408 protein-coding genes, 4 tRNA genes and 2 pseudogenes (2 of these 414 only partly in view) are annotated in these 461,373 nt (G+C 68.2%); 182 read left to right on the top strand and 232 right to left on the bottom strand.

What is annotated here, in order from left to right; all coding sequences use genetic code 11:
• The 3 genes in view from H6717_29190 to H6717_29180 are tightly spaced (at most 17 nt apart) and all read left to right on the top strand, a layout consistent with a single transcriptional unit that may run on beyond the window.
• Positions 1–661, top strand: the 3' portion of a protein-coding gene (locus H6717_29190) for an alpha/beta fold hydrolase (protein MCB9581139.1). Its footprint begins 119 nt before the window's first position; 661 of the gene's 780 nt are visible here — the last part of the coding sequence; the start codon falls outside the window, past its left edge; its stop codon occupies positions 659–661.
• Positions 662–678: 17 nt separating this feature from the next.
• Entirely contained in the window at positions 679–1,635 is a 957-nt protein-coding gene (locus H6717_29185) for a tetratricopeptide repeat protein (GenBank protein ID MCB9581138.1), read from the top strand.
• 1 nt (position 1,636) lies between these two features.
• Complete coding sequence (locus tag H6717_29180; protein MCB9581137.1) at positions 1,637–3,385, top strand: serine/threonine protein kinase; 1,749 nt, start codon at positions 1,637–1,639, stop codon at positions 3,383–3,385.
• A gap of 89 nt (positions 3,386–3,474) precedes the next feature.
• On the opposite strand, the gene H6717_29175 is transcribed toward H6717_29180, so the two are convergent.
• The 3 genes from H6717_29175 to H6717_29165 all read right to left on the bottom strand — a co-directional run bounded on the left by H6717_29175 (position 3,475) and on the right by H6717_29165 (position 7,819).
• Positions 3,475–4,737: a hypothetical protein gene (locus tag H6717_29175; GenBank protein ID MCB9581136.1), complete on the bottom strand. Its 1,263-nt coding sequence runs from the start codon at positions 4,735–4,737 to the stop codon at positions 3,475–3,477.
• 44 nt (positions 4,738–4,781) lie between these two features.
• Positions 4,782–7,238: a VCBS repeat-containing protein gene (locus tag H6717_29170; protein ID MCB9581135.1), complete on the bottom strand. Its 2,457-nt coding sequence runs from the start codon at positions 7,236–7,238 to the stop codon at positions 4,782–4,784.
• Between the two features lie 104 nt (positions 7,239–7,342).
• Positions 7,343–7,819, bottom strand: coding sequence for a hypothetical protein (locus H6717_29165; protein ID MCB9581134.1), 477 nt, complete (start codon positions 7,817–7,819; stop codon positions 7,343–7,345).
• 338 nt (positions 7,820–8,157) lie between these two features.
• Here H6717_29165 and H6717_29160 point away from each other — a divergent pair, with 338 nt between their 5' ends.
• Complete coding sequence (locus tag H6717_29160) at positions 8,158–9,015, top strand: hypothetical protein (GenBank protein MCB9581133.1); 858 nt, start codon at positions 8,158–8,160, stop codon at positions 9,013–9,015.
• A 3-nt stretch (positions 9,016–9,018) separates the two neighbouring features.
• Here the strand turns inward: H6717_29160 and H6717_29155 are convergent, their stop codons facing one another.
• From H6717_29155 to H6717_29115, 9 genes are read right to left on the bottom strand one after another with little or no spacing between them, the layout of a single operon-like run.
• Positions 9,019–10,695, bottom strand: a complete 1,677-nt coding sequence (locus H6717_29155) for a hypothetical protein (protein ID MCB9581132.1) — start codon at positions 10,693–10,695, stop codon at positions 9,019–9,021.
• Positions 10,692–11,984 (bottom strand): hypothetical protein, encoded by a 1,293-nt coding sequence (locus tag H6717_29150; protein MCB9581131.1) that lies wholly within the window; start codon positions 11,982–11,984, stop codon positions 10,692–10,694. Before H6717_29150 ends, H6717_29155 begins: the two co-directional genes overlap by 4 nt.
• 2 nt (positions 11,985–11,986) lie before the next feature.
• The gene (locus H6717_29145; GenBank protein ID MCB9581130.1) at positions 11,987–12,520 is read right to left on the bottom strand and encodes a Mov34/MPN/PAD-1 family protein; all 534 of its coding nucleotides are present in this window, start codon (positions 12,518–12,520) and stop codon (positions 11,987–11,989) included.
• On the bottom strand, positions 12,496–13,443 hold the full coding sequence (locus H6717_29140) for a pyridoxal-phosphate dependent enzyme (GenBank protein ID MCB9581129.1): 948 nt from the start codon (positions 13,441–13,443) through the stop codon (positions 12,496–12,498). The genes H6717_29145 and H6717_29140 overlap by 25 nt, the downstream gene beginning before the upstream one ends.
• Positions 13,443–13,721, bottom strand: coding sequence for a hypothetical protein (locus tag H6717_29135; GenBank protein MCB9581128.1), 279 nt, complete (start codon positions 13,719–13,721; stop codon positions 13,443–13,445). The genes H6717_29140 and H6717_29135 overlap by 1 nt, the downstream gene beginning before the upstream one ends.
• Entirely contained in the window at positions 13,721–13,993 is a 273-nt protein-coding gene (locus H6717_29130) for a MoaD/ThiS family protein (protein ID MCB9581127.1), read from the bottom strand. Before H6717_29130 ends, H6717_29135 begins: the two co-directional genes overlap by 1 nt.
• A gap of 10 nt (positions 13,994–14,003) precedes the next feature.
• Positions 14,004–14,753 carry a HesA/MoeB/ThiF family protein gene (locus tag H6717_29125; protein MCB9581126.1) on the bottom strand — a complete coding sequence of 250 codons (750 nt, stop codon included), beginning with the start codon at positions 14,751–14,753 and terminating at the stop codon, positions 14,004–14,006.
• Positions 14,734–15,693, bottom strand: a complete 960-nt coding sequence (gene cysK / locus H6717_29120) for a cysteine synthase A (protein ID MCB9581125.1) — start codon at positions 15,691–15,693, stop codon at positions 14,734–14,736. Before cysK ends, H6717_29125 begins: the two co-directional genes overlap by 20 nt.
• Positions 15,694–16,161 carry an Rrf2 family transcriptional regulator gene (locus H6717_29115; GenBank protein ID MCB9581124.1) on the bottom strand — a complete coding sequence of 156 codons (468 nt, stop codon included), beginning with the start codon at positions 16,159–16,161 and terminating at the stop codon, positions 15,694–15,696. It lies immediately after the preceding gene.
• A 50-nt stretch (positions 16,162–16,211) separates the two neighbouring features.
• Here H6717_29115 and H6717_29110 point away from each other — a divergent pair, with 50 nt between their 5' ends.
• The 4 genes from H6717_29110 to H6717_29095 all read left to right on the top strand — a co-directional run bounded on the left by H6717_29110 (position 16,212) and on the right by H6717_29095 (position 20,846).
• Positions 16,212–17,519, top strand: a complete 1,308-nt coding sequence (locus tag H6717_29110) for a C69 family dipeptidase (GenBank protein MCB9581123.1) — start codon at positions 16,212–16,214, stop codon at positions 17,517–17,519.
• A gap of 161 nt (positions 17,520–17,680) precedes the next feature.
• The gene (locus tag H6717_29105; protein MCB9581122.1) at positions 17,681–19,417 is read left to right on the top strand and encodes a hypothetical protein; all 1,737 of its coding nucleotides are present in this window, start codon (positions 17,681–17,683) and stop codon (positions 19,415–19,417) included.
• A gap of 185 nt (positions 19,418–19,602) precedes the next feature.
• Positions 19,603–20,337: a hypothetical protein gene (locus H6717_29100; GenBank protein MCB9581121.1), complete on the top strand. Its 735-nt coding sequence runs from the start codon at positions 19,603–19,605 to the stop codon at positions 20,335–20,337.
• A gap of 56 nt (positions 20,338–20,393) precedes the next feature.
• Positions 20,394–20,846, top strand: a complete 453-nt coding sequence (locus H6717_29095) for an EamA family transporter (protein ID MCB9581120.1) — start codon at positions 20,394–20,396, stop codon at positions 20,844–20,846.
• 23 nt (positions 20,847–20,869) lie between these two features.
• Here the strand turns inward: H6717_29095 and H6717_29090 are convergent, their stop codons facing one another.
• From H6717_29090 to H6717_29050, 9 genes are all read right to left on the bottom strand, one after another.
• Positions 20,870–21,391 (bottom strand): hypothetical protein, encoded by a 522-nt coding sequence (locus tag H6717_29090; GenBank protein MCB9581119.1) that lies wholly within the window; start codon positions 21,389–21,391, stop codon positions 20,870–20,872.
• A gap of 6 nt (positions 21,392–21,397) precedes the next feature.
• Positions 21,398–22,096 carry a hypothetical protein gene (locus tag H6717_29085; GenBank protein ID MCB9581118.1) on the bottom strand — a complete coding sequence of 233 codons (699 nt, stop codon included), beginning with the start codon at positions 22,094–22,096 and terminating at the stop codon, positions 21,398–21,400.
• 295 nt (positions 22,097–22,391) lie between these two features.
• Positions 22,392–22,805, bottom strand: coding sequence for a cupredoxin domain-containing protein (locus H6717_29080; protein MCB9581117.1), 414 nt, complete (start codon positions 22,803–22,805; stop codon positions 22,392–22,394).
• Between the two features lie 383 nt (positions 22,806–23,188).
• On the bottom strand, positions 23,189–25,396 hold the full coding sequence (locus H6717_29075) for a heavy metal translocating P-type ATPase (GenBank protein MCB9581116.1): 2,208 nt from the start codon (positions 25,394–25,396) through the stop codon (positions 23,189–23,191).
• 349 nt (positions 25,397–25,745) lie between these two features.
• Complete coding sequence (locus tag H6717_29070) at positions 25,746–26,285, bottom strand: Rieske (2Fe-2S) protein (GenBank protein MCB9581115.1); 540 nt, start codon at positions 26,283–26,285, stop codon at positions 25,746–25,748.
• A 193-nt stretch (positions 26,286–26,478) separates the two neighbouring features.
• Complete coding sequence (locus H6717_29065; protein MCB9581114.1) at positions 26,479–27,423, bottom strand: DUF882 domain-containing protein; 945 nt, start codon at positions 27,421–27,423, stop codon at positions 26,479–26,481.
• Positions 27,424–27,471: 48 nt separating this feature from the next.
• Positions 27,472–27,963 carry a hypothetical protein gene (locus H6717_29060; protein ID MCB9581113.1) on the bottom strand — a complete coding sequence of 164 codons (492 nt, stop codon included), beginning with the start codon at positions 27,961–27,963 and terminating at the stop codon, positions 27,472–27,474.
• Between the two features lie 296 nt (positions 27,964–28,259).
• Positions 28,260–28,574: a P-II family nitrogen regulator gene (locus H6717_29055; GenBank protein MCB9581112.1), complete on the bottom strand. Its 315-nt coding sequence runs from the start codon at positions 28,572–28,574 to the stop codon at positions 28,260–28,262.
• Positions 28,575–28,680: 106 nt separating this feature from the next.
• Positions 28,681–29,229 carry a hypothetical protein gene (locus tag H6717_29050; GenBank protein ID MCB9581111.1) on the bottom strand — a complete coding sequence of 183 codons (549 nt, stop codon included), beginning with the start codon at positions 29,227–29,229 and terminating at the stop codon, positions 28,681–28,683.
• Positions 29,230–29,731: 502 nt separating this feature from the next.
• On the opposite strand from H6717_29050, the gene H6717_29045 reads away from it, so the two are divergent.
• From H6717_29045 to H6717_29010, 8 genes and pseudogenes are all read left to right on the top strand, one after another.
• The gene (locus H6717_29045) at positions 29,732–31,021 is read left to right on the top strand and encodes a TolC family protein (GenBank protein ID MCB9581110.1); all 1,290 of its coding nucleotides are present in this window, start codon (positions 29,732–29,734) and stop codon (positions 31,019–31,021) included.
• 119 nt (positions 31,022–31,140) lie between these two features.
• A complete protein-coding gene (locus H6717_29040) occupies positions 31,141–33,048 on the top strand; it encodes an efflux RND transporter periplasmic adaptor subunit (GenBank protein MCB9581109.1) in 1,908 nt (635 codons plus the stop codon).
• Positions 33,045–33,491: pseudogene (locus tag H6717_29035) on the top strand (efflux RND transporter permease subunit). Before H6717_29040 ends, H6717_29035 begins: the two are co-directional and overlap by 4 nt.
• Positions 33,492–33,707: 216 nt before the next feature.
• On the top strand, positions 33,708–36,854 hold the full coding sequence (locus H6717_29030; GenBank protein MCB9581108.1) for an efflux RND transporter permease subunit: 3,147 nt from the start codon (positions 33,708–33,710) through the stop codon (positions 36,852–36,854).
• Between the two features lie 120 nt (positions 36,855–36,974).
• A complete protein-coding gene (locus H6717_29025) occupies positions 36,975–37,244 on the top strand; it encodes a hypothetical protein (GenBank protein ID MCB9581107.1) in 270 nt (89 codons plus the stop codon).
• Between the two features lie 5 nt (positions 37,245–37,249).
• A complete protein-coding gene (locus H6717_29020; GenBank protein MCB9581106.1) occupies positions 37,250–38,602 on the top strand; it encodes a sigma-54-dependent Fis family transcriptional regulator in 1,353 nt (450 codons plus the stop codon).
• Positions 38,583–39,686, top strand: coding sequence for a sensor histidine kinase (locus H6717_29015; GenBank protein ID MCB9581105.1), 1,104 nt, complete (start codon positions 38,583–38,585; stop codon positions 39,684–39,686). The genes H6717_29020 and H6717_29015 overlap by 20 nt, the downstream gene beginning before the upstream one ends.
• Positions 39,687–39,734: 48 nt before the next feature.
• The gene (locus tag H6717_29010) at positions 39,735–41,648 is read left to right on the top strand and encodes a PAS domain S-box protein (GenBank protein MCB9581104.1); all 1,914 of its coding nucleotides are present in this window, start codon (positions 39,735–39,737) and stop codon (positions 41,646–41,648) included.
• 11 nt (positions 41,649–41,659) lie between these two features.
• Here H6717_29010 and H6717_29005 read toward each other — a convergent pair whose 3' ends face one another.
• The 7 genes from H6717_29005 to H6717_28975 all read right to left on the bottom strand — a co-directional run bounded on the left by H6717_29005 (position 41,660) and on the right by H6717_28975 (position 48,595).
• Positions 41,660–42,295 carry a hypothetical protein gene (locus H6717_29005; GenBank protein ID MCB9581103.1) on the bottom strand — a complete coding sequence of 212 codons (636 nt, stop codon included), beginning with the start codon at positions 42,293–42,295 and terminating at the stop codon, positions 41,660–41,662.
• Complete coding sequence (locus H6717_29000) at positions 42,292–42,897, bottom strand: class I SAM-dependent methyltransferase (GenBank protein MCB9581102.1); 606 nt, start codon at positions 42,895–42,897, stop codon at positions 42,292–42,294. Before H6717_29000 ends, H6717_29005 begins: the two co-directional genes overlap by 4 nt.
• Positions 42,898–42,923: 26 nt before the next feature.
• A complete protein-coding gene (locus H6717_28995) occupies positions 42,924–43,694 on the bottom strand; it encodes a hypothetical protein (protein ID MCB9581101.1) in 771 nt (256 codons plus the stop codon).
• Positions 43,691–44,011: a hypothetical protein gene (locus H6717_28990; protein ID MCB9581100.1), complete on the bottom strand. Its 321-nt coding sequence runs from the start codon at positions 44,009–44,011 to the stop codon at positions 43,691–43,693. The genes H6717_28995 and H6717_28990 overlap by 4 nt, the downstream gene beginning before the upstream one ends.
• Before the next feature lie 87 nt (positions 44,012–44,098).
• Positions 44,099–45,484 carry an MATE family efflux transporter gene (locus tag H6717_28985; protein MCB9581099.1) on the bottom strand — a complete coding sequence of 462 codons (1,386 nt, stop codon included), beginning with the start codon at positions 45,482–45,484 and terminating at the stop codon, positions 44,099–44,101.
• A 350-nt stretch (positions 45,485–45,834) separates the two neighbouring features.
• Positions 45,835–47,598, bottom strand: coding sequence for a long-chain fatty acid--CoA ligase (locus H6717_28980; protein MCB9581098.1), 1,764 nt, complete (start codon positions 47,596–47,598; stop codon positions 45,835–45,837).
• A gap of 112 nt (positions 47,599–47,710) precedes the next feature.
• A complete protein-coding gene (locus tag H6717_28975) occupies positions 47,711–48,595 on the bottom strand; it encodes a hypothetical protein (protein MCB9581097.1) in 885 nt (294 codons plus the stop codon).
• A gap of 58 nt (positions 48,596–48,653) precedes the next feature.
• Between H6717_28975 and H6717_28970 the strand changes: the two genes are divergently transcribed.
• Positions 48,654–49,229: a hypothetical protein gene (locus tag H6717_28970; protein MCB9581096.1), complete on the top strand. Its 576-nt coding sequence runs from the start codon at positions 48,654–48,656 to the stop codon at positions 49,227–49,229.
• Positions 49,230–49,294: 65 nt separating this feature from the next.
• Positions 49,295–50,254: a hypothetical protein gene (locus tag H6717_28965; protein MCB9581095.1), complete on the top strand. Its 960-nt coding sequence runs from the start codon at positions 49,295–49,297 to the stop codon at positions 50,252–50,254.
• 49 nt (positions 50,255–50,303) lie between these two features.
• On the opposite strand, the gene H6717_28960 is transcribed toward H6717_28965, so the two are convergent.
• The 8 genes from H6717_28960 to H6717_28925 form a co-directional block, all read right to left on the bottom strand.
• Entirely contained in the window at positions 50,304–50,966 is a 663-nt protein-coding gene (locus tag H6717_28960; protein ID MCB9581094.1) for a hypothetical protein, read from the bottom strand.
• 49 nt (positions 50,967–51,015) lie between these two features.
• On the bottom strand, positions 51,016–52,110 hold the full coding sequence (locus tag H6717_28955; protein MCB9581093.1) for an exo-alpha-sialidase: 1,095 nt from the start codon (positions 52,108–52,110) through the stop codon (positions 51,016–51,018).
• On the bottom strand, positions 52,111–52,380 hold the full coding sequence (locus H6717_28950; GenBank protein MCB9581092.1) for a MoaD/ThiS family protein: 270 nt from the start codon (positions 52,378–52,380) through the stop codon (positions 52,111–52,113).
• Between the two features lie 102 nt (positions 52,381–52,482).
• Positions 52,483–53,328: a hypothetical protein gene (locus tag H6717_28945; protein ID MCB9581091.1), complete on the bottom strand. Its 846-nt coding sequence runs from the start codon at positions 53,326–53,328 to the stop codon at positions 52,483–52,485.
• A 10-nt stretch (positions 53,329–53,338) separates the two neighbouring features.
• Positions 53,339–54,733, bottom strand: coding sequence for a transposase (locus H6717_28940; protein ID MCB9581090.1), 1,395 nt, complete (start codon positions 54,731–54,733; stop codon positions 53,339–53,341).
• On the bottom strand, positions 54,730–55,086 hold the full coding sequence (locus H6717_28935) for a transposase (protein ID MCB9581089.1): 357 nt from the start codon (positions 55,084–55,086) through the stop codon (positions 54,730–54,732). Before H6717_28935 ends, H6717_28940 begins: the two co-directional genes overlap by 4 nt.
• The gene (locus H6717_28930; GenBank protein MCB9581088.1) at positions 55,047–55,451 is read right to left on the bottom strand and encodes a transposase; all 405 of its coding nucleotides are present in this window, start codon (positions 55,449–55,451) and stop codon (positions 55,047–55,049) included. Before H6717_28930 ends, H6717_28935 begins: the two co-directional genes overlap by 40 nt.
• Positions 55,452–55,587: 136 nt before the next feature.
• Positions 55,588–56,181 (bottom strand): hypothetical protein, encoded by a 594-nt coding sequence (locus H6717_28925; GenBank protein ID MCB9581087.1) that lies wholly within the window; start codon positions 56,179–56,181, stop codon positions 55,588–55,590.
• A 159-nt stretch (positions 56,182–56,340) separates the two neighbouring features.
• Between H6717_28925 and H6717_28920 the strand changes: the two genes are divergently transcribed.
• On the top strand, positions 56,341–57,243 hold the full coding sequence (locus H6717_28920; GenBank protein ID MCB9581086.1) for a hypothetical protein: 903 nt from the start codon (positions 56,341–56,343) through the stop codon (positions 57,241–57,243).
• 45 nt (positions 57,244–57,288) lie between these two features.
• Here the strand turns inward: H6717_28920 and H6717_28915 are convergent, their stop codons facing one another.
• From H6717_28915 to H6717_28890, 6 genes are all read right to left on the bottom strand, one after another.
• On the bottom strand, positions 57,289–57,873 hold the full coding sequence (locus H6717_28915; protein ID MCB9581085.1) for a hypothetical protein: 585 nt from the start codon (positions 57,871–57,873) through the stop codon (positions 57,289–57,291).
• Positions 57,874–58,003: 130 nt separating this feature from the next.
• Positions 58,004–59,503, bottom strand: a complete 1,500-nt coding sequence (locus H6717_28910) for an NADH-quinone oxidoreductase subunit N (GenBank protein ID MCB9581084.1) — start codon at positions 59,501–59,503, stop codon at positions 58,004–58,006.
• Positions 59,500–61,041: an NADH-quinone oxidoreductase subunit M gene (locus H6717_28905; protein MCB9581083.1), complete on the bottom strand. Its 1,542-nt coding sequence runs from the start codon at positions 61,039–61,041 to the stop codon at positions 59,500–59,502. Before H6717_28905 ends, H6717_28910 begins: the two co-directional genes overlap by 4 nt.
• On the bottom strand, positions 61,038–62,861 hold the full coding sequence (nuoL, locus tag H6717_28900) for an NADH-quinone oxidoreductase subunit L (protein MCB9581082.1): 1,824 nt from the start codon (positions 62,859–62,861) through the stop codon (positions 61,038–61,040). The genes H6717_28905 and nuoL overlap by 4 nt, the downstream gene beginning before the upstream one ends.
• A complete protein-coding gene (gene nuoK / locus H6717_28895; protein MCB9581081.1) occupies positions 62,861–63,160 on the bottom strand; it encodes an NADH-quinone oxidoreductase subunit NuoK in 300 nt (99 codons plus the stop codon). Before nuoK ends, nuoL begins: the two co-directional genes overlap by 1 nt.
• Complete coding sequence (locus H6717_28890; GenBank protein ID MCB9581080.1) at positions 63,160–63,690, bottom strand: NADH-quinone oxidoreductase subunit J; 531 nt, start codon at positions 63,688–63,690, stop codon at positions 63,160–63,162. Before H6717_28890 ends, nuoK begins: the two co-directional genes overlap by 1 nt.
• Positions 63,691–63,831: 141 nt before the next feature.
• On the opposite strand from H6717_28890, the gene H6717_28885 reads away from it, so the two are divergent.
• A complete protein-coding gene (locus tag H6717_28885; protein MCB9581079.1) occupies positions 63,832–64,347 on the top strand; it encodes a hypothetical protein in 516 nt (171 codons plus the stop codon).
• A gap of 1 nt (position 64,348) precedes the next feature.
• Here H6717_28885 and H6717_28880 read toward each other — a convergent pair whose 3' ends face one another.
• The gene (locus H6717_28880; protein ID MCB9581078.1) at positions 64,349–65,629 is read right to left on the bottom strand and encodes a hypothetical protein; all 1,281 of its coding nucleotides are present in this window, start codon (positions 65,627–65,629) and stop codon (positions 64,349–64,351) included.
• A gap of 76 nt (positions 65,630–65,705) precedes the next feature.
• On the bottom strand, positions 65,706–66,713 hold the full coding sequence (locus H6717_28875; GenBank protein ID MCB9581077.1) for an AraC family transcriptional regulator ligand-binding domain-containing protein: 1,008 nt from the start codon (positions 66,711–66,713) through the stop codon (positions 65,706–65,708).
• Between the two features lie 128 nt (positions 66,714–66,841).
• Between H6717_28875 and H6717_28870 the strand changes: the two genes are divergently transcribed.
• The 3 genes from H6717_28870 to H6717_28860 all read left to right on the top strand — a co-directional run bounded on the left by H6717_28870 (position 66,842) and on the right by H6717_28860 (position 69,642).
• A complete protein-coding gene (locus H6717_28870) occupies positions 66,842–68,353 on the top strand; it encodes a right-handed parallel beta-helix repeat-containing protein (GenBank protein MCB9581076.1) in 1,512 nt (503 codons plus the stop codon).
• Between the two features lie 29 nt (positions 68,354–68,382).
• A complete protein-coding gene (locus H6717_28865) occupies positions 68,383–68,886 on the top strand; it encodes a peptidyl-prolyl cis-trans isomerase (protein MCB9581075.1) in 504 nt (167 codons plus the stop codon).
• Positions 68,887–69,090: 204 nt separating this feature from the next.
• Positions 69,091–69,642: a Uma2 family endonuclease gene (locus H6717_28860; GenBank protein MCB9581074.1), complete on the top strand. Its 552-nt coding sequence runs from the start codon at positions 69,091–69,093 to the stop codon at positions 69,640–69,642.
• A 165-nt stretch (positions 69,643–69,807) separates the two neighbouring features.
• On the opposite strand, the gene H6717_28855 is transcribed toward H6717_28860, so the two are convergent.
• From H6717_28855 to H6717_28825, 7 genes are all read right to left on the bottom strand, one after another.
• Entirely contained in the window at positions 69,808–70,473 is a 666-nt protein-coding gene (locus H6717_28855) for an NADH-quinone oxidoreductase subunit I (GenBank protein ID MCB9581073.1), read from the bottom strand.
• Positions 70,473–71,528, bottom strand: a complete 1,056-nt coding sequence (gene nuoH / locus H6717_28850) for an NADH-quinone oxidoreductase subunit NuoH (protein ID MCB9581072.1) — start codon at positions 71,526–71,528, stop codon at positions 70,473–70,475. Before nuoH ends, H6717_28855 begins: the two co-directional genes overlap by 1 nt.
• Complete coding sequence (locus tag H6717_28845) at positions 71,525–72,736, bottom strand: NADH-quinone oxidoreductase subunit D (protein MCB9581071.1); 1,212 nt, start codon at positions 72,734–72,736, stop codon at positions 71,525–71,527. Before H6717_28845 ends, nuoH begins: the two co-directional genes overlap by 4 nt.
• Complete coding sequence (locus H6717_28840; GenBank protein MCB9581070.1) at positions 72,718–73,212, bottom strand: NADH-quinone oxidoreductase subunit C; 495 nt, start codon at positions 73,210–73,212, stop codon at positions 72,718–72,720. Before H6717_28840 ends, H6717_28845 begins: the two co-directional genes overlap by 19 nt.
• Positions 73,212–73,913: an NADH-quinone oxidoreductase subunit B gene (locus H6717_28835; GenBank protein MCB9581069.1), complete on the bottom strand. Its 702-nt coding sequence runs from the start codon at positions 73,911–73,913 to the stop codon at positions 73,212–73,214. Before H6717_28835 ends, H6717_28840 begins: the two co-directional genes overlap by 1 nt.
• Positions 73,914–73,954: 41 nt before the next feature.
• Positions 73,955–74,314 carry an NADH-quinone oxidoreductase subunit A gene (gene ndhC, locus H6717_28830; protein ID MCB9581068.1) on the bottom strand — a complete coding sequence of 120 codons (360 nt, stop codon included), beginning with the start codon at positions 74,312–74,314 and terminating at the stop codon, positions 73,955–73,957.
• A gap of 180 nt (positions 74,315–74,494) precedes the next feature.
• On the bottom strand, positions 74,495–74,983 hold the full coding sequence (locus tag H6717_28825; protein ID MCB9581067.1) for a cytidine deaminase: 489 nt from the start codon (positions 74,981–74,983) through the stop codon (positions 74,495–74,497).
• Positions 74,984–75,353: 370 nt separating this feature from the next.
• Between H6717_28825 and H6717_28820 the strand changes: the two genes are divergently transcribed.
• The 6 genes from H6717_28820 to H6717_28795 all read left to right on the top strand — a co-directional run bounded on the left by H6717_28820 (position 75,354) and on the right by H6717_28795 (position 81,858).
• Positions 75,354–75,827: a hypothetical protein gene (locus H6717_28820; protein ID MCB9581066.1), complete on the top strand. Its 474-nt coding sequence runs from the start codon at positions 75,354–75,356 to the stop codon at positions 75,825–75,827.
• Between the two features lie 6 nt (positions 75,828–75,833).
• A complete protein-coding gene (locus tag H6717_28815) occupies positions 75,834–76,244 on the top strand; it encodes a DUF393 domain-containing protein (protein MCB9581065.1) in 411 nt (136 codons plus the stop codon).
• Positions 76,241–76,909, top strand: a complete 669-nt coding sequence (locus H6717_28810) for a TetR/AcrR family transcriptional regulator (GenBank protein ID MCB9581064.1) — start codon at positions 76,241–76,243, stop codon at positions 76,907–76,909. The genes H6717_28815 and H6717_28810 overlap by 4 nt, the downstream gene beginning before the upstream one ends.
• 9 nt (positions 76,910–76,918) lie before the next feature.
• Positions 76,919–78,211 carry a sigma 54-interacting transcriptional regulator gene (locus H6717_28805; protein MCB9581063.1) on the top strand — a complete coding sequence of 431 codons (1,293 nt, stop codon included), beginning with the start codon at positions 76,919–76,921 and terminating at the stop codon, positions 78,209–78,211.
• Between the two features lie 14 nt (positions 78,212–78,225).
• Positions 78,226–79,827 carry a serine/threonine protein kinase gene (locus H6717_28800; GenBank protein MCB9581062.1) on the top strand — a complete coding sequence of 534 codons (1,602 nt, stop codon included), beginning with the start codon at positions 78,226–78,228 and terminating at the stop codon, positions 79,825–79,827.
• Positions 79,828–79,983: 156 nt separating this feature from the next.
• Complete coding sequence (locus H6717_28795; protein MCB9581061.1) at positions 79,984–81,858, top strand: N-acetylmuramoyl-L-alanine amidase; 1,875 nt, start codon at positions 79,984–79,986, stop codon at positions 81,856–81,858.
• 4 nt (positions 81,859–81,862) lie between these two features.
• Here the strand turns inward: H6717_28795 and H6717_28790 are convergent, their stop codons facing one another.
• Positions 81,863–82,537 carry an energy transducer TonB gene (locus H6717_28790; protein MCB9581060.1) on the bottom strand — a complete coding sequence of 225 codons (675 nt, stop codon included), beginning with the start codon at positions 82,535–82,537 and terminating at the stop codon, positions 81,863–81,865.
• 59 nt (positions 82,538–82,596) lie between these two features.
• On the opposite strand from H6717_28790, the gene miaB reads away from it, so the two are divergent.
• Both miaB and H6717_28780 read left to right on the top strand, forming a co-directional pair.
• Positions 82,597–84,045, top strand: a complete 1,449-nt coding sequence (gene miaB / locus H6717_28785) for a tRNA (N6-isopentenyl adenosine(37)-C2)-methylthiotransferase MiaB (GenBank protein ID MCB9581059.1) — start codon at positions 82,597–82,599, stop codon at positions 84,043–84,045.
• Between the two features lie 16 nt (positions 84,046–84,061).
• A complete protein-coding gene (locus H6717_28780; GenBank protein MCB9581058.1) occupies positions 84,062–84,580 on the top strand; it encodes a gamma carbonic anhydrase family protein in 519 nt (172 codons plus the stop codon).
• Between the two features lie 159 nt (positions 84,581–84,739).
• Here H6717_28780 and H6717_28775 read toward each other — a convergent pair whose 3' ends face one another.
• Both H6717_28775 and thiS read right to left on the bottom strand, forming a co-directional pair.
• The gene (locus H6717_28775) at positions 84,740–84,970 is read right to left on the bottom strand and encodes a hypothetical protein (protein MCB9581057.1); all 231 of its coding nucleotides are present in this window, start codon (positions 84,968–84,970) and stop codon (positions 84,740–84,742) included.
• A 108-nt stretch (positions 84,971–85,078) separates the two neighbouring features.
• Positions 85,079–85,279: a sulfur carrier protein ThiS gene (thiS, locus tag H6717_28770; protein MCB9581056.1), complete on the bottom strand. Its 201-nt coding sequence runs from the start codon at positions 85,277–85,279 to the stop codon at positions 85,079–85,081.
• A gap of 77 nt (positions 85,280–85,356) precedes the next feature.
• Here thiS and H6717_28765 point away from each other — a divergent pair, with 77 nt between their 5' ends.
• Entirely contained in the window at positions 85,357–85,878 is a 522-nt protein-coding gene (locus H6717_28765) for a hypothetical protein (protein ID MCB9581055.1), read from the top strand.
• Here the strand turns inward: H6717_28765 and H6717_28760 are convergent, their stop codons facing one another.
• The gene (locus tag H6717_28760) at positions 85,879–86,430 is read right to left on the bottom strand and encodes a response regulator (protein MCB9581054.1); all 552 of its coding nucleotides are present in this window, start codon (positions 86,428–86,430) and stop codon (positions 85,879–85,881) included.
• A gap of 84 nt (positions 86,431–86,514) precedes the next feature.
• On the opposite strand from H6717_28760, the gene H6717_28755 reads away from it, so the two are divergent.
• The 5 genes from H6717_28755 (at position 86,515) to H6717_28735 (ending at position 99,975) form a co-directional block, all read left to right on the top strand.
• Positions 86,515–87,798: a HAMP domain-containing histidine kinase gene (locus H6717_28755; GenBank protein ID MCB9581053.1), complete on the top strand. Its 1,284-nt coding sequence runs from the start codon at positions 86,515–86,517 to the stop codon at positions 87,796–87,798.
• A gap of 86 nt (positions 87,799–87,884) precedes the next feature.
• Complete coding sequence (locus tag H6717_28750) at positions 87,885–89,345, top strand: VanW family protein (GenBank protein MCB9581052.1); 1,461 nt, start codon at positions 87,885–87,887, stop codon at positions 89,343–89,345.
• 386 nt (positions 89,346–89,731) lie between these two features.
• Positions 89,732–91,219 (top strand): L,D-transpeptidase, encoded by a 1,488-nt coding sequence (locus H6717_28745; protein MCB9581051.1) that lies wholly within the window; start codon positions 89,732–89,734, stop codon positions 91,217–91,219.
• Between the two features lie 88 nt (positions 91,220–91,307).
• Entirely contained in the window at positions 91,308–95,996 is a 4,689-nt protein-coding gene (locus H6717_28740) for an AgmX/PglI C-terminal domain-containing protein (protein ID MCB9581050.1), read from the top strand.
• Positions 95,989–99,975: a VWA domain-containing protein gene (locus H6717_28735; protein MCB9581049.1), complete on the top strand. Its 3,987-nt coding sequence runs from the start codon at positions 95,989–95,991 to the stop codon at positions 99,973–99,975. Before H6717_28740 ends, H6717_28735 begins: the two co-directional genes overlap by 8 nt.
• 57 nt (positions 99,976–100,032) lie before the next feature.
• On the opposite strand, the gene H6717_28730 is transcribed toward H6717_28735, so the two are convergent.
• Positions 100,033–101,802 (bottom strand): glycoside hydrolase family 15 protein, encoded by a 1,770-nt coding sequence (locus tag H6717_28730; protein ID MCB9581048.1) that lies wholly within the window; start codon positions 101,800–101,802, stop codon positions 100,033–100,035.
• Positions 101,803–101,863: 61 nt separating this feature from the next.
• Between H6717_28730 and H6717_28725 the strand changes: the two genes are divergently transcribed.
• From H6717_28725 to H6717_28710, 4 genes are all read left to right on the top strand, one after another.
• Positions 101,864–104,080 carry a bifunctional alpha,alpha-trehalose-phosphate synthase (UDP-forming)/trehalose-phosphatase gene (locus H6717_28725; GenBank protein ID MCB9581047.1) on the top strand — a complete coding sequence of 739 codons (2,217 nt, stop codon included), beginning with the start codon at positions 101,864–101,866 and terminating at the stop codon, positions 104,078–104,080.
• Positions 104,081–104,096: 16 nt separating this feature from the next.
• Positions 104,097–105,407 carry a hypothetical protein gene (locus tag H6717_28720; protein ID MCB9581046.1) on the top strand — a complete coding sequence of 437 codons (1,311 nt, stop codon included), beginning with the start codon at positions 104,097–104,099 and terminating at the stop codon, positions 105,405–105,407.
• A 150-nt stretch (positions 105,408–105,557) separates the two neighbouring features.
• Positions 105,558–106,487 (top strand): SUMF1/EgtB/PvdO family nonheme iron enzyme, encoded by a 930-nt coding sequence (locus H6717_28715; GenBank protein MCB9581045.1) that lies wholly within the window; start codon positions 105,558–105,560, stop codon positions 106,485–106,487.
• A 232-nt stretch (positions 106,488–106,719) separates the two neighbouring features.
• Positions 106,720–107,559, top strand: a complete 840-nt coding sequence (locus H6717_28710) for an SUMF1/EgtB/PvdO family nonheme iron enzyme (protein ID MCB9581044.1) — start codon at positions 106,720–106,722, stop codon at positions 107,557–107,559.
• Here the strand turns inward: H6717_28710 and argB are convergent.
• Genes argB through H6717_28690 form a run of 4 tightly spaced genes read right to left on the bottom strand, consistent with a single transcriptional unit; the run spans position 107,556 to position 112,489 of the window.
• A complete protein-coding gene (gene argB / locus H6717_28705) occupies positions 107,556–108,380 on the bottom strand; it encodes an acetylglutamate kinase (GenBank protein ID MCB9581043.1) in 825 nt (274 codons plus the stop codon). The genes H6717_28710 and argB overlap by 4 nt on opposite strands.
• Positions 108,377–109,426 carry an N-acetyl-gamma-glutamyl-phosphate reductase gene (argC, locus tag H6717_28700; protein MCB9581042.1) on the bottom strand — a complete coding sequence of 350 codons (1,050 nt, stop codon included), beginning with the start codon at positions 109,424–109,426 and terminating at the stop codon, positions 108,377–108,379. The genes argB and argC overlap by 4 nt, the downstream gene beginning before the upstream one ends.
• A 49-nt stretch (positions 109,427–109,475) precedes the next feature.
• Positions 109,476–111,203, bottom strand: a complete 1,728-nt coding sequence (locus H6717_28695; protein ID MCB9581041.1) for a hypothetical protein — start codon at positions 111,201–111,203, stop codon at positions 109,476–109,478.
• Positions 111,200–112,489 carry a histidine--tRNA ligase gene (locus H6717_28690; GenBank protein ID MCB9581040.1) on the bottom strand — a complete coding sequence of 430 codons (1,290 nt, stop codon included), beginning with the start codon at positions 112,487–112,489 and terminating at the stop codon, positions 111,200–111,202. Before H6717_28690 ends, H6717_28695 begins: the two co-directional genes overlap by 4 nt.
• A gap of 157 nt (positions 112,490–112,646) precedes the next feature.
• On the opposite strand from H6717_28690, the gene ruvX reads away from it, so the two are divergent.
• From ruvX to H6717_28665, 5 genes are all read left to right on the top strand, one after another.
• Positions 112,647–113,069 carry a Holliday junction resolvase RuvX gene (ruvX, locus tag H6717_28685; GenBank protein MCB9581039.1) on the top strand — a complete coding sequence of 141 codons (423 nt, stop codon included), beginning with the start codon at positions 112,647–112,649 and terminating at the stop codon, positions 113,067–113,069.
• A gap of 110 nt (positions 113,070–113,179) precedes the next feature.
• Complete coding sequence (gene mltG / locus H6717_28680) at positions 113,180–114,190, top strand: endolytic transglycosylase MltG (GenBank protein ID MCB9581038.1); 1,011 nt, start codon at positions 113,180–113,182, stop codon at positions 114,188–114,190.
• 45 nt (positions 114,191–114,235) lie between these two features.
• Positions 114,236–116,206 (top strand): transketolase, encoded by a 1,971-nt coding sequence (tkt, locus tag H6717_28675; protein MCB9581037.1) that lies wholly within the window; start codon positions 114,236–114,238, stop codon positions 116,204–116,206.
• A gap of 61 nt (positions 116,207–116,267) precedes the next feature.
• The gene (locus H6717_28670; GenBank protein MCB9581036.1) at positions 116,268–116,651 is read left to right on the top strand and encodes a DUF433 domain-containing protein; all 384 of its coding nucleotides are present in this window, start codon (positions 116,268–116,270) and stop codon (positions 116,649–116,651) included.
• A 332-nt stretch (positions 116,652–116,983) separates the two neighbouring features.
• A complete protein-coding gene (locus tag H6717_28665) occupies positions 116,984–118,207 on the top strand; it encodes a hypothetical protein (protein ID MCB9581035.1) in 1,224 nt (407 codons plus the stop codon).
• A 1,167-nt stretch (positions 118,208–119,374) separates the two neighbouring features.
• Here the strand turns inward: H6717_28665 and nagZ are convergent.
• The 7 genes from nagZ to accD are packed head-to-tail and all read right to left on the bottom strand — an operon-like array spanning position 119,375 to position 126,663.
• Positions 119,375–120,463 carry a beta-N-acetylhexosaminidase gene (gene nagZ, locus H6717_28660; protein MCB9581034.1) on the bottom strand — a complete coding sequence of 363 codons (1,089 nt, stop codon included), beginning with the start codon at positions 120,461–120,463 and terminating at the stop codon, positions 119,375–119,377.
• 44 nt (positions 120,464–120,507) lie between these two features.
• Positions 120,508–121,890 (bottom strand): ABC transporter permease, encoded by a 1,383-nt coding sequence (locus tag H6717_28655; GenBank protein ID MCB9581033.1) that lies wholly within the window; start codon positions 121,888–121,890, stop codon positions 120,508–120,510.
• Positions 121,887–122,570 (bottom strand): ABC transporter ATP-binding protein, encoded by a 684-nt coding sequence (locus tag H6717_28650; GenBank protein ID MCB9581032.1) that lies wholly within the window; start codon positions 122,568–122,570, stop codon positions 121,887–121,889. The genes H6717_28655 and H6717_28650 overlap by 4 nt, the downstream gene beginning before the upstream one ends.
• On the bottom strand, positions 122,567–123,979 hold the full coding sequence (locus H6717_28645) for a phosphoglucosamine mutase (protein MCB9581031.1): 1,413 nt from the start codon (positions 123,977–123,979) through the stop codon (positions 122,567–122,569). The genes H6717_28650 and H6717_28645 overlap by 4 nt, the downstream gene beginning before the upstream one ends.
• Positions 123,936–124,424 carry a YajQ family cyclic di-GMP-binding protein gene (locus H6717_28640; GenBank protein ID MCB9581030.1) on the bottom strand — a complete coding sequence of 163 codons (489 nt, stop codon included), beginning with the start codon at positions 124,422–124,424 and terminating at the stop codon, positions 123,936–123,938. The genes H6717_28645 and H6717_28640 overlap by 44 nt, the downstream gene beginning before the upstream one ends.
• A gap of 8 nt (positions 124,425–124,432) precedes the next feature.
• Complete coding sequence (locus H6717_28635; GenBank protein MCB9581029.1) at positions 124,433–125,665, bottom strand: bifunctional folylpolyglutamate synthase/dihydrofolate synthase; 1,233 nt, start codon at positions 125,663–125,665, stop codon at positions 124,433–124,435.
• Positions 125,665–126,663, bottom strand: a complete 999-nt coding sequence (gene accD, locus H6717_28630; GenBank protein ID MCB9581028.1) for an acetyl-CoA carboxylase, carboxyltransferase subunit beta — start codon at positions 126,661–126,663, stop codon at positions 125,665–125,667. Before accD ends, H6717_28635 begins: the two co-directional genes overlap by 1 nt.
• On the opposite strand from accD, the gene H6717_28625 reads away from it, so the two are divergent.
• From H6717_28625 to dut, 3 genes are read left to right on the top strand one after another with little or no spacing between them, the layout of a single operon-like run.
• Positions 126,662–129,301 (top strand): tetratricopeptide repeat protein, encoded by a 2,640-nt coding sequence (locus tag H6717_28625; GenBank protein MCB9581027.1) that lies wholly within the window; start codon positions 126,662–126,664, stop codon positions 129,299–129,301. The two genes, accD and H6717_28625, sit on opposite strands and share 2 nt — an antisense overlap.
• A gap of 24 nt (positions 129,302–129,325) precedes the next feature.
• Positions 129,326–130,489, top strand: coding sequence for an AAA family ATPase (locus H6717_28620; protein ID MCB9581026.1), 1,164 nt, complete (start codon positions 129,326–129,328; stop codon positions 130,487–130,489).
• Positions 130,489–130,929 carry a dUTP diphosphatase gene (gene dut / locus H6717_28615; protein MCB9581025.1) on the top strand — a complete coding sequence of 147 codons (441 nt, stop codon included), beginning with the start codon at positions 130,489–130,491 and terminating at the stop codon, positions 130,927–130,929. The genes H6717_28620 and dut overlap by 1 nt, the downstream gene beginning before the upstream one ends.
• Positions 130,930–132,143: 1,214 nt before the next feature.
• On the opposite strand, the gene H6717_28610 is transcribed toward dut, so the two are convergent.
• The 3 genes from H6717_28610 to H6717_28600 form a co-directional block, all read right to left on the bottom strand.
• Positions 132,144–132,935 (bottom strand): alpha/beta fold hydrolase, encoded by a 792-nt coding sequence (locus tag H6717_28610; GenBank protein MCB9581024.1) that lies wholly within the window; start codon positions 132,933–132,935, stop codon positions 132,144–132,146.
• Entirely contained in the window at positions 132,925–134,295 is a 1,371-nt protein-coding gene (locus tag H6717_28605; GenBank protein MCB9581023.1) for a sigma-54-dependent Fis family transcriptional regulator, read from the bottom strand. The genes H6717_28610 and H6717_28605 overlap by 11 nt, the downstream gene beginning before the upstream one ends.
• Positions 134,296–134,392: 97 nt before the next feature.
• A complete protein-coding gene (locus tag H6717_28600; GenBank protein MCB9581022.1) occupies positions 134,393–135,253 on the bottom strand; it encodes a tetratricopeptide repeat protein in 861 nt (286 codons plus the stop codon).
• A gap of 141 nt (positions 135,254–135,394) precedes the next feature.
• On the opposite strand from H6717_28600, the gene H6717_28595 reads away from it, so the two are divergent.
• From H6717_28595 to H6717_28565, 7 genes are all read left to right on the top strand, one after another.
• The gene (locus tag H6717_28595) at positions 135,395–136,504 is read left to right on the top strand and encodes a serine/threonine protein kinase (protein MCB9581021.1); all 1,110 of its coding nucleotides are present in this window, start codon (positions 135,395–135,397) and stop codon (positions 136,502–136,504) included.
• Between the two features lie 53 nt (positions 136,505–136,557).
• Positions 136,558–137,031 (top strand): transcription elongation factor GreA, encoded by a 474-nt coding sequence (gene greA, locus H6717_28590; protein MCB9581020.1) that lies wholly within the window; start codon positions 136,558–136,560, stop codon positions 137,029–137,031.
• A gap of 41 nt (positions 137,032–137,072) precedes the next feature.
• Positions 137,073–139,136: a DEAD/DEAH box helicase gene (locus tag H6717_28585; protein MCB9581019.1), complete on the top strand. Its 2,064-nt coding sequence runs from the start codon at positions 137,073–137,075 to the stop codon at positions 139,134–139,136.
• The gene (locus tag H6717_28580) at positions 139,133–142,219 is read left to right on the top strand and encodes a sulfatase-like hydrolase/transferase (GenBank protein MCB9581018.1); all 3,087 of its coding nucleotides are present in this window, start codon (positions 139,133–139,135) and stop codon (positions 142,217–142,219) included. Before H6717_28585 ends, H6717_28580 begins: the two co-directional genes overlap by 4 nt.
• A gap of 76 nt (positions 142,220–142,295) precedes the next feature.
• Positions 142,296–143,666 (top strand): hypothetical protein, encoded by a 1,371-nt coding sequence (locus H6717_28575; protein ID MCB9581017.1) that lies wholly within the window; start codon positions 142,296–142,298, stop codon positions 143,664–143,666.
• Positions 143,667–143,692: 26 nt separating this feature from the next.
• Positions 143,693–144,907 carry a PQQ-binding-like beta-propeller repeat protein gene (locus H6717_28570; protein MCB9581016.1) on the top strand — a complete coding sequence of 405 codons (1,215 nt, stop codon included), beginning with the start codon at positions 143,693–143,695 and terminating at the stop codon, positions 144,905–144,907.
• A 181-nt stretch (positions 144,908–145,088) separates the two neighbouring features.
• On the top strand, positions 145,089–145,688 hold the full coding sequence (locus H6717_28565; protein ID MCB9581015.1) for a hypothetical protein: 600 nt from the start codon (positions 145,089–145,091) through the stop codon (positions 145,686–145,688).
• A gap of 1 nt (position 145,689) precedes the next feature.
• Here the strand turns inward: H6717_28565 and H6717_28560 are convergent, their stop codons facing one another.
• The gene (locus H6717_28560; GenBank protein ID MCB9581014.1) at positions 145,690–146,457 is read right to left on the bottom strand and encodes a 3',5'-cyclic-nucleotide phosphodiesterase; all 768 of its coding nucleotides are present in this window, start codon (positions 146,455–146,457) and stop codon (positions 145,690–145,692) included.
• A 155-nt stretch (positions 146,458–146,612) separates the two neighbouring features.
• Positions 146,613–148,289, bottom strand: coding sequence for a chaperonin GroEL (groL, locus tag H6717_28555; protein ID MCB9581013.1), 1,677 nt, complete (start codon positions 148,287–148,289; stop codon positions 146,613–146,615).
• A 228-nt stretch (positions 148,290–148,517) separates the two neighbouring features.
• Here groL and H6717_28550 point away from each other — a divergent pair.
• Positions 148,518–148,588 (top strand) — tRNA-Gln (locus tag H6717_28550).
• 31 nt (positions 148,589–148,619) lie between these two features.
• Positions 148,620–148,694: transfer RNA gene (locus H6717_28545), tRNA-Glu, on the top strand.
• 122 nt (positions 148,695–148,816) lie between these two features.
• Here H6717_28545 and H6717_28540 read toward each other — a convergent pair.
• The 10 genes and pseudogenes from H6717_28540 to H6717_28495 form a co-directional block, all read right to left on the bottom strand.
• Positions 148,817–150,058, bottom strand: a pseudogene (locus H6717_28540) (site-specific integrase).
• Positions 150,059–150,121: 63 nt separating this feature from the next.
• Positions 150,122–150,301 carry a hypothetical protein gene (locus tag H6717_28535; protein MCB9581012.1) on the bottom strand — a complete coding sequence of 60 codons (180 nt, stop codon included), beginning with the start codon at positions 150,299–150,301 and terminating at the stop codon, positions 150,122–150,124.
• Between the two features lie 65 nt (positions 150,302–150,366).
• Positions 150,367–150,585 carry a hypothetical protein gene (locus tag H6717_28530; GenBank protein ID MCB9581011.1) on the bottom strand — a complete coding sequence of 73 codons (219 nt, stop codon included), beginning with the start codon at positions 150,583–150,585 and terminating at the stop codon, positions 150,367–150,369.
• Entirely contained in the window at positions 150,578–150,805 is a 228-nt protein-coding gene (locus tag H6717_28525; GenBank protein MCB9581010.1) for a hypothetical protein, read from the bottom strand. The genes H6717_28530 and H6717_28525 overlap by 8 nt, the downstream gene beginning before the upstream one ends.
• A complete protein-coding gene (locus H6717_28520; protein ID MCB9581009.1) occupies positions 150,798–150,965 on the bottom strand; it encodes a hypothetical protein in 168 nt (55 codons plus the stop codon). The genes H6717_28525 and H6717_28520 overlap by 8 nt, the downstream gene beginning before the upstream one ends.
• Positions 150,958–151,143, bottom strand: a complete 186-nt coding sequence (locus H6717_28515; protein MCB9581008.1) for a hypothetical protein — start codon at positions 151,141–151,143, stop codon at positions 150,958–150,960. Before H6717_28515 ends, H6717_28520 begins: the two co-directional genes overlap by 8 nt.
• Complete coding sequence (locus H6717_28510) at positions 151,136–151,348, bottom strand: hypothetical protein (GenBank protein ID MCB9581007.1); 213 nt, start codon at positions 151,346–151,348, stop codon at positions 151,136–151,138. The genes H6717_28515 and H6717_28510 overlap by 8 nt, the downstream gene beginning before the upstream one ends.
• A complete protein-coding gene (locus H6717_28505) occupies positions 151,341–151,601 on the bottom strand; it encodes a hypothetical protein (protein ID MCB9581006.1) in 261 nt (86 codons plus the stop codon). Before H6717_28505 ends, H6717_28510 begins: the two co-directional genes overlap by 8 nt.
• A complete protein-coding gene (locus tag H6717_28500) occupies positions 151,598–152,230 on the bottom strand; it encodes a hypothetical protein (protein ID MCB9581005.1) in 633 nt (210 codons plus the stop codon). The genes H6717_28505 and H6717_28500 overlap by 4 nt, the downstream gene beginning before the upstream one ends.
• Before the next feature lie 67 nt (positions 152,231–152,297).
• Positions 152,298–152,513: a hypothetical protein gene (locus tag H6717_28495; protein ID MCB9581004.1), complete on the bottom strand. Its 216-nt coding sequence runs from the start codon at positions 152,511–152,513 to the stop codon at positions 152,298–152,300.
• A 468-nt stretch (positions 152,514–152,981) separates the two neighbouring features.
• Here H6717_28495 and H6717_28490 point away from each other — a divergent pair, with 468 nt between their 5' ends.
• Positions 152,982–153,248 (top strand): hypothetical protein, encoded by a 267-nt coding sequence (locus H6717_28490; protein MCB9581003.1) that lies wholly within the window; start codon positions 152,982–152,984, stop codon positions 153,246–153,248.
• Between the two features lie 33 nt (positions 153,249–153,281).
• Positions 153,282–153,776: a hypothetical protein gene (locus tag H6717_28485; GenBank protein MCB9581002.1), complete on the top strand. Its 495-nt coding sequence runs from the start codon at positions 153,282–153,284 to the stop codon at positions 153,774–153,776.
• A 230-nt stretch (positions 153,777–154,006) separates the two neighbouring features.
• On the opposite strand, the gene H6717_28480 is transcribed toward H6717_28485, so the two are convergent.
• The 28 genes from H6717_28480 to H6717_28345 form a co-directional block, all read right to left on the bottom strand.
• Positions 154,007–154,240: a hypothetical protein gene (locus H6717_28480; GenBank protein ID MCB9581001.1), complete on the bottom strand. Its 234-nt coding sequence runs from the start codon at positions 154,238–154,240 to the stop codon at positions 154,007–154,009.
• On the bottom strand, positions 154,237–154,659 hold the full coding sequence (locus tag H6717_28475) for a hypothetical protein (protein MCB9581000.1): 423 nt from the start codon (positions 154,657–154,659) through the stop codon (positions 154,237–154,239). The genes H6717_28480 and H6717_28475 overlap by 4 nt, the downstream gene beginning before the upstream one ends.
• 305 nt (positions 154,660–154,964) lie before the next feature.
• Positions 154,965–155,477, bottom strand: a complete 513-nt coding sequence (locus tag H6717_28470) for a hypothetical protein (protein MCB9580999.1) — start codon at positions 155,475–155,477, stop codon at positions 154,965–154,967.
• A gap of 2 nt (positions 155,478–155,479) precedes the next feature.
• Positions 155,480–155,869 carry a hypothetical protein gene (locus H6717_28465; GenBank protein ID MCB9580998.1) on the bottom strand — a complete coding sequence of 130 codons (390 nt, stop codon included), beginning with the start codon at positions 155,867–155,869 and terminating at the stop codon, positions 155,480–155,482.
• A gap of 27 nt (positions 155,870–155,896) precedes the next feature.
• The gene (locus tag H6717_28460; GenBank protein MCB9580997.1) at positions 155,897–156,568 is read right to left on the bottom strand and encodes a hypothetical protein; all 672 of its coding nucleotides are present in this window, start codon (positions 156,566–156,568) and stop codon (positions 155,897–155,899) included.
• 17 nt (positions 156,569–156,585) lie between these two features.
• Positions 156,586–158,163, bottom strand: coding sequence for a hypothetical protein (locus H6717_28455; GenBank protein ID MCB9580996.1), 1,578 nt, complete (start codon positions 158,161–158,163; stop codon positions 156,586–156,588).
• On the bottom strand, positions 158,160–158,867 hold the full coding sequence (locus H6717_28450; protein ID MCB9580995.1) for a hypothetical protein: 708 nt from the start codon (positions 158,865–158,867) through the stop codon (positions 158,160–158,162). Before H6717_28450 ends, H6717_28455 begins: the two co-directional genes overlap by 4 nt.
• Before the next feature lie 277 nt (positions 158,868–159,144).
• Complete coding sequence (locus tag H6717_28445) at positions 159,145–160,146, bottom strand: helix-turn-helix domain-containing protein (protein MCB9580994.1); 1,002 nt, start codon at positions 160,144–160,146, stop codon at positions 159,145–159,147.
• A complete protein-coding gene (locus tag H6717_28440) occupies positions 160,136–160,966 on the bottom strand; it encodes an ATP-binding protein (protein ID MCB9580993.1) in 831 nt (276 codons plus the stop codon). The genes H6717_28445 and H6717_28440 overlap by 11 nt, the downstream gene beginning before the upstream one ends.
• Positions 160,963–161,289, bottom strand: a complete 327-nt coding sequence (locus tag H6717_28435) for a hypothetical protein (GenBank protein ID MCB9580992.1) — start codon at positions 161,287–161,289, stop codon at positions 160,963–160,965. Before H6717_28435 ends, H6717_28440 begins: the two co-directional genes overlap by 4 nt.
• On the bottom strand, positions 161,286–161,546 hold the full coding sequence (locus H6717_28430; protein ID MCB9580991.1) for a helix-turn-helix domain-containing protein: 261 nt from the start codon (positions 161,544–161,546) through the stop codon (positions 161,286–161,288). The genes H6717_28435 and H6717_28430 overlap by 4 nt, the downstream gene beginning before the upstream one ends.
• Complete coding sequence (locus H6717_28425) at positions 161,546–161,746, bottom strand: hypothetical protein (GenBank protein ID MCB9580990.1); 201 nt, start codon at positions 161,744–161,746, stop codon at positions 161,546–161,548. Before H6717_28425 ends, H6717_28430 begins: the two co-directional genes overlap by 1 nt.
• Before the next feature lie 96 nt (positions 161,747–161,842).
• Positions 161,843–162,484: a hypothetical protein gene (locus H6717_28420; GenBank protein ID MCB9580989.1), complete on the bottom strand. Its 642-nt coding sequence runs from the start codon at positions 162,482–162,484 to the stop codon at positions 161,843–161,845.
• A gap of 63 nt (positions 162,485–162,547) precedes the next feature.
• Positions 162,548–163,612, bottom strand: coding sequence for a tyrosine-type recombinase/integrase (locus tag H6717_28415; protein ID MCB9580988.1), 1,065 nt, complete (start codon positions 163,610–163,612; stop codon positions 162,548–162,550).
• A complete protein-coding gene (locus tag H6717_28410; protein ID MCB9580987.1) occupies positions 163,591–164,172 on the bottom strand; it encodes a hypothetical protein in 582 nt (193 codons plus the stop codon). Before H6717_28410 ends, H6717_28415 begins: the two co-directional genes overlap by 22 nt.
• Entirely contained in the window at positions 164,169–164,672 is a 504-nt protein-coding gene (locus H6717_28405; GenBank protein ID MCB9580986.1) for a hypothetical protein, read from the bottom strand. The genes H6717_28410 and H6717_28405 overlap by 4 nt, the downstream gene beginning before the upstream one ends.
• A gap of 61 nt (positions 164,673–164,733) precedes the next feature.
• Positions 164,734–165,177, bottom strand: coding sequence for a hypothetical protein (locus tag H6717_28400; protein ID MCB9580985.1), 444 nt, complete (start codon positions 165,175–165,177; stop codon positions 164,734–164,736).
• Entirely contained in the window at positions 165,174–165,668 is a 495-nt protein-coding gene (locus H6717_28395; GenBank protein MCB9580984.1) for a hypothetical protein, read from the bottom strand. Before H6717_28395 ends, H6717_28400 begins: the two co-directional genes overlap by 4 nt.
• 141 nt (positions 165,669–165,809) lie before the next feature.
• A complete protein-coding gene (locus H6717_28390; protein ID MCB9580983.1) occupies positions 165,810–166,079 on the bottom strand; it encodes a hypothetical protein in 270 nt (89 codons plus the stop codon).
• 91 nt (positions 166,080–166,170) lie between these two features.
• Positions 166,171–166,689: a hypothetical protein gene (locus tag H6717_28385; GenBank protein ID MCB9580982.1), complete on the bottom strand. Its 519-nt coding sequence runs from the start codon at positions 166,687–166,689 to the stop codon at positions 166,171–166,173.
• A 95-nt stretch (positions 166,690–166,784) separates the two neighbouring features.
• The gene (locus H6717_28380; GenBank protein ID MCB9580981.1) at positions 166,785–167,501 is read right to left on the bottom strand and encodes a S49 family peptidase; all 717 of its coding nucleotides are present in this window, start codon (positions 167,499–167,501) and stop codon (positions 166,785–166,787) included.
• Between the two features lie 475 nt (positions 167,502–167,976).
• Positions 167,977–168,729: a hypothetical protein gene (locus H6717_28375; GenBank protein ID MCB9580980.1), complete on the bottom strand. Its 753-nt coding sequence runs from the start codon at positions 168,727–168,729 to the stop codon at positions 167,977–167,979.
• Positions 168,729–169,484, bottom strand: coding sequence for a hypothetical protein (locus H6717_28370; protein ID MCB9580979.1), 756 nt, complete (start codon positions 169,482–169,484; stop codon positions 168,729–168,731). Before H6717_28370 ends, H6717_28375 begins: the two co-directional genes overlap by 1 nt.
• A gap of 1,245 nt (positions 169,485–170,729) precedes the next feature.
• A complete protein-coding gene (locus H6717_28365; GenBank protein MCB9580978.1) occupies positions 170,730–171,341 on the bottom strand; it encodes an ATP-binding protein in 612 nt (203 codons plus the stop codon).
• A 618-nt stretch (positions 171,342–171,959) separates the two neighbouring features.
• Complete coding sequence (locus H6717_28360) at positions 171,960–172,454, bottom strand: hypothetical protein (protein MCB9580977.1); 495 nt, start codon at positions 172,452–172,454, stop codon at positions 171,960–171,962.
• A 458-nt stretch (positions 172,455–172,912) separates the two neighbouring features.
• Complete coding sequence (locus H6717_28355) at positions 172,913–174,349, bottom strand: tyrosine-type recombinase/integrase (GenBank protein ID MCB9580976.1); 1,437 nt, start codon at positions 174,347–174,349, stop codon at positions 172,913–172,915.
• 1 nt (position 174,350) lies between these two features.
• The gene (locus tag H6717_28350) at positions 174,351–174,527 is read right to left on the bottom strand and encodes a hypothetical protein (protein MCB9580975.1); all 177 of its coding nucleotides are present in this window, start codon (positions 174,525–174,527) and stop codon (positions 174,351–174,353) included.
• Positions 174,528–174,546: 19 nt separating this feature from the next.
• On the bottom strand, positions 174,547–175,347 hold the full coding sequence (locus H6717_28345; GenBank protein ID MCB9580974.1) for an SUMF1/EgtB/PvdO family nonheme iron enzyme: 801 nt from the start codon (positions 175,345–175,347) through the stop codon (positions 174,547–174,549).
• 614 nt (positions 175,348–175,961) lie between these two features.
• Between H6717_28345 and H6717_28340 the strand changes: the two genes are divergently transcribed.
• Positions 175,962–177,389 (top strand): IS66 family transposase, encoded by a 1,428-nt coding sequence (locus H6717_28340; GenBank protein ID MCB9580973.1) that lies wholly within the window; start codon positions 175,962–175,964, stop codon positions 177,387–177,389.
• Positions 177,390–177,398: 9 nt separating this feature from the next.
• Here H6717_28340 and H6717_28335 read toward each other — a convergent pair whose 3' ends face one another.
• The gene (locus H6717_28335; protein ID MCB9580972.1) at positions 177,399–177,794 is read right to left on the bottom strand and encodes a hypothetical protein; all 396 of its coding nucleotides are present in this window, start codon (positions 177,792–177,794) and stop codon (positions 177,399–177,401) included.
• An 84-nt stretch (positions 177,795–177,878) separates the two neighbouring features.
• Between H6717_28335 and H6717_28330 the strand changes: the two genes are divergently transcribed.
• Positions 177,879–178,421 (top strand): DUF2971 domain-containing protein, encoded by a 543-nt coding sequence (locus H6717_28330; GenBank protein ID MCB9580971.1) that lies wholly within the window; start codon positions 177,879–177,881, stop codon positions 178,419–178,421.
• 696 nt (positions 178,422–179,117) lie between these two features.
• Here H6717_28330 and H6717_28325 read toward each other — a convergent pair.
• The 7 genes from H6717_28325 to H6717_28295 all read right to left on the bottom strand — a co-directional run bounded on the left by H6717_28325 (position 179,118) and on the right by H6717_28295 (position 182,658).
• Positions 179,118–179,318: a hypothetical protein gene (locus tag H6717_28325; GenBank protein MCB9580970.1), complete on the bottom strand. Its 201-nt coding sequence runs from the start codon at positions 179,316–179,318 to the stop codon at positions 179,118–179,120.
• The gene (locus H6717_28320) at positions 179,315–179,605 is read right to left on the bottom strand and encodes a hypothetical protein (protein ID MCB9580969.1); all 291 of its coding nucleotides are present in this window, start codon (positions 179,603–179,605) and stop codon (positions 179,315–179,317) included. The genes H6717_28325 and H6717_28320 overlap by 4 nt, the downstream gene beginning before the upstream one ends.
• A 116-nt stretch (positions 179,606–179,721) precedes the next feature.
• Positions 179,722–180,312, bottom strand: a complete 591-nt coding sequence (locus H6717_28315; protein ID MCB9580968.1) for a hypothetical protein — start codon at positions 180,310–180,312, stop codon at positions 179,722–179,724.
• Positions 180,302–180,550, bottom strand: a complete 249-nt coding sequence (locus H6717_28310; GenBank protein MCB9580967.1) for a hypothetical protein — start codon at positions 180,548–180,550, stop codon at positions 180,302–180,304. The genes H6717_28315 and H6717_28310 overlap by 11 nt, the downstream gene beginning before the upstream one ends.
• A 114-nt stretch (positions 180,551–180,664) precedes the next feature.
• Positions 180,665–181,534 carry a hypothetical protein gene (locus H6717_28305; protein ID MCB9580966.1) on the bottom strand — a complete coding sequence of 290 codons (870 nt, stop codon included), beginning with the start codon at positions 181,532–181,534 and terminating at the stop codon, positions 180,665–180,667.
• Positions 181,531–182,007 (bottom strand): hypothetical protein, encoded by a 477-nt coding sequence (locus tag H6717_28300; protein ID MCB9580965.1) that lies wholly within the window; start codon positions 182,005–182,007, stop codon positions 181,531–181,533. Before H6717_28300 ends, H6717_28305 begins: the two co-directional genes overlap by 4 nt.
• Before the next feature lie 12 nt (positions 182,008–182,019).
• Entirely contained in the window at positions 182,020–182,658 is a 639-nt protein-coding gene (locus H6717_28295) for a hypothetical protein (protein ID MCB9580964.1), read from the bottom strand.
• Between the two features lie 377 nt (positions 182,659–183,035).
• Here H6717_28295 and H6717_28290 point away from each other — a divergent pair, with 377 nt between their 5' ends.
• The gene (locus H6717_28290; protein MCB9580963.1) at positions 183,036–184,394 is read left to right on the top strand and encodes an alkaline phosphatase family protein; all 1,359 of its coding nucleotides are present in this window, start codon (positions 183,036–183,038) and stop codon (positions 184,392–184,394) included.
• Positions 184,395–184,404: 10 nt separating this feature from the next.
• Here H6717_28290 and H6717_28285 read toward each other — a convergent pair whose 3' ends face one another.
• Both H6717_28285 and H6717_28280 read right to left on the bottom strand, forming a co-directional pair.
• Positions 184,405–185,118, bottom strand: coding sequence for a transporter (locus tag H6717_28285; GenBank protein ID MCB9580962.1), 714 nt, complete (start codon positions 185,116–185,118; stop codon positions 184,405–184,407).
• Positions 185,119–185,143: 25 nt separating this feature from the next.
• Positions 185,144–186,067, bottom strand: coding sequence for a hypothetical protein (locus H6717_28280; GenBank protein ID MCB9580961.1), 924 nt, complete (start codon positions 186,065–186,067; stop codon positions 185,144–185,146).
• Between the two features lie 82 nt (positions 186,068–186,149).
• Between H6717_28280 and H6717_28275 the strand changes: the two genes are divergently transcribed.
• From H6717_28275 to hypB, 4 genes are all read left to right on the top strand, one after another.
• Positions 186,150–186,743, top strand: a complete 594-nt coding sequence (locus H6717_28275) for a hypothetical protein (protein MCB9580960.1) — start codon at positions 186,150–186,152, stop codon at positions 186,741–186,743.
• 92 nt (positions 186,744–186,835) lie between these two features.
• Positions 186,836–187,942, top strand: a complete 1,107-nt coding sequence (locus tag H6717_28270) for a mechanosensitive ion channel family protein (protein MCB9580959.1) — start codon at positions 186,836–186,838, stop codon at positions 187,940–187,942.
• Positions 187,943–188,048: 106 nt separating this feature from the next.
• A complete protein-coding gene (locus H6717_28265; GenBank protein MCB9580958.1) occupies positions 188,049–188,360 on the top strand; it encodes a hydrogenase maturation nickel metallochaperone HypA in 312 nt (103 codons plus the stop codon).
• A complete protein-coding gene (gene hypB, locus H6717_28260; protein MCB9580957.1) occupies positions 188,360–189,046 on the top strand; it encodes a hydrogenase nickel incorporation protein HypB in 687 nt (228 codons plus the stop codon). The genes H6717_28265 and hypB overlap by 1 nt, the downstream gene beginning before the upstream one ends.
• Here hypB and H6717_28255 read toward each other — a convergent pair.
• Positions 188,980–189,744 (bottom strand): SGNH/GDSL hydrolase family protein, encoded by a 765-nt coding sequence (locus H6717_28255; GenBank protein ID MCB9580956.1) that lies wholly within the window; start codon positions 189,742–189,744, stop codon positions 188,980–188,982. The genes hypB and H6717_28255 overlap by 67 nt on opposite strands.
• Positions 189,720–190,757, bottom strand: a complete 1,038-nt coding sequence (locus H6717_28250; protein ID MCB9580955.1) for an SUMF1/EgtB/PvdO family nonheme iron enzyme — start codon at positions 190,755–190,757, stop codon at positions 189,720–189,722. The genes H6717_28255 and H6717_28250 overlap by 25 nt, the downstream gene beginning before the upstream one ends.
• Here H6717_28250 and H6717_28245 point away from each other — a divergent pair.
• The 8 genes from H6717_28245 (at position 190,756) to H6717_28210 (ending at position 199,522) form a co-directional block, all read left to right on the top strand.
• On the top strand, positions 190,756–190,944 hold the full coding sequence (locus H6717_28245; GenBank protein ID MCB9580954.1) for a hypothetical protein: 189 nt from the start codon (positions 190,756–190,758) through the stop codon (positions 190,942–190,944). The two genes, H6717_28250 and H6717_28245, sit on opposite strands and share 2 nt — an antisense overlap.
• 227 nt (positions 190,945–191,171) lie before the next feature.
• Entirely contained in the window at positions 191,172–191,693 is a 522-nt protein-coding gene (locus H6717_28240; protein ID MCB9580953.1) for an exonuclease, read from the top strand.
• Between the two features lie 106 nt (positions 191,694–191,799).
• Positions 191,800–193,908, top strand: coding sequence for a hypothetical protein (locus H6717_28235; GenBank protein ID MCB9580952.1), 2,109 nt, complete (start codon positions 191,800–191,802; stop codon positions 193,906–193,908).
• 68 nt (positions 193,909–193,976) lie between these two features.
• Positions 193,977–195,041, top strand: coding sequence for an RICIN domain-containing protein (locus H6717_28230; protein MCB9580951.1), 1,065 nt, complete (start codon positions 193,977–193,979; stop codon positions 195,039–195,041).
• A gap of 497 nt (positions 195,042–195,538) precedes the next feature.
• Positions 195,539–196,594 (top strand): ABC transporter ATP-binding protein, encoded by a 1,056-nt coding sequence (locus tag H6717_28225; protein ID MCB9580950.1) that lies wholly within the window; start codon positions 195,539–195,541, stop codon positions 196,592–196,594.
• Positions 196,561–197,823 (top strand): ABC transporter substrate-binding protein, encoded by a 1,263-nt coding sequence (locus H6717_28220; GenBank protein ID MCB9580949.1) that lies wholly within the window; start codon positions 196,561–196,563, stop codon positions 197,821–197,823. Before H6717_28225 ends, H6717_28220 begins: the two co-directional genes overlap by 34 nt.
• A complete protein-coding gene (locus H6717_28215; protein ID MCB9580948.1) occupies positions 197,823–198,689 on the top strand; it encodes a sugar ABC transporter permease in 867 nt (288 codons plus the stop codon). The genes H6717_28220 and H6717_28215 overlap by 1 nt, the downstream gene beginning before the upstream one ends.
• Positions 198,686–199,522, top strand: coding sequence for a carbohydrate ABC transporter permease (locus tag H6717_28210; protein MCB9580947.1), 837 nt, complete (start codon positions 198,686–198,688; stop codon positions 199,520–199,522). Before H6717_28215 ends, H6717_28210 begins: the two co-directional genes overlap by 4 nt.
• 73 nt (positions 199,523–199,595) lie before the next feature.
• Here the strand turns inward: H6717_28210 and H6717_28205 are convergent, their stop codons facing one another.
• On the bottom strand, positions 199,596–199,988 hold the full coding sequence (locus H6717_28205) for a hypothetical protein (GenBank protein ID MCB9580946.1): 393 nt from the start codon (positions 199,986–199,988) through the stop codon (positions 199,596–199,598).
• Positions 199,989–200,895: 907 nt separating this feature from the next.
• On the opposite strand from H6717_28205, the gene H6717_28200 reads away from it, so the two are divergent.
• Both H6717_28200 and H6717_28195 read left to right on the top strand, forming a co-directional pair.
• Positions 200,896–201,639 (top strand): hypothetical protein, encoded by a 744-nt coding sequence (locus H6717_28200; GenBank protein MCB9580945.1) that lies wholly within the window; start codon positions 200,896–200,898, stop codon positions 201,637–201,639.
• A 103-nt stretch (positions 201,640–201,742) separates the two neighbouring features.
• The gene (locus tag H6717_28195; protein ID MCB9580944.1) at positions 201,743–202,168 is read left to right on the top strand and encodes a hypothetical protein; all 426 of its coding nucleotides are present in this window, start codon (positions 201,743–201,745) and stop codon (positions 202,166–202,168) included.
• Between the two features lie 128 nt (positions 202,169–202,296).
• Here the strand turns inward: H6717_28195 and H6717_28190 are convergent, their stop codons facing one another.
• Positions 202,297–202,800, bottom strand: coding sequence for a hypothetical protein (locus H6717_28190; protein ID MCB9580943.1), 504 nt, complete (start codon positions 202,798–202,800; stop codon positions 202,297–202,299).
• Positions 202,801–202,888: 88 nt separating this feature from the next.
• Positions 202,889–207,271 carry a CoA activase gene (locus H6717_28185; GenBank protein MCB9580942.1) on the bottom strand — a complete coding sequence of 1,461 codons (4,383 nt, stop codon included), beginning with the start codon at positions 207,269–207,271 and terminating at the stop codon, positions 202,889–202,891.
• A gap of 266 nt (positions 207,272–207,537) precedes the next feature.
• Between H6717_28185 and H6717_28180 the strand changes: the two genes are divergently transcribed.
• Positions 207,538–209,091 (top strand): right-handed parallel beta-helix repeat-containing protein, encoded by a 1,554-nt coding sequence (locus H6717_28180; GenBank protein MCB9580941.1) that lies wholly within the window; start codon positions 207,538–207,540, stop codon positions 209,089–209,091.
• Positions 209,092–209,196: 105 nt separating this feature from the next.
• A complete protein-coding gene (locus H6717_28175) occupies positions 209,197–212,556 on the top strand; it encodes a protein kinase (GenBank protein ID MCB9580940.1) in 3,360 nt (1,119 codons plus the stop codon).
• A 58-nt stretch (positions 212,557–212,614) separates the two neighbouring features.
• Here H6717_28175 and H6717_28170 read toward each other — a convergent pair whose 3' ends face one another.
• From H6717_28170 to H6717_28160, 3 genes are all read right to left on the bottom strand, one after another.
• Positions 212,615–214,327, bottom strand: a complete 1,713-nt coding sequence (locus H6717_28170) for a hybrid sensor histidine kinase/response regulator (protein MCB9580939.1) — start codon at positions 214,325–214,327, stop codon at positions 212,615–212,617.
• Positions 214,328–214,330: 3 nt separating this feature from the next.
• Entirely contained in the window at positions 214,331–214,951 is a 621-nt protein-coding gene (locus H6717_28165) for a response regulator transcription factor (GenBank protein ID MCB9580938.1), read from the bottom strand.
• A 96-nt stretch (positions 214,952–215,047) separates the two neighbouring features.
• Positions 215,048–216,616, bottom strand: coding sequence for an aldehyde dehydrogenase family protein (locus H6717_28160; GenBank protein ID MCB9580937.1), 1,569 nt, complete (start codon positions 216,614–216,616; stop codon positions 215,048–215,050).
• Between the two features lie 196 nt (positions 216,617–216,812).
• Here H6717_28160 and H6717_28155 point away from each other — a divergent pair, with 196 nt between their 5' ends.
• From H6717_28155 to H6717_28145, 3 genes are read left to right on the top strand one after another with little or no spacing between them, the layout of a single operon-like run.
• Positions 216,813–218,015, top strand: a complete 1,203-nt coding sequence (locus H6717_28155; GenBank protein MCB9580936.1) for an efflux RND transporter periplasmic adaptor subunit — start codon at positions 216,813–216,815, stop codon at positions 218,013–218,015.
• A complete protein-coding gene (locus H6717_28150; protein MCB9580935.1) occupies positions 218,016–219,233 on the top strand; it encodes an ABC transporter permease in 1,218 nt (405 codons plus the stop codon).
• The gene (locus H6717_28145; GenBank protein ID MCB9580934.1) at positions 219,226–219,915 is read left to right on the top strand and encodes an ABC transporter ATP-binding protein; all 690 of its coding nucleotides are present in this window, start codon (positions 219,226–219,228) and stop codon (positions 219,913–219,915) included. Before H6717_28150 ends, H6717_28145 begins: the two co-directional genes overlap by 8 nt.
• Positions 219,916–219,917: 2 nt before the next feature.
• On the opposite strand, the gene H6717_28140 is transcribed toward H6717_28145, so the two are convergent.
• The 3 genes from H6717_28140 to lon are packed head-to-tail and all read right to left on the bottom strand — an operon-like array spanning position 219,918 to position 225,534.
• Complete coding sequence (locus H6717_28140; GenBank protein ID MCB9580933.1) at positions 219,918–220,808, bottom strand: hypothetical protein; 891 nt, start codon at positions 220,806–220,808, stop codon at positions 219,918–219,920.
• Positions 220,809–220,859: 51 nt separating this feature from the next.
• A complete protein-coding gene (locus H6717_28135; protein MCB9580932.1) occupies positions 220,860–223,121 on the bottom strand; it encodes a tetratricopeptide repeat protein in 2,262 nt (753 codons plus the stop codon).
• 4 nt (positions 223,122–223,125) lie between these two features.
• Positions 223,126–225,534: an endopeptidase La gene (gene lon / locus H6717_28130; GenBank protein MCB9580931.1), complete on the bottom strand. Its 2,409-nt coding sequence runs from the start codon at positions 225,532–225,534 to the stop codon at positions 223,126–223,128.
• A 147-nt stretch (positions 225,535–225,681) separates the two neighbouring features.
• On the opposite strand from lon, the gene hisB reads away from it, so the two are divergent.
• From hisB to pgsA, 5 genes are read left to right on the top strand one after another with little or no spacing between them, the layout of a single operon-like run.
• Positions 225,682–226,890, top strand: a complete 1,209-nt coding sequence (hisB, locus tag H6717_28125; GenBank protein ID MCB9580930.1) for an imidazoleglycerol-phosphate dehydratase HisB — start codon at positions 225,682–225,684, stop codon at positions 226,888–226,890.
• Between the two features lie 4 nt (positions 226,891–226,894).
• Positions 226,895–227,527, top strand: coding sequence for an imidazole glycerol phosphate synthase subunit HisH (gene hisH, locus H6717_28120; protein MCB9580929.1), 633 nt, complete (start codon positions 226,895–226,897; stop codon positions 227,525–227,527).
• Positions 227,527–228,249: a 1-(5-phosphoribosyl)-5-[(5-phosphoribosylamino)methylideneamino]imidazole-4-carboxamide isomerase gene (gene hisA / locus H6717_28115; protein MCB9580928.1), complete on the top strand. Its 723-nt coding sequence runs from the start codon at positions 227,527–227,529 to the stop codon at positions 228,247–228,249. The genes hisH and hisA overlap by 1 nt, the downstream gene beginning before the upstream one ends.
• 39 nt (positions 228,250–228,288) lie before the next feature.
• Positions 228,289–229,743, top strand: coding sequence for a tetratricopeptide repeat protein (locus tag H6717_28110; GenBank protein MCB9580927.1), 1,455 nt, complete (start codon positions 228,289–228,291; stop codon positions 229,741–229,743).
• A 21-nt stretch (positions 229,744–229,764) separates the two neighbouring features.
• Complete coding sequence (gene pgsA / locus H6717_28105) at positions 229,765–230,475, top strand: CDP-diacylglycerol--glycerol-3-phosphate 3-phosphatidyltransferase (protein ID MCB9580926.1); 711 nt, start codon at positions 229,765–229,767, stop codon at positions 230,473–230,475.
• Positions 230,476–230,529: 54 nt separating this feature from the next.
• Here the strand turns inward: pgsA and H6717_28100 are convergent, their stop codons facing one another.
• Positions 230,530–231,762 (bottom strand): hypothetical protein, encoded by a 1,233-nt coding sequence (locus H6717_28100; GenBank protein ID MCB9580925.1) that lies wholly within the window; start codon positions 231,760–231,762, stop codon positions 230,530–230,532.
• A gap of 105 nt (positions 231,763–231,867) precedes the next feature.
• Between H6717_28100 and H6717_28095 the strand changes: the two genes are divergently transcribed.
• The 4 genes from H6717_28095 (at position 231,868) to genX (ending at position 234,214) form a co-directional block, all read left to right on the top strand.
• On the top strand, positions 231,868–232,320 hold the full coding sequence (locus H6717_28095) for a hypothetical protein (protein ID MCB9580924.1): 453 nt from the start codon (positions 231,868–231,870) through the stop codon (positions 232,318–232,320).
• A gap of 8 nt (positions 232,321–232,328) precedes the next feature.
• The gene (locus H6717_28090) at positions 232,329–232,760 is read left to right on the top strand and encodes a hypothetical protein (protein ID MCB9580923.1); all 432 of its coding nucleotides are present in this window, start codon (positions 232,329–232,331) and stop codon (positions 232,758–232,760) included.
• Position 232,761: 1 nt separating this feature from the next.
• A complete protein-coding gene (sctS, locus tag H6717_28085) occupies positions 232,762–233,019 on the top strand; it encodes a type III secretion system export apparatus subunit SctS (GenBank protein ID MCB9580922.1) in 258 nt (85 codons plus the stop codon).
• A gap of 271 nt (positions 233,020–233,290) precedes the next feature.
• Positions 233,291–234,214: an EF-P lysine aminoacylase GenX gene (gene genX, locus H6717_28080; GenBank protein ID MCB9580921.1), complete on the top strand. Its 924-nt coding sequence runs from the start codon at positions 233,291–233,293 to the stop codon at positions 234,212–234,214.
• Positions 234,215–234,367: 153 nt separating this feature from the next.
• Here the strand turns inward: genX and H6717_28075 are convergent, their stop codons facing one another.
• The 4 genes from H6717_28075 to surE form a co-directional block, all read right to left on the bottom strand.
• Positions 234,368–234,778 (bottom strand): type II toxin-antitoxin system VapC family toxin, encoded by a 411-nt coding sequence (locus H6717_28075; protein ID MCB9580920.1) that lies wholly within the window; start codon positions 234,776–234,778, stop codon positions 234,368–234,370.
• A gap of 343 nt (positions 234,779–235,121) precedes the next feature.
• A complete protein-coding gene (locus H6717_28070; protein MCB9580919.1) occupies positions 235,122–237,602 on the bottom strand; it encodes a hypothetical protein in 2,481 nt (826 codons plus the stop codon).
• Between the two features lie 42 nt (positions 237,603–237,644).
• Positions 237,645–238,163 (bottom strand): adenine phosphoribosyltransferase, encoded by a 519-nt coding sequence (locus H6717_28065; protein ID MCB9580918.1) that lies wholly within the window; start codon positions 238,161–238,163, stop codon positions 237,645–237,647.
• A 187-nt stretch (positions 238,164–238,350) separates the two neighbouring features.
• Positions 238,351–239,103: a 5'/3'-nucleotidase SurE gene (surE, locus tag H6717_28060; GenBank protein ID MCB9580917.1), complete on the bottom strand. Its 753-nt coding sequence runs from the start codon at positions 239,101–239,103 to the stop codon at positions 238,351–238,353.
• A 55-nt stretch (positions 239,104–239,158) separates the two neighbouring features.
• On the opposite strand from surE, the gene H6717_28055 reads away from it, so the two are divergent.
• Complete coding sequence (locus H6717_28055; protein MCB9580916.1) at positions 239,159–240,391, top strand: hypothetical protein; 1,233 nt, start codon at positions 239,159–239,161, stop codon at positions 240,389–240,391.
• Position 240,392: 1 nt separating this feature from the next.
• Here H6717_28055 and grxD read toward each other — a convergent pair whose 3' ends face one another.
• The 5 genes from grxD to H6717_28030 all read right to left on the bottom strand — a co-directional run bounded on the left by grxD (position 240,393) and on the right by H6717_28030 (position 245,320).
• Positions 240,393–240,704, bottom strand: a complete 312-nt coding sequence (grxD, locus tag H6717_28050; GenBank protein MCB9580915.1) for a Grx4 family monothiol glutaredoxin — start codon at positions 240,702–240,704, stop codon at positions 240,393–240,395.
• Positions 240,704–240,961, bottom strand: coding sequence for a BolA family transcriptional regulator (locus H6717_28045; protein MCB9580914.1), 258 nt, complete (start codon positions 240,959–240,961; stop codon positions 240,704–240,706). Before H6717_28045 ends, grxD begins: the two co-directional genes overlap by 1 nt.
• A 138-nt stretch (positions 240,962–241,099) precedes the next feature.
• The gene (locus H6717_28040; GenBank protein MCB9580913.1) at positions 241,100–242,047 is read right to left on the bottom strand and encodes a glycosidase; all 948 of its coding nucleotides are present in this window, start codon (positions 242,045–242,047) and stop codon (positions 241,100–241,102) included.
• 434 nt (positions 242,048–242,481) lie between these two features.
• The gene (locus H6717_28035; GenBank protein MCB9580912.1) at positions 242,482–242,811 is read right to left on the bottom strand and encodes a four helix bundle protein; all 330 of its coding nucleotides are present in this window, start codon (positions 242,809–242,811) and stop codon (positions 242,482–242,484) included.
• Between the two features lie 496 nt (positions 242,812–243,307).
• Positions 243,308–245,320: a DUF4139 domain-containing protein gene (locus H6717_28030; GenBank protein MCB9580911.1), complete on the bottom strand. Its 2,013-nt coding sequence runs from the start codon at positions 245,318–245,320 to the stop codon at positions 243,308–243,310.
• Positions 245,321–245,475: 155 nt separating this feature from the next.
• On the opposite strand from H6717_28030, the gene H6717_28025 reads away from it, so the two are divergent.
• From H6717_28025 to H6717_28015, 3 genes are read left to right on the top strand one after another with little or no spacing between them, the layout of a single operon-like run.
• Positions 245,476–246,510 carry a hypothetical protein gene (locus H6717_28025; GenBank protein ID MCB9580910.1) on the top strand — a complete coding sequence of 345 codons (1,035 nt, stop codon included), beginning with the start codon at positions 245,476–245,478 and terminating at the stop codon, positions 246,508–246,510.
• Between the two features lie 4 nt (positions 246,511–246,514).
• On the top strand, positions 246,515–247,027 hold the full coding sequence (locus tag H6717_28020) for a nuclear transport factor 2 family protein (GenBank protein MCB9580909.1): 513 nt from the start codon (positions 246,515–246,517) through the stop codon (positions 247,025–247,027).
• Positions 247,028–247,067: 40 nt separating this feature from the next.
• Positions 247,068–247,718, top strand: coding sequence for a hypothetical protein (locus H6717_28015; protein MCB9580908.1), 651 nt, complete (start codon positions 247,068–247,070; stop codon positions 247,716–247,718).
• Between the two features lie 75 nt (positions 247,719–247,793).
• On the opposite strand, the gene H6717_28010 is transcribed toward H6717_28015, so the two are convergent.
• Together H6717_28010 and hemH are read right to left on the bottom strand one after the other, a co-directional pair.
• Positions 247,794–248,870 carry a hypothetical protein gene (locus H6717_28010; protein MCB9580907.1) on the bottom strand — a complete coding sequence of 359 codons (1,077 nt, stop codon included), beginning with the start codon at positions 248,868–248,870 and terminating at the stop codon, positions 247,794–247,796.
• 109 nt (positions 248,871–248,979) lie between these two features.
• Positions 248,980–249,861 carry a ferrochelatase gene (gene hemH, locus H6717_28005; protein MCB9580906.1) on the bottom strand — a complete coding sequence of 294 codons (882 nt, stop codon included), beginning with the start codon at positions 249,859–249,861 and terminating at the stop codon, positions 248,980–248,982.
• Positions 249,862–249,931: 70 nt separating this feature from the next.
• Between hemH and H6717_28000 the strand changes: the two genes are divergently transcribed.
• Positions 249,932–250,702, top strand: coding sequence for a glucose 1-dehydrogenase (locus tag H6717_28000; GenBank protein ID MCB9580905.1), 771 nt, complete (start codon positions 249,932–249,934; stop codon positions 250,700–250,702).
• 1 nt (position 250,703) lies between these two features.
• On the opposite strand, the gene H6717_27995 is transcribed toward H6717_28000, so the two are convergent.
• On the bottom strand, positions 250,704–251,573 hold the full coding sequence (locus H6717_27995) for a DUF1566 domain-containing protein (protein MCB9580904.1): 870 nt from the start codon (positions 251,571–251,573) through the stop codon (positions 250,704–250,706).
• 464 nt (positions 251,574–252,037) lie between these two features.
• A complete protein-coding gene (locus H6717_27990) occupies positions 252,038–253,153 on the bottom strand; it encodes a M23 family metallopeptidase (GenBank protein ID MCB9580903.1) in 1,116 nt (371 codons plus the stop codon).
• Between the two features lie 96 nt (positions 253,154–253,249).
• Between H6717_27990 and H6717_27985 the strand changes: the two genes are divergently transcribed.
• A complete protein-coding gene (locus H6717_27985) occupies positions 253,250–254,794 on the top strand; it encodes a hypothetical protein (protein ID MCB9580902.1) in 1,545 nt (514 codons plus the stop codon).
• A gap of 43 nt (positions 254,795–254,837) precedes the next feature.
• Here the strand turns inward: H6717_27985 and pruA are convergent, their stop codons facing one another.
• The 3 genes from pruA to H6717_27970 all read right to left on the bottom strand — a co-directional run bounded on the left by pruA (position 254,838) and on the right by H6717_27970 (position 258,770).
• The gene (gene pruA / locus H6717_27980) at positions 254,838–256,451 is read right to left on the bottom strand and encodes an L-glutamate gamma-semialdehyde dehydrogenase (GenBank protein ID MCB9580901.1); all 1,614 of its coding nucleotides are present in this window, start codon (positions 256,449–256,451) and stop codon (positions 254,838–254,840) included.
• A 39-nt stretch (positions 256,452–256,490) separates the two neighbouring features.
• Positions 256,491–257,672 carry a hypothetical protein gene (locus H6717_27975; GenBank protein ID MCB9580900.1) on the bottom strand — a complete coding sequence of 394 codons (1,182 nt, stop codon included), beginning with the start codon at positions 257,670–257,672 and terminating at the stop codon, positions 256,491–256,493.
• A 66-nt stretch (positions 257,673–257,738) separates the two neighbouring features.
• Positions 257,739–258,770: a hypothetical protein gene (locus H6717_27970; GenBank protein MCB9580899.1), complete on the bottom strand. Its 1,032-nt coding sequence runs from the start codon at positions 258,768–258,770 to the stop codon at positions 257,739–257,741.
• A gap of 180 nt (positions 258,771–258,950) precedes the next feature.
• Between H6717_27970 and H6717_27965 the strand changes: the two genes are divergently transcribed.
• The 6 genes from H6717_27965 (at position 258,951) to H6717_27940 (ending at position 267,797) form a co-directional block, all read left to right on the top strand.
• Positions 258,951–262,313 carry a protein kinase gene (locus H6717_27965; GenBank protein ID MCB9580898.1) on the top strand — a complete coding sequence of 1,121 codons (3,363 nt, stop codon included), beginning with the start codon at positions 258,951–258,953 and terminating at the stop codon, positions 262,311–262,313.
• Positions 262,314–262,338: 25 nt separating this feature from the next.
• Positions 262,339–262,863 carry a hypothetical protein gene (locus tag H6717_27960; GenBank protein MCB9580897.1) on the top strand — a complete coding sequence of 175 codons (525 nt, stop codon included), beginning with the start codon at positions 262,339–262,341 and terminating at the stop codon, positions 262,861–262,863.
• Positions 262,860–264,101 carry a hypothetical protein gene (locus H6717_27955; GenBank protein ID MCB9580896.1) on the top strand — a complete coding sequence of 414 codons (1,242 nt, stop codon included), beginning with the start codon at positions 262,860–262,862 and terminating at the stop codon, positions 264,099–264,101. The genes H6717_27960 and H6717_27955 overlap by 4 nt, the downstream gene beginning before the upstream one ends.
• 63 nt (positions 264,102–264,164) lie before the next feature.
• The gene (locus tag H6717_27950) at positions 264,165–266,141 is read left to right on the top strand and encodes a HAMP domain-containing protein (protein ID MCB9580895.1); all 1,977 of its coding nucleotides are present in this window, start codon (positions 264,165–264,167) and stop codon (positions 266,139–266,141) included.
• Positions 266,138–266,797, top strand: coding sequence for a hypothetical protein (locus tag H6717_27945; protein ID MCB9580894.1), 660 nt, complete (start codon positions 266,138–266,140; stop codon positions 266,795–266,797). Before H6717_27950 ends, H6717_27945 begins: the two co-directional genes overlap by 4 nt.
• On the top strand, positions 266,778–267,797 hold the full coding sequence (locus H6717_27940; GenBank protein ID MCB9580893.1) for a M20/M25/M40 family metallo-hydrolase: 1,020 nt from the start codon (positions 266,778–266,780) through the stop codon (positions 267,795–267,797). Before H6717_27945 ends, H6717_27940 begins: the two co-directional genes overlap by 20 nt.
• A 4-nt stretch (positions 267,798–267,801) precedes the next feature.
• On the opposite strand, the gene H6717_27935 is transcribed toward H6717_27940, so the two are convergent.
• Positions 267,802–269,481, bottom strand: a complete 1,680-nt coding sequence (locus H6717_27935) for a L,D-transpeptidase (protein ID MCB9580892.1) — start codon at positions 269,479–269,481, stop codon at positions 267,802–267,804.
• 276 nt (positions 269,482–269,757) lie between these two features.
• Between H6717_27935 and H6717_27930 the strand changes: the two genes are divergently transcribed.
• Complete coding sequence (locus H6717_27930; protein ID MCB9580891.1) at positions 269,758–270,771, top strand: hypothetical protein; 1,014 nt, start codon at positions 269,758–269,760, stop codon at positions 270,769–270,771.
• Here the strand turns inward: H6717_27930 and H6717_27925 are convergent.
• Entirely contained in the window at positions 270,726–271,154 is a 429-nt protein-coding gene (locus H6717_27925; protein MCB9580890.1) for a hypothetical protein, read from the bottom strand. The two genes, H6717_27930 and H6717_27925, sit on opposite strands and share 46 nt — an antisense overlap.
• Positions 271,151–272,653: a type II/IV secretion system protein gene (locus tag H6717_27920; GenBank protein MCB9580889.1), complete on the bottom strand. Its 1,503-nt coding sequence runs from the start codon at positions 272,651–272,653 to the stop codon at positions 271,151–271,153. The genes H6717_27925 and H6717_27920 overlap by 4 nt, the downstream gene beginning before the upstream one ends.
• A gap of 145 nt (positions 272,654–272,798) precedes the next feature.
• Between H6717_27920 and H6717_27915 the strand changes: the two genes are divergently transcribed.
• From H6717_27915 to H6717_27900, 4 genes are read left to right on the top strand one after another with little or no spacing between them, the layout of a single operon-like run.
• The gene (locus tag H6717_27915; GenBank protein ID MCB9580888.1) at positions 272,799–273,374 is read left to right on the top strand and encodes a hypothetical protein; all 576 of its coding nucleotides are present in this window, start codon (positions 272,799–272,801) and stop codon (positions 273,372–273,374) included.
• Entirely contained in the window at positions 273,371–273,631 is a 261-nt protein-coding gene (locus H6717_27910) for a hypothetical protein (protein ID MCB9580887.1), read from the top strand. The genes H6717_27915 and H6717_27910 overlap by 4 nt, the downstream gene beginning before the upstream one ends.
• Positions 273,632–273,674: 43 nt before the next feature.
• Positions 273,675–274,844: an efflux RND transporter periplasmic adaptor subunit gene (locus tag H6717_27905; GenBank protein ID MCB9580886.1), complete on the top strand. Its 1,170-nt coding sequence runs from the start codon at positions 273,675–273,677 to the stop codon at positions 274,842–274,844.
• Complete coding sequence (locus tag H6717_27900; GenBank protein ID MCB9580885.1) at positions 274,841–277,945, top strand: efflux RND transporter permease subunit; 3,105 nt, start codon at positions 274,841–274,843, stop codon at positions 277,943–277,945. Before H6717_27905 ends, H6717_27900 begins: the two co-directional genes overlap by 4 nt.
• Positions 277,946–278,050: 105 nt before the next feature.
• Here the strand turns inward: H6717_27900 and H6717_27895 are convergent, their stop codons facing one another.
• Positions 278,051–278,350, bottom strand: coding sequence for a hypothetical protein (locus H6717_27895; protein ID MCB9580884.1), 300 nt, complete (start codon positions 278,348–278,350; stop codon positions 278,051–278,053).
• Between the two features lie 299 nt (positions 278,351–278,649).
• Here H6717_27895 and H6717_27890 point away from each other — a divergent pair, with 299 nt between their 5' ends.
• From H6717_27890 to H6717_27875, 4 genes are read left to right on the top strand one after another with little or no spacing between them, the layout of a single operon-like run.
• A complete protein-coding gene (locus tag H6717_27890; GenBank protein MCB9580883.1) occupies positions 278,650–280,062 on the top strand; it encodes a sulfatase in 1,413 nt (470 codons plus the stop codon).
• Positions 280,059–281,420 carry a sulfatase gene (locus H6717_27885; GenBank protein MCB9580882.1) on the top strand — a complete coding sequence of 454 codons (1,362 nt, stop codon included), beginning with the start codon at positions 280,059–280,061 and terminating at the stop codon, positions 281,418–281,420. The genes H6717_27890 and H6717_27885 overlap by 4 nt, the downstream gene beginning before the upstream one ends.
• 12 nt (positions 281,421–281,432) lie before the next feature.
• Positions 281,433–281,894, top strand: a complete 462-nt coding sequence (locus H6717_27880) for a PaaI family thioesterase (protein ID MCB9580881.1) — start codon at positions 281,433–281,435, stop codon at positions 281,892–281,894.
• A gap of 52 nt (positions 281,895–281,946) precedes the next feature.
• A complete protein-coding gene (locus H6717_27875; protein ID MCB9580880.1) occupies positions 281,947–283,101 on the top strand; it encodes a hypothetical protein in 1,155 nt (384 codons plus the stop codon).
• A gap of 23 nt (positions 283,102–283,124) precedes the next feature.
• Here the strand turns inward: H6717_27875 and H6717_27870 are convergent, their stop codons facing one another.
• Genes H6717_27870 through H6717_27850 form a run of 5 tightly spaced genes read right to left on the bottom strand, consistent with a single transcriptional unit; the run spans position 283,125 to position 289,311 of the window.
• Complete coding sequence (locus H6717_27870; protein ID MCB9580879.1) at positions 283,125–284,414, bottom strand: diguanylate cyclase; 1,290 nt, start codon at positions 284,412–284,414, stop codon at positions 283,125–283,127.
• Positions 284,415–284,454: 40 nt separating this feature from the next.
• Entirely contained in the window at positions 284,455–285,504 is a 1,050-nt protein-coding gene (locus H6717_27865) for a DUF4340 domain-containing protein (protein ID MCB9580878.1), read from the bottom strand.
• Positions 285,501–287,579, bottom strand: coding sequence for a Gldg family protein (locus H6717_27860; protein ID MCB9580877.1), 2,079 nt, complete (start codon positions 287,577–287,579; stop codon positions 285,501–285,503). Before H6717_27860 ends, H6717_27865 begins: the two co-directional genes overlap by 4 nt.
• Positions 287,570–288,292, bottom strand: coding sequence for an ABC transporter permease subunit (locus H6717_27855; GenBank protein MCB9580876.1), 723 nt, complete (start codon positions 288,290–288,292; stop codon positions 287,570–287,572). Before H6717_27855 ends, H6717_27860 begins: the two co-directional genes overlap by 10 nt.
• Entirely contained in the window at positions 288,289–289,311 is a 1,023-nt protein-coding gene (locus H6717_27850; GenBank protein MCB9580875.1) for an ABC transporter ATP-binding protein, read from the bottom strand. The genes H6717_27855 and H6717_27850 overlap by 4 nt, the downstream gene beginning before the upstream one ends.
• Positions 289,312–289,432: 121 nt before the next feature.
• Here H6717_27850 and queG point away from each other — a divergent pair, with 121 nt between their 5' ends.
• The 4 genes from queG to H6717_27830 all read left to right on the top strand — a co-directional run bounded on the left by queG (position 289,433) and on the right by H6717_27830 (position 292,801).
• A complete protein-coding gene (gene queG / locus H6717_27845; GenBank protein ID MCB9580874.1) occupies positions 289,433–290,620 on the top strand; it encodes a tRNA epoxyqueuosine(34) reductase QueG in 1,188 nt (395 codons plus the stop codon).
• A 10-nt stretch (positions 290,621–290,630) separates the two neighbouring features.
• Positions 290,631–290,852, top strand: coding sequence for a hypothetical protein (locus H6717_27840; protein ID MCB9580873.1), 222 nt, complete (start codon positions 290,631–290,633; stop codon positions 290,850–290,852).
• Positions 290,853–291,584 (top strand): ferritin-like domain-containing protein, encoded by a 732-nt coding sequence (locus tag H6717_27835; protein ID MCB9580872.1) that lies wholly within the window; start codon positions 290,853–290,855, stop codon positions 291,582–291,584.
• Between the two features lie 104 nt (positions 291,585–291,688).
• Positions 291,689–292,801 carry a hypothetical protein gene (locus tag H6717_27830; protein MCB9580871.1) on the top strand — a complete coding sequence of 371 codons (1,113 nt, stop codon included), beginning with the start codon at positions 291,689–291,691 and terminating at the stop codon, positions 292,799–292,801.
• A gap of 68 nt (positions 292,802–292,869) precedes the next feature.
• On the opposite strand, the gene H6717_27825 is transcribed toward H6717_27830, so the two are convergent.
• From H6717_27825 to H6717_27815, 3 genes are all read right to left on the bottom strand, one after another.
• Complete coding sequence (locus H6717_27825) at positions 292,870–295,014, bottom strand: sulfatase-like hydrolase/transferase (GenBank protein ID MCB9580870.1); 2,145 nt, start codon at positions 295,012–295,014, stop codon at positions 292,870–292,872.
• A gap of 69 nt (positions 295,015–295,083) precedes the next feature.
• On the bottom strand, positions 295,084–297,072 hold the full coding sequence (locus H6717_27820; GenBank protein ID MCB9580869.1) for a hypothetical protein: 1,989 nt from the start codon (positions 297,070–297,072) through the stop codon (positions 295,084–295,086).
• Positions 297,063–299,162, bottom strand: coding sequence for a pre-peptidase C-terminal domain-containing protein (locus H6717_27815; GenBank protein ID MCB9580868.1), 2,100 nt, complete (start codon positions 299,160–299,162; stop codon positions 297,063–297,065). The genes H6717_27820 and H6717_27815 overlap by 10 nt, the downstream gene beginning before the upstream one ends.
• A 166-nt stretch (positions 299,163–299,328) precedes the next feature.
• Here H6717_27815 and H6717_27810 point away from each other — a divergent pair, with 166 nt between their 5' ends.
• Together H6717_27810 and H6717_27805 are read left to right on the top strand one after the other, a co-directional pair.
• Entirely contained in the window at positions 299,329–300,186 is an 858-nt protein-coding gene (locus H6717_27810) for an alpha/beta hydrolase (protein ID MCB9580867.1), read from the top strand.
• Positions 300,187–300,297: 111 nt separating this feature from the next.
• Complete coding sequence (locus tag H6717_27805; protein ID MCB9580866.1) at positions 300,298–300,825, top strand: heme-copper oxidase subunit III; 528 nt, start codon at positions 300,298–300,300, stop codon at positions 300,823–300,825.
• A 270-nt stretch (positions 300,826–301,095) separates the two neighbouring features.
• On the opposite strand, the gene H6717_27800 is transcribed toward H6717_27805, so the two are convergent.
• The gene (locus tag H6717_27800; protein ID MCB9580865.1) at positions 301,096–301,737 is read right to left on the bottom strand and encodes a DUF2914 domain-containing protein; all 642 of its coding nucleotides are present in this window, start codon (positions 301,735–301,737) and stop codon (positions 301,096–301,098) included.
• An 820-nt stretch (positions 301,738–302,557) separates the two neighbouring features.
• On the opposite strand from H6717_27800, the gene H6717_27795 reads away from it, so the two are divergent.
• The 3 genes from H6717_27795 to H6717_27785 all read left to right on the top strand — a co-directional run bounded on the left by H6717_27795 (position 302,558) and on the right by H6717_27785 (position 304,300).
• Positions 302,558–302,914: a hypothetical protein gene (locus H6717_27795; GenBank protein ID MCB9580864.1), complete on the top strand. Its 357-nt coding sequence runs from the start codon at positions 302,558–302,560 to the stop codon at positions 302,912–302,914.
• Between the two features lie 220 nt (positions 302,915–303,134).
• Positions 303,135–303,455: a hypothetical protein gene (locus tag H6717_27790; protein MCB9580863.1), complete on the top strand. Its 321-nt coding sequence runs from the start codon at positions 303,135–303,137 to the stop codon at positions 303,453–303,455.
• A gap of 95 nt (positions 303,456–303,550) precedes the next feature.
• Entirely contained in the window at positions 303,551–304,300 is a 750-nt protein-coding gene (locus H6717_27785) for a hypothetical protein (GenBank protein MCB9580862.1), read from the top strand.
• Here the strand turns inward: H6717_27785 and H6717_27780 are convergent.
• The 3 genes from H6717_27780 to H6717_27770 are packed head-to-tail and all read right to left on the bottom strand — an operon-like array spanning position 304,291 to position 306,501.
• Entirely contained in the window at positions 304,291–304,659 is a 369-nt protein-coding gene (locus H6717_27780) for a hypothetical protein (GenBank protein ID MCB9580861.1), read from the bottom strand. The genes H6717_27785 and H6717_27780 overlap by 10 nt on opposite strands.
• A complete protein-coding gene (locus H6717_27775) occupies positions 304,656–305,360 on the bottom strand; it encodes a hypothetical protein (protein MCB9580860.1) in 705 nt (234 codons plus the stop codon). The genes H6717_27780 and H6717_27775 overlap by 4 nt, the downstream gene beginning before the upstream one ends.
• A gap of 55 nt (positions 305,361–305,415) precedes the next feature.
• The gene (locus tag H6717_27770; protein ID MCB9580859.1) at positions 305,416–306,501 is read right to left on the bottom strand and encodes a hypothetical protein; all 1,086 of its coding nucleotides are present in this window, start codon (positions 306,499–306,501) and stop codon (positions 305,416–305,418) included.
• A gap of 165 nt (positions 306,502–306,666) precedes the next feature.
• On the opposite strand from H6717_27770, the gene H6717_27765 reads away from it, so the two are divergent.
• The 9 genes from H6717_27765 to H6717_27725 all read left to right on the top strand — a co-directional run bounded on the left by H6717_27765 (position 306,667) and on the right by H6717_27725 (position 317,242).
• Positions 306,667–307,104, top strand: coding sequence for a hypothetical protein (locus tag H6717_27765; GenBank protein MCB9580858.1), 438 nt, complete (start codon positions 306,667–306,669; stop codon positions 307,102–307,104).
• 116 nt (positions 307,105–307,220) lie between these two features.
• Positions 307,221–308,501 (top strand): zinc-regulated TonB-dependent outer membrane receptor, encoded by a 1,281-nt coding sequence (locus tag H6717_27760; GenBank protein MCB9580857.1) that lies wholly within the window; start codon positions 307,221–307,223, stop codon positions 308,499–308,501.
• Between the two features lie 10 nt (positions 308,502–308,511).
• Complete coding sequence (locus H6717_27755) at positions 308,512–309,423, top strand: zinc ABC transporter substrate-binding protein (protein ID MCB9580856.1); 912 nt, start codon at positions 308,512–308,514, stop codon at positions 309,421–309,423.
• Positions 309,420–310,160: a metal ABC transporter ATP-binding protein gene (locus tag H6717_27750; GenBank protein ID MCB9580855.1), complete on the top strand. Its 741-nt coding sequence runs from the start codon at positions 309,420–309,422 to the stop codon at positions 310,158–310,160. Before H6717_27755 ends, H6717_27750 begins: the two co-directional genes overlap by 4 nt.
• Positions 310,153–311,172, top strand: coding sequence for a metal ABC transporter permease (locus H6717_27745; protein MCB9580854.1), 1,020 nt, complete (start codon positions 310,153–310,155; stop codon positions 311,170–311,172). The genes H6717_27750 and H6717_27745 overlap by 8 nt, the downstream gene beginning before the upstream one ends.
• 45 nt (positions 311,173–311,217) lie before the next feature.
• The gene (locus tag H6717_27740; protein ID MCB9580853.1) at positions 311,218–311,910 is read left to right on the top strand and encodes a hypothetical protein; all 693 of its coding nucleotides are present in this window, start codon (positions 311,218–311,220) and stop codon (positions 311,908–311,910) included.
• Positions 311,911–311,946: 36 nt separating this feature from the next.
• Positions 311,947–314,142 carry an amino acid permease gene (locus H6717_27735; protein ID MCB9580852.1) on the top strand — a complete coding sequence of 732 codons (2,196 nt, stop codon included), beginning with the start codon at positions 311,947–311,949 and terminating at the stop codon, positions 314,140–314,142.
• Complete coding sequence (locus H6717_27730; protein MCB9580851.1) at positions 314,139–315,908, top strand: hypothetical protein; 1,770 nt, start codon at positions 314,139–314,141, stop codon at positions 315,906–315,908. Before H6717_27735 ends, H6717_27730 begins: the two co-directional genes overlap by 4 nt.
• Before the next feature lie 35 nt (positions 315,909–315,943).
• Entirely contained in the window at positions 315,944–317,242 is a 1,299-nt protein-coding gene (locus H6717_27725) for an MgtC/SapB family protein (protein MCB9580850.1), read from the top strand.
• 69 nt (positions 317,243–317,311) lie between these two features.
• Here H6717_27725 and H6717_27720 read toward each other — a convergent pair whose 3' ends face one another.
• The gene (locus H6717_27720) at positions 317,312–319,279 is read right to left on the bottom strand and encodes a serine/threonine protein kinase (GenBank protein MCB9580849.1); all 1,968 of its coding nucleotides are present in this window, start codon (positions 319,277–319,279) and stop codon (positions 317,312–317,314) included.
• Positions 319,280–319,288: 9 nt separating this feature from the next.
• On the bottom strand, positions 319,289–320,446 hold the full coding sequence (locus H6717_27715) for a hypothetical protein (protein ID MCB9580848.1): 1,158 nt from the start codon (positions 320,444–320,446) through the stop codon (positions 319,289–319,291).
• A gap of 141 nt (positions 320,447–320,587) precedes the next feature.
• Between H6717_27715 and H6717_27710 the strand changes: the two genes are divergently transcribed.
• On the top strand, positions 320,588–321,895 hold the full coding sequence (locus H6717_27710; protein MCB9580847.1) for a serine/threonine protein kinase: 1,308 nt from the start codon (positions 320,588–320,590) through the stop codon (positions 321,893–321,895).
• Here H6717_27710 and H6717_27705 read toward each other — a convergent pair.
• The 3 genes from H6717_27705 to H6717_27695 are packed head-to-tail and all read right to left on the bottom strand — an operon-like array spanning position 321,885 to position 324,158.
• Entirely contained in the window at positions 321,885–322,547 is a 663-nt protein-coding gene (locus tag H6717_27705; protein ID MCB9580846.1) for a glutathione S-transferase family protein, read from the bottom strand. The genes H6717_27710 and H6717_27705 overlap by 11 nt on opposite strands.
• A gap of 42 nt (positions 322,548–322,589) precedes the next feature.
• Positions 322,590–323,528 (bottom strand): PEGA domain-containing protein, encoded by a 939-nt coding sequence (locus H6717_27700; GenBank protein ID MCB9580845.1) that lies wholly within the window; start codon positions 323,526–323,528, stop codon positions 322,590–322,592.
• A gap of 12 nt (positions 323,529–323,540) precedes the next feature.
• Positions 323,541–324,158 (bottom strand): methyltransferase domain-containing protein, encoded by a 618-nt coding sequence (locus tag H6717_27695; protein ID MCB9580844.1) that lies wholly within the window; start codon positions 324,156–324,158, stop codon positions 323,541–323,543.
• Positions 324,159–324,215: 57 nt separating this feature from the next.
• On the opposite strand from H6717_27695, the gene H6717_27690 reads away from it, so the two are divergent.
• Positions 324,216–325,409 (top strand): penicillin-insensitive murein endopeptidase, encoded by a 1,194-nt coding sequence (locus tag H6717_27690; GenBank protein ID MCB9580843.1) that lies wholly within the window; start codon positions 324,216–324,218, stop codon positions 325,407–325,409.
• 61 nt (positions 325,410–325,470) lie between these two features.
• On the opposite strand, the gene H6717_27685 is transcribed toward H6717_27690, so the two are convergent.
• The gene (locus H6717_27685; protein MCB9580842.1) at positions 325,471–326,367 is read right to left on the bottom strand and encodes a LysR family transcriptional regulator; all 897 of its coding nucleotides are present in this window, start codon (positions 326,365–326,367) and stop codon (positions 325,471–325,473) included.
• Between the two features lie 89 nt (positions 326,368–326,456).
• On the opposite strand from H6717_27685, the gene H6717_27680 reads away from it, so the two are divergent.
• Positions 326,457–327,224 carry an NAD(P)H-binding protein gene (locus tag H6717_27680; GenBank protein MCB9580841.1) on the top strand — a complete coding sequence of 256 codons (768 nt, stop codon included), beginning with the start codon at positions 326,457–326,459 and terminating at the stop codon, positions 327,222–327,224.
• Here H6717_27680 and H6717_27675 read toward each other — a convergent pair.
• Positions 327,123–328,826: a hypothetical protein gene (locus tag H6717_27675; GenBank protein ID MCB9580840.1), complete on the bottom strand. Its 1,704-nt coding sequence runs from the start codon at positions 328,824–328,826 to the stop codon at positions 327,123–327,125. The genes H6717_27680 and H6717_27675 overlap by 102 nt on opposite strands.
• A gap of 144 nt (positions 328,827–328,970) precedes the next feature.
• Positions 328,971–329,855, bottom strand: a complete 885-nt coding sequence (locus H6717_27670) for a LysR family transcriptional regulator (GenBank protein MCB9580839.1) — start codon at positions 329,853–329,855, stop codon at positions 328,971–328,973.
• 66 nt (positions 329,856–329,921) lie between these two features.
• Here H6717_27670 and H6717_27665 point away from each other — a divergent pair, with 66 nt between their 5' ends.
• From H6717_27665 to H6717_27635, 7 genes are all read left to right on the top strand, one after another.
• Positions 329,922–330,782: an NAD(P)H-binding protein gene (locus H6717_27665; protein MCB9580838.1), complete on the top strand. Its 861-nt coding sequence runs from the start codon at positions 329,922–329,924 to the stop codon at positions 330,780–330,782.
• Positions 330,779–331,111, top strand: a complete 333-nt coding sequence (locus H6717_27660) for a hypothetical protein (GenBank protein MCB9580837.1) — start codon at positions 330,779–330,781, stop codon at positions 331,109–331,111. The genes H6717_27665 and H6717_27660 overlap by 4 nt, the downstream gene beginning before the upstream one ends.
• 12 nt (positions 331,112–331,123) lie before the next feature.
• Positions 331,124–331,978, top strand: coding sequence for a hypothetical protein (locus tag H6717_27655; GenBank protein MCB9580836.1), 855 nt, complete (start codon positions 331,124–331,126; stop codon positions 331,976–331,978).
• 63 nt (positions 331,979–332,041) lie between these two features.
• Positions 332,042–332,980 carry a hypothetical protein gene (locus H6717_27650; protein MCB9580835.1) on the top strand — a complete coding sequence of 313 codons (939 nt, stop codon included), beginning with the start codon at positions 332,042–332,044 and terminating at the stop codon, positions 332,978–332,980.
• Positions 332,981–333,006: 26 nt separating this feature from the next.
• A complete protein-coding gene (locus tag H6717_27645; GenBank protein ID MCB9580834.1) occupies positions 333,007–333,855 on the top strand; it encodes a helix-turn-helix transcriptional regulator in 849 nt (282 codons plus the stop codon).
• Positions 333,856–333,886: 31 nt separating this feature from the next.
• Complete coding sequence (locus tag H6717_27640) at positions 333,887–334,210, top strand: winged helix-turn-helix transcriptional regulator (GenBank protein MCB9580833.1); 324 nt, start codon at positions 333,887–333,889, stop codon at positions 334,208–334,210.
• 7 nt (positions 334,211–334,217) lie between these two features.
• Positions 334,218–334,676: an SRPBCC domain-containing protein gene (locus tag H6717_27635; GenBank protein MCB9580832.1), complete on the top strand. Its 459-nt coding sequence runs from the start codon at positions 334,218–334,220 to the stop codon at positions 334,674–334,676.
• A gap of 35 nt (positions 334,677–334,711) precedes the next feature.
• Here the strand turns inward: H6717_27635 and H6717_27630 are convergent, their stop codons facing one another.
• Both H6717_27630 and H6717_27625 read right to left on the bottom strand, forming a co-directional pair.
• Positions 334,712–334,966: a hypothetical protein gene (locus H6717_27630; protein MCB9580831.1), complete on the bottom strand. Its 255-nt coding sequence runs from the start codon at positions 334,964–334,966 to the stop codon at positions 334,712–334,714.
• A 25-nt stretch (positions 334,967–334,991) separates the two neighbouring features.
• Positions 334,992–335,693, bottom strand: coding sequence for an MBL fold metallo-hydrolase (locus tag H6717_27625; protein MCB9580830.1), 702 nt, complete (start codon positions 335,691–335,693; stop codon positions 334,992–334,994).
• Between the two features lie 162 nt (positions 335,694–335,855).
• On the opposite strand from H6717_27625, the gene modA reads away from it, so the two are divergent.
• The 5 genes from modA to H6717_27600 all read left to right on the top strand — a co-directional run bounded on the left by modA (position 335,856) and on the right by H6717_27600 (position 340,102).
• Positions 335,856–336,575 carry a molybdate ABC transporter substrate-binding protein gene (modA, locus tag H6717_27620; GenBank protein MCB9580829.1) on the top strand — a complete coding sequence of 240 codons (720 nt, stop codon included), beginning with the start codon at positions 335,856–335,858 and terminating at the stop codon, positions 336,573–336,575.
• A gap of 62 nt (positions 336,576–336,637) precedes the next feature.
• The gene (gene modB / locus H6717_27615) at positions 336,638–337,231 is read left to right on the top strand and encodes a molybdate ABC transporter permease subunit (protein MCB9580828.1); all 594 of its coding nucleotides are present in this window, start codon (positions 336,638–336,640) and stop codon (positions 337,229–337,231) included.
• Positions 337,228–338,322 (top strand): ATP-binding cassette domain-containing protein, encoded by a 1,095-nt coding sequence (locus tag H6717_27610; GenBank protein ID MCB9580827.1) that lies wholly within the window; start codon positions 337,228–337,230, stop codon positions 338,320–338,322. The genes modB and H6717_27610 overlap by 4 nt, the downstream gene beginning before the upstream one ends.
• A 95-nt stretch (positions 338,323–338,417) precedes the next feature.
• Positions 338,418–339,551 (top strand): hypothetical protein, encoded by a 1,134-nt coding sequence (locus H6717_27605; GenBank protein MCB9580826.1) that lies wholly within the window; start codon positions 338,418–338,420, stop codon positions 339,549–339,551.
• Complete coding sequence (locus H6717_27600; GenBank protein MCB9580825.1) at positions 339,548–340,102, top strand: hypothetical protein; 555 nt, start codon at positions 339,548–339,550, stop codon at positions 340,100–340,102. The genes H6717_27605 and H6717_27600 overlap by 4 nt, the downstream gene beginning before the upstream one ends.
• A gap of 106 nt (positions 340,103–340,208) precedes the next feature.
• Here H6717_27600 and H6717_27595 read toward each other — a convergent pair whose 3' ends face one another.
• Positions 340,209–341,285 carry a hypothetical protein gene (locus tag H6717_27595; GenBank protein ID MCB9580824.1) on the bottom strand — a complete coding sequence of 359 codons (1,077 nt, stop codon included), beginning with the start codon at positions 341,283–341,285 and terminating at the stop codon, positions 340,209–340,211.
• Positions 341,286–341,913: 628 nt separating this feature from the next.
• On the opposite strand from H6717_27595, the gene H6717_27590 reads away from it, so the two are divergent.
• The 3 genes from H6717_27590 (at position 341,914) to H6717_27580 (ending at position 347,556) form a co-directional block, all read left to right on the top strand.
• Complete coding sequence (locus tag H6717_27590; protein MCB9580823.1) at positions 341,914–346,221, top strand: zinc-dependent metalloprotease; 4,308 nt, start codon at positions 341,914–341,916, stop codon at positions 346,219–346,221.
• 91 nt (positions 346,222–346,312) lie between these two features.
• A complete protein-coding gene (locus H6717_27585; protein MCB9580822.1) occupies positions 346,313–346,951 on the top strand; it encodes a hypothetical protein in 639 nt (212 codons plus the stop codon).
• 44 nt (positions 346,952–346,995) lie between these two features.
• The gene (locus H6717_27580; protein ID MCB9580821.1) at positions 346,996–347,556 is read left to right on the top strand and encodes a Uma2 family endonuclease; all 561 of its coding nucleotides are present in this window, start codon (positions 346,996–346,998) and stop codon (positions 347,554–347,556) included.
• Between the two features lie 4 nt (positions 347,557–347,560).
• On the opposite strand, the gene H6717_27575 is transcribed toward H6717_27580, so the two are convergent.
• Together H6717_27575 and H6717_27570 are read right to left on the bottom strand one after the other, a co-directional pair.
• Entirely contained in the window at positions 347,561–349,894 is a 2,334-nt protein-coding gene (locus H6717_27575; GenBank protein ID MCB9580820.1) for a CocE/NonD family hydrolase, read from the bottom strand.
• Between the two features lie 75 nt (positions 349,895–349,969).
• The gene (locus H6717_27570; protein MCB9580819.1) at positions 349,970–351,352 is read right to left on the bottom strand and encodes a hypothetical protein; all 1,383 of its coding nucleotides are present in this window, start codon (positions 351,350–351,352) and stop codon (positions 349,970–349,972) included.
• Positions 351,353–351,386: 34 nt separating this feature from the next.
• Here H6717_27570 and H6717_27565 point away from each other — a divergent pair, with 34 nt between their 5' ends.
• Together H6717_27565 and H6717_27560 are read left to right on the top strand one after the other, a co-directional pair.
• Positions 351,387–352,553 carry a sensor domain-containing diguanylate cyclase gene (locus H6717_27565; GenBank protein MCB9580818.1) on the top strand — a complete coding sequence of 389 codons (1,167 nt, stop codon included), beginning with the start codon at positions 351,387–351,389 and terminating at the stop codon, positions 352,551–352,553.
• Positions 352,550–354,229 carry a phosphodiester glycosidase family protein gene (locus H6717_27560; GenBank protein MCB9580817.1) on the top strand — a complete coding sequence of 560 codons (1,680 nt, stop codon included), beginning with the start codon at positions 352,550–352,552 and terminating at the stop codon, positions 354,227–354,229. The genes H6717_27565 and H6717_27560 overlap by 4 nt, the downstream gene beginning before the upstream one ends.
• On the opposite strand, the gene H6717_27555 is transcribed toward H6717_27560, so the two are convergent.
• On the bottom strand, positions 354,219–357,392 hold the full coding sequence (locus tag H6717_27555) for a lamin tail domain-containing protein (protein ID MCB9580816.1): 3,174 nt from the start codon (positions 357,390–357,392) through the stop codon (positions 354,219–354,221). The two genes, H6717_27560 and H6717_27555, sit on opposite strands and share 11 nt — an antisense overlap.
• A 66-nt stretch (positions 357,393–357,458) precedes the next feature.
• Complete coding sequence (locus H6717_27550) at positions 357,459–358,547, bottom strand: 6-phosphofructokinase (GenBank protein ID MCB9580815.1); 1,089 nt, start codon at positions 358,545–358,547, stop codon at positions 357,459–357,461.
• A 123-nt stretch (positions 358,548–358,670) separates the two neighbouring features.
• On the opposite strand from H6717_27550, the gene H6717_27545 reads away from it, so the two are divergent.
• Both H6717_27545 and H6717_27540 read left to right on the top strand, forming a co-directional pair.
• Positions 358,671–360,095, top strand: a complete 1,425-nt coding sequence (locus tag H6717_27545) for a DUF4139 domain-containing protein (protein MCB9580814.1) — start codon at positions 358,671–358,673, stop codon at positions 360,093–360,095.
• Between the two features lie 130 nt (positions 360,096–360,225).
• Entirely contained in the window at positions 360,226–360,549 is a 324-nt protein-coding gene (locus H6717_27540; protein MCB9580813.1) for a hypothetical protein, read from the top strand.
• A gap of 516 nt (positions 360,550–361,065) precedes the next feature.
• Here the strand turns inward: H6717_27540 and H6717_27535 are convergent.
• Positions 361,066–362,031, bottom strand: a complete 966-nt coding sequence (locus H6717_27535) for a creatininase family protein (protein ID MCB9580812.1) — start codon at positions 362,029–362,031, stop codon at positions 361,066–361,068.
• Between the two features lie 2,555 nt (positions 362,032–364,586).
• On the opposite strand from H6717_27535, the gene H6717_27530 reads away from it, so the two are divergent.
• Positions 364,587–365,945, top strand: a complete 1,359-nt coding sequence (locus H6717_27530; GenBank protein ID MCB9580811.1) for an Ig-like domain-containing protein — start codon at positions 364,587–364,589, stop codon at positions 365,943–365,945.
• A complete protein-coding gene (locus H6717_27525; protein MCB9580810.1) occupies positions 365,945–366,937 on the top strand; it encodes a DUF695 domain-containing protein in 993 nt (330 codons plus the stop codon). The genes H6717_27530 and H6717_27525 overlap by 1 nt, the downstream gene beginning before the upstream one ends.
• Position 366,938: 1 nt before the next feature.
• Here H6717_27525 and H6717_27520 read toward each other — a convergent pair whose 3' ends face one another.
• Entirely contained in the window at positions 366,939–368,057 is a 1,119-nt protein-coding gene (locus H6717_27520) for an aldo/keto reductase (GenBank protein ID MCB9580809.1), read from the bottom strand.
• 102 nt (positions 368,058–368,159) lie between these two features.
• On the opposite strand from H6717_27520, the gene H6717_27515 reads away from it, so the two are divergent.
• A complete protein-coding gene (locus H6717_27515; GenBank protein ID MCB9580808.1) occupies positions 368,160–369,062 on the top strand; it encodes a LysR family transcriptional regulator in 903 nt (300 codons plus the stop codon).
• Positions 369,063–369,066: 4 nt separating this feature from the next.
• Here H6717_27515 and H6717_27510 read toward each other — a convergent pair whose 3' ends face one another.
• On the bottom strand, positions 369,067–370,347 hold the full coding sequence (locus H6717_27510; protein MCB9580807.1) for a hypothetical protein: 1,281 nt from the start codon (positions 370,345–370,347) through the stop codon (positions 369,067–369,069).
• A gap of 44 nt (positions 370,348–370,391) precedes the next feature.
• Between H6717_27510 and H6717_27505 the strand changes: the two genes are divergently transcribed.
• Positions 370,392–372,023, top strand: coding sequence for a hypothetical protein (locus H6717_27505; GenBank protein MCB9580806.1), 1,632 nt, complete (start codon positions 370,392–370,394; stop codon positions 372,021–372,023).
• Between the two features lie 312 nt (positions 372,024–372,335).
• Here the strand turns inward: H6717_27505 and H6717_27500 are convergent.
• A tRNA-Glu gene (locus H6717_27500) sits at positions 372,336–372,410 on the bottom strand.
• A 95-nt stretch (positions 372,411–372,505) separates the two neighbouring features.
• Entirely contained in the window at positions 372,506–373,570 is a 1,065-nt protein-coding gene (locus tag H6717_27495) for a hypothetical protein (GenBank protein MCB9580805.1), read from the bottom strand.
• Between the two features lie 181 nt (positions 373,571–373,751).
• Here H6717_27495 and H6717_27490 point away from each other — a divergent pair, with 181 nt between their 5' ends.
• The 3 genes from H6717_27490 to H6717_27480 are packed head-to-tail and all read left to right on the top strand — an operon-like array spanning position 373,752 to position 377,391.
• Positions 373,752–374,228, top strand: coding sequence for a hypothetical protein (locus H6717_27490; GenBank protein MCB9580804.1), 477 nt, complete (start codon positions 373,752–373,754; stop codon positions 374,226–374,228).
• Positions 374,229–374,272: 44 nt separating this feature from the next.
• A complete protein-coding gene (locus tag H6717_27485; GenBank protein ID MCB9580803.1) occupies positions 374,273–376,705 on the top strand; it encodes a fused MFS/spermidine synthase in 2,433 nt (810 codons plus the stop codon).
• A gap of 32 nt (positions 376,706–376,737) precedes the next feature.
• Positions 376,738–377,391, top strand: a complete 654-nt coding sequence (locus H6717_27480; protein MCB9580802.1) for a hypothetical protein — start codon at positions 376,738–376,740, stop codon at positions 377,389–377,391.
• On the opposite strand, the gene H6717_27475 is transcribed toward H6717_27480, so the two are convergent.
• Positions 377,392–378,387: a D-alanine--D-alanine ligase gene (locus H6717_27475; GenBank protein ID MCB9580801.1), complete on the bottom strand. Its 996-nt coding sequence runs from the start codon at positions 378,385–378,387 to the stop codon at positions 377,392–377,394.
• Positions 378,388–378,487: 100 nt separating this feature from the next.
• The gene (locus H6717_27470) at positions 378,488–379,237 is read right to left on the bottom strand and encodes a serine/threonine-protein phosphatase (protein MCB9580800.1); all 750 of its coding nucleotides are present in this window, start codon (positions 379,235–379,237) and stop codon (positions 378,488–378,490) included.
• Positions 379,238–379,351: 114 nt separating this feature from the next.
• On the opposite strand from H6717_27470, the gene H6717_27465 reads away from it, so the two are divergent.
• Complete coding sequence (locus H6717_27465) at positions 379,352–380,488, top strand: FIST C-terminal domain-containing protein (GenBank protein ID MCB9580799.1); 1,137 nt, start codon at positions 379,352–379,354, stop codon at positions 380,486–380,488.
• A gap of 3 nt (positions 380,489–380,491) precedes the next feature.
• Positions 380,492–382,450 carry an FHIPEP family type III secretion protein gene (locus H6717_27460; GenBank protein ID MCB9580798.1) on the top strand — a complete coding sequence of 653 codons (1,959 nt, stop codon included), beginning with the start codon at positions 380,492–380,494 and terminating at the stop codon, positions 382,448–382,450.
• Here the strand turns inward: H6717_27460 and H6717_27455 are convergent.
• Positions 382,447–383,406, bottom strand: a complete 960-nt coding sequence (locus H6717_27455) for a hypothetical protein (protein MCB9580797.1) — start codon at positions 383,404–383,406, stop codon at positions 382,447–382,449. The genes H6717_27460 and H6717_27455 overlap by 4 nt on opposite strands.
• A gap of 84 nt (positions 383,407–383,490) precedes the next feature.
• On the opposite strand from H6717_27455, the gene H6717_27450 reads away from it, so the two are divergent.
• Positions 383,491–383,925 carry a hypothetical protein gene (locus H6717_27450; protein MCB9580796.1) on the top strand — a complete coding sequence of 145 codons (435 nt, stop codon included), beginning with the start codon at positions 383,491–383,493 and terminating at the stop codon, positions 383,923–383,925.
• A 46-nt stretch (positions 383,926–383,971) separates the two neighbouring features.
• Here the strand turns inward: H6717_27450 and H6717_27445 are convergent, their stop codons facing one another.
• The 10 genes from H6717_27445 to H6717_27400 form a co-directional block, all read right to left on the bottom strand.
• On the bottom strand, positions 383,972–385,258 hold the full coding sequence (locus H6717_27445) for an AI-2E family transporter (GenBank protein MCB9580795.1): 1,287 nt from the start codon (positions 385,256–385,258) through the stop codon (positions 383,972–383,974).
• A 133-nt stretch (positions 385,259–385,391) separates the two neighbouring features.
• Positions 385,392–387,197, bottom strand: a complete 1,806-nt coding sequence (locus H6717_27440; protein MCB9580794.1) for a 30S ribosomal protein S1 — start codon at positions 387,195–387,197, stop codon at positions 385,392–385,394.
• Between the two features lie 146 nt (positions 387,198–387,343).
• Positions 387,344–388,306: a hypothetical protein gene (locus tag H6717_27435; GenBank protein ID MCB9580793.1), complete on the bottom strand. Its 963-nt coding sequence runs from the start codon at positions 388,304–388,306 to the stop codon at positions 387,344–387,346.
• Positions 388,303–389,238 carry a hypothetical protein gene (locus tag H6717_27430; protein MCB9580792.1) on the bottom strand — a complete coding sequence of 312 codons (936 nt, stop codon included), beginning with the start codon at positions 389,236–389,238 and terminating at the stop codon, positions 388,303–388,305. Before H6717_27430 ends, H6717_27435 begins: the two co-directional genes overlap by 4 nt.
• Positions 389,235–389,924, bottom strand: a complete 690-nt coding sequence (locus H6717_27425) for a (d)CMP kinase (GenBank protein ID MCB9580791.1) — start codon at positions 389,922–389,924, stop codon at positions 389,235–389,237. Before H6717_27425 ends, H6717_27430 begins: the two co-directional genes overlap by 4 nt.
• Positions 389,921–391,264 (bottom strand): 3-phosphoshikimate 1-carboxyvinyltransferase, encoded by a 1,344-nt coding sequence (aroA, locus tag H6717_27420; GenBank protein MCB9580790.1) that lies wholly within the window; start codon positions 391,262–391,264, stop codon positions 389,921–389,923. The genes H6717_27425 and aroA overlap by 4 nt, the downstream gene beginning before the upstream one ends.
• 4 nt (positions 391,265–391,268) lie before the next feature.
• Positions 391,269–392,303: a hypothetical protein gene (locus tag H6717_27415; GenBank protein ID MCB9580789.1), complete on the bottom strand. Its 1,035-nt coding sequence runs from the start codon at positions 392,301–392,303 to the stop codon at positions 391,269–391,271.
• Positions 392,300–393,379, bottom strand: a complete 1,080-nt coding sequence (locus H6717_27410; protein ID MCB9580788.1) for a histidinol-phosphate transaminase — start codon at positions 393,377–393,379, stop codon at positions 392,300–392,302. Before H6717_27410 ends, H6717_27415 begins: the two co-directional genes overlap by 4 nt.
• A gap of 39 nt (positions 393,380–393,418) precedes the next feature.
• Complete coding sequence (locus H6717_27405) at positions 393,419–394,498, bottom strand: ACT domain-containing protein (protein MCB9580787.1); 1,080 nt, start codon at positions 394,496–394,498, stop codon at positions 393,419–393,421.
• Between the two features lie 54 nt (positions 394,499–394,552).
• Positions 394,553–394,861 (bottom strand): zinc ribbon domain-containing protein, encoded by a 309-nt coding sequence (locus H6717_27400; protein ID MCB9580786.1) that lies wholly within the window; start codon positions 394,859–394,861, stop codon positions 394,553–394,555.
• 348 nt (positions 394,862–395,209) lie between these two features.
• Between H6717_27400 and smc the strand changes: the two genes are divergently transcribed.
• A complete protein-coding gene (smc, locus tag H6717_27395; protein MCB9580785.1) occupies positions 395,210–398,857 on the top strand; it encodes a chromosome segregation protein SMC in 3,648 nt (1,215 codons plus the stop codon).
• A gap of 418 nt (positions 398,858–399,275) precedes the next feature.
• The gene (locus H6717_27390; protein MCB9580784.1) at positions 399,276–399,611 is read left to right on the top strand and encodes a hypothetical protein; all 336 of its coding nucleotides are present in this window, start codon (positions 399,276–399,278) and stop codon (positions 399,609–399,611) included.
• 137 nt (positions 399,612–399,748) lie between these two features.
• Here the strand turns inward: H6717_27390 and H6717_27385 are convergent, their stop codons facing one another.
• From H6717_27385 to H6717_27375, 3 genes are all read right to left on the bottom strand, one after another.
• Entirely contained in the window at positions 399,749–401,263 is a 1,515-nt protein-coding gene (locus tag H6717_27385) for a lamin tail domain-containing protein (protein ID MCB9580783.1), read from the bottom strand.
• A gap of 116 nt (positions 401,264–401,379) precedes the next feature.
• A complete protein-coding gene (locus tag H6717_27380) occupies positions 401,380–404,640 on the bottom strand; it encodes an error-prone DNA polymerase (GenBank protein ID MCB9580782.1) in 3,261 nt (1,086 codons plus the stop codon).
• A gap of 60 nt (positions 404,641–404,700) precedes the next feature.
• On the bottom strand, positions 404,701–405,204 hold the full coding sequence (locus tag H6717_27375) for a hypothetical protein (GenBank protein MCB9580781.1): 504 nt from the start codon (positions 405,202–405,204) through the stop codon (positions 404,701–404,703).
• A gap of 62 nt (positions 405,205–405,266) precedes the next feature.
• Between H6717_27375 and H6717_27370 the strand changes: the two genes are divergently transcribed.
• Positions 405,267–406,844 carry a WD40 repeat domain-containing protein gene (locus tag H6717_27370; protein ID MCB9580780.1) on the top strand — a complete coding sequence of 526 codons (1,578 nt, stop codon included), beginning with the start codon at positions 405,267–405,269 and terminating at the stop codon, positions 406,842–406,844.
• Here the strand turns inward: H6717_27370 and H6717_27365 are convergent, their stop codons facing one another.
• A complete protein-coding gene (locus tag H6717_27365) occupies positions 406,845–407,939 on the bottom strand; it encodes a hypothetical protein (protein ID MCB9580779.1) in 1,095 nt (364 codons plus the stop codon). It abuts the gene before it with no gap.
• Between the two features lie 238 nt (positions 407,940–408,177).
• On the opposite strand from H6717_27365, the gene H6717_27360 reads away from it, so the two are divergent.
• A complete protein-coding gene (locus H6717_27360) occupies positions 408,178–408,543 on the top strand; it encodes a VOC family protein (protein ID MCB9580778.1) in 366 nt (121 codons plus the stop codon).
• Between the two features lie 8 nt (positions 408,544–408,551).
• Here the strand turns inward: H6717_27360 and H6717_27355 are convergent, their stop codons facing one another.
• The gene (locus H6717_27355; protein ID MCB9580777.1) at positions 408,552–409,652 is read right to left on the bottom strand and encodes a hypothetical protein; all 1,101 of its coding nucleotides are present in this window, start codon (positions 409,650–409,652) and stop codon (positions 408,552–408,554) included.
• A gap of 128 nt (positions 409,653–409,780) precedes the next feature.
• Here H6717_27355 and H6717_27350 point away from each other — a divergent pair, with 128 nt between their 5' ends.
• Positions 409,781–410,245: a hypothetical protein gene (locus H6717_27350; GenBank protein ID MCB9580776.1), complete on the top strand. Its 465-nt coding sequence runs from the start codon at positions 409,781–409,783 to the stop codon at positions 410,243–410,245.
• Between the two features lie 10 nt (positions 410,246–410,255).
• Here H6717_27350 and H6717_27345 read toward each other — a convergent pair whose 3' ends face one another.
• Positions 410,256–411,788, bottom strand: a complete 1,533-nt coding sequence (locus H6717_27345; protein MCB9580775.1) for a hypothetical protein — start codon at positions 411,786–411,788, stop codon at positions 410,256–410,258.
• 104 nt (positions 411,789–411,892) lie between these two features.
• On the opposite strand from H6717_27345, the gene H6717_27340 reads away from it, so the two are divergent.
• The gene (locus H6717_27340; protein ID MCB9580774.1) at positions 411,893–413,275 is read left to right on the top strand and encodes a sulfatase; all 1,383 of its coding nucleotides are present in this window, start codon (positions 411,893–411,895) and stop codon (positions 413,273–413,275) included.
• Between the two features lie 19 nt (positions 413,276–413,294).
• On the opposite strand, the gene H6717_27335 is transcribed toward H6717_27340, so the two are convergent.
• The 3 genes from H6717_27335 to H6717_27325 all read right to left on the bottom strand — a co-directional run bounded on the left by H6717_27335 (position 413,295) and on the right by H6717_27325 (position 416,948).
• Positions 413,295–414,932 carry a DNA polymerase Y family protein gene (locus tag H6717_27335; protein MCB9580773.1) on the bottom strand — a complete coding sequence of 546 codons (1,638 nt, stop codon included), beginning with the start codon at positions 414,930–414,932 and terminating at the stop codon, positions 413,295–413,297.
• A complete protein-coding gene (locus H6717_27330; protein ID MCB9580772.1) occupies positions 414,910–415,665 on the bottom strand; it encodes a recombinase A in 756 nt (251 codons plus the stop codon). The genes H6717_27335 and H6717_27330 overlap by 23 nt, the downstream gene beginning before the upstream one ends.
• 71 nt (positions 415,666–415,736) lie before the next feature.
• Entirely contained in the window at positions 415,737–416,948 is a 1,212-nt protein-coding gene (locus tag H6717_27325; GenBank protein MCB9580771.1) for a hypothetical protein, read from the bottom strand.
• 115 nt (positions 416,949–417,063) lie between these two features.
• Here H6717_27325 and H6717_27320 point away from each other — a divergent pair, with 115 nt between their 5' ends.
• On the top strand, positions 417,064–418,719 hold the full coding sequence (locus tag H6717_27320; protein ID MCB9580770.1) for a DUF4070 domain-containing protein: 1,656 nt from the start codon (positions 417,064–417,066) through the stop codon (positions 418,717–418,719).
• Here the strand turns inward: H6717_27320 and H6717_27315 are convergent, their stop codons facing one another.
• Together H6717_27315 and H6717_27310 are read right to left on the bottom strand one after the other, a co-directional pair.
• Positions 418,720–419,085, bottom strand: a complete 366-nt coding sequence (locus H6717_27315) for a hypothetical protein (protein MCB9580769.1) — start codon at positions 419,083–419,085, stop codon at positions 418,720–418,722.
• Between the two features lie 259 nt (positions 419,086–419,344).
• On the bottom strand, positions 419,345–420,535 hold the full coding sequence (locus H6717_27310; GenBank protein ID MCB9580768.1) for a cellulase family glycosylhydrolase: 1,191 nt from the start codon (positions 420,533–420,535) through the stop codon (positions 419,345–419,347).
• A gap of 129 nt (positions 420,536–420,664) precedes the next feature.
• Here H6717_27310 and H6717_27305 point away from each other — a divergent pair, with 129 nt between their 5' ends.
• The 3 genes from H6717_27305 (at position 420,665) to H6717_27295 (ending at position 423,096) form a co-directional block, all read left to right on the top strand.
• On the top strand, positions 420,665–421,228 hold the full coding sequence (locus H6717_27305) for a hypothetical protein (GenBank protein MCB9580767.1): 564 nt from the start codon (positions 420,665–420,667) through the stop codon (positions 421,226–421,228).
• Between the two features lie 58 nt (positions 421,229–421,286).
• Entirely contained in the window at positions 421,287–422,138 is an 852-nt protein-coding gene (larE, locus tag H6717_27300) for an ATP-dependent sacrificial sulfur transferase LarE (protein ID MCB9580766.1), read from the top strand.
• Positions 422,139–422,265: 127 nt separating this feature from the next.
• Entirely contained in the window at positions 422,266–423,096 is an 831-nt protein-coding gene (locus tag H6717_27295) for an SCO family protein (protein MCB9580765.1), read from the top strand.
• Between the two features lie 16 nt (positions 423,097–423,112).
• Here the strand turns inward: H6717_27295 and H6717_27290 are convergent, their stop codons facing one another.
• The 21 genes from H6717_27290 to H6717_27190 form a co-directional block, all read right to left on the bottom strand.
• Positions 423,113–424,795: a DUF4114 domain-containing protein gene (locus H6717_27290; GenBank protein MCB9580764.1), complete on the bottom strand. Its 1,683-nt coding sequence runs from the start codon at positions 424,793–424,795 to the stop codon at positions 423,113–423,115.
• Between the two features lie 98 nt (positions 424,796–424,893).
• On the bottom strand, positions 424,894–425,304 hold the full coding sequence (locus tag H6717_27285) for a hypothetical protein (protein ID MCB9580763.1): 411 nt from the start codon (positions 425,302–425,304) through the stop codon (positions 424,894–424,896).
• Positions 425,235–426,092 carry a serine/threonine protein kinase gene (locus tag H6717_27280; protein ID MCB9580762.1) on the bottom strand — a complete coding sequence of 286 codons (858 nt, stop codon included), beginning with the start codon at positions 426,090–426,092 and terminating at the stop codon, positions 425,235–425,237. Before H6717_27280 ends, H6717_27285 begins: the two co-directional genes overlap by 70 nt.
• A 10-nt stretch (positions 426,093–426,102) precedes the next feature.
• The gene (locus tag H6717_27275; protein ID MCB9580761.1) at positions 426,103–427,296 is read right to left on the bottom strand and encodes a hypothetical protein; all 1,194 of its coding nucleotides are present in this window, start codon (positions 427,294–427,296) and stop codon (positions 426,103–426,105) included.
• An 86-nt stretch (positions 427,297–427,382) separates the two neighbouring features.
• Positions 427,383–429,623 (bottom strand): polyribonucleotide nucleotidyltransferase, encoded by a 2,241-nt coding sequence (pnp, locus tag H6717_27270; protein MCB9580760.1) that lies wholly within the window; start codon positions 429,621–429,623, stop codon positions 427,383–427,385.
• 181 nt (positions 429,624–429,804) lie between these two features.
• Positions 429,805–430,074: a 30S ribosomal protein S15 gene (gene rpsO / locus H6717_27265; protein MCB9580759.1), complete on the bottom strand. Its 270-nt coding sequence runs from the start codon at positions 430,072–430,074 to the stop codon at positions 429,805–429,807.
• Positions 430,075–430,170: 96 nt separating this feature from the next.
• On the bottom strand, positions 430,171–430,965 hold the full coding sequence (locus tag H6717_27260) for a CBS domain-containing protein (GenBank protein MCB9580758.1): 795 nt from the start codon (positions 430,963–430,965) through the stop codon (positions 430,171–430,173).
• A 19-nt stretch (positions 430,966–430,984) separates the two neighbouring features.
• A complete protein-coding gene (locus tag H6717_27255; protein MCB9580757.1) occupies positions 430,985–432,820 on the bottom strand; it encodes a hypothetical protein in 1,836 nt (611 codons plus the stop codon).
• On the bottom strand, positions 432,795–434,297 hold the full coding sequence (locus H6717_27250) for a hypothetical protein (GenBank protein MCB9580756.1): 1,503 nt from the start codon (positions 434,295–434,297) through the stop codon (positions 432,795–432,797). Before H6717_27250 ends, H6717_27255 begins: the two co-directional genes overlap by 26 nt.
• Positions 434,294–436,534 (bottom strand): bifunctional metallophosphatase/5'-nucleotidase, encoded by a 2,241-nt coding sequence (locus H6717_27245; GenBank protein MCB9580755.1) that lies wholly within the window; start codon positions 436,532–436,534, stop codon positions 434,294–434,296. The genes H6717_27250 and H6717_27245 overlap by 4 nt, the downstream gene beginning before the upstream one ends.
• Positions 436,535–436,715: 181 nt before the next feature.
• On the bottom strand, positions 436,716–438,515 hold the full coding sequence (gene ptsP, locus H6717_27240) for a phosphoenolpyruvate--protein phosphotransferase (GenBank protein MCB9580754.1): 1,800 nt from the start codon (positions 438,513–438,515) through the stop codon (positions 436,716–436,718).
• Positions 438,515–438,790, bottom strand: a complete 276-nt coding sequence (locus H6717_27235; GenBank protein MCB9580753.1) for an HPr family phosphocarrier protein — start codon at positions 438,788–438,790, stop codon at positions 438,515–438,517. The genes ptsP and H6717_27235 overlap by 1 nt, the downstream gene beginning before the upstream one ends.
• Complete coding sequence (rapZ, locus tag H6717_27230) at positions 438,787–439,737, bottom strand: RNase adapter RapZ (GenBank protein MCB9580752.1); 951 nt, start codon at positions 439,735–439,737, stop codon at positions 438,787–438,789. The genes H6717_27235 and rapZ overlap by 4 nt, the downstream gene beginning before the upstream one ends.
• The gene (gene hprK / locus H6717_27225) at positions 439,722–440,819 is read right to left on the bottom strand and encodes an HPr(Ser) kinase/phosphatase (GenBank protein ID MCB9580751.1); all 1,098 of its coding nucleotides are present in this window, start codon (positions 440,817–440,819) and stop codon (positions 439,722–439,724) included. The genes rapZ and hprK overlap by 16 nt, the downstream gene beginning before the upstream one ends.
• 1 nt (position 440,820) lies before the next feature.
• Complete coding sequence (locus tag H6717_27220; protein MCB9580750.1) at positions 440,821–441,291, bottom strand: PTS sugar transporter subunit IIA; 471 nt, start codon at positions 441,289–441,291, stop codon at positions 440,821–440,823.
• 41 nt (positions 441,292–441,332) lie between these two features.
• Positions 441,333–441,776 carry a ribosome-associated translation inhibitor RaiA gene (raiA, locus tag H6717_27215; protein ID MCB9580749.1) on the bottom strand — a complete coding sequence of 148 codons (444 nt, stop codon included), beginning with the start codon at positions 441,774–441,776 and terminating at the stop codon, positions 441,333–441,335.
• A 91-nt stretch (positions 441,777–441,867) separates the two neighbouring features.
• Positions 441,868–443,346 carry an RNA polymerase factor sigma-54 gene (rpoN, locus tag H6717_27210; GenBank protein ID MCB9580748.1) on the bottom strand — a complete coding sequence of 493 codons (1,479 nt, stop codon included), beginning with the start codon at positions 443,344–443,346 and terminating at the stop codon, positions 441,868–441,870.
• A 150-nt stretch (positions 443,347–443,496) separates the two neighbouring features.
• Positions 443,497–444,192: an ATP-binding cassette domain-containing protein gene (locus H6717_27205; GenBank protein ID MCB9580747.1), complete on the bottom strand. Its 696-nt coding sequence runs from the start codon at positions 444,190–444,192 to the stop codon at positions 443,497–443,499.
• Positions 444,193–444,369: 177 nt separating this feature from the next.
• Positions 444,370–444,876 (bottom strand): hypothetical protein, encoded by a 507-nt coding sequence (locus H6717_27200; protein MCB9580746.1) that lies wholly within the window; start codon positions 444,874–444,876, stop codon positions 444,370–444,372.
• A gap of 3 nt (positions 444,877–444,879) precedes the next feature.
• Positions 444,880–447,405 (bottom strand): dynamin family protein, encoded by a 2,526-nt coding sequence (locus tag H6717_27195; GenBank protein ID MCB9580745.1) that lies wholly within the window; start codon positions 447,403–447,405, stop codon positions 444,880–444,882.
• Positions 447,406–447,424: 19 nt separating this feature from the next.
• A complete protein-coding gene (locus tag H6717_27190) occupies positions 447,425–448,849 on the bottom strand; it encodes a hypothetical protein (GenBank protein ID MCB9580744.1) in 1,425 nt (474 codons plus the stop codon).
• 104 nt (positions 448,850–448,953) lie between these two features.
• Between H6717_27190 and H6717_27185 the strand changes: the two genes are divergently transcribed.
• A complete protein-coding gene (locus H6717_27185) occupies positions 448,954–451,221 on the top strand; it encodes a PQQ-like beta-propeller repeat protein (GenBank protein MCB9580743.1) in 2,268 nt (755 codons plus the stop codon).
• On the opposite strand, the gene H6717_27180 is transcribed toward H6717_27185, so the two are convergent.
• Together H6717_27180 and H6717_27175 are read right to left on the bottom strand one after the other, a co-directional pair.
• Complete coding sequence (locus H6717_27180) at positions 451,218–452,030, bottom strand: SDR family oxidoreductase (GenBank protein MCB9580742.1); 813 nt, start codon at positions 452,028–452,030, stop codon at positions 451,218–451,220. The genes H6717_27185 and H6717_27180 overlap by 4 nt on opposite strands.
• Positions 452,031–452,047: 17 nt before the next feature.
• A complete protein-coding gene (locus H6717_27175; protein ID MCB9580741.1) occupies positions 452,048–452,551 on the bottom strand; it encodes a hypothetical protein in 504 nt (167 codons plus the stop codon).
• Positions 452,552–452,742: 191 nt separating this feature from the next.
• Here H6717_27175 and H6717_27170 point away from each other — a divergent pair, with 191 nt between their 5' ends.
• From H6717_27170 to H6717_27140, 7 genes are read left to right on the top strand one after another with little or no spacing between them, the layout of a single operon-like run.
• Positions 452,743–453,405 carry a sigma-70 family RNA polymerase sigma factor gene (locus H6717_27170; protein MCB9580740.1) on the top strand — a complete coding sequence of 221 codons (663 nt, stop codon included), beginning with the start codon at positions 452,743–452,745 and terminating at the stop codon, positions 453,403–453,405.
• A 60-nt stretch (positions 453,406–453,465) separates the two neighbouring features.
• The gene (locus tag H6717_27165) at positions 453,466–454,260 is read left to right on the top strand and encodes a hypothetical protein (GenBank protein ID MCB9580739.1); all 795 of its coding nucleotides are present in this window, start codon (positions 453,466–453,468) and stop codon (positions 454,258–454,260) included.
• A complete protein-coding gene (locus H6717_27160; GenBank protein MCB9580738.1) occupies positions 454,260–456,632 on the top strand; it encodes a hypothetical protein in 2,373 nt (790 codons plus the stop codon). The genes H6717_27165 and H6717_27160 overlap by 1 nt, the downstream gene beginning before the upstream one ends.
• Before the next feature lie 39 nt (positions 456,633–456,671).
• Positions 456,672–458,222, top strand: coding sequence for a glutamine-hydrolyzing GMP synthase (gene guaA / locus H6717_27155; protein ID MCB9580737.1), 1,551 nt, complete (start codon positions 456,672–456,674; stop codon positions 458,220–458,222).
• A complete protein-coding gene (locus H6717_27150; GenBank protein ID MCB9580736.1) occupies positions 458,213–458,530 on the top strand; it encodes a PEGA domain-containing protein in 318 nt (105 codons plus the stop codon). Before guaA ends, H6717_27150 begins: the two co-directional genes overlap by 10 nt.
• Positions 458,531–458,545: 15 nt before the next feature.
• Positions 458,546–459,793, top strand: a complete 1,248-nt coding sequence (locus H6717_27145; GenBank protein ID MCB9580735.1) for an amidohydrolase family protein — start codon at positions 458,546–458,548, stop codon at positions 459,791–459,793.
• Complete coding sequence (locus H6717_27140; GenBank protein MCB9580734.1) at positions 459,793–460,326, top strand: hypothetical protein; 534 nt, start codon at positions 459,793–459,795, stop codon at positions 460,324–460,326. The genes H6717_27145 and H6717_27140 overlap by 1 nt, the downstream gene beginning before the upstream one ends.
• On the opposite strand, the gene H6717_27135 is transcribed toward H6717_27140, so the two are convergent.
• Positions 460,314–460,712: a hypothetical protein gene (locus H6717_27135; protein ID MCB9580733.1), complete on the bottom strand. Its 399-nt coding sequence runs from the start codon at positions 460,710–460,712 to the stop codon at positions 460,314–460,316. The genes H6717_27140 and H6717_27135 overlap by 13 nt on opposite strands.
• A gap of 87 nt (positions 460,713–460,799) precedes the next feature.
• Between H6717_27135 and H6717_27130 the strand changes: the two genes are divergently transcribed.
• Both H6717_27130 and H6717_27125 read left to right on the top strand, forming a co-directional pair.
• Positions 460,800–460,873 (top strand) — tRNA-Pro (locus H6717_27130).
• A 162-nt stretch (positions 460,874–461,035) separates the two neighbouring features.
• On the top strand, positions 461,036–461,373 hold the beginning of the coding sequence (locus H6717_27125) for a helix-turn-helix domain-containing protein (protein MCB9580732.1). It continues 1,066 nt past the right edge of the window; only the first 338 of its 1,404 coding nucleotides appear in the window; it begins with the start codon at positions 461,036–461,038; the stop codon falls past the right edge of the window.

Raw genomic sequence — 461,373 nt, 5'->3', positions numbered from 1 at the left:
GGTGGTCGCCTTCGATGCGCGCGGTCATGCCCGGAGCGAAGCGCCCGTCGAGCCCGAGGCCTATGAGCTCGAGCGCTTCGTGGAGGACGTCGCCAGCGTCGTCGACGGCTGCTCCGATCCCGTCGTCCTCGGTGGGCTCAGCATGGGCTCCGCGGTGGCGCTCTCGTACGCGCTCTCGCATCCCGGACGCCTCGCCGGGCTGCTGCTGGCGGCGTGCCCCCGCTCCCATCGCGATCCCGTGCAGGTCGAGTGGGCCCTGGGTTTCGCCGAGACCATCGAGTCGGAAGGCCTCGAGGTCGCCGGGGATCGCTACGCCTGGGGGCAGGCGGCGCGCTTCAACCCGACGCAGGGGGCGCTCATTCGCCAGGGCTTCCTGGAGCACGCGCCCCACGCCCTGTCCGCGATCCTGCGGCGGGTCATCGCCAAGCTTCCGGCTCCCGAGGAGCTCGATCTCGGCTCCCTGGCGCTGCCCACGCGGGTGGTCGTGGGCGGGGCCGACAGCGCCTCTCTCGCGCCGTCCCGGGCGCTGGCCAGCCGCATTCCGGGGGCCCAGTTGACGGAAATCCAAGGCGGAGGCCACGTCGTGAACCTGACCCATCCGGCGGAATTCAACGCCGTGCTCCGGGAGCTCTTGGCGCATGTGGCTGCCTCGTCCCGCTAGCGGTACGATGGACGCGCATGATTCGGCGTTGGGTGCTGCTGGTGGCTGCGGTGGGAGTGTTCGGGCCCACCTGCGTGCCGACCGTTGCCCGGGCGGCGGACGCGGAGATCGACGCCGCCACCAAGAAGGCCGCGGCCAAGAAGTTCAAGGAAGGTGAGAAGGCCTTTCGCGCCCACGACTACGAGAAAGCGGCGCAAGCGTTCGAGGAAGCCAATTCCATCGCGCCGCATCCAGCACCCCTGTTCAACGCGGCCCAGGCTCACGAGAAGGCCGGCAATCTGGTGCGCGCCGCGAATCTGTGCGCGCGCTACCTGCGGGATGCTCCGGCCAAGGACAAGCGCCGCTCGAAGGCGAACGCGCTGCTCGCGGATCTCCGGCCCAAGCTCGGGCGCATCACCGTCGAGTCGGTGGATGGAGACCAGCTCGAGATCGACGGCAAGGCGGTGGAGCTCGACGAGACCTTCGTGAATCCCGGGGATCACGTGGTGACCGGGAATTTCGACGGCGAGACCGTGCGGCGCGAGATCAACGTGGTGGCGGGGAGCCTCGGCCGTGTGGTGCTCGAGAAGCCGAAGCCGAAGGCAGCAGAGCCCGCTGTCATCGAGGCCGAGCCCGCGACGGAAGATCCGGGCCGTGACACCGGTCCCAAGACCAAGGAAAAGCCGCTGCCGCCGGGTTGGTTCTACGCCGGGATCGCGACCACCGCGGTGCTCGGGGGCATCACCGTGTGGAGCGGTCTCGACACCAACAAGGCCCGCAGCGACTACGACGCAAACCCCACCCAGGCCGGCCTGGACGACGGCCGCGCCAAGCAGAGCCGCACCAACGTGCTGTTGGGCGCGACGGCCGTGGTGGGTGTGGCCACCGGGGCGGTGGGCGTGTTCTTCACCCGCTTCGGAGAGCACAAGAAGAAGGACACCGACCTCGCCGTGGGCGTGGGCCCGGGCTTTGCCACGCTGCAGGGGCGGTTCTGAGGTGACGCGGGACGATCGCTTCCTGGACGAGGTGAGCCTCTCGGACATCGAGCTCACCCGCGCGCAGGATCCGAGCTCGTCCCCCACGGCGGTGGAGTCGCCCTTCGCCCTGGGCGCGGTGGAAGAGCGACCGCCGCCGAGCGCCGAACAGATCGGCCGCTACGAGCTCCTGCTGGAGCTGGCCTCCGGCGGCATGGCCACGGTGTACATCGGTCGGCAGCGCGGCGCCGCGGGCTTTCAGCGCCTGGTGGCCATCAAGCGCATGCACCCCCACGTGGGCAAGGTGCCCGAGCTGGCGGCGTCCTTCATGGACGAGGCGCGCATCGCGTCGCTGATTCGCCACCCCAACGTCGTGAACGTGCACGACGTCCACGAGGCCGACGGCGAGCACCTGCTGGTGATGGATTACGTGGAGGGCGCGAGCCTGGCCGCAGTGATGCGCGGAGCGCGCAAGCGTCGCGAGCGCATCGGCCGACCCGCGGCGCTCCGCATCTTGGTGGACGCCTTGTCGGGCCTGCACGCCGCCCACGAGCAGACCAACCTCGACGGTCGGCCCCTCGGCGTCGTGCACCGCGACGCCACGCCGCACAACATCCTCTTGGGCGTGGATGGCTCCGTGCGCCTCACGGACTTCGGCATCGCCAAGGCCGCCGAACGCACGGTGAACACGGCCACGGGCCTCGCCAAAGGCAAGTTCCGTTACATGGCGCCGGAGCAGGCCCGCGGTGGAGCGTTGGATCGTCGCGTGGACGTGTTCGCCATGGGCATCGTGGCCTGGGAGATCTTGACCGGCGCCCGGCTGTTCGACGCGGACAGCGACGGTCAGGTGCTGCTCGCCATCACCGAAGGCAACTACCGAAAGCCCTCCAGCGAGGACCCCAGTATTCCGCCGGAGCTCGAGGCGATCGTGATGCGCGCCTTGGAAGTGAACCCCGATCGCCGCTGGCCCACGGCGCTGGCCTTCGCGGAGGCCATTCGCATGTGGGGGCAGGCCGCGGGGGAGATCGCGTCACCCACCGAGGTGAGCCGTCTGGTCCACGAGTTCTGCGGCCAAGAAGTGCAGGCGCGCCGCGGGGCGCTCTCGGAGGTGCTGTCCGGCGCACGCGCCGGGCCGGGTCTGGGCAAGGCCGCCGGGCGCCAGAGTCTCACGGGTACCGGCTCCACCGCCGGCACCAGCGCGCCGCTCACGCTGGACAGCGTGAAGGTAGTGCCCGCCCTCAGCGAGCAGGACATCCGCGCCTACCGCGCGCGCCGCCGCATGCTCATCGGCGTCGCTGCCGTGGGCGGCTTGGTGGTGGCCGGGCTCACCGTCGCCATCGCCGTCGTGCTCTCGACCGACAAGCCGAAGCCCATCGTCGCCGTGGAGACGCCGACGTCGAGCGCGCCCCGGGGCAGCGCGCCGGTGGCGCCCCCGGACAAGCCGAGCCGCGTGCGCGTGGAAGTGCGCTCGGATCGCGACATCGCCGAGATCCGCGGCCCCGGCGTCAGCGACATTCAGTTCTCCAAGGACGGCGTCACGCTGGAGCTGCCGCGCTCCGAGCAGAAGGTGAAGCTCGTCGTGAGCATGGCGGACGGCTCGGAGATCGAAGAAGAGGTCGTTCCCAAGGAGAACATGGCCATCTTCGTGCGCAGCGTTCAGGCCGCCGGCAAGAAGCCCGAGCCGAAGCCGACCGTGCCGCGGCCTGCCGTCACTGGAGCCGCCAAGCCGCCGCCGACCCCCGGCGGCCTCGAGTCGAACCCCTACGAGTAGCGCTGCGGGGCGCGACGGGTATCGCGCCGCCCCGACATGCTCTCGCAGCAGCTGGTTCGTCTTCCTTTTGTTGGTCCGCCGCGGAAACGTCACACCTTGGTGCACGTCGCGCGGTTGTTGCTACAGCACGTGCCGCAGCTCGAGCTGTAGCTGAAGCCCGTGGCGGTGTAGCCGCTGGGGCACGAGAGCCCACACTGCGTGAAGCTCGAGCCGGTGTTCTCGGCGCAGGTGGAGCGGTTGTCGTTGCAGCAGGTTCCGCAGCTCGAGCTGTAGCTGTAGCCCGTGGGGTGGTAGCCGCTGGGGCACGAGAGCCCGCAACTGGTGAAGCTCGATCCAGTGTTCTTGGCACAGGTGGAGCGGTTATCGTTGCAGCAGGTTCCGCAGCTCGAGCTGTAGCTGTAGCCCGTGGGGTGATAGCCGCCGGGGCAGGAGAGGCCACAGCTGGTGAAGCTCGCGCCGCAGTTGTAGGCGCAGGTGGCGTGGTTGTTGTTGCAGCAGGAGCCGCAGCTCGAGCTGTAGTTGTAGCCGGTGGGGTGGTAGCTGGCGGGACAGGACAATCCGCACTGGCTCACGTTGGGGACGGAGGTGTGCTTTACGCCGGTGGCCGGATCGCAGCTGTCCACCGTGCAGTCGTTGCCGTCGTCGGTGTTTACCGGCGTGTGGGTGATGGCGCCCGTGGCGGTGTTGCACGCGTCCGTGGTGCAGGCGTCGTTGTCGTTCACCGGCACGGCCACGTGCTTGACACCGGTAACGGGATCGCAGCTATCCACGGTGCACGCGTTGCCGTCGTTCACCTGTGGCGGCGTGCCGCTCTTGCAGTTGCCGTTGCCGTCACAGGTCTCCACGCCGTCGCACACGGTGTTGTTGCCGCAATCCGTGCCGTTGGGCTCGAAGGTGTTCTGGCACGAGCCGCTGGTGCACACGTTCTGGGTGCAGGGGTTGCCGTCGGCGCAGTCCGCGGGACCGTTGCACTCCGGGGGGACGCCGCCGGTGTTGCCGCTGCCGCCCGTGTTGCCGGCGTTACCGGTGCCGGCGGTGCCGCCGGTGTTGCCCGTGCCGCCGGTGTTGCCGCTGCCGCCCGCGTTGCCCGTGCCGGCGGTGCCGCCGGTGTTGCCGCTGCCGCCCGTGTTGCCGCTGCCAGCGGTGCCAGCGGTGCCGCTGGTGTTGCCCGTGCCTCCGCTCGGAAAGCCGGAGCCTCCGCTGATGCCGCCGTCACTCGCGGCGCTGCCCCCCGCTTCGATGCCGGCGTCGGACTTCGGCAGCAGGTCCTCCGCGTTGTCGAAGGCCGTGCACGCCGGCCACAGGACCAACGACGCGAGGCCGGAGGCGAGAAGGAAGCGGAGCCCGCGCATCTCGCCAACTATAGCGCGCCGAGCGGCGCGATTTCACCTTTGGCTCAAGCTGGCCCGCACTGGGCCACGACCTTCTTGCTCTCGTTGTTGTCGTCCCGGCACTCGTTGAAGGTCTTGTTGGCGGGATCGATGATCACGCGGGCGAAGTAGGGATCTGTAGGTGCGGCGCTTCCGGCCGGGACGGAGAACGAGAGCACCTCGGTCTGACCCGGGAGCAGCGCCTTGGTGGTGGCGACAATTCCGAGCTGCTGCTCCACCCCAGCGACCATGGCGAAGACGCCGACGTTCACGCCGGCGGGCAGCCCCGCCAAGCCGATGTTCCGTACCGACACTTGCACCTTCACCGGAGTGCTGCACTGGACCGCCACGCTCACGGTCACGTCGGGGGCGTCGAAGATGCCCTTGTCTTGCACGTTCTGGCGGAAGTTGTTCAGCCAGTTGAGCTTCCAGTTCTGCTTCATGCTCGCCGGGATGGAGCCGTACAGGTTGGGCGGGTCGCAGGCGCTGTCACGGGAGTCACACACGTTGGTCACGCTGTAGGCGTGTTGGTTCCAGATGGTGCGGGTGCCGACCCAGGAGTTTTGCTTGTCCCCGAACACGGTGATGCCGCGGTACGCGGGAGCGCCCGTCGGGGGAACCCAAGCCGGTCGATTGTTGGCGGCGTCCGGTTGATTCCAGGGGGCGACGTTGCAGCCCCAGCCGCTTCCGCTGGGATCGGCGCCATTGGAGACCATCACGATCTCCGAATGGCCGTCACCGTCGACATCCGCTACGAGCGACGCTTCGGTCGCCGTGAAGGACGTGGTCAGGAGTGCAAGGCGCACGGCGCCGGTTTGGCCGTCGTACACCCACAGGAAGCACTCGTCGTTGTAGACGACCTCGGCCTTACCATCGCCTTCGAAGTCGAACACGCTGGAGCCCGTGACGGACGACGAGAGATCGTGATTGGGCGCGGACCACACGACCTTCAAAGTGGAGCCGACATAGTCCGGCTTGAGCATCGAGTACTTCGACTGACCCGCGACGCCGATCTCGGGCTTTCCGTCGCCGTCGAAGTCGGCGACCGTGGGCGGGCCGCCGTTGCCGCCGCCGGGCAGCGCCACCGGGCCGAGCTCCACCGAGCCATCCGCACCCTTGAGGATCCAAACCTGAGCGTTGGCCACCAGCACCACGTCGGGCTTTCCGTCGCCGTCGAAGTCGGCAACGGCGTTGTAGCCCTGAGGCAGCCCCGTCTTGTTCCACAGCATCGAGCCGTCCATCTCGTACACGGTGCGTCCGGCCACGAGCTCGAGCTTGCCGTCGTCGTCCACGTCGGCGAAAAACGACAGCTCCCGGCCGCCGCCGCCGCCGTTGTCGCCGGCACCGACGAACAGCCGCGTGATGTTGCCGCCCTTGGTGGAAAATACGTTCCGACCGTAGGCGATCTCCGGTGAGCCGTCGCCGTCCATGTCGCCGAGGGCGATGCCGCCACCCCAACCAAAAGTTCCGGCGGTCACGGTGTCGATGGGCTGGTCGCTCACCCCGATGACCTTGCCATCGGCGTCGATGGCCGCGATGTAGCCGTCGCCCGTCGCGGCGACGATGTCCACGCGCTGGTCACCATCGATATCACCGAGCGCCACGGAGAGGCCGGCGAAGCCGAGGTTTCCGGTCTTTGCCGCAGCCAAGGACCAGAGCTCCTTGCCGCTCGCGCCGTCGAGCACCCGCAGCTTGCCCGTCTTGCACGTGGATGGGGTAAAACCCCCGCAGGAGCAGCACGTCTTCTTGGCGTCGCCGGAGACGAAGATGACGTTCGGGGGATCGCTCAGGTCGACCTTCCCGTCGCAGTTCGCATCGACCACCCGGCCCACCGTGGGGGTCGCCCACACGTCGGCGAAATCGGGGAAGTCCTTGGGCGGGTTTTCGAGTCCCCATTGCCACTTGGGCTTCGCTTCCAAGGTGCCGACGGGCGGATGGTACTCGCAGTTCTCGATGCAGCTGCCGCCGTCCGGGGCGCCGCCATCGGCGTCGCAGATCGGCGGCAGCGGAACGCAGCGACCGCCTGCGGGGATGGGCTGCGTACAGGTCTTGCCGCCGTCTTGTGCCCCGGCATCTGCGGTGCCGCCGTCCGGTGCGGGATCGCCCAGCGCCGTTTCGCAGTACTCGCCGTCGGCGCAGTCCGCCACGGTCTGACACTTCTTTCCGGGCGTGATGCACTGCTGGAACAGGCACACGTCCCCAGAGTTGCAGCATAGCGAGCCGCACGCGCGTTCCGCGGATTCGCAACACTTGCCGGCGACACACACGCCCGTCGCGCACGGCTTCTGATCGCTGCACTCGTCGGGTATGCCGGTGTCGATCACGCTGGAGTCGGCGGCGGCGCCACCGCCGCCCCCGGTGCCGGCGCTGGCCGCCGAGCCACCGTTGCCGGCAACGCCCCCGTCGTCGCCGCCGCATGCGGAGGCGCTCGCGGCGCCACCCAGGAGAACGAAGCCCAACACCACGAACCGACTGCCGCGCATGGGCCGTAGAGTAATCCAGCGCCCCACTGATCGCACGCGGTCACAAAAAGACGCGGGGCCCCCAGAGTGGGAGCCCCGCGTATCGTTCTTCGCGCCTTCGAGCGTCAGGACATCGCGCCGGCAGCGCCGAACACGAACATCATGAGCACGTAAGCGATGATCGCGAGCGTCGTCAGCACCACGCCGACGATGGTCAGGATCTTCGCCCACTTGAGCTTGCTCTCGGCATCCGCCGTGTTGCCCTGATCCACGGCCTGGCCCGCCATGTAAGCGAGGATCGCACCGATGATTCCGAAGCAGCCGTTGCCGCAAAGGAACCAGCTGACCAGCGCGATGATCATCCAGGTCTGGGTCTGCTTCTTCAGGTCCGGGTTGCCGCCACCGGGGGCGGGCATGCCACCAGGCGGGGCCATCGGAGCACCACCAGGGGGGCCCATCGGCGCGCCAGGAGGAGCGCCGGGCATCCCACCAGGGGGTGCACCATAGCCACCGGGCGGAGGTCCGCCAGGTGCGCCGTAACCGCCCGGGGGCGGTCCATAGCCTCCACCCTGTGCTCGAATGGTGGTGAGCTGTTCCATCATGCTAGTGCTCCTCTTCCGCAGTACTGCTAGTCGTCAATCGGAGAACGGGTTTTTCGCCTCGACATCGCGCAATTCGCGCATTTCGTCCCCGCAGGCGGACGGAGGGTAAACCGAAAGCCTGAAACTTTGCCACCCTGCAGTCATGTGACGCAGCGCGCGCCGACAAGTGATGGAAATTAATGGCATTTCTGGCGAGCTGTGACGCTTGCCGAGCTCGCCAGGGTGACAGGGTAGGTCGCACTTCTCGGGGTGAGATCGATGCGCAGCCCCCGGAATGGGGGTAGCGTTTCGGCCCTGCGCGACGCGCGCGCCCGCCGCGCCGCCACCAAGGAAGACCCGTGAACGTCGTTTCGAAGCGCGTCGTCGTGTTGAGCCTCGCGCTCTGGGGTCTCGTGGGATGTCGCTGCGAACACGAGCCTGCGCAAGACCCGGATGCGGGGCGAGGCATCTCGCGTGGGGATCATGTCGTGGTCGAGCAGACGGCGGCGGAGTTCTTCGAAGGACGAGTGCTCGAAGTCGAGCCGAACGGAATGCGCGTCGAAGCTCTCGATGGCGGTGCCACTCGGCAGGTGGCGAACGGAGATGCGTACCGTGTGACTCGGGCGGACAAGCCGTCGAAGGACGATCTGGCGATCTGCAGGCTCCAGCCGTCAGCGTGGGTCGGTTGTCGAATCGACGACGTCGCCGAGAAGCTGACGGTCAGCACGGCGCGGGGTGAGCGCTACGAGCTGGGACGAGAGGACGTGATCCATCCAACGCCGGTCACGGTTCTGAACATTCGGCGAGCGTTCGAGCGCTCCCGCGAGGAGCGCGAGTTCGCGGAGGCTGCGCGCGCCGCGGGAGTCCCGCGAGCGCCCGACGGCTGGCATGCCTCGCCCCGCGAACGGGTGGTCGCCAAGAGCGGCAAGGCCTGGTTTTCGGCGCGCGTGCGCGAGATCGAAGACGACGGGATCTACGTGGAGTGGAGAGCCGACGCGCGCGTGACGAAGGTGATTCTCGCCGAAGTCGTGCCCGACCCGCCCTCGAAGCCCGGGCCGAAGAAGGGGGGCTTTGCGCTGCTACGGCCGGAGGTGGTGTCGCGGCCGTGGGAACCGGTGAAGATCGTGGGCGAGAAGGACGATCGTTTCACGGTGGCGGACGCTGACGGCGAGGAACGCACAACGGAGAACCGAGATCTGTTGCCGCTCCGCCGCTGACGCTCAGGGGCGGGGGCTGAGCATACGGGTGGCGACGAGGGCGGTGGTGCTGCCGACTCCCACGGTGATTTCGACGCGCGCCTTCAGCGTGCGTCCGCTATCCAACGCGCAGATCCTGAGTGCGGCGCTCTCCGAGCCCGCGCTCAGTTCGAGCTCGTCGGCGCTCTCGGAGTCCACCGCGCGAAGCTCGACCCCCGTCGCGCCCGGGCCCAGAGCCGCGTCCACGTCCACGCAACGTCCGATGGGCACCAATACGTCGATACCCCGTCTGTGCGCGTCGTCTACCAACATCTCTTGCGGCGCGCCCGCCTGGTTGCCGCGTCGGAGCACGCCCCGCGCAGCCATGCGGTCCAGCAAACGGCTGGCCGCGAGCGGGTGCTTGACCAGCACCGGCGCGACGGCGCCTTCTGCGCGGAGCTGCGCAGCGTAGGGGCCGGGGCGGGTGAGGGGCTCGACGTCGAGGCGTCCGCTGCCACCACCACCACAGGCGAACAGCGTGACCTGGCGGTGGTCTTCCCCGCGGGCGAGGAGTGCGCCATCGGCTGCCCACAGCCAAGCCTTGAGGCCGATGAGGGGGCGCCCGCCGACCACGTCGATCCGATTGCACCCAGCGGGCAGCGTCACGCTGCTGCTGGTGCGCTGCCCCAGGGTCAACGAGCCGGAGGCCAACGTCTTGGCCTTGCCGTAGCCTCGATTCGCCAGCGTTTCTTCGAGCTGACTCGAGGTCGCCTTCAGATCTCCGAGGGGCGACAGCTCGAGCTGCATGGCATCGGGCGGCAGCTCGCCGAGGGTGGGCGTCTTGCTGCGGGCCATCACCACGGCCGCGATGCCGCGCCCGGCCTGAGGCCGGACCTCCAAGGTGATGTTCTCCTTCGTACGCGAGCACACCACGGCGAAGCGCTCCCGGCCGGACGCCACACCGCGACCCACGATGCGCCCACTCTCGTCGAGCACGGCGATGTCCAAGTGCGACACTTCGTCGGAAGGGAGCACCAGCAGATCCAGACAGCGCTCGGCGTCCACCACGGCAGAGACGCGTGAGGGGATGCGTGCGTCCACCGGCAACGCCGTGCGCCGCACCTCCTGCCAGGTTCCGCCCAGAGCGCGTCGATGATCGGCAATGCTCTCGTCCAGCCCCGGCCACCCGGCGACGCGACCCGCGGCCTCGCCGGGACGTCCACGCGCGTCGAGAGCCTTGCCCACGGCGGCGGCGTCGCGCCGAGCGACGCGCTGTGCGCCGACGGCGACCATGCCGTGCCCCGCAGCGATGCGAGCTACGGCGAACAGACGCTTGGGGTGCGGGGGGCAAACCAAGAGCGACGGCGTCTTGTTCGGCGCTTCGTCCGAGCCGAAGGCGGTGCCGTCGTCTCCGTACACGAACAGGTCGACGTCGTCGACGGTTTGGCTGGCGCGTGCGATGAGCAGCACGCAGTCGTTCTCGGGCACGTTGACGAGACCGGAGATGCGATCCCCCGGCGCGCCGGCGTCCACGGCGACGACCTCCGAGTCCGCGGCGCCCGCCTTCTTGGCCTTGTCGGCGTCCTCCCCCAAGAAGCGCCGGCCGTCCACGCCGCCCTCCGCCTTGCCGAAGCTGCCCGGCGCCGCGGGCGCGGCGCCACCCCCGGCGCCGCCGCAGCCCGCGAGCCACAGGGAGGCCACGACCGCCAGGGCATGCTTCATTCGGCGACCTCGCCCAAGGGCAGCCGCCCGGCGGGCCACGCGGACAAGAGCCACGCCACCCCGCTACCGCGTGCTTCCACCTCGAAGGTGATGCGCCGCTCGTTCCCTGCGCAAAAGGAGACACTGGTGTCGGACTGATCGGCCGTGGAGCGATTCTGCCCGCGGGTCGTGCCGCTGCCGAGGCCGACCGCGAGACCCGCAGTCGTGCCGCGCAGCGCCGCCAGCGCCGCGATGTAACAGCGCCCCGGCTCGACCTCCAAGGGCAGCAGCGTGACGCCGGTGACGCCGAGGGAGGAGTAGACGGGCGCGCTGGCGAGATTGCGAACGTGGTTGTCTCGCAGCGTTTCCGCCATGCGTGCGCGCACGGTGGGTCCCCAGTACTCCGGCAGCGCTGCTGGCAGCGGCCAGCGTGCCGCCAGCACCACTACGGGTGCTCCTGGTGGCGATCCGATGAAGCGCAAACGCGCGGGAGCCGCCTCGCCGTTGCACAAGGCGAGGGTCGCGTCGGCACTTTCGGTGCGGTCCCGCGCGCCGATCTCGCCATTGGCGAGCCACACCAGCTCGGCGTCCACGTCCACGCCGTGCGGCGCGTGGCTGGGAGTGGAGACGCCCAGTACGTCGAAGCGGTGGCACCCGGAAGGTAGCGTCAAGAGCACTTCGCCGGTGCCGTTGCGATCGGCTTGCAGCAGGCGGCGATCCACTGCGGCGGCGCCTTGGCGCTTTTCTCGGGCTTCCGTGGCGCGCGCCCGCTCTGCCAGCGGGGGCGCCGTGGGGCGCGGGCCGGACTGGCCGAAGGGCGCGCTCGGGCCGGGGGCGCGCCCGGCCAGGGTGCGGGTGAGGGCGGCGACGGGGTGCTTCGCGCGCACCACCAGTGTTTCGAGCACGCCCCGAGGTGAGCGCATCTCCAACACCAGGCGACCCAGCATCGACTTGCGGATCCCGCAGCGAACCAGCTGCGCCGCTCCGGCGACGCTCTGCTCGGGGTTCTCGCCGTCGGCGAACTCCGGGCCCCGAGCCGTGGGCGCGAAGCGGAGCACGAAGCTGGTAGTCGGGCTACCGAGCACCACCACCGTGGTGCACCCTTCGCTGGAAGGGTCCGTCTCTTCGCCGTCGAGCAACAACGGTCGCACGTCGCCGCGCTCGTAGAGTCGCGGCGTGAGGTGGCGCACGTTCTCCGCGGCGCCGTACGCGCGGGTGAGGGCGGCCAGGTCGTCGTTCAGGTCCGCACGTGCCGCACTTCCGACGAGGGAGCAGCCCAGCGCGACCGCGGCGGCAACGAGAGCTCTCACCTTCAGCCTTCGATCACCGAGAGCGGGGCCTCCACGAACTCCCGCTTCGCGTCGTCCCAAATGAAGAGCTTGTGGGCCGTGACCTCGCCGGCGTCCACCGCGGTGACGAGATAGCTGAGGGCGTAGCTCGGGCCGCCGGCGCCCCCCATGGTCATGCTGGCGGCGTCTTCGGCGCTGAAGTACGCGCCGCAGTCGAGGTGGGAGTGAAAGAACACCTTCACCGGACGGCCGCCCTCGGCGCCTTCGCGGATTGCTCGCTCGAAGACCAAGGAGTTGATCTTGAAGTACTCCCGGCCGGTGCGTGGATGGCCTTCGGGATCCACCCGGTGGTACTTGTTTGCCAAGTTCTCCAGCTCCACCGCCCGGTCCGCGAGCAGCGGGTCGGCGTCCGGTCCGACCAGGTAGCCACAGGCCTCTTCGTCCCGCTGGTACGCCGCGCGGCCGGCCCGCTCGATCTCGTCCAACACGGACCTGGGAATTCGGATGCCTCCGCGCACCCAAGCCGGCTCGCTCACCACCGGTACCTCCGTTCCCATTTCATGGGGGCGAAGTAGCGATCCCCACGGTCGCAGGCGATGGTCACCACGCAACCGCCGCCCTGCTCTCGATGCAGGCGCTCGGCGATCTTCACCGCGGCGAAGATATTCGCGCCGCTGGAATGCCCGACGTGCAGCCCCTCTTCCGCCGCCACCCGGTCGGCCATGTCCCAGCCGTCCTCCGTGTCCACGGTGATGCGCTCGTCCGGCACACCGGAGTCGTAGATGTTCGGCACGATGCTCGACTCCATGTGCTTCAGCCCCTCGAGTCCGTGCAGCGCTTCCGCGGGTTGCATCTCCACGCAGGTGATCTTGCGCGTGTGACGATGAAGCCGCCGGGTGGTACCCATCATGGTGCCGCTGGTGCCGAGCCCGGCAACGAAGTGCGTGATGCGATCTCCCAGGGCGTCCAAGATCTCTTCGCCGGTGGTCTTCTCGTGGGCGCCGGGGTTGGACGGGTTCGAGTACTGATCCGCGTAGAAGTAGCGCTCGGGGTCTTCTGCCACCATCTTCCGCACCAGGCGAATGGCGCCGTCGGAACCTTCCATCGGATCGCTGTACACGAGCTTCGCGCCGTAGGCCTGAGTGATGTCCTTGCGCGCCTTGGTGACGTTCTTGGGCATCACCAGCTCCACCTCGATGCCGAGGGCGGCGCCCACCATGGCGTAGGCCACTCCGGTGTTGCCGCTGGTCGCGTCGATCAGCACCCTGCCGCCGGCCAGGCGCCCATCCGCGATGGCGTCCTTCATGATGTTCAGCGCCGGGCGATCCTTCACGGAGCCGCCGGGGTTCGCGAACTCGAGCTTGACGTACACCTCCACGCTGGGTGCGCTCTGGGCGACCTTCTCCAAGCGCAAGAGCGGCGTGTTGCCCACGGCGTCGAGCACCGAGGCCAAGCGCCGGGAGCGAACGAGACGGTCCATCAGGGTACCCTCAGCGTCGCGCGCAGCTTGCCCAGCGCCAGGAATGCTCCCTCGGCGACGTCGCGGCAGGCGTCGAAGCGGAACGCGCTCGCATGGACGAACGCGTTGCGCTCCTCGCCGGACTCCACCTCCGCGCCGGCTCGACGCAAGTACTCCGCCGCCACCCAGCCGGCGCTTCCCGCCGGGACCGAGAAGCGTGCGGCGGAGATGCGGGCCTGACCCGCGTCTCCGACCTCCGCCAGTCGTCGCTGCCGCGTGGTGCGTTCGTCCATCGGCATCAGCCGCCGGCGATGGCAGGCACGATGCTGATCTCCGTGCCGTCTTCCATCTTGGTATCGAGGCCGTCGAGGAAGCGAATGTCCTCGTCACCGACGTAGATGTTCACGAAGCGCCGCACGCCCTTGTCGTCGAGCAGGCGCTCCCGCATCCCGGGGTGCTTCTTCTCCATGTCCTCGATGACGTCGCGGACCGTCGCACCGTCCACCGTCACGGCTTCTTCGCCGCCGGTGAGCGTACGCAGGGGAGTGGGAATGCGAACCGTGACTGCCATGATCGTCTCCTTATGCCGCACAGATGCCTTGGATGTAGCGGGACTCGATGATGTCGAAAATCTTGGGGCTGGACCCGCACAATGGGCAGTCCCCCCGCGCCGCGACAGCGACCGAGCGCAAGCGGTCGGTCTTGCCGTCGAAGGTGTGGATGGTTCCAAAGGGGGTTTCGCCCGCCAGCAGTCGAAGGGCGAGGTCCGCCATCAGGGCACCGCACACCCCCACCACGGGACCCATCACACCGGCCTCGGCGCAGTTGGGCACCGCGGCGCCGGTGGGAACGTCCTCGAACAGGCAGCGGTAGCAGGGGGCGCCCTCGGGGGCGACGCACCAGGCCGTCGCCGTCCAGCGCACCCCGGCGCCGTGGACCACGGGGCGTCGGGCCAGATGAGCGGCGTCTGCCGCCAGGAATTTGGTGGCGAAGTTGTCCGCGCCTTCCACGATCACGTCGGCGCGCTCCACGAACGACAGCGCGTTGTCCGGCAGTAGCCGCTCGCGGACGAGCTCGATCTGCGTGCGGCCATCGCCCAGCGCTTCCAGGCTCTCCCGCGCTGCGTCGAGCTTGTCGCGCCCGAGCTGCTCGTCCCGGAACAAGATCTGTCGATGCAGGTTGGAGAGCTCCACCTCGTCGTCGTCCGCGAGCAGCAGCCGGCCCAGACCGGAGCGCACCAGGGCCAGGGCTGCAGGGCACCCGAGGCCCCCGACGCCCACCACCAGCACGGACTTGCCGGCGAGCACGGAGTCAGTCTGCGAAGTACTCATCGAGGCTGAAATAGCGTTCGCCGGTGTCGCACAGGATGGTGACGACGTTCTTGCCGGGGCCGAGCTCGCGCGCCACGTCCAGCGCGACACCGACGTTCGCCCCCGCGCTGATGCCCACCAGCAAGCCCTCCTGCGTGGATAGCGCGCGCTTGACCTGCCAAGCGCGGTCGTCGGTCACGGTGCGCACCTCGTGAGGCGCCGTCGCGTCGAAGTTCTTGGGCACGAAGCCCGCCGCCAGCCCTTGGATCTTGGTGGGGCCGCGCTCGCCGCGGGTGATGGTGGCGCAGGCCTCGGGCTCCACGGCGATGATGCGGCAGCCCGGGGCGCGCTGCCGCAGCGCGCGCCCGACGCCGCTCACGGTGCCTCCGGTGCCCACCGCCGCCACGAACGCGTCCAGGCTCTCTCCGGCCATGGCGTGGAAGATCTCCTGCGCCGTCGTCCGCGTGTGGACCTCGGGGTTCTCGGGGTTGTCGAACTGTTGCGGCATGAACGCGCCGGCGGTGGCCGCGACGATCTCCCGCGCGCGCTGGATGGCGCCTTCCATCTGCCCCGATTCCGGCGTCAGCACGACCTCGGCGCCGAAGGAGCTGAGCAACTGCCGCCGCTCCAAGCTCATGCTCTCGGGCATGGTGAGGATGCAGCGATAGCCTCGGCGCGCGCACACCAGCGCCAGGCCGATGCCGGTGTTGCCGCTGGTGGGCTCCACCACGACGCCGCCGGGGCCGAGCTTGCCCTCGCGCTCGGCGCGCTCGATCATCGCGAGACAGATGCGATCCTTCACCGAGCCGCCGGGGTTCTGGGACTCCAGCTTGCCGAAGACGCGCCCCCGGGTGGGCTCCGGCTCCAGACGGCGGATCTCCACCAAGGGTGTGTCGGCGATCAGCTCCAGCACACTGCCGTAGACAGCGGGATGGTCGGGCAACGACGGGAGGGACGTCATCTAGATCACGTAGACGTAGCGCTGGGTCTTCGCGCGCCGCACGCCGAGCTCGTCCGCCCGAGCGCAGATGTCGGCGATCGTCACGGCATCGAAGCATGCTTCGATGCGGGCCGAAAGATCACGAAACACCGTCTCCGTCACCTTGCGTGCGTCGGCTCCGGCGCGCGCTTTCTTGGCGGAGGTGGTATCCGCCCGCTCGCCGAGGAGGATGGGACCTTCGAGCGCCCGCACCACGTCTCCCAGGCGAATCTCCGTAGCCCGCCGGGCCAGGCTGTAGCCGCCTTGGGGACCGCGCTTCGAGCCCACGATGCCGGCGCGCTTGAGATCCTGGAAGATCTGCTCCAGAAACCGCGGCGGGATGCCCTCCCGCTCGGCGATGTCCTTGACCTGGGTGGGTTTGCCGTCGTTGTAGAACGCGATATCGAACAGCGCCCGCACGGCATAGCGCCCCTTGTTCGAGAGCTTCACGCCTGGGGTTCTAATTCCTGCATCGGTTTTGTCAAGAACGGAGACGCGGCATGTGCGATACGCTGGTAGCCACCGGAGAGGTCACCGCCGATGGTCGCGTGCTGTTCGCGAAGAACAGCGATCGGGAAGCGAGTGAGGCACAGCTCTTGGAAGTGGTGCCACCGCGGGTGCCCCGAGGCTCGCTGACCGCCACGTACATCGAGGTGCCCGAGAGCGAGCCCCCGCGTCGGGTGCTGCTGTCGCGGCCGCACTGGATGTGGGGCGCAGAGATGGGCGCCAATGACGCCGGCGTGGTGATCGGCAACGAGGCGGTGTTCACCCGCGTGCGTCCGGAGCGCGTGGGCCTGCTGGGTATGGACCTCTTGCGCCTCACGCTGGAGCGGTCGGCGTCCGCTGAAGGCGCGGTCGGCGTGCTCACGGCGCTGCTCGAGGAGCACGGGCAGGGCGGCCCGGCGGGACATCGCGACAAGCGCTTTCGCTACGACAACAGCTTCTTGATCGCCGACCCCGACGACGCCTGGGTGCTGGAGACCGCGGGGCGCGCGTGGGTCGCCGCGCGCGTGCGCGGCGTGCGCGCGATCTCCAATGGCCTGACGATTCGCGACGAGTGGGATCGCGCCGCAGACGGCCTCGCGGCGCGGGCGCGGGATGCCGGTCTCGAGCCGGGGCGCGGCCGCGTGGACTTCGCGCGCACCTTCGCCGATCCGTGGATCACCCGCGCCGCGGCCGCCCGCGGCCGCCGGGGCTGCAGCGAGGCCTACCTGCGAGGACGGGCAGGGGAGATCACGCCGCAGACGATGATGGCGGCCCTGCGTCAGCACGGCAGCCCCGACGATCCACGGCGCGCGAGTCGCGGCGTCGCGGGTACGGTGTGTGCCCACGCGTCGTGGTTGCCGAACCGCCGCGCCGCGCAGACCACGGCGTCTCTGGTGAGCCATCTCGCCGAAGAGCGGAGCACGCACTTCGCGACGGGCACTGCAGCGCCGTGCACCAGCGTGTTCAAGCCGCTGTGGCTCGACGCCGCGCCGGACCTCGGCCCCGCGCCGGGGGACGACTACGACGCGGACTCCCTGTGGTGGCAGCACGAGCGCGTGCACCGCCGCGCGCTCAGCGACTTGCCGCGCTTCGTCGAGCTCATCGCCGGCGAGCGGGACGCGTTCGACGCTCGCGTCGTGGCCGCCGCCGCGGAGATGGAAGCCGCCCCGGTCGAAGAGCGGCGCGCGCTGTCCGAGCGCTTCTTCGCCGAGGCCCGCGCCCTCGACGCGCGCTGGCTCGACCGCGCCGTGGCGGGCCGCCGACCGGGCCTCGGCTACGCGGCGTACTGGGACGCGGAGGATCGACGCGCCGGCCTCGAGTGACGGGGCTCGCGCCGCCCCGACACCCCAATGAAAATCGGCTTGCAGGGGCATCGCAAAGTTCCAACTTCGAAGCGCCTTTTTTCGCGTGAGGGTGTACGAAAGGCTGACGGATCGCCGTCCGGGATCCAGAATGCACGACAGCTAGGCGGAGGCGATTTTCAATGCGGCGCTTGTTCTCACTGATCTTGGCGATCACGGCGGGGTGTGCACTCACGGTCGGGTGCAGCTCCAGCGGTACCAACGGCGGCAACGCGGGCTCGGGTGGAAACCTCAACACACCGGGATGCACCGCGGCACCGGACTGCCAAGCGTGCTCCGACTGCTACTCCAAGTGCGCCTGCTCCACCGGCGACTTGCAGCAGTGCTATCCCGCCTGCGGCCTGCCCATCCCCGGCACCGGCGGCAGCGGCAACACCGGCAACACCGGGGGCTTCGGCAACACCGGCAACACCGGCGGTACCGGTAACGTCGGCAACACCGGTGGCACCGGCAACACGGGCAACACCGGCGGTGGCACCAGCACCGGGGAGCTCGCCAAGGGCATGCGCATCACCGAGGTGAGCGTGTACCAGGGCGTGAAGATCCCGATCATGCAGAACGGCGGCGAGGTCGGGCAGAAGAACGCGCCGGTGGTCGCGGGTCGTCCGGCGTTGGTGCGCATCTTCGTGACACCGGACTCGGGTTGGGTCCCGCGGGACGTGGTGGCGCGCCTCGAGCTGGCGGGCGCCCCGGCCCAGGAGATCTCGAAGTTCGTGTCCGGCCCCAGCAGCGAGACGAACTGGCAGAGCGCCTTCAACTTCGACATACCGGCGGAGCAGATGACGCCGAATCAGGCGTACTCCGTGAGCATCTACGAAGCCGGCAATCCGGGCGTGGCGGCCACGGGCTCCACGGATGGCGCGCGCTTCCCTGCCTCCGGCACCAGCCTGTTCGGCGCGCAGAGCGCGGGCGGCGCGCTGGACGTCGTGCTGGTCCCGCTGGTGGTGAACGGCTACACGCCGGACACCAGCGCCGCGCGGGTCAACGCCTACAAGGATCGCATGTTCCGCCTGTACCCGGTCGACACGGTGAACATGACGGTGCGCTCGCCGGTCAGCTTCTCCGGCAGCGTGGCGCCCACCAGCACCTCCGGTTGGAACAACATCCTCGACAAGCTCCTGTCCGTGCGCCAGCAGGACAACCCGAAGAAGGACACCTACTACTACGGCGTGCTCACGCCCACGGCGACCTTCGCTCAGTTCTGCGGCGGCGCGTGCATCGCCGGCCTCAGCCCGCAGGCGAGCGCCAACGACGTGTTCTCCCGCGGCTCCGTGGGTCTCGGTTTCTTCCCCAGCGGCAACACCCCGGGCAGCCCCGACACCATGGCACACGAGGTGGGTCACGCTCATGGTTTGCCCCACGCTCCCTGCCAAACGGGAGACGCCGGCCCGTTCCCCTACAGCGGTGGCATCATCGGCAGCTACGGCTACGACATCGTCGCCAAAGGCTTGCTCGATCCCGTCAAGTACAAGGACATGATGGGCTACTGCGATCCGGTGTGGATCAGCGACTACAACTACAACAAGCTGTTTTCGCGCATCACCTACGTGAACTCCACGGCAGACTTCATCGCCCTCGATCCGGATCGCGCCCCCGGCAAGTTCCGCTCCGCCCTCATCGACGAGACCGGCGCCATCACCTGGGGCCACGAGTACGACATGGACACCTCGCCCTTCGGCGACAAGCGCACCATCAAGGTGCTCGACGATCAGGGCAAGACCATCAAGCAGATCACCGGCTTCTACTACCCGGTGGATCACCACTCCGGTGGCATCTTGCTGGTGCGCGAGAGCACCCTCATCGGCACGCCCGCCCAGAGCGGCCTGAACGTCGGCCAGACCGCCAAGCTCGCCTTCTGAGCTCGGCTGCTGATGTCGGGGCGGCGCGGAACCTCGCGCCGCCCGCCGCGGCGGGGTGAACGGCGGGTCACGCCGGCGTCCGGGCTCGGCTGTGCGCCCGGCGCACACTCCTGCGGAAAGCGCCGACAATGACGGCTTTTCTCCGGCTTCGTCCTCGGGCACGGCACTTGCGAAGGCGGGGGGCGATGTCTCGCACGTCCCTCCTCGCCGTCGCGCTCGTGACCTCCCTCGCGGGGCCCGCCTGGGCCGGATCGGTGGACAGCGCCGCGCCCGCCACGGGCAGCCGGGACGACGGCTACTACGTGGAGCCCGGCTCCAACGTCGACGTAGAGGCAGCGACCTCCGACGACGCCGAGCGCGAGGAAGACGCCGCCGAGCGGCGTCGCCGCCGAGGCACGTTCTTCATCGGTGAGCTGACCCTCGGCGCCACGCTCTCGGGCGCCGGCAGCTCCAGCGTCGGGGGGCTCTTGGGCGTGGGCGGGAAGATCCCCGGCGTCCCGCCGCGACTCTATCTGATCGGCTCCCTGCGCCACACGCAATCGACGCTGGCCGGCGGCGGCGTGACCACGGTGGCGTACGACAACACGCTGTCCACCACGGACCTGGGCGTCGGGCTTCGCCTGTACGTTCCCGTGGTGGGCCCCTTCCGGATCATGGCGGACGGCGTGATCGGCAGCACCATGCTCTCGGCTCGCGCCGAGTGGGCCGGCGGCGCCGAGAGCGAGAAGACGTCGCTGCCGTATGCGGAGTTCGGCATCGGGCCGCAGTTCCGCTTCTTGTACCACCTGTCCCTGGGCGTCCGCGCGTCCTGGACCTTCGTGGACACCACGCGTTTCGACGGCGTGGGCCCGCTGACGGAGTGGGAGAGCCACTTCGCGAAGCGCACCACGCTGCTGGGCACGGTCACGGCGCACTTCTGAGGCCGCGCTGGGCCGCGCCACGCGTCGGCGTGTTACCGGTCGCCGAAAAACGCTGTATGGTGCGCGCCCCCATGGCCAAGTACGGCATTGCACTCGCGATAGCGCTACTGCTGAACGCTGCGGCAAACCTCATGATCAAGTTCGGCATGCGCGGCGTGGAGCTCGAGCTGGCCGGCGCGGGAATCATGGACAACGGCTTCGTCGGGTTGCTCAAGCTCTTGCTCCGACATTGGGTCGTGCTCCTCGGCGTCGCGTGTTTCGCCGCGAACGTGGTGTTCTACGGTTTCGCGTTGCAGAAGCTGCCGATCAGCACGGCCTATCCGATCATGGTCACCGGCGGCTTCGCCATCATCGTGGTGGTCGCGGGATTGATGCTCGGCGAGCGGCTGTCGGCTCCGCAGTGGGCCGGCGTCGCGGCCATCCTGCTCGGTGTGTTCCTCGTGGCTCGAGACGCCGGGCGTCAGATGGGCGGATCGCCTCCCAAGGATGCCGCAACCGAGGCACGCTGAGAAACTCGTCCCGCTACTCCAAGCTACATGCAGCTCACCATCTCGTTGTCGTCCCGCGCAGAATCGCACAGGCCGAGCATGTCGTCGCGGTAGCGGGCGCACTCCTTCTGTGCGTCGGTCACGTCCGTTGCGTGGGATAGACGTGCCGCGTGGTCGTCCATCGTGGTCCGCATGTTGGCAAGCGTGCTCATCATGGAGTCCAGTTGATTTCCCGAGCAGTGCATGCCGTGCATCTCGCCCATCGCAGCGTCTGCGCGATCGAGGATCCCGTCCATCGCTTGCTCGTGGCGCTGAAGCTCATCCGTGACCCCGGGCAGAGTTGCCGTCCTAGCGCAAGCTTCGGCGTGTTGCGAGATCTCGCCCCCGGCGCTGACGAGCGCTCGGCGCATTTGTTCATTGCCGTCTTCCATGGGACTGGTCATGCAGGCGATCGCCAATAGCGCGACCAGGGCGAGCAGCACCGCTGCACCAAGCCGGGGCCACGGGGCGCGCGACGGAATGGCGGCAAGCTGCTCGGGTTTGGGGAGGCGAAGCTCCTTGGACACGTCGGATTACTCCCTGATTGCCGCGGGCCGGTCGTTCGAGCGCGGCGCGTCGGAGTGAGTGAGGGCCCCGGACGGCACGTGCGTGCGCGTGCGGATCTGTTGCACTGTCGCCGGATCGTCACTTGTGATCGTGACAAAGTGCCCGCCCTCACTGACGTCGATGTCGACGTCCTTCAGGTACAGGGGGCAACCGAGCATGCCTTCGAAGGCGTGCGCTCTCCCGAACGAGTGATGACAGCGCATGTGTGCGGCCAGCGCGCTGGCCGACATCTCCGGCGCGAGCATGAGCTTCGCGCCGCCGGGCACGTCCTGCTCCCGCACCACGCCGTGCATCAGCGGACAGCTTCTCCGGTCGTCGGCTGGTATCGGGCCGCATTGCCGATTCTCGGACTGCTCCAAGACGTGCGCCGCCGCTTCGTGTTTGCGAGCGATAGAACGTTCCTCCTTGGATTCGTCCAGGAACTTGCTGGTAGGGTTGTACCGCCGCCCGCTGTCGTCGAAATCCGTACTGTGGGATCCTGACACCTTCGTTCTCCAAGCTGAAGGATCGAAGCGAGCTTGGAGCTCCGCAGCCCGCTGGCGATGCATCGTTGCCGCGCGGTGGTGATCGAAGGCGCTCATGTCGTCGGGGCGAGTGCCCGGCGGCTGGCTGGCGCAGCCCGCGAGCGCAAGCGCCGCCACCAGGGGGTATTGGCTCAAGTGCATTTGATGGTCTCCTTTCCAGTTGGTGTGCGAATTCAGCTCCCGCAGCCTCCAGGCTGGTTGGCTGGGTTACCGCGGCAACCGCATCCGCCGGCAACCTGCTTGCAAGTCGCAGCGCCGCAGCAAGCTGCAGCGCCGGAGTCGCTCTGCAGTGCCGGCGCCGATGGCATGCGTGAATGGGGACGGAGCCTCAAAACCGTCGGTGCCGGCTCGATCGGCTCCGGGTCCGGTTCGGTCAGGCCGCTGCACGCCGTCGCGAGGAGCAGGATGGCGCCGAAGCGGAACAATGGCAAGCGTGTCATTGGACGACGACCGAGCTCTTGTACATCCCCATTCCACACTGGAACCCCAGCGTGCGGGCTGCTTCTGTCGGGATCGAAATCCGCACCGCGCGTCGGAGCGGAAGGGCCTCCGTGATCCCGAGATCGGGGAACGCAACCTTCTTGACGCAGGTCTCGTCGCTCTTGCGAACGAAGACGAGCGTCAGCTTCTCGCCCGTCTTCGCCGTTACTCGCGATGGGTGGAAGCCGTTGGCGTCCACGCTGACGGAAACGCTTCGGGAGGGGGGTGCGCCACTTGCGGAGGGCGCCAAGGATGCGGAAGTGAGGAGCGCCAGCAGGCCGAGGAGCTTGTTCATGCGAAGCAGCGCTGCAAGGACCACGCCACAGGACCTGGACGGCTTTCCCAGGAACATGCGCCAGCGATGCATCACGCGGCGCGCCGCGTTCGGAGAATTGTCCGACGTTCGTTCACAATATTGCGAACCGACGCGCGACTCAGCGCGCCGAGCCCAGCGTGGTCGCCTGCGAACACGGGTCGCTGTTCACGATGTCGGCATTCCGGCCTGGCGACGGCCTTCTTGCGAGCCGACTACCTTCGATTGATCCGCTCGGCGGGGACGCTCGACGGATCCTCAGAATGCGCCAGAGCGCACTGCCCGCCACCTTCCCGACACGATCGCAGGCCGCGAGCCTCGCACGACCCGTCACCACGGCAGGCCCGAGGGCGCTGCCCGCTCATCTGCTGAGCCGCTACCCACACGGCGCACGCAACGGCCAGCGCGAGTGCTGCAATGAGGTATTCCATCTTGCAGCCTCATACCTCGGTCGAGCGAAGTCGGAGCGCGTTGCTGATCACCGACACGGAGCTGAAGCTCATGGCGGCAGCGGCGATGACCGGGCTCAACAACACGCCAAAGAACGGATAGAGCACGCCGGCGGCGATGGGGATGCCGGCGGAGTTGTAGGCGAAGGCGAAGAACAGGTTCTGCTTGATGTTCGCCATGGTTTTGCGACTGAGGGTTCGGGCGCGGGCGATGCCATTGAGGTCGCCCTTGACCAGCGTGACCCCTGCGCTCTCCATCGCAACGTCGGTTCCGGTGCCCATGGCGATGCCGACTTGCGCCTGAGCGAGGGCCGGTGCGTCGTTCACGCCATCCCCGGCCATGGCCACGATGCGGCCTTCTCTCTGTAGGCGCTTGACCACGTCGGCTTTCTGGTCCGGCAGGACTCCGGCGATGATCTCGTCGATGCCGAGCTTGCCGCCGACCGCCTGCGCCGTGGTCTCGTTGTCACCGGTCAACATCACGAGCCGCACCCCGTCGCCGTGCAGGGCGCGGATCGCGTCGGGAGTGCTTTCCTTGATGGGATCAGCTACGCCGAGCAGCCCCGATGCCCGGCCATCGAGGGCCACGAACATCACCGTTTGGCCGTCGCCGCGCAGCTCCTCGGCGCGCTCGGCCAGCCCCGACGCATCGATACCCAAGCTGTCCATCAGCGCCTGATTGCCGAGGGCGACGTCGCGCTCGCTGACCCGACCCCGGACGCCCTGGCCGGTGATCGATTCGAAGTCCGAAGATGCGCCGAGCTGAACGCCGCGGGCCTCGGCGCCCTGCACGATAGCCGCGGCCAGCGGGTGCTCGCTGCCGCGCTCGAGACTTGCCGCCAGGCGGAGCAGCTCCGTTTCTTGGACGTTTTCCCCGGCGACCACGCTCACCAGCTTCGGCTTGCCTTCGGTCAGGGTGCCAGTCTTGTCGACCACGAGCGTGTCCACCTGGCGCATCACCTCGATGGCTTCGGCATTCTTGAACAAGACGCCGATCGACGCACCCTTGCCGGTGGCCACCATGATCGACATCGGCGTGGCCAGCCCCAATGCGCAAGGGCAGGCGATGATCAGCACGGCCACCGCGTTGATGATGGCGTGGGTCATGCGCGGATCGGGCCCGACGACCGCCCACACCACGAACGTGACGACGGCGATCAGCACCACCGCCGGCACGAAGTAGCCGGCCACGACGTCGGCGAGCTTCTGGATGGGGGCACGGCTGCGTTGCGCCTCGGCCACCATGGTCACGATGCGCGCCAGCAGCGTGTCGGCGCCGACCTTTTCGGCGCGCATTACCAGCGAACCGGTGCCGTTGACGGTCGAGCCCACCACGCGGTCCCCCTCGTTCTTCTCGGCGGGGATGGGCTCGCCGCTGACCATCGACTCGTCGACGGAGCTCTTGCCTTCGAGCACCACGCCGTCCACGGGGATCTTTTCCCCGGGGCGGACCCGCAGCCGGTCGCCGACCTGGACGGACTCCAGGGGCACGTCGTCCTCGCTTCCGTCGTCCCCGATGCGCCGAGCCGTCTTGGCTTGCATGCCGAGCAGCTTCTGGATGGCCTGGCTGGTCTGACTGCGCGCCTTGAGCTCGAGCACCTGTCCGATCAGGATCAGCGCCACGATGAACGCGGCCGCTTCGAAATAGACCCCCACCTGGCCGGATTCGTCGCGGAAGCTCGCCGGGAACAGGCCCGGGAACAGCGCGGCGATGAGCGAGTATACGTACGCCACGCTCACGCCGAGCCCGATCAGCGTGAACATGTTGAGGTTCATGGTGCGGAGCGAGCGAGCTGCCCGCACGAAGAAGGGCCAGCCACAATACAGGACCACCGGAGTCGCCAGGGCAAGCTCCGTCAGCACGCGCACCTGCTCCGACAGCAGCGCCGAGACGGGAGAGCCCGGCAGCATGTCTCCCATCGACACGACGACCAGCGGCACGGTCAGCGCTGCGGCGACCCAGAGCCGACGCTTCATGTCACGGAGCTCTTCGCTCTCGCCTTCTTCGACGGTCACCGTCCGCGGCTCCAGGGCCATGCCGCACTTGGGGCAGCTCCCCGGCTCGTCGCGCACGATTTCGGGATGCATCGGACACGTCCACTCGGTGCGCGACGCCGCGCGGGCTGGCTCGGAGCGCTCGAGGGCCATGCCGCACTCGGGGCAGCTCCCGGGCCCGGCCTCGTGCACCTCGGGGTGCATCGGGCAGGTGTAGTCGCCGCTTTGCGCTTGCGGGCTCACGCGCAGGTGAGGGTGATGATGGGCGTGGGTGTGGTCAGTCATGGCGTCATTTCTTCGAAGCGCGAGCGCCTGGGAATCAGCGCACGCCCACCGGCACGCAACAAGCGTGCCCGCGGAGCGAAGGGCACGCTTCGAGAGCGGGCAGCCAGTGTCCCGGAGCGCGGCTCGAGTCATTTGAGACAGGGGCGCAGACTATTGTCGAATCCGCGCCGCACCGGCCAACCGCGTGAGCCGTGTGGCCAATCGTAGAGGATTGTCACGCCGGCGCAGGGTGAGGAGGCTGTACGCTTCCGCGCCGTACCAACAAATCTCAGTACGCGAGTCGGACTTCTGGTCCGACGGTTACGTCGACGTCGACGTACAAGATTCCGTCACAACTCAGAGTCAGCGCCATTGGGCGCAGATCGCTACCCGCGGGTCCGCTGAGCACATGGCCGTACTGATCGAAGTTGCTGCCGTGACACGGGCAAACGACGCCTGGAGGGACGATCGCGTCCGGCACCGCCAGGTTGCATCCCATGTGCGTGCAGACGGCCGAACGAGCGTACCAGCCGTCAACATCCCGACCGATGAGGGCGGACTGAAACACGTCGTCGTGCGGAGCCGCTTGCAGGCGAAACCCCGAAAAATCGCAGGGGCGGCCCACCGCGCGCCCTGACGGTTGAGGTTCGCAGCCGGGCGGGTTCGGCGCAGGCTCGGCGCAGGGTTCCGGCGCGTCCTGCCCCGCCTCGGCCTCGGCTCCAGCTTCGCTCTCCGCGGCGCCGCCCGTCGAGCCATCGGCGGGGCTCGCGTCCGGCGCGCCGCCCTGACCGGACGGGCCGTGCCCGTCGGCGTCTTGCTGCGGGGACATGCACGCTGGCGGACCCATGAACGCGGCCGCAGCGCCGCTCAAGACGCGCAAGAATCTGCGGCGGTCGTGCTTGCTGGCAGGGAGTCGCGAGCTCATGGTCCGTATGAAGCGCGGGCGGCCGGGCGCACATCGTCGCGGAGGGACGGCGCAGTGTAGGTTGCAGCGCGCGCACCCGCAACCAGCGCGAGATGGACTACCGTCTGGTGGCTTCGAGGTCCGTTCGACGCGCAGCGGTCATTGGCGGGCGCCACGTCCACTGCCGGGAGCCCGGCGCGACCACGCCCGGCCAGCCGTCCACGTATTTGGCTTTCTCGCCCGGCCCGGACGCGTCCACCCACATCGCGTGGCCGGTTCCCGCCGGGCGAACATCGACGTGCACGAAAGTGCTGTTGGGATAGTAGCCACAACCGACGTCCGGCAGGGTCCTGCAGAAGCGGAACAGATCGACGTTGTCGACGCCCGATACCGTCAAGTCGAGAGCGCGACCCTTTCCGTGGGCGCCCTGGCCCGGTCGGTAGCCGCTGACAATCCTGAGCGCACGACCTGGAAATCGATCGGCGATGTGCTGCACGAGCCAGAAGACGCGCGGATGCAGCAGCCGGACTCCGGGGACCCATTCGCCGGCGCCAGCCGCCGGAGTCGGTGTCGAGGGCAGTGGGACCTCGGGGCGGGAGACCTTCCAGGGGCGCGCCAGAACACTCAGCCGATCGAGCGCACCGGGGGCGACGGATCCATCGCAATCGAGCACCCGGAAAGCGTCACTCTCATGGTGACCCCGGAAGGTGATCGCGTTTGGCGCTGGGCATTCGTCCCGCGACAGCATCAGCGGCACTTCCCCCCATCCCAGGCGTTCCGCAGCGAGGGTCGGCAAGCTCTGCCAAGGGTCGGGCGAGCTGCGCCCTAGCGCAGGGTGCCGATAAGCCCACAACCAATCGACGGGCGGAGCCGACGACCTGCCAAGGCGCGGAAGCGCGGCGGTGTTCGTCGGCCAGGCAGTGGGCGTGTTGACGGCAAACCCGGAGGCAACCACGGAATTCGAGGCACGGGCGAGCTGGGGCGTGGCGGCATGCCCCGCGCACGGCAGGAGGAGCGCGACGTTCACCGAGAAGAGCGCCGTAAGGAGTCGAATCGCGACCATGGCTCGGCTCTGTGCAAGGTTCGTGCGCAGCGCCCTTGCGCCGTGCAGTCACGAGCTCGGGCGGGTAGCCGACCAACACATGTCGCAAACGGAATCGCCACGAGACAGCGTATGGGGTCGGAGATAGTGCCCGTGCTCGCCGGCACGGCCGCCGGCCAGGATGTCCGCTGCAGGCCAGTCGTACAAGCACCAGGATTCGTAGAAGGCGTCGAGCTCACCCCGATCGCCGTGACGTGCGACGTATCGCCTCACGAAGCCCAGCGGGGCACAGTGGCTCCAGTGGGTGAGAAAGCGCCCACGCTCGGACCACGCGCTCACTTCGTAGCCAGGTGCGCCAGGCGCGCTGAAGGGAAAGCGCAACAGCGCCTCGAGGGCGAAGCTCATGCGGCGTTGAGGGTCGCGACCCCGCACCTTGCTGATGAAATACGGGAGCTTCAGCATGCGCTCGTAGACCTTCCAGCCGACGTCGGCGAACAACGCCATCGCGTGGCGTCGGTCGATCCCGCGGTCGATGAGCGCGTGGTACGCCGCAATCGTCACGGCGCAGAGAAAAACGTTGAGCTGGTTGCCGATATTCTGAATTCGCTCGAACTCCTCGTCCTCTCTCAGCAACTCGGGAACGCGCCGCCAGATATCATCCAGAATCGCATTCACGTCGGAGCGCAGAAACCGTCCGCGTTGTGCTGCGGAGGGGGCAGTGCGGCGCCCTTGGAGTGCTGCTCGCGCCGCACTCCGCACGACAGGACGCAACGCTCGAGTCGAAAGTGAAACGACCAGCCGAGAGCGAACAGGTCGCGGAACCGGAGCTGTATGGTCCATGATCACCTCCCGACGACCTAGCTCACTCGGGACTTGGTCCGGATTCGGATCAAGTCCTGGACCGGTTGTACCGCGATGATTCCGTCTCCGGCAGCACCGGTGCTGGCGGCACTTTCGATCGTGGTGACGATGTCGCCGGCGGCACGCTCGGGGATGAAGATCTCGATCTTGGCGTGAGAACACTGCCAATCGTGACGATACAGATTCGTGTACTCGCCAAAGCCAACGACGTGAGTCACCGAGATGCCCGGGACTCCGGCTTCCTGAAGGGCCGTTTCGACCTTGGCCAGCAGGTCCGAGCGAACGATGGCCGTCAGTTTGAGGAAATCCATGGGGCGCCCTCCTTGCAACGCGCAACGAGTCGAGCGATCGACTCGTCTGCTTGTGAAGCAATCCGCGTACCAACTCCGGCGTCTCGAGTCGGGGGTACGCAGTAGGTCACGGAACGACGTAGACCACTCCGCACATTCCCTCCGGAGAGGGTCCGTCATTCGCGTGATTGGGGCAGTAGTAGGGGAAGACTCCGGGCACCGGAAAGTCGATCTCGAGTGAAGTCTGGCTGACGTCGCTCACGTCGTGTATCGGGTTTTGAGCGACGTCGCCGGAGCAGGCGCTCGGCCATAGCGGATGCGCCAGAAAGTTTCCCTGCCACGTGATCGTCGTGCCGGCAGGCACGACCACGCAACGCGGCGTGTACTTGTAGGTGAACTCGATGACGAGGTTACCCGTGCTGGCGAGGTCTACTGCGTCCGGCAGCGTACAGTCGCAAATTGGTGTGTCCGAGGTCGCATCCGGTCCACCGGTGTCTCCACAGGGGTCGAAACCCGAATCCGGCGGGCCGCTCTCGGCAAAGCCGGCGTCGGAGGCGGGGGCGGCGTCGGTGGTACTTGCCACATCGGGCGGATCGGCGTCGGACCTACCATCTGGCTGGCTCGCTGCTTGGGTGCACGCCTGCAGCAGCAGGAAGAGGAACGGTGACCGACGCACGACGACCATTGTGGTACGAGGATGATTCCAGAAACACCCTCGGCCGCAGCAACTGGCGTACCAAACTCTTCGGGAGCCGGCCTTCCCGAGACTTCGACTGAACGCTTGTCAGGACCTCGAGCTCGGATTCGGCGCTTCGCCTGAGTCATTTCGTGAGTTCTTTGAGAATTGTCTAAAGGACCAGCAAATCCTCCGAGGCGTTGGCGCGACGCGGAAAGCGCCATCCGCGGCTGCTTCTTCCTTGGTGCACGGATGGTACGGAACCTGCATCGCGTGACGTCCGACATGAATCGACGCCAGCACGGGGGACCTTGGACAAAGTCTCCGCGCGCTCGGTACGCCGGCCGGAAGCGCCCAGCGCGGCGAAACCTTCATCCGCGGTGAGGCCGCGGCGCTCGAACCGCTCATCGGTGTAGTCTCCGCCCCAATTTCGGTCGCTGCGGCAGGCGGTGCCTTGCCCGCGGCGTCCCCAAACACGTTCCACCACGACCAGGAAGCACCCATGCAGACCCAGCTGACACTGACCAGGCACATCTGTGCGCTCGCCGTAGCCGCCGCTCTCTTGTCGATGTCGGCCCCGAGCAGCGCCCAGACCGCCGCCTACGGGCCGGACATTGCGGACGAGCTGGGCGACAAGGCCGTAAAGGCGAACAAGGGCATCGACGCCGTCGAGCAACGCGTGAGTGCGTTGAACGAGAGCGTAACGACGGCCGGTGCCTGGATGAACCCGGTGTTTTCCGCCGAGTACAGCAACGTGCCGGTCGACTCCTTCGCCTTGGGTGATCACCCCATGAGCGGAGTGCAGCTCAAGCTGAGCCAGACGTTCCTTTGGCCCGGCAAGCTCGATGCCCGCGAAGACGAAGCCCGGGCTCGGGTGCGGCAGGCACAGCTCAGCCTCGACGAAAAGAAGGTCCAGCTCAGAACCAGCGTCATGCGCGCCTACTACCGCCTGGCGCTGACTCGGCAGCTTCGCAGCGTCACCCGAGAGCACGTGAAGCTCGTGAAAGATTTTTTGGAGATCGTTCGCGTGAAGAACGAAGCGGGCCTCGTGGCTCAGCACGAGTTGCTCCGGCTCCATGTGCTCTCGGACGAGCTTCAAGACGATCTCAAGAACTTCGACCAAGACGAACGGTCCCTGACGGCAACCATCAACGCCGCGCTCCGCCGTCCTATCAAAACCGTGGTGCGAACGCCCAAGCAGACGAAGGTCCCGGACCCCGACGCCAGCGCGGCCGAGCTGATTCGGCGCGCACGCGAGAAGCGCCCGTTGCTCAAGCGCTACAGTGCGGAAGCCGAAACCTACCGGGCCGCGGCCCGGCGCGCGGCGCGCGATGGCTACCCCGACATTACCGTCTGGGCGGGCTATCGGTTTCGGGTACCTGCGGGCACGGACCCCGGGACCGACTTCGCATCCATCGGCTTGTCGCTGCCGCTGCCGCTCTTCTACAGTCAGCGATCGAGTAGCGAACGGCGCATGAACGAGAAGCTGGCGGCGGAAGCCATGGACAACCGTGCCGCGGCGCTGGATGACATTCGAGGTGACCTCGGCCGCGTGGTCGCAAACTGGAAACGATCCGCACAGAAAGCCCGGACCTATCGCAAAGACCTGACGCCGGCAGCACGCTTGACCCTCGACGCGACTTTCGCCTCCTATCAGGTCGATCGCGCCGATTTCGCGTCGCTATTCCAGGCCGAGGTGCAGTTACTCAACTTCGAGCGTGCCACTCGCATGGCGGAAGCAGCGGCCGCCGAGGCGCGCGTCGACGCTGAAGCGATCGTGGGAGCCAAATGACAACCGATCCCAAACAAGAAGCAGACCGAATCGAGCAACAGGCCGAGGAGTTCGCCGCTGGCGACCCCCCGCACGCGCCGGATTCGACCGACGCGAGCCCGGAGCCGGAGGCTCCGCCTATGTCCGAAGCACCCGCGCCGCCCGACGCGACCGAGCCACCCGAGGTGCCCGTGCCGCCTGAGGACGGGCCCGCATCGGCGCCCCCGATCCCGCGCTCGATCAGCACGAAACGGCTGCTCGTGATCCTCGCCGGTGCGCTGATGGTGATGTACGTGGGCGCGTTGATCGGGCCCACCCTCGGGAAGGATCTGCACGCGGCGTGGTCGAAGGTCACCGGTTCGAAGGAAGAGGCCGAAGGGCCGGGAGGCCAGCACTACTACACGTGCGGAATGCACCCCTGGGTCATCGTCCCCAAGCCTGGCGATTGCCCGATCTGCGGCATGAAGCTCGTTCCGCTGGATCCCGCGAAGTTCTCCGGTGAGGTCAGCATCGATCCGGTGGTCTCGCAGAACATTGGCGTGCGCGTCGAGAAGGTCTCCGAGGGCTCGGAGAGTGGATCCATTCGCACCGTCGGCACGGTCACCTACGACGAGAAGCTGCTGGGCGATGTCAACGTCAAGGTCGGCGGCTGGATCGAGAAGCTCTACGTGGACTACCAGGGCAAACCCGTGAAGCGCGGGCAAGCGCTGTTCTCGCTCTACTCGCCGGAGCTCTACGCTGCTCAAGGCGAGTACCTGCTCGCCTACAAGGCGACCAAGCGGCTTCCCAGCGGCGAGGACAGCAAGGTGGGGGGAGGGCTCGCCAGCCAGTTGCTCGGGCCCGCTCGCACGAAGCTGTCCCTCTTCGACATCGGCTCGGGTCAGATCAAGGCACTCGAGAAGCGCGGCAAGCCGTTTCGGACGATGACCATCACCAGCCCCCAAAGTGGTGTGGTCATCGAGAAACACGCCTTCGAGGGGATGAAAGTCACGCCGGGAATGACGGCGTATCGCATCGCCGACCTTTCGCGCGTGTGGGTGATGGCCACGGTCTACGAATACCAGAGCCGGCAGATCAAGGTCGGGCAGAAGGCGACCATGACGCTGACCTACCTTCCGGGCGAAACGCTCGAAGGCAAGGTCGTCTACATCTACCCGTACCTCGACGAACGCACGCGCCAGATCAACGTACGCCTCGAGTTCGATAATCCCGACCTCAAGCTCAAGCCGGGGATGTACTCCACGGTAGTGTTCCAAGGCACCGCGACAGACAAGCGCGTGCTGGTGTCTCGGTCCGCGGTGATCGACACCGGGGAGCGCCAGGTGGCCTTCGTGGCAAAGGGGGAGGGGCGCTTCGAGCCGCGCCAAGTCAAGATGGGCGCCGAGACGGCGGACGGGAAGGTCGAGATCTTGGAAGGTCTCAAGCCCGGCGAGCTGGTCGTCGTCAGCGGTCAGTTCTTGATCGACAGCGAGGCCAGAATGCGCGAGGCGCTGGCCAAGATGATGAAGGGCACGCCCGTCGCCGAGGCCACCGCTCCGAAGGCGCCAGAAGTAGAGACCTCGACGTTGGTTCTGCCCGACGCGGCGAACAAGGCCCTCGGCACTGCGCTCGATGGATATCTGGCCGTGGGTCACGCGCTGGCGGGAGACACGACCACCGACATCGGCGTTTCCGCGCGCAACCTCGCTGGCGCCATGGACGCGCTCATGGCGATGAAGATTCCGGACCACCCGCACTTCTGGCACGAGCATCCCGAGGCGGCCGACGTGAAGAAGCAGGCCGAGGAGCTCGCCAAGATCAAGAGCCTCGACGAAGCTCGCCGAAAGTTCGCGGTCCTCAGCAGCCAGCTCGCCAAGCTACTTCACGCCACTGGCGTTCCGAAGGCCTACGGCAAGAAGCTGGGAGAGGCCCACTGCCCGATGTACCCCGAGGGCGAGAAGGGCGGATCCGTCTGGATCCAGGCTGAAGGGACGGTCAAGAACCCGTTCTTCGGCAAGGCGATGCTGACCTGTGCGGATTGGCAGCGCCCGCTGAAGGTCGCGAAATGATCGCCCGCGTGATTCGCTGGTGCTCGTTCAACCGAGCGCTGGTCATCCTGCTGACGGCGTTTCTGACGTTTGGCGGCATCTGGGCCACCTATCACGCAACAGTAGATGCCATTCCGGATCTGTCCGACGTGCAGGTCGTCATTCGTACCGAGTACGCGGGGCAGGCACCGCAGATCGTCGAAGATCAGGTCACCTATCCGCTCACCACCGCCATGCTCGCCGTGCCCTACGCCAAGGTGGTGCGCGGCTACAGCATGTTCGGGACCAGCTTCGTCTACATCATCTTCGAGGATGGCACGGACCTCTATTGGGCGCGCAGCCGGGTGCTCGAACAGTTGAGCTCCGTCGTCAGCAAGCTGCCAAAAGGCGCCAATCCCGAGCTTGGCCCCGACGCCACGGGCGTCGGGTGGGTCTACGAGTACGCGCTGGTGACGGGAAAATACTGCGCATCACACCCAAACGGGGCGTGGCACGACCCCGACACGGACAAGTGGTACGAGTCGCGAGACCAGGCGCCAGAGAAGGCGCGCCCACGGCTGATCCACCATCGGATCTTCGAAGACGGGCGGGTGGTCTATTTCGACGAGCTGGAAAACAAGCGCTACGACACGCCCGACGACGCGCCGCCCGAAGTGCGTCCACGCCTCGAGCGCGTCCAGATGGGCAAGTCGTACGACAAGTGCCCGCTCGATGGCACGCCGCTGGTGCGAAGCAAACAGAACCTGGCGGACCTCAGAAGCCAGCAGGACTGGTATTTGCGATATGCGCTGACCGCGGTGGACGGCGTGAGCGAGGTCGCTCCGATTGGAGGCTTCGTCAAGCAGTACCAGGTGGTTGTGGATCCGGTGAAGCTCCTGGGTCTCAACATCCCGCTCAGTAAGGTGAAGTCCGCAATCCAGCGCTCGAACATCGACGTCGGTGGACGTCTGATGGAGATGAGCGAGATGGAGTACATGCTCCGCGGCGTGGGCTATCTGGGAAGCCTCACGGACCGCGAAATCGCGCAGGCTCGCGAGGCCGGCCAGAGCGTGGAGGAGCTCCGCAACGAGAAGGTGCTAGCCGGGCTCCGAACCGTTTCCCTCGGTGCGAACGAGGAGGGCAAGCCGATCTATCTCAAGGACGTTGCCGAAGTCCGCACCGGCCCGGACATCCGGAGAGGGGTGGCGGATTGGAACGGCGGCGGGGAGACGGTGGGCGGCGTCATCATCATGCGTTTCGGCGAAAACGCTCGCCAGACCATCGACAACGTGCGCGCCAAGCTCACTGATCTCGAGCGAGGCCTACCGCCCGGGGTCGCGATCCAGCCAGCCTACGATCGTTCCGACCTGATCGGGCGCGCCGTCAATACGCTGACGCACACGCTGATTGAAGAGATGGTCGTCGTTTCCTTGGTCATCTTGCTGTTCCTGCTGCACGCGCGCAGCGCGCTCGTGGCGGTCGTCGTGCTACCGATAGGCGTGCTCGGCAGCTTCATCGCCATGAAGCTCTTCGGCATCAACGCCAACATCATGAGCCTTGGCGGGATTGCGCTCGCGATCGGAGTGATGGTGGACAGCGCCATCATCATGGTGGAGAACGCGCACAAGCACCTGGATCACGAGGCGGAGCGCCTCAAACAGGGTGGGGTGCCCAGATCGCGCGTCGAGATCATCGCCGAAGCGGCGGCGGAGACGGGGCCAACGCTCTTCTTCAGCCTGCTGATCATCACGGTCTCTTTCCTGCCCATCTTCGTGCTGGGCGAGCAGTCGGGGCGTTTGTTCAAGCCGCTGGCGTTCACCAAGACGTTCGCCGTCGGGTTTGGCGCTCTCTTGGCGGTCACCATCATCCCCGTGTTGATGGTTTATCTCATCAACGAACGCACCATTCCGGAGCGCGTGTCCCCGAGGCGGCGCTTGATGATCACGCTCGGCGGGATCTTCGGCCCGGCCTTGCTCCTGGCGCTGATACCCCTGCCAGTGCTCTCCCACTATCGCTGGGTCATGGTCATCGGCTGGATCATTCTCGCCGCCATCGTCCTGCTTCCGCAGCGCATCCATTCGGAGGAGAAGCACCCGCTCAGCCGCTACCTCCAGCGCGCCTACAATCCGGCTTTCAAGTTCGCGATGGCCCACCCGTGGTTCGTCACCGGGAGCATGGTGGCCCTGCTCGTGTCGACGGCGTGGCCGCTCAGTCACTTGGGCAGCGAGTTCATGCCCCCGCTGGAGGAGGGTGACCTGCTGTACATGCCCACGACGGACCCGGGCATCAGTGTCGACAAGGTTCGGGAGCTGTTGCAGCAAACCGACGCGATCATCAAACAGTTCCCCGAGGTCGAGAGCGTGTTCGGGAAGGCGGGGCGCGCCCAAACGGCGACGGACCCTGCGCCGCCCAGCATGCTGGAGACGACGATCGTGCTCAAGCGTGACAAGAACCTCTGGCGTCAGATCCCCGTGGCGCGCTTCTACGACCCTCTCCCCGACTTCATGAAGAAGCCGTTTCGCTGGGCGTGGCCGGATCTGAGACCCATCACGGTGGACGAGCTCATCTATGGCTACAACCTTCCGGGAGGGCCGCACGTCAAGGGCTTGAATGAAGTAATGCAGATACCCGGTCTCACCAATGCGTGGACCATGCCGATCAAGACACGCATCGACATGCTGTCGACTGGGATCAAGACTCCCGTCGGGATCAAGGTGCTCGGTCCCGATCTCGCCACGCTGTCGGACATCTCGGCACGCATATCCCAAGTCGTGCGTACGGACGAGGGCACCGGACAGTACACGGTCAGCGCGTTCCCAGAGAAGACCGTCGGGGGCAACTACCTCGACGTGCGCATCAATCGCGAGGAGATTGCGCGCTACGGCCTCAACGTGGCGGACGTGCAGGACGTGATCATGAGTGCCACCGGGGGCATGACCATTGGTGAGACCGTCGAGGCATTGCAGCGGTACCCCATCAACGTGCGGTATCCTCATGAGCTTCGCGATAGCCTCGCCGCACTGCGCCAGACTCTGGTCCCGACTCCTTCCGGTGCCCATATCCCCCTCGCGCAGCTCGCAACGCTGTCGATTCACAAGGGGCCGCCGATGATCAAGAGCGAGAATGCGGTGTTGACCAGCTGGGTCTACGTGGACATCGCGGGGATCGACGTCGGCACCTACGTCAAGAATGCGCAGCGGGCAGTGCAATCACAAGTGAAGCTCCCGCCGGGCTACAGCATCGTGTGGTCCGGGCAGTACGAATACATGGAGGCGGCGAGAAAGCGGCTCCAAGTGGCGGTACCGTTGGCGGCCATCAGCATCATCCTGCTCTTGTATCTGGGTACCCGGAGCTGGCTGCGCGTCGGTATCGTCGTTCTGGCGATTCCCTTTAGCTTGATCGGCGCGTCGTGGCTCCTGTACCTGCTCGGCTACAATCTCTCCCTCGCGGTCTGGGTCGGCGTCATCGCGCTGGCTGGGCTCGACGCGGAAACCGGTCTGGTGATGCTCTTGTATCTGGATAGCAGTGTGGAACGCTTCCGGAACCTGGGGCGAATGAGAAACGACAGCGACCTGTGGCACGCCATCCACGACGGCGCCGTGCAGCGGATCCGGCCCAAGATGATGACGGTGATGGTCGTCTTCGTCGGCTTGGTGCCGCTGCTCTGGGGAACCGGCGCCGGCGCGGACACCATGCGGAGACTCGCAGCACCGATGATCGGCGGGCTGGCGAGCAGCTTCATCATGGAGCTGGTGGTCTACCCGGTGATCTTCTATCAGGCGAAACGCCTCGGCTTGCACCGCGAGCAGCGGCGGCGGGCGAGGGGGTCGGATTTGGCAACGGCTTGAGTGGTGTCGCATGGACAGACGATCTCGGTGCTGCGCTTGGAGTCCCTCCGTGCCACAATCGTGCGCGCGCCGCGCATCATGCGCGGCCTCGCTTGGGGATGGAAAGGCGCCGGAGGATTCATGAAGCGAGTAGCAGCGGTGGAGATTGCAGCAGTTCTCAGCGGGCTTTTGATCACGGCCTGCAACAAATCGACCGAGGAGCCGAAGCCGGAGCCGGCGACTGCCGAGACCAAGACCGAGCCGGTGGCGTCCGCCAACGACAAGAGCGGTGCGGCGGTGGAGGCGAAGGAGGTGGCTCCCGCGGCGAGCGCATCCACGGGTGACAAGGGGGCCAAGAGCAAGGAGAAGAAGTGTTCGCCGAGCGGTTGCGCACCCGGTAGCTGCGGCTGATCGAGATGCCCGAAGCTCGGATCCTGTTCGTCGAAGACGACGCCGCGGGGCGCGAGCTCGGCAGCTACAATCTCCGAAAGGCCGGCTACGACGTCGACGCCGTGGCGTCGGGAGAAGAGGCGCTCGCGCGGTTCTCCCCCGACGTTCACGCCCTCGTGATCACCGACGTGCGCATGCCCGGCATCAGCGGTCTGGACGTGCTGCGCTCCGTGAAGGTGAAGGCGCCGGACGTCCCAGTGCTGGTGATCACCGCCTATGGCAGCGTGGAGACTGCCGTAGAAGCGATGAAGCAGGGGGCCGCCGACTTCGTCGGCAAGCCCTTCAACCGGGATCACCTGCTGTTGTCGGTGGAACGCGCCCTCGAAGGGCGACAGCTTCGGGACGAGGTGCGCCGCCTCCGGCGGAACGCGGCAGGGGTGGAAAGACCGCTGGTCGCCGCTTCGGAGGCGATGCGCCGCGTGCTGGAGATCGCGGATCGTGTCGCCGCCTCCGACGCCACGGTGCTCATCACCGGCGAGACGGGCACGGGCAAGGAGCTGGTCGCGCGGCGGGTGCATGCCCACAGCGGCCGTGCGGACGGTCCCTTCGTCGCCATCAACTGTGCCGCGGTCCCGGGAGATTTGCTCGAGAGCGAGCTGTTCGGTCACGAGAAGGGCGCGTTCACCGGAGCGACCCGGGCACGCGAGGGGCGCTTTCGGCAGGCCGAAGGCGGCACGCTGTTCTTGGACGAGATCGGCGAGATGCCTCCCTCGCTGCAGGGGAAGCTGTTGCGCGTGCTGCAGGAGCGCGTTGTCGACGTGGTCGGTGGCGATCGACCCGTTGTCGTCGACGTGCGACTTCTGGCGGCCACCAACCGCGACCTGGCCCACATGGCCCGCGAGGGAAGCTTCCGCGAGGATCTCCTGTATCGCATCAACGTCCTCGAGGTGCGAGTGCCGCCGCTTCGAGAGCGACCGGAGGAAATCGCGCCGCTGGCGCGGCACTTCGTGGAGCGATTCGCGCGCGGCCGCGAGCTGTCCCTGCCGGAGGACGTCATCGCAGAGCTCCGGGCGCGCCCGTGGCCGGGCAACGTGCGTCAACTGGAGAACGCTTGCGAGCGCTTGGTGATCTTGTGTGACGGTGACACCCTCCAACTGGACGATCTCCCGCCGAGGGACGACCAGCCGGAGGCCGGCACCGCGATGGAGTGGCCGGACCTTCCCCCCGACGGCCTGGGGCTCGTAGACCTGGAGAAGCGCGTCATCGAGCGGGTGTTGGCGCTGAAGCACGGCAACGTCAGCCAGGCAGCCCAGTACTTGCGGGTGCCCCGCCACGTGCTGGCCTATCGAATGGTCAAGTATGGGATCAGCCGCGACTGAGCTCGCGCCTCTGCGCACGCGGCTGCTTTCGCGCCCCATGGTGCTGTTCGTGTGGCTGCCCATCGCTTGCATTGGGGCGCTTCACTACGCAACCAGCAGCGACTTGTACTGGGTGCACGACGTCCTGCGGCGGCTGTACTACTTGCCCATCATCGTCGCGGCGTTCTTGGTCGGAACTCGCGGCGGAATTTCGGCGGCCTTGGTGGTGAGCGCCACGTACTTGCCGCATGCATTCGTACACCTCGGCCACCTCGCGCACATGGACCCCGCCGACACGGTGCACAAGGCGCTCGAGGTCGTGCTCTACAACATCGTCGGAGGCGTCGCCGGCGTGCTGGCAGACCGAGAGCGCAAGCGCCGCGTCGAGCTTGCTCGGGCGCTCGACGAGCAGCGCCGATTGCAGGACCAGCTGGTGCGAGCGGGGCGCCTCAGCGCCTTGGGGGAGGTGGTCGCGGGCGTGGCTCACGAGATCAAGAACCCGCTCCATTCGCTCAAGGGCACCGCGGAGATCATCGACCCCGTGATTGCCGAGGGCAGCGACGAGCGCCGAATGTGGGAGCTGCACGTCGCGGAGCTGGATCGATTGCACCGCATCGCCGATCGCTTCGTCTCCTTCGCCAAGCCTCAACCTCCGGATCTCCAGGAGCTCGACCTCGGAGAGGTGGTCACGCAGCTCACCGAGCTGGTCGGCGTGGATGCGCGCAAGCGGGGCATTCAGCTGAGCGCCAGCGTTCCAGAGCGACCCACCCGCGTCCGCGGCGATCGCGACCAGTTGACGCAGGTCGCTTTGAACATCGTGCTCAACGCCTTGCGCGCCGTCCAAGACGGAGGCGCCATCGAGGTGCGGGTGGAGCCCGCCGGGGACTCGGGCGACCACCATGGACTGGTGGTGGAAAACGACGGTCCGCCGATTCCGAGCAATGAGGTCGACCATCTCTTCGATCCGTTCCATGCGGGCGCCGAGGGGGGCGCGGGTCTCGGTTTGAGCATCTCCGCGAGGATCGTCGAGCAGCACGGTGGTTTCATCGAGGCCGAGAACGCGGGTCTCGGCGTGCGGTTCTCGGTGTGGCTGCCCGCTATTTGACCGCCGCCTCTATGAAGAACGCGACAAAGCAAATACCCTGACGAGAAAATGTCCAGAGAGGAGGGAAGCGCCGGGGGTGTGGTGTCTTCGGACGCCGCGCTTTCTCCTTCCTTGCTGCGCGCGATGCTCGACCAGAGCGAGCATTTCATGGCGCTCTTGGATCTGGACGGCAACGTGGTGGACGTCAACCAGACCGCCCTCGCTCTGGCAGATCTGGAAGCTGACGCCGTGCGGGGAAGGCCGTTCTGGGAGACGCCCTGGTGGGCGCATTCTACGGAGCTCGCACTGCTCGTCAGGGCGGCCACTCGCCAGGCCCTCGCGGGGGACACGGTTCGATTCATCGCCAGTCACGTGACACGCAGCGGAGACACGCGCTTCGTCGACTTCTCCGTCAAGGCGCTCATGGGTCCCGACGGGCCGATGTACCTGATGCCCGAGGGGCGGGACATCACCGAGCTGCAGGATGCAAAGCTGCGCTTGGAGGAGAGCGAGCGACGCTATCGACAGATCTTCGACACGAACACGGCAGTGAAGATCGTGATCGATCCGACGACGGCGAGCATCGTGGACGCCAACGATGCCGCGGTCCGGTTTTACGGCTTCTCCAAGCCGGAGCTCCTGAGCAAGACGATTCTGGACATCAACGTCGCGCCGCACGAGCAAATCCTGGAAGAAATGGACCGGGCCCGCAGCGAGCGGCGCTTGTTCTTCAACTTCCAGCATCGGCTCGCGAGCGGCGAGGTGCGCGACGTCGAGGTGTACTCGGGGCCGATCACGGTGGGCGGAGACAGCCTCCTGCATTCGATCGTCATCGACGTCACCGAGCGGCGCCGTCTCGAGGAGCAGTTGCGTCGCGCCCAGAGAATGGAGGCCGTCGGCCAGCTCGCCGGTGGCATCGCGCACGACTTCAACAACCTGCTGACGGTGATTCTGGGATACGTGGAGCTCGGACGGCGATCCCTCTCCGGCGACCACCCGGCCCGTGGCAGCGTGGAGGAGATCGGCGACGCCGCGCAACGGGCGGCGGAGATCACCGGGCAGCTCCTGGCGCTTGCGCGCAAGCAGGTCGCCGAACCCGAGCTCGTGGATCTCAACGGGCTGGTTCTTCGTCTGGACCGCCTGTTGCGGCGCCTCATCGGTGAAGACGTGGAGCTCGTCACCCTCTTCGGCGAAGAGCTCCCGGCGGTGCTGGTCGACCCCGGTCGCTTCGAGCAGCTGTTGGTGAATCTCGCGGTGAACGCCCGCGATGCAATGCCGGCAGGCGGTCGGTTGACGATCGCGACGGACATCCAAGACGATGAAGAAGACTGCCGTTGGGTGGTGCTGCGCGTGACCGATACGGGGATCGGCATGTCGGCAGAGGTTCGCGCGCACATCTTCGAGCCGTTCTTCACGACCAAGCGGGACGGCGGCAGCGGTCTCGGCTTGGCCACGAGCTCGAGCATCGTGGAGCAAGCGGGCGGCCGCATTGCGGTGCACAGCGAAGTGTCCAAGGGCACGACCTTCGAAATCCTACTGCCGGCTGCAGAGGGCCCCGCAGTCGAGCCCGTTGCTCGAACCGTGTCCGAACCGCCGCGCGGGGAGGGGACGCTGTTGGTCGCGGAGGACGAGCCCGCGGTCCACCGTCTCATCGTGAGCACCCTTCGAAGAGCGGGGTACACGGTGCTGGAAGCTTTCAATGGTCACGAGGCGCTCGCCAGCCTGGAGCAGCACGAAGGCCCCTTGGACCTGGTCGTCACCGACGTGGTGATGCCGCTGATGGGAGGACAAGAGCTGGCGAAGCGCCTGTGGCGGGAGCGACCCCGGTTGCCGGTGCTGTTCATTTCCGGCTATCCGCGCGACCTCGACGAGCTGGTGCTGAGTGGCGACAACGTGGCGTTCCTGGCCAAGCCGTTCGCTCCAGATGCCCTGGCCGCCAGGGTCCACGGCCTGCTCGCGCGCCGTAGCGCCACGCCGAGTTGAGCCGGCGCGCGCTATCCCTCACGGCGAAGGAGCACGGCCGCACGACGGAAATGGTCGCGCGTCGCGGCGGGGACATCCGTCCTGCGGCTGGCGTCGTAATATGCGCGGGCAATGCGTTCCTCGAGGGCGCGTGTCTTGCTCGCGTTGGGCGAGAAACGCTGGGGGCCGTAGTCGTAGACCGTCACGCTGACGACGTAGTCGCTCAGGCTGCTCTCCGGGCGGAGCGGGATGGAGGTCGGCACGACCAGCTCGTCCACGCCGTCGCCGTCTACGTCTTGGACCCAACGGATGAGCGGCGCCAGGCGCAGCGCCAGTGGGCGGGTGCCACCCACGTGGCGCCAGCCCACCGTGGACGTCGACAAGCAGAAGCCCGAACGAGCCGGCAGCGCGACCTGCGCGGTCCAGTAGTGGCCGCTGCCGCTGGGGCCGGCCACGCTGACCGTGAAGCTCCCGTTCTTCGCCGCGAGCCGCTCCACGGGGCCTTCCGTCTCGCCGTCACCGCAAGGGAAACCCCGGTCGCCGGTCACCCATCGGGCAGGGCGCGCTACCTCGAGCGCTCCGGACTCGACGCTCGTGCTCCGTTCGGCCGGGGCGTGGGTCGAGCAGGCCAGCAGGAGAAGCGCCGTCGATGGCAGGAGCGGCTTCACGGGCGCTTCCCGCGTACCAAGCAGTCGATGGCAACGCGCGGCCCGTCGTCCGTTTCCACGGGCCGCTCCACGGGGCCGGCCTTTTCGATCTGCAGCCGCCCTCCGAGCGCCGCCACCACCTGATCCGCGGTGTACAGCACGCTTGGATGCTGCGGGCCGCCGTAGCCGTGCTCGAGATTCGCGGAATCGTGGCCCACCAAGAGGAACGTGCCGCCCGGAGCCACGGCGTCCGCACCGCGGGCGATGATGGGCGCGAGCTCGTGCTGGGGGATTTGAAGATACAGGATCACGACGAGATCGAACGCTCCCGCCTCGGGCTCGTAGTTGCGAAGGTCGGAGACCGTCCGCTGTACGCGCTCCGCTACGCCGCGTGCCTCCGCAAGCTGCTTGGCCTTGTCCAGGGCGACGTCGGAGAAGTCCACGGCGACGACGCGCCAGCCCTGCTCGGCGAGCCACACCGCGTTGCGCCCTTCGCCGGCGGCGAGATCCAACGCCTTGCCGGGGGTGAGCTGCTTCGCTTCGGCGACCAGGAACCGATTGGCGTCGGCGGTCCAGATCAGCTCTTTGGCGGCGTAACGCTGGTTCCAGTCTTCGCGGTCCATGCTCGCAGCATGGTACCGCATCTGCCTCAGCGGGAGTCTGGCCCCGCGTCCGACAAGGACATCATCGCCATTCGCTTGCGGTAGCCCTGGGGCGGGAAGAACGCCCACCACAGGGCGATGGCGGATACCGTTGCCAACACGGAAACCGTGGTGATCGCCCACAGGTGATCGCGCAGCCCCGTGTGATACACGAGCCGGTGCAGGACCGGGACCACGTAGGCCAGCGCCGAGGCCAGCATGGCCAAGCCCCACAGCCCGACGCGCTGCACCACCAAGGGCTCCGCCAAGCCGATGCGAGCGCGGCGCCGGAGCTGCCGGTGGAAACGGAAGCACTCGAAGGACAGCCAAGTGGGGGCCAGGCCTCGGACGACGAGGGCGAGGGGGATCCAGGGGCCGGAAGAGAGCTGTGTGTCCGAGTAGCGGAGGTATTCGCCCGTCGAAAGCTCCGCGGCGAACACCGACGCCGCGAGCACGAAGAAGAGCGTGACGGTGGCCTTGGCCCATGCCTTCTTCTGGTGAAACACGCGCCACGCGAACAGCGCCATCGCGCTGCAGCCGATGTACTCGAAGCAAAGCCCGAGGATGGTCAACGGCGTGCGCAGCTCGGGATGTCCGACTATCAACACCTTGCCGATCGTCCCGACGGCGAACGCCAAGAATCCGGCGCACAACAGCGCCAGGGCCATGAATAGCTCTGGCGCCTTGCGGGTGCGCTTGAACAGCCACAAGAGGCGGCTGCCCACCACTAGGGACACCAGCATGAAGAGCGCGACGCCGAACAAGATCGCGTACTTCATGACTTCGACCTTCCGCCATCCAAGCGTTCGAATACGTCGTAAGCGGTTTCGCCCTGGCGCTCCTGGCTGACTGCGCCCTTGAGCTCCGCAGCGAGAGCGCGGCACAGCGCGGCCGCGTCGGCCACCTTGCGCTTCTGCAGCGCGGAAGCCATCAGCCGCTCGAGCACCACCTGCATCTGGTACACGGCCACGCTGGTGGGGTCGAGGCCGGCGTTCTTCAACACCAGGCGCACCGTCCCCCGCGCCTCGAGGCGCGACAGGTGCGTGCGCTGTTCCAGCGCAGTGGCCACCCAGTCGAACGCCTCGGATTCCGCCATGATCTTCTCGCAGCGTAGCGCAGCTGGGTAGGCTGGCGAAAAAGACGTCCCCGCCGGGCCCTCGATGGCCGGCGGGGATGTCACCTGTCAGCTCGTGGCGGGCGCCGGAACGCGCGAGGTCGGTGCTCGATCGAGCTCCGCGCGGGAGCGTCCCGCCGCCGTCCGCCAACCGCCCCGTTCGAGGCGCCACCAGAGCGCCGCGGCTCCTGCAACGATCTCGATGCACAGCCCAATCCAACCACCCAGAGCGCCGAGCCCCAGGTGGATGCCGAGGAGCCAGGTGAGGGTCGGCGTGCACAGCCAGGCGATAGTGACCGAGATCACCGCCGAGTAGCGTACGTCTCCGGTTCCTCGAAGGACCGAGCGAGCCACGCCGTTGGCTCCGTCGAACACCTGGAACACCGCGGCGACGTACAGGAGCTGTACCGTGAGCGCGATGACCCGAGCGTCCGTCGTGAAGGCTCGTGCCAAGGGGCCCGCGAACAGCACGAAGCCGAGGGCACAGCTCCCGGTGTACGCGCTGGCGAGAGCGAAGGCGCGTCGTGCGACGGGGCGCACGAGATCGTCTTCGTTGGCGCCGACGGCTTGCCCGACGAGGACCGACGCGGCCTCGCCCAGCGCCATCGCGGGCAGGAACGAGAAGTGGCACAGCTGCAGCGCGATCTGGTGCGCCGCCACGTCCACTTCTCCGACCCGCGCCAGGAGCGCGACGAGAACCGTGAAGGAGCCGACCTCCAGCACGAACTGCAGTCCCATGGGTAATCCCAGGGAGAGCAGCCGCGACACCTCGCGCAGCCGAACGGGCGCGATGCCGTCCGTCGTCCGCAGCGTGATGAACAGCATCAAGCCCGCTTCCACCACGTAGCCGGCGACCGTGGCCCAGGCCGCGCCGCGCACGCCGAGGCCGAGGCCCCAGATGAACGCCGCATCCAGCGCCACGTTGGTGACGTTGGCGGCCAGCGTCGCCACCATGGGTGAGCGCGTGTCACCCAGACCGTAGCGACTCTCCTTGAGCGCAATGGAGACGAGAGCGACGGGCGCTCCCAGGTTCCGGACCCAGAGGTAATCGGCGGCCAGCGCGCCGGCGTGGCCCTGCTGGACCAGATCCGGCAGCACGCGAACCAAGAGCCGACCGCCGAGCACGGCGATGGCACCGAGCCCGAGCGCCAAGACGACCGCCGCGCTCACCACGGCGCGGACGTCGTCCCGGCGCCCGGCGCCCACGGCTTGGCTCACGACTACCTTGGCCGAGCGAAGTGCGCCGAACCCGAAGCAGATCAGAGTGAACGACGTCACGCCGCCGATGCCCACGGCAGCGAGCGCCGAAGCCCCGAGCCGGCCGACGAAGAGCGTGTCGACCAGCGTCATGATGCTGTACGAGAGCATCGAGACGGCGATCGGCCACGCCAGCCGCACCAACTCGGGGACGGGTTTGTATTTCCAGAGCAGACTTTGTCGAAAGGGGGGATTCATGACGTTCTCCGAAAGCAAAAAAAACCGCGGGGACCCGAAGGTGCCCGCGGCAGGAAAACCGGCTTTTTGTGCCTGATCAGCGCATGAGACGCCTCTCGTTCCCGGCCGCGAGCAGATGCCCATAGGCGAGCACGTCCACGAAGGACGGCGCCGGCATCGGCTTGTGAATGGTGCGCTGGGAATTCATGGAGGGTTCCTTGGCTCTCCCCGCAGAGATGTCACGCGCGGGGCGCGCCGTCAAGATGGACGCGTAGCGAGACGTTTCCGCGCCGGACCAACAAGACCTGTCTGATTCAGGATCAGGGGATTGTCGGTGCGGCGCGGTGCCGTCGCGAAGCTCGCGAAAGCGCTCAGTTATACAGGGCGTCGAGCTGGGCTTCGTACTTGGCCAGCACGTTGCGGCGCTTGAGCTTCAGGGTGGGCGTGAGGAGGCCGTTGTCGGTGGTGAAGTCCTCGGCCGTGATCATGAACTTCTTCGGACGCTCGAAGCCCTTGAAGTTCTGGCCGCGCTCTGCGAGCTCCTTCTCGAGGAGCTTTCGCACCTCGTCGCTCTTCTCCACGTTGCCCAAGTCGACGCCGTTTTCGGAGGCCCACTTCTTGAGGGCGTCCGGATCGGGCACCACCAGCGCCACGTTGTAGGGCTTGTTGGCGCCGTGGATCATCACGTTGGCGATGAAGGGCGAGAGCTTGAGCTCCTCTTCCAGCGGCGCCGGGACCACGTACTTGCCGTTCTCGAGCTTGTACTGCTCCTTGATGCGGCCCGTGATGTAGAGGTAGCCGTCCTCGTCCACGTAGCCCATGTCACCGCTACGGAAGGTGCGATCCGGGAGCAGGACCTTGTCGTTCTCTTCCGGACGGTTGTGATAGCCCTGCATGATGTTGGGGCCCTTGATCAGGATCTCCCCGTGCTTGGCGTCGCCGGTGACTTCCTTGTCGATGCTGATGGTGACGTGAGGGATGGCCTTGCCCACGCTGCCGATCTTGCGATTGCCGGGGAAGTTCGCGGTGGCGATGGGGCTGGTCTCCGTGAGGCCATAGCCCTCGTACACCTCGATGCCCAATGCATCGATGAACTCCGCCACCTCTTTGCTGAGGGCCGCGCTGCCGCTCACGGCGAAGCGCAGCCGTCCGCCGAAGCGCTCGCGGATCTTGGAGAAGATGATGCTGTCCGCCAAGGACAGGCCGATGCCGCCCATGAAGCCGATGCTCTCCCCTCGGCTCTTCTTGGTGGCGTTCTTGATGGCGGAATGGAACAGGTTCTGGATGAAGCCCGGCTTCTCCGTCATCTGCTTGTTCACGCCGTCATAGATGCGATTGAAGATGCGCGGGACGGCGAACAAGATCGTGGGCTTCACCTCGGCCAGGTTGGCCACCAGGTTCGGGATGTCGTCGTTGATGCCCATGGAGGCGCCCATCGACAAGAGCGCGTGAAGCTCGCAGGTTTGGCCGAAGGAGTGGGCCCAGGGCAAGAACGAGAGCGAGCGGTCGTCCGTGGCAAAGGGAAAGATGTCGTGGACGGCGTTGATGTTGCTGGTGATGTTGCCGTGGCTGAGGATCACGCCCTTGGGGTTGCCAGTGGTTCCGGAGGTGTAGATGAAGCCGGCCGTGTCCCCAGGCTCCGGATGCTCCGCGTCCACCGGGTTCTTCTCCCCGACAGTGAGCAGGTGCGCGTAGGAGTGGTCGTCCTTCTCGTCCGCCTCGAGACCGATGACATGCTCGAGGGCTTCCACCTGATCCCGAATGCCCTTGAGCTTGTCGTAGATCTCGTTGGTGGCGCCGATGGCGATCTTCGCCGAGCAGTCCTCGATGATGAACTTCCACTCGTCGGTCTTTTGCGCTTCGTACATGGGCACGAAGGCGGCCTTCAGTCCGTAGGTGGCGTAGGCGGCGACGGCCCATTCCACGCGGTTGTTGGCGATGATGGCGACCTTGTCCCCGGGCCCCACACCCAAGCTCTTGAGCCCGCCGCGGAACTGGTCGACGAGCTTCTTGAACTCGTCGTAGTGCATCCATTCCCAGCTGCTGCCGTTCTTGGTTCCGAACAGCTCTCGGCTCGCGTACTTCTCGCAGCTCTTTTCCCAGAGATCGACGAGGTTCTTGAACTTGTCCGCCATGACCTGACCCACTCCTCATTAGCGCGGAAGGGGAGCTCCCTCGCGGCCCGGAACCTTAGGTGCGAGCCGTCTCTTGGTCAATGACGAGCGCCGCATCCTGCAGGACGTCGGGTCAGCCCCGGCCGAAGCGGCATTCGTCCCGGACCTGGGAGCTGGTCCGTAGGTAGTCGTCGCTCTCGAACCAGCGTTTTGCCCGGGGCGTGATGGGACCCACCTGCAGCGCCGGCTCCCATCTCACCGGTCGGCCCCGAGGGTCCACGACCCGACCTTCCGCCAGCTCCCGGGTGGCCTCGGCCAGCGGTAGCTGAGCGAGATCGCGCTCCAGGGCCCGGAAGCGTCCTTCGATTTCCGGATCTGCGAACTTGGAGAACTTTCCGTACAGCACCGCGTTGTGGAAGTGCGACGGATGATTGAGCAGGCCGTCGGCGCGCACGCGGACGGCGATGAGCTTGAGCAGATAGCCAAAGTGGGGAAAGAGACCGAGCCCCGGATGCTCCTGCTCCGGTAGCGGCGGTCGATCCGGCAAGAACTCGCGCCGGGGGTCCTGCATCAGGAGCCAGCCGATGAACAGGAAGCTGCAGGCCTGTCCGTTCGGAAGCTCGGCTTCACGCACGCTGGCAGCGAGCTCGATGAGCAGGTGCTCGCGATTTCGGACGCCGTCGAAGATGCGAAGCTTGTGATCGTCGGGGTCCGACACGTCGAGGGAGAGCTTGGGGTCGAAGCCGCGCTCGCGCAGCAGATCGAAGAAGCCGTAGCGTTCGAAGGCGAGGCTGCCGCCCTTCTCGGAGTACGTTCCCAAGAAGTGGTGGTCGCGATGACGGCGGTCGAAGAGCTCGCTGGAGATCTCGGCGTCCAGGTCGGGAGCGTCTTCTTCGTAGAGCTCTTCGCGACTCAGCGACCGGAACACGCGTTCGTAGTCCTGGACGAAGGGCGGCTGGGACGCTCCCTTGCGGAAGCGAGCCAACGCGCGCTCGAGGAGCTTCCATACCTTCGCCACGAGCCCATCCTAAGCCGAGCCTCTTGGCAGGCGTAGCCGGGCTTGGTAGCCGACGATCATGGGCTTGTGGGATCGACTGCGGGGGCGGAGGGCGCAGGGTCCCGTCGAGTCGAGCCCGGTGCCGTGGCTCTCGGACCCGGTGTGGTCGGCTTGGCCCCACGAACCGGGGAAGAAATGGCGCTGCCCCGTGGATCGCCCCTGGGTGCTGGCCGTCTGGGATTCCGACCGCGAGCGTGCCCCGCGCTGGCCGGTGCCCGAGGGCGCCACCGTGCCGGAGCCCGGCTCCGTGGCGGACAACACGGCACTGCTCGCAACGACACCGGGCACGGGGCGCGGTACCCGCTCGCCCGTCTGGCCGGTGTGCTGCGAGCGGCTCTCGACGCTGATCTGGAACGAGGGGGTCGGGCCGAGCATCCCGGAGATCGAAGCGGCGGTAGGCCCCCTCGACCGCGCGTACCTCGAGCAGGAGGTGCTCACCGAGTGGGGGCCTCCAGAGCACGCCCCTGCGCTCCTCGAGCAAGGCTTCGGCCCGACGCTGGAGCGCATCCGTCGCGGCAAGCTCGACAAGAGCGGCGTGAACTTGTTTCAGTGTCGAAGCTGCGGGCGGCTGTATCTCGCGTCGTGCAAGCCCTGACTTGATCGCCATCACGGTCGCGTTTGTACGAACGCGTCACCGTAGTCAGGTCAGGAGGTGTGCAGATGTCGACTCTCGGCACGCGGATAGGGCTCATCGTGGTGTTTTGCACGAGTGCGGCGACGGCGCAGTCCATCAAGGCGGATCACACGACCCTCGACGTGGACGTCATCCCGAGCTCCGCCCTGGACGCGGCGCGAGCGCTGCACATGAGCCTCGATCACGCGTCCGTGGGGGGAAATATCTTGGACGGGATGAACGACCTCGCGAGCGCCGACGCGAGCCGCTATGCGTTTCCGAACTGGTACTGGCACGAGCGCGGCAATCCGGGCTGGCAGCCCAAGGTGGATCAGTTCACGGATTGGGTCACCGCGCACCAGAGCGAGTACGACGTGATGCAGATGAAGTTCTGTTTCATCGACGACGACGCCAACTTCACGTACTACCGTGACGCGATGCTGGCGCTGGAAACGGCGCACCCCACGAAGCAGTTCGTGTGGTGGACGATGCCGATCGAAACGAGCGGAAACCAAAACCGCGACGCCTTCAACAGCGCCGTGCGCAGCTACGCCCAGGCCAACGACAAGCCGCTGTACGACATTGCCGCCATCGAGAGCCACGATGCGTCCGGCGCGCCGAGGACCGAGGGCGGCTTCGAGGCGATGGTCGAGGCCTACTCCAGCGACGGCGGACACCTGAACGCGACCGGGCGGCTCCGCGCTGCCAAGGGCATGTGGTGGATGATGGCGCGCCTCGGCGGCTGGGATCCCGGCGGCGGCGGTACAGGCGGAACCGGGGGCTCGTCCAGTGGAGGCGGCAGCTCCCTGGGCGGAACGAGCTCGGGTGGCACCAGCGCGGGCGGCGCGTCGAGCGGCGGCACCAGCGCCGCGGGCAGCAGCGGCGGCCCGGCCTCGAGCTCCGGAGACGACTCCGGCTGCAACGTCGGCGGCCATGGCGCACCGAGCCCGTGGCTCGCCGCGCTGACGCTTCTCGGAGCCGCGGCGCTCGGGCGTCGCCGTAGCTGAGCGCGCGCGGGTCGCTCGCCCTCGGCGACGACGCTCCGGTCCCCGCTCTTCAGTACGGGTCTTCCGCTTTGCCCTGCTCGACGGCGTTCCACAGCTCGAGGAACTTCGCGCGCACCCAGGGGTGAAGAGCGTCGGAAGTCGAGACCGGGAGCTTGGCCGAGCGGATGAGCTCTTGCACGTCCGCAAGGTCCTTGAGGCGATGAGGCGCGACCATGCCGGAGGCGAGCTTGAGCTCGATCCATCGCTCCACCGGCAGAAGCGCAAACGGCGCACCGCGGATGGCAGTAGTCGCGGGATCCGGGAACGCGATGGGCTTGGGCTTGTCGTCACCCGGATACCTTCCCGTGCTCAACACGTCCACGTGGACCCCGAGCTCCGTATCGATCAGCTTGCCCGTGCCGGGTACCCGCTCCGCGTATCCGTGGCCCAACCACTTTCGCTTGAAGCGCTGAAGGTCCTCCTCTCTCATGACCAAGTCGACGTTTACGGTCACCCTGCGATGCCCGTACTGGTTCAAGGCCAGCGCGCCGATCATGGCGTAGGGGATCTCGTCCGCTTCGAGGATGGAAACGATCTTTTGCGCAGCCCGCTGAGCTTCCGATTCCCCCTCGAAAAACCTCCAACAGTAATCGACGTTCTCTGTCAGTCGGGCAGCTTCCTCGGGGGTGCGAAACCCGATCCCCCAATCTTGCTCTGGGCCTGACGACGACATGCTCGTTCGAGGCTATCTCAGGATTGCAGCTCGGGCCATGCGAAGGCCATCAGGCGTAGCGCACGGAGTAGATCGGTGGCAGGTGGCTCGCGACGGCGTGCCAGTGGTCGCCCTGGTCGGCGGTGGTCCACAGGTTTCCCGTGGTGCAGCCGAAGGCCAGCTGGTTGCCGTCGCCGGCGATGTCCAGCGCGTGGCGATACACGAGATCGTACGCGAAGCGTTGGGGTAGCCCTTCACGCAAGGTCTCGAAGCTCTTGCCGCCGTCGCGCGTGCGGGTGACCACCACCTCGCCTTCGATGGGCGCGCGCTTCTGGTCGGAGTGCGACGGAACGAACCAGGCGGTGAGCGGATCCTTCGGGTGCACGGCTACCGGGAAGCCAAAGCTCGACGGCTGGGCGTGGAGCTCGGTCCAGCTCTCGAGGTCGTTGTCCGAGCGCCAGATCCCCATGTGGTGCTGGCACCAGAACACCTCCGGAGCCGCCGGGCACTGAACCACGCAGTGCGGGTCTTGGTTCTCCGGCCAGTCCGCCTGCTCCGGCGGGACGTAGCCCGCGCGCATGCCTTTCGTGTGCGGCTCCCAGCTCTCGCCGGCGTCCTTGGTGCGCCACACGCCGCCGCTGGAGACGGCGACGACGACCATCTTCGGGTCTCGCGGGTCCACGCAAATGGAGTGGATGGCCGCGTGATCCGCGCCGCCGCCGTTCCACTTCACCCGCGTGGGGTGGTTCCACAGCGATTCGATCAGCTTCCAGCTCTCGCCGCGATCCTCCGAGCGGAACAGGCCGCCGGGCATCGTGCCGCACCACAGCGCGCCGTCCTTGTCCAGCGCTGGCGCCAGCGCCCAGATGTTCTTCGTCGCCCACTCGCGCTCGCGCCCCCACATGTCCTTGTCCTCGAAGCCCTCGGGCTTCGGCGGGTAGGCGGGCAGGGCGATCTCCTTCCAGGTCTCGCCGTGGTCCTCCGAGCGATGCAGCTTCACGCCAAAGTGCCCGTGATCCAAGACGGCGTACCAGCTGTCGTCGCGACGATCCACGAGGGTGAGGGGAACGTTGTCCCCGAGGAACATGGCGCGCGAGAGCTTCGCCTCGGCGCCTTGTCCTTCGACCACGAACAGACCCTTGCGGGTCGAAACCAAGAGCGTCATCTATCCTCCCGACAGGGCCTGCATCACGTACAGCTCGGAGCCGGCAGCGACCGGATCCGAGAGAGCCTCGCGGTCGCTCAGCTGGCGACCATCCACGAACACGACCATGTGCTTGCGCAGCACCCCGCGCTCGTCGAGGACGTAGCCCCTGAGGCGCGGATTGTTCTCGAACACGCGATCGAGCACCTCGCGCACCGTTGCGCCGGCGGCCTCCACGGTGGGGCACGCCACGTGCCGCCGGAGATTCTCGGTGAACGCCACGACCGCCACGCCGGGCAGGCTACCAGAGCATCGGATTCCAAGGAATCAGCGACGGTGCTTGCATCCGAGCACGTCCATTTTCATTGGATTGTCGCTGCGGCGCGAGCCCCGTCACGCTCGCTTTCGCCGTCCCAGGCTCAGCCCGGCCAGCAGTAGAAGCGCGGCCCACGCACTGCCGGTGCGTGCGTCGTGGTTCTCGAAGGAGCAGGAGCATCCGCCGCTGTCGGAGCTGCCGCCGCCGGGACCGGCCGGCAAGGTGCCGCCGTCGCCCGGGGGCGTGGTGCCGCCGTCGGGCGTTGGCGTGGTGCCGCCGTCTCCGCTGCTGGAGCCGCCGAGGGTCACCGTCACGCTTGCCGCGGGACCGAAGGCGAAGCCGTCGTGGGCGCGGAGTCGAAGCTCGATGCTTCCGGTGACGCCGGGCAGATCCTTGGCCGCGTCCCACGTCACGCTGCCCGGCGCGCCGGCAGGGGACGACGACAGCGACGGCCCCGCGTCTCCGCTGCCGCCTTGCAGCGTTACCGGCGTCGCGCTTCCGTTCTGCACCATCATCACTTCCAGCGTGCAGGGGTCCGAGTCGAGATCGAGGATCTTGAACGGAATGGCGATGGCGCCGGAGCCGCTGACGGCGCTCGCGTCCGGCTGCACCGTGGCAAGCGCCTCCGTGAGAACGGAGCCGACGTCGCCACCGACGCCGGCGAAGATTTGATGTGCGCCGCCGGGTCCGCCGGAGACGTCGGGCGTGAGACCGGGATCGCTGCCCCAGTACAGGATCTTCACCCACCCGCCGCCGCCACCACCGCCCGGGCTACAAGGCAGATTGAGAGGTGTGCAGGGCGCGTCACCGCCGGCGCCACCCTTGGCGGAGAGGGTGCCCGTCACGTTGAGCTGCCCGGCTATCAGCGCGATGCCACCGCCGGAGCCGCCGCCGCTGCCGCTCTTCGTGCCGCTGTAGGTCACGCTGCCGCCACTAAAGCGTGTTGACAGTTTTGGCCAACACCGCCCTTCTCGGGCGTTGGGCATAGGCCCTTCCTGCTTCGACGAGGGTAGTTTCACGGACCACCAAGAGCGGTGGTTCGCCAGAGCGTCCCTCTCCACAGGCGTTTTGCGTCTCCGCGTGCTTCGCGGCGACAGGAGGCGAGTCTCCTTGGCCGAGTACGCGAGGGTACTGAGCCAAGCACACGGCAGCGTTCTCGTCGCGGTCGGCCTCGTGACCACAACTGCTGCAGTGAAAGGTGCGCTCCCCGAGGTCGAGCCGCTCGCCGATGGCCCCGCACGCGCTGCAGCGGCGTGTGCTGGGGTAGAAGCGGTCGGCTATGGCGAGCGTTGCGCCGTACCACTTCGCTTTGTAGGCGAGCTGTGCTCCGAACAGCGCCCAGGCGCTGTCCGCGATGGCGCGGGCGAGTCGGGTTTTGATGAGCCCCGAGATACTCAGCTTCTCGATGACCAAGTGGCCGTGGGTCTGGGCCAGTCGGCTCGATTGGCGATGGGTGAAATCGTGTCGGATGTTGCGAATGCGTTGGTGCACGCGCGCGAGCGCCGCGCGCGCCTTGTACCGATTGCGCGAGCCCGGCTGCTTCCGGGACAGGCTGCGGCTCTTGCGCCGCAGCTTCGGTAGCGCGGCGCGGAGTGGACGTGGGCTTTCGATGTGCTCGACCTGCTCGCCGCTTTCGCTGGCAAGCACCGCGAAGGTCTTGAGCCCGCGGTCGATGCCGACCGGCGGAGCCTCCGCGCTGCTGTGGCGCCGCGCGGGATGCAGCTCGGCGGCCTCGACGTTCAAGGTCACGCGCCAGCGGCCGCCCTCGCGGGTGCTGACCGTGGCGAACAGCACCTTGGCGCGATCGCTCTTCAGCATGCGGCGCAGCCGGCGCGTGCATTCCCGCACGGCAATGCTGCCGAGCTTCGGCAGCCGCACGGAGCGCGGGTCGGCCTCGCCCACGCGGACGTCGTTCTTCTTGTTGCGGATGCGGAACGACTGCCGCGCTTCCGACCGCTTCTTGAACTGGGGAAAGCCTGGACGCTTGCCCGTGCGCTCTCCCTTGCGACCTGCCGAGAACGCTTGCAGCGCCCGCCCCAAGTCGACCGCCGCCTCTTCGAACACCTGCTGGACGACCTCGAAGCGCCAGGAGAGCCCCACGCGCCCGTCCTCGTCCACCCCGGCTCGCTCCGATCGCTTCCATTCATTGAAGTCGTTGATGAGATCGAAGCCCGACCATGGCGGCTTCTCCTCGGCCTCGAGGGCGTTGATGACGAAGCGCAGGCACTGATTGAAGCCGAAGCGCGCCGCTCCCACGTGCCGCCGGAGCAGCTCCTCCTGCTCGCGCGTTGGCTGGAGCGTAAAGCTGAAGGTGGTGTGCCGAGTCACCCGGGCCACCCCGTGAGAGCAACGCGAGCAGCCGCAAGAATCACGAATCCGGCGTAGCTCCGCGTGGTCTTCTCGTAGCGCGTGGCCACGCGGCGAAACGCCTTCACTCGCCCGAACCAGCGCTCCACCGTGTTGCGGAGCCGGTACTTGTCGCGGTCGAGCTCGCGCTGGACCTTGCGATTCCTGCGCGAGGGGATGACCGCCTCGAACCCTGACGCCTGGATATGCGCCAGTGCGGCATTGCTGTCGTAGGCCCGGTCAGCGATGACAGCCTGTCCCGCACCCCGCTCCACGACGAGTGCATTCACCTGCGTCACGTCAGCCGCCTCGCCTCCCGTGACGATGAAGCGCACCAGCGCGCCCTCGGCTGAAACGAGCGCATGAACCTTTGTGGAAAAGCCACCGCGAGAACGGCCGAGACCTTCTGATGATTGCCCGCCCCCTTTTTCAGCGCGCCCGCCGCATGTGGATGCGCTTTCACGATGGTGCTGTCCATCAACAGGTCATCGGAAGGCCGCACTTGCAGCACTTCGTGAAGCTGGTGCCAGCGACCCGCCAGCGCCCAGCGCCGAAAGCGCCGATACACACTGCCCCACTTCCCAAACACCTCCGGCAAGTCTCGCCAGGGTGCGCCCGTCCGTAGGATCCACAGCGTTGCTTCGATGAAGCGACGATTATCGTTGCCCTTTGGACCGCGTGACGTGAGAGCGGAAACCAACGGCGCAATGCGTGCCCACTCGGCGTCGGAAAGCGCGACTCGAACCCCCATTCGCGCAGCCTATCAATAACTGAACGCATGTCAAGCTCAATTCTCATCGAGGCAGGATTTCAGCACCAATCCCATCCAGAAACTGTCAACAGACTCTAGCACCGTCTGCGCTGACGCTGCCGCTGATGTCGATCTGATCAGCGCTCAAGGTGAGGGCACCGCCGCCCGCTCCGGAAGGCGGCCCGGGGGACTGCGCCGCGATGCCGCCGGCGGAGCCGCCGCTCGAGCCGAGCTCGAGCAGGCCGTCGAGAGCAGAGCCGTACGGTGTGCCGCCCGCCCCCGCGCACCCCGCGGCGTTACGACCGCAACCGCCTTTGCCGCCGTAGGCCGCACCGCCACCGCCGAACATGGTGGCGCCGCCCTTCTTGCCCGCACCCGGGCCGGAGCCATCTTTGCCCGTGTCGGACGCGCCGCTCACGGCGGCGTAGCCGGCGCCGTTCGCGTCGACGGCTCCCGCGATCATGATGTGCTGCGCAAAGATGGCCAGGGGCTGCCCGGCCGTGACCTTCAGCGTTGCGCCGGCGGAGACCGTCAGCGTCTTGATGTTGGTGTGGCTTCCGTCCCAGGTGGTGTCGGCGTCGATGGTGACGTCCTGGCCGGAGTGATCTTCGTCGGCCCAGGCCCGCGCGGAAAAGGCGACGGCCACGGTCAACGCGGAACAAAAGAGCGCACGGTTCATCCTCGACTCCCTTCGACGGAGCTCCCCAGCGCCCTGCAAGCAAGTGGCCAGAGCGTTGGCTCGGCCTCGTCTCGAGAGTGTACTCCTCGCGGCGCGGGGCTGCAGCAGCGCTCGCAATTGCTCGGGATCGCTCGGTTGAAGCAAGATGCGGGGCCAGCGATGACCTGGGAAGCGGTCGACGAACGGGATCCGGACACGACGCACGTGGTGGAAGTGCACCCCGATTGCGTACAGGTTCTGAGCCGCGGCGACGCGCGGACGTACGCCCTCGTCGCGGGGGAAATTGGCGTGGGCAAGTGGACGACGTCCCCCGCGGGGACGGTGCTCGTGCTGGGCACGAAGCAGCGCTTTCGTGTGGGCGCTCGGGACGCGCACTATCGCTACGAAACCCGCGCGCCCGAGGCCAGGGTCGAAGCGACGCTCGACGCCGACGCCTTCCACGACTTGATGCGCGCGTTGCAGGCCGCGTGGCGCGCGCGCCATACGCCCGGGGGCGGCTACCGAGGAGCGCCCGCACGCTCTTCCGTCACACGGCAATACTTCGCTCTGCATCGCGTGTCGCGCTGGGTGCCGGTGTGCACTGCGCTGGCGTTGCTCGCGATCGTGACGATTGCCCTTGGACCGCGTACGGCGGTCCAGCTGTTCGGTGCGGTCGTCATGGGCGTTTGGCTCTGCGTGCTCCTGGTGGCGCGCATCGCAGCGGAGATCGAGCTGCGCCGACCGAGCTGGTCGCTCGAGATCGAAGACGGACGCGTCCGCATTCGGCGCGGCAAGCGCACGCGACTCGACGTGCCCCTGGCCGAAGCGCGCTTCGACTTCGCCGCACAGCCGTACGAGGTCGGCTTGACGGTCCCGGGACGCCGCTACCGGCTCTTGTCCACGCGCTATCGGCACCTGCCGTTGGGCGTGTTTCAGCCGCTGAACGTGCTGTTCATCGATCCGGATGCGCTGCCGTTCCTGTGGAGCGTGGTCGCGCCGCAGCCGGAGCTCGCTTCCGCGCCGATACGCGGGTCGGTCCCGGTGGCGTCGGACACGGCCGCCATTCCGCGGCGCGACGGCTGAGACTTCCGTCCGGGACGGGCATCGCGCCGGACCAACACAATCGAGCTACCGCGGGTCGGGCTTGTCCAGCTCGGTTCGACGGAGCCAGAGCTGCCAGCCCATGTACGCCGTGAGCAGCGGGAACACGACGATCAAGATGTGGAGCGCGAGCTGATTGGACTCGTCCCAGGCGATGCGCTGTCGGAGCGAGTAGTACTCCCGAGAGCCCACGGAAACGGCGTCGATGAAGACCGTCGGCTTGGGATCGATGGCGGGCTTGTCCGGATGTTGGCGGGCGCCGCGCTCGACGTAGAACGACAGCTCCGCTCCAGGGGCTTGCGCTGCCCGGAGGAAGCCCGAGGTGTCCGACATGTCCTTGTAGACCTCGACGGGGATCCGATACCGGATCGGATCTTCCGGAAGTCGGATCTCGACGAAGGGCTGGCCCTTGTTGCTGCTTTTGAGCACCGTCACCGAGCTGGGCGTCCCTTTGAACTGCTCGAAGTCGCTCTCGTGCAGCGTGCGGTGCGTCACCAAGAAATAGAGCATGACGCAGGAAAAGACGACCCCGATGAGGAACGGCGCCAGCAGCTGTCGGGCGCTGGGCTCGGCCTTCTGCTTGCGCTTCTTGCGTCGGCGGCGTTTGGCCATCTCTCGCCTCACGAGGGTAGCGGACGGAAGTGGCAAACCCAATGCGCGCGGCGGCGGCGCGAGCACCATGCTCCGAAGCTGACGGATGTCCGCGAGATCGCAGCACAACGCGAGTCGCGGCGGGCGAGTCTCAGCGCTGGGCGACGGGCGCCGTCGGAGCCGGAGCGGCGGCGACGTTGTCGTGAGCGTAGAAGGCGCGGGCGGCCTTCCGCGCTTGCTCGAGCAACGGGGACGGCCAAGCGCCGAGGGCGACGACACCGGCGAGGCACACCGCGATGGAGAGGTTGAGCGCAGCCCGGGGCGCAGCCTTGGGTGCGGCTTCTTCGGGCGGCGGCATCATGTACATCGCTCGGGCGACCTGCAGGTAGTAGAACAGGCCCACCACGGTGAGCACGGCGCCGACGATCACCAACCAGTAGAGGCCGGCCTGCCACGCCGTCATGAACACGTTGAGCTTTGCCCAGAAGCCCACGACGAACGGAATGCCCGCCAGCGACAGCAAGAACAGGAGCATGGCGAAGGCCAGGGCGGGGGCGCGGCGCGCGAGGCCATTGAACGCCGTGAGGGAGGTGTCCCCCACTTGCTCTTCCACCAGCTCCACCACCTGGAACGCGCCCATGTTGGTGACGACGTAGGCGACGGCGTAGAACAGCAGCATCTGGGTGCCGTCCTGACCGGACGCGAAGGCCAGCAGCATGAAGCCAATGTGGCCGATGCCGGAGTAGGCCAAGAGGCGCTTCACGTTGGTCTGCACCAACGCGAGCAGGTTGCCGACCACGATGGACGTGGCGCACACGGCCAGCAGCACTGGCTCCCGGGAGTGCGCGGTGGAGGGCAACGCGCGGAGGAAGATCGCCGCCAAGGCGGTGAAGCCCGCCAGCTTGGGCGCCACTGAAAGGAACGCCACGAAAGGCGTGCCGGAGCCCTGGTAGGTGTCGGGCACCCACATGTGGAACGGCACGGCGCCGATCTTGAACGCCATGCCGGAAAGGACCATGAGCCCCGCCACCACCAACAAGGGGGACGGCGGCGTGGCGGCCAGCCGCTCGAGGGACGTGGAGCCCGAGAGCCCGTACAGGAGCGACAGTCCGAACATGGTGATCGCCGTGCTGGCCACGCCGACCAGGTAGAGCTTGAGGCCCGCCTCTGGCGCGAAGCGTTCGGTGCCGCTCTTGTCTTCCGTCTTGGCGAAGGCCGCGAGCACGAACAGCGGCAGGCCCATGAGCTCGAAGCAGACGATCAGCAGGATCAGATCCCGCACCCCCGGCAGCAGCGTCATGCCCAGCAAGCTGAACATGACCAAGAGGTAGTACTCGCCCTCGCGCCCCGGATGATGGCGGTCCACGTGGTCCAGGCTACCGAGCACCGCCAACAGCCCGCTGACCAGGAACACACGCTTGAGGAACAGCGCCCAGGCGTCCCCCACGTAGGCGCCGGAGAAGGCGACGCCGCTCGCGTCCACGCGGAAGGAGCCCACCAGCACGGAGGCGATGACCGCCGCGGCCAGGTAGCCGAGGCGCCGGCCGGAGCCTCCGACGCTGATCAGATCCGCCACGAACACCACCAAAATACCGGCCAACAGGGCCAGATCCAGCGTGAGGGGCAGTAGATCCTGTGCGCTCACGTTCACCGCGCACCTCCCACGGAGGTGAGGATCCCGAGATAGTCCGGCGTCGTCGTGTTGATGAAGTCGAGCACCAGCGAAGGCCAGCAGCCGAATACCAAGAGCGCCGCGCCGAGGATCCACAGGGCGCCCCATTCCGTGCGCCGCGCGTCACTCAGCTCGTGGAACTCCTCGCTGGGGCCGGGCCCCCAGAAGATCATGCGGACGGCGCGCAACACGTACACCGCGGTGATGAAAGCGCCGATCACGCCGGGGATGGCCCACCAGGAATGCATGCTCTGCCAGGCTCCGAGGAACACCAGCATCTCCGCCACGAAGCCGGCGGTGCCCGGTAGGCCCAGAGAAGAGAGCCCCGCGACGGTGAAGAAGACCGCGGCCCCCGGCATCACCCGCGCGAAGCCGCCCATCTTGGGGACCAACCGCGTGTGCGCGCGCTCGTACACCAGGCCCACCAGGGCGAAGAACAACCCCGTCATGATGCCGTGAGCGAACATCTGGTACACGGCGCCGTTCCAGCCATTGGCCGTCAGCGTGGCGGCCCCCAGCATCACGATGCCCATGTGGCTGACCGAGGAGTACGCGACGATGTACTTCAGGTCTTTTTGGCTCATCGCGGAAAGGGCGCCGTACGCCACGTTCACGACGGCGATGGCGCCGACCAAGGGCGCCCAGGCCACCGCGCCTTCCGGCAGCATGACCATGCCCACGCGCATGACGCCGAAGGCGCCGAGCTTCATCAGCACGCCGGCGTGGAGCATGCTCACGGCGGTGGGCGCCGAGGCATGGCCGTCGGGCGACCAGGTGTGGAACGGGAACACGCCGCCGAGGGAGCCGAAGCCCAGCCACAGCAGGGGAAACGCCCACAGCTGCAGGGTGCGGTCGTATTTGAACGCGCCCAGGTGGGCCATGTCGAAGCTGGTGCTGCCCGCCGCCACGTACATGGCGAACATGGCGACCAGAATGAAAGCCGAGCCCACCAGGAGCATCAGGGTGAGCTTCATGGCGGCGTACTCGCGACCGCCGATGTCCAAGAGCTTCCACACGAACTTGAAGGGGCCCGCTTCCGCGATCGCGTTGCTCGAACCCCAGATGCCGATGAGCAGGTACATCGGCAACACGGCGATCTCGTAGAACAGGAAGAAGACGAACAGATCCTGCGAGACGAACACGCCGAACACGCCGGCCACCAACACCAGGAGCAGGACGAAGAACTCCTTGGCGCGGTTCTTCAGCGTGAAGCTCGCCAGCACGCCGGCAAAGATGATGATGCCGGTGAGCAACAGCAGGGACACGCCCCAGCCGTCCACGGCCAGGGTGAGGTTGATGCCGAGAGACGGCACCAGCGGATACGACTCCCGGAGCTGCAGACCCCCGGCCGTCATGTCGTAGAGGCGCGCGACCTGGATGCTGCCGGTGAGGGAGATGGCAGCGCCCAACAGGGAGATGGCACGCACGGCCCCCAGCACCCGGCTCGGGACGAACAGCAGGAGCACACCCGCGACGAAGGGCGCCGCCACGATGATCGAGAGCAAGGGCAGGTTCATCGGAACAGCCCCCAGGCGGTGAGCGCCACGGCGCCTGCGATCACGGCGTACACGTAGTCCTGCACGTTGCCCGTCTGCATGCGGCGCAGGCGGCGGCCGCCAACGATGGCGGCCCAGGCCAAGAGGTTCATGAAACCGTCGATGACGTAGCGATCGAACCAGCCGATGAGGCCCGCGACGCCGAGGAAGCCGCGACGGAAGAGCACCTGGTAGGCGTCGTCCACCAGGCTGCCGCGGGCGAGGCGTCCGAGCGGAGACAAGAACGCGAAGCTCGCCTCGCTGACGGCGCGCTTGCCGTACATCAGCCAGCTCAGGAGGATGCCGGCGATGCCGAGGGCGCTGGCGGTCATGCCGACGGCACCGAGGTGGAACTCGTATTCCACACCGTACATCTCCGCCACCTCGTGCCCGAAGAAGCCGGCGCCCAGGGCCAGCGCCGCCAAGATCGCGAGGGGCAGCGCCATGCTCGGGCCGCTCTCGTGGGCGTGCTCCGCCGGCTCACTCGGCTTGCCGAAGAACGCCAAGAACACCACGCGACCCATGTAGAAGGCCGTCAAGAAGGCGGCGATCATGAGCAGGGCCAGCGGTCCCCAGAGCTGCTTTTCGTACAGCGCCTCCAGGATCAGATCCTTGCTGAAGAATCCGGAGAAGCCCGGGAAGCCGGCCAGGGCCAGGGCACCGACCACGAAGGTCACCGCGGTGAGCTTCATCTTCTTGGCGAGCCCGCCCATGTCCCGGAGCTCGTTGGAGTGCACGGCGTGGATCACGCTGCCGGCTCCGAGGAAGAGCAGCGCCTTGAAGAAGGCGTGGGTGGTCAAATGAAAGTAGCCGGCCATCAGCGAGCCGGCGCCCAGGGCGGCGATCATGTAGCCGAGCTGGGAGCAGGTGGAGTAGGCGAGCACCTTCTTGATGTCCGTCTGGACCACCGCGATGACGGCGGCGAACAGCGCGGTGAAGGAACCGACCCAGAGCATGACCATCTGCGTGCCCGGTGCGGCGGCGAACAGGGGGTTGGCCCGCACGATGAGATACACACCGGCGGCGACCATGGTGGCGGCGTGCAGCAGCGCGCTCACCGGCGTCGGGCCTTCCATTGCGTCCGGCAACCACACGTGCAGCGGGAACTGGGCGCTCTTGCCCATGACCGCCACGAACAGCAGCAGGCTCACCATGGTGGCGGCAGGGATCGAGAGGGAGGCGTTCCAGTCGAAGCCGCCGGTCATGCGGTACAGCGTGACCAGGCCCAAGACCAGGCCCATATCCGCGAATTTCGTGACCCAAAAGGCCTTCACCGCCGCCCGCGCGGCGCTGGGTTTGGTCCAGTAGAAGCCGATCAACAAGTAGCTGGTGAGGCCCACGAGCTCCCAGCCGAGGAACAGCTGGAGCAGGTTCGGCGCCAACACCAACAGGTTCATGCTGAAGATGAACAGCGAGTGGTAGCCGAAGTAGCGCCCGAAGGCGGGCATCGGCTCCTCGGCCATGTAGCCGAGGCTGAAGACCTGCACCATGGTGGCCACGCCGGTGACGACCACGAGCATCGGGACGCTGATGCCGTCGAGCCGGATGCCGACCTCGGCCACCGCGTGCCCCACGCCCGGCAGCCACGGCGTGGTGTGCAAGAAGGCGTCGTGCGGATGGACGAGCTGGTTTTGGAACAGCGAGAGGGCGGCGCCCAGCGACACGATGGCGGCGGCAACGGCCAGGTAGGCGGCAGGCTTTCCGGCGCGGCGCAGCGGCACCACCAGCCCGATCAGGGCTGCGGCGCCGACGGGAACGAAGAGCGCCACCAGAGCGAGGGTGAGGGGAGTCGTCGTGGGCATCAGTGCCTCAGGGCGTTGGCTTCGTCCACGCGCACGTCTTTCTTCGTGCGGAAGAGCAAGATCACGAGGGCCAGCCCCACCACCACCTCGGCCACCGTCAGGGCGATGGCGAAGACCGCGAACACCTGCCCCAGGTGACCGCCGTGATAGCGGGAAAATGCCACGAAATTGATGTTCACCGCGTTGGCCATCAGCTCCACGCTGAGCAGCAGCCCCACCGCGTTACGACGCGAGAGCACTCCGTACACGCCGATGGAGAACAGCGCGGTGGATAGCAGCAAGAAGGGCGTGAGCGGCATCAGGCCTCCCTCCGCCGGGTGGGCAAGCTGCGGCGCGCTGGATCTGCCCGACGCGCCAGCACGATGGCGCCGATCATGGCGGCCAGCAGCAGGATGCTCAGCACCTCGAAGGCCAGCAGGTGCTCGGTGAGGAACGACCGGCCGATCTCCTCCGTGGGAGCGGGGGCTCCGGGCTCGGCGGGCAGGCCATCCGTCCGGTAGGTAGCGGACGCCACGATGCCGAACAGGGCCGCCGCCGTGAGAACGGCGGGGAGCCGCCGTTCCGGCGTGGTCTCGTTCTCGATCGTCACCCGCTCGTCCCGCCGGGTGAGCATCACACCGAACAGCATCAAGGTGATGACGCCGCCGGTGTACAGCAGGATCTGGATGCCCGCGAGGAACGGGGCGTTCAAGAACACGTACAGCGCAGCGGTGCTCACCAGGGTGAGGGCGAGCCACAGCACGGAGTGGACGAGATTCCTGCTCGAGACGACGAACAGCGCCGAGCCCAGTAGGCAGGCCGCGATGATGCCGAAACCGACTTGTTCCATGACGCTCTTGGGGCGGGGGCGAGCCGGGCGGACAGTAGTCACAGGGGGGCCGCGCCGTCAGCCCCGTTTCTGAGAAAAATGAGGCAAATTCGTCGCTTTTGGCCAGCGGGCAGCCCAATTCCCCGGCATGCTGGTGGCGCCTTGGCGACCCGCTCTTCCGATTCGGCCAGTTGGGAGCCGCTCGCCCGCGAACGCCGGGCCGAGCTTTCCGACGGTCATCTGATCGTGGTGACCGGGGTGGGCCGCGTCGATGCCTACTTCAGCGACGCGGCGACTCGCCCGGCAACCGTGGTGAATCTGGCCTTCGAAGCGCCGCTGCGAGCGGAGCTCACCATCGCGGACATGACCGAGGAAGACCTGTGGGACCTGTGGGAGCACCCGGAAATCACGTTCGAGGATCCGGTGTTCGATGACGCCCTCTTGGTGCGCGGCGTAGAGCACTTCGCGCGCAGCGTGCTGTCGGCGGAATGCCGAGCGGCGCTCCTCGAGCTGCGTCTCGCGTGCGACCACCTGCGCATCGATCGCGAACGCCTCACGGTGATGGTCCTGGGCTCACGCATTCGCGCGCCTCGACTCTCGGCGTTGCTCGATCTGGTGGAAGCCGCTGGTCGGCACCTGTTGCCCGGCAAGCAGCGCAAAGACCGCGCGTATCGCTGACTCAACAGGAGAGCGGAGCGCACTTGCCGGGCGTCCCCGCGTCGCTCACTCCGGCGTCGGGGTCGTCGGGCTTGCACTTGGTGCTCACGCACTCGTCGTCGAACAGGCACGCTTCGCCGATGCGCTTCGGCTTCCGGCACGCGCCCTGGGAGCAGAGCAGGCCCACCTGGCACGAGGGCGCGAGGCCCAAAACCTGCGCAGCATCTTGGGCGCACGCTTCCCCCGCTGCGGGGAGCGCCACGCAGTTGCCGGGGATGTTGAGAAAACCCGAGCTGCAGTAGTTGTCCTTGCCACAACCATCGGGGAGCGCGAGACGACAGCCGGAGTGGGGTTGATCGGAGATGCACTTTCCATTCGACACCAGGGGCAGCCCTTGGAACTCGCAAGCGAGCCCCTTCTCGCACAGCGCGCCGCTGGCGCCGCAGGTGAAGCCCTTCTGCGCAGTGAACAAACCGACCACCGGACGACAGATGCCGTCGAGACAGAACGCACCCGGTTCGCAAGCCGGGGTCGTGCCGGCGTCGCACGCCTCGTCCTTCGCCACATAGGGTTGACAGCTCCCGACGGGCTTGGCGTTGGGATCGGGGAGGCCGGCCTCCAAGTTGCTGGGTGCGAAGCAGGTCATTCCAGTTTCACACTGCGCCGTGTCGGTGCAGCTCCCGCCCTTGCCCAAGAACGGTGTGCACTTGCCGGGACACGCGGCCCCGATCTCGCAGTAGGTGTTGGCCTCGCACTCGAACGAGTGCGCACACGCGGCGCCCGCCTTGCCCAGCTTTCCCATCGCGAGCTTGCAGGTTTCGGCCACCTTGGCGACGTCGAGGCACTTGAAACCCGCCTCCGTGTTGGCTTTCTCGAGCTGGGCGATGCACTCGGCTCCGAGGGCCGGGTCGTAGGTGACGGTGCCGTCGCTGACCGACTTTTGGATGGCCGCGAGATAGGCGTCTTGGAACAGGTCACCGAACAGCTGTTTGCAGTCCGCGCCCTGGGTCACGATCTCCACGCCGGCGCCGTAGCAAGCCGCGACGTTGTCGCACAGCACGCGGGCGATCTCGGAGGCCACCTGGTCGAGCGGGAGCCCCGTGCTCGCGTCACCGCCCCCGCCAGCACTGCCTCCCGTGCCGGAGCTGCCACCGCTGCCCGCAGCGCCGCCCCCGGTTCCTCCACCCTCCACCGAAGCGTCCCCCGCCGCGCCCCCCGAGCTCGAGTGGGACGACTTGGACGAGCACGCTCCAAAGGCGGAGACGACCACGATCCCCAGGGCCAAGCCCGCAAGCACCCGCATGAATCGACATGGTGGCACGAAGCCACCAGCCTGGGTAGTTGCTGCCTTTGTTGGGCCGCCGCGGAAACGACGCCCGTCAGTCACGCTTGCGGAAGCTGCTCGGCGAGGCGCCGGTCCAGCGCTGGAACGCCCGCACGAAGGCCCGCCGGTCGGAGTAGCCCAACAAGAAGGAGATTTCCTCCAGGCCCAAATCGCTGTGCTGCACCAGGCGCAGCGCTTCTTCCCTGCGGAGCTGGTCGGTGACGGCACGGTAGTTGGTGTTTGCCTCGTCCAATCGGCGCTGGAGCGAACGCGGCGTCATGCCGATGGCGCGGGCGCATTGCTCCAGGGTGGGCGCGCCGCCGGACAGCTGCCTGCGGAGGAAGTCGCGCACCCGCGCTTGCCAGCCGCTGGCGGGATCCTCCGGCGGCATGAGCTGGGCAGCGTAGGCCTCGATGATGGGCGACAGCGCGGCGTCCGCTTGGGGCACCGGCACGGTCCAGATTTCGCGGGAGAAGACCAACGCACCGTCCGATGCTTGGGGCACGAGCTCCCGCGTGCCGAAGCGATGCGCGAGCTCGCTGCGGCGACGGGGGTCGACGGACCCCGGAAGTCGCACGCGGATCGGTGACAGCGGGGTGGCCGCGATCTCGCGGGCGAAGCGGAGCGCCGTCGCCAGCAAGAACTCGTCGAGGTGACGCCCGAGACCGGCCCGCCCGGGGACCCGTTGAGCGAGGGCGGCGGTGTCGGCGTCGAGCTCGGTTGTCCACTCGATGCTGTCGTTGGTCAGTCGCTGGTAACGCACCAGTCGCAGTGCGGCTTCGCCCACCGTCGGTGCGTTGCGGATGGCGTACTCCTGGGCGCCGAAAGCGCCGCGCGGCAAGGCGTCCGCCAGCGTGAAGCCGAAGAAGTCGTCCCGCAGCAACTCTGCCGCAGCGCTCGCAAGCGCAACGACGCGCTCCACCGCGACGGCGGGTGCGTCGAGCGTCCACGTGCTCGCCTCGCGACAGGCTTCCGGGATCCGCTGTGCGTTGGCCAGGGCTACCGCGTCCGCGCCGCACTCGGCGACGTGAGCCAGGATCAGCGGCACTACTTTGGAGCGCATCACTCGCATGACGGCTGCGCGCCGCACGCTATCAGAGCGCGAGCTGGCATGGGATGTCCCAGCGAGTGGCACCGGCGGTCCTGGTCGCTTCGGCGGAGGCTGGTAGCGTCGGGCTCGGAGGCGTGGACATGAAGAAGTTGGGGATGTGCGTGCTGCTCGCGCTCGCGCTGGGCCTCGCGGCCTGCTCGGATTCCGATCAAACACCGGCGACCGGCGGTCCTGGAGGCACGGCGGGCCAGAGTGGCAGCGGCGGCTCGGGCGGAGCAGGAGCCACCGGCGGCGGCGCTGGCGCCGCGGGGACAGGCGGCGCTGCCGGCATGGGCGGCACGGCGGGAAGCGGCGGCAGCTCTGGCGGCGGATCCCTCGGGGAAGCGGGCCTGGTTCCCAACTACGATCCGTACACGCTCCCGGTAGATGCCATCCACGTGGACCCCACGAACGCCGCGGACTCGGCACAAGACGGCTCCCTCGCGCATCCCTACGATTCCTTCGGCAAGCTCAGCTTCAGTGACGGCGCGGTGGTCGTCGTGAAGCGCGGGACGACCATCGACATCGACGTTCTGGAGATCAAGGCCAACGGCGTGACCCTGGGCGCCTACGGAACCGGCGACGCTCCAGTGATCCACTCGACGGCCGTCGCCGCGGGTAGCAACAAGTACGCCGTGTACACCGGCGACAAGCACGACATCGTGGTGCGCGATCTCGAGATCTACGCGCCCGACGCGACGAGCCTCTTGCGCTTTCAGGGCGGCAGCAACGTGCGCGTGGTGAACTGCAAGCTCCACGGCGCGTACTGGGGCGTGCGGACCTTCAGCATAGACGGCTTCAAGCTGGAAAACTCCGAGATCTACGACATCTTGGAAGACGGCGTGTTCGTCCAAGGGGTCACCAACATCGAGATCGCCCACCTGTACGTGCACGACGTGAACCAGAACTGGAAGCCGCCCTACACCTCCCAGGCCGATGCTGGTGGGGACGGCGTGCAGTTCGATAGCTGCAACAAGTGGCACGTGCACCACAACGTGATCGACCGCACCAACAGCGCCAACAAGTTCTGCTTCATCAGCAACAACCCGAACCAGGACGACGGCGTCTTCGAATACAACGTGCTCAGCGGCCCGCGCACGACCGGCGGAGACGGCGGCGCCTCGATCTACCTGCACGATGGCAACGGCCTCGTGATCCGATACAACCTGGTGCAAGCGCCCACGCCGAGCCCGTTCTACTCCCACGCCGAAGGGCTGAAGATCTACGGCAACGTGTTCACCGGCGCCTCCGGCAGCCTATTTGCCAGCGGCTCCGCCGAGGTGCTGAACAACCTCTTCTTCGATCAGAGCGGTGGCGTGAGCGGCGGCGCCATCACGGCGCAGAACAACATCTTCTCCCTCGCAGGCGGCTCGACCTTCGACGTCCAGAGCCTGACGGAGGATCACAATCTGCTCACCAGCGGTACGCCGGGCTCGGGATCCTTCCTGGGAGATCCGAAGCTCGTGGCTCCGACCCAGGGGGACTTCCACCTGGGAGCCGGCTCCGACGCCATCGACAAGGGTGCAGACGTGGGCCTGTCGGAAGATCTCGACGGCGTCTCGCTGCCCCAGGGCGGCGGCTTCGACATCGGGCCGTACGAATACGTGCCCTGATCCGCGGCTGTCTGTGCTTACCCTGGGGCATGAGCACCAGCGTCACCCTCGACACCAATCACGGCAGCATCACCCTCGAGCTCGACGAGAGCGGTGCTCCCCAGACCGTTCGGAACTTCCTCGCCTACGTCGATGCCGGCCACTACGACGGCACCATCTTTCATCGGGTGATCGACGGTTTCATGATTCAGGGCGGCGGTTACAGCGAAGCCCTGGAGAAGAAGCCGACCCGTCCGCCCGTACAGAACGAGGCGAACAACGGCGTGAAGAACACGCGGGGAACCGTGGCCATGGCGCGCACCTCGGATCCGCACTCCGCCACCGCCCAGTTCTTCATCAACGTGTCGGACAACGCCGCCCTCGATCACACGGCGCCCGCGGGTCCCGGTTGGGGTTACGCCGTCTTCGGCCGAGTGTCGGAGGGTATGGACGTCGTCGACCGCATCAAGTCCGTCCGCACCGGGTCGTCCGGGCCGTTCGCCAAGGACGCGCCCCTCGAGCCCGTCGTGATCCGCTCCGCCCGCCGGGCATAGCCTCCTGAGTTTGTTGGTCCGCCGCGGAAACACCCGCGACGGGGATCGCGCCGGACCAACATCCAACGGAAGCAGCGGCGAGACATCCCTGGGCTAGGTCTGCACGTACCAGCGCCCGGAAGTGATTCGCTCGCCGACGCGCGTCGCCGGCGGCGGGACCCGCTCGCTGGCGACCGAGTGCCAACCCCGTGCTACGTTGAGCGCGTGAGCGTCGCCGAGCAGATTCCGCGCATCTCTTTCGAGGAGTTCCTTCGTCTCGAACGACTGAATACCTCGAAACACGAGTGGCTCGACGGGATCGTCTACATGATGGCCGGAGGCACCTTCGAGCATGGGCGCCTCGTTGACAACGTTCTGGTCGCGTTCCGGCAGCGCCTCGCCGGACGACAATGCACTCCCTACTCGGGCAATTTCCTGATCCGTACACCGGGCGGACTCGGGGCGTATCCAGACGTCATGGTCTTTTGCGATGCCATCGTCGGCGACCCAGCCGATCCCGAGCGCGCCGCTACGAATCCGACGCTGCTCGTCGAGGTGCTTTCGGACAGCACCGAAGACTACGACCGCGGAGAGAAGTTCGAGAACTACAAGACGATCCCGTCTTTCACCGAGTACGTGCTGGTCAACCAGAACGAACGAAAGGTCGAGGTCTTCTCCAAGCGAGACGGTTGGAGTCCCCGGGTGGCAAGCAGCGGAGAGTCGCTGACCCTGGACGCGATCGGCATAGTGGTCGCCATAGACGAGATCTACGCTTGAGCTGCGGCGCAGACTTGCTCAGCGCGCCTGCCTTCCAAGCCACGCCGCCGGTATTCTCCATGTCGTGGAGCTCCACTCTTTCGGCAGCGGGATCCGGCGAAAACGCTCCGGACCCGCTCGCTCGCGCCGCTGCTCGACCGGCTGTTTGAGATCCGGCGGCTAAAGTCAGGTGCCGTCGGCTTCGGGTGCGTCGGACTTCGGAGCGTCGGGCTTGGTCGCGTCAACCTTCGGAGCGTCGGCCTTCGGAGCGTCGGCCTTCGGAGCGTCGGCCTTCGGAGCGTCGGCCTTCGGAGCTTCCGCCTTCGGCTTCGGGGCGGGCTTTGCCTTGGGCTCGGGTGGCGGTTGGCCGCGCTTGGGATCCTGCATCTCCATTAGCTTGGTGGCCGTGCCCCAGGCCAGCGGCTTGCCTGTCTCGTTGGCGTACAGCTTGTCCATCGTGAGGCACAGGGCCTCGCGGGTGTAGCCGGGCTCCTCGGGAAGGCGCGTCATCACGATGGCGTCCGTGGGACACACCTGCACGCACAGCTCACAGAAGATGCAAGCGTTCAGATCCAGCGTGAAGTCCTTGGCGTAGCCGCGGCGCTTGCCGGAGACGGGGCTTTCTTTCTTCTCCGCGATCACCGTGATCACTTGAGAAGGGCAGATGCGCTCGCACTGCAGACAGCCGACGCAGGCTTCGTCACCGGTGCTGTCGTGGAGCAGCGCGAAGGTGTTGCGGTAGCGCTCGGCGCGCTCCCGCTTGACGGCGGGGTAGTGGACCGTCGTCGGCTTTCGGAACGCGTTCTTGAGCGTCATGCTCAACGAACGCACGCTGTCCAGCAGGTAGCCCATCAGAGGGCTCCTTCCGCCACGCCGGTGGCGGGGTTGGGCGGCAAGTGCTGGGGCGCCGAGGTTCGTTGGTACTGGACCCAGAAGGCGGCCAGCATCACCAGCACCAGGCCGCCGGGCACCAGCCACTTCCAGCACAGGGCCATCAGCTGATCGGCGCGGAAGCGCAGGAGGGTCCAGCGGATCCAGAAGATGAGGGCGAACAGGGCCAGGGTCTTGAGCACCATCCAGTGCAGCCCCGGAGCCAGGCCGAAGGGGCCGCCCCAGCCGCCCAGGAACAGCGCGCTCGCCACGCCGCTCACGATCAGCGTGTGCAGATATTCCGCCAGGTAGAACAGGCCGAACTTCATGCCCGTGTACTCGGTGGTCACGCCCGCCACGAGCTCGCTCTCGGCCTCGGGGATGTCGAAGGGGATGCGGTTCGCCTCCGCCAGCGACGCCATGAAGAACAAGAGGAACGCCAACAGCCCCGGCCCCGGCGGCCAGAACGCGAACCAGCCGTGCTCCACCTGGAACCGCACGATCTCCGACAGGCTCATCGAGCCGGTGAGCACCACCGGCACCAGCGCCGCGAGCACCAGCGGGATCTCGTAGCTGATGCCCTGCGCCACCGAGCGCATGCCGCCCAGCAGGGCGTACTTGTTGTTGCTGGCCCAGCCGGCGATCCACACCGGGAACACCATGAGCCCGCCGAGGGCGAGGATGTAGAGCACGCCGACGTCCAGATCCGCGGCGATGGCCTTCTCGCTCCAAGGGATCACGGCGGCGGTGCCGAGGGCGAACAGCACGGTGAGCGGCGGTGCGATGTTGAACAGCACCTTGTCCGCCTTGTCCGGGATGATGTCTTCCTTCTGCAGCAGCTTCAGCGCGTCGGCCAGCGGCTGCAAAAGCCCGACGGGGCCCACCAGCGTCGGCCCCGCGCGGCTCTGCATGCGGCCGGCGAACTTGCGCTCGAACCAGATGCTCCAAGCCGTGATGGTCATCAGCACGGTGACGATCACGATGCCGTACACGGCGCCGTGCACCCAGGGGTTCTCGATCCAAGCGGGCAGGCTCATCGGTCCACCTCGCCCATGATCGGATCCAGCGAGCCGAGGATGGCCACGGCGTCGCTCACGGAGTGGCCGGGCAGCACGTAGGGCAGGCAAGCCGAAGCGTGCAAGCTGGGCGGGCGGATCTTGAGCCGATACGGGCTCGCGCCCTTGTTGTCGCCACCGCCCACCACGTAGGTGCCGAGCTCTCCTCGGGGAGACTCGATGCCGACGTAGCTCTGGCCGCTCTGGATGCGATCCTGCGCGGCGATCTTTATGGGCTTGTGGCCGTTGATGGGGCCCTCGGGCACGCCGTCGATCATGGACAGCACGATGCGGATGCTCTCGCGCATCTCCCGGATGCGCACCAGCGTGCGGGCCTGGCAATCCCCGGCCTTCTCGGTGAACACGTTCACCTCGATCTCGTCGTAGGCGTGATACGGCGCGTCGCGCCGAAGGTCGTGATCCACGCCGGCGGCCCGGGCGATGGGTCCGGTGATGCCGAGCTGCAGCGCGAGATCCGCGTCCACCGCGCCCACGCCGCGCGTGCGCGCCACGTAGATGGAATTCTCGGCCATCATGGTCTCGTACTCGGGCACGCGCGCTTCGATCACCGCCAGCGTCTGCTTCACCTTGTCGGCCCAGCCGCCCGGGATGTCGTGGCGATTCCCACCCACGGTGTGCGTGTTGTAGTGGAAGCGACAGCCCGTCAGATCCTCGAACAGGTCCAGGATGGACTCGCGCTCACGGAAGCACCACATGAACAGGCTGGTGCCGCCGCCCAGGGCGCCACCCAGGTCCATGGCGAAGGTGCCGAGCCACAAGAGGTGGGACGCCACGCGCTGGAGCTCGGCGAGGATCGTGCGCAGGTAGCGGGCGCGCCGCGGCACCTCCACGCCCATCAGCGCCTCGAAGGCCATGTTGATGGCCTGCTCGTTCATCATCGGCGAGACGTAGTCGTTCTTGTCCACGATGGGCGTGATCTGCGTGATCATCAGCTTCTCGCAGAGCTTCTCCACGCCGCGGTGGAGGTAGCCGGCGTAGGGCACCGCCTTGATGATGATCTCACCGTCCAGGTATAGCTTCACCCGGAACACGCCGTGGGTGCTGGGGTGCTGAGGACCGAGGTTCAGCACCATCAGATCCGCTTCGGGATCGTACTCGTCGATGTCCAAGTACGGGTCGACCCGCTCGCTGAGGCTCACCGCTTGCACGTTCATCTCCAGGGAGTGCACGCCGTGTCGATGGCGTAGTCCTTGCGGAGCGGGTGACCGTCCCAGTCCTCCGGCATCATCAAGCGCCGCAGATCCGGGTGGCCCTCGAAGTGCACGCCGACCAGATCGTACTGCTCGCGCTCCTGCCAGTCTGCGCCGGCGTAGAGATGCGCCAGGGAATCGATGCTCTCTCCCAGGGGCACTTCGCAGCGCCACAACGCGAGCTTGGAGCCGGGACCCACGCTGCGCAGGGCCGTGGCCACTTCGTAGCGCTCCGGTGCGGCGGGCTGCTTCTTGGTCTCTTCTTGCGCCAGGAAGTGCGTCGCCACCACGGTCACGTAGATGCGGTAGCCCTTGGAGCGGAGCTTGCGCGCCAGCTCCAGGTGCCGGCTCTTGTCCACCAGCGTCGGAGCGTCTTCCGGAGATTCCGTAACGCCGAACTCGTCGCGCAAGAGCGCTTCGAATTCCTCGTTCACGGGGATGCCTTTGGCGGGCATCAGCCGGCCTCCTTCTCGGGCTCGTCCTCCGGACCCGCCAGACGCGCCGCGAGCTCCTTGCCGAGCTTGCTCTCGCGCACCTGCACCAGGTTCAGATCCGCACCGCGAGAGAGGCTCCCGGCGCTCAAGGTCTGCAGCTCCGAAAGCTCGGGCGGCCGGCTGGGATCCCCCATGCGCGGGATGCTCGGCTTGCGCAAATGCTCCGGCGTCGGCGGCCGCACCTCGCGTTCGCGCCACTCCCCCGCGCGCACCGCCCGCACCTTCTCCTGCAGGCGCAAGAGGCCGTGCATCAGCTCTTCGGGGTTCGGCGGGCAGCCGGGCACGTACACGTCCACGGGCAGGAAGGTGTCGATGCCGGGCACCACGGAGTAGATGTCGCGGTAGAAATCCCCGCTGATGGCGCAGGAACCCATGGCGATGCACCACTTGGGCTCGGGCATCTGATCCCAGAGCTTCTTCACCCGGGGCGCCATCTTCACGGTGATGGTGCCGGCCACCACCATCACGTCACACTGCCGAGGGGTGCCGCGCACGATGGTGCCCATGCGATCCAGATCCACGCGGCTGGCGGCAGCGGCCATGAACTCGATGCCGCAGCAGCTGGTGGCCATGGGGAAGATCCACAGCGAGTTGTTGAAGCCCCAAGTGAGGAGCTTGTCCACGCTGGTGGTCGCGACGTCGAGCCCCGGCATCCGCTCCATGAACTCGAAGAGCGGGTGACGAAAGCTCCGGTCCTTTTCGTCTACTGCCATTTGAGGGCGCCCTTTCTGAGCGCGTACACCCAGCCCAAGAGCAGGATGCCGACGAACACCAGCATGTCGACGATGGCCAGCATGCCGAGGCCCCGCAGGCTGACGGCCCAGGGGAACAGGAAGACCGCCTCCACGTCGAACAGCACGAACACCAACGCCACCACGTAGTAGCGGGGGTGGAAGCGGATCCAGGCGAGCCCCTCGGGCTCTTCGCCGCACTCGTAGGTTTGCCGCTTGAGCGGCGACTCCTTCTGGGCGCGCACCCGGAGCACACGAGCGATCACCAACATGCTCACGCCCACCACGGCGGAGAGCAGGAGGAAGGACAGGGCGCTCTGCCACTGATTCATGGTCGATGCTCCGGGGCGGTCAAAAAACGGACCTAACGTAACCTATCGAGGGGGCGGTCGCCATTTACCACCGCCCTTCCAAAGCCTTCAAGGGCAGGGGGTTTTTCTCGCCGCGGAACCTCTCAGACGCCCTGATGGATGCCGCCCTGGGGCGAAGTGCGCCACCCCAGACGACGCTCGTCAGCCTCCGGGCACTTCCGCCAGGCGCGGATCCTTCGGACCGTCCACGGTGACCACCTCGACGCCGTGGTCCTTCAGGTACTGGACGCCGTTTTCGCCGAGGTAGCCGCCTTCGACCACGAGCACTCGAGTGATTCCGGCGTGATGGATCATCTTCGAGCACATCAGGCAGGGCTCGCCGGTGACAATCAGCCAGGCGCCGCGGCAGCGAACGCCGTTGGCCGCCGCGTTGCAGATCACGTTCATTTCCGCGTGGTGGCAGCCGACTTCCATGCGCGTGCCGCTCTTCACGCTCAGGGTGTCACGCAGGCACACGTCTCCGCCGCACAGCTCGCCGCCGCCGCGGGGCCCGCCGTTGTAGCCGTCCATCAGGATCACGTTGCGCTCGGGATCGAGCAACAGGGCGCCGAACTTGCGACGCGGGCAGTTGGAAGCATTGGCCAGCGCCAGACATTGCTCCACGCGGATGCGGATGTGCTTGTCCTTCACGGCGGCGACGATAGCGCGAATCGACCCCGACTGCTGGATCAGCGCGCCACGCAGCGGCCGTGGTCTGCGAAGCAGCGGCCGTGCTGCTGGCGGCCAAGCGCGCTCCTCGGGGCCGAGCGCGGATCGAGGAGCCCGCGCGCGTTCCAACGTGGCGTCGCGCTGCTGCTTCGCGACGTGGGCGGCGCCTCGGCAGCTCACCTCGACGCCCTGAGCGCACGGGCCTTGGCTCTGCAAGACGCGCCGGGGCGGAGCGACGTTTCCGCGGCGACCCGACAAAAGTAGCGCTGGGGGGCTTGACGGGAGTTTGAACGTGTTCAAATACTGAACGTGTTCAAAATCGCGGGCCGGGCGCCCGCGGGAGGTGATTTCCATGGATCCCAGCGTCCCCATTCCCGTCGCCGAGGCCACCCGTTATCTGGTTCCGGTGTACGTGGTCTACGCCGCCATCGCCGTGGGGCTCACGGTGTGGCTGGCGCGCACGCTGTTCAAGAACGGCGCGGTGTTCCTGGCCGACGTGTTTCCCGCAGAGCCAGAGCTCGCGCAGGCCATCAACAAGCTGTTGGTGGTCGGCTTCTACCTGTTCAATCTGGGCTACGCGTGCTTGCTGCTCTCGTCCTATGGCGCGCCCACCGTGGTGGCGGCCATCGAGACCCTGGCGCAGAAGCTCGGTTGGCTGCTCCTGTCTCTGGCCACGATGCACTTCTTCAACCTGTATCTGTTCCATCGCATTCGGCGGCGCGCCAAGCTGGCGGAGCTGCCGCCCCCGGTGGCGCCGCAACATCAGCTGCCCTACGGCCGAGTCTCGATGGGAGCGCCGTCGGCGGAAACCGTCGCCGCGCGTTGAGCAACGATGGCGCGCTTCACGGTGCTGTACGACGAAGGCTGCGAGCTGTGCCAGCGCTGTCGCGCGTTTCTCGAGGTCGAGCCCGCCTACGTGGAGCTGACGCTCCTGGCGGCGGGCTCGGACGAGGCGCGCCTGCGCTTCGGCACGCTGCCATGGCTCGGACAAGAGCTGGTGGTGGTGGCGGAGGACGGCCGGGTGTGGGCCGGGGCGGCGGCATTCCTCGTGTGTTTGTGGGCTCTCCGGGACTATCGCGAATGGTCCTATCGGCTTTCGGGGCCGGCGTTGGCGCCGCTGGCGGAGCGCTTCTTCCGCGTGCTGTCGGCGGAGCGGCGGCGCATCGGTGCGCTGTTCGATCATCGACCCTGCGCCGCGGATCATTGCGGCGTCGCGCCCCCGAGCCTAGGTCCGTATCGGTGAGCCCCCGCAAAGCCGCGAGCACCAAGGAACGCATCGAGCGCGAAGCGCTCAAGCTGTTTCGCAAGCGCGGCTTCGATCGCACCACGCTGCGGGACATCGCCAAGGCAGCGGGCACCTCCCTCGGTTCCACTTATTACTACTTCCCGAGTAAGGAAGCGCTGGTCCTCGGCTACTTCGAGCAGCAGATGGTGGAGCACGAGCGGCTGGCCCAAGAAGCGTTCCGCGCTTCGAGCGATCTCGGCGAACGGGTGCGGGCGGCGTTTTCGATTCGGCTCGACCTGATGCGCAAGGATCGCAAGTTCTTCGGTGGCTTGTTTCGCAGCGTGGGCGACGTGGAGAGCCCGGTGAGCGTGTTCTCGAAGGAGAACAGCGAGCTGCGCCTCCGGGGCATCCGCGTCTTGGAGCAGGCGGTGAGCGTGCCGGAGGTGCCTGAAGCGCTGCGGGCGGAGCTGGCCTATGGCCTTTGGGCTCTGATGCTCGGCATGGTGCTGTATTTCGTCCACGACGAGTCACCGGAGCAGCAGCGGACCGCGGAGCTGGTGACCGGCAGCATCGACTTGATCGTGCCCCTGGTGCCGCTCTTGGCTCTACCCCAGGCGGAGTTTTTCCGTGAGCGCGTGATGGCGGTGCTCGATCGCGCGGGGCTTCTGCCCGAGATGCTCTAGACTCACGCCGTGGTGGATCAAACCGTCACCGAGTCCGGCCCGGTGTTGTCCACGCCGGGTGCGCCTCGGCCGGAGGTGACGGGCGTGGTGGTCGTGTTCCAGCGCGGGCCGTGCACACCGGTGCCCCATCGCATCGTGAGCCCCCAGGTGCTGGGCCGCTCCGAGACGGCCGACGTCACCTTGGCGGATGCGTCGGTGTCGCGCGAGCACGCGCTGCTGGAACCGGCACCGGGCGGAGTGCTGGTCACGGATCTGGGCAGCCACAACGGCACCACCATTTCCACGGTAGCGGTCACGGCAGCCAAGACGTTGGCCCCGTTCGACAGCACGATTCGCCTAGCCAAGACGCTGCTGCTCGTGACACGCGACGCGCTGCTCTACGAGCAAGCGGTGGAGAACGTCGACTCCCGCTTGGTGGGCGGCGCGGCCCTCAACGACGTGCGGCTTCAGATCCGCACCTTCGGCCCGGCGCCGACGGCCGTGCTGATCGAAGGGCAGACCGGTACCGGCAAGGAAGTGGTGGCGGGGCTGTTGCACGCGTCGAGCGGGCGGCCGGGGCCCTTCGTGGCGGTGAACTGCGCGGCCCTTGCGCCGGAGCTGGTGGAATCGGAGCTGTTCGGTCACGCCAAGGGGGCCTTCTCGGGATCCGTGGCCGCGCGCGCGGGGCTGTTTCGCGAGGCGGACGGTGGCACGCTGTTCTTGGACGAGCTGGCGGAGCTCCCGCTGCCGATGCAAGCCAAGCTCTTGCGCGTGCTGGAGACGGGCGAGGTGCGCGGTGTGGGGCAAGACGCCCCGACGCAAGTGGACGTGCGCATCGTGGCGGCGACCAACCAGAAGCTCGACGAGCGGGTGGTGAGCGGCGCGTTCCGCGGGGATTTGTTGCATCGCATCGCGGGCGCGCGCATCCGGCTGCCCGCCTTGACGGATCGCCGGGCCGACATCGTCGCTCTGTGCCACCACTTCAACGCCGCCCATGAGGTGCACGTGTCCGTGGGCGCCATGGACGCGCTCTTGACGCGATCCTGGCCGGGCAACGTGCGGGAGCTGAAGAACGTGCTGTTTGCCGCGGCGGCGACCGCCAAGGCGAGGGGACAGAGCGAGATCCGCCTGGAAGACCTCGGTGAGCCGGCGCCGCCGAGCCGCCAGGACGAGCGCGAAGAAGAGCGCCAGATCCGAGAAGCGCTGGCGCAGACGGACGGCAACGTCACTCGCGCCGCGAAGGAGCTCGGTCTCGGGCGCTCGAGCTTGTACGAGGCGATACGGCGCTTGGGTCTCGATCCCGCTGCCTTCCGCAAGCGCTGAAGTATGCTGCGCGCGTGAACCTCCGGAACCTGCTCGCCGCGCCGCTGCGCGAGCCGCACGAGGCGGCGCTCTCGCGGGAGATCGAGCGGGTCGAGCGCATCACCGCGCGGGCGTGGCAGATCATGGCAGTGGTGGGGGTGATCGCGAGCACGGCCTTCGCGGTGCGCGTCTCCGCGGCCATGGGCATCGGGGGCGCGGTGATTTCCATGGTGATGTTCGCGTGGTTCTCCTTCGTGGCCTGGCGGCTGGGCAAAGGACGCGGGGGACGGGCCTTGCACCTCAGCAACATGGTGGTGGAGGCGGTGATGCCTTGGACCTACACCATCATGATCGTGTTCACCCAGGGCACGGAGTACGCCCTGGCTTCCTGGGTGCCGCCGATGCTGTTCTGCGCGCTGTTGATCTCCTACACGGCGCGCTTCCGGCCGCTGGCGCCGCTGTTGGCGGGGGTGTTCTCGGCGGCCATGTTCCTGGCGCTGTACTTCTTGGTGCTTCGCGCGCGGCTTTCCGAGACCGCCATCAGCCAGCTGATCAACCAGCCGGCGACGCAGATCTCGCGCTCCATCACGCTGGCGCTATCGGGCCTGTTGTGCAGCGCAGTCACGCTCAGCATTCGCCGTGTGATGGGCCGCGCCGAAGCGACGGTGCGCGAGCAGGACCTGTTCGGGAAGTATCGACTGCTCCAGCGCGTCGCCTCCGGCGGCATGGGGGTGGTGTTCGAAGCGCTGTATTGCCCGGAAGGCGGCTTCGAGCGGCGCGTGGCCATCAAGCGCATCCACCCGCACCTGGCGGAGCAAGAGCGCTTCGTCGCGAACTTCCGCAGCGAAGCGGAGCTGTGCGCGCGCCTGGCCCACCCGAACATCGTCCAGGTGATGGACTTCGGTCGCTTCGAGGACAGCTACTTCTTCGCGATGGAGCTGGTGGATGGCCTGACCTTGAGCGCGGTGATGTCTCGCTGCTTTGCCTCCGGCTACCGCTTGACGCCGGAAATCGTGGGCACCCTCGGGCGCGAGATCTTGACCGGTCTGGTGTACGCCCACGAGGGCGTGCGCGGCGCCGACGGCAAGCCGCTGCGCGTGGTGCATCGCGACGTGTGTCCGCAGAACGTGCTGCTGAGCAACAACGGCGAGGTGAAGATCAGCGACTTCGGCGTGGCGCGGCCGTTGCGGCAGGCGAGCCTGGAGACCACCAAGACGATGGGCGGTCACGTGGCGTACGTCGCTCCCGAACAAGCGCGCGGCGAGCCCATGGACGAGCGGGGAGATCTGTTTCCCGTGGGCGTCATGTTGTGGGAGCTCCTCGCCGGCGCACGTTTGTTCCTGCGAGAGAGCGAGCCCGCGACTCTGATGGCGCTGGTAGCCGATCCGATCCCCAACGTCTGCGAGCGACGACCGGACATCGCCCCCGAATGGCAGCCGTTCCTGCTCCGCGCGCTGGCGCGGGACCCGACGGCGCGCTTCGCTTCGGCCCGGGAAATGCTCGCCGCGCTCGACGCCCTGGCGGATTCTCGTAGCCGGGATCCGGCGCAGGATCTGGCGGCATTGGTCGCCATGGCGCGGCAGACTCCCGCGCCGGCGGGGCGCGTGGATCTCGAAGCGGCGACACAAACGGACTAGTCACAGCGAAATTTTCCCGCGCAAAGCCCCGGGGCGTCCGGACGGTGTCTGGACGAAATGGGTCTTCGTGCCGGACAGCGCACATTCGCTTACATCGCGAAACTCCGACGCTTTTCGTCGTGGGCCGGTGGCACGTCGGTTGCTGAAGGGCGCCGCATGACACGCGCTCGGACACTCCTCGCCCTGCTCGCCATCGCCGTCCTGTCCCTGGTCGCCTGCGCCCCGGCAACGGGCGATCCGATCATCGCGGACAACCAACGCACGGATCATGGCGGCGAGGTCGCCCTCGACGCAGCCGACATCAAAGGCTTCACCGAGGTCGAGGGCTTCGCTCAGTCCAGTCTGATGGCGGCCGAGGTCAACGCCACGCGCGGCGGCTTCTTGATCGACTTGTGGGAACAGGACAGCGGCGCCGACATCGCCATCGACGTGCGTGGCCAGCTACCCGACGGCAGCTTCACGCCGTGGGTGCCCGCCGAGATCACCTGGCGCGAGGCGCCCCACGTCGTGGGCCGCGCGGATCTTCCGGACGTGGTCGTCGCGACGCAGTTCCGCTTGCCCCCCGAGCAGGCGGGCTACGTCGAGCACATGACCTACGCCGGCATCGCCCTCGATCCGGAAGAGGCCGCGGACGACTCCCCCGGCGTGACGCAGCAGCCCCTGAGCAGCCAGCTCGGCTTCGTGAACAGCCGGGCAAGCTGGAAGGCGCGGTCTTCGAGCTGCAGCGCCAACGCCAGCAAGTACCGCATGGCCATCCACCACACCTACACGCCGTACTCGTCTTCCGGCGGCTTCGCGGCGCGCATCCGCGCGATTCAGGCCTATCACATGGACAGCCGCGGCTGGTGCGACATCGGCTACCACTTCCTGGTCACCGAGGACGGCCAGGTGTGGGAGGGCCGCCCGCTGGATCGCCTGGGCGCCCACGTGGCGAACAACAACACCGGCAACGTGGGTATCAGCTACGTCGGTTGCTTCGAGCCCAACGCCGAGTGCAAGAAGATGGTCGGCGACACCAAGCCGCCACAGGCGATGATCGTCGGCGGCGCCAAGATCGTGGGCGAGATTTCGAAGATGTACGGCATCGACATCTCGAGCTCCACGGTGAAGGGCCATCGCGACCACTCCGGTGCGTCCACGGACTGCCCCGGTGAAGATCTCTACGCGCGCCTCGGAGACATCCGCGCGTTGGCCAAGAACCCCGGCTCCACGCCGGAGCCGCCGCCGCCGCCCACGGGCACGGGTACCGGCGTGGTGCAGGGCGTGGTCTGGGATCTGGCCACGTCGTCGTCGCCCGCGAACGGCACGCGGCTGGATCAGGCGACCATCCAGGTCGACTCGGACGCTCCGGTGAAGGTGCGCGTGGGCGACGCGTTCTGGCAGCTGAAGGTGCCCGTGGGGAAGCACACCCTCACCGCCGCCGCTCCGGGCTACGCCTCCGCCAGCACCGACGTGGACGTGACCGACGGCAGCGAGACCTGGGCATCCCTCGGACTCGCTCCGGCGGCGTCGCAGGTAACCGTCAGCATTCGCGCTCTGGGCGGCGGCAGCCCGCTCCCCGGCGCCATCGTGTACCTGCCGTCGTCCGGCGAAGCCAAGGTCGCGGGTAGCGATGGCCGCGCCAGCTTCACGCTCTCCCCCGGCAGCGTGAGCGCCCAGGTGTTCGCCAAGAACTACGCCGGCAAGACCGCGAGCATCAACCTCACGGCGTCACCGACGCAGAGCGTGGACGTCTCGCTCAGCAGCCAAAGCAAGGGCAGCGCCGCGCTCCAGGGCGTGGTGTGGGACGCCTCCAAGGCTTCGAGCGCCGCGAGCTCCAGCAACGCGCGGGTCGATACCGCGATCGTGATCTCGAGCTCGGGCCACGCCACCACCGTGCGCGCGGGCGACGCCTACTGGCGCATCGACGCGCCCCCCGGGAGCTACACCTTCACGATCGTCGCACCGGGGTATGCCACCACCAGCTTCTCCAAGTCACTCACCGCCGGCGTGGCGGACTGGGGCTCGATCGGGATCCAGCCAGCGCCCTGATCGTTCAGGACGACTTGAACACCACGGGGTAGCGCACCACGACCACGCCTGCCTTTGGCTTTGGAAAGCGCATACCCTTGAAGGCCCGGAGGACGCAGGCGTCGACCTCCGGGCTCACGCCGCCCTTGTCTCGCGTGGCGGAGCTGACCCGCCCGTCGAGTCCGATCACGAAGCGGACGATGATTCGGCCCTCGAGAGCCGGGGTCTTCTTCAGCGCGCTTTCGTAGCAGCTCTTGATCTTGTGCAGGTTGGTGCGCACGACCTTCTGCACGTCCTTCGGGGGCAAGCTGGTTGGAGTCAGGGGGTTCGTTCGGTCCTTGGAGCTCACGAACGCTCCTCCCGCGACACCGCTGCCGTCGGGCGGTGCCTTCGCCAGTGCCTCGAGCAGCGCGGTGTTCTGCCTCAGCCGGTCGATCATCGCCTCGTCCCCCGGATCCGGCGCGTACTCGTCATACGGCGCGCCTTCCTCGTAGGGCGGGGGCTGGTCGCCATCCGCGGGCTCCTCGATCACCTGGACCGGAGCACCACCGTCGGTCGTGTCCTCCTCGGGCGTGTCTTTCGGCACGTCCACCACGGCCACCGCCGGTGCTGCCTGAGCCTCCGGGGTTTGCTGCCCCCCGCAGGCGGTCGCGAGAGCGCTGGTCAGAGCGATGAAAGCGGGAACATCGAAGCGCCGCATCGAGCCTTGTACGCGCCGCGAGGGCTCACGCTTCCTCATCATGCTAACTTCCGCCGCCCATGCCCACGTACGCCCTGGTCACCTTCGGCTGCCAGATGAACCAGCACGACTCGGAACGCATGACCGAGGTCCTGCGAGGGGCGGGCTTCGTTCAGGCCGAGGAGCCGGAGGGGGCGGACGTGGTGCTGCTGAACACCTGCAGCGTGCGCGAGAAGGCCGAGCAGAAGCTCCGCAGCGAGGTCGGGCGCCTCGGCCTGCTCAAGCGGCGGCGCCCGGAGCTCTTGATCGGCGTGGCGGGCTGCGTGGCCCAGCAAGAAGGGGAGCGCCTGATCAAGAAGCTGCCCCAGATCGATCTGGTGCTGGGACCGGACAACATCGGCGAGCTGCCGGCACTATTGCGAGAGCTCGAGGGCGGCGGTCCGCCGCGGGTGCGCACCGTGTTCGATCTGGACTCGCCGCGCTTCTTGCAGGCCGAGCCGGTGCCGGGCAAGCAGACGCCCAGCGCCTACGTCACCGTGATGAAGGGCTGCGACGAGCGTTGCACCTTCTGCATCGTGCCGCACACCCGTGGGCCCGAGCGCTACCGCGCCGCCAGCGAAGTGACCGACGAGATCGCGCGCTTGGTGGAAGCCGGCGCACGGGAGGTGACGCTCCTGGGGCAGACGGTCAACAGCTACCGCGACCCGAGTCGGAGTCTTTCCCCTGCGCCGGGGGCGGACGACGTCCCGTGGACGCACACGCACCCGACGACCGCGCGGCAAGACGAGAGCGAGTTCTCGGCGTTGGTGCGCGCCATCGCCGAGCGGGTGCCCGAGCTCCGGCGCTTGCGCTACACGAGCCCGCACCCCCGTCACCTCACGATGAGCCTGATCCGTGCGCATCAAGAGCTCCCGGTCCTCGCGCGGCACGTGCACTTGCCGGTGCAGAGCGGCAGCGACGCGATGCTGCGCCGCATGCTGCGCCGCTACTCCGTGGCGGAGTATCACGAGCGCGTGGATGCGCTTCGAGAGCGTGTGCCCGGCGTGACGCTGTCCACCGACGTCATCGTGGGCTTTCCCGGCGAGACGCGCCAAGACTTCGCTCAGACGCTGGAGCTGGTGGAGCGCGTGGGCTTCACGGGGCTGTTCGGCTTCAAGTACTCGGTGCGCCCTTTCACCCGCGCCGAAAGGCTCGCCGACGACGTCAGCGAAGAGGACAAGAGCGCCCGCCTCGCGGAGCTGTTCGAGCTGAGCGAGGCCCTGCGCCAGCGCCACCTCGAGAGCCTGGTGGGCAGCACGCAGGACGTGCTGGTGGAAGGGCCCGGCAAGCAAGGTGGCTACAGCGGGCGCACGGAGCAGAACGAGATCGTTCACCTGGGCGCCGCAAGCGATCCGAGCGGAGAAATCCTCCGCGTGCGTATCGTTCAGGCCTTCAAGAACTCCCTGGTGGGCGAGGCCGTCGATCCCGCCCGTCGCGCGTCCTTCGACAACGCGCGCAGCACTGAGCGCCGGCAGCTGCCGGTGGTGTGAAAGAGAGAACGAAGCGATGCCCGTGATCCTGCCCGCCTTCGGCAAGACGCCGAAGATCGCCGAAAGCGCCTTCATCGCCGAGAACGCGACGATCATCGGAGACGTGGAGATAGGTCCCGACGCGAGCGTCTGGTACGGCGCCGTGCTGCGCGGAGATTGCGGCTACATCCGCGTCGGCGCCCGCAGCAACATCCAAGACCTGTGCTGCATCCACATGACCACGGATACCTCGAACTCCATCATTGGCGAGGACGTGACGGTGGGGCACGGCGTCATCATCCACGGCGCCGTCATCGGCGACCGCGCCCTCATCGGCATGGGCTCGATCCTGCTCGACAACGCCGAGATCGGCGAGGAAGCGCTGATCGCCGCCGGCACCGTGGTGCCGCCACGCATGGTGGTGCCGGCGCGCAGCCTGGTGCGCGGCCAACCCGGCAAGGTCATCCGCGAGGTGAACGACAAAGAGCGTCGCCTCGGGATCGACGGCGCCGTGAGCTACCTCGAGATGGCGCGCGAGCATCGCCGTCCGCGCTAGAGCGCATCTCACGACCTGCTCACGGGCGCTTTCGGGCGTGCGGCACCCTCTGCAGCGTTGCCGATCGTTGAAATGCTCCGAGTATTCCTTCCTCGCGCCGCCTCGCAGCTGGCACCGCACGCCTCTATAATCGCAACCCTCGAGCTTGCGAGCTGCGCTCTAGGTTCCGCGCCGAACCAACAAGAAAACGATCTGTGAGATCTTCTTGTTGGCCCGGCGCGAGCCCCGTCGCGCCTCACCAGTGCAGCTCGAAGCGAACGCCGCTTGGGGGTTCTTGTCGTAGACCACGTTCGCCATCTGCGCGAGGTCCTGGAGGGATTGAGCGGAGGCCGAGCCGGAGATGGCGAAGACGGCGCCCGCAGCCAGAGGTGCAAGGAGGTGACGGAGCATGCCCAGCGCTCCAGCAAGGCGCATACCTGACGCCGCGTCCGCAGCGGCGCGCCGAAATCGAGCAACGGCTTGCGCGACCGAGTGAGGCGTCGCTCGGCAACCGCGCGCTCAGCCGCCGCCGACGAAATGCACGATCTCGAGGACGTCTCCTTCGCCCAGGGGTGTGCTCTCGTGCTCTGCCCGGGGAACGACCTCGCGGTTCTTCTCCACGGCCACCGGCCCTTCGGTCAAGCCCAAGTGCTCGATGAGCCCACGGACGGTGAGTTGGTCGGGGAGCTGGTGAGGTTCGCCGTTGACCGTGACCTGCATGGTACCCGAAGCCTTGCCAAGACCCGCGGCGCCGTCAATGGCTTGGCAGTGCCGGCGCCTTTGCCTACCGTGATCCCATGCGACGCGCCTCGGTGCTGCTATCGAGCCTGATCTTGCTCGCGGGCTGCCGCTCTCCCAAGACGGCGTATGGCGAGAAGCTCCAGTATGGAGACTTCGCGTTCGTGTTGGGGGAGGGCAGCAGCTGGCACGGGTACGACGTCCTCCGGATCGCGGCCACGGGGGAGTGCTGGTACACCTTCGCGAAGCTCGAAGGGGATGAGACCGTGTGGCACGGCGCGGAGTTCACCGTCGATGAGGCCACGCTGGCGAAGCTCCGAGGGGAGCTGAACGAGGCGAGGTACTTCTCGCTGCAGGACCGCTACGGCGACCCCAAGGTGTCGGACGGCACCCAGAGGTTCGTCAAGGTTCGGGTGGGAGAGAACCGAAAGAGCGTGCGCTGTGACGACGCCTGCCCGCCGGAAATCGTTCGTTTGAGCGAGTTCGTGCACCAGACCATCTTGGACCCGCGGGTCGACGACTTCGGCGGCGCCAAGGTGATCGACCGGGCGGAGGCCACCGAGCCCGAGAGCTTCGAATGATCAGCCGAGCTTCTTCACGATGTGCTGCAGGAGCTGACGCGAGATCTTGAGCAGCGAGGCCGCGCGCTGCCGGTTGCCGCCGGTGCGGGACAGCGCTTCCTGAACCATGGTGCTTCGGAGCTCGCGCTCTACCTCGTGGATGGGCTTGAGGCCCACGGTGCGGCGCACGTGGGGCTCGAGATCCGGTGGTGTGGCGAAGGCCGCTTCCAGCGCAGACTTCAGGCGCTCGAGATCGATGGGCTTGTCGAGGTAGCCGTGGGCTCCCAAGCGGGCGAGCTCGAAGGACTGCAGCGGTGTTGCCTGCCCGCTCATGGCAATGGTCACGGGAGAGAGGCCGGCTTCCCTGGCGGCGTTCACCACGTTCGCGGCCTCGCCATCCGGCAGGGCAACGTCGAGCAACAACGCCTCGGGTCGGAACGTGTCGATGCGGTTCCGCGCTTCGGCGACGGTCTCCGCGCTCTGCGCGTCGTAGCCAGCGCCGGCGAGGGCGCGTGCGATCCTGTCACGCAGCGTCGCATTGTCTTCGACGACGAGAACGCGTCGGCCAGCCATCCCTCCACGAGGGTCGCCAATGCCGAGACGGACGTCAACGTTTGCGATCCGGAGGCTCGCCGCTGTAGCCTAGATCACCGGGCCATGGACGGTCGAAGCGCGCCGCTGTCGGAGATCCCGACCGAAGCCGTGGCCAAGGTCATGGGGCGGTCGGCCCTGCGGGGGGAGCGGGTGTTCGCCGTGCTCCGGCTGGTGTTCTGCGCCGCGGTGTTGGGACGCTACTTCCTGGTCACCATTTGGGAACCGACGCGGGCCGCGCTGACCGTGCTGTCCGTCGCCTCGGCGATGGCGTTCTCCTTGTACGTGCTGATGTGGGCGAAGGCCGGGAGCCGCGGCCTGTCGATGGTTTCGGTCGCAGTGGATGCCGTGACCTGTTTCGGCACCTTGGTGCCGGACATCCTGTATCCCACCGACTACGGCTCCATCTTGATGATGCCGGACACGGCGTCTTTGGTGCTGATCACGGTGGCGTCAGGATTCCGCCACTCCGCTCGTGCCGCTGTCTTGGGCGGCCTGTTGAACGGCGTGTCCTTGATGGCGCTCACGCTGCTCGACCGCGCGCGGCACGGCGTGCAGTACGCCAACAGCGCAGCCAGCGTAACCGTGTACGCCATCATCCTGCTGGCGGCGGCGGCCATGGCGGTGGTGATCGCCCGGCGCACGCGCGTGCTCGCCGAACGCGGCGCCACCGACGCCTTGACGGCGGAGCGAGCTCGGCGCGGCGTGGCGACGCTGCTCTCCGAGCACCACGACGTGCGCTCTCTGGTGAGCGCCGCCGCCATCGATTTGCAGCTCCTGGAAGCGGAAGTGCAGGACGGTGACAGCTCGGTGGTCGGTAACTTGCGCGAAGATCTGGGACAGATCAGCGAGCGGGTTGCCCGCATGCTGGATCGCGCGGCGCTGGAGCTCGACTCTCCGTGCTCGCCGGTCCGCGTGGCGCTCATCGCACGGGCGTCGGTCGAACGCGTGGCGCGTCGCTTCCCCCACGTGAACATCGAGCCCCGGGGTTCCGATGGTGAGCTCCAAGCACTGGTGTCGGGGGGCGCGACGGCCTTCCAGCGCGCCCTCACCAACCTGCTCATCAACGCCTGTGAGGGGGATGGCGACCGCGGTGCGACAAAGGTCGAGCTGAGCTGGGAGGCGGTCGGGGGCGAGGTGCGCGTGGAGGTACGGGACGATGGACCTGGCTTTCGCCCGAGCCAGCTGGCGGCCTTGCCCGGTCAGGGGGGCTCGACCAAAGCGGGTGGGACCGGCTTCGGCCTCGGCATCGCCGCTCGGCTGGCAGAACGCAGTGATGGGCAATTTCTCGTGGAGAACGGCGCGCAGGGCGGGGCCCGGGTGACCTTGATCCTGCCGCTTGGCGGTTGAGCGGAAGACGCCGCGGCGCCCGAGCGTACCGAGAGTGTCCGCCGGGCACTTTGCCGTCGGGCGTTTCCCCCAGCTACCATTTCGCCGTGCGGAAGAAGCTCATCGTCCCCACCGTCCTCGTTCTCCTCACCGCAGGCGCGGGAGCAGGGGTCGGTGTGGCGTATTGGCACTTCCTGCCCCCCGGTCGCGCGCTCCGGGGGCTCGCCATCGACGGCCAGGTCCAGCCCGAGCACGAGAGCCTGGGGGACTGGCTGGAGCGACGCCGGCAAGCGCTGCTGTCCCGGGAGGCGTATCTCGAGCTTCCGGACGGCGAGGGCAACGTGAAGACGACCTTCGGTGAGCTCGGCATCGAGGTCGACGTCGCCGCCACCATGAAGCACGTCCGCGAGCTCTCGGAGGACGGAACGCTCGCGGCACGGCTGTATCGGGTGAAGGAGGCCCAGGCCGGGCGCCTGGAGATCCCTCTTTCGTGGAGCGTGGATCGCACCCGGGCCCAGGCCAAGCTCGAGGCTCTCGCCCCACAGGTGAAGCGTGACCCGGTGGATGCCCGACTCGACCTGGTGCACCACCGTCGCATCGACGAGATCCCCGGGCAGAAGCTCGACGTGGATGGCACCGTGGAGCTGATCCAGGACGCCGAGCGCGAACCCGACGCAGTGATCCCGCTGTGGACGCGGCCGATCCCGGCGCGCGTGACGAGCGAGGCTCTGGCCAACGTGGACGTCTCCAAGGTGCTGGGCTCCTTCGAGACCGACTTCAGTCACAAGGCGAGAGCCCGCGACAAGAACATCGAGCAGGCCGCGGAGTATCTGAACGGGACGGTGATCGCGCCGGGACAAACCATCAGCTTCAATCAGGTGGTCGGCCCCCGAACCATGGCTCGAGGCTTCGTGAATGCACCGGTGATCGTCGACGACGAGATCGAGCCCGGAGTCGGCGGTGGGACGTGCCAAGTGGCTTCCACGCTGCATGCCGCCGCCGTGTACGGTGGGATGGACATCGTGGCCCGGCGCAGTCACAGCCGTCCGAGCGGCTACACGCCGCTGGGCCTGGATGCGACGGTCATCTACGGGGAGGTGGACCTGAAGATCAAGAACCCCTACGACTCGCCGCTGATCATCCACGCGTTTCTGCCCCAGAAGGCCACGCTGCGGATCGAGCTCTTGGGACGTGAGCCGCCGGGCAAGGTGGAGCACACCTACGCCGTGATCAAGACCCACGACTTCTACCGCCGGGTGTGGACCAAGGACTGGCTGTCGGAGGGCAAGAGCATCAAGCGCCAACGCGGCATCAAGGGCTACGACGTCGTGAGCGTGGTGCGCATCAAGCACCCAGACGGGACGGAGGAGGACAAGCGCTATTTCTCCTGGTACCGCCCGGTACCGGAGGTGTTCTGGGTCGCCCCGGGCACCAGTCCCTCGGAGCTGCCGGAGCTGCCCCAGGGCGCCGAGCACGTGGAGGTGGACGGCGCCAAGCAGCCGTCGCCGGACAGCACGGCGGAGCTGTCGCCGGAGACGCCGGACTCGGGCGACGTTCGCGGCGGTTGACCTGAGGCGTCCAGCGGGTAGATCCAGCCGCCGTGCAGTGGAAGAGCATCGGTGTGGTCGCCCTCGCCGCCGCCACCGGCGTCGGGTGCAAGGGCAAGGGCAAGGACTCGGCCGGCGGCGCGCCCAGCGCGTCTGCCGCCGCCGCCATCGCGAGCGCGGAGCCGGCACCGATCTCGAGCATCAAGGTCGATCACGGCGAGCTCGACACCAAAGCGCCGACGAACTCTCCGAAGCTCGCCGCCACGGTGATCGCCGCCACGGTGTACAAGCTCGCGAACGTGGATTCCCGCCGCCTGGGCTACATCCGGCTCGGGGGCATCGTGCGACGTGACGCGGATCCCGTCGACGGCAAGGGCTGCAAGGGCAAGTGGTACCACGTGTACCCCATGGGCTACGTCTGCACCGACGAAGCCACGACGGACGTCGACGATCCGCTGGTGCGGGCCGCCAGCGTGAGACCGGACATCTCGAAGCCGATGCCCTACCACTACGGCTTCGTGCGGGCGACGGCGCCGCAGTACCTGCGCATCCCGACCAAGGAGGAGCAGGTACGTAGCGAGTTCAAGCTCGAGGAGCACATCCAGTGGTTCAACGACCACAAGGACGAAGTGCAGCGCGTGGATCTCGGCGCCAACGACGTGCCTCTGGACGCTCGTGGCATCGCGCGGCCGGGGCTAGAGAACGCAAAGGGTTTCAAGCTCTCCACTCAGCTCACCCGCGCGGAGCTGTTCGGCGCGACGGATCCGGAGGAGCGGCCGCCGTTCTGGCTGGAAGGTGGCAAGCGCACGATCCCCAACGTTTCCGGTTTCGAGGTTCCGGACTACGCCGTGTTCGCCGACCGCGTACGGCGCAAGACCGGACTTTCCTTCGTGGGAGCCTTCGACACGAAGAGCGAGGACTTGGAGCGCCGCTTCGCGATCACCGTGGATTTGCGGCTGATCCCGACCACCAAGGTCAAGCCGGACACCGGTTCGCCCTTCCACGGGGTGGAGCTTTCGGACGAGTTCCCCATTCCCTTCGCCTGGGTCCTCAAGCGCGACGTGACGACCTATCGACTGATCAAGGGGCGGGACGAAGCGCGTCCCGCGGACGCGGTGCCGCGTCGCGCGATCGTGCCGCTCAGCGGCCATGCTCGCATCAAGGACGGCAAGCGCTTTTACCAGACCAAGCGGGACAAGACCGTCTGGCTCCAAGCCACGGACCTCGGCATCGTGGCGCCGCCCCCGGAGTGGCCGGAATGGGCGGACAAGGGCGAGAAGTGGATCGACATCTCGATCCGACAGCAGACCCTGGTGCTCTACGAAGGCAAGAAGGCCTGGTATGCGACGCTGGTGTCCACGGGTCGAGATCGCTTCGGGGATCCGAAAGAGAAGCTCGCCACGCCGATGGGCAAGTTCCGATTGCAGAGCAAGCACATCGCCGCGGCGATGGACTCGGAAGAGAACTCGAGCGTGGCGGGCGGCACCCGGGCGAACACCCACCACGCGCTGTCGGCCTCCGCCCGGGACACCATCGATCGCTTGAAGCAGGCGGAGAAGGACGGCACCAAGCTGAGCGACGAGGACCAGCGCCGCTTGGCCAACATCAACAAGGGCCGCCACCCGGAGTACGGCGTGACCATGCGCCGCGGCGCGTCGGGGTTCGAGCTGCGAGACGTCCCCTGGATCCAATATTTTGCTTCGGGATACGCCATCCACGGCGCCTACTGGCACGACGTGTTCGGCATTCCCCGCAGCCACGGCTGCGTGAACCTGGCCCCGATCGACGCTCGTATCGTCTTTATGTGGACCGACCCTCCGGTCCCAGAGGGCTGGCACGGCATCAACATCGGCTCGGACATGGGCGAGGGAACCCCCGTCTACATCCACGAATAGTGGGGCTCCGCCGGGCCCGTTTACGCGGCGGGGTCCGCCCGGTATGGAACTTCTCGCGGCACAGGGGGTCTGTCCCGCGAAAGGTCCGATGAAAAGCGAACACGTCGTCGGCCGAGCCTGGGGGTGGTTCGGCCTGGTCCCGCTGCTCTTCTTCGTGCTGCTCGCGTCTGGCTGTGACCAGGGCGAGCGGCGCCTCGCACCCCGGAGCCTGACCTGGGCGGAGCTCCGCACCGTCCGGCACGGAGTGCTCGTCACGCCGCCGGGCGGGGACGAGCGCCCGCCCTATGCGCGCGAGCGCATGGTGGACGGCGAGCAGGTGCGGCTGGAGAAGACCGGTCTCGCCTGGCTCCGCCGCGACGGCGGCGCCACCTTCCTGATCCACGGACCGGCGGCGCTCACGCTCTACTCCGATTCCATCAAGATCGATTCGGGCCGGGTGTTCGTCGATGCTCCTGGTCGCGCCGAGCTGACCACGCCGGCGGGGGCATTGCACCTGTCCAAGGTGCGGAGCAGCATCGAGGTCGGCGACAGCACCTCCGCGTACGTGCTCAGCGGCGAGGTGCGCGCCGAAGGCGACACCCGCGCGCGTCCCGGAGAGCGCTTGACCTTGCAGAAGGGAAGCGCCGCCAAGGTCGCTCCCGAGCTCGTATGGGAGGACTGGACCGGCGGCTTGGCCACCACGGATCGCCTGGCGGAGCCTGCGCCCTTCGGCATCGGGACCGTCGGTGGGCGGACTCCGGGAAGCACGGGCACCGCGCGATTCCCCCTGGCGATTCAGCGCCTCGACGTGCACGTGACGATCGACGGCGACTTCGCGCTGACGGAGGTCGACCAGCGCTTCTTCAACTCGAGCTCCGAGACGGTGGAGGGCATCTATCGCTTTCGTTCACCGCCCTCGGCCAGCTTGTCCCGCTTCGGTGTGGACCGCGGCGGCCGGCTTTCCTGGGGCAGGGTCAAAGAGCGCGCGGCGGCCGCAGCGCAGTACCAACAGAACGTGTACGTGGGCTCCACGGAGGATCCCGCGCTCCTCGAGTGGGAGGCGCCCGGGGAGTATCGGGCGCGGCTCTATCCCATTGGTCCGGGAGAGACGCGTCGAGTCGTGGTGCGCTACACGGAGTTCCTCGGGCGCACCGGCAAGCAGGCGGAACGACGCACCTACGTCTACCCGATGGCCGCAGAAGGTGCGGAGGCTTCGCTCCCTCACGTGGAGGAGCTCAGCATCGACGTGAACCTGACCAAGGCGCGGGCCAAGGAGGTTCGCACCGGGATGACGGGCGTGCGCAAGGGCAGTCAGATCATCGTGCGGGAGCACGACTTCGTGCCGCGGGCGGACTTCACGGTGGAGCTGTTCGACGATGGTCAGAAGGACCTCGTCGCGTATCGCGCCAAGCACTCGCCGGATCTGGAAGTCTTGCCGATTTCGGAACGGGCCGAAGCGCGCAAGAGCTCCCTGGGCCAGGCGGACTACCTGCTGGTTCCGGTCCGGGCGCGGGACGTGCCCCAGCCGGAAGGCGGCATGGATCTGGCCATCGTGGTGGATGCTTCTGCCGCCAACGAGCCGGCCGCCATGGAGCTCGCGCGGGCGGCGACGGGAGCACTCTTGGCCCATCTCGGGGACGACGATCGCGCAGTGGTCTGGGCGGGTGCCGAGGAGCTCCGGCCGGTGGTGGAGGGCATGCAGAGCCTCGCCACCATCGACGATGGCGCCCGCCGCAAGATCCTGACGGGACTCTCTACGCTCAATCGCGGCGGTGCCACGGATCTCGGCTCCATGCTGACCCGGGCCCAAGCGTCCCTCGATCCCAAGCGCCGGGGCGCCGTCGTCTACATCGGCGACGGCCACGCCACCGTCGGCGAGCTCACGTTGAACGAGCTCAAGAAGCGCCTGACGAAGCTGCCGCGGCCGGTTCGGCTGTTCGCTCTGGGCGTGGGCGCGGATGTCGAAATGGGAGTCTTGGCGGGCCTCTCGGCAGGTGGTTTCGCCGCCCGTATCGACAGCGGCTATGCGGCGGCGCGAGAAGCCCTCGCTCTGCTGGAGATGGCGGAGCGCCCCGCGCTGTTGTCCACGGCGGTGGATCTCGGTCCCAACGTGGAGCGCGTCTATCCCCGGGATCCGGACGCCCTGGTGAGCGACGAAACGGTGCTGGTGGTGGGCCGGACAGACAAGAGCAAGCTGCCCGACCGACTCACCCTGCACGGTCCCGCGGGCGACAAGCCCGTGGGCCTCACCAGCGTGGATCTCGTCGACCACGGAGACCTGCGACGACGATGGGCGGAGCAACGTCTCGGGGAGCTGCTCGACGACGGAGCCGGCCGCGCGGCGCTCGTGGATCTCGGGTCTCGCTACGGGATCATCACGCCGGTGACCTCGCTGTACGTGCCGACGACGCGGGAGATCGAGGAAGAGGAGCGCTCCCGACGCCGCGAGCTGGACCTCGAGGAGGTAGAGACCGAAGAGGTCGCCGACAACAAGGAAGGCGGGACCGGCACTCGCGCCAAGGGCGAAGAGGGATCCATGGGACGTCCGACGTCCAGTCTGACCAACCGCCGCTACGCAGTACGCGGCCCCTCGGACAACTCGGACCCGCACGTGGCGCGAAAGCAGGCGCTGGACGAGGCCCAAGAGTTCGGCATGATCGGCGTGCTGAACAGCGGGGCCGGTGGCGAACCGGAGGCCCCCGCCGCCGCGCCCACGACGGCGTGGGGACGGGATTCGGCCAAGGGAGGCCCGCCCGCCGAAGAGAAGGCCAGCGGCAACATGTGGGGGAACGACATCCCGCAGGCCGACAAGGAGCTGGCGCCCCCCCCGGCGGCATCGGCGGCGCCCGCACAAACGCAAATCGGCGACGCGTTCGGCGCGGGTGGCCTCGGCCTCGCCAAGATTGGCTCCGGTGGCGGCGGTCGCGGTGACGGCATCGGTCTCGGCGACATCGGCACCTTGGGGCACGGCGCCGGCACCGGCACCGGTCAGGGTTTCGGCAGCGGGCATGGTCGCCTCGGCGGCAGTCACGCGTCCGCCGCACCGCGGGTGCGCATGGGCGCGGTCAACGTGACGGGCCGGCTGCCGCCGGAAGTGATTCAGCGCATCGTGCGGCAGAACTTCGGACGCTTCCGGCTGTGTTACGAGCAGGGCCTGACGCAGAATCCGAACCTCGAGGGTCGCGTCACCACCCGCTTCACCATCAACGCCTCCGGCGAAGTCGCGGGGGCCCAGAATGGCGGCTCCGACATCCCCGATGCCTCGGTGGTGTCGTGCGTCGTCAACGCCATGAGCGGTCTGTCGTTCCCCCAGCCCGAAGGGGGCAGCGTGGTGGTGGCTTACCCCATCATGTTCTCTCCGGGGGACAGCGAGGCCCGGCCGACGAGCTCGGTCACCGTGAAGGTGGACGGCCTGCCGCGCATCGCGCTGGGCTGCAGCCGGGCGGCGCAGGTCCCGTTGTTCGAGCGCATCGCCCTGTGGCGGGAGCGCTTGGCGCGGGTTTCGGGCAACCCCGGCGGCGTCGCCAACGTGTATCGCGACGCGCTCCGCGATTGCGAAGCACCGACTTGGCGCGAGCGGCGCCGGCTACTCTCACTGCTGCTGGACGCGCTGCCTTCGGTGACTCAGCGCGTGCAGCTCTGGCGCATCATGTTCGACGACAAGAGCGCGGCCGACGTGCTCTACCGCGGGCTCGTGGCGCGGGTGAAGAAGGCCGCGGAGATGCGTGAGCTGCACCAGGCGCTGGGCCTCAAGGCGATGGATCCCGGTCTGCTCGCCAAGTACATCAAGGACGCGAAGACTCCCGGCGCGCGAGTCGACAAGCTCCGTGCTCTGTGGAGCGAGTGGCCCGATGACTTTGCCGTGGCGCTGGCGCTGATGGACGCCCTCGAAGACGCCGACGATCGCGGGGGTGCCCGAGACCTCGCCGAACGTCTGCGCGCGCGGCCGGACCTCGACGCCCACGTGCGCACGGCCATCGGCGAGCTGTATCTCCGGCTCGCCGCCAGCGACAAGAACGCGAGCGACAAGGCCCAGGACACCCGCGCGGCGCGGCGCGCCTTCGGCGAGATCGTGGAGTTCGCTCCGGACGACCCGGTCGCGCGGCGGCGCCTCGGTGACTTGCTCCGCGCCCATGGCTGGTACGCCGAGGCGGAACGCCAGTATCAAACGCTGGCGCAGCTCTCACCGGAAGATCCCGCCGTGCAGCTCTTGCTGGGCGCGGCCGCGGAAGGGCAGGGTCAGCTAGAGGCGTCGATCCGCTGGATCGAGAAGACCGCCGAGTCCGGTCCGCCGACGCCGGGTTCGGGTCAGAGTCCCGCGAGCGTGGCGCACGCGCTGTCCGCCACCTACCTGGCGTGGGGCCGGCTCAGCGCGAAGAAGGCCCATCGCGACAAGGAGCTCGCGGCGCTCGTCGCCCGGGCGACGAGGGTGTTGTCCGACGATCGCTCCAATCCAGGAAGCATGGTGCGCGTGAGTCTCACTTGGGCGCATCCGGAGCTGCACCCCACGCTGTGGAGCGACGCCCTCGGCTCCCCGATGCCCGCGCCGGAAGGGGACGTGGCCTTGGGCATCTCACAGGTCCGACTGCCCAAGGGCAGGCGATCTCGCCTCGAGATCCGGGTGGAGCCGGACGAGCTCGAACGTGCGGCTCGCCTCGGAGCCGAAGCCACGCTCACGGTGGTCTTCGACGAGCTCGGCAAGAACGAGAAGATCGTGCGCATGCCGGTGCGCTTCGAGCGCGGGGGGCCGGCTTCGATCAAGCTCAGCGTGAACGGCGGGGAGGTGACCCGTGACTAAGGCGCTGAAGGCTCTGGCCGCTCTCGTCGTGGTCGCCTTGGCCGCCGGCGGCATCTGGTGGCTCGGTCGCGCCACGGCGCGCGCGCTGCCTCCCACAGTGGCGGATCTCGAGGTGGTCCACTCCGGGGTGTTGGTGTCCGACAACGCTACCGTGGGCTCACGCCGGCTGTCCGTCGGCTCCACCGTGGTCACCGACGCCGACGGTCGCGCACGGCTTCGGCTCGACGACGGGACCACCGCCGTTTTGGACCGCGACTCGGAGATCCGAATCACGGAGAAGGGTCTGGCCCTGACCCGGGGCCGCTCCTTCGTAGTGGCTGCCGAGGACGCCCGCACGGAGCTGTCCATCTTGGAGGCGAAGGCGGTCCTCAGCGGCGCCAACTGCGGCGTGGACCTCGACGGCGCGACGGCACACCTGTACTCCGCCAACGAAGAGATCGTCATCACCGCGGGCGGCAAGGAGCACAAGGTGCACGCCGGCGAGAGCGCCACGCTCACCGCGTCCGCCGTGGAAGTGGCACCGGCAAAGACCTTCGACGACTGGACCGGTGGGCTCGCTTCCCCTTGGGGCGTGAACGGAACGCCGCGCCGTGCGGTGGGTGAGCTCTGGGGGCGCATCCCGGGAGCGCCCGCGGGAGATCCCGGCTCGCCGCTCACCATTCGCGCTCACGACGTGACGGCTACCATCGACGGCGAAGTGGCCCACACCGTGCTCCGCACGGTCTACTTCAACGGTGGTTCGAGCTCCGTCGACGGCGACTACCGCATTGCGCTGCCGCCGGGCGCCATCGTCTCGCGCTTCGCCTGGGGGAGCGGCGACCGCATGGCGGAGGCGAAGATCGCGCTGGCCGAGCGCAAGCAGGTGGAGCTCCGCCCCGTGGCGGCGGTGCTGGAGTGGGCCGGTGACGGGTGGCTGCGCGGCAACCTGCCCGGAGTCCCGAGCGGCGCCACCACCATCGTGGAGATCGAATACACCGAGTGGCTGGCGCCCAAAAAGGCGAACGGGAAGCTGACCGTCCAGTACCGCTACCCCCTCGCGGCCGCGGCGGATCCGCCGCTCATCGGCGAGTTCTCGGCCCACGTCGACGCCAGCGCGTCGCGTCCCAAGTCCATCGCGGCAGGCTACGGTGCCACACCGAAGGGTGACGTGGTGGAGCTTCGCCGGCCGGACTTCCGGCCCTCGGCGGATCTCGTGGTCGACGTCGAGATCCCCGACTTCGAGTCCGACGCGCGTTCCTACGTGGCCAAGGCGGAGAAGGACGACGACGCGAAGACCGTGGTCGTTCGAACCGAAGCGCCGGCGGCGGCCCCAGGCGCGGGGGCGACGGTGGTGCTCGTGGTGGACACCTCCGGCAGCGCGGAACCGGCGCTCTTGGAGGTGTCGCGCGCCTTCGTGAACGCCGTGCTCGATGCCCTCGGGCCCAAGGACCGCGCGATGGTGCTCGCCGCAGATCAGACCGCGCGGCCGGTGGGCCCGAAGGATCTCGGTCCGGTGGACGCCGCGCGCAAGAAGGCCGTGCGCGAGGCGCTGGACAAGTTGCAGCCCGGGGGCGCGACGGACATCGGTCGCGCTCTCGAGGCCGGGGCCGACGCACTACCCGCCGACGCCCCCAGTGGCATCGTCGTCTACGTCGGCGATGGTTGGCCCACGCTGGGCGACCCCACGGTGGAAGCCATCGAGGCCCGGCTGTCGCGCCGCAGCGGCGGCGTGCCTCGCCTGGCCGCAGCGGCGGTGGGGCCATTGTCGAACCGCGCCGCCTTCGCCGCGCTCACGCGTGGCGCGGGGCCGCTCCTCGAGATCGTGGATCAAGGAGAGGCTGCCGGCGCCGCCGCCACGCTGGTGAGCGAAGCCCTGCGGCCCACGGTCGCAAACCTCGAGCTCGATCTCGGGCCCGAGGTCGAAATGGTCTACCCGCGCACGGCCCGCGCGGCCGTTGCCGGCACCACCGTGACGGCGGTCGGTCGCGTGCGCGAGCGCATGCCGAGCGCAGTGGTGGTGCGCTGGCGAGACGCCGCCGGCAGCCACGAAGACCGCCGCCTGTTGTCCTTGCGCACGGCGCCAGACGAAGGCGACGCGCGGCGCCGTTGGGCCGCCGCGCGCGTGGAAGAAGTGATGCTCACCGGCAAAGGCCGAGAAGCCGCCACCGACGTGGCCTTCGAGGCCGGGCTGATCACGCCGTGGACTGGTCTCCGCATCGGCTCCGGCCCCTACGTCGCCAGCAGCTTCGAGACGCGACTGCTCGATCTGGGAGGCGAGTCCGCCTTCTTGACGCCGAGCCAGCGGCTGGGAGCCCTGAGCAACGTTCCGGCGGAGATCCCCGACACCGACACCGACGCAGTGACCTTGGAGCACGCCCTCGGTGCCGCTGCCGTACGGGTGCTCGACTCCGCGTCCGGCAGCATTCGCGCCTGTCGCGACTCCCGCGCCGCGCTGCGCCCCGAGCTCGCGGGGCACCTGGCCGTGAGCTTCGGCCTCGATGGCGACGGCACGGCGAGCGACGTGCGGGTGCGTGGCACCTCGTCGGAGGCCGACGACGCCGCGCTCAATCGCTGCGTGGAGGTCGTCGTCGGCGGGCTTTCGTACCCGAAGCTCGGCATCCAGGTCCGCATCAAGGTCGATCGCGACATCGAGCTGCCTCCCCCGCGCGCCGGCGGGCAGCGCGTGAAGTGCTCCGCTACCTCCCGGCTGCCGCTGCCCCTGCGGCGGGGGATCTGGCGCGAACGGCTCAGCCGCCAGGGTCCGTCGCCCACCTTCTTGGAGGCACGCAAGAGCTGCGAGCTGTCGAACTGGTCGGCGGAACGCGCGTTGCTCGAGCTGGTGCTCTCCACCACTACCGGCGGCGTCGCTCGCGTGGGCGTGGCCCGCGATCTGGAAAAGGCGGGCGAGGCCGAAGCTGCACGCTTCTTGCGCCGCGAGGCCGTGCGCCGGGCGGCGAGCCCGGAGGAGCTCGACGCCGTGCGCCGCGAGCTCCTCGGGGACGAGCGCTATCCCATCGCCACCTTCAAGAAGCGCTATCGCGCCGAGTCCAACGACGCCGGGCGGCTCGCCGTCGTGCGACGCTTTCTGTCGCTCGCACCGCACGATGCGGGGCTCCGACGCCGAATGCTCGCGCTGCTCGAAGCACTGGGCAAGAAGGACGAGCTCACGGCGGAGATCCGCCAAATCCGCGTGGATCCCTTTGCGGACGCGGAGCTCCTGGCCGACGCCGCCAGCATCCTGCGGCGCATCGGATCGGAGCTCGAGGCGCGCCGCACCTTCGGCGAGCTCACCGAGCGGGCTCCATCGGACCCCTGGGCTCGCGCGTTCCTCGGGGATCGCTTGCGCAACGAAGGCTGGTTCGACGACGCCGCCGCGGCCTACGCCGCCCTCGACCAGATCATGCCGGACGATCCGGGCGCTCTGGTGCGTCTGGCCCTCGCGCACGCCGGGGCGGGCCGACTCGACATCGCGCGGCGGCTGCTCTCGCGGGTGGCGCAGACCGGCGGTCGAGCCGGTAACGAAAAGCTCGCCGAGCTGTCGAGCTTGCTCTCGTCCGTGCTGCTGGCGGAGGCGCGAGGTAACCCGAAGACCAGCAAGGAGGACGCCGCACGCCTGACGGCGGCCGCCCTCGAAGTGGCGCGCCCCACCCGCGGAGTGTCGGTGCTGGTGTTCGCGCCGGCAGCGACCGTGCGCCTCAGCACGGAGGTCGTGCGGGATGCCGGCAAGGAGGGCGCGTCCACCCCGCCGGACGTCGCCGCCGAAGGCATTGGCGTCTACGCCCTGAGTTTCGATCCGTCCGGCACCGGCGCCGTTCGCCTCGAGCTGTCGCGCCCCGAAGCGCTGGCACCGACCCGCGCCACGCCGGTGCGCATCCGCGCGCTCGCCATGGACGGCAATCCCGCCACGCCGCCCACGTTGGTGAGCACCGACGTAACACTGCCCATCGACGGCAAGCCCGTGAAGGTCGGCTGGCGCGACGGCAAGCTCGTCACGCTGTGAGCCTTTTCCGCGGCGAGCCAACAACAGGATCCCGAAGATCTTGTTGGTCCGCCGCGGTCACGGATCTCCCACCTCCAGCGGCAGGGGACTGATGGCGAACGCCGCGTTGATCAGCCCGACGTGGGAGTAGGTCTGGGGGAAGTTTCCGAGCTGCTCGCCGCTGACGGGATCGAGATCCTCGCTGAACAGGCCGACGTGGTTGGCGTGGAGCATCAGCTCCTCGAAGCCGCGCTCGGCCTCCGCCACGAAGCCGAGGCGCGCGAGGGCCTCTACGTACCAGAAGCCGCACACCGTGAAGGTGGCGAGGGTCTCGCCGATGCCATCGTGGTGGCGGTAGCGGTGTAAGAGCGGCCCGCGCACCTTGAGCTCGCGAGCGAGAGCGCGCAGGTGCGGCTCGGCGTGAGGGTGCCCTCGGCGCAAGAAGCCGAGGTTGATCATCATGAGCAGGGACGCGTCCGGGTTGTCCGTGGCCGTGGAGTCGGCGTAGTAGCCGAGCTCGCTTCGGTAGCAGCGCTCGATCATGATGCTGCGCGCTCGAGCGGCCAGGCCGCGGGCGGTGCCCTCGATGTCGGCGGCGCCGGCCTGCTGGGCGATGCGCGCGGCCACCACGGCACCGACCCAGTGCATCAAGAGGGAAAAGGTGTGGGTGCGGACGTCACCCCGGATCTCCCAAATGCCGGCGTCTGGTTGCTCCATCGTCTCCGCGAGCCGCGTGAGCAGCCGGCGCAGCAAGCGCACGGAGCCCGCCGGTTGGTGATCGGCGAAGCGCACGTCCAGGTACATCGGCGCGATGGCGGCGATCATCTCGCCGTACACGTCGTGCTGATGCTGCGCGTAGGCGGCGTTGCCGATGCGCACGGGGCCGCTGCCCTGATAGCCGCCGAGGTGGGAGAGCACTTCCTCGTGCAGCTCGCGCTCCCCGCTGATGCCGTACACGGGCTGCAGGTGCTCGGGGGACGCCTCCGCCAGGTTCTTCAGAAAGGAGACGAACTGCTCCATTTCTTCGAAGTGGCCGATACGTCGCATGGCCCGCAGCGTGAAATAGGAGTCCCGGAGCCAACAGTAGCGATAGTCCCAGTTGCGGCCGCTGCCGAGGTGCTCCGGGATGCTGGTGGTGGTGGCTGCGGTGATGGCGCCGGTGTCCTCGTACTGATGGAGCTTGAGGGCGAGGGCGGAGCGGATCACCTCGCGCTGGAAGCTGCCCGGCAGCGCGGTGTGCTTGACCCACGCTTCCCAGTAGCGACGCGTGTTCGTGAGGAACGTCTCGCAGGTCTGCGCCAGCGGCGCTTCGAGCGGCGAGCCCCAGGTGAGCACCACGTAGGCGTCACGCTCCAACAAGAACTCGCGGGACTCGCGGATGTAGGAGAGCGGCACGTTGGTGGTGAGGCGCAGCTGGGCGCCGGGGATCAGCCACTGGATGTGGTTGCTGGCGACGTAGGCGTCCGGGCGGCTTCGTCCGTAGTCCGTGGTGGGATCGCAGCGGACGCGCACGACCGGCTCGCCGGACAAGCGGCGCAAGCGGCGCACCAGCATGGTGGGCTTGTAGTAGCGCTCGTACTGCTGAAAACGCGGGGCGAAATCCACCACCTCGAAGGCGTCCCCCTCGCGCTCGAAGACCGTGCGCAGAATGTTCGTGTTGGGCAGGTAATCCTGCGTGGTTCGATAGTCGCCCGCGGCTTCTACCGCGAACTGTCCCCCGCGTTCGGCATCCACCAGACTGCCGAACACGAAGCTGGAATCGAACCGCGGCCAGCACAGCCACACCACGTTGGCGCGATCGTCGATCAGCGCTTGGTAGGCGCAGTTGCCGATCAGAGCGAGCTTCACGCAATCGTCAACTTAGATCAGCGTGCCCGATCCTCCAACGAAATGGGGTATAGGGGTCGGCATGCCGAAAGCGAGACTCATCGTAGCCTCGGCGCGGCTGCCCGTGACGGTCACGCGGAAGGCCGATGGCTGGGAAGCGGAGCCGAGCACCGGGGGATTGGTCACGGCCCTTGCCGCCGTGGCTGAGCGTCGGGACTTCACCTGGATCGGCTGGCCCGGAACCGCCATCGCCGAAGCCGAGCGCGACGCCGTGAGCGCCGAGCTCGACAAGCACGGCGCCGTGCCGGTGTTCGTCCCCAAGAACGACGCGGACGGTTTCTACCTGGGCTTCTCGAATCGAGTCCTGTGGCCCTTGTTCCACAACCTCCCGGACAAGGTGCACTTCGAGCCCGCGGGCTATCGCGCCTACCACCGCGTGAACGAGGCATTTGCCGACGCCATCCTGGAGCACACGCGGCCGGGGGACGTGGTGTGGGTCCATGACTACCAGCTGGCGTTGGTGCCCGAGCTCTTGCGGCGGCGGGGTTTCCAAGGGCTCGTCGGCTTCTTCCTCCACATCCCGTTCCCATCCGACGAGACCTATCGCCAGCTCCCTCCGCGGGAAGAGATCTTGCGCGGGCTGCTCGGCTCGGACTTCATCGGCTTTCACAGCTACGAGTACGTGAGCCATTTTCGCGCGGCGTGCCTGCGCGTGCTCGGCCTCGAGTCCGACGTGGAATCGATCCGCATGCCGTCGCGTCGGGTGCGGTTGGGCGCGCTGCCCATCGGCATCGACCCGCAGGAGATCCGCGACATGGCCCGCGGGGAGGACGCCAAGCGCGAGCTCGAGTCGCTGCGGGAAGCATATCCGGGGCGCAAGATCGTCGTGGGTGTGGATCGCCTGGACTACACCAAGGGCATTCCCAAGAAGCTCCTCGCGTTCGAGGAGTTCTTGCGCCAGCACCCCAAGTGGCGGGACCAGGTGGTCTTCATCCAGATCGCGGCTCCCTCACGTACCGGGGTGGACGAGTACCGCGACTTGAAGCGCAGCGTGGACGAGCTCGTCGGACGCATCAACGGGCGCTACGGCACCAGCAGCAGCATGCCCATCGTGTACGTGAATCAGGCGGTGCCCCGGAGCCGCCTGGTGGGTCTGTTCGAAGCCGCCGAGGTCGCGCTGGTGACGCCGCTCCGCGACGGCATGAACCTGGTGGCGCTGGAATACGTGGCAGCCCGGGGCGACCGTGGAGGCACGCTGATCCTCAGCGAGTTCGCCGGCGCGGCGCACTGCCTACCGGGCGCGCGGCTGGTGAGCCCCCACAGCGTGGGCGAGGTGGCGGACGCCCTGTTCGACGCCCTGAGCCAACCGCCGGAGCCCGGCGCGTTCGCGCACATGCAGCGCTTCGTGGAAGAGAACACCAGCATGGCCTGGGCCCAGCGCTTCTTGAACGAGCTCGAAGGCGCGGCGTCGGATCAGCGGCCGAGCTCCGAGCTCTTGCGCATGGACGCACCGGACGTCCAGCGCATGGTGCGCGCCGCGAAGCGGCCGCTGGTGCTCTTGGACTACGATGGGACCTTGCGCTCTTACGTCGTCAACCCCCGGGACGCCGTGCCCAGCCCGCGCATCCTGCGTGTGTTGGGCCGGCTGGCGGAGCGCGCCACGGTGTACGTCATCAGCGGGCGCAGCCAGAAGGTGCTCGACCGCTGGCTCGGCCATCTGCCCATCGGCCTGGTCGCCGAGCACGGTCTCTCCATGCGACTGCCCGGCGGCGACTTCGAGAACCGGGTGCGGGTCAGCGGCAAGACGCTGCAAGAGCTGGTCGACCCGGTGTTCCAGAACTTCGTGCGCCGCACGCCGGGTAGCAGCGTGGAGTACAAGGAGGCGGCGATCGCCTGGCACTATCGCGCCGCGGATCCCGAGTTCGCGTCGTTCCAGGTGCGGGAGCTGCTCACGGTCCTGGAAGATTTGCTCAAACGCCGGCCGTACACCGTGCTGAACGGCAACCGCGTGATCGAAGTGCGCCACCGCAACGTGACCAAGGGCCAAGCCGTCACGTCCCTCCTCGAGCACCACAATCGCGCGGACTTCGTGTTCTGCGCCGGCGATGACCGCACCGACGAAGAGATGATGGAGGCCATCCCCGGGCGCTTCAAGAATCGCTCGATCAGCTGTTGGGTGGGCAGCCGCAACATCCACGCGCGCTACTGGGTGGACTCGAACCTCACCCTGCTCGACGCCCTGGAGCGCATGTACGGACTTTGGGACGAGACCAAGCGAGCGCACGGTCGAGCCGAGTGATAGGCTCCGCGGCGCCGTGCTTCGCTTTCGGCTCTTCGGTTTCCCGGTGATGATTCAACCGGGCTTTTGGTTCCTGGCGCTGCTCCTCGGCTACCACCCGGATCGCTCCGCCGCGGCGATGGCGCTGTGGGTGGCGGTGGTGCTGGTCTCGGTGCTGATCCATGAGCTGGGGCACGCCATGGCGGCCCGCGCCTATGGGCAGAGCCCGGTGATCGCGTTGCACATGATGGGCGGCCTCACGTCCTGGCGACCGACCCATGAGCTCGGCAAGAAGCGCAGGATCCTGGTGACCTTCGCGGGCCCGGCAGCGGGCTTCGTGTTGGGGGGGCTCGCCTACGTGGTGCTGGTGGCGCTGGACGCCCGCGGACAGGACTCGTCGCTCCTGGTGGAGACCATCGAGCTCTTGTGCGTGGCGAACTTGTTCTGGAGCAGCATCAACCTGCTGCCGGTGCTGCCCTTCGACGGCGGGCAGATCCTGGCGGCAGCGCTCGGCCCCGAGCGCCGCATGCTGTCCGCCACGCTGTCGATGGCGTTCGGATTGATCGTGGCCCTCGTGCTCTATCGCATGGGGTCGCTGTTCGGCGCCGTGCTCTTCGGCGTGGGCGGCGTCTCCAGCTACTTCGCCGCGCGCCGGAGCGCACCGGCGCCCATCAGCCCCGAGGCCCTCGGGGAGCTCGTTCATCGCGCCCGGCGTGCCCTCGATGCCGAGGAGTACGAGACCGCGGAGCAAATCGCCCGCGCCGTGGCCCACACCGCACCGCCGCTCCGACCGCAGGCGTTCGAGATCGCGGCCTGGGCAGCGCTGGGTCGGGGGAACGTGGCGGCTGCTCGAGGGGCGCTCAAGGAGCTGCCGAACGCGGACCGCTACCTTGCCGCCGCCGTGAGCCACGCCGATGGCGATCTCGACCGCGCGCGGGCGCTGCTGATCGCGGCCGAAGAGCAGGGGGACACGCGACCTCAGCTCACGGCGCTTCGGGTTCGGGTGGAGCTCGAGCGCGGAGATGCGGCCGCGGCGGCGGCGTTGGCCCTCGAGCTCGATGCGACGGAAGGCGATCTGCGCGTCGTCGCCGAACGAGCGCTGGAAGCGGGCGCTTCCCTCGAAGCTGCGCGCCTCTATTCGAAGATCTTCGAGCAGAGCTCGAACCCCGAGGACGCCTTCGCCGCCGCCCGGAGCTTTGCCCAGGCCGACGCTCGCGATGACGCCGTGGCTGCCTTGTCACAGGCGGTGGGGGCAGGGCTGGTCGATCCCGAGCGCGCGCGCGCCGACCTCACGTCGCTCCTCGGGCACGACGGGTTCGAAGCCGCCTTGATGAAACCCCCGCGCTGACCTTCTTCAGCTGGGGGTTGGTCCGCCGCGGAACCACCCGAAACGCCGGCACGAAGAGTGCAAGCTCTCCGCGCGTTCGATTCACTGCATGCTTCGAAGTTGCCCCCGCTGGGGCGCCCACGGCATGCTCGCAATGTAGGGGAATGTAGGATGTCGCGCTGGAGCTGGGTCGGGGTGCTGTGGATGTCGTTGGGTTTCTTCGCTGTTGGCGCGGAATTCCAGGGAGATCGCGCCTTGGCTGCTCGTAACCAGGACCCCGCGCGGCACCTGCTGGCCGCTGGCGTGGTGGCGCCCACGGCCAGCTTCGTGAACACGGTGGCGCCGGCGGTGACGCGTAACGATGCGCGTAACAGTGTGACGTCGGAGGCCCACCGTGACACCGCTGCCGCGGCGTCACCGGGGGTAGGGGACGCATGCCCGAGCGGCATGGTCTTGGTGGATGGCGACTACTGCACCGAGGTCCGCCACAACTGCACCAAGTGGCTCGACGACCCGAAGCTGCCCTACGCCCGCTGCGCCGAATATGCGCAGCCGGCGGAGTGCGTCGGCAAGCGCGTGAGCATGCGCTACTGCATCGACCGCACGGAGTACACCAAGCCCGGCGACGACAAGCCCTTGAACTGGCAGAGCTTCGTGACGGCGAGCAAGGTGTGCAAGGCCCAGGGTAAGCGGATCTGCACCGAAAGTGAGTGGAATTTCGCTTGTGAGGGCGAGGAGATGCGCCCCTATCCCTACGGCTGGAAGCGGGAGCCCGTCTGCAACCAGGACCGCGACGACCTGTACGAGGCGAACCCCCGCAAGCAGATCCTGAAGGACAACCGCATGGCGAGCGACGAGCTGAGCCAGTGCGTGAGCCCGTTCGGTGTTCTCAACATGGTGGGCAACATGGACGAGCCGGTGCTGCGTGAGAACGCGCGCTTCAATCCGCCGTACCGAAACGGCCTCAAGGGCGGTTGGTGGATGGCGGCTCGCAATCGCTGTCGCCCTGCCACCACCAAGCACGACGACTACTACAACGACATCCAGGTGGGCGTGCGCTGCTGCAGCGACCTCCCAGGTGACGACGGCGCCAAGGGCTGAGCTCCGGGACGCCACGTCGATCGTGGGATTTCGACGCTGATTGGGATCAAGTTCGAGGGCGGGTGCGGAGTAATTTTCGCGCCTGCGCCACAGGGCGAAGGGCCGCATGTAAGCCCGCCGAGATCACACGGGAAAGTGGGGTCCAACGACACTCGGCCCCGAGGCCTGGAGCACCCGGGTCTGGACGAATCTTCCTTGACGGGACCCGGATCAGCATCGAAAGTCCGCCTTCGTGCACCCCGGCCGACTGCTCACCGCCGCGGGTTTCGTCTTTGTCGGCCTGGTGGCGTGCCAGCAGGAGCCGGCGGTGACGAACCCCCCCCTCGAGCCCGAGGAGACCGCCGCCGAGATCCAGTTCCAGGATTCTCCGACGCTGGCCGCCGTGCTCGATCCCAACCTGGTTCTACCTGAAGTGAAAAAGCAGGAGGACCCGGTCTGCCCAGACGGCATGGTGCTGGTCGACGGCGAGTACTGCCCCAACGTGGAGCAGCGCTGCCTGAAGTACATGGATCCGCCCGGGCGCTACGAATACTTCCGCTGCGCCGAATACGCCCAGCCAGCCACGTGCAAGGGTCCGCGCAAGCACCTGCGCTTTTGCATGGACCGTGACGAATACGTGAAGCCCGGCGAGACGCTGCCCGCCAACTACCAGAGCTGGACCATGGCCGAGAAGACCTGCACCGGCCTGGGCAAGCGGGTGTGCATGGAGAGCGAGTACAACTTCGCCTGTGAGGGCGAGGAGATGCGGCCCTATCCCTACGGCTTCAAGCGGGACCCGACGGCCTGCAACGCGGACCACTTCGACGTGGTGGGCAAGGACGGCAAGCTCCGGGACATGCGAGTGCCGCCGGGAACCTACCCGCGCTGTGAGAGCCCCTTCGGCGTGCGGGACCTGTCCGGCAACCTGGAAGAGTTCGTGACCATCGACGGCAGCACGCCGGAGCGCCCCGCAATGAAGGGGGCCTACTGGCAGCCGAGCCGCAACTTTTGCCGAGCTGCCCAGACCGCCCACGACCGCTATTACAACGGAACCGAGACCGGCTTCCGCTGCTGCTCCGATACGCTGCGCTAAAGCGTGAGCAGGGTGCCCACGGTGCCCGGCGCCTCGGCGGCGCTGGGCAGAGCGTCGGACAACAGGTGGACGCGGGCGACGCCGCCCCGGAGCGCCTCGAAGGACTCCTCCAGCTTGGGGATCATGCCGCCGTCCACCACGCCCTCCGCGATCAGCGCCTGGGCTTCGGCGATCTTTAGCCGCTCGATGCGGGTGGCCGGGTCGTTCTTGTCGCGTAGCACCCCCGGCGCGTCCATCAGCAAGAACAGATCCGCGGCGCCCAGGGCCACCGCCAAGCGGGTGGCCACGATGTCCGCGTTGATGTTGTAGATGCGGCCCGCAGCGTCCGCCCCCAGACAGGCGAGCACGGGAACGTAGCCAAGGCTCAAGAGCTCCTCGAGCAAGTCCCGCTCGAAGCCGACGACGTCGCCCACGTGCCCCATGTGGATGGGATCGGGCCCCGCACCGCTCACCACCCGCGGCGGCCGTTGCACCGCGCGGATCACGGCCGAAGAGCCGCCGTGCAGGCCGATGGGACGCACGCCGGCGGCGAGCAGTGCGGCACACAGATCCACATTGGCGACGCCGGCCACGGCCATCTTGATGGCCTCCAGCGCCGCGTCGTCCGTGATGCGGCGCCCGCCCACGATGTTGGGCGTCTGTCCCAGCGCCTTCTGCAGCGCGCTGGTCTGGGGGCCGCCCCCGTGCACGACCACCACACGGGCGTCGACCTCCGACGAACCGACGTCGAGCGCCGCGATCTGCTTCGCGACCTCGCCCAGGCGGGCGCCGCGGATGACTTCGCCGCCGAGCTTGACGACGCGGGTGACGGTCGCGCTCACGGATAGCTCCCGGGATCTTCCAGGGACGCGCGCTCGTCCAAGCCGAGCACCAGGTTCATGTTCTGGATGGCTTGTCCGGCGCCGCCCTTGATCAGGTTGTCGGTGGCACTGAAGCACGACACCAAGCGCGTCGAGCCTTCCACCGGTCCCACCACCACGCCCACCTCGGCGAAGTTCGACCCTGCCACCGCCACCACTTCCGGCAGGCGCTGGGCGGGCACGCGGACGAAGGGCTCCTGGGCGAACCCGTCGCGGTACAGCGCCACGATGCGGTCCGGCTCCGTGTCCGCGGGCACGCGGGCAAAGCTGGTCGCGAAGATGCCACGGGCCAGCGGCGCGGACACGGGCACGAAGCGCAGCTCGAAGCCCTGAGCCCCAGCACCCCGCAGCGTCTCTTCGATCTCCGGCACGTGCTGATGGTTCAGCGTCTTGTAGGTCTTGATGTTGTTGTAACGAACGGGGTGGTGCGTCCCGGCGCTGGCGGCCACGCCGCTGCCGCTCGAGCCGGTCATGGCCACGGTCTCCACGCTGCCGCGAAGCAGCCCGGCGCGGGCCAGGGGCAACAGGCCGAGCTCGATCGTCGTCGCGAAGCAGCCTGGAGAAGCGACGTAGGCGCTGCTTCGGATCTTCTCTCGATTCAGCTCCGGCAAGCCGTACACGAACTTGGGCAAGAGCTCCGGGCAGGGGTGCTTCTTGCCGTAGAAGCGTTGGTACGCGGCGGGGTCCTGCAGCCGGAAGTCGCCGCTCATGTCGACGATCTTCACGCCCGTGGCCATCAGCTTGGGCACCACCTCGGAGCTCACCTTGTGCGGCAATCCGAGCAGCACCACGTCCATGCCGTCGGCGGCCACTTCCGGAGGCAGCTCCTGGAAGGCGAGGTCCGTGACGCCCTCGAGGTTCGGATGGGCCGCGGACAGCGGCTCCCCCACGTAGTCCAGGGACGCCACCCGCGAGAGCTCCACGTCGGGGTGGATCAGCAGGCGGCGGATCATCTCTCCGCCGCCGTAGCCCGAGCCCCCGATGACCGCTGCTTTGTACCGCTTCATCGCGGGTACATTAGAGCATCTCGCGCCCGGTCGTAACCGGAGCAGAGCGCTACTTGCCCTCGCCGCCGCTCAACGTGATCGGGATCCAAAGCGTCCGCATCTTGGCGGTGTGACCCCGACGAGTGTAGCCGGCCAGACCGTAGAGCACGTTCCACCAGTGGCCGTCGGGAGTCTCGCCGTAGGAGAAGGCGGGGAAGATGTGTACTTCCCAGTCGAGGCCGCCCTTCACCTTGCGCTCGTGATAGTAGACGTTGCCTACCAGCTGGCTCACGGAGTCACGATCGCTGAAGCGCCAGTAGACCGGGAAGCCGACCGTCGCGCGTTCGTCGCGACCCACGAAATCCCAGAAGAACGGCGCCACCACGGTGTGGCTCTGGTGACCGCTGCGGCCCAGATACAGGATCGGGTGGATGTTCGTCTGCCAACCGCGCAGGTCGTGGGTGTGTTGGAAGAACGGTGTGATCCAGGTGGTCTCGCTCACGCCGTAGCGTTCGAAGTGTCCCCAGAACGGGAAGAATACCTGGTTCGACTCCCGCGGGCTGGTGCGGGAGTACAGGAACGGGAACAAGAGCTTCTGATCGAGACCGATGTCCGGATCCCGGTAGTGCCAGTACAGCGGGGTGATCATGTCCAGCTGCGTCCGGCCGCGGTAGCGGGCGTAGCCCCAGGTCACGAAGGTGCTCTCGCCCTTTTCACCCTTCGCCTGGAGGTACAGCGGGTTGATGAACAGCCAGCTGTTGCCCTTCCATCCGTAGTGGAAGAACGGAAGCACCGTCGTGTGCCGCTCGTTCTTGCCCCAGATGCTCCAGTACAGCGGGAGCAAGTGGAACATGTCCCGCTCCTGCGTGTGCTCCCGATAGTACGGACCCCAGATATTGACGTAGGAGAGGTCGCGATCGTCGTACCGGTAGTAGTGGAGCAGCGGCGGGATGGCCTCGTACTTCTTCGTCTCGTTCTGCCCGTAGAAGTAGAAAGGGACGACGCCGAAGTCGAGATCGTAGGCGGTGCGGGTGTCACAGTGTGAGCCGCCCTTCCACGAACAGAACATCGGCCCGATCAGGTTGAAGCCGCCGTAGCCGTCGTTCTTCGTGTAGGTCAAGAGCGGCGGGATCACGGTGTAGCCGCCGTGCTTGCGCTTGCCCGTGAAGTACAGCGGTGCAAGCCAGTTGTCCCGCTCGCCGGGGGCCACTCGATTGACGAACGGCCCCACTACCGTGGTGCGGCTTCCGTCGCGCAGATCTCGCATGTTCCAGAACAGCGGGAACAACACGTCGTCGGCTCGCTCGGCGCTGCGGCGGTTGTAATAGAGGCCGCCGTAGAGCGACGCGCGGTCGGTGACGTTGGGCTTGGTGAGCGACGGCATCTTGCGCTCTGCCCACACCGGGAAGGCCAAGCGGAAGCGGTACTTGTCGCTCTGCTCTTCGTAATAAGGACCGTAGAAGCGCCGCGTGGTCGTGGCGCCCATGCCCACGGGCTCGTCTTCCAGCTGGACACTGGTACCGATGCGCGCGCGGACCTTCTTGCTGACCTTCAGCGGCTTCTTCGGCAGCGATGGCTCGGTGCCCGGCGGCAGCAGGCTCTCGCCGCCGCCGGCCGCATGCATCTCGGGAGCGCCCGGGGGCGGCTTGGCACCACCCGCCGGCTGCTGCCCCGTCGACCCCGCCGGGGCAGGACCAATCGGCGCAACGCCGGGTCCATAGGGATCCTGCGCCAAGGCGGGGAAGGCGAGCAGCAACGCTGCCGCCAGCGTGGCGAAGATCGCGAGAGCGCGCTTCAAGCTGGCTCCTCGCTGTCGCGTCGCACGCCGCCCAAGGCCAATCGATCCGCCACCACGTCCACGGCTCGCTCGAGAGAGATCTCGTCCTGGCGGTGCGCCGCGAGATCCTTGAGCTGAACCACGCCGCGCTCGAGCTCCGCCTCTCCGAGCACCAAGCACGCGCGGGCACCGAGCGAATCCGCCCGCCGCAGCATGCTCTTGAGCGAGTTGCCGCGGCCGTCGAGCTCGGTGCGCACGCCGGCGCGGCGCAAGGCTCGGGCCAAGGTCAGCGCACCGCCCAACGCGCTCGCGCCCAAGGGCAGCACCATGCACAGCGGCTCCGTCGTGGCCGGCTGATCGCCCATCGCCAACAGAATGCGCTCCAGCCCCATGGCGAAACCGATGGCCGGCACCGTCGGACCGCCGAGGTCCTCCACCATGCCGTCGTAGCGTCCACCGCCGGCGAGCGTGTTCTGCGTTCCGAGCTCACCGGCGCCCGAGCGCACCTCGAACAGCGTGCGCGTGTAGTAGTCGAGCCCGCGGACCAGGCCTGGATCGACGACGTACGGCGTGCCCAGGGCGTCGAGGGCCTTCTGCAGCTGATTCCAGTGCTCCGTGTCGGCCTCGTCCAAGAGCTCCAGGATGCTGGGAGCGCCTTCGCAGGCCTTTTGGTCACGTGGATCCTTGGAGTCGAGGATGCGCAGTGGGTTCTTCTCCAGGCGCGCCTGCGCGTGCTCCGAGAGCTCGGCCTTGCGAGGCCCGAGGAAGGCCAGCAGCGCGTCGCGGTAGCGCTCCCGCGTTCCCGCGCTGCCCAGGGAATTCACGTGGACCGTGAGATCCTCGATGCCGAGGTTTCGGAACATCGCCACCAGCATGTCGATCATCTCGGCGTCGCACACCGGGCCGGGATCGCCGAAGATCTCGCAGCCCGCCTGATAGAACTGCCGATAGCGCCCACGCTGCGGCTTCTCCGCCCGGAACATCGGGCCCAAGTAGTACCAGCGCGAAACCGGCTGCTTTGCGTAGACCTTGTGCTCCACGAAAGCCCGCGCGACACCTGCCGTGCCTTCGGGTCGCAACGTGAGCGAGTCCCGGTGGTGCTGGAAGGTGTACATCTCCTTCTCGACCACGTCGGTGACCTCGCCGATGGAGCGCACGAAGAGCTCCGTGTGCTCGACGGCCGGCACCCGCACTTCCGCGTAACCACACAGCTCCACGGCCCGCCGAAAGGTCGCCTCCAGCCGCTGCCAGAGACCTACCTCGTCCGGCAGGATGTCGTTCATCCCCTTGACGGCGCGGAAGCTCATGAGTTTGTCAGCCTAAGTATCGCGCTCGGATCTCGGTCGGGTTCGTGCCACGCCTGGGCGCGCGACCCCGCGCTTATGCTCGGACAAATCGGTCGGGTCAAGCTCCGCTACACCCGAAATGCCAAGGAGCTTCGGGGCGTGCTAAAGCCCCGGAGCCATGAGAGCCGCGGCCATCGATCTAGGGACGGTGCGCGTCGGCCTCGCCGTGGCCGACGAGTTGGGGGTCATGGCGCATCCGCGGCCCTTCCTTCCGGGGGGAAATATCGGCCAGCTGGTCGAAGCCCTCGCCACCCTCGCCGAGAGCGAGGGGATCGAGCTGTTCGTGGTGGGACTGCCCCGAAACCTCGATGGGCGGGAGGGCCCGCCGGCTCGGCGGGCGCGGCGGGTGGCGAACGCCCTGGCCCAACGGACCGGCCGGAAGGTCGAGCTGGTGGACGAGTGGCTCAGCACCCGGCAGGCCCGGGAGCGGCTCCGGGAGCAGGGCCTGGACGACCGCGCGGCACGCCAGCGCGTGGACAGCGCCGCCGCCGCCATCTTGCTCCAGACCTGGCTGGACGGCCGAAAGGCTGCCGCCCCGTGAACGCCCCGGCGCGAAGACGGGCCCCCGCCCGGCGCCGGCCGGCGTCCAGGCCGCGGCGCCGCAAGCCGCGCCGGAGATGGTGGCTCTGGATCGCCGCACCGATCCTGCTCGTGGGCGTCGTTTGGGCGTCGCTATGGACCTGGGCGCTGTCCGCCGGTCCGGGCAGCGGCAAGACGGTGCGAGTGCAGCTCACGCCGTCGGCGTCCTTGCGTCAGATCGCCGAGCAGCTGGCCGCGGCGGGTGTCGTCGAGAGCCCGCGGCTGATGGCGCTGTACCTGGGGGTCGTGGGCTCCGGCATCGAGATCGTGCCCGGCGAGCACGTGTTGAACGACTCCCTCTCGCCCCGCGAGCTGGCCCAGCGCTTGGGCCGGGTGGGGAGCCGGGCTCGCGCCAAAGTGACGGTGCCGGAAGGCTACACGACCCTGCAGATCGCCGAGCGCTTGGAGAAGAGCGAGATCTGCACCCGAGACACGTTCCTCGCTGCGTGTCGTTCGGCGAGCCTCCGCCGCGAGCTCGGCATCAGCGGACCCAGCGTGGAAGGGTTCTTGTTTCCCGCCACCTACGACCTCGCGGTGGACAGCGCCCCGGAGACGGTCATCCGCGGCATGGTGCGGACCTTTCGCCGCCGCTTGGAGAAACTCGCGGAGAAGCACCCCGATGCCATCGAAGGGCTGCGCCGCAAGCGCGGCTGGGGAGAGCACGAGCTCGTCACGCTGGCGTCCATCGTGGAGCGCGAGGCCGCTGCCAGTGACGAGCGTGGAACGATCGCCAGCGTCTATTACAATCGCCTGGACGATCCCGAATTTCGTCCCTCCGGCATGTTGCAGGCCGACCCCACCGCAGCCTACGGCTGCCAGGTGGCGCCCAAGAGCGCGGCGAGCTGTGCGGGATACGTGGGCCGCGTTACCCCGGCGATGCTCCGCGACCCGGACAATGCCTACAACACCTACAAGCACGCGGGGTTACCACCCGGCCCCATCGCGAATCCAGGCGCGAGCTCACTCGAGGCCGTTCTCGCGCCAGCGCAGACCGAGTACCTCTTCTTCGTGGCCAGCGGCAACGGTCGCCACACGTTCAGCCGCACGTTGGACGAGCACAACCGCGCCGTGCACGGCGAGTGACCGCGCCGGTTGCGGCCGAGCGCACGCGCCCTTAAGAGGCGGATCATGAGCGAGCTCAATCAAGCCGTGCACACGATCCAGTTCCTCGCGGTAGATGCCGTCGAGAAGGCGAACTCCGGTCATCCCGGAACGCCGATGGCCCTGGCCGGGATCGGCGTCGAGCTGTTCACGCGCTACCTGCGCTACGTGCCGGAAGATCCGCACTGGCCGAACCGCGATCGCTTCGTGCTCTCCTGTGGTCACGCGTCCATGCTGCTGTACTCGCTATTGCACATGGCCGGCTACGACCTGCCCTTGAGTGAGCTCGAGAGCTTTCGTCAATGGGGCTCGAAGACTCCGGGGCATCCAGAGGTCGGCCACACGGCGGGCGTGGAGACCACGACGGGGCCGCTCGGTCAGGGCGTGGGCAACGCCGTGGGCATGGCCCTCGCGGGCAAGATGATGGGCGCGCGCGTCAACACGGAAGACGACGCGCTGGTCGACTATCGCGTGTTCGCACTCGCGTCCGACGGCGACCTGATGGAGGGCGTCGCCAGCGAGGCGGCGAGCATCGCGGGGCACCTGGGCCTCGACAACCTCGTGGTGGTGTACGACGACAACCACATCACCATCGACGGCACCACGGCCATTTCGTTCTCGGAGGACGTGGGCAAGCGCTTCGAGGCCTACGGCTGGTACGTGCAGCACGTGAATGGTCACGACCCGGACGAGGTGCGCAGCGCGTTGGACGAGGCCATCGCCGAGGCCAAGCGGCCCAGCTTGATCGTGGCCCGGACACACATCGCCATCGGCGCGCCGACCAAACAAGATTCACCCAAGGCGCATGGCGCCCCCCTCGGTGCGGAAGAGATCGCCGGCGCCAAGAAGGCGGCGGGCTGGCCGGTGGAGCCGCCGTTCCGCATCCCGGAAGGGGCGCGGGTGCCCTTCCAGCAGCGGGTAGAAGAGGTGCGCCCGGAGTACGAAGCCTGGCAGCAGAAGGTCGCGGCGCTCTCGGGCGAGCGCAAGGCGCACTGGAAGGCCCACGTGGAGCGTTCCGTCCCGGCGAACGTGCTCGGCGAGCTGCTCGCCAGCGCTCCGCCAAAGAAGGACGCCACGCGCTCATTGGCAGGCAAGGTCGAGCAACGTCTGGCAGCGTTGATGCCCGCGCTGGTGGGCGGCGCCGCGGATCTCGCCGAGAGCACCAAGACCGACATCCACGACGGCGGGAGCGTCCAGCGCGGGGAGTTCGGCGGGCGTAATCTGCACTTCGGCATCCGCGAGCACGGCATGGGCGCGATCATGAACGGGCTCGCGCTCAGCGGGTTCTTCGTGCCCCTTGGCAGCACGTTCTTGATCTTCAGCGACTACATGCGGCCCAGCATTCGGTTGGCGGCGCTGATGGAGCAGCAGACCGTGTACGTGTTCACCCACGACTCGGTGTTCCTGGGCGAAGACGGCCCCACGCATCAGCCGGTGGAGCAGCTCACCTCGTTGCGGCTGATCCCGAACCTGGACGTGGTGCGCCCCGCGGATGCGCTGGAGTGCGCTGCGGCTTGGGCGCACGCGGCGACGCGTCGCCACGGCCCCACGGCGCTGGTGCTGTCACGACAGAAGCTCCCGGAGCTGTCGCGCCCCGCGGGCTTCGATCCCAAGACCCTGCTTCAGGGCGCCTACGTTCTGGTCGACGAAAAAGACCCCGAATTGGTGCTGATCGCCACGGGCAGCGAGGTTGGTCTCGCGGTGGAGGCGCAGAAGGTCCTGGCGCAGCGCGGCAAGCGCGCGCGGGTGGTGAGCGCTCCGTGTCTGGAGGCGTTTGCGCGCCTTTCGGCAAAGGAGCAAGAAGCCGTGCTCGGACGCGGCGTGCGCCGTGTGTCGATCGAAGCGGGACGCACTCCGCTGTGGCGCAGCATCGTGGGGCTCGATGGCATCACCATCGGTATCGATCGTTTCGGAGCGTCCGCTCCCTACGAGCGCATCGCGGAGGAGCTCGGCTTCACACCCGAGAAGGTCGCGAGCACGATCCTCGAACGGCTCTGACCATGACAGCGGACGTGATCCGCGTTAACGTGAAGAGCGTTTCGCGAGGGAGGCGCGCCGCATGAGTCTGCCCATCGTCCTGATTCCGCATCCCCACGTTCGGGTCGACCCGAAGGTGCTGGGCGGCAGTCCGCACGTAGCCGGGTCTCGGGTGCCGGTGCGTCGCTTGTGGGCGTTCTACGAGAGCGGCGCGCGCATCGAGACCATCCTGCGGCGCTATCCGCAGCTCGGTCCTGCCAAGATCTTCGACGCCCTCGCGTTTGCTCTCGACAACGTGGAGGTCATCGAAGCGGACCTCGCGCGGGAGCGGGAGATGCTGGAGCGGACCACTGGCAAGCGGGTCGCCCGGCCCGGCGCCACCCAGCAGATCGAGCTGCCCTTTGGAGAGGGCGCACCTGCCCGGGGCCCTCGGCCGCGGCCTCGCCGTAGCTCGAAGCAGGGCTGAACACCCTTTCCGAGGGGCCGAACAGGCCCCCGGAGCTGCGATCCGGCGCTAGGCGACAACAAAACCCTTGCCATTTCACCCAAACGGGGCGAATACGCGACCCGCGAATTGGTTGGTACCGGGCCCATTGCCCGGTTGTGTGGTGCACGCCCGGGGTCAACCCCGGGGTGAATCCCGGAAGGATCGGTTGGGGTTCCATAGTCGAGGGACCGGGTGTAGCGTGCACCGCGGCTTGGACGCCCGAGACGAGTTCTCGAGGAGGAGATATTCAGATGGTCGCGAATCGTTGGCGGAAGATTAGTGGGCCGGCACTCGGCGTGATGACGTTGGCCGTGGCGCCGCTTCTCATGGACTGCGGTGGTGGGCTGCCTGGGCTGCCCGGTGGGCTCCCCGGCTCTTGCCCGGCGGACATCACGAACCCCGAGGCCATCATGAGCGCGAACTTCGGTCTCCAAGGCGAGATCGAGGGCAAGGTCAAGGCTGCGCTGGCCGCAGGTGCGAACCTGCAGCAGCTCGCGGTCGAGGTCGAGGGCGACGTCAGCACGGCGTGCGGCAACCTGGCCAAGGACCTGGGCGCTACGGATGAGGACATCGCTCCCAAGGAAGAGGGTCCCGGCAAGAAGGCCGAGGCTGCTTGCGCGGCTGCGGTGAAGTTCCTGGGCGACGTGAAGGCGAAGGCCAACATCTCCGGCGGGCTCAAGGTGGACGTGGTTCCCCCGAAGTGCTCGGCGTCGATGAGCGCCATGGCGGATTGCGCCGCCAGCTGTGATGCCAACATCAAGCCCGGCGAAGCCAAGGTCGAGTGCGAAGGTGGCGAGATCAGCGGCACCTGCGAAGGCAAGTGCGAGGGCTCCTGCACCGTGGAAGCGGGCGCGGAGTGCTCCGGCACCTGCGGCGGCACTTGCGAAGGCGCCTGTGAGGCGGACTTCAGCGGCAAGTGCGGCGGAAACTGCACCGGCAAGTGCGATGGCAAGGACGTCAGTGGCAAGCCCTGCGCTGGCACCTGCGAAGGCAAGTGCGACGCCCAGGCCAAGGGTGGCTGCGGCGGTACCTGCAAGGGCACCTGCAGCGCTTCCTGCGAGATGAGCGGCCAGGCGGACTGCAAGGGCACCTGCTCCGGCGGCTGCAGCGTCGAGATGAAGGCCCCCAAGTGCTCCGGCGAGATCAAGCCCCCCGAGATGAGCGCCGAGTGCAAGGCCAACTGCGACGCGAAGGTCAGCGGTAAGGTCGAGTGCACCCCGGCCAAGGTCGCGGTGAAGGTCCAGGGCGCGGCGGACGCGGAAGCGGCCTCCAAGCTCAAGGGCGCGCTCGAAGCCAACCTGCCCGCCATCCTCAAGGTCACCCTCGGCATGAAGGGTCGCCTCGAGGGCGCGGTGGCCAGCGTGAAGGCCTCGATCGAGGGCGTGAAGGCTGCCGTCAGCGGTGGCGGCCAGGCTGCGCTCAAGGTCGGCGGCTGCCTCGCGGCTTCGCTCAAGGCCCAGGCCGACGCGAGCGTGTCGATCAACGTGTCCGTCAAGGCGAGCGCCAGCGCGAGCGGCGAAGCCGGCGCGGGCTGACCGACAACGCCACCAGGAAAAAGGCCCTGCGCTTCGGCGCGGGGCCTTTTTTTGTGCGCCCCGACTGGACCTGCCGTCCGGGTGAACGCTTCTTTCTCTGTGCGCCCCGAACGTTCCTGCCGTTCGGGGGACGCTTCTTTCGCTGTGCGCCCCGACTGGTCCTGCCGTCCGGGTGACGCTTCTTTTTTTGTGGGCCCCGACTGGTCCTGCCGTCCGGGTGACGCTTCTTTTGTTGGTTCGACGCGGAACCGCCTCGCGCACTCGCGCACTCGCGCACTCGCGCACTCGCGCACTCGCGCGGGTCGCGCACTCGCACTCGCGCGCGTTCGCGAACCAAACGTCCGCGTGTTGGCCGGGTGTTGGCCGCACGCCGCGTGTTGGCTGCGCCCTGCGTGTTTCCCCGCGGGCTAAACGTCCGCGTGTTGCCTGAGCCTGCCGTCCAGGCCAAACGTCCGCGTGTTGGCTGCGCCCAGCGTGTTTCCCCCCAGGCCAGACGTCCGCGTGTTGGTTGAGGTGCTGAGCCTGGCGTCCGGGCCAGATGTCCGCGCGTTGGCCGCGCCCAGCGTGCTTGCCCGCAGGCCAGATGTCCGCGTCCGTGGCTGAGCCTGGCGTCCGACCAGGATGTCCGCGCGTTGCCGAGCCTGCCGTCCAGGCCAGACGTCCGCGTGCGTGGCCGAGTTGCTGAGCTGCCGTCCAGGCCAAACGTCCGCGTGTTGGCCGACTGGCGTCCGGGCTGACCTGGCCTCTGGGCCAGACGTCTGCGGGTGGCTGAGCCTGGCGTGTTTCCCCGCGGGCTAAATGTCCGCGTGCGTGGCTGAGTTTGGCGTCCGGGCCAATGTCGGCGTGCGTGGCTGAGTTTGGCGTCCGGGCCAAATGTCCGCGACGCGACGTCCGGGGCGCGACGGGTATCGCGCCGCACCGACATGCTCTTGCTCCAAGTGGAGGCGGGGCGTGGCTGTGGCGCTGGCTGCGACGCGGGGTGTGGCTGTGATGCTGGCTGCGCGGTGACGGCAATTACAGCGCTTGCTGCGAGTCTCGGGTCAGCGCTTGCTTCGGGGTGTGGCTGTGACGCTGGCTGCGCGGGGACAGCAACTACAGCGCTTGCTGCGAGTCTCGGGTCAGCGCTTGCTGCGAGTCTCGGGTCGGCGCTTGCTTCGGGTGCTCGGGTCAGCGCTTGCTGCGGCGTTTGATCTCGTCGAGCAGGGCGTCGGGTTCGTCGGAGTCGAAGACGGCGTCGAGATCCGAGGCCGAGGGCAGGGGACGCGGCGGCTTCGCGCGGCGGGCGGCGAGGTTACGGCCCAAGGCTTCGGTGCAGCGGCTCTTGAAGCTGCTGTCGGCTTCGGCGCGGCGGACCAGCGCGTCGAGGGCGGCTTCTTGGAGCTCGAAGTCGCGGCAGATCAACAGGGCGTCGCAGCCGGCGGCGATGGCACCGACGGCGCTCTCGGCGATCTCGTAGTTGTCCGACAGGGCGCGCATCTCGAGGTCGTCGGAGAAGAGCACGCCGCGGAATCCGAGCTCGCCGCGCAAGAGCGTGGTGCACACGCGGTGGCTCAGCGTGGCGGGCACGCCCGGGTCGATCTCCGAGAGCACGATGTGCGCGCTCATCAGCGTGGGAATGCCGGCGTGGCTGGCCGCGCGGAAGGGCGGCAGCTCCACGGCGTCGAGGCGCTCCTTGTCGTGGCGGATGACGGGCAAGTCGAGGTGACTGTCCTTGTCCGTGTCGCCGTGGCCGGGGAAGTGCTTGCCGCAGGCGAGGACCTGAGCCTTGCCCAAGCCGCCGGCGAAAGCGCGGCCGAAGCGCGCCACGGCGTCCGGTTCGTCGGAGAACGCGCGATCTCCGATGATGGGGTTCTTGGGGTTGCTGTCGACGTCGAGCACGGGGGCAAAATCGAGATTGAAGCCCAGCGGCGCGAGCTGACGGCCCAGCAAGAACCCCGCGCGGCGCACCAGCTCCACGTCGCCGATCTTTCCGAGGGCGCGCATCGGCGGCAGCGTCATCACCGGCGCGGGCAGGCGGCGCACGCGGCCACCCTCTTCGTCGACGCCGATGAAGGGCGGCAGGTCGTCCCGGGCCGCGTCCACCACGGAGCTCGAAAGCTCGTGGGCGGCCTCCACGCTGGGCAGGTTGCGCTTGAAGTAGATGACCCCGCCACGGCGACCGGCGCGCAGCGCTTCGGCCATCACCGCCGGCAGCTCGTCGCCATCGAAACCGCCGACGATCAGCTGACCGCACAGCTCGGGGAGGGAAAGCTCCATCGGGGTCCGATCGTCTCTTCTCGCTGGCGGCTTGTCCAGGGACGTCAGCGATCGCGACCCAGCACCTCAGCGGGATCCGTGCGCGCTGCGCGGCGCGCAGGCCCCGCGGCTCCGAGCACGGCGAACAGCGCGGCGAAGCCGATGCCCACGAGCCAGAGCCACCACGGAAACACGAAGAAGGAGTCGGGCTTGAAGGGGAAGTCCGGCAGATCCACGCGGCCGCGCCAATCGGCCACCAGGGCTGCGACGCGCGCGACGCCGGCCCCCACGGCGCCCCCCAGCGCTCCGACCACCAGCGCCAGGGTGCTGAGCCAGAGCCGCATGTCGCTCGCACTGGCGCCGAGCGCGCGGTAGAGGCCAATCTCGTGCTGCCGCTCGGCCACCAGCACGCGGAAGGTGTGGGCGATGTTGAGCGCCGCCACCAACAGGATCACCCCCGCCACCAACAGCAGGATGGCGAGCACACCGGTGATCAGCACGCTCACGTCGCGCGCGCGAGTGTCGTGGGGCACGAGGCCGAGCTTGGCGGCCGCGGAGATGACGCCGCTGGTGTCGCTCGCGTCCTTTACCTTCACGACCACGCTGGAGTACTTCGAGCCCGCGGCTTCTCCCGCGTACTCGCGATTCCAGCGGCGCACGACCTCCACCGGCAGTGTGACGCCGAGATCAATGGCCTTGGGCGAGATGCCCACGACCTTCACCTTCACCCGCCGCTCCTTGCCCTGACGCGCGACCCCCAGCAGGGAATTGCCCAGTGTCATCTGGAACGTGATGCCCTTGGCGCGGCCGATGAGCGTCTCGGCTACCGGCGGCAGGCCGTGAGCCGGTGCGATCGCGTGATCGAACAGCTCCACCAAGTAGCGGCTCACGATCGCGGGCACCGGCGCGGAGCATTGGCCCACGCTCGCGCTGCTCGGTAGCTCGCAGTACTGCTCGGCGTCGCAGTCCGCGTCGCTGGTGCAGGCTTTTCCGGGTGAGCTCAGTGGATCACCGAAGCCGGAGACGTCGCCGCTCACGAGCGCCGGGTCGATGCCGTCCCCGACCATCTCGTGGGTGCCGATCTCGCGGCCCAGGATCTCCTTGCCACCGCGAGCCATGCTGGGAAAGCGGAAGCGGAGCTTGGGGTACACCTGGGTGACGCCAGACTCCTTCCGCAGCGTGTCCACCGCCTCGGCGTCGATCCCCGCGGGCTCGTGAGGGCCGCCGAGGAGCGAGAGCAGCCCGGCGCCGGTACGCTCGGGATCGAGCTCGACCTGGTCGATGGGAAAGACGTCGCCGAGCAGCACCTTGCGGGCGCCAAAACCGAGGGCCAGGAAGAAGACGAGCGCCGCCACGCCGACCGCGATGCCAAAGCCTGCGGTGAACAGCGGACCTCGGGTGCGCCGCACCTCGGAGGCCACCATTGTCCTCAGCGCCGAGAGCCTCACGCCTCGCCCCCTTCCACCAGGCGCCCGTCGAGCATGTGGATGCTGCGATGGGTGAGGCGGCTGAGGCGGTCCTCGTGTGTGACGATCACCATCGTGGTGCGCAGATCTTCGTGCAGGGAAGCAAACAGATCGATGATCTGCTCCCCCGTCTTGCGATCGAGATTCCCGGTGGGCTCGTCGCACAAGAGCAGGTCCGGCTGGCGCAGCAGGGCCCGCGCGATCGCGACGCGCTGGCGTTGGCCGCCGCTGAGCTCGCCCGGGGCGCTCTTGGCGCGATCCCCCAGCCCCACGCGCTCCAGCATCGCCATGCCGCGCTCGCTGGCGTCGGCGGCGTCGTCCGAGAACAACGCCGGCGCGGTCACGTTCTCCAGCACGTTCAGGTGCGGCAGCAGGTGGAAGGCCTGGAACACGAAGCCGATGCGCCGACCCCGGAGCCGCGACAGCTCGCGATCCGACAGCGACTTCACGGCGCTGCCGAACAGCGAGAGCTCGCCCGCGTAGTCGCGATCCAGGCCTCCGAGCAGCGCCAGTAGCGTGCTCTTGCCGGAGCCGGATGGACCGTAGATGAGGACGACCTCTTCCGGTTCGATCTCGAGGCTCACGTCGTCCACTGCGCGGCGTTCGGCCTCCTTCGCGCCGAACGTGCGGCGAAGGTCGCGGCAGAGGACGACGGCGCTCACGCCGGCACGCCCAGATCGGCTCGCGCGGCTTCGGCCATGTCCTGGACCACGCTCGCCAGCAGGTCCGGGTTCGGGCCTTCCACCATGAAACGGAGCTTGGCCTCGGTGCCGCTCCAGCGCACCAGCACGCGCCCGTCGTTGCCGAGCTCGGCTTCCACGCGACGGATCTGCGCGCTCAGCGTGGGCATGTCCTCGATGGGGCGCTTCTCCGGCAAGCTCACGCTCTCCACCAGCTGCGGCACGCGCTCCATTACCGCCGACAGCTCCGACAGCGGCCGCCCTTCGCGGGCCATGATCGCGAGCACCTGCAGCGCCGCCACCACGCCGTCTCCCGTGGTGGCGTGGTCGAGGAAGATCAGGTGTCCGGACTGCTCGCCGCCGAAGGTGCAGCCGGAGCGTCGCATCTCTTCCACCACGTAGCGGTCGCCCACGGGCGTCCGGGCCAGCCGCCCGCCCAAGGCGGAGAGAGCCCGCTCGAGCCCCATGTTGCTCATCACGGTGGCCACCAGCGTGTTGTTCGCCAGCCGCCCTTCACGCAGGAGCCGCGTGGCGCACAGCGCCATCACCGTGTCGCCGTCCACGATGGTGCCGGTCTCGTCCACGATGATCACGCGGTCCGCGTCCCCGTCCAAGGCGATGCCGATGTGAGCCTTGCGCTTGCCGACCTCGCGGACGACGTGCTCTGGGTGCAGGGCGCCGCACTGCTTGTTGATGTTGCGGCCGTTGGGGGACACGCCCATGGCGGTGACGTCCGCCCCCAGCTCGGAGAACACCAGCGGCGCCACCTTGTAGGCGGCGCCGTGGGCGGCATCCACCACCACCCGCAGACCATTGAGCGTGAGGTCCCGCGGGAAGGTGCTCTTGGCGTACACGATGTAACGGCCGGTGGCGTCGTCGATGCGCTCGGCGCGCCCCACGCGGCTGCCCGTGGGGCTCTTGCCGTCCAGAGCGTCGCCGTCTTCCAGCAGCGCTTCGATCTGGAGCTCGCGCTCGTCCGGCAGCTTGAAGCCGTCGGGGCCGAAGATCTTGATGCCGTTGTCGTGATACGGGTTATGGCTCGCGCTGATCACCACGCCCGCGTCTGCCCGCATCGTCTGCGTGAGGTTCGCCACCGCCGGCGTGGGCATGGGCCCGCACAACATGACGCGACCGCCCATGGCGCACACGCCGGCGGCCAGGGCCGTCTCCAGCATGTAGCCCGAGAGCCGCGTGTCCTTGCCGATCACCACCCGCGGTGGCCGGCCGCTCTGACGGCTCGCCACCAGCGCGATGGCGCGGCCGAGGCGCACCACCAGCTCGGGCGTCATGGGAGGCACGTTCGCCTCGCCGCGGATGCCGTCGGTCCCGAAGAGCTTTCGCTGTTGGTCAGTCACGGAAGTTTTCGAAAGAGAGATCGAGCTCGAGTTCATCGGCCTTGCGCAGGAACGCGATGACGTCCTGGAGGTCGTCCCTCTTCTTACCGCTGACCCGCACGCTCTGCTCGTGGATCGAGGCCTGGACCTTGAATTTCTGGTCCTTGATCATCTTCACGATGGTCTTGGCCTTGTCCTGCTCGATGCCTTCCTTGACCTTGACCAAGAGCTTCTGCGAGCCCTTGGGGCCCGGCTCCGGCTCGCCCACGTCCAGGTGCTTCAGGCTGACCTTGCGGCGCACCAACTTGCCCTGGAATACGTCCAGCGCCGCGCGCACGCGCTCTTCCGAGTTGGCGCGCACCACGATGCCCGCCTCGGTCTTCTCGAGCTCGGCGTCCGTGCCCTTGAAGTCGAAGCGCTGCGCGACCTCACGCTGGGCTTGGTCGAGGGCGTTCTTCACCTCGGACCAGTCCACCTTCGATACCACGTCGAACGACGGCATTCGTCACCTCACTGATCGATCTGGGGATCCGCAGGCAGCCCCAACAGCGAGCCGCGGGCCGCGCCCACGAGGTAGCTCGAGCCCGTGACGACCACGAGACCGCGAGATCCCACCTTGGCCCGCGCGATCGCCAGTGCGTCCGGGACGTTGGTCGCGACCTCGCCCGAGTAGACTTGGGCCATCTCCGCTGGATCCACCGATTTGTCCGCGATGGGGGGAGCGACGAACACGCGATGTGCCGCCACCTGCTCCAGGCGCTTGAGCATTGCGCGCCAGTTCTTTCGCTTCAGGCTGCCGAACACCAGGGCCACGTCTCGGCGTGACTCGATCTCGCCCAGCATGCTGGGATCGAGCACGTGAGACAGCGCCACCGCGCCGTCCGGGTTGTGGGCGCAATCGAGCAGCGTGAGCTCCTGACCGTTGCGGTGTAGGAGCTCGTTCCGCCCCGGCCACTGCGTGGCTTCGATGCCGTCCGCGATGGTGCGCGGGGGAATGCCGAGCTCTTGCGCGATGGTCACCGCCACCGCCAAGTTCGAGCCGAACATGGCGAAGCGGGGGTAGGCCAGCGCCGCCCCGGGAATGGGCTCCGGGCTGCCCAGAGCCACGAGGTGCGCGCCCACCTGGTCGGCGCGACGCTCCACCACCTCGCGGGCGTCGGGATGCAGCTTGCCGACCACCACGGTGGAGCCCGTCTTGATGATGCCCGCCTTCTCCACGGCGATCTTCGCCAGCGTGTCCCCCAGCTCCAGCATGTGATCGAAGGCCACGCGAGTGATGGCGGCGATCCGGGGTGGGGGAATGATGTTGGTGGCATCCAGCCGGCCGCCGAGCCCCGTCTCGATCACCGCGAGATCGATCTTGGCTTCCCGGAACGCGAGAAACGCGGTGAGGGTGGTCACCTCGAAGAAGGTGAGCTCGGGCGCCTCGTCCATCACCTGATTCAGGAGCCGGACCAGGGTTTCGTCGTCGATCGGCTCGCCGTCGATCTGGATCCGCTCCGCGAAGCGCACCAAGTGCGGCGAGGTATAGAGGCCCACCTTCTTGCCGGTGGCGCGGGCCATGGAGGCCACGAACGCGCACACCGTGCCTTTGCCGTTGGTTCCCGAGACGTGCACGGCCTCGAAGCCGCGCTCGGGGTGCGAGAAGTGCTCGCAGGCGGTCTCCAACCGACTCAAGTCGAGCTTGGGGCCGGTGACGGCCAACGCGTACAGGCGCTTGAGGGTGGTCCCGAGGTCGGTCACTAACGATCACCCGTGAGGTGAGACAGGAGGTTTCGAAGCGTGGCGCGCATCTCGGCGCGGGCGACGATGACGTCCACCATGCCGTGATCCACGAGAAACTCGGAGCGTTGGAAGCCTTCCGGAAGCGTCGTGCGCAGCGTGCTCTCGATCACCCGCGGGCCGGCGAAGCCGATCAACGCGTTGGGCTCGGCCACGTTGATGTCCCCGAGGAGCGCGGTGCTGGCGGCCACGCCTCCGGTCGTGGGGTGCAGCAGCACGCTGATGAACGGGCGGCCGGAACGTCGGAAACGACCGAGGGCGCCCACGGTCTTGGCCATCTGCATCAGGCTCAGGAGCCCCTCCTGCATGCGGGCCCCGCCCGACGCGTGCAGCAGCACCACGGGCAGCCGTTCGGCCAGCGAGCGCTCGAACAGGCGCGTGAGCCGTTCCCCGGCCACCGAGCCCATGCTGCCCCCCATGAAGGGGAACACGAAGCAGCCGTAGCCGACGGCATGGCCACCCAGGGCGGCACGCCCCACCTCGACGGATTCGCTGTGACCGCTGGACTTGGCCGCCCGCGCCAAGCGGTCGCGGTAGGACTTGCCGTCGTCGAAGGCGAGGGGGTCGGCCGGTCGGATGTGCTCGTCCCAGCTGTCCAGCCGGCCGCCGTCCAACAGCAGCCGCCGCCAATCCGACGAACGCATCGGGTGGTGGTAGCCGCAGGCGGTACACACGTTCCAGGCGTCGGCCAGCTCTTCGGCGGTGTAGACCGCGCCACAGCCCTCGCACTTGCGGAACACGCCTTGGCCCAGGGAGCGCTTCTCGCTGGCCCTGTTCTGGGCGGGGGTCTTTGCCGGCAGCACCACGTTAAACGGCGAATCTATCAGAGGTTTTGCAGGTGTTGGGGGGCGAGTGACGATCCGACCCCGCACTGCGACCGGAGGGTGGCCCAGGGCCGACCGCGTGGCAAGCCCGGGCTTGTAGCGGCTCGGAGAAGCGGGGGATACTTCCGCTCCCATGACCGAAGGCCCGAACTCCCTTTTCGGCGTCAGCGACCTGCGTGCTCCGCTCATTGGCCGCCAGGCCGTCCTCGGGGAGCTCAAGAAAGCCTCCGATGCGGCCTTGGGCGAGCAGGTCTCCCGGGTGGTGACCTTGCTGGGTGCTGGGGGACTCGGGAAGAGCCGGATCATCCATGAGTTTTTGCTCGAGCTCCGGGTGGGTGGGGGCCGCTTGCCGCGGGTGTTCCGGGGCAGTGCCCGTAGCATCCAACTGAGCTACGGCGTGTTCGCCCGCCTGTTCCGCTCACGCTTTGGCCTGGTGGAAGGCATGGACCCGGAAGCGGCCAAGGCGCAGGTCCGTGCACAGGTGGCGCAAGTCCTCGACGACCGCAAGGTGGGGGACGTCTGTTACTTCCTCGGCCAGCTGATGGATCTCGAGTTCCTCGAGAGCCCGCTGACGAAAGCGGTGGCCGAGGATCCGCTGCAGGCCGGGCTCTTGCGACGCGCCATCGTCAAGAACTTCCTCGATAGCGACGCGGCGCGCGGTCCGTTGTGCCTGGTGTTCGAGGACCTGCACCTTGCGGACGACGATTCCATCGAGCTCTTGCGATACTTGATGGAGCACCTCGGCGGTCCGATCTTGATCCTGTGCGCCACGCGCCCGGATCTCCTGGCGCGCCACGAGGACTGGTTCGATTTCGCCAAGGCTCGCCACACCCGCGTCGACGTCGAGCCCTTGAGCGAAGAGGACAGCTTGGCGGTGGCGAACGCGCTGCTCGCCCCCTGCGAAAACGGCCCTCCGGAAGCCCTGGTGGAGTCCGCCGTGGGCATGGCCGGCGGCAACCCGGGGTTGCTCGAGCAGATGGTGCGCATCTTCCACGACACCGGCGTGCTCGACGAGCGCGACGCCCTGGCTCGAGATCCGGTGTGGAAGGTGAACCTCGACAAGCTCGCCTCCGCGCGCCTTCCGCTCACCGTCGACGACGCCGTGGCCGCCCGCATCGCCGCTCTCGGTTCTCCCGAGCGACGGCTCTTGGAGCACGCCGCGGCGATGGGCAGCGTGTTCTGGCTCGGCGGTCTGGTCGCCCTCGCGCGCAGCGAGCGCGAGGCGCCCGAGCTATGGAGCGCCGACGCCATGAAGGACATCGAGGAGCTACGCTTGCTCCTCGCCGAGCTCGTGGAGCGGGACTACGTGCTCGAGCTGCCGGACTCGGCGTTCTCCGGCGAGGTGGAGTACGTCTTCAAGCACAACCTGGAGCGCGAGAAGGTGGCGCAGCTCACCAGCGCCGCCTCGTGCCGGCGCTATAACCAGGTGATCGCCGACTGGCTCGCCCAGAAAGACGGCGTGCGCTCGCAGGAAGAATACTGCGCGATGCTGGCGCAGCACCTGGAGAAGGCCGGGGCCATGGCCCGCGCCGGCGTCACCTATCTGGAGGCCGGAGATCTCGCGCGCAGCACCTACGCGGCCAAGAAGGCGCACGAGCTGTACGGCAAGGGTCTGTCACTGCTGGGCGAGATGGACGCCCCGCGGCGCATCGAAGCGCTCCACAACCACGGGGACGTGCTCACCTTGCTGGGGCGCACCGACGAAGCGCTGGCCGCTTTCCGCGAGATGCAGAGTCTGGCCTACCGCCTCGGCTTGCGCGGCAAGGGCGGCGCCGCGCACAACCGCATCGGTCGCCTGCACCGCGACACGGGCAGCCTGTCTTTGGCCATGAAGCACCTGGAGACCGCCCGCGGTTTGTTCGAATCCGCCAACGACGAGCGCGGCATCTCCTCGTGTCACGACGACATCGGCAAGGTGCTGTGGCTGAAGGGCGAGTACGACGAGGCCCTCGAGGAAATGCGCAGGTCCCTCGAGATGCGCAAGAAGATCGGCGATCGTCGCTCCATCGCCCTGAGCCTCAACAACATCGGCTTGGTGTGGATGGACCACGGCCGCACCGCGAAGGCGGGCGAAGCGCTGGAGGCCGCCCTGACGATCCGCCGGGAGATCGGCGATCCGCTCGGCATCGTGCAGAGCCTCAACAACCTCGGGAAGCTCGCCCAGGAGCTCGGCGAGAACACCAAGGCCCTGGAGCACTTCACCGAGGCCCACGAGGTCGCTCGCGAGATGGGCGAGCAGAATCGGATCGCCGTGGTGCTCACCAACATCGGCGAGACCCACTACCGCATGGACGCCACCGAGGAGGCCATCCGCATCCTCAAGCAGGCCGAGGAGCTGTGCGACGAAATGGGGGACAAGCTGCACTTGGCGGAGGCCAAGCGGGGCCTGGCCAAGGCTTATTTGATGCAGAAGGAGCTGCGCAAGGCGCGGGACAGCATCAAGCACGCCGTGGATCTGTTCGGCCAAGTGCGCAGCAAGTCCCATCTGGCCACCGCCCTCAGAACCCTCGGCGAGATCACCGCAGCGGGCGCCTGGGGCGCGGGGCACGAAGGCAAGGCCATCGACTACTTCATGCGCAGCATTGCGCTGTGCAAGGAGATCGGAAACGAGCTCGAAGTGGCCAAGAGCTATCGGGCCTTCGCCAGCTACGTCCAGAGCTCCGACCACTACCGCCAGAACGCGGACATCCAGCGGGAGGCGCAGAAGCTCAGCGGCATGGCGGACGAGATCTTCGAGCGCCACAGGCGCGCGGCCCAGGCCGCCAACAACTGACGGAGCCTTCGAGCGAGCACGAACATGAGCACGGACCTCTCGGCACGCCTGCGCCAGGTCGCAGAAACCCTGGATTCGCAGTTCTTGGGCAAGAGCGAGGTGATTCGCCTCTTGCTGATCGCCGTGGTGGCGCGGGAGCACGCCGTGCTCATCGGCCCGCCGGGCACCGCCAAGAGCGCGCTGCTCCGTAACCTCGCGCACCTGCTCGACGCGCGTTACTTCGAGTATTTGCTCACGCGCTTCACGGAGCCGAACGAGATCTTCGGTCCGGTGGACATCCAGGCCTTTCGCGACGGCCACTACCAGCGGCGCACCGCCAACATGCTTCCAGAAGCGGAGATCGTGTTCTTGGACGAGGTGTTCAAGAGCAACAGCGCCATCTTGAACGCGCTGCTCACGCTCCTGAACGAGCGTATCTATTCCTCCGGCGGGCAGGTGATCGAGACGCCGCTCATCAGCGCCTTTGGTGCCAGCAACGAGGTGCCCAGCGACGAGTCCCTGAGCGCGCTCTTCGATCGCTTCCTGCTTCGCATCCGCAGCGACAACCTCGACGCCTATCACTTCAACGAGCTCTTGCAGCTGGGCGTGAACCACGAGGTCAAGAAGCTCCGCCGCGCCAAGGTGCAGCCGCTGGTGAGCGCCAAGGACATCCACGCCATGACGGAGGATCTGGCCAAGCGCTTGAGCTTCTCCGAAGGCTTTTTGAGCAGCTACAAGGGGCTCATTTTCCAGATCCGCGCCGAGGGCATCAGCATCAGCGACCGGCGCGTGGTGAAGATGCTCAAGCTGTTCGCCGCCAGCGCCTACTTGGACGGCCGCTCCCAGGCCGACAACTCGGACTTGTTCGTGCTCAAGCACATCTGGAACGCCGAGGACCAGGCGCCGATCCTCGAGCAAATCGTGCAGCCGGTGCTGGAGGCGTTCTATCGCGAGCATCCGGATCGCCGCCGGGTGGGTGCGCTGGGCGTGGGCGTGGAAGCGCTCGGCGCCGAGATCGACCGCATCCGCCAGGTGCTCACGGGCGCCGCGCCGCCGAGCGATCTCCAGCTCTTCAGTCAGCTCAAGGCGCTGGGCGAGATCAAGACGGCGCTGGCGCAGATCCCGGATCAGCAAGCGCGCCAGCTCGAGCAACGCGTGCGGCAACTGCTCGACGCCACGCTCAAGAGCGGGCGCTTCGCGGAGCTCTGATGCCGGAGCTTCGCGTGAAGCGGGTCGGCGCCGTCGAGGTGCCGTTGCCGCGCTATCAGACCCCGGGCTCCGCGGGTTTGGATCTGTGCGCGGCTCTCGAGAGCGCCGTGCTGCTCGCCCCCGGCGAACGCCGACTGATCCCGACGGGCCTGGCTCTGGCCATTCCCCCGGGGTTCGAGGGACAGGTGCGCCCCCGCAGCGGCTGGGCTCTCAAGGGCGGCATCTCCATCGTCAACAGCCCCGGCACGATCGACAGCGACTACCGCGGGGAGGTGGGCATCGTGCTCATCAACCACGGCGCCGAGCCCTTTGCCGTGGAGCCTCTCGCGCGCATCGCGCAGCTCGTGATCGCACCCGTCACTCGCGTCCAGATCACCGTTGCACAAGAGCTCGACGACACCGAGCGCGGCGCCGGCGGCTACGGCTCCACCGGCGGCTGACGGGTATTGTCGGGGCGCCGCGGAACCTCGCGACGCGCGCCACGGCGCTGCGCTCGTCCCGTGGCGGATGCGCGCAGCGTCCGCAAGGGCGCGCCTCGGCGCGCCTCGGCATGTTGGACAACACGAAGCGGCCCGCGAGGTTCCGCGCCGAACCAACATCCAGACGCGGAGGCGAGTGCACCACAAGCCGCGCCCGGCGAGCGAGCCGGCTCACTCGCCGCCAAGAGCCCAAGACGCCATCGCGTCACCTGCTACCGGTGAGCGTCAAACGCCATCGCGTCACCGGCTACCGGCGTCAAACGCCATCGCGTCACCTGCTACCGGCGTCAAACGCCATCGCGTCACCGGCTACCGGCGTCAAACGCCATCGCGTCACCTGCTACCGGCGTCAAACGCCATCGCGTCACCTGCTACCGGCGTCAAACGCCATCGCGTCGCCGGCTACCGGCGTCAAACGCCATCGCGTCACCGGCTACCGGCGTCAAACGCCATCGCGTCACCTGCTACCGGCGTCAAACGCCATCGCGTCACCGGCTACCGGCGTCAAACGCCATCGCGTCACCTGCTACCGGCGTCAAACGCCATCGCGTCACCTACTACCGGTGAGCGTCAAACGCCATCGCGTCACCGGCTACCGGTGAGCGTCAAACGCCATCGCGTCACTCGCTGCTGGGGATGGGGCCCCAGCAGCTGGAACCACTTCATCCGACTTTGGCACGATCAGATCACGTATCGGAATTGAGAGGCGAGGGAGAACCCGGCGAGGCCGGGCGCCTGCTTCTCTTCTGGATGGAGAGGTCGCGAGGCGCTGCAGGTCGGAGCGGTGTAGAAAAAACCCGAGGTGATTCGCCAAAGGCGAATCTCCGAGGAGAACCCGGCGAGGCCGGGCGCCTGCTTCTCTTCTGGATGGAGAGGTCGCGAGGCGCTGCAGGTCGGAGCGGTGTAGAAAAATCCCCGAGGTGATTCGCCAAAGGCGAATCTCCGAGGAGAACCCGGCGAGGCCGGGCGCCTGCTTCTCTTCTGGATGGAGAGGTCGCGAGGCGCTGCAGGTCGGAGCGGTGTAGAAAAATCCCCGAGGTGATTCGCCAAAGGCGAATCTCCGAGGAGAACCCGGCGAGGCCGGGCGCCGGCTTGTCTACCGGATGGAAGAGTCGCAGGGCGTTGCGGCCAGCAGTGGTGTAGAAGAATCCCGGAGGTGATTCGCCGAAGGCGAATCACCGAAGGCGCAGAAAGAACTCGACGAGCTCTTCGCGGACCAGGGCGCGCTCGAGGTCCCGAGTGATGATGTGACGCGATCGCCACAGGACGCGCACCTTGGGGTCCGTGGTGCCCAGGCGCGCAGCGACGCGGCCGGCGTTGGCGGAGGGGCACACGCGATCGCGCGCGCCGTGGAGGATGAGGGTGGGGAAGTGCAGCTCGCCGAGCCGCTCACGCAGGCGCTTGCCCGCGCTCCAAACGTCCACGGCGGCGTGGACCGGTTGCGCGGAGAGCGTGAGGTGAGTGCGGCGAGCCTCGGGATCGGCGATGTCGGCGGTGACCTTGGGCAAGGAGAAGTCCGGGATGCCGAAGCGATCCACGGCGGCCAAGGCCCAGGACGGGAACGGCGACATCAACCAGAACGCGTTGGCGAGGAGACCGAGGGCGACCACGCGCTCGGGGCGGGACAGGGCGAGATGAGTCGCGAGCAGGCTGCCCAGAGACAGGCCCACGACGATGGCGCGGTCGTGCTCCTGGGTGACGCTCTTTAGCGCTTGCTCGGCGCTTTCGGCCCAATCCTCCCAGCGCGAGGCCGCCAGCGCGGCGACGGTGGTGCCATGCCCCGCGAGCAACGGTGCGTGGGCGGCGAGGCCGGCGGCCTGAGCAGCTTCCACCACCAGCGCCACTTCTTGCGGCGTGCCGCCGAAGCCGTGGATGGCGAGCACCGCGGGGCCGTTGCCGTCCACGCGGAGGGGCGCGGGATCCCCGTCGCCTCGGAGGTCCCCCCGCTCTCGCGTATCAGCCCTCACCGCGCTTGATGCCATAGGCGCGGATCTTCTTGTGCAGGTTGGTGCGCTCCACCCCCAGCGCCACCGCCGTCTTGGAGATGTTCCAGTCGAACGCTTGCAGGGTGGCCACGATGTAGGCGCGCTCCGCGGACTCGCGGTACTCGCGCAGCGTGAGGCGCTCTCCGGAGTCGCTGACCGCGGGGGAGGGCACGGCGATGGCGTGGGTGCCGGAGGTCTCGGCGTCGCTGTCGTCCTCGTCGAAGGGGCTGGCGTGGGGATCCTCCGGCAGGTCCGCGATGGTGATGACGTCGCTCGACAGGATCGCCGCGCGCTCCACCACGTTCTTGAGCTCGCGCACGTTGCCGGGCCACTTGCGGCGAGCGAGAGCCTCCATCACCGACGGGTCGATGCGCTTGATGCGCAGGCCGTTCTCCTTGCAGAACGCCTTCACGAAAGACTCCGCCAGGATGGATATGTCGCCGGAGCGATCTCGAAGCGCGGGAACGCGGATGGGGAACACGTCCAGGCGGAAGAAGAGATCTTCGCGGAAGTTTCCGTCGGAGACTTCCTTGGCCAGATCCTTGTTGGTGGCGGCCAGCACCCGCACGTCGACCTGGATCACGTGCTCGGAGCCGACCCGGACGACCTCGCCGTTTTGCAGCGCGCGCAGCACCTTGGCTTGCGCCGCCAGATCCATGTCGCCGATCTCGTCGAGGAACAGCGTTCCGCCGTGGGCCTGCTCGAAGAAGCCCCGCTTGCGGGCCTGGGCGCCGGTGAAGGAGCCCTTCTCGTGGCCGAACAGCTCGCTCTCGATCAGCTCCCGCGGGATCGCGGCGCAGTTGACCTTGATGAAGGGCTCGTCCTTGCGTGGGCTCAGCCGGTGGATCGCGCGGCTCACCAGCTCCTTGCCGGTGCCGCTCTCCCCGGTGATCAGCACGCTGGCCTTGGTGGGAGCGACCTTGTCGATCTCCTGGTAGAGCTTCTGCATCGCAGTGCTCGTCCCGATCATCTCGTATCGGGTCTCGAGCTCCTCGCGCATCTGCTCGACGGTGCGACTGAGCCGGGCGGTGCGGATGCAGTTCTGGACGCTGACCAGCACGCGCTCGCGGTTGAGCGGCTTCTCGAAGAAGTCGCTGGCGCCGAGCTTGATGGCGGCCACGGCGTCGTGCACCGTGGCGTGACCGCTGATCACGATCACGGGGACGTCTTTGGTGGCGTCGTCCGCGCGCAGCGTGGAGAGGGCATCCAGCCCGCTCATGCCCGGCAGCTTGAGGTCGAAGATGGCCAGGTCCACGGGCAGCGCCGGGTTCTTCAGGGTGGCCAGGGCGTCTTCCGCCGAGCCCGCCTCCAGCACTCGGTAGCCCTCGCCGGAGAGCACCATCTCCAGGGTCCGCCGGATGTTCTTTTCGTCGTCCACCACCAGCACGGTCGGCGAGACCGTGCTCAAGATCTGCGGTTCACTCGCCACGGACCCTCCCTCACTCCAGCGACTCGGGGGCTGCCTTGGCTCCCAGCGGTGCCGTCGCCTCCGGGGGCGCCGGCCGAATGGACTCCGGGTTGCCGCCGAGAAGCTTCAAGAAGTTCTTCGCCGGCAGCACGAAGGGGCTGTCGGGATACAAGGCCAGCATCTGCTCCAGCACGGCCCGGGCCTTCCGCCGATGCTTCATCTTCATGTAGGTCTCGCCCAGAAGCACCATGGCTTCGGCTTCGAGCCCCGAGCCCTCGTAGTGGCGGAGAGCGTACTGGCAGCGGGCCACCGCCGCTTCGAAGTTGTCCTCGTTCAGGTAGAAGCGCGCGACGTAGAGCTCGTGCCGCGCCAGGAGTCCGGCCACGCTCTCGAGCATGAACTCGAGCTCCCGGCTGTGCTTGTACGTCGGGTAGTCCTGCAGGAACGCCTGAATGGTGGTGTAGGCGTCGTGCACGCTGGCGAGATCGCGCTCTTCCAGCGGCGGCAGCAAGATCGACTGGCTCGACTGCTCGAACAAGCTCTTGGCGACGCGATAGCGCGCGTAGGGCACTTCGGGATCGTTCGGGTAGTCGTGGACGAAGGCCTTGTAGGCGCCCATCGCCTCCGGAAACTTTTCCTGGTGATACATGGCATCGGCGATGCGGAGATCCGCCAAGCGGGCGTAGCGGCTGTAGCCGTACTTGCGCTTGACCTCTTTCATCAGCTCGATGGTCAGCTCCCAGTCGTGATCGAAGAAGGCGTCCAAGGCCTCGTCGTAGGCGCGCTTGGCGTTCTCCGTGTAGTGCAGGGGGTTGTCCGCCGGCTTCTTGGGGCCACAGGCGGCCGCGCCGAGGGCGGAAAACACGAGCAAGGAGGCGAGAGCGCGACGCATGTTGGGCTCGGCTCGGCGTGGTAGCGGCTCGGCCGAGCGCTGGCAAGCTCCCGACGGCGGGGGGCCTGCTTTTTCCGCCATTTTTGCCAGGGGAGGAACGGCTTGCAGCCTCGAACCAGGCAGGAGACGTTAGGGGAGCGGATGATCTGTCCTCGCTGTCACCGTGGTCGGGCTTCCCCCGGGGCGCGCCATTGCCCCTTCGATGGCGAGGCGCTCCAAGACGTCTCCGAGCTTTCGCTGCTCGACTTCGAGCCTGCCGAGCCGGCGGTGTACAGCAAGCGCTACATGGTGCGCGGGTACATCGGCAAGGGCGCGATGGCGCGGGTGTACCTGGCCGAGGACATGCTCACGAAGCAGCCGGTGGCGGTGAAGGTCCTCGACAACTCCCAAGCCCGGCAAGCCGCCGATCGCCTGCTGAAGGAGATCCGCCTCACGGAGCGTCTGCTGCACCCGGCGGTGATCCGCATCTTGGACGCGGGGCAACGCACGGACCGCACGCCCTACGTGGTGATGGAGTACCTGTTCGGAGAGTCCCTGGGGGATCGCCTGCGACGCGAGCCGCGGCTGCCGCCCCGGCAGTGCCTGAGCATCGCCTGGCACGTCGCCTCCGCTCTGGAAGCCGCGCATGCCCAGGGCATCGTTCACCGCGACGTGAAGCCCGACAACATCTTCCTGGTCGGGGAGCGCGGGGATCCCTACGCCGTGAAGCTCTTGGATTTCGGGCTCGCCCGCGCCGTCGGGGAAACGGGGCTCACCGCTCAGGGCGTGGCCGTCGGGACCATGAACTACATGGCTCCGGAGCAGACGGTGAGCGACAAGACCGGCCCGCGCACGGACATCTATGGTCTCGGCGTGGTGCTCTACCGCATGGCCGTCGGCGAGCTGCCCTTCGAGGGCGAGCACGCCGAGCTCCTCGCGCAGCACCTGTTGACGCCCCCCACGCCGCCGTCGGAGCGGGTGGCGGAGCTGGACGCGCGCTTCGACGCCGTGGTGCTGACCGCCATGCGCAAGCTGCCGCGCAATCGCTATCCCACCATGGACGACTTCGAGGATGCCCTGGCGGCGTTGCTCGGCGAACGCTCCGGCGAGCTGCCCTTGACCGCGGAGCTCTGGGAACCGGACGTGTACGTGCCCTACTCGCCGTATGCGCGGCACATCGCGGGCATCCTCTATGCCAAGCTTCGCAGGGAAGTGCCGGCCTGGGCCTCGCTCACGGCGCCGGACCCGCACGCGGCGGTGCGGAGCGGTTGATCGGCGATCTGGGGCCTTGATCGGGCTCGGGGCTGAGGTAGCTTGGGCCTCCCATGACCGAGAAAGTTCCGATGACGCCCCAAGGCGCGCAGAAGCTCAAGGACGAGCTCGCGCGGCTGAAGGAGGAGCGCCCCAAGATCTCGCGGGAGATTGGTGTCGCCCGGGAGCACGGCGATCTCAGCGAGAACGCCGAGTACCACGCTGCCAAGGAACGGCAGGGCATGGTGGAAGCTCGCATCAAGGACATCGAGGACAAGCTGGCCCGTTCGGAAGTGATCGACCCCAGCAAGCTGGATGGAACCAAGATCCGCTTCGGTGCCCGGGTGACGCTCGCCAACATCGAGACGGAAGAAGAGGTCACCTACCAGATCGTGGGGGCCGACGAAGCCGACATCGACTCGGGTAGCATCAGTGTCTCTGCGCCCTTGGCGCGGGCCCTGATCGGCAAGGAGCCGGGGGACGAGGTCAAGGTGAAGCTTCCGGGCGGCCTGCGTCAGTACGAAGTGGTCGACGTGGAGTTTTCCTGACCGAGCTCGCGCGGCCTCTTCGCGGTCGCGCCCCGAGTCGCGTGTCCCAGCCGCTCACCATCGCTGCGCCCCTGGCGCACCTTTCGGGGGTGGGGCCGGCGCTGGCAAACACCTTCGACAAGGCCGGCCTCGCCACCGTGGCGGATCTTCTGTGGCTCTTGCCGCGGAGCTACGACGACCGCGAGCAAGCCGTGACGGTCGCCGAAGCGGTGGAGCGGGCGCCGCGTCGTCCCCATTTGGTGGTGAAGGGCACGGTGAAGCGCGCGAGCTTCGTTCCCGGACGCCGCCGACGACGCATGCTGCGGGTGGAGATCGCGGGGGAGGACGACGCGCGGCTCACGGCCTTTTGGTTCTTTGCCGCCCACGGCATCTTGGCGCGGGCGAAGCCGGGGGCCGCGTGCGTGCTCGCCGGCCGCGTGGCCCCGCCGAAGCGCGGCCCTGGCGCCATGATGGCGCATCCGGATCTGTGGCTGGACGACGCGCCCAAGATCGTGCCGCGCTATCCGCGGGTGAGCGGCGTGAGCGGCGAGCGGCTGCGACACTTCTTGGAGCAAGCCCTCGAAGCCAACGGCAGCGCGGATCCTGTGCCCGCCGCCATCGCCCTGCGAGAAGGTTTCGCGCCGCTGGATCTCGAGCGCATTCATCGTCCCGCGGCGCCCGTCGCCGTGAGCGAGCTCCGCGCCGCCCGCGAGCACCTGGCGTGGGCGGAGGCGTTCGCGCGGACCTGGCTTCGCGCCCAGCGCCGACAAGAGCTCCGCGCCACCGCGCCCGGCCTGCCGCCGGCGCCAAAGGCGGTGCGAGCGCTGGAATCCGCGCTGGGCTTCACGTTCACGGCGTCGCAAGACCAGGCCATCGCCGAGATCGCTCAGGACCTGGCAGGTCCGGAGCCCATGCGTCGTTTGCTTTTGGGTGATGTCGGCGCGGGCAAGACCGGGGTCGCCCTCGCTGCCGCGGCGCAGGCCCACGCCGCCCGCGCGCAGACGTTGATCTTCGCGCCCACCACCGCCCTGGCGGACCAGTACGGGATCGCGGCGGACGCGCTGACGCGGGCCGTCGGCGCGCGCACGGCGGTGCTCACCGGGGCGACGCCCGCGGCGGAGCGCCGCGCCGTGCTGTCGGCCCTTCGAGAGCATGACATCGACGTGCTGATCGGCACCCACGCCTTGCTGGGCGAGGGGCTCGAGCCGGCGCGGCTCGGGCTCGTGGTGGTGGACGAGCAACAGCGCCTGGGCGTGGCGCAGCGGCTCGCCGTGGCGCGCGGGCGAGATCCGCACCTGCTCACCTTGAGCGCGACGCCCATCCCGCGGACCCTCGCGCTCGCACTCCGCGGCGAGCTCGAGACGAGCGAGCTCCGGGAGCTGCCGCCGGGCCGTCGCCCCGTCGTCACGCGTCGGGTCGTCCGCAGCGCGTGGTTCCGCGACGTACCAACAATCATTCGAGAAACCATCGAACGGGACGAAAACACCTTCGTGGTGTGTCCCCGCATCGATGCCGACGACGAAGACGACGACGGCCCCAGCGCCACCGAGCGCGACAAAGAGCTGCGGAAGGCGTTCGGCGACCAGGTGGTGCTGGCCCACGCGCGGCTTCCCGTCGCGGAGCGTCGCGCTGCGCTGGCGCGCTTTCGCTCCGGTCAGGCGCGCGTGCTGGTGGGCACCAGCGTGGTTGAGGTGGGCATCGACGTGCCCCAGGCCACGCTGATGGTGATCGACGGCGCCGAGCACTTCGGCTTGGGGCAGCTGCACCAGCTGCGGGGTCGCGTGGGTCGCTCGCAGCGACCGAGCACTTGTCTGCTGGTGCACGACGAGCCGTTGACGGAGCTCGCCGAGCAACGCCTCGAGACGCTGGAACGCACCGAGCGCGGGGCCGACGTTGCGCGGGCGGATCTCGCGCAACGGGGCGCCGGAGATCTGTCGGGCACGCGGCAGAGCGGGGAGTCAGGGCTCGAGTTCTTGGACGCCTTCGCGGACGCGCCATGGCTCGAGCGGATCGCGGAGGACGTACGCGCGCTCACCCGGGACGACCCCGAGCTGTCGCAGCACCCGGCGCTCAAGGCCTTCGTGGCACGAGCTCCCGAGCTCGCCGCGCGGGAGGAAGCGGGATGACGCTGCGGGCGATGGCGGCGGCGTTCTTGGCGCTGATGGTGGAGCTCCTGGTGGTGGGCGTGCTGCATCGCTCCGAGGTCGCCAGCGTCTGGGAGCTGCAGTTCGGCCTCTTGTGGCTGTTGCCGTTGATGCTGCTCGGCGCGGTGTTCGCCGGGGCGCTGGGCGCGCTGCTTTCGTCTGCGCTGCGACAGTCGGCGGACGTGCGGGTGCGCGCCGTGCTTGCCGTCGCGGCGGCCCTCGCGGCAGGCGCAGCGGCCTGGGGTGTGGGCGGTGGCCGCCACCTCGCCACGCTGTCCACGCGCGGCGGCTTCGCGGCGCTCGTCGCCCTCGTGGCGGCCGCTGGCACCTACGCCCTGGCGCCCGCGCTCCAGCGGCTCCACCGGGGCCGCCCCGAGGCCGTCGCCCTCGGCTTCGTCGGGGTCGCCATCGCTCTCGAGATCGCCAACCAGCTCTTGCTCGTTCGGCTGTATCCCGCGTTCCACCTGACGCTCGCGGCCCTCGCGGCGCTGTCGGCGGCCTGCGCGGGGGCGCTCTCGCCCGGAGCCCCGAGGGACCGGGCGCGCTGGATGGCGCTGGCCGGCGTCGTCGGACTGGTGGCCCTGGTGGCGGCGCGGCCCGCGGCGCTGCGCCTCGCACGCTTCGATAACTTCCGTCTGTGGATGCTCGAGCACGCGCCGCTGGGCGCGGAGCTGGTGCGCACGGCAGCGCTGCTTGCACCACCGCCGCCGATCTCCGCCGAGAGCTGCGTGGACGCGAGCTGCGGCGAGATGCTCGCGGCCCGTTCCAACCGCTCGCCCCTCGACTGGCGCGGCCGGGACCTGCTGCTCATCAGCATCGACGCCCTGCGCGCGGACCACGTGGGCGCCTACGGCTACTCGCGACCGACGACGCCGAACATCGATCGGCTGGCCAAGAGCGGCGTGGTGTTCGAGCACGCCTACTGCGCCACGCCCCACACCTCGTACTCGGTCACCTCCATGATGACCGGCAAGTACATGCGGCCGCTGCTGTTGCAGGGAGCGGGGGAGGACTCGGACACCTGGGCGTCGCTGCTGCGCACCTACGGCTATCGCACCGGGGGCTTCTACCCGCCGGCGGTGTTTTTCATCGATCCGCGGCGTTTCACCCACTTCCGGGACACCCATCTGGGCTTCGAATACGTGAAGACGGAGTTCTTGGAGGGGGACGCCCGGGCCCAGCAGGTGGAGGGCTACCTCCTCGGCCTGCGGCCGGACCAACACGTGTTTGCCTGGGTGCATCTGTTCGCGCCCCACGAGCCCTACGAAGCCCACCCGGGGCACGATTTCGGGGATCGCGACGTGGATCGCTACGACTCCGAGATCGCCTTCGCGGACCACACCGTGGGGAAGCTGGTGGCAGCGTTTCGCAAGCGAAGCCCCAAGGGCGTGGTGATCGTCACGGCGGATCACGGGGAAGAGTTCGGCGAGCACGGTGGCCGCTACCACGGCAGCAGCGTGTACGAAGAGCAGGTGCGGGTGCCGCTGGTGATCGACGCGCCGGAAGTGCTCCCGCCGCGGCGCATCTCCGAGACGGTGCAGTCCGTGGATCTGTTGCCCACGGTGCTGGGCGCCTTGGACATCCCGCGACCGGCGCGCATGCGCGGGCGAGACCTCGGCGCGCTGCTGGCAAAGAAGCGCGAGCCCGAAGCGGGGTTGGCGCTGGCGGAGACCGAGGAGCAGGCGCTGCTCGCGGAGGGGCCCTGGCGCCTCGTGTGTCAGCGCAAGGTGGGCGCCTGTCGGCTGTACGACGTCAGCACGGACCCGAAGGAACAGCGCGACGTGGCGCCGGAGAACGGTGAGCGATTCAGCCAGATGCGGGAACGGCTGCGGCAGATGTCCGCCAGCCATGGCCGCTACGAGGTTCGGGGCCTGCGAGCGGAAGGCCGCGGCTGGCCGGCGGCGATCCTCCGCGGAGTGACGGGGGACGGGGACGCCGCGCCGGACATCGCACCGCTGCTCGACGACGCCGACGTCGCCATCCGCCGCAAGGCGGCGGAGCTGTTGTTCCAGCTGGCCCGGCCCGAGACGGCGCCGGCGCTCAGGCTGGCGCTGAGCCGCGACGAGGACGAGACCGTGAAGCGCTGGGCCGCGCTGGCCCTCACACGCATGGACCAGGGGGCGCCCCTGGCGTTCGAGCTGGTGAAGTCCGACGACCTGCGCTGGCGGCGCCTCGCCGCTCTGGCGCTGGCGGAGAGCGGTGACAAGCGCGGCGAGGGCATCCTGATCGCCTGGTGGAAGGACGACAAGGCCCGGGACTACGACCGCTCGCGGGAGCTCCTGGACGCGTTCGCGACCATCCGCTCCAAGGACGCCGTGTGGCCGCTGGTACAGAGCCTCGGTGACGTGCGCCTGCGGCCTTACATCGCGGCCTGTCTGTCCAAGATCGGCGACGACGTCGCCCGGGTGCCGCTGGCCAAGGCCCTGGGCAAGGAGCGCTACCAAGGCGCTCGAGTGGCCATCGCCGATGCCCTGGTGCACCTCGGCGCCGAGGCGGAGATGGCCAAGCCCCTGGTGCGCTTCCTCGGCGTTCCGGACCCGCTGCCCAACGGCCTGGAGGTGGCGATGAAGGCCAAGATCCTCCCCAACGTGGGCGGCCCCGACGAGCACGACCGCAAGCGCCTCGAGAGCCACGCGGGGCTCGGGGTAGGGGTCACGGTGGTGGTGCCGAAGGGGGGCAACGGGTCCGGGATCAGGGTGTTGGTATTGGCGCGGGCACGGGGCGAGACGGGCACCGCATACGTCGCACCGCCTCTCAACAACATCAGATACAACCGTAAAGGTGAGCCGATAAAGGTCCGAGATCTCCCGCGATTGGACCGCGAGCGCACGCTTCGGATCCCGGTCCCCATCTCCGACACCTGGCGCGAGGTCTACGCGCTGGCGCCAAAGTCCCTGGGCGCCAAGCCCGGGGGTGGGGTGCGGCTGGTGGTGTTTGCAGACCGCCACGTGGAGATCGCTGCCATTGCCCTGGTGCCCTTGGCGGACGAGCTGCCGCCCCCGGCACCGAAGCCGTGGCACCCGGACGGCGGCGCTCCGGACGGCGGGTCGGACGAGGAGCCCTGAGGGGGGTTCTTGCGACGAGCCTGGGGGTGCTATAGAGGCGCCCGGCCCAGGATCCCGGGCGAATTTGGAGAAGTCGGTGGCAGAGGAAGACACCAAGCAGTCCCGCCGAGCGCGACGCCGCGCGGAGCAAGCCAAGGCCGAAGCAGAAGAGCGCGACGACGACGCGCTCGAAGAGGAAGAAGAGCGCGACGACGACGAGGCCGAAGAGCCTGCCGCGGAGGCCGACGCCGAAGACGACGACGAGAGCGACGACGACGAGGGCGACGATGACAGCGCCCCCGTGGTCGACGCTGGCGACGACGAAGACGACGACGAGGACGAAGAGCGGGCCGCCAAGCCCGCGGCGTCGTCCAAGAAGAAAAAGAAGAAGAAAAAGCGCGCTTCCGACGACGATTCGCCCGAGGACATCAAGGACCGCAACAAGCGCCTGCGGGCGGCCGCGGCCGCGCGGCGCCGCGCCAAGCGCGAGCGAGAAGTTGCGGCGGCGCAGGGCCTGGATGCCGGCGAGATGGTGGACGATGCCCTCGCGCGGGGCACCCACGCCGCCACCACCTGGGTGAAGAAGAACTTCAACGTGGTGCAGTGGGTCGTGATCGCCGCCTTGGTCGGCGGCATCGGCTGGCAGATCTACTCCTGGCGCAAGAACAAGACGGAAGAGAAGGCGTCGGACACGCTGATCACCGGCGTGGAAGCAGAGCTCGGCCGCGTCGGAGCGCCGCAGATCACGCCCCCCGGGATGCCCGAGGACGATCGCCCGAATTTCGCCACCGCCCAGGAACGCCTGGACGCGGCGAAGAAGGCCTACGAAGAAGCCGCGAACATCGACAAGGGCTCGGGTACCGCGATCCTCGCCAAGCTGGGCCTGGCGGGAGTGCAGTACGACAGCGCCAAGTACGATGAAGCCAAGACCAGCTACGAAGAGGTGAAGACCTCCGCGCTGGCGAAGCACGACGACGACGTGCTCGGACGCTCCATCGAAGGCATCGGCCTGTCGCTGGAAGCCAAGGGCGACACCGACGGCGCGCTTTCGGCGTTCAAGGAACTGCAGGGGACCAGCGGGGAGGGCTTCAAGGCCCTGGGGCTCTATCACGAGGCCCGGCTGGCAGCGGCGGCGGGCAAGAACGACAAGGCCAAGGAGCTGCTCGGCAAGGTCAAGGAGCAGATGTCCAAGGACAAGTCCGCCTACGGTAACGAGAGCTACCTCGAGCGGGCTTCGCAGGATCTCTTGGGCGTCGTCGATCCGAGCCAAGCGCGGAAGCCGTCGGCGGCGGGCTACACGCCGGAGCAGATCGACGAGCTGAAGGAACAGATCCTCAAGGACCCGCGCAAGCTGCAGAAGATGCTGGAGGACATGGGCAAGGGCGCCAAGGACCTCGGCAAGCAGGTGGAAGACGCGCAGAAGATGCTACCGAAGGTCCCGCCGCCGGCCCCCTCGGGGGCTCCGTGAAGCGAGCCCTGGTCGCCGCGGCGCTCGTGGCCACGGCGACGTTCGGCTGCGACTCCGTGCGCTCCGGTGCCAACCCCGAAGTGCCGTCCTGGCGCTATCGGCCGAGCTGGTCCTTGGACGTGGTGTACGAGCGTCCGATCCTCGCCGAATCCCGCAAGGTGGGCGAGCCCTACGAGCGCGGGCAGCCGGAGCTCGACATCGAGCATCGGCGCCTGTTCGTGGGCTCCAGCGACCGCGGCCTGTACGCCATTTCCGCGGCGGATGGCACCGTCCTGTGGCGCTTCGAGACCCTCGGCTTCGTGCAATGCGCGCCGCTCTACGTGCCCGGCGAGAACGTCGTGTACTTCGGCTCCAACGACGGCGCGCTGTACAAGGTGAGCGCCCGAGATGGGCGGCTCTTGTGGCGCTTCGCCACCAACGCCGAGGTGGCTCGGCGCCCCGTTGTGCAGGACGGCGTGGTGTACGCCGTGAACGCCAACGACACCGTGCTGGCGCTGGAAGCGCGCAGCGGCAAGCCGATCTGGACCCAGCACCGCACGCCCGCGCTGGGCATGGAAGTGGCGGGCTATGCCGGGCCCACGGTGTGGCGCGGCAAGGTGTACGTCGCGTTCAGCGACGGCAACGTCACGGCCTTCGACGCCCGCACCGGCGACGAGCGCTGGCAGCCGGTGGATCTGTCCGCCGAGGCCGAGCAAGCGCTGGGGGAAATCCCAACGTACTTGGACGTGGACACCACGCCGATCCCGGACAACATCGAGGCCGGACCGGTGGTCTACGTAGGCAGCTATCAGGGCGGCGTGTACGCGCTGGACGCCGACACGGGGACCCAGGTGTGGGCGAACCCGGCGGTGACCGGCGTGAGCGACGTGACGCTCTGGAGCCAGCCGGCCCACGCGCCGCGCGACGGCGTGGGGCCCAGGGTTCCGGCGCGGAAGCTGCTCTTGGCGTCCACCGGAACCACGGGACTGTGGGCGCTGGATCCGGAGACCGGTCAAGAAGCGTGGCGAGCGCCGTTGCCGGAAGGCGGCGTGTCCAAGCCGGTGGCGCTCGAGGGCGCGCTGCTGGTGAGCACGACCAAGCTCGGCGTGTTCCTGGTGTCTCCGATCGACGGCAGCATCATCGACGGACTGCACCTGACGGACGGCTCGAGCTCCACGCCGGCGGCGTATGGACGCCGCGGCTTCGTGCTGACCAACCACGGCAACTTGCTGAGCCTGTACGTCACGCCGCCGCACGGCTGAGCTTGGACGTCCGCTGCGGGAGGTTCCGCGGCGGACCGACATGCTTGCGGGGAAGCCCGAGAACCGCCTTCGCTTCCCACCTTAATGAGATCGCATAAGATACATTATGTTAACTAAACGGATCGGGCTGGGCCCAGGGGTGGCCTGGCGAAGCCCGGAAGAAACGCGGACACTTGGGGCCATGAGCGGTTATCGGAAGGCCGTGCTGGGTAGCCTGCTGGCGTTATCGCTCGCGGGCTGCTGGACGGTGCGGGCGACGCCGGCGGCGGGACCGGACGGACGCGAGGACTGGTGGTTCGTGGAGTGCGTCGAGAGCAAGGCGGACTGCTACGCGAAGGCCCACGAGCTGTGCCCCAAGGGCTACGTCATTGGTGACAGCTCTTCGCGCACGACCAGCAGCGTCAGCGGCGACCGCGACCAGATCCACGGCGTGACGCAGACCACCGAGAGCTTCTTGATCCGCTGTGCCGAGCCCAGCGATGACACGTCCGCTCCGCTGCCGCCGCCGCCCTCGGGTCCCGAGCCGCTGCCTCCGCCACATCCCGGGCCTGGGCCGGGTCCAAGCCCTGGTCCGATTCCGCCGCCGGGGCCGATCCCGGGACCGCGCCCGCCTCCGGGTCCAGAGCCGCCCGGGCGGCCGCCGGAGGGCCCCTATCCGCCGCCCCCGGAGCTGCCGGGCACGCCCGGCCCGAAGCCGCCCGAGCCCCCGATGGTCCCTGGGCCGCCGGCGCCGATGCCGATATCCCCACCGCCGCCCCAGCCCCTGCAGCGCCGCTATTGATTCAGAGCACGAACTGATCGCCGATGCCCATCACGGTCAGGTTCACGCCCTTGAGCTTGGCGCACTCCTGTTCCACCTCGTTCTGGAACACCGGTTTGATGTGATAGAGCAGCGTCGGCAAATCCTTGGGATTGCCGAACTTGGTCAGGTCCTTCTGTAGCGTGCGGGGCGTGTGATGCCCGCTCACGGTCGCGAGCTTCTGCTCCCGATTCGGAAAGCTGACCTCCATGAGCATGGCCCTGAGGTTCTGCTCCTTCTTGAGCAGCTCCCACATGCGGTCCGTGGGGCCCGTGTCCCCGCTGTACGCCAGGGTCGCGTCCTTGCCGCGGATGATGAACCCAGCGGACTCGATGGTGTGATCCACCATCACGCTCTCGACCTCGTACCCCGCGATGATTTGAGGCTTTTCCGGCTTGAGCTCCACGAACTGGATCGTGGGCTGGGCCTTGCTCGGGATCTCCGAGAAGTCCGGCCAGATGAGGTTATTGAAGAAGTGCTTCTTCAGTGCGCGGATGGTGCCGCGGCTGGCGGCGACCACCAGCGGCTCGCACTCCGCCTGGCAGCGGTTGTCGGCGATGGTCGCGAGATCGCGGATGTGATCCAGGTGCGCGTGGCTGACGAGCACGGCGCTCAGACGGAACTGGAGCTTGAGGTCCATTCCGCTGGTGAGCGAGCCCGCGTCCACCGCTATGCGTTCGTCCAACACGAACGCGCTGGTGCGGTGTCGCGGCGTCTCGCCGCCGTGGCAGCCTATGACTCGGAGCTCCATGGGTGGACCTGGATGTTCGTATGGGCCAAAAGGACCACCCACGCGGGGGGTACGAGCTCGGGGGCGCTGCCAACGAGTGGCATCTCCGCGAAGTGTATCTCGCAGCGCTGGAGGCGGTCAAAACCGCCCCCAGCCTTGGCGCCCCCGAGGCGGCCTCACATGCCGAAGCCGCCCATGCCGCCCATGCCGCCCATACCGCCCATGCCACCCATGCCGCCCATGCCGCCCATGTCCCCACCGGGCGCAGGCGCTTCCGGCTGCGGGGCGTCGAACACGGCGCACTCCGTGGTGAGCAGCAGGCCGGAGACGCTCGCGGCGTTCTCCAGCGCCACGCGCACGACCTTCATGGGGTCGATGATGCCCCAGTCGGTCATGTCGCCGTAGCGGTCCTTGCGGGCGTCGTAGCCGTAGGTCCCCTTGCCCTCGCGGACCTTCTCCACCACCACCTTGGCCTCCAGGCCGGCGTTCTGGGCGATGTGGAGCAGCGGGGCCTCACAGGCGCGGGCCACGATGTTGGCGCCGTGACGCTGGTCGTCCTTGAGCTTCAGGTCCTTGATCACGGCGGAAGCGCGCAAGAGCGCAACGCCGCCGCCGGGCACCACGCCCTCTTCCACCGCCGCGCGCGTGGCCGCCAGAGCGTCCTCCACGCGGGCCTTGCGCTCCTTCATCTCGAGCTCCGTGGCGGCGCCCACGCGCACCACGGCGACGCCGCCGGAGAGCTTCGCGAGGCGCTCTTCCAGCTTCTCGCGATCGTAGTCGCTGCTGGTGTCCTCGATCTGACGACGGATCTGCTCGATGCGACCGTTGATGGCGGACTTGTCGCCCTTGCCGTTCACGATGGTGGTGTTGTCCTTGTCCATCGTGAGGCGGCCCGCGTGACCGAGATCCTCGAGGGTGGCGCTGTCCAGGTTACGCCCCAGGTCCTCCATGAAGGGCGTGGCGCCGGTCAGCGTGGCGATGTCCTTGAGCATCTCCTTGCGGCGATCCCCGAAGCCCGGCGCCTTCACCGCGGCCACCTTGAGCACGCCGCGGAGCTTGTTCACCACCAGCGTGGCCAGCGCTTCCGCTTCCACGTCCTCGGCGATGATCACCAGCGGCGCACCCTGACGCGCGATGGACTCCAGCACCGGCACCAGGTCCGCCATGGCGCTGATCTTCTTCTCGGTGACCAGGATGTAGGGGTCCTCCAGCTCGACGACGAGGTTCTCCTGATCCGTCACGAAGTACGGCGACAGGTAGCCGCGGTCGAACTGCATGCCCTCGACCACCTCCACCTCGGTGGTGGTGCCCTTGGCCTCTTCAATCGTGATCACGCCGTCGCGTGTCACCTTCTCCATCGCCTCCGCGAGCATGGATCCGATGGTCTCGTCGCCGTTGGCGCTGACCGTGGCGATGTGCTCGAGGTCCTTGTTGTCCTTGATCTTGCGCGCCTGCTTCTTCAGGTCTGCGACCACTGCCTCGACGGCCTGGTCGATACCCCGCTTGAGCTCCATCGCGGGCACGCCGGCTTCCACCAGACGAAGACCGCTGCCGTAGATCGCCTGCGCCAGCACCGTGGCCGTGGTGGTGCCGTCCCCGGTGTCGTCGTTGGTACGCGACGCCACCTCACGCACCATCTGGGCACCCATGTTCTCGAGCTTGCCGCTGAGCTCGATCTCCTTGGCAACCGTCACGCCATCTTTGGTGACGAGCGGAGCGCCCCAGGACTTCTCGATGGCGACGTTGCGGCCCTTGGGGCCGAGGGTGACCTTGACGACGTCCGCCAATGCGTCCACGCCGTGGCGGATGGTCAGACGGGCCTGGCGGTGAAAAACGATTTCCTTGCTGCTCATGGGACTCGGTCCTCCTCGAAGAATCGGGCTTAAATCAGGCGCGGAAATTAGGTCTTTTGTGGCCCCCGTCAACCACCAAGGTGGCGCTTTGATGCGATCCTCTTGCGCACCCCCCCGGATTCCGCTAGTTACGCGCTCCCCGCTGGGGCTTTGTCCCCTCGGGGTGCCGGAGTCGTCGACCCCGGTGGCAACCCAAAGTCGCCTTCGCGGTCAACGTCTCTCGGTACTTGGGGGATCGTCTAACGGCAGGACGCAAGATTCTGGTTCTTGTTATCTAGGTTCGAATCCTGGTCCCCCAGCAAACATAGGGGGGCGGCAGCGCCCCCCACTGGCCCCATCGTCTAGCGGTTAGGACATCGGCCTCTCACGCCGGTAACGCGAGTTCGAGTCTCGCTGGGGTCACCAGGACTTACGTCACTTCCCGCCACCAGTTCTGTCCGCGCCACGGACAAAACTCCGGCATCGTTCCCCGGCGTCGACGGCAGCAAGGGCAACGCGCTCTCCGGCTGCGTCAGCGGGCCACGCTGGGCGAGCTGCACGTAGCGCATGTGCGTCTTGGGGTTCTTGTGGCCGGCCAGCGCCATGGCTTGCTGGACGTTCACACCGGCGGCGGCCAGGGCGGTGTTGTAGGACCGGCGCAGCGAATGGAAGTCCAGGCGCCGGGTCGTCGGGCTGTCGGTCTGGATGGCGTCCAGCGCCTTCGCAGCTTCCTCGGCCTCCCGGCGGTCCCGCTGGGCCTGCCACCAAGCTCGGCGCCCCTGCCCCCTGGCCTGCTCCACGGCCTCTGTCGCGCGCTGTAGCGCCGCCAGCGCCTCGGGAAAGCCAGGCATCGGGCGATGCACGCCGGCGGCCCAGAACCCGTCACGCAGGTCTCGCGCGTGGCTGCGCTTGCTCTGCCGCTCCCCTGCCCGCTTGCCGCCCATCACGGGGAACACCGGACCGGTGGTCAGCTTCCCCCACCGTGTCCACCAAGCGACCAACGGGCCGCGCAGCACGTCGGGCAAGATGATCTCCTCGAGGATGGCCGGGCCGCTCTCGGCGCCTGCGGTCTTGGGGCGGTACACCTGGGCGAAGGCGAACGCCTCGGTATCGATGTGGCTCCAGTCCCACGCGTGCAGGTCACTCGTGCGCATGCCGCCGAAGGCGCGCGACGCCAGCGCCATCAGGTGCACATGCTCGGGCACGTCGGCGCACGCCATGAACCGAGCAAACTCGTCGTCATCCGGCGACACTCGCGGCCGGTTGTCGACGCGGCAGCCCTTCGGCACCCGCACACGCTTGACCGGGTTCTCCGCGATCACCTCATCCCGCCACAGTGCATCGAGCACGCTGGACATGGCGTTGCGCAAGTGGATGACGCTCTGCTTCGAAAGCCCCGCATCGCGCGCCGCTTCGAGCGTCTCCCGAACGTCCGCCGGCCGGATCGCGTCGATGCGCTTGGACTGGATGTGCTCGGGGACGTGTCGTTGCAGCGTGGACAAGCGCTCGCGCCAGGTCTTCACGCCTTCCCTGCCCTGCTGGCTGACGATCCGCGTGGCTGCGTCCGCGAACGTCTCGACGGCCTGCGCCTCGGCGGCGTCAACCTCCGCGCCTGCGTTCGCCTTCTCCACCTCGCGCGCCATCTTCCGCTTGGCGACGACCTTGTTCGTGGTGCCGAGGGGGACCGTCACCCGAATCCACTCGTCGTCCACGAGCGTCCAGATGCGAGCGGCCCAGCCGCGTTTCTGCCAGACCAACGTGCCCTTGCGGGGGCGGCCTCCGGCGGGCATCAGCCCTTCCCCCGGCTGAACCACTCCCACGAGCGGCGGCGGAAGGTCTCGGCGGTGATCGGCTCAGTCGGCATCGGTCGCCTCCCTCACGCGTGCCGTGCGCCCCTGCGCCTCGAGCTTCTCCACCAGCGCGTCCGCGAGCATGCGGGACGTCACGCCCGCAACGCGAACCCACACGCCCAGCTTGCCCTCGACCTCCACCACGAGGTCCTCCCCAAACCCAAGATCGAAGTCGTCGTCCATTCGTCTCTCCTTCGGCGCCCCCGGGCGCGTGCCAAGCGCCCTGTGCTGGCAGCGGGGGCGGGTGGCTACTTCGCCGGTACCTGGACGTTGCCTCCCGGGAACGGCAGCACCGCCGGCGCTTCGGTGTTGTCGTCCAGCTCTGCCGCGCCGCTGGCGGCGAGCCACGCCGTGGCCAGGTCGTCCAAGCGCTGGCGCACGACAGCGTTGGAAAGGGCTGCATTCACGAATTGCACCGCGGCGTTCTTCACCAGCGCCGAACCGATGACGCGATCGAGGTCAGGCATCGGAACCTCCCGCGATCTCGTCCAGGTGTGCAGGTGGGCACTCCAGCAGCTGCAGCGATGCGGTTTCGACGGCACCCAGGATCTCGCAGACCCCGCGCGCCGCCGCGTTGGCATGCTCGCTCATCTCGAGCTGTGCAACCCGTGCCGCGGCCTCCACGGCGGCGTCACGAATCGCGAGCAGTTGGCAAGCAACGTTCGGGCGTGACGTGAGGCTATCCACGGCTGGCCTCCTTCGCTTCCTGTGCGAGGCGACGCGCCCGGTTCGCCGCGGCGATGATCGCGGCCTTCACGCGCGACGTCAGCTTGTCGAGCTGCTCCAGGTCGCCCAAGAGCTGGTCCGCGATGGCGTCGAGGTCTTCGGCGGTACGGGGGTCAGCCATGGCGCTCCACCTCCTGCTCGTCCGTCGCGGCGGCCACGAGCTCGCTGCAGAGCACGGTGATCGCCTCGTCCAGGTCCTCCGCGGTGGCCACCTGGGCCGCCACGCGCTGCGACCGCTGCCGGTCCAGCCCGAAGGCGCGGGCGGCAGCGAAGCCGTCCATGGAGAGCACGTCAGCCATGACGCACCTCCGTGTTGACGTTGCTCGGCAAGTCGTCGAGCAGCTCCAGCGACGCCCGCTCGACGGCGCCCAGCACGTCGCACATGAGCCGCGCCGTGTCGTTCGCTGCGTCGCCCGTGTCAAGCCGAGCAACGCTGGCGGCGGCCTCGACAGCCGCGCTCTGGATCGCCCGGATGTGGGTAGCGATGGCGCTCCGGTCAGCCATTGGCGGCCTCGCTTCGCGCGATCGCGGCGGCGGCCGCGGAGAGTGGCGTTTCGGACGCGTCGATCTTCGGCTGGCTGACGTCGAGCTCGTCGTCCAGCGCCTGGAGCGCACTCAGCGCCTGATACAGCCCGAGCAGATGCTCGGCCTCGACAGAGCTGCCGACGACGAGCGGCTGCGCCAGCGCGGCGATCGAAGTCAGGATGCCCTCGCGCGCCTCTCGCGCCAGGCCCCTGAGATCCGCCGTGCGGCTCACGACTGCACCGCCTTCGCCTTGCGTGCTCGCTCCGCGGCCTCGAGCTTGTCGTCCAGCCACTCGGCGGCGAGCAGCTGGTTGCGTGCGCGGCAGGCGACGCGGTGAACCTCGCCCGCAAACCCGCCGTCCCGGGGGGCAACCTCGATCAGCGCCAGTTCATCGGCCACGGCTCGCATGATCGTGGGCGTGAACCGACGCGTGGAAACGTCGTCGTCGTAGCTCACGAACATGTTCAACACGACGTCCAGGACAGGAGCGTCCTCGGCGAGCCCAACCGAGCCGTTGTGAAGCGGGCGGTTGGTCAACCTCATATCTTCGAAGCTCGTCGGAGCGGGCTCCTGCCCGGCGTAGATCAGCGCGTCCACTTTGGCCGCCTCCAGGTGGCGACGGAGCTCGGCCTGCGTCATGCCCGCCGGCGGCTCGGCCACCAGGCGGATCCCGATGTTGTGTTCGCGTAGCGCCTCGAATGCACCGTCCAGCGGGCGGCGCCAGTTCTTCGGGAGCTGCTTGGGGTCTCGTGCGGCGGTCGTCAGCTTGACGCCGCGCTTCGTGCTGCGCTTCGCGCTGCGCTTGGTCGTGCGGGGCTTTGCGGCCTTTGCGGCCTTCGTGCTACGTTTCGTCTTGGTCATTGGGTACCCGATCCTATGGCTACGGCCCTCCGACGTGTCCGCGTCGCGAGGGCCACTTTCGTTGGGGTCATCGTTTCGCCGCACGAGCGGCGGCGCTGTTGTACTTGGGCTTCGGCTTGCCCGGCTTCTTGTCGCCGAACTGCTCGGCGTAGTCGCGTCGGATCATCTGCCGCACAACGTCCGACTCCTTGAGCCCGATCTGACGGGCGAGCGCCTGCAACATGGCCCGCTCTTCGGGGAGCATCACCATGTTGAACCGCGCCGTGTATTGGCCTTGCTGCATCGTGCCTCACTTTACGCGTGATTGACGCGTTGTCTACCTGCCTACGCGTGGGTTACGCGTAAACGCGTGGGATCGTTGGGAAAGAAAATGCGATACGCAAAACTGACGCGTTTTCGGTACGGGTGACGCGTAAACGCGTGGGATCGTTGGTTCTTCCGCAAGCGCGTCGAGCTGCTCGGAGAACTTGGCGTCGCGGCGGATGGTCGCGGGCGAAGCTTTGAACTGGTCGGAGAGTCGCGCATCGGTACCCTCGGACTTCTGCTCACTTTGAGCGGAAGTTAGGTCGGTGCGTTCGCCCTGCCGCTTCTCCTCCCGGTACAGCTTCCCGCGCAGGTAGGCGACCGACTCGGGCGTCAGATTGCGGCGACCGAGTTGGTTCGCCAGCACCCATCGCGGCGCGGCGGCGCGGCCCGTCAGATTCCGTCGGCGCCCCCTTGACTGCGGCGATGCACCATGCGTGACTCGGCCATGGCGAGATTGCTCCACCAGTCCGACGGCTCCGTGTTCTGCGAAGTGTGGAACGTTCAGATCGACCGTCCGGTGACGAACATGGGGGCGGCCTTCGCGTGCGCGGCGCCACCGGAAAACGCGATGCTCCCGCCTGACGGCTACTTCATCCTTGAGACGGACGCCGGAGAACGGTTCACCTGTGCGATCAAAACCTCGAACGTCCGACAGGCAGGTGGTTCCACCGCGGGGTGGTTCTCCGGCACGGTCGTGCCGTTCAGCGACTAGCAACATCATGGGCCGTCGGGGCGCGTCTAGCCAGTGTCCTACGTTGTACTGCGCTCCGAGCTCATCGAGACGCTGGACGAGGCACGGGCGTACTACCGCGAGCGGCTGGTAGGCGCTCACACGATCGGCTGCCACGGGCGGCGGGTCACGATCGTGTTCGAACCGGATGCAACTCATCTCTACTCGGATGACCCGGGGAACGTTCCGGTGGACCTCGCGCTCCAAGTCGCGCGGGCCATCGGACGCGGCCGGAAGGAGATCCGCCGGTTCAACCTCGCTCGTGCCCACCTCATGGATCGCGTGTTGCCAGCGATCACGAGCTATACGGTCTCCGTTCCAGGGACGAGCACGACGCGTGGCCGAGAGAAGCGGATGCTTCACGGCCCGCCCCTGCCTGACGGTCAGTACATGCGCGTCGTGCTGCGTCCGGGTCCCGGCGAAGCGTTCACGTGTGTTTCGGCGTACCCGGTGACGGTCGACGTCTGGCGTGCGGCCTTCCGAGCCAAACGCGCCAAGTTTCCACCGTGACAAAAGGACAGCCCCGGGGACCTTGCGATCCGCCGGGGCCAGGCAACATCCCCGGCCGTGCCTCATTCGACCGGGTGCCCTTCCGCCGGCTGGCACCCCGGCGGACGTTGCTGCGGGCTTTGAGACCAAGGTAGCGATGCGCGTGCGCATAGGCAAGCCAGCGGGTGGTGCGGCGGGCCGGCGACGATGGGTTCCGTCGGAGTTACGCATACTTGACGCACAGGCACCCATCACCGAAGCGCCGCCCTCAGCTCGTCACACGCCGAGTAGATCAGAGCGTCCGCCAGCTCCTCGGCACGCTCCTGACGGAAGTCCCGGCGGTCACGGGCCAGGTGCAGCTCGCCGTACTCTTCGCGACCGTGGGCAAGCCTGCCGGCGACGAACACCAGCACGCGGAGCTCGTCGGGGCCGAGCCCGGTGGCGATAGCATCGAGCTCGGCGCGGGCGTCGCGGACAGCACTCACGTCGCGACCTCCGCGGCGCTCGCTCCTGCCGCGCGGAACGCGGTGCGCACCATGTTTCGCACGTTGATCTTCCCGTTCAGGGCAAATTGGAGGCGTTCCTCGTCTGTGTCGATCTGCGACGAAAACGCGGACTGAAACGCTCGAAAAGCGGCGTCACGCACCGTGGCGAAGTCGGGGCCGAAGACCACGACCGGAGAGCAGTACAGGACGTTCGGATGGTTCTCCAACCCGCCGGCTTTGACGCCGAGCCCCGGTGCTTTCGGATCAGAGGCGAAGTACCACCCATCGGTGACTCTCGCCGCGGCGTAGCCAACGCCCCTGGTGTCCACCTGGTAGGTCACCAGGCCGAGCGCGGTGTCCACCGTGCGAGTGATCTGCAGCGTTGGCGCCGCGACGACTATGCTCACAGAGACGCTCACGACCGCTGCCTCCCCGGCATCTGCATCTGCATTCGCTTGTTCATCGATCCTCCATGCGGAATGCCCTGCGCGACGGGTGCCCGGCGACCAATGAGCACCGGACACCCCGCCCCGGGACTGCGGGGCCGCGCGGCGACGACAGCCACGCTCGCGCTGCGCGTCGGCCAACCGAGCGGCGGATCATGGACCGCCTCCCAGCAGGAGCCCGCGACTGGACCGGCTCCTTTGCCGAACGTGCCCGTCCGTCGCGACCGGCCAAGCCGGGACCCACAAGAAACCAGCTCGAAGCTGGCCGCGGCGGACAGTCATCCTTGCCAGCTCCCGAGCGGCTCGCCACGGGCGATCCAGCTCTCGTGAAGCGCCTGGGCGAGATCCGGATCGGACTCCCGCAGCGCTGCGCGCTCGTGGTACCGCAGATCCTCCCAGGCGCGGCCGGCGGAATCCCGCGTCACCTTCGGCGCGACCGGTGGCGCCGCGATCGTGCCTTCGGCGATCTGGTGGTCGCGGAGGACCTTCGCGAAGCGTTCGGGATCCTCCTGCTTGAGACGGTGCAGCGCAGCGAACCCGCCCTCTGCCACGATATCGTCCCAGCCCTTCGGCGGGGGCGGCGGAGCGATGGCGGACGCCTGCACCTCCGGCGCGCGTGCGTGCATCGTGCGCTGGAGCTCCTCGAACTCGTCCATGATGGCGTCGAGCTCGTGCGCCGGTCGCGGCGTGCCAGCGTGACGGCTCGCAACGTGATCCGCCATCCTGCGCGCGAGCACGTGGTAGCGGTCGCCCAGGCCGACCGCGGCGTACATTCCAAACTCTCGAAGCATGATCAGACTCCTGTTCCCGCAACGCCCATCACCAGGGACTTGTCGGCGTCGCGATCGGTGAGGTTTTCCCAGCGGACCCGGGCGAAGTTGTCGAAGCCCGCCAGCACGAAATGATCCCGGTTCGGGAAGCCCTTCGTCACGTGAAAGGGGTTCGCACTGAACCCCGAGACTTCCGCGCGCCCGCAGTAGCGGCGCTCCTCGATGATCCGCCAGGGGCCGTCCGCGGTCGGCGCGTCCTCGATCAGAAACCGAAGCTGCGCCCACGGCGGCCCGCCGGCGTCGTAGGTGAACGTCGCGTCGAGCCGCAACGCGCCGTAGCTCGACACGTCCACGGCTGCGCCGGCGCCGCTCTTGTCCTGGGCGCCAGACGTCAAAAGGGTAACTGCTGCCATTCGTTCGTTCCTTTCTTCGCGTCCCCGTCAGAGCAGCGCCGGATCGATGTCCACCGGCACGTTCACGCCGACGCTTATGGCCGGCTGGAATCCAAACTCCACGAGCCCGAACTTGCAGTGCGTGCTCATGTTTTGTTCCGACGCCTTGAAGGGCGCCGCGACGCGTTCTGTCACCCACTCGAACGTGACACGTGCGTTGCCGAGCTCGACGTCCAGCACCCGGGCGAGCTCGAGGGCGCGGGCCGCCATCAGGTTGTGGCCGCGCACGTCCTTGTCGAGCTGCTCGAAGGTTTCGCGGGTCGCGGCGCGCAGCCCTTCGATCGCCTCCCGCATCCGCGCCTCGGCCGCAGCGAGCTTGGCGGACAGATCGAGCTGGGCACGGAGCCGCTCGAGCTCCTCGGCCTGGTCGAGCCGGGTCGCCGCCGCCTGGATATCCGCCACCTCGAGGGCGAACGCCTCCGCGGCATCGGTGGCATTGCGCGCCTTCTGTTCGGCCACGGCCTTTTCCGCAAAGCCCCGTTCGGTCGGCTCGCGCTCGAATGCGATCCGGGCGCGCTCCGCGTCCGCGCGCCGGTCGTCCGCCTCCGCCTCGAGCTTGGCCAGAACCTTCTCGGCCCCTGCCGCGGCGGTGCGGATCTCGTCGTCGGTCATGTCGGTGATCGCCTTGTCGGCGGTCGTGGTCTCTTGAGTCGTCTGCATGATGCTGGTCTCCTGGGTCAGTAGGGGAAGTCCCCGAACTCGTCGTTGAGGAAGCGCCGAGTGCGCTCCGCGCCGTACAGGCCCTGCGGCGGCGGGATTCGCACACCGTCGCGGGTCACGTAGAAGATCGCGGGCTCGTGGATGTACGCTTCCGCGTCGGGGTTGCGGTCGATCGCCTCGCTCAGCACCAACACGACGGCAGACACGCGATCGTCATGGCCTGAGCCGCTTGCAGCGATCTGCTCGACGCCGCTCGGAAGGAGCTTCCCAGCGATGCCGTGGAACTCTCGAATCAGCTCCGGATCGTTCGGGAGCCGCACCAACCGGTCCAGCATGTGATCCCGCACGCGGCGGAAGCGAGGCGCCTTGTTCGCGGCCGTCCAGGGGCGTAGCCGCAGCACGATGTTCGCGCGCGCGTACGCCTCGCGCAGCGGTTCGAAAGCGAACTGGTCGGCCAGCGCGGCGCCGCATCCGAAGCGTTTCATCACCTGGGCGGTCTGTCGCACCGTGCGCTCGACGGAGAGCACACCGCCCGGGGGCGCCTGCCAGACCCAGACGCCGTCAACCACTTCGCGCGGAACCCGTCCGACGAGATCCTGGTCGTGCTCCTGCTCGCGATGCGCGATCGCCAGCGTCCACCGATCGTTCCGGAACGCCTGGTCGATCGCCGCGTAGTAGCGGACTCCGGGTCTCGATTGGATGTCCTCCCGGTCGGGCGTGCGCCGGTGCTGGTCCACGCTGCGCTCGATGGCCTGCGCGCCGAACCACCCCTCTCGGATGGCGTCTATCCACTCGCACTCGTAGTGCATCCCGTAGAGGCGCGCGCCGAGCCGCCGGCGTTCGGAGGCGAGCCACTCCCGATCGGTGTTGGGGTTGCACTCCAGTGTGGTGCCCTTCACCACCAGGACGTCGCCCTCGATGCCGAAGCCACTGGTGAAGTCCTTGAAGGCCTGCGTCTCGGTCGTGTAGCTCGAGGTCAGCTTCAGGAACCGCTTGACCGGAGCGCCCTCCACGCGGCGCAGCGTCGGGCGAAGGTTCGACTCGACCACCGCTGCCGGCGTCGTCGCGTCGTTGCTTGGGAAAAGCGCGTACTCGTTGAACACCAGGACGGCCGCCGTCTCGCCCACGCCGTCGATGGCGTCCGCCGTCGCCACCTGCACGCCGGTCCCGTTGGCAAACCAGAGTCCGTCGGTCGTCTCACGCACGACGTGCTTTCGGTTGACGGGGAGCCGGGCCTCGCCCTGCACCATCGCCACGGTGCCCGTGGCCTGCGTCCGGCGGGGGCAGACAACGAGAGCCGGGAGCCGCTGACCGGGAGCCGCGGCGAGCTCGTGGCCCCCGAACCTGCACTCGTAGGTCACCAGACTCTTGACGGTGTCGTCCTTGCCCGAGCCACGGCCAGCGTTGACGAAAGCCTCGGTCCACCCCACGCCGGGCCGTTCCTCGATGCCGTTGCTCATCTGGCGGAACAAGGCGCGCTGCTCGCCCAGCAGCGGGATTCCGTAGAACGCGCGGACGAACGTCTCCCACCACGGCGAGAAGGGGCGGATGCCGAGCGCGGCGCGGTACTCGACCGGGTTGGTGGGGCGGCTCACGACTCACCTCCGCCGTTCAGACGCTCGAGACGAGCCCGAGCGACATTGGCCAGCGCGGCGCCTGGGCGGCTCTCTGCCGCGTCGTCGTCCTCGGTGGTCTCGTCGGTCGTGGGCGGCAGCGCTGGCGCGCTGGTCGCGGGGCTGGACGCCGCGGCCTGCCGTTCCGCGAGCCGCTCCTGAAAGGCCCGCTGTGCTTGGGCGAGGTCATCGCCTTCGGCGTCTCGACGGGCAGCGGCTTCGCGCGCGGCGAGCTCCCACGCGGCCAGCTCGTGCTGCCGAGCCGTCTGGGCCAGTTGCGCGGCTTGCTTGAACAGGTCGGCCTCGCCCTTGATGCTGGCCTGCACGTGCAGGTACCGGCTCGCGGCCATGGCGAGGGCGGCGCTCTCGATGATGGCCCCCACGCCCGCGCTGATCTCGCCACCATGCGCGGATGCCAGCTCTCGGCGCCTGTGCGCGCCGTAGCGTGCTCCCCAGCGCGCGAACGGGCGGAAGTCCGGCGAGCACTTGTCCACGCCCACGAGGCCGCGAGGCCCCGGCCTTACTCGCTGTGCCCGCGCTGCCGTGTTGCCCCGCACGAAGCGCCCGAGGGCGTCCCGCTCGCGCGGCGCCGCGATCGCCGGCGAAGCGGCCGGTAGCTCGTCGCCGGGGAGCACCTCGACACGGGGAGCTCCCGCGCCGCGGCCGTGGCCGGAGCGCAGGGTCATGGCGTCATCTCCGGTGAGGGGCGGCTGGTGCCGCGGGCACAACTGTCATTCGATGACAGTTCACCGCCTAACCCCGCGGAATCACACGGCTGGCCATGGCGCGGACAGAACTCCACGGCCAAAACCCCGAGGCCCCCAGCGCCGAACCCAGCGGGGAAACCGCGATGCTCAACCGGAGGGCACCGGCTCGACAGGCCGGCACTCGGCGCCTCGATCTCGCCGGTCAGCGCGCGCGAGCGCGTGGTTCCGGGCGCCTGGCTGCGGGGGCTGCGGGCGGTCACTCTGCACCTCTGGCCAACCCCAACGGGTCAGGTTCTGGCTTCTGCACCCAATCCGGATTCTCGTCGCTGCCAGCGTCGTAGCCGTCGCTTGGCTGGGGCGTGAACTTGCCACCTCGGACCCTCAACTCCGCGAAGCGGTCGGGTTCTGCGGCGATGACGTTCACGCTTGTGGTGCTGCCGAAGTCGCTCAGCACCGCGTTGTTGACGGTCCGGATGGCCGTCTTCACGCCCACCTTGTCCAGCAGCGTCCACACGGACTTGCCCTCACGGGCTCCGAACGCTGCCGGCTTCCTTCCGGTCTTGCGTTCGAAGGCCCGGAAGTAGGCTTCGACGATGCGCTGGTAGTCGGCTCGGTCCTCCGCCGTGCGCTCCGGCTTGCCCTTGCCTTTGGGCTTGCGAGGCTTGCGCTTCGTCTTCGCTGCTACCTTGGCCGACTTCGGGCTTTCACCGATGACTGGAAGTGAAGGTTGCGAGGCCCGCGCGCTCTGTCGCGCGGAATAGTGACCAGCTTCCTGTACAGCTTCATGACCAGCTTCTAGGGCAACTGGTGCACTAAACTCGTGTCGATTTTTGCGCATAACCCCGTCCGCGTTTGCGCAAAACTCCTCGCCGTCTTGCGCGTCTGTTTGGTGCGCGTACTGCGCATTACTCGGCCCTGAGTTTGGTGCGCGTGCTGCACCATTCTCGACCCGTAGGGAGTAGAGGTTAGGGGGCCGGCCTCCGCCCTTGGGCGCGGTGCCCTTGGCCGTCACAGTGACGCTGACGGGCGTCGCCGCTCCGCGCTGCCGAAGGTCAGCGAGGGCCGCCACCACGGAGCGCCGGGATAGCCCCGTCTCGGCCGCGAGCGTCGTCATGGCCGGGTAGCACTGCCCCTGAGCGTCGGCGTGCGAGATCAGCATCACCAGCACCAGCCTTTGCTTCGCGTCCAACGTGCGGTCGCCTCGAACGGCGGTGAGCGCCTCGAGCTTGGAGAAGCGGCCTGGGCGATCATCGGCCATGTCTCTCCTGAGCGAACGCGCTGACGACCGCGCCCCTGGGCTCCCGGATGCGGCGGTCGAAGGCGGCGCCGTAGCGCTCGATGATCTGCTCCCGCCGGAACCCGCTGGTGATGATCGTGACCGCCACATGGCCGGCACCGCGGCGTTCGTAGCGCTCGTCCAACAGGAGCTGCAGCTCGTGCTCGAAACCCGTCGGCTCCAGACCGAGATCATCGAGCACCAACAGGCTCGCACGGCGTGCTTTGATGAGCTCTTCGGGGTCGCCTGCTCCCAGCCGATGGCCCTTGATCGCGCGAATCAGCTGCGCGGCTTTCAAGTGGTAGGCGCGCTGGATAAGCCGCCACTCGGCTCCGTCGCGCCAACTGCGAATGTAGCCGGCAGCGATCACGCGCTCCACGCTCCGATGGACCAGCGCGACGGCGGTCGTCGTCTTGCCGCTGCCGGTGGTACCGATCAGGAGCAGATCGCCGCGGTCCTGCTCCCACTTCTGCCAGACGCTGAAAAGCACCGGCGCTACGGCCGCGCGGAGCCGCTCCGCGTCCTGCGCATGGCGCCATGCCGGGAAGCCGGCGGCGGCGGGCTTGGCCCGGACGCCTTTCTCCCAATCCGCTCGCTCCTGCTCGGCCTGGCGCTCGATGATCGCGCCGCACGCGTCGCAGTAGACCTCCGTCGCGCCCACCGGTCGGCGACAGCTCCACATGCTGCACATGGGCGAGCCATCCGGCAGTGTCGGGCGATCGGCGAGGGCGATGGGCGCCGGAGGTTCGTCGCGCTCCACCGGCGGCCGGTAGCCGTCGAGCATCTCGGCCTCCGAGGTCATGCCGGCACCCCCGCGGCGCGGAGCAGCGCGCCCTCGATGGCCTCGACCGCGTCTCCATGGGCCAGCGGCTCGACGCGTCCACGGCGGCGCTGGGCGGCGCACGCGAGGCAGACTCGGTGCCGATCGGAGCCGGGCATGATCAGCGTGACCTCGGCCGCGGCGCCGCAGCCGTCACACCCGGGGAGAGCGGCGAGCAGTGCGCGCCAGTCCGCCTCGGTCGCGGTGACCGCGATGCGGTCGCCCTCCGGCGTGCTACGCTGGTCCTCGTCGGTGGTGCGGCGGGTGCGTGTGGTGGCGGCCCGCCGCACGTCTATTTGGCTCATGGATCACGCCTCCTGACATCCTCGAGGAGTTCCGACCTCAGATAGCGGGGGCTGTCGCCCAGGCGATGCTCGCGGACCTCGCCGGCCGTCACGAGTCGCCGCAGCGTGGCGAGGCTGACGCCCAGCAGCTCGGCCGCCCGAGCGCGATCCAGCACCTCGGGCGCCGCGCCCGGCACCTCCGCCATGGCCTCGGCCACGGCCGACGAGACCAGCTCGCGGAGCTCGCCCTCGGGGATGACCGCGAGGCGTCCGGTCATCACTCGGCTCCGTCGGCAGACGCCAGACGCCGCTCGATCGCGTCGATCGTCGCGCTCTGGACCGGCAGACCGCCGGCAACACGCGCGATCGTCGTGTCGCTCAGATCGAGGCGCCGGGCCGTGCGTCGGACGCCATGCGCGTCCACGTCAGCGCGGATGCGGTCACGGAGATGCTGAGGGGCTGGTTTGGGGCGTGCCATGGGTCACCTCGTGTTGGTGACCCCAGCTTGCATCGACCAAAACACACCACGGCGGGTGTGTTCGCAGAAAACCCACACCCGACCAGGTGTGTTTTCCTACTGCGCGTCGCGCGCCTTGCGAAAACTCTTGGCGATTCGCTCGATCGCTTTCCCCATGGATTCGTTCTTCCGTCGTGCATCGCCGAAAGCAGCGACAGTGAGCGAAAGCTCCGCCGCGACTGACGCGGCCTGGCGATTTGTGGCGCCCGCGCTCTTCTCGCTCAACTTGCCGACGATCCGTGTCAACCGCTCGTCGGTGAGCTGCTCGCTCGAGAACGCTTCGTCAGCTTCGGCAAGATCCAGGCGCAGAACGTCCGAGTCACCCTCAAAGGCCTCGAGCGTTCGAAGGAGGATCGCTCTGCGTTCGGTCTTTGTGCGCGAGCGGCGAAGCGCAGCCACCGCGCGCTCAAGCCATACATCTTGTTCGGGGCCCGGCAACGCCACCGCTTGGACAGCGTTTCGAAACACTATTCGGGCGAGCTTGAGGCGTTCGTGGGCCTCCCGCTTCTCGCGGCGGCGCTTCTCGAAAGCCTCGGGCGTCAGCCCACCGAGCTTCTCGGCCGTCTCAAACAAGCGCGCAAGGACGGACGGAATCATGTCTCGGAAGAGCTCGTCCACCTCCGCGCGACGTCTCGCAACGGCCTCGTCGAAGAACTCGTCCGTGTTGTCGGACCAGGATTTGTGTGCTTCGTTTCCCATCGCTCGTCACCCCGAGCCACGCCCCCGGCCGCCTGCCAGCGGCGCGGGGGCTTCCTTTCGCCCTCAGTCTACCAGCCCGGTCCTCACGGCCAACGCGGCGCGGAAGGCCAAACCCCGGAGGGCGACTTGGAGCACCACGTCCGCGAGCTCGGCATCCCAGAGCGCCCCGGGAGGTTCTGTCCGTGCGTTTTGGCATTCTGTCCGTTTCAAGGCGTGTCGTGAGGCATCACGCTTCGCCGAAACGGCTTGTTTTGTGCCGGATGCGTCGTCGGCGCTTCGCTCGGGTTCGCCTCTCACGCCGGTAACGCGAGTTCGAGTCTCGCTGGGGTCACTGAGAAACATGCTTGGTCCGTTGGCCGGCATCCTCCCAAGTGGATCTCCGAGATCCATCTGAGCTGCGTACGCTGTGAGACGCTCGACGAGCGGCGCATCCGGTAGCGCGTCAGGCGGTGTCGCAAGCGCGCCCGTTTGCGCGAGCTCGACGTAGCGGGCATGCGTCCGTGGATCCCGGTGCCCGGCGAGCACCATGGCTTGCTGGACGTTCACGCCGGCGGCGGCGAGCGCCGTTGCGTACGCACGTCGCAGGGAGTGAAAGTCGACCGCGCGGGTCCGCTTCGTGTCGGTCTGCATCGCGTCGAGCGCCTTCGCGCGCTCCTCCGCCTCCCGCCGCTCCCTCCGGGCGGCCCACCAAGCCCGCCGCCCGTCCGCCTTGGCGGCGTCCACGGCCGCCTCCGCCCGCCGTAGGGCCCCGAGGGCCTCATCAAACCCAGCAAGCGGCCTGTGAACGCCGGCGAGCCAGAGCGCCCGCCTGAACTCACGCACGTGGCTCCGCTTGCTCTGCCGCTCCCCTGCCCGCTTGCCGCGCATGACAGGGAACACTGGGCCCGAGCTCGGCCGACCCCAGCGAGTCCACCAGGCGTGGAGCGGGGGCCGGAGCAGCTCCGGCAGCACAAGGCGCTCGAGCACGCCGTCGGCGTCGTCTTCGCCGTCGGTCTTGGGGCGATACACCTCCGCGGTTGCGAACCCGTCGAGATCCACGTGCTCCCAATCCCATGCGTGCACGTCGCTCGTGCGCATGCCGCCGAAGGCGCGCGCCGTCAGCGCCATCAAGTACACGTCCTCCGGCACGGCGTCGCAAGGAACAGCGCAAACTCGGCGTCCGTCGGAACGACGCGAGGGCGACGATCGCGGCGCAGCTGCTTTGGTAGGCGCACGCGCTTGATCGGATTCTCGGGGATCGCCCCGTCACGCCAGAGCTCGCCGAGCACGCCGCCGACGTCGTTCCTGACGTGCGTGCACGTCCCCTTGCTCTTCCCGGCTTCGTGCATCGCTTCGATCACCGTGCGCACGTGCTCCGGCGTGACGGCCTCCACGGGCACCGCGCCGATCTCGGGAAACGCAAAGCGTTCGAGGCGCCCTAGGCGCTCACGCCATGTTTTCATGCCTTCCGCGCCCTGACGCGCCACGATGCGTCGCGCGGCTTCCTCGAAGCTCTCGCTTCGTTTCGCTTCCGACCGCGACGTTTCCCCTTCTGCCTTCAAGCGCTCGAGCTTCGCGCGAGCGACCGGCTTGCTGTGCGTGCCGAGCTTGCGCACCACGCGAATACGCTCACCGTCCACCGTCGCCCAGAAACGGCCATACCAGCCGCCGACCCGTCGATAGAACAACCCGCCGGAGGTTGTGCTCATTCGGCCGGACCTCCGCGCACCTCGTCGAGCAGAGCTTGTGCGCGCTCCACGGTCGTCCCGTCGTTGAAGCCGACCTTGCTCGCGAAGTCCGACTCACGAACGAAGTCGCTCACGTCCTGGGGCGCCACCCCCACCTGCAGCGCGATCATCACCTTTCGCATCTGCTCCCATTGCCCTTGCCACTCACCAAGGCAGACAGCCGCGCCGTGGTGCCAGGCCTCCACAACGGTGGACCCATCCGCCAGGCTTTGGAGCACCACCAAGGGCCGGCGGTCGGGTCGAGGGTAGTTGAGCGCATCGAGGTCGATGGCGCGGTTGAGTATCGTCGGCACGTCCAGCTCGCCGGCGGCGGCATCGAGCTCTTCGCACACTGCGACGAACAGCTCGAGCTGAAGGTCAGGGTCGGCCGCGCAAAGCGTCCGCAGCAGGCGCCCGGCACGGTGGCGCGAGCACTGACAGTTGGCAGTGTGCTGGGTTTCTGGTTCGATCGGGTTGGCCATTGGGATCCTCCTTTGGTCCACGCCCCCGGCTGTTGACGCAGCGCGGGGGCTTTTCTTCAGTCTACGCGCCGTCCTCGCCTGCGTCGATTCCGTGCTCCGCGAGCAGGAGTTCGATGCCCTTCTCAAGTGCAGCACGCAGCACTTCGGACTTCAGAACCTGCGTACCAGCCTCGACCTCGAACGCAGCCACAAGGGCCTCGAGCTGGCCGGGTTTGAGGCCGACGGTGACTTGCGCGGCTTCTGGTCCGTCGTCCCTGTCGACTGTCAGTTTCGCAGCGCCGGATCCGATGCGCTTTGCTCGCTCAAGGGCAAAGTCGACAACCCCGAGCTCTGACGCCTTCTCCTCTAGGTGACGGGTGGTTGCATCAGAGAGGAACTGGAGCAGTTGTTCACCTGCGAGACGTTCGCCCGTGAGTTCTTCCACGCGCCTTCGTAGGCGTTCCGACGCGAGAGCAAACTCCAGCGATAGCTGTCTGAGTCGGAGATCGTCGTGAAGCGTGTTCATTGGGCGAGCTTCTGCGCTTCGAGTATCCCGTCGGTGTAGTCTCTCATCCTCTCCGTGAGTTGCGCGGCGAGGGCCTCGAGCTTGCGTAGCGCCTCCAGACGGACGACTCGCGGGGCGTTCACCAGCGGTCGTGCGTGCTGATCGCGCGTCGCGAAGAACTCCCACTCGTGATCCGCATTCACGCGGTTGATACCCATCCTGCGAACCACGACTCGCCACACGCCGTCGATCTTCATGTACCCAAGGACCCAACCACTGCAGCTCTCCCAGTGTGCTTCAGCGTCGGCGTCGAAGTTGGTTTGCCACGGCGATCGTTCGACTACATTGAGTTCGTCTTCCATCCAATGCGTAAGGCCCACACCGGCTTCAGCGAGCCGGTCCTCAAAGTTCTCGATGACTGCGTTTAGTTGGTCGCTCGCCTTGTTCAGCTCCGCAGCCGCCGCCGCGAGCTCTCCCAACGTCTCGTCCATAGGCATTTGAACGTCCCTCATGGTTCTGGCTTTCTGGAGATTCTCTCGTCTCCGCTTTTTCGTTCCGCGAGCAATCAAGCTGGCTGAACAGGGTCTGTTCTCGTGAGGCGCCGCGATCAAACGACGTCTCACCGGGAACCATGACAGGTAGGCGCTACCGGGTCAAACTGTGCTCCGCCTGACGAGCGTCAGCCGCGTCTGTTGGCCTCGAATCGCAACGCGAAGTGCAGCTTTGACCACTGCCTTGATGCCCTTGCTTGCGACCGGCTCGAGCGAGGCGAGCGCGCGAAGCGGACTGCCCACCGCGGCGTCCACGAGCGCGCCCAGGGCGGCTCCCGTCGACGTGTTGGCGTCCGTGAGTTCGACGAGTTCGGCGAGAGCAGCTCGCAGCGGCTCCGTGTCCACCGCATGTGTCAGTGCAGCAGCGTTCAACTTCAGCCGGTATCCCAGCTGTCGGAAGGTCGGCGCCGTGTGGACGTCCTGGTAGATGTCCCACTGTCGAGGCCGGTGCACGTTCGTTCCGTCAGCTGACACCGAGCGCCTCCAAGAAACCAATGTCCGTCTTCCCCTCGGCGACCTTGTTCAGCGTCTCCGTCAGCGCGGCGATGTCCTTGTCCGCTGCGTCTTGCGCCGTGGGTTGCTTCGACGCCGAGTTCTTGGAGGCCTTCGGCTTGCCGATGGCGACCTTCGGCTTCGAGAACTTCAGCAGCGTGATGGGCTGCACCCACAGGCCCGTGTCGTCCGCCGGCTCGAGCTGGCCCCAGTTCTCGAGCACCACACTGCGGATGTTGATGGGCGCCTCCGATACCGCCGGGTGGTAGAAGTCGACAGCGACCTTGCCGCCCAACGTCGTCTCAAGGAGCGGGCGGATCTTGGCGTCGACGATGTACCGCTGCTCGAAGCTGGACAGTCCGTTGATGCCTTCCGCGTACAGGATCCGCAGCTGGAACCGCTGCAGGTCGAAGCCGACGAGCTTCGTGCCTGGCGTCGTGCCGTAGCCCTTCGCGGCATCCCACTTCACCGGCAGGCCGCCGCCGGACACGCTTGCGATCCCAGCGGTTGCAACTCCGCCAATAACGGCGATGTCCCAAGCTCGCGAGGCGAGAATCGGATCGGGGTACATGCTGAACGCTCCTTTCACGCGCCCAGGGCGCGCCCTCCTGCATATCGACCGCTGAGTGCTGCCAGCACTTCCGAGAAGACGGCGACCTGGTCGGCCAGGCCGGCGTCGACGGCGTTCTGTCCCGCGAAGATGGCAGCCTCGTAGCCGCGCACTGCCTCTGGGGTGAGCCCCCGCACCTCCGCGACCAGCTCGCAGAACAGGTCCGCCACGTGGTCGACTTGGGCTTGCACGGCCGCGCGGGACTCGTCGGTGATGGGCGCGTGGGGGTGTCCGTCGGCCTTGCGCGCTCCGGAGGTCACGACGGCGTAGTTCATGCCCAGGCTCTGGTCGAGCTCGACCTGGTCGAACAGCGCCGACAGCGCACCGACGGAGCCGACCTGGGCCGTGCTGCTGAGGTACACCGCGACGGCGGCCAACGCGAGCGCATAGCCCGCGCTGACGGCGTGGCCGTCTGTGTACGCCACCAGCGGCTTGCCGGAGGCCTTCGACATGCGTCGGAGCTCGCGCACGGCCTCGAAGCACCCCGACACGTCTCCACCGGGCGAGTCGATGTTCAGTATCACCGCCGGCGCCGGGCTCATGAGCGCCTCGGCCACGCGATCGCGCACGGCGTCGTACGAGTCGAAGAAACCTTCGTCGTGGTGTGTGAGCGGCCCGCAGATGTCCACGACGGCGATCCCGTCGATGGTTCGGAACGCTTCGGAGTCGGGCAGTGCTTGCAAGGTGGCCATGGGGTTCCCTTCGCGGGTTGGAGGTTCAGGGGCGCCAGAGCGCGGTCAGCAGTCGCCAGTGCTTTCGCGCGAGCTTTCGAAGCGCGACGCGCGTAAGGTCTCTCGCGACGTGTTCAGGCATGCCGAGCAGCGCCGCGACCTTGTCGTTGTCGAGTCCGCCGAGCTCGGCGACGTCGAGGGCACAGGACGCGTCCGAAGCCTTGATGTGATACCGGCAGCGCGACCATGGGCACGGGCGTGGGCCGGACGCGCAGTCCGCCCGGGTGCGGGGTGGAATGAGTGAAAGGCGGCGCGCACGCATCGCCTCACCAAGAAAAGAGGGAAGCTGCTCCCCCCGGTGACCTACAGCCAGGGGGAGCAGCTCCACGATCGCAGGACACACGTGACGCGGGAGAAAGGGAGGCCGCGTTGGTGCGCTGGCTCCGCGCTTCTGGAACCACCGCCGCAGTGCTACCGGTTGCCTGCGAAAAGCTGGTCATTCGTCAGCAACCCGACGCATCTCCCAATCGGACGGGTTGGGACGAGGCGGCGCGTTGACGCCCGCGTTGACGGCATTGATGCCGGCGCGCCGCTTGGCTTCGTGCTCCGCTTCGACCTGCTCGAGCGCGTCCCAGTCCTCGTCACGTATGGCATGCCACCGGCGCTCCCAGAACTCGTCAGTCACGCGGCCCTGGTGAGAGAGCTCGACGATCGCGGACTCCGTTGCGTCGAGTGCGGCCGCGAGTTCCACGACATTGCCCGCCTTCGCCACCTTGAATGCCCGGTTTGCCGGCTGCGTTTGGCGATGGTCCCACCACCCGGGAACGCTGAAGGCTGCAGCCGTCTCCGGACGTGCCTTGCAGAGTACGTTCGCAAACGCCTTTGCCAGCGCGTGGCACTCGATGCTGTTGCCGTATCCCAACTCGAATGGGATGCGCTCGAGGAACTGCACCATGGCGGACTCGAACTTCTTCAGATTCCCGCGGCCGGCGTCCTTCATCCGCTCGACGATCAGCGGCTCGAAAGTCTGCCGCGCATCGAGAAAGAGCTCCCTTCGCCGGCGCTTCTGCTCCGCACGTTGTCGACGGTCGATGTCGGCGGCGCGATCGTCACCGGCCTTCAACGCGCGTGCCATGGCTTGCTTCGCGGCCTGCGTTTCCACCCCGCGGCGCCTTTCGCTCTCTTGCCGTTCCTGCTCGAACGCCTGGACCATCTGCTCGCAGGAGAGCTTGCCAAGATCCTTCGCCATCACGCACCAACCTTGCTCACCGGCGCGGGAGCGCCGAGGATCAGGACATTGCCCTTCATCTCGACTGCATCGCTCGGTCCGAGCAGCCCCATGCGGCGGTCGAGTTCGGCCTTCTGCGCCGCGGGCAACGTGCGCGTGGGCGACGCCTGCGGCTTGCGAAGCTTGGGCACTGCAGCGCGCGGCCGTCCGCCACCCTCGGGGAGCGGAGCGCCGAGGATCAGCACGTTGCCTCTCTGGACCACTCCGATCATCGGCGAGGTCAGCCCCATGCGGCGGTCGAGTTCGGCCTTCTGCGCCGCGGGCAATCCACGGCTGCTGCGCGCCTCGGGCGGCGGCTCCTCCCGCGGGTCCGGCTTGTACTCGCGCCCCGTCTGCCCTTCGAGGTGCTGGACCCGATGCTGAAGCATCACGAGCCGATTCTCGTGGCCCTGCACCGTGGCCTTTGTACTCCGGTTGTCCGTCTCGAGTACGTCGGTGCGACGCTTCAGCTCGGCCACCCGCTTGGTGATCTCGCTGTCGCTGCTGGTCGCCGCACGTGGCCCCGTCGGTGGCTTGTGGGGTACCGGGGCCCGAGGCTTGGGCTTCGCCGGCGCCGACGCCGACGCCGCACGACGTCCAGCATTGGAGTTCGCGGCCAAGGGACGACGCATCCGGCGCAGAACGTCCGCGTCCGCCTCGGATAGCGCGGAGGCAGACAGCGTGCCGTTCCGCAGGCCCGTCCACAGCCGTTCTTCGGCGGGCGTGAGCCCGCCCATGTGCATCAACATCGCTCGCATGACTTGGTTCCTTTCGGGGTTTGCAATCGCGGGAGGTGAGACGCGTACTCGCGCAGCTCCTCGCGTTGGTCGGGTGTGAGTGCATCGGAGGCAGCCAGAGCCTCCAGGAGTTCCAGAAGCTCGACTGGAACCGTTCCCAATCGAATCGCGCGTAGCGCCAGGTAGCAGCACTGACAGATGACGGTGCCGCGACCTCTTCCAACGTTTCCGCGGGGTTGTGAGGCGCAGCGAGGCGTGCTGCGCCGCTCGTGAGTAGCAAGATCCCACTCACTCAGAAAACCTCCCACCACGCTCTGGGCTCCCCACGGCCACGGTGCCCCCCTTTACTGTTGGAAGGGGGGGGTGCGAGCACCTGGCCGAGCTCGCTGGTGCACACAACGGCATCATGCTCGCCCCACCAGTCGCAAGGCCTGGGCCCGCGCCGCCGCAGGTTCGTAGTCACCGCCCTGGACTTCGATGCCGCGCCTTCGTCCGGTCCCCTGGCGCGCGTACTTCGCGGAGTTCGCCAGCCACGTACTGAAGCGCCCGTTCGGGCTTTTCACTGTCTGGCCGTCGAAGTGCCCGAGGAAAGCAACCACCTCGAGCTCAAGCTCCAGACCGTAGCGCGCCGCGAGCGCACGATGGGTTTCGGTTGGGGTCCAGTCGCTCGGGATTGGGGCTGCCCGTGTTGGGACTGCGCCGCCGCGTCGTGTGGGTGGCTGCTCGGCGTCTGCGTCGCCACCTGGCGTGAGCCCCCATGGGTCGTTGTTCGCCGTGTCCGAAGGCGCACAAACAGATCGTCGGGGATCACGTCGGGGATCACGTCGGGGATCCCCGGCACGCTGTGCCGGTTGGTCGTGCAATCCGTGCCGGTTAGTCGTGCAATCCGTGCCGGTTAGTCCGTCTGTTCCGCCGGCACGCTGTGCCGGTTGGTCGTCGGAGTAACCGGCATGCTGTGCCGGTAGGACCAGCTGCCACTCGTCACTGGTGCGACCTCGGCCTTCGGCTCGGAACCGGGGCCTTCGCACGAGGCGAACCGAGGTGGGTGCGGCCGCCTCCAGCTCGGCCATGAGACGCCGCACCAAGCGTTCGCTGCACCCCATCTTCCGCGCGATCGTCGCCTGGCCAACCGTGCCCCTTCCGGTCTGACCGTTGCTGAGCCGCGCCAGCACGTGAACCAGATGCCGCGCGTCCCTCGAGAGCGAGCTGCTCATGGCGGCCTCGTGCAAGGCGTCCAGCAGTGCTCTAGCCACGCGAGGGCTCCTTCCTGGGCCAGTCTTCGACGACAACGCCGCGGGGCTCGACAAGCCGTCGCAGGGCCGCAGCACCATAGCGATCGCGGAGCTCCGTCACGCGAAGACCGCTCGTCACGATCACCGGCAGCGCTCGCTGGTATCGTTCGTCCAGCACGTCGAAGAGGCCTTCGTCCAACGGCTCGAAGCCGAGTTCGTCGATCACGAGCAGCGGCACTTCCACCGCTCGCGTGAGTTCTTCAGGCTCGCCGGCGCCGAGCGGACTCTGTCGTCGTGCAAGGGCGATGCGCGAAGCGGTCGCCCAGCGTGTGGCCAGGACGGGCACGCGGTCGTGCTCCGCTTCGCGAACGAGACGCCGCAGCGCCCTGCGGACCGTTGCCGTCTTCCCAATCCCGGTTGGGCCTGACAGCAGGAGGGAACCCAGAGACGGGTTCCAGCGTGCCGCCACACGCCGCAGCTTCAGTGACCTACAAGCCTTAGTGAAAGCTCCTTCGTCGTCGACCCACTCACCGCCGATTCTGGCAAGTGCCCGGCCCTGCCGTTCGGCCAGCCAACGTGCACGGTCTTCGGCGCGCTGACGTTCGCGTGCGGCGGAGTTGATCAAGCCTTCCCCCCAACCACTAGCGCGAGGCCCTCGCGGCCGTCTGCTCGCAGCCAACGAACCACGGCGGCCAACTCAAAACGTGGCGCATCCCCGACACGCAGCTCAGGGAACGCGGGACGGCCGCGGAGGCGATCGACGGTCTGGGGGCTCACTCCCAGAGCCCGAGCGAGACCGGCACGATCCAGCAGCGTCACCGGGGCATCCGGCTGTTCGTTCGCCGGGAGCACCTCAGACACGACTTCCGCCAGGGCCTCACGCACCGCCGGCTCTCGGAGCGCCTCGAGGACAAGCGCCGCGAACGGGGTCATCTGAACTTTGCTCCCCCAACGCCCAGGGTCAGCTCAGGCGGCGCGTGGGGACGCTCTGGCGAGACGGGCGGCGGAAGGCCGAGTTCAAGCGCGGCGCGCACAACGCGGGCAAGGACGGTTGGACGGCGCCCTCCAGGGTCGCGATAGCAGCGGAGTACGCCGCGCTCGTTCATGAGCGCAGCAACGGCTATTCGACGGCGGTCGATAACGCTCGGGATGTTCGCGGATGACATGTCGTCATCATTGCGCCGAGTCTCCCGCTTCGTTCAATGCCGATCGCTCTCACTGCTTCAGGTTACCAAGGACAAGGTCATGTCCCCGATCGCGCGATTGTCTTCTTGTACCGCACGGCCGCGCCAGGCCCTTCGAGGCCAACTCGCTCCGCCAGATCAGCGGCGATCGTGGCAGCCGCCGGGCGCTTCAGTGCGAGCTGACGCGCAAACTTCAACACCATCTGGGGGGACAGCTCCAATGTGCTCCACTCGGGTGCGATGCTCTTGAGCACGGCCAGCAGGAAAGCGACCCGCGCACTCCCATTGTCTCCGGGCTCCAGAGGGAACATGCGCGCTGCTTCCACGGCCTGGATCTCGCGCACCCGTCGGAGCGTTGCGGTGGACCAAGAGAGCCGCTCTCGGCACTCATGCACACGCTCGCGCAGGTCGGCGGCGGTCCGGATTCGGCCGTCAATGACGGTCATGCCGCCTGCGACAACGGCGAGCGAAGCGCGCGCCACAACGCCAGCATCCGAATCGTCCGCCTCGAGGGCGAGGCAGGTTTCGCGCGCCATCTTGCGCAGCGCCCGCATGTCTGGAGGACGTGGCGCCCGGAGTTGCCAAGTCGTGCGAGGTTGCTTGACCCTGCGGGTCGTGGTCTTCTTTCCGCCCAACGGGAAGCCATCCCTTCCTGTCGCGCCCCGGAGCCTGCCAGCTCGCGGGGCGCATGCTTTTGGGCACGAAGCCTACCCGGTCTCGGCGTCGGCTTCACGCTCGAGCCGTCCCTCGAGGCCGACCACGAGTTCGCGGAGCCGGCTCAGGCCCGCCGGGAGCGCCGCTCGAATCTCTCGCACCATCGCGAGCAGCTCGGCGCGCTCCGACTGCGGCAGGCGAGCTATCGGCGCAGCAAGCCGGTGACATTCGTTCGCTTTGCGGTGGATCTCGCAAGTGGATCTCGAGGCTCCGCAGGGGTCATCAGGGTTGCTCAGGCCGGACGCTGGATGCGGTTTGATGACGGCTGACGTTTCCAGGCGTCCCGACCCGGCGTCTCTCACGCCGGTAACGCGGGTTCGAGTCCCGCTGGGGTCACTGAGAAAAAAGCTGGATCCGTGATTGAAGGCATCCGGATCCGGTTCCAAAAGACACTGCTGCTGACAATTGGCCCCGCTCTGGCAGTGCATCGGCTCCGGGCTTGTCCGTCGAGTTTGGGTAGTGCCGCTTTCGGCGTCTTGAGCGCGCCGCGCCCAGTGAGTTTCACGTAACGAGCATGTGTACGCGGGTCGCTGTGCCCGGCCAGTGCCATCGCTTCGTAGACGTTGGTGCCTGCCGCAGCCAACGCCGTCGCATACTCGCGCCTCAGCCCGTGGATGTCGGCGGCTCGCGTCTTGGCCGTGTCGGTTTGGAGAGCGTCCAGAGCCTTGGCCCGCTGCTCGGCCTCTCGCCGAGCCCGCTGAGCCGCCCACCAGGCCTGCCGGCCCTCGTCCTTGGCCGGCTCCACCGCAGCTTCCGCGCGGCGAAGCTCCTCCATGGCCTCGTCGAACCCTGGCAGCGGCCGATGCACATCGGCGACCCAGAGCGCGGCACGGAACTCCCTAACGTGGCTACGCTTGCCCTGCCGCTCCCCTGCCCTTGGACCTGCCATGATCGGGAAGACCGGGCCGCTGGTCGGGCGCCCCTGACGCTCCCACCAGGCTTTGAGGGGGACCTGGAGCACTGACGGGATCTCATGCTCGACAAGCTCCGCGGCAGATTCGTCGTCGCCCTGTGTCTTCGGTCTGTACACGAAGGCCGTTCGCCAGGCCTGGGTGTCGATGTGCCTCCAATCCCAAGCGTGGAGATCACTCGTGCGCATGCCCCCGAGCGTGCGTGACGACAGCGCAAACACCTTGACGTGTTGCGCAACCCTATCGCAGGCCATCACGCGACCGAACTCCCTGTCGGTCGGCATTTGCCGACGGCGGGCATCTTGGCGGAGCTTCTTCCTGTTGAGTTTGAAGTCCTTGACAGGATTGGACGCGATCAACTGGTCTACGTGCAGATCTCGGAACACCGTCATCAGATCATCACGCAAATGGACCACCGACTGTCTCGATTGGGTGGCCTCGTGCACCATGTCCAATACATCGCGGATCTGGTGCGGCTTGATCATTTTGCATGGCAGACTGCCCAGCTCAGGGAATGCCAATCGGCGAAGACGACTCAGACGCTCCCTCCAGGTCTTCATGCCCTGCCTACCCTGACGTTTCACGACGCGGGTCGCGGCCTGCTCAAAAGTCTCGGTCGTCGCTGCTGGCTCCGGCAGACCATGTTCCGCCTCGCGGAGTAGCTTCTCCAGTTTGGCTTTCGCGATGGCTTTGTTGTCAGTCTCAAGATTGAAGTAGCGACGTTCGCGGACGATCTCGCCGTCGACGACCCCCACGGCAACAAAGGCCCGGGCGCCCCAGCCGCTCTTGTTCCTAATCAAGGTTCCTGTTCTCTTCCGCGCCACCTCAACCCCTCACTTTCTTTTCGAGTTGCGCCAAGCCAAGTTCGATTGCGCGGCGAAGCGCCGCCGCTCGCGTGACTTGCGCGCCCTGGGCACGGCGGCTCATGGCTGCTGCAAGCCTGTCGGCGCGCGCGATCGTTGCCGCGTCGAGCCGGATCGGAATTGGGCGGGTTCGGGCCATGGGCTCCATAGTATACACCTCACCTTGTGCCGCGCACGAGGCGCAGACCCTGCGCTTTCCCGCCGTCGGTCTTGTCGAGCCAGTGCCTCACTTCGGACAGGATGAAGCGGGGCGCATCGCCTACCCGGTGCGCGGGGAAGCCTAGCTCCTTGCGCATCCTGTCGACGGTAGCTCTGCTCACGCTGAGCGCGTCCGCGAGCTGTTGCCGATCGAGGAGTGGCTCAGGTTCGGAGGGAGTGCTGAGCCCCAACCGTTCCGCGACGGTGCTCGCGATGGCTTCGATCTCGTTGGGACCGAGGTTCGCGGCGCGGCGAACGACCAAGACCTTCGCTCGGCGCCGCGGGCGAGGGGCGGGGCTGGGTTCTGAAACCACGATACCCATGCTCGTGCAAGCGTTGTCCGGACCTGCGTCCACCCATTCTTCGACGCTGCCGAACAAGTCGTAGAGCCCCGTGTACGGTGTCTTGGAGCCGCGACACTCTGGCTCTGTGCCAACGTCATGCAATTCGCCTCCAAATGCCGCCGTACAACGCTTTGCATCATACGTGTCGCCGTAGGGGTACCGCGTGACGCCACCGTTGGAGCAGCCGTCGCGCCACTCTCTTCCATCGCCCTCTCTGCAGAGGCGCTTGCCCGCCCAGGTACAGTAGCTTGCAGCAGCACACCACTCGACACACACGACCGGCGCGTTCGGTGTTTCGACCGGGGTCCAGGAACACGTTGGCTCAAGCGACGCCGCTTTGGCACACAGCGACGATTCGGTGGCAGAGCTGGCCAGGAAAGCAGCATAGTCCGCTTGAGTGACCTCGGTTGCGTCCATGCAATACCGTTCTCCGGTCGAACCGGATTTCGGAAGCGCAACCATGTTCGGCCCATGCCCGGTTGGACACCCGCCGCCACTCACGCCGCCGGTGCCTGCCGGTGCGTCGTCTGTTCGACCGCCACAGCTCAGTGTGGCTACGAGCGCCGTCCCTACAATGACGCGCAAGTGTTGCTGCCAACGTCGTCCGGAACCCAGCACCGATCTGCTCCAAAGATGTCGCATTGAGGTATTTGATTGCATGTCTGCTGTTGGAACGGCCCGGCGCAGACATTGTTCGGCGCACACAGGAGCGTCGAAGTGCATGGTTGCCCGCCGCATTGCCCGCAGGGCGGTCCGGATGTGCACTGCGAGCAGTAGCAATTGGTATCGTTGGGGTGGCGAGTTTTGCGCAAACTAGCTCCACCTCCAAGTGATCGGCGATGACCTTGAGCGTGGCCAACGATGGCATGGCCAGACGGAATGTAACCGTTCACGGGGGTGGTCTCGTCGAATCGGAGCACGCGTAAGTGATCGATATCGCTCCATTCCCGAGTTCTCGCTTTCCATGAGCCCCAGCTTCAGGCATTGCGTTTCCCGTGGAGCGGGACTGGCGCGACGATCGGATCGAGGAGCTGGAAAACCAGCTTCGCGACAGAGATGCCGATGTCCGAGTCAGGGACGAGCGCATCGCTGAGCTTGAGCAACAGGTCGCGCTGCTGAAGAAGCAGGTTGCAGAGTTGCTCGCGAAACTCGGGCAGAATTCGAGCAACTCGCACAAGCCACCGTCCACCGATACACCCGATGAGCGGCGAAAGCGCCGCAACAAGGACAAGGCGAAGCGCAAAGAGCGCAAGCGCGGTGCCCAGAAGGGCCACGCTGGTGCGCACCGCGAGCTGGTGCCTGCGGACAAGGTCAACAAGTTCGTCGACCTGTTTCCGTCGGAATGCGAGAATTGCTGGAGCGCGCTACCGGAAGTCCCCGACCGGTCGGCGAAGCGCTATCAGCAGACCGAAATCCCGCCAATCGAGCCGTACACAACGGAGTGGCGCCGGCACGAGGTGACCTGCCCGTGTTGTGGCTACCGGACGCGCGCCGCGTTCGACGGGGACGTGATCCCGACGTCGGCGTTCGGTCCCCGGGTGATGGCGATGATGGCGCTACTGACGGGCTTCTACCACTTGAGCCGGCGCAAGGCGGCGGACTTGCTCTCGGACATTGTCGGCGTCCGGGTCTCGCTCGGGGCGTTGAGCGCTGTCGAGGAGCGTGTGAGCGACGCGGTCCAGCCGGCTGTGGACGAGGCGTGGCAGCTGGTCGAGCACGCCGACATCAAGCACACCGACGGTACGAGCTGGTCGCAGGCCGGGGCCACCATGGCGCTATGGGTGATCGCCTCGGCAACGGTCACGGTGTTCAAGATCGTGGCCAACAGCGCCAAGGTGACGCTCCAGCCGCTGTATGGCGCGCTACACGGGATCCTGGTCAGCGACCGCGCGAAGGCGCTCGGGTTCTGGGCGATGGAGCGGCGGCAGATTTGCTGGGCACATCTACTCCGCAAATTCGTGTCGTTCTCCGAGCGCGACGGACCTACAGGCAAGTTCGGCAAGGAGCTGCTGGACTACACGGGGCTCGTCTTCGACTACTGGCGTGAATTCAAGGCGGGCAAGCTCGACCGCGACAAGTTCATGGTGCGCATGCTTCCCGTCCGCAAGCAGATGGAGGCACTGATCGAGCGCGCGGCGGGCTCGAAAGTCGCGGGCTTGTCGGGCTCGTGCGCCGACATCTTGGCGCACAAGGCCGCGCTCTGGACCTTCGTCGAGACCGAGGGCGTCGAGCCCACGAATAACCATGGCGAGCGCGAGATCCGTGCCTTCGTTCTGTGGCGGAAGCGATCGTTCGGGACCCAGAGCGAGCGCGGCAACGTCTTCGCCGAAAACCTGATGACCGTCGCCCACACCGCCCGCAAACAGAACAGGAACGTGCTCGAGTTCCTCACCGCGTGCTGTGAGGCGCAGCGCGACAAGAAGGCCGTACCGTCCCTGTTCCGCGCTGCGACCGCGTGAGCAACGCGCTCAAGAATCCCTTATCGGGAAGTAGCGTGTGAGGTGGCGGCTGCCGACAGTCCTCACGCGGCCAGCGCGACGGAGTAGCGTCACCGACCGGTGAAGCTCCCGCGCCGATGCGCCCACATCCGCCGCTAGCACGGTCATCGGCTCCCCCGGTTTCTCGCACAATGCTTGGTAGAAACGCTCGCCAAGCGCGGCTATTTCATCCGAAGGCCGCTTTACGCCCGACGACGACCGGACCCGGCGTGCCGGCTTCTCCGCACCGCGCGTGCTCGCGCTCGTCGTTGTCGTAAACGCCCGCGCGACCGCCTCCTGCGCGCTGGCGCGGATCGCCGCAAGCTGCTCCGCAATCATCTGCTCTATACGCTGGCCCAAATCCTGGGCGCTCGTGGTGTTGCTCATGCCGACGCAATCGCACGCCCCGCGTCAGACCCTCAACCCCACCCGTGAACGGTTACGACGGAATCGTACCTCGCCTGCTTCTCCCTGGATGGGGATTCCCAGTCACAATGGGAGGCATATGGGGACGCGGGCAAAGGCTACTGCCTTGGCTTCGAAGTACTGAAGGAGAATCGGTCGTCGGACCCTGACTTCGAGATCCTGCTGATGCCCGTGCTGTACGGAGATACCGGCACGGTCAAGCCGTCCATTGCCCGAGTCGCCGCGGCCCTCCGCACTGCCCGTGAACGGGGCGTGTCCGAGCGACAAGCTGGACTCATGGGAGCGACCGCACTCTTCCGAATTGCTGCGGCGAGCGCACTCCAAACCAAAGACCCCTCGTGGGCAAGTGAGCGCGAGTGGCGCCTGATTGCGGCACCGCGCCCAAACCGAGACTACAAGCGCCGCATAAGCACAGATCCAAGACCACACATCCTGCTGGAGTTGCACCCCGGCAACCGACCAGAGCTACACTCCATCCGCATCGGCCCTGCCCACCCTGATCCTGCCGGCGCAGAGGTGCGCTTGAACCGAATGCTGAGTTCGCTGGGCTACCCACAGTGTGCAATCCTCCAATCCGCTAGAGCCTGACGCGGCGTGTGTGGTCGCTCACGGCGCGCGCGACCGCTTCCGGCTGAGCGTCTGGCCACGGCGAAATCTTCGCGCACCGAGTGGCTGAGGAACAATTCGGCTTTCTGGTACTCTGAACACTAGTGATGGACCGAGGCGGCGAAGGTTCGAAAGATAGCGTGCGTTTGTCGATGGCGGCACTAATCGCGAGCGTGGTTGGGGCGCTTCTCATTGGCCTGTGGCTCGGGCGCGAGACATGCCGCAATGACACGCCAACAACCGCCGCGCCGGTTGTGAAGACCGTTGTGGCCCCGTGTCCAACTGCATCGACTGCCGCAGTGCCCACCGGAACAGAACTCTACCGACGAGCGAAAGTCCGCCTCATCACTGCGAGGCCCCATGGGAAAGACTCTATTGCCCAAGCCTCGGCCGCGATCGGGCGGGACGCGGACTGGTGCGCGGCTGCCCACGACAGATACCCACCCATGTGCACTTGGGACTTCGGTTCGGAAGCGATCACCGTCACGGAAAACATCGTCACGTTCACGGATGAAATCCGCGCTGCAGCAGCGACCAAAGACGGCGGCCCCAAGCTCGTCCTCAAACACGACCCTTGAGGCGAGTGGAAGCTGGTTCCGGAGTCAGCAAGCAAGTAGTCACAATCCTGTGAGGACTTAGGAGCGCCGAAGAGTCTCTGCTCACCCGTCGGCGCCCCTGCTAGACCCTCTTGCATTTCCTCGGGCCTCCGCGCGGCCACGCGGTCGCGAGCGCACGCATTCGCTTCGGCAAGCGGTAGTCACCGGGCCAGAGCGACAGCACGCCCGTGGCGCGGTCCTCGACAACGAGGATCGCTCTGTCCTCCTCACGGGCGAGCACGACGGCGCGCGCGGTGAGGATCTCGACGTCGCGGAGGGTCATCGCGGTTCGATTCGAATCGCCTCCTCGGTCAGCTCGCCGCGTTGGATCTCAATCAAGATCTCGGCGCGCACACGACGCGAGAGCTGGTCGACGAGGGTGGCGATGATGCTCAGCCAGCTTTCGTGGTCCAGGTGCGCAGGACACACCAAGATGAGCTGCGCAGCTTCCGTTTCGCTGACGTCGTCCACCACGACGCCTTGCTGGTGGAGCGGCCCTGCGTGCGCGATCAACTCACACATTGCCTCGATCGCGGCCCCGCGTTCCTCGCCGGCGATGATAATCCGCACGGTCCAACCATCATCGCCTTCGGCAGGTGCAGGAACGCCGCAGCCCAGGAGCGGGCCTGTCGGCTCGAATCGCCGACCTTCCCACTCGAACGCGCCCAGGTTGACCTTTGCCCTCCTCATTTCGGCTTCGGTCCTTGCATGTGTAGGTGCGGCGCGCGGCCATTCCGCTCGGTCAAGTTCCAGTTGCTCCAACGCACGGGCTGATTGCGCACGCGGATGACCAGCATGTTCGACTGCCGGGCGTGCCATTCGAGGCTCTCCAGCTTGAGCATCACCGGGGGCCTGGTGAGAAACTCCAGCCCACTCATCAGGTCGGGTCGCCGTGAGTCGTGAACGACGATCACGGGTGCGAGCTTGCGAAGGATCGCTTCGCGCACCCACGCCGGACGATGTTCGGGAGGTCCGTCGATGAAGTAGACGCCCGCCTTGGGCGCGTCCGGAGGTGGTGCTGCGCACGCCGGGAGGTGCACCACGTTCGCCGTGCACGTGGGCTCGGTCTCGCGATTGAGACGATCTCTGGCGAGCTTCCACCACCTGGGGTCGGGTTCGTAGCTCGTGACCCTCCCGGCACACCGGGCGAGGAGCACCGTGCTCCCGCCTGCTCCGAACTCGACGACGGGCTTGCCGGCGCAGAGGTCGTGGAGGACTTGCACGTCTGCGCGGCTGAGGTCCGCTTCGATCGTGACGGTCTTGGGATCAAAGGGCATAGCCGTACCTTTCTGCGGTGGAGCGCCAGATGGCGCGTTGTGCGTCCGCCTGGGCGCGGTGGTGATCGGTCACGTCCGCACGGTGGTTTCGAGCGGAGTCGGGGAGCTGGGCGAGCGCGGCCTTGGCCTGGTCGAGCGGCACGGGGTCCCCGCCGCACAACTCGGCCAGCTCGGCGAGGCGGCGCGCGTTGAAGTCCTCTAGGCGCACCGTCATGTCGGGCTCTGCGGCCTCGACCATCGCGTTCCAGCGGACCCACAGCCGCGCGAGCGTCTCGGAAGGCTCGCCGCGCGTCAGGCCGGCGTGGCGGAGCGCGTAGTCGATGTACGGCCCATCCCAGTCGACGGACGCGAGCTAGGACGCGATCACGTCGCGCGGATGGCGAACGAGATGTACGACCGGAACACCAGGCAGCAGCTCGCCCAGCCACGGTCCGGCCAGCCAGCTACTTTCGCCTGTGGCGAGCGCGGTGGCGGGATGGCTGGAACCTAGGCTCCAATGCTTCTCGTGGTTGCACTGGACCCCGACCGCGTTGAGAGCCTTCGCCATGAAGCCGGTCCCGCTCCTGCCGAGGCCCGTGATCACGAACGACGGGCGGCACCAGCCCGGGGCGTAGTACTCGTGCGCGTTGTGCGTCGCCTCGTCCGGGCGCGTGCCGTAAATCGACGGCAAGAGGCGGTTCTCGCCGAGACAAGGTTCGTGGATGAAGATGCGCTTGCCCGAATCCCACGCGACACGAGCAAACTGGAGGTCCTGGTCTACGTCTTTGCTTCGGTCGGTTTTGAGATGCGCTTCGCACACCTTCGCGGCGAAGTCCGGAGTGCACCCGACCGCGTAGGAGGCATACATCTCTCGGTGGTTGCGAATCAGGTGCCCGTCGAGTCGCGCGGTGTCTGCCTCCATCTCGGCCTTTGGAGTCGCGAGCCAGCCGCACCCAAACTTGGGGTGCGCGAGGGCGGGCCAGCTCAGGAAGTCCCGGAGGACGTGCCGCCCTACAACGATGTCGTCCTCCAGGCGGAGAACCCAAGGCGTTGCGCAGTCCGCCATGGCGTGTAGGACGTCGGCGAAGTGCTCGTGGTGCGAAACGTCGGGCCGCTGTTCGAGCACCGTGTAGTGCCCACTGATGTCCGAGCGCTCGATGCTTTCCAGCGTCGGCCAGATCAGTCCACGCCGAGCGGGATGCGTCTGGACGATGACCGTGACGGCCTTGTGCGTCCTTCTCATAGCGACACCTCGCAAGTGAACGCGTTCGTACCGTTGGCGCGCTGGCTGTCGGGTCCGCCACAGTCGGGGGAATAGGTGTCACCGATGCTGCTCCAGCCATGACAACAGCCCTCCGCGAGCCAGCCCAACGGGCAGCAGACCGTGTACGTCGGGGGGCAGTCGCGGGCGCAATCCCTCAGCACAGAGAACGGGCATGGCTGCGCCGTTGGTGTGAGCGACACCGGGTGAAACCCGTCGGGGCACGCGCCGCACACGTCCTCGATCATGTCCGGGGCGCACGCCGGTGGGGCGTCCGCAGCGCTCTCAGTAGGCGCGTCCGTGCCGGCGTCGGGATGAGCCGCGTCAGCGGTTTCGATCGCCGCATCCTTGGTTATGGTCGTGGCGTCGAACGGTTCGCCGCCACAGCCCGAAAGCGCGTAGCCGATGGCAAAGCTCACAAACGCGAGCACGAAGTAGATTTGTAGGGTTTTCATCTCCAAGTCCTTTCATTGCCAATGAATGGGCCAGTAGTCGGGGTGCGTGCCCGGGTGCACGGCGCACATGCGCCGGTAGAGGTCGTCTGGGGCGTCGGCGCCAGACAGGATCCGGCGCAGTTCGCCACCAGTGAGATAGGTGCGTCGAAGCAGGTGCCCGGCGACGTTCTCGATTGCGATGCGGCGCGCGCTCACCAGATGGAGCGTCGCGTTCCACTGGGCGACGATCGCGTTGACGCGCTCGGCCTCCGCATAGATCTTCGCCGACCGCCACGCATCCGCGATGTCGAACTCGATGCCCGAGGTCGCAAAGCCAAACAGCAGGTGCTCCACAGCAGCACCGGCCAGCGTGATGATGATGTCCTCATTCGCGCCACGTCGTTCCCGTTCGCTATGTGGCGCGTCCACGAACGGCAGGGGCGCATCGATCCGGCGCGGCGCCATGATCCCGCTCCCTCGGTGACCGTCGATCGCGACATGGTGCACGGTCAGCCCGTAGTGCTCTGCGAGCACGCCGTGCGCGGCCTCGTGGGCTGCGATCATGCAGTCGCCGCGGGGGCGCTCGGGCAGTTCGGTCACGCGTACGCCAAGACGAAGCATGGTCGCGCGGGTGATCTCCTCGCGGGCGAGGCGGCGGGCTTGGTTCGTCATTTTGCGCCCCCCGCGCTCTTGGCCTCGCCCTCGGCCTTTGTGGCCTCCAGACGGCGCTCCAGCTCCACCACCAGCTCACGGGCGCGACCCGGGCCCGGCGGGAGCCACTGCCGGATTTCAGCGAGCGCGGCCAGCAGCGCTCGGGGCGTCAGCGGGAGGTGTTGGCCCCTACTCCAATTGTCACCAGCAATTGGCAGCGCACCGGTTTGCAGGGGTGTGCGCGGCTCGTCACATGGTACCGAAGTGCTGAGAATTGCTGACTGGTGATGATCCCCTGCCCCGCCTCTCACGCCGGTAACGCGGGTTCGAGTCCCGCTGGGGTCACCAGATCTTGTCGGTGCGGCGCGGAACCTCGGGGTCCGCGCTACCATGGCGCCATGAAGCTCGGGGTCGTGGCGGTGGTGGCAAGCGTTGGTCTGCTCGGCTGCTCGTCGAGCGACGACGCGGCGGGGAGCGGCGGTGGTTCCGGGAGCGGCGGGCTCGCGGGGGCGAGCGGGAGCGGCGGGGCGGCGGGTGTCGGCGGAGCGAGCGGGAGCGGCGGGGCGACGTGTCCGTCGCCGATCCCGACGGACAGCCAGGCGGCCGCGCGCACGGCGTGCACGTTCGACAAGGGCGCGCTGGCCACGGACACGCTGGGCGTCGATGCGGCCTTCAGGGCGAGCATTCCCATCACGCATCTGGTGATCGTGATGCAGGAGAATCGCTCGTTCGACCACTACTTCGGCAAGCTGTCGGCCACGCATCCCGACGTGGAAGCGTTGCCCACGGACTGGGTGAACCTGGACTCCGCGAACGCGGAGGTGACGCCCTTTCATCTCACCTCCCCCTGTCTGCCGGTGGATCCGCCGCATCAATGGACGGCGATGCACGCCGGTTGGAACGACGGCAAGATGGACGGCTTCGTGAAGTCTGCCGCGGTGAGCGGCAGCGACGGACACTTCGCCGTCGGCTACTACGACGAGAGCGATTTGCCCTTCTACTACTTCCTGGCCAAGACCTTCGCGGTGGCGGACCGCTACTTCGGCTCCGCCCTGGGCGGGACCTGGGCCAATCGCGACTACCTGTACGCGGGCACGTCCGACGGCGTGATGAGCACCGGGCAAGCCACCATCGACGTGCCCACCGTCTTCGACGGCCTGGACGCCGCCGGCGTCAGCTGGGGCGTGTACACCGACGGCAACGTGCGGCAGGACAGCATCGGCTGGAACAACGCGCACGCCGGGGTGTACGCCTTCCAAGACTTCCTCGACGCCCTCGCCGATGGCACGCTGCCGGCCGTTTCCTTCGTGGATCCCGGTCCCACCCAGGACGAGCACCCGCCAAACAACGTCCATCCCGGCGAAGCATGGGGCCGACAGATCTACGAAGGCGCGATCGGCAGCCCGCTGTGGAACGAGCTCGCCGTGATCTACACCTACGACGAGTCCGGCGGCCTCGGGGACCACGTGCCGCCACCACCGGCCTGCATCCCGAGCCCGGATCAGACCGAGTTCGATCGCCTCGGCGTGCGCATCCCCGCCATCGTGATCTCCCCCTGGGCGCGGCCGGGCTACGTCTCCCACGTGGTGCACGAGCACTCCTCCGTGTTGCGCCTGGTGGAGCTGCTGTTCGATCTCCCCGCCCTCACCGCCCGCGACGCGAACTCCGACGCTCTGCTCGACATGTTCGACTTCGCTTGCCCCGCCCTCAGCGCGCCGCCCGCCGCCCCCGACGCCGCGAGCGGGAGCTGCAACTGACGCGATCGCGTCAGAGCGCCATTTCGATCACGAACAAGAGCAAGAATCCGACGAAGAACACCGCCGTCGTCAGCGGGGTCTCGGGAACTTCGTGGGCTTCGACCAACAGCTCCTCCGTCACCAGATAGAGCAACGCCGCGGCGGCGAAACCGAGCACGGCGACGAACGGTGCGCCCGTGAGCTTCGAGAGAAAGGTGGTTCCGATGACGGCGCCCCCCGCCAACAGCGCTGCCAGGCCCGTGACGGTGGCGATCACACGACGGCGCTGGACTTCGGCGCGCAGCAGCGCCGCCGCGGTGGACGCCGAAAGGAACGCCACCTCCAGCGTGAGGGCGATCGTGAGCAGCACGCCCTGGGCTTCGCCGATGGCGAAGCCCACACCGACGAGCATTCCGTCGATGAGCACGTCCACCCCCACGGCGGTGACCAGGCTGCGCGTCGACGCCGCTCCCTGTTCATCCGAGTGGGTGAAGTGCTTCACCGCCAACATCAGCGCGACGCCCAGGGAGAAACCCACCGCCGTCGGGAGCATCGCGTGCTGATGCAGGAGATCCGGGAGGATCTCGCCGCCCAGCGCCGCGAACACCACGCCGGCAGCGAAGTGCTGAATCATGCTGGAGATGCGCGGTGTGGGCGGCCGATAGGCGGCGATGCTGCCGCCCGCGACCATCGCGACCACCGGGATCGCGACGTAGAGCATCACCGTAGAGGACGGGAGGCTCATCGCCCGCTTGCTCGGTCCGCCGCGCTCACAGCGTCTTGCGCGTGAGCTTGACGGTGCCCTTGCCGGTCACGTCGAAGGTGCCCTTCTTCTTGTGCTGCACGGTGCCGCTGGCCTTCACGCTGCCGGACAGATCCAACGCCGTGACGAAGCCGGTCTTGGTGTCGATGCTCGCGGGGCCGGAGAGATCCAGCGTGAAGTGCGTGTCGTTGCTGCTGAGCTTCAACACGGCGTGGACGTCGAGGCCGAGCTGGGTGCCGGTCACGCCTTTGCTCTCCACCGTGAGCTTCGTCTCCTGGTGATCCACCCCGGGCAGCGCACCGAGCAGCGCTTCGGCCTGCTTCGGGCTCGCGGTCTTCTTCTTGCCGGCGGCGAGCTTTCCGCCGGCGAGCCAAGAGAGCAGCGGGCTCGGCTCTCCGACCCAGGCGCCGTACTCCGAGGTCATCGCATCGCGCTCCTCGGCGCTCACGGCGCTGCCGTCCGCGTGGGTGACGCCGCCGCCGGCATCCACGACGTAGCTCTTGCCCGCCGTGGCGGTGTGCGGCTCGACGCCCAGCAGCGGCTTGGCCTCGCGCCGCCCGAACACGACCTGGAGCTTGTCGATGGCGCCGTTCTTCACGCCTTGCACCGCGAGGCTCCGCTCCTCGTCGATGGACCAGCTGCCCGACTGCATGCCGCCGGCGCTGCCGGACTTGTTCAGCGTCAGCTCGAAGGACAGCTCGATGCGCCGATCCTCGAGCTGCTTCGCGCCCACCGACGGCGCCGGCACCTTGGCGGCCGGGGTGCTGTCTTCCGGGGCCGCAGTGCCTTCCGTTTCGCCGCTCCCCTCGCTCCCCTGCCCTGCGCCGTTTGCGGGGGACTCGGCGCCTCCGCCGGAAGCCTGGGACGCGCCGCCGCAGCCGACCGCGAGACAGAGAGCGAGAGCCGAGGAAACCTGCAGCAAGTCCTTCATGTGGCGGCAGCGTAGCCGAGACCCGGGGGGTGGCCCAGCGTCTTGCGCACGGCGGAAACGTGCTCAAATTGCCGCGCACCTCATGGCTCCCCACGACGCCCTGCGCGAGGCTCAACGCGCCGAGGAGCTCGAGCGCTGGCGCCTGCCGTTGATGTTCGGGGGGCTCTTGGCGTTGATCCTGATGTCGCGCTTCGACGCGACCCGCGCGCTGGCCGCAGGGCTCTTCACCTTTGGCTTCCCGGTCGTTGCGGCCGCAGTGGGCGCCCTCCGCTATCGGGAGTCGGACACGGGCCTTCGCTCGCTGGCCATCACCGCCGCGGCGCTCGGCGCCGTAGCCGCGGAGGCGGCTCTGGGCCGCGCCATCTTGACCGACAGTCCGCTGTTCGCCGCGTTGCCCGCGACGCTGCCCATCGCGCCGGCCCTGGGCGTCGCCGTGATCTTGGGCGCCGTGGCGCAGGCCGTGGCCAAGACCCGCGGCATGCGTTCGTTCTTGGCCGCGTGGCTGGGCATGGTGATGGTGTGGGGCCTGTACGTGCCGACGCACCGCGTGGGCGGGCACGATGCGCTCGACGCCATGCTCGGAGCCGCCATCGTGGCGCTGTTCGTCGGTGGAGGCGGAGGGCTGTTGGCCGGCTTCGTCGCCTCCTTGTTCGTGAAGCGACGCGACGCAGACTGACACGCCGGGGCAGAGTGCCGCGGCGTTTCCGCGGCGGACCAACAAAAACCAGCGAGAAACGGCCTGGCACGGTCGCTGCCACGGTCGGCGGCGTGAACCTTCTCGAATTCGAAATCTGGCACAACGACGGACGACACTGGCTGTACGCGGCGGCGGCCGCGGTGGGCGTGCTGCTGGTGGCGCGGCTGCTCAAGGGGCTCGTGCACCGGGGTCTCGAACGGCGGCACCGGGCGACGGCGCGGGCCATCGACGGAGCGTTGGCGGCGGTGCTCGACGGCACGCGGTGGTTTTCGTACCTGACGCTAGCGATCTGGATCGGCGCGAGCTTTCTCGAGCTCACCGCCGGCGCCGAGCGCGTGCTGAATCGCGGCGCGCTGATCGTCCTCTTGGTGCAGCTCGGGCTGTACGGGCAGATCGCCGTGCGGCGGGGGCTCGAGATCTGGCAGAGCCAAAAGCAAGAGGGCGCCAGCAGTCAGACGGCCACGGCGGCGATCGGCCTTCTGGCCCGTATCGCCATCTGGACGATGGTGCTGCTCACGGTGCTGTCGAGCCTGGGCATCGAGATCAGCGCGTTGGTCGCAGGCCTCGGCGTCGGCGGTGTGGCAGCGGCGCTGGCGGTGCAGAGCCTGCTGGGGGACGTGTTCGCCTCGCTCTCGATCTACGTGGATCGGCCCTTCGAGATCGGGGACTTCATCATCGTGGGGGACGACCGGGGCAGCGTGGAGCACATCGGCTGGCGCGCCACGCGCGTGCGCTCCCTGGGCGGCGAGCAGATCATCTTCGCCAACGGCGAGCTCATCAAGCAGCGCATCCACAACTACGGCCGCATGCAGGAGCGCCGCATCGACTTCCGCATCGGCATCGAATACGGCACGCCGGCGGACTTGGTCGAGAAGGTGCCCGGTGTCCTGAAGGAAGCCGTGGAGCAGCAGGAGGGCACCCGCTTCGATCGCGCCCATTTCAAGGAGTACGGGGACTCTGCCCTGGTGTTCGAGGTCGTCTACTACGTGCTCAGCCCGGACTACACGGAGTTCATGGACCGGCAGCAGGCCATCAACTTCGTGTTGCTGCGCCGCTTCGAGAAGCTCGGCATCTCCTTCGCCTTCCCCACGCGCACACTGCACCTGAAGACGGACGGCGCCGAGCGCACGGACAACGCCCGGCCCCCGCTCGAGACGCGCCTCGAGCAGAGCAACTGAGGCGGCAAGATTTGCCGCCGCGGGGGGTGGAGTTGGCAAAAGCTTCTGCGTCGCCCGTGCCGAGCGCGGGATTTCGCTCGGCACGCGGCCTGCAAAGCCGGGGGCGATGCACGAGGTCTCCATCGCCCAGGCCGTGCTCTCCCGCGTGGCGCGCGAGGCCGAAGCGCGGGGCGCCCGCGGCGTGCGCTCGGTGGATCTCGTGCTGGGGGAGCTGTCCGGGGTGGACGCGGAGCTCCTGGCGCGAGCCTTTGCGGCGTCGGAGCTCGAAGTGCGGATCCAAGAGGTCGCGGCGTCCTGGCGCTGCGCCGCCTGCGACGCGAGCGCCGCGGGCCCTCGTTGCGCGCGCTGCGGCGGTCCCGCGCGCTTGGCCACCGGCGGCGAGCTCTTGATCGAGCGCATCGAGCTGGAGGTGCCGTGATGTGCGAAAGCTGCGGCTGCGGCGTGGTCGAGCTGCACGAGCGAGTGCTGGCGGACAACGACGCTGCGGCGCTCCACAACCGAGCGCACTTCGACGCGGCAAAGGTGCGCTGCGTGAACTTGATGGGCTCGCCGGGATCCGGCAAGACGGCGCTTCTGGAAGCCACCGCGGGGCGGCGGCGCATCGCGGCCATCAGCGGAGATTTGGCCACCGACAACGACGCCGCGCGGCTGCGTGCCCGGGGCATACCGTCGGCGTCGATCACCACTGGCTCGGCCTGCCATCTGGACGCGACCATGGTGCACCACGCCCTCGATCACCTGCCCTGGCAGGAAGCGGAGATCCTGTTCGTGGAGAACGTGGGCAACCTGGTGTGCCCCGCGGTCTACGATCTGGGCCAGCACCTGAACGTGGTCGCGCTGTCCGTCACCGAGGGGGACGACAAGCCCTTGAAGTATCCGGTGATGTTCCGGGTGGCGGATCTGGTCGTGCTCACCAAGATCGATCTCTTGCCCGTGCTGCCGCAGGTATCGGTCGATCGCATCCGCGACGCCCTCGACCAGGTGATGCCGAGCCCGCGGATGATCGCCGTCTCCGCGCTCACCGGCGCGGAGATCGATCAGTGGCTGTCGGCTCTGGGGGCCAGCGCCCAAGGCTTTTCCGGCGTGGGCCTGCGTTCCCGCTGAAGCCACTCCACCACGCGCTTGGCCCACTCCGCGCGGGCGGGAATGGTCGGGTGGATGTGATCCGAGAGGCGCTTCATGCCCGGGTACACCTGGTTCGAGTCCATGATGCGGCAGGGCGCGGCGTTGTCGCGGATCACCGGCAAGAGGCCCGTGTCCCCCACTTCCCACAGCGGCGGCAGGATCCACACGCACGGCCGATCCCCGAGGGATTGGACCAGCTTTTGGATGGTCTTCGCCCGGATCGACGGATCTTGGATCTGCACCTCGTTGGTGCCCAGGGTGATGAGCACCAAGTCCGGGTTCGTCTGCGCCAGGTACAGCGGCAGCTCCTTGCTCCACGCCCAGGTGGGGATGAAGCTCGCGGTCTTGAAGTGCAGCACGCCGTGCACACCCTGAGCCTTCAGCGCCTTGTTGAGCTCGATGCCCAGGGCGCCGGCCATGGAGTCGCCGATGTGCAGCACCGTGGTGCCCTCCGGCAAGGGCAACGGAGCGCTGGCCTCCGCTTCCACGGCGGCGGCTTCCGGCGCGCTGGCTTCCGGCGTGGGCGTGCCCGCGTCAGCAACGACGGGCGGGGCTACGGGCGCGGGCACCGGTGGTGACGGCGGCGGCGGCGCGCTCTCGGGCGGAGGCGCGGAGGAAGCACACGCGGTGAAGAGCAACGCCGAAAGCCACTTCATGGACAGCACGTCGAGTTCCATCCCACACCCACGTCACGATTGGAGCAGCCCGCCTGCGCGCTGACGTGGTTGCGCTTGGCGTGGGTCCCCCCCACGTAGCGATAGGAGTGCGGCCGTCCCGGCTTGTTCTGCAGGCAGTCCGCGTCGAACTCGGGGCTCCGGCTGCGGGTCACGGGCGTGCTCTCGACCTCCGGCGCGGGCCCCCCCACCGGCTCCTTGAAGCTGCAGCCGTGCCCCGGCTTCTTCACGCGGCCCTCGGGACACTCGGGCTCCCCCTCCCGCGCGCAGCGCACGCCGTTCCAGCTCTCTTGCGCCGGGCAGCCCATGCTCTTCACGCCGAACTGGCAGCGGCTCTGATCTTCGGTACGACCGAAGGGACACTTCACGTCCTTCGGAGTGAGCGCGCAGCGGAAGCCCAAGTGCGAGCCCCATTTCTTCGGCCCGTAGCGATTGCGGAGCCGCGTGCTCATCCACTTCTCGAAGCGCCGGCTCCAGCTGCCTCCGCGGTAGCTCTTCACCTGGCTGTGCTCCGGCGGCCAGGGGAGCTCGCCGAACCAGTCGTCGACCCACTCCCACACGTTGCCGGTCATGTCATACAGGCCGAACGCGCCGGGATCGTACGAGCGCACCTTGCACGAGCCGCCGACGTGCTTCCAACACGTGCGGCCGTCGGGGCTCTCGTTGCCCCAGGAGTACGTGCGGTACTCACTGCCGCCCCGGGCCGCGAACTCCCACTCGCTCTCCAGCGGCAGGCGCTTGCCCTGGGCCTCGCAGTAGGCCTTCGACTGATACCAGGTGACGCAGTTGATGGGATGATCCCCGCGGTCGGGGTAACGCACGTTGCAAAAGCGGCGGTCGTTCTCCCCCGCCTCGCACTTGCCGCTCTTCACGCACGCCGCGTAGGCGTCCACCGTGACTTCCGTGATGTCCATGCAGAAGCCGGCCACCTCGGTCTCGAAGCGCGGGCGATCTTCCGGCGCCGCCTCCGGGGAGTCGCTCCCCATGTGGAACGGGCCGCCGGCGATCCACGCCATGCCTTCGGGGCAGTGCCCCACGCTGGCCGCGGGCGCGGACGTTTGGCTGCTCGCCGACGCCGCCGGACCCGCGGACGTTTGGCCGCTCGCCGACGCCGCCGGACCCGCGGACGTTTGGCCGCTCGCCGACGCCGCCGGACCCGCGGACGTTTGGCTCGCCGCCGGCGCGGACGTTTGGCCCGGGTGATCGGAGTGCTCGTCGCAGCCGGCGATGCTCACCAGCGCCACGAGGAGCCATTTCGAAACTCGTGTCAGCAACGGGACGGCCCATATACCGAATTCCGTGACTCGCGAGCGCGGCAGGACGCTAAGTGCTTGCCATTACGCGACTTTTTTCTTGAATGTCGCCTCGCCGCGGAACCTCGCGGCCCGACGCCCATGGCGCCCCACCCCCCGTCGTGGCTCGCTTCGGCCATGACGTACGTGATGGTCGACATCGAGGCCGACGGCCCGATCCCCGGTGACTACTCCATGGTCTGCTTTGGCGCCGTCGTGGTGGACGGAGACCTCTCGCGCACCTTCTACGGCAAGCTGCGACCCATCTCGGATCGCTTCGTCCCCGAGGCCCTGGCCGTGAGCGGCTTCTCGCGAGAAGAGACCCTCGCTTTCGCAGACCCAAGCGCGGAGATGCAGCGCTTTTCCGACTGGCTCGCCAAGGAGTGCCCGGGTCGGAAGATCTTCATCGCCGACAACAACGGCTTCGATTGGCAGTTCATCAACTGGTATTTCCACCACTTCCTCGGTGAAAACCCCTTCGGCTTCAGCTCTCAGAACCTGGGCTCGCTGTACAAGGGCCTGGTCAAGGACGTCACCAAGAACTTCAAGCACCTGCGGAAGACCGCCCACACCCACGACCCCGTGGACGACGCCCTGGGCAACGCGGAGGCGCTGCTCCACATGCGCCAAGAGATGGGCCTGTCCATGCCCCTCGACTGACGGTTTGTCGGGAATCCGCCGTCGCCCTGGTGCATTGTTCGAAATAGTGCGCGTGGCGGAGAGGGAAAAAGGTGGGCGTATGTGTGAGGGGCGACGCAGGTATCGAGTGCGAGAGGTGGTGTTGCTGCGCTTGGCGCTATTGGCGTTGGCGCTCTGCGTGCCATTGCTCGGCGGCTGTCTGGATACGAGCTCCGGCGACGACGCCGAGGGCCCGAAGATCATCGCCGGAGACTGGCCCATGGAGCGGCCCTCCAGCTCGCGCTTCGAGCCCGGCAAGCGACTCAGCGTGCTCGTGCAGAACGTGGACATCCCGCTGACGGACATCGTCCTGTACGTCAACGACGTCGCCCTGCTGAGCCCCCGGGTCCGTGTCGTGGAAGAGGGCGACGACCCCGACTCCAACGCCGATGACGTGATCGAGCTGTCCACGTTCCTGCCTCTGGCGCAGGCACGCGAGTATCTGATCGGCTTCGGTTCGGAGAACGCGCGCCGCACCGGGCAGCTGCCGATCACCATCTTCGTCCCCAACCGACGCATGCCGCGCGCCGAAGCCGCCCTGCGGCTCGAGGCGGGCGTGGCGGCCCTGACGGAGACCGTGGGCGCGGTATGGCTCGACGAGGATCCCGCCTACCGACAGTTCCTGCAGCAGACGGCGGGCAGCGACGGCATCGCTGCTCTCGGCGATCTGACCACGGCGGGAAAGAGCATCGCGGCGCTCGCCCGAGAGCAATACGACGCGCTCTCCGACGAGGACGAGCGAGCGCTACAGGCGTTGCTCTTCAACACCGAGCTCACCCGCTTCTTTCGCGAGATCGAACAACCCGTCAGCGCCAAGGTAATTGGCGACCTCGGCACCACCCAGCAGCCGCTCCTGACGCTGGCCGACCGCCTGAAACATCCGGTGCACCGCGTGTTCTACACGCTGGACTTCATGGCCATGGGTCTGCACGTGGCGGGCGACGCTCTCGACGTCATCAACCTCGCGGCGGCCCTCACCGGAGGCGGCGGGCTCACCGTTTCCGCCCCGGTCACGGTCGCCTTCGGGCTCATGAAGTTCGCCATCGACAGCTTCATTCCCACGGATCTGTTCGAGCTCGAGGCGCACGACCAAAAGCGTTTGTACGACAACCGCCGGGCCAAGTGGGTGTACTGGGGCACCTTCCGGCCGCAGTCGGGCCTGTCCAACATCGCCGGCGCCACGCTGGAGGCAGGGCTCTCGGCGTTGCTCCAGGGCCTGATCGAGAAGGGCGCCCTCGGGGACCGCGTGGCCTTGCTCTGGAAGCAGCTGAACAAGACCAGCAAGGCGCCGGAACAGCTGTTGAAGGAGATCTCCGACAACCTGCTCAACATGCTGCAGAAGATCGGCTCAGTGGCCGCCGGTAAGGGCATCGACAACGCCTTGCAGAAGTTGGCGGGCTCCACGGACGCGCTCCACGAAGCCAAGCTCCAGGTCAACATGGCCGCCTACACGCTGACGGCTGGTGATTTGATGTCACTGATCCCGGTCTTCGGTTTGGCGCTCAAGAGCACGACGTGGATCATCGACTTCGAGATCAGCGAGCCCATCGAGGCGGACGCCAGCTCCGCTCCCGACTTCATGAAGGACGTGACCGCAGGTCTGTACTACGCCGACGACGAGATCGGCGTCAGCGGCCCTGCCGCCTTCCCAGCAGGCGTGAAAGAAGGACCGCTCACGCTGATCAGCAACGCCTACCGCTGGCAGCAGAAGCCCCTGCTCATGGTCCTCAACCGGCCGGGCTACGAGAGCGTCTCCATCACCCACGGCCTGGTGGTGGAGGACGGCGACGTGTTCACGCAGCGCGACGACACCCTGATCACGACCGCCACGCCCTCCGGCGAGCTGGTGATCACCAAAGGGTCGAGCAAGGAGCGACCGGTACAGGTGACTCTCGCCAACATCTTCATCCAAATGTCCCAGGCCCCCACCGTCAGCTTGCTCGTGAACGGCGTGGCTCAGATCGACAGCTTGGAGCTGCCCCAGTCGGGAAAGCCGACGCCGCCCATCACGTTGATGCTCGCGCCCGGCGAGAACCAGCTCACCCTGGTGGGCGTGGCCTCGAGCGCCGGCGTCAATGGCTGCGCGACGACGCTCACCTTCCCGGATGCCATCAACACCATGCCCGAAAAACAGATCTACATCGCCGCCGGGGAGCAGCAGACGTTCCGCGTGTTCACGCCGCCCGCAGTGGAGTGACCGTCAGCGGTCAGCCCTGTTGATCGATGACAATTGCGGACCGCCGGCGCGGGCCCATCGTGTGAATCATGCAGCTCATCGACAGCGTGAGGGTGGCGCTGCTTCTGGCACCTGTCCTCGTGGTAGCCACCACGGGAGCGACGAGTGCTCCGCCCAACTTGCACATTCGCTTGGTGAACTCCGAGCTGTGCGTCGCCAAGAAGTTCAACCACACGAAGGACGGCAACCCGATCCAGCTGTGGAGCTGCAAGGTCAGCCCCAACGAGGACTGGATCTATGACGCCTCCGCCGGGACCATCGTGCTGGCGAGCGACAAGAGCAAGTGTCTGAGCACGAAGTACGCCCACACGAATGACGGCAACCCGGTCCATCTGTGGGCGTGCAAGGGCAAGGCGAACCAGCTCTGGAGCGTGGCGGAGACGCACGGCGGCGCCCTGCGGATCCGCCCCAAGGCCAACCCCGCCAAGTGTCTCAGCTACCCCAAGGGCAACGCCAAGGAAGGGGCCGCGCTCCAGTTGTGGAGCTGCAGCGACCCTCCGAACATTCGCTGGACTCACGCTTTGGTCACGGGCCCCCAGCGAGTGCTCGGCGACTCCTGCAAGGCGGACTCGGATTGCATCAGTGGAGACTGCTCGTGCGAAAACGGTTGGTGTAGCAACAACGCACCGAGACGTTGCCGCACGAAGGACGGCAAGGCCACCACCGGGGACTACTGCATCTTCGGCAGCGACTGCGCGAGCGGCAACTGCAAGAGCTCGGAGTGCATCATGCCGGGCGCGGATCTGGCCGTCGTGTTCGGTTATCCGCAGGTCAGCAACTCGCCCACCGCTCACACCGGACCGATCCACGACAAGATGGCTTACATGCTCGTCGAGGTGCAAACGACCAGGGACGTGACGAACGCCAAGCTGACGTGCACCCTCCGCGCCTCCAGCAGCACGGGCCCGAAGGCGACCGAAGAAACGAAGACGATCAACGTCAAGACCGGGAAAGCACAGCTCCACTCGTTCACGCTGAAGGTCCTGCCCAGGGCCACGTTCTATGCGTCGTGTCGACTCGAAGGACCAGCCGGCTCAGTGCCCGATCCCGACACCAGCAACAACACACGCGGGCGCATGATCTCCCCGCTCTGAACGCGCACTGCGGGAACCTAACTGACACCAGCAGCAATCGCCGTTCGAGCACGCGTGGCCCTGGTAGCTCGGACCACTTCGACGTGTAATGCCGCTTACATTTCCGGCGCAGCGGGCCGCGCCGGGGCTCGCGCCGGACCAACCAAATACACCCGCAATCCCGCGGTCTCACGGCTGTTGCTTGGACCTTTCGCGGGTTTCTCCTTAGAGTCTGTTGAGAGTTTCTGGATTGGGATTGACGACGAAATCCTGCCTCGCTGAGGATAATGCTTGACATGTGTTCAGGTCCTAGTAGGCTGCATGAATTGGAGGTTTGGCCTCCCGTCGCCGCGAAGCACGCGGAGACGCAAAACGCTTGTGGAGAGGGAAGCTCTGGCGAACCGTCGCTCGTGGTGGTCCGCGAAACTACCCTCGTCGAAGCAGGAAGGGCCTGTGCCCGACGCCCGAGAAGGGCGGTGTCGGCAGAAACTGTCAACACGCTTTAGAAACGAGCGCGGATGGCGTCTGCGATTTCGATCAAGGGGCTCACCCGGCACTTTCCGGATAGCGAAAAGCCCGCCGTCGATCAGGTGGATCTCGAGGTGGCGGCGGGAGAGATCGTGAGCTTGGTGGGGCCCAGCGGCTGCGGCAAGAGCACCACGCTGCGGCTGATCGCCGGGCTCGACGTGCCCGACGCCGGCAGCATTCGCATCGGCGAGCGCGATGTGGCCAAAGTGCCGCCGCAAGAGCGCGACGTGGCGATGGTGTTCCAGGGTTTCGCCCTGTACCCGCACATGAAGGTGCGCGACATCATGGCGTTCCCGCTCAAGATGCGGAAGGTGCCGGCGGCGGAGCGGGACAAGAGCGTGGCCGAGACGGCGGAGCTGCTCGGCATCGAAAAGCTCCTCGATCGCCGGCCGGCGCAGCTCTCCGGCGGCGAGCAACAGCGCGTGGCCATGGGACGCGCCATCGTGCGCAAGCCCGCGGTGTTCCTGTTCGACGAGCCGCTCTCGAACCTGGACGCGGCCCTGAGGGCGGAGCTTCGGGTGGAGCTCGGGAAGCTGCTGCGCCGGCTGGGCGTCACGGCGCTGTACGTGACCCACGACCAAGCCGAGGCCATGACGCTCTCGGATCGCATCGTGCTCTTGCGGGCCGGGCGCATCGAACAGATCGACAAGCCCCGAGACATCTATGAGCGACCCGAGACCGCGTTTGCCGCTGCGTTTTTCGGCAGCCCGCCGATGAACCTGCTCGAGGCGGACGCGAGCGACGGCCGCGCACGGGCCGGCAGCATCGAGCTCGACGCGCCGAGCGGAGCCGAGCTCTTGCTCGGCGTGCGCCCGGAGCACGTGCGCGTAGGCGCCGAGGCGAGCGGTAGCGTGCGCGCGGAGGGCAGCGTGACCGTGGTGGAGCTCCTGGGCGGCGAGAGCCACCTCGAGCTCGACGCCGGCGGCGTCACCGTGCGAGCGCGGGTCCCCGGCTTCGAGGCGCCCGCCGTGGGCAGCACCGTGCCCTTCGCCTTCGACGCGTCCGACGTCGTGTGGTTCGATCGCGGCACGGGGCGCGCACTGTGAAGCGCCGCACGTTCTTGCAAGCGTTGGCCCTCGCGGGGTGCGCGGACCGCCGCGTGCCGCCCGGACGCCAGGTCGCGAGCCTGTGGTTCACCTACGGCGGGCGGAATCGCAAGGTGCTCGAGTCCCTGGTGGATCGCTTCAACCAGACTCAGAGCGACTACTTCATTTCCGCGGTGTATCAGGGCGACTACTTCGAGGGCTTGGCCAAGCTGCGCACCGCCATCGCGGCGAAGGCAGCGCCGGCGCTCAGTCACGTGGTCGGCGAGGTGGTGCCGTATCTGGCGAGCGCGGGCGTGCTCGAGCACTTGGACGGCTATCCTGGTGCCAAGGAGCTCGGCGTGATCCCCGCCCTCGGCCAAGACGGCAGCTGGATCGGCGGCGGCGATCGCCCGCTGATGACCCTGCCCTTCAATCGCTCGACGCCCATCGCTTACATCAACGGGCCGCTGTTCGCGGAGCGCGGCCTGTCCGCCCCGAAGACCTGGACCGAGCTCCGAGAAACGGCTCGCGCTCTCTCGAACGACAAGCGCCACGGCTTCGGCTGTCCCATCGATTGGTGGTTCTGGACCGCCCTCACGGGTCAGGCCGGCGGTCGCGTAGTGGAGGCCGACGGCACCGTTTCCCTGGGCGGCGAAGCCGGCGTGGAGGCGCTGGAGCTGTGGAAGACGATGGTGGCCGAGCGCAGCATGAAGCCGCCGCCCGGCCGCGACTACAACGCCTGGGAGCAGACCAACCAGGACTACCTGGCCGGCCGCACGGCGATGATCTGGACGTCGACGGCGTTCTTGAAATACCTGGAGGACAACGCCCCCTTCAAGGTGGTCGCGGCGCCCCTGCCCGAGAAGAAGCAGCGGGCGGTGCCCACCGGCGGCACGCACTGGATCCTCCTGAAGGGCGCACCCGACGCGCAGAAGGCCGCGGCTTGGGCCTTCTTGCGCTTCATGCACGAGCCCGCGCAGGTGATCGCCTGGAGCACGCAAACGGGCTACATGCCGGTGACCCGCGCCGCCGTGAAGCAGCTCGAGGGCGAGGGCTACTATCAGAAGCACCCGAACGATCGCGTGGCCCTCGATCAGCTCGACGTGGCCATGCCGTGGCCGTGGTCGCCGGAGCTGTTCCGGGTGCAGCGCGAGATCGTACAACCCCGCTTGGAGAGCGCCGTGCTCGGCGGTGAGAGCGCCCAAGCCGTGATGCAGCGGGCCCGCGAGCTCGCCCGGGGGATGCGCTGATGCGACCGCGGCGGCCTCTGGATCCGTACTGGATGATGGCGCCCACGGCGCTGCTCCTCGCGCTGTTCTTCTTCTATCCGCTGCTGAACGCGGCGTACCTGTCGCTGTACCAGTGGGACCTCTTGACGCCGCCGAAGTATGTCGGCCTCGACAACTACGCCGCGCTGTCCCAGAGCGGCGAGCTGATGCACGCCTTCACCACGACGCTGGCCTTCAGCGTGGTGGTGGTGGTCGGCTCCATGGTGCTCGGCCTCGGCATGGCGCTGGCGCTCAATCGCCCGGGGCCCTTCGCCGCCTTCGTGCGGGGCGCGGTGTTCAGCGCCTACGTCGTGAGCTGGGTCAGCGTGGCGCTCCTCTTCTTGTGGGTGCTCGACGCCGACGCCGGCATCTTTTCCGCGGCGCTCCGCGGTCTCGGGCTGCCCACCAAGAACTGGCTCGGCGACCCGCACGTGGCGCTGTACACCCTGGCCGGCGTCACCATCTGGAAGATCGCCGGGTACTCCATGGTGCTGTTCGTGGCGGGCTTGCAGGACATTCCCGGCTCTCTTTACGAGGCCGCCGCGCTGGACGGCGCCGGCCGCGTGCAGCGCTTCGTGAACGTCACCTGGCCTCTCTTGCGACCGACCACGGCCTTCGTGGGCACCACCAGCCTGATCGTGAGCTTCCAGGTGTTCGACGTCGTGCGCGTGATGACGCAAGGCGGCCCGGTGCGCTCCACCACGGTGTTCGTGTACGCCATCTACGAGCAGGTGTTCTTGAACCTGCGCGTGGGCCGCGCCAACGCCCTCGTGGTCGTGTTCTTCGGCCTGCTCTTGGTGCTCACGGTGCTGCAGCTCTTGGCCTGGCGCCGAAAGGGGGCCGCATGAGGGCGCATTCCCGGAGCGCAGGTGCAGCGAGCCCGATCTGGATCAACACGCTGCTGGCGTTGGTCGCCCTGGTGTGGCTCCTGCCCTACGCCTGGATGCTCTCCACCAGCTTCAAGACGCTGCCGGAGATCGTGCGCGCGCCGACGGCTCCCCTGCCCTCGGGCCTGTCGCTGGAAGCGTACTCCGCCGTGCTCGAGTCCATGCCCCTGGCGCGCTACTTCTGGAACACGACGGTGATGGCACTGGCCATCAGCGCGCTGCAGATCGCGGTCGCGCTCCCCGCGGGCTACGCCCTGGCCAAGCTCAACTTCAAGGGGCGCGGTCTCGCCTTCGGCCTGGTGGTCGCCACGCTGCTCATCCCCGCCCAGGTCCGCTTCGTCCCGGTCTTCAGCATGCTCGCCAAGATGGGTCTGGTGAACACCATGGCGGGCTTGGTGCTGCCCTTCGGCGTCAGCGCCTTCGGCACGTTCCTGGTGCGTCAGGCGCTGCTCAGCGTGCCCGACTCGCTCATCGAAGCCGCGCGCATGGACGGCGCCAGCGAGCTTCGCATCGTGTTCGGTCTGCTCGCGCCACTGCTCAAGCCCACGCTGGTGAGCTTCTTCCTGTTCTCCTTCGTGTTCCACTGGAACGACTACTTCTGGCCGCTGGTGATGACGACGGATGACGCCGTGCGCACGCTGCCCCTGGGCATTGCGCTCCTGCGCGAGCAAGGCACCGGCGTCCGCTGGCACATCGTGATGGCCGGCAACGTGCTACTCAGCGCGCCGGCCCTGGCGGTGTTCGCCGTCGCTCAAAAGCACCTGCTCCGCGCCGTCACCTCCCGCGCCCGGTAACATTTTCTTGTTGGTTCGCCGCGGAACCACGCGGCGAACCAACCCCGACGGATGCGTCCCAGGGCACGTCCGCTCAGATGCTTCCGGGGCACGAAGGCACTGAGGTGCACGCACCGTCGCAGATGGTGCCGGAGATCTTGGCGGCCAAGTCATCGCACGTTTCGCTTGGGATCACCTTGGTTGCGCAGTTGCAGATCGCCGCCCCTGTGGAGGTGCCAGTGCCCGCGTAGCAGCAAATGTCGGCGCCGTTCGCTGGGTACTTGCACTCGGTCGAGTTTGCGTCGGGTCGAGGCGGGTTGTCGCAGTTGCAGACTCGGTCGTCACTGGAGTCGATCCAGCACTTCTGCCCGGACGCGCCAGCGCCGCCGGACGAGCCACTGGAACCAGCCGAGCCGCTGGATCCGCCGGTGCCGGAGTCTGCGGAGCCGCCGCCGCCGTCGTCACTCCCGCATGCGATCGCGACCAATGCGCCACTCAGCATGCAAACCCATCCCCACGCCTGCACTCGGTTCAACACATGCCACCTCCCACCTGAATCCCGAAGCCTCGAAGACCCGTTGTGTCGCAGCCGGCCACGTTGCGAGCTGCGGTCGCAGCATACGTCTAGAGCGCTCTACGAAGCCAGGACTTGTCGCAGGTCCGGGTCTTCCTCGCGTCCGCCAACGAGCTCATTGCTCACCACAGCCGGTTCTGGGAGGAGTCGTGCCGGCCAAAGGGTCAGCCATTGCTCCCCACAACCACGTTCCCGAGCATCGTTGTGGCGAGTAGCGTTCGGCTCGGCAAGCTCGCGCCCACTGCGGGCTTCGTCCCACCGGCGCCGCCGGTGCTGCCCGCGTGCATGTACGACCGCGTTCCGCCGCCGCCGCCCGAGGCCGACTCGAAGGACTCGAAGGACGAAGCCTGCGACCACGGCCACCCACTCATCGATGCCGCGCTGGAGCCCTCCCCGGAGCCCAGGCCGCTCACCAAGCCCCCGACTCATTGTTCCGGCTACCCCTGGCGCGAGCTGCTCCGCCGCACGTTCCAGGTCGATCTCGAGCGCTGCGCACTGCGGCTCCCGCCTCGTGCTTCGCGCACTGATCGCCGCCGCCGAGAGCGTCGCGCGCTTCCTCCGCAACATCGGCGAACACCCGAACCCGCCGCCCATCGCGCCCGCGCGGGCACCGCCGTTGTTCCGCATGCCCGCTCTGCGCCGCTCCGCCGCCGAGCTCTTCGCCGGCACCAGCTGCGCGGGCGCCGAGGTGTGCGCGCTCTCTCGCCAGCTGGCTTCAAGCCGTGCCCGCGTCGTGCCGGCAACCCCCAAACAATCACATCCTGTGCAATCCCACCGCCGCCCATACCCAATCAACCCGGGGATTTGTTAGGCTGCGCGAATGCGACGCGTATTCTCTGGAGTGGTAGGGCTTTCTCTGTTTTTGGCGCTCGGGGCCGCGCCCGTCGGCGCGCAGCCGAAGCTGGCCCCGAAGCCCACGGCCAAGCTCAAGCTGGCCGGCAAGCTGACGACGGCTCAGGTGACGGTGGTGCGAGTCGGCTTGGCGCGGAAGCTGCCGCGCACCCCAACGGTAGCCCAGCTCAAGCTGCTCCAGCTGACCGCGAGCCATTTCGCGAACAGGCGCAAGGCCGATGCCCTAGCGGCGTACGGAAAGTTTCTCGCCACCACGAAGCAAAAGCCGCTGAGCAGCGTCGAGCACGGCGACGTGCAGCGCTGGGTGGCGCGCCAAGCCGTGTTGGTGAAAGCGCCGGCGCTGGATGGCGCGGCGTACGAGTTGGGGATGGCGGAGCTCCTGAGCCGGGTGTACGCGCTTCGCAAGGTCGCGCTGCTCGAGGCTTACAAGTCCGCGCCGGCCGAGGGTGAGACCGAGGTGGATTGGGCCGTGCTCCAATCAGTCCATGTGGACTCATCCAAGAACAAGAAGCTGGACCGGAACGGCATGGGAAACACCATCACGGAAACCGAGAGCCAGAGCGAGAAGGCCAAATCTCGGCGCGATCAGGCGGCAGAAGCCTTCTCTGCGTACGACGAGAAGGTCAAGCAGGTGTCGGCGATGCTCGCCGACATCCTGCGCTCGATGCAGGGGATGGCGAAGAACTCCTCGGTGGATGACCGCTTCCCGTAGCGCCGGCGACGGGACCCGGCGGCGCGTCGGCGCGCGCGACGGAGTTGCCGCGCCACACGCGATTGCACGGTTCTCGCAAACGATCGTGGTAGATTTGGGCGGCATGCTCGAAGCGGCCATCACCAAGCGAACGCGCGTTTCCTTCATTGGTCTCTTCGCCTTGGCTGTCTTCACGGCCGGGTGCCAGGGCGGAGGCAGGGACCAGCAACACGCGGCGCAGGCGAAGGAGGAGTTCTCGAAGGCGAACAGCTGTCCCGCGCCGAGCGTCACCGTCGAGACGCGGCACGATCTCAGTGCCTACGATCTGCAGGTGACGCCCCCTGCGCCGCCGGCGGAGGTCGCAGCCGATCCCGCGCGGCTCGCCGAGTGGAAGCGCCGCCAGGACGAATCGAGGAAGGGCTACGAAAACATGACGGTGCAGCTCGCGAGCGGTTGCGGGCACACCGTGTACTACACGTGCTCGCCCGCGACCTCGACGAACGACCAGCAAGTCATCGCCTGCTCCGTGGCTCAGCACCCGCCGAAGTAACGCAGCGGTCCTGGCGGTGCGCCGTCGCTCACGAGCACCTGCTCCGCGCCGTCAGCTCCCCCCCCGGTAGCATCTTCTTGTTGGCCCGCCGCGGAACCACGCGGACCAACCTCGCCGCGTCGTCGCGCTCACTCGCTGTGCAGGATCAGATCGTGGGTCTTCACGATGTAGTGCAACTCGCACGCCACCCAGGCGCGGTCGTCCACGTCTTGCCAATCCCGCTCGGAGCGTTTGACATGTGTGGCATGCGCACTGACGCCGTCCGCCAGATTCACCGTCACCCGGCCGAACCCTGGGTCGTTCTGGAGGTTGAAGGCGAGGTTCTGGAGCGATTCGATGTGGTAGACCTCGTCGAGCTCTCGAAAGCTGAACGTGATGTAGGTGTCGTCACGTAGAGCGTGACGGACCGCTTCCTGGATTGGCGCCACCTCCTCCGCTGCAAGCCAACGCGTGACCACTTGGTCGCCGTCGCGCGCAGCTTCGAAGATGCGGTCGACGTCGTTCCCTTTCTTGAAGATGATCTCGCGGAGACGACGCGCATGACCGTCCCGCACCAGACGCTCGATGGCTGCCGTCCGGTCCTCTTCGTTGCTGAAGTAGCGGCTCAATCCCAGGTCCATGACGAGAGACATGCGCGCAACGATACCATGCCCACGTGCATCCCAGATCCACCGCCGGCGCTCGGCGAACACTTGTAGCGAGCATTAGCGGTGCCCGACCCTACTCGGCGGTCATCGAGCAGTCGCTCGCCAAAGAGGGCCCTGAGCGGCTCTCGCCCTGAAGGACACGCAAGCGTCGCTTCTGCCGGAGCGGCTCGGGGGCGATGCGCTGGGTTCGGCGCCGGACGCCTTCCTTCACCTCGAAGGCGAAGCCATCGAGCACCGCCGAATCCACTGGATCGCCGTTCACCGAGAGGGTGAGCGTCGGAAGTCCCTCGCGCTCGGTGACGTGGAAGAACTGCGCCTCGGCGATCTTGTTGGGCATGCACTCGAGAGGTCCGGTGCTGACCACGCCGTCGATGTGGCCCTCGTGCCACTCGAGCACCGGTCCGCCCACCGTGAGCACGGCTTCGCCGGAAAGGTCTTCACGCACGTAGGGCTTCGCCGCGTCCAAGATCTGCCGGACGCTGGTGCGCTCCGGCCAGCCCAAGATGCGACCGGCGGCGGCGTGGCTTTGCTCCAGGATCCGGCTCTGAGCCCAGGACGACAGGCGCGCGGGGAGGCTCGCCTTGGCGCCCTTCGAGGTGAAGACGTGATCCGTGTACTCGAGCCACTCCGTGAAGGGAGCGAAGCGGACGCCGATGCCGCGCTGCTCCAGCTTCTCGATCACGAAGTCGTTCGCGAACGGATCGCAGCGCACGTAGATCTCACCCACCATCAGCACCGTAGGCGGCGCCGGGCGGACGCGCACCCGCCGAAGCTCCGTTGCTGCGCGCTCCAGGATGTCCCGGCAGCCGAAGAGCTGACCCGAGACGACCTGCCAAAACGCCGCTCCGACACCGAGGTCGCCGCTTCCCGCTTGCTCCAGCCGCTGCAAGAGCTCGTGGCGGTAGCGCGCGAAGATGGCGTTCGCCGCGCCGGGCTCGGCTTCCCGCGGCCGAGCGTCCAAGAGGGCCGCCTCCAGCACGTCGTGGGCAGCGAAGCCGGTCATGACCAGCGCCGAGAAGCCCGCAGGGATCCCGGCAAAGTAGTCGTTGTCCGCCGGGGACCAGATGCGGACGCGGTCGCTCGCGCCGAGGCGTTCGAGCACGATGCGGTGGAGCATGTTGTACACGCCGAAGCGACACGGTCCGTCGGCCGTGGGCATGAAGAAGGCGAAGCGCTGACGCTCGTCGGGCTCGCTCTCCACCCGCTGCAGCAGGCTGCCCAGGGTGATGGTCATCGGCGAGCACTCCTTGCCCGAGGTGTGGCGGCGGCCGATCCGCAGCGCCTCGCGGTCGGGCATGGGCAGCGTCTCGGCGTCCACGCCGGCGCCCCGCAAGCACGCTGCCAGGGCCTCGGCCCCCTCGCCCATGCGCGGGATCAGCAACCGTTCACGCCGTGCCTGGATGTCCCCGAGGGAGTGCGGCTGCCGCGCCACGCGCGTGAGATCATTCTCGACCCCCGCTCCTTCCTGGCGCTCGAGGTCTTCGCGCACGCAGTGCAAGAACGCCTCGATGCGTGTCTTGGTTCCGGCGTCACCGGAGTGGCCGTCGGTCTCGATCACCGCGAAGGGCTTGCCGGCCATGGTGTACGAGAAGAAGTGCAGGTTGAAGCTGTCCGGCCCGCACGAGTAGTTGCTGCACCAGATGGCGTAGAGCCCGGGCGTACGCCGGACCTGATGGGCGGCACGTAGGTTGCGCTGGCCGTGGCCCCAATACACGCCGGTGAAGGTCGGCACGTCGTCCCCCACCTCGTAGCAGTCGATGGGGATGGCCAAGGCGCCTTGCTCGCGCAGGAGCGGCGGGACGTTGGAGTTCAGCACGCCGTTGTAGACGGTGTAGGGCCGACCCAAGACGACCACGGGCAGGATCTCGTGTTCGTGGCAGAACTCGAGGGCGCGCCGGCCGAGCTCGAGGCACTGTCGATCGAAGCGCGCTTGCTCGCGCTTCGCGCGCTGGTAGGCGCCGAGCCACGACAAGCCGGGCACACCGAGGGCTTCGGCCACGCGCTGACAGCTGCGCAAGAACTCCTTCGATTCATAACCTTCGGGGCCGAAGTCGACCACGGGCGAGAGCAACCGCTTGCCGCGCTCCTCTCCGAGGTCGAGGCGCAGCACGTCCGGGCTGCCCTGCACCACCGGACAGGCCACCGCGTGCGGCTCGTGCGTGACGTGCTGCATCTCCCGCAGCATGGGCGCGAACACGAAGTCCACGTCGCGATCCGCCATGCTGCTCACGAGCCCGTGGTAGAGCTGCATCGGTGCGCACCAGGGCACGTTCGCTTCTTCGATGCCCCGCTTGAGCGACTTCGCGCCGGAGCTCGGCTGGTACACGACGTCGAAACCGAGCTCGAACAGGAACGTCGCGAAGAACGGGAACACGCTCTTGAGCTGGAACTCGTCGGTGACGGCGATCTTGGGGTTGCCGCGCGCTTCGCTCACGCGAGCCACGATGGCCGAGACCAGCGCTTCCCGTTCCCGGAACGGGTCCGGTGTCCGATCCGGCAGCTTCTTCTTCCCCGTCCCGCGGTCCCATAGGGAGCAGCTCCCGCCCCAGGTGTAGCGACCGAGCTTGCCCTCCACGCGGGTGCCCACGCGATCGATGCGACAACGGTTTCCGGGCTCGCCGCAGCCCTTCTTGCTCTGACAGATGAACGTGTCACGCCGAACGACCTCGGCCGACAGCAACCGCTCGGGGTCGACGCCCTGCCCGACGTCCACGCCCATGGCCTTGTGCGCCAAAAGGGCGATCCCGAGAGCCCCCACGGTCCCTGGATTGGGGGGCACGATCACTCGGCTGCCGGTCTCGTGGGCCACCGCGGCGGCCAGTGCGTCCGACGCGAAGGGCATCCCCTGACAGAACACCACCTGCCCCACGGAGCGCGCACCCTTCACGCGATTCAGGTAGTTCTGGACCACCGAGCCGTAGATGCCGGCAACCACCGACGCCGTGTCCACACCCGCAGCGACGGCCTCGTCGATGATCTCGGCCATGAACACCGAGCAGTGCTGCCCGAGGGAAACTCCGGCGTCCGCGGCCAGCGCCTGCTGGCCGAGCTCGGCCACGCTGCGCACACCGCCGATCTTCCGTCCCTGCTCTTCGATGAAGGATCCCGTGCCGGCGCTGCACGCCTCGTTCATGGCGGCGTCCACCACGCGCCCTTCGGAGAGGCGGATGTACTTGGCGTCCTGGCCGCCGATCTCGAAGATGGTGTCGACGCTCGAGTCGTAGAATAGCGCCCCTTCGGCGTGTGCCGCGATCTCGTTCAGGACGTACACTCGCTCCGTCCCGTAGCAGTTCGAAAGCAGGGACCCGACGATCTCCCGGCCGCTTCCGGTCGCGCCGAAGGCTACTAGGTCGTGCCCGCGCACCGGGGATTCGGTGAGCATTCGCATCAGCGTTTGGGCCGCACCCACGGGATCGCCGTTGGTGTTGATGTAGCCTTCCCACAGCACCTGCCGGTTCACGGAATCCAGAGCAACGGCCTTGGAGCCGGTGGAGCCGATGTCGAAGCCGACGATCACGCGGCGACGACCGTCGATCTCGCTGGGCAGCTCCGGACGCTCCATGCGCGTGACGTTCGAGAGCTGACTGGAAAGGGCCGGCAGGCGGTCGAAGCGCGCGTGCACCGCGGGCGCCATGAGCTGCCGTCGTGGCGGCACGGCTTGGGGGCGTTCCGCGGCCACCAGCGCGGCGCCCAGAGCATCGACGAACACGGCGTCGTCCCCCGCGGTGGGCGTGAGGCTCATGCCATGTCGCTCCAAGAAGCGAGCGAAGTTGTCCCGTACCCGGCGCGAGCGCGCGACGCCGCCAATCAGCGCCACCCGCCGGGGAGACACGGCGGGCTTGATCAGGACTTGCACGTTCTGGCACACGGCGTCGTAGAGACCGGCCACGATGCGATCCCGCGCTTCGCCCTTGTTGGCCAGATGGGTCATGTCGGTCTTCAGGATCACCGGGCAGCGACCGGACAGAACGGCCGGATCCGTAACGCCTTCGGCCATCTCGCTGGCGGCTTCGATCTCCAGCCCGAAGCGCTCCACCAGCTGCCGCAGGAAGTTGCCGGTGCCCTGGGAGCAACGCGAGTTCTCGCGAAACACTTCCGCTCCGCTCGGCCTGAGCTCCAGCACCGAGAACCCATGGGCGCCGATGCTCACCACGGTGGCTTCGCCGTCACCGAGCAGGAAGCGCGCTCCCGCAGCTTGGGCTCGCTTGGTCGGAACCGCGGGCAGCGCCAGCACGCCGCTGGCTCGACCCACGACGCTGGCGCCGGAGAGATCGTCCCAGCCAAAGTCGGCAAGCACATCGAGCACCGCGCGACCGGGTTCCTTGTCGTGCTCCACGCTGACACGACGCGACCACACGAACGCGTCGCCGTCGCGGGTCAGCTCGACCACCTTCACCGTTTCCGCACCCACGTCGATGCCGACGAAGCGCGCGCCCCTCGCTGTGCGTTCTGCCATGACGCCGCCAGGGTAACGTCATCGACTGACGCTGACGTCAGCAGCTTGTGCGACGCCGCAACGCGTCTTGATCGTCGTCACTCGGCTCACGAAGATCCGAACATTTGCGGCCGCCCGGAGCAGCGACGCCTGCGGCGGCTGCGGTCCTCGGGAGCCACTGGAGAATGCGGTCGTCAGTGGCGGAACCGCGGCGAACCAACCCCCAGGAGACGATCCGCGCAGGCTTGGTAAGGCCCACGCCAGCGGCGCTCGGCTAGGCTCGGAGTATGCGAGGACGGAGCGTTGGCGTCTTGGGAGCGGTCCTGGTGCTGGCCCTGGGGGCGGGCTGCGGCGGAGACGACGGGAGCGGCGGATCCGGCGGGGGATCCGGGTCTGGAGCTGCCAGCGGTAGCGGCGGCGGAAGCGGTAGCGGCGGCGGCGGCGGAAGCGGATCGGGCGGCGTGGCCGGTGACGGCGGCGGCGGCGGAACCGGCGGCGCCGCGGGGAGCGGCGGAGGCGGAACGGGCGGTGCTGCGGGGAGCGGCGGCACTGCGGGTAGCGGCGGAACGGGCGGCGCGCCGCCCACGGTGTGCAACGGCGATTGCCACTTCGTGCGCGCCGGCGCCACGGGCTCCGGCGACGGCAGCGACTGGGACAACGCCCTCACGGACATACCGAGCAAGCTCACCCGCGGGCATACCTACTTCGTGGCCGCCGGCGACTACGGCTCGGTGAGCTTCGACGACGCCGCGTCCGGCGGCCAGCTCATCCACGTGGTGCGCGCCACGGCCGCGGATCATGGCACCGACACTGGCTGGGACGCGAGCTACGCGAGCGGCGAGGCCAAGTTCGGGACCCTGCAGTTCAAGACCTCGGACTGGGACTTCGACGGTCGCAATGCCACCCGCGCCGTGGGCAGCTTCAAGAGCACCGTGGTCGACATTGGCGGCAACAACGTGACCTTCGCCAACGTGGACGTGGACGGCGCCTTCGCCAAGAGCGGCGGCAAGCACAGCGCCGGAGCGTGCACCGGCATGAGCTCCACGGGGGACGGCGTCTCCGTGATCGGCTGCAAGATCCACGACGCCGCCGACGACGGCGTGAGCATTACCAGCTCCAAGAACGTCAAGTTCCACGGCAACTCGATCTACGCGCTGCACGGCTGCGGAACCGACGGCGGCTGCGGTCCCTGTTACAACGGCCACAGCGACGGCTTCGAGATCTACGCCCTGAAGGACAGCGAGTTCATCGGCAACTTCGCTTACGACATGACCAGCACCTCCGCCTTCTTCTTCGGCAACTGGGCGGATAGCCTGGGCGCCGGCGCTGCGGACTACTGCCAGAACATCTTGCTCGCAAACAACATCCTGTACAGCTACGACACCGGCTTCGTCGCCTACATCGAGGACGCCAACGGCGTGCAGCTGGTGAACAACGTGCTGTGGGGACAGAAGCAAGGCGCCTACGGTGGGCTCTCCGTGGGCAAGCACGTGAAGGACCTGAACCTGGTCAACAACGTGATCCTCAGCATCAACTTCGCCCACATCGGCGGCAGCTACAACGCGGCGGAGCACCACGGGGACTACAACTTCTTCGGCACCTCCCTGGGTCAGTGGACGGACGGCGCGCACGACCTGGTGGGCGGCGATCCGGGCTTCTCCCAGATCCCGGGGCAGAGCGGCGCCAAGGTGTCGAACCCCACCCCGGACATGTTCACGCCCAAGGCCGGCAGCCCGCTCTTGAACGCAGGCACGGGCTCGAACGGGGCGGTCACGATTCCGACCACGGACTTCTTCGGCAAGCCGCGCGATAGCTCACCCAACATCGGCGCCATCGAGTAGCTTCCGGGCCCGACGGCGGCGCACGATGCGCTGACCGAGCCACCACACCGGCGCGCTCCCATCCAGCTCGTCCAACCCCCAAGCCAAACGCGGTAGTCTTGGGGTGTGATCCCGCTCGGCCCCTTCGAGCTCGAGGAGCCCGTCGCTCGCGGTGGCATGGGCGAGGTGTGGCGGGGCCGGACGACGCGCGGGCACAAGCCCGTGGCAGTGAAGGTGATCCGCGTGGCGTCGGCGCAGGACTCGGTGTTCTCGAGGTACTTCCAGAACGAGGTGCGGGCGGTCGCGGCCCTCGACCACGACAACGTGATCCGCGTCTTCGACTACGGGCACGTCTCGGAAGCCACGGCGGCGCGCTCACGGCGGCTGGAGGCGGGCAGCCCGTACCTGGTGATGGAGTGGATCAGCGGCGGGAGCCTGCTGGAGCGCGCCCCGCTCGCGAGCTGGACGGAGATCCGTCGAGCGCTCGGAGCGCTGCTAAGAGCGCTCGGGCACGCCCACGCGCGCGGCGTGCTGCACCGGGACGTGAAGCCCAACAACGTGCTGCTCCCCACGGGCGACCTCGAAGATCTCCGACTCGCGGACTTCGGCATCGCGCGGGCGCCGGGACTCTCGAGCGTGGCGGTGCCCACCGGCGGCACCCGCGCCTACATGGCGCCGGAGCAGCTCGTCGGACACTTGCGAGAAGAGGGACCGTGGACGGATCTCTATGCCGTCGGCTGCGTGGCGCTGAAGCTACTCCGGGGTCAGGTGCGCCTCGGTCATCGGCCCGCGCCGGCGCGAGTGCCGGCGGTACCCGCGGGGCTTCCGGCTTGGATCGCGAAGCTGGTGGAGACCAATCCGGCGATGCGCTTCCGACGCGCTGCCGATGCTCTCGCCGCCCTCCAAGAGCTGGGTGACGCGAAGGGCACCGAAGCCGAGCTGACGGCGGCGGTGGGGTTGGAGACGTTGATCCCGAGCGGCGTGGCGCTCTTGGAAGAGCTCGAGGTGACGGTGCCGGCCACCCGCACCGAGGTGAGCGTGGTGGAACAGCTGCTGCGGGCCGCTGGCGCCCGAACCGAGCTGCCCGCCGCCGTGGAGCTTCCGATCCCGCCCTGGCGCGCGGTGGATCCCCCGCCCCGACCGCGGGAGATCGACGACGTGGGGCTCGGGCTCTACGGCATGCGCCCGGTTCCCCTCGCGGGGCGCGAGGCGGAGCGAGATACGCTGTGGCAGGCCCTCGCGGACGTGCACGCCGCACGCGCGCCGCGGGCGGTGGTGCTGCGCGGCGCCGCCGGCACCGGCAAGAGCCGGCTGTGCGAGTGGTTGTGCCAGCTGGGTCACGAAACGGGCGTGATGACGCCCATCGGCGCCCGCGGTGACCTCGGGCACAAGCTCCGGGCCCACCTGCGCTGTCTGGATCTGTCGCGCGCGGATCTCGTCGCCCGCATGGAGCTCTTGTGCGCGCGCTATCAGGAGCCGGATCCGGACGCGCTGAGCGAGGTGCTGTCACCCTCCGATGGCAGCGTCGTGTTTCGCTCGCCGGCGGAGCGCCACGCCGCGGCTGCGCGCATCGTCGCCTGGGAGTGTCGTGAACGGCCGGTGGTGCTGTGGCTCGACGACGTGCACGAGGACGTGGACGCCCTCGGCTTCGCCGAGCACCTCGTGAACCGCAGCGGATTGCCGGTGTTGGTGCTGCTCACGCTGCGCGACGAAGCGCTCGCGGAGCGTCCCGTGGAAGCCGAGCTCTTGGAGCGCGTGCTGCACGCGCCGGAAACGTGCACCCTCGCGGTGCCGCCCCTGCCGGAGAGCGAATGGCCCGCGTTGGTCCGCGGGCTCTTGGGGCTCTCCGGTGATCTGGCTCTGGAGGTGGAGCGTCGCTCCGCCGGGAACCCGCTGTTCTTGGTCCAGCTGGTGGGGGCGTGGATCCGCCGGGGAGAGCTGGTCGCCGACGGCGGTCGCCTCGCCCTCGCCGCCGGCGCCCACGTGGACATCCCGGAAGATCTGCGCAGCATCTGGGATCGCCACCTGGACGAGGTGCTGGCCGGGCGAGGCCCCGACGACGCGCCGGCCCTGGAGCTCCTGGCGGTGCTGGGTGAGCACGTGGAGCTGTCCGAGTGGCACGCAGCGCTGCGCGAGCGCGGACTTGCCGCCAGCGGCGGCCTCATGGACGCGCTCCTCGCGCGCAAGCTCCTGACGGCGGATCCCCGCGCGCCGGATCGCGTCACCTTCGTGCACGGCATGCTGCGGGAGAGCCTCGAGCTCCGCGCGCGGGATGCCGGACGTCTCGCCGAGCACCACGCGGCCTGCGCGCGCCTGCTCGAGCCCCAGGGGCTGCCCGAGCGCGTCGGACACCATTGGCTCGGCGCCGACGACTTCGAGCGCGCCTTCCCTGCCCTGCTCGCCGGAGCCTGGCGCTTCATCCAGCGCGGCGACTTCCGCGCGGCGTTGCTGTGTGCCTTGGACGCCACCCGCGCGGCCCGCGCCCCGGCCCAGGAGGCGGAAGTCTGGGTCACGCGAGCGCGCATCGCGCAGATGCAGGGCGACTACGCCGGCGCGAGCGCTTGGGCAGCCCGCGCCGAGACCGCGGCCCGCGCCCTGAGCGACGAGCGCGTCTTGACCCGCGCCCTGCTCGAAGGGGGGAACTCCGAGCGCACTCGTGGGGACATGACCCGCGCTGCCGCGCTGCTCGAGGAAGCCGCCACGCGGGCCAGCGCCTTGGCGGACGACGAGCTCGTGGGACGCGCCGAGAACCTCGCGGCCTACGTGTGCATCCAGCGCGGTCAGAGCGAAGCCGGAGTCGTCCACGCCCAAACGGGTCTCGCCGCCTACGGTCGCGCCGGGCTGCCGCTGGACGAAGCGCGCTGCCATCTGACCCTGAGCGACGCCGTGAAACAAGTCGGCCGCCTGGACGACGCGCGCGCTCATGCCGAGGCCGCCCTCCGTCGCTTCGCCGATCACGGCGACCGCTGGGGTCAGGCCAGCTGTCACAACGTGCTCGGCGACATCGCGCGCCTCGATGGTGATCTGGCCCGCGCCGAGCGGCACTACCGCGAGGCCCTCGAACGCTTCGCGACGATCGGCACTGGGACGCAGGTGCTGCCGCGCTTGAACTTGGCGCAAGTGTTGGTGCTGCGCCGCGATCACACGGCCGCCGGCCCTCTGCTGAAGAGCTGCGCCCAAGAGCTCGAAGCGCAGGGCCGCCGTCCCTGGCTCGCATTGGTGCGCCTTTCGGAGCTGCCGCTCCTCGGTCACGCCCGCGATTGGCCGGCCTGGGATCGCACCCTGGCGGACGCCGAGGCGCTGCTCTCGGAGACGCAGCTGGTGGACGTCGATCTGCCGCTGATGGCCGGCTTTGCCGCCGACGAAGCCCGAGCCGCGGGGCACGCCGACGGCGCGCGGAAGCTCTACGCCCTGGCCGGCGCGCAGTGGCTGGCGCTCGGACGTGAAGATCGCGCCCGCGAGGTCGCGGCCCGCGCCGAGGCGTGACGGGCATCGCGCCGGACCAACATCCATCTGCCCCTGGGGGTTGGTCCGCCGCGGAACCTCACGAACGCTTCGTCGCGAAACGTCCGAGGGCGGCCCGAAGCTCCGCCGGCGCCACCGGCTTGTGCAGCACCACGAGCCCCTGCTGGTAGGCGGCGAGGAGCACCGCGGGGGCCGTGTCTCCGGTGACGATCAATGCGGGCACGTCGAACCCGAGGCGGCGCCGGCACGCCTCCAGCCAAGCGAAGCCGTCGCGCTCGCCGGGCAGGCGCAGATCGGTGATCACCACGTCCGGCGGCGCCCGCTCCGCCGCCGCGAGGGCCGCCTCGGGATCGGAATGTCCCGCGGGCGTCGCGCCCCAACGGCGCAGGAGCGCCTCCGTCGCGGCGACGACGTCCGGATCGTCGTCGAGCACGAGCACCTCCAGGTCGTCGAGGAAGACCGGTTCGGTATGGGTTTCCGCAGGCTGCGGAGGGCGGCGGTCCACGCGGGGCACCTCGAGGCCGAAGAAGGAGCCCGCACCCTGCTGCGAGGCCAGCACGATCTCGTGACCGAGCAAGCGAGCGAAGCGCTGCACGATGGCGAGCCCCAAACCCAGGCCCAGCTGGCGCGCGCGCGCTGGATTTCCGAGCTGGTGGAACTCGCGGAAGATGGCCGCGTGCTCCCCTTCGGGAATGCCCGGACCCGTATCCCACACGCCGATGACCGCGCTGCGCTCTCGGCGTCGGCAGCCCACCACCACGCCGCCGCGCTCGGTGTAGCGCACGGCGTTGGAGACCAGGTTTCGGAGCATCGTCGTCAAGAGCTCCGGATCCGTCGAGAGCCACACGGAGCACGGCATCACGGAGAAGCGCAGCCCCTTGGCGCGGGCCACGTCAGCGAACTCGAGCTCCATGGCGTCGAGGACGCCGCGCGCGGCGAACACGCCGGGGCTCGCCTTCACCACGCCGGCGTCGGCCCTGGACAGATCCAGCAAGGAATCCAGCAGGGACCCGAGGGCGCTGGTGGCCCCGGTGAGCTTGTCGAGCAGCTCCCCCCGCTCGGCGTCGCTCTTGCTGGTGCTCAGGGCGCTGAGGAACAGACGCACCGCGTGGAGGGGCTGGCGCAAGTCGTGGCTGGCCGCTGCCAGGAACTTGCTCTTGGCGGCGTTGGCGTCTTCCGCCAGCTGCTTCTCCTCGCGCAGCTCCTCGAGCAACCGCTCCTTGTCGAAGCGCATGGCGATCGTCTGACGCAGCATGGCGTTGGTGCGCCGCACGAAGAACAGCGCCGCCGCATAGAACAAGAGGTTCGTGGCGGCGTAGATCTGCATTGGACCCGAGCTGCTGAGCACGCGCACCACGAGCCCCACGAGGAGCGGCGACGTGAACGCCACCCAGGTGGGCACGTGGGCGGCGAGGCCCAGCATGCCGCCCAGGAACACCGAGGCCAGGAACAGCAACACCACGAGCTGCGCCAGCGGATGCGGCGTCCACAGCATCCACACGCCGAGGCCGTAGACCACGCCGTAGGCGAGCGCGTGCAGGGTGAAGCGCCGTCGCCACGGAAACAGCTCCTCCCCGCTGGGGGCGGCGCGGCGATAGCTTCGGATCAGGAGCAGCCGGACGCTGCCGACGGCGACCACGACGACCGCCCACACGGCCGCCGGGGGATGCTGCTCCGCCACGGCGAGGGCCGAAGCGAACAGCACCGCCGCCACCATGTTGGCGGTCACCATCGCCGTCGCGGAAGCGTACAGCGTGACGACCAGCTCGGCGTCCACCCGCCGGTCCGTCATGGCTCAGCGCACCAAGCGATGCTCGACGGCGTAGCGCACGAGCTCGCTGTTGGACTCGAGCGACAGCTTGTGGCGAATGCTCTTCAGGTGCGTGCTCACGGTGCTGGGTTGCACGCCCAAGACCTCGGCGATGGTCGACTGGCGCATGCCGGAAGCCAGTCGCACGAGCACCGCCATCTCGCGCCCGGAAAGGGCATCGTGGGGCGCGCCGCGGGGGTTCAAGGTCTCCGCCACGAGCAGCGCCCCCAGCGTTCCGGTGACGTATTTGCCCTCGCTGTGCACGGTGCGGATGGCGGTGAGCAGATCCTCCACCGGCCGCGACTTCGAGAGGAAACCGTCCGCGCCGGCCTTGAGCGCTCGCAGCGCCCGCGCCCCTTCCGGCATCTGGGTGTAGACGAGCACGCGACCGCGAGCGTTGGCACCCTTGGCGGCCTGCACGAGCTCCACGTCGTCCCAACCCGAGAGCGAGAGATCCAGCACCAGCACGTCCCAGCCGCTGCTGGTGCCGACGTCGTCGGCACGCGAGCACTGGCCGGCGAACGCCATGTCCTGCTGCCCGCGGATGACCGTGGCCACACCTTCGCGCAGCACGGGGTGGTCGTCAGCTATGAAGACGCGGATCATGCTGCAGCGGGCGGGATGGAAGCCGAACGGCCTTCATCCGGCAATGGAAATTCTTTCCTACCCGGCGCGACGGGCATCGCGCCGCCCCAACAAGAGTCAGCCGAACTTGATGCCTTGGGCCAGGGGAAGCTCCCGGCTGTAGTTGATGGTGTTGGTCTGGCGCCGCATGTACGCGCGCCAGGCATCCGACCCGCTCTCGCGACCGCCGCCGGTCTCCTTCTCGCCGCCGAAGGCGCCGCCGATCTCCGCGCCGCTGGTGCCGATGTTGACGTTGGCAATGCCGCAATCGCTGCCCACTTGGCTCAAGAAGGCTTCGGCCTCCAGCAGATTGGTCGTGAAGATGGCGCTGGAAAGACCCTGCGGCACGTCGTTGTGCAGCGCGATGGCTTCGTCCAGATTCGAGTAGCGGATCAAGTACAAAAGGGGCGCGAAGGTTTCGTCTTGCACGATGGGGAAATCGTTCTTCACCTCGGCGATGCAGGGCGTGACGTAGCAGCCGCCGGGGTACTGCTCTCCGCTGAGCTTCTCGCCGCCGCACACGATGCTGCCGCCCTGCTCCTTCACCTGGGCGATGGCGCGCATCATGTCGTCCACGGCGCCGGTGTCGATCAGCGGGCCCATCAGCGTGCCGTCCGCCAGCGGGTCGCCAATCTCGACCTGCCCGTAGGCCTTCACCAACCGATCCTTCAGGGTGTCGTAGACCTTCTCGTGACACAGGATGCGCCGCGTGGAGGTGCAGCGTTGGCCCGCGGTGCCCACGGCGCCGAACAGGATGGCGCGCACGGCCATTTCCAGATCGGCATGCTCGCTGACGATGATGGCGTTGTTGCCGCCGAGCTCCAAGATGGTGCGCCCGAGCCGCTCGCCCACGATGCGCCCCACGCGGTGCCCCATGCGGCAGGAGCCGGTGGCGCTGATCAGCGGAACCCTCGGATCCGTCAGCATGCGCTCGCCCACGGTGGCGCCGCGGCCGATGACCAGGGACGAAAGCGCGGGATCGAAGCCGCTATCTTCGAACACGCGGGCGGCGATCTTGGCACAGGCGATGGCCGTGAGCGGCACCTTGCTCGAGGGCTTCCACACCACGGCGTCGCCGCACGCCCAGGCCAGGGCCGCGTTCCACGACCACACCGCCACCGGGAAGTTGAAGGCGCTGATCACGCCCACCACGCCGAGCGGATGCCATTGCTCGTACATGCGATGGCCGGGGCGCTCGGAGTGCATGGTGAGCCCATAGAGCTGCCGCGAGAGACCCACGGCGAAGTCGCAGATGTCGATCATCTCCTGGACCTCGCCCTCGCCCTCTGCGCGGATCTTGCCGTTCTCCAGCGCGACCAGGGCTCCGAGCTCCCGCTTGTGCTCGCGCAGCGCGTGGCCCAGGCGTCGCACCACCTCACCCCGCTTCGGGGCGGGCACCACGCGCCAGGCGCGAAACGCAGCTTGGGCGCGATCGATCACCTGGTCGTACTCGGCTTCGGTGCACTGCTTCACGCGAGCGATGACGCTGCCGTCGATGGGCGTGGTCACCTCCAGCACGTCCCCCGAGCCGATCCACTCGCCGTGGAAGGTCCCGAGGTTTTCCTCCGACAGGCCCAGGCGCTGGAACAAGCGCCCGCGATCGATTTCACCAATGCCGCCCGCCAGCTCGTCTTTCTTCGCGTCCATGGGAGCGAACCTTGCCCCCGGCGCAGCGGCCAAGCAAGGGCGTTGGATGCATGCTTCATTCGCGCGGTGAGTTGTGCCCAGGTCAGGCCCCTGGTCTCGCCGGCACGGCCCCTGATTCCTGTCACCGGTCGGCCCTGGTCGTCGAGAGCCGGAGCACCATGCTTTGCGGCAAAGTGGCAGGATGTTGTTCGCCGACATGAACCGCAAGCTCGTGATGGTCTGCGCTGGACTGCTCTTCGCAGGCGCCGCCGCGGTGCTGCTGGCGCCACGCCTGCTGGGTCCGCGCCTGCCGGCGCTCAAGCCGGTTCGCAGCGACCTCGTCCAGACCGTGGTCACTACCGGCCGGGTGATGGCACCCGCCGAGATAGACATTTCCGCCGGCATCTCGGCCGAGGTGCTCGATGTACGAGTCGACAAGGGCGACCGCGTGAGCAAGGGCGACATCCTCGTGCGCCTCGACGACAAGGACGCCCTCGTGGCCGTGGCGCAGGCGAAAGCCACCCTCGCCCGCGCCAGAGCAAAGCGTCGGCAGGTGCGGAACGTGAGCGCGAAGGTCCTGGACGAGTCGCTGGCTCAAGCCGAGGCGCGGCGCGACGAAAGCCAACGCCGGTACACCGAGGACGAGAAGCTCTACGCTTCCGGTGCCATCGCCAAGAGCGAGCTGGATCGCTCCCGGACCCAGCTAGACGTGGCCAAGAGCCAGCTCTCGGCGGCCAAAGTGCAAGCCGACGCAGCGCGCCCCGGCGGCGCGGATGCGGAAAGTGCGCACGCCGACTTGGCCCTCGCCGAGGCGGAGCTACGTGCCGCCAACGTGCGCCTGGAACGCACGGTGCTGCGAGCCCCCGTCGACGGCGTCGTGTTGAATCGCAGCGTGGAGCCTGGCGAGCTAGCCGCTCCTGGGCGCGTCGTACTGACCCTGGCGCGCACCGGTCTCACCCAGTTGCTCGCAGAGCCCGACGAGAAGAACCTCTCACTGTTGACGGTCGGTCAGGCGGCTACGGCCTCTGCCGAAGCGTATGCAAGCGACCGCTTCGACGCGAAGGTCTCGTTCATCGCACCATCCGTCGATCCACGGCGGGGAACCGTGGAGCTGCGCCTCGAGGTCCCCAAGCCGCCGAGCTACCTGCGCCCAGCGATGACGGTTTCCATCGAGATCCAGGTGGCCGAGCGTAAGAACGCGCTCGTCATCGACGCCGACGCGATCCATGAGCTCGGCGGGGATTCGCCTTGGGTCATGGTGGTTCGTGGCGACCATGCCACTCGCCAGAACGTTCGCCTCGGGATCCGCGGCGACGAGCACGTGGAAATCCTCGAGGGATTGGACGAGGGATCCACCGTATTGGAAGCGAACGCGGCAGTATCGGCCGGCAGCCGCGTGCGCGTCGCCGGAGGGGCGTAAATGCCGCTCAGCTGGTTCGTTGCGCTTCGCTTCTTGAAGGAAGGGCGTGCACAGACGCTGCTGATTGTAGCGGGTGTCGGCGTCGGGGTGGCCGTCTTGGTGTTTCTCTCCGCGCTGATCGACGGCCTGCAGCAAAGCCTGATCGACAAGACCCTCGGGAGCCAGGCCCATGTCGTAGTGCGCCCCCCGGACGAAAAGGCTCGCCAGCTGCTGTCTCCGCCAGATGCGTTGGTAGCTGCGCGGGTGGAACAGCGCGCGCAACGCATCCGTTCCATCGACGGTTGGCAGAAGGTGGACCGGGCGGTGCGAGAAGAGCCCGGCGTGATTGCGACCGCGCCGATCGTCAGTGGCTCGGCGTTCGCCGTGCGGGGCAACGCAAGTCAGTCCGTTGCGCTTTTTGGCGTGGACGCGAGCTCCTTCAACCGCGTCATTCCGGTCGCCGAGCGCGTCGTCCGCGGTCGCTACTCGCTTTCGGGAACCGATGCCATCATTGGCGTGGAGCTGGCGAAGGATCTGGGGCTGAACGTCGGCGACAAGCTCCGTCTGGAGGCGGGACAAGGTCACGCCGACCTCTTCACGGTGCGCGGCATCTTCGACTTCGGCAATCGAGACGTCAACCGACGCTGGGTGCTGGTGCCATTCCGCAGCGGGCAGACGCTCCTCGACCTGGTGGGCGGGGCTTCGCGCATCGAAGTGAAGGTGGAGCGAATCTTCGACGCCCAATCCATCGCAGAGCGCATCGCCGACCGGACGGGCCAGGTCGCAGACAGTTGGATGCAGACCAACGCCGAGCTGCTCACGGGACTCCGCTCGCAGAGCAGCTCCAGCACCATGATCCAGGTGTTCGTGATCGTGGCAGTAGCGATGGGGATCGCCAGCGTGCTCATCGTGAGCGTCGTACAAAGGCGGCGAGAGATCGGCATCCTGCGCGCCATGGGCACGTCTCGGCGCGACGTTCTCCTGGTTTTTCTCATCCAAGGCGCGCTCGTCGGGGTCGGGGGCTCGCTTTTGGGCTCCGGTTTGGGGGCCGGCCTCTCCATCCTGTTTCAGAGTCTGGCGGCCAACGGCGACGGCTCCCCCACCTTTCCCGTCGCGCTTACGGGAACCCTGGTAGCTCGCGCGGTCGCCATCGCCACGTTCACCGGCGTAGCCGCTGCAGCCATGCCCGCTCGGCGAGCGGCAAAACTCGACCCTGTCGTTGCCATCCGCCATGAGTGACCCCATTGTCAGGCTGCGAGGGGTAACCAAGGACTATGGCGATGCGGTGGTGAGCCGAGTCCTGCATGGCATCGATCTCAGACTCGACCCTGGGGAATTCGCTTCGCTCATCGGGCCGAGCGGTTCCGGCAAGAGCACGTTGCTGAATCTTCTGGGCCTCTTGGATCGCGTGACCAGCGGCAGCATCTTGCTGCGAGGTATGGAGACCACACAGCTATCCGAACGAGAGCTGACGCTGCTACGCGGTGGCAGCATCGGCTTCGTCTTTCAGTTCCATCACCTGATCTCGGCGCTCAGCGTAGATGAGAACGTTGCCATGCCCCGGATCATTGCCGCTCGTCGCAGAAAGCCAGCGGACCTCCGGCGAGCACGGGAGCTACTGAAGGAAGTAGGCCTTGGGCGGCGCTGCGATGACAAGCCCAGCCAGCTCTCAGGTGGGCAGCAACAGCGCGTCGCCATCGCCCGCGCGCTGATGGCAGAGCCAGCGTTGGTGCTGGCGGATGAGCCAACTGGCAACCTCGACACGCAAACCGCCGACGAGATCTTCGATCTTTTGCGGCGCTTCAACAAAGAGCGCAACATCACTTTTCTCATCGTGACGCACGACCCCCGACTCGCCGAGCGGACGGACCGCACCATCGAGCTGGTGGATGGCCGCGTCACCTCCGACCGAACGCGCTGAGCTCAAAGGATCTGTTCGTCCAGGACTCGGCTGGAGATCAGTCGGCGCCCGGTTGCACCGATGTCGGCGACGTCGAACTGAGCGCCGGGACCGTGCACTTGCAGGTTGCCCCGGGAAGGATCCCGCCCGCTGGGCATCTGCACCTTCGCCTCCACCAACACCGTGACGCGAAGGCCCGCAGCGCCGGGGGGCACCCGCAGCTGCTTGGCGCGCAGCGCCGCCAGCAGCGCCCGGGCCACTCGCTCCCACAGCTCACGGTCGCCGTTCACGCCGGCGGTGACCACGGAACGCACGCGGCCGCTCGGGTCGGTGTCCACCACGAAGGTGGCGCGACCCTTGGTCGGCCCCACGCGCAGGGCCACACCGTGGGCCACCGTGGCGACGACGCCGCCGCGGGTCAGACCGTGAGCGCGATCTCGTGCCTCCAGCCCCTCCGTCAGGGCGCCTACGCTCTGATGACGACGCCGGGGTTTTTGCACCTCCGGTGCGCGCCCGCGATACATCCACGCGATGTCGCCGCCGAGGCCGAGGTTCACCGGCTTCTCGGGCGCCGGGCCGGGCGCCGGCGTGCCGCTGCCCACGCCCGCCGCCGGGGCCTCATCCTCGCCGGAGCCTTCCGGCAGCGTGCTGGTGGCGTCGCCGCCACCCTTGGGCAGCACCGCCCGCGCGAGTCGGGGCCCCGCGGCTGCGGCGGCGACCGCGCCAAGCTCCGTTGGCTGGGGCTCTGCGGGCGCGGTGTCCGCGGGCGGCGTGGGCACCAGCTCGACCTCGACCTCGGACGTGGGCGCCGGGCGCGGCCCAAGCAAGCGTTCGGGCAGTCTCCGCCCGAGCGCCAACACGCCCATGTGCAGGCCCAGGGCCAGCACCAAGGGAAGAAGCTCTCGCCGCACCATCCGCTCGCTGGCTATAGCTGGTTTGTTGGTGCGGCGCGAATCCCGTCGCGGTCAGAGGGCACCGCAGCGCGCGGCAAAGGCCCGCGCCCCGGCCCGGCGCGATGCCGAAAGCCCTGGCGTCAGCAGGTACTGCGCGATGGCGCCGCGGGCCACCGGCGCGTGCCCCCGAGCGCAGGCGACCACGGCGCGCATCCACAGCGCCTCCCGCGCCACCTCCGGGATCTCGAGCTTGCGCGCCAGAGCAGCGTCGAGCCGCGCCGCGGCGTCCGTGTAGCGCCCGCCGTTGTACAGGTTGCGGCCGAGCAGATAGTCCGCGGTGCCGTCCCCGGGCTCGAGCTCGCTCCAGCGGCCGAGCCAGCTCGCCGCGTCCGCGAAGTCGCGGCCCAGCTCGGGATCGCCGATCAAGAGTCGCACGATAGCCTGCCGTGACACCTCGCTCGTGGTGCTCGACTTCACCGCAAGGCTGCGCAGGTGATCGGCGTTGGCCACGATGGCTTCCAGAGCGCGATAGCCGCGCCGCGCGCGGGCAACGTCTCCCGCGTACAGATCCATGTCCGCAATGCCCTCTTCCGCGCTTCCGCGTAGAAGGCGCGTGAGCGACGTATCGTCGGCGATCGCCTGGAAGCGACGGCGCGCTTCGTGTGCGTCTCCCGCGCGGGACGCACACGCCGCGAGGCCCATGCGCGCCGCGAAGTTGTGCGCATCGAGCACGAGCACGCGTTGGTAGATCTCCTCTGCCCCCACGTGATCGCCGGCGCCGAGCTTGCCGCCGGCTTCCTGCGCCAGCGCGTCGACCACGTGCGGACACTGGCGACCGAAGATCGCCGGCCGGTCGAAGCGGGCACGCGCTGCGATGCGAGCGCGGTCGTCGAGGGTGACGCCGTCGAGATACTTCATCCACTCGGCTTCGAGCTGGGCCAGATCCTTGCCGCCGCTCACCTCCGGCAGCGTCTTGCCGCCGTACCACTCACGCAGGGCGCGGGCTCCGTAGTGGTCGTGGAACCAAGCCACGAAGGCGCCCGCCACGGTGTACGCCGTGGCGCTGTTTTCCCCCAGAAAGCTCAGGCGAAACACCCGGGACAGGGGCGGCAGGAGCTTTTCGTCGCGCATCGCCCGAGCCCACTCGGCGAGCGAGAGATCGTCGTCCTCGTCCGGGCGCGCCGCCACCGCCACGCCTTCGATACGGCCGGGGTCCGGGATCCAGCCGTGCAGCGGCCCAGCGACGTGGAACGGCCCCGGCGCGAAGGCGCCGCTCACCACGTGGGCCAGCTCGTGGCCCACCACCGGGTGCGGATAGCGGGCGAACTGAACGTAGATCTCCCGCCGCCAGGGCTTGGCGATGTAGGTCGACTGCGCGCCCATCAAACGGCCCTTCTGGGCTTCGTTCAGGAACAGGAACGCCGTGACGTGATCGGGGCCCTTGGCGTCGAAGTAGGCCTCGATCTGACGCACGTGGGCGCTGCACTCCTCGGCGAACAGCCGCGCGTCGCGCTCGTAGATGCCGGCGTCGTAGACCACGTTGCAGCGCTCGCTCTTGACGCTGCGTCCGAGCTCCTCGGCAATGGTGGAGACCGTGCTCCAGTGACCGAGCTTGCCGCCGGCCACGGTGATGCCGAGGGACGCGGCGGCGGCCAGAGCGCCGCCCAGGATCACGCCCCAGCGCCGGCCGAACCGCTCGTCCAGGTGTTGGAAGAGCGCCGCGCCGGCGAGCAGCGTCGCGAGGCTCCCCGCGCGGTAGCTGAGCAAGCCTCGGGTCCCGGTGATCACGGTGTCGTACAGCGGCCCCGCGAAGAAGCCGAAGAAGGGATCGAAGGCGAACACCATGGGGCTCGAGAAGAAGCGCCACAGACTGATCAGGCAGCCGGCCACCGGCCCTGCGAAGGCGAGCACCACGGCCCAAAGCCGCGGCCGCCGCCGCGCGCCGGCCAAGAGCCCCACGAGGGCGCCCCAGGCGCCGCCCATCACCGCGCCCACCCCGGGGCCCAAGGCAAACAGGGCGATGTCGTCCCACGGATCGCAGAAGCCCACGCGAAAGCCGTGGGCCAACGTCACCAGCAGGGCCAACAGCGCGAGGCGAAATCCGGAGAGCAGGCCGCGACCGTAGGCGTCCAGGGGTGCTGGTCGGGCACTGGCCACCTCCACCGCGGTGGCCACCGCCCCCAGCGCCGGAAGCACCAACCCCGCGGCCAGCGCAGCCTCGTAGCCGGGCCCGCCGAACAGCGGCAAGAAGCCGATGCCGCCGAGCAGCACCACGGCGATGGTCGCGGCGACGAGCTGCGACCGCGAACGGAACAGCGGTGCGAGGGCCGTCACGCTCTCAGGGGCGTGCTTCGCCACTGGGCGCCGGCGGCACGCTCACGCCCGTGGCGCTGGCCGGCTCCGGCGGCGCCAGCACCAGCGGCAGCACTTCTTCCACCCGAGACACGAAGTGAAAGCGAATGTCCTGGCAGACTTCGTCCGGTACTTCCTCCAGGTCCCGGGAGTTGCGCTCCGGCATCACGATGTCGCGAATGCCTGCGCGGTGGGCAGCGAGCACTTTGTCCTTCACGCCGTTCACCGGAAGGATGCTGCCGCGCAGGGTGATCTCGCCGGTCATGGCGACGTCTGGCTTCACGCAAGCGTCCAACAGCAGGGACGCCACGGCCACGAACATCGGGACACCGACACTGGCGGCGTCCCGAGCGATCCCCCCGCGGGGAACGTGCAAGTGCAGGTCGATGGTGCGCAGCCACTCGGGGTCGAGATGCAGCCGCACGGCCTTGGAGCGCACGTAGGACACGGCCGTGGCGGCCGACTCTTTCATCACGTTGCGCATGCTGCCGGTGACGTGGATGTTGCCCTTGCCGGGCATGCGCGTGGCCTCCACGAGCAAGAGCTCGCCACCGGCGCCGGTGACGGCCAAGCCCGTTGCCGCGCCGGGCGCGAGCTTGCGCTCGGCGACCTCCGGCTCGTGCTTGTGGATGCCGAGGACCTCCTCCACGTAGGGGCGCTCCACCACCACGCCTTCCACGTTCTTGCCGTCCGCCATCCGCACGGTGGCGTCCCGGCACACGGCCGCGATCTCCCGCTCCAGCCCGCGCACGCCGGCTTCTCGCGTGTAGAAATCGATGATCGTCTCGATGCCGTCGGCCTCGAACTTGAGGTTCTGCTCCGTGAGAGCGTGCTCCTTGAGCTGCTTGGGCACCAGGAACTGCTGCGCGATGGCGCGCTTCTCGGTGCGGGTGTAGCCCGGCACCTCGATGAGCTCCATGCGGTCTTTCAGCGCCTCGGGGATCTGGTCCCGGTAGTTCGCCGTGGCCAGGAAGGTGACCTCCGAAAGGTCGAAGGGGACGCCGACGTAGTGGTCGACGAACGCGTCGTTCTGCTCCGGATCGAGGACCTCGAGCAGGGCGGCTGCGGGATCCCCGCGCATGTCGACGCCCATCTTGTCGACCTCGTCGAGCACCAAGACGGGGTTCCGCGTCCCCACCTTCTTGAGCGCTTGGATGATGCGTCCGGGCAGCGCGCCCACGTAGGTGCGACGATGGCCGCGCACTTCGGCTTCGTCCCGCACGCCGCCCAGGGCGATGCGCCCGTAGCGGCGGCCCATGGCGCGAGCGATCGAGCGCCCGAGGCTCGTCTTGCCCACGCCCGGCGGACCCACGAACAGAAGAATGGGGCCCTTCTTGTCGCGCCGGAGCTGGCGGATGGCGCTGTACTCCACGATGCGACGCTTCACCCGATTGAGGCCGAAGTGATCTTCGTCCAGACAACGCTGCACCTCGCGCACGTCGAAGCGATCCGGCGTGGTGCGGTTCCAGGGCAGATCCGCCAGCCACTCCACGTAGGTGCGCGTCACTTGGTATTCGGCCGACTGGGGCTGCATGCCGGCCAGCCGCGAGAGCTGCTTCTTCGCGGCCTTCTCGGCTTCCAGCGGGAGCTCGGCGCGGGCGATGCGCTCCCGGAGCGCCTCCACTTCGTCGTCGTCCCCCGCCTCGCCCAGCTCTTCGCGAATGCTGCGCAGCTGCTGGCGCAGCACCAGGTCGCGCTGCGAGCGGCTCATTTCCTGGGTGACCAGCGTCGTGATCTCGTCCTTGACGCGCAACACTTCCAGCTGCCGCGACACCACGCTCTGGACCGCCTCCAGCCGCTCCCGCGGATCGAGGGCCTCGAGCACGCTCTGGCGCACGGCGATACTGGCGTGCTCTTCCGGAAAGTTGGACGCGATCAGATCCGCCAAGGCACCGGGCTCGCGCACGTTGTCGAGCACGCTCAGCGTCTCCTTCGGCAAGTTCGGCATCAGCGAGAGCGCCTTACGGGTGCTTTCCCGCAGCCGCCCGGCCAGGGAGGCGAGCTCCGGGTCTTCGCCGATGGGTTCGGCGATGCGCTCGATCTCCGCGCGCATGTAGGGCTCGAGCCCCAACGCCTTCTTCATCCGAAAGCGCCCGATGCCGTTGAGCACCACGCTGTAGTTGCCGGGCCCCAGACGGATGACCTTTACCGGTCGGGCGAGCGTGCCCACCTCGTACAGGTCGTCGAAGGTGGGCTCCACCGTTTCGGCGCTCTTTTGGGCGAGCACGCCCACCAGCGCGTCGTCCCGGCCCACCAGATCCTCCACCAGCTGCACGCTGCGCGGCCGGCCCACGTTGATGGGCACCACCGACATGGGGAACAACACCGAGTTCCTCAGCGGCAGGATCGCGACTCGGTCGGGGTGTGCCGACCGAGAGGATGCGGACGGGGCCATGTGCCCAGACAGTAGTACGGATGCCAGCGGCGTCCAGTGCAACGGCCCTGTCGCTCCGTGCCAAAGGCTGTGGTAAGCGGGCCTCGTGAAGCTCGCGAGTCGCAGCCGGGCGCTCGGACTGGCCGGTGCCTTGATTTTCGCCGCGGGATGCAGCGGGTCCCAAGCGGCCCAGGGGCCCCGGGAAACGCTCGACGCCTACTCGCGCGCCCTGAACCAGGGCCGGGTGCAGGACGCCTACGTGCTGCTCAGCGACGAGGCCAAGAAGAGCATCCCATTCGAGGCTTTCCAGCGCATGGTTCGAGAGAATCCCGAAGAGGTTCGGGACATCGCTCGCGCCCTCGCCCGCCCCAGCGGACCGCCCTTGGTCACCGCCACCGTCACGGCTCCGAACGGCCAGTCTCTGCTCTTGGTGTACGAGAACGGCAACTGGCGGGTGGATGGCTCGGCCATCGATCTCTACAGCCAGGCCACGCCGGAGGCCGCGGTGCGCGCCTTCATCCGCGCCTACGACAACAAGCGCTACGACGTGCTGATGCGCTTCGTGCCGGACGCCAAGACCGAAGGACTCGACGCCGCCAAGCTCAAGAAGGCGTGGGAGGGCGAACAGCGCGAAGAGATGGACCGCCTCACCCAGGCCCTGGAGGCGGCCCTGCCCACCGCGCGCTTCGAGCGCATCGGGGAGCGCGCCACCATGGCCTACGGCGCCGGCGGCACGGTGGAGCTCCTGCGAGAGCACGGAGAGTGGAAGATCGAGGAGTTCAAGTGAACCCTCGCCGCGCCGCGGTGGAGCGGAAGACCCGCGAGACCGACATCCGGATCAGCGTGGATCTGGACGGCACCGGCCAGAGCTCGATCGACACACCCCTACCCTTCCTGTCCCACATGCTGGAGCAGATCGCGCGCCACGGCGCCATCGATCTGGACGTCCACGCCCGGGGAGACGTGGAGATCGACGGCCACCACACCACGGAGGACGTGGGCATCGTGCTGGGCAAGGCCGTGCTGGACGCGCTCGGCAGTGCCCAAGGGATCCGGCGTTACGGCTGGGCCACGCTGCCCATGGACGAAGCGCGGGTCACCTCCACCCTGGATCTGTCCGGTCGCCCCTTCTTCGTCTGGCGGGTGCCGCTGCCCAAGGCGAAGATCGGCACCTGGGACGTCGAGCTCGCCCCGGTGTTCTTCGAGGCCTTCGCTCGCTCCGCTCAGGCGAACCTGCACGTGGTCCTGCACGAGGGCGAGAACCTCCATCACATCGTGGAGATCTGCTTCAAGTCCTTCGCCCGGGCGCTGCGTGCGGCGCTCGAGCTCGACCCTCGCGCGCCCGGCGTGCCCTCCACCAAAGGGATCCTGGTCTAAGGCCGTGGCCGTCGTCGTCGTCGACACCGGCCTCGGCAACCTGCGCTCGGTGGAGAAGGCCCTCGCCGCCGCCGCCAGCGAGCGCGGCCTTTCGGTCGCGGTGGTCCGCGCGTCGGATCCGGAGCAGGTACGGCGAGCCGATCGCATCGTGGTGCCGGGCCAGGGTGGGTTTCGCGACTGCGCCCGGGCCCTCTCGGGTGGCCTGCGGAGCGCGCTCGAAGAAGCCATTGGTCGCGGCACTCCCTACTTCGGTATCTGCCTGGGTCTGCAGGTCTTGTTCGAGAGCAGCGCGGAAGCTCCCGGTGAGCACGGCCTGGGCGTCATTGCCGGCAGCGTGGAGCGGCTGGACCCCACGGGAGTGAAGATCCCCCACATGGGCTGGAATCCCCTCGAGCTGGGCGAACCGGCACATCCGTGGCTTGCGGAGGCCGGCGGCGAGGGCACCTTCTTCTACTTCGTCCATTCCTTCCACGCGGTGCCGAAGGACACCTCGGTCACTCGCGCCAGCTGCAGCTACGGGGAAAATCGGGTCACCGCCGCGGTGTGCAAGGACAACGTCTTCGCCGTACAGTTTCACCCCGAGAAGAGCCAGCGCGCGGGCCTGACGTTACTCGGGGCCTTCCTCGCGAGCACCTGATGCTGCTGATCCCCGCCATCGATCTGATCGCCGGCAAGGTCGTCCGGCTGCGCAAGGGCAGCTACGACGACGTGACCACCTACCCCGACGCGCCGGAGGACATCGCCCGCGGCTGGCGCGCCCACGTGGAACGGTTGCACGTCGTGGATCTCGAAGGCGCGCGTTCCGGCCACTCGGAGCAGGGCGACGTGATCCGTCGTATCGTGCAGGCCTTCGGCAGTGGCGTGCAGCTCGGTGGCGGCCTGCGCAGCCTGGAAGCCGTGGAGCAGGCGTTTGCCCTGGGCGTCGATCGCGTGGTGCTCGGGACCGCGGCGGTGAAGGACCCCGGCCTGGTGCAGCGCGCGGCGGCGAGCTTTCCCCACCGAGTGATCGTCGCCGTCGACGCCCGGGCGGGACGCGTCGCGACGGACGGTTGGGAGAAGACCAGCGAGATCGCCGCCATCGATCTGGTCGAGGAGCTGTCTGCCTGGCCCCTTTCCGGCGTGCTGTACACGGACATCGAGCGCGACGGCATGGAGGTCGGCCCCAACGTGGCGGAGACGGCGCGCCTCGCGCGCTCGACCCCCCTTCCGGTGATCGCCAGCGGTGGTGTCGGGCGTCTCGAGCACTTGACCGCGCTGCGGCAGGCCGACGGGCCCATCGCCGCTGCCATCGTCGGCCGCGCCTTGCACGAGGGCCGCTTTTCCCTCGCGCAGGCCGTGGAGCACTGCTCGGAGGAATAGTCCTGTCGCGCAGCGTCGAGTGAACTACGCTGTGCGCCAATGGCTGGTCCGAGGGAGTCTGCCCCGGAGCTCGATTCCTTGCGCGCTGTTTCCGAGCGCGTGGCGGAAGCTCCGCCCGAGGGGGCCGTGGATTCCGAGCGCCCGTCGAGCAACTTCGACGGCGAGGACTTCCTCTACCATCTGTACCGCGGCAGCGAGCTACTGCAGGACAACTGCGTCGGTGAGGCGAAAGAAGAGCTCGAGCGCGCCCTCGCCCTACAGCCGCAGGACGCCGCAGGCCAGGGCCTCTTGGCCGTCGTGTACTTCCGCCTCGGCCTCTACCCGCGGGCCATTCGCATCTTCGAGGACCTGGTTCGCGCCGTTCCCACGGAGATCACCCCGCGCGTGAACCTCGGCCTCTGCTACCTGAAGACGGGGCAGAACACCCTCGCTCGCGAGGTGCTCGAGGAGGTCACGCGACGGGTCCCGAACCACCGCCGCGCCTGGGGCTACCTGGGCCTTTTGTACGAACGGATGAACGACTTCGAGAAGGCGCTGGAGGCCTTCCACCGCGCGGGCCACGAGCAGATGGCGCGCCGCATGGAGCGGGTGGTGGCGGAGCTGGCCCAACCCGAGCCCAGCGAGGGCGGTGTGAATCGCGAGGCCGTGCGCCGGGCCGCTGCCGACGCGATCCAAGAGCTCGAAGAAGAGCTGTCGCCCTTCGCCCGGGAGGACGGCAGCGATCCACTGTCGCGCTTCGGTCGCTGGCACGCCGTGGAGCTCGGCGAAGAGCGGCTGCCGCCACCTTCGCGCCGCGCTCCCAAGACCCTCCCACCGCGGACTTCGTTGGCCCCGACGGAAGCTCCGCCGCCGCACGCTGCGTTCGCCCCGGCCGAATTGATCGCGGGCCTCAGCATCCGCGTGCCCGCACCGGAACGGCTGCGTCTGCGCTCGGAGCGGCTAGCCGTGGTGCGCGTCGAAGGCGCCTTCGCCGTACGCCTCGATTGGGTGCGCGCCCTGGAACCGGAGCGCGGGGAGTTCCGCGGCAACCCCCTGCGGCGACGCAGCCGAGGTCGCGACACGGACGAGCCCCTGGGCGGCCTGCGTGCGCCGCTGGTGCTGCTCGAGGGCACGGGCTCGCTGATGATCGCCAGCCCCGAAGGGACGCAGCTGGTGCCCGTGGTGCTCGAGAAAGAGTTCTTCTACGTGCGCGAGGACCGCCTCGTGGGCTTCGACTCGGCCCTCCGCCACGAGAGCGGGCGGCTGAGCACCGGCATGGTGGAGCACGTGCCGATGGTGCAGCTGTCGGGAGAAGGCGCGCTCTTGTTCCGAGCCACGACGCAGCTCTCCGTGGTGGAGGTCGGCGATGGCGGCGCGCTGCTCCGCGGGGACGACGTGGTGGGCTGGACCGGTCGCCTCCTGCCCCAGCCGGTGCGACCGGCGAATGCGCCCGCCAACGTCAGCGGATTCGTGGCCTTCTCCGGCCAGGGCGCCGTTTTCATCGACCCCGCGTAGTACTACCATCTCGCTCCGCTCATGGCGCGCAAGGACAGACCTCCGGCTTCGCGACGCTGGCGCCGCATTCGTCGGCGCAAGAGCGTCGATCCCGCGACGCGCGCCGCGCGCCGCCGCTCTCTGACGCAGGACGTGTGGAACCTCCCCAACCTGCTGACGATGGGTCGCATCGTCATGATTCCGCTGGTGCTGTGGCTACTGTCGCGCGGCACTCCGGGAGATTGCGCCTGGGCGGCCATCGCCTATGGCGTGGCGGCCATCACGGATCTGCTCGACGGCTACCTCGCGCGCAAGATGAACGTGGTCAGCGTGTTCGGCAAATTCATGGACCCCCTCGCCGACAAGCTCATCGTGATGGCCACGCTGGTGTGGATGGTGCCCATGGGTCGCATCCCGCAGTGGGCGGTGGTGCTGCTCCTCGCCCGAGAGATCTCCATCACGGGGCTGCGCTCCATCGCCAGCAGCGAGGGCGTGGTGATCGCCGCCGGCGGCGGCGGCAAGAGCAAGACCGCGCTGCAGATGATCGGCATCGTCGCCCTGATCGTCGGCTACCCGTATCACCTGAGTCTGGGCTTCTACGACCTCGGCGTGGTGGATCTGATCGTGGTCGGCCGCTGGCTCGTCTACGTCTCGCTGGTGTTCTCCATCATCAGCGCCGTGGAGTACGTCGGCCTGTTCGCCGAAGCCGTGGAAGCGAAGGATCGCCGGGGCAACGCCTCGGCCGATGCCTGAGCGCCAGGCTGTCGGTTCGCCGCGGAACCGCAGCAGGTCGGCCAGACACGTCGATCACGACGAAAGTGCATCGAAGAGGCTCTGAAACTGCGAGCGGCCATGGACTCGAACGTGGCGCGTCTCGAACTGAAGGGGCAGCAGGAAGGGATCCGGCAGCTCGTTGACGCGCTCCACCGCTTCCTGCAGCAGCTGGGCGCGCCGTGCTTCGTGGCGTTGAGCCTCGGACTTCTTGGGCGGCTTTGCCTTCTTGGCACGCCCGCGCCGGACCTCCGCCGTGGGCCAGCCGTCGCGCTGCGCGATGGCGGCGTGGGCAGCTTCGATGTGACCATCGATCCACATCACGTCGCGGGCAAGCTGCCACACTGGATCGCCGCTCAGCTGAGCCACCTTCGAGACCGAATCGGCAAACACCGACCAATCGGACCCCGCGTCCGCCAGTCCCATCGCCAACCGCGCTCGCCAGCGCCGCAAGTGCTGCAGCGCGAAGTTCGGACCGAGCAGAACGCTCCGGTCCAACAGCGGCAGCGCGACATCGTAGGCCCCTCCGTTCACTGCGTAGCGGACCATCTGGTCGAGCAGCAACCGTGCCGCTTCACGAACTACGGGCACGTCGCTCCCGAGGCCGGCCTCGAGCAGGGGCTCGCTCCGCTGCAAGACGCCGTAGGGATCTTCCCAGTGGCATCCAGCCACCAAGTACGCTGCCTCGAGGACGACGCGCAGGCGGCGCAATACTCGAGGATCGTGGCTGAGCTCCGCGGTGCGATCCAGGAGCGCGAGGCGAGAGGCCTTTCGACGGCCGTCGAACAGCTCCTCGATGAACGCTTCGTTTTCCTGGAACGAGTCCGGTTGAAGCACGAAAGCATGCTTCTCGACGAGCACGCCCAGGCCGTCGGCGTCGGCTCCTCGGAGCATGCCCAGCAACGTGTAGCGCTCGGCCTCAGGCCATTCGCACGCGGCCGCCACGAGAGATGCAGCGACCTCACCGTAGAAGGCGTTTCTGTCTCGATCTACCGCCAACTGGCTGTTCCCTGGGTGGCTGCCTTGGAGCATCGACCAGCCCAGCCTCCACCAAACGCGCTCGGCGACCGTGTGGGCCATCGACAGGTGCCCTTCTTCGGACCAGCTCGACGATGCGATCCGCAGCGTCGCTCCGTCGAGCCCGATGGACAGGTCTGCGGTCGGAGGGGCCGGCGGCGCCACCTGGCTCCGCTCCGCGTAGCTTGCCCCCCAGAGTGCGACGAGGAGGGTGTCGAGCAGGGCCCTACCCTCGTCCACGTTCGGGCTCATCGGAGCGACCGTAGCATGTCGGTCGGCAGCCTACGGCGGGATACCAGCCTGGCAGCCCAGTAGGCTATTGCCGAAGTTTCCCTTGTGATTTAGCGTGCGCGCACGATGCTTCGACGCCCCCGCGGTGCCCTCCGCACCATCTTGGCCATCCCCCTCGGTGCCGCACTGATCATCTCCGCGTGCGCGCGCCAGGGCGAGGGAGAGCGCTGCGACTTCAACAACAGCGGCAACGACGACTGCGAGAGCGGCCTGGTGTGCGTGCCCTCGGACGAGCTGCTCGACAACTCCACGGATCGCTGCTGCCCGCCCAACGGCTACACGGACGACCGCTGCATCCGCAAGGGAACCACCGGGACCGGCGGCACGGACGGCGGCACGGACAGCGGCAGCGGCGGCGCGGCCGGAGCGGCGGGAAGCGCCGGGGCTGCGGGCGCGAGCGGCGGCGGTGGCGCGAGTGGCTCAGCGGGCCAAGGCGGTTCGGGTGGCATGAGCGGCTCGGCGGGCCAGAGCGGCAGCGCCGGAAGCGACGCGGGCGCTCAGGACGCATCCACGGACTGAGCCCCTCCATGCGGCGAACCCTTCGGACCCTCGCGAGCGCACTGGCGATCGGACTCGTCGCCGCCACCGGCTGCGGCCGGAGCGAAGAGGGCGAGAGCTGCGATCGCGCCAATGGCAACGATGACTGCGCGGCGGGTCTCGTGTGTCGCGCGGGGTTCGAAGTGAAGGCGGGAGACTCGGTGTGCTGCCCGCGGCCACCGGCGAAGCCGAGCACCAACGCCTGTCAGCCGGCCGTCAGCACCTTCGATCCGGATCCGAGCGTGGACGCCGCGGTGGCGTCCGGGGGAAGCGGCGGCACGGGGGGCAGCGCGGGGCAAGCCGGCGCGGCGGGCAGCGGCGGCGTTTCCGGTGCGGACGCCGGGACGGACGCGAGCGCGGATGCCGAGGCGGATGCCGAGGCGGGGGCGTCGGACGCCGCGTCGGACGTGAGCGGAGACTGAGATGCCGACCGTCACGCACCTGTCGGCCCTGGGCCAGGAAGCGCTGCTGTTATCCATCGCGGTGTCCCTGCCCATCGTGGGCATCGCAGCCATTGCCGGTCTCCTGGTCGCCATCTTCCAGGCGGCCACGCAGGTGCAGGACATCACCCTCGCCCACCTCCCGCGCTTGGTCGTGGTGGCCGTGGCGCTCGCCATCGCCGGCCCTTGGATGGGCTCGCAGATCGCCTCCTTCGCCGCGCGCGTGTTCGCCGGCGGCTAACGTGGCCATCCACAGCCCCAGCGACGTCGGCCGAGCGCGGGGACGTCGCATCACCGTCGGCGGGCGCGTGCTCGATGTGCGTGGGCGCACCTGGATCCTGTGTGACGCGCTGGCGCGCGTTTCGGTGACGCTGGCGCACGACAGCGAAGCCCGAGTGGGCGATCTCGTCGTGGTGCGCGGAGAGCGCGCGGGCAAGCGGATCGAGAGCGCGGTGCTGGTCGAGCGGCGCGCCGTCGGCGACATCCGTCAGGGCTCGGAGACGGCGCGCCTGGTGCTCGACGGCGTGGGCTCACGCCTCGAAGCCCGGAGCCGCGCCCTCTCGACGATTCGCGGCGTTTTCCGCCGCGGCGGCTTCGTCGAGGTGGACGTGCCGCTACGGGTGCGGATGCCCGGCCAAGACTTGCACGTGGACGCGCTCACGGCCGAGGGCGGCTATCTGGCGACTTCGCCCGAGCACCACATGAAGCGCCTGCTCGCGGGCGGCATGCCGCGCATCTACCAGCTGGCCCACTGCTTCCGCGCCGAAGAACAGGGCGCGCTGCACGAGCCCGAGTTCATGATGCTCGAGTGGTATCGCGCCTTTGCGGGACAGGACGCGATCATCCAGGACACCGAGCGCGTGGTGTGCGCCGTGGTGAAGGAGCTCGCGGGCCGAGAGCGCGTGGACGTTGCCGGCCGACGCGTGAGCGTGCGGCGCCCCTTCGAGCGCATGACGGTGCGGGACGCCTTTCGTCGCTTCGCCGAGGAGCCGGACGCAGTGGCCCTCGCCGAGCGCGACGAGGATCGCTTCTTCGAGCTGCTCGTGGACCGCGTGGAGCCGGCCTTGGCGGAGCGCCGCCGCCCGGTCTTCCTGTGCGACTACCCCTTGAGTCAGGCGTCCCTGGCGCGGCCGTCACCGGCGGACCCCACCGTTGCCGAGCGCTTCGAGCTGTACCTCGCGGGCGTGGAGCTCTCGAACGGCTTCGGCGAGCTGACCGACGCGCGGGAGCAGCGGCGGCGCTTCGAGCGGGATCGCGCGCTCCGAAAGCGTCTCGGCCGTCCCAGCTACCCGCTGGACGAACGCTTTTTGTCGGCCCTCGAAAGCGGCATGCCCCACGCCGGGGGCAACGCCCTGGGCGTGGATCGTCTCATCGCCCTGAGCCTGGGCGAGCGCGACATCGCCCGCGTCATGCCCTTCCCCGCCGCGCTGCTTTAGGGCCTGTCCGGAAATAACTGCGTCGCGAGAGCGCCGAGACCGAAGCGAGGCGGGCGCCCGAGGAGCGAGCACCGGAGGGCTACTGAAGTAGCTCGAGGAGCGTAGCGACGAGGCCGCCCGCCGCAGCGAGAGGATCGGCGATCATAGCAGCTGCTATTTCCGGACAGGCCCTAAGGCTTCAAAGGGATTGAGCAGCGGGATCCCGCATCCCTCGAAGTCCTTCACGTTGCGGGTGACGAGCGCCACGCCATGCTCGAATGCCGTCGCGGCAATCAGCATGTCCGCCTGCGTCCGCGGTTTGCCGCGGGCCCGAAGCTCGGCCCGGACCTCGGCGGAACGCCGAGCGATGGCGGCGCTGATCGGCAGCACTCGGCAGTAGTGATCCACGAACTCCTCGAACCACGAAAGCAGTCGCGAGCTTGGCCGCGCGCGGAGACCGAAGAGGATCTCCTCGACACAAACCACGCTGAGGTCGAATGACTCCTGACGCTCCGCCCAGGCCTGCACCTTCGCGTTGGGACGCGGACGCATGAGCTCACTGATGACGTTCGTGTCGACAAGCATTCGCGGTCCGAAGCAAAGGGTTTGGTCGATCAGCGCGCGGCTCGGTCTCCAGTGCGTAGCCTTCCTCCGCACAGATCGCCCGTGCTTCGGTCAGCGCACTCGCGACGCTGGCGCGGCGGCGCTTTTGCCACGCAAGGAACTCCGCCGTGTCCTCCGGGCCGAGCACCGATGCGACCAAGTGGTCTCGGTTGTGAATCAGCTGAGGTTCCGTCGCGGCGCGGCGCACCACCTCCGAAAAGCGTTGTTTCGCCTGCGCAATCTTCCAGTCCACAAAAGATGTCTAATATGACCATCTATTATGGTCAAGTTGCGGCGCGGTGGTTCCGCGGCGGACCGACAAGATCTATTGGCCGATGGCGGGGACGTCGCCGGCGGCGGCCATGCCCAGGAAGCGGGCCATGTCGGCGTTGGCGCTGGGCACGTCGAACACCACGAAGTGGCCGTCCTTGCCCGACGCATTCTGATACTCGCGCACGCCGAGGGTCACGGTGTCGGTGCCTACGGTCACGTTGCCCGCGAGGGGCACGGCCTGTTCCGGGAGCTGAGCGATGGCGTCCGGCGTGGCCACGCTCGGGTCGTGGCTGGCCAGCTCGAGGCGCGCCGCGAGGGCGAAGGTCGCCAGCGTCTTCGGCGGGCTGAAGTGATCGTCCAGGCCGTAGGTCTGGAATACGTGCTTCGGCGTCATGCCGGTGAGCGGCAGTCGCGTGGCGGCCACGGCGTAGTTCAGCGGGTCGGCGGGATCGATCCACTGCTGCAACAGGCCCAACACCGGGTGCATGTCGCCACCGAACAGGTTGCCGCTGCTGTCGAAGTCCGCCAGCACGAAGGGCAGCGCGCCCTTGATGTTCACGGGCTGCGTCTTGTTGAGCAGTGCGTCGATGAGGCTCGCGCCGTTGCCGCTGAGCACGGCGGCCTTGTACACGTCGCTGTAAGGCAGCATCAGGCTGCCTTCCGTGGAGCCCTGGGAGTGGCCGAAGAACATCACGGCGTTCGCGTCGGTCTTGATGTCGGCGCCGCCGGTATCCGCGGCGGTCACGTCGAGGGTGGCGGCGAGCTGGGCCAAGGCCAGCTGGTCCGCGGCGCCTTGTAGTGGGTTTCCGCGGGCGGCCTTGGGGTTTGCGAAGTTGAAGAACAGGTTGTCGGGCGACGCGGTGGAGCTGCCGCGGCGAGGCCCGTGCTGCACCTGATCGATGCCCAGCACCGCGAAGCCCACGGCGCCGCTCGGCGTCTCGGCCTTGCTCAAGGTGCCGGCGACCTCCGGGCGGATGTGACTGCGGAACGAGCCGCCGGTGCCGTGGGCGAAGACCACCACGGGCCAGCCGTTCGCGGGCATGGCGCCCTTCGGCACGGTGAGCGCCATGCACACGTCCTCCGTGCGCACGGGAGCCGCGGCGATGTCGCCGCCTTCGGTCTCGTAGGGCGGCGTTCCATTCTGGAAGATCGGGAGGCTGACGAGCGCGTGGTACTCGTCGTAGTCCGCGGTACCGTCACCACAGGCGCGATCCCCCGTGGCATCGGGGCAGGGAGAGACCGCACCGCCGCCGCACTTGACCCAGCTCTTCACTGCCGGCGCGCCCGCGGCCTTCTCGGCAGCGGCCAGCGCTGCCATCGGATCCCGAACGGCGCTCGCGGTGATCACGGAGGCATTCAAGATCGTGCTCTGATCGATGGCCTTGTCCGCCAGGTAGTCGCGGAACGGCTTGTACTTGGCGTAGGCCTGCGCCAGCTTCGCGTCGCCGGGGGCGGAGCTGGCGAGCAGCGCCGCGAGCTGTGGGCTGCGGGCGATGGGCTGACCGCTCTCGGACTGCCCTGCCGTGGTCATCCACACGGCGTAGGTGTGACCGGGCACCAGCGGCGCGCCCTGCGGTCGTCGCACGCCGAACCAGTTGTCGCACACGTAGTGGCTGCGCCCGCCGGAGGCGAACCACGACAGCCCCGCGTTGTCACCGTACTCCGGCGCGCCCGGGGTGACGTCGATCCACATCACCGGGCTCACGTTGTTCTTCACCTTGAAGGTGTCGAAGTTGATGGGGCCGCTGAAGCGAAAGATCACCGTGGGATACGTGCTCCAGCCGCTCTCGCTGGCCGCCACCGCGTCCACGTAGCGCTGCACCGGATCGAACCCGAGGAGCTCGTCCCCCGGCGTCGGGAAGCCGTCGAGGTTCACCTTGCCGCCCTCGATGCGCACGTCGTTGGGGAACGGAAGCCGGAAGAAGTCGCCGGTCTGCCCCGCCGGGTCGCTCACGCCGGGCACCTCGAAGTAGGCGCGCACGGAGTCGGGGTTCGGCGCTTCGCAGTCCACGCCCTGCCAGGTGCTGCCACCGAAGGACGGCATCCCGGGTAGCGGCGGGCCGCACTTCTTCTGATTGCAGGCGAGCCCCGCGAAGCAGTCCGCAGCAGTGGTGCAATCTGCCCCGACGTCGCCGCTGCCTTCCGGAGCGCACTGAGCAGAGAAGCCCACGAGGGTGCACTTGAGGCCGCTCATGCAGTCGAGGTCGCCGCTGCAGGAGTCGCCGGCCTCACCGCTGCCCGCGCTCTGACAGGTGCCCTGGGCGCACTGCAATCCATCCTGGCACTCACCGCTGATCACGCAGGGCGAGCCGGCCGTCAGCGTACCGCCGGGCGCACAGACTCCGCTCTCACAGGCGAGGCCCGGACGACACGGCTTCTGGGTGGAGCACTCGTCCCCCACTCCACCGCCCACCGGGATCGAGCCTCCGCCGGTGCCGCCGGTGCCGGTGGACGACACCGCGCTGCCCTCGTCGAAGCATGCAAAGAGAAATAGAGGCGCCGTCAGCGCCAGCCCCAAAGCCCACCTACGCATCCGGCCATTTTCACCCGAGCCGCGCCCGGGCGCAAAGGTCCGTCACGGGTAGCTGAGGATACTGACCACCGGCGCGGGCTCGAGAACGGCCCTTCCGCCCAGGGATTCGAGCTCGATCACGAAGGCGAAGGCCGCCACGTGGGCCCCCTGACGGTCCACCAGCTCGGCCGCCGCGTGGGCCGTGCCGCCGGTAGCCAACAGGTCGTCCACGATCAGAACGTGGGCGCCTTCCTTCAGGGAATCCCGGTGCATCTCGAGCTCCGCCTCGCCGTACTCCAGGGAGTAGCTCACCTTGTCGGTCCGGTAGGGCAGCTTGCCGCTCTTGCGCACCGCCACGAAGCTCGCGTTCAGGCGTGCCGCCAGGGCGCCGCCGAAGATGAAGCCCCGCGACTCGATGCCCACCACGGCGTCGATGTGCTCGCCGACAAAGCGCTCCGCGATAGCGTCGAGCACGATGTGGAAGCCCTTGGGATCCGCGAGCAGCGGCATGATGTCCCGGAACAAGACGCCGGGCTGCGGGAAGTCCGGGATCTCGCGGATGCGCTTGCGCACGTAGGCCATGCCGTCGAGCTCCAACGCCAGGTTGCTCACGGGACGCGGCACCGACTTCTTTCGTCGCGGCTTCGCCGCGGCCTTCTTCTTGGGCGCGCGCTTCGGTGCGCTGCGCTTGGCGGGCTTGGCTTTCTTGGTCGTGGTGCGCTTCTTGGCGGCCATCGCGGCTACGTAACACGAAACGCCCTCGGTGCGTTCACTCGAAGCTCGTCACCACGCGTTCGGCCCGCTCCTGCGACGAGCGGCTCCACAGGTCGAGCACCAGTGGTGTGACGCCCACTTCGCCACGGTCGTACGCTTCGGTGTCGGAGCCGGCGATCTCTCGGTGCTCCACCCCCGGTCCGCCGATCCACATGTATTCGCGACCGCGAGGATCGCGACGGAACTCCACGCCGTCGCGGTACACCCGACTGCCGAGACGCGTGGCCTTCACGGGCCACGTCGAGCCCTTGGGGAAGTTGACATTGAGCAGCAAGGGGCCCTGCCGGGCTTCCGCCAAGAGCGCGCGGGCGAGCTTGGTCGCGAGCGCCGCGGCGGCCACGCCGTCGGCGTCCACCGCCGCGCTCACGGCCAAGGACGGAAAGCCCTTGAGCGCGCCCTCCCGGGCCGCCGCCACGGTGCCGCTGTAGAACACGTCGTCCCCCAGGTTCACGCCGTGGTTCATGCCGGAGACGACCAGATCCGGCTTCCGCGGCAGGACCCGGGTTTCCGCGTGGAGCGCGACATAGACCGAATCCGCCGGGGTGCCATCCACGGAGAACACTCGATCGTCGTGACGAAACAGACGCAGGGGCCGGTGCAGGCTCAGCGAGTGGCTGGTCGCGCTCTGCTCGGTCTCGGGCGCGCAGATGTACACGTCGGCGAAGCTCGACAGGGCACTACGCAGCGTCTCGATGCCGCGAGCGCGATAGCCATCGTCATTGGAGAGAAGCACGAGGGGGCGGCTCATGGGCCGGTACCATAGCAAGCTCCCTCCGCGAAAATCTCGATGGTATTGTGCCGCCGTGCCTGCCGCGGATCCCGAGGTCTACCGGGAGATCGAGACCCTCGTCGCCGAGGCGGTGGCGCGCTTCGGTGCCGCCGGTGAGGTGCGCATCGTCGCGGACCAGATCTATCTCGAAGGCTACGGTCCGCCGACGTCCGCCGCGCTCGGTGGGCTCGACGCTCACTGGGATGGGCTGGCGCCGGAAGTGCGCCAGCGCCGCACCACGGCCTTGGCGCGCGAGCTGGTGCAGAAGCGCCGAGCCTCGCTGCCGCCGACGGCGCGCCGGAGCTTCAAGCTGCCGGGCTTCGTCGCCCCCCTCGTGATCCTCGCCTTGGCTGGTGTCGCGCTGTGGTTCGCTCGCGCTTGGCTCCTGCCCCAGCGGGGGAACCCGACGCCAACGACAACGACGCCCACGCCAAACCCCGTCGCCAGCGTGGGTGCAGACGCTTACGAAGCCGAGCGCCGGGCGCGGGCAGAGCGCGTGTGCCAAGCGACGCGCTCCCGGGTGATGCGCGGTGCCACGGTGGGGCCCACGGACGTGGAGGGCTGGGTGGTGGAGCTCGTGCTCTTGCGCGACGGCTCCAGCGGGGATCTCACTTTCGATCCGGGACTGGGACCCTTCGTGGCGCGCCGGCCCGGTGCCCTCAGCGGCCGCTTCGTGTGGCCGGCAGCAGAAGACATCAGCGGCGCCGAAGGGCCCAGCACGTTGGTCACGGTGGCGGACGCCAGCCTTCCAAACCCCCAGCAGCCGAAACACCGGGGCGTGAGCCTGACCTTCTCCGGACGCTACGTGGCGCCCTACTTCAAGGACGAAGGCCGCAAGAGCTTCGTGCGCGTGGCTGCGGCCTTGGCGGAGCGCCTGGGCGCGACCCACGGCGCGCTCTACGCCCGCTGCGCAGAGAGCAGCACGCACCATCTGGGCGCGTGGTTCCTCGGACCGGGCCCGGGGGGCGCGGCCGCATCCCTGGTGTACTGGATGGGCGCCTTCGCCGATCCGCCGCAGCTCCGCGCCGCGCTCATCCGCCACGACGGCGTCGTGAGCCCGGAGGCCAGCGGCACCCTCGGACAGCTGGAGGACGCCGCCAAGGATCTCACCAAGCCGCGCGTCGCCAAGCTCATCGGCTCCGACGGCGGCATGATCGGCGGCCACCCGGACGGCCCCCACGCTATCACGTTTCCCTTCAAGGATGGAAACCGCGCCGCCCGCGCCAGCCGCGAGCTGGCTCGCGAGCTCGGCGTGGGCGTGGACTGACTCAGCCTTCGAGCAGCTTGGCGAGCTCGCCGCTCTCGTACAGGTCGGTGACGATGTCACAGCCGCCGATGAACTTCCCGTTCACGTACAGCTGGGGGATCGTCGGCCAGTTCGAAAAATCCTTGATGCCTTGTCGGATATCCGGGTCCGTGAGCACGTTCACGTCTTTGAACTCTGCGCCCGCCTGTTTGAGGATGCCGACCACCTGCGCGGAGAACCCGCACTGGGGGAACAGCTTGCTGCCCTTCATGAACAGCACGATGCGGCTTTCGTCCACGGTGGCCTGGATCTTCTGTTTGATTGCGTCGTCCATCATCGTCCTCCGCTCAGGCGTTGCCACGCCTCCGGGGTGTAGGTCTTGAGCGCCAGCGCGTGGATGGGCCCTTTCATGGCCTCCCCCAACGCCTGGTACACGGTCTGGTGCTGCTCCACCGGCGTCTTGCCTTCGAACGCCTTGGAGACGATGCGCGCCGAGTAGTGGTCTCGCGTCCCCGTCAGGTCCTCGAGCTCGATGTCCGCGTCGGGAAATGCCGCCTCCAGGCGGCTCCGAACCTCTTCCGGCTCCATCATCGCGGGAAAAATGGTCGTAGCGTTACCTTTTGTCAATCCCGCCCCATTCCCGGGCCGATCAAGTCCAGATCATTTTTGTCGCTGCAGCGCGGAACCTCGCGCCCGCCCGCCGCGGCCGAATCACGTCACGGCGCGGCATCACGGCCCAAATGCGGAAATGTACGCCGCGGCCGCCTTCGGATACTGCCCGCCCGACAGCTTGCCCTGAAACGCCGAGTTCGAGTCCCAGTACGTGTGGAACACGACGGCATGGTCGTCGAACCATTTCTTGGCGTTCGCGATGTACGGCCCGGCGTCGTCCGACATGATGCCCCACTCCGAGTAGGTGGTCGGCTTGCCGTGGGCGGCAGCGAAGGTCTGGTGCCACGCGAGCCCATAGGGCCGGTCCCGCATCGAGGTCCACGCCTGGTCGGGGTCCTTCGGATCCCACTGGGTGTTCCAATAGAAGTCCATCCCGATGAAGTCCACGTACTGGTCGCCGGGATAGGCCGTCTCGGGGTTCATCTGAGTGGAGGTGTTGTTGCCCATGTTCACGTTCCACTCGAAGACGAAGCGATTGGACACGCTGCGGAACGCCGTCACGAAGTGCTGGAAGGCACCGATGAAGTCCTGCTCCTTGCCCTGCGCCGCCCACGGAAACCAATCCCCGTTGAGCTCCCAGCCGGTGCGCACGAAGAGCTTGGGATCCCCGGGGCGGAAGCCGGCGAGCTTTTGCGCCGCTTGCTTGTAGTGATCGTCGTAGTCCCCCGCCGCGGCGCTCGCCAAGCTGGCGCCCGCGGGGATCAGGGGTACGGACCAGAACACCCGTCGATCGAGCGGCGCCCACAGTCCCGCCGCCCAACCGACGGAGCCATCGAAGTCCGCCCAGCTCGCCGCTCCGGTGTAGCCGAGCACGCCGTCCACGTCGCGTCCGAGCCAAGCTTCGAACTTGGTGACCTCTGCTGGATCGTTGCCGACGTAGACGCCGACCATCGGCGCCGGAGCCCCGGCCCCCGCGCTGCCTCCGCTCCCAGCGGCGCCGCCGCTCCCGCTCCCCGCGCTGCCCCCGCTCCCGCCGCTCCCGCCGCTTCCTGCAGTGCCTGCCATCCCGCCGCTTCCGCCTCCCGCGCTTCCGCCACTTCCGCCCTTCGCGCCGGTACCACCCCCGCCGCTTCCCCCGCCGCTTCCCCCGCCGCCTCCAGAAGCCGCAGCCGCTGCGCTCCCGCCCGACGCCCCGTCACTACTGTCGGAGCCACACGCCACACAAGCGACACCAACGACCCCAGCGACCACCACGCTCAGCGCTCTCATCGCCCAACAGTCTGCGCCTCCCACCCCCGCCCCACAACACTCGCCCCCGCTCCCGCATCCGCTCCCACATCCGCTCCCGCATCCGCTCCCGCATCCGCCACCGCCCCCACATCCGCGTCCGGATCCCGCATCCGCGTCCGGATCCCGCATCCGCGTCCGCCGCTTGGCCAAGGATGAGGCGGACCGCCAATTACTGAATGACGGTCCGCCTCACCGCAGTGCCACGGGCTTCAACGGCTGTGGGAATGCGCGAGCCGATACAAGGTGCCGATGATTTTCTGCGAGCGATCTTCGAAGGCGGCATCGAGCGGCGCGATGTAGCGAAGGCGCACGCTGACTTCGAGGGCGGCCCAGCTCTCGCGCATTTCGCCGAGGGCGAGGGTGTACTTGGCGGGCTTGTTCCTGCCCCGAGCATCCATGCCTTCGGCGGTGTTCAAGATCACCGACCGCGACGCGCGTCGGAGCTGGCGCGCGAGGTCGGGATCGTGCCGCGAAATGCGTTCGATGATGTCCGCGAGCTGTTCGAGCCAATCGAGCATGTCCGAGTAGATTTTGAGCATGAGCTTTCTCCAGTTCGCCCATCTCGCAGCTCGCGAGGGGCGTTCGCCCCTCACCCAGGCGCGCGCAGGCCGGGTCTAGGGCGCCGCAGGCGCCGCGCGCGGAGCGCGCGGGCGTGCCCCTGGAGGCGGCCGAGCACGCCGGTACGATCAAGAACCCGCAGCCGCAGCAGCAGCAGCAATCGTCACTGCCACCCGCCCCGCCGCCAATCCGACCACGTACGCGTAACAAGTCGACAATCCGCGACTGCCACCTCAACCGCCCCCCTCCCACGCCCAGCTCCCACGCCCAGCTCCCGCACCCGCATCCCGCCCCCGCATCCGCATCCGCATCCGCATCCGCATCCGCATCCCGCATCCCGCATCCCGCACCCGCACCCGGATCCCGCATCCGCCCCCGCATCCGCATCCGCATCCGCATCCGCGTCCGGATCCCGCATCCCAGGCGCGCCGCGCGCGTTTTCCGCGACGCGCCAACAAAAGAAAAATACGGGAGAGCTCAGTCCTTGGGCGGCGGCGCCTTGATCAGCTTGATCTCCCGAACAGCGTCTCGAAAGCGCACTTCCTGCTCGTTGATGGCCATCTTGACCTCGATGAGCTCCTTGGTGATCTGATTCATGCGCGAAGTGATGTCCCCAAGGCGCTTGGTGAGCTTGACGCGAAGATCCGCCGCCTGATTGTTCTTCTCGATAGCCCCAAGAGAGAGCCGCGTCTCCCGCGCAGCCTTCTCGAGCTCGCCTTGCTCGTCCACGAGCTTCTGCTGCTTGTCGACGGAGTGCTTCCAGCTTTCGCGAAGCTTCCAAACGGTGTCGAGCTGTCCGCGAACAGTGGGGTTGGCCCGAGGATCCGCGAGGTACGCCTTGACGGCGTCGTCGGCGAGATCGCTGAGCCAGCTGACGGGCTGCTGCACGCTGCGCCGCTCGTCCACCGTGAGGATGGCCTTGCCATAGGGCTTCACGGTGACAGGCACGAGCGCGTTGCCGACGCCAACGTTGTCCTCGGTGCCCTGCGGCGGATGATAGAGCCGCGCCCCATTGCTGCGCGGGTGCTTCACCAGCAGCTTGGCGGATTTGTCGCCGCCGTTCTTCACGGTGTAGAGCGTCTTGGTCACGCTGTCCCGCTCGATGGTCAGGCGCCCGGCCTCGATGCGGAACAAGCGCGCCCCCTGTTGGTCGTACTTGCGCTCGCTCTGCACGGCGAGGCTCCGTTCGAGAGCAAAGGGCACCGTGGCAATGGCATCTCGCGGCAGCGGATCCACCATCCCCTGGCCCAAGAACGAGCCCTGCTCGAACACCGCGATGGGACCCCGCTCGAGCAATCCCTTGGTGCCGTTCTTGAAGCGCGCCACGCGAAACGGGTGCGTGCTCGACTCCGGCACGCCGCCATCCGGAGAGAACAGGAACACCGCCTCGCCCTGCACCCGCTGGTTGAGCAACAGCACCATGGTGGCGCTCTCGTCCGGCACGGTGATGGGCGAAGGAATGGCGTAACGCGTGGCTCCCGACTCCACTGCCACCGCCGCCAGCGCGCTCATGCGTCGCGGCGCGCTGAGCCCGGAGCGCTTGGCTTCCTCGAGCGCCAAGCGAATGCGGTCGTTCTTGCTGAGCGGCTTCTTCTCCACTTCGCCGCCCTGCAGCAAATCGCCCAGGCCCGCAGAGCTGCCCGTGGCGGGCCTCGGTCCCCGCGTCTTGCTGGTCGCCTTCTTCATCGGGCGAGCCCGCCGGCCGCCGCCAGCTGCGCCCTTGTCCTTGTAGTCGTCGTCCGGGGCCGCTTCCGCCGCGGCTTCTTCCATGGGCGCCTCGGGCTCGTCGCCACCGACCTCGGTGACCTCGCCCTCCTTGTTCGCGAGGCTGGTCACGCCTTCCGGAACGGCGGCGATCACCTCGCCGGTATCCGTGACGATGGGTCGTTCGGGGATCACCGGCTCCCCCAAGGTGCTCTCGAACGCGAGGGGCGCGCCGGCCACCAGCACCAGCTGCACGCCGTTCCAGTCTTCTCCCGACAAGTTCTGGACGATGCCCCAGGCCTGCAGATCCGCCTTGCCGTTCTCCTGCACCACCAGGCGATAGGACGGCCGCCACACGGGCGTCTCCGAAACGTAGCCCACGGCCAGGTCGTGCTCCTCGCCGTCCAGGCTCAGCATCACTTCCCGGAGGCGGTCGGGATCGGGCTTGTCTTCCGGCTTGGGCCAAGGCTTGAGCATGCTCTCGAAGCGCGGATCCGGCTCCGGCTCGCTGCTCTCCTTTTCGATCTCCAGCGGGAACGACGCTGAGCGCACGGAGCTGCCGCCATGCTCGACGATGGCCAGCGTGGCCAGGAAATCGCCCACCATGCGCTGGCGCATCTTGAAGGTCACCTGGTCGGCATCCACGTGGCCGGAACGCTCGAAGTAGCCCACACCGTTGCGGTACACGACGACGCGCCGGAGCGGCAGCTGGTCCGTGGACACGTTGGGGCCTCGGGCGCAGCCCAGGGCAAGCAGGGACGAAAAGACGATCAGCGACAGTCGCATGAGCTCCTCCAGAAAGGCTCTCCGGCCACCACCTCGACGCCAGAGTGCCGCGAGCATGGCAGCTTCCCCCAGCGCTGGACAGCCCCCGCCGGCGTTCGCCTGACCCCTGCCAGTCCACGCCCAAATCCCGAGCCGAGTCGGGTATTCTGCGCCACGTGACAGGAGCTGCCCCGCCGCCCAAGCCGCCGCCTCCCCCTCGCCGTCCCCCGCCGCCGCCGCGTGCCGCGGCCATGTCGGAGCAGGACAAGGAGGCGCTCACGTTCAAGGCCTTGGGCCTGCTCAACGAGCAGGTTCAGGCGCGCATCGTCCACTACAAGGGCGACATGGAAACGAGCCCCGAGCTCGACGCCGTCACCGCGCAAGTGGTCGCGCAGATCAAGGCCATGCAGCAGGCCCTGGGCTCCGACGCCACGGCGCGCCAATCGGCGGAAGAGATCGCCGGTCAACAGCTGCGCACCTTCAGCTCGCTCTTGGCCAGGGTGTTCGACCCCGAGGGCAAGGCGAACTTCGCCACGCAGAACCTGAAGACGATCGGTCGTCGCATCGCCAAGCTGTTCTTCGAAAGCGAGCTCCACGAGAAGACCAAGGGCGACAAGGAAAAGACCATCCACCACGCCGAGCAAGGCGTGTACTACGTGCTCACCCGCTACCGAAATCGCCTGCGGGCGGAGCTCGATGGCTTCGACTACGAGAGCGCCGAGGTGCAGCAAGCCACTACCGAGCTGTTGGCCAAGATGGAACGCGATCTCCAGGTCGCCTTCTTGTCTCGGCGCTCCCCGGAGCTGAACCGGGTGATGACCATCTTCTCCGCGGTGCTCGTGGATTTCATGCAGCAGCACCTCCCGCCGCGGGTGGGCCAGATGGCCAAGGTCACGCTGCGCGCCGCCCACACCGCCGAGGGCCCGAATTCCGTGGGCTACAAGATCCTTTCCGATCAATTTCCGGCATTCCGCGCGGAGTGGGAGCGTTTGCTCATGCAGCAAATGGTCCACTACTGCGGCGACAACCTGATGGCTCGACTCACCGAGACCCAGGAAGCGTTCATGGACGAGACCGTGCGCTTCTTCACGGATCCGCACATCTTCAGCGAAACCTGCGACGTCATCTGCGGAGCGCTGTACGACTTCCTGTGCCTGGAAGGCTTCCTGGATCTGCCAGTGAACTGGCGCATGCAGCAAGGGCAGAGCTGACGCGGTGGAGCTGTCCATCAGCCGCCGCACCTTGGCCGTAGTGGGCATCGTGCTCGGCCTGGGCATCACTGGCTACGCCTTGTTCGGCGGCCGCAGCGACGAAGAGAAGATCCGCGCCTTGCTCGATCACCTCGCGGAGGTGGCGGGCGTGAGCGGCACGGAGAACCCCGTGATGCGCGCCGGCCGCTTGCGGGGTGCCTTCGCCGACATCTTCACCAAGGACGTCCGCGTGCAGATCCCGGAGCTCAGCAGCTTGAAGAGCGGCCGTGAGGGTCTGGTCGCCCTCGCGACCCAAGCGGGCACTGCGTTCCGATCCGCGGAGATCTCCCTCGGCAGCGTGGAAATCACGCTGATCGCTTCGGGCCAGGCAGCTCGCGTCCGTTGCACCGCCACCCTGGTCGGCGATCGCGGCCAGGGCCTCAGGAAAGACGAACGTTCGGTCCGTTTCGGTTTGAGCAAGGACGACGGAGACTGGCGTATCGATTCCGTCAGCGTCTCCGCCGCCGAAGAAGACTGACACTGGACGCGCCCCGGCGAAGCGCGGCATAAGCGGCGCAATGGCGGAGCAATCGAAGGCCAAGACCGGGGGCAAGGTGATGCTGGGCTGCGGCGGGCTGCTGCTGCTGGTGGCCCTGGGCGTGACGCTGTTCTGCGCCTACCACGTGTTCCTCGATCCCCGTGGTGCCATCTCCGCTCGGGAGGCGATGCCGGGCTTCTTGGCCGGCAGCTTCTTCGTGTTCATCTCCATCGTGGTGCTGCTCGTCGGCGGCGTGCTCGCCTCCTACAAGCCTGCCGCCGCCGCGAGCGCTCCCGCCCCGGCCGTAGCAGCGGACGGCAGCAGCATCGCGCCCCCCGCGGCAGCGGTGGCGGCAGCCAAGCCCTTCCCGGCCCACTTCTTGGTCGGCTGCGGCACGCTGTTCGTAGCGCTCATGAGCTGTGGCTCCTGCGGCAGCAGCACCTACTACTTCGACAAGGCCAACACCTACGATCGCTGGGCCGACCAGGACTCCCGAAGCTCCTACTACAGCAGCTATCGCAGCATCTTGGGCGGCGCGTACTACCGCGCCAAGGCCTCGCGCTATCGCACCTACGGCGGCGTGGCCATCGGCTTCGGCGTGTTCCTGCTGCTGCTCACCGCGGGCGCCGGCTTCGGCACCGCGCGTTTGGCCAAGAGCTACCGCGACAAGACCAAGCCGCCGCCGGCTTGAGGGTGGTTCCGCGGCGCAGCGACATCATTTGCATTTGGATGTTGGCGCGGCGCGATACCCGTCCCGCCCCGGACGTCAGAACTCGTCGTCGGAATCCCCGAGCTCGGCCACATAGGACACGACGGCGGTGCTGCCGCCCACGACACTGAGGGGATTCCACGGCGGTTTCACCACACCCACGGCTGCGGAATTGTCGAGCACGACCATGTACTGGCCGCGGGGCAGCTTGATCTTCTGCTTCAGCTCGGCACCGGGCTGGAGCGAATAGCCCGCGATCGGCGGCGCCGAGGGCGGGCCCAACGGATTTCCGAGCTGCAGCGACTCGCGCCACAGATCCGCCGTGCCCCGCGGGAACACCATCACGTCGATGGCGGGACCGGCCACGTGAACCCGAAGGAAGATCGCTTGGTCGTCGTCCGCCACCTCGAAGGGCCCGAGGAAGTCCACCTGGTTGGCGCGCACCTCGGTGGTCTCGTTGGCGAACACGAACTTCTCTTCGCTGGTGTCGAAGGGGCGCGGCGGGCGCGCGGGCGGGTTGAGGCGACCGAGGGTGAACTCGTCCCCCTCGTCCCCGTGCACCACGGTGAAGCCCTGGAACAGCTGATAGCTGACGATCTGGCTGCCGAAGGTGTTGGCCATGTAGCCCACGGGGGACTTGGTGGCGATGTCGACGACCTTGTTCTCGACGGAGCCGATCTTGAACGCGGGGGCGCTCACCACGCGCGGGTTCGTGGCCCACACGTAGACGGCGTCTTCCGTCATCTTGAAGTCGAAGCTGTACTCCATGGCCGCGTCCATCGAGAAGCCGACGCGCCCGGCGAGGGGCGTCCACGCGTAGCCGGTGCCTCCGAAGCGCAGCACCACGCTCTGGGTCTCGTCGTGGACTTCATGGGTGCAAGTGGTCGGAAAGAAGCGCCCGATGGTGTTGCCGGCCGGGTCCAGCTTGAGGGGCGCGCCGCGCTTGAGCATTTCGGGGCACATGCGCTGGGCGCCGAAGTTCGAGAACAGCCACCAGCGCAGGCCCGGGCTGGCGTTGACGGCGCTCCGGACGCAGGGACAGCCGACACCGAGGATCAGCACGGCGATGAGCCCCAAGATGCGAGTCCTGAGGGGAACGATGCCCGGCCTCCGTTGGGCGGCGCGTTGGTCCATGCGCCTACTTCTACCCCAATCCGGGCGCTCCCCTCCCTCTCCCTGCCCGGCGTGGCGGCCGGATACGACAAGCATCAGCAGGTTCGACGCAGCGAAGCGGCCGGATCTTCTAGCTCAGGGCGCGTCGGGTCACGGCTTCCAACGCTTCCAGCAGGCCAGGAGCGGTGTTCAAGGCGGGGACCCGCACGAGCTCGACGCCCAGCCGGTCGGCGTGGGCCTTGGCTTCCACGTCGAGGTCGAAGAGGGTCTCCACGTGCTCGGCCAGAAAGCCGATGGGCGCCACCACGGCCCGGCGTACGCCTTCCCCGGCCAGCCGTTCGAGGACCTGCAAGATGTCCGGTCCCAGCCAGTCCCCACCGTCCGCTCCCTGGCTTTGGAACGCGATCTCCCAGGGGGCGTCGAGCTGCTTCCCCACGGCCTCGGCGCAGGCGCGAAATTGCGCCTCGTACGGGTCCCCCGCGGTGATGGCGCGGCGCGGAAGGCTGTGAGCAGTGAGCACCACGCGAGTGCCTGGAGCAACTCGGCGCGCGATGCTCTCCACGTGGGCCTTCACGAAGGCGGGCTCCTGACCCCACGCGTCCACGTGCACGAAGCTCGGGGTGGCGTCCTTCAGCTCCGGGCGCACGCGCTCGAGGGCTTCGTCCGCGGCCTGGGCGTAGACGTGCACACTGAACGGCGCCAAGGGGATCACGCACAAACGCTGGAGCCCGAGGCTGACGGCAGCGCGCACCACTTCCTCCACGCCGGGCTGCCACAGGCGCATGCCCACCAGCACCGGAGCGGCCAAGCGCTCGGACAGCCCCTGCGCCTGCGCCTTGGTCAGATCCAGCAGCGGACTACCGCCAATGACCTCGTAGCGATGGCGGAGCTCCTCCACGAGGCCCGGAGGCGCCGGGCGCCCGCGTCGGATGCGCGCCACGAAAGCAGGAAGATCGTCCAGATCGCTCACCGTACCGTGAGCTACGAGCAGCACGCCGTCCTTGGGACCCATGGGCCCGGAGCATAGGACGATGGCGGATTTTCCGCGAGCGCGGCCCGACGTCGTCTACCCTCCGGAGCCCATGTCGACGCCGCTCATTCACCTCCGGGAAAAGGTCGCCATCGTCAGCGGAGCCAGCCGCGGGATCGGCGAAGCCATCGCCTTCGCCTTCGCCGACGCCGGCGCCAAGGTGGTGGTCTCTTCACGCAAGCTCGAGGGCGTCTCCGCCGTGGCGCAGAAGATCGGCGAGCGTGGTGGCACGGCCCACGCCGTAGCTGCCCACGTGGGCCATCCCGATCAGTGCGAGCAGCTGGTCAGCGAGACCATCGCGCACTTCGGCCAGGTCGACGTGCTGGTGAACTGCGCGGGCACGAACCCGTTCTTCGGTCCGATGATCTCGATCGATCCGGGCGCGTACCAGAAGACCTTCGACGTGAACCTGCGGGGCGCCATGGAAGCGTCGCGCAAGTTCGCGGAGCACGTGATTGGACGCAAGGGCAGCGGGGCCATCGTGAGCGTAGCCAGCGTGGCGGGCTTGCGCGCCGCGCCCATGCAAGGCGTCTACGGCATGACCAAGGCCGCCATGGTGAGCATGACGCAAACACTCGCCTTCGAGCTCGGCCCGAGCGCCATCCGCGTGAACGCCGTGGCCCCGGGGCTGATCGAGACTCGCTTGGCGGCGGCCATCACTTCCAGCGAATCCCTGGTGGAGCGCGTGAACGAGCGCACGGCTCTCGGTCGCGTGGGCCAGCCGGAAGAGGTCGCCGCCGCGGTGTTGTTCTTGGCGAGCGACGCCGCCAGCTTCGTCACGGGCCAGACGCTGGCCGTGGACGGCGGCTTCACCGCCTACTGACTCAGCGAACGCACCGAACGCGCGGTGTCGTGTACACGAGCCCGCCGCCCTCGGGCGTGGAGTAGCCGGTGCCGAGCTGCACGCCCCAAGATTGGCCGGGCAGCCCCAAGACGGGGGAGCTGGTCCAGAACCAGCCGTTGTACGAGGTGAACAGCGCCGGGAGCGCCGGGCTGCTGATGCTCGGATCGACCAGCAACTGTAGCTCGCGCACCGACGGCAGACGCCAATCGTCGTGGCCGCCGAGGAGCAGGGCGTCGCAGTGGGCCTTCGCTTGAGTCGGATCGTGATCGGCGTCCGGAGGGGCCTCCTCCCACCACAGGCCGGTCTCGTTGTCGACGACCACGCCCATCGCGCCCGTGACAAAGCGCGGTCCCGTGGGTGCGCCCTTGCCGCGCACGCAACGCACCCGCGACATATCGATCTTCGGAAAGAAGGACGCCTGACCGATGGCGCCGTGAGTGACGACCCAGTTCTTGGTCGCGTCCCAGGCCGTGTCCGTGGACGACCAATAGCGGCCGGAAGCATTCGAGCCGGCAGTGCCTTCGGTTCCGGGGAACACCGTGCTCTCGATCGCCGGTGTCTTGGCGCTGAAGTCCGTGAGGCTGATGAGCTCCGCGCGGGTCGGCAGCCGCCAATCCGCGAGGCCATCCAGCACGAGGTTTTGGCAGAACGTCTTGCCCTCGTCGACGGTGTACAGGTTGGCGTCGACGTTCCGTTGCCACATCAGGCACGTGGCGTGATCGAGCGCCGTGTTCGCGGTGGTGGAAAACTCGCTCGCCGCGCGCGTGTCCGCCGTGGGCGTGGCCCAGCGCGGATACGCCACCGTGCCGTCGCCCCCCTGCACGCCATTCGGACACGGCCCCGCGTCCACCGCGCCGCCGCTCCCCGCCGCTCCCCCACCCCCGCGTCGCTCCCGCTCACCCTGCTGCCGCTCCCTGCCCCCTGCTCACCCCGCTGCTCCTGCCCCCCTCACCCTGCCGCTCCTCCCCCTGCTCACCCTGCCGCTCCCTGCTCACCCCTGCCGCTCCTGCTCACCCCGCCGCTCCTGCTCACCCCGCCGCTCCCGCTCACCCCTGCCGCTCCTGCTTCCGCCCCCTGCTCCTGCTTCCGCCGCCGCTCCTGCTCCCGCCCCCTGCTCCCGCCCCCGCTTCCGCCCCCCTGCTACTCGCATCCGGCGCCACGGTCTGATTGTTCGACTCCGACGTGCACGCCACCAACAACAGCCCGATGCAAAACCGAGTACGCCACATTCCTCCGACTCTACCGCCGCACCGACCGCGACCCGCAGCACAGTCTCGACACGAACCTCAACAAGGTCGCGCTAATACCTATGCATCACTGATTCTGCGAAGCGGGCATGGTGATCCGCCGGTTGGCGCAGCTCGATGCCGCGCCCCACTCGTCGAACTGGATCGGAAGGGTCGGATACGTGGGCGTGGACCAGAAGCTGCCCCAGGGCACGGTGCCCGCGGCGCAGCCGGTTCCGGCGCTGCCGCACTCACACGTTGCGGCGCCGGAGTGGACCTTCCCGACCTGGAAGTGCAGGTGCAATCCGGTGGACCAGCCGGTGGTTCCCGCCTTCGCCAACGCCTGCCCCTGCTGCACCGCCGCTCCGCAAGAAACGCCGGCAGCCAGCGTCATGCCGCCCAGGTGCAGATAGACCGACTGGGTGCCGTCGCCGTGGTCGATCACGATGAAGTTCGCCGAGTCGACGCAGGAGCTGTTGCCGCAGCCGGTGGTGGAGTTGATCTTCAAATGCGTGATCGTGCCGCCGCGGGCCGCCACCACCGTGAAGGCGGTACCGTTCGCCCAGTCCCAGGCGTAGCCGTCGTCCGCGACGTGATCGTTGCAGCAGGAATCGTTGCAGTCTTGCGTGAGCTGCATGGTGACGCCGGGCTTCCACGGCAGCCTGTAGCCGTTCGGTGAGGTCACGGCCTTGCAGTGATCCGCGATCCCCTGCTGCTCCACGACGCAACCATTGGCGCAGGGCGTGGAGCTGGTGGGCGCTTGGTTGGCGCCGGGGCACTGGTAGAGCACATTCGGATCCGCGCCCTGCATGGAATCGTTGCCGCAGTACGCGCCGGCTTGCGATTGCAGGCAGATGGGATTGGGAAAGCCGCCGCCGCTGCCGCCGGTGTTGCCCGTGTTGCCGCTACCCCCGGTGCCCCCGCTGTTCCCCGTACCGCCGGTGTTGCCCGTGTTGCCGCTGCCCCCCGTGTTGCCCGCGCCCCCCGCGCCGCTGCCCGCGGCGCCACCGGTAGCTGCCCCTGCGGCGCCGCTATTGCCGGCTTGGCCGCCGTTGCCACCCCAGTTGCCGCCGCTGATCCCGCCGCCCCCACCGGTCCCACCGCCGGCGCCGCCGCCACCTGCGACGCCGCCGGAGTCGGAGTCCGAGCCGCAGCCGGACAGCACGAGAAGACCGATCGCCACCACGCCCAGCCGAGCACCCATGCCGCGAAGTATACGCTACGCGCCCGCGGCGCCTGGGAAGGCGGCGAAATCCCGCGAGATGTCCAATGCGATCGGGTCCTCGGTTATGGTCCCGCCATGGATCCGAAGGGCTTGCTCGAGGACTACGCCAAGCGGCCTTCGCAGAAGAGCTGGGAATGGCTACGCGGAGTGATTGCCGAAGCGCCGGAAGCAGAGCAACCGGAGTTGATCGACGCCGCCGCCACGCTGCTCCGGGATTGGCCTGCAAGGCTCTTGGACGGCAGCGGGCGACGTGACGACCGCGTGCTGTCCATCCACCAACGCTGGGCGCGGGAGATCCCGGAGGACAGCTCGCTGTGGAAGCTGGTTCGTTCCTACACCCTTTCGAATCCCGCCAAGCTGCCGGCGCAGCCCCTGAGCGAGCTCTGCGTGAGCGGCTTCAGCGACAACAGCTCCGCGGTCGATTCCCTGCTGGCGTGGCCGCATCTCGGCAGCCTCGAGGTGCTGCGCATCGAGAAGTGGAGTGACGATGACGCAGAGCCGTTCCGGCGGCTGCTGAGCGGTCTCGGAAGCGATCGGCTGCGAGGGCTGCACCTCATCGACGTCAGCCCAGAAGCAACGGCAGCGGCGGGCGACGTGCTCCTGACAAAGGCCTGGCCAAGGATGAGCGCACTCTCCCTCGGGCCCGCGCGGATCCCGAGCCAGACTTTCCAGGCTCTGTTGCGCGCACTCGGCCCCGAGCTACGAGAGCTGAGCCTTTCGGGTCGGATCTCCCGCGAGCTCGTCGGCTTCGTGTTCCAGCTGTGCCCGAAGCTCGAGACGCTGCAAGCAGGCTTCGATGCCGGAGCCCTCACGGCGCTGACGGAAGGCCCAGGGCCCTCACCCGTCAAGGTGCTCCGCGCCCTTGGCGGAAAGCTCGGCGCGGAGGACTGCAGCGCCCTGGCCCAGCACCTACCGGCGCTCGAGAGCCTGGAACTGTACAACCAGCCCATCGGCGACGCGGGCTTCCTGGCCCTCGCGCGTTCCGAAACGCCAAGTCGGCTCCGCGTGCTCCGACTTCGGTACTGCGACCTCGAGAAGCAAGGGCTCGAGGCCTGGGCGCGACAGGACGCCGCGGCGCTCGCCGAGCTCGATCTGACGGACAACGACGAGCTCGACGCGGGAGCCATCGTGGAGCTGTGCGAGTCGCCCGGCGCCGAGCACCTGCGAGTCCTGGGGTTGGAAGCGAGAAAACTCCGAGCTGCGGACTTCGAGCGCATTGCCCGCTCCCCGGCACTGGCAGGGCTCAGGTCCCTCGCGTTGCGAAGCGCGAACCTCGACAAGAAGACGCTCGAAAGCCTGCTCGACAGCCCCGCGGCAGACGGCCTCGAGACGCTCGAGCTCAGCTACGCAAGCGACGGGCGGCGACGTTTGAAGGACGTACGGCCCTTCGTGAACGCGAAGTCGCTGCACCGATTGCGCCGCCTCGCGCTCGTGGGACAGAAGTTGAGCTACGCCCGAGGCGTCGTCGAGGACCTCGCCCAATCCCCATACCTGAAACAGCTCGAGGAGCTGGATCTGCGGGAAAACGCCTCGGAAGCGCCCATCGACGACGACGAGATCCAAGAGCTGCGCGAGGCGGGGCTCCCGCGGCTTCGGGAGGTCGAGTCCGGCGCTGATTGAGGGCGCGGCGCGACGGGTATCGCGCCGCACCAACAAAAGAAGATCAGCCCAGGAACGGGTAGCGCCAGTCGTGCGGGGGGCTGAGGTTCTCTTTCAGTGAGCGGGGCGAGGCCCAGCGCATGAGGTTCCAAGCGGCGCCGGCCTTGTCGTTGGTGCCGCTCATGCGACCGCCGCCGAAAGGCTGCTGCCCGACCACGGCGCCGGTGGGCTTGTCGTTGATGTAGAAGTTGCCGGCGGCGTGGCGCAGGCGCTCCGTGGCGAGGGCGATGGCGCCGCGGTCCCGGGCGAAGATGGCGCCCGTGAGGGCGTAGGGGCTGGTCGCGTCGCACAGCGCGAGGGTGTCCTCGAAGTGGGCGTCGTCGTACACGTACATGGCGAGGATGGGGCCGAAGATCTCTTCTTCCATCAATCGGTGCTTGGGGTCGTCGACGCGCACCAGAGTCGGTTCCACGAAGAACCCTTCGCGATCGTCGGCGCCACCGCCGCGGAGCACGGTGGCGTTGCCGCTCTCCTTGGCGAGCTTCTGATAGCCGGTGATCTTCGCGAACGCGTTCGAGCCGATCACGGCGCCCAGGAACACGCCCTTGTCCATCGGGTTGCCCATTCGGAGCTCGTCCATCATGCCGCCGAGGAGCGCCTCGAGCTTGGGGGCCAACGAGCGGGGGATGTAGGCGCGCGATGCCGCGGAGCACTTCTGGCCTTGATACTCGAAGGCGCCGCGCAAGAGGGCGACGGCCAGGGCTTGGAGATCCGCGCTCGGGTGCGCGATGAGGAAGTCCTTGCCGCCGCTCTCGCCGACGATGCGGGGGTAGGTCCGATAGTGGTCGAGGTTGTGCGCGACGCCAGCGAAGAGCTGCTTGAGCACCGCGGTGGAGCCAGTGAAGTGCAGGCCGGCGAAGTCCGGCGCCGCCAGCACTTGGCGGGTGATGCTGGCGGGGTCACCGCGCACCAGGTTCACCACGCCGGCGGGCAGACCCGCCTCGCGCAAGAGCTCCATCACGAAGTGGTTGGAGATCACCGAGAGCGACGAGGGCTTCCAGATCACCGTGTTGCCCATCAGCGCAGGAGCCGTGGGCAGATTGCCGGCAATGGACGTGAAGTTGAAGGGCGTGACCGCGTACACGAAGCCATCCAGCGGCCTGAGCTCGGAGCGATTCCACACGCCCCGCTCTGATCGGGGCTGCTCGGAGGCCATCTTCTCGGCGAAGTGGACGTTGAAGCGGAAGAAGTCGATCAGCTCGCAGGCAGCGTCGATCTCCGCTTGGTGCGGCGTCTTGCTCTGACCCAGCACCGTGGCCGCGTTGATGCGTTGGCGCCACGGCCCCGCCAAAAGCTCCGCAGCGCGGAGGAAGATCGCTGCGCGATCGGCGAACGGCATCGTCGACCAGGCGCCGCGGGCTTGCCGCGCCGCCTCGATGGCCCGCGCCACGTCGGCTTCAGTGGCCACGGCATGGCGCCCGAGGGACAGGGAGCGGGCGTGCGGAGAGATGACCGCCTGGGTTTCGCTGGTCATCACCGCGTCGCCGCCGATGAAGAGCGGCGCGTCCACGGGGGACTTCGCCTGGCGGGCCACTTCGGCCTCGAGCGCGGTGCGCTCCGGGCTACCCGGGACGTAGGACAGGACCGGCTCGTTTTGGGGAGTGGGGACGCGAAACATGACTCACCTCCTGGCGGAGGGCATCCTGTCGGTTCGGGGTCAGAGCCGCAAGATGTACTTGATGTCCGTGGTGACGACCGGCTCGCCGAGGCCGAGCTCGATCATGCGCGTCCTCACCTCGTCCCCGCGGTAGCCGTAGGCTGCTCCCCGCACGTCGTGCAGCGTGTCCGTGGAGCCGTCCCGCTTTTCGAGTACGAACCAGCGATCGGCGTCGCGTTCTTCCACGCCCCGAACGCGGGCGTACTGTGCGTAGCTGTAGCCGCCGCCGTGGGGCAACAGGTTCACGCTCCGCAGGCGCTCCGTGATGCCGAGGGCGTTGGCGCGATCACCGAAGCCCGTGGTGTCGAGGGCGCGATCGTCGAAGTTCGGTCGCGGCTTCACCAGGTACACGGGAAGCTCCGGCGACAGTGTGAGGGGGAACAGTTGCGTTCGGGCGAGGTCGTCGGCGTCGAAGGTGTAGCAGCCCAGGATGGCGTCGTTCTTCGCGAGCAGCCCCTGATGCGTGCGGTTCACGATCACGTCCAGGGGGCCGAGCAGCGCCCGAGCCAAGGCCTCCCGCCGCCGCAAGCTGAACTCCTGGCACCAGCTGTAGGCCGCGTACCATTCGTCGGCGCGCTGGCCTTGGAGGATGTGCAACGGCCCCCAGGGGGTGTCGCGGGTTTCCATCATCTCCCGCAAGAGCAGGCTCTGATCCCAGTAGATCCCAGGTCCTTTGGGGGAAGTCTCACGGAACTCGTGCCCGCTCGAGTGGATCACGGCGATGGTCTTCGGCGCCCCCGGAGCTGGGTCGCGCACCTCGCACACGTCGAGGAAGTGATTGCCTTCGGCCAGGTCGAAGTCCACTTCCACGCCGTCGAGCACCATCGCTTCCTGCATCAGCTTGCGGGCGCGGTCTTCGATCTCCTGCGGGGGCGGAGCTTCGTCCAAGCCCACGGCGATCATGCCGCAGTGGTTGCTCTTGATGTCGAGCACCACGAAGTCCCCGCTCCACTGGATGCGGCCACCGTAACCGAAGCCGTGATTCCAACGCACCGTGTTGCGCGTCACGGTGGCGTCCGGAGCGCCCACGAAGCTCGCGTCCGGCGGCAGCCCCAGCTCGGCCTGCACGTGCTGGATCTTCGCCAGACCGAAGGGCATGTTCGCGGCGCACAGCGCCTCCCCCACGTCCCCCACTCCAGATACGAAGCAGTGCTCGCGGGCTCGCTCCAGGGCGCTCGGCATGCCGCAACGTAACAAACGGACGAAGCCCGTGCCACTCGCGTGTCACGGGCTCGTCCGCGGCTTGCCTCACTCGCTGAGGGGCTCGGAGTAGGCGCAGGCGGCGACGACTCCCTCGCTGGGGGCGTAGTCCACGCTGTCGTCGTAGTACACCCGGGCGAAGCTCGAGTCCCAGCACTCCACTGCGGCCACGGTGCCGAGGGACTGGGGAACGTCGCCGCCCTGGAGCGTGATGTCGGCACGGCCGGCGCCGTGCTCGTTCCAACGGCTGCGGATCTGCACGTCCTCCTTGAGCGTCGCGTTGCTGTCGTCGACGTCGTCGTGAGCGTCCACGAACAGCATGCCGGTGCCGTCCTCGTTGGTGGTGGAGGACGCGGACCAATAGGAATCCGACTGGCTCGGTGTCACCGTGGCCGTCACCAGGCGGGGGCCGCTGAAGAGATCGGTGGTGATGGTCGAGGGCAAGTCGTGGTCGATGCGCACGGTGCCGCTGTCGTTGGGATCCTTGCCGAACGGGTCGAGCTCCCGCGAAGCGTCCAGATCGATGACGAAGAAGCCGTCTCCGTGCTTCTCGTTCCCCTTGCCCCAGCCCTTGCCGTACAGCACGGCCTTGTAGTCCGCATCGGAGGTGCTCCCCTTTGGGCGACCCTCGAGGGCGTAGTCGTACTCGTCCGGATTCACCTCCGTGACGCGGAAGCGGTAGGTCACGGGCTCCAGCGAGTCGGTGTACGGGCCCCAGATGGCTTCATTCTTCTCCACGCTCGTGGGCTTGGTGTTCACCACGATCCAGATGCCGCCGAGGACCTCTGCGGTCACCTTGTTCACGCCCTGACGAATGTGGCGAGTGAAGCCGTACCAGTAAGCCCAAGGACCATCGGCCCAGGGCTCGTCCGCGGACTTCACGCCGTTCAACCCTTCGAAGGACGCGCTCTGACTCTGGGGAGCCTGGGCCACCGTCTCGGGCCCATCGACCTTCACCGCCTCGGCTTGGGGGATGGCGTCCCGAAAGCGGTCCGCGTCGTCCTCCGGCTTCAGCACGCACCCCTGAGCCAGGGTCAGGGCGGCCAGCGTGGTCAACATCGTGATGCTCGTGCTCTTCATTTTCTTCTCGCTCCCCGTGGTTGGCTGCCCCCCGCCTTTCAAAGTTCGGGCCAAGCAGAAGTTCCGGGGAATTCCGAGGCACCGCCAAGCGTGGTCCACACCCCGCGGTCGGGGTGGAGTGAACCTCCGTTGCCGGTCCCCGAGGCTCCTGGGGTAATCTGTCGCTCTATGCGCGCGCGCGTGAGCCCCGCCGAGGCCCTCATCGCGCTGACGCGGCTCACGGACGCCAACGAGCGCCGCGCGAGCTGGCGGCAGGCGGTTGCGGCTTTGGGACAGAGCGTCCGGGTGACCGGACCGCCGCCCCTCGATGGGATCGCGCCGGAGCGGCTGGTGCTGGCGGTGCGGCACGCCCTCGAGCAAGGCCTGGCGGACGACCTCGATTGGATCGCGCCGAGCTCTGCCGTGGTGGCGCTCTACGAGCTGACCATCGCCCTGCCGGCCGGGGCGGAGCGACGAGATCTCGGCCGTCGCGTGTTCTCGCGGCTCTACGAAGGCACCGCGTCCACCTTCGCCGCGGTCGCGGCGCGCATGGCCCTGGGCTCCGGCAAGCCGCTGGAGGCCGCCACCATGCGCGCCCGAGTGGGCTTGGTGTTGGACTTGCCGGTGGGGACCAGCGTGGATGCCGACGCCCTCGCCTACTCGCTGGTGGCACGCCGCGAGCTGGCGGAACGCTGGGTGGTCCGGCCCAGCGTCGGCGCCCTGCCCGCGCGGCGCTTGGCGGCCAAGCTCTTGGAGCACGCGGCCCGCGAGGCCGTACAGCGCGCGCAGCTGGGCGACACGCTGCCGCGGGATTTGCTAGCGGGGGAGATCGTCCGTCCGGTGCGCAAGCAGCTGTTGGACGACCGCGAGCCGTTGGTGTGGCGGCACGCGGCAGTGGCCCGCGGGCTGCTCGCTTCCGTGGACCCCCGGCTGCAGGAGCAGATCGAGCTGTCGCTGGACGAGAACCTGTCCCCCACGGAGTGGCGTCGAGCCGCCGTGAGCCTGGTGGCCAGCATGGCGGGCAACCCGTCGGCAGCGACCAAGGCCTGCAACCGATTGCTGAACAGCGCAGTCACCAAGCGTGATCCGGGCATCTTCGCGACCATGGTGTGGGGTCTGCCGCGGGTAGTGGAAGTCGAGCCCGACGCCGCGGAGGAGCTCTTGGACCGCCTGAGCGCCACGCGTCGGCCAGACGTGGCTGAAGCCGTGGCCATGCTGCTGTCGGATCTGGTGCACGGGACCTTCGGACAGCGCGCCGCCACGCTGCTCAGGGCGATCCTCGCATCCAAGCTGGACACGGAGACCCCCGCCCTGCGCGGCATCACCCACCGCGCGCTGATGATCCTGGATCGCGACCGCGACCACGAAGATCGCCTGGAGGAGCGCGTTCGCCAGGCGTTGGTGGCCTACGAGACCACCGGCGCCCGCGCCGCCCATGAGCTGGCGACGGAGGCGATGGGCCGCGCCCACGCCACCATGGAGCGCATCGCGGCGCTGTCGGCCCACGACGAGGAAACGCTTCCGGAGCTGGTCGAGCACCTGAGCGACGTCGACATGGCCGTGCTGGAGCGATCGCGTCTGTCGGATCTGCTGCTGCTGGGTCGCCGTCCGGGTGACGCCGACGCCAGCGTGGCGGAGCTCGAGCAGTTGCAGGACCGCCTGGGCGACTGGCTGCTCGATGCCGAGCAGGCCAGCCTGAGCGCGCCCTGGACGCGGACCGGCTCCGTGGCGAACTCGCGGCGCCTCCGCGCGTTGCTGCACCTGGTGGACGTTGAGACCACCAAGAGCGAAGCGGAAGCGACCTCCAGCCGCGTGCGAGCTCGCCTGCGCCGCGCGATGCAGGTGCTGCTCGAGCGCCTTGCCGCGGGCCCAGATGCGTCGGTTCATCGCATCTTGTGCGCTACCTTGGCCCGCACCTTCGACGCCGCGGTGCGAGAGGGCGTCGCGGAGCCCGCAGACGTGCTGCTCTTGGTGGCCGCCCACCTGACGGACCGCCAGAGCGTGGCCACCATCAGCGAAGCGTCCACGCACCTGGAGGTTCAGGGCACGGTGGCCGCCTACGCCGCGTTCGTGGACGTCCAGGGTTTCGCCATGCCCGATTCCTTGGCCGAAGGCAGCTACGACACCGGCAGCCTGCGCCGCGAGGACGCGGCCGACGTCGCGCGGCGGGTGCTCCGGCTCAGCCGCGGCCTCGCGGCGGGCGGCACCCATCGCGCCGAGGCGCTGCGCATGGCCGTGTTGCGCCTGGGGCGAGGGTTGGAAGCAGTGGCGGCCGCGCGGGGAATGATGGACCTCGTCAGCGACTCCGCGTCCGAGCAGTCCGCGCTCTCGGACCTGGAGACGGCGGCGGATTCACTGCGCCAGCTGGCCTCCAGCGTGCTTCGACGCGTGCTCGACGCCGAGCCCGACGAGAGCATCGTGGTCTCCACCGACGTCGCGGCGCTCTCGAGCTTGGTCGAGCGTGCAGTGAGCGCCGGCGTGCCGCCCAACCCTCGACAAGTGAGCATGGCCATCGCCGAGCTCACGGCAGAGCTCCCCGAGCCCATCGCACGCGCGGCGAGCGCCGTCCTCACGCGTCTCGACGGCCTGCCCATCGAAGCCGCCAGTGACGTCCAGGCGATCCCTCTCGAGCGCCGTCGCGCCGCGCTGCCGGATTGGCTGCTCCCGCGCCGTACCATCGGCGCGTTCTACGTGGTGCGGGCCCTCGGCAGCGGTGGCGGCTCCTCCGTGTTCGTGGCGCGACGCCTGGAGGAGCGCCACGACCCGAACGCGGAGGCCTTCGCCCTCAAGGTGCCGCAGTACGATCCCACCACCGCCCGCAGCTTGAGTGAGCAGGAGTTCATGCAGCTGTTCCGCGAGGAGGCCACGGCGCTCTTGGCGCTGCCTCCGCACGAGAACCTCGCGCGCTTCGTGACGTTCGATCTGGCGGCGCGCCCCAAGCCGATCTTGGTGATGGAGCTGATCCGTGGCTCGGCGTTGGATCGCTTGATCCGCAGCCAATCCCTGACCACGGAGCGCGCCTTCCGCTACCTGGACGGCATTTTGGCGGGCCTTTCGGCGATGCACGAGGCCGGTGTGGGCCACTTGGACGTGAAGCCCTCGAACGTGATCCTGCGCGACGGGGACATGCCGGTGCTGGTGGACTTCGGCCTCAGCGGGAGGCAGCTCCGGCCGGGCTGCGGCACGGTGGAGTACTGCGCCCCCGAAGTGCTCGGCGTAGAGCCCGAGGATCACGTCCCCACGCCGTGGGCGGCGGACGTGTACTCCTTCGCGGCGATGGCGTTCGAGGTGCTCACCGCCGATCTGCTATTCGACGGCGCCGACGAGATGGCAATGGCCACGCTGCACGTGGCCCACGACGGCTGGCCGGAGAAGCTCGCGGCCCTGGCCCGAGCTCCGGGGCTCGGCGATCTGGGCGTGGTGCTCGCGGCCTGCCTGCGCCACGACCCGCGCAACCGTGCCGACGTCGCGCGACTTCGCCCCGCGCTGGCGAGCGTGGGCCAGAACCTCGCCGGCCGGCCTTGGCCCCTCGGTGCGGGGGAAGCGACGGACAAGTCCGCCTGACATGCGCCTCCGATGGATGCCAATCGTGGCAGCCCTCGCGGGCGGCTGCCGGAGCAGCGACGCCGAGCCGATCCGGTTGGCGGTGGGCACCGCTCCAAAGGACCGGGTCGAGCTCACCCCCAGCCACGCTTTGGTGGAGTACACCGAGCTGCCCAACACCAAGAACGAGCTTCGCATCCAGCTCGCGGACTACGAGATCGACTGCAGCGCGTTCGTGCCTCCCGACGAGGGCAAGACACTGCTCACCATCACCCTCGTCACGCCGCCGAACGACAAACCGGGCCCCGGCGAGTATCCCTGGACGGGCGCTCTGGCCATGGGGCGTGTGGCGAGCCGAGGTGCGATCCCCGCCGCGCGCCTGGGCGCTCGCGCGGCGGTGCTGCCGCCGGGAGGCAGCGTGCGCCTGCGACGCGTCGACCTGTCCGCACACGGAAGTGTCGAAGGCGTTCTGGATCTCGAGTTCGCGGGGGACGGCAAGCGGGAAGCCACTAGCGTGCGCGGCGCGTTCGCGGCGAAGATGTGCCGCTTCAATCCCAGCGAGACGCCGTGACAAAAGCCCACAAGCTCCTCGGCCTCGAGCCCGGCGACGGCGCACCGGCTCTGCACCTGGGGCTCCTCGTGGGGCTCGCGAGCCTCGCCGAAGTCGTCACCGAGGGCGCCGTGACGAGCGCCTTTCTCGCGCGGATCGGAGCCTCGGCGCTGCCGCTGGCGCTGGCCGTTCGCGCCGCGGTGGAGGTCACCACGGCGGTCGCCTACGACCGCCTCGCGGTGCGCTGGGTGCCGTCACGCGCATCGTTGGGCGTCGCGCTATTGAGCCTGGCAGTGCTCGGCGCCCTGGCTTCCAGCACCCAGGCGAGTGCTGGTGTGTATGCGGCCTTCGTGGTGGCCAGCGCCCTGGCGCGCTTGCGGGTGATCCACTTTGGCGTGCTCGCCCTGAGCGAGCTGACGGGAGGACGCGCTGCCCGCGCGTTGCCCGTGGTGTACGCCTGCTCCCGCTTGGGCTCGGTGCTCGCGGGGCCGGTGCTGGGCGGCATCGGCCCCGGGGCGGGGCTCGCCGGCCTGTTGCTCGTCGCCGCCGTCACTCAGCTCTTCGCGTCGCTGCTGCTCTCGCGCTGGTGGCGCCTCTCCGGCGCCGAGCCCGAGCGAGCCCCCGCCAGCCGAGCCTTCGATGTCGAGCCATCGCCCACGTCGACCGCCGCCGCGTCCCATCCCGAAGGCAACAGCATGCTGCTCGCCATCGTGGTCGGCTCGGTGTTCCTGGCCCTCGGGCGCCTGGCGCTCACCACCGAGAGTGGCGCCATCCTCGAAGCCCACTACAGCGAGGCGGAGCTCACTCGAGTGCTGGGCCTCTACTTCACCGCCATCAACGCGGCGATGTTGCTGCTGCAGGTGGGCGTGGTCGGGCGCATCCTGTCCCGGGGCGGCTTGCCCATCCTGAATTTCGGCTGGTCCCTGCTGTACCTCGCGGCCCAAGCCCTGTTGGCCCTGGGTCCTGGAACGGTCGCGGTGGCCCTGGGCGCCCGGGCCGTGGAGAGCGAGATGCGCAACACCCTGCGGACCCCCGTCGCCAATCTGCTCTACGAGGCCATGGCGCCCGAACGGCAGCCCCGAGCTCGCACCCTGGTGATCGGCGTGGCCATCCCCCTTTCCTCCCTGGCGGGGGGCGCCGCCCTCTCTGCCCTGGGCGGTCATGACACCGCTCTCGCCGCCCTGGGCATCGCCGCCGCCGTGGGACTTTCCGCCGCCACCTGGGCGCAGAACCGCGCGTGGCGGCGGGCCATGGGCTGACCAGGACGTTTGTCAGCGGCGCGCCCTCGGTTGTAGGGTCTCGCCGGACTTCGGAGGAGATGCATGCGGCGCCCCAGGTTGAGTGTACGCGGCAAGATTGTGGCCACGATCATCGCCGTTTCCACGGTCGTGCTCGCCCTGGGTGCGTGGGCCGCCTTCGACGCGGTGCGCGACGCCGAAGGACGCGGGCGCTACCTCGAGAAGCACTACCTCCGCTACAAGGCGGCGCTGGCCGAGCTCGGCACCAGCGAGTACGCCGTGGCCAAGCTGATCGCGACGGATCCTACGCTGGCTCAGGCCCTCAACGCCGGGGAGCCGGCCCAGGTGGTGGAGTCCGCAAAGCGCTTCAGTGACGCGCTGCAATCGACCATCGCCCCAGACCTCTTCACCATCTCCGACGCGGCGGGCACCACCTTCACCGGCGGCGGGTTGCACCCCGTCAACTCGGCGGAGTGGCGATCGTCTCGGCTGTTCCAGGACCTCCGCGACGGCAAGCCGGTGCGCGGCAAGATCGCCATCATCGGCAAGAAGGCGTACCGCGTGAGCGGTGCTCCGGTCCGCGTCGGCGACGGCCAGTCCGGCCGCGTCGTCGGGACCGTGCTGATCGCGTCGGAGCTCACCACGTGGTTCCGCGACGTGGCAGACAACTCAGGCTCCGACAAGCCGGCGAAGCAGCATCGCTTCGCCCTGATCTCGGGGGATCGCGTGGTGGCCAGCGTGCTGCCCAAGGCGGAGTGGCCTGGGCTGGTGAAGGCCGCCGCTCACCCGGAGCAAGCGCGCGAAGGCGACGAAACCGTTCCGGTCCTGGCCCTGGAAAACGGGCCCACCTACGACTTTTGGAGCGAGCCCGTCGATGGCTACGACCGCGGCGGAGATCCGGATTCGACCCAGATCGGCACACTGTACATGGTGCGCACCCGCGAGCATCAGGCGGAGAAGCTCCGCGCGGCCTACGGCGGCATCCTGGTGGTGTTCGCCGTCGCGCTGCTGATTGCCATCGCCGTGGGCTACTTGCTCGCCGTGCAGCTCACCCGCCCGCTGCGGCGCTACATCGAAGCCACGGAAGACCTCACCCGCGGCCACGCGGACCTGAGCCGCCGACTGGATGTCGAGACCAACGACGAGCTCGGCCACCTCGCCGTCAATCTGAACCGCGTGTTCGCCAAGATCCACAGCCTGGCGGCGGGCGTCCAGCGCACCGCCTTCCAGGTGAACTCCTCCAGCGGCGAAATCTCGACCGTGAGCAAACAGATGCTGGACGGCTCCAAGGAGCAGGCGGGGCGCATCACCAACTCCACCGCGGCGGTCACCGAGCTCTCCTCGTCCATTCAGCAGGTTGCCGAAAACGCCGCGGAAGCAACGCGGACGGCCAAGGCGAGCGGCGAGGCCGTGACCCGCGCCATCGCCCGCTTGAGCCAGATTCGCCGCACGGTGGAGGACGCCGCCCAGCGCATCGGAACGCTGGGCGAGAGCGGCAAGCGCATCGGGAACATCGTGGAGGTCATTCGTCAGATCAGCGAGCAGACCACGATGCTGGCGCTGAACGCTGCCATCGAGGCCGCCCACGCCGGAGAACACGGCCGGGGCTTTGCCGTGGTGGCGGACGAGGTCAGCTCTCTCGCCAAGCGCACCGGCCAGAGCGCTCGCGACATCGAAGATCTGATCGCCACCATTCGCGACCAGACCGGCGAGGCCGTGCGCGTGATGCAGGACGGAACCCGCGAGGTGGAAGAGGGCACCGGCCTGGTGGAGAACACCCTCGCGGACCTCAAGACGTTGGTGAGCGTGATCGACGACACGGCCGCCGCGGTGCAGGAGCAGGCCATCGCGTCCGACGAGATCGCGCGCAACATGGACGCGGTCCAGCGCATCGCCGCCTCCGTGCTGGCCTCCAGCGAGAACGCCGTGAGTCAGGGTGAGCACCTGCAGCACCTGGCGGACGAGCTGGAGCAGAGCGTGAAAGGTTTCAAGATCGACCCCGAGCTGGTGCTCGTGGACGAAGCAGAGCTGAAGAAGCTCCCAGAAGGCAAATCCTCATGAATCGTGGCGCCCGCGCCCTCAGTCTCGCTTCGCTCTTGCTCGCCGGATGCAGCAGTGACGACACCACCGTGGCCGCCCCGGTCACGCCCCCCACCGTCGCGCTTTCGTCCATCACCTCCGCCGGGGGCCCGACCTGGACGGAAGGCAACGGCAGTTGCCTGGAAGTCGGTCGAGACCCCGCCAAAACGGTAGTGGTGAACGCCAGCCTGTCGGAAGGCTTCTCACTGCGACCGCCGGGCACCTGCGGCGGCCTCCAGCTCTGCGGTCGTCTCCGCTTTCGCCTCGATCCATCGGGAGACTCCGAGGCTCTGAAAGTGGAGGCCGCGCAGTCGGCGGTCCAGGTTCCTCTCGAGAACGTGACCCTCGGCTCCCACGTGTTTCAGCTCGAGCTCCTGAACGACGCCGGCCAGATCACCCTGGACCCCACGAAGTCGCCGAACGTCGTGTCCGTCACGCTGGACGTCAAGGACCCCGGCGGCTGCGGCGGCGCGGTGGACGCCGGAAGCGACGCAGCCCAGGACGCCGGGACGGACGCCGCCGCCGACGCGGCGGAGGACGCCCCCCTCGACGCAGCGCCGGACGCTCCCGGGGACGCAGCGCTGGACCAGGCGAACGACGCGCCGCAAGATGCGGCGAGTGACACCTCTACGGACTGAGCTTTTCCCCCTCCTGGCGCTGCTGCTGGTCGGCTGCGGCTCCGAATCTTCCTCTTCCCCCACCACGGGGAGTGGCGGCGCCGCGGGAGCCGGAGGCGCCGGCGGCGCCGTGAGTCTCGAAAGCCAGGTGGATGCCGCTCGTCTCCAGAGCGACGTCGAGCTGATCGCCAAGCCGCGCCCCCCGGGCAGCGCCCAGTGGCAAGCGGTGCAGGATCTGTGCGCCGAGCGCTTCGCCCAATACGGCTTCGAGGTCGAGCGCCAGAAGTACGCCACCGGCGTGAACGTGATCGGGCGCCTCGCCGGTAAGACCAAGCCGGCGGAGCAGGTCATCGTCTCCGCGCACTACGATCACATCAGCGGCTGCCCCGGCGCCGACGACAACGCTTCGGGCGTTGCCGGCGTGTTGGAGACGGCGCGCATCCTGTCCCAGGCTCAGTACGAGCGTAGCCTGGTGGTCGCCTGCTGGGACGAAGAAGAAGCGGGGCTGATCGGCTCCGAGGCCTACGCGGCGCGCGCCGCCCAGCAGGGCGACACCGTCGCCAGCATGGTGTCCCTCGAGATGATCGGATACCGCGACACGGCGCCCAACAGCCAGAGCGTGCCGGCGGGGTTCAACCTGCTGTTCGGCGACGAGTACGCCAAGATCGAAGCCAACCAGTTCCGCGCGGACTTCGTAGCCATCGTGGCCATCGACTCTGCCTCGACTGCGGCCAACGCAATGCGGAGCCACGCGGAACCCGAGCTACCGACGGCGCTCTTGCTGTTGGACAGCGCCCAGGCGCAGAGCCCGCTCTTGGCGGACCTGACCCGTTCGGACCACGCCAGCTTCTGGCAGCACGGCTACCCGGCGATCATGCTCACCGACACCAGCAACTTCCGCTACGCGCAGTATCACTGCATCGGTGGGGACGACGTTCCCTCGCTCTTGGACTACGGCTTCATGGCCGCCATCACGCGGGCGAACCTATCGGCCCAGGTCGACGTACTCGGTCGACTCTGAGTCGCTACGGGTGGACGAACATCACGGTTCCGCGGAGCGGCAACAAAACCCCATGCCAACCGGTGGGGACCTGAGGTTCCGTCCAGAAGAAGATCCGTCGAGCGTCCTCCGGGGCCAGGTTGATGCAACCGTGGCTCTTGGGCGTGCCGAAGCGGTCGTGCCAGTAGGCTCCATGCAGGGCATAGCCTTCCTTGTCGAAGTACTGCACGTAGGGCACGTCGCGGAGCTCGAACTCCTCGCCCACCTCGTCCGAAGCCATGGTGGCGGTGATGTGCTTGGTGTGGATACGGAAGATGCCGCGCTTGGTGGCCGTGGTGTGCTTGGGATCCTCGAGGCCGGCTTCGCCACTGGATACCAACGTCGCGTACACGGGCTTTTCGCCCTCGTAGAGCACCACCGTCTGCTTGGTGAGGTTGACATCGATCCACTTCTCCCCAGCCTTGCCCCACCCCGGCATGCGCTTGGCGGGATCGAGACGTGAAGCGTCGCGATCCGAGAGCCACTTGCCATCCGTGGTCTCGTAGTGCAGCCGCTTGCGGAAGAACTGCTGTTTGCCGGTGAGCTTGATGGCGGCGCGATAGGGCGCGTTGCCCGCGTCGATCAGCTTGTTGCCCGACTTCTGGTAGAGCCAGAACTTCGCGTCCGAACGGCGAATGAACGCGAACGGAAAATCGATGTCCTTGCCGATCTCCACGCCATGGAAGTCGGACCCCTGGATCGGGCGCAGGCGGTCCGTGGGCATCACCTTCAGGTCCGTGGTCACGCCGTAACGCCGGCCCTCGAACAGGAACGTCTGCAGGAACGAGAACCCCACGTGGGGTTTCATGCGCTCGATCACGAGGTCCCCCGAGCGCGCTTTGCGATAGATATTCGGAGCTTCTCCGCCATCCTTCAGGAACCAAGGGAGCGGGTCCGTCGTCTTGTCTTTCCAGGCCTGGGCGGGATCCACCAGCGTCCCGGCGCCACCGAGCCACACGTCCTGGGCGTAGCTGGCACCGATCTCGCCCTCCGCCGTCAGCCACTTCTCCATTCGATCGTCGATGTCCGGCTCTGCCTTGTGCAGCTCCTCGGAGCTCGGCAGGCGTCCGTAGATGGGCCCGGGACGACGTACCGTACCGTAGATGTACGGAAGGCGGCGCGACGGGTCGGGCTGGAACTCGCGCGTGGCCCGGACGATGGGATCGTTCGCGTCGAGGGTCGCGTGGCGTCCGACGCAGACGTAGCCGTCGGGCTCCACCGGATACCAGCCTTGCTTGCAGCCGTCGTGTCCCGCCGGCTTGTCGCTCGTCGGCGTGGACGCGCCCGCACGCAGGTAGCCGAGGCGGCGCGACTTCTTGCTGGGGCGAGCATGGATCCAGGTGCGGAGGGACCGGCTGTAGACGCGACGCCGGCTGGGATCGACCACGCTCACGCTCAGGGGGCGGAACTCCCCGCCCAACGTCACCGCTGCCGGCACCTTGGGGCGCGCCTTGGCGCGTTCGAGATCGTCCTCATCATCGCTCTTGGCGTCCGGCTTGGAGCCGGAGGCCGCGGGCGGAGGTTCGGTGGAGTCGGCCGGCTTCGCGCTTGCGGCTGCTGGGGACTCGTCGTGGGAGCAGGAGGCGGCCGCGAGCAGCAGCGGCACCAACGCCAGTCGCTTCCAAAGGCTCATGGACGCTTCACATGGCACGGACCCGCGGCCCATCGCCAGAAAACGGCCGGCCCGCGGGCCGAAGCGGAGACAAAAAAAGAGCAGCAGCCCGGGCGGAGGGGGGGGACACCTCGGGCTGCTGCCGAGGCCTGGATAGAGCACACCGCGTGCCACGCCCAGCTGCCTGTATTATCCAGAGGTTGAACAGCGTGTCGGGGAATGTAGTTTTCAATTCTGAAATTTAGCGTGCGATTTCGAAATGCCCTGCAGAGTGCCCAGCCAATTCGCGTTGGTGTGCGCTCGCGTTTCGACTAGGTTCCCGCCGCGCCGATGGTTCTCGGCCGTATCACCGCGACGACGTTGGAGTTCTACCGACGCGGCCGACTGCGAGCCCCCCTGCTCACGGCCACGGCGTTCGCCGTGCTTGCGTTGCTGCCGCTGCTGACGCCGGGCGTCCCGGACGGACACCCGATCGCGACGGCGGTGTTGCTGGGCGCCCTGTCCGTCAGCCTGTTCTGGTACAGCGTCCGCCGCGCCGAGCGGCTGATCGTGGATCTCGCGCAGGGCGTGGTCCGCACCCGCCGCGGGGACTTGCCACTCTCGGGCGCTCGCGAGCTCGTGCTCACCAACACGACGGAGGTCGACGAAGCACCGCGTCGCCGCTACCGCATCGAGCTCCTGTTCGCGTCCGGCGCACACTTGCGGCTGTTGGAAGGGAGCGACCCCGCGCGCGTGCTGTCGGACTTGAGGAAGGTGTTGGGAGTGCTCGAGCTCCCGGTGCGCACGGGTTGGGGACTACCTCCGGGCGCGACGCCCTGGCGCGACGGTGAGGCCCCCGCCGCTGCCGCAACGGCGCCGGCTTTCGTGGCCGAGGCTCGGCCCTACGAGAGCCAGGGTCGAACTGCCGCTACGGTGTTCGGTGGAACCGTCGTGATCGCCGTGGCCATGGGTATCATGATGACCGCGCGGCTTCGCCGCGGCGAAGCCATCTCGGCTCTCAGCGCCAGCCTCGCGGCCGTCACCTTGCTCATCCTCCTGGTCGTCGGCGTCGTGGTCCTGGGCTTGCGCACGCGGGTACGCTGGGGCGACGGCACGCTGGACATCGAGCGCACCGTGTTCGGCCACGCCTTTGGACGTGAGCGCGTGGTGGTGGAAAAGCTGCGCGGTGTCCACGCCGTGAGCCCCGGCACGGAAATGCTGGAGCACGTGCTGCTCGACGCCGGGGACGACCTGTACGCCGTGGCCTGCGCCGGCGGCGGTGGCAGCGAGCTCGCCGCCGCCCTGCAGACCCTCGCCCCTCAGTCCGCGACGCGAACCGTACCAGGGACGCAAAGCCGCTCGTAGCTCTTCGGAGTGCCCCGGGGCGGGACCAGCTCGATACGGATCTTCTCCCCCGCCTTGCACGTCACCTCGCCCACGAACGGCGTGTGACCGAGCCGCACTCCATTCACGTACAGCTCGGAGCGATCCGGGCCGATGGAGATCACCATCGGCAGTCGCAAGGACTTGCCGCGCTCGACGGTGGGGACGGACGCCGGCGGCGGACGTTTGGTCACCACCGGGGTGGGAGCCGCGCTGGCGCTGGACGCGGGCCCGAGCTCTGGATTCTTGCTCTCCACGCTCTTGGTCACGGCGGAAACGCCGAAGCGAATCGCCAGCACCAGAAGCATCAGGGCCGCCGCCAGTTGCGCCACCGCCGCAGCTCGCCCCACCGCCGCGCGGATCATCCTGCCACCCGCAGCACCTCGGCCAGGCTCGTCTCACCGGCCACGGCCCGATTCAAACCGTCTCGCAACAGCGGCGTCATGCCCTCCGCCACGGCCACGGCGTGGATCTCCGCGCTGGTCTCCCGCGCGTTCACCACCTTGCGCAGGGGCTCGTTCATCACCAGCAGCTCCGCGATGGGCAGGCGCCCGGAGTACCCCTGCCCTTCGCAGAAGTCGCATCCCACCGGCTCGTAGTACGGCCCCGGCGGCAGCACGATGCCGTGCTGCGTGAAGCGATCCACCACCAACGCGTCGGGCGCCGCCTCGCGCCGGCACGCCGTGCACAGGGTCCGCACCAGCCGCTGGGAGAGGCAACCCACCGTAGCGCTGGCGAGAATGAAGGACTCCACGTTCATGTCCACCAGGCGCGCGAACACACCGGCGGCGCTCTGACCATGGACGGTGGTGAGGATCAGGTGGCCCGTGAGGCCGGCTTGCATGGCGATGTCGGCGGTCTCCCGATCTCGGATCTCGCCCAGCATCAGCACGTTCGGGTCCTGCCGCAGCACGCTACGCAGTGTGGATGCGAAGGTCATTCCCGCCTTCGGGTGCATCTGGGTTTGCGTGGCAAAGGGTAGCTCCAGCTCGATGGGATCCTCGAGCGTGACCAGTGTGGTGGTCGTGCCGCGGGTGCGGGCGATGTGCTTCATCGACGCGTACAGCGTGGTCGTCTTTCCGCTCCCCACCGGTCCCGTCACGAACAGCAGACCCTGGGGTCGAGACAGGACGTTTTCGAGTCGCTCGCTCACGTCCGGCCCCAGCATCAGCGACTCGAGATCCGGAACCTGTCGACCGCCGCGCACCAGCCGCAACACGATGCGCTCGCCCATTTCCGTGGGCAGCGTGGAGACGCGGGCCTCGATCACGCCACCGTCGAGGTTCTGCACCAAACGGCCGTCCTGCGGGCTACCCCGAACGTAGGTGTCGAGGCGGGCCAGCACCTTCACCCGCGTCGTGAGGGGCGCGGCCACGTCCAGCGGCACGCTCGCCACTTGGTACAGCGTGCCATGCACGCGATAAGTCAGCTTCAGCGCTTCCGGCGTGGGGGAGATGTGAATGTCGCTCGCCGACACACTGACCGCACCGCGCACCAGCTCGTTGAACAGCTCCACCACGTGGACGGTCTTGCCGACGCATTGCTGCACGCGGCGGCGAACTTCCGTTACGGCCTCGCGGATGGAATGCTCGTCCAGCTGCGCGAACTCCGGACCGCGCACGGGACGCCGCACACCGAGCAAGAGCTCCCCCACTCCCAAGACCAGCGCGGCCCCCATCGCCACCACCGCTAGAGCCCCGAGCCAGCGCCAGGCGACGCTGTCGAAACACTCCTGGGCGTGACGCACCACCGCGTCCGTGATGGACGCCGTCGTCCAGGTGGGTAGCGGCACGGCCAGGGCGACGACACCGACCAGCGCAGCCACCACCGCGAGCAGGAGCAGCACCCGCGCGAGTTGGCTCATGACGCGGGATCATGGCCCTGGCGCCATCAAGCCCACAACATTCCGCCCCTCGGCCCCTGGGCCGGCATGGCACTCGGCAGCCAGGTCTGCTCATAATCTGCCCTGCTCAGTGCAACTCACGGCCCTTCAGGAGGCAGAAACCCAGATGACGAAGAAACACAGGTTTGCAGCGCTGGTGTCGGCTGCACTGCTGCTCGGCGTGGCTGCCCCCGCGGCTAGCCAGCCCAAGACCGCCAAGGAACAGCTGAAGAAGGCCGCCGAAGCTCGCAAGGAGGCGCGGGAGAAGTCCAAGGAAGCCCGGGAGAAGACCAAGGAAGCCATCAAGAAGACCCGGGAGGACGCGGGGGACGCCGAAGAGGCGCGGAAGGCTGCGAAGGAAGCTCGGGAGGAGGCCCGCGACGCCCGTCACGATGCCGGAGCTCAGACTCGAGAAGCGTGGAAGCAGAGCTGGGAGCAGCTCAAGGAGACCCGCAAAGAGCGCCGGCAGAAGCGCCGGGAGGAGATCAAGGAGAAGTGGGGGGATCTGACCAAGCACCCCGCCGTTCGTGCGGAGCTCAAGGTCCACGCCTGGCGATTGGCTCGCCTCACGCGGGTGCGAACGCTGGCCAAGGCCGCTGGCAAGGACGCCGTGGTGGAGCGCGCCGACAAGCTCATCGCCAAGGAGAAGGCTCGCCACGACAAGCACATGGAGACCCTGAAGTCGAAGGGTGGTGAGGAATGAAGCGGCTACCCTGGATCTTGCTGGGTGCCGCCCTCGCCCTCTCAGGATGTGACAAGAAGGAACAAGCGGCCGAGAAGACCGATATGTCGGGCACCACCACGACCACGCCGGTCGCCTCCACGGAAACCACGCCGGCGGCCGAAGACGGCGAGGGCATCCCCACCGAAGCCGACTTCGAGAACGAGGCAGAGCAGAAGATCACGGCCTCCAACATGGAGGACGAGCTCGACAAGCTCGAGAAGGAAATCGAGAACTGAGCTTGTCGGCGGCAGGGAGCGGTAGCAAGTATGCGCTTCTCCCATGCACGCCAAGTCTCAATCGCTCTTGGCGGCGGCGCTCCTGCTCGCCGCCGGCTGCAGCAAGAACGGTGAGGCCGCGCCCAACGGCAAGGCGCGGCCGGTCCCCGTGACGATCGCATCGGTCGAACAGAAACCGATGCCTCGCGAGGTGCGCGCCGTCGGGACCATCGAGGCGTACCAGACGGTGAGCGTCCTGGCGCAGGTGGGCGGTGAGATCCGCACCGTCCACTTCAAGGAAGGCGACTTCGTCAAGAAGGACGAGCCCCTGTTCACGATCGATACGCGCCCCTACCGTGTGACCCTGAGCGAGGCACGGGCGCGGCTGGTCCGGGATCAGGCGCTGGCCAAGCAGGCCAAGACCGAGCTCGATCGAATGGAGAAGCTGGTCGCCGAAGGCGTGGCGTCCCAGCAAGAGCTCGACAAGGCACGCTCCGAGAAGGCCAGCGCCGAGGCCACCGTGCAGGCGGATCGCGCCGCGGTCAGCGGTGCTGCCATCGACGTGAGCTATGCCGCCATTCGGGCGCCCATCAGCGGACGCACCGGCAGTCTGCTCGTCCACGCCGGCAACGTGGTCAAGCCGATGGACAAGGCGCTGGTCACCATCCGCACGATTCGACCGATCTACGTGCGCTTCAGCGTGCCGGAGCTGGCGTTGGCTCGCGTGCGCGCGCACCTGAAGAGCGGAAACGTGTCCGTGCGCGTGCGGCCTCGGGGACAAGACGCCTGGACCGCCAAGGGCAAGCTCACCTTCATCGAAAACACCATCGACCCCGCCACCGGAACCATCGACATGAAGGCGGAGCTCGACAACGCCGACGAGGCTCTGTGGCCGGGTCAGTTCGTGGACGCCGCGGTCGAGCTCGAGGTCGAGGCGAAGGCGCTGGTCGTGCCGGAGCCAGCGGTTCAGAGCGGCCAAGACGGCGATCACGTGTTCGTGGTCAGCGCCGACAACCACGCCGAGCTCCGGCACGTGAAGGTGGACCGACAGGTGGGCCACGAGATCGTGCTCGCCAGTGGGGTGAAGGCCGGCGACAAAGTGGTCACGGACGGCCAAATCCGCCTGGCGCCAGGTTCCCTGGTGGAGGCCAAGGCCGCCCCCGCGCCCGCGGAAAAGCCCCAAGAGCCCGCGGAAAAGACCCGGGCGCCCGCGCCACGGGGTGAAGGCCAGTGAGCATCTCCGAGCCGTTCATCCGACGGCCGGTCGCCACCACCCTGGTGATGATCGCCCTGTTGGTGTTCGGCGCCCTCGCCTACGTGCGGCTGCCGGTGAGCGCGCTGCCGGACGTGGACTTCCCTACCATCTTGGTGAGCGCTTCCCTGCCCGGCGCCAGCGCAGAGACGATGGCCTCCAGCGTGGCCACGCCCCTCGAGCGGGAGTTCTCGACCATCGATGGCCTCGACAGCATGAGCTCGTCGAGCTCCCTCGGCTCCACGCAGGTCACGTTGCAGTTCGATCTGGAGCGCGACCTCGACTCGGCGGCTCAAGACGTCCAGGCCGCGATCTCCCGAGCCAGCGGTCGCTTGCCCCGCGACATGCCCTCGCCGCCCAGCTACCGCAAGGTGAACCCGGCGGAGCAGCCCATCTTGTACCTGGCGCTGTCGAGCACGGTGCTGCCGCTGTACACGGTGAACGAGTTCGCCGAGACACGCATGGCTCAGAAGATCTCGACCATCCGCGGCGTGGCTCAGGTCAGCGTGTACGGTTCCCAGAAGTACGCCGTCCGCATCCAGCTGGATCCCGACACCCTGGCTAGCCGGGGCGTGGGCATCGACGAAGTCGAGAAGGCGATCCAGAGCGCCAACGTCAACCTGCCCACGGGCACGCTGTACACCAAGGATCGCGCGTTCTCCATCCGTGCGGACGGTCAGCTCACCAGCGCGGAGGCCTACCGCCCCATCGTGGTGGTGTACCGCAACGGCAGCCCCGTCACGCTGGATCAGCTCGGCACCGTCAAGGACTCGGTCGAGAACGACAAGACCGCGGCCTGGAACGTGGACCGTCGCGCGGTGGTGCTGGCCATCCAGAAGCAGCCGGGGGCCAACACGGTGGACGTCTCGCGCCGCATCAAGGAGCTGGTGCCGAATTTTCGCCGGGAGCTGCCCGCCTCCGTGAACCTGGAGGTGCTGTTCGATCGCTCGGAAACCGTGAAGGAATCCGTGGCGGACGTGCAGTTCACGCTGCTGCTCACCCTGGTGCTCGTGGTGCTCGTGATCTTCCTCTTCCTCCGGCGCCTATCGGCCACGCTGATCCCGAGCCTGGCCATGCCGCTGGCAGTCGTGGGCACCTTCAGCGTGATGTACCTGGCGGGCTACACGCTCGACAACCTCTCGCTCATGGCGTTGACCCTGAGCGTGGGCTTCGTCGTCGACGACGCCATCGTGATGCTGGAGAACGTCGTCCGCCACATGGAGATGGGCAAGCCGCCGCTGCAGGCCGCCTTGGATGGCGCCCGCGAGATCGGCTTCACCATCCTGAGCATGACGATCTCCCTCGTCGCCGTGTTCGTGCCCATCCTGTTCATGGGCGGCATCATCGGACGACTGTTCGCGGAGTTCTCCGTCACCATCGCGGCGGCCATTTTGATCAGCGGGTTCGTGTCCCTCACGCTGACGCCCATGCTGTCCGCGCGCCTGCTCCGTCCCCACGGAGAAAAGCCTCCCGGCCGCGCCTATCAAGCCGTCGAGCGCGGCTTCGAGCTCGCGCTGTCGATCTACGACCGCACCCTGTCCGTCGTGCTCCGCCACAAGCGGTCGACCATGGTCCTCACGCTCGGCGTGCTGGTCGCCACGGTCATGCTCTTCCGCACCATTCCCAAGGGCTTCCTGCCCACGGAGGACAACGGCCAGATCTTCGCCCTCACGGAAGCGGTCGAGGGCATCTCGTTCGAAGCTGCCAAGGAGCGCCAGCAGCAGATCGCCGCCATCGTGAAGGAAGATCCCGCGGTCGACAGCTTCATGTCGAACGTAGGCGCCCGCGGTAGCATCGGCGCTTCCAACCAGGGCTTCCTGTTCGCCCGGCTCAAGCCCCGCTCCGAGCGCGCCCCCGTCGAGGAAGTCATCGCTCGCCTCCGCAAGCAGACGGCTCACGTGCCCGGCATGAAGGTGTTCATGCAGGTGCCGCCCCCCATTCGCATCGGCGGGCGGCTGACCAAGAGCGAGTACCAGCTCTCGCTCCAGTCCACGGAGCCGCGGGAGCTGTACGAGTACGGCCCCAAGCTCGCCAAGGCCATGGAGGACATCCCGGGAGTGCGCGACGTCACCACCGACATTCAGCTCAAGAACCCCGAGCTGCGGGTCAACGTGGATCGCGACCGCGCCGCCAGCTTGGGCATCAGCGTGCAGCAGATCGAAGATGCGCTGTACAGCGCCTACGGCAACCGCCAGGTGTCCACCATCTTCGCGCCGGACAACACCTACGCCGTGATCCTGGAGCTCGATCCGGCCGCCCAACACCGCCCCGAGGCGCTGCAGAAGCTCTACATCCGCTCGAGCCAGGGCCGGCTGGTGCCCATCGGCGCCGTCGCCAAGCTGGATCGCGGCGTGGGCCCGCTTTCCGTCACCCACGACGGCCAGCTTCCCGCCGTCACCGTGTCCTTCAACCTGGCGCCCGGCTACGGCCTCAGCACCGTCGTCGACAAAGTGGAGGACACCGCGCGGCACATGATGCCGGCCAGCATCACGACGCGCTTCCAGGGCACGGCAGAAGCCTTCCAGTCGTCCTTGTCCGGCCTCGGCATGCTGCTCATCGTCAGCATCTTCGTGATCTATCTGGTGCTCGGCATCCTGTACGAGAGCTGGATCCACCCGCTCACGATCCTCTCCGCCCTGCCCTTCGCCGGCTTCGGCGCCTTGGCCACGCTGATGCTCTTCGGCATCGACTTGAACGTGTACGCCTTCGTCGGCGTGATCCTGCTCGTGGGGTTGGTGAAGAAGAACGGCATCATGATGGTGGACTTCGCCATCGAAGCGCAGAAGGACGCCACGAAGTCCGCCGCGCAAGCCATCCACGAGGCCTCCGTGGTGCGCTTCCGTCCCATCATGATGACGACGATGGCCGCGCTGTTCGGCACCTTGCCCATCGCCCTTGGCATCGGCGCAGGAGCGGAGTCGCGTCAGCCCCTCGGTCTGGCCGTCGTCGGTGGTCTGCTCTTCTCGCAGCTCCTCACGCTGTACGTCACGCCCGTGGTCTTCGTGTACATGGACCAGTTCCAGGGCTTCTTGCGTCGCCACCTTCGGCGCAAAGAGCCCCTCGCCGCTCACGCAGCGGAGTAGACGATCAACGCGCGGCTTGTTCGTCGCCCAGCGCGCTCGACTCCCCGTGTCGTCTTCTTGTTGGTCCGGCGCGGAACCTCACGCCCCGGCGGCCTGGCAGCGTCGCTATTTCTTGCAACACGGCGGCGTCGGCATCGGCCCTTCCGTCCAGATCCCGTCGCGACACACGAGGCCTCGGCCCGGCGTCGCGCCGTTACCGCAGGCAGAGCCCTCGTCGCTGCACGCCGCGCCCTCGGCAGCGGAGATGTCGGCGGGACACGGCGAGGACGTCTGCGTCGGCGCCGTGGGCGGCCCCGGCGCTTCCGTCACGGGGTTGACGGCCGTCGCTGCGCCGCCGGAGCTCGGCGTGGAAGCGCACCCGGCCAGCGCGATGAACAGGAACAGCACGACGCTTGAAGCTCGCATGGCACCCACAACGGTCCCACAGCGCGTCGCTTACACGCGGACATTTGGCCGACCTCGTTCCGCGGACATTTGGCCGACCTCGCTTCGCGGACATTTTGGCGACCTCCCTCCCCGGACATTTGGCCCCGCGTTGGCGTCCTCGCGCCGCGGACATTCGGCCGCGCGGGAATGACGTCAGGGGCGCGGACGTTGGCCGCCAAATGGCGGCGCGGGTCGGGCGGAAGTGGGCGAAATGCGACGATTGTCTGAGCGAGCGCGTCGTAGTGGAAACCCCGCAGAGTTTGCGTTACGTGCCCCGCGTGCATCGACGTCATCTGAGTCTGATCCTCGGCCTCGCGGCCGGCTGCATGGCCGTCGCGACGGGCTGTAACGACAAGCCGAAACCCGCCGGAGCTGCCTCGAGCGCGACGCCCAGCGCCGCCGCGCCGGTGGCCGTGGCGCCGAGTGGGTCCGCGGCGGGAGGTTCCGCGGCGGACCAACCCAAGCGGCCGGAAAAGATGAACGTGCTCATGCTCACCATCGACAGCTTGCGCGCGGACATGCCCTGGACCGGCTACGACAAGGAGATCGCGCCGAACCTCTCCAAGCTGGTCAAGGAGAGCACGGTCTACACGCACGCGTACTCCACGGCGCCCTACACCGCGCAGAGCGTGGCATCGTGGCTGAGCGGTCGCTACGCCTCCACCCTGTACCGCCAAGGATGGTTCTTCACGGGCTACTCCAAGGCCAATCACTTCTTCCCGGAGGCGCTGCAGGACGCTGGCATTCGCACCATCGGCTGGCAGGCGCACCTGTACTTCGGTCGCGGCAAGGGCCTCGATCAGGGCTTCGACGTGTGGGAGATGGCTCCCGGCATCGTGTTCGATCCGAACACGGACCGGGACATCACCAGCGACAAGATGGAAGCGTTGGGCAAGGAGCTGCTCGGCAAGTCGGAGAACACCGGCAAGCAGTTCTTCGCCTGGGCCCATTTCATGGACCCTCACGATCAGTACAACAAGCACCCCGGCGTGCCGGACTTCGGCAACAACAACCGCGGCCGCTACGACAACGAGGTCTACTTCACCGACGAGCACATCGGGAGCCTGCTCAGCTGGGCGGAAAAGCAGCCCTGGTGGAAGAACACCGCGCTGATCATCACCGGCGATCACGGCGAGGCCTTCGGCGATCACGACATGTGGAAGCACGCCTTCGAGGTGTGGGAGGTGCTGCTGCGGGTGCCGCTGATCATCAAGGTGCCGGGGGCGAAGCCTCAGCGCATCGAAGAGCGCCGCTCCCTCATCGACCTGGCTCCCACGATCATGGATCTGATGGGCCAGAAGCCGCTCGACAGCTTCATGGGGCAGAGCCTGGTGCCCGAGGTGGTGGGCGAGAAAAAGCCGGAGAAGCGCGACGTGATCGTGGCGGAGCTGGCGGAAGACAGCCACAACCCACCGCGGCGCACGGTGATCAAGGGCGACTACAAGCTGATCGTGTTCGGCACCGGCTGGAAGTACTTGCTCTACGACATCAAGAACGATCCCCACGAAGACAAGGACCTGGCCAAGGAGCAGCCGGAGAAGCTCGAGGAGATGAAGAAGGTCCTGGCGGACGCCTTCGCCAAGATCCCGTCGGTGGAGCCCTACGGGGGCATGAAGCTCAAGGGCGGCAAGGTGGCCAATGGCCCCATGGGGCCGCCCGCGGAGAAGAAGCCGGCGGAGGACAAGAAGTGAAGCGCCTCGCGGCGTTGGCCCTTCTCGTGGTGGGCTGCGCCAGCCGCCCGCAAGAGCCTCCGCCGGCGCCCCCAGCGCCGCCGGCTCGGACCGCCGCGCCCATCGCCAGCGCGGCGCCTGCCCCTGCCGTCAGCGCGCCCCCGGCAGCTGAGGAGCCGAAGCCGCTCACGCGGCCGGAACGACCGCTCAACGTGCTCCTGATCTTGGTCGACAGCATGCGCGCGGACATGCCCTGGGCCGGCTACGAGCGCCCCATCGCGCCGAACCTCACGGCGCTCGAGAAAGAGAGCGTGAGCTACACCCACGCCTACTCCACCTCCAGCTACACCGCGAAGAGCGTCGCCAGCATCCTGTCCGGCAAGTACCCGAGCTCGCTGAAGCGCAGCGGGTTCTTTTTCACCCGCTACCCGGAGAGCAACCTTTTCTTCGCAGAGCTGCTCCAGAAGGCCGGCGTGTTCACCGCCGCCGTGCACGGGCACATGTACATGCGGCCCGGTCACAACGGCATGGATCAGGGCTTCGACGACTGGGAAGTGGTGGACGGCATCAGCTTCGACAACACCACCGACAAGTTCGTCACCAGCGACAAGATGACGCCGCTGGCCATCAAGATCCTGAAGAAGAAGCCCGAGAACGAGCGCTTCTTCATGTACGCGCACTACATGGATCCCCACGACGTGTACGTGAAACACCCGGAGAGTCCGGACTGGGGCGACAAGGCGCGGGATCGCTACGACTCCGAGGTGTTCTACGCAGATCTGTGGATCGGCAAGCTGCTCGCCTGGTGCAAGCAGCAGCCCTGGTGGGGGGATACCGCGGTGATCGTGAGCGCCGATCACGGCGAGGCCTTTGGCGAGCACAAGCGCTACCGGCACGCCTTCGAGCTGTGGGACATGCTCACCCACGTTCCGCTGTTCTTCTACGTGCCCGGCGCCACGCCGCGGCACATCGACACACCGCGCGGCAACATCGACATCGCCAAGACGGTGATGGACCTGATGGACGTGAAGGCGGACAACGACTTCGTCGGCGAGAGCCTGGTTCCGGAGCTGTTCGGTGCGGAGCCCCCGCCGCGGCCGGTGCTGTTGGACCTGCCGCCGGACAGCAACAACCCCGAGCGCCGCGCGCTGATTCAGGGCCACGACAAGCTGCTGGTGTTCGGCAACGACTACCGCTTCGATCTCTACGATCTGAAACGAGATCCCGGAGAGCTCAGCGACCTCGCCAAGAAGGAGCCCGAGAAGCTCCAAGAAATGAAGGCGCTCTACGAGAAGGTGTGGGGCGCCGTGCCCAAGGTGAAGCCTTACGGTGGCAACAAGCTGCAAGGCGGCGGCGTCGCGAACGGTCCGGCGAACTGATAGGCTCCGCCCATGAGCGAGAGCCTTCAGGATCACTACGCGCCGGAAAACCGCTGTTTCGGCTGCGGCCCTGCCAACGACAAGGGCCTGCGCATCAAGAGCTTCGTCCAGGGCGACGAGGTCGTGTGCGACTGGTCCCCGGAAGATCACCATCAAGCGTTCGGCGGCGTGCTCAACGGCGGCATCGCCGGGGCGCTGCTCGATTGCCACTCCAACTGGACCGCCGCCTACAGCCTGATGAAAGACCGCGGCGAGGACGTTCCGCCATGTACCGTAACGGCGGAATTCCACGTGAAGCTTCGCGCGCCAACACCCATGGACGGGCCGCTTCACCTCTCGGCCAAGACCACGCAGCTCGAAGGCGACAAGGCCACCGTCGAGGCCACGCTGTCCGCCGGCGGCAAGGTGACGGCCACATGCCGCGGCGTGTTTGTGGCGGTAAAGCCCGGACACCCGGCGTACTACCGCTGGTAGCGGGAAGGAATCGACCCAGCCGGCGTAGAAGTGCCGGCATCTGGAGGCAGTCATGAGGGTGATCGGCGCGCTTTTCGTTCTTTCCACGACGGCACTGCTCGCGGGGTGTAGCTCCAGCGGCGGGGGTGGCGGGGGCTACCCGGACGGAGGCGGGGGCTCGGGCAACTTTGGGGGCTTCGGCAACGCTGGCGGCTTCGGCAACGCTGGCGGCTTCGGCAACGCCGCAGGACAAGACGGCGGCGCCGGCGCCGGTAACTTCGGCGGCTTCGGCAATGCCGGCGGCTTTGGCAACGCAGCGGGCCAGGCGGGCAGCGGCGGCTTCGGCAACACCGGCGGCTTTGGCGCCACGGGCGGCAGCGGCGGCACCGGCGGCTGCACCAGCGACTTCGACTGCGACGACGGCAACGCCTGCACCACGGACTCCTGCGAAGGCAGCTGCTTCCACAGCGCCGTCAGCGTGGACGACTTCGACGCGTGCACCACTGACTCGTGCAATCCGTCCACCGGCGTGCAGCACGTTCCCGTGAACGTGGACGATGGCAACGCCTGCACCACGGACGCCTGCACTTCTTCGGGCGGCGTGACCCACACGCCGATCTCGTGTGACGACTTCGATCCCTGCACCACGGACACGTGCAACCCGTCGTCGGGCTGCGTCTATACGCCCGTGGGCGGCACCGGCGGTACCCTGTTCAGCGAGGATTTCTCGGACAACAGCGCCGGCTGGACGCTGGGTACGGAGTGGCAGATCGGTCCCGCCATGAGCGGCTGCACCAGCTATCCGGATCCGGCGACCGACACGTCACCCACCAGCGACAATGGCATCGCCGGCGTCGTGATCGGCGGCTGCATGTCGACCGCCATTCACAGCTACTACTACCTGACGAGCCCGGTCATCAATGCCGCCAGCGCTTCCACCGTGACCCTGAAGTTCAATCGCTGGTTGAAGAGCGACTACACGGGCTACGTGCAGAACGTGATCGAGGTGTACAACGGCACGAGCTGGACCACGATCTGGCAGAGCGGCCCTTCGCCGGGCGTCTCCGACTCCAGCTGGATGCCCCAGACCTACGATCTGACCGCCTACAAGAGCGCCAACATGCAGATCCGCTTCGGCCACAACGTCGGTCAGAGCGGCGCGTACGCCAAGGGCTCCTGGAACATCGACGACGTCGTGGTGACCTCCGGCGGCGGTGCCTGCAACTGATTGTTGGTCCGGCGCGAGCCCCGTCACGCCCGCGGTCGTTCCGTATCGTGGCGGGGCTTCCACACCAGATAGCGGTTCTTCCCGGCTTCCTTGGCGAGGTACATCGCCGTGTCCGCGCGGCGCACCAGCTCCTTGGGCACGATGCCCTCTTCCGAGTAGGCAATGCCGATGCTCACGGTCACATGAAGCTCGAGATCGCCCACCGGTAGCGGCTCCGCCAGGGCTGTCAGCAGGCGTTGAGCCACGCCTTCCGCCGCGCCTCGAGTCTCGAGCACCTCGAGCAGCACGGTGAACTCGTCGCCACCGAGGCGAGCCACGGTGTCCCCCTCTCGGCTTGCCGCGTCCATGCGCTCGCCCACCACCACCAGCGCCGCGTCCCCGACGTCGTGGCCGTAACTGTCGTTGATGTCCTTGAAGCCGTCGAGATCGACGAACAGCAGCGCCGGCGCGCCGCTGCCCCGAGGCCGCTGCGCGAGGGCGTGCTCCAGCCGGTCCGTGAACAGCACCCGGTTGGCGAGGCCGGTGAGCGGGTCGAAGAAGGCCTGGCGCGCCAGCATCTCCTCCAGCTCCCGGCGTTCGGTCACGTCCCGCGCGGTGACCACGATGCCACGCACGCTGGGGTAGCCGATGAGGTTGTCGGCGACGGCCTCGATGGTGCGCCATTCTCCGGACTCGTGGCGGACGCGGAGCTCCACCCGGGACGTCACGCTGGGCGTGCTGCCCTCCGCCACTGCTTCTCGCGCCAGGGCGATGTCGTCGGGGTGCACCAGCTCGTAGATCTCCCGCCCGACGTAGGCGTGGGAGTCGTAGCCGAGGAGCTTCTTCAGCGCGGGATTGACGTAGCGAATGCGCCCTTCGTCGTCGAGCACCGCGATGATGTCCATCGCGCCCTGCACCAAGGCGCGATAGCGCGAGCGGCTGTGGCGCAGGGAGCGCATGGCGGCAGCGGTGCGGAGGTTTCGCGCCAGCCAGCGCTCCGCCACCGTCAGCCGTAGCTCCATGTCGGCGTCCGAGAGCTCCCCGGACCAGACGTCCGTGGCGCCCAGGGAAAGCAGGGACGTCAGCTGGCGCGCGTCGGCCTCGGGCGCGCACACCAAGAAGGACAGGTCGTCACGCCGCGCGCGGGTGACCAGATCGCCGAAGTCGAGCCCCGGTTCCAGGCGAACCATCACCAGCGCGGCTTCGCCTTGCGCCAGCCAGCGGACGGCTTCGTGGGCGTCTGCGGTGAACAGCGGCTCCCGGCCCCGCCCCCGGAGTATGCGGACCACGCGGTCGCGCCAGTCTCGGTCCGAAGAGAGCACGACGCGGCGCATGGAGGCCGAGCGTGCCAACGCCCGTGAAGGAGCGCAAAGGTTACTTGACCACGGAGCTCAGATCCTGCTCCACCTGCTCCGCAGTGGAGGGGATCACCTCGGCGTACCAACGGGTCTGCTCGGTCTGCACCAGGTACGTCGGCTTGCCCGAGCTCGCCGCCGGCGGGCCTTTGTACAGCTCGATGTGCCCCAGCTCGTGCCCGCCCTTGGCCAGGTACTTGACGCTCACCAGGGCCCTGCCCGGCGCCGGCTCCGGCGTGGGCTTCTCGACGTATTGCGTGATGCGCAGGCGACCGAGCTTGGTCATCCAGTTGCCGGCGGTCTCGTCCAGGGTGCCGGGCGCAGCGGCGTCCGCCCAGCCGTCGCGCTTGTCGTCCATGCGCACTAGCTCTCGCGACTTGCCGCCCTGCTCGATCTTCACCTTACCCACTTCGTCGGGCTTGAAACCGTGGAGCTCGCGCTCGACGAGGCGAGAGTCGGCGAACATCAGGTTCTGAGCGATGGATCCCGGCACGGCGTAGACTTCCCCGCTGTCGAGCTGCGCGTAGCGATCCGCTCCACCCGGCGTGGTTCCGCCCAGGGTGAGCACGTGCTGCTTGCCGCTCACCGTCACGCGTAGCGTGCCCTCGGGCTTGTCGAAGCCGAACTCTTCCTTGCGGGCGTCCTCCACCTTGCCGATGGCACGAAGAGCCATCAGCGGTGCCAGGCTCTCGGCGAGCTTGTGCGCTTGCTCGACGCCGACGAACACCACGCTCTCCTTCTTGGACTCGAGACCCGGCCCCTCGGGCCCGCCGTCGAGGCCGCCGTCCGGCCCACCGTGGGGTGACGGCGGCGTGCGCACGGTGACGGTCTTGTCGACGTGGCCCACGTACCAGTCGCCGTTCTTGTCCTTCTTGGGCTCGATGCGGACCTTCTTGTCCTTGGATTCGAACTCGATGCTCGAGATCTGCTCGGGCCTCCCGGACCACACCTCGACCTCGGCGCGCTTGGCGGCCTTGGGAGCGTCCTCCTTGGTCCAGACCATCACCGCCACCACCGCGGCGATGCCGAGCAACGTCAGGTGAAGCGCGAGGGACTTCCAGGAAATCATGCGCGACCTCCCCGCTTGCGCGAACGTCGCGCGAAGGTGAGCCCGAGGGCGAGCACCAGGGCGGGAGCGCCGAAGATGGTGCCGTAGAACCAGACCAGATCCTTCTCCTTGGTGTGCTCGATGCTCACGTCTTCTTCGCTGTTGACCTCACCGGCGAAGCTCTCTTCGCCGCCGAGCCAGCGCACGGCATCGAGCAGCAGCACCTGGTTGCCGAGGACGTTGGCCATGACGACGTCCGTGAGCGCATCGGCGTCGGCCAGCACGAAGGCGCGGGTTTCGTCCGCGGCGTCATCCTTCTTCTGGTCCTTCTTGTCCTTCGGCTCGGGCTTCTTCTTGGGCGGCGTGACAGCCTTGGCGCTCACGGCGGCCGCGATGTTGAAGCTGGACGGCGATTCTCCGGCGTCGATGCGGTAGTTCTTGTTGGCGTCCGCAAAGGTCCCCGCCATGCTGCGCACGGCGAAGTCCACCTTGTTGGTGGTTCCCGCGGCGCGGTCCAGGCTGCCGGCGCCGAACACCACCACCGCCGCCCGGGCCGAGGCCCGAGACAGCGTGCTCACGGAGGCGTGGGACGAGAAGCGATTCGAGAACAGCAGCGTGCGGTCCGAATCGTTGAAGCGTCGCCGCACGTGCTGGTTCTCGTTGGCGAGCACCACCGGCGAGAAGCGAAGGCCCACCACCGCGGCCAGGGCCTCGAGGGCGCTGGCGTTCTTCGAGGGCGGCGCCGCAGGCGGAGCCTCCCCGGACGTCGCTGGCGCAGCGCTCGCAGGCGGCGCGGCGCTCGTGGGCGGCGCAGCGCTCTCCCCCGTGGCAGGGGCGCCGGCGCCTTCGCCCTCGCGGACGGCCTCGGGGTCCAACGCCATGAACAGCTTGCCGCCGCGCTTGGCGTAGCGTTCCAGGGCGCCGAGCTCTTCCGGAGCGAAGGGCTCGCTCGGCCCCAGCACCATCACGATGCTCGCGTCGTCCGGCACGTCGGAGCCGAGGCCCTGCGTCAGCCCCAGGTCCTTCACCAGATAGTTCTGCTTCTGGAGCAACGTGCGCAGGATGCGAACGCCCGAGCCCTCGGTCGCGCCGGGCGTCTTGTCGTTGAGCTCGCCGTGCCCGACGGTCAGGTAGGCCGTGCGGCGGGAGCGGAGCAGCTTGAGGAGCTTCTCCTGGAAGTCGCGGTCGAGCGTCTTCAGCTTGGGCCGGGCGGTGCGCTCGTCCGTGCCGATGCTCAAAGACTCCGTGACCGAGCCTCGGGACAGCACGATCACGCCGTCTTGCGTTGCGCGGAGCTCTCGGGCTCGCTTCGGTATCAGGAGCCGGTCCTGAACCTCCACCTTGAGGTTGGGGTTGCCGGCGGACACACCTCGGAGGTAGCGCTCCACCTCCGGCTTGATCTCGTTCACCTCCGGGAAGAACGCGATCACGTCCACGGGCTCGGTGAGGGCCTGAGCCACCTTCTTGGTCGACTCGCTGGGCTCGGAGGTCTTGAAGTAGGAGTAGTCCGCCTTCACGTCGGCGCCCGTCGCCGCGTACACGAACAGGGCGCCGTACACCGCCGCGAGCACCAGCGAGAATCCGCTCACCACCGCGGCGCGGACGCGTCGGCTCTCCGGCAGCGGTGCCCGCCGCATGGGCAAGAGCGCCGCCTCGGCGAACAGCATGGGAACCACGCTGACCGCCACCAGGCTCACCCACAGGATCGTCAGGATGCCCTGCCAGCGCTCCCGCGCTTCGGGGTCCATCGCCGCGAGCCCCAGCTTGGTCTGACCCCACTCCGTGGTCGCGAAGTAGATGCCGAGCGCGATCACGCCGGTGAGCGAGAGGATGGCCAGGAGCTTCTCGATGTCCCGGCGCTCGCCACCGACTCGGAAGCGCGGCGAGAAGCGCACCACCGTGGCCCCCACCACCGACAGCAGCCCGATCAGCGTGACCACCCAATGGGCCGTGGGCAGCGAGGCGAGCACACGCTCGCCGATGAACACGAAGACCAGACCGGCCACGTACAGCGGCACGGTCCACAGCGGCGCCATCACCGGCTTGCGCTCCGGCGGCGGAGCGGCGGCGGGCTGCTTTTCGTCCTTCACCGCCATCGTCGCGCCTCCAGGGTCTTGGTCGCCGCCAACAAGAAGAAGTACGTGACGGCGACGTAGTACACGACGCTCCCGAGCTGCAAGATGCCCACCATGAAGGGGCGGAAGTTTTCGTGGTGGAGCGCCATCGCGGCCAGGAACTCGTTGAAGGGCGGGTCCACGGCCCGGGCCACGGCCCAGAGCAGCAAGAGCGGCACCATCACCAGCACCCCCAGGATCGCCGCCACCACCTGCGAGCGCGCCAGCGACGACGCAAACAGCCCGATCGAGATCGTGGCCGAGCCCAGCAACAGCAGGCCCAGGTACCCGACGACGATGTGCCCCACGCTCACCTTGCCGTTCACGAAGATGAGCAGCGGCATGTACACCGTGAGCAGGGTCATCAGCGCCAGCACGCCGAAGGCGGAGATGAACTTGCCCAGCACGATCTCGCCGTCCTTGATGGGCGAGGTATTGAGCAGCGTCATGGTGCCGGTCTGGCGCTCTTCCGCCAGCAGCCGCATGGCCAAGATGATGGCCGCGACCATGGTGGTGCCGCTGGCGCCGAAGAAGAACTCCTGCAGCACCTGCGCGCTGAGCAGCTTCTCCGTGAGACCCTTCCAGTAGAAGTACAGGCCATCCACCAACAGCACGCCGGCGATCACCGTGGAGCCCAAGGGCGAGCGAAAGTAGGCGAACAGCTCGCGGCGGGCGATGAGCAGCGCTTTGCTCACGACTCGGCCTCCTGCTGTGGTGCGGGGGGCGGAGCATCGTCCGCCGCCGCACGCTTCTTCTTCTTCTTCTTCTTGCCGTCCGCCGGGCCACTGAGCTCGAGGAACACGCTCTCGAGCTCGCGCTCGCCGCGGCTCAGCTCGAGCACGCCGAAGCCCGCGCCCACCAGCGCCTGTGCCACGGCTTCTCGAACGTCGCGCTGAGCATGCAGTAGGAAGCTCTGAATGCCCTTGCCGCGTTCCACGCCCTCCACCGCTTCCACCTGATCGACGCCCGCCACCTCGACGAGCAGGGCCTCGGCCTCACGAGCGCGATCCCCGACCCGCAGCGTGAGCTCCACCCGCATGCCCTTGAGCAGGCGCGACGACAGCTCCGCCTCCGTGCCGCTGGCGACGATCTCGCCGTTGCCAATCACGAAGATGCGGTCACACGTCTCGCTGATCTCGCCCAAGATGTGGCTGGAGACGACCACCGTGCGCTCTCCCCCGAGGCTCCGCACCAGGTCGCGCATCTCCACGATCTGCACCGGGTCCAGACCGCTGATGGGCTCGTCGAGCACGACCAGCTCCGGCTCGTGCACGATCGCCTGAGCGATGCCAACGCGCTGGCGGAAACCATGGCTCAGCGTTCCGATGCGCTGATCCCGCTCCGCCAACGTCTCCGTGAGCTCCATCGCGTCCCCCACCCGCTCGTCGAGCTTGTCGGCGGGGACCCCGCGGAGCTTGGCTGCAAACCGCAGGTACTCTTCGACGGTCATCTCCGGGTACACCGGGGGGGTGTCCGGCAGATAGCCGATGCGCTTGCGCACCTCGTGCGGCTGCTCCACGACGTCGAGGCCAGCGACCTTCACGGAGCCGCTGGTGGGCAGCAGATCACAGGCGAGCACTCGGAGGGTCGTGGTCTTGCCTGCGCCGTTGAGGCCCAGCAAGCCGACGATCTCTCCCTTTTCGATGGTGGCCGAGAGCGGCCCCACCGCTCGTCGGTCCCCGTAGTATTTGAATAGGTCGCGGATTTCGATCACGGCGACGGTCCCTCGCTCAGGGCGGACGGCGATACCACAAGAAACGCGGGCTTCGTACCAGGAACAGCGGGAAGTTATTCCCGAAAAGCGACATCGCGATCATTGAGCTACCGTTCGCCGCGTGTTCCAGCCGTCCACCGCTCCATCATTCGACCCGCGGTCCGGGGCCGAGAAAGCGGACGATCCCGCCGCTGCGATCGGCAGCGCGGCGCGCTCCCTGGGCTTCGCCCGCGTGGGCTTCGCTCGCGCCGAGCGCTGGAACGACGCCGCCGAGCGTCTCGAGGCCTGGCTCGCGCACGGCCACCACGGGGGAATGCAGTACCTCGCGACGCAGGGGGACCGCGCCGATCCGCGCGCCCTGTTCCCCGACGCGCAGACCGTCATCGCCGTGGCGCTGCCGCACGGCGCCGGCGCGGTGCCGTTGCGGACCGGACCCACGGGACGGATCGCGCGCTACGCCCGCGGCGCGGACTACCACGACGTCATCCGCGACAAGCTCCGCCAGCTGGCGCAGCACGCCGCCGATGCGGTCGGTCGCCCCGTGCGCGCCCGGGTGTGCGTGGACACGGCGCCGTTGCTCGAGCGTGAGGCGGCGGCCCGGGCCGGCCTCGGCTTCATCGCGAAGTCCACGCTGCTGCTCGCGCCGGGGCTCGGAACCTACTTCCTGCTCGGCGCGCTCTTGGTGGACGTCGAGCTGCCATCCTCTGCGCCCGTCGCTCCCGGCTGCGGCAGCTGCCGCGCGTGCCTCGATGCGTGTCCCACGAACGCGTTCGTGAACGCGCACGTACTCGACGCTCGGCGCTGCATCTCGTACCTGACCATCGAGCAGCCGGGGGCGATCCCGCGGGAGCTCCGCTCCGCCATCGGCACGCGGGTGTTCGGCTGCGACGTTTGCCAGGAGGTGTGTCCCCACAATCAGAGCCCCACGCCGCGCCCCGTCGCACCCGAGCTGGCAGCGAGCCCCGAGCGCCAGGACCTCGACCTGGTGGCGCTGCTCGAGCTGTCGTCCTCGGCCTATCGGCGGCTGGTGGCCGGCAGCGCCCTCCGCCGCGTGCACCGCGCCCAGCTGCAACGCAACGCCGCCGTGGCCCTGGGCAACGCGGGCGACCCGCGGGCGACGGAACCCCTCGCTCGAGCCCTGGAAAGCAGCCGCTATCCGCTGGTTCGGGCCCACGCGGCGTGGGCCCTGGGCGCCCTCGGAAGCGGCCGGGAAGCGCTCGAGCGGGCGGCCGAGAGCGACCCCGATCCCTCGGTACGGGAGGAAGCGAAGAGCGCCCTGGGCTTGACCGAAGCGCCGCCCCCGCTGTAGCTCTGAGGCGATGGCGCGTTGGCTCAAAGCGGCGGGGTTTGCGTTCACGCTGGCCGTGGCGGGCTCGGCGTGGGCGGACGAGGCGCCGCCCGAAAATCCCCCCGTGGAGAGCGTCAAGAAGCAAGACGCGGGCAAGGTCGGCCACGCCCGTCGGCCCATCTTCTTGGGTCTTCTGGCAGCGGGGTTCTTGTTGGTCGCCGGCCTCGCCGGGGCCAACGACCGGCCGTCCTAAGTGGCCAAGCGCAAGCCGAGACCGGCAGCCACGGAGCGCGCACAGAACGAGTGGCTGCGACGGGTGGAAGCCGAGTATCGCTCCGCGTCCATCACTCAAGAGCTCGGCTTGTGGCTGATCCGCATCGCAGCGTCGCCGGATCTGATCAAGGACTCCCTGCGCATCGTCAGCGACGAGCTGAAGCACGCCGAGCTGTCCCATGCGGTGTACGTCGACGGCGGCGGCAGCGAGCCGCCGCAGATCATCCGCGAGACCCTGGGCATCAGCGGCAAGCGACGCAGCGTCCTCGAACACGACGTGCTGTGCGCCGGTGTGGAAGTGTTCTGCCTGGGAGAGACCGTCGCCGTGCGCCTCTTCCGCGAGCTCCGGTCCAAATGCACGGTGCCCAGCGCTCGCCGCGCTCTCGACCGCATTCTCCGTGACGAGGTCCGTCACCGGGACTTCGGCTGGTCGCTGCTCACGTGGTTGGACGAGACAGCGCTGGGTCCGGAGCTCCGGGAGCTGGCCGCCCAAGAGCTGCCCGACATGTTCCGCCGCTTGCGCTCGTCCTACGCGCCCAAGGGCGCCGACGGAGAGACGGAGCTCCCGGACGACGAGCGCGCCTGGGGGCTGATGCCGACGGCCCGCTACGGCGAAATCCTGACGGCCACGCTGGAGCGTGACTACGTCCCGCGCTTCGCCCGCTTCGGCATCGACGCCGAAGCCGCGTGGCGCGCCGGTGGCGGGCGCTGAGCGATCCACGCCCTCGAAGAACGCTGCTAACATCGTGGGCATGGCTCGCTGGCTGCTCCCGGGGTTTCTGACTTTGGTGCTCGCATTGGCCGGTTGCTCGTCGGATGACGACGGCGGCGGCAGCAGTGGCGCCGCAGGCGGCGGCGGTGCGGCCGGAAGTGGAGGCGCGGCGGGCAGCGGTGGCGCCGCAGGCGCGGCCGGCAGCGGTGGCGCCGCGGGGGCAGCCGGCAGCGGTGGAGCGGCCGGCAGCGGTGGAGCTGGCCGGCAGCGGTGGAGCGGCCGGCGGCGGCGGAGCTGCGGGCGCGGCGGGGGCAGCCGGCGCCGCGGGGGCCGGTGGCTCGCCGGCGCTACTGAGCGAGACGGGTCTGTACCAGGACATCGTCGCCGGCACGCTCGCCGCGGGCGTGGAGGAGTATCACCCGCGCTTCGCCCTGTGGAGCGACGGCGCCACCAAGAAGCGCTGGCTGTACTTGCCGCCGGGCACGAAGATCGACACCAGCGACATGGACTTCTGGGTCTATCCCGTCGGCACCAAGGCGTGGAAGGAGTTCACCCGCGACGGCAAACGCATCGAGACGCGTTTGCTGCAGAAGACCGGCGCCGGTCAGTGGATCATGATGGCGTACCTGTGGAAGGACGATCAGAGCGACGCCGCAGCCGTGCCCATCGGAGTGCAGAACGCCAAGGGCACCGCCCACGACGTGCCCTCCACTGCCGATTGCGACAAGTGCCATGGCCAGATGGCGGATCGCTTGCTGGGGCCCACTGCCATTCAGCTGTCCCATCAAGAGTCGGGCCTGAACCTCTCCAAGCTGATCGCCGACAGCCGCTTGACGAACCCGCCGAGCGGAGATTTCTCCCTTCCCGGCAACGCCACGGATCAAGCCGCCCTCGGCTACATGCACGCCAACTGCGGCCTGTGCCACAACAACAAGTCCTTCGTGTACTCGCTGATCAGCATGCGCCTGTGGCTTTCCACCAGCGCCCTCGGCTCCGTGACGGACACCTACACTTACAAGACGACCGTGAACCAGACGCTGAGCGCGTCGAACCCCACGACGTCCACCTATCGCATCGTGCCGGGGGACCCCGCCGCCAGCGACGTTCACTTGCGCATGAGTGAGCGCGGCACCCTGACGCAGATGCCCCCGCTCGGGACCGAGGACGTGGACGCGACGGGGCTCGCGGCCGTCACGCAGTGGATCCAGAGCCTCTGACGGCGATCGCGGCGTTTCCGCGGCGCAGCGACAACATCTGCAGGATGATGTTGGTCCGCCGCGGAACCTCAGGGGGCCTGGGCACGGCTCTGGCCGTCGTCCGCTGGCGTCAGATCGTGCTGCTTGCGCGGAAACAGCGGTGAGCGCACGAGCTGGCTCAACATGTCCAGCGTCACGCCGGGCTCACGATCCGCGACGCTGATCCAGTCGGGATCCTTCTCCGTCGTGTCGTACAGCTCCGGAACCGCCGTCTCCAGCGGCAGCACGAGCTTGTACGGCGACTTCGGCGTCATCAGACCGATGCGCAAGAGGGTGTCGTGGGACGCGCCCGCCATCAGCAGCGGCAAGCGGCGGGGCGGACGGTTCGGCACCAGGTAGCCGAGGAGATCTTCGCCGTGGTAGCCGGCCATGCTCGGCTTGTCTTCCATGTAACGCGCGAGGGTGGGTGCCAGATCCACCAGGCTCACGTGATCGTAGACGACCTTCGGCTCCACCCCCGGAATGCGGATCATGAGCGGCACACGCTCGAGGCATTCCCACAGGAAGATGGAGTGCACCCAGAAGCCGTCGCGACCCAGGGCTTCGCCGTGATCCGACACGAACACCACGATGGTGTCGTCCGCCAGGCCGAGATCACGCAGGCCACGCAGCATGCGTCCGAACTGGGCGTCCACGGAGCGAGCCACCACCCGATAGCGCCAGTTGAGCGGCGCTTCGTCGGGCACGCCGTACTTCTTGGCGGCGGCATTGACGAACTCCGCGTTGAGCTCGCGCCAGTTGTGCTGATCGAAGTTGAACAGCCACATCAAGAAGCGCTCGTCCTTGTGGCTCTTCATCCAGTCCAGGGCCTTGTCGACCATGGGCTCGGCGGTGGGCTGATCCGCGCCGTAACCCCAAACGTCGGTACGACCGGCGGCGTAGTCGGGCACCGTGAGAGTGTCGTCGAACTTGAAGGACGGCCGGAGCTTGGCCAAGAACTCGTGAGCGGACTGCGCCAGCGTGATGGCGCGCTTCATCTTGGCGCGCCGGGCCACGAGCAGCAGATCGTTCGGGTGCTCGGCCTCGATTTCGTAGCTGCCGCTGGTGAGCCCGGGCAGCGAGCGCATGGTGTCCGAGCCGCTGGCGTAGGCACTGGTGAAGTGCAGGCTGTGGGTGCCGAAATCGACGGCGTTGGGCATGATGGCCGGGTCGCTGGCGGCGTCGAAGCGCAGCGTGTCCACGTAGAACACGACGATGTTCATGTCGCGCCGGTCCCCGCGGATCTCGGCGATCTTGCTGGCGAAGGCCGGCGGCTCCGCGAGGGGCTTGTCCCACTCCGGGCTCTGCGAGGTGTTGGCCAGATCGTAGCGGTCCTTGAGCTGGTCCATTCGGGACATCGCCGCGCCCTGCCAGTGCAGTGGATCCGAGGCGAAGGCGCGAGCCGTCTGCACCCGAGCAAAGGTGCGCCCCACGTAGGCTGGCTCGAGCCACACGTGGTGCAGGGAGTGATCCACCGTTGCCCTGAGCGGCGGCAACGCAGCGAACACGATGAGCCACAGCGTGGCCAGCGCGGAGAATACCCGCAGGACGCGGCGCCCACGCGGGCGAGCGGCCACCCACACGTTCAGCACCAACGCCACCGCCGCGAGCCAGAGCACGGCGACCACGGCCTCGAGCAGCGCGTGCAGCCGCGCATAGAGCGCGACGAACACCGTCAGGTCCACCGTGGCGAGACCGGCGCCCAGCGCCACGCCGACGAGCGACAAGACCACGGGCCACGCGCCGCGTCCCCTGCCCGCCCGGCGCCACGCCCAGGAGTAGATCAGCGCCGCCACGAGCACGGCGACGAAGACGCCGCCGATGCCCGCCGCCGGAACCCACTTGGGGAGCTTCTGCGCGCGCTGCCCCGTGAAGGTCCACAGCACCGTGGGCGCCGCAAAGGCGGCGGCGGCTCCGGCGTACACCGTGGCTTCGACCCACGCAGCGAGCTTCTTCCGCCGGGAGAGCATGCGCCGCACCGCGGCGCCGATGCCGGTGGTGGAGAGGGCCACCACGGCGCCCACCACCGGCGCGACCAAGAGGTACAGCCCCACGGAGCCGGCGAGGTGCTCGATGACCGGATACTCGCGGCCAGACGCGCGACGCACCACGTCCGCGATCAGGAAGCCGAAGCTACCGATTGCAGCAGCGGCGATGGCAATCGCCGCCCGATCCAAAATGCGCGACGTTCGCAATTTTCCGAGGCGTGCGCCCACTCCGGGCAGCGCAGAGGAACGGGCAGAATAGTCCCTGTCAGGACGGCATCAATCGCAAATCGGCCGAAAGCTCAAGGGATCCGGCTGACTGGTGGGCAAGATCGACCGCAGGTAAGCGTAGTCCTCGTCGCAAAACACCCCAGGACCGTCGCCCTGGAGCTCGGCGCGCTCGGTGAACGTGCGCGCTGCCCCGCCGTCCATCAAGCGATTGGGCTCGTCTCCAAAATTGTGGAACTCCGAGCCGGAGGGATCGGCGAGACCGAGGGAGTGCGCCACCTCGTGCCCGGTGGTGGTGCCGATCATGGATCCCAACGCCCACACCGCGCAGGCGATCTGCTGGGCCCGAGGTGCCGAGGGCGCCGGACACGCGAAGCCGTCGCTCAGCACCGGGATGTCGAGGTTCGCCAGATCCTCGGCCAACACCGGCGTGCCGTGGCGGTCCGGGCGGAAGGGATCGAACAGCTGGTCGAACAACGGGTCCGCGACCTCCAAGGACTCGGCGAACTTGCCGGGGTGCTTGGAGAAGCCGAACAGGGACTCCACGAACACGCCGCCGAAGCCGGGGTAGCCGTCTTCTTGCGTGACGGCGTTGACGCCGCCGATCTTGTCGTAAAGGCGCTTGTTGCCTTTGTCCTTGCCGGGGGAGTTGTCGTACCCGATCAAACCGAGGCCGTTGGGGTCGGGACCGCCGATGTCCACCTGGGCGTAGAGCGCGAAGTCCTTCGGCTCTTCGATGCGAAACTCCGCGTTCACTCCGCCGTAGTCGCGGGTCATCACCTCGATCACGCGGCTGCGGATGCGTTGCTCCACGGAACGCAGGCCGAAGTGGCGCAGGCTCTCCACGTAGGACGGCAAGAAGCGAACGTAGACGACCTGCTTCACCGCACCGATGCCGAGGGTCACGTTGGCGGGGTTACCGCTGACGCTCGTGCTGCCGTACTTGGTGGTGGGCGTGGCGCTGCCCTGGAACACGCCGGTGACGGTTCGCAGATCCGCGAGCGTGCCGAGGGCGTCCTCTTCGTTCAGCACGTAACGCACCAGGCGTCCCTCCTCGAACTCCGGCACCAGCGTGACGTTCACGGGGTTGCCGCTCGGAGCGCCCGTGGGGGTGAAGGTGCCGGAGAGCGCGATGGTGGTCACGGCCGGCGTGGAGTCTTCCACGCCCGGGTAGTTTCCGAGGAACCCGCCGCCGGAAATGTCCACGTACTGTCCGAGGCTGGCGCTGGCCGGTGAGAACGAAAAGATGGTGGGCGGGATCAAGGAGCAGTCCACGGGGATCTGCTTCGTCTCGATCGGATTCGTCACGCCGGGCTGCACGTTCTTCAGCCGCACGGTGCCGTGGAACGCCCCCGGCTCGATGCCGGCGATCTTCGGCGCGAAGGGAAACGTCGCCTTCTTGCGCTGCACCGGCGGATCCGGCCGCATGGGGATCTCGACGTCGCTGATGGGCGTGCAGGTGCTGTCGCCCTGCTTGGTGAAGCAGCCTTCGACGATGGCCACGGTCTGGCCCTCGGCGCCGCCCAAGAGGAAGTTGTCGCCCTCCACGGCGATCTCGTCGTTCACGAAGATGGTGCCTTCGAAGACCAGGAAGAACTTGGGGTCGAGCTTCGACACCATGTCCAGCGCGGCATCCACCTTGGGAGAGACGTGTTGGCGTCCGTCCACGGGACCCGTGGCCACCATGCGTGCCCGTCCGGTGAACTGCCCGTCGTCCGACGACAGCCCCTGCGCCAAGCCGCCGCTCCAGGGCACCTCGATGCGGTCCGCTGCCACCAGATCTCCCGGCAGCTTCAGCGTCACCTCTTCGCCCTGGTACACGCCCGTCAGCTCCAGGATTGGGAGCGTTACGTCACCGAAGCTTCCGGTCACCACCAGCGTGGTGCCGGCCACCAAGGTGGTGGGGGCGATCTGCGTGATGGACAGGTCCGCGAGCGCCGGGGCCGTCGGCTTGCCCGCGTCGCTCGAGCTGCACGCCACCCACAGCACGGCGCCGAGCAGCGCCAAGGCGCGTTTCACCGACTCGAAGCTCACGGGCATCCGGAGGCGTTGTAGTCGATGCACACGTCGTAGGAGTTTTCGGCGCCGTCCCAGCCGTGAACGACGACGTAGTACAGGCCGCTCTGGGTAATGGGCCAGGTCATCTTCTCGTTCGAGGTCGAGCTCTGCCCGTTGGCGCTGTCGCAACCGAAGGGGTCGAGCTCGGTACAGTCGTTCAGCTGTTTGCCCGTGGAGTCGTAGATGTAGAGATCCAGATCTTCGCTGTAGCTCGTCTGCGTGAACTTGATGGTGGAGTACAGCGTCTCTCCCGAGAACATCTGCACCTCGTACCAGTCGTCATCCATGGAGCAGATCTGATTGCCGCTCTGCTTGTAGGTGCCGCTGTTGAGATCCACCTGTCGCGCCTGGGAGATCTGGTCGTCGTTCTCGAAGCTGTCGTCCACGCACGCCGCGTTGCAGCTTCCGCCCTTGGACCAGCTCAGGGTGTAGCTGTTCTCCGCCTGGGACCAGGCCCACACGTGGAAGTAGTAGCGACCCGGCGTGAGACACGCGGACACGGACTCGCTCGAGCCGTTCGTCGTGGAGCTCGCGATCACCGCGCCGGCGGAGTCCTTCAGGAACAGATCCAGGTTGCTGGCAGTACCGCCGTTCAGCGTGGCGCTCACCTGCGTTTCACTGGAAATGTCGATGGGGTACCAGTCTTCGTCGTCAAAGATGGGGCCCGGGCAGCTCTTCAAGCTGTAGCTCCCGGCGGGCAGCCCGCTCTTGGTCTTCACGTCAGCGAGGGTGTCGTTCTCCTCGTACTGGTCGTCCTTGCACTGGGTGGAGGTCCCCGTGCAGCTCTGGGACGTGGGCACGCACTGGCGCGAGCTTGCAAAATCGATGCTCAGCACCGGCTGGGGCGAGCAGTCGTAGCCGCTCGGGCAGTCGCCCGCACCGCTGCACGCCTTGCCGCAGTAGGTCTTGCCGCCGCTGCCGATGAAGATGCAGGTGTCGTTGGCGCCGCCGCACTGCACGTCCGCGGTGCACGACTTGCACGGCGCCAGCGAGCCCGAGCCGCCGGGGTTGGTCACCGTCATCTGATAGCTGCCGGTGGCCGGCGCCCTCGTGAGGTGATCGCACTCCCCCACTTCGTCGTCGTTGTCGCGCGCGACGATGACGTAATAGAGCTTCGCGGAAGAACCGGGCGCCTGGCCCGCCACCGGGTTGGGCACGTCCGCGGCCCAGGTCCCGTTGGTCATGTCGCCGTCGATCTGCACCATGGTGGTCTGCGTCATGGTCGCGACGTCCGGCGTGGGTCCGGGATCCTGCGTGGAGTAGTAGAGCAGCGGTGCGAACTTCAGCGTCTTGTCGTCGCTGACGGTCGCCGCGATGGTCAGATCCACCACCGTGGACTCGTCTGCGGGGGTGTGGCTCACCACCGGCGGCTGGCCCGGGCAATCCTGTTTCAGGGGCTTCTGCAGGACGATCAGGTATTCCTTGGTGACCTTGGGGTTGTCCCCGTCGTCCGCCGTCAGGATCAGCTTGTTCAGCTCCTTGGCGTCGATCTGCTCCGGCGTCGGGCACCACTCCCACACACCCGTGAGCCCACTCTGCTGGCTCAGAGAGGCGCCTTCAATGAGCGGTGGATCTTGCCCCAGCTCAACGTCGGTGCTGTCGGGGTCCTCGATCTCGATCGGGAACTGCACGCAGTTCTTCACGGACAGGTCCAACGTGGTGCCGGTGCCGAGAGGCTGACGGAAGACCGGCGACGTGGCCGACCCGGTGGCCGGCTTCACGTCCACGGTGATGGTGCGACGAGACTTGTCCTTGCCATCCGAGGCAATGAAGTCCACCGCGTGCTGGCCCTGGTCCGAGGCCACGGGGGTCCACTTGAAGACGGCGTTGCCACCCGCGGCCTTCTCGAGGGCCGCGCGATCGCTGATGTCGCCGAGGTCGACCTTGTAGCTGAAGCTCACCGCGTCCCCGTCGGGGTCCGACGCGCTGAGCACCACCCGGAGCTCCGAGCCCACGGCGACCACCTGGTCTCCGATGGGATCGAGCACCGGCGGGTTGTTGTCGTCCGAGCCGCACGCCACCGCCGACACGAGCACGAGGCTGCCAAGCCAAAGAGTGAGGATCCGATTCACGGTTAAGTCCCTTTACGTTGACAAGCCTATGATCTTTCCGGCGAGCCAGCAGCCAGAGAACCTACATTGTAGGTCTTTGTAGGATGCAGGGCTAGCGGGAAGGGTGATAGCATCCGCCGGTGCCACCAATGGTAGCTGTTTTCCCGCGCTTTGCTGGCTCCAAGCGATGAAACAGCGCGACCTCGAGCTGGACACCGGTCTCCGAGCCCACCTGCTGGAGTGGGACGCCGCCAGGGGGGACCGGACGGTCATCCTGGTCCACGGCTTCTTGGACCTGGCCTGGAGCTTCCGCCCGACCGCAGAGCGGCTCGCCGAGCGCTTCCACGTCGTGGCTCCGGACATGCGCGGCCATGGCGACAGCGCCCGGGTGGGAGCCGGCGGCTACTACCACTTCATGGACTACGTCGCGGATCTCGCGAGCCTGGTGGAGCTGGTGGCCCGACCCCGCGTCGCTCTCGTCGGGCACTCCATGGGCGGCAGCATCGTCAGCTACACCGCGGGGGCATTTCCCGGGCGCTTCGAGCGGGTGGCGCTGCTGGAGGGGCTCGGTCCGCCCGTCGACGACGGCGCCATACCGGAACGCGTGGCGCACTGGACCGCAGCCTGGAAGCGCGCCCGAGCGCGCTCACCCCGCGGCTACGACTCCATCAAAGAAGCTGCCGAGCGCCTGCTCTCGAACGATCCCCTGCTCGACCGAGGGCTGGCCCTGGAGCTCGCCGAGCACGGCACCCGCCTCGACGACGACGAGCGCCGCAGGTTCAAGCACGACCCGCTCCACCTGACCCGCGGCCCCTACCCGTTTCGCGTGGACGTGGCGGAGAGCTTCTGGCGCCGTATCCCCTGCCCGGTGCTGCTGGTCGATGGCACCGAGTCCAGCTTCGCCGCCATGGGAGCCGAGGCAGAACGCCGCGCAGCCTGCTTCCAGGACGCGCGGCGGGTCGAGATCTCAGGGGCAGGCCACATGATCCAGCGGCACCAGCCCCTGCGTTTGGCGGAGGTCCTGCTGGATTTCCTGGGAGACTGACGGGCGGATGGAATCGAGCTAAATGATTTCCATCAACCTATGATTCCGTTGGAGCGCTTGTTCGAGGATCGACCGTCGTCCGCCCCGGGACCTCGGGAACCCTCGTTCCGCATGTCCACGCCCCAGCTCGGCATGCTCGTGTTGCTCGCCTCTCTGAGCGTGCTGTTCGTCGCATCCCTGGTGGGCATGCTCGTGATCCGCTTCGAGGCCGCGGCCTGGCCCGAAAGCCAGCTGCCGCCAGGCCTCATCGCCTCCACCGCGCTGCTCGTCGGTCTGGGCATCGCCGTGGAGCGGGGCCGCCGCGCCATTCGCGACAACCGCTGGCAGGCCCTGGTGCGCTGCTTCCGCGTGGCGATGGGCTTCGCCGTCGTGTTCCTCGCGAGCCAGGCTCTGAACTTCCGCCACCTGGCTCATGTCGACCACGGCACGCTCTACGGTTTCTCGTTCGACCTGCTGATGGGACTCCACGGCCTCCACGTGATTGGCGGGCTCGTGCCGCTGGCGGTGGTCGCGCGCCGCGCCGCCCGCAACGAGTACTCGAGCTCCCGCGACGAAGGCGTGCGCCTCACCGCGCAGTACTGGCACTTCCTCGGCGTCGTGTGGCTCGTGCTCGTCGCCGCGTTGTGGGCCGTGGCGTAGCCACGCGGACATCTGGCCCCGCCGTCGCTCTGCCATCAGCGCCGCCCCACGCGGACATCTGGCCCCGCCGTCGCTCTGCCATCAGCGCCGCCCCACACGGACATTTGGCCCCGCCGTCGCTCTGCCATCAGCGAAGCCCCACGCGGATCTGGCCCCGCCGTCGCTTCTGCCGATAGCAGAGCCCACGCGGACATCTGGCCCCGCCGTCGCTCTGCCATCAGCGCCGCCCACGCGGACATCTGGCCCGCGTGGGCGCCGTAGATCGGATGCTCAGGAGCCGATGGTGAAGCTCTCGCGCGCGAGCTCCTTGCCGTCCGTCGTGCGCACCACGGCGTCCCAGCTTCCCGTCTTCTTGATCATCCGGGTGCGCGCCCAGGTCCGCCAACGGCGGCTCTCGGCCGGCACCTTGAGGTGGACGTAGCCCACGGGCTCGAGCCCCGCGTGCTCGAAGGTCACCACTACGGCGGCGTCCTCGCTGCCGCTGTTCTTGAGCTCCACGAAGGCGATCACTGGCCCCTCGCCCAGGCTCAGCTGGCTCACGGCTGCCGGCTCTCGGTTCTCGATGGCGTTGGTCACCACCAGACGCTTCAACGTCACGCCATCGCTGCTGATGGCCTCCGGCTTCGCGGTTTTCGCTTCCTCGCTGTCCTTGGCCTTCGGCGCTCCCGCCTTGGGCGCCTCGCTCTTGGCCTTGGCGGTTTGCTCCTTCACCGTCTCGAGCTTCACCGCGGGCGGAGGCGGCAGGGGCGCGTCCTTCGCCTTCGCGTTCGCCTCCGCTCCGGGTACCGAAGCCGCACGTGCGGAGCTTGGCTCCTCGCGGGTGGGCTCGGTGTTCTGTCGGCAACCCGCCGCCCCCAAGATGGTGACGAGAGCAAAAGCGGCGGTCCAACGCGTGGTGAGCTCGAATGACATGGGAATCGGTATCCTCCTGCCGAGATGGTCGTTGTCGGCGTCGACCGTACGAGCAAGGGCGGGGCCAACCCAAATTTCCGCAGAAATCCCCAGGCAGCCCGTGCCCGACGTGGGTCCCGAGCCACACCACCGTGGGCGTTTTCTTGCCGGTTCGGCGCGATCCCCGTCGCGGTCCGCCCGCAAGCACGCGGACTTCTGGCCTCTCGCACGCGGACACGCGGACGTCTGGCTCGTCGCCGCGACCATCACACAGCACGCGGACTTCTGGCCTCTTGCACGCGGACATTTCGCTCGTCGCCGCGACCATCACACAGCACGCGGACATTTGGCCTCTCGCGGACGCGCGGACACGCGGACACGCGGACACGCGGACATTTGGCTCCTCGCCGCGACCCTCGCGCAGCGCGCGGACATTTGGCTCCTCGCCGCGACCGTAGGGCAGCGCGCGGACATTTGGCTCCTCGCCGCGACCCTCGCGCAGCACGCGGACATCTGGCCTCTCGCGGGCACGCGGACATCTGGCCTCTCGCGGGCACGCGGGCATTTGGCCTCCTCGCGGCACGCGGCACGCGGAGACGCGGACATTTGGCCTCCACGCGGCACGCGGGCACGCGGGCATTTGGCCTCCTCGCGGCACGCGGCACGCGGAGACGCGGACATTTGGCCTCCACGCGGCACGCGGGCACGCGGACACGCGGACATTCGGCCTCCTCGCGGACAACGCGCGCATATGGCCACCTGGCGGCATGCGGACACTGGGCTCGGCCTTGTGCTGCCGGTATTTGCTGGCCGGCGGCGGGCCGCGTCGCTACCAGGACGCATGGCCTCGCAGCGACGCTACCTCTGGGACTTTTTCGGTCGGAGCGCCGAGCCCACGGCGGCTCACTTCGAGAAGCACCTGGCAGAGCGCTTGGCCGCAGATGGCATGGCCGGGTGCGTCACGGGACTCACGTCGGCGGGCGACGGCCACACGGCTGCCTACTGCGACGCGCCGGAAGCGGCGTGGGCACATATAGAAGCAGAGCTCCGTCCGGCTCGTCGGGAAGAAGTGACCGGCGGGAAAGAAGTGACCGGCGGGGAACAAGTGACCGGCGGGAAAGAAGTGACCGGCGGGGAACAAGTGACCGGCGGGGAAGAAGTGATCGTCGGGGAAGAAGTGACCGGCGGAAACAAGTGACCGGCCGGCTCGTCGGGAAGAAGTGACCGGCGGGGAACAAGTGACCGTCCAGGAACAAGTGACCGGCGGGGAACAAGTGACCGGCGGGGAACAAGTGACCGGCGGGGAACAAGTGACCGTCCAGGAACAAGTGACCGTCCAGGAACAAGTGACCGGCGGGGAACAAGTGACCGGCGGGGAACAAGTGGCCGGCGGGGAACAAGTGATAATCTGACGACGCTTGAGTGCGCCGACCACGGACTTGGTGTGTGCAGGCTGCGGAGGACCGCTCTCCGCGTTGCCCACTGACGTGCGCGTCACTTGCGGCTTCTGCGGCGTGGCGAACGACATCGCGTCCGTGGGAGCGGTGCGCGTGGCGCGAAGGCTCGAGCAGCTCGGCGTGAAGGTGCCGGAGCGGCCGATGCGCGTCTCCGACATCGAGGAGCACTTCGCCGAGCAGGCCGCCGTGGAGCGAGAGAAGCGCCGTATGGCGTTCATCGTCATCGGAGTCTTGGTCGTCATCGCCGCCATCGTCGGCTTGCTGATCGCGCTGGGGACATGATGCGTCATCGCCGCCATCGTCGGCTTGCTGATCGCGCTGGGGACATGATGCGTCATCGCCGCCATCGTCGGCTTGCTGATCGCGCTGGGGACGTGATGCCTCGGCGAGTGTGCGGCGGGGCGGCCTGGGACCGCAGGCGCCGAAGCAGATGGCCGCAGCGTGCCGCCGTTGCCACCGTTGCAGTCGCGCTGCTGCTGGTGGCCTGTGGCGGCGCGACGAAGCCGGCGGCGATGGCGAGCACGCCGGCCAACACCGCAGCGCCGACCACGACCATCGCGGCCCCCACGGCGACGGCGGAGCCCCGCGTCGCGACGCCGCCGCCGCGGGTGGAGACGACGAGCGAGCCCGCCCCGCGAACGGCAACGGAGGCTCCCCCGGCGGCGATCGACGAGCGCGGGGATCGCGTGCCGCTGTCCTTCGACCCCGACGACCTGCTCGAAGTGCTGGTCGAAGATCCAGCAGCGCGGGCCGACACCACGCTACGTATCCTCACCTGGCTCGTGGAAGTGGACGACCGTCCGCTGGTGATCGATCGCGTGATCGTGTGGCTGCACCGCCACACCGACGGCCGCCCGGACTCGTGGCAGCTCGCCCATCTCTATCGCCACCCGCTGGATGCCCCGCCGGACAGCGCCGCCTGGCACGTCTCCCGCGTGTTCGACGTGCCCTACGTGGGTCGTGCAGCGTTCCCGAAAGCACCGACGGCCGCCGACCTCGAGTCCTTTCTCAACGACACCTGGTGGCGGTTCCGCCCGAGCGACGGCTTCTGGTTCTTGGACAAGGCCGTCTGCGAGCACGCCTGGCAACAGGCGATCGGCTCACCGCCGAACCATCGCTATCGCTGAGCCGCCCGCGCCAGATGCGTGAGCGCCGCCACGACGGACGTGGACAGCTCCGCCAGCGGCGCTTCCGACGGCAGCTCGAGCACCAGGTAGTCCTTGGCGATGACGTCGTAGCGAGGACGGTAGCGCAGGTGTACGAGGCGTCGTCCGTCGCCGAGCGGCATGGCCGCACCGCTGAGAGCGACGGAGTCGTCCAGCGGTCGGCCATAGCGTCGCATCACCGCCTCCACCGCGCCCGGCGGCAGCCGGGCGCCCGCGCCACCCGTCTCGAGCACGACGCCTTCGTCGTCCCGCACCAGATAGGTCCGCTCCGCGCTGCCGTCGTCCGTCACGCGCTCGAACACCAGCAGCCGCTCGCTCACGGCTGGGGCTGCTCCGTCGCGTCGAAGGTGCCAGAGAACGTCATGTTGCAGTCCGCGCCCTGGAACGTGCCCTTCAGGTGTCCGGGCTCTTGCTCTTCGCCCTGGAAGATCGCCGCACACGGGCACTCACCGCCGCAGCCGAGCTTCCCGACGAGGGCGGCGCCGGAAAGCGTCCATTGCTCCACGCTGCCGTTGCACGACAGGAGCCCGCCGCAGGCGCCGTCTTCGGACCAGTAGCACGCGCTCTGGTACGCGTCGGCGGCGCCCACCAGACTCAGGATCGACGCGCCGCCGATCGACGGCGTGCCGCCCTCGCCCGTCAGGCGATAGCGCGTGCGGGGTGACGTGTCCGCCGCGAAGGCCGCGATCTCGCCGGAGGTGTACACCAACGCGAGGGACGTCTTCGTGCGCACGACTTGTACCGAGCTGGCGGCCGTGGGCGCACTGTCGCAGCCGGCGGCACTGGACGCGAGATCGACGTGATCCCCGCTGCCGGACCAAGTGCCCGTCGCGCCGCAGCCGCGCTTGTCGTCCGTGAAGGACCAACTGCCGTCGCTGGTGAAGGTCAGGCGCGACGAGCAGGTGTGCCAGGTGCCGAGCAGATCCACCGAGACGTCCGTGCCCGACGGCGTTGCATCCGTCTCGGTGCTCGCGCCGCAGCCCGCCAGCGCGACGCACAGCAGTGTCCACCCGCGACCCATCCGCCGATGGTAGCGTACTCTTGCCAGAACGGACGGGGCTCGCGCTGCACCGACATCATTCTGGAAGCGGAAGCCAGCCGATTTCCTGGGCTGTCGTTGGGCCCACCGCGAGCTCATCCAGGGACTCCGGGGGACGCTCCTGGGTCGCTGACAGCGGAACGTTGCGCGCCATCACCTCCGCCGCCAGCTGCGGGAAGCGCGGGGCGCGCTCCGGATCGGCGAGCCCCTCGGGGACGCGAGCGCGGCCCGCAGCGTCGTACTTGTCCGTGGCACCGAGGGTGTGCAGGAGCTCGTGCGCTGCGACGAACAGCGCGAAGTCCGCCATGTCGTCGGCGAGCTCCACCTCTACGAAGCCGATGCGGCCGCCCTCTTCGCTCTCGCCCTCCACGCTCTTCCGCCCAGCGTGCGCCGGCGGCCGCGCCACGAGATAGATGCGGCTGTCGTAGGCGCTCGCGTCGAGCCCAGCGCGTTCGTCCACGTCGGAGAAGTAGCGTCGCTTCGCGAGGGTGTGCTTCGCGAGACTCCAGAGGGAGTCACTCGAGCTCGACGGCGGAGACGACGTGACGTCCACGGGACCGAACGCCGTCAGCTCGAAGGGGTGTGCGCCGGCGCGAGCGTGGAGTCGAAGGCTCTCGGCGGCGAGCCGATCTTCCAGCGCGGGCGTGCGCTGGCGGAGCTTCTGCACGGCGGTGTCCTGCACCGCGCCCAGGCGCACGACCACGATGGCCACGCTCACCGGTCTTTGCCAGTCGTTCCGAGCCCGGCGCCGCCGGACGTCGGCGAAGGCCCACAACAGCACGCCGGCGAAGATGGCCAGCAAGAAGGCCACGCGAATGCGAAAGAACAGCCGCTTGCGCCGCGCTCGCTCGCGACACGTGCCGCACCGTCCTTTCCCCGTGGCCTGGCAGGCCGTACACATGCGCGCCCTGCACTGCCGGCAGCTCTCGTCCGCGAAGAGCAAGGGATGGCGCGCGCAGCGCGCATCGGGATGGACGGCGGAGAGTGTTTCGAGGGAAGCCCCCAGCGCCGTGAGCTCTGCAATCTGCACCGTGTCGAGCGCGCGCGGCAGCAGCACCGGCGCGGCCTGCAGCAGCGCGCGGGCCTCGCTCAGGGACACGCCGACGAGGCGCGCGAGGGCCATCGCCAGGGCGGAACGTGAGCGCTCCGAAGCGGGCGCTTTCGTCAACCGAGCTCGGAGCGAGTCCACTGTGCGACCCCCGCAGTGCACCGTAGGCCGTCGCTTCTCGCCTGTCATGCACCATGTAGCGCCCTTGCGCGTCCAACCGTGGTGAGTAGGATTGCCGGCGTGAATCGGTCCCAGCCCGTTCCCGGCTGCCTCGCCCCTCGCGGGCTCGTTTGGCGGCTGGCGCTCGTGCTCACGACCCTGCTCGTGGTCGTGAGCCAGCTCACGGCGGCCGGTCACATGACGCTGGTCCGGCATACGCTGTGCCTGGAACACGGCGACCTCACCCACGCCTCCGAGATCCAGCACGTGGTGCTGCCGGAGGTGGCCCCCAGCGGTCTCTCCGCCGCGGAGCAGGCTCCGCCGCCGGACACCGTCGGCCACGACCACTGTCAAGGCGCCTCGCGGCTCAAGGAGCAGCTCGCGCTGCCCACGGCGCAGCCGCGCATCACCATCGACGCCACGGAAGCCGACACGCGCTTGGCCCTGGCGTCTCGCAGCTACTTCGCGCCCACGTCTCGACTGGACGTGGCGCCCAAGCAATCACCTCCCGCCGTCTGAGCCCGACGTGCCATCGACGCTGACCCGTGGGGTCGTCGTCGCACGCGTCGCGGCATTTCGACCGCCACGGCTCCATGCCGTGGCTCATCGGAACATCTCGGACAGCGGAAGGATACATGCATCGACCTACGGCACTGCTGGGGCTGCTTGGCTTGTTGCTGAGCAGCTCCGTCGCCTTGGCGGCCGAGCCTTCGGGCACGGACGCTTCCGCGGCGGACCAACCCCCAAATGAAACTGGAGATGATGGCGACGTCTTCGACAGCCTGGCTTCGGATCTCGAACAAGGAAAAGAAAGCGAAAGTCCAAGCGCCGCCAGCACCCCCACTCCCACCGGAGCGCAGGGCAGTCAGTCCCTGAATCCCGACATCTCCGTGATCGCGGACTTTGCCGCGGCCGGGTTCTCGGACACCGACAACCTGCAAACCGGCGGCCACGACCCCATCCACAACGGCTTCAACCTGCAGCAGGTGGAGCTTTCGTTCTACGCGCCGGTGGATCCCTACTTTCGGTTCGACTCCCACTTCGTGTTCGGACACGACGGCTTCGAGCTGGAGGAGGCCTACGGCACGACGGTGGACCTGCCCGGCAAGCTGCAGGCGCGCTTCGGGCAGTTCTTGACACGGTTCGGCCGGATCAACGCGACGCATCCTCACGCTTGGGACTTCGTGGATCAGCCCTTCGCCCTGGGCCGCATCTTCGGAGGCGACGGCAATCGCGCGCCGGGGGTGGAGCTGTCGTGGCTCACGCCCCTGCCCTGGTACCTGGAGCTCGTCGGCTCCGTGACCCAAGCCACCGGGGAAAGCACGGCGCGGAGCTTCTTGGCAGACGACGAGCGCACCATCGAAGACCCGCGAGACCTCTTGTACGTCGCGGCGATCAAGCAGTTCTTCGATCTGTCGTCGAACTGGTCGCTGCTCACCGGACTCTCGGGCGCCTTCGGGCCGAGCGCCGCGGGGCCGGATGCGCGCACGGAAGTGTACGGCGTGGACTGGTTCTTGAAGTACCGGCCCATCACCGAAGGCAGTTACACGGAAGTGAAGTGGCAGACGGAGGCGATGTTCCGTCGCCGTCACGATCCCGGCGGGCCGATCTCCGACGTGAACGGCTACACCCAGCTGGCTTGGCGCTTCGCCCAGCGTTGGGCCACGGCCGCTCGCTACGAGTACGGCTCACCGGCCTTCGACGACCACGGCAACGCCGTGGTGGATCCCCTCGATCCGGAGTGGACCGACTCCCGCTATCGCATAGCGGCAAACATCAGCCACACCCCGAGCGAGTTCTCGCGCCTGCGACTGCAGGGCTCGAGCGACCTGCCGGGCTGGCGCAAGGACCCCATCTGGGCCGTGTTCCTGGCGGCGGAGCTCGTCATCGGATCGCACGGCGCTCATCCGTTCTGATTGTGGAGGCATGACCATGAAACGTTTCTTTGCTGTGCTCGTCGCCTTGGCGACGCTGGCTCTCGGCGCCACGGCCGAAGCCAAGCTCTCCATCGTGGCGACCACCCCCAACCTGGCCAGCGTGGCGAAGGAAGTGGCGGGCGACGACGCCGACGTCACGGCGTTGGCGCTGCACACCCAGGATCCGCACTTCGTGGACGCCAAGCCGAAGCTGGCGCTCACCCTCGCGAAGGCGGACTTGCTCATCAGCGCAGGGCTCTCGCTGGAAATCGGCTGGCTGCCGACGCTGCAGACCGGCGCCCGCAATGGCGACATCCAGCGGGGCGGCAAGGGCTACCTGGACTGCTCACAGTTCGTGAAGGTGCTCGACGTACCGGAGGGCAAGGTCGATCGCTCCATGGGCGACGTACACCCCCAGGGCAACCCGCACTACATGTACGACCCGCGCCAAGCGGCGCGCGTCGCCAAGGGCATCGCCGAGAAGCTGGCCAAGCTCGATCCCGCTCACGCCGGCGACTACAAGAAGAACGCCATCTCGTTCATCAAGCGCCTGGGCAAGGCCACCAAGGGTTGGCAGAAGAAGCTCGCCAAGGCCAAGGGCGCCAAGATCATCGCCTACCACAAGTCGTATCCCTACCTGGCGAACTGGCTCGGCCTCGACGTGGTCGAGCACGTGGAGCCGCGCCCAGGGATCCCACCCAATCCGCACCACGTGACGCACGTCCTGGACGTTGCCAAGCAGGATCACGTAAAGGCGATCCTGCAAGAGGCCTTCTACCCCGCGAAGACCAGCGAGATGATCGCGAAGCAAGCCGGATTGACGGTACTCCGACTCCCCGCCGCCCCGAACTTCAAGGGCGGCGAGGGCTACATCGAGCACATGAGCCGGGTCGTGAACGCGCTGGCGAAGGTCTACCAGTGAGTGACCCCGGCCTGCGCTGCAAGGCCCTCGAGGTCGGCTACTTGGGCAAGGCCATCTTGCCCAAGATCGATCTCGAGATCCGTCCCGGAGAGTTCTGGGCGGTGATTGGCCGCAACGGCTCGGGCAAGACCACGTGGCTCCGGACCCTGCTGGGACTGCTTCCACCCGTGGCGGGGGCAGTGGTCCGGACGCCACCACAGTTGCGTTTCTCCTACTTGCCTCAGCGCAAGGCCATCGACGAGCTGTATCCACTGTTCGCTCGGGACGTCGTGCGCATGGGGCTCGAGCGAAATTGGTCCTTCCTCAGGCCGCGGTTGAATGGTGAACCGCCAGAGGTGGAGCAAGCGCTCGCCGAGATGGGCGTTGCGGATCTGGGGGATACGCCCTACCGAAAGCTGTCCGAAGGTCAGAAACAGCGAGTGCTCTTCGCCCGCCTCGCGGTCTCCCACGCGCAAGTGGCGGTGCTCGACGAGCCCACCAGCGCGATGGACAAGGTCGCCGAGCACGAGGCGTTTCAGCTCTTGGACGGGCTGCGCCAGCGCCAAGGGCTCGCCATCGTGATCGTCAGCCACTTCTTGGGCATGGTGGAGCAGTTCGCGGACCGCGCGCTGCTCTTGGATCGGGACACGCAGTCCGTGGTGAGCGGGCCGCCCCACGAGGTGTTCAGTCACGAGACCTTCCATCGCCGCTTCTCGGAGCGCCCGCCGGCCATCGTGGAGGAGGGCGAGCATGTCTGACGGGGGCGTCGACGGCGGCTCCCTGTTCGACGATGGAGAGCTCGAACAGGCCTTCGGAACGGAGCTCGGCGCAGGACCCGGCCACAGCGACGCCGGCGCCGAGGTGCAAGATCAAGATCCGCCCGCCGAGACCCACCACGCGAGCATCGTGGTGCCGGAGAAGAGCCCGACCTGGGCGGAGTTCGAGAACGGCTGGCACATCGGCCTGTACCGCGACCCGGTGCTGTGCGGCGTGTTCGCCGGCGTCGTGCTCGGCGTGCTCGGCGTGTTCGTGGTGCTGCGCCGCGCGATCTTCGTCACCGCCGCCGTGAGCCAAGGCGCGGCGCTGGGCGTGGCCGTCGCGTTCTTGATCCAGATCCGCCTGGGCACCGAGGTGCCACCCGTCGTGGGCGCGCTGGGCATGGCGCTGGTGGTCACCGCGGTGCTCACGCTGCGCACGGAACGCCTGCGCCTCCCGCGAGAGACATTGGTCGGTCTCACGTATCTCGCGGCCAGCGCCGCGGCCGTGCTGGTGGGCGATCGCATCACGCAGGAGTCCCACGACATCGCTGCGATCCTGTTCGGCACGGCCGTGTTGGTTCGCCCCGTCGACCTGATGCTCGTGGAGTTCGTGGGCTCGGGCGTGTTGCTGGTGGCACTGGCGTCCTATCGCGGCTTCCTGTTCGCGGGTTTCGACCCCGAGGGCGCGCGAGTGGTCGGCGTTCCGGTGCGCTTGTTGGACCTCTTGCTGTGGGTGCTCGTCGCCGTAGAAGTATCCGTAGCCACCCGCGCCATCGGCGCGTTGCCGGTGTTCGCCTTCGCGGTGCTGCCTGGCATGGCGGCGCTGGCGCTGGTGGAACGGATCCGCTGGGGCCTGCTGCTGGCCGCCCTGATCGGCGCGACGGCCGGGGGCCTGGGCTACCTGTTCGCCTTCTTCTTCGAGTTCCCGGTGGGGGCGTCCCAGGCCACCCTGGCGACGCTGATCTTGCTCGTGTGCCTGGCCATCGCGCGCCTTCGGCGCGGCCGGACCTGAGCCTCGCTCTTCCGCAACGCCCGAAAAGCTACTATCAACGGAGCCATGCTCCACGTTCGAGAGTTCGCGTTCTCGCTCCTGGTCGTCGCTCCCTTGGCCCTCGGCGGCTGCAAGAAGAAGGACCCCGCCAAGTGCGATGAAGCGATGAAGACGACCCGCCAGGCGCTGGGCAGCGAGGATTTCGCCCTCGCCAAGCAGTGGCGGGAGTACGCCTACAAGAACTGCGACGACGGCGCCACGCTCTCCGGCTTGGACAAGGAAATCGTCGACAAGCAGGCCGAGGTCGAGAAGAAGAAGGCGGATGCCGAGGCCCTCGAGCGCGAAACCGACCAGTTGGTGAAGCTGTTCACCGGCTGGATCGCCCAGCACCGAGCCAACCCGGAGGGTGCCGCGGTGAACGTGGTGTGCGCCGAGCCCGCAGACTCCAAGGACCACTGGTGCGATCGCGAGCGCTCCGTGGGCGGCAAGTACCAGGTGAAGGTGCGCTACTGGGAAGCGGACCCCGAGGCGCAGGAATACACCACCCTGGCCCCAGGCATGGTGAAGTGCAGCCAGTTCGGCGACACCACCGAGGTGAGCCAGAAGGCCGGCGGCGCGCAGAAGTACTGCCAGATCACCGGCGGCAGCCTGGCCAACATGTTCGTGCTGATCCGCCATGCCGGCGACGGCACGCACCTGAACGTGGTCACTCAGAAATTCGTGGATCGCCACGCGGGTTTCCGGCACCTGATTCAGTAGCCGTTCGTGGCTTCGCGTTCGGATAGCGCGCGCACCATCGGTCTGTCGGGTGCCACGGGTGTTGGCGTCGGCGCCATCGTCGGCGGCGGCATCCTGGTCCTCGCCGGCGTGGCATTTCGCGCCACCGGCCCGAGCGCCATCCTCGCCTTCGCGCTGAACGGCGTGATTGCCGTGATCACCGCGCTTTCCTTCGCGGAGATGTCCTCCAGCTTCCCGGAGTCCGGCGGCACCTACACCTTCGCCAAGAAGGTGCTCAACGTGCGGGCGGCCTTCGCCGTGGGCTGGATCCTGTGGTTCGCGTACATCGTGGCGGGGGTGCTCTACGCTCTGGGCTTCGCCGAGTACGCGGTGGCCATGGCCGCGGACGTGTGGCGGGCGCTGGGCAGCACGCCGCCTGCGGATCTGCAGTCGCGCCGGACCGTGGTGGCGCTGTCGCTGTTTGCCACCGCGGCCTACACCCTGGCGTTGATCCGCAAGAGCACCGGCGGCGGCCAGTGGGCGACCATCGGCAAGGTGGTGGTGTTTGCCGTGCTCATCGTCGCCGGCGGCTGGGCCGTGACCACACACGAGACCACGGCCTCCATGAAGGCGGATCTCACGCCCTTCTTCCCAAACGGCGGCTCGGGCCTGCTCGCGGCCATGGGCTTCACGTTCATCGCCCTGCAAGGCTTCGATCTGATCGCCGCCATTGCCGGCGAGGTGAAGGAACCGGCTCGGGTCATCCCCAAGGCGATGCTGCTTTCGCTGGGGCTCGCCCTGGTGATCTACCTTCCGCTCCTGTTCGTGGTGATCACCGCGGGCACGCCGCTCGGCAAGTCCATCGTGGCGATGAGCGAGGACTCGCCGGAAACGGTGATGGCCATCGCGGTCAAGACCTTCATGGGTCCCGTCGGCTACTGGCTGGTGATGATCGCCGCCGTGCTGTCCACGCTGTCGGCGCTGCACGCCAACGTGCTGGCGGCTTCTCGCGTGGCGCTCACCATGGCCACGGACCGCACGCTGCCTCGGGTGTTCGCCCAGAGCCACCGAACGCGAAAGACGCCCGTGATGGCGATCTACGCGAGCGCATTGGCGCTGGCCGCGATCTTGATGATGGTGCCGGATCTGGCCGCGGCCGGCGCCGCGGCGAGCTTGATCTTCCTGGTGAGCTTCGCCCTCGCTCACGGCACCGCCATCCTGGCGCGGCGCCGCGGCGGGGCGAAGAAGGGCGGCTTCACCATGCCCTGGTACCCGTGGCTGCCCGCCTTCGGCGGCATCGCCTGCACGGGCTTGGCGATCTTCCAGGCCGTGGCCGTGCCCGCCGCCGGCGCCATCACCGGCGTTTGGCTCGGCCTTGGCGTGCTGCTCTACTTCGCACTGTTCGCCGCCCGGGCCGAAGCCGTGGACGCCGGCACTCAGGCGCGGGATCCCGAGCTCGCCAAGCTCCGGGGGCGGAGCCCCTTCGTGCTGGTGCCGGTGGCGAACCCGGAGAGCGCGCCGGCCCTGGTGGAGCTCGCCAACTCCTTGGCGCCATCGGAGTTCGGACGCGTGCTCCTGCTCAGCGTGGTCCGCCACAAGAACGGTGACGACGCTTCCCCGCGTGAGCTCCTCGCTCCGGCGCAGACGGTGCTCACCGAAGCGCTGGCCAGCGCGCTGGCTGCAGGGCATCGGCCTGAGGCGCTGCTCACCCACGCGGACGCGCCGTGGCCGGAGATCGCCCGAGTGGTCCGCAGCTACCGCTGCGAGAGCCTGCTGCTCGGACTGCCGCGCCTCGACAAGGACGAGACGGCCAACGAGCTCGAGCAGCTGCTGAACGACGTGGAGTGCGACGTCGCCGTGCTCCGGGCGGTCCCCGGCTTCAACCTGGCCAAGGTGGAAAGGGTGCTGGTGCCCATCGCCGGCGGTGGGGTGCAGCACGAGCTTCGCGCTCGCTTGCTGGGCAGCCTCTCCCGTGGCGCCGTGCGTCGCTTCACGTTCCTTCGCGTGGTGCCCGAAGGCGTGTCGCGCTCCGCACTGCGGGAAGCGAAGCGCCAAGTGCAGCACCTCGCGGAAGAGGAAGCGCACGGCACGGCGGAAGGCGTGGTGGTGGAGAGCAACGACGTCACCCAGACGGTGCTCGATCACGCCGCGAACGCGGATCTGCTGGTCTTGGGCCTGCAACGGGTCGGCGGGCGCAAGGCCTTCGGCAAGGTGACCCGGCGCATCGCCGCGGAGCCCGGCTGCGCCACCATCATGCTCAGCCGGCGGGGATGAGACGCGCCTTCGCCCTCGCCGCCTTGCTCGTCGGCTGCGCGCCGGGGCCGAGCGCGACGCCGAATGGCCGCCCCGCCCCCAAGCCGCCGACAGACAACGTCACCCGGGCCGCGTACGCGGGAAGCGCGACCTGCACCCCGTGTCATCGCGACATCGCCGAGCGCTTCCAGCGCTCTCCCATGCACCGCATGACCCGCGACGCCGCGCGTACGGACGTTTCCGCTCCCTTCTCCGGCGAGCGCTTCGAGTTCATGGGCGACAGCGTGCGCTTCGAGCAGCGGGGCGGCGCGCGCTTCATGCGCGTCGTCACCCGGCGCGACGGCGAATCCCTGTGGCGCGTCACCAAGGTCATCGGCGGGCGCTACCGCGAAGACTTCGTGGGCACGCGCGACGGCAGCGAGGAGCGCGTGCTGCCCGTCTCCTGGCTCCGCTTCGCCAAGGAGTGGCGCTACAAGGGCTACTCGGTGATGTCGCCCGAGCGCAACGCCCTGCGCGTCGGCGCCCGCTGGCGCACCACCTGCATCTTCTGCCACAACACGGTGACCGGACTCTCGTCGTACTACGACGAGCTGTACGGCGACGGCGCTCCCAAGTATCAGGGCGCCGCCAGCGTCGAGCTTCCGGCCGCGCGCCTGCCGCGCTTCGAGATCACCGACCAGAGCGCGCTACGGAGCGCCGTCGCCCGGGAGCTCGCGCCGCTCGGCGTGAAGGACGTTTCGGGCGACGCGAAGCAGGTGCTCGAAGCCGCCATCACCTTCACCCGGCGGCGCTACGGAGAGAAGCACCTGGTGGAGCTCGGCATCGGCTGCGAGGCCTGCCACGGCGGCGCCAAGGCCCACGCAGAAAATCCTCTCGCGGTGCGCCCCACCTTCGCCTTCGAGAGCGACTTCGCCCGGGTCACGAGGGCCGACGGCAAGACACCCAGCACCGTGGACGACGAGAACCGCACCTGCCGCAAGTGCCACACCGTGCTGTTCACGCGCTACCCCTACACCTGGGAAGGACGCCAGCGCCATTCGCATCCCGGCGGCAGCTTCATCAACTCCGGCGAAGCGCGGGACCTCGCCCTCGGCGGTTGCGCCGGCGCCCTCGCCTGCACGCGCTGCCACGACCCCCACGGGCAGGATTCCAAGCAGCATCTCGAAGCGCTCCGCGGCGAGGAAGGCCGGAAGCTCTGCACCAGCTGCCATCGCGAGCTGCAAAGCGACGCCGCCGTGGCACGCCACACCCATCACCCCGTGGGCTCCGCCGGCAGCTCCTGCCTCGAGTGCCACATGCCTCGCAAGAACATGGCCCTCGACTACCGCTTGAGCGCCTACCACCGCATCGGCTCGCCCACGGATCCCGAGCGCCTGTACCAAGACCGCCCGATCGAGTGCGCCTTGTGCCACGCGGACAAGTCCGTCCGTGAGCTGGCTCGCACGCTGGGACGTTGGTATCGAAAGAAGGTCGAATGGCCCCGGCTCCGGGCGTTGTACGGCGATCTGAGCCAGAGCCCCATCACCGTGAGCCTGGCCCGGGGCAAACCCCACGAGCGTGCAGTGGCCATGGTGGTGAGCGCTCGCGACGGAAACCGCGCCGCGCTTCCCCTGATCGCCGCCGAGCTCGACGACCCCTACCCGCTGGTGCGCTTCTTCGCGAGAGACGCCATCGAGAAGCTGACCCACGACACTCTCCCGCTGGATCCGCATCTGCCCGGCAAGGAGCTCCGCTCCAGGGCGGAAGCCTGGCTGACGGAGCGCAGCCCGCGCGCGCAAAGCCCCTGACACTCGCCGCCTTCGTCGTATGCTGACCCGAGGTCATGCACGACCTCGACGCGCTCCTGTCCCTCGGCCTCGCGCTGCTCCTCGGGCTGCTCATCGGCTTCGAGCGGGAGCAGTCTGCGCCGGACGATCACGAAGAGCGGCGCCGCACCTTCGTGGGGGGTGCTCGCACCTATCCGTTGGTCGCCCTGGCCGGGGCCTTGACCATGCTGCTGCGCCCCGTCGTGGGGGTGAGCCTGGTGGTCGCCGGCTTTCTGGTGCTGTGCGCTTTCCTCGGCATCTCCTACTGGGACGAGATGCGCCGCCGCGGAGACCGCGGGCTCACCAGCGAAGCGGCGTTCATGATCACCTATCTGCTCGGAGCGCTGAGCAGCAGCCCGGTGTTCGAGCCCCTCGAGCGCCGCGCCATCGTGCTCGCCTTCGTGGCCGTGGTGGTCACCGTCGTCCTCAGCGTCAAGCCGCGGCTGCACGCGCTGGCGGAGCGCGCCAGCAAGGACGACGTGTTCGCCACGCTCAAGTTCCTGATCGTGGCAGTAGTGGTGCTGCCACTCTTGCCGAACGAGCCTTTCGGCCCCTACGGCGTGCTGAACCCGTTCAAGATCGGCTTGATGGTGGTGCTCATCGCCGGCATCGACTTCGTGGGCTACGTGGCCGTGCGCGCGCTGGGCGCCGGTCGCGGCTTGGGGCTCACCGGCATCGTCGGCGGCCTGGCTTCGTCCACGGCAGTCACCCTCAGCGTGTCTCGCCGCGCCAAGGAAGATCCGTCCCTGCGTCCTTCCTGCACCCTGGCGGTGGTCACCGCCTCCACGGTGATGGTGCCCCGGGTGCTGCTCGAGGTTTCCGTGGTGCACCGCCCGCTGCTCTCCCAGTTGTGGATCCCCCTGGGCGCCATGACTCTGGGCGGCGCCATCGCCATCGGCTTCCTGTACAAGCAGAGCGGCGACGTCGCACCCAAGAGTCAGAAGCTCGAGCTCTCGAACCCCTTCGAGCTCTCGTCCGCGCTGAAATGGGGTCTGATCTTCACCATCGTGCTGTTCGCCTCGCGGCTGGCTCACGAGCTCCTGGGCGAGAGCGGCACCTACCTGGCGGGCCTGGTGGCCGGCGCCAGCGACGTCGACGCGATCACGCTGAGCATGGCGAGCTTGGCCAAGGGCGGGAGCGTCGACCCGCGCGTCGCCGTCACCACGATCATGATCGGCGCCGCCGCCAACACCATCGTGAAGGGCGTGATGGCCACGGTGATCGGCGGCTGGCGCTACGGCCGTATCGTGGCCGCAGCGTTCGGCGGAATGATGGTCAGCGGTGCCGCCGGGCTCGCCGTGGTGTGGCTCGGGTGACGGGATTCGCGCCGGACCAACAGCAAGACGAGGCAGGATTCGCAGGGTGTTGGTGCGGCGCGATACCCGTCACGTGGCGAGCCAGCGGCCTTCCACGATGCTGCCATCGGCCATCATCGCCACCACCACGCCGACGTCGGCGTACAGGCTGATGATCGGCGCGATCAGCGCTTCGTCGTGCCACACGCGCTCCCACGGCGCGAGACCCACGGCTTCCGTCACCCAGATGGCGTGGGCGCCCGCGGCCCAGGAGCGACCGGCAGCGTCCACGGCGGCTGCGCTGAGATCCGGCGCACCGTTCAGGCGCTGCGCCCGCACCGAGTCCGGCGTCACCGTCACCGTGAGGCCGTCGCTGCCCACGGCCAGGCCGTGCTGGCGGTCGATGCGCGCAGCGCAGGCCAGGAGCGCGCGAACCTGAGGCACGTCCAGAAGCTCCACGTCCCAGTTCAGCGGTTGAAAGCGCGCCAAGAATCCGGAGCCGTCGTGCTTGCGACCGGTGATGAGCCAGCGATCATCCGCGACCCTCGCGAGCGCCGATACCGTGGCGGCCTTGCTGAAGGAGAGCGGCTTGAGCCAGCGCCGGGAGCTCAGCGTGTAGAGCACCGGCGAGTGCTCGGGGCGTACGCCGACGACCACCGCGAGATCGGAGAAGTCTCCGTCTGCCACGCTGAAGCTCTCGGTGGCGACGGGACCGCGCACCACGTCGGATACACCGCTGCTCGAGAACGTGGCCAGCGTGCTGGCGTCCCCACCGATGAGCCAGTTGCCCGCCGACACGCGGTGGACGAAGCGAACGCCGCGGGGATCCGGCAACCCCTCTGCGAACGCGTCTTGCCAGCTGGTGCCGTTCCAGAACGCGAGACCCTCGCTGGTGGCCGCGAGACAGCGGCCGTCGCCGTCCCAAGCCACGCTGCGCACCACGCGATCCCCGCTGGCATGGTGGCGGAGCGTCCAGTGCCAGCCGACGGCCCCCGGCGTACGGGACGGCGCGATGCTCTCGGCCCGACGCTCGGCGCCGGTGCGCGTGGCGCTGCGGCGCGCCGCGCTCTTCAGAAACGGCAGCACCGTGGAGGCGAACAGCTGGGCGCTCGCGGGGCGTTCTTCCGGCCGCGGCGCGGTGGCCTGGGCCAACGCGGCGTCGATCCCGCGGCACGCCGCCGCGTCCGCCGCGAGGTCCGGGGACAAGAGCGGTGACTCCGTGATGCTCAGGCGCTTTTCCGAGCGCGCCTGGCGCAGCATGTCCAGCGGGGTCTTGGCGGGGAAATACGCTCGGCCGGTGAGCATGAAGTAGACGTCCACGGCGAAGGTGAACACGTCGCTCCAGGTGCCGATGCGGCGGTCGTCCAGGGCCGCCTGCTCGGGCGGGGCGTAGCCCACGGTGCCCACCACGATGCCGCCGAAGGTCGCCGACATGCCCACCGGTCGCGCCAGGCCGAAGTCGGCAATCTTGAAGATCTCGTCCTCGCCGAAACCGCAGCAGAGCACGTTGTTCGGCGTCAGATCGCGGTGCACGACGCCCACGTCGTGGACCGCCTCCAGACCGCTGGCAATGGCGCCCACCGCCAGCGCCGCGCGGCCGGGGCCGAAGGCGTGGCCGGTGTGCTCGACGCTGTACACCACCCGCTCGGAGAGCGTGGTTCCCTCCGCGCCGCCGTGGACGTACTCGATGGCGAGCCAAGGTAGATCGAACTCGCGCCCTTCGCGGCTCACGCGCACCGTACCCGAGTCCAACATGCGCACCACGAAGGGCGTGGGTGGGACGCGGCCGTTCAGACGCGCGAGGGCGACGGCTTCTTTCTCCACGATCATCGCTGCCGTGGGCCCGGCCTCCAACACGTACTCGGGCCGGAGCAACTTGACCACGACCGGCGACTTGCCATCCGCGGCCACGCGCATGCCGAAGTAGGCGATGCCCATGGCCCCGGCCCCGAGCATCTTCCCCATCTGGTAGCGCACGCCCGCAACGGACGCCGAAGGCAGCTCGTGGCGCGCCAGCGCCGAGAGCGATTCATCCGTCGGTGCAAGCTCGATGGGCACGGGCGGAGTCTAGAAGACGCTGCAGCTGGTGTCGTCGAAACAGTGCACCACACGATAGGAATCCAAGCCGGCCGCCAGCCAGTACAGCTCGCCGGCAGCGGTACCGCTCACCAGCGACACCACCGCCGGGTAGTCCGTGCTCTGCCATTGCCACTCAGGCTCTTGGCCCAGCGGGAGTCGATAGCGCTGTACGAACGCGAACCCTCCGCCCTCGCCCCCCAGCCAGAGATCGTCTCCGGACACCGTCAGGCTGCGCGCGCCCTGCGTGCCGGCTGCCCGCCGCGCCGCCGTCACCGCGCCGCTCGAAGGATCCACGGCCATCACGAAGGCTCCGTCGTCCAGCGCCCCGGCGACGAAGATCGCCGTCTCGCCCAGCGCGAGGGCCGCCGGCGCGAGGGCGCCCAAGCCCTCCGCCGAAAGCGGACCGAGGGCGTCGCTGGGCGAGCAGTCACAGCTCGGCGGAGCGCAGCTGGAATCGACGAAACGAGCCAGCGTCGGCCCGTCCTTCGTGTCCAGGAGCACGGTCACCACGTCGTCGCGAGCAGCGACGTCCACGGCGTGGGAAGGCACGGAACCGAAGGCGACGCTGCACTGCCCCTGAGCACTGCTCTTCACGGCCCAGGCCGTGTCGGCGTCACTCGCGCCCACGGCCCAGAAGCCCGAGCTCGTGGACGTCACCCGGGACAGCGTGCCGCCCGTGACCAAGCTCTCGCTCGGCGGAGCCTGGAGCGTCGAATCCAGCTTGGCAATCAGGGCCTGGTCCGCGCTGCTGCCGGCGACGCACACCGAGTCTCCGCTGGCAGCGACCTCCGCAGCGCTGTTGCCCACCAACGCCGCGGCGTCCTCGCTCCCGGTGCACGCCGACAGGGCCGTCAACCAGCCGAGCGCGGGGCGGCCGGCGTCTTCGTTTGCGCTGCCCACCACGTAGAGTCGGTCGCTCCCGAGAGCCAGGCCGAGCGCCGCCGCCTGGGGCTCCGTCACGTCCCAAGCTCCGCACTCGAAAACGCACACGCCCTCCACCGCGTGGCTGCCCACGGGGCAGGCTTCGCTGCAGGCGTCCCCGTCGCACGCCTGGGCCTCGCCTCCGGAACCGTAGCTGAAGGAATCCGGCGTACAGCCCACCAGCGGAAGCAGCATCCACACTCCCCACCAGCGTGCCGAGACCATGACGCCTCAGGCTAACATCCCCCCGGGCGAAAGTAGCTCCCGGATCCGACGAATGGTAGCCTGCCCGGGCCGCGCGTCATGGGCCCCGACACCGTCATTGCAGGGAAATATCGGCTCGTCCGCCACTTGGGGGACGGGGCCATGGGCTCGGTGTGGGAGGCGAAGAACGAGCTCACCCAACGCTCCTTCGCCATCAAGCTGATTCAGGTCACCGGGGGCGAGGCGGAAGAGCTGCGACAGCGCATGCTGCGCGAAGCGAGCGCTGCGGGGCGGCTGCATCACCGCAACGTGATCGAGGTGTACGACGTCGGCGAGACCGAAAGCGGCGATCCCTTCCTGGTGATGGAGCTGCTTCGCGGCGAGACCCTCGAAGCCTTGATGGATCGCCGCGGGCGCTTGAGCACCGCCGCCGTCGCGGCCATTGGTGCGGAGGTCGCCAAGGCGCTGGACGCGGCCCACGAGGCCAGCATCGTCCACCGGGATCTGAAGCCGGCCAACGTGTTCCTGCATCAGGATCCCGACCGCGGCATCGTGGTCAAGGTCCTCGATTTCGGCGTCAGCAAGGTGATCAGCGAAGAGAGCGCGTCCTCGACGGTGACGGGGACCGCCGTCGGTTCCCCCGCGTACATGTCGCCGGAACAGGCCATGGGGTCGCGGGTGGATCACCGCACGGACGTGTGGTCCTTGGGCGTGCTGCTCTACGAGATGGCCAGCGGCAAAGGCGCCTTCGACGGCGACACTCCCTATGCGGTCGTGGCCGGCATTCTCCAGGGCCCCCTCCCCGCCCTGCTCGACGCCGCGCCCGGAGCCGATCCGAGGCTTGACGGCATCATCCGCCGCTGCATGGTGCGCGACCCGAACGGTCGCTTCCCGGGTGCTCGAGAGGTGGGCGCCGAGCTCGAGACGCTCTTGCCCGGCCGTCCGGAGGTCGTGCTCGAAGACCTGGAAGAAGCGCCGACCCTCGCCCGCGACGCGCGGGACGTATCCCAGCCGCGCATCGTGCTCCCAGCGGCGCCGGCAATGACGGCGAACATGCCCCTGCGCCAGAGCCTGCCGAGCTTCGAGTCCATCGCCATCCAACAGCCGGCTCCAGAGACCAACCGCATGCCGCTGCTCATCGGCATCGCGGCCGGCACGCTGGTCGCGGCGGGGATCCTCGTTTTCCTGCTGATCTCCACGCTGCACAAGGCGCCGCCGGCGCCGCCCGTCGCTCCCGTGGTCGCCGTCAGCCAACAGCCCGCTGCCACGCCGGAGCCCGCGCCGGTGGCATCGAGCGCGCCACCGGTGGTGGAGCCCGCGCCGCCCACCAGCGCGTCGGAGAAGCCTCCGCTGGTGAAGAAGCCCGCGGTGCGCGTCTACAAGCCGCTGCCGGCGTGCCCGCCGGACAAGGTGTTCTTCGGACCGGACGGCAAGAAGCGCTGCGTGCTCCCGGGGCACGTCATCCGTTAGCGAGCCACGCTTCGCCGCGCTTCACGTAGGCGTGGAAGCGATCCTCGATGTCGGCCACCGTGGATCGCTTCACGGACTCCCGCGCCAAGAGCGCATCGCGCCAGCGCGTGACCTTCTCGAAGCCGTCGAAGACGGTCAGCTCCGGGCGGAGCTTCTCGCACCACGAGAGCCGCTGCAGCGCCGGAGCCGCGGAAGAATCCACCAGCGAGAGCTCCTTGCCGTAAAAGTACGGACCCTCGTCCGGGAGCATCGCTTCGAGCTTCCCGAGCTTGTCACGCACCTTGGCCAGGTGCTCCTTGGCGCCCGCTTCGTCCTTCGCCATCTGCATGCGATAGGCGTCCATCACCAAGTTGGACGAGAACTCGATCCAAGCGCGGCCGTACGCGCGCTCCAGCGGGTCCTCGGGCAGCATGCGTCCCTCGGTGACCTCGTCCAGGTACTCGTTGATCACCGCCGACTCGAACAGCACCTTCTTTTCGTCGACCACCAACACCGGCACCTTGCCCAGCGGGGAGATGGCCAAGAACCACTCCGGCTTGTTCGCCAGATCGATGTACTCGATGTCGAACTTCACGTTCTTTTCGTTGAGCGTGATCACGCTGCGCTGGACGAAGGGGCACAGATCGAAGCTGACGAGCTTGTAATGCGGCATCCTCCGAGCCTAGGGCCGGAGCCGCGGAAGTAAAGCGCCGCGTCAGAACGCCATGCGGAGCCGGGCGGAAGTGGGCGTGATGGCCACCTGCGTGCGCTCCTTGCCGGAAGAGAGCGCCCACCACACGCCGCCGGTGAGCGCAGCGGCGGCGCCCACGCCGAAGAGCACGTTGCGCGCCAGCTCCGCCGAGCTCGCCTGATCTTTGGCTTCCTGGTGTGCCGGATCGTGCTCCAGCGCCGGAGGGCACGACCATCCGTTGCCCTGCCGAATGCAATCCGCCGCGGCGTCCGACAGCTTCTCGTTGCGTCGCAAGTGGAACACGACGCCGGCGACCATGGCCGCGGCCCCCACGCCCAGGCTGATCACCGCTCCGGTGGGAGGCCCCGCGGAGCTCACGGTGCGCGGTGGCGGTGGCGGGGCGACCTTGGGCTCGGGCGACGGTATCGGCTTCGGGAAGCGCGCCACTACCTCGACGGTCTGTCCGCTCCGCGCCGTGACCTCCCGCACGAAGGGCGGCTTGCCCGCGACGCGCACCTCCACGCGATGCGAGCCGGTCGTGAGCTCGACGCTGCGCGACGCGTCCACCTCCTCGCCGTCCAAGGTCACCGTGGCGCCCTCCGGCGCGCGTACCCGGAGCTTCGGGATCTGCTGCTCGAGGGCCGCGAGGGCCGAAGCCGCCAAGTGCTCCACGTCCGTCGCGCCCTCGTCCCGCGCGCTGGCCTGCGCGCGCTCGAAGTCCCGTCGCGCTTCCGTCAGCTGACCCGCGTTGCGCTCGGCCTGAGCCAGGTTGAACAGGCCCACGGCCGTCGGGCGCAGCCTGACGGCCTGACGAAAGCCCTCCGCCGCTTCCTTCCACTTGCCCTCTGCCGCGAGGCCGGACGCCGCGTCGTAGGCGCTTTGATAGGGATCCGGCGTCTCGTCTTGGGCCCGGGCGGCGCTCGAAAACAGAAGCACCAAGCCGAGCGCCCAGACCCAACGCATGCCGTCAGCGTATCACGGCTTCTTCCGGGCGACGCCACGCAAGGTGGGCCGCACGATGGACAGCGCCTTGCGCATGCTCTCGCGCTTCACGTCGGAGAGCTCGAAGCCGGCCCGTTCGAGCGACTCGCCCGTGCGCCGCGTCAGGTGGCAACCGTCGGCGATGCGTTTCCACACCGGCTCCACCCGCCGCTGCCACGCGAGACGCGAGCCCCCCTCCGCCGCCACGTGCTCGATGAACACGAAGCGCCCACCCGGCTTGAGCACGCGCCGCGCTTCCGCCAGGGTGGCGTCCACGTCCGCGACGGAGCACAGCACCAAGGTGCACACCACGACGTCGAAGCTCTCGCTGTCGACCGGCAGCGCCTGGGCCGGCGCGGCGATCACCTCCGCGGGGTGCTCGTGCTCCGTGGACAGCGCCCGCAGGCGCGAACGCATGTGGCGATCCGGCTCGGCGAGCACCAGCCGCTCGAGCCCCAGCGGGTAGTGATCCAGATTGCGCCCGGTGCCGGCGCCAATCTCGATCACGCTGCCGGTCAACTCTCCGAGCAGCGCGTGACGCCAGGCGGCCAAACAGGCGCGTTCACTCTCCGCCATGAAGCGGTCGTAGATGGTGGCGACGAACCAGGACACGGGGCCGAGAGCCTACGGACTGGCCCGGCCGCCGTCGAGACGCTATAGGGTGACCCCATGCGCGCTGCCTTGGGCTGTGCGTTGGCTGCGTGCTTCGTGGCCTGCGCTCGCGAGCCGGCTTCGTCGCCCGCACGTCCCGTGGCGTTTCCACCGCCGCCCGTGCTGACGAGCGCGCCGCTGGCCGCCCCCAGCGCGTTGCCCTCGCCTCCCGTGGCCGAGCCCCAAGCAACGGAAGGCTATGCCGGTGCCGAAGACGAGCCGGTGGACGATGGCGAGCCCCTCGACGACGTGCCCCCGCCGCTGTCCGCGCCCCCCAAGCCGCACCCCCTGGAAGGCTGGAGCGAGGCGGACATCGAGAAGCAGCTCCGGGAAGATGCGAGCGTCCTCGGCTCCATGTCCGTGGGGCGCCCCGGCGCCGGCGCCCTCATCAACGGCGTGCAGCTGCCCGAGAGCGACGCCTGGCAGCGCGTGGATGCCGCCCACGAGTGGGGCACCCAGGAGACCGTCGACTACCTGACAGAAGCCATCGGTGTGGTGCGCAAGCAGTTCCCCGACTCGCATCCGCTGTTCGTCGGTCACATCAGCGCGCGCCACGGCGGTCACCTGAGCCCCCACATCAGTCATCAATCCGGCCGCGACGTGGACATCAGCTTCTACTACGACGACCCGGACTCCACGCACTGGTACGCCCGCGCCACGACCAAGAACCTCGACCGCGCTCGCACCTGGGCCTTCGTCCGGGCGCTGATCACGCACACGGACGTGCAGCTCATCCTCGCGGACTACTCCGTGCAGAACATGCTCAAGGAGTATGCCCTGGGCATCGGGGAAGACCCGGCCTGGGTAGAAGGCCTGTTCAAGGGCGTCCCCGGCAAGTTCCGGCCGCTCATCGTGTACGCCAAGGGCCACGCCACGCACCTGCACATTCGCTTCTTCAATCCCATCGCCCAAGAGACGGCCCGTCGCGCGCACCGCGCGCTGCTCGCTCTCGATCGCATCAAGCCGCCCGTCTACTACATCACGCACAAGGTGAAGAAGGGCGAGACCCTGGGCATGCTGGCGAGGAAGTACGGCGTCTCGGTGCGCGAGATCCAGCAGGCCAATCACCTGAAGAACACCGTCATCGTGGCCAAGCACGAGTACAAGATCCCGCGCAAGGGTGGCGTGAGCGCGCCGCCCCGCGTGGTGGTGCCGCCGCGACGCCTACCGCCGCATCCGCCCCGGCCCAAATCCGAGAGCGCCAAGAACTGACGTTTCCGCGGCGAGCCAACAAGAGAATCGTCCCAATTCATTTGTTGTTGGTCCGCCGCGGTCACAGCGCGACGAAGGCGCTCGCGACGAAGTCGTAGACGACGCGGATCCTGCGGCTGGTGGCGAGCTCGCGGTGACTCGTGAGCCAGCTCGGAAACGGGAAGCACGGCGCCTTTTTCGGCAGAACGCGGCGTACCTTCGGCTCGCGGTCGCCGACCTCTTCCATCATGACGCACAGGCCGGCGCCGCTCTTGGCCAGCTCCCACTGCACCAGGTGATTCTCGGTGCGGATCGGAAAGCTCTCCGCGCCAAAGGAGAAGCCGATGCCGTTGAGGGCGTCCTGGAACGTCTTCTTGCGATCGAAGGCCAGCACCTCGGCGCGGGCCGACAGCGCCGCGAGGCTCTTCGGATTGCCGATGCTGGCCAAGTACTCCGGCGTGGCGTACAGCCACGCGCGGTGGTCCTTGAGCTTCTTGGCGAAGAGCTCCGGATCCGTGGGGCGGAAGTTCCGGAGGGCGATGTCCGCCTCCCGACGCCGCAGATCAGTGGTGGCGTTGGAGGCGACGATCTCCACCTCGATGCCGGGATGCGCCGCGCGGAGGGCCTTCACGATGGGCGGCAACAGGTAGGCGGAGATCGCTTCGCTCGCCGCCAAGGTGACGACGCCGTCGATGTCCATCGACTTGCCGGCTGCGGAAAGCGAGATGCGACCCGCCGCCTCGCTCATGGTGCGCACGTGCTCCAAGAGCTCGAGCCCCGTCGGGGTGAGCTCGAGGGCATTGCCCACGCGCTGGAACAAGCTCACGCCGAGCTCCTGCTCCAGCGCTGCGATCTGGCGGCCCAGCGTGGGCTGCGCCTGCCCAAGAGCCCGCGCCGCCGCAGAGAAGGAGCCCTCTTCCGCGGTCACCAAGAAAGCTCGAGCGCGATTCCAGTCGAAGCCCACGGGGGTCCAGTCCATGCACCAATGCATAGCAGGTATGCCAACTATGGGAATGGGCGCGACACAAATGCATGGCTACAACAAGGGGGTCGAGAGGAGAAACCCCCATGAGAGTCTGCATCGTCGGCGCATCCGGAAAGCTCGGGAAGTACATGATCCAGCACGCCCTGGACCGGGGGTACGAGGTGGTGGCGGTGTGCCGGGAGCAGAGCGTAGACAAGCTCGCCGCCTTCGCCGATCGCATCACCATCGTGCCCGGCCAAACCGACGACCGAGACGTGATCCGCCGGGCCGTGGCCGGCGTGGACGCCGTGCTCACGGTGCTCGTGCCCTGGGGCATGCAGCACTATGCCTCCGGCACGGCCCAGGCCGTGCTGGACTTCGCGCCGCCGGACGCGCGTCTGATCTTCTCCTGTGGTTGGCACATCACGCGGGACGGCAAGGACGTGTACTCGCGAAAGCTCACCACCCTCGTCAAGGTGTTCCGCTGGGTCGGACGCCTCACTCGCGTGGTCGACATCGACGATCAGGTGGAAGCGACGCGTCGGATCTTCGAGAGCGACACGCGTTGGACCGTCGTCCGGGGCAGTGATCTGGAAGAGGGCGAGAGCCAGGGCCTGCCGGTGTGGAGCCGCCACGTGGGCGACCCCGTGCTCGCGGACAACCTCACCCGCCGCGTGGACTTCGCGCTGTTCATGGTAGACGCCATCACGAACGACGCGCTGATCCGCGAGGCGCCCGCCATCGTGGGGCGCCTCACGCCGTCCGCACGGTCACGGCACCTGGAAGGCCTTGGCAGGGGCGGAGGAAACCACGTCCCCGGTCGGGCCCTTCACCCAGCCGAAAACGAAGTAGGAGCCCGTAGCCAGGGGTGAGCCCGAGAAATCCAGCGTAATGCTGGAACCCGCTGTTGTGCCCTTGCTCACCACCAGGCTTCCGGCCTGCGCAGGCGTACCTGCGAGCGTCCAGATCTGCAGGTAGATGCTGCCGACCTTGGTGGGGTACGTGGTCGCGACCGGCGTGAGCCCACCCGGTTCCAGGAAGTCCACCGTGAGGGAGTCGGTGGGCGCGAGCTGGTTCTTGGACAGCTGCATGATCGAGACCAGCGCGGGCGTCGTCGACCCCACACTGGCGGTGACCGTCTGAGTGGTCGCACCGTCGTGGATCTCGAGCACCAGATCGAGCTTCCCGGAAAGTTGAAGCTGTGCCACGTCGCCCGTCAGGATGAGCTGCTTGGTGTTGGTGCCATCCGTCTGCACCCGGTACCAGTCGAGGGTGGGCGACGTGAGGTCCTTGGTGCACGCTGCGCTGGCCTTGAACTGAAGCTGGCTGTGGAGCACGAAGTCCTTGCCGTCCGCGGGGGACACGCCATTGATGAAGTCGTTCACCAATATCTCGCAGCTGCCGACGGGCGTCGGTTGGGTCAGCTGCCCCACGGCGTACACCGACGGCCCTTCCGTGCCGCTCGCCGTCTTGGAGTGCAGGCGGTAGTTGTAGAACCCGGCCTTGGTCAGCCCCACGTCCTTGTAGCCGGACGCCGGATACGGCAGCTCCGCCAAGACCTGCCAGCCGCCCGCATCCAGCCGCTCGACGACGGCATTGCCGTCGGCGGCGTCGCCCGCGGTCCAGCTGAGCTTCAGCGCGCCCGGACCGTCTTCCTTGACCTCGAAGTCTTGCAGGGCTCCGGGCGGCGCGAAGTAGGCCACGCGACTCGCGAAGCGGCTGTACTTGAAGCGGTACCAGTACATCGCGCCGCAGGGCCAGTGGTTCACGCCGTTCAACGTGCACGCCGTCTCGGTGCCGCCCAGGTAGTCCGTCACCTTTTGCGGGAGCTCGATCCCGGGGGCCGGGGGGAAGCGCGGCGAAAACTCGCTGTCGGCCACGGAGAAGTCACGGTTCACCGCGCGCTCCACGGGCCGGAAGGCGTCGGTGCGATCGATCTTGACCGAGCTTCCGTCGGGGGCGACCTTCAGCGGCACCGGCAGGTCTTGCAGGCTCGGCGGTAGGATCGCGCCGTGCGTGCTGAAGTGATCGATGTCCGCTTCCACATCGAGATCGCCCACCTTGTGACTGGTGGGCCACACCTCGAACATGTCGGGCGTGAGGCGGCGCCCGAGCACCACATCGCCCTCCGCGAACGCCTGGGTGTACGTCAACGTCAGCGTCCCCGGCTTTTCGAGCGCCAGGCCGTCGGGCGTGAGCTGGTACGCGAGCCCTGGGGCGAAGCCGCTGTCGTCCTCTGCGGGTGCGATGCCAATGAGCGTGTCCTTCGCGACCGCCCCCGGCGGCAGGCGCAGCGTGAGACGCCCATCCGCCGACGTCAGCTCCCCGCCCTGCGCACCAATGGTGGCCTGGACTTGGTCCTGTGGCTGGCTCGAAGGGCCCTGGGCCGCGTCGTCCTCACTGCTGCAAGCGATGCCAAGAGTCGTGATGAGCGCGTAGAAGAAGACGCGCAGGATGCTCGATACGTGCTTCATGGACCTCCAGTGATCCGCCGCGTCGGCGGTACGGGAGGCTTCGGCTGCAACAAATCTGCCAGCGAAAAGCGCGCCTTTCCTGTGGAATACGCTGCGACCGGAGTGGGACCAGATCCTCCAAGGGCTGGACTCGAGGGTCCAAGATCAACCCGTGGCCAACGCGACGCGCAGGTGGTCCACACAGGAGCGCACGGCGGCCGTCAGGGTTCGCTCGGCCGGGTACACCAGCCACAGGCCGCCGACGGATCCCGAAAAGCCGGGGAGCACTCGTTCGAGCCCTGCCCGCTTCTCCGCGGCCGGCAACAGCGCAATGCCGATCCCCGCGATGGCAGCGTGCCGCGAGGCCATCATCTCGTTCACCGTCAGGCGAGGCTGGAACCCCACCCGATGCTTCTTGCCGCGCCGGTCGAAGAGCTCCCACGAGGCACCGGTCTCGGTGGTACGCAGCGCGATGAGATCGTGCTTGGGCAAGTCCGAGAGGCGCTTCGGTCGACCCTTGCGCTCGAGGTACGCCGCGCTCGCGAACAACTGGCGGGCTGACTGCGAGATCTGACGAGCAATCACGTCGTCACTGCCCACGCTGCCGGCGCGGATCGCGATGTCGTACCCCTCACCCGCAAGGTCGATGGTTCGCTCCGTGAGATCGATCTCGATGCTGACCTCGGGCGTGGCCAACAAGTAGCTCTGGAGCGTTTCCGTCACCATCGGCCCCATACTCACGGCGGCCGTGATGCGCACGCGACCGCGCGGCTGCGCGTGCAGCTCCAGTACCTGCCGGCTGCCCTGCGACAGCTCTTCGAGTCCCCGCTCCGCATGCTGGAAGTAGCTCTTGCCGACGTCCGTGAGATTCAGCCGCCGCGTGGTGCGCTCGAGGAGCCGCGTCCCCAAGCTCTGCTCGAGCCGCGCCACCCGTCGGCTCACGGTCGACACCGGCACCCCGCGCCCGGCCGCAGCTTTGGAGAAGCTCCCCGCCTTCACCACATCCACGAACAGCGCCACGTCGTTGAGGTCCGGAGCCGCTTTTGCCATGAGAGCAAAAGTATCTTTCATTCTCTGGGACTAGTGCAACAGGAGCAAGGTCCGCACACTCCAGCCATGGCAAACATCATCGTAACGGGAGCCACTGGGACCATTGGTCGCCGGGTGGTGGAAGGACTCATCGACCGCGGCGCCTCCCCGGCGCTGCTCACTCGAAATCCGGCTTCGGCGCCTGGTGGCGCCGAGGTCCTGACGGGCTCCTTCGAGGACGCCGATTCCTTGGGTCGGGCCTTCGCGGGCAAGGACACCGTCGTCTTGATCACGCCGGCCAATGCTCGGGCCGACGAACAAGCGGCCCGCGCGATCGACGCGGCAGAAGCGGCCGGGGTTCGGAAGCTCGTGCGCATCTCGGCGCTCAAGGCAGATCCCGACGGGCCCACCGACAACACCCGGCAGCACGGACGTACGGAAGCGAAGCTCGCGGCAACCAAGCTCACGACCGTGATCCTGCGCCCGCACTTCTTCATGCAGAACCTGTTCATGGCGCTGCCCACGATCCTCGCGCAAGGCAAGATCTTCTTCGGGGTGGGCGACGGCAAGCTCGGCCTGGTCGACACGCGTGACGTATCGGACGCGGCCGTCGTCGCGGCCACTACGGACACCTTCGACGGCGGCACCTTCGAGCTCACGGGCCCCGCGAGCGTCGACTACCACGCCGTGGCTGCTGCCGTGGGGCGCGCCCTGGGTCGCGAGGTGGGCTACGTCCCGGTGCCGCCGGAGGCGGTGGCCGAGACGGTGCGGAGCTTCGGCGCCGACGACTGGACCGCGGGGATCCTGCGGGACTACTGCGCCGCGTACGCGCGCGGCTTCGGCGACTTCGTGACCGAGAACGTGCAGCGCATCACGGGGCACGCGCCGCGGTCCATCGACGACTTCGCGCGTGAAGTGCTGGCGCCCGCCGCACGGAGCGCGGCGTGAACGTCCTGCTCCTCGGCCGGAAGGGCGTCGTCGTGGAAGATGCACGACGGCGCCTGGGGCTGTCCGGCGTTCGCTTGTACGGCGGCAGCAACATCGACGACGTTCGCCGCGTGTTCGACGAGGCGCCCATCGACCACGTGGTGATGGGCGCGGGCATCGACCTGCCCGCCCGGCTGGAAATCGTCCGGGAGATCTTCCTCCGCAGCGACACCACTACGGTGCACCTCAAGGACGTCGCCTCCGGCCCCGAAGGCTTTTTGCCGTTCGTGCGCAGCGTGCTCGCCGGGCTTGGCGGGCAAGCCCTGGACGCGCTGGGAGCATCGCGCTAGCAAGCTCTTCCCGTGGCGGCTCCCCTCGCCTTCAAGAAACGTGTGAAGCTTCCGGAGCTCTCCTTCGAGCAGCCGCTGAGGCGACGTCGTTCCAAAGCGCCGCTCGGTGTCGCCGCGTGGATCGCCGGCGTCGCGCTGTGCTGGGGCCTCACCACGGGGCGCGTTTCCCTGTCGTGGCTCGACGCCGCGACGACGACGGCCCACGCCGCCGTGACGGAGGCGCGCGGCGCGCCGGTGGCGGCCGTGGCTACGGCGAAAGCGCCGGAGCCCGCGGCCACCGTGCGCGAGGTGTCCGCCGTGCCGCCGCCGGTCGCGACGGTCGTGGCGGAGCCGACCATCAGCGTCGAAAGTGACGACCCCGGCATCGACGTACCGAGCTTGGGCGCGCCGAGCGCCGACGAGGAAGAGCCGGAGCAGACCGCGACGGGTATCGCGCCGGACCAACCCCCAGCGGAAGAAGCACACGTCGAGGCGAAACCCCCGCCGCCGCCGCCCCCGAAGCCCGAGCCCGAGCCCGCACCGCAGAAGGTGATCGCGGCCGTGGCGGGCATGAGCTGCGAGCAAGCGATGGCGCAGAACGACGACGAGATCACCGTGGGTGGCGCTCGCGGTCCGGCGGACTTGCCGGCGTCGGCGTTTGGAGCCGTGCTCGACAAGGGCGGCTACCTCAACTACTGCGGCGTGCCCGGCAACATGACGGTGCGTATCTGCGCGGCCGTGAAGAACGGCAAGGCCATCGGCGTGACGGTGCACACGGTGCCCGGCAATCACGACTCGGCGCTGTGCGTGGCGCGCGCGGTTCGGCGTCTCGGCTTTCCTTCGAGCCCGCGGCTCGATGTCGTGCGCACCACTTTCGAAGCCGAATAGCGCTGGAGGATACTTTCGGCCATCGCGAGCCGAAGGGTGGAGGCTCGTGCTAGTCAGCGCGCGATGACGGCACGACGCTATCTCGCACTCTGCTTGTTGCTGACGTCCGCGTGCTCCTCCGGATCCGGTGGTGGCGGTGGCGGCGGTGGTGGTTTCGGAGGCTTCGCGGGCTCGGGGGCGGGTGCCGGTGGCGTGGCCGGCGCTGCGGGAAGCGGGGGCGCAGCCGGTGCCGCTGGCAGTGGGGGCGCGGCCGGCGCCGCGGGTAGCGGGGGTGCCGCCGGTGACGCGGGAGGCGCCGGGGGCCAAGCCGGAGGCGGGAGCTGTACGGACACGTACTGCGCCCAGAGCGACACCTGCTGGAAGACCGCGGTGGACTGCGCCAGCGTGAAGCTCTGCGGCAGCCAATGGGTGGGCTGCACCCCCGACGAAGCCAACCAAGGAATGGTCGTGGACTGCGCGTACCAGGCCTGCGTCCCCACTCCGGTGACGTGCACGAACTATCCGTCGTCCCCCAAGTACTGCGACGGCCTCGACGGCGCGCCGCCGAACTGCTGGCCCGCGGTGGTCTCCTGCCAGACCGTCGTGTACTGCGACGGCATCGGGTCGAAGGCCTGCGCGGCCGGCCAGGCCGTGAGCTGTACCGGGGTCGACTGCCTGTTGCCAACGGGCGCCGAGTCGACCGACGCGGCCTGCAGCAACGGCCTCGACGACGACGGCAACGGATTCATCGATTGCGCCGACTTCCACTGCAGCGCCAACCCCTCCGTGAGCGTCTGCAACGGAGAGAACGACGACGTGACCTGTAGCGACGGCAAGGACAACGACGGCGACGGCCACATCGACTGCCAGGACTACGACTGTCAGATCAGCCCGGCCGTCACCAAGTGCCTCGGGGAGCGCACGAACGAGGAATGCCACGACGGCCTCGACAACGACGGCGACTCGAAGATCGACTGCGCCGACACTTCCTGCGCAGCCAGCCCTTTCGTCACCTGTCCCTGAGCTGATAGCCTCCCGCGCTCCGGGAGATGTTCGTCGCGAGCACTCAGAAACGCATTGGCCGCGGCAGCTATCGCGCGGACTACGTGATCTCCCGCGACGTGTTCGTCGCCACCATTCGGCGTACGGGTTTGACGTTCGACTCGCGCTTCGTGCCGCCGCCGAAAGCGTACCCGGACGGCGTGCTGCTGTACGTCTTGCTCCAGGGCGCGCTGGAGCTGAACGGGGAACGTTTCGATGCCCCGGCAGCGGTCTGCTTCGACGTACGGCAGTTCGAGGGCACGGTGCCCTTTCGCAACTGGGGAGAGCCCCTCGCGGCGCTGGAGATCCGCGTCGATTCGACGGAACACTTCCTCGCCGGAGCTCCCCGCCCCTGTTCCATCGAGCTCAGCGACGACAGTTGGGCTTCGGCGCGGCGCCTCGCGCGCCGCCCCACGAACGAAGGCGCGGTCGTCGAGCTGATCCGCTCTCTTGCCGACCAGCAGCTGCTCGCCGCGGATCTCGCCCACGGTCTGAGCGAGACACGCAGCCGCCACCATCGGATCTTCGAGGCTGTTCGGCCCTTCGCCGAGCGGCTGGATCTGCTCAATACGCTGGATGCCGTGTCTTTGACCGCCGGCCTCTCCCTCCGGCATCTGAACCGCGAGCTGGGCGAGTTCGCGCGTTCCTTCCAGGTGCCCTTCGTGGGCTGGCGTGAGACCACCAAGCGCCTTCGCATCAAGCTCGCCGTGCTGGCGCTCTCGGAGCCCGAGGTCAGCATCGCGGACATCGCGCGCCTCGCCGGCTACGGCAGCACTGCCGCCATGAAACGCGCCTTTCACGACGCGGGGATCCCGGCGCCGAGCCAGGTGCGAGAAATGCTGTTTCGTAAGCCTTGACTTACGGTTAGCTGCGGCTTACGTTCGCGGCGTGTTGGCAGCAAACGTACTGGACGCGCTCGGCGATCCCACGCGCAGGGCGGTGTTCGAGCGATTGAGGAGCGGACCCCATTCCGTGGTGGAGCTGGCCCGCGGGATGACGGTCAGTCGCCCCGCCGTCTCCCAGCACTTGAAGGTGCTCAAGGCCGCGCACTTGGTGAGCGATCGCGCCGAGGGCACGCGCCGACTGTACTCGGTGGACCCGCGGGGGCTCGAAGCGTTGCGCAGTTGGCTCGACGGCCTTTGGGACGAGGCCCTGCTGCAGTTCAAGGATGCCGCGGAGCGAGAGGCGGCTTCGCTGCGCAAGAGAAAGTGAGCAAAACATGGAAAGCTTGAAGAAGTCCGTCGTCGTCGCCGCTCCCGCCCACGTCGCGTGGCGCGTCTTCACGGAGCGAATGGGAACCTGGTGGCCCCTCGTATCGCACAAGATTGGAGCGACGAAGGCCGTGGACGTCGAGCTCGAGCCCAAGGTCGGCGGCCGTTGGTTCGAGCGCGGTGACGACGGCAGCACCTGCACCTGGGGTCACGTCGTCGCCTGGGAGCCGACCACGCGCCTGGTGCTCAGCTGGGAGATCTCGGCGGACTGGCAGCACGATCCCGAGCTGCAAACCGAGGTCGAGGTTCGCTTCGTTCCGGATGGCGACTCCACTCGCGTCGAGCTCGAGCATCGTCACCTCGAGCGTTACGGTCAGCGCGCTCAGGAGATGCGCGGTGTGTTCGACTCCGACGGCGGCTGGACGGGGCTCCTCGCGGCCTTCGCGAAGCAGGCTGCCGCAGACTGATCGAGAGAATGTTGGTCCGGCGCGCTACCCGTCGCTCAGCGGAAGCTGCGCGGCTGCCAGCCGTAGCGCGCCGTGCCGACCTCGAAGCGCAGCTTGGCGCGTTGGATCTCCGTGACCACCTGAGGGCGACCCGGCCGGCCGTGCACCACCACGTTCTGGAGGTTCGTGATCTTCTGCCCGTGCGACAGCTTTTGTGCGCGGCGCACGGGGTGATGACTCGGCGCCGCCGCCGCGGAGATGCTGACCAAGATGCCGATCGCGATGCCAGAGAGCACGAGCCGTCGTTTCACGAGGACCTCCAGCCGATGAAACACGTCAGTCTAGCACTTCCTTGGCGCCGGGCCCGGGCGGCGGAAACACCGGATTGATGCGGCGGACCTCGCCGAGCTCGGCGTGCTCGCCACCGTAGGCGTGCCCCGGATACAGCACGATGCTGTCCGGCAACGTGGCGAGGCGCTGGCGCAGGGTGCGGCGCATCTCTTCCGGATCCCCGCCCGGCAAGTCCACCCGGCCGCAGCCTTGGAGGAACAGGGTGTCCCCGGCCAAGAGCGCATCCTTCACCCGAAAACACGACGACCCGGGCGTGTGCCCCGGCGTGTGGAGGAGCTTCACCTCGACCTCGCCGACGACGATGGCGTCCCCCGAGTCGTGCTCGGTGATGTCACTCTTGGAAAGCTCGGTCACCACGCGGATGCCCTCGGCCTCGAGCTTGTGGGCGTGCACCGGGCACGGGTTCTTCTCGAGCAGCGCCGGTAGGCCCTGCACGCTGAAGCCGAACATGCTGCCGCCCACGTGATCCGGGTGATAGTGCGTGGCCAAGGCGCCGACGATCTTCATGTCGTCCGCCTGGGCGGTGGCCACTATGCCGTCGACGTCCCAAGCTGGATCGATCACCAAACACTCCCCGGCGTCGCGGTCCCCGACCAGATACACGAAGTTCTGCATCTGGGTGCCGATACGGTCGCCCTTGCCGACCTCGCGCCCAACCAACAGCTGTTTGAGGTAGAACGTGCCCATGAGTCGGGCAAGGCTACCGCGTTTTCCATTGAGTTGTGACACGTTGGCGCCTCGCGACTCGGGTGACTGGTGAGCAGCCGGCGCCGGCCCCGCCGGATTTTCGCCGTGGGGCTTCGCCCCACACCCCGCGCGGGGACCCCAACCCCGCGCCGCCACTGTTCCATGCTTTTGAAGTGCGCCGCACTGATCGTGCTTTTGAGCTGCCAGCGCGACAAGACCGAGCTGTCGGTCTTTGCCGCCGCCAGCCTGTCCGACGCCCTCACCACCATCGGCAAGAGCTACGAGAACGAGCACCCGAAGACGCACGTCGCCTTCAGCTTCGGTGGCTCCAACCAGATGGCGCGCCAGCTCATCGCCTCCCCCAAGGCGGACATCTTCGTGTCGGCCAGCGAGGCGTGGATGGATCGCGTGCCGAGCGTCGACACTCGGGTCGATTTGCTCGAAAACCACCTGGTGGTCGTGGTCAAGGCGGACTCGCCGCTGAAGATCGACGCGCCCTCGGATCTGCAGAACGCCCCGCACCTGGTGCTCGCGAACCCCGAGGCGGTGCCCGCCGGCATCTACGCCAAGCAGTGGCTCACGTCCGAGAAGCTCTGGGATCGCGTGAAAGACCACGTGCTGCCCATGCCGGACGTGCGCGCGGCGCTGGGCCAGGTCCGCCGCGGCAAGGATCTCGTAGGCATCGTGTACGCGAGCGACGCCCGCTCCACGAGTGACGTCCGTGTGGTGCTCGAAGTGAGGAACGGCCCGCGGATCCGCTACCCGGCAGCGCTGCTCCGCGGGCATCAGCCCGAAGCCCAGCAGCTGTTCGACTATCTGCGCGGCCCCGAAGCGCGCCGCGTCTTCGAGAGCCAGGGCTTCGTCCCGCTGGAGGGCGATTGACGAGCACTCTCGGCATCGTGCTCCTGAGCCTGCGGGTGGCGCTCACGGCCACGGCCCTGGTGATGCTGCCGGCCAGCGCCATCGGCTACTGGCTCGCGCGCCACGAGTTTCGCGGCAAGAGCGTGGTGAGCGCCGCGGTGGTGCTGCCCTTGGTGCTGCCGCCCACGGCGGTGGGCTATCTGTTGCTCTCGCTCTTGGCGGACGACGGCTGGCTCGGCAAGAGCACCCTGGGCTTCGACATCGACGTGCTCTTCACCTGGAAGGCCGCGGTGCTCGCCTCCGCAGTGATGGCCGCGCCGCTGGTGATCCGCACCGCTCGCGTCACCTTCGAGGGCATCGATCCCCGCATCGAGGCCATGGCCCGCACCCTGGGCCACTCGCGCCTCTCCGCCCTGCTGCGCTTCGTGCTGCCCGTCGCCGCCCGTGGCCTCGGCGCCGCCGCCATCTTGGGCTTCATGCGCAGCCTGGGCGAGTTCGGCGCCACGGCCATGATCGCCGGCAACATCCCCGGCCGCACGCAGACCTTGGCGCTCGCCATCTGGACCGCGGAGCAATCCGGGCGCGACGCCAAGGCCGGCGTGCTCTTGGCCGTCGCTCTCGTCACCGGACTCGTGGCCGTGGCCTTCGCGGAACGCCTCGCCGGGAGGCGCGCGTGATCTCGCTCCAGCTGAAGGCGCCGCTCGATCGCTTCGAGCTCGACGTGAGCATCGACACAGATGCGCGCGTGCTCGGCATCTTCGGCGCGTCCGGCGCCGGCAAGAGCAGCCTGCTCGAGATCGTCGCCGGCGTGCGCGCCGCCCGAGGCCGCGTGGGCATCGGCGATCAAACCTGGCTCGATACGGAAGCCGGCGTGCACCTGCCGCCGGAGGCGCGCGGCAGCGGTTGGGTGCCGCAAGACGGCGTCCTCTTTCCACGGCTCTCCGTTCGTCAGAATCTTTTGGCTGGTGCGGCGCGAGCCCGCGCGGCCAACCAAGATCCCGAGCGCGTGCTCGCGGAGGTGGCGGCGACCCTGGGGCTCGCGGCGCTGCTGCATCGCGACGTGAAGACGCTCAGCGGCGGCGAGCGCCAGCGCGTCGCCCTGGGACGCGCCCTGTGCTCCGCGCCGAAGCTGTTGCTCCTGGACGAGCCCTTCGGCGCACTGGATCTGCCTTTGAGGCGGAGTCTCTTGCCGTACGTCCACGGCATCGTGCGGCGCTTCGAGCTGCCCGTGCTGCTCGTCTCCCACGATCCCGCGGAAGTCGAGCTGCTCGCCGACGAGGTCGTCGTGCTGGACGCCGGGCGCGTCGTCGCCCAGGGCAGCGCGCACGCAGTGCTGTCCGACGCCCGCGTGTGGCGTCTCGGCGCGGAGCACGGCTACACGAACACGCTGCCCTGCACGGTCATCGCCCACAGCGGTGACGGCTGCCGCGTGCGGGCGGGCGCTCTGGAGCTGTCCGCCGTCGCTTCCCGCGGCGGCATTGGCGTCGGGAGTGAAACCCTGATGGAGATCGCCGCGCGGGACGTGATCCTCGCAGGGCGTCGCCCCGAAGGCCTGTCGGCGCGCAACGTCCACCCGGGGCGCATCCGCGAGCTCCGTCCCTTCGGCTCGGGGCGGCTCGCGCGCGTGGCCCTCTCGGGCGTGGAGCTCGGCGTGGAGCTCAGCGAAGCCGCCGTCGCCGAGCTCGCCCTGAGCGAAGGCGCGGACGTCTGGCTCATCGTCAAAGCCACGGCCTGCCGCGTCCACCCCGCCCCCTGCGACAACCCCTGACGCAGCGTGCGATTTCGGACCTCCGCGCAGGCTCGATGTGCTTGCCGTGCACCCGACCTTGCTGGGATACTCGCCGTTGGCCGGGAGGGTCCCAAATGCGCACGGGAACGTACGTCGAAGTTCATCCGGATGAGCTGCAGATGCCGGAGCGTTGCGCGTCCTGCGACGGTCCGTCGCACACACGCGTCCTCGCGCGGCGCAGCCTGGGCATCGGGAAGCCCGCGCTACTTTCCGTGCCCTACTGTGAGCAGTGTCGGCGGCTCGCGTCGCGCTCGCTACGCACGTTCTGGGTGCTCGGCGTGGGGATCACCGCAGCGTGCGGCGCCGCGCTGCTTGCGACGGTCGCCCTCGCCGGCTTCTCGCCTTGGATCTCCACCCCCGCCGCGCTCGTGGTGGCGACCGTCGTAATCGTCCTGGTCGCCGTGGGAGCTTCCTTGCTGCCACCGCGCAAACCTGCAACGGCTCATCAGTTGGCGGTCGAGATCGCTCGCGCCAACGACAAGCGCCTCAGGCTGTTCTGCTCCAACGACGGCTGGGCCCAGGAGATGGCGCGGCTGAGCGCGGGGCGCACTCGCCCCGGTCGCCGCGTGTTCCGGCTGATGCCGGAGGGGGCCCTGCTCAGCGTTGGACTCGGTGGTGCACTCGTCGGTTCGCTCGGGGGCTTTCGCCTGATGCACTGCCCCGTCGCGGTGGACAATCCCACCAACGAGGCGATGCAGATCTACCTGGACGAGGCGCCGGCCATGGTGGTGCCCCCGAACCCTCGAGGAACGGCTCCGCCGGAGATGTGGGTCGGTCTCGGGGAGCACATCCTCGCATACGGCCCCGTGGGCGCGAGCCGGCCCGTGAGCGCGGTGCGCGTGACGACCACTCGGGCGCACAGCTTGTACGTTCCACGGCAGGCCGCCTGCTACTGGAAGATCGTGACGGTGTACGGCAACGCCAACCCCGGTGCGGCCGGAAGCGAGGCGCTGTACGGTCGCGAGTTCCATGAGCTGGGCTACGTGGACGATTGGTTCGAATCCAGTCCCAAGCAGGTGTCGTCCGACAGCGGCGGCGCGCAGCGCACTTCGTTGGTCCGCAACTCCGCTTGCACCGCCCTGGCCCTGAACGGTTGCGACGCCAAGGTACTGGGGCAGCTCACACGCTGTCAGGACAGCGCGGAATCGGCGTCGGAATACGATGACTGTCTTCGCGCTGCGAAGACACGCTGCGAGGACAAGCGATGAGCTTCTTCATCTGGTGGGGAAGCCGGCGCGAGCTCGTACGGCGCGGCGTGGTGGTGGATTACTGCTGGGTTTGTCGCACGCTCCAGCCCTTCGTCGTCGTCGATTCGTTCATGTTGACCCACGTCTACTCCGTGACGGTCGGCGGCGGAGCGTATGAGGGCAGCACCCGGATGTGCTTCGGTTGCCAGAACAGCTACGCCTTGGACGCCAATCGCTACGCGGAAGTGCTGCCGCTGGGGGCGGCCACCACCTTGAGCTTGCACGAGGGCCTCCGACGCTGCCTGCCGCGGCTCGCCGAGGTGATCGAGATCGCAGGGGCGCTCAGGGAAGCGACGGCGAAGAAGCCGTATCGGGACGTGGACGGGCGTACGTTTCGAGAGCTCGCGGCGGACACGCCGGATCTTCTGGCAGCCCTCGCCAATGCGGGCTGGGACGTGGCCGAGCTCGCATACAAGATCCGCCAATGGGAGCGCCTTCCCGAAGACGAGCTACGCGAAGCCGTGGCCGAGCTTCGGGGCATCGCGAGGGGCGCAGCGCTCGTTCCAGAGTGACGAAACTCCGCGCCAGGATGTTGGCCCGGCGCGGAAGCAACGGACTCGCCCGAACGCGCAGACGTCTGGCTCCGTCGAAGAGGCCGCAGCGTGCCGCGTCCATCGGTCACCAGACCGGCGGGGGGCCCTCCCGAAGGTCCATGTCGAGCACACGGGGACCGACTGGCTGCCACGGAAGCGGAAAGCCCCGGCTGCCCCAACACGTCCCCGCAAAGTGCCCAATGAGACGACCGGAAGCAGCATCCACGACGGCGACGTGACTGATACCCCCGTTCCAAGTCTCGCGAGGACGCAGTTCGAGAAGGAGAACGCGGTCTCGCCACACCCGAGCTCGAATCCTGCCGTTCGGCGCGAGGTCCGAGTCCGCCGGGTCCACCAATGGATCGAAGCCGTAGCAGGCGTCGATGAGCGCCGGCCCGAGCCAACGCTGGAGCTTGATACGTCGACCCCCTAGGATAGCTTCGTCAGCCGAGAGATCTCGCCAGGCGAGCGTGGCTCCGTCGTGCAGCCCCTCGCGTGCGTCAATCTCGGTCGGGATGGGTCCGTCATATGTGCCCGGTGGCGGACCGAACACCTTGGACATCAGCGTCAAAGCATCCTGGGCGTGCTCGAGCTTCGCTTTCAGGCTCTCGCCAGCACTGAAATGCACCTCGAAGCGCCCCTCCGAGAGCGGCTCCACGCCGGCCCGTGGTCCCTTTCCGGCACTGGGCTCGACCCGATCTGGAACATCCGGCTTCGAGAACCAGCGCGCGAGTAGGACGCGAATGCCCGCGCTCGTCTTGCCGGAGGCATCTTCCAACAGCGCCGCGTGGTTTTCTTCCGTGAGCCGCGGAGCCAAGAGCGAAAGCCCGGAAAGGTGGAGGTTCCCGTCGGCGAGCAGCGAGAGCACCACCGGAAACGAGCGCGCGGCCCGAGCCCCGGCGATGCTGCGGTACGCCGTGCCCTCGCTCATCCCGAGGCCGCGCACGCAGAAGTCGTACATGGAGGAGTAGCCCTCGTCGTACACGAGCTCGCGCCGGTCGATTTCTGCGAGGTGGGCGACCAAGTGCGCGGTCGCCGTGCGCCGACCGGCGTTGGCGACGACCACGCTCGACCAGAGATCGCGATTGGAGAGGTCTTGAAGTGCGGAGAGCGAATGCGTGGTGGTAGACAGTTCTACGGAAACGGCATTGGACGATGACATGATCCATCCCCTTTGGTTCCTCCGGCATACCATGGGAAATTTTGCCTTCCTCAGCGCTCCGCGCAGGCGCTTTCGCAGACGCGGACACTTCGAAGATCGATTTTTTTTCGAACGTGCCTCGTAGGGCACACGAGCGCTGCGCAGGCGCTATCCGAACGGGATCGGCGAAATAGAAGCGCGGAGCGTCCAAAAGCTCGTCAACGAAATTCGCACTCGCAATGTCGAATTCTGTCGTCCGCTTCGCCTTCGTCTCGCGCCGCGGCCATGGTTGCGATCTTTGAGCACCTTGGCTGAAAGAGTCCGACGCGAACGTGCGCGCGACCACCATTCGCTGCTCGTGAACTGCCCGTGCCCAGGCTGTTGGCGACGCGCTCCTTCGCAGAGGCATCCCTCAGGAGCATCTCCGCCCACGTGGATGCCGGAACAGACGACCTGAGCGGGCGCTTTTCGGAAGCGCGCCCTCCAGCCATTGAGCGTCGGAACGGCGTTCCGCGTGTTTCCGCGGCGAGCCAACAACCATCCAGTCAGGCTCCCGCCGCGGACGCTTGAGCCGGCGAGGCCGTCGCAGTAAGGCCCCCGCTTCGGTCCGGCGGGGGTGCGCGCGGATCGCGAAAGGGCGGCTTTGGTCATGCGTCGAGTCATCATGCTACGAGCTCTGGTGTGGAGCGTGCTTCTGTTGGTCGTTTCCTTCGGCTGCGCCCAGGAGCGCGACCCGATCGTGCGGATACAGGCCAACGCGCTCAGCAAGGCGTTCTTCGTCGGCGACTTGAAGGACCCGACGGACGACCCGGAGTTCTACCTGCGCGCGACGGTCGTGGACGTTGCTTCGGGGGCCGGCAGCGACGGCCTGTTCACCAACTCCGACGCGCAACCCACGGTACGTGTCCGCTTCGAGATCACCGAAGACATGCTCTTGGCGCGGCTCACCTACGAGCGCATCGACGACACCGACGGCAAGGGCGTGCGTCGCACGCCGGATGGACAGATCGTCGCCGCCTATCACATCCAGAGCCATTTCGACATCAAGCGCGACTACAACCCGCAGACCGGCGAAGACCTGAACATCGTGGTGGAGAACACCACGGATCGGCCCTGGTACGAGCGCACCCACTTTCGCGTGGACTGGTCGAAGAACCTGATCACGGACGCCTACGAGCTCGACACCCTCTCCCAGCTCGGCATCTATTACGGCGTCCAGTGGGAGCCGGTGTCCTACTACGTCAACGACCCGGACAGTCCCGACGCTCCCGTGTTCGACACGAAGCGCGGCTACTTCGACGTGACCAACAAGGTGTGGGCGGCGCCCGGTGTGATCCACGACGACGTTTGGGGGGACTATCCGTCGTGCTGGCTGTACGGCAGCTTTCCGAGCGAGAACTGCAACCCCAGCGAGATCACCGTGCGCCAAGCCTACTTGCGCGTGACGGACACGGACTACGAGCCGCTCGAATACGACGGCACGCAGATGGACATGTTCGGGTACTTCACGGTGGATCGCTTCGGTTACGACCGCAGCTACGGCGTGGTGGACGACAAGTGGCGGCGCTTCGCCACGCGCTGGAACCTGTTCGAAAAATCCCACGCGGATCCCGTGGTTCGCTGCAACACGGAGGAGACGACGCCCGTCGGCGCGAGCCCACACCGGGACGACGACGGCAATGGGACGGAAGACGAGTGCGAGGCGGTCGGCGGAGGCTCGCGCTGCGACGCCGTCAGCGGCGCCTGCACGCTACCGTATCGGTCCAGGGCCGTGCGCACCATCGCGTGGCACGTCAACGCGGACTTCCCGGAAGAGCTGTGGGACGGCACGGCCGCGGCGCTGGAAGCCTGGAGCAACGCCCTGCGCGTGGCGGTGGTCGCGGCACGCCTTTCGGAGTGCCGGCGCACCGGCGAGGCGGACTGCGACGCGCAGATGGGTTGGCCCGGAAGCTGGGCCGACGACTACGCGCCGCCCCTCGGTAACCAAGCCCCGAGCGAGGTCCCCGCGGTGTTCGTGCTGTGCCACAACCCCGTCTCCGCCGAAAAGGGCGACGACCTCGACGCCTGCGGCGCCGACGGCACGGCCGCGCGGCTCGGAGATCTGCGCTTCAACATGATCAACGTGCTGCCCAACCCGGAGCGAATGAGCCCCTGGGGCATCATGATGGACGCCGAAGATCCGCTCACCGGAGAGAAGATCTCCGGCAGCGTCAGCGAGTGGGGCGCGGTGCTCGATCTCGCCGGCGCGAACCTCGCGGATCTGTTGAGCCTGTTGAACGGGGAAATCCAGCCGGACGACTTCATCAAGGGCGTCGACATCAGCGAATGGATCGCGCAGAACCAACCGGGGGGATCCGCCCAGCACGGCGCCGCCCTGAGCGCCGCCGAGCTCTCGCAGCGGATGGCGGCGTTCTCACCCCAGGCGCTCGAGCCCCAGCTCGCGGGGCTACCCAAGGCCAAGCTAGGCGTGCCGCCGGCGGCCCGCCGCAAGGCGCGGGCCCAGGCCCTGCTCGACGCCGGACGCCTGGGGCCGGGCAACGCCGCGCTGTCGGCGCGGCTCGGGGCCCTGCGGGGCTCGGCCATCGAAGCGAAGCTCGTTTCGCCGGAGCTGGCGCAGGCCGCGGGCTTCGATCCCACGGCGCCGATCACCAAGACCGCCATTCAGCAGGCGTCGCCCTTCGGCCGCATGAACCCCACGTTCCGCCGCGCCGAACGGCGCATGCGCTTGCTCGGGAATGCCGGCCGCCACGCGTGCCGCTTCGACGGCACGGAGCCCGACAACCTGCTCGGGCTGGCGCGCGTCGCCAAACAGAAGTTCCCGGCTCCGGATCCGAACGACGCGCTCGCCGTGAAGGAGCATCGCGAGGCCGTCGTCACTTGGGCGCGCCAGGAGCTGAGCCGCGGCGTGCTCGCCCACGAGCTCGGGCACACGGTGGGGCTGCGCCACAACTTCGCGGCGTCCTTCGATTCCCTGAACTACGCGCCCCAGTACTGGCAGCTGCGCACGAACAACGGGAGCGTGACGACTCCCTGCCCCGCTGGCACCACCGACGGCAGCGGCTGCATCGGTCCGCGCTACAAGGACCCCATCTCCCAGGCGGAAGTCGACGGCAACATCGGCCTGTGGGCGACGTCCAGCGTGATGGATTACCCCGGGGATCGCAACCAGGACACCCTCCTGCCCGGCAAGTACGATCGCGCAGCGGCGCGCTTTGGCTACGGCGGCGTGGTGGACGTATGGAACGACGCCGACGTGAGCGTGACGGGCTCCGGCAGCGGCAAGCAAGAGGCCTATCGCCTCAGCGCCTTCACCGTGAATCCGGGCCTCTTCGGGGTGTACTACTTCCCGCCCACGGATCCGTCGCAGAGCTACGAGTTCATCCACTACAGCGACTATCAGAATCGCTTCGGGCTGATCTCCGACTGCCAACCGGACGCGGCGGCGCCCCTCGGGGAGCGCTGTCGGGAGCGCGCCCTGGACGTGGTCGACTACCGCGACATGAAGGACTTCGCGAGCGATCCCGACTACGCGTCCTACGCCTGGGCCGTCGACCCCAGAGCGGTGGATGCCAGCGGGCGCGTGCGCCGCGGCTACCTGTTCTCCTCGGACGAGTACGCGGACAGCGGCAACGTGCCGTCCTTCAGCGGGGATGCGGGCGCGGATGCCTACGAGCAGATCCGCTTCTTGGAGGCCGCCTACGAGAACCGATACGTCCTCGATTCCTTCCGGCGCAATCGGGTGGAGTTCAACAGCTGGGACACGGTGAACCGGATCCAGGCGAGATACCTCGACAAGATCCAGCTGATCACCAAGGCCTTCGCCTTCGGAGCGCTCCTCGACGGCGATCCGACCCAGCCCTCCAGCGATTTCTTGCAAGACGGCCTGTACGGCCCCCACGCCGTCGGGGCCACGGTGTCCCTCGACCTGTTCTCGCGCATCCTCACCCGCCCGGAGCCCGGCTACTACTGCTCGGCGGACTTTTGCGGCAGCGGTCAACCCGCGGGAGTGAGCACGGAGCTCTACACGGCGGATGCGGTCGCATTGCCCGACGTCTATCTGTACGACTTCCGCGTGCCCGTCGGCGCAGGGCGCTTCTTGCACAACGACTACGACTACTCCCAGGGCTACTGGTGGGGTGACTACCAAACGCAGGTCGGCGTCTACTACGACAAGATCTGGGCGACGTACTACCTGAGCGAGGCCTTCGACTCGTTCATCTCCAACTCCAAGGAGGACTTCGTCGACTCCCGCTACAAGAACGTGAGCTTTGCCACGGTGTTTCCGGAGCAGGTGCGCCGTCTGTACAAGGAGCTCTTGACCGGTGATCTGGAGATCTCGGCGCCGTCGGCCACTGCGCCCCAGAACCCTTCGGACACACCGCCGGGCACGCTGGTGTACCCCACGTGGTCCAGCGCCACGGATCTCGGTGCCTGGCCCGCGGGGTCGTTCCTCGTGGATCCAAACAATGGCTTCAACGAGCAACTGTACGCCATGGTTTGGGGCGCCATGTTCTTCCCGACCAACTGGTCCAGCTCCTGGGTCCACGATGCTCGCATCGCCACCACCGCCGCCGAGCAGCCGGACTGGCCGGCCGACGAGATCATCGCCTTCTACTATCCGCCCAGCGGCATCACCTACCGCGCTCACGCCGTCGGTACGGAGACTCTGCAGGGCAAGACCGTCCAGCGCGGCGTCGGCGCGCGCATGCTCGAGTGGGCCAACCTGCTGATGACCGAGGCCTACCTGGTGGACACCGACACGACCGGCGCTCCCATCCTGAACCCCGACGGCACGCCCCAGCTGACATTGGACGCGAACGGCAAGCCGCAGAAGAACCCGGCCAATCCCCAGGCGTACTCGGCGCTCGTGAAGTACGTCGACTTGATCGACCTCATGCGCCAGATCACCCACACCTTCGAGATGCCGCTGGGGGACGGGGATCTGCCCCAGCCCTGAGCCGATCTTCTCCGAGGTATTGTTGGTCCGGCGCGGAACCTCCCGCTCCGGACCCTTGCTTCCGCCTACGGGCTGCAATAACGGCCAGCGGATGAAGACGCCGTTGCTCTGGGTCATGGCTGTGGGGTTCTCGGTGGCCGCGTCGCTCGCGGCCTGCAGCTCCGACGAAGGCGGTTCCAAGGCGAGCTCCGGCGGCAGCGGTGGCGCCACCGGCGGCAGCGGCGGCCAGAGCGGAAGCGGCGGCAGCACCGGTGGTAGCGGCGGCGCGACCGGCGGCAGCGCGGGCACCGGGGGCAGCGCGGGCACCGGGGGCAGCGCCGACACGTGCGCCGCGGACGAAACCAACGCCGTCTCCACCTTGGGCTGCAACGGCTCCATGATCGGCGCCCAGGCGGACAACGCCTACGGCGGCAAGTGCACCCCGGACGAGAACGACCCCCAAGGCTCGTGCTCCGACTCGAGCTTGGTGTGCGACTACTACGACGCGACCTTGGTCGGCATCTGCGTCCAGGAGTGCACGCCGGGCGCCACCTACGTGTCCACCGGCGGCTGTCCGTCGGGCTCGCGCTGCTTCGACTTCGGCACCGTCGCGTACTGCTACCCCGACTGCAGCAGCGGCACGGATTGCGGCACCGGAGTGTGCGACGAAGACGGCGCGTGCAGCAGCGAGATCCCGCCGGACACGGACGGCGGCACCGACGCCGGCGCCAGCGACGCGTCCACGGACTGACGGCCGCCGGGCGACTCGAGCAGCGGCGTGGTATTGTTGGAAGGATGCAGGCCGCGGACGTCCTCTCCCACGCTCGACCGCGTCTTCTGAGCCGCGCGGAGTACGACCGCCTGGTACAGACCGGCCTGTTCGCCAACGAACGCATCGAGCTGATCCGCGGTATCCTCGTCGAGATGTCGCCCATCGGGTCCCGCCACGCGGATCCCGTCGACTTTCTGAATCGCCATTTCGTTCGCGCGCTCGGGGACGACGCCGTGGTGCGCATTCAACAGCCGTTCGCCGCGAGCGACGACTCCGAGCCCGAGCCCGACGTGGCTCTGGTACCGCCTCGCCGCTATGCCGACCGGCACCCCGAGCAGGCCTACCTCATCGTCGAGGTCGCGGACGAGTCACTGGGCTACGATCGCGAGACCAAGAGCGCCCTCTACGCCGCCAGTGGCGTACCGGAGTACTGGATCGTGGACGTCGTCGGCCAGGTCGTCGAGGTGCACGACGAGCCGGCCGCCGGGGCGTACGGTCGCATTCGGAGGCTCTCGGCGGGCGACGAGCTCGCACCCGCCGCGTTTCCCAAAGCGAAGCTGAAGGTCCGCGAGCTGTTCGTCTGAGCGGCTACGGCGTCGCGGCCTGGTTCGTGAACGGAACGTAGTCGCGGCACTGCTGGCCGCGCAGCGAAGGGCACGGGGGCAGCGGCGTGGGGACCGTGATGCCGCTCAGCACCGGCAACACGACGCTGGACGGATGCGCGGACGACACGCCGATGGTGTGCTCCGCGGCGCTGGCGAAGGTCTTGAGTGCGAAGCGCCACTCTGCGCGGCTGTCGCCCGGGGTGTCCACGCCCACCCGGATGCGCGAGCCCGCGCGGAACACGTGAGAGAAGCCGGGGACGGCAATGCGCGCCTCGGTCCATTCGCCGGGCGTTAGGGGCGCGGCGGCGGCCTCGGTGAAGGGATGCTCAGGCCACAGCTCGTTGCTCGCGCTGTCCGTCACCGCGCGGTGGCTCGCCCGGAGCCAGCCGCTCTGTACGTACATCTCCTTGCCGTCGGGGCGTACCTCCGTGAGGTTCACCTCGAGATCGGCGTCGTCCACGTTGGACTTGAGCGACAGGTCCACGCTCGCGGTGCCGAGCATCACCACGTCCTGGGTCAGCGGCGCCGTCTCGAACACGACGGCCTTGCCCGCCTCCGGCTCGGGCCAGGCGTAGTTGGGCAGCGGGTCCCACACGTTGGCGCCCGGCGCCAAGATGCCGCGCTCTCCCGCGCCCGGATCCAGGGCGAAGCTCACCGCCGCGGTCGCGTCCGTGGGCGCGGCGCTACCGAGGGAGCCGTCCGGCTCGAAGTAGTACCGCGTCGCGGTCACCGGCGGCGGCCAGGACGCGAAAGTCTCCTGGAAATTGCCGAGGGGCGCCCCCAGTGGATCCTTGGCGCCGTCCTCGAAAATGGCCCGCAGGCTGGGCTCCTTCTCGTACGCCGTGCGTGCCTCTTCCAGAGTCTTCGCGTCGGTGAAGCGATCGTCCGGCAAGTCCAGCTCGACCTTGAAGATCTCCTTGAACAGCAGCGGCGCCAGCGTGCGCACCGCCGGCGAGATGGAGGGGATCTCCCCCGCCACGTAGATGTCGAGGAAGTTCTTCCACTCCCCCAGCACCTGCGGCGCAAAGCCGTCGGGGTGCACGCCGTTGTACACCGTGAGCTTCACCACGGGAGCGTTCTTGAAGCGATCCAACAGGGTGACGAAGAACGGTCCGGTCTGCTCGTCTTGCCAGGCGCCCGCCAGGAACACCGGCACGTCGATCTGGTCCACGAACAGCGTGGGGTTCAGCGGCCCCACGACGTCGTCCGTGTAGAACGGCGTGTCCTTCGCCTTCTGGATGATGTCCACGCGCTGGTCGTGGAGCAGCTGGTTTTCCTCGCACACCGTGTCGCCGGCATCCACCTGCGCTTGCTCCCAGCCCTGCTTGTAGGGGCCGGCCTTGTCCAGCACGTTCTGCGCCCAGCTGAGGGCGAAGCCGTTGTTCAAGATGCCGCCCGGGAGCAACGTGGTGTGCGTGCTGCCAATCACGGACAGCGGCGTGATCGCCGCCAGGCTCGGCGGGTGGGTCTTGGCCACGAACAGCTGCGTGATGCCGGGGTACGAAAGACCCGTCATGCCGACCTTGTGCCCCTTCACCCAGCTCTGGGCCGCCACCGTCTCGATCACGTCGTAGCCGTCGAGGAGCTGCAGCGGCTCGAAGAAGTCGTAGGCGCCGCCGGAGCAGCCGGTTCCGCGCATGTTCACGCCCACGGTGGCGTAGCCCATCAGCGCCGCGATGAGCGCGCTGGGATCCGACGGCGCGTCGCACAGCACCGGCAGCGTGCCGCACAGGGATTGGTAGTCGCCGATGGGCTCGCCGGGCTTCGCCGGATCGTAGCCGGAGTAGTTCACTACCGTCGGGTACGGTCCCTTCTCCGGCGGACCGGGCAAGGTGATGTACGCCGCCAGCTGCGTGCCGTCGCGCATGGTGAGGTAGTTCGAGCCCGCAACGAGCTGCTGTGAGTCGTAGAAATCTTGGCTCGGTTTGCTGCCGTCGATGCTCATCACCGTGTACGGCCCAGACTTCTCGTCGCTGCTCTTCACCAGGTAGCCATCGCCCGGAGTGACGTTACGGAACACATAGCTGCCCCACTTGTCCGCAGTGCCCTCGGCCACCAGCTTGTCAGCGTCGTCGTACACACCGAGCGTCGTCCCCTCCTTCGCGTGCGTGACGAAGATCTGCTCGACGCTCGGCTGCACCTTGAAGCTCGCCGTGTACGTCGGCCCACCCGCGCTTCCCGCCGCGCCACCATCGCCACCCGCACCGCTGGCCCCTCCGCTTCCGGTCAGCGCTTGACCGAGAGGTTCATCATCTCCGCAGGCAGCAACGGAGAGAGCAGCAACGGAAACGAACAGGGCAAGGGCGAGGCGACGCATGGCGTGAAACTCTGCCGGTTGTCCGGCCGACCTGCAACGCCAGAGATGGCACCGACACGCCCCTACATCTCTAAATCAGAATCGACTCCGTGCCTGCGCGGCCGCCAGCATCTTCGCCCAGCGCTTGTGGCTGCCGCATTCCGCGTGGACGTACTTCGTCTCCACAGGGAAAGCCTTGGCGCGCGTCACGAGCCGCACGGTGCCCTGAGCGATCGCCTGCTTGCACACCTTACATTTCGAGCGCCCATTCGCCGCCCGCTCGAGAAATGGAACGTAGGGATCCGTCTCGGGCTCCTGGCGCGTCGGATAGCTGATGAGCCCGCCCGCGTCGTCCAGGTAGCCCTCCGACTCCCCGATGCTCCCATGGCGCAGCTCGTCGTCGCCCGGCGTGCCGGCAAAGATCGGAAAGCCGATCTCGCCCAGCGCGCGCTCTTCTTCGGCAGCGGCCAGCAGAATGGGGTCATCCGGCAGCGCCTGGCCGGCTTCGTGCGCCACGGACCAGATCAGATCGAGCAGCAGTGCTCGCGGCGCCTTCCCCTTTTTCGCGAGCTCCTCGAGTGCTTCTTGACGCTTGCCGGGATGCTTGTGCACGAGCTTGGCGCTGCCCTTGGGCAGCGGCAGCTTGGCCACTTCCTCCACCAGGCCGTCCGTCGCCAGGTAGTCCGTGCAGGTTCCTTCATCGAGCCCCAGCCACAAGAGTGCGTCGCTGGGCCGCGGCGTGCCGCCGGCGTAGTAGGTCGACGTCGCCCGCGCTCCGCACACGTCCCCGAAGCGCAGCTGCGTCGCCAGGTGACGGCGCCCGGAGGTCAGCGTGCGCGTGAGGCCGGCATCGCGGCGAAAGAGCACCAGGTAGCGCGCGACGTCCGCGTCCGAGATCGGCTCCAGATCGTGGAGCGTGGGCACGTAGGCCGTCGCAGTGCGATCCGCGTTCGTCGGCGCGTCGGGCAGGAGCGCCGGGCCCGCGCCGTGGTCGAAGAGCCAAGCGCGAACGCTCGCGGCCCCCGCCGCGTCACCCACCGCCGCCCGCACCCGCGAGAGGATCACGAGGGCCCGCGGGTCGAGAGGCTGAAAGCGGAGCGCGCGCTCGGCGAAGGGCAGCGCCTCCGCACCGCGGCCGAGCTCGAGCAGGGTCCGCGCCGTGCGTGACAGCACGAGCGCGCTGAGCCAGCTGTCGTACTTGGGACACTCGGCGAGCGCCGCGAGGCGCGCCGCGAGAGCCCGTTCGTGCGCGCCCGCCGCTTCGAGCACCGACGCCACGAAGCTCTCCTGCAAGACGGCGGAACGGAAACCGACGCCTTCCAGCAGCGACCGCGCCTCGTCCGCCGCCCGCTCTCCCCCCTCGAAGCGCAAGGAGATCAGCCGCGCGCGATCGAGCGGGTCGATCAGATGCGCGATCGCCTGCCGCACCGGAACGTCCCGCTGCTCGAAGGCGGCGATGGCGTGACCCAATTCGTCCATCCGCCAACCACTATCACGGCTATGCTTGCAGGCAGTGAGCAGCGAGCAGACCCCGGAGCAGCGCCTGGAGGCGCTGGAGCGCGAGAACGCCGGGCTCCGGCGGGCCGTGCGGCTGCTGCATCAGATCGGTAACCTGGTACGCGAGTCCCTCGAGCTCGAGTCCACCTGCTACGCCGTGCTCACCGGGGTGACCGCCGGCGTGGGCTTGGGCTTGAACCGCGCGCTGCTCTTCTTCCTGGACGAAGATGATCGCGCCGTGCTCCGCGGCGTGGCCGCCGTGGGCCCCGCGGACGCCGACGAAGCCGACCGCGTGTGGCGGTCCATCGAGAGCAACGCGCCCGGGCTGAGCGAGCTGTATCGCGCGGGCCTCAGCCAGCGCGCGCATCCGGGCCCGCTGGATCGCAGCACCAAGATCACCCGCATCAGCGTGCACAGTGACACGCCCGTCGCGCTGGCGCTCTGCCGCGGGGAGCTCGTGCGCGGAGCCGGCAGCGACGACCTCGGTGGGCTCTTGAGCCTGGAGACCTCGCTCGCGGCGCCGCTCCGGAGCTCGGATCAGGTGCGCGGCGTGCTGTACGGCGACAATCGCTTCACCGGCAAGCCCCTCGACAAGTCCATGGAGCTCGTCTTTTCGCTGATCGCCGATCACGCCGGCCGTGCCATCGAGCAGGCGCATCACTACGAGCGCGTCGCCCGCCAAGCGCGCACCGACGCCCTGACGGAGCTCGAGCACCACGGCCGCATGATGGAGGCCGTGCGCAGCGCCATTTCCAAGGTCCGCGCGGGAAGCGGGCCCCTCGGCCTCGCCATGCTGGATCTGGACGACTTCAAGCGCGTCAACGACACCTACGGTCACCTCGCCGGAGATGCGTTGCTGGCGGGCGTGGCAGCGCGGCTCCGCGGTGTTCTCCGCGCCGGACAAACACCCTATCGCTATGGAGGCGAGGAGTTCTCGGTACTGCTTCCGGGAGCCGGGCACGACGCCCTCGCGAGCGTGGGAGAGCGACTGCGCGCGGCCGTGGCAGGCCATCCCTTCGCCGTGGACGCCGACCACAACCTGAACGTCACCTGCTCCGTAGGCATGGCCAGCTTGGCGCCGGAGGACGACGCCGCAAAGCTCATTCATCGCGCCGATCAGGCGCTGTTGCTCGCCAAATCTTCAGGAAAGAACCGCGTCGTCGTGGCGCCCCCGGCACAATGAAGCTCCGATCGTTCGCCATCGCCTCGTGTCTCACCCTGCCCGCCGTCGCTGCTCCTGGAACCGGCACCGAGAGCGACCCCATCGTGGTGGACGCCCTGCCCTACGCGCTGCTTTCCACCACCGCGGGCGCGCCCTCCAGCGTCATCGATGGCTACGACTGTGCAGCGAGCACCGATGAATCGGGCCCCGAGCGCATCTTCCGTTTTTCTTTGTTGGTACCGTCGCGGGTCACGGCGTGGATCGAAGAGAGCGGCACGGTCGACGTCGACGTGCACCTCCTGGATCACTTCATCCTGAACGGCGGAGGCGCGTCCACCTGTGTGAGTCGCGGCAACACCGTCGCCGAAGCGGAAATGAGCGCGGGCGTGCACTATCTCGTCGTCGACACCTTCAACGGCGTGGACCAGGCCGGCGAGTTCGTGCTGCATCTGGATGCCATCGGCGACGCCTGGCAGGATCGCGAGATCGCCCAGGGCGTCACCTGGCGCACTCGGCGCGCGGCGGACGAGCAAGGCGGCCCGCAAGTGCTGAACCTGCTCCAGCTCGATCTCGGCGCGCCGGGGCTGTCGCTGCAGGCGCACCCGGCCGTCGGCTGCCAGACCGTGCCGGAGATCGGGGAAGCCCTCGGCGCGCAGGCGGGCGTGAACGGCGGCTACTTCAACGTCTCGACGTGCGCGCCGCGGTCGCTCTTGAAGCACGCCGGGCAGTTGGTGCACGCCGACAACAGCAGCCGCGGCGCCTTCGGGCTTTCGCAAAGCGGTGCGCCGCTGTTCTCCATCGTGGCGTCGGGCGCGGACTGGCCGGAAGCGCAAGAAGCGCACGGCGGCGGTCCGCTGTTGGTGAAGAGCTCCGTCGTCACCACGGACAGCGACTGGGCCACCGAAGGCTTCACCGACCCGAGCTTCAACGGCGTGAATCCCCGCACCTGGGCCGGCGTGGACGATCAGGCCCGCGTGCTGCTGGGCACGGTGGACGGCCGCCGGGACAACGCCGACGGCATGTCCCTCGGGTCCCTGGGCAGCTACGCCGCGAGCCTTGGCGCGGTGGACGCCGTGAACCTCGACGGCGGCGGCTCGTCGCAGATGTGGATCGCCGGCGCCACGCCCAACGGCGTGGTGAACTATCCGTCGGACAACCTGCTGGCGGAAGAGCCGAAGCACTCCGGCGCGCGGCAGTGCAGCGGCGGCTGGTTCGTGTTCGCCAATGCCCTCAATCACGCGCCGCGCTTTCAGACCACGCCGGTGGCGGCCGCTTCGGTGGGCTCGCCCTGGAGCTACGACGCGGACGCCATCGACCTGGACGTCCACGACGTGCTCTCCTTCTCGCTCACGGACTCGCCCGCTGGCATGAGCGTGGACGCCGTGACCGGCGAGGTAAGCTTCACCCCAGATGCGGCCACGCCCCAGACGGTGAACGTCGTGCTCACCGTCAGTGACGACCAGGGCGCGAGCACGGACCAGAGCTTCGTGCTCTCCGTGGCCGGCGGAACGGAGCCGCCCGACGGCGGCGTCGGCGGTCAGAGCGGCGCGGACTCCGGGCCGAGCGCCACGCCTCCCGCCCCCGCCGATGACGGCGGCTGCGGCTGTCGCGCTCCGAAAGTGCCACCGCGCTCCGGGCTCGCGATGGCGCTCTTGGCGCTGCTGGGCGCGGCGCTCCGGCGACGCGTCAGGGCGTGACGGTGAGCTGACCGAGCTGGGTCACCTCGAAGCCGAGACCTGCGTTCGTGCCGCTGCCGTTGATGTCGCAATAGGTCCAGCTCACGCCGCCGTCGAGGCTCATGCGGTACGCGTACGCATAGGTGCCGGGAGTGGCCGGCGCCGCGATCGTCGCCTGGTACTCGTCGTCGTTGCCGCTTTGGATGTTGAAGCTCGCGGGCGTCCACACCCAGCCGCTCTGGGTGCTGGGGTTCACGCTCGTGGGACCGTAGCCGAGCTCGGCCGTGACCAAGCCCGAGTCCCCGGCGGCTTCCGTGACGCCCGCCTCGTAGATGCGGCCGTACACCGTGGCCGTGGTGGCGGACGCCGTCGCGCTCAGGGTGAAGGGCGCCTGGACGTTGCAGAAGTCCGCTTCGTTCCCGGTGTCGCTCTCGCTCACGGAGCACCAGAAGGAGCAGGCCACGGCGCTCGAAGCGGAATTCCGCGGAGCGTTGGTGAGCGTGGAGGCGACGGTGAAGTCGATGCTGTTGTCGTTGGTGTCGGTACAGCCCTCGTCGTTGCGGAGCGCACCGTTGACTGCGCTCAGTCCGCCAGTCGGCGCCGTCTCCGGGCAGCTAGCGCTGCTTCCGTAGCCCATCCGATCGACGATGGTCGCATCCGAAGGGCAGCTACCAGAGAGCGCCGTGGTGCTACTCACGAGGGCGACCTTCGCGCCGCTCCCACTCATCGCGATGGTGCCCGTCGCGTCCGGCGTGGGCAGCGAGTCCGTCCCGCCAGTCCCGGCGGCTTCCTGCACCAAGTAGTAGCCACCCGCCGCAATGCTGCCGCTGAGGGGCGTGACCTGCCAGCTGGTGCCGGCGCTGGCGGCGTACTGCACTGACCAACCCGTTAGATCCACGCTGACCGCGCTCCGGTTGTGGAGCTCGATGAAGTCGTTCTTGTACTTCGCGCCGCTGTTGCCGCCGCCACCGTACACGTAGCTCAAGACCACGTCGCCGAAGCACGCCGTGGCCGCCGCCGTGGAGAAGCCGGTGGTGGAGTCGTACTGCGCGCCGATGGCGTTACCGAAGGCGTCCTTCACCGCCGTGGTCACGCGGATCTTGTCCGTCGCGCCGTAGGAGAGCCCGGGCGCGGGCGTGAAGGTCGCCACCGTGTCCCCAGCGGAGAGCGCGAGGCCCGAGAGCCCGACGCAGGTCGCGAAGTCGTCGGTGGACACCTGCACGTTGCCGGCGCAGGCCCCGGGCGCGGTCTGCGCCGTGAGCGTGAGCGCGTCCATCATGGAGGTGAAGGTGACGGAGATGGTGGAGCCGACGTTCACTCCCGTCGCGCCGTCCGCGGGCGTGGTCGAGAGCACGTTCGGCGGCGCACACACGCCGGCGGTGCACACGTTGGTCTCGCAGTCGGAGTTGCCACCGCACATCTGGCTGGGCGCGCAGGGTGCGCACACCGTTCCGCCGCAGTCGACGTCCGTCTCGTCCCCGTTCTGCATGCTGTCCGTACACGTCGCCGTGTCGCACACGAAGTTCGTGCACGAGCCGCTGGTGCAATCCGTGCCCACGGTGCACTCCACGCAGTTGCCGGCGCCATCGCACTTGATGCCGCCCGCGGTGCAGGCGGCGCCCACGGCCAACGGCGGATTGGACGGCACGCCGGCGGTGCACACGTCGTCCGTACACTCGTTGCCGTCCACGGGTAGATCAGTATCCGTGTTGACGGACGCCTCGCTGCCGGCGCCATCGCACTGGATTTCCTGGCAATCTCCCGGGGTTTGCGTCGAAACCACGGTTCCCGCCGCGGTGAAGCTCGAGCCGCAGGTGTTCGAGGTGCACGAGTAGGTCACGCACTCGGTGTCCGTGCCGCAATCGCCGGCGGTCAGACACTCCACGCACGCGCCCGTGGCGTCGCACACCGCGCCGCCGCCTTGGTTGCAGGCGCTGCCTGGCGACTTCGGCGGATTGGAGGCCGTGCCCGCGGTGCACACGTCGTCGGTGCAGTCGTTGCCGTCCACGGGCAGGTCCGTGTCCAGCGCGACGCTCTTCTCGGCGCCGGCACCGTCGCACTGCACCTCTTGGCAGTCCCCCGCCGTCTGCGTCGAAACCGGCGTTCCGTCGGCCACGTTGTTCACGCCGCAGGCGTTGGCCGTGCACGTGAACTGCTGGCACTCGGTATCCGTGCCGCAGTCCGCGGGCACGTTGCAGGCGACGCAAGCGCCGCTGCCGTCACACACGGCGCCGCCGCCGGCGGTGCACGCCGTGCCCGCGCTCAGCGGCGGGTTGGACGGCGTGGTCCCGGTGCACACGTCGTCCGTGCACTCGTTGCCGTCCACGGGCAGGTCGCTGGCGAGCGCCGCGGCCGTGATGCCGCCGCTGCCGTCGCACTGGTCTTCCTTGCAGTCCCCCGTCGTCTGCGTGGTGAGCGGCGTACCGGCGGCGGTGAAGCTCATGCCGCAGGTGCCGGCGGTGCAGGTCTTGGTCTTGCACTCGTCGTCGGTTCCCGCGCAGTCCGTGGGCGTCAGGCAGCCCACGCAAGCGCCGTTACCGTCGCATTTCAGCGTGCCGCTGGTGCCGCAGGCGGTGCCCGAGGTCACGTTGTCGAACTGCGGCGTGCCACCATTGCAGCTGTCCGTCGTGCACTCGTTGTTGTCGTTGGGGACGTCCGTGTCGTCGGTGACGTCTTCCACGCCGCCGGCGCCGTCGCACTGGCTCTTCTTGCAGTCCCCCGCGGTCTGGCTCGCCACGGCCGTGCCTTGCGCGGCGGGCTGCTCACCGCAGAAGCCCGCGTCACAGGTGGCTTCCATGCACTCGTTCGAAGGCGTAGGACAGGTGTCCTTCGTGGTGCACGCGATGCCGCCGTCGCCGGCGTCACCGCCTGCGGCACCGGCGCTGCCGGCGCTACCCGCCATGCCGGCCATGCCCGCGCTGCCGTCCATGCCGGCGCCGCCGTCCATTCCGGCGCTGCCCGCGACGCCCGCCGTGCCGCCAGCGCCGGCAGTGCCGGCAGTGCCGCCCGTACCGGCCGTGCCGCCGGTGCCCGCCGTACCGCCCGTACCCGCTTCGGTACCTCCGGTTCCCGCGGTGCCGTCCGGGATCTTGTCTTCATCAACGGCGGTGATCAGTGTGCAGCCCCCCGCGAAGAGGACGGAGGCGAGCACTGCGGAAAAGAGTGAGCTCGAGGCCGACGTCATCCGGCGGTTTTATCACGGTGCGCGGCGCGCCATCAGCCCCGTCGCCCCTCTCGCCGCTGACGGAAGTCAGCTTTCGTCGCCGAATACGACGCCCAGCGCCCGGGCGGTCTTCACCAGGGAGCCGTCAGGATCGACCAGCTTCTGATGACCCACTGCCTCGGCGATGCTCACGGGTACGATTTCCGTGCCCCGAAGCGCCGTCATTTTCCCGAAATCTCCCCTGGCCACCAGGTGCACCGCCGCTTCCCCCATGCGGGTGCCGAGCACGCGGTCGAAGCTCGAAGGGCTACCGCCACGCTGCACGTGGCCCAGCACCGTGAAGCGCAGCTCGCGGTCGATGAGCTTCTCGAGGCCCTCGGCAACCCGCCCCGCGGCCCCAAACAGGCGACGCATCGCGCCCGCCTCCTTCGGGCCCAGCAGACTCGCGTCACCTCCCGCCGGCTTGGCGCCCTCCGCCACCACGACCACGGACGACGGATGCCCCGCTGCGGTGCGCGCCTTGATGGCGCGCGCGATGGGCTCGAGGCGATACGGGATCTCCGGGATCAGGATCGCATCCGCGCCCCCCGCGATGCCGGCGTGCAGCGCGATCCAACCCGCGTCGCGGCCCATCACCTCCACGAGCATCACGCGGTCGTGGCTCTCTGCGGTGTCCTTCAGGCGATCGATGGCTTCCGTTGCAATCTGCACTGCCGTGTCGAATCCGAAGGTGTAGTCCGTGGCGGCCAAGTCGTTGTCGATCGTCTTGGGCACGCCCACGATGTTCGTCATACCGCGCTCGATGGCCATCTGCGCGATGCCCATGGAGCCGTCGCCGCCGATGCTGATCAGCGCATCGAGCCCCACCTGGTGATAGTTCGCCAGCACCTGGTCGAAGATGTCCTTCTCGACGACCTGACCGTTCTCTTCCGTTCGGTAGTGAAACGGATCCGAACGATTCGACGTGCCCAAGATGGTGCCGCCCCGGCGGATGATCCCGTAGACCACGTCCTCCGTGAGCCACAGGTTGCCGTGCGGCGAGCGGTAATTGAGGTCCACCAGCCCGCTGAAGGCGTCCTCCACCCCGAACACCTCCCAGCCGTACTGGCGGATGGCGGTGCGAACCACGGCGCGGATCACCGGATTGAGCCCCGGACAGTCCCCGCCTCCCGTCATGATCCCGATGCGTCGAATTTTCACCACTTGTCGGATAGCATCCGCCCCGGGGCGGGAAAATGCCGGCCCTCAGGTGTAAGGTGCGAGCGGGGCGCGCGTTTTCCGCGACGAGCCGACAATCCCATGCCCAAATTCCCCTCTCTGCTCGCTTCTTTGCTGGCGTCTCTGGTGGTGTGCGCTCCGGCCCAGGGGGCCAAGGTTTCCGGGGCGGACCAACGCAAGGCCGTGAGCATCACCGTCTACAATGGCGGTTTCGGGCTGGTCCGGGAGGTGCGCGACGTGAACCTGGGCAGCGGCCGGGTGGCGCTCGAGTTTCGCGACGTCGCCTCGCAGATCCAGCCGGAAACGGTGGCCATCAAGTCGCTGACGGGGGCGAACGCGCTGTCCGTGCTGGAGCAGAACTACCGCTACGACCTGCTCACCCCGGCGAAGCTGCTCGAGAAGTACGTCGGCAAGAACGTGCGGCTCTATCGCTTCAACGAGAAGACCGGAAAGGATCAGATCTACGACGCGAAGATCCTGAGCGTGGCGGACGGGCAACCGGTGTACGAGATTGGCGGCGAGGTCACCTACGGCTTTCCCGGGCGCGTCGCCTTTCCCGGCGTGCCGGAGAACCTGATGTCCAAGCCCACGCTGGTGTGGATGCTCTCGAGCCAGCGGGCACAGCAGCAGGTGGAGGCCACCTACCTCACGCGGGGGCTCGGCTGGAAGAGCGACTACGTGTTCGTGATCAACGCGAACGACAGCGCCGGGGATCTCACGGGGTGGGTCACGCTCACCAACAACTCCGGCGCGTCGTACAAGAACGCGCGGCTGAAGCTGGTGGCGGGGGACGTCCAGCGGGTGAGCGACGTCAGCCTGCCCATGGGTGGGGCGGAGCGCGAGAAGCGCGAAGTGGACGAAGACGACTCCGGTTTTCGCGAGGAGAGCTTCTTCGAGTACCACCTGTACACCCTGGGCCGCCCCGCGGACGTGCTCGAGAACGAGCAGAAGCAGGTCACCCTGCTCGAGGCGCCGGGCGCCAAGGTGCAAAAGAAGCTCATCTACTATGGGCAGCAGTACTGGTACCGCGGTCGCTACGGCGAGGTTCAGAAGAACCAGAAGGTCGGCGTGTACCTCGACATCGACAACAGCAAGAAGAACGGCCTCGGCATGCCGCTGCCCAAGGGCATCGTGCGCGTGTACAAGGCGGACAAGAGCGGTGCCAAGCAGTTCATCGGGGAGGACAGCATCGACCACACGCCGGTCGACGAGAAGGTTCGCATCAAGATGGGCGACGCCTTCGATGTCGTGGGCGACAGGAAGCAGATGTCCTGGCGCGCCTACGGCAGCTGCACCTCGGAGAGCAGCTGGGAGATCGAGCTTCGAAATCACAAGAAGCAGGCGGCCCAGGTCGAGGTATTCGAGCCCATCGGCGGGGACTGGACGGTGCTCGAGGAGTCCCACCCGCACCACAAGAAGGACGCCTTCACCTTCACCTTCGACGTGAAGGTCCCCGCCAACGGCAAAACCAAGATCAGCTATCGCGTCCGGGTCCGCTGGTGCTGATTTTGCGCATTCCCCAGTCTTGACCTGAGCGTTCAGGGAGCTAGGTTGGGCGTTGGGTGCACGGCACGTGAGTCGTGCAGGTCTCAGGTGAATGGTCGGGCCGCCATTCGCGCATCAACGGAGGCAATCCGTGGAAGAGACCCAGAAAGAGGCCAAGAGTCTCAGTGGTGCCAGCCTGCTGCTGCGCTTGTTTTGGATGATGGGTGGGCAGCTCGCCTTGCTCGGCTCCCTGGCCATCATCGTTCGCGACGACCCGGCATTCCACTCCGCCGTGAGCATCGGCTTTTGGGTGGTGCTCGGGCTCATGATCTTGGCGCGCTATCTCGATGTCACCAAGTACGGTGGCGCCAAGGCGGATGGCGAAACGCGAGCCACGCTCGCGGACGTCAAGAAGTTCGCGATGGGTGGCGTGGGCCTCGGCGGCGCTTTCTGGCTGGTCGCCCACCTGCTCTGACGCTCGTCGCCCACCTGCTTTAGCGCTCGTCGCCCACCTGCTCTGACGCTCGTCGCCCACCTGCTTTAGCGCTCGTCGCACAACTGCTTTGGCGCTCGTCGCGCGCCTGCTTTGGCGCTCGTCGCGCACCTGCTTTGGCGCTCGTCGCGCACCTGCTTTGGCGCTCGTCGCGCACCTGCTTTGGCGCTCGTCGCGCACCCGCTTTGGCGCTCGTCGCGCACCTGCTCTAGCAGACGTCTGCCTTTGTCGGTCCGCCGCGGAACCTCGCGCCCCGCGTGCAGGCTCACGACTCGGCCCCTCCCGACGCACGTACGCTGCGACTCGCAATGACTCTCTCCCTTCAGGTGCACGGGAAATAGGATGTACGCATCCTGTCTTCCGTGGCGGTCCCCCATCTTCGTGCGCTCCCCTTGCGGCTCGGACCTGGACTCTGTGCTCGGCCATCCAGCCGTCGCTCGCTTCGAACCAGCTTTGGAGCGGTCGAGGGCCGCGGTGACGAACCGCCGCGGCGTGGCGCTACTGGCGGAGGATGGCGTCCACCGGAACGTGGCTGGTGGGGATCCGGCCCTGTAGCGTGAGCCGGCGCAGCCAGCGCAAGATCGGACGTGGGGGTTCGGCGCCGTCGTCGAGCACGCCGCGAGCGACGGGCTCGAGGGCGTCCATCAGCGCCCCGGCGAAGAACGCGCCGGCTTCCCGCGTGGCCTGCGCGGGGCGACTGGTGTAGCCCGGAAAGGGGCGGAGCGCGTTCCAGCCCTTTCCCGCCGCGGCGAGGGACAGCTCCCGCGCGAGCTCCTCGCGACCCAGGGCGCGGGCCGCCGAGCTCGCCCGGCGGAGCGCTGCGTCCGGGACGATGTCCGGGCATGGCGGCAGCCGCAGGCGAAGCGATGAAACCGAGTCTGGCGCGTAGTGCAGAGCGAGGGACGTCTCAAAGAACCCGGCGTGGAAGTCGAGGGGCAGCTTGTCGAGCAGCTCGTCGCGCACCCGAGCGTCCGTCACGTGCGCCACCGCCGGTGCGTAGGGCGCCGGATCCCCGAGCTCGAGCATGTGGCGCATCACCAGCGCGAGCGGCGCGAAGGCGCGCGCGCCGTGCTTCGCGCATTCCTCGATGCCGTCATCCAGCGCTTCGCCGTGGAGCGGGGAGCCGTGAAATGTCATCAGCACGATACGCGTGGCGCCCATTTCGCACAGCGCGCGACACGCCTCGCGCACCAGCGCGGACACCGTGAGGTAGGGCGTGTGCCGCGAGCCCGGCCCGGCGCAGGGCTCCACGCCGACCTCGAGATCCGCCACCGTCAGCGGCGGATGCTCCGGATCGAGTCGCGCCGCCAGATCCCGGATGAGCCCCGCCGAGATCAGCGCGTCGTTGTGCAGCGACAGGTGTGGCCCGTGGTACTCCACGGGATTGACGGCGAGGTACACTGTGGCGCCGCCCTCGAGCAGGGCGCGGGCCTCGGCGTGGGGCAGACTGGCAAGCTCGGGCACGGACGAACTCTAAGCCGCTGGGCGCCCTTGTCGACAGGCCACTCCCGCCCGCCCACACCCACACCGTGGAATATCCGTTGACACCAGCCCACACCGGCACTCGCCGCATTGAGTTCGAATTGGACCGGCCCGCATCGGGCTGGTGTTCTGCCCGCATCGCCGAGTGTAGTCGCTGCCGATTGTAAAATCGCCCGCGAATAGCGCGCCCCGGGCTGTGAGGCGTCGGCCACCGCAGCTCTGGCGATGGATGCCGTTCCGTCTTGAGCGTGGCGAAGAACGACTCGGCAACGGCGTTGTCCCCCGCAGCAGTTTCCCGCGGCGGCTCATACTGGCTTCGGATTCCGGCTTGCGATAGCGCTCCGATACGCGCCACTGGTGTACTGGCAACCCTGGTCGGTGTGATGCCAACCAACGTTTTGGTCGTCGATGCGTTATCGCCATTCTCGAGGGCTCGTGGCGACAGCTCTGTCGACGCCTCGCGCGCCAGGGCCGACGCCAACGACCGCCACTGCTGCACAGGTCGAGCAGTACCGCGAGATAGCACCAGCCGGCGCGCGTCCGAATATACGTGATATCTCCGACCCAAACCTGGTCCGGGTGCCGCCGCGCGAAGTTGCGGTTGACGATGTTAGGCGCTTTCGGATGCTCTGCGGCGAGCGCGGTCGTCACGCGAAACCACGCGGGCAGCTGAAATGCCGAGATTCCGCATGGCGCGTTCGATGCGACGTTTGCTCCCGCGCAGTCCTCGGTTGCGCAGGTCGTGGACACCGAGGACTGCCGTACCGTCGGGAGCTGCGTTCGAAGCTTGCCTGCACCTCGCGTTCGAGACGTTGGTCCTCGCGAGCGCGACAGCTCTGACTACGCTTGGCGAAGGCGTCGCCCGGTGCGCGCTTACGCTCCGCACGACCGTCGCCCAATCGCCGCCACGACGCGCGCCGATGAAAGCTCACGCCGCCCAGAAATTGAAGGCTGCCTTTTACCCGAATGCCCTGGATCCGTTTCGAGGTTCTCACGACTCAGTTCGGCGCCGCTTTCGAGGAACTCTTCGAGCCGCCACCTGCTCAACCGTCTCGTCCGCCCGCATCCCGCCCGCACTGGCGACTCTTGACGACCTCTCGACGAGCCATCGCCACGGTCCACCACACGCAGCGTCTCGCCCTCGCGCATCGAAATCTTCGGAAGACGGTTCCGCTGCGTTCGCAGCCGAACTCTGACGACCGTTTCCGAACCAGACTCCTCGCCACGCTACCCTCGCGCCAGCCCGTTGGTTCGGCGAGTGTCCCGCATCCGCTCTCGCGCCCTGCGTCGACGGCCAGTGTAGTCCTGCATCGCCAACGCACGACCGGATCCGCCCACGCGCCCATGGATAATTCGCGCCACACCGGCCCGCCAGCACTCACATACTGGCGCCCCGGCTCAAGAGCGCTGCGAACTGGTGCCCACGCAACATCGCCTGCATCCAACGCAGGTCGATGCACGCCCACAAACGCCGGCCCCGACCGCACCGCCGCGCCGGCGCGTCTCTCGATGGTCGTCGCCGCAGCGCCAGGCGACGGCGCCCCGCCGCGAACGCCACGCCACGCCGGGGCCTCCTCGAAATTCGTTCCGAACCGAACGGTTCCTCGCCGCGCACCACCCTCCACGCCAGCAGTTCCCACTCTCACGCCCGAGTTCTCGCGCCTCGGAGACGTCGTCTCGAACCGAACGGTCTCCCTCGCCGCGCACCACCCTCGAACGCCAGCAGTTCCCGCACCGCACTCGCCACGGGTTCTCGCGCCCGCGAATTCGTTCCTGAACCGAACGGTTCCGGTCGATGCACGCCACCCTTCGCCACGCCGGTTGCCCTCTCACGCCGGGGTTCTCGCGCCCCGAAATTCGTTCGAAACCGAACGGTTCCCTCGCCGCGCACCCTCACCACGCCCCCTCGCCGCGAACTGCCCGCTCTCACGCCGGGGTTCTCCCCTGCGCCCGTTCGACCGTTCGGAACCGAACGGTTCCCTCGCCGCGCCGCCACCCCTCGAACGCACACCAGTTCCCGCATCACCGGACTCACGCCGAGTTCTCGCGCCTGCCGAAATTCGTTCGGAACCGAACGGTTCCTCGCCGCGCTACCCCTCGAACGCCAGCAGTTCCCGCATCGCCCGCATCGCCGCCGCGGCCCTCCAATGTCCGGCGAGCAGCTCGAACGACCTTGCTCCGCCCTCGCCGCGCGAAATTCAGGGCTCCATCGCGCCGGCAACGCCAGGAGTTCCGCATCGCCGCGATCTCGCCGCGATCGCCGCCCTCTCGCGCCTCGAAATTCGTTCGGAACCGAACGGTTCCCTCGCCGCGCTACCCCCTCACACGCCAGCAGTTCCCGCATCGCCCCTCTCGCGCCCTGAAATTCGTTTCGGAACCGAACGGTTCCCTCGCCGCGCGCCACCCCTCGCGCGTCGGGAAGTTCGTGCCGAACGGCTTCCTCGCCGCTGATGCCGGACCGCGCGGTGCTGCAGCACGTCTGTCTCGCGAGAGCGCCTGTTTCAACTTGCCAAAAGACGCTCTACCCTCCGCCCACCATGAAGACGCGGTGGCTTTTGGGTTTCGTGAGTGTGTGGCTGGCGGCGGCTCCGGCGTGCAGCGCCAATGATTCCGAGCCGCCGAAGTCCGGCGGCTTTGGGGGCACGGGCGCTACGGGTGGCAGTGGCGGCACGGCGGGCACTGCCGGCACTGCCGGGACGGGCGGCACTGCCGGGACGGGCGGCACTGCCGGGACGGGCGGCACGGCCGGCACGGCGGGTACGGCCGGTACCGCAGGAACCGGCGGCGCGGCGGGCAGCGGCGGCGCGGCGGGCAGCGGCGGCAGCGCCGGCGCGGCGGGCAGCGACGGCGGCACGGATGCGAGCACCGGTGGCAGCGCAGGCACGGACGCAGGCACGGACGCGGGCACCGGCGGCAACGCCGGCGCGGACGCGGGGGACACCACACCGCCCACGGTGCAGAGCGTCGCCCCGGCGGACGGCAGCGACACCGTCGCGCCCACCAGCACCGTCGCGGTCACCTTCAGCGAAGCGATGGACACTGCGTCTCTCACCGCCAACGCCGCGTGCACGGGCACGCTGCAAGTCTCCTCCGACAACTTCTCGACCTGCGTCGCGGGTTCTCTTGCCTTCGGCTCCGGCAACGCCGTCGCCACCCTGACGCCCACCCAGAACCTCGCGAGCCTCACCAGCTACAAGGTGCGCGTGACGGTGGGCGCCAAGGACGCCGCGCAGAACGCCCTGGCCGCGGCATTCACCAGCGGCGGCTTTTCCACCCGGTATTTCCACACCATCACCGTGGACGGCACGAACGACTTCGCCAGCGCCACGGACGAGCTCGCGTCCTCGACGACCGGCGGCAAGATCTACGTCGCGATGGACGCGCAGAAGCTCTACCTCGGCATCGCCCACCCCGACATCCTCGCCGCCGGCACCGGCAGCGGTAACAAGTTCGCCTATGTGCTGCTCAGCGAGGACGCGAGCCTCGCCACCGGCCAAGCCACGTCCAGCGACAGCAAGGCCAAATTCGGCACCTCGGCGAAGCTCCACTACCAGTGGAAGGAGCGCGTCGACGGCGCGAGCTATTCCGAGTTCCGCATCGCCAACGCCACGGACTGGAACACCGACTGGACCACCACCGGCAAGACCGTGCACCGCGCCGCCGGCTACCTGGAAGCGAGCATCGATCTTTCCCAGCTCGGCAACCCGACGTCTCTCGCGATCACGACGTACCTCGTGGACTACACCGGCGACGGCGGCAACGGCTGGGTCTACAACATGCTCTCGGGAGCCACCGACGGCACCGGCGCCACGCCCCGGGACCTCGTGCAGTACGTGCTGCTCGCGCTACCCAGCGCGTCCGCCCCGAACGCCGCCGCCAACCTGAAGGCGTTTTGATGTCCAACGTAGCCGAAGGCATCGACACGTTCTGGCGCTGGTGGAACGCCAGCAAGGACGACCTGGCCAGCGCCATCGCCGAGCACTCCCTCGACGGTTGGGTCGAGCCCATCAGCGAGAACGTCAAGGCGATGCATCCGGATCTCGCGTGGGAGCTGGGCCCGGGCCTCGACGCCCAGCATCAGCTGTGCGTGACCGGCGAGGGCAATCCCGAGCTCCGCGTGGTCACGGAGCGTTGGCTCGCCCGGGCACCGAAAGCGGATGCGGTCTGGGAGTACCACCCCGCCCGCCAGCCGAGCCCCGGCACTCGCGAGCTCTCGCTCAAGCTCGACGGCGTAGATCTGGACTTCGACGCGCTTCAGATCGAGATCGAGCCCGACGACGTGCGCCGCCTGCTGCACATCACCGCTCATCACCCGAAGCTCACCGAGGTGGGCGAAGAGCACCGACTCACGGCCGCGTTCCTGTACCTGAACGAGGTGCTCGGAGAAGACGATCTGGATCGCTTCGTCGGCAGCATCGACATCAGCCCGGCGCCGCTCCAGAGAACGGCCTCCCTGGAAGATCTGCGCGCTTCGATCAGCGAGCTGGACGAGGCCAGCGAGAGCTTCACGCTGCTGCAAGGCAAGACGGAGGACGGCATGCCCATCTTGGTGATGGCCAATCTCGGCCTCAAGCGCCTCGATCACCTGCTGATGGACACCCACGTCGAGATCGTCATCCCCTACCCCGCGAACGAGAGCGGCCTGTACGCCCCCGCCGTCGGAGAAGAGCTCGATGCCATGGAGGACGCGCTGCTCGAGGCCCTGGGGCACGACGCCGTGTTCATCGGACACGAGACAGGCCTCGGTCAGCGCGTGATCCACCTACACGTCGTCGCCGGCGGCCCCGCGCTGCCCCGCATCGAAGAGTGGGAGCGCAATCACCCCGCCTGGGAGATCGACGTGGAGGCCGTGCACGACCCGCAGTGGGACATCCTCGACCGTTGGTAGTTCAGCTGGATGTCGGTCCGCCGCGGAACCACGCGGGCTCGCTCCGCACGACGGTGCCGCCCGTGATACCGCCCTGCATGTCCGGCTCGAAGAAGTTGTACGGGTGAGCCGGCTCCGGTCGGCTCACCGCTTCCAGTCGCGCCGCGAGCTCCGGCGGTATGCGGAGCGACAGCGCGCGTAGATTCGCTTCCAGCTGCTCCATCTTCGTCGCTCCGATGAGCATGGAGCTGACGCCGGGGCGCCGCACGGTCCAGGCCAGGGCCACCTCCGCCGGGGTCTTGCCCAGCTCCTTGGCCACGCCCACGAGGGCGTCGAGGATCCGCCAGTTCTTGTCGGTGAACAGATTCTTGATCACCGGATGACCGCTCTTCTGCAGCGCCTCCAAGCGGCCGTCGCCCTCGGCGCCCGCGGCACCTCGCGTGTACTTCCCCGTCAGAAAGCCGCTGGCCAGCGGGCTCCAAGGGCAAACGCCCATGCCCAGCTCCAGCGCCGCCGGTACGTGCTCCCGCTCGATGCTGCGCGACACCAAGCTGTACTCGAGCTGCAGCGCGATCACCTTGGCGAGGCCGCGGAGCTCCGCCATCGTCTGCGCTCGGGACAGGTACCACGCCGGAACGTCGGACAGACCGATGTAGCGGACCTTGCCGGAGCGCACCAACGCGTCGAGTGTGCTCATGACCTCCTCCACGGGGGTGAGGCCGTCCCAGGCGTGGAGCCAGTACAGATCGACGTAATCCGTGCGCAACCGGCGTAGCGAGGCGTCCAGCGCTTGCAATACGTTCTTGCGACCGTTGCCGCCCGCGTTGGGATCCCCGGCACGCATGTTGAACGTGAACTTGGTCGCCAGCACGATCTCGTCGCGCCGCTTGGTCTCGGCGAACCAGTCGCCCAGCATCTGTTCGCTCACGCCGCTGGTGTAGCCATCCGCCGTGTCCACGAAGTTGCCGCCCGCTTCCAGGTAGCGCTTGAGGATGCGGAACGAAGTCTCTTTCGGCGTGCCCCAACCCCAATCCGTGCCAAAGGTCATGGTGCCCAGGCACAGCGGGCTCACCCGCAGGCCGCTCTTGCCCAACAGGGAGTACTCGGAGACGCCGTCCAACCGTGTTTGTTGCTCGCTCATGCCCCCAGCATGGGCCCCTGGGATTGCTTCGAGAATAGTCGTAATCTGCAAGGCGGCATGAAGCGCAGCTCATCAATACAAGGCGGCATTTCGCAGCTCCCCGTGTTCCTGGCGGTCGCGGAGAAGCTGAGCTTCTCTCGTGCCGCCGCGAGCCTGGGAATTTCGCCCTCGGCGGTGAGCCAAGCCATCACCCGACTGGAGCGGGAGCTCGGCAGCTCCCTGGTCGTGCGCACCACTCGCAGCGTGAACCTCACGGACGCCGGCCGCCGGCTGGCGCACAGCGCGCGTCCAGCCCTGGCCGCGGCAGAGGCCGCCCTCGAGACCGCGCGCACCCCCAGCAACGAGCTGGTCGGCACGCTGCGCCTCAACGTTCCTCGGCTGGTGTGCCGCGGTCTGCTACCAGCGGTGCTCGCAGAGTTCGCGCGGCGGCATCCCGGCGTGCACGTCGCGGTCATCGCGGAGGATCGCAACGTCGACATCGTGGCCCGGGGCTTCGACGCTGGTATCCGTCTTCGGGAAGCCGTCGAAAAGGACATGGTCGCCGTGCGCCTCACGGAGCGCGCACGCTTCGTGGTGGTCGGCTCCAAGCGCTACCTCGCCCGTCACGGGCGCCCGAACGAGCCCCGCGACCTGCTGGACCACACCTGCCTCGCTTGGCGTTCGCCCACCACCGGCGAACAGTGGCGCTGGGAGTTCGAGGCCAAGGGTCGCCCGCTGGACGTGGGCGTCAGCGGACCGATCTCGTCCAACGACGTCGATCTGCTGCTCTCCGCCGCCCGCGCCGGCCTCGGCCTCGCGATGGTGGCGGAAGAAGAAGCCCACCCGGACGTCCGCAGCGGACGGCTGGAGGTCGTGCTCGATGCGTTCAGCCCGCACCATCCCGGCCTGTTCCTCTACTACCCGCGGGCCACGCAGCAAGATCCGAAGCTTGCCGCCTTCGTGGCGTGCGCGCGGTCCGTCACGCGTGGTTCCGCGGCGAGCCAACACAAGGATCGAAGGGCATGAGGGCTCAGGGCGCGCAGTCGAGACGGGCCACGTAGACGGTGTTGCCGGCGAGGCCGCCGGGGCCGCCGCCGTTGTCCCACGCCCAGTAGATCTGATGGCCCACACCGAGCAACTGCGTGCGCTCGTTGGGAGTGCCGCCGAGCTCAGCGGACGTCAGCTGAAGCTCTTGGAGCTTCTGCCCGCTGGGAGAAAAGCGCGTCAGCTTCGTGGGAGCGCTCTGACTCCACACCACGAGATCTGGCCCCGCGACACCGATGACGTCGACGAAGCCTGCGTTGAAAGCGGTGCCGAGCACGCCCGCGGGAGACACGGGAACGACGGCGGGCCCAGCCAACCCGGCGCCTTTCTGAAGGGCATAGCCGCCGTGCTCATTGCCCGCGAAGGTCAGGAAATCGGCGGACAGCTCGCTGGCGAACACCGGCGGGCCGTCGCCCGTGATGGTCGAGAATTGCACGCGGTCGGCAGCGCCGGTGCTGGCGGAGGTGCACTGTCCGAAGGGTGCCGCGCTGCGCTGGGCGACGAGCACGCTGTCGGGGCCGGTGACGACGGCCTGGCCCTGAAGGGAGTACTTGCCGCACGCGAAGTCGTCGAACACCGTGCTGCCGACGACCAAGCTGGCGCTGTACTCGGAAGACGAAACCTTGGCGTAGGCGTAGACGGCGGGGCCCGCGCTGGTGTGCGTCGTGAACAGCGGCGACGCTTCTCCCCCGAACACGGGAGTCGCCGCAGGGGGCGAGCCACCGACGGTCGCGTCGGGCGCATGAAGCACGCTCCAGCTCTTCGCTGGCGCGTCGTCGACGGTGCTGATCGTGGACTCCGTGAACAGGAAAGAGTGGTGCCCCGACGCTCCGGGGCCAACCACACCCGCGCCGTCGAAGTTCACGGCGGGCCACATCGAGCCCAGCGCGGACGCCCAGGGGGCCTTCGGATCGATCAGGACGTGGCTCATGCCCGTCGTCGTCCACCCCCCGCGCCGAAGCACCAACACCACGCCGGCCTCCGTTGCAACGAGCGAAGGGAACCCGACGGGCTCCTGCGGGTTCAGTTGCAGCGAGTGCGCCGCGTTCACCGTGCAGGGCGACCCGCCACCAGCCCCACCTGCGCCAGCAGCACCCGCGGCGCCGTTGCCCGCCATCCCGCCGGAGGCCGAGGCGTCACTGCCGGCAGCCCCGCCCTTCGCGGCGTCCGCGCTCACCCCCGCATCCGTCGTCACGGCGGATTCGTCCTTTCCACAGGCCGCCACGGCACCAAGGGCTGCGAGCGCCACCAACACCCCGAGCTTCATTGCTCGTCTTCTAGCACGGCACGACGATTGCTGACGGGACGGTCATGATGCTTCGTGTGGCGCTGGCAGTGGTGATCTTCGCTTTGGGGACGACGGGGTGTGGCTCGGACGATCCGGCGGATCCGGGATCGGGTGGATCCAGCGGATCCGGTGGATCCGGTGGGACCGGGGGCGCAAGCGGCGGCGCGGCGGGGAGCGGCGCCGACGCCGGATTGGGTGGCACGGCCGGCTCCGGAGGCGCGGGCGGCGGCGCGGGAGCGGGAGGCGGCGCTGGCGAGATCGGTCCGACGGCGAGCGTGTGTCAGCCACCTCCGGTGCCCTCCGGCACCGCATGCGAAGCGACGGCGGGCGGGCACTGCTACTACATCGACGCGGTCACGGGGAACGACACCTCCGGCGACGGCAGCGCCGGCAAGCCGTGGCAGAGCCTCGCCAACGTCGTCTCCTACTACGGCACGCCGGGCGAGCAGGGCAGCACGGTCAAGCCCGCCGGTGCTGTCGACCTCGGCCCGGGCGACGTCGTGTACCTGTTCGATGGCACCTACGGCGACGTCTACAACTACCAAGGACAAGAACAGGTCGCGCGCTTCCGCAACGTCAACGGCACCAGCAGCGACCCGATCCGCATCACGGCCTATCCCGGGCAGAAGCCGGTGATCGCGCCCGCCTCCCAGGCCGCGGGCATCGTGCTGGCGCAGCTGTCGCACTTCCGCATCGAAGGCCTCGAGATCGCCGGCAGCTACGGCTCCGGCTTGCGCATCGAGGAAGCCGACGACGTCGGCGTCGAGCGAGCGCACATCCACGACACCGACGGCGTGGACAACGGCAACATCGCGGGGCTCTACGTGGTGAGCAGCACGTCCGTGGACGTGGGCTGCTCCGACCTGCACGACAACTACGACCGCACCAACGCCGACACCAACGGTCAAGCCACCGAGAACAGCAGCGACATGGTGCTCTTCGGCGGCGGCGGAGTGCGGGTGCACCACAGCCGCCTGTGGCAGACCCCGGACCCCAGCTCCGACAAGACCGGCGGTTGCCTGAAGTACAAGCACGCCGCCACGGACGAAAGTGCAACCTTCGAGGTGGATCACAACGAGCTCGAGAACTGCAAGTTCTTCAGCGTGGGCACCGGCACCGCGCACTCCCACGTGCACCACAACGTGGTACGGAATAGCGCCAGCTTGACAAGCCGCGACTTCGGCGGCCCCACGCACCAGACCGACCAGGTGTTCGAGCACAACACGCTCTACAAGACGCGCGGTCTCGGGCTCAATCCCACCGACACCTGGTCCGACAGCACCTACGACGACCCCAAGGGCATCGTCTTCCGCCGCAACATCGTGGTGTTCGAGCTGGCGCAATCGACTCAGGAGAACGCGGGCATCGTGATCGGCACCTACGCCTCCGACGCGCTCTACGACAAGACCGTCCCGGAGCTCACGTTCACGGACAATTGCTACTTCAACAGCGCGGGCAGCGTGGACTTCGCGCTGTTCGCCGCCGGCGGTCAGTGGGGCGACAAGGGCGACCTGTACTCCTTCACCGAGTGGCAAGGCCTGGGCTTCGACGCCGCCTCGGTGGTGGCCGACCCCGGGCTGGCGGATCCCGACGGCGGTGACGTCACTCCCGCCGCAGCCGGCCCGTGCGCTGCGATGGGCGCGCTAGCTCCCTGACGGCGGAAACGCGTCGTGAGTCACGACGCCCTCGGGGATGACGTCCCCGGAGCCTTGGATCCCGCGCTGCCGTGCACCCACCGCGGACGGTGCCGCACAGCATCGAGCCGCAGCGACTGCAGAACTGCTCGGCGCCTAGCATCCTTGCTCCCGTCTCCAAACGACGAACCGGGGGTTCCATGAGGCCGCGAGGACCGCAGGCGCCGCAGGCGCCGAGGACCGGAGCGAACCCGGATCCGTACCCCGTATGCCTACCGTCGCTCCGCGACGCTCGCCCCGTGTTGACGAGCGTCGCTCTGCGACTCCAAAGGGCGTCCCCAACGGGATTTGAACCCGTGTTACAGCCTTGAAAGGGCCGTGTCCTGGGCCGGACTAGACGATGGGGACCGAGAGGCGGCGGAAGATAGCCAAAACGTCCCCGTTCGACAACCTGTGAACCACGCCGGCCGGCCCGCGCGCCAAACGCGGCGCTGAGGCGCATTTCACGCTGGATTTGCGCTGGCGCGAGCGCTCGGTGCGGTGGCAGCGCGCGGCGCGGGGAGCGCTTCGCCGCGGGCGAAGGGCTCGACGGCGGCGGCGATGTGGCTCGCGGAGCGATCCGGCCGCGGCGGATTGAACCAGGCGAAGGGCTCGAACACCTTGCCCGGCCGCAGCGCTCTGAGGCTCTCGCGATCCAAGTCGAAGCCGAGCCCGCCGCGGGAGCACTCCACCAGCAAGCTGAGCGCGCCGTGGGCGTCGTAGAACCAATCGAGCTCCATGCCCGGCGCGGTGAAGCCCGGCACCCAGCGCGACGACTGCACCGCGCGGTACGGCCGGTGCGGGTCGGCGCGCCGCGCGACGGCGCGCGCCCAGCGGCGCAGATCTCGAACGTCCAGCGGCGCGCGCAGCAGCGCACCATACGGATACAGCACCATGCCGCCGAAGCTGTGGAAGCTCAGCGCGCGATCCACCATCTTGCCCTTGAACAGCGTGACCAGCGCGCGCACCTCGGGCTCGCTGGCGGGCCCGCTGCCGCCGGCGAACACCGGCCACAGCAGATAGCGCGCGAGACTGAAGCGATCCCAGAAGCTCGGGAAGTTGCGGTTCAGGTCGACCTTGCGGGCGTTGTGTCGCACGAAGCGGCGGCGGCCCTTCTTCAGGTTGTCCCCCACTCGCAGCACGCCGTCGGGGTTCGCGACCACCACCGCGACCACCCGGCGATCCGTCGGCGGCAGCTCCAGCAGTCGATCCAAGAGCGCGAAGTGCGTCTCGATGCCAATCCACTCCGTGGGGTGAAGCCCGCTCACCAGCGCCGTGGTGCGCTTGGCCTCCGCCGGGCCCACGCCCAACGCGAAGATCGGCTCGCCCTTCACGCTCTTGCCGATCACCTCGAGGCTCGCGCCGCGATGTGAGAGCTCGCGGATCGCGAGGAGCATCTCGCCGTAGGCCCGGTACGGTCCGAGACCGCGGCGGGTGAGCTCGAGAGCCAAGGGCGGCGCTCGGTGACGGTCGATGGCCTGCGCCAAGGCTTGCTCGGCGCCGGCCTGTCCGTGGAGCTCGACCTCCATGGCCAAGGTCTTGGCACTGCGGCGCGCGAGCGTCGAGCGCGAGGTTCCGCGGCGGACCAACAAAAGAACGAAGAGCGCGCGCGGAGGGCGGTAGTCTCGGGGTCTGTCGCTCCATCGCACACTCACGCTTTGCCTTCTGACGGCGTGCGCGCCACGCGCTCCCGAGCCGCCGCCGAGCACCGTGAGCGTGCCGCCGCCGGCCACCACGGCGGCTCCGCGCGTCGAGCCGCCCAGCTTCGAGCAGCTGTTGGACGTTCACGCCGGGCGCCGGACCTTCGCGTCGTTGATCGATCCCGCGCGCGGCGTGTTCCTGGCGGAAGCGCACACGGACTTCGGCAACGACGATCCCCCCGCCGATGCCGACGGCTGGGTGCGCCGCACGAAGCTGGTGTGCACGAACACCATCGAGCTCGACCGGACCCTCCGGGCCCTCGATGGCATCGCCTCCGGAGAGCTCCCGCCTGACGGCTACGGCTGCAATGGCGGGCGCTGCTGGATCCAAGGGCAGATGGAATACGCGCTGTCCTACACGTTCCGCTTCCGCGCTTCGCGCCTCGATGCCGTGATCGGCGTCGAGGGCTCCTTGCCCCACGCCACCCAAGACGAGCTCACGGAGTCGTTGCTCGCGCGGCAGCCCGCGCGGCGCTGCCCGGAGTGAATTAACGCATTGCGTCGCCGCGGGCCGACGGTATGGTCCCGGCCGTGTCGAGCAGCGCAGCGTCCGTCGCCACCGCCCGAGACCGCGTCTCCGTGAGCCCCGGGGCCGTTCCCTTCTGGATCCCCGTGACCCTCTTCGTGGTGTCCGGCGCCACCGGGCTCATCGATCAGCTCTGCTTCTCCAAGTACCTGAGCTACATCGTGGGCTCCACGGCCTACGCGGTGAGCGCGGTGCTCGCGGCGTTCATGACCGGCCTCGCCCTCGGCGCCCACCTCGGCGGGCGCTGGTCGCGCAAGGTGACTCGGCCGCTGTTCGCCTACGGCATCCTGGAGTTGGTGGTGGCCCTCACGGTCGCCCTCGGCCCCACCGCCTTCGCCGCCCTCACCCCGCTGTACGTGTCGCTGGCGCGCTCCGCTCCGGGCTCCCTGGCGCTCCTCAGCGTGCTGCGCTGGGCGCTGGCAATGCTGGTCGTGATCGTGCCCACCACGGCCATGGGCGCGACGCTGCCGCTGCTCTCCCGCGCCCTCGGCGACGGAGCTGCCGCCAGCCGCGCCGAACGTGAGGAGCGCGAGCGGCGCCTCGGCGCCCTGTACACCGCCAACACCGTGGGCGGTGCCCTCGGTGCGCTGGGCGCCGCCTACGTCATCCTGCCGCTCTTGGGCCTGGACCACACGCTGATCGCCTCTGCCGTGGGCAGCGCCAGCATCGGCGTGGCCGCCCTCTTCGTCGCCCGCCGCGGCGGGCTTTCGAGCCCGGCGAGCGAAGCCCCCCGCGAGGCCGACGAGCCCCTGGACGCCGAGCCCAGCACCCGGGAGCTGGTGCAGCTCTTGGTGCTGGCGTTCGTCTCCGGTTGGTTGGTGTTCGCCGCGGAGGTCGTGTTCACGCATCTCTTGGCGTTGGTGATCGGCAACAGCGCCTATGCCTTCGGCCTGATCCTGGCCGTGTTCCTGGGTTGTCTTTCCATTGGTGCGGCGCGAGCCCCGGCTGCGCAGCGTCGCTTCGGGACCTCCGCCCTGCCTCTCGGTTTGGCCGCCGCGGGCTTGGCCCTGGCGGCGACGCTGCCCCTCTGGGACGTGCTGCCGCTGATGTTCGCGGGCACCGGCAAGGCCATCACCACCTTCGCCGGTCGCGAGCTGATGCGCGCCCTGGCGGCGTTCCTCATCCTGTGTCTGCCCGTCACGCTGATGGGCCTCACCTTCCCGCTGCTCCTGCAGCGCGTGGCGCGCACGGCAACCGTCGGCCACCTGGTGGGCCGCCTCACGGCGGTGAACACCATCGGCGCGGTGCTCGGATCCATGGCCACGGGCTACCTGATCTTGCCGGCCCTCGGCGCGCAGAAGACCCTGGGCGCCGTCGCGCTGGTGCTGGCCATCGCCGGCGCCGCCACGGCCCGCTCGCTCTCGTCCCGGCGCTGGCCCCTGGGGCTCGCCGCCGCGGCCCTAGCCGCCGTGCTTTTGGCTCCCGCGTGGAACCTCGCGCGGCTGACGAGCGGCACCAACGTGTACTTCGATGGCGCCGCCAAGCCCGACGAGATCGTGATGATGCGCGAGGACATCCACGGCGGCGTCACCACCGTCACGCGCAAGGACACGATCTACACGCTCTACACCAACGGCAAGTTCCAGGGGAACAACGGCTGGGAGCTGAACGCCCAGCGCTTCTTCGCGCACTATCCGTCATTGTTCGTGAAGCACTTCGATCACGTGCTCGTGATCGGCTGCGGTACCGGCACCACCCTGGGAACCCTCGCCGCATATCCCTGGAAGGGCATGGACTTGGTGGAGATCTCTCCGGCTATCGTGGAGGCCGCCCACACCTACTTCGACGGACCGAACCGCGGCGCCCTCGACGACCCGCGCTTGAAGCTGCACCTGGGAGATGGCCGGAACTTCCTGCTCGTGGGCCAGGACCGCTACGACCTCATCAGCATGGAGCTGTCCAGCGTGTGGTTCGCCGGCGCCTCCAGCCTGTACAGCCGCGAGTACTACCGGCTGGTGCACCAGCACTTGAAGGACGGCGGCATCTTCCAGCAGTGGGTGCAGCTGCATCACGTGGAGCGTCGCGACTTCGCCACGCTGGTGAACACCCTGCGGGACGAGTTCTCCCACGTGGCGCTGTTCTACGGCGGCGGCCAGGGCATCCTGGTGGCCAGCGACGAGCCGCTGACCGCGTCTCGCCAACACCTGGTCGAGCTGCAGGCGGATCCGACCTTCGCTCAAACGGTTCCCAACGCGCGGCCCCTCACGTCCCTCACGGACGACATCCTGGTGCTCGATCACGGCCTGGACGCGTTCTTGGACGAGTCCGCCTCCCTCGCCGGCCGGCGCCGCGAGAAGATGCTCTCCACGGACGATAACCTCTACCTCGAGTACGCGACCCCGCGGGGCAACGTGCTGCCCTGGAGCGCTCGCGAAGCGCTGGTGGAAGACCTCCGCGCGCACCGGAACGACGCCGAGATTCGCGCCATGATCCGCTGACGTCCGCCGGGCGGCGTGATACCAAGAGCAGGATGCGGTCCCTCGCGGCGGCGCTCGTCTTTCTGTCCGCCGGCTGCGCCACCACCGTGCAGCGGCTGCCGGGGGAGCACCCGCTCCCCAGCGGCGGCGCCCAGAACGCGTGCGAATCCGAGCACTGGCTCTCCCTCGCCCCCACCCGCTACGAGCTCGCCTCGGAGACGCACACCACGCGCCACGACGACGGCCTGGGCGTGTACCGCGTCGGCGAGGCGGATCCCGAAAGTCTTCCCGCGCTACGAGATGAGCTCGGCCCCTCGCCGCTGCTCGACGATCACGCCCAGCGCGTCGCGCCCCACGATCGCGATCGCATCATCGCCGCCGGCCTCGGCATCGGCGGCCTGGCGGCCCTCGCCGTCGGCACGGTGCTGTTCGCCGGCTCCTTCGAGACCACCACGGTCACCAACGCCAACGGCGCGCCGGAGGAGGACCACAGCGTGAATGGCAGCAAGCTGGCTGCCGGAAGCATCCTGATTGGGGTTGGATTTGGTTTGGGCATCGCGGGCACGATCGTGGCGCCGGACGCCAAAGAACGCGCCCAGGCCGACGCGGACCGCTACGTCTTTCGGCCCCCGGGGGACGACCCGAAGGCCGTGGACGCCTTGGTCACGAAGCACGACGACGCGGTGCGTGCGCGCTGCGCGAAGTGATCACACCGCCACGGCGAGGGGCGCGGTCGCCGGGGCCGGCTCTTCGGCACTGACCGGCGTGGCGGCCTTGCCCACGTGCAGCGTGGCCCGGGCGAGGATCGCTTCGCACAGCTCCGTGAAGCCGTAGCCGGCGGCGTCGGCGATTTTCGGCAACAGGCTCGTGGGCGTCATGCCGGGCAGCGTGTTGACCTCGAGCACGTACTCGTTCTGCCCTTCCGTCACGATCAGGTCGACGCGCACGGCGCCGGCGCAGTCCAGCGCCTCGGCGGCGCGCTCGGCCAGGTTCAACACTCCGCGGTAGCGCGTGGGCGGGATGCGCGCGGGCATGAAATACTCCGTCATGCCCGGCGTGTACTTCGCCTCGTAGTCGTAGATGCCCTTCTTGGGCGCGATCTCGATGGCCCCCAGCACGCGGCCGTCGAGGATGCCCACGGCAATCTCGCGACCCGCGATGAAGCGCTCCACGATGACGCCGGTGTCGTGCTCGAGCGCCAGCTCCAGGGCTCGCGCCAGCTCACTCGGGCTTCCGGCCTTCTCCACGCCGACGCTCGAGCCCTCGCGGCGGGGCTTCACGATCGCCGGATAGCCGAAGGACCCGTGCACCTCTTCGATGTCCGCCAGGCTGTGGCGCTGGTCGAACACGTAGTAGGGCGGCGTGGGCACGTTGTGCAGCCGGAACAGCTCCTTGGCCTTGAGCTTGTCCATGGCCAGCGCGCTGGAGAGCACGTTCGAGCCCGTGTAGGGCACGCCCAGGAGCTCGAGCAGCCCCTGGATGCAGCCGTCCTCGCCCAGCCGGCCGTGGAGCGCCAGGAACGCCACGTCCATCCTGGCGGCGCGCAGCGTGTCGATGGCGTCGGCTCCGGGAGCCAGATCCACCCGCACCACCGTGTGGCCGGCCTGCTCCAGGGCGCGCGCGACGGCGGCGCCGGTCTTGAGCGAGATGTCTCGCTCGGCGGAGGTTCCACCCATCACCACACCGACGCGACGCGATTCCATGTGAGCTCCTGAGCCAGGGTTTGTCGCTCGGTAGCGGAAAAGCGTGGAAACGGACAACAAATGGGCGAGCGGGCCGCGAGGTTCCGCGGCGAACCGACAATCAGCAGACTTCGACGAGAATGGCCGTGATGTTGTCGCGTCCGCCGCGACCATTCGCGAGGTCGATGAAGCGGTGCACGGCCATACGTCCGCCCTGGGCGGCGATCTCGGGGATCTCCTCCATGCGCAGGTAGCCGTGGAGGCCGTCGCTGCAGAGCAGGAACTGGTCGCCGAGCTGGAGCTCCGTCACCAGCGTGTCCACCTGGACGTAGTCGCGATTGCCGACGGCGCGGGTGATCACGTTCTTGTGCTTGGCGTGCTTGGCCTCGTCTTCGGTGATGAGGCCTTGCTTGAGCTGCCAGGCGATAAGTGTGTGATCTTCCGTCAGTTGCTCGACCTGCGTGCTGCGCACCCGGTAGATGCGGCTGTCGCCCACTTGGCCCAGCGCCACGAAGTCCCCGAAGCGCATCATGGCGCTGATGGTGGTGCCCATGCCGGCCTTGTTGCTGTCGAGCTCGGCCATGGCGAACACCATGTACGTGGCGGCCTGCACGGCGCCCTCGAGCAGGCGGCAGGCCGAGCGCGCCTTGTCCTCGTTGAACTCGCCATCGAGGGGCAGCGTCTCCCGCCCGCGCTTGATCATTCCGTAGATGGTGTCGATGGCTTCTTGGCTGGCCACCTCTCCGGCCGCGTGGCCTCCCATGCCGTCGGCCACCACCCACAGACCGAGGTCGTCGTCACAAAGGAACGCGTCCTCGTTCACCTTTCTGCGGCGTCCAAGGTCACTGGCCCCGTAGGATCTGAGGAGCAGCTCTTCGGCCGCCGAAGTCATCCAATCGGCGATCATTACAGGAATGAGTGCGATAACCAAGGATTCCTTCGGAGCACTTGCGGTCGGGGCCGTCGCAAAATACCGTGGGGCCGCGTGATGCCGGCCCCGGCCCACAGCTTCAGCACCGTAACCGACAGCCCGGAGCGGGTGGCGCGCGAGCTGTCTCTCACGCTGGGCCGGGTCGGGCGCGCGAGCGGCGCCCTGGTGTTCGTCAGCGGCCGCCTGGCCGAAGGGGCCGGAGCCGTGGCGGACGCGGTCGCTCCCGTCCTCGGCGGCGTGCCCGCCCTGGTGGTGAGCGGCGCCGCCGTGCTCAACGAAGACGGCGAGCTGGAAAACCAGAGCGCTGCCTCCGGCTTGGTGTGGGCCGGCGGGCGTCCGGAGGTGCTGGTCGGTTCCGGCGGCGACGCGGAGGCGGTCGCGGAAAGCCTCGCCTCGCAGCTGGTGGATCGCATGGCGCGACGCCCGGCCCCGGCGGCGGTCTTCATCCGGCCCGACGGCTTCAGCCCGCACGCGCTCGAGCCCCTCGCCCGCGGTCGCGGCCTGGGTCAGGTGTTCGGCGCCGGCAGCACCGGGCCCGTCGCTGCCATCGATGCCGAGGGGAAGGTCCACAGCGGCGGCGGCGTCGCCATCGTGCTCCGCGGTCTCACCTCCCCCGCGGTGCGCTCGAGCCCGGCGTGCCGGCTCTTGATGCCCCTCCGGCGCATCACCGAGACCCGCGGCTCGATGGTCACCCGCATCGAGGGAGAGGCCGCTCTGGACGTGCTCACCGCCATCGGCAACGAGGTCAGCGGCCAGCCGCTGGTGCTGGCAGTGCTGGCGCCGGAGGAGCGCGAGGGCGAAGAGCGCCCGGAGCTGGTGATTCGCGGCGTGCAAGGCGTGGATCCGGTGCGCCGCGGGCTGATGATCTCCGACGAGGTCGACGAAGGCATGCGCATCGCCTTTGGCATCCGAGACCCGGGGGCCGCGCGCTCGGATCTCGAGCGCACGGTGCGCGAAATGCACCGTGGGCTCGCGGGCGGCGTGCCGCGCTTCGCGCTGTACCTGAACTGCGCGGGCCGTGGGTCGTCCTTGTACCCGTCGCCGGACGTGGACATCGGCATCATCCGCACGCGCTTCGCCGGTGTGCCCTTCGCCGGCATGCAGTCGTCTTTCGAGATCGCGCCCCATCGCGAGCGCCCCACGCTGCACCTGTACACCGGCGTGCTGGCGCTGTTCTCCGCACCGAGCTGAACCATGCCCGCACCCTCCGCTCTCGTCCTGGGTCAGAAGAAGAAGAAGCTGGGCACCGCCGACGCCGCCCTGGCTGCGCTGGTCATCGCCGTCGTGGGGCTGATGATCGTGCCGCTGCCCACGTGGCTCTTGGATCTGCTGATCGCCTCGAACCTCGCGTCGTCCGTGGCGATCTTGCTCATCACGCTGTACGTGAGCGACGCCCTGCGCATCGCGGCGTTTCCCACGCTGCTGCTCATCACCACGCTCATCCGCCTGGCCCTCAACGTCTCCAGCACCCGGCTCATCCTGCTGCAAGCCGACGCCGGCGAGGTGATCCGCGCGTTCGGGCAGTTCGTGGTGCGCGGCAACTACGTGGTGGGCGGCGTCATCTTCTTGATCTTGACCATCATCCAGTTCGTCGTGATCGCGAAGGGCAGCGAGCGCGTGGCCGAGGTGGGCGCCCGCTTCACGCTGGATGCCATGCCCGGCAAGCAGATGGCGATCGACGCCGAGCTCCGCAGCGGTAGCATCGACGGCAACGAGGCCAAGCGCCGCCGCCGGGCCCTGGCCCGGGAGAGCCAGTTCTACGGCGCCATGGACGGCGCCATGAAGTTCGTGAAGGGGGACGTCATCGCGTCGTTCCTGATCACGCTGATCAACATCCTGGGCGGCCTCGCCATCGGCGTCGGCCAGAAGAACATGGAAGTGGTCGGCGCCCTCAAGCGCTACGGCCTGCTCACCATCGGCGACGGCCTGGTCTCGCAGATCCCGGCGCTGGTGATCGCGACCGCCGCGGGCGTGCTGGTGACCCGCGTCGCCAGCGAGGAGCCGGACACGCCGCTGGGCGAGGAGCTCTCCAGTCAGATCTTCGGCGCGCCGCGGGCGCTCCGCGTCGCGAGCCTGTTCGTGGTGATCTTGGCGGCGATCCCGGGGCTGCCGGCGCTGCCGTTCCTGGTGATTGGCGGGCTCTTGTTCGTCGCCTCCCGGGCGCCCACGCGGCCCGCAACGCGGGCGGAGCACGGCGGCGGAGCAGAGCCCATCCAGCGCGACGAGGACGACCGCGCGCCGCGTTTCGTCCCCGTTGTGGTGCCCTGGTCGCTGCACGTGAGCGCGGATCTCGCGCGCCTGGTGGACGACGACGTGCGCGGCGGGGAGCTCCGCCGCGCGGGGATCCGCTCCGCCGGGGCCGCGGTGCAGGAGCTCACCTTCCGGGAGCTCGGTGTGCCCCTGCCCGCGCCCCGTGTCTCGGTGGACGACGAGCTACCCGAGCGCTGCGTGGTGCTCAGCATCCACGAGGTGCCGGCCCAGGTGTTGGAGCTGCCGCGAGAGCTCGGCGATGGCGACCTCGCCGCGTTCCTGGTGGACGCCGCCCTGGGGGTGCTGCGTCCCCGGGCCGCCGACTTCCTGGGCATCGCCGAGACGCAGGTGCTGCTCGATCAGCTCGAGCAGATCGCCCCCGCCACCGTTCGCCAAGTGGTGCCCAAGCCGGTGAGCGTCACGCTGTTGGCCGACATCCTGCGCCGGCTGGTGGAGGAAGGCGTCGGGGTTCGCGACTTGAAGACCATCCTCGAAGCGCTCTCGCAAGTCGCCACTGCCGACAAGGATCCGCTGAACCTCGCGGAGTTCGTGCGCTCGCAGCTGCGCCGGGCCATCACCCATCAGCTCACCGGCGGCTCGCCGGAGATCGAGGTCGTGCTGCTCGAGCCCGGCATCGAGGAGACCATCCGCGGCGCCATCCAGCGCACCGCCGCTGGCAGCTTCCTCACGCTGGCCCCGGCCGCGGGTCGCGACATCGTGACCGCCGTTCGCCGCGCCAGCCCCAGCGCCGAAGCGCTGGTGTTGACTCAGCCCGACATCCGTCGCTTCGTGCGCAAGCTCATCGAGGTCGACATGCCCGATGCCCGCGTCGTGAGCTTCGCCGAGCTGCTCCCCGAGCTGAGCGTCAAGCCGATCGGAACCGCGACGCTCTCGGGGCTCTAGACGCGACGCTGAACCACCATCTTGCGCGGCACTTGCCCGCTCTGCTCCAGGAGCTTCTTGGCTTCCTTCTGCAACAGCGGATGGGTCTTCTTGGCCAGAAACGCGCCCAGGAGCCGCGCGTCGATCTCCATCAGCTTGCGGAGCGCCCGGCGCATGCTCTTGGTGTTGCTCACGTAGGCGTAGGCGAAGGAATACGCGCGCCACAGCTGCGGCTTCAGCGCCTCGAAGTCCGGATCTTCCGGATCGTACAGCTCCAGCATCTCGAGGCCCTTCTTGGCCTGACCGCTGCGCGCCCACGCCTCGCCGATCACCGCCGCCATCATGGCGCGGGCCTTGGCCTCCTGGTGCCGGCTCAGATCGATGCCGTCCGCGAGGGGTCGCGCCTCACCAACCTGACCGATCATCAGGTGAATCATGGCCCGCTGGGCGCGCGCCTCGTCGGCGATGGGCGCCATCACCTTGCCCAGATCGATCGTCTCCAGGGTGGCGAGGGCCTTCTTCGGATCTTCCTGCAGCTCGAGCTGCGCGCGGGCGAAGATCGCCGCGGGGTCCTTCTTCTTGAAGCTCTGGTCGAGCTCCGCGAGGGCCGCCTTGCGATCTTCCGCCGTCTCCACCTTGCTCAAGATGGAGGCGACGCCGCGAGCCTTTTTGGCCTGGGAGATGGCCCACCACACGATGCCGGCGAGGGCGATCGTCACCACGCCGGGCACGCCCAGCGCGACGGCCTTGCCGGTGGTGGAATAGGTAAAGCCCGCGATCAGCCCGCCGATGAGCCACACCGCGACCAGCGGGATCGCCAGCCGCCAGAGCATCTTCTTCAGGGCCTCGCCCGAAAGCGGGTCGGGTACCTCTTGGGGTTTGACCACCAAGGGCTTTTCGAGCTGCTTCTTCTTGCTCTTGCCCTCGCTGGCTCCGCGAGTGGCTGCTCGACGCAGCTTTCTGGCTTCCTTTGCCACGGCGGGCCGCTATAGCGCTCCGGGCGGGAGGGGCGCAAGCCCACCCGCATTTTCGCGCTGGCGGGGCAGCGCTACCCTGGGCGCATGCGTCGCTTTCTGGTGCTCGCCCTGTTCGCCGCCGGCTGCAGCAAGAGTGGAGCTTCGAGCGGTCCCCCGCCCTCTCCTTCGCCCACGCAGGCCCCAGCTCCCAGCGCCGCTCCCGCCAGCACCCCCACTGCCGCCACGGCCACCGCCACCCCGAGCGCGTGCAGCGAGCTCGAAGACAAGCTCCGCGCCGAGCTCGCAAAGCTGCCCTCGCCCTGCAGCGCAGACGCGGACTGCACCTGCTACGTCGGCGGCGTGTCCGGCGTCACCGGTTGCGGCGGCATCAGCAACCTGAGCGCCGCCAAGCGCATCGGCGAGCTCACACAACAGCACCACGACCAGAAGTGCGGCGGCCAGGTGAGCTGCGCCGCACGCTTGTGCCAGCCCGCGTGCGTGAACGGCAGCTGCCGCCGGCGCCCATTGCCCAAGCCCTAGCTCAGCCTGTTCGTTTGTATGTTGGTCCGGCGCGATCCCCGTCGCGTCACGCTTCCGTGACGACCGGCGGCGGGGGCAGACTGTCGGGCCCGGTGTCCGGCATCGACTCGTAACGGAAATGCTGGAACACACTTTGCGCCAGGGACAGCACCGGCACGGCCAAGAGCGCGCCCCACAAGCCGTAGAAGTGCTCGCCTACGATCAGCGCGAACACCACCAGCACCGGATGGATCTTGGCGGCCACGCCGATGATCTTCGGGTTCAGCAGGTTCGCTTCCACCTGATGGATACCGATGATCCAGAGCAGCACCCACAGGGCGGTCCAAAAGTCTTGAGTCAGGCCGATGATGACCACGGGAACGCTGGAGAGGATCGACCCGAAGATGGGGACGATGCTCATGACCGCCGCGATGATGGCCAAGATGGGCCAGTATTTCAGGCCGAACATCCAAAAGCCGATGGCACTGAGCACGCCGTTCACGCCGCAAATCACCAGCTGGCCGCGCACCACGCCGGCGAGCCCGCGGTCGATGCGGAAGATCAAGCGATCGAAGCTGCCGCGCGCGCGAGGCGGGGGTAGCGAGCGGAAGAAGTCGAGGATCTGTTCGCGGGTGTGCATCAGGTAGGCCGCGACCATCAGCGTCATGAACAAGAGGAAGATGGCCCGCGCCACCTTGCTCACCACCAGCTGGCCGAACTTGATGAGCTCGACGGCGTTCTTCTTCAGGTAGCTCCCCAGGCTCGCCATGCTCTCGTTGGCGAGCGTCGCCACGCTGAACTTCTCGTCGGTGTCGGGCTGCTTGGGAATGATGCGCCAGCGCTTGGGGCCGTCCTGCACCACGTCGACGCCGGAGCGGAGCTCGATCTCGTAGCCGCCGTTCTCCTTCTTGATCACCTCGAAGGCGGGGGCGGGCGGCGGCTTCGGCTCCTTGTCCGCGGTGTCCACGCGGTCGAGCACACCGCCCACGTAGGTATCCACGCGCGGCGCCCACTTGCGCGTGAGCTCCTTGACGAGGGTCGGGGCGTCCCGCGACAGCTTCGACACTTCCACGTAGATGCGCGGCGCAATGGCCGCGACGGACATGTAGATCGTGCCGATGGTCACCACGTACACGATGACGATGGCCAGCGCGCGGGGGATGCGAGCGCGCTCGCACAGCGCCACCAACGGCGTCAGCACGTAAGCGATGATGGTCGCCAGGATGAAGGGCAGCAGCACTTCGCTCGCCCACACCGCGAGGGCAACGATGGCGACGAAGCTGATCGCCAGAAACGCGATGCGCGGCCGGCTCCAGCCGCGCCCCCCGCTCTCTATGATCACTGGCTCTGTCACCGTCTTGCTCCCGCGTGAGGCAGCGCGCGAACGCTAGAGCGTCCCCGGCGTGCGCGCCAGCCTGATACACGACGGCCCGGACGACGCGCGAGGCGTCTCCGGGCCGCAGTGCCAGCTCGGCCTGAGGCCGGGCTCACTCCTCCGACTGCTGCTCCTGAACCTCGGCGGCATCCGCCGCGGGGGCCGCCTCGGCCTCGGCCTCGGCGCTCTCGTCCTTGGGAGCCGCGATGCTGGAGAGCTTGTCGCCCAGCTTCTCCTTGAGCAGGTCGCCCAGCGTGGCGCCCTTGCCCGCCTTCTCGCGGTTGAGAACCTGGAGCTGCTCGGCCTGCGGGCTCTCGCCCGGCGCCCGCGTAGACATCGTGATGCGACGGTCCATGGTGTCCACGTTGGAGACCTCGGCCTTGATCTTGTCGCCCACCGAGAGGTTCGACCCGGCGGCCATTTCGCCGGCCGGAATGATGGCCTCGATGCCCTCGCGCAGTCGCACGAACGCGCCGTAGTCCACCACCGACAGCACCTCGATGTTCTCCACCACGCTGCCCGGCTTGAACTCCTCCAGGATGCTGCCCCAGGGGTCGTCCCACAGCTGCTTCACGCCCAGGCTGACCTTCTTCTCGTCGTGATTGATGGAGAGGATGATCGCCTCGACGTCGTCGCCCTTGTTGTAGAGGTCGGCGGGGTTGTTGACCTTGACCGTCCAAGACAGGTCGGTCTTGTGGACCATGCCGTCCACGCCTTCTTCGATGCCGATGAAGACGCCGTAGTCCGTGAGCGACCGCACCTTGCCAGCGATCTTGTCGCCGGGCTTGTACTTGTCGGTGAACAAGGACCAGGGATCGGGCTCGAGCTGCTTGAGGCCCAGGCTGATGCGCTTGGCCCGCGCATCCACCTCGAGCACCTGGCACTCCACCTCTTGCGCCATCTCCAGCATCTTGGAGGGATGCTTGATCTTCTTGGTCCAGCTCATCTCGCTGACGTGGATGAGACCCTCCACGCCCGGCTCGAGTTCCACGAAGGCGCCGTAGTCCGTCAGGCTCATGACCTTGCCGGTCACGCGCTTGCCGATGACGTACACCTCTTCTGCGTGGTTCCACGGATCTTCCTGGGTCTGCTTGAGGCCCAGGCTGACGCGCTCGGTCTCCGGGTTGTACTTGAGGACCTTGACGGTGACCTCGTCCCCGACCTGGAACACCTCGCTCGGGTGGTTCACGCGGCCCCAGGACATGTCCGTGATGTGGAGCAGGCCGTCGATGCCGCCCAGATCCACGAACGCGCCGTACTCCGTGAGGTTCTTGATGGTGCCGGTGAGGACCATGCCCTCTTCGAGATTCTGCAGGGTCTTCTGCTTCATCTCGTCGCGCTCCTTCTCGAGGAGCACGCGGCGGCTGAGCACGATGTTGCCGCGCTTCTTGTTGAACTTGATGACCTTGAACTCGTAGGTCTGGCCGATCAGCTTCTCGAGGTTGCGGATGGGCCGGAGGTCTACCTGCGAGCCCGGCAGGAAGGCCTTCACGCCGCCGCGGATGGTGACCGACAGGCCGCCCTTCACGCGCTGGCTGATGGTGCCCTCGATGATCTCGTCGCGCTCGCACGCGCTGGAGATCTCGTCCCACACCTTCATCTTGTCGGCCTTCTCCTTGGACAGGGAGATGAGGCCGTCGTCGCTCTCGCGACTCTCGATGAAAACGTCGACCTTGTCGCCGGCCGCGACGGCGAGCTGGCCCGTCGCGTCGACGAACTCGTCCGCCTTGATGACACCCTCGCTCTTGCCGCCGATATCGACGACGACGGCGTCTCGATTCACCGCCACCACGATGCCGGTGACGATCTGTCCCTCTCCGCCGATCTCGATTCCGCCAGCGTTTGCTTCGCTGGCTTCGAACATTGCTGCGAAACCGTCAGTGGGGTTTTGGTTTTGAGTGGTTTGGGTGTCAGTCATGGATTGAAACAATGCCTCCGTGCCCTGGCGTAGCGTCGAGTGCGGGGTGAGCCGCAGGGCCGCGATGAGCTTGCATGTGAGCCACGCACCACGCCCGGGGGCGCGTGAGGTAGCGCACGAGGCCTAGTGAGTCAAACCCCAAGTTCCTAGGGGGGCTCGCCGCACAAGCGCTGGGACAGCAGCGCTTCCAGCTTGCCACCCCCGCGGTCGCTGTCCAACAGCTGCCATGGGAAGTCCACGACCAGACCCTCGGAAGCCACCCTCACCTTCGCCTGGGCGGCCACGGCCCCCTCCCCCGCGACGTCCGCCTCCGCCGGGCGCGCCGCCAGCGCCCGGAGCGATGCCTCCACCTGGGGCTTTTCCTGCGCGGCATCCGCGCCCGGGCTCACCCCGGCCACGGCATGACCGGTGACATCCCCGGACAGCCCGAGGTGACCGTGGACCGACGTGACGCCTCGCAGCGGGGGGATCCCGGCCGCCCCCGTGAGTCGATCCAGGGCCGGGCGTGCGAGGGCGAAGGCCACGGCGCCTTCTTTGGGCAACCCCAAGGAGGTCGCGGCGCTTCCCACCGGGAGGGCGGCCCGCGCCCGCTCCGCGTTGCTGGCGAGGACGACGACGCCATCTTGGGCTTGACCCAGGGCCCAGCCCTTCGCGTCCACCCAGACGCCGTCCTCCACGCTGCCCTTGCGCCCTTCTTCGCGCAGCACCTTGGCCATGCCCTCGACCACACCGGACTTGGGGAACATCCCGCCCAACAGCAGCACCCACTGGCTCGAGCTCCCGGCCTGGGCGTACACGATTTCTCGAAGGTCGACGGCCAGCTCCACGCGTGAGCGACCCTGGATGCGCTCGTGGCGGGTCGGCTTCATCTTGGGTGAGCCTGCGCAGTCCACGATCGGGAACACGTACTTGCGCACGGGATCGAAGAGCACGACCTTCTCCACCTCGACCCGCACCACGGCGTCGCTATCCAGGGGTACGTGCGCCGCGGCGACGGGCACGTAGCGCAGGTAGTGGAAGTAGATCGCAGCACCAGTGGCGATGCCCAGGGCGATCAGGGCGAAGAAGACGCTGCCGACGACACGAAACGAGTAGGCCTTGCGAGTCACTTGGGCTCCTCGGCGGCGATGGCGGACGCCAGCACCTCGGATGAAAGACGCAGCCGTAGCACGACGGAACGCCCTACCACTTCCACGCTGAGACCCTTGGAAATGCTCTCCGCGACGCTGCCCAGCCCTCGGATGCTGCGGGCGAGCTCGCCGAGGGCCTCCCCCACCGCCTGGGCGTGCTCCTCTTGCTCGAAGCCGAGCTCCACCTCGGCCTCGAGGCCCGCCGCTTCCAGACTGGCGAAGCCGCTCACGGAGCGGCCCTTGTCCAGCATCCGCGCCACCGTCACGCTGCGGTCCTCGACCCAGCGCGCCAAGGCCGGCGCTCGGGCAGCGAAGCTCACCACTCCCTTGTCCGCCGGCTCCACGTGCTCGTCCCCGGCACGCTGCTCGAGCTGGCGCTCCATGCTGTCGATCTCCGCCGTGCTGGCGAGCACGACCAGCTCGTCCCCGCGAGCGTACAGCCGCGCCGGTTCCACGCGCTCCTTGACGCCTTGGCGCTCGTACATGCGCCACCCGCCGCCGAGGTCGATGGCCGGCCCGAAGCGGGGCGTCAGCGCATAGGTCCTGGGATCCACGTCGGCGAAGTGCCCCGATAGGATCACCACGTTGTCGATGTGGGCCGGATTCGCGTTCGGCCGCAGGGCGACCCATATCGTCTTCGACGCGAGCAGCAGATCCGCCATCATGCGCGAGAGCTCGGGCTCCCGCCCGGCGCTGGCCGCCGCTTGCTCGCGCAAGCGCGCCAGCGCCGCTTGTCCGAGTGCGCTCCGAATCCGTTCCAGATCCAGACGCACCGCCACGTCCAGATCCGCTGGGATGGCGGCGCCCGGGGTCGCCAGCGCCGGCGCCGGCGTGGAGGGCGGTGGGATCCGCTCGGGACCGCAGCCGGTCATCACGACGGCCAAGAGCGCCGCCAGCAGTGCTCGGATCACGAACCCAGCTTTCGCGCCACGTCCCGCGTGTGGTTCACGATGTGCGCGACCACTTCGTCGATGCTCATGCCGGAGCTGTCGACCAGCGTCGCGTCCTCCGCCTGCGTCAGCGGGGCGACGGGGCGCATGGTGTCGCGATGGTCCCGCTGCACCACTTCGTCTCGGACGCGATCCAGCTCTGCCGGCGCACCACGGGAGCGCAGCTCCTGGAAGCGACGCTCGGCGCGCACGTCCACGCTGGCGGTCAGGAAGAACTTCGCCTCCGCGTCGGGGAACACGACGGTGCCGATGTCTCGGCCCTCGAGCACCACGCCGCCCTCGGCCCCGGCCGCGCGCTGCATGTCCAAAAGCGCCGCCCGTACCCCGGGAATCGCGCTCACCTGGCTGGCCCCCTCGGCGATCTCCTGAGTGCGGATCAGCTGGCTCACGTCCTCGCCGAAGAGGGTAATGCGCTGGCCTTCGAAGCGCACCGCGCCCTGCTCCGCCAGACCTTCCGCGAGCGTGGCCACCGCCGACTCGTCGCTCCAAGAAAGGCCTTTTCGCTCCGCCGCCAGCGCTACGGTGCGATACAGCGCGCCGGTGTCCACCAGCGTGTAGCCCAGCGCCTCGGCCACGCGCCGGGTCACGGTCGTCTTGCCGGCACCGGCCGGTCCGTCGATGGCCACCACGGGTCGCTTGCGGCTCATGTCTCGACCTCCACTTCCGCCCCCAACGCGCGCAGCGTTCCGGCGAAGCGCGGGAAGCTGGTCGCGATGCAGTCCACGTCGTCGATGCGGCTCTCGCCATCGGCCACCAGCGCGAGCACGGCCGCAGCCATCGCGATGCGATGGTCCCCACCGCTGCTCACCTCCGCCGCCGAGAGCGGTCCTTGCGGCCGTCCTTCCACCGCGAAGCCGTCCTCCCGCTCCTCCGCTGCCACGCCGAAGGCGCCCAGCAGTCGCACGATGGCGGCGATGCGGTCGCTCTCCTTCACTCGCAGCTCGCGCACGTCGGAGAACTGGCTCACGCCACGGGCCCGGGCCGCGAGCACGGCGGCGATGGGGATCTCGTCGATCGATCGCGCGGCGAGCTCCCCGCCCACGTGGGCAGCAGAGAGCGCCGACGCCCGCACGCTCACCTCGCCAAAGGGCTCTCCCAGGGCGTCCCCCTGGGGCACCGCTCCGAACTCGACGCCGAAGCCCCGGAGCACGTCCAGAATGCCAGCCCGCGTCGGGTTGAGGCCCGTGCGCCGCGTCGTCACCAAGCTACCGTCCACCACCGCAGCGGCCACCAGCGGGAACGCCGCTGCGGACAGATCTCCCGGCAGCTCGAGCTCGAAGGGACGGATGGCCATGGGATCCGCTGGCGGGTGCAAGCTCACCATCGGGCCCAGCGTCTGGATCGGCATGCCCAGGGCGTTCATCATGCGCTCGGTGTGATCTCGCGTGACGAGCGGCTCGACCACCACCGTGGGCCCCGACGCGAACAGGCCCGAGAGCAACAGGGCGCTCTTCACTTGGGCGCTCGGAACCGGCAGCGTGTACTCGAGGGGCGCAAGGCGCGTGCCCTCCGGCAAGGGTCCGAGCTCGAGGGGGGCCGTCACGTCGTCCCCCTTGGGCACGCCCCAAATGACGGCCCCCCGCTGCCGAAGCGGATGGACGACCCGCCCCATCGGACGCCGCGACAAGGACGCGTCGCCATGCAGCCGGCTCGCGAACGGCTGCGCCGCGAGCACCCCGCTCATCAGCCGCATGGTGGTGCCGCTGTTGCCGCAGTCGAGGGACTCCGCGGGCGCACGAAGCCCCGCGAGACCCACGCCGCGGACGTGCAGCACTCCCTGGCCGTCGTCCCGCGCGGCCACACCCATGGCGCGAAACGCCGACAGCGTCGCCACGTTGTCCTCGCCGTAGGAGAAGCCGCGGATGAGCGAATCGCCGGCGGAAAGCGCGGCGAAGATCAGCGCACGATGGCCGATGCTCTTGTCACTGGGCACCGGCACGCTCCCGGAGAGCGGCCGCGCCGCAGGGCGGACTCTCAAGCGGGCCATGAGGCTACTTCTGCGGCACGCCCGCCTCGCCGGTCACCCCGGGAGACACGGTGGCGGGGATCACCTTGGGCTGCACCGGCACGCCCACGATGCGGAGCGCCTGGTCCAAGAGCTGCGCGACGCCCTCACCATCGAGGCCGGCCACGAACTGCGTGTCCGTGCCCTTGGCCTCCGCTTCCAGCTTCTTGATCGGCTGCGGAATGTTGAACAGCGAGGCCAGCCAACCCAGAGACTGCACGCCGCTGGCGAAGTCTCGGAGGTTCTGCGCGCCCTGGGTGGCACTGGCTTCGTCGGAGTACGTGAGGGTGCCGGCCAGGTTCAGCCCCGGCGCCTCGAAATTGCCGACCATCCGGGCCGTCTCCAGGCCTTGCAAGAACGGGAACTGCTGACGTGTCGCGTCCGTCAGCGGATGCGCCCGGAGATCGAAGCCCATCACCATGGGTGCGTTCGGCGTGTCCATGATCTCCGAGAACCAGTCCGGCACCGCACGCTTCACTCGGCCTTCTTGAATGCGATCCAGCGCTCGACGAATGCCGGTTTCGTTGCCGACCAGCGCGGTGCGCGCCGTGAGCACGGTAAAGCCCACGTTGCGGGAGGTGTACAGCGTGTGCTTGGCGTAGCTGCTCTTCACCAACGGCGCGCCCAGCGGCGTCTGCGTCACGCCGTCCGCGGCTTGCTCGATGCGGGCCTTGTCGAAGCTTCCGGTGGCCACCACCGTGAAATCGGCGCCCTGCATGGAGTAGAAGCCCGCGTACAGGTGCGTGAGGTCCCGGGTGGCGTCGAAACCCGCGCTCGCGGGCATTGGCGCCTGGGCGATGGCCGCGAGCTTCTGGCCGAACTGCGACGCGAACAGCGCCTTGGCGTCCGCGGAGAGCATGCCGATGGCACCGCCGGGCAAGAGCGCCAGCGGGTCTGCGTCGATCTGCTGCTCCGAGAGCGCCTTGCCCTCCGCGGCCTCGACGATCACGTCGTCCTTCTTGGGGCAGCCCGCCACCGCGAGCGCCAACCCCAGCATCACCAGCGCGTGCAATGGCTTCACGCGAGCACCTCTTTCAGCGCCGCCAGCGCGCGAGTGTTTTCGTCCGCCGTCCCTACCGTGATGCGCAGGAAGCTGGTCTGACCCAAGGGGCGGACGATCACGCCCTTCTTCAGGAGCTCTTGGTACAGCTCTCGACCGGGCCGGCGCGCGTCCACGAACACGAAGTTCGCCTGGCTCGGCACCACGCCCACGTCCAGCTTCGCGAGCTCCTCCTGGAGACGCGCGCGCTCCGTCGCGTTCTGGGCGCGGCTCCTTTCCACGTGCTCTCGGTCGTCCAAGGCCGCCAATGCCGCCGCTTGCCCCAGGGCGTTCACGTTGAAGGGCGCCCGCACCCGGTTCATGTAGTCCACCAGATCCGTGGGGCCGATGGCGTAGCCGACACGAAGCGCCGCCAGCCCGTAGATCTTGGAGAACGTGCGCAGGCTGACCAACCGCTCCCGCAGGCCGCGGAGCTCCAGGCTATCGGGGTAGTCCTCGGCGGAGACGTACTGCAGGTACGCCTCGTCCATCACCACGATCACTTCCTGGGGCACGTCTTGGAGCAGACGCTCGAGACTCTTCCGATCCACGTAGGTGCCGGTGGGATTGTTCGGGTTGGCGATGAACATCAGCCGTGTCTTTGGCGTCACCGCGGCCGCCATCGCCGTGAGGTCGTGGGTCCAATCCCGGAGCGGCACCGCCGTGAACGGCACGCCGTGAGCGAGAGTCGCCAGCCGGTACACCACGAAGGAGTTCTCGGCGAACACCACGTGATCCGCCGCAGTGGAGAAGGTGCGGATCAGAAGCTCGATGAGCTCATTGGATCCATTGCCCTGGATCACCTCCGCCATGCTCACGTCGTGCTCTTGGGCGATGCGCTCTCGCAGGCGATACGCGGCGGCGTCCGGATAGCGATGCGCCTCCGTCACCGCGCGGCGCACGGCCTCCACGGCGCGCGGGCTCGGCCCCAAGGGGTTCTCGTTGGAGGCGAGCTTGACGGCGTTCTCGACACCGAGCTCGCGCGCCACCTCCTCCACGGGCTTGCCCGCTTCGTAAGGCACCAGCGACTCGATGGACGGTGTGACGAGCGGCCTCATTGCGCCGCGAGCGTAGCCGCCTTCGGCGGCGGTTTCCAGCTACTCCGCCGTGGCGAAGGAGCCCAGCACGCGCAAGTACTTGGTGCTGCGCTTGATCGCTTCCAGCGCCGTGACCACCGCGCGATCCGTCACGTGACCGGTGACCTCCGCGAAGAACACGTAGTCCCAACCCTGCCCGCTGACGGGGCGCGATTGCAGCTTCTTCAAGTTGATGCCGCGTTCTGCGAAGTGCCGGAGCACGTCGTACAGAGCGCCCGGCGCGTCGTCCACGCTGAACAGCAAGCAGGTGGTGTCGTTTCCCGAGCGACTCGCCGGGCGCGCGCCGGCCACGCCGTAGCGGAAACGCATGTCCGCCGTGTCCCCGATGTTCGCGCGCACCACTCCGAGCCCCTGGGCCCGCCCTGCGGGCTCCGGAACCAGGGCCGCGCCGCCGTGGTCGTCCGCGCACATCTCCGCCGCCACCACGGGAGAGCGCACGTCGATGACGCTCACCTTCGCGAGCTCGCGCTCCAAGAAGCGTTCGCACGCGGCGTGCGCCGCCGCCGTCGCGAAGATCTTGTCGATGTCCGCGATGTTCTCCGTGCGGCTCATCAAGCTGTAGGTCGCCGGCATGGCTCGCTCCGCGACCAGCACCAAGTCCGTCTGCTCCAGCGCGTTGATGGACGGCTGCACGAGCCCCTCCACCGACGACTCGAAGGGGAACACGGCGTAGACCGCGCGGCCGCGCTCCACTTCGTCCAGCGCCTCGACCACCGTGGCGCACTCGAGGAAGCTGGTGCCCACGCCGAACTGCGCCTGCGCCACGGCGTGGCAGAAGCCACCCTCGGGACCGAGGTACGCGACCCGTACGGGTTGCTCCAGCGCGCGCCCCACCGCGAAGATCTCGCTGAAGATCGCTCGCAGGCTCTCTTCCGGCAGCACCCCTCCGCTCGCCGTGGCGAGCGCATCCAGGCCTTCCGCCTCGCTGCGGTCGAGCGCCGGTGCTTCTCCTTCCAAGAGCGCGCGGATGTCACGCGATGCGCGTGCCCGCTCCTCCAAGCGCTCCAAGAGCGCGCGGTCGATTTCGCTCAGCTTCTTCCGAAGCTCCTCGAGCTGTCGTTTCTTGTCGGCCATCTTCACCTACACATTTTAGCAGGTCTTCGCCCACCGGCGGGGCCGACGCGGTCGAAGTCTTCAGGCGGCTTGGGTGCCGTCCTTCTTGGCCTCGGTCTTCGGCTTGTCGGGCTTGGCGGGCTCGGTCTTTTCCGTCTTCGCGGGAGCAGTGGCGGTCGTGGACTTCGTCTCTCCAGACCCCGACTTCTTGGACCCGTAGCCGTCGGCGTACCAGCCGCCACCCTTGAGAATGAAGCCCTGGCCACCGGAAATCTGACGCTTCGCGGTGCTCTGCTTGCATTGGGGACATTCGGTGAGCGGGTCGGCGCTGATCGACTGTTCCGCTTCCCATTGATGCTGGCAGGCCGTGCACACGTACTCGTAGGTCATTTTCTGTGCTTTGCTAATTGCGCTCGGCTTCAGGCTCTGTCAACTGCTGCCGAGGGATGTTGGTTCGTCGCGATGCCCGGAGCGGGCCGGGGCTCGCGGCGGCAAGACAAAACCACAAGCCATATTCACGGCTTACTCGCTCCTTCTTTTCGTGCTTGTCTCGCTCGCACGCGCACTGTAGAAGTGTGCAGTGCCTCGCGTGACCATACATCACGTGCGGTGACGCTAGATGTCTGGCGCCCGACGAGGGCCAAGACCGAAAACAACAGTGCCCCTCCGGGGTCATCGTGAGAGCGCCGAGTCCACCAGCTGCTATAGGCTGGGGGCGGGCCAAAAGGGACGTTTTCGATGCACATCAAGAAGCTGGAGATCGCGGGATTCAAGTCCTTCGTCGACCGTACCGCGATCCACTTCGACCACGACGTCATCGGCATCGTGGGACCCAACGGCTGCGGCAAGTCCAACATCGTGGACGCCATCCGTTGGTGCATGGGTGAGCAGAGCGCGAAGCACCTCCGCGGCAAGTCCATGGAGGACGTGATCTTCAACGGCTCCGAGAGCCGCGGCCCCGCAGGCCTGGCGGAGGTGACCCTCACCTTCGACAACTCCGACCCGACGTACGCGGAGCTGTTGCCTCCGGAGTATCGCGACTATCCAGAGATCAGCGTCACGCGCCGACTGTTTCGCGATGGCACCAGTGAGTACCTGATCAACAAGACGCAGATGCGTCTGCGCGACGTGACGGAGCTGTTCCTCGGCACCGGCGTCGGCACCAAGGCGTACTCGATCGTGGAGCAGGGCCGAATCGGACAGATCGTCAGCTCCCGTCCGGAAGACCGCCGCCTGTTCATCGAAGAGGCCGCCGGCGTCACCAAGTACAAGCAGCGCAAGAAGCAAGCCGAGCGCAAGATGGAGCTGACGCGGCAGAACCTGCTGCGCATCACCGACATCGTCAGCGAGATCGATCGCACGCGCGCCTCGCTCAAGCGCCAGGTGGCCAAGGCCGAGCGCTACATCGCCTATCGCGCCGAGCTCGAAGATCTGTTCCTGCACGACGCCTCCCACAAGTACCTCGAGCTCACCGTCGTGGAGCGCGTGGAGCACGATGCCTTCAGCGCTTCCAAGGAGGGCGTGGAGGCCTCGCGGGCGCGGCTTTCCGAGGGAGAAACCCAGCTGGAAGCGGCCCGCAGCGAGGCCACCAGCATCGAAACGCGCGCCGACGAAACCGCCAAGGCGGCGTTCGAAGCCGACAACGAGGTCAGCGGTCTCAGCGCGGAGATCGAGCGCTCCCGGGATCGCCTGCACCACCTGGAAGAACGCCTCACCGCAGCGCGCTCCGAGCTCGACGAGATCCAACGTCGCCTCGCGGAGCATGCCGGCGAGAAGAGCGAGCTCGAGTCTCGCATCGAGTCGCTGTCGGCGGACGAGAACGCGCGCGAGGCGGACGCTGCTCAAGAAGACGCTTCGCTAGCCGATCTGCGCGCGGAAGAAGCGCGCGCCCTGGACGAAGTGCAGCGCCTGCGCCAGCTGGTGGCGGAGACCGGCGCCCAGGTCGCGGCCGTCAGCGCGCGGCTCGACGCCCAGGTGCAACGCCTGGCAGAAGCTTTCACGCGGCGGGATCGCCTCAGCACCGAGCGCGATCAGATGTCCGGCGAGATCGAGAACCTGGAAGCGCGCAAGCACGCCCTCGAGCGCAGCGTCGCGGAGCTCGCAGAAGGCAAGCGCCTCACGGCGCAAGAGCGCGAAGAGCTGGAGCGCGAGATGACGGGCCTGGGTGCGCGTCAGCTCGACAGCGAGCGCGCGGTGGACGCCGCCAAGAACGAGCTCGGACTGAAGAAGAACCGGCTGCGTGCCCTGGAAGAGCTGCACCGCCGCCTGGAGGGCGTGGGTGCCGGCGTCCGCGCCCTGCTCGGCAAGAACGACGCCTCCGTGGTGGGCATGATCGCCGATCGCATCGAGGCGCCAGAGGAGCTCACCGCGGCCTTCGCCGGGCTGCTCGGGGATCGGCTGCAGACGGTGGTGGTCAAGGATCTCGACCGCGGCGTGGAGCTCTTGAACGAGCTGCGCAAGAGCGAGCGCGGGCGCGCCAGCGTCGTGGCCCAACGCCCGCCCTATGTCGCGGGCTCGGTGCACGGAGTGGCGGCGCGCGACGCGGCCGTGCTCGGCGTGCTGTCGGACCGGCTGTTCTACGCGCCGGAGGACGAGCTCTTGGTGCGCGCCTTGGTGGGCGACGCACTCCTCGCCCAATCGCCGGAAGACGCCCTGGCGGTGGCCGCGCGCCACCCGGGCACGACGGTGGTGTCGCTGGACGGCACGGTGGTGCGTCCGGACGGCGTCATGAGCGGCGGTAGCGGGGACGACGTGGCGTCGGCCATGGTCGAGCAGAAGCGCGAGATGCGCACCCTGGCCGAGGACGTGGCCCAGCTGGAAGAGAGCTGCGGCCGTCTGGTCACGGACCACAACGCCCTGCGCGCGCGCATCACGGAGCTCGGCACGTCGCTCGATCGCGCGCGTGAAGGTGCCCACGAGGGTGCCCTCGCCCACATGAACGCGGAAAAGGACCTATCTTCCACGCAGGACGAGATCGGTCGCACGCGAAACCGCATCGCACAGTTGGATTCCGAGATCGCCGAGGTCGTGCGCACCATCGAGGGCGCCACCAGCGCGGAAGCCGAGTGCCAGAACCAGCGAGATGAGCTGGAGAGCCAGCTCGAGCACGCGCGCCACGCCCTCACCAAGGCGGAAGCGCTGGCCATGAGCTGGAACGACCGCGTGGCGGGACAGGCGGCGTTGGTCACCGAGCGCAAGGTGCGGCTGGCCCAGGTGCGCGAGCAGATGGACGCCGCCCGCGGCGCCTTGGAGCGCGTGGAAACCTCCATTCGGGATCTGAACCAGCGCGCCGAGCGCCTGGATCAAGAGATGACGGAGGCCGCCAGTGGAGCCGGCGAAACCGCCGCGCGCATCATGCTGGCAGTGGAAGCACGCAAGGATGCCAGCGAGCGTGCGCGGACGGCCCACGTGGAGCTGGACGAAGCTCGCGGACTGCTGGAGCAGGTGCGCTTCGCCCTTGGCACCCGCGAAGCCGAGCTCAAGTCGCTCCGGGACGAGCTGTCGGCCCACGACGAAGCCATGCGCAAGGCCGAGATGGCTCTGCAGCGCATCGAGCTCGAGCGCGAGCACCTCTTGGCCAACGTGCGGGATCGTTTCCGCGGCTTGGATCTACGCCGCGTGGTGGGCGACTACCACGCCCGACCCATGCCGGACGACGAGCAGCGCCGCCGCATCGACGAGCTGATCCAGCTCATCGACCGCATGGGTCCCGTGAATCTCGACGCCCAGGCGGAATACGCCGATGCGGAGCAGCGCTTCCAAGCCCTCGCCGCGCAGAAGATCGACATCGAGCGGGCGCTGGAAGACCTGGACCGCGCCATCAAGCACATGAACCGCGAGTCGCGGCGTCGCTTCAAGGAAACCTTCGACGCCATCAACGAGCTGTTCAAGAAGTCCTTCACCCGGAACTTCCGCGGTGGCCGCGCGGAGCTGCAGCTCACGGAGCACGAGGATCTGCTGTCCGCGGGCGTGGACATCATCGCGCAGCCCCCCGGCAAGAAGCTCGGCAACATCGAGCTCATGAGCGGCGGCGAAAAGGCGCTCACGGCGGTGTCGCTGATCTTCGCCATCTTCCAGTACAAGCCCTCCCCCTTCTGCGTGCTGGACGAGGTCGACGCGCCGTTGGATGAGGCCAATGTGGCTCGTTACAACGAGGCCATCCGCAGCATGACGGAGAACTCGCAGTTCATCCTCATCACGCACATCCGCAAGACGATGCAGTCGGTGGACGTGCTCTACGGCGTGACGATGGGCGAGCCGGGTGTCTCCCGCCTGGTGAGCGTCAAGGTGAACGAGGACGCCGTGCAGCGCAGCGACGCCCGCGCCCACAACGCCATCGGCAGCACGCCGCCGCCGGCCAGCGAAGACGCGACGCAGGTGGCGTGAGCCGGCAAGCACGCGCCAAAAAACGGAGCGATGGCTCCGCAGCTCGGGCTTCGTGCCGGAGCTGAGCGATATCGCGCCGCTCGATTCGAGGTCCGCCGCAACCGCGGTGGGCCGGCTGTCTCGCTGGGGTATCCTCATGACGTGACCCGCCTTCGAGCCGGAGCAACTGAGCCCCGAAGAACGCGCGACGCGCACACGCGATCGCCGCGCGGCCCGCAGAGCTCGACGTCAGCGACGTGTTTCACACACTGATGAATCTGAAGCGCACTCCCGCAGAGCGGCTGCGCAGAGGTCTCGTCCATGGCCGAGCTGGCGCTCACCGCCGCTGAACGCAAGCTGCTGGAAGAGCTCAATCGACTCGGTGTGCGCGTATCTGGTCGTCGAGATGAGCGCGGCGCTGGTGCAAGGCGCCTGAGGGATGACCGAAGACATCCATCTTTGGTTCGAACGCACGGACGACCCGCGCATCGGACAGGCCGTGCGTTCGGCGGGAGGCATCTCGATCTCCGGCAACTTCGGAATGATGCCTCCAAGCATTGGCGGCGACGAGCTGGAGGACAGATTCGACGTCGTCACCCACTGTCACGGCCTGCGGGACTTCAGCGCCGAACTGGGAGCCGCCGCCGAAGTTGACGTCGACGGCGTACTCCTGAAGGTGCTTCCGCCCGAACGCATCGTCGTAAGCAAGCGCGCCACAAATCGCGAGAAGGACGCATGGCGCTTCCTGCACTCGAAACTGCCCTGGCCGTCATGAAAGACGAGAAGGACGTAGCGGGATGACGCCAAGGTCAGCCCGCGCGTTTTCATCGAGCCGTGACGCGAGGCGTCTCGCGACTCAGGCGAACGATGGGCAGCGTGCCTGCGACTCTTCTTCGCATGGCCGCGCCGCCGCTAGCGTCGGCGACGGCGTCGACCGAGCACCAGCGCGAGGCCGGCCAACGCGAGGGCTCCGTAGCTCGGGCTTCGCGCAGGGGCCGTGCGGCAGCCGCAGCCGCCATCGTCGTCCACGGTGAGCGACTTGACGCCACCGTCGGCAGTGCCGCCATCGGTGATGATGCCGCCCGTGCCGCCAGTTGCGCCCGTGCCGCCAGTTGCGCCCGTGCCGCCAGTTGCGCCCGTGCCGCCGGTCGCGCCTGTGCCGCCGGTCGCGCCTGTGCCGCCAGTTGCGCCCGTGCCGCCAGTTGCGCCCGTGCCGCCAGTTGCGCCCGTGCCGCCGGTCGCGCCCGTGCCGCCGGCTCCCGCGACGCCACCGCTGCCCGCGGCTCCCGCGACGCCACCGCTGCCCGCGGCTCCCGCGACGCCACCGCTGCCCGCGGCTCCCGCGACGCCACCGCTGCCCGCGGCTCCCGCGACGCCACCGCTGCCCGCGGCTCCCGCGACGCCACCGCTGCCCGCGGCGCCGGCCGCACCCGCAGCCCCCCTGCTGCTCGCGCCGGCCGAACCAGCGTCGAAGCCGCCCGCGTCGAAGCCGCCAGCGTCGAAGCCGCCAGCGTCGAAGCCGCCAGCGTCGAAGCCGCCAGCGTCGAAGCCGCCAGCGTCGAAGCCGCCAGCGTCGAAGCCGCCAGCGTCGAAGCCGCCAGCGTCGAAGCCGCCAGCGTCGAAGCCGCCAGCGTCGAAGCCGCCAGCGTCGAAGCCGCCAGCGTCGAAGCCGCCAGCGTCGAAGCCGCCGCCGTCCGTAGCCCCGCCATCGAGAGAGACGGCTGCGTCTCCCGAGTCTGCCCCGCTGTCCGGCGTGATGGCCGCACAGCTCTTGGTAGCCGACGCGCTGTTCTTCGGAGCTGGCAACGCGACGACGAAGTCCGCGGAGTTGTCGTCCGTCTCGACGCAGCCGCCATCCTTGCGCTGAGCCGACGTCGTCGCCGACAGTGCGCCGGTTGCGGCCGTCTCCGCTTGGGTCGCGTTGCCGTAGCCGACGAAGTCGATCACGTTCGAGAGATCGCAGAGCGATGAGCTGCTGCCGCAGCCGCTGAGAACGCTGGCCGTGGGCACGAGGGCCACCTTGCCGTTGCTGCCGGACATGTTGATGCCACCCGTAGCGTCCGGGGTGGGCAGCGGGCTCCCCGTGCTCCCGCCGGACAGCTGCACCAGGAAGTAGCTTCCGGCGGGCACGCTCACGTCCGGCAGCGCGAAATCGTTGCTGCCGAAGTTGCCGGTGTTGCTCGCGTACTGCAGCGACAGGCCGTTCAGGGACTGGGCGGTGTTTCCGCGGTTGAACAACACAATGAAGTCGTGATCGTAGGTGGCCCCGCTATTGCTGCCGCCGCCGTAGACCTCTGCGATTACGAGCCCACTGCTCAGGGCCTGTTTCTGATGGGCCACCGGCTCTTCCGCGCTGCCGGCGCAGCCCGCAGCGAGAGCCGCCATGAAGGTGGGTCCCCATACACGAGTCCAACGTGCGTTCGTCATGTCGTTCCTTTTCTCCCCTGTGGCAATCGCCACATCACCCGACGCGACACACATTACCCCGCGTCAGCGGCGCGTCAATCACGTTCGGCGAGACCTGCGACGATAGTTGACGCAGGTCAGTGAAAATCCCGTGATCGACTGGCGACGTCGCGCCCCGGGACGTCCAGTCGCTCGAGATCGTCGACGATCACGTGGATCACCGGCGTTTGCTCCGAGCCTTCCGGCCGCGGCCCCGGCGGCACGTTCGGCTCCCGCTCCACGCGCCCCTTGGCCAAGAGCAGCGTGGAGTGCCGCGCCACCAGTCGCAGACGTTCGTACACGCGATTCCACAGCACCAAGTTCGCGAAGCCCGTCTCGTCCTCCAAGGTGATGAACACCACGCCACTGGCCGTCCCGGGCTGCTGCCGGCAGATGACGAGCCCCGCCACTTCCACCACGCGCCCCTGGGGCACGCCGACGAGGGACGCCGTCGTGGCCACGCCGCGCTTCGCCAAGCGCCCTCTCAGGTGCCGCATCGGGTGGTCGTCCACGCTGAGCCCCTTGCGGCCGTAGTCGAAGAGCAGCTGCTCCGCGGGCCGCAGCGGCGGGAGGTTTACCGTCGGCTCGCGCACCTCCAACGTCTCGAACAAGCCGCCGGTGCGCGGCGCCCGAGCTTTCCACACCGCCGCTCGCCGACCGCGGACCAATGGCTCCAGAGCGCCCGCCTCGGCCAGCAGCTCCACCTCGTCCGGGCGCAAGCCCACCCGCCGCACCAAGTCTCCCAAGTCCGTGAACGGCTGCTCCGCGCGGGCCGCCATCAGCCGCTCGGCGCTCGCCTGACGAAAGCCCTTCACCAGCCGAAAGCCGAGGCGAATGGAGCGCCGCGCACCCGGCGCCGTGCTCTCGATGCCCTCGCCCCCCGGCTCCAAAGTGCAGTCCCAGTCGCTCGCGCTGACGCTCACGTCCCGCACCTCCACGCCGTGGCGCTGGGCATCTTGAAAGATGGTGCTGGGCGAATAAAAGCCCATGGGCTGCGAGTTCACGACGGCACAGGCGAAGTGCGCCGGGTAGTGCGCTTTCTGCCAGCACGACGCGTACACCAAGAGCGCGAAGCTGGCGGCGTGGCTCTCCGGGAAGCCGTAATCGCCGAAGCCCTTGATCTGCTCGAACAGCGCTTCGCCGAACTGCCGGGGGATGCCCTTGTTCGCGAAGCCTGAAAGCAGGCGATCCTTGTGGCGCAGGAGCTTGCCGCTCTTCTTCCACGCGGCCATGTCCCGCCGGAGCTGATCCGCCTGCCCTCCCGTGTAACCCGCGCCCACGATGGAGATCTGCATCACCTGCTCCTGGAACAGCGGCACGCCGAGGGTGCGCTCCAAGATGGGCCACAGATCCGGATGCGGCGTATCGATCTTCTCTTCACCCTTCCGCCGCCGAAGGTACGGATGCACCATGCCGCCCTGAATGGGCCCCGGACGCACCAGCGCCACCTCCACCACCAAGTCGTAGAAGACCCGCGGGCGAAGCCGCGGCAGCATCGCCATCTGCGCCCGACTCTCGATCTGGAACACGCCGACGGTATCGGCGCGACACGCAAGATCGTACACGGCCGGATCCTCCGCCGGGATGCGAGTGATGACTTCCAGCGGATCGAAGTGCTCTTCCGCGCCGGACAAACCCCCATCTTCATGAATGCTCTTCAGGCACTTTCTAATGGCGGTGAGCATCCCCAGGCCGAGCACGTCCACCTTGAAGAAGCCGAGGTTTTCCAGGTCGTCCTTGTCCCAGGGCACCACCGTGCGATCCGGCATGCGGGCGGGCTCCACCGGCGCCACTTCCGACAGCGGCCGCGCGCTGAGCACGAAGCCCCCGACGTGAATGGACAGGTGCCGCGGAAAACCCTGAATGGCCCGCGCCAGCATCACCACCTTCCGAATGCGGTCGTCCCCCACGTCGAAGCCCATCTCCGCCAGGCGCTGATCCGCGAGCTCCGCCGTGTCCCAGTGCGTGATGGTGCCACTCAGTCGATCGATCTGCTCCAAGGACAGGCCGAACACCTTGCCGACTTCTCGAAGGGCGCTCTTGCCACGATAGCAGATCACCTCGCTGACCATCGCCGCGCGATCCCGACCGTGGCGGGCGTAGAGCTCCTGAATCACTTCCTCTCGCCGCTCGTGCTCGAAATCGATGTCGATGTCCGGTGGCTCGCTGCGCTCCGCGCTCATGAAGCGCTCGAAGAGCAGGCTGGAGCGCGCGGGATCCACCGCCGTGATGCCCAGCACGAAGCACACGGCGCTGTTCGCAGCGCTGCCGCGCCCCTGACACAGAATGCGTCGGGCCCGCGCGATCTCCACGATCTCCCAGGTGGACAGGAAGTAGGGCGCGACGCCGAGCTTTGCGATGAGCGCGAGCTCCTTTTCGATCTGCGCCGCCACTCCGCTGGGCACGCCGCCCGGATAACGCCGCCGCGCGCCCTCCTGGCTCAGGCGCCGGAGCTTCTCGTCCGCGGTCTCTCCCGGCTCGAGAGCACAAGGAAACTGATACCGCAGCTGATCCAGCGAGAACGTGAGCTCTTCGGCCACCTCGCCGGCGCGCTCCACCCAGGGCAGGTGCTCGCGAAACAGCTTCTGCATCTCGAGCTCCGAGCGCAGGAACGCCTCGGCATTGGCCCGGAGCGCTGTTCCCGCGCGATCGAGCGTGATGCCCTCGCGAATGCAGTGCACCACGTCCGCCACCGGCTTTCGCGACTTCTGATGAAAGAGCGGCCGCCCGCTGGCCACCACGTCGAGGCCGTATCGCTCGGACCAACGCTCCACTGTCGAAAGCCGTGCCGCATCCTGGGCATCTAGATGTCGGTACGCCGCGAGCACGACGCGATCCGAGAGCGCGTCCCGGAGGGTCCCGAGCTCCGCCTCGGACGGCGCGCCCGGGCCGGCAGGATCCCGCGGCGCGGGCACCACGACGGTGAGCCCCGCGTTCTGCTCCGCGAGCCACGCGAGATCGAGCGCGCCCTCACCCTTGGGCCGCTCCGCGTGGGCGCGGGTGAGCAGCGCGCACAAGTTCTCGTAACCCGTGCTGTCGCGCACCAGCAGCAACACCGTGGGCGCCTCGGCGAGCTGCGCGAGGCGCACCTCACTGGCCAGACTCTTGGAAACGCGGCGCGGCGCCACGGCCTCCCGCGGCTCGAGCACCAGCTCGGCACCGACGATCACCCGCTGCCCGCACTCCTTGGCCTCGGCGTGCGCTCGCGCGGAGCCATAGAGCCCCATGCGATCGCAGATCGCGATCGCCGAGTGGCCGAGCTCCTGAGCGCGCACCACCAGCTCCTCCGGATGGGACGCACCCCGAAGGAACGAGAAATTGGAGCGGGCGCAGAGCTCGGCGAACACGGAAGCGACCACTGAACACCCGAACAGTCAAGAGATCAAGCGCTCGCTATCCCTCGACGCATTTTCAGTGCGTTACTGACGATACCAATAGCCGCCGTGGCGGCACCAACCCGTGGACCAGCCGTCGATCTTGAGGCCGCCTTCGTCCACCAGCTTGAAGGAGATGGTGCGTTCCTTGGGCTTCGCACCCTTCGAGTACTCGAGCAGGCCCTCGATGCAGGTGATCTCCGTTCCCCCTTGCGTGACGCTCTCCGTGCCGTTGATGTCGAAGCCGCTGGCGTTCGTCATCCGGGCGGGAACCTCCGCGAGCACGCCCCCGGCAGCGAGGGCGTCGCGCCGGCTCTTCGACAGCAATGCCGAGGCGGCTGTCGCGTCCCTCGCGCCGACGGCGACCACGAAGCGCGTGGAGAGCTTGCCGGCTTCCGATCGGCTCGGGTGAATGGTGGTCATGTAGCAGCCGGCCAGCGCGGCCACGACCAAGATCACCCCGCCGACGACCGCGGCGACGTTCTCCTTCCGCTTGTTCTTGTCACGTGCGCTCCGCTGCGCCTCTTTCCAAAGCTCCTCGCCCTCCATGCTCCCAGGGTACGGGCACACGACGCGTAGGATCCACCACGAATCCGTGTAGACTCGCGACCATGCGGCGCGTGCCCGTCGTGCTCTCGCTCTTGCTCTGGGCCTGTGTTCAGCCCCCACCGCCCAAGCCGCCCGCCGTTGTGTCCGTGGCGGAGAGCAAGCCCACGCCCCCAGAGCCACCGCCGCCATGCTGGAGCACCGAGCCCCGGATGCGCACGTTTTCCGGCGATGGCGACGTTGTCGCCGTAGCCCGCGAGAGCGACGTCGTCGTGCTCGAGTCGAAGTCTTGGAAGGAACGAAGCGTCACTCCCGTTGCCGGCCCCGTCGAGCAACTGCAGCTCTCGCTGAACGGCGAGTATCTGCTCGCCACGTCGTCGAACACCGCTCGCTTGGTCGACACGCGAGCCGGCAAGGTCCTGCTCGAGCGCTCGGTAAGGGAGCCGGTCCCGACCTATGCCCACGCGACCTTCGCCCCCAACGGCCGCTGGCTCGCGTTGGCTACGGTGCACAGTGATCCCGACGCCGACGCGAACGAGGACCAAGTGGAGCTCATCGAGCTGCCGTCCCTTCGAACGCTGGCGCGCGTGAAGCAGCCCGAGAGCTTCACGCCGCTCCCCCGCCCCAAGTTCAAGCCCCGCGTCTTGCCGCCGTCCAAACCCGTGGGGCCCGGCAATCCCATCGGCGCCGTACCCAACGAAGCGCCGCGCTGGGACACCGACACCCTCGAGACCAACACGCGATCGGTTCAAGACATGAGCGCGGCGCCCAGCTCCGAGCGTCTGCTCGTGGAGTGGAGCGCTGGCGCGGTGACCGTGGTCGACACAGCTTCCGGGAGCGTGCGCGCCGAGAGCATTGCCATGAGCTCCACGGCAACCCTGAATCGCTACGGATTCTCCCCGAGCGGTCGCTTCATCGCCATCCCGCGCCCGTCCGGCGCCGTTGCGCTCTTCGACCTGGAGCGAGGTTCGGGGAAGCTGTTCTACGATCCGCTGTGCCCGGGCTCGGTGGGCAACGCGAGTTTCGATCACGCCGAGCAGCGCGTGGTGCTCGGCGGCTGGACCTTCAGCGCGTGCGTCGTGGATCTCGAGCACGCCAAGTTGATCACGCTGCTTCCCCCCAACGTCCCTCCGAGTGGCCCCTTCGAAGACGAGGGCATGCGCACCCCTGGCCCCTGGAGCAAGGACGACACTCAGCTGGTGGTGGCAGATCTCGCAGGACAGCCGGTGCTCTGGAACCTCGCAACCGGCATCGGAACACCCGTCGGTGTCGACATGCACAGCGCGCGACAAACGCTGGTGCGTCCGAAGGACGGAAGCCTCGCCTTTCTGGGAGAGCTCAGCCGTCCGCTGGCCGAGCTCCTGGGTCAGCACCCCGACTACTTCCCGGTCCAGGATTCCGACGGCATGGCGATGGCATCGAGCCCCGACGGTGAGTGGGTGCTCGACGGCCTCGAGCCGCCGTTGGTACTGCGCGCCACGCGCCGCGGTGCCGGCTCCCGCGAGCTCGCCGACGCGGCGGCGGGAGGCTACGAGTTCGATCCGAGCTCGCGCTTCGTGTTCACCACGGATGGCGCGTTTCAGGTGTGGCGCGTTCGAGATGGCGCGCGCGCGTTTGGCACGCCGCCGCTGTGCCGCCGATAATCACGTGATCCACAGGGAACCAGCGGAGAACTTCCAGCCGTCGGCTTCCTTCTCCGCGTTCCACTCGCCGCCGGTCCAACCAAAGCTCACGCTGACCTTGGCGTGAGTCGCGTCCTGCATCTTCACGCCCAGCTTGAAGGTCACGCGGAAGCCGAAGCGCTTCTGGTACGCCTCGAGCTCCTCCGCCGTCAGCGACAGCACGCGAAAGTCCACCCCCGAGAGCCCGAGGCGCGGACCGTTCGTCTGCTCGATCAAGAGCTCCCCCTTCACGCGCTGAGAAACGAGCTGTCGATACGCCGCCTGGCGCACCTCCTGTTCCGGCGTGCTCGGGGCGTCCGCGCCCAGGGGCGCCGGGTCGTCCTTGTCCGACAGGCCGTCCCCGTCCGTATCCACCGAGCTCGGATCCGTCACCAGTCGCGCTTCCTCGATGTCGGTGAGACCGTCTCCATCCGTGTCCTTGCGGAGCTCCGCCAGGGGGCAGCGCAGGAGCAGGTCCTTCTCTTGGCGTTTGGCGCGCAGCCCCACGGGCGGAAACGTGACGCTGGCGTCGTCGAGCTCCCGCGCGTCCACTGCGAGCTGGAGATCGTCGCCGTCGAGCAGCGGTAGCTTGTCGTTGTGGACGATGACGTAGGGCCGCATCTCCGAAAACCCCAGCGACAGATCTTCGACCTTGCCGCCGGCGTCCCGGAGCTGCAGGCGATAACCCGCGTCCCCGAGCTCCGAGCTCGGGTCCAGCGCGTAGGACCGGTACACCACCACCGTGCGCTGGCCCTGGGTGTCCACCGTCACCGTTCGCCGCGGCAACGAGAGCGCGAGGCCGCGCCCCAGGTTCGACGCCAGCGGCACGGGCGGACCGTGGTACTTCGCCGGCAGCTTGCTCTCGCGACAGGGCGACCCGACTCCCTGGGCGATGCGCTCGAGCACCGTGCCCGCCGGCGCCGGGGGCTTCGGCTCCGGCGGCGCCTCGCGCGCGGTGGTGGCCGAAGGCGGCGGCGCCACCGTGGCTACCGGAGGCGCCGCAGGCTTCGGTGGCGCCCCGCCACAACCGCCGCACACCACGAGAACCCCGCAAATTCCGGCCTTTACCACGCTCATGCCAAAGTTCGTCACCCCCGTTGGACGGATGTTCCCTGCCTGGGATCCCTTCTTTTTTTGGCTCTCCTGACATCTTCATGGCCGAGGAATCGTTGGCCTTGGCGCGCCGGTCCCCGCGTTTCGGCCATCGGGAAAGAGGCGAAGCGAGGCGCCACGAATGTGTGAGGAGTCCTTTTTTTTGGTCCGCCGCGGAACCTCCTGACACCGCGCTGACATGGGGCGCGTGTAGTCTCGGGGCATGGCTCAAGGCAACGGCGCGCACCACGGCATCGACTACATCGAGCTCACCGTGACGGACATGTCCCGAGCGAAGGCGTTCTACACGCGGGCCTTCGGTTGGAGCATCACGGACTACGGCCCCGCCTACGCGGGCTTCGTGGATCACGCCCGCGGCGAGCGCGAAGCCGGCGGGCTACGGCTGGACGACGGCGTCACGCCGGGCGGGCCACTGGTGCTCTTGTACTCCGAGGATCTGGAGGCGAGCGAGAAGGCGGTCCGCGCGGCGGGCGGCACCATCGACAAGCCCATCTTCGACTTCCCGGGTGGTCGCCGCTTCGAGCTCAGCGATCCGTTCGGCAATCGTCTCGGCGTGTGGGGAGCGTGAGCCTCAGCTCACAGTGACAAAACGGCGCCGATGCGCTGGCTGCTTTGGGCGCCACCGACGACGAGCAGCTGCGATCCCGTCCAGGTGTGGGTGGCGCCCGGGTTGGCGGCCGGCATCGCGTTCTTCAGGCACAGCGGCATCCACGTGGAGCTGGAAAGATCGTACACGCCGCCCTTGCCGGCGGCGTCGCTCCAGAACACGAGCTGCTCGCCGGCTCGCGCCACCGAACCCCACCAGCTCACGTCCGGGATGGGAGTCATCGCCGTCCACGTATCGGACTTCGGATCGTACAACCCGCCGGAGCTCAATGGAGCACCGCCCGCGGTGCCGCCGCCCACCAGCAGGCGATCGCCGACCCACGCGACCAGCGGCTGATCCCGCGGTTCCGGCGCGTCCGTGGTGGACATCACGCTCCAGTGCTTCGTCTGTATGTCGTAGCGCACGCCCGCGTTGCTCGGCGCCGTGGTCGAGCCCCAGCTGATGAGCTCGTTGCCTCCCCACACGGTCCAGCCGTCGGGACCGAAGTCTTGCTGCCAGCCGCCGAGAGGGCCCTTCTTGAAGTACTCGAGAGCGTCCTCGCAGCTCCAGCTCGCGCCCGAAAGCGAGTAGCTGCACCAATAGGCGAGTGACGTCGGCGCCACCACCGCGGTGAACAGCGTGTCGCCGGAGAGCTTCGTGAGCTCGTAGCTCACGCCGCTCGCCGTGGCCATCTCCGCGGGCAGAGGGATTGGCGCGCTGGTGCCCGCCGCCACGTCGAGCACGAAGCCGTCCGTGAGGGTCGCCCCGGCGGCGGTGCCTCCCAGCACGACCAAGCTCGATCCCGACGCTCCGGTGAAGGCGTCAGTACGCCCAGCGCCGGTGGCCGGGAGCGCTTGCCACGCCTTGCTCGCCGTATCGTAGCGGGCACCGTCGGCGAGCTCCGCACCCGAAGGGATCGGAGCGCCGCCCCACACGAACAGCTCGCTGCCGCCGAATGCCGCCGACGCCCCGATTCGTGGTGAGAGCACGTCCGTGCTGAGCCCAGCCCACTTGCCCGCGCAGCCCTTCTCGCCGGTGTCCGCCGGCGAGTCGTCCCCGCAGGCGGTGAGCAACAGAAGACTTGTGAGCATCCCGACCGCAGAGCGCCTTAGATTCTTCATGACAGCCCCAAAGCCATGGTCCCTCGCAGAGTCGCCGTCAAATCCCGGTCGAAGAGCGCTCGTTCCTCCAAGTGCCCGCTGGGAGTAGAGTGCCCGTCATGCGTCGCCCGTCGCTGCTGGTATTCATGATGACCGCGTGCGCTCCTGCCACACCTCCCGCTTCACAGGCTCCCTCGGCCGCCCCGGCGCCCCTCGCGTCGGCACCGGCGTCCCCAGAGCCCAGCGTCAGCGCGGCGCCACCGGCAGAGCTCCCGCCCAGCGAGCCCCCGCCCAGCGAGCCGGTGAAATTCGATCTGGTCGTGGTCTTCTCGAGCTTCGGGACTGGAACCGACCATGAAGCGGGCATGCGCATTCGCGCCGTCGCCGAGCGGACCTCCAAGCGCACGGGCCTTGCCATCGAACCAAAAGTCGAGAGCTGGGGTCGGGAGGGAGAACGCGACGACTGCTACGACCTCGGCAAGCTATCCGAGGCAGACAAGGAGCGATTCATTCGCGAGGTGATCCAGGCCGCAGGTGACAGCGAGCGAGTAACGATGTTCCGCGACGAGCCCTGCCGACGTTGAGACGCGCGAGTCAGGGCGTGATCACGACCAGATGTGGCGTGGTAAACGACCCGAGCTTGGCTCCGTTGACCGTGCAATCCGAGACGATGACCCCCAGGGCAACCTTGCCGTGCACACGTGCCAACGGAGAGAACCACCCGGTGTCAACCTGATTACAGTTGGTGAGGCCGCTCAGCCAGCGCGGCGCTCCGGTCTTCTCGAAGGCCTCGATGAAGATGCCTTGCTTGCCTGGTTGAATCGCGAGGGTTGCCCCGCCAAAGCCGATGTCCTTGTGCAAGTAGCCGTAGACAACGGCAACGTCGCCGTCTGCCACGATGAGTCGAGGGTATGCGGAGGGCAGGATGGTGCTCGAGAACGTCACCTCGTGCTGCTGCCAGGCGATGTTGCCGCTGGCGTCGAACTTCGTCAGCACGTGCTCGTACTGGCTGTTCGAGTACGGTCCCCCGCCCCAATCCACGTTGGCCCTCGACGTCACGTAGAGCGCTTTGGAGGTCGGAGACAGCGCCCAGCGGATGCTGTCGTCACTGCAGGACTTGACGAGCTTCACCCAGTTGACGTCGCCGGCGGGGTCGACCAGCGCCAACCCGCAGTCGTCGGTGGTACCCACTGGGATCAGCTCGGTTCCATTCATGGTGACCGGCCCTGGGTTGACGAGACCGCTCGAGCGATGGACGCGGAGCACGCTCGCTCCGAGGTCGTCGACGGCCACGATCGCCGCCGAGCCGTTCTGGATCTGGTGCGCCCACTGCACCGCGCCGCTGGCGGAGGCGCGGACCAGGTAGCCGTTCTTGTCCTGAGCACTCATGCTGACGGAGTCCCAAACGAACGGCTGGTAAACGTTGCCGTTCCAGAGCGCCGCCAAGAAGCCGCCCTGTTTCACGGGTTTCGGCTCGATGGTTCTCAGTGGCTTGCTGAACACGGGGGGCACGCCGAGATCCTGAGTCGCGTACAGCGAGACCTCCAGCGTCGTCGGGTCGAAGGTGAGCACTCCGGCGCCCTGGGTGCCCAACACGCGGTTGCCGTCCCACTTGCCCGTGAGGGAAGCGTTACCATTGGACGCGAAGGCCACGCGAGCGTGCTCCGTCGCAGACTCCGTTGCGTTGAGCACCGCGCAATGGTTGACGCTGACCTCCGCCTCGGCGAACTGTTGCGGGATCTCCCGGACGGATTCGATCATCGAGTCGAAGTAACTGGTCGAGATCGGGCGAATGAACGCGAAGGGCGCGCCGGGCGTGAGGGTGGTGGGCACATCCGGCGTGCAGTAGCTGTTCGCACCACCGCTGCCCGCTGCGCCTGCGCTACCGCCGCTGCCCGCGCTACCGCCGCTGCCCGCGCTGCCGCCACTGCCCGCGCTGCCCGCGCTGCCGCCGCTGCCCGCCGTGCCTGCGGTGCCCCCGCTGCCCACGCTGCCGCTCGAGCCCCCGCTGCTCGTGCCGCCCAGGCCCCCGACGCCTGCGTCTCCCGCCGTGCCGCCGCCCGTGCCGCCCCCTGAGGAGCACGCAGCCACGCACAGCAGTCCGAGCCCCAGCCACGATCGATGCATGCCCAGCGTGCTACGCGCGCGTGTCCGCGATCTCCCCATCGTCCACTTCGATATGTGTACCCATTTCTTGGCCACATCGGGCCACGGCGAATACCGACGGAGGCGTGAACCTCGATCGCTCCCTGCTCGTCGCCCTTCCGTTCCTCACCTTCGGCTGCGGCCAAGATCCGGCGCCGGCGCCCGCGCCGACACCGGCCCCGCAGAAGGCGGCGGCCCACGCGACGGAGCGGGGCGTTTCCGCGGACACACCGACAAAGGCAGCCGAAGCCAAGGTCGACAAGAAGCGAGAGCGCGGTCCCCTGAACGTGATCCTGCTCACGGTGGATGCCCTGCGGCCCTTCGACGGCTACTCCCGGGACATCGCGCCGAATCTGTCCAAGCTCGAGAAGGACAGCGTCGTGTTCGACAATCATCGAGCGACGACGAGCTTCACCGCGCAGAGCGTGCCGGCGATGCTGACCGGGCGCTACGCCTCCACGCTGTACCGCAGCGGCTACTTCTTCGCGGGCTACACCGACGCCAACGAGTTTTTGCCGGAGGCACTGCAAGCGAAGGGCATCCGCACGATTGGGCTGCAGTCCCACATGTATTTCAACCGCGGCAAGGGCCTCGATCAGGGCTTCGACGTGTGGGACATGGTCAAGGGCATCACCTACGACGAGAAGACCGACAAGTTCGTCACCAGCGAGAAGACCACCAGCACCCTGATCGAGCTGCTCTCGGATGCCAAGAACGTGGGCGGGCAGTTCTTCGCCTGGACGCACTACACGGATCCGCACCACGACTACATCAAGCACGCCGAAGCGCCGGACTACGGCAATTCACCGCGGGACGTGTACGACAACGAAGTGCATTTCACCGACATGTGGATCGGGAAGTTCTTGACCTGGGCGGAGAAGCAACCGTGGTGGGACAAGACCGCGGTCATCGTGAGCTCGGACCACGGCGAGGCCTTCGGCGAGCACGGCCTCATGCAGCACGCTCACGAGCTGTACGAGGAAGTGGTGCGCGTGCCGCTCATCGTGCACGTGCCCGGTGCGAAGCCGCGGCGCGTGAAGGCGCCCCACACGCACCTGGATCTGGCGCCGACCATCGCGGAGCTCATGGGTCAGCCGGCCTTGCCGAGCTTCGAAGGCGAGAGCCTGGTGCCGGAGATCGACGGCGCCCAGGGCAAGGACAAGCTCATCGCCCTCGAGCTCGCCGCCGACAACATCCAGGAGCAGCGCCGGGCCATCATCGATGGCGACTACAAGCTGATTCGCTTCGGTAGCGGCAAGGGCTACCGCCACAAGCTGTTCAACTTGAAGGACGACCCCGCGGAAAAGCAGGATCTCTCCAAGCAGGATCCGGACAAGCTGGAAGAGATGATCGGCAAGCTGGACGCGACCTTCGCGAAGATCCCGTCCGTCACGCCCTTCGGCGGCATGAAGCTCAAGGGCGGCGGCACCGCCAACGGCCCGATGAAGCCGTCCGTGGCTCAGCTCTGAAGATCGAGGCGAACGTCGCTCAGTCCGCGATGGCGTGCAGGTAGCGCTTGCCGTTCACCCGATCCACGTACACCAGCGCGTCGATCACGCCCTCCACCCCGCCCAAGGTGATGCGCAGGTAATCCCGCGACACCGGCGCGCCGGTCCACCACTCCACGGCTTCCAGCCGCTCCACGAAGCGCACGCGCTCGATCGTGAACAGGCGATGCTCGATGCGCAGCGTGGCGCCGCGACGCAGCCCCACGGACAGCTGCAGCGGCTCCGGCAACAGACGGGTGGGCGCCTCGCCCTCCGAGCCGGCCGGCCGCACGCGGCTCAGCGGCAGCTGCGCTGCCCGTTTCTTTTTCGTTTTCTTGTTGGTCCGCCGCGGAAGCGGCGCGCCCGGCGCCGGCGAGAGCTGACTCCGCGCTTCCGGGCGATGAGAGTCCGCCAGGGTGAGCACCCCCACGCGCTCCTTGCCGATGTCCGACGAGAGCTCCGCGAGCAACACCGGCAGTGATTCTACGCCGGGGGTGCCGGTGAGCCCGCCGCTGACCCGTGACAGATCCAGCTGACGACCGAGCGCGCGGATCACCGCGGGGGCCGAGAGCCGAAGCCCGATGCTGGGGGCCGACAGCTCCGTGCGCTCGAGGCGCGCGGCGACCACGCGCACCAGCTCCGCCTCCCGCCACAGCGGCGAAGCCAGCTCGAAGCGCAGGGTGGTTTCCGGCGCCGCGCCGCGCAGCCGCGCGATGGAGCGATCGTGCTCCACCACGAGCTCGAGTCTTTGTGCTGCTTCCCCACGCCCCGCGAGGCGTGCGGAGAGCCGCGCCGCGAGACCGCGCAGCACGAACAACAGCGGCTCCGAACCACTGACGCCCTCCTCCCAGCTGCTGTCTTCTTCCGGCACCGTAGGTAAGCGGTAAGCGACGAGGGGCGTGGCATCTCGACCCTCGGCGAGATCCAAGATCTCCGAAGCACGATCCCCGAGACGCGCAGCGCTGGCCGCCCGCGGTAGCTGCGCGAGATCCGCGACGGAGATGATGCCGAGCCGAGAAAACCAACTGGCGATCTCCATGCTGACGGGCAAAGCGGCCACCGGCAGCTCTCCCATGGCCCGGGCGCCGTCTTTCGAAGGCACCACCTGGACCGGCGAAGGACCAAAGCGCGCGAAGGCCTGGGCGAGACGCGGGCCGCTGGCGATGGCAACGCGCCCCGCGTGCCCGAGCTCCCGCACGGTTCGCGCGAGCTCCTCGGCGAGGGCGGCTTCTCCGCCCACCAAGTGTGCCGCCCCGCTGATGTCGACCCACACGGTGCTCGGCGCTTCGATCCCGACGCTGGCGCCGTAGGCCAAGGCGGCCTCCGCGATGCGCCCCAGGGTGGCCTGGACCCGCGCGGGCTTCAGCGGGTGCGCGACCAGGTGCGCCACCAGCACGCAGGCTTCCGCGATGGTCTGCCCGGCGCGCACACCGAAGCGCGCCGCCGGAGCGTTGACGGCCTCGAGCACCGCCGTTGCTTCCAACGGATCTTCACTCAGCACCACGCCGAGGGGACGGCGCTCCCGCTCCTTGCCCGACAGCCGGCGCAAAAGCCCGAGCTCCGCCTCCGCCAGCTCGCACAAGAGCTCCGGTAGCTCGATGGCAGCGATGCGGCGCTCAGCCGCTGAGGCGGAGGGCATGACTCCCCTTGGATGGCCGTTCCGACGTCCGCGACAGCGGTGCCGGCGTCGTCTTTTCCCAGGCGACGGTGCGGAGCGGACCCACGCGACCTCGACGATCCTTCGTGACGCGCACGCCCAAAAGCTCCGGAGCCGGGCGTGACAGCTCGATGCGTTGGGCCACGGGCAGCGGCAAGGGGCGGCGCGCCGCTGCTTCCGTGATCAGGAGCACGCTGGCCGCCGAGCCCTCCACAGCGATGGATAGCCGGCGCACGACGCGCTGCCAGCTCCCGAGCCCGACGTCCAGGCTCGCCCCCGGCACTCCCGCGGTGTCGATCACGACGACGGCAAAGGCCTTCGACTCCACGATGCGCAGGGCGACCCGCGACAGCGCCGAAAGCGGCGGCCGGACCACGAGCAAGCGTTCCAGCGTGACCCCCGCCCGCGCGACCCCGGGCCCGTGTAGGCTGGCGGAAGGATCCACGAACGCACACCAGGGCGTTTGGCCTCCTTGCTCCTGCGCCCTTTGCTGTGCGCCGTGACAGGCCGAAAGTCCGATCCGGGTGGCGAGGGCAGCGCCGCCGCGCACCGACAGCTCCACGACCCCTCCTCGAAGCAAGCCGCCCCCAGGCAGCGCCGAATCCAACTCCCCCAGCCCCAAAGGCAGGACCTCGGGAGCAGAAGACGCAGGGATCCCGACTTTTCGCCGTAAATCTGGGGGAAGCCGCTCGAGGACCTGGGCCGGCAGTGCCATGACTACTGAACATAATAGCAGCCGCCCGGGAAGCAAGCCAGGAGCGCCACGCCCTGTCATGCAATGTCAGATCAGGGGTACTGCTCGCTCTTCCCCAAGCTGGCTTCTGGCCACGGATCCCGCGCTTGCCGCACGCGGGCGAAGGTCACCCGGATCTTCGAGCCGGCGTAGGCGCTGAAGCGGATCTGCAGGGCGTCCCCGTAGGCCGCGCCCCACCCGTGGTTGGCCTTCTCCACGTGGTCGTAGCGAAAGACGACCTTCTTCTGGAAGCGATCCACCCCGTAGACGTGACCGACCCCTTGATTGACCGGCACGTTGCTGCCCGTCCACACGACGCCCAAGCCGTTGTCGATCTCCGTCTGGATGTTCGAGGGCGCGCGGCTGATCCACAAGATCCAAGGCTGCACGTTGGTGAAGTCGTTCTGCCGCTGGAAGCCACCGCAGAACCACAGCCCCGCGTTCGGCAATGGCGTGAGCACCGTCATGCCGAAGTCGACCGCGTTGCCCGGCGCGAACGTGTTGACCTGAGAGCGGATGCTGGCGTCGCCATCGAGCACCACCGCCCCACCGGAGTAGCTGACGTTTCCGGTCTTCGCCCAGGTCGATGGATCCTCGCTGGCGAAGGTAGAGTAGAAATCGAAAACGTCGGCACCCGACGCCGCCGGACCCGCGCTCGGCGCCGCGGCGTACAGCCAATAACTCGAGTCCGTCTTGCCCGCGCCGATGTCAGCCTGGGAGCGGAACCAGATCCACTGATGCCCACCCGTGTCGTCGACCATGCGGTGGAGCTCCGTCGTGTTGGTTCCGTCCCAGCGCACCATGCGCCATGCGTCGTAGGGCGGAGCAGCACCATCGATCGACGCCGCGTCGACCTGGAGCGCGACCTGAAAGCCTTGCGGGAGGTTCGCGCCCGTTGCGTTCTTCACCGGCACGTTCCAACGGCTCTTCCACGTCGCGTTCCACCACGGCGGGTCGAAGGTGGGCCCGCCACCACTGCCCGCGACACCGGCCGCCCCCGCTGCTCCGCCGGCACCTGCGGCGCCGCCGGTCGCGCCCACGCCGCCGGTCGCGCCCACGCCGCCCGTCGCGCCCACGCCGCCCGTCGCTCCCACGCCGCCCGTCGCTCCCACGCCTCCGCCGACGCCGCCCGTCGCGCCCACGCCACCGGTCGCGCCCACGCCGCCCCCGCCGCCGACGTTCACGTTGTTGGACGTGCCGCTGCCATCCAGGGCGCAGGCCACGGCCAAGAAGCCCCCCGTGACCAGACCCAGAGCTCGTCTCATGCGTCGTCCATCATGACACGGTGCTGAGCGCGTAGCGGATTTCGCGCTGAAATATCGACTGCCTTTTGACGCCCATCAAGGTCAGACCTGCGCTCTGCCCCCTAGCCTGCGCCCGATGAAAGCTCTTCTGGTCTGGCCCAAGTTCGACAGTTTTTCGTTCTGGAATTTCGAGAAGGTCTGCGAGCTGTCCGGGGTGAAGTACATGACGCCTCCCCTCGGCCTGCTGACGGTAGCGGCGCTGCTCCCGAAGCACTGGGACGTTCGTCTGGTCGACGAGAACGTACGCGGCGTTCGGGATTCCGACTTGCTATGGGCGGACGTGGTGATGGTGGGCAGCAAGATCGTCCATCGCGGCCGCGCCCTGGAGGTGATCCGCCGGGCTCGAGAGCTCGACCGCCCCGTGGTGGTCGGTGGTCCCGACCCCACCCTCTCCCCCAGCTTCTACCAGGAGGCAGGCGCCAACTACATGGTGCTGGACGAAGGCGAGGTCACCATTCCGATGTGGCTTTCGGACTTCGAGCGCGGCGTGGAGAGCGGCGTGTACCGCGCCGATCGCCTGCCCGATCTCAAGAAAGAGACGCCGGTTCCGCGCTTCGATCTCATCGACCACCGAGACTACCTGTACATCGGCGTGCAGTACTCCCGCGGCTGCCCCTACCACTGCGAGTTCTGCAACGTCATCGATCTCTTCCACCACGAATACCGCACCAAGACGCTGGACCAGGTCCTCGCGGAGTTCGACCTGCTCTACCGCCTCGGCTACCGCGGGCAGCTCGACTTCTTCGACGACAACCTCGCGGGCCACATGAAGAACGTCAAACCGTTCTTGCGCGGCATCGCGGATTGGCTGAAAAAGCACGACTATCCGTTCCAGCTGTCCACCTCGATCACCCTGAACATCGCCAAGGATCCGGAGCTCCTCGCCCTCCTACGCGAAGCGCGCTTCAAGTACTTCTTGGTGGGCATCGAGACTCCCAGTGAGGACGCCCTCAAGAGCGCCAAGAAGCAGCAGAACACCGGCTTCTCCATCGCCGAGGCGGCGGACCAGATCTACCGCAAGGCGGGCGCCACGATTCACTCGGGCTTCCTGCTGGGCATGGACGGCGAGCCCGCGGACATCGCCGATCGCATCATCGCCTGCATCGACGAGGCCGTCGTGCCCTGGGTCATGGCCGGCGTCGTGTATCCGCTGCCGGGCACCGGACTCTCCCAGCGCCTGGACCGGGAAAAGCGGCTGTTCCCCAAGGCGCGTCACAGTATTGCCGAAGGCGCCCGCGACCAGATCTCCGCCGGCATCCAGTTCAAGACCGAACGCCCGGCGCCGGACGTGCTTCGCGATCTGATCCGCGTGATGCACCACGCCTTCGATCCCGAAAACTACTTCGCACGCTGCGCCGAGGTCGCCTGCCGCATCGATACCATCCCCGTGCTGATCCCCGGCTGGCACATCTTCTATCGCAACGCGCGGACCTTCGCGCGACTGTGCGCGTTGATGGCGAAGAGCGAGACCACGCGCAAGCCCTTCTTCAAGGCGCTGGCCAAGGTGCTGGCCAAGAACCGCGTCGGCGTCGAAGCCCTGGCCACCCTGGCGGTGCTCTACGTGCACTTCGAGTCCATGCTCCCCTACGTGTACGGCAAGCTCGACGAGCAGCTGGCCACCATCGAAGAGCAAGGCGAAGCAGCGTGGCTAGCCGAGAACCTCCGCGAGCCCGAAGGGCCCACGCCGCCCGTCGTGAAGCGCCGTACGCTCCACATGGCACCGAGCCCGTAGTCAGGCGAGGAGCCGCATCCCGAGTCCGAGGCCGGCCCTCGCCGCATGCTCCACGAGCGCTCGAAAGCGCTCGTAGCTCTCTTCGACGCCGTCGAAATCCACGTGGGGAAGCTCGTCCAGATCCATCGCGTCCGACAGCTCGGACCAGGGCACGAGGGATTCGGCGAGGCTGTGCACCTCGTCCGCGTCGACTACCGTCTCCCCCTCCGCGAAGATCTGCGGAGCGTCCAGCGCCTCCAGTATCCGCACGAGGTCCCCGAGCGCCTGCTCCACGTCGAGCTCCCCGCGCTCGTCCAGGAACGGAAGGCGGTCCGCGGTTCGCCGTCCCTCGTCGTCCACCAGCCATAGACACGCGGTCGCTGCCATCCACCCTACCTACTCAGCTCTCTCGTTCTGGGCAACGCGAGTGCGACCCCGATGTCCCGCACGGCTGGCACACACCGCTGACACAGCCCGTATTTCTGGGATTTTGTCGGTCCGCCGCGGGCACGACCCTTGCGCCGAGCGCCCTGGCCGCGGGCGGTTTCGGGACGGCGGCGCCACTACGAGCCGACAGACCCGAAAGCAACGTTCGTGCTGTTCCACTCGGGCGTGCTGCTCCACTCGGGCTGGCTCGAGGGAGCGCTCAGAAGATGGTGGCGGGCTTGGCCAGGGCAACGAGCCCCAAGCTCGAGTCGAGCACGATGTCCTTCCCGAACAAGGTGAGGTCGTCCGGGCTCTCCGAGGCGTAGCCCACGGCCGGGTCGTAGGTCAGGGAAAACCAGTTGTCGTCGGCCTTGGCGCCGGGGAGGTTGTTGTCGTCCCAGGCCCACGCCAACCAACCGATGTTCCGCTTCTCGGCCTCCGCCACGATCGTAAGGGGCTCGATGTCCGTGGGCGAAGGCCCGATGTTCTTCCCGGGGCCGAGCTCGCCGATCATCACCACGAGGTTTAGGTTCTCGAGGGCGTCGAGGCCCGTCTTCAGATCCGTCTGCCAGCTCTGGCCGCCCCCATTCGCCCAGCCACCGTAGATGTGCTGGTCGAAGATCACGTTCTTCTCGGGATCCGCGTCGAACACCTGTTGCGCGTACTGCACCAGGTCGCCGTTGTCCTGGCCGCAGCCGCCGGACGTGATCGAGATCGTGCACTTGTAGCCCGCGGCGCGCAGCTTGCCGATCGCCGAGACGTAGGCGTCGCGCCAGCCGGCGCCATCGGAAGCGGACGGTCCCCACTCGTTGGCGATGTTCAGGATCATGTACTTCTCGTACGCGTTCCAGATCGACGCCTGCGAGACCCAGGTGTCCACCATCGAGCTCAAAGTAGCGGAGTCCGTCTTGCAGGTGCCTTCCCAGGCGCCGGGCATGGGCACGATGTGATTGTCGATGATCCCCTGCATCACGGCCTGGTTCTCCGCCGTCTTGGAGAAGTCGTACACCACCCAACGCTCGACGTTTGCGTGGCTCTTGACGATGCCCGGCGAGGGCAGGTCGTAGTGCACCTTGTTGACGCCGCGGGGTCGGAACTCGACGCCGTTGGCGTCGTACAGCTTGCCGTCGAGGACGAAGAAGCCCGTGCCCGTGTTGTACGACGGCCGCTGTGCCGCCCCGCCGCCGCTACCTGCGGTACCGCCGCTGCCCGCCGTGCCGCCACTGCCCGCCGTCCCGCCGCTGCCGCCCGACGCACCCCCGCTCCCGCCGCCATCCTGCGCCCCGCCGCTTCCGGCGCCGCCGCCGGTTCCCGCGTCGCTCTTGGGCGACGCGCCGTCCGAGGACTCGCCGCAGCCGACGAGCAGGGCCAAGGGCACGATGGAAGCGACGACCTTTGCGAGGCGGAGCATGACTCACGCTACGGCCAAGGGTCGCCGGCTGACAACCATGGCGGGCGGGAGCGCGAGGTTCCGCGCCGTGAAAACCCCCTACCCCCTACCCTGGACACGAGAGAGCGGAGCAGCCTACGCTCGCGAGCCATGAAGCGGGAGCTCGTGCTCGGACTTTCGGTGCTGGCCCTTTCGGCATGCGGGCCGGTGGCGGAGCCGCGCCAAGCTCCGAGCGTGAGCGGAACGAGCAGCGCGCCGATGACGCCGCCGACGGACAAGCCCAGCGGCGGCTTGTGGTCGGCCTGCTACGACACGTTCTCGCCGTCGGGCAGCGTGCGTGGCGACATCGCGCGGCTGACGCGGAGCTGCGGCCCCACCGGCGGCATGCGTGCGGTGACGCCGGTGACGGTGGCGCAGCAATCGGATCGCGACCCCGTGGATCGTTACACCTTCTACGTGCCCCGTGCCGGCGCCTGCTATCGCGTGTACGCCGTGGGCGATCGCGGCATCGCGGATCTGGATCTCTTGATCCGCGGGCCATCGGGCGAAGACTTCGTCGCGGATCTCACCCACGACGCCTTCCCGGTGCTGCCGCCGCAGAGCCCGCTGTGCTTCGACGGCGCCGGGCTCTACATGCTGGAAGTGAGCGTGTTTCGCGGCTCCGGCAGCTATGCCCTGCAGGTGTGGGGCAACGCCGACGGCGTGGGCAAGTGACGGCTCGCGGCGGCGAGCTGTGCTATCCCCGAGCTTGCCGCTCCGGCGACCGAGCCCCATGACCTCTCCCAGCATGACCGACGACGCGACCGCCCAGAAGCTCCAACGGCTGCGCGCCCTGCTGCGCGAGATGGACTCGGTGCTGGTCTGCTACTCCGGCGGCATCGACAGCGCCTTCGTGTTGGCGGTGGCCACGGAGGAGCTCGGGGAGCGCGCGGTGGGCATGACCGCCGTGAGCCCCAGCCTTTCTCCCAGCGAAAAGGACGACGCTCAGCGCATCGCCGAGGGCCTCGGCGCCGTCCACCGCCTGGTGAGCACCAACGAGATCGAGCGTGAGGGCTACGTGGCCAACGCTCCGGACCGCTGCTTCCACTGCAAGACGGAGCTCTACGACGTGGCGGCCGCGAAGCAGCAAGAGTGGGGCCTCGCGGTGGTCGTCAACGGCACCAACACCGACGACCTCGGCGACTATCGCCCGGGGCTAGAAGCCGCCAAGAACGCGAGCGTGCGAAGCCCGTTGGTGGAAGCCGGCATGAGCAAGGCGGACGTGCGCGCCGCGGCGCGCTCCATCGGCATGGACGTGTGGGACAAGCCCGCCGCCGCGTGTCTCTCGAGCCGCATCCCGTACGGCACCAGCGTCACGCGGGAACGGCTGACGCAGATCGCGGGCTTCGAAGCCGAGCTCAAGGCCCTGGGCTTCCGCCAGCTGCGGGTCCGCTGGCACGACAAGATCGCCCGCATCGAGATCGATCTCGCGGAGCTCGAACGCATGTTTGCCCCAGGCGTGCGCGAAGCGTTGGTGGCTGCCGGCAAGAAGCACGGCTTCGCCTACGTCACGGTGGATCTCGCGGGCTACCGCACCGGCTCCCACAACGAAGTGCTGGTGGGTCGCTCCCTGCGCCTCGTGTAGAGCCCCCTCATCTGCATGTTGCAGGGTTTGTTGGTGCGGCGCGTGCTCGTCGCGCACGTTTGTGGCATGACTCGGCCGCGTTTCGCCGCCGGTGTCCGGCGCGTGCTCGCTCTTCAGAAAGGCTGTCATGCGGCGCTTCTTCCATCTGCTCGTCTTCACTCTCGCCATCGTGCTCGGCGCGCCTGCGCTGTGGGCGGACACGCCGGGAGCGGAGCTGTCCCAGAAGGCCGTGGAAGGCGTGGGGGTCGACGAGAAGCTCGGCGACAAGCTGCCGCTCGATCTGGCCTTCACGGACGAGAGCGGCAAGCCGGTGAAGCTCCGCGACTACTTCCAAGACGACGTGCCGGTGCTGATCACGCTGAACTACTCCGACTGCCCCATGCTCTGCAGCCTGGAGCTCGATGGCCTGGTCAAAGGGCTGTCCAAGCTCGAGTGGAGCGCCGGCAAGCAGTTCCGCATGATCACGGTGTCGCTGAACCCGAAGGAAACGCCCGCCGTCGCGAGCAAGACCAAGAAACGCTACACCACCGAGTACGGACGCCCGTCGGCGCAGGAGGGCTGGCACTTCCTCACCGGCTCGGACGAGAACATCCACGCCCTCGCCCGCGCCATCGGCTTTCGCTACAAGTTCGACGCCAAGAAGAACCAGTACTACCACGCCGCGGCGATCACGATTGCCACGCCGGACGGGCGCATCGGCCGCTACCTGTACGGCATCAAGTTCGTCCCGGAGACGCTGCGCCTGGGCCTGGTGGAATCGTCCGAGGGCAAGATCGGAACTACCATCGATCATCTGATCTTGTTCTGCTGCGCGTACGATCCGAAAGAAGGCAGCTACGCGCTGGTCGCCAACCGGGTGATGACGCTGGGCGGCATCCTCACCCTCATCGTGCTGGGCGGCGCCCTCGGCTTCTTCTGGCTGCGTGAGATGCGCAAGCGCCGCCACGTCGAGGCGTAGCTCGCTGCGGAGCGCGCTAGCGGCGCCGACGTAGAAAGCCGCCGAAGAGCAGGCCGAACAAGAGCAGCGTGGCTCCCGCCGCGCTGTGGCTGCTCTGAGCTCGGCAGCCGCAGCCGCTGTCGTCCGTCGCCGGCGACGCGCTGGCGCCCCCGACGCCGGCGTCGTCCGCGCCCGCGTCACCGGCGCCGCCGTCCGCGTCGATGATGCCGCACGCTCCCGGCGCGCAGCAGTTTCCGTCCACGCAGCTCTGTCCGCTCGGGCACTGGGCGCCGTCGCAGGCGTCCTTGCAGCTTCCAGCGGAACAGTACGTCCCCGCGGGGCAGCCCCCGGCACACGACGGATCGGCGCACTGGCCGCTGCTCTGGTCGCACGAAAGGGGCGCCGCGCAGCTCAGGCCGTCGCACGTCGTGCAGCTCGGAAAGCACTTGCCCTGAGCGCACACCTCTCCGGCGGCGCAGCTCACGTCCTGGCACAAGTCCAGGCACTTGTCGCCCACGCAGCTCTGGCCGTGCGGGCACACCACGCCGGCACACGGCGTGGTGCACTCGCCGTCGCGACAGATTTCCCCTTCGGGGCACGTCTTGTCGGCGCAGGCCGCCGCCACGCACAGACCCGTCTTGGCATTGCACTCCGTGTGCGCCGGGCACGGGAACTCTTGGGACCCGCACTTGCCGACACACCGACCCTGGTCGCAGATCTTCGCCGGATCATCACAGCTGGCGCCGTCGTCCACGGCTCCATTGCAGTCGTCGTCGAGGCCGTTGCACACCTCCGCCCCGGCGGGAAACACCGGATCGCAAATCGTCGCTCCGCTCTGGCACACGCGGATGCCCGCTCCGCACACGCCCGGCTTCCCCGTGTCGCAAGTCACTCCGGCGCCCGCGCAGCGAATGCCGCTGACGCTGGTGACCAGATCCGTGAAGTCGTTGTTGGGGCTCTTGTTGCTGTCTTCCCAGGCAAAGTAGAAGGTGTCGTCGAAGATGTGGCTCTGATACGTGAGCAGGTGAACCCAGGAGTCCTTGCCGCTGTAGTCCGGGTTGAACTTGCGCTCGGAGTAGTAGACGAACCCCTTACCCGCCGTGGCCCCTGCCAGCGTGGCGCAGCAGCCGAGGTCGTCGCAGCTCCCGGTTCCGCCACTCTGACCGTCGCTCTTCTCGGGGGTGACCAGGAAGAAGCCGATGTCACCGCCGGTGTACGCCGCCTCTTGGCTCAGATCGAGCACGGCGCTGTCTCCCGGCTTGGCGCTGCAATCGAGCATCACGTGGAGCTCCGACGCCGCGGGCTTCGCGCCGGTGGCGTTGTACCAGCCGAAGGCGTTCTGAAACAGCGCGGTGCCGCGCGTGATCACCGTGAACGTCTGTGGACAAGTCGGATGAAAGACCTCCGGCACGACGAACGCTTCGTTCCAAGGATCGAGCCCGCTGGAGTTCTTGGGAATGCACGGATCGTCGTTCACCTCGTGCCACAGCGTGGTCTCGCACGTGCCGTTCTGGCCCGGATCACAGCTCGAAGATCCGCCAGGACAGGGGGCGCCCTGGTTGCAGATGCCCGGTTCCTTGCACACGCAGGAGAACATCGCGGACAGTCCCGTCGTCTTGCCGCCGTCGCAGCCGGGAAGTGCCGGGATGGGCACTCCGCCGGGCTGCGTGACCGCGCTGGCCGTGCCCGCGCCGGACAAACCCAAAAGGAAGACTGCCACCCCTAGCCCGAAAGCCCGCATTGGATCGCCTTTTCTTGATCGGAACGCCGTAGCTGGGCGCTACTGCCATCGTGCAGGGCTGTCAATGACGGCGCGGCTCAGCGCCGAGCCTCAGCCCGGCGACGGACGGGCTCTGCTTCTTCGTCCTCTTCGGGCTCCTGCCAGTCGTCCACGCGCAGGCGGGGCCCCGGAACGCGGAGCTGGGGCTGACTCACGCGCACGTGCGCCGCTGCGGCGCTCCGAGAGCGATCTCGGAGCGCCCGCCGCGCCCGCTTCAACGCGGCGCGACTGCGCTTGGCGGCCTCCCGGCTCCTGCGCGCAGCGCGGCGCGCGGGCGCCCCCAGCACGATGGAGAACAGCGTCAGGAGCAGGGGCAGCAACACCTGGAACGCCGCCCACAGCACCACCCCGAAGACGAACAGCGCGATGAGCAGCGCGCTCACCAGCAACGGGTTGTCGAGCAGACGATCGACGAAGCGCAGGCGCTCCGGCCGGGGGCGACGAGCCACACGGCGAGGTCCGGGGCGATGCGCGCAGGGCGGCGATCCGGATCGGGCTCCAACATCTGTGACAGCACCTGCACCAAGCGCGGATCCGCCCCGGAACCGAGGGCGGCGGCAACGTCGATGCCGAGGCCCTGGTGCGGCAGGTCCTCCGGCTCGCGCCCCGTGAGCAGCGACAGCGCCGTGGCGCCGACGGCATACACGTCGCTCTGCGGGAGCGCACGGCCTTGAAACTGCTCCGGCGCCATGTAGCCGAAGGTGCCGACCACGGTGCTGCCGCCCTCGGGCTTCAGGTGGTCGCGGACGGACCCGAAGTCCACCAGTGCGAAGGAGCCATCCGGCCTCGAGATGACGTTGCCGGGCTTGATGTCTCGATGGATCACCGGCGGCGAGCGCGAATGCAGGTAGTCGAGCGCGTCCGACGCTTGATGCAAGAACGCGAGCACGCGCGTCTCGTCGAGCCGAGCGCCGCGCTTGTGCAGCGCTGCAAGGCTGTCGCCCTCCAGGCGTTCCATCACCAGGTAGAGCGCGCCGTGTTCTTCGAAGTGGTCCACGTAGATGGGCAGCGCGGGGTGCGACAGCTGCGACAGCACCCGCGCCTCTCGCTCCGCCAGCTCCACGTCCTTCCAGCTCTTCGCCCCCCGCACCATGAAGCGCTTCACCGCGACCAAGCGCCCGTCCCGCTTGTCGAGGGCTTCGAAGGTCTCGCCCTGACTGCCTTCTCCGAGCTTCCGCAGAAGCGCGTAGCGCCCGTCCTGAAGCAGCTCCGGCGTATCCGACACGACCCCCAGCATAAGCACGCTCTCAGAAAATCCAATCGGCGCTCAGGTTGAAGCGGTCGTCCGGCGCGGTGCTCACCCGCGCGTCGCGCACGAAAACCACGCGGTAGCGGGCCAGTAGCTCCACGCCGAGCAGCCGAAACCCCGCCTCCGGGGTGAGCCCGTGGAGCGTCGCGATGTCTCCCAGCCGCACGCCCTCGTACGCCAGCCCCCAGCGCCACGGGCCCAGGGTGTGGCGATAGTACAAGCTCGCGTGGTCTACCCGCGTGAAGCGGTCGTCGCGACGATCCAGCTCGAAGTGCGTCTCGAGCTTGGGGCCGATCTCGACGACGTGATCGCCGTCGCCGAAGTGCGTCTCCGCGCCCAGCTGCAGCACCCAGCCGCTGTCGCGATTGTCACCACGGACCCATTCGTAGCCGCCCAACAGCCAGATCTCGAGCCACTCCACGTCGGGCGACAGGCGTTGGTAGCCAGCGGACAGCGTCCATGCGGAAGCATCTCCCGCCAATGTCTGGAAATCGGTGCGCTTCAATCGCAGGAAGTCGAGCTGGTAGTGGTGACGGAGCCGGTTCATCCCCGCGCTGAAGCCGCGCGCAGCGACTGCCACGGATACCGCCTGGCGCTGCTCCGTGACGTCCCCGTCGAGGTCCCAGCGCGTTCTGCTCTGCACGCCGATGGGCAAGGCCCAAAACGTGTCCTTGTCGATGCGCCCGCCCGTGGGTGCGACCTCGACCTCCGCATCTCCCAGCCGGTAGGGCACGAGCTGCAGCTCGGCGAAGTCCGAAAGCTCGAGCTCGGAACGCTGAGCCAGCATCGTGTCGAGGGACAGGTGCATGCCCGGCTCGAACGGCTGGCCCCATACCTTGAACAGCGTGGTCTGCCACACCAGATCCGTGATGCTGTCGTCGGTCTCCTCCACGCGCAGGATGTCCGCCCAGGCCTTGGTGCGGGCCACGTCGAAGCGGCCGTCAAAGGTGCCGAGGTCCACACCCAGCCGCCCGCCGTAGGCGACGGCGCGCTGCACGGCGTCGGTGCTGGGGTTTGCCACCTGGGCGCCGATCAGAAACGCAGCCAGGTGCTCGCCGTCGCAGTAGCCGAGGCAGTGTTCGAACCCCTCGGCGCGGCTGCGCGTGCGGTCGTAGAAGTCGTCCAGCGTCGGGCGTGGCTCCGCCGCGACGGAGCTCGCCGAGAGCATCAGTCCGAGCCACACCCGCCGCATCCCGACGACACTACCGCAACGCGTCGACGGCGCCGGTCCCGAAGGACCGGCGCCGTCTCCGCCGCTTCATTTGGAGCGCAGTGATCTCAGCGCGCGCGCCGCTCGCGGTCGCGCCGGGGACCGCGGTCCCCGCGGTCCCGCCCGCCACCGCGGCCGCCCCCGCCACCACGGGACGGCGGCCCAGCTTCGCGGGCCTTCTGGATGCGTTCCCGCGCGCGCTCGCCCTCTTCCCCCTCGGGGAAGGGCAAGAGCTCGCGGCGGGTGAGCCGGGTCTTGCCATCGCGATCCACGCTGATGACCTTGACCTCGATCTCGTCGCCTTCCTTCAGCACGTCCCCGGGATTCTCCACGCGCTCGTGGGCGATCTCCGACACGTGCAACAGGGCCTCGTTGTTCGGGAGGATCTCCACGAAGGCCCCGAAGTCCACGATACGCTTGACGGTGCCCTTGTAGATCGTGCCGACCTCCGGCTCCGCCGTGAGGCCCTTGATGATCTCGAGAGCCTTCTTGACCATGTCCGGATCCGAGCCCGCCACGGCCACGGTGCCGTCGTCGTTCACGTCCACGGAGCAGCCCGTCTGGTCGACGATGCCCTTGATGGTCTTGCCACCGGGGCCGATGATGATGCGGATCTGATCCGGCTTCACCTTGACGGTGGTGATGCGCGGAGCCCAGCGATTGATCTCCGCACGCGCCGCCGGCAACGTTTCGAGCATCTTGCCCAGGATGTGCAAGCGTCCGTCCCGTGCCTGCGACAGCGCACGCTCCAAGATGCTGCGCTCGAGGCCGGCGATCTTGATATCCATCTGAATGGCCGTCACGCCGCGGTCCGTGCCGCACACCTTGAAGTCCATGTCGCCGAGGTGATCCTCGTCGCCCAAGATGTCGCTCAGGATCGCGACCTTGTCGCCCTCGGCAATCAGGCCCATGGCGATGCCCGCCACCGGCTTCTTGAGGGGAACGCCGCAGTCCATCAGCGCCAGGGTGGCGCCGCACACGCTGGCCATCGAGCTCGAGCCGTTCGACTCCAGCGTCTCGCTCACCACGCGAATGGTGTACGGGAACTTCTCGTGGTCCGGGATCATGCGCACCACCGCGCGCTCGGCCAGGGCGCCGTGACCCACCTCGCGGCGACCGGGGCCGCGCATTGGCTTGGTCTCGCCCGTGCAGAAGGGCGGGAAGTTGTAGTGGAGCATGAACTGCTTCCAGCTCTCGCCGATGAGCGCGTCGATTTTCTGCTCGTCGCTGGCGGTGCCCAAAGTGGCCGTGACGATGGCCTGGGTCTCACCACGCTGGAACAGCGCGGAGCCGTGGGTTCGCGGCAACAGGCCCACCTCGCAAGCGATGGGGCGAATCACCGTCTCGGTGCGGCCGTCGATGCGGCGGCGCTCGTCGAGCACCATCTTGCGCACGACGTGATACTTCCGCTCCTCGAACTCGGCCTTGATCAGCTTCTCGAGCTCGCCGAACTTCTCCTCACCGAGCTCCGCGAGCAGCGTGGCGGCCAGCTCCTTCTTGATGGCGCCGTAGCCGTCGTAGCGGGCCTTCTTCTCCTTGACGACGCACGCTTCACGCAGCTTCGCGTCGCACAGCTGGGCCACGCGCTGGGCGATCTTGTCGTCGAGCTTGGTGACGGAGAACTCGCGCTTCGGCTTGCCCACCGCGGACCGGAGCTTCTCGATCAGCCCGATGACCTTCTGACCCTCGCGGTGCGCGAACATCAGCGCATCGATGAGGTCGACCTCGGCGGCTTCGTCCGCGCCGCCCTCCACCATCACGATGGCGTCCTTGCTGACGGCCACCACCAGATCGATGTCGGCCTTCTCGCTCTGGGCGAAGGTCGGGTAAGCGACCAGCTCGCCGTCCACCCGCGCGACGCGGATGCCGGCAATGGGGCCGTCCCAGGGGATGTCGGAAATGCTGAGCGCTGCGCTGGCGCCGGACAGAGCCAACACGTCCGTGGGGTTCGTCTTGTCCGACGACAGCACGGTCGCGATGACCTGGGTGTCCTTCTTGTAGCCCTCGGGGAAGAGCGGCCGGAGCGGCCGGTCCATCAGGCGACTGGAGAGGACTTCGTAGTCCCGGAGCCGGCCTTCTCGCTTGAAAAAGCCTCCGGGGATCTTGCCTGCTGCGTAGGTCTTTTCGACGTACTCACAGGTGAGTGGGAAAAAGTCGAGACCCGGCCGCTCCTCGGTGGAGGTCGCGGTGACGAGAACGACGCTCTCGCCATAAGTCACGAGCACGGCGCCATGCGCCTGCTTCGCGAGCCGTCCGGTCTCGATGGTGAGCTCGGTGCCACCAACGGTGACGGATTCACGTACGAACATGTGTTGTGGCGCCCCCTTCGGACGCTATGCCGCTACGTGCGGCACGACGCCGACCGCGAGACGCCTCACTTCAGCCTCGGTGTTCGCACCGAAGCCGAGGCTGCGGTGCGAAAAGCGAAGTTGAAGCGACGAGACGCTTCGCAATCGGAATTTCAACGAACCAGTCTCGGTCGCTCTCCGCTTACTTGCGGAGGCTCAGCGAGGAGACGATGTTGCGGTAGCGCTCGACGTCGTTCTTCTTGAGATAGTCGAGCAACCGACGGCGCTGACCCACGAGCTTGAGCAGACCACGACGCGAGTGGTGATCCTTCTTGTGAGTCTTGAAGTGCTCGGTGAGGTACTCGATGCGCTGGCTGAGCAGCGCGATCTGGACCTCCGGCGAGCCGGTGTCGGAGTCGTGGAGCCGATGGGTGGTGATGACGCCCTGCTTGGCGCCCGGTGCGAGAGGCATATTCATCCAGTCCTTCTGAAAAGCCGCGCGAGTATACGCGCCGCGCCGACTTGGTCAACCGCCCGTTCGGGGTCGCCGGCCAGCGGGCCAGAAGGCTCAGGCCGGCACCCAATCCGCTGCAGCTTGCGCGAAATCCAGCCCGGAAAGGATTCCGCTCAGCTTGTGACGGTCGTCCAGGATCAGCACGTGGCGGGCTCGGGTTGCCACCGCCTGGGCCGCCGCATGATGCAGCGCCACGCTCTCCCGCACGGTGATCAGGCGAGAGCTCATCACGCGCTCAACGGGGTCGGCGCTGAAGTAGCCCTTGGACTCCAGGGCCTCGTGCTGGGTGAAGAGCCCCACGGGCCAACCCGCCGCGTCCACCACCACCAAGCCCGTCACCTTCGCCTCCCGAAGGCGGTCGACGGCGGCGTCCACCGGGTCGCTGGCGTTCAGCGTTTGCACGGGAGACGTCATCAGCTGCGAAACCCGGGCGCTCACTCGCGAGTCCACCAGCGCGCGCATCACGTCGCGGGTGCTGAGCACGCCGTAGCCGTGCTCGTGGGACGCGACGTACACCCGGTGCACCCCGTGCTCCACGAGCATTCGTGCCGCGTCGCGAACACTGGCGTTCGGCTCCACCGTGACGACTTCCATGTGCGCGGCATCCCGCACGTGCTGCGTCGGCAACCGGAGCTGGAGGGCGCCGTGCTCGGGATCGAGGCTGACCTCGCCCGCTCGCAGCAGGTCCGTACGCGAGATCACCCCGGCCAGATGGTGATCTCCGTCTTGCACCAACAGGCTCGAGACGTGGTGCTGCTCCAGGCGCGTGCGCGCCGTTTCCAGATCGGCGTCCGCCGCGATGGCGAACACCGGGCTCGACATGTAGTGGGAGACCGGCCGGTTCAGCATGGCCGAAGCGTAGCGCGGTTCAGAACCGCGCTTGCATCGCCACGCCGTAGCCCACGAAATCCGGCGAAATGAAGCGGCGGAGGAGCACCGTGCCGCTCGGGTCCAGCTCCAAGCGGGTGGAGTTGTTGTCCCGCCGGTACTGCAGCCAGGTGACGGCGCTCATCATCGGGGACAGGTCCCACTTCAAGCTGGCGCGAGCCTGCAGGATCGGCACCCGCTTTTCTGCCTGAGGCAAGAACGCCAGGTTGCCCTGCTCGCGCACGACGATGGTGCGGGAGGTGTCGTTCCCGGCCGGGTCGAAGCTCTCGCTGCTGAAGGTCGCCGGCATCTGGAGCCCTGCCCCGACGCCCGGCGTCAGCTTGGCGCTCTCGATGAAGTAGTCGGTGGAAACGGCGAAGAACGTCTCGTCCTGGGTCTTGGCGTCGTTCGGGATGGTCTGGAACGGGATGAAGCTGGGCTGGTTCCGGAGCACGAAGGGCAAGTCGCGGTAGATCGCCGAGAAGCTCGTCCGCAGATAGCCGAACTTGACATTGGCCTGCAGCGCCGCGGCCCGCGCGAGCTGAATGTCCGTGGCTCCGGGCTGGTCGAAGTCCTTCAAGTTCTGGTGGAGCTGCGAAGCCTCCGCCGCGATGGACCAGGTCAGCTTGCCGGGCTCGTACTCCTCTGCGCGGAACAGCTCCGCCGGCGCGTTCGGGTCGTTGCGGTACAGGGAGAAGTCCGCGCTCTTCGGGACCGGCATGCCATCGTGAACCACGACCCGGCCAGAGAAACCGAAGGTGTACACGCGCTCGCCGAGCACGTCGGGCTCCTCGAAGCGGCCCTGCTGGAAGTAGCCCGCACCGGCGTCCACTCGCAGGAAATCCGAGAGGTCCACGCCGGCGCCACCCAAGAAACCGTAGTTCGTCTCGGCCACGCGCACGGTGTCCGTGGTCGCTCCCTCCCCGCTCCCGCTCTCGACGATGCGCTGCTGCACCTCGACGATGCTGGCGGTCTTGAAGCCGACGAAACCGTAGTAGCCGTTGCCGTCGTACTGCAGCTTGGCACCCGGCGCGCTGCCCTGCAGCCGCGGGAAGATCGACTGGTTGATGCGGGCGTTCGTGCCGCCCCAGGAGATGTCGTACAGATAGCCCAGGCGGAAGCGATCCGTATCGATGGGATACAGCACCAGCCCGATGCCTTCGGGCGCCTTGGCGTCCCCCGCCGTTCGATAGAACACGCGGAGGTAGGTGCCGGCATCCTCGAACACCGCGTTGACGTTGTTCGACTGGCTGGCGAGATTCGCCATGTTCACGCGCATCACCAGCGCGGCCTCGGTGTCGAGGTTCTTGATGTAGCCGGGGAGCTTCCCGTACAGCACCAGGTGCGACACGTTCTCGCGGCCCGAGAAACGCGAGTTCAGGTTGTCGAAGAACAAGCGGTACTGCGGACGATCTCCCACACTGGCGTTGGGCGACAGGGGGATGGCCTCACCGGTCTTGTGCAGGAAGTCGTCGTCGCCGAAGGTCCAGGTCAGGCGCGTATCGACGAAGTCACTGTGGGCGCGAGTGGTTCCCGGCCCTTCTGCCACGCCCAGCTCCTCGAGCTCCGCTTCTGGGCTGCGAGCCGACGCCGAACCGCTGCGCTGTGCCATGGGCGCGGCTTCGGGAGCCGGGGGCGGAGCCGGCGGCGGCATGGGAGACGGCGGCGCGGCGGCCTCTTCCGGCGCCGGCGTCGGCGCTGGTGCCGGCGCGGGCTCCGGCTCCGTGGGCTCCGGCTCTTCCCCCGCCGGCTGCGCGTGCACCGGCAGCGACACCAGGCCCAGCGCGGCGAGCAGGCTCGCGGCGAGGAAGTCAGTTCGATGCTTCGTTCGGATCATTTTCGGTCCTCGGGAAGACGCACGCGATCTGGGAGCTCACGGGATCCGTGGGGCCCTTCACGCACGCGGGTTGTGACGGGTCGTCACACACCAAGTCGTCCAAGCAGCGGGCTTCGATGGTCCAGTTCAAAGCGCCACCGCTGAAGTTGCGGAGCGTGCCGCTCAAGAAGCGGATCGCCTTGCCGCGCATTTGAACAGGGTTGAATTGGGACACGCTCTGCGTGTTCACCTGAATGCTGCGGTTGTCGCCGAACACCACGCGGTAGTTCCCGCGGGAGGCATAGCCGGTCCACTCCACGCAGTTCGGGTCCGCGCCGCAGGCGTTGGCGCAGGCCGCCTCGTTGCTGCCCGGCGTGTCGAAGTCGATGGCGCCGTTCCCGTCCAGATCGCAGCTCGACTTGTTCTCGGCGAAGCCCCCGATGGCCGGCTCGGGACCGAAGAAGGCACCGACCTTCACGTCCGCCACCCGAACCAAGGCGCTCTCGATCTTCTCCAGCAGCGCGTCGTCCGCCGAGCTGGTGGAATCGATCACGATGGGCTCGGGCACCTGGCACGGGCCGTCTCCCGGGTCGGTCTGCGTTGGGAAGCGCCAGTCGTGCTGCTGAAAGGACGGGAAGCCCAGCTCGGTGAATCCGAAGAACTCGCTGGCCGTGCCCGACAGCTGCGTGATGCGGTCACACACCCGCAGGCCGCCAGGAGCGCTGAAGGTGAAGGCAAAGGCGTGGTTATAGCCGTTCGGGTCGCTGGTATCGGTGACGTAGAAGCCGTCGGCGGAAATGCGCGTGACGATCACGTTCGGGCACGCCGATGGGTCGGCGGCGCAGTCCACTCCAGGCGGGGCCTTGGTGGCGATCTCCACGCCCTCTTGCTCGTAGGGCGTACGGGCGCCGCGGCCCTGCATGTCCCCGAGCCGAGGCAGCGCGTAGCGCACCGGCGCGGACACCCCAGCCGCGTACGTCCCGCCCGACTCGGTGTCGTCGTTGGCGAAGGCGCAGCCCGGATCCTGCGGGTAGTCGATGGTGCCGTCCTTGTCGTTGTCGATGCCGTCGGCACACTCCGGAGGCTTCTCCGGATCCACCGGCACGTAGCCGATGTCCTCCGCCCACAGGGACGTGGGGCCGCGCGCGTTGCGAATCCGCACGTGCTGCCCTACCGCCTGGCCATCGAGCAAGAGAACGTTGCGCCCCGTCGCCCGGTCCCCGGTGACGCTCACCACGGCTCCCGGCGTCGCCGAGATCCGCACGAAGCCCTTGAACGCCGTGTCCGGGTCACCGCTGGGCAACAGCGCGCGCACGCTGAAGTCCAGGTCCACCTCGCCAATGGGAAGCGGGAGCGGCGCGTCGTTCACGCCCGGAAGTGGGTCCCCGTTCGGCAGCGTGACCTCCACATACAGCGCCGCCGTCTGTTCGGGAATGTCTCGCTTCGCCGTGCAGGCGAGAGCGAGGCACGCGCCCGCGAGTGCCCACAGCGGCTTCATCGTCCCACCATCAGCACGCGGCCATCGGCGAAGCTGCCCAGGTTGCGATCGATGCAGGCGAGGAACTTGCACTGCTCTCCACCGAGCTGACAGAAATCGACGCTCGAGGCGCAGCTGGCGATGGCCTTGGCCGACTGCGGGTTCGCGCAGGTTTCTCGGTAGAAGTCCGCCACGTCTTGACGACAGCCGTCGAGCACGCAGCGCCCATTGTCGCCACAGCTTCCCTGAGAGGTGCAGCTGCCGTCGGACGCGGACGTCACGTTCTCCGGGCAAGCGCACACGTAGCCGGTGCCGAGCGCGGAGCAATCACTGTCCACTCCGCAAGGCCGGAGCCCGTCTTTGGTCTTGTTCTCCGCGCGCCAGCCGCAGGGCTTGCCGCCCCGCACCCAGTCGATGAGGGCGTCACGCTGTTGGATCTTGGTATCCAGCTGGGTAGTGTTCTTCTTCAACACCACGAAGCCGGAACCGCCGCCCGCCAGGTAGGTGCTGGTCGCCAGCTCGTAGGAGCCGGTCGGCTCGATCTCCACCAGGCAGCGCCCGCGGCCCTGGGGATCCTGAATGCCGGTGTCGCAGGAGTTGAGCTGCCCGCCACAGTCGTCGTCCGTCTGGCAGGGCTTCTGATTGGAGCCGATGTAGATGTGCTCCGCGCATGCGTTGACCACGCAGAAGCCGGCGTTGCACTCGTTGCTGGGGCAGTCGTCGTTCTTGTTGCAGGCCTTGGGCTTCGCGTTCTCGCAGCCCTTGCAGTTCAGCACCACGCGGGCGCCGGCGATCTGCACCTGCGTCGCGCAACCGCGGCCGGCGGAGCGCCGTGCCACGAAGTCGAACATGTCCTGCAGCTCGACGCCGGACAGCTGCATCTTGGTGATGGAGTTGTCGAAGGGGAAGATGTTGAACATCTGCTCGACGGTCACCGGCCCCGGCACCATGTCCGCGCGAATGCCGGTGGTGTTGGTCAGGGAGAAGTCGGTCTCGATACCAAGCCGGCGCCACATCGCCGAGGCGATCAGGTTGCCCAGGGGCGAGTCCCCACCGCCGGTGCCGAAGCGCCGCGATCCATCCGGCGCGTAGCCGACCAAGAGGTCCAGATCCACGAGCAGGTCCAGCCCCTGCCGGTACGGCTCCATCAGCTCCGCCACCGCCCGGTCCTGGGGCGTGTCGGCCGTGACGGGGAACAGCGTGTACTGATGACCGACGACCTCGAAGCCGTTGACCGGATCGTAGGGCCACGGAATGTCCGAAGGCTGGTCCGACACGATCAGATCCAGTCGACCCACGTACTTCGCGAAGGCACCGGAATGTGCGAGCAGCACCGTGCGTGGCTCGCAGTAGCGCCGCACCCCCGGCTTGCCGTCGGCGTCCCGGAGCTCGATGTAATGCCGCCCCTGGGAGTCCACGTGAGCGCAGTCTTCCAAGGTCTTTGGTGGCTGCAGCACGATGTGGTTGTGACCACCCAGCACGACGTCGATGCCGGTGGTGTTCTGGATCATCTCTTCGTCGCCACCGAGACCCAAGTGGGTGACGATCACGACCACGTCCACCAGCGGCCGCAGCAGATCGATGTAGGCCTGCGCCACGTCGATGGTCTCGAGGGGGGTCACGCCCAGGCGGCTCGGTCGTTCGTACAGCGAGCTCAGGCTGGACAGATTGCCCATGCCGATCACCCCCACCTTCAACCCGCGCAGGTTGAAAGTGGTGAACGGGTGCAGCACGTTCTCGAGGTGGGGGCTCGCCTCGTCGTGGGAGTCCTCGAACAGGTAGTTCGCCGCCAGCACGGGGAACGTCGCCCACTTCTGGTACTGGGTCCGCGCGTTGAGCGCGCCCTTGTCGAACTCGTGGTTGGCGATGACCTGCGCGTCGGTGCCCATCATGGACAGCGCGCGCACCTCGGCTTCGCCGTTGAAGTAGTTGAACACCGGCGCGCCCTGGAAGCAGTCGCCGCCGTCGATGTGCAGCGCGCGATCGGCCTTCGCGCGCTCCCGCCCGACGATGTAGGCGATGCGAGAGACCCCACCCACGGTCACGACGGATCCCGCCGCCCCCAGCCCGAGAGAAGCATCGGACTGCGTGATCTGCAGGGCGTAGGGGAACAGTCGGGAGTGGATGTCCGAGGTGTGGATCAGGGTCAGCTTGGTCTGACCATGGATCTTCGGACCCTCGGGGTTCTCGGGGCAGCCGGCGAGAGACAGCGCGCTCAACACCGCGAGCGCAAACACCGCGACCAGTCGCCAGCTCATGGAGCCCACGCCATTACCAAGAGCCGGCGCTGCCGCCAAGTGACGGTTCCGTTTCGTCTGGATTCGCTGTCATCCGTCAGGCCTTTTTCCGGGGTTTGTTGGTCCGGCGCGAGCCCCGTCGTGGCCGGCGCTCCGCGACGGGGCTCGCGCCGAACCGACAAGAAAACGAAGCTGGGCGGCCTCACTCGTCGTCGAGGAGGTCCGCGAGGCGATAGCCGAAGGCTCGGGTGACGGTGTCCTCGACCTCAGCGGCAGTGGCGAGCTCCATGACCTTGGCGGCGACCTCGTTGGTCTCGGCGCAGGTCACGCGGCCGATGCTGGCCTTGACCTTGGGGATGGCCGCAGCCTCCATGCTGAGCACCCGCAGGCCCATGCCCACCAGCAGCACAGCGGCCAGCGGGTCGCTGGCCATGGCGCCACACACGATCACCGGTCGCTCGTGGGTCGTGCCCGCCTGCACCACGCCTCGAATGAGCCGCAGGATCGCCGGGTCGAAGGGCGTGGCCAGGTACGCCAGCTCGCGACTGGTGCGATCCACCGCCAACGCGTACTGCACCAGATCGTTGGTGCCGATGCTCATGAACTCGACCTCGCGAGCGAGCTGGTCGGCCATGATGGCGGCGCTCGGCACCTCCACCATCACGCCCAAGGGCACGTGCTTGGCCCGCCCGAGGCCGGCAGCGTCCACGTCCGCGACGACCTCGTCGAACAGCCGCCGCACGGCGCGAAACTCCGCCAGCGACGAGATCATCGGCACCATGATGCGCAGATCCCCGTGGGCGGACGCGCGGATCATCGCGCGCAGCTGAGTGCGGAAGATCTCCGGACGCGCCAGCCCCAGGCGCACGGCGCGCAGACCCAACGCGGGATTCATGTCCGCCGGCACCTGGAAGGCGCTCACGAACTTGTCGCCGCCGATATCGAAGGTGCGCAGCGTGACCGGCCGCGGAGACATGGCCTCGAGCACTCGCCGATAGGTGTCGTACTGCTCGTCCTCGCTAGGGGGCTCGGCGCGATCCACGTACAAAAACTCGGTGCGATAGAGGCCGATGCCCCGCGCGCCTTGCTCTGCGGCGATGTCGGCTTCTGCCGGCAGCTCGATGTTGGCCTTGAGCTCCACCGACACGCCGCACAGCGTGGTCGCGGGCTGATTCCGCGACTGGCGCAGACCGCGTGCGATGACGCGCTGCCGCTCGGCGCGCGCCACGGCCTTCGTCACCATCGCGTCCGAGGGCGAGACGATGACCTGACCGCGCACGCCGTCGACCACCAAGAGGTCCCCGCTGCCCACCAACGAGAGCACGTCGCGAACGCCCACCACCGCCGGAATTTCCAGCGCCCGCGCCAAGATGGAGGTGTGGCTCGTGCGCGTGCCGACCTCGGTGACCATGGCCTGGACCCGGCTGCGGTCGAGGGTGGCCGTCTCCGCGGGGGACAGATCGTGGGCCACGATGATGGACGGCTCGTGCAGATCCGGGATCGACATCATGCGCTGTCGCCCGGAGAGCGCCTTCAGGATGCGATCGCCGACGAACTCGAAGTCGTGGCTGCGCTCCGCCAGATACGGATCCCGCCCGCTGCGGAGCTGCTCCGCCATTTCCTGGACGCTGAGCTCGAGGGCCCACTCCGCGCACTGCTGGTCGATGCGAATGCGGCGCTCCACCTCCTGCCGCAGGCTCTCGTCCTCCACCATCAGCACGTAGGCTTCCAGGATGGAGGACTCGGCGCGGGCAGCGCTCTTGCGCACGCGGTCGGCGACCTCACGGAGCGACTGCGCCGCGGTGCTGACGGCGGCGTCGAAACGATCGAGCTCGACGTCCCCGAGGTGCTTGCCGATGTGACGGCGCACCACGCCCGGCCGCCGCGTGTCCACCACCACGGCGCGCCCGATGGCCAGGCCCGGCGACCCGCCGATACCCTCCAGCGTGGCGGGGGGCCGCGGCTCGGAGCCGGGCAGCGCGGAGCTCGGCGGATCCGCCATCACTCCGGCTCTCCGAAGCGCCCATCGATGAGCTCACCGATGCGGTCGACGGCCTCTTGGGCTTCGGCGCCTTCGGCCAGCACGTCGAGCAGCGAGCCCTGGGAGCCGCACAAGAGCAGCACCCCCATCACGCTCTTGGCGTTGGCCATCTGCCCGTCGCGCCCGACGGTGATCTCGCAGGGGAACTTGCACGCGAGCTGCACCAGCTTCGTCGCGGCGCGAGCATGCAGCCCGAGCTTGTTCTTCACCTCGAAAGTCCCCTTGGCCGTCGTCACCCGCGGTCCCCTCGCCCTCGCTCCTGGTCGCTCGGACGCTCCAGGTTAACCCGTTCCACGTCGCGGTGCACCACGTCGATGGGCAGCCCGAGGTGCGCTCTGAGCTCGGCGGCGAGGTGCTCCGCCAGCACCACCGAGCGATGCCGGCCGCCGGTGCAGCCCACCCCCACCGTGACGTAGCTCTTCCCCTCCCGCTCGAAGCGCGGCAAGCAGAACTCGAGCAACGAAACCGCGCGCTGCATCAGCTCTCGCGTGTCTTCGTCCCCCAGCACGAACTCGCGCACCGGAGCGTCCAGCCCCGACAGCGGCCGCAGCGCGTCCACGAAGTGCGGGTTCTTCAGGAAGCGAACGTCGAGCAGCAGATCGGCGTCCACCGGCGCTCCGTACTTGAAGCCGAAGGAGACCATGCGGGTGCGCACCCGCGGCACGCCCCCCACCCCGGGTCCGAAGGCTTCCAAGATGGTGCGGCGGAGGTCGTGGACGGAGAGCCGCGTGGTGTCCACCACGCGCGTGGCCCGCGCGCGGAGAGGAGCGAGCTTCTCGCGCTCGATGCGAACGCCGTCCAGCACCGCGTTCGCGGCCTGGGCGCCACCGGGCTCCGTCACCGTGCTGAGCGGGTGCGGCCGGCGAGTGCTCGAGAAGCGCCGCAGCAGGCTCTCGTCGGAGGCGTCCAAGAACAACACGCCAATGTCCACCGCGCGATCGTGCAGTGCGTCGATCACCCCGCCGATGGCGTCCAAGAAGCTCCGCACTCGCACGTCGATGCCCAGGGCGATACGCCGCGCACCGGCCTGCTCCAAGCTCTCCAGAGTGCCCGTGACCACCGGCGGCGGAAGGTTGTCCACGCAGAAGAAGCCCAGGTCCTCCAATGCGTGGAGCGCCGTCGACTTCCCTGCGCCGGACAAGCCCGTGACCACCAGCAGAGACGTGCTCAACGCCGCCTCCAGGGCGTGCCCACGGGTGGTGGCGCCGAGCTCTCGGTGACCGCCGGCGTTCGGGGCAACGCCGAGGTCGCCGCGCGCCGCGGGTCGTTCACTGCCGCCAAGGTGCCGCTCGGGTTGCGGCGCTCGCCGCTGCCGGTGACGGACTCGATGCGCTCCACGAACTCCCGCGCCGGATGGTGCCCGGCCTGCCGCAGGAGCTCCGCGCGCCCGGCGATCTCGATGATGGAGCTCATGTTGCGACCGGGCCGCACCGGCAACACCACCTCGCGGATGGGCACTCCCAGGATCTCCCGGTGGTGCTCCTCGAGACCCATGCGGTCGTAGTTCGCGTCGCCCCGCCACAGCTCGAGCTGGACGATGAGATCGATGCGCTTGCGCTCGCGCACCGCCGTCACGCCGTACAGATCCTTGATGTTCAGGATGCCGAGCCCCCGTACCTCGATGTGATGCCGGAGCAGCGCCGCCGGCTCGCCGAAGATCATCCCCGGCGGCTTGTAGTCGCACTCGATGACGTCGTCCGCCACCAGCCGGTGCCCCCGCATCACGAGCTCCAGGGCGCACTCGCTCTTGCCGATGCCGCTCTTGCCCAACAGCAGCACACCGACCTCGAAGACGTCGACCAGCACGCCGTGGACTCGCGCCCGGGGCGCCAGTCGTTCGTCGAGCAGCGTGTGGATCGCCGTGATCGCCGAGGAAGAACGCTCCGCGCACACCACCACCGGCGTCTTGGTGCGCTCTGCTTCCTCGGCGAAGGGCGCCGGCGGGTCCACGCCGCGGGTGACGATCACGCAGGACAGCCCCAGGGAAAAGAAGCTCTTCGCCGCCCGCTCCTGTTCGTCCCGGCTCAGGCTCTCGGCATAGGAGAGCTCCGTCTCGCCCAGGATCTGGATGCGGGACGACACGATGCCGTGCATGTGGCCGACCAACGCCAACCCGGACTTCTGGATGCGCGGATGCGCGATCTCGCGATCGAGCCCCGACGCCCCGGCCACCAGCCTCACGTTGAGGCCCAGGTCCGGGTCGTCGAGCATCGCCCGTACGGTGACGGTGCGCGCCTCGCTCGCCGGAGGATCGTAGACGGTCATCTCAACCGAGGGACGCGTCGTGCGCCACGATGAGCTGGTAGGCCTCCTCGGAGCCCGACGAGTGAACGAGCTTGTCCCGGGTCTCGGCGTCGCGCAGCAGGCGCGAGATGCGTGCCAGGGTGCGCAGGTGCTCACCCGTGGCCCGCTTGGGCCCGACGACGCCGAACACGATGGTGCACTTCTGACCATCGATCGCATCGAAGGGGACCCCGTGCGGGCACAGGAGCAACGCGCCCGCCTGCGCCGACGCGGTGTCGACGGAGGTGTGGGGAATGGCTACGCCATCACCGATGCCCGTGCTCTGCAGTCGCTCTCGCTCCGACAGGAGCTTCTCCAGCACTTCCTTGGAGGCGCCCACGGCGGGCGCCACCAGGTGCGAGAGCAGGCGAATGGCATCGATCTTCTCCTGAACGAAGCCCCCATCGGAGTCGACCACGATGCGCTCGGCGCTCACGATGTCCGATAGACGCATGATGACCTCCCGACGAATGGGTTCTGAAGCTAGGGCGCGCATCAGCGAGCCTTCGCTTGGGCTCCCCGCACGGTCGTCTTCGCCTTGGATGCCTTCTTCTTGGCCTTCTTGGCGGAGGCTCCCGTGGACAAGCGAGCCACCGTGCTGCCGGGAACGCTGGGCAGCTTGCCCCCTCGGACGGATTCACCGGAGCGGCGCTTCTTGCTCTGGGCCGAGCCCTTCTCGCCGCGGATCTGCCGCTCCAGTTTGTTGATCACTCGATCGATGGACGCATACATGTCGTCCGAAGATTCCTTGGCTTCCAGGTGCGAGCCGCCGCTCGAGATGCGCGTCTCCGCCACGTGCTTCAGCTTGTCCAGAGACAGCGTCACCTTCGCTGTCATGGGCTGGCGCAAGAACTTCTGCAGCTTGGCGACTTTGTCACGGGCGTACGACTTGATGGCTTCACTGGCATCCATCTGCCGGAAGGTGATGCTGATGTTCACGGGGTCCTCCTGGGCGGGACGAGTTCGTGTCGGCCGGTCCCATCACCGGCGCACGGACGAAAGGATCGAGCTCGTGAGAGCGACCTCACGATCAAAACAGTCGCTTGCGTTTGGACGAAGCTAGGATTCCGAGCATTTCGCGGTACTTGGCCACCGTTCGCCGAGCGATCTTGATGCCCTCGGTCTTCTCGAGCAGCTCCACGATGGCCTGATCACTGAGGGGATTCGCCTTGTCCTCGTCCTCGATGATCTTCTTGATGGCTTGTTTCACGCTCTCGCTGGCGATGTCTTCCTCGCCGACCCGACGAATGCTGGAGTTGAAGAAGTACTTCAGCTCGAACAGGCCCTGCGGAGTGTGCATGTACTTGTTCGTGGTCACGCGCGAGATGGTGGATTCGTGCATGCCCACGGCTTCGGCGACGTCCCGCAAGATCATCGGCTTGAGGAACGCCACGCCCTTCTCGAAGAAATCGCGCTGCTTCTCCACGATGCATTCCGCAACGCGGATGATGGTCTTGCGTCGCTGCTCGATGGCGCGAATCAGCCACTGAGCGTTGCGTAGCTTCTCGCCGATGAACTCCTTTGCGGTGGGGTCCTGCATCAAGCGCTTGGTCAGCGCTTCGTTGATGAACAGGCGCTGGATGCCGCGATCGTTATCGAGCACGACGAACTCTTCGGCGTCCTTGATCACGTAGACGTCCGGCGTGATGCCGATGGTGCGGTCGTCCGTGTCGGTGAAGTTCCGGGCCGGGCGGCTCTCGAGCTTCTGGATCTCCTTGGCGGCCTCGTACACCTCTTCGATCGGGATCTTCATGTCCCGAGCGATGGCCTGGTAGTTGTGCTTCTCCAGATGGTGCAGGTGGTTCTCGATGATCTCGGTCTCCACCTCGTCGTAGCCGTAGGCCTTTGCCTGAATCATCAGGCACTCCCGGAGGTCCCGAGCGGCAACGCCGATGGGGTCGAAATTCTGCATCATTTCCAGGACCAGGGGCGAATCGTCGGGGTGTAGCCCGGCTTCTTCGCCCAGGTCGAAGATGGTCAGATCCGGAGTGCGGGTGCCGTCCGTTCGCTCCACGCCCTTGAGATCCAAGTAGCCCTTCTCGTCCAGGTTGCCGATGACCAGCTCGGCGAAGCGCCGCTCCACGTCCGTGAAGTCGCTCATCTGCAGCTGCCACAGCATGTGGTCCTGCAGACTGCGCGGCTTGGTCAGGTTCTGCTCGATCGGCGGCAGCTCCTCGAAGCCCCCTCGATTGGAAGGCAGGGGCTGCTGCATGGTGCGGTTTTCCAGGAACTTCTCCCAGTCCACCTCGCGAGCTGCCTTCTCGCTGTCGCGAACCTCCGCCGTGACCTCTTCGCGAGGGAAGTCGCGTTCCTCCGCGGTGTGCGCCGTGCGCTCCTCGCGGGGCCGCATGTCCGGCTCGTCCTCGCTGAGCACGGGGTTGTTGTCGAGCTCCTTGCGGACCTCGTCGATCAGCTCCAGACGCGAAAGCTGCAACAGCCGAATCGCCTGCTGCAGCTGCGGGGTCATGACGAGCTGCTGGGACAGACGCAGTTGCTGCTTGATTTCCATGGGTTTTCCGGGTGTGTCGGTGGCTGCCGAGGCAGCTCGGGGTCAGTCTACCACCGCGCCAGCAAGAAGTGAGCCCACCAGTTTTTGCGAGGTTCGTGGCAGCCTGGTCGTTTTTCTAGCGTAGGCCGCCGGCCGGCCCAGCAAAACCCCCTACCCCAGGTAGCGCTTCCGCACCTCGGGATGATCGAGAAAGGTCTCCGGCTCCGCGCTCAGCTCGATGCGCCCGTCGAGCAGCAGACAGGCGGCGTCGCACAGCGCGAGGGCGTCGTGGACGCGATGGTCCGCGAGCAGCACCGCCATGCCCTCGCTGGCAGCCTGACGAAGGATGCGGCCGACGCGATGGATGCCCGTCGGATCCACCCCCGTGAGGGGCTCGTCACAGAGCAGCACCTTGGGCTTGGCGACCAGCGCCCGGAGCAGCTCGAGCCGGCGCCGCTCGCCGCCGCTGAGCTCCCCCGCGCGCACCTCGAGGCGACCTTCCAGCTCGACGAGCGCCGCGCGCTCCTCCGGCGCCATCGGCTCCACCCCCGCGGCGTGCTCGAAGGCGCGCAAGTTGTCGCGCACCGACAGGTCCGTCAGCACGCTGGGCGTTTGCGGGACGTAGCCGAGCCCACGCCGCGCGCGCACCCACAGCGGCTTGTCGCTCACGTCCTGCCCCGCAAGCTCCACCCGCCCCGAGTCCGCCGCGAGCTCACCCGACAGCACGCGAAACAGCGTCGTCTTCCCTGCTCCACTCGGTCCCAGCAGACCGAGGACGCTGCCCGCTTCCACCGCCACGTCCACGCCCCGCAGCACTGGATGCCCGCCGAGTCGCACGTAGACGCCCTGTGCTTCCAGCATCGCCACGCCACCGATCTACACCGCCCGAGGCCGCTCGGGCTACCGACCTACCCCGAGATCTACATCTGGGGGTTTTCACGGCGCGATGCCCGTCGCGGAGTGCCGGTACGGAGCCTTGCCGGCCGTGCGCGACGGGGCTCGCGCCGCAGCGACACCCTCATGAGAACGTCTCACGAACGCGAGTCAGCGTTTCGGAGCGACGGGAATGGAGCCCTTCACCTGGTGCAGCGTGACCTTGCGCGTCGTCAGATCGATGCTCGCGCGATCCGCTTCCACCCAACCCTTGCCGCGCATGAGCCGCACGCCACCGCGCAAGGTGACCTCGCGCTTCTTCACATCCACGCTCACGCTGCTGGCGGTGGCTTCGATGCCCTTGAGGGTGGCGCGTACGCCACCGGAGCCTTTGGCCCACTGCACCATGGGCGCTTGGTCGTAGCGGATCTCCACCTTGGGGCAGGACACTTCCAGATCCCCGAGCGTGGCGGTGACGTGCCCAGTGAGCAGCGCCGTGCCCTTGGCCACGTCGACGTCGAGCTGATCCGCCTTCACGTCGAGGCTCTCGCCCTCGATCACGCCCAGGGGATCGGCCTGCGCGGGGCTGCCGCCCACGGCCAGGGACGACAGCGCCACCGCCACCGTCGCGACGGCGACGAAGAGCGTGCGCTGGAGAGGCCGGGGAGCGAATTTCACCTATCAGATCCTAGCACTAGGTTGGACGCCCGTCGGCCTGGAGGCATTCAGACGCAGGGCTTTGCCCAGGGCGCGAGCCCGATGAAGGAACGGCGGCGTGGCGATCACGACCTCCGCTCCGGCCGCAGCTTCGGCGGCGCCGGCGATCTCGTCCACCATGATGTCGATCAACGTTTCCGTGGCGCTCGCGCTTTCAGTCCCCGGGTGTTGCAACACGGGTGAAATCGCGGCGACCAGCGCCGAGACCACGGGCGCGAGGCGTGTCTCGACGCGGCGGCGCGCGCCGGCGTCGGACAGCTCGAGCAGCTCGATGGCCCGCGCGGCGATGGGCGTACCCAGGAGATTGCGCGCGCGTTGACTGACGAAGCGGCGGGCCGAGCGCTCGCCCTCGGTGCCATGCACGGGGCTGACGTCTTCAGCGAGGGTCTTCAGGGCCGCCTCGAGCACGGCTTCGAGCTCGGCGGCGACCCGCGCTCGGTCGGAGCGCACGCGAGCCGCGGCGTCCGCCAGAGCGCGACTCTGCTCGGCATGGCGCTCGCGCTCGACGCGGGCGCGCTCCACGTGCTCTTCGGCTTCGGCGGCGAGGCGCGCCGAGAGCCGCGCGGCGCGCCCGCGCAGTACGCGCTCGCGAAGCGGCGCTTCGCGTTCGACGAGCACCGCGTCCACCAGCGCTTCCACCTCGTGCCAGTGGGACCCTTCGAGGGCGGCGGCGTCTCCCGCGCGTCCTTGCAGGGCGAGCCGCGCGGACAGCGCGCAGGGCGGATGCTCGAGGGCGAGCCCGGCGCCGTCGAGACCGGCGCGCACGTGCGCGAGGGCGGCCTCGACGTCGGCATCGCTCGCGAGTCGATCGCGCTTGTTGAGCAGCACCAGGAGCGGAACGCCGAGCGCGGCGATCTCGTCGAGCCGCAGCCGCTCGCTGTCCTTGAGCGGCTGCGCCGCGTCCAGCAGCCACACGGCCACGTGCGCCTCTTGAAAGGCGGCGCGGGCGGTCTCGGCGTGGGCCGCCTCGGGGGCATTGAAGCCCGGCGTGTCGATCAGCTCCACGCGCTTCAGCAGCTCGAGGGGCGCGAAGATGGTCACGCGCAGCACCGACTCCGGCTCCAGCGTCTTCAGCGTGTCGCCCAGGGCGGCGTGCGGCACCATCCGATCCGGAGCGTCGTGGCGTTCGATGCGGGCGAAGCGATCCGGCGCCCAGGCCAACCGATTGAGCGTGGCGGTGGTGGGGAGAATGCCAACGGGCGCCACCTGCTCCCCCAACAGGGCGTTGATGAAGCTCGACTTGCCCGCGTTGAACTCGCCCACGATCGCCACCCGCAGGGGCCGCTCCAGATCGACGGCGATGGCCTCCAGATCGAAGAAGGTATCGAGAGCACCGAGGGCGCGGGCGACGCCGCCCAGCTCCTCGAGCAGCGAGCGCCACTCCGCCGCGGCGTCTTCGGGGAGCCAGCGGCAGTAGAGCTCGGTGCGCAGAGCGTCTGCCCAGTCGCCGTCGGCGGCGTCCAGCTCTGAAAGCGCAGCGCTGACGTCCGGCTCGCGGAGCGCGCGGGCCAGCGCGACGGCAGCCACGGGCAGCTCCACACCTTGCTGCTGGGCGAGCTCCACCGCCCGCGCCAGAGCGGCGCCGTCCCTCAGCTCGACGGCGCGGAGCGCGAAACGGACGACGACGCTGGGATCCTTGTCGGCGCCCTCCGCCAAGGCTGCCAACGCGGCTTCCGGGCGCCCCTCGGCGCTGGCAAAGGCGGCGCGCCACTCGGGGCTCGTGGCGCGGCCGAGATCCTCGGCGAGAGCGCGGAAGCGCGCGACGCAGTCGGCGTCGCGACAGCCGGCGATGAAGTCCAGCGCGGGAGCCTCGGCGCCCGGCGCTTCGAGCAACAGCACGCGGCGAAACGCGGCCTCGGCGCCTTCGGGATCGACGTCCGCCAACAGCCGGGCCCGGAGCAGCCAGGCGCGTCCGTCCATGGCGCCGGGCAACCCCAGGCGCTTGGCGGCTTGGCGGGCGCCGCCCGCGTCGCCCGCGTCCAACCGTGCCTCGGCCCGACGCAGGGCGGCGTCCGGTCCCTGGCGCGCGACGATGCCGAGTTGGTCGAGCCAGCGCTCGGCGCGCGCCGGATCGCCGTGAGCGAGATCGCGGTCCGCGAGCAACAGCCGAGCGCGATCCGCAGCGTCCGGCGGCTCCTCGGCGCGGGCTGCGCGCTCGAGGGACGCGCGGGGGTCGCGACCCGAGCGGCGCTCGGCTTCCGCCAGGCGCAGCCAGACGTCGGCGCGGAACGGCAACAGCTCCGCGAGGGCCGACAGCGCCTCCACCACCTCGGCGTCGAGCAGCATGGCCTCGGCCGCGTCGGCCCAGAGCATCAGGCCCACGCGCGAGTGCGGCATCTCGTCGAGGATGGCGCGGGCGCGATCCCGCGCTTCCCACGGTCGATCGAGGGCAAGGGCCTCCACCGCTTCTTGACGCTCGCCCTCGGCGCCACGGGCCAAGAGCTCGACCCGCGCGAGCCAGTCGCCGAGTTGGTCCGAGAGCCGCGCCATGAGCGGACCGTACCACCGCTCAGGGACGCGGTGCCGCGAGCACGACGTAGCTCTGGGTCGTGCCACCGAGGGGCAGCACGGCGGCCCGCTCGAAGCCCAGCGCCGCGGCCTGGGCCGCTGCGCGAGCGTCCACGGTGCGCTGCATGCGCTCGGGCCACGGCGGCGCCGCCGGCTCGCCCGGAGCCAGCAGCAGCACTACTGCATCGACCTCGCGTGCCCGGACGAAGCCCGCGGGCAGGTGCTTGTCGGTGTGGCTCCCGGAAAGCCGTGCCACCGTCGGGTCCGTCACCCCGGCGAGATCCACGATGCTGGCGCTGGACGCCGCGCCGACCCAGCCGACGTCGAGGGCCGCGATGCGTCGATAGCCGGCCAGCTCCGGGCGCGCCGCCTCGATCAGCGCGCGACGGTGCGCGCCCACGGCGGCAGCGCTGGGCCCGATGTAGATCGCGATCAGCGCGCAGGGAACCAGCGCCGCCCCCACGCGCACCGCCGTCGCCCAAGGCCTCGCCGCTCGCGCCAACACGACGCCGATCCACACCAAGCTCGGCAGCACCGGTGTGGCCAAGCGATAGAGCGGCATCCAGTCGCCGCCCGCGAGCAGCAGGGATACGAAGTGCACGCCCGCGGCCAGCAGCATCACGCGCTCTCGAAGCGGGAGCTGCCGCGGCCGCGCGATCACGAGCAGCGGCGGTCCCGTCAGCAGCACGGCGCCCAGGGCGTAGCGCAGCCCGTGAGCCAGGTCGCTGGGCTTGGCCAGGGCCGAGAGCGGGAACGTGGCGCCGAAGAGCGACGCGCGCGCGCAGACGACCAGCGCGACCGGCACCAGCAGCAGGGCGGCGTGGCCGGCCATGCGCCGGGGCGCACCCCAGGCGAGACCGACGCGAAGCACGAGAGCCCAGGGCAAGAGCTCCGGGCGCCACGCCGCCGCGACGCCGGCGCACAGCGCAGCGAAGCTGCCGGAACCGAGCGCCAGCGTCGCGAGCAGGAGCACGATCCCGGTCTCCATCCCGGACGAGGCCCAGGCCGCCAGGGGCGTACAGGCGCCGAGCAGCGCCAGCGGCGCGAAGCGAAGGCGCGCGCCCCCGAGGCGCGCGGTAGCGCCACCCAGGATCGCTACCGCGGCGAGCCAACATCCTGCTCCCAACCCTTTGGCGGCCGAGAGGGTCGAAAGGACGCCGGCGCGGGCGAAGGGGGCGAGCACCCAGGCATAGCCGAAGGGGGTCACGGCATCGACCACGGGCCCTCCGGAGCTCATTCGATAGCCGACGCCGATGGCCAAGTGGTGTGCGACGCGAGCGCTGATCAACGCGTCGTCCACGGTGAATCCCGCCAGCCACAGCAATGAGGGCAGCGCGATGGCGACGGCGCCGAGGGCGCCGAGGGCCATGGACTTGGCCGACCCGACCCGGCTGGCGGAGGGGCGCCGTTGCTCTCGAGCCGCCATCCTCGAGAGCGCCTAGCTGGCTGTACGGCTGCTGTCCACAACTCGGCGATCGCGACGGAAAAGTTCTGTCTGGTCGCGAGGATTTCTACGATTACTCGCGTCGAATGTCAGCGATTCACGTCGTGGTTCGTCCCCCGAGCGGAGGGGACTCACACCCCAGCCCCAAAACCCTTCGAGGTCTGCTGGACGTCGTGGTGGATGGGGTCAATCTCACCGCCCGCATCGGCGATGGCCAAGCGCTGCCCTTGCTCGCCGAGCTCGGACACGCGGTGGCCCTCCTCGACTGCGGGAAGAAAGGCCGCACCACGCTTCAGAGCTACGTGGACGACGAGGTGTGGGAGCTGGGCCTCGAGGCCGACGGCGAGGACGTCTTGATCAGCGTGTATCGCTCGGCGCCCTCCCCGGAGGTCGCCGTCCACGAGCGGCGCGTCGAGCTCGCCGCCTTGGCCGGAGCCGTGGCTCACGCCCTGGACGACGCCCTCGCGGGTCCGCAGAACGTCACCGTGCGCGCGCCCCTGGAAGCTGCGCGGCAGGCGCTCTCCCTGGGCGTACGGGGCGAGCGCGGTCGTGCCCTTCGCCAACACGTGGAGGTCCATCCCCGGCCGGTGCGGGGCTTCGGCCTGTGGGCGAACGTCGAGCTGCGCAAGGACTCGAACGCCGCTCTGGTGGATCACCAAGTGGAGCGCGCCGATCTGCACGCGCTCCTCGCCCGCGGCGAGGCCGGCATCCGCGTGCGGGGGCGCAGCGGCTCCTTGGGAGCCGTGCACGTGGTGCTGCTCGCCGAGCGGCTGATGGCCTTGGCGGACGACGTGGTCGACGCATGGCAGTGCGGGCGGGCCACGTTCCGACGGGTGGAGCTGTCGGGAGTGCGCATCGGCGTGCAGCGGGGAACGGGCGAAGCGCCGATGGCGCTGGCCATCTCGCTGCCGGAGCCGGGACGCCGCCTCACCTTCCCCGGTATCGATCCCATCGCCTTCGTGCAGATGGTGGCGCGCTTCGCCCGCTCCATCGGCGAGAGCGTGACCAGCTTGGATCCCAGCCAAGCGAAGAACCTCCGGCTCCGGTCCCTGATGACTTCGGCGCGGGCGCTGAGTGATCGCGCCGAGGATCTGGTCGCGGACGACAGCGTGCAGAACCACGAGCCCGAGAGCTACCGCTCCTTCTCCGCGCCCCCGCGCAGGAGCGAGAGCAAGGGGCGCTGGGAGCACGGCGGCAAGATGCGCTTCATGCCGCGCTGGGTGGCCACGGTGCCCAACATCGATCTGCGTGCCACCTTCCTGTGCGGTGACCGGCTGATCGTGGGCTCCGAGCGGGAGACGGCGTGCATCCAACGCACCAGCGGCACCCTGCTCTGGCGCAAGGGCACCAGCCGCGCGGCGGCGGTGGCAACCCCCGCCGGGCTCGCGCGGCTGCATGCCGACGGCCTGGTGTCGATGCACGACCTGGATACCGGCGAGGTGCGCTTCTCCAATCGCCTGGAGCCCCGCTCCGGCGGCGGCGCCAGCGGCGCCGTGGTCCACACGCCGGGCCTACCGAAGCTCCTGATCGTGGCGGAGGGCGATCGTCGCATCACCGCCATCGATCTGATCAGCGGCGACGTGCGCTGGCGCCACACGGCGCGGCGCCCCGGGGTGTACCGCATGCGTCGCGCGGGGAAGCTGCTGCTGGTCGGCGGCGGCGACAGCGTGCTGTGGGCGCTGGACGTAGCCACCGGCGAGGTCGTTTGGCGCCTCCGGGGCCGCCTGCCCTTCACCGGGGACGTGTGCATCGACCACGACTCTGCCTTCGCGCTGGCGTCGGCCAGCAGTACCACTCGCCTGTTTCACCTCGATCCCTGGAGCGGGAAGGTCGAGTGGGAGACCGAGCTCGATGAGCGCCCGGTCGTCGGTCAAGCGCCGCTCTTGACCCCGGACGCCGTGGTGGTGCCCGTGCGGGATCGCCGCGGCGGTGGCCTGGCCGCCTTCTGCAAGGACACCGGCGAGCCGCTCTGGCAGCACGCGCCGGGGCTCACCTCGCCCACCGTGGCATGGCTGTCGGTGGATGGCTCCGTGGTGGGTAACAGCTCCGCCGGCACGCTCTTGTGTGTCGACTCGAAGGATGGCGGCATTCGCTACAGCCACGTGTTCCCGCGACACGTGGACGCCGACCAACCGCGTCGCCTCGAGCCCGTGCTGCGCAGCGGCGCGCTGTTCGTACCGCAACACCAGGTGCACGTGGTGCGACCTCGGGACGGCGAGATCCTGGGCACCGTACCCACGGATCTGATCCCCGATCTCTTGCGCGTGGACGAGCGCTGCGACGTGTACGTCGCCGAGGAGAGCGGACACGTGGCCGCCTTCGGCGCGGCGGCGCGGCTGACGCTGGTGCGTTAGCCGCTGTGGGCTTCGCCGCCGTCCACGAACAAGACATTGCCGTTCAGCCAGTAAGTGCACGGCTGGGCTAGCGCCGCCAGGGCGCAGGCGACGTCCTGGGGAGTCGTGAGGCGGTGGGACGGGTTCTTGCGCACCGCCACCTGCACCATGGCGTCGTTGTCGGGGATCTTCTTGAGCGCCGGCGTGTCCGTCACGCCCGCACACACGGCATTGGCGGTGATGCCCTGGGGTCCGAGCTCCAGTGCCAACTGGCGAATGTGCGACTCGAGCGCGCTCTTCGCCGCACTGACCGCTCCGTATCCCTTCCACACGTTGGTGGAGCCGGTGCTGGTCATCGCGAAGATACGTCCCTGATTGCTGAGCAGCTGCCGGCGCAGCGTGTCCTGGACCCAGTACACGAGGCTGTGCGCCATCACGTCCAGGGTCATGTCCATCTGCTTTTGGCTGACGCCGTCTTCGTCCACGAACGGCTTCAGCGTTCCGAAGGCGAGCGAGTGCATGAGCACGCGAACCTTTTCGTCCTTACCCCGCTCATCGAAGCGACGCCGCACGTCGTCGAGCACTTCCGCGCGCTTGGCCGCGTCCGCGGCGTTCACGTTGTAGAACCACGCCTCGCGACCGAGCGCCTTCACCTCACTCGTGATCCGTTCGACGTTCTTCAACGTCGCCCGACGATCGAGATGCACGCCGATGACGTTCATGCCGGCACGCGCGAGGGTGATGGCCGTGGCCTCACCGAAGCCGCTGGACGCGCCCAGAATCAGAGCCCACCCGTCGAGGGCGGGCAGCGGGGTCTCCTGCTCTGTCATGACCGAGTGCCTGTGTACTACAGGCTCTGCTCGCTGGAAGATGGCTTCGACCCTGCCGGGAGTGGTTTTTTCTCGACCGGCGCCGGGGGCAAGCTGCGGCCGAGCTCTTCCGCCTTGGTGCGAATGAAACGTGCCACCTCGCGCATGGGCACCTCGGTCGGGCAGATCTGCTCCTTTTCCCCCAGCACCTCGTCGCTGACGAACGCGAGCTCGAGAGCCGCCGCTTGGAAGTCCGGCATACTGCGAGAGGCCGCCACCATGATCGACATGATCCCTCGATAGCGACCGCTGGAGGCGGCGATCCGGGGCCCTTCGCCCCGATCGCACAGACCGCAGGCGATACAACGGCCGAAGGAGCCGAGGCGGTCACGCTCCTCGCGACTCACCGGCGGCAGGCGATCTTCGTCGTAGTTCGCACGAAAGGCGCCGATTCCGCGCCGCCCTCGACCAAAGAGGAGCTTGATGAAGGTGCGAAGCAGAGCGAGGGCAAGCAGCCAGATGGCTTTGAGCCGGGCGGGCACGGCCGCGACGTTATCATGACGCAGCGCCCCATCCGAAACCTGGGGAGCTGACCTCGTTTCGGGGCGTAGAACTCCCAATGGACCGTCACGCTGTTACGCTCGAGGGTGACGCTGTTACGGTGGGTTACGGTCCGTAAGTAGCTGAAAGCACTTATCAAAGAGCTGGCACGCCGCGTGCTCTAGGGCCCGGCATGCTCACGAACACGACGCTCCCTCGCCCCTCCTACCCCGCCCCGACGCTGCAGGCGCCGATCGCTGCGCCCGAGGTGTGGGACGAGCAGACGCTGCTCGAGGGAATGCTCGCCGACGACGAGCGGTCCTGGCGCCAGTTCAACGCCCAGTACGCTCGCCTCATCTATCGCTGCATCACGCGGGTCACGGCCCGTTTCGCGGCGGTGGTGGGCCACGACGACGTTCGCGAAATCTACGCCATGCTGTGCATGCAGCTGCTGGCCAATGACAAGAAGAAGCTGCGAAGCTTCGAGCCGGGGCGCGGCAACAAGCTGGGAAGCTGGATCGGCATGCTCGCCATCCACTCCGCCTACGACTACCTCCGCGGCCTCAAGCGTGAGCCCAAGCGCACGTGCATCACCGAGGCCGAGACGCTTTCTTCCGACTTGCCGGACCCCTACGACAACTACGTGATGCGGCAGCGCGCCGGCATCGTGGCGGAGCTTTTCGAGAGCTTCAGTGACAAGGATCAGGAGTTCATCGCCCTGTACTACGGCCAGGGCCTCGAGCCGGAGGAGGTCGCCGAGCGGATGGGGATCAGCGTGAAGACGGTCTACAGCAAGAAACACAAGATCCGGAGCCGCCTGGAGTCCCTGCTGGCGGACCGTAAGCTGGCGGCGTAACTCGGATTTCACAATCGCCCCTGCGCCTTCCCGGGCCGGCTGTGCTAGACCGAAGCCGCTGTGCGCGGCTCCCCCCTATTGCTCCTCCTGCTCGTAGGCTGCAGTGACGGCGACCTGGGCGATCTCGCCCGGATACCGCCCGTGAAGGGCGACGTGCGCGGCACCGGCGCGCGGCTGTCCGACCTCAACGATCCGTCGAAGCCACAACCCACCGAGGGCGCCGAGGTCAACGTCACCGGCGTCACCGTGGTGGCAGTAGACGAGTACGACGAGACCAACAACGGCTCGAGCATCGGCAACCTGTACGTTCAGGATCTGCCCATCGACGGTCAGGTGCCTCCCTACGGCGGCATCACGCTGTTCGACACCAGCTTCAACCCGCCCGCTCTGCGCGTGGCCGCAGGGGACGTGGTGGACGTGCGCGGCGGTTACTCGGAGTTCGCGGGTCCCTCGAGCAGCCCCTTCGCCGAAGGGGAGACCTTGCCCGAGCTGGTCGGCGGAACCGTGCGGTTGCGTTTCGAAGGCTCGATACCAGAGCCCGTCACCATCCCTCTTTCCGATCTCTCCAGCTACGACACTGGCCGTAAGTGGCTCGGAATCCTGGTGCGCGTGGAGAACGTGAAGGCGCAGTCGGACGGCTACAAGTCCAGCTCCGGGCGCTTTTCCGTCCGTCTCGAGGTCGCCGGAGTGGCGGACAACAAGCTGCCCACCATCAACAACGCCTTGATGGACGTGGAAGGCACCCAGGTCCCGTTCACCACGGGTACGGAGTACGCGTCCGTCGTCGGCGTGGTGCAGTTCTTCTACAACTTCAGCATCAGCCCGCGGACCGCCGAGGACATCACTCCGCTCTGATGCTTCGCGCCGCACACCAGCGCGCGGCTGTCGTCGTCGCGGTTTTCGGCATATCCGCTTGCCAAGCGCTGGGCGTCGGCAACTCCCCCGCAAAGCCCGGCGTTGCGCCGCCCCCGGGCGCCGCGCATCCGCGCCTCGAGGTGCGGGAGGCGGAGCGCCGTCCGCCCATCGCCCGGGTCGACCGCCAAGGTGATCCCTTCCCCGCCGTGGCAGTGGCCATCGCTCACGATGGCGGCTCGGCGCTCTCCACCGGCCTCGCTGCCCTGCTCGAGAAGCGACTCTCGGCGGCGGGCTTCCCGGACGTGATGGCGCGCCCCCACGAGCTCGGCTTCCAGCTCAGCACCCTGGTGGACAGTCCCGCCGCCGCCGGGCGCTTCGTGCAGGCCGCGGCCCGCGCCCTCGCCACCCCCGTGAGCGCGAACGAGGCTGGGGTGGCGGAGGCGAAGAAGCGTCTCGCTGCGCTGAAGGCGCGGACCTGGTCGAGCCCGGCCGAAGCCGCCGTCGCCCACTGCACCGGCGAGCTCGGCGTCGCCCCCGGAGCAGCGGTCCCCGAAGCGGCCCCCACCACCCTCGACGGTTGGCGACGGCAGGTGGACTCACACCAGAGCGTTGCATTCGCCGTGCTCGGCCCCCGCGCGGTTCTCGACGCGGCGACGGACGCGTTGGCGGGCACTCCAGAGTGGCCGGATCAGAGCCCACCAAACGATCCCTGGCCCAGCGCCGACGCCGCTGGCGCGACCGCCCTCGATCCCAGCACTCAGCGACTCTCTCTTGCCCTGCGCGTGGCCGACGCGCCCAAGGCACTGGCCACGGCCCGGGCCCTGGGGGAGCGCTCCGCGGTGCTCTCGGCCCGCCTTCAGACCCTGGATCCGAGCTGGCACCTCGAGCGCATCGTGGCGACCACCCGACCTCGGGGCGCTTGCTTGCGGCTGGACGCGCGGGTCGACGGCAAGAATGCCGACGTCCGCTCCGCCGACGTGGCTCACGTCGCGCTGCTGCTGCGGCAAGAGGCGGAGCGCACGCTTCAGCACGCGAAGGCGGATTGGTGGGCGGTGGAAGATGGCGTGCTGCGAGCCGCCGATCCACGAGAAGCCACGTCCGTTGCGGCTTGGCGGGCGCTCAGCGGGCGCCAGAGCGGCGCGGCGACGCGCAGCGCCCTCAGTTACGTGGGGCGGATGCGGGGCCGAGACCTGCCGGCGGCGCTGGCCGCGGCGCAGCACGAAAGCGCGCAGCATTTTCTGGAGGAGCGCACTCGTGTGGAGCCTGGCCAGGGAGAGATGTGGGTGCTGCTCGCGAGCCCCTGCGGGACTGCCGGCGAGACGAACGAGGACGCCGGCCTGGCGGCCTTGATGCTGCACACCTTGGCCCTTCGCCGGCCGACGGTGCGGGACGTGGTCATCGAGCCGTGGACCAGCAGCGACGGCGTGGGCCTCTTGGCGCATGCGCCGCGCTCGAGCCCGAACGAAACGTCCACGGAGCTCGCCCGCAGGATCGCGGATGCGTTGGGGCGGACCTTCGCGGCCACCCGCTTGGCAACGCCGCAGGTGGCGGAGGCGCGCACGGAGCTCCTGGAACGCGTGGGTCCGGGTCCGCGTCCCGGATTCTGGCTCACGGTGGACTCCGTGGTGCCGGGACACCCCGGTTGGCTCGAGCCCCACGGCACCTTCGCGTCCCTCTCGGCAATCCAGAGCCACGAAGTGGAGTCGGCCCGGCGGACGCTGTTGGCCGGTCCCCTGCGCATGGCCGTCATCGCCAACTCGGATCCCAATCAGGTCGAGACGGCGCGGGCACGCCTCGAAGAGTGGCTTCGGCCGCTGCGTGGCCAAGCGATGTCCTGTCCCAAGCACGCCGCGGTGATCGCAAAGCGCGGAGAGCTCACGCTGCAGACCGCGGACGAGAGCGGCGAGGCCCTCGGCTACGTCGCGCTGGCGCTGCCTGCGGGGCGGCGCGTCAGCCGCGAGGCGGAAATCCTCACTTACCTCTTGAATCGACCGGGCGGTTACCTCGACCAGGCGATCGGCAGCGCCGGACTCGGCTCGGCGCGGGCGGAGCTCTTGGGCGGGCGTCGCGCGCAAGGACTCATCATCGAGGTGCATGCCTTCCCGGACCGCGGCGACGACGCCGTCGCCCAGGTGCGCGCGTTGCTCGGTCGTCTCGCTCGCGGCGCCGTGAGCCAGAAGGATCTCGACCTCGCCGAGCGCGAGCTTTCCCGAGCACGCCTGGGAGCCACCCTCGACCCACGACAGCGCGTGGTGGACCTGTGGCTCGGAGGCGAGCAGTCGCCTGCGACGCTCGCTACGCTGCGCCGCTACCTCGCGACGGCGCTGCGTCCGGAGGCGCAGATCGTGGTTCGCGTGACGCCGCGCGAGTGACCCTTTGCCGCCCCTTCGCGCCGTGGTAGCTCGCCCTCGATGTCGAGTCGCCAGTCCGTTCTGATCCTCGATTACGGCTCGCAATACACTCAGCTCATCGCGCGTCGCATCCGCGAGTGCCACGTGTACTGCGAGATCCAGCCCGGAACTCTGTCGCTCGACGAGATCCGAGCCCACGAGCCCAACGCCATCGTGCTCTCGGGGGGCCCCGACAGCGTCTACGGCGAGCACTCGCCGAAGAGCGACCCCGGTGTGTTCGAGCTGGGCGTGCCGGTGCTCGGCATCTGCTACGGCGAGCAGCTGATGGCGCACCAGTTGGGGGGCAAGGTGGAGCCGTCGAACGAGCGGGAGTACGGGCCGGCGAAGCTTCGGGTGAAGGAGCCCGTGGGCATTCTGGCGCCCTTCAGCAGCGGCGAGCAGCTCGGGGTGTGGATGAGCCATGGAGATCGCCTGGCGTCGCTGCCGCCGGGCTTTCGCTCCATCGCGGAGAGCGACAACGCTCCGCTGGCCGCCATCGCCGACCTGGACCGCAAGCTGTTCGGCATCCAATTTCACCCCGAGGTCGCCCACACCCCGCGGGGGGTGGAGCTGCTGCGCGCGTTCTTGTTCGAGGTGGCAGGGCTCGAGCCCTCGTGGACGCCGGGCTCCTTCGTTCACGACGCCATCGCCGCCATCGAGACTCAGGTCGGCCCCACGTCACGGGCCATCTGTGGGCTCTCCGGCGGCGTGGATTCGTCGGTGGCGGCAGTGCTCTGCCACCGCGCGCTGGGAGACCGCTTGGTGTGCATCTTCGTGGACAACGGCCTGCTCCGTGCGGCCGAGCGCGAGAGCGTGGAGCACACCATGCGCGAGAGCTTCCACCTGAACCTGATCGTGGTGGACGCCCGCAAGCGCTTCTTGGACGCCCTGGCCGGCGTCTCGGATCCCGAGCAGAAGCGCAAGATCATCGGCCGCGTGTTCATCGAGGTATTCGAGGAGCACGCCGCACAGGTCGAGAACGCCGAGTTCTTGGTGCAGGGCACCTTGTACCCGGACGTGATCGAGAGCGTCAGCGTGAAGGGGCCGAGCGCGGTGATCAAGAGCCACCACAACGTGGGCGGCCTGCCCGAGCGCATGAAGCTCAAGCTGGTGGAGCCGCTGCGAGAGCTGTTCAAGGACGAGGTCCGTCAGGCGGGGGACGCCCTGGGCATGCCCCACGACGTGCTCTGGCGACAGCCGTTTCCAGGGCCGGGGTTGGCGGTGCGCTGCTTGGGTGAGCTCACGGAAGCGCGCCTCGACGTGCTGCGCAAGGCAGACGCCATCGTGGACGAGGAGATCCGCGCGGCGGGCCTGTACGAGTCTTTGTGGCAATCCTTCGCCGTGCTGCTCCCGGTGCGCAGTGTGGGCGTGATGGGGGACGACCGCACCTACGAGGAAACCTGCGTCGTGCGCGCGGTCCACTCCAGCGACGGCATGACCGCGGACTGGGCGCGCCTGCCTCACGAAGTGCTGGCGACCATCAGCGCGCGGGTGATCAACGAGGTCAAGGGCGTCAACCGCGTGGTGTACGACATCAGTAGCAAGCCGCCCGCGACGATAGAATGGGAGTGATGCGCCGCCGCGCCGCCGTCACGCTGCTGTCCCTGCTGTCGATCGTCGCCTGCGACTCCGGCGTGGGTCGCGCGGCGGTCAGCCTCTCCCTCGAGCGGCGAGCCAAGAGCCCCGCCGACGCTTCCGTCTACATCGACGAGGAGTACGTCGGCCCGCTGGGCTACGTGGCCGCTCGCGGCGTTCGCCTTCCCGTCGGCGAACATCGAATCACGGTGACCCGCGACGGCTTCTTCCCCTGGGATCGGCTGGTGGAGGCGGATCGGGAACCGATTCGCCTGAACGTCGAGCTGACGCCCGTGCCCGACTGAGACTACGATCGACCCATGGCGCGTCTGAGCCGCCGAGCCCTGCTGGGAGTCGGAGCCAGCTTCACTGCCGGGCTGGTCGTCGGTGGACGTCTGGGTGCGCCTCAGGCCTTCGCGCCGGGGCCACCCCGGGCGGTGGACGGTGACGCCAAGGACCTCGTGCTGCGGGCCCTCGAGGGGCTGGACCCGGCGAAGGTGTGGGACACGCACGTGCACGTGGTGGGCATCGGCACCGGCAACAGCGGCTGTTGGGTGAACCCCAAGATGCGGAGCGCGGTCCACCCGGTGCGGCAGTTCGAGTTCGACGTCTACCTGGCCGCTTCCGGGGTGTCGGACATGAGCCGTGTGGACGAGGAATACATCGAACGCCTCCTGACGCTCTCGCGTCTGGCCAACCCCCAAGGAAAAATCGTCTGCCTGCCGTTCGACATCGCGGTCCGAGAAGATGGCAGCGAAGACTGGGATCAGACCGAGGTGTACACGCCCAACGAGTACGTCGCCGAGCTCGGAAAGAAACACGCGAACGTGGTGCCGGGCGCGTCCATACACCCGTATCGGAAGGACGCGGTGGAGCGCCTGGACAAGGCCGTCGAGGCCGGCGCCCGGGTCGTGAAGTGGCTGCCCAACTCCATGGGCATGGACCCGGCTTCCCCCAAGTGCGATGCCTTCTACGAGCGCTTGGCGACATTGGACGTCCCGCTCTTGTGTCACACCGGAGAAGAGCAGGCGGTGCAGTCCGACGAGTGGCAGGAGCTCGGGAATCCGCTGCGTCTGCGCCGCGCTCTCGAAAAAGGGGTGCGCGTGGTGGCGGCGCACTGCGCCAGCCTGGGCAGCGTGCGAGACCTGGACGACCCCATGGATCGCAGCATTTCCGCCTTCGATGCATTGCTGCGCATGCTGAACGATCGGCGCTGGGAGAAGAACCTGTTCGCGGACATCTCCGCCATGACGCAGGTGCAGCGCGCCGGCCGCCCGCTGCGCGACATGCTCATCGCGAAGCACCTGCACCCACGGCTGCTGTACGGCTCGGACTACCCGCTGCCGGCCATCGATCCGCTCGTGAGCACGCGGCTGCTCGAAGGGGACGGCTACATCACGGGAGCGGATCGCGCGCTGCTCAATCGGATCTACGCCCAGAATCCGTTGCTCTTCGACTTCGTCCTCAAGCGCCGCTTGAGCGTGGAGCACATGAACGCCAGCTACGCCTTCGAGCCCAAGGTGTTCGAAACCGCGTGGCTCTACGACCGCCCGAGCGCGGAGGGCTGATGAGTCCCCTCGCCTGGCTCGTCCTGATCATCAAGGGTCAGGTGGGCCTGCTCACGCTGGCAATGGGCGTGCTGTGGCTCGCACGGCGCAAGGCCGGAGCGTGGGACATCAAGGACTGGCTGGTGTTCTTCGGCGCCAGCATCTCGGTGGTGGCGGACTTCGTGGCGGTGGCGGATCTCGAGGCGCATTACATCGACACCGTCGGCAGCGCCGGGACGGGCGTCTTGGCGCGGAAATGGATTGTCGAGGGAGACGACTCCACCACCTTCAAGGTCGCCGTGCAGTTCCGCGGCTGGGAGGACGACTACAGCGTAGGCGAGGGCTTCTGGGACTCGATGACGCCGCCAAAGAACGTCCCGGTGATGTACGACCCGGAGTACCCGTCGGACTTCGTTCCCAAGTTCCGGGTGGAAGCGGCGTGGGATCCGCTGCTGGTCGGAGGTTTGCTGGCCGCCGCGGCGGTGCTCGAGCTGGCCGTCTTCGGCTGGGTCGGTGTTCGGGCGGTGGAGCGCTTCCGCGGCTACTCCACGTAGGGCAGCCACACGCTGACCGCCCCGCGGTGGACGTGGGCACGGGCGCGAGTGCCGTCGAAACCGTCGAGCTCGACGCTGCCGAGCCACATGAGCTCCGCGGATGGCAGCACGCGACCGTTTTTTGGGGCTGGTCCGCGCCACACCGCGCACAGCAAACGCCGATCTTCCGCGTCCCAAGCGACCTGCGCGCTATCGGCGGTGGCGCCCGGCACGTCGAAGCACACCCGTACGCCCGCGCGCTCGCGGTCGACGCGAACCGCGGCGCTCCCGGCGCCTTCACGGCGCCGCGCCAGCCAGCGGGCCGACGACAGCTCGACGGGCACGGGGCGACCTGGGCTCTGGCGCTGGTCTCGAAGCCAGCGGAGGACGTCGGCAGTAATGCTCATCTCGGTCGGGGAACATCAGAGCCCGCTCGGATATTTCCGGGATCCTCTGGCGAAATGCCTAGTTCCGACGTAAAGAGTCGGCCCCCGCGGGGTGTACCTCAACCTGGTAGAGGGCCGGCTTTGGGTGCCGGCTGTTGTGGGTTCAAATCCCACCACCCCGACCGCGTTTTCCGACGGATCCGGTCGTGTCGCCGGTCCTGTGCAATGATCCCGCCGTGCGAGCTCCACGGCCGACGACTCCGTGCCTGATGCAGGATGTGGCGCGTTGCACGGCTCCGCAGGAAGCCGCGCCGTGCATGGAGCAGGCAAGCTGGGAACGGGCAATGGCCCTGGAGCTGGACGCCTTCGACGAGATCGTGGAGCAGCGCTCCCAGACCGAAGATCTCGAGCGCGTGCTCTCCGAGGCGTTCGACCGTCTGGAGAACCAGGAGCTCTTGGCTCACGCCTGGCTGCTCTGGGGTCGGCTGAAGTCGATGCACGGTAACATCGCCGAAGCCCGCGACAGCTTCGAGATGGCATTGGTGATCGCCGAGGAGGCGGGCCTCGAGCGTCTGGCCATCGAAGCCCAGGCGCGGGCCAACAGCTCGCGGGCCCACCTCGGCGACGAAGTGAAGCTCGAGCTGCACGACGTCGACGACCCCAAGCTGCAGGCCGACCTGTT

This window comes from Polyangiaceae bacterium, from assembly GCA_020633235.1.
In the GTDB taxonomy this organism is placed as follows: domain Bacteria; phylum Myxococcota_A; class Polyangia; order Polyangiales; family Polyangiaceae; genus JACKEA01.
The sequence above is the reverse complement of the archived record's forward strand: the minus strand, read 5'-3'. Positions and strand labels throughout refer to the sequence as shown.

Bases quoted from the DNA above. Each gene is read 5' to 3' on its own strand.
- H6717_29185 (MCB9581138.1), top strand. From the start codon at position 679: ATGATTCGGCGTTGGGTGCTGCTGGTGGCTGCGGTGGGAGTGTTCGGG.
- H6717_29175 (MCB9581136.1), bottom strand. From the start codon at position 4,737: ATGCGCGGGCTCCGCTTCCTTCTCGCCTCCGGCCTCGCGTCGTTGGTC.
- H6717_29170 (MCB9581135.1), bottom strand. From the start codon at position 7,238: ATGCGCGGCAGTCGGTTCGTGGTGTTGGGCTTCGTTCTCCTGGGTGGC.
- H6717_29165 (MCB9581134.1), bottom strand. From the start codon at position 7,819: ATGATGGAACAGCTCACCACCATTCGAGCACAGGGTGGAGGCTATGGA.
- H6717_29155 (MCB9581132.1), bottom strand. From the start codon at position 10,695: ATGAAGCATGCCCTGGCGGTCGTGGCCTCCCTGTGGCTCGCGGGCTGC.
- H6717_29145 (MCB9581130.1), bottom strand. From the start codon at position 12,520: ATGGGAACGGAGGTACCGGTGGTGAGCGAGCCGGCTTGGGTGCGCGGA.
- H6717_29140 (MCB9581129.1), bottom strand. From the start codon at position 13,443: ATGGACCGTCTCGTTCGCTCCCGGCGCTTGGCCTCGGTGCTCGACGCC.
- H6717_29135 (MCB9581128.1), bottom strand. From the start codon at position 13,721: ATGCCGATGGACGAACGCACCACGCGGCAGCGACGACTGGCGGAGGTC.
- H6717_29130 (MCB9581127.1), bottom strand. From the start codon at position 13,993: ATGGCAGTCACGGTTCGCATTCCCACTCCCCTGCGTACGCTCACCGGC.
- H6717_29125 (MCB9581126.1), bottom strand. From the start codon at position 14,753: ATGAGTACTTCGCAGACTGACTCCGTGCTCGCCGGCAAGTCCGTGCTG.
- cysK (MCB9581125.1), bottom strand. From the start codon at position 15,693: ATGACGTCCCTCCCGTCGTTGCCCGACCATCCCGCTGTCTACGGCAGT.
- H6717_29110 (MCB9581123.1), top strand. From the start codon at position 16,212: ATGTGCGATACGCTGGTAGCCACCGGAGAGGTCACCGCCGATGGTCGC.
- H6717_29105 (MCB9581122.1), top strand. From the start codon at position 17,681: ATGCGGCGCTTGTTCTCACTGATCTTGGCGATCACGGCGGGGTGTGCA.
- H6717_29100 (MCB9581121.1), top strand. From the start codon at position 19,603: ATGTCTCGCACGTCCCTCCTCGCCGTCGCGCTCGTGACCTCCCTCGCG.
- H6717_29095 (MCB9581120.1), top strand. From the start codon at position 20,394: ATGGTGCGCGCCCCCATGGCCAAGTACGGCATTGCACTCGCGATAGCG.
- H6717_29085 (MCB9581118.1), bottom strand. From the start codon at position 22,096: ATGCACTTGAGCCAATACCCCCTGGTGGCGGCGCTTGCGCTCGCGGGC.
- H6717_29075 (MCB9581116.1), bottom strand. From the start codon at position 25,396: ATGCACCCCGAGGTGCACGAGGCCGGGCCCGGGAGCTGCCCCGAGTGC.
- H6717_29070 (MCB9581115.1), bottom strand. From the start codon at position 26,285: ATGTCCCCGCAGCAAGACGCCGACGGGCACGGCCCGTCCGGTCAGGGC.
- H6717_29065 (MCB9581114.1), bottom strand. From the start codon at position 27,423: ATGGTCGCGATTCGACTCCTTACGGCGCTCTTCTCGGTGAACGTCGCG.
- H6717_29055 (MCB9581112.1), bottom strand. From the start codon at position 28,574: ATGGATTTCCTCAAACTGACGGCCATCGTTCGCTCGGACCTGCTGGCC.
- H6717_29045 (MCB9581110.1), top strand. From the start codon at position 29,732: ATGCAGACCCAGCTGACACTGACCAGGCACATCTGTGCGCTCGCCGTA.
- H6717_29040 (MCB9581109.1), top strand. From the start codon at position 31,141: ATGTCCGAAGCACCCGCGCCGCCCGACGCGACCGAGCCACCCGAGGTG.
- H6717_29030 (MCB9581108.1), top strand. From the start codon at position 33,708: ATGGGCAAGTCGTACGACAAGTGCCCGCTCGATGGCACGCCGCTGGTG.
- H6717_29025 (MCB9581107.1), top strand. From the start codon at position 36,975: ATGAAGCGAGTAGCAGCGGTGGAGATTGCAGCAGTTCTCAGCGGGCTT.
- H6717_29020 (MCB9581106.1), top strand. From the start codon at position 37,250: ATGCCCGAAGCTCGGATCCTGTTCGTCGAAGACGACGCCGCGGGGCGC.
- H6717_29015 (MCB9581105.1), top strand. From the start codon at position 38,583: ATGGGATCAGCCGCGACTGAGCTCGCGCCTCTGCGCACGCGGCTGCTT.
- H6717_29010 (MCB9581104.1), top strand. From the start codon at position 39,735: ATGTCCAGAGAGGAGGGAAGCGCCGGGGGTGTGGTGTCTTCGGACGCC.
- H6717_29000 (MCB9581102.1), bottom strand. From the start codon at position 42,897: ATGGACCGCGAAGACTGGAACCAGCGTTACGCCGCCAAAGAGCTGATC.
- H6717_28995 (MCB9581101.1), bottom strand. From the start codon at position 43,694: ATGAAGTACGCGATCTTGTTCGGCGTCGCGCTCTTCATGCTGGTGTCC.
- H6717_28990 (MCB9581100.1), bottom strand. From the start codon at position 44,011: ATGGCGGAATCCGAGGCGTTCGACTGGGTGGCCACTGCGCTGGAACAG.
- H6717_28985 (MCB9581099.1), bottom strand. From the start codon at position 45,484: ATGAATCCCCCCTTTCGACAAAGTCTGCTCTGGAAATACAAACCCGTC.
- H6717_28980 (MCB9581098.1), bottom strand. From the start codon at position 47,598: ATGGCGGACAAGTTCAAGAACCTCGTCGATCTCTGGGAAAAGAGCTGC.
- H6717_28970 (MCB9581096.1), top strand. From the start codon at position 48,654: ATGGGCTTGTGGGATCGACTGCGGGGGCGGAGGGCGCAGGGTCCCGTC.
- H6717_28965 (MCB9581095.1), top strand. From the start codon at position 49,295: ATGTCGACTCTCGGCACGCGGATAGGGCTCATCGTGGTGTTTTGCACG.
- H6717_28960 (MCB9581094.1), bottom strand. From the start codon at position 50,966: ATGTCGTCGTCAGGCCCAGAGCAAGATTGGGGGATCGGGTTTCGCACC.
- H6717_28955 (MCB9581093.1), bottom strand. From the start codon at position 52,110: ATGACGCTCTTGGTTTCGACCCGCAAGGGTCTGTTCGTGGTCGAAGGA.
- H6717_28925 (MCB9581087.1), bottom strand. From the start codon at position 56,181: ATGAACCGTGCGCTCTTTTGTTCCGCGTTGACCGTGGCCGTCGCCTTT.
- H6717_28920 (MCB9581086.1), top strand. From the start codon at position 56,341: ATGACCTGGGAAGCGGTCGACGAACGGGATCCGGACACGACGCACGTG.
- H6717_28915 (MCB9581085.1), bottom strand. From the start codon at position 57,873: ATGGCCAAACGCCGCCGACGCAAGAAGCGCAAGCAGAAGGCCGAGCCC.
- H6717_28905 (MCB9581083.1), bottom strand. From the start codon at position 61,041: ATGAACCTGCCCTTGCTCTCGATCATCGTGGCGGCGCCCTTCGTCGCG.
- nuoL (MCB9581082.1), bottom strand. From the start codon at position 62,861: ATGCCCACGACGACTCCCCTCACCCTCGCTCTGGTGGCGCTCTTCGTT.
- nuoK (MCB9581081.1), bottom strand. From the start codon at position 63,160: ATGCCGCTCACGCCCTTCTTGCTGCTATCCACCGCGCTGTTCTCCATC.
- H6717_28890 (MCB9581080.1), bottom strand. From the start codon at position 63,690: ATGGAACAAGTCGGTTTCGGCATCATCGCGGCCTGCCTACTGGGCTCG.
- H6717_28880 (MCB9581078.1), bottom strand. From the start codon at position 65,629: ATGCGGGTGCTTGCGGGCTTGGCCCTGGGGATCGTGGTCGTCTCCGCC.
- H6717_28875 (MCB9581077.1), bottom strand. From the start codon at position 66,713: ATGCGCTCCAAAGTAGTGCCGCTGATCCTGGCTCACGTCGCCGAGTGC.
- H6717_28870 (MCB9581076.1), top strand. From the start codon at position 66,842: ATGAAGAAGTTGGGGATGTGCGTGCTGCTCGCGCTCGCGCTGGGCCTC.
- H6717_28865 (MCB9581075.1), top strand. From the start codon at position 68,383: ATGAGCACCAGCGTCACCCTCGACACCAATCACGGCAGCATCACCCTC.
- H6717_28855 (MCB9581073.1), bottom strand. From the start codon at position 70,473: ATGGGCTACCTGCTGGACAGCGTGCGTTCGTTGAGCATGACGCTCAAG.
- nuoH (MCB9581072.1), bottom strand. From the start codon at position 71,528: ATGAGCCTGCCCGCTTGGATCGAGAACCCCTGGGTGCACGGCGCCGTG.
- H6717_28840 (MCB9581070.1), bottom strand. From the start codon at position 73,212: ATGCCCGCCAAAGGCATCCCCGTGAACGAGGAATTCGAAGCGCTCTTG.
- H6717_28835 (MCB9581069.1), bottom strand. From the start codon at position 73,913: ATGGAGCGGATGCCGGGGCTCGACGTCGCGACCACCAGCGTGGACAAG.
- ndhC (MCB9581068.1), bottom strand. From the start codon at position 74,314: ATGAATCAGTGGCAGAGCGCCCTGTCCTTCCTCCTGCTCTCCGCCGTG.
- H6717_28820 (MCB9581066.1), top strand. From the start codon at position 75,354: ATGGATCCCAGCGTCCCCATTCCCGTCGCCGAGGCCACCCGTTATCTG.
- H6717_28815 (MCB9581065.1), top strand. From the start codon at position 75,834: ATGGCGCGCTTCACGGTGCTGTACGACGAAGGCTGCGAGCTGTGCCAG.
- H6717_28795 (MCB9581061.1), top strand. From the start codon at position 79,984: ATGACACGCGCTCGGACACTCCTCGCCCTGCTCGCCATCGCCGTCCTG.
- H6717_28790 (MCB9581060.1), bottom strand. From the start codon at position 82,537: ATGCGGCGCTTCGATGTTCCCGCTTTCATCGCTCTGACCAGCGCTCTC.
- miaB (MCB9581059.1), top strand. From the start codon at position 82,597: ATGCCCACGTACGCCCTGGTCACCTTCGGCTGCCAGATGAACCAGCAC.
- H6717_28780 (MCB9581058.1), top strand. From the start codon at position 84,062: ATGCCCGTGATCCTGCCCGCCTTCGGCAAGACGCCGAAGATCGCCGAA.
- H6717_28775 (MCB9581057.1), bottom strand. From the start codon at position 84,970: ATGCTCCGTCACCTCCTTGCACCTCTGGCTGCGGGCGCCGTCTTCGCC.
- thiS (MCB9581056.1), bottom strand. From the start codon at position 85,279: ATGCAGGTCACGGTCAACGGCGAACCTCACCAGCTCCCCGACCAACTC.
- H6717_28765 (MCB9581055.1), top strand. From the start codon at position 85,357: ATGCGACGCGCCTCGGTGCTGCTATCGAGCCTGATCTTGCTCGCGGGC.
- H6717_28760 (MCB9581054.1), bottom strand. From the start codon at position 86,430: ATGGCTGGCCGACGCGTTCTCGTCGTCGAAGACAATGCGACGCTGCGT.
- H6717_28755 (MCB9581053.1), top strand. From the start codon at position 86,515: ATGGACGGTCGAAGCGCGCCGCTGTCGGAGATCCCGACCGAAGCCGTG.
- H6717_28745 (MCB9581051.1), top strand. From the start codon at position 89,732: ATGGGCTACGTCTGCACCGACGAAGCCACGACGGACGTCGACGATCCG.
- H6717_28740 (MCB9581050.1), top strand. From the start codon at position 91,308: ATGAAAAGCGAACACGTCGTCGGCCGAGCCTGGGGGTGGTTCGGCCTG.
- H6717_28725 (MCB9581047.1), top strand. From the start codon at position 101,864: ATGCCGAAAGCGAGACTCATCGTAGCCTCGGCGCGGCTGCCCGTGACG.
- H6717_28715 (MCB9581045.1), top strand. From the start codon at position 105,558: ATGTCGCGCTGGAGCTGGGTCGGGGTGCTGTGGATGTCGTTGGGTTTC.
- argC (MCB9581042.1), bottom strand. From the start codon at position 109,426: ATGAAGCGGTACAAAGCAGCGGTCATCGGGGGCTCGGGCTACGGCGGC.
- H6717_28690 (MCB9581040.1), bottom strand. From the start codon at position 112,489: ATGAGCTTCCGCGCCGTCAAGGGGATGAACGACATCCTGCCGGACGAG.
- ruvX (MCB9581039.1), top strand. From the start codon at position 112,647: ATGAGAGCCGCGGCCATCGATCTAGGGACGGTGCGCGTCGGCCTCGCC.
- tkt (MCB9581037.1), top strand. From the start codon at position 114,236: ATGAGCGAGCTCAATCAAGCCGTGCACACGATCCAGTTCCTCGCGGTA.
- H6717_28670 (MCB9581036.1), top strand. From the start codon at position 116,268: ATGAGTCTGCCCATCGTCCTGATTCCGCATCCCCACGTTCGGGTCGAC.
- nagZ (MCB9581034.1), bottom strand. From the start codon at position 120,463: ATGGAGCTTTCCCTCCCCGAGCTGTGCGGTCAGCTGATCGTCGGCGGT.
- H6717_28645 (MCB9581031.1), bottom strand. From the start codon at position 123,979: ATGAACTCGAGCTCGATCTCTCTTTCGAAAACTTCCGTGACTGACCAA.
- H6717_28640 (MCB9581030.1), bottom strand. From the start codon at position 124,424: ATGCCGTCGTTCGACGTGGTATCGAAGGTGGACTGGTCCGAGGTGAAG.
- H6717_28625 (MCB9581027.1), top strand. From the start codon at position 126,662: ATGACCGAAGGCCCGAACTCCCTTTTCGGCGTCAGCGACCTGCGTGCT.
- accD (MCB9581028.1), bottom strand. From the start codon at position 126,663: ATGGGAGCGGAAGTATCCCCCGCTTCTCCGAGCCGCTACAAGCCCGGG.
- H6717_28620 (MCB9581026.1), top strand. From the start codon at position 129,326: ATGAGCACGGACCTCTCGGCACGCCTGCGCCAGGTCGCAGAAACCCTG.
- dut (MCB9581025.1), top strand. From the start codon at position 130,489: ATGCCGGAGCTTCGCGTGAAGCGGGTCGGCGCCGTCGAGGTGCCGTTG.
- H6717_28605 (MCB9581023.1), bottom strand. From the start codon at position 134,295: ATGGTGCTCTCCGGCGAGGGCTACCGAGTGCTGGAGGCGGGCTCGGCG.
- H6717_28600 (MCB9581022.1), bottom strand. From the start codon at position 135,253: ATGCGTCGCGCTCTCGCCTCCTTGCTCGTGTTTTCCGCCCTCGGCGCG.
- H6717_28595 (MCB9581021.1), top strand. From the start codon at position 135,395: ATGATCTGTCCTCGCTGTCACCGTGGTCGGGCTTCCCCCGGGGCGCGC.
- greA (MCB9581020.1), top strand. From the start codon at position 136,558: ATGACCGAGAAAGTTCCGATGACGCCCCAAGGCGCGCAGAAGCTCAAG.
- H6717_28580 (MCB9581018.1), top strand. From the start codon at position 139,133: ATGACGCTGCGGGCGATGGCGGCGGCGTTCTTGGCGCTGATGGTGGAG.
- H6717_28565 (MCB9581015.1), top strand. From the start codon at position 145,089: ATGAGCGGTTATCGGAAGGCCGTGCTGGGTAGCCTGCTGGCGTTATCG.
- H6717_28560 (MCB9581014.1), bottom strand. From the start codon at position 146,457: ATGGAGCTCCGAGTCATAGGCTGCCACGGCGGCGAGACGCCGCGACAC.
- groL (MCB9581013.1), bottom strand. From the start codon at position 148,289: ATGAGCAGCAAGGAAATCGTTTTTCACCGCCAGGCCCGTCTGACCATC.
- H6717_28535 (MCB9581012.1), bottom strand. From the start codon at position 150,301: ATGGACGACGACTTCGATCTTGGGTTTGGGGAGGACCTCGTGGTGGAG.
- H6717_28530 (MCB9581011.1), bottom strand. From the start codon at position 150,585: ATGCCTGACCTCGATCGCGTCATCGGTTCGGCGCTGGTGAAGAACGCC.
- H6717_28520 (MCB9581009.1), bottom strand. From the start codon at position 150,965: ATGGCTGACCCCCGTACCGCCGAAGACCTCGACGCCATCGCGGACCAG.
- H6717_28515 (MCB9581008.1), bottom strand. From the start codon at position 151,143: ATGGCTGACGTGCTCTCCATGGACGGCTTCGCTGCCGCCCGCGCCTTC.
- H6717_28510 (MCB9581007.1), bottom strand. From the start codon at position 151,348: ATGGCTGACCGGAGCGCCATCGCTACCCACATCCGGGCGATCCAGAGC.
- H6717_28500 (MCB9581005.1), bottom strand. From the start codon at position 152,230: ATGACCAAGACGAAACGTAGCACGAAGGCCGCAAAGGCCGCAAAGCCC.
- H6717_28495 (MCB9581004.1), bottom strand. From the start codon at position 152,513: ATGCAGCAAGGCCAATACACGGCGCGGTTCAACATGGTGATGCTCCCC.
- H6717_28490 (MCB9581003.1), top strand. From the start codon at position 152,982: ATGGCGAGATTGCTCCACCAGTCCGACGGCTCCGTGTTCTGCGAAGTG.
- H6717_28470 (MCB9580999.1), bottom strand. From the start codon at position 155,477: ATGCTTCGAGAGTTTGGAATGTACGCCGCGGTCGGCCTGGGCGACCGC.
- H6717_28465 (MCB9580998.1), bottom strand. From the start codon at position 155,869: ATGGCAGCAGTTACCCTTTTGACGTCTGGCGCCCAGGACAAGAGCGGC.
- H6717_28460 (MCB9580997.1), bottom strand. From the start codon at position 156,568: ATGCAGACGACTCAAGAGACCACGACCGCCGACAAGGCGATCACCGAC.
- H6717_28450 (MCB9580995.1), bottom strand. From the start codon at position 158,867: ATGACCCTGCGCTCCGGCCACGGCCGCGGCGCGGGAGCTCCCCGTGTC.
- H6717_28445 (MCB9580994.1), bottom strand. From the start codon at position 160,146: ATGGCCGATGATCGCCCAGGCCGCTTCTCCAAGCTCGAGGCGCTCACC.
- H6717_28440 (MCB9580993.1), bottom strand. From the start codon at position 160,966: ATGACCTCGGAGGCCGAGATGCTCGACGGCTACCGGCCGCCGGTGGAG.
- H6717_28435 (MCB9580992.1), bottom strand. From the start codon at position 161,289: ATGAGCCAAATAGACGTGCGGCGGGCCGCCACCACACGCACCCGCCGC.
- H6717_28430 (MCB9580991.1), bottom strand. From the start codon at position 161,546: ATGACCGGACGCCTCGCGGTCATCCCCGAGGGCGAGCTCCGCGAGCTG.
- H6717_28425 (MCB9580990.1), bottom strand. From the start codon at position 161,746: ATGGCACGCCCCAAACCAGCCCCTCAGCATCTCCGTGACCGCATCCGC.
- H6717_28420 (MCB9580989.1), bottom strand. From the start codon at position 162,484: ATGGGAAACGAAGCACACAAATCCTGGTCCGACAACACGGACGAGTTC.
- H6717_28410 (MCB9580987.1), bottom strand. From the start codon at position 164,172: ATGAGCACAACCTCCGGCGGGTTGTTCTATCGACGGGTCGGCGGCTGG.
- H6717_28405 (MCB9580986.1), bottom strand. From the start codon at position 164,672: ATGGCCAACCCGATCGAACCAGAAACCCAGCACACTGCCAACTGTCAG.
- H6717_28400 (MCB9580985.1), bottom strand. From the start codon at position 165,177: ATGAACACGCTTCACGACGATCTCCGACTCAGACAGCTATCGCTGGAG.
- H6717_28395 (MCB9580984.1), bottom strand. From the start codon at position 165,668: ATGAGGGACGTTCAAATGCCTATGGACGAGACGTTGGGAGAGCTCGCG.
- H6717_28380 (MCB9580981.1), bottom strand. From the start codon at position 167,501: ATGGCCACCTTGCAAGCACTGCCCGACTCCGAAGCGTTCCGAACCATC.
- H6717_28375 (MCB9580980.1), bottom strand. From the start codon at position 168,729: ATGGCGAAGGATCTTGGCAAGCTCTCCTGCGAGCAGATGGTCCAGGCG.
- H6717_28370 (MCB9580979.1), bottom strand. From the start codon at position 169,484: ATGGGCGGGCTCACGCCCGCCGAAGAACGGCTGTGGACGGGCCTGCGG.
- H6717_28360 (MCB9580977.1), bottom strand. From the start codon at position 172,454: ATGCGGGCGCTGCGCAAGATGGCGCGCGAAACCTGCCTCGCCCTCGAG.
- H6717_28350 (MCB9580975.1), bottom strand. From the start codon at position 174,527: ATGGCCCGAACCCGCCCAATTCCGATCCGGCTCGACGCGGCAACGATC.
- H6717_28345 (MCB9580974.1), bottom strand. From the start codon at position 175,347: ATGGACGCAACCGAGGTCACTCAAGCGGACTATGCTGCTTTCCTGGCC.
- H6717_28335 (MCB9580972.1), bottom strand. From the start codon at position 177,794: ATGAGCAACACCACGAGCGCCCAGGATTTGGGCCAGCGTATAGAGCAG.
- H6717_28325 (MCB9580970.1), bottom strand. From the start codon at position 179,318: ATGACCCTCCGCGACGTCGAGATCCTCACCGCGCGCGCCGTCGTGCTC.
- H6717_28315 (MCB9580968.1), bottom strand. From the start codon at position 180,312: ATGCCCTTTGATCCCAAGACCGTCACGATCGAAGCGGACCTCAGCCGC.
- H6717_28310 (MCB9580967.1), bottom strand. From the start codon at position 180,550: ATGGTCGAGGCCGCAGAGCCCGACATGACGGTGCGCCTAGAGGACTTC.
- H6717_28305 (MCB9580966.1), bottom strand. From the start codon at position 181,534: ATGAGAAGGACGCACAAGGCCGTCACGGTCATCGTCCAGACGCATCCC.
- H6717_28300 (MCB9580965.1), bottom strand. From the start codon at position 182,007: ATGAAAACCCTACAAATCTACTTCGTGCTCGCGTTTGTGAGCTTTGCC.
- H6717_28295 (MCB9580964.1), bottom strand. From the start codon at position 182,658: ATGACGAACCAAGCCCGCCGCCTCGCCCGCGAGGAGATCACCCGCGCG.
- H6717_28290 (MCB9580963.1), top strand. From the start codon at position 183,036: ATGAAGCTCGGGGTCGTGGCGGTGGTGGCAAGCGTTGGTCTGCTCGGC.
- H6717_28285 (MCB9580962.1), bottom strand. From the start codon at position 185,118: ATGAGCCTCCCGTCCTCTACGGTGATGCTCTACGTCGCGATCCCGGTG.
- H6717_28280 (MCB9580961.1), bottom strand. From the start codon at position 186,067: ATGAAGGACTTGCTGCAGGTTTCCTCGGCTCTCGCTCTCTGTCTCGCG.
- H6717_28275 (MCB9580960.1), top strand. From the start codon at position 186,150: ATGGCTCCCCACGACGCCCTGCGCGAGGCTCAACGCGCCGAGGAGCTC.
- H6717_28265 (MCB9580958.1), top strand. From the start codon at position 188,049: ATGCACGAGGTCTCCATCGCCCAGGCCGTGCTCTCCCGCGTGGCGCGC.
- hypB (MCB9580957.1), top strand. From the start codon at position 188,360: ATGTGCGAAAGCTGCGGCTGCGGCGTGGTCGAGCTGCACGAGCGAGTG.
- H6717_28255 (MCB9580956.1), bottom strand. From the start codon at position 189,744: ATGGAACTCGACGTGCTGTCCATGAAGTGGCTTTCGGCGTTGCTCTTC.
- H6717_28245 (MCB9580954.1), top strand. From the start codon at position 190,756: ATGCCTTCGGGGCAGTGCCCCACGCTGGCCGCGGGCGCGGACGTTTGG.
- H6717_28250 (MCB9580955.1), bottom strand. From the start codon at position 190,757: ATGGCGTGGATCGCCGGCGGCCCGTTCCACATGGGGAGCGACTCCCCG.
- H6717_28240 (MCB9580953.1), top strand. From the start codon at position 191,172: ATGACGTACGTGATGGTCGACATCGAGGCCGACGGCCCGATCCCCGGT.
- H6717_28230 (MCB9580951.1), top strand. From the start codon at position 193,977: ATGCAGCTCATCGACAGCGTGAGGGTGGCGCTGCTTCTGGCACCTGTC.
- H6717_28225 (MCB9580950.1), top strand. From the start codon at position 195,539: ATGGCGTCTGCGATTTCGATCAAGGGGCTCACCCGGCACTTTCCGGAT.
- H6717_28215 (MCB9580948.1), top strand. From the start codon at position 197,823: ATGCGACCGCGGCGGCCTCTGGATCCGTACTGGATGATGGCGCCCACG.
- H6717_28210 (MCB9580947.1), top strand. From the start codon at position 198,686: ATGAGGGCGCATTCCCGGAGCGCAGGTGCAGCGAGCCCGATCTGGATC.
- H6717_28200 (MCB9580945.1), top strand. From the start codon at position 200,896: ATGCGACGCGTATTCTCTGGAGTGGTAGGGCTTTCTCTGTTTTTGGCG.
- H6717_28195 (MCB9580944.1), top strand. From the start codon at position 201,743: ATGCTCGAAGCGGCCATCACCAAGCGAACGCGCGTTTCCTTCATTGGT.
- H6717_28190 (MCB9580943.1), bottom strand. From the start codon at position 202,800: ATGTCTCTCGTCATGGACCTGGGATTGAGCCGCTACTTCAGCAACGAA.
- H6717_28185 (MCB9580942.1), bottom strand. From the start codon at position 207,271: ATGGCAGAACGCACAGCGAGGGGCGCGCGCTTCGTCGGCATCGACGTG.
- H6717_28180 (MCB9580941.1), top strand. From the start codon at position 207,538: ATGCGAGGACGGAGCGTTGGCGTCTTGGGAGCGGTCCTGGTGCTGGCC.
- H6717_28170 (MCB9580939.1), bottom strand. From the start codon at position 214,327: ATGACGGACCGGCGGGTGGACGCCGAGCTGGTCGTCACGCTGTACGCT.
- H6717_28165 (MCB9580938.1), bottom strand. From the start codon at position 214,951: ATGATCCGCGTCTTCATAGCTGACGACCACCCCGTGCTGCGCGAAGGT.
- H6717_28160 (MCB9580937.1), bottom strand. From the start codon at position 216,616: ATGGACGCGAAGAAAGACGAGCTGGCGGGCGGCATTGGTGAAATCGAT.
- H6717_28155 (MCB9580936.1), top strand. From the start codon at position 216,813: ATGAACCGCAAGCTCGTGATGGTCTGCGCTGGACTGCTCTTCGCAGGC.
- H6717_28150 (MCB9580935.1), top strand. From the start codon at position 218,016: ATGCCGCTCAGCTGGTTCGTTGCGCTTCGCTTCTTGAAGGAAGGGCGT.
- H6717_28145 (MCB9580934.1), top strand. From the start codon at position 219,226: ATGAGTGACCCCATTGTCAGGCTGCGAGGGGTAACCAAGGACTATGGC.
- H6717_28140 (MCB9580933.1), bottom strand. From the start codon at position 220,808: ATGGTGCGGCGAGAGCTTCTTCCCTTGGTGCTGGCCCTGGGCCTGCAC.
- lon (MCB9580931.1), bottom strand. From the start codon at position 225,534: ATGGCCCCGTCCGCATCCTCTCGGTCGGCACACCCCGACCGAGTCGCG.
- hisB (MCB9580930.1), top strand. From the start codon at position 225,682: ATGCAGCGGGTCCCAAGCGGCCCAGGGGCCCCGGGAAACGCTCGACGC.
- hisA (MCB9580928.1), top strand. From the start codon at position 227,527: ATGCTGCTGATCCCCGCCATCGATCTGATCGCCGGCAAGGTCGTCCGG.
- H6717_28110 (MCB9580927.1), top strand. From the start codon at position 228,289: ATGGCTGGTCCGAGGGAGTCTGCCCCGGAGCTCGATTCCTTGCGCGCT.
- pgsA (MCB9580926.1), top strand. From the start codon at position 229,765: ATGGCGCGCAAGGACAGACCTCCGGCTTCGCGACGCTGGCGCCGCATT.
- H6717_28100 (MCB9580925.1), bottom strand. From the start codon at position 231,762: ATGAGCCCGAACGTGGACGAGGGTAGGGCCCTGCTCGACACCCTCCTC.
- H6717_28095 (MCB9580924.1), top strand. From the start codon at position 231,868: ATGCTTCGACGCCCCCGCGGTGCCCTCCGCACCATCTTGGCCATCCCC.
- H6717_28090 (MCB9580923.1), top strand. From the start codon at position 232,329: ATGCGGCGAACCCTTCGGACCCTCGCGAGCGCACTGGCGATCGGACTC.
- sctS (MCB9580922.1), top strand. From the start codon at position 232,762: ATGCCGACCGTCACGCACCTGTCGGCCCTGGGCCAGGAAGCGCTGCTG.
- H6717_28075 (MCB9580920.1), bottom strand. From the start codon at position 234,778: ATGCTTGTCGACACGAACGTCATCAGTGAGCTCATGCGTCCGCGTCCC.
- H6717_28070 (MCB9580919.1), bottom strand. From the start codon at position 237,602: ATGCGTAGGTGGGCTTTGGGGCTGGCGCTGACGGCGCCTCTATTTCTC.
- H6717_28065 (MCB9580918.1), bottom strand. From the start codon at position 238,163: ATGGCCTACGTGCGCAAGCGCATCCGCGAGATCCCGGACTTCCCGCAG.
- surE (MCB9580917.1), bottom strand. From the start codon at position 239,103: ATGAGCCGCCCCCTCGTGCTTCTCTCCAATGACGATGGCTATCGCGCT.
- grxD (MCB9580915.1), bottom strand. From the start codon at position 240,704: ATGGACGACGCAATCAAACAGAAGATCCAGGCCACCGTGGACGAAAGC.
- H6717_28045 (MCB9580914.1), bottom strand. From the start codon at position 240,961: ATGATGGAGCCGGAAGAGGTTCGGAGCCGCCTGGAGGCGGCATTTCCC.
- H6717_28040 (MCB9580913.1), bottom strand. From the start codon at position 242,047: ATGGCAGGCACTGCAGGAAGCGGCGGGAGCGGCGGGAGCGGGGGCAGC.
- H6717_28035 (MCB9580912.1), bottom strand. From the start codon at position 242,811: ATGCTCAAAATCTACTCGGACATGCTCGATTGGCTCGAACAGCTCGCG.
- H6717_28030 (MCB9580911.1), bottom strand. From the start codon at position 245,320: ATGCGACTGTCGCTGATCGTCTTTTCGTCCCTGCTTGCCCTGGGCTGC.
- H6717_28015 (MCB9580908.1), top strand. From the start codon at position 247,068: ATGGCGGAGCAATCGAAGGCCAAGACCGGGGGCAAGGTGATGCTGGGC.
- H6717_28010 (MCB9580907.1), bottom strand. From the start codon at position 248,870: ATGGACCAACGCGCCGCCCAACGGAGGCCGGGCATCGTTCCCCTCAGG.
- hemH (MCB9580906.1), bottom strand. From the start codon at position 249,861: ATGGGTCCCAAGGACGGCGTGCTGCTCGTAGCTCACGGTACGGTGAGC.
- H6717_28000 (MCB9580905.1), top strand. From the start codon at position 249,932: ATGTCGACGCCGCTCATTCACCTCCGGGAAAAGGTCGCCATCGTCAGC.
- H6717_27990 (MCB9580903.1), bottom strand. From the start codon at position 253,153: ATGGGTGCTCGGCTGGGCGTGGTGGCGATCGGTCTTCTCGTGCTGTCC.
- H6717_27985 (MCB9580902.1), top strand. From the start codon at position 253,250: ATGGATCCGAAGGGCTTGCTCGAGGACTACGCCAAGCGGCCTTCGCAG.
- pruA (MCB9580901.1), bottom strand. From the start codon at position 256,451: ATGTTTCGCGTCCCCACTCCCCAAAACGAGCCGGTCCTGTCCTACGTC.
- H6717_27975 (MCB9580900.1), bottom strand. From the start codon at position 257,672: ATGCCGAGCGCCCTGGAGCGAGCCCGCGAGCACTGCTTCGTATCTGGA.
- H6717_27970 (MCB9580899.1), bottom strand. From the start codon at position 258,770: ATGAAGAGCACGAGCATCACGATGTTGACCACGCTGGCCGCCCTGACC.
- H6717_27950 (MCB9580895.1), top strand. From the start codon at position 264,165: ATGCGGCGCCCCAGGTTGAGTGTACGCGGCAAGATTGTGGCCACGATC.
- H6717_27945 (MCB9580894.1), top strand. From the start codon at position 266,138: ATGAATCGTGGCGCCCGCGCCCTCAGTCTCGCTTCGCTCTTGCTCGCC.
- H6717_27935 (MCB9580892.1), bottom strand. From the start codon at position 269,481: ATGGGCCGCGGGTCCGTGCCATGTGAAGCGTCCATGAGCCTTTGGAAG.
- H6717_27930 (MCB9580891.1), top strand. From the start codon at position 269,758: ATGGTTCTCGGCCGTATCACCGCGACGACGTTGGAGTTCTACCGACGC.
- H6717_27925 (MCB9580890.1), bottom strand. From the start codon at position 271,154: ATGATCCGCGCGGCGGTGGGGCGAGCTGCGGCGGTGGCGCAACTGGCG.
- H6717_27920 (MCB9580889.1), bottom strand. From the start codon at position 272,653: ATGAGCCAACTCGCGCGGGTGCTGCTCCTGCTCGCGGTGGTGGCTGCG.
- H6717_27915 (MCB9580888.1), top strand. From the start codon at position 272,799: ATGACGAAGAAACACAGGTTTGCAGCGCTGGTGTCGGCTGCACTGCTG.
- H6717_27910 (MCB9580887.1), top strand. From the start codon at position 273,371: ATGAAGCGGCTACCCTGGATCTTGCTGGGTGCCGCCCTCGCCCTCTCA.
- H6717_27905 (MCB9580886.1), top strand. From the start codon at position 273,675: ATGCACGCCAAGTCTCAATCGCTCTTGGCGGCGGCGCTCCTGCTCGCC.
- H6717_27895 (MCB9580884.1), bottom strand. From the start codon at position 278,350: ATGCGAGCTTCAAGCGTCGTGCTGTTCCTGTTCATCGCGCTGGCCGGG.
- H6717_27880 (MCB9580881.1), top strand. From the start codon at position 281,433: ATGAGCGAGAGCCTTCAGGATCACTACGCGCCGGAAAACCGCTGTTTC.
- H6717_27875 (MCB9580880.1), top strand. From the start codon at position 281,947: ATGAGGGTGATCGGCGCGCTTTTCGTTCTTTCCACGACGGCACTGCTC.
- H6717_27870 (MCB9580879.1), bottom strand. From the start codon at position 284,414: ATGCGCCGCGTCGTGCTCTCTTCGGACCGAGACTGGCGCGACCGCGTG.
- H6717_27865 (MCB9580878.1), bottom strand. From the start codon at position 285,504: ATGATTTCCTGGAAGTCCCTCGCGCTTCACCTGACGTTGCTCGGCATC.
- H6717_27860 (MCB9580877.1), bottom strand. From the start codon at position 287,579: ATGGCGGTGAAGGACGAAAAGCAGCCCGCCGCCGCTCCGCCGCCGGAG.
- H6717_27840 (MCB9580873.1), top strand. From the start codon at position 290,631: ATGGCGCGTTGGCTCAAAGCGGCGGGGTTTGCGTTCACGCTGGCCGTG.
- H6717_27830 (MCB9580871.1), top strand. From the start codon at position 291,689: ATGACGACGGCGGCGGCAGCAGTGGCGCCGCAGGCGGCGGCGGTGCGG.
- H6717_27820 (MCB9580869.1), bottom strand. From the start codon at position 297,072: ATGCCCGTGAGCTTCGAGTCGGTGAAACGCGCCTTGGCGCTGCTCGGC.
- H6717_27810 (MCB9580867.1), top strand. From the start codon at position 299,329: ATGAAACAGCGCGACCTCGAGCTGGACACCGGTCTCCGAGCCCACCTG.
- H6717_27805 (MCB9580866.1), top strand. From the start codon at position 300,298: ATGTCCACGCCCCAGCTCGGCATGCTCGTGTTGCTCGCCTCTCTGAGC.
- H6717_27800 (MCB9580865.1), bottom strand. From the start codon at position 301,737: ATGTCATTCGAGCTCACCACGCGTTGGACCGCCGCTTTTGCTCTCGTC.
- H6717_27795 (MCB9580864.1), top strand. From the start codon at position 302,558: ATGGCCTCGCAGCGACGCTACCTCTGGGACTTTTTCGGTCGGAGCGCC.
- H6717_27785 (MCB9580862.1), top strand. From the start codon at position 303,551: ATGCCTCGGCGAGTGTGCGGCGGGGCGGCCTGGGACCGCAGGCGCCGA.
- H6717_27775 (MCB9580860.1), bottom strand. From the start codon at position 305,360: ATGGGTCGCGGGTGGACACTGCTGTGCGTCGCGCTGGCGGGCTGCGGC.
- H6717_27770 (MCB9580859.1), bottom strand. From the start codon at position 306,501: ATGGCCCTCGCGCGCCTCGTCGGCGTGTCCCTGAGCGAGGCCCGCGCG.
- H6717_27760 (MCB9580857.1), top strand. From the start codon at position 307,221: ATGCATCGACCTACGGCACTGCTGGGGCTGCTTGGCTTGTTGCTGAGC.
- H6717_27755 (MCB9580856.1), top strand. From the start codon at position 308,512: ATGACCATGAAACGTTTCTTTGCTGTGCTCGTCGCCTTGGCGACGCTG.
- H6717_27745 (MCB9580854.1), top strand. From the start codon at position 310,153: ATGTCTGACGGGGGCGTCGACGGCGGCTCCCTGTTCGACGATGGAGAG.
- H6717_27740 (MCB9580853.1), top strand. From the start codon at position 311,218: ATGCTCCACGTTCGAGAGTTCGCGTTCTCGCTCCTGGTCGTCGCTCCC.
- H6717_27730 (MCB9580851.1), top strand. From the start codon at position 314,139: ATGAGACGCGCCTTCGCCCTCGCCGCCTTGCTCGTCGGCTGCGCGCCG.
- H6717_27725 (MCB9580850.1), top strand. From the start codon at position 315,944: ATGCACGACCTCGACGCGCTCCTGTCCCTCGGCCTCGCGCTGCTCCTC.
- H6717_27715 (MCB9580848.1), bottom strand. From the start codon at position 320,446: ATGGTCTCGGCACGCTGGTGGGGAGTGTGGATGCTGCTTCCGCTGGTG.
- H6717_27710 (MCB9580847.1), top strand. From the start codon at position 320,588: ATGGGCTCGGTGTGGGAGGCGAAGAACGAGCTCACCCAACGCTCCTTC.
- H6717_27705 (MCB9580846.1), bottom strand. From the start codon at position 322,547: ATGCCGCATTACAAGCTCGTCAGCTTCGATCTGTGCCCCTTCGTCCAG.
- H6717_27700 (MCB9580845.1), bottom strand. From the start codon at position 323,528: ATGCGTTGGGTCTGGGCGCTCGGCTTGGTGCTTCTGTTTTCGAGCGCC.
- H6717_27690 (MCB9580843.1), top strand. From the start codon at position 324,216: ATGCGCGCTGCCTTGGGCTGTGCGTTGGCTGCGTGCTTCGTGGCCTGC.
- H6717_27685 (MCB9580842.1), bottom strand. From the start codon at position 326,367: ATGGACTGGACCCCCGTGGGCTTCGACTGGAATCGCGCTCGAGCTTTC.
- H6717_27680 (MCB9580841.1), top strand. From the start codon at position 326,457: ATGAGAGTCTGCATCGTCGGCGCATCCGGAAAGCTCGGGAAGTACATG.
- H6717_27675 (MCB9580840.1), bottom strand. From the start codon at position 328,826: ATGAAGCACGTATCGAGCATCCTGCGCGTCTTCTTCTACGCGCTCATC.
- H6717_27670 (MCB9580839.1), bottom strand. From the start codon at position 329,855: ATGGCAAAAGCGGCTCCGGACCTCAACGACGTGGCGCTGTTCGTGGAT.
- H6717_27665 (MCB9580838.1), top strand. From the start codon at position 329,922: ATGGCAAACATCATCGTAACGGGAGCCACTGGGACCATTGGTCGCCGG.
- H6717_27650 (MCB9580835.1), top strand. From the start codon at position 332,042: ATGACGGCACGACGCTATCTCGCACTCTGCTTGTTGCTGACGTCCGCG.
- H6717_27645 (MCB9580834.1), top strand. From the start codon at position 333,007: ATGTTCGTCGCGAGCACTCAGAAACGCATTGGCCGCGGCAGCTATCGC.
- H6717_27635 (MCB9580832.1), top strand. From the start codon at position 334,218: ATGGAAAGCTTGAAGAAGTCCGTCGTCGTCGCCGCTCCCGCCCACGTC.
- H6717_27625 (MCB9580830.1), bottom strand. From the start codon at position 335,693: ATGGGCACGTTCTACCTCAAACAGCTGTTGGTTGGGCGCGAGGTCGGC.
- modA (MCB9580829.1), top strand. From the start codon at position 335,856: ATGCTTTTGAAGTGCGCCGCACTGATCGTGCTTTTGAGCTGCCAGCGC.
- modB (MCB9580828.1), top strand. From the start codon at position 336,638: ATGCTGCCGGCCAGCGCCATCGGCTACTGGCTCGCGCGCCACGAGTTT.
- H6717_27605 (MCB9580826.1), top strand. From the start codon at position 338,418: ATGCGCACGGGAACGTACGTCGAAGTTCATCCGGATGAGCTGCAGATG.
- H6717_27600 (MCB9580825.1), top strand. From the start codon at position 339,548: ATGAGCTTCTTCATCTGGTGGGGAAGCCGGCGCGAGCTCGTACGGCGC.
- H6717_27595 (MCB9580824.1), bottom strand. From the start codon at position 341,285: ATGTCATCGTCCAATGCCGTTTCCGTAGAACTGTCTACCACCACGCAT.
- H6717_27590 (MCB9580823.1), top strand. From the start codon at position 341,914: ATGCGTCGAGTCATCATGCTACGAGCTCTGGTGTGGAGCGTGCTTCTG.
- H6717_27585 (MCB9580822.1), top strand. From the start codon at position 346,313: ATGAAGACGCCGTTGCTCTGGGTCATGGCTGTGGGGTTCTCGGTGGCC.
- H6717_27580 (MCB9580821.1), top strand. From the start codon at position 346,996: ATGCAGGCCGCGGACGTCCTCTCCCACGCTCGACCGCGTCTTCTGAGC.
- H6717_27575 (MCB9580820.1), bottom strand. From the start codon at position 349,894: ATGCGTCGCCTCGCCCTTGCCCTGTTCGTTTCCGTTGCTGCTCTCTCC.
- H6717_27570 (MCB9580819.1), bottom strand. From the start codon at position 351,352: ATGGACGAATTGGGTCACGCCATCGCCGCCTTCGAGCAGCGGGACGTT.
- H6717_27560 (MCB9580817.1), top strand. From the start codon at position 352,550: ATGAAGCTCCGATCGTTCGCCATCGCCTCGTGTCTCACCCTGCCCGCC.
- H6717_27555 (MCB9580816.1), bottom strand. From the start codon at position 357,392: ATGACGTCGGCCTCGAGCTCACTCTTTTCCGCAGTGCTCGCCTCCGTC.
- H6717_27550 (MCB9580815.1), bottom strand. From the start codon at position 358,547: ATGACGGGAGGCGGGGACTGTCCGGGGCTCAATCCGGTGATCCGCGCC.
- H6717_27545 (MCB9580814.1), top strand. From the start codon at position 358,671: ATGCCCAAATTCCCCTCTCTGCTCGCTTCTTTGCTGGCGTCTCTGGTG.
- H6717_27530 (MCB9580811.1), top strand. From the start codon at position 364,587: ATGAAGACGCGGTGGCTTTTGGGTTTCGTGAGTGTGTGGCTGGCGGCG.
- H6717_27525 (MCB9580810.1), top strand. From the start codon at position 365,945: ATGTCCAACGTAGCCGAAGGCATCGACACGTTCTGGCGCTGGTGGAAC.
- H6717_27520 (MCB9580809.1), bottom strand. From the start codon at position 368,057: ATGAGCGAGCAACAAACACGGTTGGACGGCGTCTCCGAGTACTCCCTG.
- H6717_27510 (MCB9580807.1), bottom strand. From the start codon at position 370,347: ATGAAGCTCGGGGTGTTGGTGGCGCTCGCAGCCCTTGGTGCCGTGGCG.
- H6717_27505 (MCB9580806.1), top strand. From the start codon at position 370,392: ATGATGCTTCGTGTGGCGCTGGCAGTGGTGATCTTCGCTTTGGGGACG.
- H6717_27495 (MCB9580805.1), bottom strand. From the start codon at position 373,570: ATGGAGGTCGAGCTCCACGGACAGGCCGGCGCCGAGCAAGCCTTGGCG.
- H6717_27480 (MCB9580802.1), top strand. From the start codon at position 376,738: ATGCGGTCCCTCGCGGCGGCGCTCGTCTTTCTGTCCGCCGGCTGCGCC.
- H6717_27475 (MCB9580801.1), bottom strand. From the start codon at position 378,387: ATGGAATCGCGTCGCGTCGGTGTGGTGATGGGTGGAACCTCCGCCGAG.
- H6717_27460 (MCB9580798.1), top strand. From the start codon at position 380,492: ATGCCCGCACCCTCCGCTCTCGTCCTGGGTCAGAAGAAGAAGAAGCTG.
- H6717_27450 (MCB9580796.1), top strand. From the start codon at position 383,491: ATGCGTCGCTTTCTGGTGCTCGCCCTGTTCGCCGCCGGCTGCAGCAAG.
- H6717_27440 (MCB9580794.1), bottom strand. From the start codon at position 387,197: ATGACTGACACCCAAACCACTCAAAACCAAAACCCCACTGACGGTTTC.
- H6717_27425 (MCB9580791.1), bottom strand. From the start codon at position 389,924: ATGAGCCGCAAGCGACCCGTGGTGGCCATCGACGGACCGGCCGGTGCC.
- aroA (MCB9580790.1), bottom strand. From the start codon at position 391,264: ATGGCCCGCTTGAGAGTCCGCCCTGCGGCGCGGCCGCTCTCCGGGAGC.
- H6717_27410 (MCB9580788.1), bottom strand. From the start codon at position 393,379: ATGAGGCCGCTCGTCACACCGTCCATCGAGTCGCTGGTGCCTTACGAA.
- H6717_27400 (MCB9580786.1), bottom strand. From the start codon at position 394,861: ATGACCTACGAGTACGTGTGCACGGCCTGCCAGCATCAATGGGAAGCG.
- smc (MCB9580785.1), top strand. From the start codon at position 395,210: ATGCACATCAAGAAGCTGGAGATCGCGGGATTCAAGTCCTTCGTCGAC.
- H6717_27390 (MCB9580784.1), top strand. From the start codon at position 399,276: ATGACCGAAGACATCCATCTTTGGTTCGAACGCACGGACGACCCGCGC.
- H6717_27385 (MCB9580783.1), bottom strand. From the start codon at position 401,263: ATGACGAACGCACGTTGGACTCGTGTATGGGGACCCACCTTCATGGCG.
- H6717_27375 (MCB9580781.1), bottom strand. From the start codon at position 405,204: ATGGAGGGCGAGGAGCTTTGGAAAGAGGCGCAGCGGAGCGCACGTGAC.
- H6717_27370 (MCB9580780.1), top strand. From the start codon at position 405,267: ATGCGGCGCGTGCCCGTCGTGCTCTCGCTCTTGCTCTGGGCCTGTGTT.
- H6717_27365 (MCB9580779.1), bottom strand. From the start codon at position 407,939: ATGAGCGTGGTAAAGGCCGGAATTTGCGGGGTTCTCGTGGTGTGCGGC.
- H6717_27360 (MCB9580778.1), top strand. From the start codon at position 408,178: ATGGCTCAAGGCAACGGCGCGCACCACGGCATCGACTACATCGAGCTC.
- H6717_27355 (MCB9580777.1), bottom strand. From the start codon at position 409,652: ATGCTCACAAGTCTTCTGTTGCTCACCGCCTGCGGGGACGACTCGCCG.
- H6717_27350 (MCB9580776.1), top strand. From the start codon at position 409,781: ATGCGTCGCCCGTCGCTGCTGGTATTCATGATGACCGCGTGCGCTCCT.
- H6717_27345 (MCB9580775.1), bottom strand. From the start codon at position 411,788: ATGCATCGATCGTGGCTGGGGCTCGGACTGCTGTGCGTGGCTGCGTGC.
- H6717_27335 (MCB9580773.1), bottom strand. From the start codon at position 414,932: ATGCCCTCCGCCTCAGCGGCTGAGCGCCGCATCGCTGCCATCGAGCTA.
- H6717_27330 (MCB9580772.1), bottom strand. From the start codon at position 415,665: ATGGCACTGCCGGCCCAGGTCCTCGAGCGGCTTCCCCCAGATTTACGG.
- H6717_27325 (MCB9580771.1), bottom strand. From the start codon at position 416,948: ATGAGACGAGCTCTGGGTCTGGTCACGGGGGGCTTCTTGGCCGTGGCC.
- H6717_27320 (MCB9580770.1), top strand. From the start codon at position 417,064: ATGAAAGCTCTTCTGGTCTGGCCCAAGTTCGACAGTTTTTCGTTCTGG.
- H6717_27315 (MCB9580769.1), bottom strand. From the start codon at position 419,085: ATGGCAGCGACCGCGTGTCTATGGCTGGTGGACGACGAGGGACGGCGA.
- H6717_27310 (MCB9580768.1), bottom strand. From the start codon at position 420,535: ATGCTCCGCCTCGCAAAGGTCGTCGCTTCCATCGTGCCCTTGGCCCTG.
- H6717_27305 (MCB9580767.1), top strand. From the start codon at position 420,665: ATGAAGCGGGAGCTCGTGCTCGGACTTTCGGTGCTGGCCCTTTCGGCA.
- larE (MCB9580766.1), top strand. From the start codon at position 421,287: ATGACCTCTCCCAGCATGACCGACGACGCGACCGCCCAGAAGCTCCAA.
- H6717_27295 (MCB9580765.1), top strand. From the start codon at position 422,266: ATGCGGCGCTTCTTCCATCTGCTCGTCTTCACTCTCGCCATCGTGCTC.
- H6717_27280 (MCB9580762.1), bottom strand. From the start codon at position 426,092: ATGCTGGGGGTCGTGTCGGATACGCCGGAGCTGCTTCAGGACGGGCGC.
- H6717_27275 (MCB9580761.1), bottom strand. From the start codon at position 427,296: ATGCGGCGGGTGTGGCTCGGACTGATGCTCTCGGCGAGCTCCGTCGCG.
- pnp (MCB9580760.1), bottom strand. From the start codon at position 429,623: ATGTTCGTACGTGAATCCGTCACCGTTGGTGGCACCGAGCTCACCATC.
- rpsO (MCB9580759.1), bottom strand. From the start codon at position 430,074: ATGCCTCTCGCACCGGGCGCCAAGCAGGGCGTCATCACCACCCATCGG.
- H6717_27260 (MCB9580758.1), bottom strand. From the start codon at position 430,965: ATGCTGAACCGGCCGGTCTCCCACTACATGTCGAGCCCGGTGTTCGCC.
- H6717_27255 (MCB9580757.1), bottom strand. From the start codon at position 432,820: ATGATCCGAACGAAGCATCGAACTGACTTCCTCGCCGCGAGCCTGCTC.
- H6717_27250 (MCB9580756.1), bottom strand. From the start codon at position 434,297: ATGAAGCCGCTGTGGGCACTCGCGGGCGCGTGCCTCGCTCTCGCCTGC.
- H6717_27245 (MCB9580755.1), bottom strand. From the start codon at position 436,534: ATGAGCTGGCGACTGGTCGCGGTGTTTGCGCTCGCGGTGTTGAGCGCG.
- ptsP (MCB9580754.1), bottom strand. From the start codon at position 438,515: ATGGCGGATCCGCCGAGCTCCGCGCTGCCCGGCTCCGAGCCGCGGCCC.
- hprK (MCB9580751.1), bottom strand. From the start codon at position 440,819: ATGACCGTCTACGATCCTCCGGCGAGCGAGGCGCGCACCGTCACCGTA.
- H6717_27220 (MCB9580750.1), bottom strand. From the start codon at position 441,291: ATGCGTCTATCGGACATCGTGAGCGCCGAGCGCATCGTGGTCGACTCC.
- rpoN (MCB9580748.1), bottom strand. From the start codon at position 443,346: ATGGAAATCAAGCAGCAACTGCGTCTGTCCCAGCAGCTCGTCATGACC.
- H6717_27195 (MCB9580745.1), bottom strand. From the start codon at position 447,405: ATGGCGCGGCTCTCGGACCAACTCGGCGACTGGCTCGCGCGGGTCGAG.
- H6717_27190 (MCB9580744.1), bottom strand. From the start codon at position 448,849: ATGGCGGCTCGAGAGCAACGGCGCCCCTCCGCCAGCCGGGTCGGGTCG.
- H6717_27185 (MCB9580743.1), top strand. From the start codon at position 448,954: ATGTCAGCGATTCACGTCGTGGTTCGTCCCCCGAGCGGAGGGGACTCA.
- H6717_27180 (MCB9580742.1), bottom strand. From the start codon at position 452,030: ATGACAGAGCAGGAGACCCCGCTGCCCGCCCTCGACGGGTGGGCTCTG.
- H6717_27170 (MCB9580740.1), top strand. From the start codon at position 452,743: ATGCTCACGAACACGACGCTCCCTCGCCCCTCCTACCCCGCCCCGACG.
- H6717_27160 (MCB9580738.1), top strand. From the start codon at position 454,260: ATGCTTCGCGCCGCACACCAGCGCGCGGCTGTCGTCGTCGCGGTTTTC.
- guaA (MCB9580737.1), top strand. From the start codon at position 456,672: ATGTCGAGTCGCCAGTCCGTTCTGATCCTCGATTACGGCTCGCAATAC.
- H6717_27150 (MCB9580736.1), top strand. From the start codon at position 458,213: ATGGGAGTGATGCGCCGCCGCGCCGCCGTCACGCTGCTGTCCCTGCTG.
- H6717_27145 (MCB9580735.1), top strand. From the start codon at position 458,546: ATGGCGCGTCTGAGCCGCCGAGCCCTGCTGGGAGTCGGAGCCAGCTTC.
- H6717_27140 (MCB9580734.1), top strand. From the start codon at position 459,793: ATGAGTCCCCTCGCCTGGCTCGTCCTGATCATCAAGGGTCAGGTGGGC.
- H6717_27135 (MCB9580733.1), bottom strand. From the start codon at position 460,712: ATGAGCATTACTGCCGACGTCCTCCGCTGGCTTCGAGACCAGCGCCAG.